Annotated in this window: 449 protein-coding genes, 7 tRNA genes, 1 other RNA gene, 2 pseudogenes and 1 riboswitch (1 of these 460 cut by a window edge); of the genes and pseudogenes, 223 read left to right on the top strand and 236 right to left on the bottom strand. The window is 56.4% G+C overall.

Annotated features, from left to right (window positions below):
* From AC2FFB_RS02295 to AC2FFB_RS02250, 10 genes are all read left to right on the top strand, one after another.
* Window positions 1-432 carry the 3' portion of a hypothetical protein gene (locus tag AC2FFB_RS02295; protein WP_281972111.1) on the top strand. 90 nt of this gene lie to the left of the window's left edge, so 432 of the gene's 522 nt are visible here — the last part of the coding sequence; its start codon lies beyond the left edge, outside the window; it ends in the stop codon at window positions 430-432.
* A gap of 201 nt (window positions 433-633) precedes the next feature.
* Entirely contained in the window at window positions 634-1,662 is a 1,029-nt protein-coding gene (locus AC2FFB_RS02290; RefSeq protein WP_496790589.1) for a zinc-binding dehydrogenase, read from the top strand.
* A gap of 74 nt (window positions 1,663-1,736) precedes the next feature.
* Window positions 1,737-2,612, top strand: coding sequence for a branched-chain amino acid ABC transporter permease (locus AC2FFB_RS02285; RefSeq protein ID WP_281994624.1), 876 nt, complete (start codon window positions 1,737-1,739; stop codon window positions 2,610-2,612).
* Window positions 2,613-2,615: 3 nt separating this feature from the next.
* Window positions 2,616-3,713 (top strand): branched-chain amino acid ABC transporter permease, encoded by a 1,098-nt coding sequence (locus AC2FFB_RS02280; protein ID WP_281994625.1) that lies wholly within the window; start codon window positions 2,616-2,618, stop codon window positions 3,711-3,713.
* Window positions 3,710-4,474 (top strand): ABC transporter ATP-binding protein, encoded by a 765-nt coding sequence (locus AC2FFB_RS02275; RefSeq protein ID WP_496874450.1) that lies wholly within the window; start codon window positions 3,710-3,712, stop codon window positions 4,472-4,474. Before AC2FFB_RS02280 ends, AC2FFB_RS02275 begins: the two co-directional genes overlap by 4 nt.
* Complete coding sequence (locus AC2FFB_RS02270; RefSeq protein WP_496874449.1) at window positions 4,471-5,244, top strand: ABC transporter ATP-binding protein; 774 nt, start codon at window positions 4,471-4,473, stop codon at window positions 5,242-5,244. The genes AC2FFB_RS02275 and AC2FFB_RS02270 overlap by 4 nt, the downstream gene beginning before the upstream one ends.
* A 5-nt stretch (window positions 5,245-5,249) precedes the next feature.
* Window positions 5,250-7,136 carry an AMP-dependent synthetase/ligase gene (locus tag AC2FFB_RS02265; RefSeq protein WP_496874448.1) on the top strand — a complete coding sequence of 629 codons (1,887 nt, stop codon included), beginning with the start codon at window positions 5,250-5,252 and terminating at the stop codon, window positions 7,134-7,136.
* A gap of 29 nt (window positions 7,137-7,165) precedes the next feature.
* Window positions 7,166-8,326, top strand: a complete 1,161-nt coding sequence (locus tag AC2FFB_RS02260) for an ABC transporter substrate-binding protein (protein ID WP_496874447.1) — start codon at window positions 7,166-7,168, stop codon at window positions 8,324-8,326.
* 144 nt (window positions 8,327-8,470) lie between these two features.
* Window positions 8,471-9,136, top strand: a complete 666-nt coding sequence (locus AC2FFB_RS02255; RefSeq protein WP_281994629.1) for a YrbL family protein — start codon at window positions 8,471-8,473, stop codon at window positions 9,134-9,136.
* 153 nt (window positions 9,137-9,289) lie between these two features.
* A complete protein-coding gene (locus AC2FFB_RS02250) occupies window positions 9,290-10,378 on the top strand; it encodes an SGNH/GDSL hydrolase family protein (protein WP_496712481.1) in 1,089 nt (362 codons plus the stop codon).
* A 102-nt stretch (window positions 10,379-10,480) separates the two neighbouring features.
* Here AC2FFB_RS02250 and rpsI read toward each other — a convergent pair whose 3' ends face one another.
* The 5 genes from rpsI to AC2FFB_RS02225 all read right to left on the bottom strand — a co-directional run bounded on the left by rpsI (window position 10,481) and on the right by AC2FFB_RS02225 (window position 13,522).
* Window positions 10,481-10,966, bottom strand: coding sequence for a 30S ribosomal protein S9 (gene rpsI / locus AC2FFB_RS02245; RefSeq protein WP_271947073.1), 486 nt, complete (start codon window positions 10,964-10,966; stop codon window positions 10,481-10,483).
* Window positions 10,967-10,971: 5 nt separating this feature from the next.
* Window positions 10,972-11,430 carry a 50S ribosomal protein L13 gene (rplM, locus tag AC2FFB_RS02240; protein WP_113790645.1) on the bottom strand — a complete coding sequence of 153 codons (459 nt, stop codon included), beginning with the start codon at window positions 11,428-11,430 and terminating at the stop codon, window positions 10,972-10,974.
* 147 nt (window positions 11,431-11,577) lie between these two features.
* Window positions 11,578-11,925, bottom strand: a complete 348-nt coding sequence (locus AC2FFB_RS02235; protein WP_496874446.1) for a GNAT family N-acetyltransferase — start codon at window positions 11,923-11,925, stop codon at window positions 11,578-11,580.
* Between the two features lie 14 nt (window positions 11,926-11,939).
* The gene (locus AC2FFB_RS02230; RefSeq protein ID WP_496874445.1) at window positions 11,940-12,107 is read right to left on the bottom strand and encodes a hypothetical protein; all 168 of its coding nucleotides are present in this window, start codon (window positions 12,105-12,107) and stop codon (window positions 11,940-11,942) included.
* Between the two features lie 11 nt (window positions 12,108-12,118).
* Window positions 12,119-13,522: an aminotransferase-like domain-containing protein gene (locus AC2FFB_RS02225; protein ID WP_496688042.1), complete on the bottom strand. Its 1,404-nt coding sequence runs from the start codon at window positions 13,520-13,522 to the stop codon at window positions 12,119-12,121.
* Window positions 13,523-13,621: 99 nt separating this feature from the next.
* On the opposite strand from AC2FFB_RS02225, the gene AC2FFB_RS02220 reads away from it, so the two are divergent.
* A complete protein-coding gene (locus tag AC2FFB_RS02220) occupies window positions 13,622-13,849 on the top strand; it encodes a DUF1127 domain-containing protein (RefSeq protein ID WP_142633870.1) in 228 nt (75 codons plus the stop codon).
* A gap of 59 nt (window positions 13,850-13,908) precedes the next feature.
* Here AC2FFB_RS02220 and AC2FFB_RS02215 read toward each other — a convergent pair whose 3' ends face one another.
* Window positions 13,909-14,352 (bottom strand): PaaI family thioesterase, encoded by a 444-nt coding sequence (locus tag AC2FFB_RS02215; RefSeq protein WP_142633872.1) that lies wholly within the window; start codon window positions 14,350-14,352, stop codon window positions 13,909-13,911.
* A 58-nt stretch (window positions 14,353-14,410) separates the two neighbouring features.
* On the opposite strand from AC2FFB_RS02215, the gene AC2FFB_RS02210 reads away from it, so the two are divergent.
* The 4 genes from AC2FFB_RS02210 to gluQRS all read left to right on the top strand — a co-directional run bounded on the left by AC2FFB_RS02210 (window position 14,411) and on the right by gluQRS (window position 18,343).
* On the top strand, window positions 14,411-15,196 hold the full coding sequence (locus AC2FFB_RS02210; protein WP_282021264.1) for an enoyl-CoA hydratase: 786 nt from the start codon (window positions 14,411-14,413) through the stop codon (window positions 15,194-15,196).
* Window positions 15,197-15,457: 261 nt separating this feature from the next.
* Window positions 15,458-16,798, top strand: a complete 1,341-nt coding sequence (gene trmFO, locus AC2FFB_RS02205; protein ID WP_496691256.1) for a methylenetetrahydrofolate--tRNA-(uracil(54)-C(5))-methyltransferase (FADH(2)-oxidizing) TrmFO — start codon at window positions 15,458-15,460, stop codon at window positions 16,796-16,798.
* A 37-nt stretch (window positions 16,799-16,835) separates the two neighbouring features.
* A complete protein-coding gene (locus tag AC2FFB_RS02200; RefSeq protein ID WP_496822711.1) occupies window positions 16,836-17,450 on the top strand; it encodes a class I SAM-dependent DNA methyltransferase in 615 nt (204 codons plus the stop codon).
* Window positions 17,447-18,343, top strand: a complete 897-nt coding sequence (gene gluQRS / locus AC2FFB_RS02195; RefSeq protein WP_496874444.1) for a tRNA glutamyl-Q(34) synthetase GluQRS — start codon at window positions 17,447-17,449, stop codon at window positions 18,341-18,343. The genes AC2FFB_RS02200 and gluQRS overlap by 4 nt, the downstream gene beginning before the upstream one ends.
* Window positions 18,344-18,347: 4 nt before the next feature.
* Here gluQRS and hisI read toward each other — a convergent pair whose 3' ends face one another.
* Window positions 18,348-18,737, bottom strand: coding sequence for a phosphoribosyl-AMP cyclohydrolase (hisI, locus tag AC2FFB_RS02190; RefSeq protein ID WP_496874443.1), 390 nt, complete (start codon window positions 18,735-18,737; stop codon window positions 18,348-18,350).
* A gap of 48 nt (window positions 18,738-18,785) precedes the next feature.
* Between hisI and AC2FFB_RS02185 the strand changes: the two genes are divergently transcribed.
* Both AC2FFB_RS02185 and AC2FFB_RS02180 read left to right on the top strand, forming a co-directional pair.
* Entirely contained in the window at window positions 18,786-19,238 is a 453-nt protein-coding gene (locus AC2FFB_RS02185; RefSeq protein WP_142633884.1) for an iron-sulfur cluster assembly scaffold protein, read from the top strand.
* A gap of 60 nt (window positions 19,239-19,298) precedes the next feature.
* Complete coding sequence (locus AC2FFB_RS02180; protein ID WP_496822705.1) at window positions 19,299-19,937, top strand: MarC family protein; 639 nt, start codon at window positions 19,299-19,301, stop codon at window positions 19,935-19,937.
* A 186-nt stretch (window positions 19,938-20,123) separates the two neighbouring features.
* Here the strand turns inward: AC2FFB_RS02180 and AC2FFB_RS02175 are convergent, their stop codons facing one another.
* The 5 genes from AC2FFB_RS02175 to sciP form a co-directional block, all read right to left on the bottom strand.
* A complete protein-coding gene (locus AC2FFB_RS02175) occupies window positions 20,124-20,246 on the bottom strand; it encodes a hypothetical protein (RefSeq protein WP_271947060.1) in 123 nt (40 codons plus the stop codon).
* Between the two features lie 113 nt (window positions 20,247-20,359).
* Window positions 20,360-22,450 carry an ATP-dependent DNA helicase RecG gene (recG, locus tag AC2FFB_RS02170; protein ID WP_496874442.1) on the bottom strand — a complete coding sequence of 697 codons (2,091 nt, stop codon included), beginning with the start codon at window positions 22,448-22,450 and terminating at the stop codon, window positions 20,360-20,362.
* A complete protein-coding gene (gene ligA, locus AC2FFB_RS02165) occupies window positions 22,447-24,573 on the bottom strand; it encodes an NAD-dependent DNA ligase LigA (protein ID WP_496874441.1) in 2,127 nt (708 codons plus the stop codon). Before ligA ends, recG begins: the two co-directional genes overlap by 4 nt.
* Window positions 24,574-24,696: 123 nt before the next feature.
* A complete protein-coding gene (gene ctrA, locus AC2FFB_RS02160; protein WP_281972126.1) occupies window positions 24,697-25,413 on the bottom strand; it encodes a response regulator transcription factor CtrA in 717 nt (238 codons plus the stop codon).
* An 82-nt stretch (window positions 25,414-25,495) separates the two neighbouring features.
* On the bottom strand, window positions 25,496-25,789 hold the full coding sequence (gene sciP, locus AC2FFB_RS02155) for a CtrA inhibitor SciP (RefSeq protein ID WP_281972127.1): 294 nt from the start codon (window positions 25,787-25,789) through the stop codon (window positions 25,496-25,498).
* Window positions 25,790-25,918: 129 nt separating this feature from the next.
* Here sciP and mnmA point away from each other — a divergent pair, with 129 nt between their 5' ends.
* Window positions 25,919-27,064 carry a tRNA 2-thiouridine(34) synthase MnmA gene (gene mnmA, locus AC2FFB_RS02150; protein WP_281994637.1) on the top strand — a complete coding sequence of 382 codons (1,146 nt, stop codon included), beginning with the start codon at window positions 25,919-25,921 and terminating at the stop codon, window positions 27,062-27,064.
* Here mnmA and AC2FFB_RS02145 read toward each other — a convergent pair.
* The 17 genes from AC2FFB_RS02145 to AC2FFB_RS02065 form a co-directional block, all read right to left on the bottom strand.
* Complete coding sequence (locus tag AC2FFB_RS02145; RefSeq protein WP_281994638.1) at window positions 27,061-27,642, bottom strand: cadmium resistance transporter; 582 nt, start codon at window positions 27,640-27,642, stop codon at window positions 27,061-27,063. The two genes, mnmA and AC2FFB_RS02145, sit on opposite strands and share 4 nt — an antisense overlap.
* A complete protein-coding gene (gene lpxB / locus AC2FFB_RS02140) occupies window positions 27,642-28,799 on the bottom strand; it encodes a lipid-A-disaccharide synthase (RefSeq protein WP_281994639.1) in 1,158 nt (385 codons plus the stop codon). Before lpxB ends, AC2FFB_RS02145 begins: the two co-directional genes overlap by 1 nt.
* Window positions 28,799-29,593, bottom strand: a complete 795-nt coding sequence (locus AC2FFB_RS02135) for an LpxI family protein (protein WP_496708432.1) — start codon at window positions 29,591-29,593, stop codon at window positions 28,799-28,801. Before AC2FFB_RS02135 ends, lpxB begins: the two co-directional genes overlap by 1 nt.
* Window positions 29,594-29,597: 4 nt before the next feature.
* Complete coding sequence (gene lpxA, locus AC2FFB_RS02130) at window positions 29,598-30,383, bottom strand: acyl-ACP--UDP-N-acetylglucosamine O-acyltransferase (RefSeq protein WP_271947043.1); 786 nt, start codon at window positions 30,381-30,383, stop codon at window positions 29,598-29,600.
* Window positions 30,380-30,853: a 3-hydroxyacyl-ACP dehydratase FabZ gene (gene fabZ / locus AC2FFB_RS02125; RefSeq protein ID WP_496874440.1), complete on the bottom strand. Its 474-nt coding sequence runs from the start codon at window positions 30,851-30,853 to the stop codon at window positions 30,380-30,382. Before fabZ ends, lpxA begins: the two co-directional genes overlap by 4 nt.
* A gap of 72 nt (window positions 30,854-30,925) precedes the next feature.
* Window positions 30,926-31,510 (bottom strand): OmpH family outer membrane protein, encoded by a 585-nt coding sequence (locus tag AC2FFB_RS02120; protein ID WP_496874439.1) that lies wholly within the window; start codon window positions 31,508-31,510, stop codon window positions 30,926-30,928.
* Between the two features lie 6 nt (window positions 31,511-31,516).
* Complete coding sequence (gene bamA, locus AC2FFB_RS02115; RefSeq protein ID WP_496874438.1) at window positions 31,517-33,877, bottom strand: outer membrane protein assembly factor BamA; 2,361 nt, start codon at window positions 33,875-33,877, stop codon at window positions 31,517-31,519.
* 128 nt (window positions 33,878-34,005) lie between these two features.
* Window positions 34,006-34,134, bottom strand: coding sequence for a hypothetical protein (locus tag AC2FFB_RS02110; protein WP_271947040.1), 129 nt, complete (start codon window positions 34,132-34,134; stop codon window positions 34,006-34,008).
* A 92-nt stretch (window positions 34,135-34,226) separates the two neighbouring features.
* The gene (gene rseP, locus AC2FFB_RS02105) at window positions 34,227-35,579 is read right to left on the bottom strand and encodes an RIP metalloprotease RseP (protein ID WP_496693192.1); all 1,353 of its coding nucleotides are present in this window, start codon (window positions 35,577-35,579) and stop codon (window positions 34,227-34,229) included.
* A 1-nt stretch (window position 35,580) separates the two neighbouring features.
* Window positions 35,581-36,756: a 1-deoxy-D-xylulose-5-phosphate reductoisomerase gene (gene dxr, locus AC2FFB_RS02100; RefSeq protein ID WP_496693193.1), complete on the bottom strand. Its 1,176-nt coding sequence runs from the start codon at window positions 36,754-36,756 to the stop codon at window positions 35,581-35,583.
* Window positions 36,756-37,538 (bottom strand): phosphatidate cytidylyltransferase, encoded by a 783-nt coding sequence (locus tag AC2FFB_RS02095; RefSeq protein WP_496874437.1) that lies wholly within the window; start codon window positions 37,536-37,538, stop codon window positions 36,756-36,758. The genes dxr and AC2FFB_RS02095 overlap by 1 nt, the downstream gene beginning before the upstream one ends.
* Window positions 37,535-38,266, bottom strand: a complete 732-nt coding sequence (gene uppS / locus AC2FFB_RS02090; protein WP_281994644.1) for an undecaprenyl pyrophosphate synthase — start codon at window positions 38,264-38,266, stop codon at window positions 37,535-37,537. Before uppS ends, AC2FFB_RS02095 begins: the two co-directional genes overlap by 4 nt.
* A 9-nt stretch (window positions 38,267-38,275) precedes the next feature.
* A complete protein-coding gene (frr, locus tag AC2FFB_RS02085) occupies window positions 38,276-38,839 on the bottom strand; it encodes a ribosome recycling factor (RefSeq protein ID WP_142633921.1) in 564 nt (187 codons plus the stop codon).
* 186 nt (window positions 38,840-39,025) lie between these two features.
* Window positions 39,026-40,021 (bottom strand): acryloyl-CoA reductase, encoded by a 996-nt coding sequence (gene acuI / locus AC2FFB_RS02080; protein ID WP_496874436.1) that lies wholly within the window; start codon window positions 40,019-40,021, stop codon window positions 39,026-39,028.
* 85 nt (window positions 40,022-40,106) lie between these two features.
* On the bottom strand, window positions 40,107-41,210 hold the full coding sequence (locus AC2FFB_RS02075; protein WP_496693194.1) for a dimethylsulfoniopropionate demethylase: 1,104 nt from the start codon (window positions 41,208-41,210) through the stop codon (window positions 40,107-40,109).
* A gap of 140 nt (window positions 41,211-41,350) precedes the next feature.
* Window positions 41,351-42,055, bottom strand: a complete 705-nt coding sequence (locus AC2FFB_RS02070; protein WP_281994647.1) for a DUF1326 domain-containing protein — start codon at window positions 42,053-42,055, stop codon at window positions 41,351-41,353.
* 4 nt (window positions 42,056-42,059) lie between these two features.
* Complete coding sequence (locus tag AC2FFB_RS02065; RefSeq protein WP_496874435.1) at window positions 42,060-42,851, bottom strand: DUF2182 domain-containing protein; 792 nt, start codon at window positions 42,849-42,851, stop codon at window positions 42,060-42,062.
* 87 nt (window positions 42,852-42,938) lie between these two features.
* Between AC2FFB_RS02065 and AC2FFB_RS02060 the strand changes: the two genes are divergently transcribed.
* The 7 genes from AC2FFB_RS02060 (at window position 42,939) to AC2FFB_RS02030 (ending at window position 47,679) form a co-directional block, all read left to right on the top strand.
* On the top strand, window positions 42,939-43,673 hold the full coding sequence (locus AC2FFB_RS02060) for a FadR/GntR family transcriptional regulator (RefSeq protein ID WP_142633929.1): 735 nt from the start codon (window positions 42,939-42,941) through the stop codon (window positions 43,671-43,673).
* 7 nt (window positions 43,674-43,680) lie between these two features.
* A complete protein-coding gene (locus tag AC2FFB_RS02055; RefSeq protein ID WP_271947018.1) occupies window positions 43,681-44,043 on the top strand; it encodes a DUF4345 family protein in 363 nt (120 codons plus the stop codon).
* A gap of 37 nt (window positions 44,044-44,080) precedes the next feature.
* Window positions 44,081-44,426, top strand: a transfer-messenger RNA (tmRNA) gene (ssrA, locus tag AC2FFB_RS02050).
* 100 nt (window positions 44,427-44,526) lie between these two features.
* Entirely contained in the window at window positions 44,527-44,958 is a 432-nt protein-coding gene (locus tag AC2FFB_RS02045) for an ester cyclase (RefSeq protein WP_142633933.1), read from the top strand.
* Between the two features lie 129 nt (window positions 44,959-45,087).
* The gene (locus AC2FFB_RS02040) at window positions 45,088-45,891 is read left to right on the top strand and encodes a chromate resistance protein ChrB domain-containing protein (RefSeq protein WP_496874434.1); all 804 of its coding nucleotides are present in this window, start codon (window positions 45,088-45,090) and stop codon (window positions 45,889-45,891) included.
* Window positions 45,888-47,144: a chromate efflux transporter gene (gene chrA / locus AC2FFB_RS02035; RefSeq protein WP_496874433.1), complete on the top strand. Its 1,257-nt coding sequence runs from the start codon at window positions 45,888-45,890 to the stop codon at window positions 47,142-47,144. Before AC2FFB_RS02040 ends, chrA begins: the two co-directional genes overlap by 4 nt.
* A gap of 76 nt (window positions 47,145-47,220) precedes the next feature.
* A complete protein-coding gene (locus tag AC2FFB_RS02030) occupies window positions 47,221-47,679 on the top strand; it encodes an SspB family protein (RefSeq protein ID WP_281972137.1) in 459 nt (152 codons plus the stop codon).
* Between the two features lie 34 nt (window positions 47,680-47,713).
* Here the strand turns inward: AC2FFB_RS02030 and AC2FFB_RS02025 are convergent, their stop codons facing one another.
* Window positions 47,714-48,277: a hypothetical protein gene (locus tag AC2FFB_RS02025; RefSeq protein WP_496874432.1), complete on the bottom strand. Its 564-nt coding sequence runs from the start codon at window positions 48,275-48,277 to the stop codon at window positions 47,714-47,716.
* 206 nt (window positions 48,278-48,483) lie between these two features.
* On the opposite strand from AC2FFB_RS02025, the gene fumC reads away from it, so the two are divergent.
* The 4 genes from fumC (at window position 48,484) to AC2FFB_RS02005 (ending at window position 50,937) form a co-directional block, all read left to right on the top strand.
* A complete protein-coding gene (gene fumC / locus AC2FFB_RS02020) occupies window positions 48,484-49,878 on the top strand; it encodes a class II fumarate hydratase (RefSeq protein ID WP_496874431.1) in 1,395 nt (464 codons plus the stop codon).
* Window positions 49,878-50,054, top strand: a complete 177-nt coding sequence (locus AC2FFB_RS02015) for a DUF4169 family protein (protein ID WP_142633944.1) — start codon at window positions 49,878-49,880, stop codon at window positions 50,052-50,054. The genes fumC and AC2FFB_RS02015 overlap by 1 nt, the downstream gene beginning before the upstream one ends.
* The gene (locus AC2FFB_RS02010) at window positions 50,051-50,266 is read left to right on the top strand and encodes a ribbon-helix-helix domain-containing protein (RefSeq protein ID WP_271947000.1); all 216 of its coding nucleotides are present in this window, start codon (window positions 50,051-50,053) and stop codon (window positions 50,264-50,266) included. The genes AC2FFB_RS02015 and AC2FFB_RS02010 overlap by 4 nt, the downstream gene beginning before the upstream one ends.
* Window positions 50,267-50,334: 68 nt before the next feature.
* The gene (locus tag AC2FFB_RS02005; protein ID WP_496874430.1) at window positions 50,335-50,937 is read left to right on the top strand and encodes a DNA-3-methyladenine glycosylase I; all 603 of its coding nucleotides are present in this window, start codon (window positions 50,335-50,337) and stop codon (window positions 50,935-50,937) included.
* 6 nt (window positions 50,938-50,943) lie between these two features.
* Here AC2FFB_RS02005 and AC2FFB_RS02000 read toward each other — a convergent pair whose 3' ends face one another.
* The 4 genes from AC2FFB_RS02000 to AC2FFB_RS01985 all read right to left on the bottom strand — a co-directional run bounded on the left by AC2FFB_RS02000 (window position 50,944) and on the right by AC2FFB_RS01985 (window position 55,274).
* The gene (locus AC2FFB_RS02000) at window positions 50,944-51,825 is read right to left on the bottom strand and encodes a fructose bisphosphate aldolase (protein ID WP_496693197.1); all 882 of its coding nucleotides are present in this window, start codon (window positions 51,823-51,825) and stop codon (window positions 50,944-50,946) included.
* Window positions 51,826-51,897: 72 nt separating this feature from the next.
* Window positions 51,898-53,247: a cytochrome P450 gene (locus tag AC2FFB_RS01995; protein WP_496874429.1), complete on the bottom strand. Its 1,350-nt coding sequence runs from the start codon at window positions 53,245-53,247 to the stop codon at window positions 51,898-51,900.
* Window positions 53,244-54,458, bottom strand: a complete 1,215-nt coding sequence (locus AC2FFB_RS01990; protein ID WP_496874428.1) for a hypothetical protein — start codon at window positions 54,456-54,458, stop codon at window positions 53,244-53,246. Before AC2FFB_RS01990 ends, AC2FFB_RS01995 begins: the two co-directional genes overlap by 4 nt.
* Window positions 54,459-54,521: 63 nt before the next feature.
* Window positions 54,522-55,274: a cytochrome c biogenesis CcdA family protein gene (locus tag AC2FFB_RS01985; protein WP_281994656.1), complete on the bottom strand. Its 753-nt coding sequence runs from the start codon at window positions 55,272-55,274 to the stop codon at window positions 54,522-54,524.
* A 105-nt stretch (window positions 55,275-55,379) separates the two neighbouring features.
* On the opposite strand from AC2FFB_RS01985, the gene AC2FFB_RS01980 reads away from it, so the two are divergent.
* Window positions 55,380-55,613 (top strand): sulfurtransferase TusA family protein, encoded by a 234-nt coding sequence (locus AC2FFB_RS01980; RefSeq protein ID WP_271946987.1) that lies wholly within the window; start codon window positions 55,380-55,382, stop codon window positions 55,611-55,613.
* Window positions 55,614-55,658: 45 nt separating this feature from the next.
* Here the strand turns inward: AC2FFB_RS01980 and AC2FFB_RS01975 are convergent, their stop codons facing one another.
* From AC2FFB_RS01975 to purC, 7 genes are all read right to left on the bottom strand, one after another.
* On the bottom strand, window positions 55,659-58,394 hold the full coding sequence (locus tag AC2FFB_RS01975; RefSeq protein ID WP_496693200.1) for an Rne/Rng family ribonuclease: 2,736 nt from the start codon (window positions 58,392-58,394) through the stop codon (window positions 55,659-55,661).
* Window positions 58,395-58,900: 506 nt separating this feature from the next.
* Window positions 58,901-60,235, bottom strand: a complete 1,335-nt coding sequence (locus AC2FFB_RS01970) for a sigma-54-dependent transcriptional regulator (protein ID WP_142633961.1) — start codon at window positions 60,233-60,235, stop codon at window positions 58,901-58,903.
* Between the two features lie 12 nt (window positions 60,236-60,247).
* A complete protein-coding gene (locus tag AC2FFB_RS01965; RefSeq protein ID WP_142633963.1) occupies window positions 60,248-62,026 on the bottom strand; it encodes a sensor histidine kinase in 1,779 nt (592 codons plus the stop codon).
* 36 nt (window positions 62,027-62,062) lie between these two features.
* A complete protein-coding gene (gene purQ, locus AC2FFB_RS01960) occupies window positions 62,063-62,731 on the bottom strand; it encodes a phosphoribosylformylglycinamidine synthase subunit PurQ (protein ID WP_496693201.1) in 669 nt (222 codons plus the stop codon).
* A 22-nt stretch (window positions 62,732-62,753) separates the two neighbouring features.
* On the bottom strand, window positions 62,754-62,984 hold the full coding sequence (purS, locus tag AC2FFB_RS01955) for a phosphoribosylformylglycinamidine synthase subunit PurS (protein WP_142633967.1): 231 nt from the start codon (window positions 62,982-62,984) through the stop codon (window positions 62,754-62,756).
* Window positions 62,985-63,079: 95 nt separating this feature from the next.
* Entirely contained in the window at window positions 63,080-63,739 is a 660-nt protein-coding gene (locus AC2FFB_RS01950; protein WP_142633969.1) for a MarC family protein, read from the bottom strand.
* A gap of 129 nt (window positions 63,740-63,868) precedes the next feature.
* The gene (gene purC, locus AC2FFB_RS01945; RefSeq protein ID WP_271946969.1) at window positions 63,869-64,624 is read right to left on the bottom strand and encodes a phosphoribosylaminoimidazolesuccinocarboxamide synthase; all 756 of its coding nucleotides are present in this window, start codon (window positions 64,622-64,624) and stop codon (window positions 63,869-63,871) included.
* 186 nt (window positions 64,625-64,810) lie between these two features.
* Here purC and AC2FFB_RS01940 point away from each other — a divergent pair, with 186 nt between their 5' ends.
* Both AC2FFB_RS01940 and bmt read left to right on the top strand, forming a co-directional pair.
* Window positions 64,811-65,128 (top strand): DUF1476 domain-containing protein, encoded by a 318-nt coding sequence (locus AC2FFB_RS01940; protein WP_142633973.1) that lies wholly within the window; start codon window positions 64,811-64,813, stop codon window positions 65,126-65,128.
* A 118-nt stretch (window positions 65,129-65,246) separates the two neighbouring features.
* Entirely contained in the window at window positions 65,247-66,260 is a 1,014-nt protein-coding gene (bmt, locus tag AC2FFB_RS01935; RefSeq protein WP_271946964.1) for a betaine--homocysteine S-methyltransferase, read from the top strand.
* 5 nt (window positions 66,261-66,265) lie between these two features.
* On the opposite strand, the gene AC2FFB_RS01930 is transcribed toward bmt, so the two are convergent.
* The 10 genes from AC2FFB_RS01930 to AC2FFB_RS01885 form a co-directional block, all read right to left on the bottom strand.
* Window positions 66,266-67,042, bottom strand: a complete 777-nt coding sequence (locus AC2FFB_RS01930; protein WP_142633977.1) for an enoyl-CoA hydratase-related protein — start codon at window positions 67,040-67,042, stop codon at window positions 66,266-66,268.
* Between the two features lie 71 nt (window positions 67,043-67,113).
* On the bottom strand, window positions 67,114-67,572 hold the full coding sequence (locus AC2FFB_RS01925) for a cytochrome c-type biogenesis protein (protein ID WP_142633979.1): 459 nt from the start codon (window positions 67,570-67,572) through the stop codon (window positions 67,114-67,116).
* Window positions 67,569-69,533, bottom strand: coding sequence for a heme lyase CcmF/NrfE family subunit (locus AC2FFB_RS01920; RefSeq protein ID WP_496693202.1), 1,965 nt, complete (start codon window positions 69,531-69,533; stop codon window positions 67,569-67,571). The genes AC2FFB_RS01925 and AC2FFB_RS01920 overlap by 4 nt, the downstream gene beginning before the upstream one ends.
* A gap of 75 nt (window positions 69,534-69,608) precedes the next feature.
* The gene (locus AC2FFB_RS01915) at window positions 69,609-70,187 is read right to left on the bottom strand and encodes a holin family protein (RefSeq protein ID WP_281972146.1); all 579 of its coding nucleotides are present in this window, start codon (window positions 70,185-70,187) and stop codon (window positions 69,609-69,611) included.
* Window positions 70,178-70,789: a holin-associated N-acetylmuramidase gene (locus AC2FFB_RS01910; RefSeq protein WP_496712543.1), complete on the bottom strand. Its 612-nt coding sequence runs from the start codon at window positions 70,787-70,789 to the stop codon at window positions 70,178-70,180. The genes AC2FFB_RS01915 and AC2FFB_RS01910 overlap by 10 nt, the downstream gene beginning before the upstream one ends.
* Before the next feature lie 121 nt (window positions 70,790-70,910).
* Window positions 70,911-71,357, bottom strand: a complete 447-nt coding sequence (gene ccmE / locus AC2FFB_RS01905) for a cytochrome c maturation protein CcmE (RefSeq protein ID WP_496874427.1) — start codon at window positions 71,355-71,357, stop codon at window positions 70,911-70,913.
* 7 nt (window positions 71,358-71,364) lie between these two features.
* Window positions 71,365-72,393 (bottom strand): N-acetyl-gamma-glutamyl-phosphate reductase, encoded by a 1,029-nt coding sequence (gene argC, locus AC2FFB_RS01900; protein ID WP_281994660.1) that lies wholly within the window; start codon window positions 72,391-72,393, stop codon window positions 71,365-71,367.
* Between the two features lie 94 nt (window positions 72,394-72,487).
* A complete protein-coding gene (murI, locus tag AC2FFB_RS01895; RefSeq protein WP_271946944.1) occupies window positions 72,488-73,297 on the bottom strand; it encodes a glutamate racemase in 810 nt (269 codons plus the stop codon).
* Window positions 73,298-73,305: 8 nt separating this feature from the next.
* Window positions 73,306-74,184, bottom strand: coding sequence for a lysophospholipid acyltransferase family protein (locus AC2FFB_RS01890; protein WP_271946941.1), 879 nt, complete (start codon window positions 74,182-74,184; stop codon window positions 73,306-73,308).
* 78 nt (window positions 74,185-74,262) lie between these two features.
* Window positions 74,263-77,682: an indolepyruvate ferredoxin oxidoreductase family protein gene (locus AC2FFB_RS01885; protein ID WP_496874426.1), complete on the bottom strand. Its 3,420-nt coding sequence runs from the start codon at window positions 77,680-77,682 to the stop codon at window positions 74,263-74,265.
* Between the two features lie 169 nt (window positions 77,683-77,851).
* Between AC2FFB_RS01885 and AC2FFB_RS01880 the strand changes: the two genes are divergently transcribed.
* The 6 genes from AC2FFB_RS01880 to grxD all read left to right on the top strand — a co-directional run bounded on the left by AC2FFB_RS01880 (window position 77,852) and on the right by grxD (window position 84,940).
* Window positions 77,852-78,757: a LysR family transcriptional regulator gene (locus tag AC2FFB_RS01880; RefSeq protein WP_142633997.1), complete on the top strand. Its 906-nt coding sequence runs from the start codon at window positions 77,852-77,854 to the stop codon at window positions 78,755-78,757.
* 278 nt (window positions 78,758-79,035) lie between these two features.
* Window positions 79,036-81,285, top strand: coding sequence for a mechanosensitive ion channel family protein (locus AC2FFB_RS01875; protein WP_496874425.1), 2,250 nt, complete (start codon window positions 79,036-79,038; stop codon window positions 81,283-81,285).
* Between the two features lie 234 nt (window positions 81,286-81,519).
* Window positions 81,520-83,679 carry a phosphoribosylformylglycinamidine synthase subunit PurL gene (gene purL / locus AC2FFB_RS01870; protein ID WP_142635129.1) on the top strand — a complete coding sequence of 720 codons (2,160 nt, stop codon included), beginning with the start codon at window positions 81,520-81,522 and terminating at the stop codon, window positions 83,677-83,679.
* A 134-nt stretch (window positions 83,680-83,813) separates the two neighbouring features.
* Window positions 83,814-84,050, top strand: a complete 237-nt coding sequence (locus AC2FFB_RS01865) for a BolA/IbaG family iron-sulfur metabolism protein (RefSeq protein WP_142634001.1) — start codon at window positions 83,814-83,816, stop codon at window positions 84,048-84,050.
* Window positions 84,051-84,300: 250 nt separating this feature from the next.
* Window positions 84,301-84,624, top strand: coding sequence for a hypothetical protein (locus AC2FFB_RS01860; protein WP_496693207.1), 324 nt, complete (start codon window positions 84,301-84,303; stop codon window positions 84,622-84,624).
* Window positions 84,578-84,940 carry a Grx4 family monothiol glutaredoxin gene (gene grxD, locus AC2FFB_RS01855; RefSeq protein WP_281972151.1) on the top strand — a complete coding sequence of 121 codons (363 nt, stop codon included), beginning with the start codon at window positions 84,578-84,580 and terminating at the stop codon, window positions 84,938-84,940. Before AC2FFB_RS01860 ends, grxD begins: the two co-directional genes overlap by 47 nt.
* On the opposite strand, the gene AC2FFB_RS01850 is transcribed toward grxD, so the two are convergent.
* The 3 genes from AC2FFB_RS01850 to AC2FFB_RS01840 are packed head-to-tail and all read right to left on the bottom strand — an operon-like array spanning window position 84,941 to window position 86,432.
* Entirely contained in the window at window positions 84,941-85,258 is a 318-nt protein-coding gene (locus AC2FFB_RS01850; RefSeq protein ID WP_271946931.1) for an MliC family protein, read from the bottom strand.
* 32 nt (window positions 85,259-85,290) lie between these two features.
* A complete protein-coding gene (locus tag AC2FFB_RS01845; RefSeq protein WP_281994664.1) occupies window positions 85,291-85,686 on the bottom strand; it encodes a cell division protein ZapA in 396 nt (131 codons plus the stop codon).
* Window positions 85,686-86,432, bottom strand: a complete 747-nt coding sequence (locus AC2FFB_RS01840) for a hypothetical protein (RefSeq protein ID WP_496693208.1) — start codon at window positions 86,430-86,432, stop codon at window positions 85,686-85,688. Before AC2FFB_RS01840 ends, AC2FFB_RS01845 begins: the two co-directional genes overlap by 1 nt.
* A gap of 236 nt (window positions 86,433-86,668) precedes the next feature.
* On the opposite strand from AC2FFB_RS01840, the gene tkt reads away from it, so the two are divergent.
* Window positions 86,669-88,693, top strand: a complete 2,025-nt coding sequence (gene tkt, locus AC2FFB_RS01835; RefSeq protein WP_496712559.1) for a transketolase — start codon at window positions 86,669-86,671, stop codon at window positions 88,691-88,693.
* Between the two features lie 58 nt (window positions 88,694-88,751).
* Here tkt and AC2FFB_RS01830 read toward each other — a convergent pair whose 3' ends face one another.
* Window positions 88,752-89,714, bottom strand: coding sequence for a DUF808 domain-containing protein (locus AC2FFB_RS01830; protein ID WP_142634015.1), 963 nt, complete (start codon window positions 89,712-89,714; stop codon window positions 88,752-88,754).
* A 184-nt stretch (window positions 89,715-89,898) separates the two neighbouring features.
* Here AC2FFB_RS01830 and gap (AC2FFB_RS01825) point away from each other — a divergent pair, with 184 nt between their 5' ends.
* The 3 genes from gap (AC2FFB_RS01825) to gap (AC2FFB_RS01815) all read left to right on the top strand — a co-directional run bounded on the left by gap (AC2FFB_RS01825) (window position 89,899) and on the right by gap (AC2FFB_RS01815) (window position 92,202).
* Window positions 89,899-90,900, top strand: coding sequence for a type I glyceraldehyde-3-phosphate dehydrogenase (gap, locus tag AC2FFB_RS01825; protein WP_142634017.1), 1,002 nt, complete (start codon window positions 89,899-89,901; stop codon window positions 90,898-90,900).
* A gap of 71 nt (window positions 90,901-90,971) precedes the next feature.
* Window positions 90,972-91,115: a hypothetical protein gene (locus tag AC2FFB_RS01820; RefSeq protein WP_496687942.1), complete on the top strand. Its 144-nt coding sequence runs from the start codon at window positions 90,972-90,974 to the stop codon at window positions 91,113-91,115.
* Between the two features lie 82 nt (window positions 91,116-91,197).
* Window positions 91,198-92,202: a type I glyceraldehyde-3-phosphate dehydrogenase gene (gap, locus tag AC2FFB_RS01815; protein WP_496687940.1), complete on the top strand. Its 1,005-nt coding sequence runs from the start codon at window positions 91,198-91,200 to the stop codon at window positions 92,200-92,202.
* On the opposite strand, the gene coaD is transcribed toward gap (AC2FFB_RS01815), so the two are convergent.
* From coaD to AC2FFB_RS01800, 3 genes are all read right to left on the bottom strand, one after another.
* A complete protein-coding gene (gene coaD, locus AC2FFB_RS01810) occupies window positions 92,194-92,685 on the bottom strand; it encodes a pantetheine-phosphate adenylyltransferase (RefSeq protein ID WP_142634021.1) in 492 nt (163 codons plus the stop codon). The genes gap (AC2FFB_RS01815) and coaD overlap by 9 nt on opposite strands.
* Window positions 92,686-92,770: 85 nt before the next feature.
* Complete coding sequence (locus AC2FFB_RS01805; protein ID WP_142634023.1) at window positions 92,771-93,208, bottom strand: CBS domain-containing protein; 438 nt, start codon at window positions 93,206-93,208, stop codon at window positions 92,771-92,773.
* A 60-nt stretch (window positions 93,209-93,268) separates the two neighbouring features.
* Window positions 93,269-94,171 carry a LysR family transcriptional regulator gene (locus AC2FFB_RS01800; RefSeq protein WP_281972156.1) on the bottom strand — a complete coding sequence of 301 codons (903 nt, stop codon included), beginning with the start codon at window positions 94,169-94,171 and terminating at the stop codon, window positions 93,269-93,271.
* Window positions 94,172-94,272: 101 nt separating this feature from the next.
* Here AC2FFB_RS01800 and AC2FFB_RS01795 point away from each other — a divergent pair, with 101 nt between their 5' ends.
* Window positions 94,273-95,772, top strand: a complete 1,500-nt coding sequence (locus tag AC2FFB_RS01795; RefSeq protein WP_496712563.1) for a CoA-acylating methylmalonate-semialdehyde dehydrogenase — start codon at window positions 94,273-94,275, stop codon at window positions 95,770-95,772.
* A 201-nt stretch (window positions 95,773-95,973) separates the two neighbouring features.
* A complete protein-coding gene (locus AC2FFB_RS01790; RefSeq protein ID WP_271946907.1) occupies window positions 95,974-96,561 on the top strand; it encodes a L,D-transpeptidase in 588 nt (195 codons plus the stop codon).
* Window positions 96,562-96,616: 55 nt separating this feature from the next.
* Here the strand turns inward: AC2FFB_RS01790 and AC2FFB_RS01785 are convergent, their stop codons facing one another.
* A complete protein-coding gene (locus AC2FFB_RS01785; RefSeq protein WP_496874424.1) occupies window positions 96,617-97,093 on the bottom strand; it encodes a fasciclin domain-containing protein in 477 nt (158 codons plus the stop codon).
* Between the two features lie 77 nt (window positions 97,094-97,170).
* The gene (locus AC2FFB_RS01780; RefSeq protein WP_271946902.1) at window positions 97,171-98,016 is read right to left on the bottom strand and encodes a class I SAM-dependent methyltransferase; all 846 of its coding nucleotides are present in this window, start codon (window positions 98,014-98,016) and stop codon (window positions 97,171-97,173) included.
* A gap of 144 nt (window positions 98,017-98,160) precedes the next feature.
* Here AC2FFB_RS01780 and AC2FFB_RS01775 point away from each other — a divergent pair, with 144 nt between their 5' ends.
* The 8 genes from AC2FFB_RS01775 to AC2FFB_RS01740 all read left to right on the top strand — a co-directional run bounded on the left by AC2FFB_RS01775 (window position 98,161) and on the right by AC2FFB_RS01740 (window position 103,763).
* Window positions 98,161-99,276, top strand: coding sequence for a carboxylate-amine ligase (locus tag AC2FFB_RS01775; protein ID WP_142634035.1), 1,116 nt, complete (start codon window positions 98,161-98,163; stop codon window positions 99,274-99,276).
* 128 nt (window positions 99,277-99,404) lie between these two features.
* The gene (locus tag AC2FFB_RS01770) at window positions 99,405-100,547 is read left to right on the top strand and encodes an acyl-CoA dehydrogenase family protein (RefSeq protein WP_496687930.1); all 1,143 of its coding nucleotides are present in this window, start codon (window positions 99,405-99,407) and stop codon (window positions 100,545-100,547) included.
* 7 nt (window positions 100,548-100,554) lie between these two features.
* The gene (locus AC2FFB_RS01765; RefSeq protein ID WP_496687927.1) at window positions 100,555-101,595 is read left to right on the top strand and encodes an enoyl-CoA hydratase/isomerase family protein; all 1,041 of its coding nucleotides are present in this window, start codon (window positions 100,555-100,557) and stop codon (window positions 101,593-101,595) included.
* Window positions 101,596-101,598: 3 nt separating this feature from the next.
* The gene (mmsB, locus tag AC2FFB_RS01760; RefSeq protein ID WP_281972160.1) at window positions 101,599-102,471 is read left to right on the top strand and encodes a 3-hydroxyisobutyrate dehydrogenase; all 873 of its coding nucleotides are present in this window, start codon (window positions 101,599-101,601) and stop codon (window positions 102,469-102,471) included.
* Window positions 102,472-102,565: 94 nt separating this feature from the next.
* Window positions 102,566-102,964 (top strand): hypothetical protein, encoded by a 399-nt coding sequence (locus AC2FFB_RS01755; protein WP_281994673.1) that lies wholly within the window; start codon window positions 102,566-102,568, stop codon window positions 102,962-102,964.
* 143 nt (window positions 102,965-103,107) lie between these two features.
* The gene (locus tag AC2FFB_RS01750; protein ID WP_496687921.1) at window positions 103,108-103,260 is read left to right on the top strand and encodes a hypothetical protein; all 153 of its coding nucleotides are present in this window, start codon (window positions 103,108-103,110) and stop codon (window positions 103,258-103,260) included.
* A 48-nt stretch (window positions 103,261-103,308) separates the two neighbouring features.
* Window positions 103,309-103,503 (top strand): hypothetical protein, encoded by a 195-nt coding sequence (locus tag AC2FFB_RS01745; protein ID WP_496688217.1) that lies wholly within the window; start codon window positions 103,309-103,311, stop codon window positions 103,501-103,503.
* A complete protein-coding gene (locus AC2FFB_RS01740; RefSeq protein WP_496874423.1) occupies window positions 103,437-103,763 on the top strand; it encodes a site-2 protease family protein in 327 nt (108 codons plus the stop codon). Before AC2FFB_RS01745 ends, AC2FFB_RS01740 begins: the two co-directional genes overlap by 67 nt.
* A gap of 17 nt (window positions 103,764-103,780) precedes the next feature.
* Here the strand turns inward: AC2FFB_RS01740 and uvrA are convergent, their stop codons facing one another.
* From uvrA to AC2FFB_RS01725, 3 genes are all read right to left on the bottom strand, one after another.
* A complete protein-coding gene (gene uvrA / locus AC2FFB_RS01735; protein ID WP_496693218.1) occupies window positions 103,781-106,639 on the bottom strand; it encodes an excinuclease ABC subunit UvrA in 2,859 nt (952 codons plus the stop codon).
* Between the two features lie 168 nt (window positions 106,640-106,807).
* Window positions 106,808-106,884 (bottom strand) — tRNA-Asp (locus AC2FFB_RS01730).
* 44 nt (window positions 106,885-106,928) lie between these two features.
* Window positions 106,929-107,005 (bottom strand) — tRNA-Asp (locus tag AC2FFB_RS01725).
* Between the two features lie 563 nt (window positions 107,006-107,568).
* Between AC2FFB_RS01725 and AC2FFB_RS01720 the strand changes: the two genes are divergently transcribed.
* Window positions 107,569-109,395: a M10 family metallopeptidase C-terminal domain-containing protein gene (locus tag AC2FFB_RS01720; protein WP_496874422.1), complete on the top strand. Its 1,827-nt coding sequence runs from the start codon at window positions 107,569-107,571 to the stop codon at window positions 109,393-109,395.
* A 142-nt stretch (window positions 109,396-109,537) separates the two neighbouring features.
* A tRNA-Val gene (locus AC2FFB_RS01715) sits at window positions 109,538-109,612 on the top strand.
* 112 nt (window positions 109,613-109,724) lie between these two features.
* Here the strand turns inward: AC2FFB_RS01715 and lon are convergent.
* Window positions 109,725-112,133 (bottom strand): endopeptidase La, encoded by a 2,409-nt coding sequence (gene lon / locus AC2FFB_RS01710; RefSeq protein ID WP_142634051.1) that lies wholly within the window; start codon window positions 112,131-112,133, stop codon window positions 109,725-109,727.
* A 498-nt stretch (window positions 112,134-112,631) separates the two neighbouring features.
* Between lon and AC2FFB_RS01705 the strand changes: the two genes are divergently transcribed.
* Window positions 112,632-113,654 (top strand): sugar-transfer associated ATP-grasp domain-containing protein, encoded by a 1,023-nt coding sequence (locus AC2FFB_RS01705; RefSeq protein WP_496874421.1) that lies wholly within the window; start codon window positions 112,632-112,634, stop codon window positions 113,652-113,654.
* 49 nt (window positions 113,655-113,703) lie between these two features.
* Here AC2FFB_RS01705 and tgt read toward each other — a convergent pair whose 3' ends face one another.
* Window positions 113,704-114,834, bottom strand: a complete 1,131-nt coding sequence (gene tgt, locus AC2FFB_RS01700; RefSeq protein ID WP_142634055.1) for a tRNA guanosine(34) transglycosylase Tgt — start codon at window positions 114,832-114,834, stop codon at window positions 113,704-113,706.
* 63 nt (window positions 114,835-114,897) lie between these two features.
* On the bottom strand, window positions 114,898-115,809 hold the full coding sequence (locus tag AC2FFB_RS01695; RefSeq protein ID WP_496874420.1) for a nucleoside hydrolase: 912 nt from the start codon (window positions 115,807-115,809) through the stop codon (window positions 114,898-114,900).
* A 173-nt stretch (window positions 115,810-115,982) separates the two neighbouring features.
* On the opposite strand from AC2FFB_RS01695, the gene AC2FFB_RS01690 reads away from it, so the two are divergent.
* The 3 genes from AC2FFB_RS01690 to AC2FFB_RS01680 all read left to right on the top strand — a co-directional run bounded on the left by AC2FFB_RS01690 (window position 115,983) and on the right by AC2FFB_RS01680 (window position 117,611).
* On the top strand, window positions 115,983-116,873 hold the full coding sequence (locus AC2FFB_RS01690) for an SPFH domain-containing protein (protein WP_142634059.1): 891 nt from the start codon (window positions 115,983-115,985) through the stop codon (window positions 116,871-116,873).
* Window positions 116,873-117,151, top strand: a complete 279-nt coding sequence (locus tag AC2FFB_RS01685; RefSeq protein ID WP_142634061.1) for an NfeD family protein — start codon at window positions 116,873-116,875, stop codon at window positions 117,149-117,151. The genes AC2FFB_RS01690 and AC2FFB_RS01685 overlap by 1 nt, the downstream gene beginning before the upstream one ends.
* Window positions 117,152-117,248: 97 nt before the next feature.
* Window positions 117,249-117,611 (top strand): SUF system Fe-S cluster assembly protein, encoded by a 363-nt coding sequence (locus AC2FFB_RS01680; RefSeq protein WP_142634063.1) that lies wholly within the window; start codon window positions 117,249-117,251, stop codon window positions 117,609-117,611.
* A gap of 22 nt (window positions 117,612-117,633) precedes the next feature.
* Here the strand turns inward: AC2FFB_RS01680 and AC2FFB_RS01675 are convergent, their stop codons facing one another.
* Window positions 117,634-117,963, bottom strand: a complete 330-nt coding sequence (locus AC2FFB_RS01675) for a hypothetical protein (RefSeq protein WP_142634065.1) — start codon at window positions 117,961-117,963, stop codon at window positions 117,634-117,636.
* Between the two features lie 199 nt (window positions 117,964-118,162).
* On the opposite strand from AC2FFB_RS01675, the gene AC2FFB_RS01670 reads away from it, so the two are divergent.
* Window positions 118,163-118,528 (top strand): HesB/IscA family protein, encoded by a 366-nt coding sequence (locus tag AC2FFB_RS01670; protein ID WP_496874419.1) that lies wholly within the window; start codon window positions 118,163-118,165, stop codon window positions 118,526-118,528.
* Here AC2FFB_RS01670 and AC2FFB_RS01665 read toward each other — a convergent pair.
* On the bottom strand, window positions 118,525-119,448 hold the full coding sequence (locus AC2FFB_RS01665) for an isopenicillin N synthase family dioxygenase (RefSeq protein ID WP_496874418.1): 924 nt from the start codon (window positions 119,446-119,448) through the stop codon (window positions 118,525-118,527). The genes AC2FFB_RS01670 and AC2FFB_RS01665 overlap by 4 nt on opposite strands.
* Window positions 119,449-119,564: 116 nt before the next feature.
* On the opposite strand from AC2FFB_RS01665, the gene tpiA reads away from it, so the two are divergent.
* Window positions 119,565-120,314 carry a triose-phosphate isomerase gene (tpiA, locus tag AC2FFB_RS01660; RefSeq protein WP_142634069.1) on the top strand — a complete coding sequence of 250 codons (750 nt, stop codon included), beginning with the start codon at window positions 119,565-119,567 and terminating at the stop codon, window positions 120,312-120,314.
* On the opposite strand, the gene AC2FFB_RS01655 is transcribed toward tpiA, so the two are convergent.
* From AC2FFB_RS01655 to AC2FFB_RS01630, 6 genes are all read right to left on the bottom strand, one after another.
* The gene (locus AC2FFB_RS01655; RefSeq protein WP_142634071.1) at window positions 120,315-120,626 is read right to left on the bottom strand and encodes a DMT family transporter; all 312 of its coding nucleotides are present in this window, start codon (window positions 120,624-120,626) and stop codon (window positions 120,315-120,317) included.
* A gap of 156 nt (window positions 120,627-120,782) precedes the next feature.
* Window positions 120,783-122,159 carry a TRAP transporter large permease gene (locus tag AC2FFB_RS01650; protein WP_496874417.1) on the bottom strand — a complete coding sequence of 459 codons (1,377 nt, stop codon included), beginning with the start codon at window positions 122,157-122,159 and terminating at the stop codon, window positions 120,783-120,785.
* On the bottom strand, window positions 122,159-122,836 hold the full coding sequence (locus AC2FFB_RS01645; RefSeq protein ID WP_142634075.1) for a TRAP transporter small permease: 678 nt from the start codon (window positions 122,834-122,836) through the stop codon (window positions 122,159-122,161). The genes AC2FFB_RS01650 and AC2FFB_RS01645 overlap by 1 nt, the downstream gene beginning before the upstream one ends.
* A 113-nt stretch (window positions 122,837-122,949) precedes the next feature.
* On the bottom strand, window positions 122,950-123,951 hold the full coding sequence (locus AC2FFB_RS01640; protein ID WP_142634078.1) for a DctP family TRAP transporter solute-binding subunit: 1,002 nt from the start codon (window positions 123,949-123,951) through the stop codon (window positions 122,950-122,952).
* A gap of 362 nt (window positions 123,952-124,313) precedes the next feature.
* A complete protein-coding gene (locus AC2FFB_RS01635) occupies window positions 124,314-125,543 on the bottom strand; it encodes a sigma-54-dependent transcriptional regulator (protein ID WP_496874416.1) in 1,230 nt (409 codons plus the stop codon).
* Window positions 125,540-127,273 carry a sensor histidine kinase gene (locus tag AC2FFB_RS01630; RefSeq protein ID WP_496874415.1) on the bottom strand — a complete coding sequence of 578 codons (1,734 nt, stop codon included), beginning with the start codon at window positions 127,271-127,273 and terminating at the stop codon, window positions 125,540-125,542. The genes AC2FFB_RS01635 and AC2FFB_RS01630 overlap by 4 nt, the downstream gene beginning before the upstream one ends.
* 47 nt (window positions 127,274-127,320) lie before the next feature.
* Here AC2FFB_RS01630 and AC2FFB_RS01625 point away from each other — a divergent pair, with 47 nt between their 5' ends.
* Window positions 127,321-128,502, top strand: a complete 1,182-nt coding sequence (locus tag AC2FFB_RS01625; protein WP_496874481.1) for a cytochrome P450 — start codon at window positions 127,321-127,323, stop codon at window positions 128,500-128,502.
* Between the two features lie 3 nt (window positions 128,503-128,505).
* Here the strand turns inward: AC2FFB_RS01625 and AC2FFB_RS01620 are convergent, their stop codons facing one another.
* Window positions 128,506-128,985, bottom strand: a complete 480-nt coding sequence (locus AC2FFB_RS01620; protein ID WP_142634084.1) for an Lrp/AsnC family transcriptional regulator — start codon at window positions 128,983-128,985, stop codon at window positions 128,506-128,508.
* 142 nt (window positions 128,986-129,127) lie between these two features.
* On the opposite strand from AC2FFB_RS01620, the gene cobA reads away from it, so the two are divergent.
* From cobA to infC, 7 genes are all read left to right on the top strand, one after another.
* On the top strand, window positions 129,128-129,904 hold the full coding sequence (cobA, locus tag AC2FFB_RS01615; protein ID WP_142634087.1) for a uroporphyrinogen-III C-methyltransferase: 777 nt from the start codon (window positions 129,128-129,130) through the stop codon (window positions 129,902-129,904).
* A complete protein-coding gene (locus AC2FFB_RS01610; RefSeq protein WP_142634089.1) occupies window positions 129,904-130,218 on the top strand; it encodes a DUF2849 domain-containing protein in 315 nt (104 codons plus the stop codon). The genes cobA and AC2FFB_RS01610 overlap by 1 nt, the downstream gene beginning before the upstream one ends.
* Window positions 130,219-130,283: 65 nt before the next feature.
* On the top strand, window positions 130,284-131,948 hold the full coding sequence (locus AC2FFB_RS01605; protein ID WP_496712582.1) for a nitrite/sulfite reductase: 1,665 nt from the start codon (window positions 130,284-130,286) through the stop codon (window positions 131,946-131,948).
* On the top strand, window positions 131,938-132,699 hold the full coding sequence (locus AC2FFB_RS01600; RefSeq protein WP_271946855.1) for a phosphoadenylyl-sulfate reductase: 762 nt from the start codon (window positions 131,938-131,940) through the stop codon (window positions 132,697-132,699). The genes AC2FFB_RS01605 and AC2FFB_RS01600 overlap by 11 nt, the downstream gene beginning before the upstream one ends.
* A complete protein-coding gene (locus tag AC2FFB_RS01595; protein WP_142634095.1) occupies window positions 132,696-133,103 on the top strand; it encodes a DUF934 domain-containing protein in 408 nt (135 codons plus the stop codon). The genes AC2FFB_RS01600 and AC2FFB_RS01595 overlap by 4 nt, the downstream gene beginning before the upstream one ends.
* A gap of 109 nt (window positions 133,104-133,212) precedes the next feature.
* Window positions 133,213-134,046 carry a ferredoxin--NADP reductase gene (locus AC2FFB_RS01590; protein WP_496712641.1) on the top strand — a complete coding sequence of 278 codons (834 nt, stop codon included), beginning with the start codon at window positions 133,213-133,215 and terminating at the stop codon, window positions 134,044-134,046.
* Between the two features lie 123 nt (window positions 134,047-134,169).
* Window positions 134,170-134,751 carry a translation initiation factor IF-3 gene (gene infC / locus AC2FFB_RS01585; RefSeq protein WP_246097134.1) on the top strand — a complete coding sequence of 194 codons (582 nt, stop codon included), beginning with the start codon at window positions 134,170-134,172 and terminating at the stop codon, window positions 134,749-134,751.
* A 48-nt stretch (window positions 134,752-134,799) separates the two neighbouring features.
* Here infC and AC2FFB_RS01580 read toward each other — a convergent pair whose 3' ends face one another.
* From AC2FFB_RS01580 to AC2FFB_RS01570, 3 genes are all read right to left on the bottom strand, one after another.
* Window positions 134,800-135,189 (bottom strand): hypothetical protein, encoded by a 390-nt coding sequence (locus AC2FFB_RS01580; RefSeq protein ID WP_281972176.1) that lies wholly within the window; start codon window positions 135,187-135,189, stop codon window positions 134,800-134,802.
* A gap of 73 nt (window positions 135,190-135,262) precedes the next feature.
* Window positions 135,263-136,579: an aspartate aminotransferase family protein gene (locus AC2FFB_RS01575; RefSeq protein WP_496712585.1), complete on the bottom strand. Its 1,317-nt coding sequence runs from the start codon at window positions 136,577-136,579 to the stop codon at window positions 135,263-135,265.
* Complete coding sequence (locus tag AC2FFB_RS01570) at window positions 136,576-137,343, bottom strand: beta-keto acid cleavage family enzyme (RefSeq protein ID WP_281972178.1); 768 nt, start codon at window positions 137,341-137,343, stop codon at window positions 136,576-136,578. The genes AC2FFB_RS01575 and AC2FFB_RS01570 overlap by 4 nt, the downstream gene beginning before the upstream one ends.
* 83 nt (window positions 137,344-137,426) lie before the next feature.
* Between AC2FFB_RS01570 and AC2FFB_RS01565 the strand changes: the two genes are divergently transcribed.
* Window positions 137,427-138,326, top strand: coding sequence for a MurR/RpiR family transcriptional regulator (locus AC2FFB_RS01565; protein WP_496712587.1), 900 nt, complete (start codon window positions 137,427-137,429; stop codon window positions 138,324-138,326).
* A gap of 52 nt (window positions 138,327-138,378) precedes the next feature.
* On the opposite strand, the gene AC2FFB_RS01560 is transcribed toward AC2FFB_RS01565, so the two are convergent.
* The 5 genes from AC2FFB_RS01560 to AC2FFB_RS01540 all read right to left on the bottom strand — a co-directional run bounded on the left by AC2FFB_RS01560 (window position 138,379) and on the right by AC2FFB_RS01540 (window position 144,279).
* Window positions 138,379-139,170, bottom strand: coding sequence for an FAD binding domain-containing protein (locus tag AC2FFB_RS01560; protein WP_142634105.1), 792 nt, complete (start codon window positions 139,168-139,170; stop codon window positions 138,379-138,381).
* 94 nt (window positions 139,171-139,264) lie between these two features.
* Window positions 139,265-141,625 (bottom strand): xanthine dehydrogenase family protein molybdopterin-binding subunit, encoded by a 2,361-nt coding sequence (locus AC2FFB_RS01555; RefSeq protein WP_496874414.1) that lies wholly within the window; start codon window positions 141,623-141,625, stop codon window positions 139,265-139,267.
* A gap of 54 nt (window positions 141,626-141,679) precedes the next feature.
* On the bottom strand, window positions 141,680-142,165 hold the full coding sequence (locus AC2FFB_RS01550) for a (2Fe-2S)-binding protein (RefSeq protein WP_142634109.1): 486 nt from the start codon (window positions 142,163-142,165) through the stop codon (window positions 141,680-141,682).
* 147 nt (window positions 142,166-142,312) lie between these two features.
* Complete coding sequence (locus AC2FFB_RS01545) at window positions 142,313-143,314, bottom strand: molybdopterin-binding protein (protein ID WP_496874413.1); 1,002 nt, start codon at window positions 143,312-143,314, stop codon at window positions 142,313-142,315.
* Window positions 143,311-144,279 (bottom strand): XdhC family protein, encoded by a 969-nt coding sequence (locus tag AC2FFB_RS01540; RefSeq protein WP_496712592.1) that lies wholly within the window; start codon window positions 144,277-144,279, stop codon window positions 143,311-143,313. The genes AC2FFB_RS01545 and AC2FFB_RS01540 overlap by 4 nt, the downstream gene beginning before the upstream one ends.
* A gap of 225 nt (window positions 144,280-144,504) precedes the next feature.
* On the opposite strand from AC2FFB_RS01540, the gene AC2FFB_RS01535 reads away from it, so the two are divergent.
* Window positions 144,505-145,005, top strand: a complete 501-nt coding sequence (locus tag AC2FFB_RS01535) for a hypothetical protein (RefSeq protein WP_496687864.1) — start codon at window positions 144,505-144,507, stop codon at window positions 145,003-145,005.
* A gap of 3 nt (window positions 145,006-145,008) precedes the next feature.
* On the opposite strand, the gene AC2FFB_RS01530 is transcribed toward AC2FFB_RS01535, so the two are convergent.
* The gene (locus AC2FFB_RS01530; protein WP_496822635.1) at window positions 145,009-146,265 is read right to left on the bottom strand and encodes a vWA domain-containing protein; all 1,257 of its coding nucleotides are present in this window, start codon (window positions 146,263-146,265) and stop codon (window positions 145,009-145,011) included.
* Window positions 146,265-147,173, bottom strand: coding sequence for an AAA family ATPase (locus AC2FFB_RS01525; protein ID WP_271946832.1), 909 nt, complete (start codon window positions 147,171-147,173; stop codon window positions 146,265-146,267). Before AC2FFB_RS01525 ends, AC2FFB_RS01530 begins: the two co-directional genes overlap by 1 nt.
* 161 nt (window positions 147,174-147,334) lie before the next feature.
* Here AC2FFB_RS01525 and pyrC point away from each other — a divergent pair, with 161 nt between their 5' ends.
* Window positions 147,335-148,372 (top strand): dihydroorotase, encoded by a 1,038-nt coding sequence (gene pyrC / locus AC2FFB_RS01520; protein ID WP_496874412.1) that lies wholly within the window; start codon window positions 147,335-147,337, stop codon window positions 148,370-148,372.
* Here pyrC and AC2FFB_RS01515 read toward each other — a convergent pair.
* On the bottom strand, window positions 148,369-149,664 hold the full coding sequence (locus AC2FFB_RS01515; protein WP_496874411.1) for an MmgE/PrpD family protein: 1,296 nt from the start codon (window positions 149,662-149,664) through the stop codon (window positions 148,369-148,371). The genes pyrC and AC2FFB_RS01515 overlap by 4 nt on opposite strands.
* Window positions 149,665-149,702: 38 nt before the next feature.
* A complete protein-coding gene (locus AC2FFB_RS01510) occupies window positions 149,703-150,149 on the bottom strand; it encodes a type II toxin-antitoxin system RatA family toxin (protein ID WP_142634123.1) in 447 nt (148 codons plus the stop codon).
* A gap of 72 nt (window positions 150,150-150,221) precedes the next feature.
* On the opposite strand from AC2FFB_RS01510, the gene hpt reads away from it, so the two are divergent.
* Both hpt and AC2FFB_RS01500 read left to right on the top strand, forming a co-directional pair.
* Window positions 150,222-150,764 (top strand): hypoxanthine phosphoribosyltransferase, encoded by a 543-nt coding sequence (hpt, locus tag AC2FFB_RS01505; RefSeq protein WP_142634125.1) that lies wholly within the window; start codon window positions 150,222-150,224, stop codon window positions 150,762-150,764.
* A 128-nt stretch (window positions 150,765-150,892) separates the two neighbouring features.
* Complete coding sequence (locus AC2FFB_RS01500) at window positions 150,893-151,252, top strand: hypothetical protein (protein WP_282118568.1); 360 nt, start codon at window positions 150,893-150,895, stop codon at window positions 151,250-151,252.
* Window positions 151,253-151,256: 4 nt separating this feature from the next.
* On the opposite strand, the gene AC2FFB_RS01495 is transcribed toward AC2FFB_RS01500, so the two are convergent.
* Complete coding sequence (locus AC2FFB_RS01495) at window positions 151,257-152,399, bottom strand: amidohydrolase (protein ID WP_496874410.1); 1,143 nt, start codon at window positions 152,397-152,399, stop codon at window positions 151,257-151,259.
* Window positions 152,396-153,346, bottom strand: a complete 951-nt coding sequence (gene lipA / locus AC2FFB_RS01490; RefSeq protein ID WP_142634131.1) for a lipoyl synthase — start codon at window positions 153,344-153,346, stop codon at window positions 152,396-152,398. Before lipA ends, AC2FFB_RS01495 begins: the two co-directional genes overlap by 4 nt.
* A gap of 265 nt (window positions 153,347-153,611) precedes the next feature.
* Between lipA and AC2FFB_RS01485 the strand changes: the two genes are divergently transcribed.
* Entirely contained in the window at window positions 153,612-154,160 is a 549-nt protein-coding gene (locus AC2FFB_RS01485) for a peroxiredoxin (protein ID WP_496687851.1), read from the top strand.
* Here AC2FFB_RS01485 and AC2FFB_RS01480 read toward each other — a convergent pair.
* Both AC2FFB_RS01480 and AC2FFB_RS01475 read right to left on the bottom strand, forming a co-directional pair.
* Complete coding sequence (locus AC2FFB_RS01480; protein WP_496712601.1) at window positions 154,138-155,127, bottom strand: hydrogen peroxide-inducible genes activator; 990 nt, start codon at window positions 155,125-155,127, stop codon at window positions 154,138-154,140. The two genes, AC2FFB_RS01485 and AC2FFB_RS01480, sit on opposite strands and share 23 nt — an antisense overlap.
* A gap of 52 nt (window positions 155,128-155,179) precedes the next feature.
* Complete coding sequence (locus AC2FFB_RS01475) at window positions 155,180-156,283, bottom strand: DUF6456 domain-containing protein (RefSeq protein ID WP_496874409.1); 1,104 nt, start codon at window positions 156,281-156,283, stop codon at window positions 155,180-155,182.
* Window positions 156,284-156,524: 241 nt separating this feature from the next.
* Between AC2FFB_RS01475 and AC2FFB_RS01470 the strand changes: the two genes are divergently transcribed.
* Window positions 156,525-156,833: a DUF6477 family protein gene (locus AC2FFB_RS01470; protein ID WP_142634139.1), complete on the top strand. Its 309-nt coding sequence runs from the start codon at window positions 156,525-156,527 to the stop codon at window positions 156,831-156,833.
* On the opposite strand, the gene AC2FFB_RS01465 is transcribed toward AC2FFB_RS01470, so the two are convergent.
* On the bottom strand, window positions 156,826-158,370 hold the full coding sequence (locus tag AC2FFB_RS01465) for a trimethylamine methyltransferase family protein (protein ID WP_281972186.1): 1,545 nt from the start codon (window positions 158,368-158,370) through the stop codon (window positions 156,826-156,828). The two genes, AC2FFB_RS01470 and AC2FFB_RS01465, sit on opposite strands and share 8 nt — an antisense overlap.
* Window positions 158,371-158,646: 276 nt before the next feature.
* Between AC2FFB_RS01465 and guaA the strand changes: the two genes are divergently transcribed.
* From guaA to AC2FFB_RS01425, 8 genes are all read left to right on the top strand, one after another.
* Entirely contained in the window at window positions 158,647-160,206 is a 1,560-nt protein-coding gene (guaA, locus tag AC2FFB_RS01460) for a glutamine-hydrolyzing GMP synthase (RefSeq protein ID WP_496874408.1), read from the top strand.
* A gap of 96 nt (window positions 160,207-160,302) precedes the next feature.
* The gene (locus AC2FFB_RS01455; protein WP_142634145.1) at window positions 160,303-161,202 is read left to right on the top strand and encodes a DMT family transporter; all 900 of its coding nucleotides are present in this window, start codon (window positions 160,303-160,305) and stop codon (window positions 161,200-161,202) included.
* 125 nt (window positions 161,203-161,327) lie between these two features.
* Window positions 161,328-162,452, top strand: a complete 1,125-nt coding sequence (locus AC2FFB_RS01450) for an OmpP1/FadL family transporter (RefSeq protein WP_142634147.1) — start codon at window positions 161,328-161,330, stop codon at window positions 162,450-162,452.
* A 234-nt stretch (window positions 162,453-162,686) separates the two neighbouring features.
* Window positions 162,687-163,559, top strand: a complete 873-nt coding sequence (locus AC2FFB_RS01445) for an ATPase (protein WP_496874407.1) — start codon at window positions 162,687-162,689, stop codon at window positions 163,557-163,559.
* Between the two features lie 39 nt (window positions 163,560-163,598).
* Window positions 163,599-164,516, top strand: coding sequence for a homoserine O-acetyltransferase MetA (gene metA, locus AC2FFB_RS01440; RefSeq protein WP_142634151.1), 918 nt, complete (start codon window positions 163,599-163,601; stop codon window positions 164,514-164,516).
* Window positions 164,517-164,574: 58 nt separating this feature from the next.
* The gene (locus AC2FFB_RS01435; protein WP_496868419.1) at window positions 164,575-165,459 is read left to right on the top strand and encodes an alpha/beta fold hydrolase; all 885 of its coding nucleotides are present in this window, start codon (window positions 164,575-164,577) and stop codon (window positions 165,457-165,459) included.
* 49 nt (window positions 165,460-165,508) lie between these two features.
* Window positions 165,509-166,378: a polyphosphate kinase 2 gene (gene ppk2, locus AC2FFB_RS01430; protein WP_281994702.1), complete on the top strand. Its 870-nt coding sequence runs from the start codon at window positions 165,509-165,511 to the stop codon at window positions 166,376-166,378.
* Between the two features lie 104 nt (window positions 166,379-166,482).
* The gene (locus AC2FFB_RS01425; RefSeq protein WP_142634158.1) at window positions 166,483-167,097 is read left to right on the top strand and encodes a TetR/AcrR family transcriptional regulator; all 615 of its coding nucleotides are present in this window, start codon (window positions 166,483-166,485) and stop codon (window positions 167,095-167,097) included.
* 5 nt (window positions 167,098-167,102) lie between these two features.
* On the opposite strand, the gene AC2FFB_RS01420 is transcribed toward AC2FFB_RS01425, so the two are convergent.
* The 3 genes from AC2FFB_RS01420 to AC2FFB_RS01410 form a co-directional block, all read right to left on the bottom strand.
* Window positions 167,103-168,161 (bottom strand): adenylate/guanylate cyclase domain-containing protein, encoded by a 1,059-nt coding sequence (locus tag AC2FFB_RS01420; protein WP_271946800.1) that lies wholly within the window; start codon window positions 168,159-168,161, stop codon window positions 167,103-167,105.
* Window positions 168,158-168,559, bottom strand: a complete 402-nt coding sequence (locus AC2FFB_RS01415) for a group I truncated hemoglobin (protein ID WP_345741800.1) — start codon at window positions 168,557-168,559, stop codon at window positions 168,158-168,160. Before AC2FFB_RS01415 ends, AC2FFB_RS01420 begins: the two co-directional genes overlap by 4 nt.
* A gap of 94 nt (window positions 168,560-168,653) precedes the next feature.
* Window positions 168,654-169,496: a glycosyltransferase family 25 protein gene (locus tag AC2FFB_RS01410; RefSeq protein WP_281972190.1), complete on the bottom strand. Its 843-nt coding sequence runs from the start codon at window positions 169,494-169,496 to the stop codon at window positions 168,654-168,656.
* 132 nt (window positions 169,497-169,628) lie between these two features.
* Here AC2FFB_RS01410 and speB point away from each other — a divergent pair, with 132 nt between their 5' ends.
* Window positions 169,629-170,603 (top strand): agmatinase, encoded by a 975-nt coding sequence (gene speB, locus AC2FFB_RS01405; RefSeq protein ID WP_281994703.1) that lies wholly within the window; start codon window positions 169,629-169,631, stop codon window positions 170,601-170,603.
* Between the two features lie 21 nt (window positions 170,604-170,624).
* Here the strand turns inward: speB and AC2FFB_RS01400 are convergent, their stop codons facing one another.
* From AC2FFB_RS01400 to AC2FFB_RS01375, 6 genes are all read right to left on the bottom strand, one after another.
* The gene (locus AC2FFB_RS01400; protein WP_496874406.1) at window positions 170,625-171,845 is read right to left on the bottom strand and encodes an aminopeptidase P family protein; all 1,221 of its coding nucleotides are present in this window, start codon (window positions 171,843-171,845) and stop codon (window positions 170,625-170,627) included.
* A 161-nt stretch (window positions 171,846-172,006) separates the two neighbouring features.
* Window positions 172,007-173,218, bottom strand: coding sequence for an ABC transporter permease (locus AC2FFB_RS01395; RefSeq protein ID WP_281994705.1), 1,212 nt, complete (start codon window positions 173,216-173,218; stop codon window positions 172,007-172,009).
* 5 nt (window positions 173,219-173,223) lie between these two features.
* On the bottom strand, window positions 173,224-174,498 hold the full coding sequence (locus tag AC2FFB_RS01390; RefSeq protein WP_281994706.1) for an ABC transporter permease: 1,275 nt from the start codon (window positions 174,496-174,498) through the stop codon (window positions 173,224-173,226).
* Between the two features lie 70 nt (window positions 174,499-174,568).
* On the bottom strand, window positions 174,569-175,657 hold the full coding sequence (locus AC2FFB_RS01385) for an extracellular solute-binding protein (protein ID WP_142634172.1): 1,089 nt from the start codon (window positions 175,655-175,657) through the stop codon (window positions 174,569-174,571).
* A 101-nt stretch (window positions 175,658-175,758) separates the two neighbouring features.
* Window positions 175,759-176,850: an ABC transporter ATP-binding protein gene (locus AC2FFB_RS01380; protein ID WP_496822620.1), complete on the bottom strand. Its 1,092-nt coding sequence runs from the start codon at window positions 176,848-176,850 to the stop codon at window positions 175,759-175,761.
* Between the two features lie 576 nt (window positions 176,851-177,426).
* Window positions 177,427-178,470, bottom strand: a complete 1,044-nt coding sequence (locus AC2FFB_RS01375) for a pyridoxal-phosphate dependent enzyme (protein WP_281994707.1) — start codon at window positions 178,468-178,470, stop codon at window positions 177,427-177,429.
* Window positions 178,471-178,556: 86 nt separating this feature from the next.
* Between AC2FFB_RS01375 and AC2FFB_RS01370 the strand changes: the two genes are divergently transcribed.
* From AC2FFB_RS01370 to argE, 3 genes and pseudogenes are all read left to right on the top strand, one after another.
* Window positions 178,557-178,757, top strand: coding sequence for an aminopeptidase P family N-terminal domain-containing protein (locus AC2FFB_RS01370; protein WP_496822619.1), 201 nt, complete (start codon window positions 178,557-178,559; stop codon window positions 178,755-178,757).
* A 70-nt stretch (window positions 178,758-178,827) separates the two neighbouring features.
* A pseudogene (locus AC2FFB_RS01365) lies at window positions 178,828-179,073 on the top strand (ectoine hydrolase DoeA); the annotation flags it as partial.
* The gene (gene argE / locus AC2FFB_RS01360; RefSeq protein WP_496874405.1) at window positions 179,070-180,227 is read left to right on the top strand and encodes an acetylornithine deacetylase; all 1,158 of its coding nucleotides are present in this window, start codon (window positions 179,070-179,072) and stop codon (window positions 180,225-180,227) included. The pseudogene AC2FFB_RS01365 and the gene argE, both read left to right, overlap by 4 nt.
* Here the strand turns inward: argE and AC2FFB_RS01355 are convergent.
* From AC2FFB_RS01355 to AC2FFB_RS01330, 6 genes are read right to left on the bottom strand one after another with little or no spacing between them, the layout of a single operon-like run.
* Entirely contained in the window at window positions 180,224-181,090 is an 867-nt protein-coding gene (locus AC2FFB_RS01355) for an urea carboxylase-associated family protein (protein ID WP_496874404.1), read from the bottom strand. The two genes, argE and AC2FFB_RS01355, sit on opposite strands and share 4 nt — an antisense overlap.
* Window positions 181,091-181,122: 32 nt before the next feature.
* The gene (locus AC2FFB_RS01350) at window positions 181,123-182,601 is read right to left on the bottom strand and encodes an aldehyde dehydrogenase (RefSeq protein WP_496874403.1); all 1,479 of its coding nucleotides are present in this window, start codon (window positions 182,599-182,601) and stop codon (window positions 181,123-181,125) included.
* 8 nt (window positions 182,602-182,609) lie between these two features.
* Window positions 182,610-183,644 carry an LLM class flavin-dependent oxidoreductase gene (locus AC2FFB_RS01345; protein ID WP_496822615.1) on the bottom strand — a complete coding sequence of 345 codons (1,035 nt, stop codon included), beginning with the start codon at window positions 183,642-183,644 and terminating at the stop codon, window positions 182,610-182,612.
* 12 nt (window positions 183,645-183,656) lie between these two features.
* A complete protein-coding gene (locus AC2FFB_RS01340) occupies window positions 183,657-184,565 on the bottom strand; it encodes a flavin reductase family protein (protein ID WP_281994710.1) in 909 nt (302 codons plus the stop codon).
* Window positions 184,562-185,341 carry an alpha/beta fold hydrolase gene (locus tag AC2FFB_RS01335; protein WP_281994711.1) on the bottom strand — a complete coding sequence of 260 codons (780 nt, stop codon included), beginning with the start codon at window positions 185,339-185,341 and terminating at the stop codon, window positions 184,562-184,564. Before AC2FFB_RS01335 ends, AC2FFB_RS01340 begins: the two co-directional genes overlap by 4 nt.
* Window positions 185,313-185,912, bottom strand: a complete 600-nt coding sequence (locus tag AC2FFB_RS01330; RefSeq protein ID WP_496690654.1) for an amino acid synthesis family protein — start codon at window positions 185,910-185,912, stop codon at window positions 185,313-185,315. Before AC2FFB_RS01330 ends, AC2FFB_RS01335 begins: the two co-directional genes overlap by 29 nt.
* A 108-nt stretch (window positions 185,913-186,020) precedes the next feature.
* Between AC2FFB_RS01330 and AC2FFB_RS01325 the strand changes: the two genes are divergently transcribed.
* From AC2FFB_RS01325 to AC2FFB_RS01305, 5 genes are all read left to right on the top strand, one after another.
* Window positions 186,021-186,869 carry a LysR family transcriptional regulator gene (locus AC2FFB_RS01325; protein ID WP_496874402.1) on the top strand — a complete coding sequence of 283 codons (849 nt, stop codon included), beginning with the start codon at window positions 186,021-186,023 and terminating at the stop codon, window positions 186,867-186,869.
* Window positions 186,870-186,954: 85 nt separating this feature from the next.
* Window positions 186,955-188,205 carry a sarcosine oxidase subunit beta family protein gene (locus tag AC2FFB_RS01320; protein WP_496690656.1) on the top strand — a complete coding sequence of 417 codons (1,251 nt, stop codon included), beginning with the start codon at window positions 186,955-186,957 and terminating at the stop codon, window positions 188,203-188,205.
* A 14-nt stretch (window positions 188,206-188,219) separates the two neighbouring features.
* Entirely contained in the window at window positions 188,220-188,507 is a 288-nt protein-coding gene (locus AC2FFB_RS01315) for a sarcosine oxidase subunit delta (RefSeq protein ID WP_142634195.1), read from the top strand.
* Entirely contained in the window at window positions 188,504-191,449 is a 2,946-nt protein-coding gene (locus AC2FFB_RS01310; protein WP_496874401.1) for a sarcosine oxidase subunit alpha family protein, read from the top strand. Before AC2FFB_RS01315 ends, AC2FFB_RS01310 begins: the two co-directional genes overlap by 4 nt.
* Window positions 191,442-192,002 carry a sarcosine oxidase subunit gamma gene (locus AC2FFB_RS01305; RefSeq protein ID WP_496874400.1) on the top strand — a complete coding sequence of 187 codons (561 nt, stop codon included), beginning with the start codon at window positions 191,442-191,444 and terminating at the stop codon, window positions 192,000-192,002. The genes AC2FFB_RS01310 and AC2FFB_RS01305 overlap by 8 nt, the downstream gene beginning before the upstream one ends.
* Window positions 192,003-192,009: 7 nt before the next feature.
* Here the strand turns inward: AC2FFB_RS01305 and AC2FFB_RS01300 are convergent, their stop codons facing one another.
* Together AC2FFB_RS01300 and AC2FFB_RS01295 are read right to left on the bottom strand one after the other, a co-directional pair.
* Complete coding sequence (locus tag AC2FFB_RS01300; protein WP_496874399.1) at window positions 192,010-193,014, bottom strand: GlxA family transcriptional regulator; 1,005 nt, start codon at window positions 193,012-193,014, stop codon at window positions 192,010-192,012.
* Between the two features lie 43 nt (window positions 193,015-193,057).
* Window positions 193,058-193,306, bottom strand: coding sequence for a hypothetical protein (locus AC2FFB_RS01295; protein WP_142634203.1), 249 nt, complete (start codon window positions 193,304-193,306; stop codon window positions 193,058-193,060).
* Window positions 193,307-193,517: 211 nt separating this feature from the next.
* Between AC2FFB_RS01295 and AC2FFB_RS01290 the strand changes: the two genes are divergently transcribed.
* A complete protein-coding gene (locus AC2FFB_RS01290; protein WP_496700183.1) occupies window positions 193,518-194,396 on the top strand; it encodes a LysR family transcriptional regulator in 879 nt (292 codons plus the stop codon).
* A 3-nt stretch (window positions 194,397-194,399) separates the two neighbouring features.
* Here AC2FFB_RS01290 and AC2FFB_RS01285 read toward each other — a convergent pair whose 3' ends face one another.
* The 14 genes from AC2FFB_RS01285 to pyrH form a co-directional block, all read right to left on the bottom strand.
* On the bottom strand, window positions 194,400-195,077 hold the full coding sequence (locus AC2FFB_RS01285) for a YrbL family protein (RefSeq protein ID WP_281972203.1): 678 nt from the start codon (window positions 195,075-195,077) through the stop codon (window positions 194,400-194,402).
* Between the two features lie 40 nt (window positions 195,078-195,117).
* Window positions 195,118-196,527, bottom strand: coding sequence for a hypothetical protein (locus tag AC2FFB_RS01280; protein ID WP_281994716.1), 1,410 nt, complete (start codon window positions 196,525-196,527; stop codon window positions 195,118-195,120).
* Window positions 196,524-197,273 carry a methyltransferase domain-containing protein gene (locus tag AC2FFB_RS01275; protein ID WP_142634211.1) on the bottom strand — a complete coding sequence of 250 codons (750 nt, stop codon included), beginning with the start codon at window positions 197,271-197,273 and terminating at the stop codon, window positions 196,524-196,526. The genes AC2FFB_RS01280 and AC2FFB_RS01275 overlap by 4 nt, the downstream gene beginning before the upstream one ends.
* Window positions 197,274-197,282: 9 nt before the next feature.
* On the bottom strand, window positions 197,283-197,669 hold the full coding sequence (locus AC2FFB_RS01270; protein ID WP_271946729.1) for a GtrA family protein: 387 nt from the start codon (window positions 197,667-197,669) through the stop codon (window positions 197,283-197,285).
* Complete coding sequence (locus AC2FFB_RS01265; RefSeq protein WP_496693251.1) at window positions 197,666-198,625, bottom strand: glycosyltransferase family 2 protein; 960 nt, start codon at window positions 198,623-198,625, stop codon at window positions 197,666-197,668. Before AC2FFB_RS01265 ends, AC2FFB_RS01270 begins: the two co-directional genes overlap by 4 nt.
* 363 nt (window positions 198,626-198,988) lie before the next feature.
* Window positions 198,989-199,078, bottom strand: a tRNA-Ser gene (locus tag AC2FFB_RS01260).
* Between the two features lie 88 nt (window positions 199,079-199,166).
* Window positions 199,167-201,593, bottom strand: coding sequence for a DUF3772 domain-containing protein (locus AC2FFB_RS01255; RefSeq protein WP_496874398.1), 2,427 nt, complete (start codon window positions 201,591-201,593; stop codon window positions 199,167-199,169).
* Window positions 201,593-202,627: a cysteine synthase A gene (locus tag AC2FFB_RS01250; RefSeq protein ID WP_142634220.1), complete on the bottom strand. Its 1,035-nt coding sequence runs from the start codon at window positions 202,625-202,627 to the stop codon at window positions 201,593-201,595. Before AC2FFB_RS01250 ends, AC2FFB_RS01255 begins: the two co-directional genes overlap by 1 nt.
* Window positions 202,628-202,693: 66 nt before the next feature.
* Complete coding sequence (locus AC2FFB_RS01245) at window positions 202,694-203,812, bottom strand: NUDIX domain-containing protein (RefSeq protein ID WP_496874397.1); 1,119 nt, start codon at window positions 203,810-203,812, stop codon at window positions 202,694-202,696.
* Between the two features lie 28 nt (window positions 203,813-203,840).
* A complete protein-coding gene (locus tag AC2FFB_RS01240; RefSeq protein WP_142634225.1) occupies window positions 203,841-204,281 on the bottom strand; it encodes a TrgA family protein in 441 nt (146 codons plus the stop codon).
* Between the two features lie 16 nt (window positions 204,282-204,297).
* Window positions 204,298-205,506: an SAM-dependent methyltransferase gene (locus AC2FFB_RS01235; RefSeq protein ID WP_142634227.1), complete on the bottom strand. Its 1,209-nt coding sequence runs from the start codon at window positions 205,504-205,506 to the stop codon at window positions 204,298-204,300.
* A 69-nt stretch (window positions 205,507-205,575) separates the two neighbouring features.
* On the bottom strand, window positions 205,576-207,000 hold the full coding sequence (locus tag AC2FFB_RS01230) for a cryptochrome/photolyase family protein (protein ID WP_496874396.1): 1,425 nt from the start codon (window positions 206,998-207,000) through the stop codon (window positions 205,576-205,578).
* 48 nt (window positions 207,001-207,048) lie between these two features.
* Entirely contained in the window at window positions 207,049-208,275 is a 1,227-nt protein-coding gene (locus tag AC2FFB_RS01225) for an aminotransferase class V-fold PLP-dependent enzyme (RefSeq protein WP_496687742.1), read from the bottom strand.
* Window positions 208,276-208,525: 250 nt separating this feature from the next.
* Complete coding sequence (pyrH, locus tag AC2FFB_RS01220) at window positions 208,526-209,278, bottom strand: UMP kinase (RefSeq protein WP_142634233.1); 753 nt, start codon at window positions 209,276-209,278, stop codon at window positions 208,526-208,528.
* A 95-nt stretch (window positions 209,279-209,373) separates the two neighbouring features.
* Here pyrH and miaA point away from each other — a divergent pair, with 95 nt between their 5' ends.
* The 5 genes from miaA to AC2FFB_RS01195 all read left to right on the top strand — a co-directional run bounded on the left by miaA (window position 209,374) and on the right by AC2FFB_RS01195 (window position 217,079).
* Entirely contained in the window at window positions 209,374-210,267 is an 894-nt protein-coding gene (gene miaA / locus AC2FFB_RS01215) for a tRNA (adenosine(37)-N6)-dimethylallyltransferase MiaA (protein ID WP_496874395.1), read from the top strand.
* A gap of 320 nt (window positions 210,268-210,587) precedes the next feature.
* Window positions 210,588-212,258, top strand: a complete 1,671-nt coding sequence (locus tag AC2FFB_RS01210) for an ABC transporter substrate-binding protein (protein ID WP_142634235.1) — start codon at window positions 210,588-210,590, stop codon at window positions 212,256-212,258.
* Window positions 212,259-212,375: 117 nt separating this feature from the next.
* The gene (locus AC2FFB_RS01205) at window positions 212,376-213,422 is read left to right on the top strand and encodes an ABC transporter permease (protein ID WP_142634237.1); all 1,047 of its coding nucleotides are present in this window, start codon (window positions 212,376-212,378) and stop codon (window positions 213,420-213,422) included.
* Between the two features lie 13 nt (window positions 213,423-213,435).
* On the top strand, window positions 213,436-214,899 hold the full coding sequence (locus AC2FFB_RS01200) for an ABC transporter permease (RefSeq protein ID WP_496874394.1): 1,464 nt from the start codon (window positions 213,436-213,438) through the stop codon (window positions 214,897-214,899).
* 92 nt (window positions 214,900-214,991) lie between these two features.
* Window positions 214,992-217,079: a dipeptide ABC transporter ATP-binding protein gene (locus AC2FFB_RS01195; RefSeq protein WP_496874393.1), complete on the top strand. Its 2,088-nt coding sequence runs from the start codon at window positions 214,992-214,994 to the stop codon at window positions 217,077-217,079.
* A 141-nt stretch (window positions 217,080-217,220) separates the two neighbouring features.
* Here the strand turns inward: AC2FFB_RS01195 and AC2FFB_RS01190 are convergent, their stop codons facing one another.
* The gene (locus AC2FFB_RS01190) at window positions 217,221-217,799 is read right to left on the bottom strand and encodes a lytic transglycosylase domain-containing protein (protein WP_496712633.1); all 579 of its coding nucleotides are present in this window, start codon (window positions 217,797-217,799) and stop codon (window positions 217,221-217,223) included.
* A 207-nt stretch (window positions 217,800-218,006) separates the two neighbouring features.
* On the opposite strand from AC2FFB_RS01190, the gene ssb reads away from it, so the two are divergent.
* The gene (gene ssb / locus AC2FFB_RS01185; RefSeq protein ID WP_142634245.1) at window positions 218,007-218,504 is read left to right on the top strand and encodes a single-stranded DNA-binding protein; all 498 of its coding nucleotides are present in this window, start codon (window positions 218,007-218,009) and stop codon (window positions 218,502-218,504) included.
* Window positions 218,505-218,522: 18 nt separating this feature from the next.
* Entirely contained in the window at window positions 218,523-219,593 is a 1,071-nt protein-coding gene (locus AC2FFB_RS01180) for a site-2 protease family protein (protein WP_271946697.1), read from the top strand.
* Here the strand turns inward: AC2FFB_RS01180 and aroB are convergent, their stop codons facing one another.
* Window positions 219,594-220,700 carry a 3-dehydroquinate synthase gene (gene aroB / locus AC2FFB_RS01175; RefSeq protein ID WP_496693257.1) on the bottom strand — a complete coding sequence of 369 codons (1,107 nt, stop codon included), beginning with the start codon at window positions 220,698-220,700 and terminating at the stop codon, window positions 219,594-219,596. It abuts the gene before it with no gap.
* Window positions 220,701-221,288, bottom strand: a complete 588-nt coding sequence (locus AC2FFB_RS01170; protein ID WP_281994724.1) for a shikimate kinase — start codon at window positions 221,286-221,288, stop codon at window positions 220,701-220,703.
* Window positions 221,289-221,367: 79 nt separating this feature from the next.
* Between AC2FFB_RS01170 and AC2FFB_RS01165 the strand changes: the two genes are divergently transcribed.
* From AC2FFB_RS01165 to AC2FFB_RS01120, 10 genes are all read left to right on the top strand, one after another.
* Entirely contained in the window at window positions 221,368-221,517 is a 150-nt protein-coding gene (locus AC2FFB_RS01165) for a hypothetical protein (protein ID WP_185956616.1), read from the top strand.
* Window positions 221,507-223,030: a hypothetical protein gene (locus tag AC2FFB_RS01160; protein ID WP_496874392.1), complete on the top strand. Its 1,524-nt coding sequence runs from the start codon at window positions 221,507-221,509 to the stop codon at window positions 223,028-223,030. Before AC2FFB_RS01165 ends, AC2FFB_RS01160 begins: the two co-directional genes overlap by 11 nt.
* 2 nt (window positions 223,031-223,032) lie before the next feature.
* Window positions 223,033-223,986 (top strand): site-specific tyrosine recombinase XerD, encoded by a 954-nt coding sequence (locus AC2FFB_RS01155; protein ID WP_496677775.1) that lies wholly within the window; start codon window positions 223,033-223,035, stop codon window positions 223,984-223,986.
* A 63-nt stretch (window positions 223,987-224,049) separates the two neighbouring features.
* A complete protein-coding gene (locus AC2FFB_RS01150) occupies window positions 224,050-225,357 on the top strand; it encodes an HlyC/CorC family transporter (protein ID WP_142634257.1) in 1,308 nt (435 codons plus the stop codon).
* Window positions 225,358-225,450: 93 nt separating this feature from the next.
* Entirely contained in the window at window positions 225,451-227,868 is a 2,418-nt protein-coding gene (locus tag AC2FFB_RS01145) for a GcvT family protein (protein ID WP_496874391.1), read from the top strand.
* 31 nt (window positions 227,869-227,899) lie between these two features.
* Window positions 227,900-228,499, top strand: a complete 600-nt coding sequence (locus tag AC2FFB_RS01140) for a nucleotidyltransferase family protein (RefSeq protein WP_496874390.1) — start codon at window positions 227,900-227,902, stop codon at window positions 228,497-228,499.
* Window positions 228,500-229,252: 753 nt separating this feature from the next.
* Entirely contained in the window at window positions 229,253-230,689 is a 1,437-nt protein-coding gene (locus tag AC2FFB_RS01135; protein ID WP_496693262.1) for a Do family serine endopeptidase, read from the top strand.
* Between the two features lie 183 nt (window positions 230,690-230,872).
* A complete protein-coding gene (locus tag AC2FFB_RS01130; protein ID WP_142634264.1) occupies window positions 230,873-231,553 on the top strand; it encodes a response regulator transcription factor in 681 nt (226 codons plus the stop codon).
* A complete protein-coding gene (locus AC2FFB_RS01125) occupies window positions 231,546-232,916 on the top strand; it encodes a sensor histidine kinase (RefSeq protein ID WP_282027448.1) in 1,371 nt (456 codons plus the stop codon). The genes AC2FFB_RS01130 and AC2FFB_RS01125 overlap by 8 nt, the downstream gene beginning before the upstream one ends.
* A gap of 57 nt (window positions 232,917-232,973) precedes the next feature.
* Window positions 232,974-233,321 carry a TfoX/Sxy family protein gene (locus AC2FFB_RS01120; RefSeq protein WP_496687709.1) on the top strand — a complete coding sequence of 116 codons (348 nt, stop codon included), beginning with the start codon at window positions 232,974-232,976 and terminating at the stop codon, window positions 233,319-233,321.
* 54 nt (window positions 233,322-233,375) lie between these two features.
* Here the strand turns inward: AC2FFB_RS01120 and ndk are convergent, their stop codons facing one another.
* Window positions 233,376-233,798, bottom strand: coding sequence for a nucleoside-diphosphate kinase (ndk, locus tag AC2FFB_RS01115; RefSeq protein ID WP_142634270.1), 423 nt, complete (start codon window positions 233,796-233,798; stop codon window positions 233,376-233,378).
* A gap of 116 nt (window positions 233,799-233,914) precedes the next feature.
* The gene (locus tag AC2FFB_RS01110; protein ID WP_271946668.1) at window positions 233,915-235,117 is read right to left on the bottom strand and encodes a multidrug effflux MFS transporter; all 1,203 of its coding nucleotides are present in this window, start codon (window positions 235,115-235,117) and stop codon (window positions 233,915-233,917) included.
* A 106-nt stretch (window positions 235,118-235,223) separates the two neighbouring features.
* Between AC2FFB_RS01110 and AC2FFB_RS01105 the strand changes: the two genes are divergently transcribed.
* The 7 genes from AC2FFB_RS01105 to AC2FFB_RS01075 all read left to right on the top strand — a co-directional run bounded on the left by AC2FFB_RS01105 (window position 235,224) and on the right by AC2FFB_RS01075 (window position 242,154).
* Entirely contained in the window at window positions 235,224-237,077 is a 1,854-nt protein-coding gene (locus tag AC2FFB_RS01105; RefSeq protein WP_142634272.1) for an ABC-F family ATP-binding cassette domain-containing protein, read from the top strand.
* The gene (locus AC2FFB_RS01100; protein WP_142634274.1) at window positions 237,074-237,694 is read left to right on the top strand and encodes a MarC family protein; all 621 of its coding nucleotides are present in this window, start codon (window positions 237,074-237,076) and stop codon (window positions 237,692-237,694) included. Before AC2FFB_RS01105 ends, AC2FFB_RS01100 begins: the two co-directional genes overlap by 4 nt.
* 40 nt (window positions 237,695-237,734) lie before the next feature.
* A complete protein-coding gene (locus AC2FFB_RS01095) occupies window positions 237,735-238,316 on the top strand; it encodes a retropepsin-like aspartic protease family protein (RefSeq protein ID WP_142634277.1) in 582 nt (193 codons plus the stop codon).
* 48 nt (window positions 238,317-238,364) lie between these two features.
* Window positions 238,365-238,991: an ImuA family protein gene (locus tag AC2FFB_RS01090; RefSeq protein ID WP_271946659.1), complete on the top strand. Its 627-nt coding sequence runs from the start codon at window positions 238,365-238,367 to the stop codon at window positions 238,989-238,991.
* A gap of 61 nt (window positions 238,992-239,052) precedes the next feature.
* On the top strand, window positions 239,053-240,267 hold the full coding sequence (locus AC2FFB_RS01085; protein ID WP_271946656.1) for an MFS transporter: 1,215 nt from the start codon (window positions 239,053-239,055) through the stop codon (window positions 240,265-240,267).
* Window positions 240,264-240,860, top strand: coding sequence for a YceI family protein (locus AC2FFB_RS01080; RefSeq protein ID WP_281994730.1), 597 nt, complete (start codon window positions 240,264-240,266; stop codon window positions 240,858-240,860). Before AC2FFB_RS01085 ends, AC2FFB_RS01080 begins: the two co-directional genes overlap by 4 nt.
* A gap of 70 nt (window positions 240,861-240,930) precedes the next feature.
* Entirely contained in the window at window positions 240,931-242,154 is a 1,224-nt protein-coding gene (locus AC2FFB_RS01075) for an MFS transporter (protein ID WP_496677779.1), read from the top strand.
* A 30-nt stretch (window positions 242,155-242,184) separates the two neighbouring features.
* Here AC2FFB_RS01075 and AC2FFB_RS01070 read toward each other — a convergent pair whose 3' ends face one another.
* Entirely contained in the window at window positions 242,185-243,855 is a 1,671-nt protein-coding gene (locus AC2FFB_RS01070) for a flotillin family protein (RefSeq protein ID WP_496874389.1), read from the bottom strand.
* Window positions 243,856-243,888: 33 nt separating this feature from the next.
* A complete protein-coding gene (locus AC2FFB_RS01065; protein WP_496874388.1) occupies window positions 243,889-244,605 on the bottom strand; it encodes an OB-fold-containig protein in 717 nt (238 codons plus the stop codon).
* Between the two features lie 256 nt (window positions 244,606-244,861).
* On the opposite strand from AC2FFB_RS01065, the gene metG reads away from it, so the two are divergent.
* The 3 genes from metG to AC2FFB_RS01050 all read left to right on the top strand — a co-directional run bounded on the left by metG (window position 244,862) and on the right by AC2FFB_RS01050 (window position 251,187).
* The gene (gene metG, locus AC2FFB_RS01060; RefSeq protein WP_496874387.1) at window positions 244,862-246,580 is read left to right on the top strand and encodes a methionine--tRNA ligase; all 1,719 of its coding nucleotides are present in this window, start codon (window positions 244,862-244,864) and stop codon (window positions 246,578-246,580) included.
* Window positions 246,581-246,867: 287 nt separating this feature from the next.
* Window positions 246,868-248,046: an efflux RND transporter periplasmic adaptor subunit gene (locus tag AC2FFB_RS01055; RefSeq protein WP_142634293.1), complete on the top strand. Its 1,179-nt coding sequence runs from the start codon at window positions 246,868-246,870 to the stop codon at window positions 248,044-248,046.
* Window positions 248,047-248,049: 3 nt separating this feature from the next.
* A complete protein-coding gene (locus AC2FFB_RS01050; protein WP_142634295.1) occupies window positions 248,050-251,187 on the top strand; it encodes an efflux RND transporter permease subunit in 3,138 nt (1,045 codons plus the stop codon).
* A gap of 38 nt (window positions 251,188-251,225) precedes the next feature.
* On the opposite strand, the gene glpD is transcribed toward AC2FFB_RS01050, so the two are convergent.
* The gene (gene glpD, locus AC2FFB_RS01045; RefSeq protein ID WP_271946636.1) at window positions 251,226-252,803 is read right to left on the bottom strand and encodes a glycerol-3-phosphate dehydrogenase; all 1,578 of its coding nucleotides are present in this window, start codon (window positions 252,801-252,803) and stop codon (window positions 251,226-251,228) included.
* Between the two features lie 203 nt (window positions 252,804-253,006).
* On the opposite strand from glpD, the gene AC2FFB_RS01040 reads away from it, so the two are divergent.
* From AC2FFB_RS01040 to AC2FFB_RS01015, 6 genes are all read left to right on the top strand, one after another.
* Window positions 253,007-253,789 (top strand): DeoR/GlpR family DNA-binding transcription regulator, encoded by a 783-nt coding sequence (locus tag AC2FFB_RS01040; protein WP_496687690.1) that lies wholly within the window; start codon window positions 253,007-253,009, stop codon window positions 253,787-253,789.
* 97 nt (window positions 253,790-253,886) lie between these two features.
* Window positions 253,887-254,042, top strand: a complete 156-nt coding sequence (locus tag AC2FFB_RS01035) for a DUF5993 family protein (RefSeq protein WP_271946630.1) — start codon at window positions 253,887-253,889, stop codon at window positions 254,040-254,042.
* 9 nt (window positions 254,043-254,051) lie between these two features.
* Window positions 254,052-254,621: a disulfide bond formation protein B gene (locus AC2FFB_RS01030; protein ID WP_496687687.1), complete on the top strand. Its 570-nt coding sequence runs from the start codon at window positions 254,052-254,054 to the stop codon at window positions 254,619-254,621.
* A gap of 34 nt (window positions 254,622-254,655) precedes the next feature.
* Window positions 254,656-255,018: a DUF3302 domain-containing protein gene (locus AC2FFB_RS01025; protein WP_142634304.1), complete on the top strand. Its 363-nt coding sequence runs from the start codon at window positions 254,656-254,658 to the stop codon at window positions 255,016-255,018.
* 21 nt (window positions 255,019-255,039) lie between these two features.
* Window positions 255,040-256,185, top strand: coding sequence for an HlyD family secretion protein (locus AC2FFB_RS01020; protein WP_281994737.1), 1,146 nt, complete (start codon window positions 255,040-255,042; stop codon window positions 256,183-256,185).
* A gap of 11 nt (window positions 256,186-256,196) precedes the next feature.
* Entirely contained in the window at window positions 256,197-257,759 is a 1,563-nt protein-coding gene (locus tag AC2FFB_RS01015; RefSeq protein WP_281994738.1) for an efflux transporter outer membrane subunit, read from the top strand.
* Between the two features lie 3 nt (window positions 257,760-257,762).
* On the opposite strand, the gene mprF is transcribed toward AC2FFB_RS01015, so the two are convergent.
* Together mprF and AC2FFB_RS01005 are read right to left on the bottom strand one after the other, a co-directional pair.
* Window positions 257,763-260,372 carry a bifunctional lysylphosphatidylglycerol flippase/synthetase MprF gene (mprF, locus tag AC2FFB_RS01010; RefSeq protein ID WP_496714421.1) on the bottom strand — a complete coding sequence of 870 codons (2,610 nt, stop codon included), beginning with the start codon at window positions 260,370-260,372 and terminating at the stop codon, window positions 257,763-257,765.
* A 98-nt stretch (window positions 260,373-260,470) separates the two neighbouring features.
* The gene (locus AC2FFB_RS01005) at window positions 260,471-260,899 is read right to left on the bottom strand and encodes an Lrp/AsnC family transcriptional regulator (RefSeq protein WP_142634311.1); all 429 of its coding nucleotides are present in this window, start codon (window positions 260,897-260,899) and stop codon (window positions 260,471-260,473) included.
* An 86-nt stretch (window positions 260,900-260,985) separates the two neighbouring features.
* Here AC2FFB_RS01005 and rocF point away from each other — a divergent pair, with 86 nt between their 5' ends.
* From rocF to ocd, 3 genes are read left to right on the top strand one after another with little or no spacing between them, the layout of a single operon-like run.
* Window positions 260,986-261,906, top strand: a complete 921-nt coding sequence (gene rocF / locus AC2FFB_RS01000) for an arginase (protein WP_496687679.1) — start codon at window positions 260,986-260,988, stop codon at window positions 261,904-261,906.
* Complete coding sequence (gene ctlX / locus AC2FFB_RS00995) at window positions 261,906-262,826, top strand: citrulline utilization hydrolase CtlX (RefSeq protein ID WP_271946611.1); 921 nt, start codon at window positions 261,906-261,908, stop codon at window positions 262,824-262,826. Before rocF ends, ctlX begins: the two co-directional genes overlap by 1 nt.
* Before the next feature lie 9 nt (window positions 262,827-262,835).
* Complete coding sequence (gene ocd, locus AC2FFB_RS00990) at window positions 262,836-263,876, top strand: ornithine cyclodeaminase (protein WP_142634317.1); 1,041 nt, start codon at window positions 262,836-262,838, stop codon at window positions 263,874-263,876.
* Window positions 263,877-263,943: 67 nt separating this feature from the next.
* Here ocd and AC2FFB_RS00985 read toward each other — a convergent pair whose 3' ends face one another.
* The 3 genes from AC2FFB_RS00985 to dctP form a co-directional block, all read right to left on the bottom strand.
* Window positions 263,944-265,347, bottom strand: a complete 1,404-nt coding sequence (locus tag AC2FFB_RS00985; protein WP_142634319.1) for a TRAP transporter large permease — start codon at window positions 265,345-265,347, stop codon at window positions 263,944-263,946.
* Window positions 265,348-265,350: 3 nt separating this feature from the next.
* Complete coding sequence (locus AC2FFB_RS00980; RefSeq protein ID WP_142634321.1) at window positions 265,351-265,980, bottom strand: TRAP transporter small permease subunit; 630 nt, start codon at window positions 265,978-265,980, stop codon at window positions 265,351-265,353.
* Window positions 265,981-266,045: 65 nt separating this feature from the next.
* Entirely contained in the window at window positions 266,046-267,062 is a 1,017-nt protein-coding gene (gene dctP, locus AC2FFB_RS00975) for a TRAP transporter substrate-binding protein DctP (protein ID WP_496874386.1), read from the bottom strand.
* Between the two features lie 428 nt (window positions 267,063-267,490).
* Between dctP and acs the strand changes: the two genes are divergently transcribed.
* The 8 genes from acs to AC2FFB_RS00935 all read left to right on the top strand — a co-directional run bounded on the left by acs (window position 267,491) and on the right by AC2FFB_RS00935 (window position 276,889).
* On the top strand, window positions 267,491-269,455 hold the full coding sequence (gene acs, locus AC2FFB_RS00970) for an acetate--CoA ligase (RefSeq protein WP_496874385.1): 1,965 nt from the start codon (window positions 267,491-267,493) through the stop codon (window positions 269,453-269,455).
* 7 nt (window positions 269,456-269,462) lie between these two features.
* Window positions 269,463-270,146 (top strand): adenylate kinase, encoded by a 684-nt coding sequence (locus AC2FFB_RS00965; RefSeq protein ID WP_142634327.1) that lies wholly within the window; start codon window positions 269,463-269,465, stop codon window positions 270,144-270,146.
* Between the two features lie 184 nt (window positions 270,147-270,330).
* Window positions 270,331-270,615 carry a DUF4212 domain-containing protein gene (locus AC2FFB_RS00960; RefSeq protein WP_142634329.1) on the top strand — a complete coding sequence of 95 codons (285 nt, stop codon included), beginning with the start codon at window positions 270,331-270,333 and terminating at the stop codon, window positions 270,613-270,615.
* A gap of 6 nt (window positions 270,616-270,621) precedes the next feature.
* The gene (locus tag AC2FFB_RS00955; RefSeq protein WP_142634331.1) at window positions 270,622-272,406 is read left to right on the top strand and encodes a sodium:solute symporter family protein; all 1,785 of its coding nucleotides are present in this window, start codon (window positions 270,622-270,624) and stop codon (window positions 272,404-272,406) included.
* 111 nt (window positions 272,407-272,517) lie between these two features.
* The gene (locus tag AC2FFB_RS00950) at window positions 272,518-274,341 is read left to right on the top strand and encodes a DUF294 nucleotidyltransferase-like domain-containing protein (RefSeq protein WP_271946600.1); all 1,824 of its coding nucleotides are present in this window, start codon (window positions 272,518-272,520) and stop codon (window positions 274,339-274,341) included.
* A gap of 26 nt (window positions 274,342-274,367) precedes the next feature.
* Window positions 274,368-274,886 (top strand): hypothetical protein, encoded by a 519-nt coding sequence (locus AC2FFB_RS00945; protein ID WP_496874384.1) that lies wholly within the window; start codon window positions 274,368-274,370, stop codon window positions 274,884-274,886.
* Window position 274,887: 1 nt separating this feature from the next.
* Entirely contained in the window at window positions 274,888-276,300 is a 1,413-nt protein-coding gene (locus AC2FFB_RS00940; RefSeq protein WP_271946595.1) for a 3'-5' exonuclease, read from the top strand.
* Window positions 276,301-276,388: 88 nt separating this feature from the next.
* On the top strand, window positions 276,389-276,889 hold the full coding sequence (locus tag AC2FFB_RS00935; RefSeq protein ID WP_281994740.1) for a flavin reductase family protein: 501 nt from the start codon (window positions 276,389-276,391) through the stop codon (window positions 276,887-276,889).
* A 3-nt stretch (window positions 276,890-276,892) separates the two neighbouring features.
* Here the strand turns inward: AC2FFB_RS00935 and AC2FFB_RS00930 are convergent, their stop codons facing one another.
* From AC2FFB_RS00930 to AC2FFB_RS00920, 3 genes are read right to left on the bottom strand one after another with little or no spacing between them, the layout of a single operon-like run.
* Window positions 276,893-277,372, bottom strand: coding sequence for a DUF6505 family protein (locus tag AC2FFB_RS00930; protein ID WP_281994741.1), 480 nt, complete (start codon window positions 277,370-277,372; stop codon window positions 276,893-276,895).
* Entirely contained in the window at window positions 277,372-278,067 is a 696-nt protein-coding gene (locus AC2FFB_RS00925) for a biotin/lipoate--protein ligase family protein (protein ID WP_496687669.1), read from the bottom strand. The genes AC2FFB_RS00930 and AC2FFB_RS00925 overlap by 1 nt, the downstream gene beginning before the upstream one ends.
* Window positions 278,064-279,125, bottom strand: a complete 1,062-nt coding sequence (locus tag AC2FFB_RS00920) for an Mrp/NBP35 family ATP-binding protein (RefSeq protein ID WP_281972241.1) — start codon at window positions 279,123-279,125, stop codon at window positions 278,064-278,066. The genes AC2FFB_RS00925 and AC2FFB_RS00920 overlap by 4 nt, the downstream gene beginning before the upstream one ends.
* Window positions 279,126-279,235: 110 nt before the next feature.
* Between AC2FFB_RS00920 and AC2FFB_RS00915 the strand changes: the two genes are divergently transcribed.
* On the top strand, window positions 279,236-279,964 hold the full coding sequence (locus tag AC2FFB_RS00915; protein ID WP_496874383.1) for a hypothetical protein: 729 nt from the start codon (window positions 279,236-279,238) through the stop codon (window positions 279,962-279,964).
* Here the strand turns inward: AC2FFB_RS00915 and AC2FFB_RS00910 are convergent.
* Window positions 279,958-281,910 carry a 4Fe-4S binding protein gene (locus tag AC2FFB_RS00910; RefSeq protein WP_142634351.1) on the bottom strand — a complete coding sequence of 651 codons (1,953 nt, stop codon included), beginning with the start codon at window positions 281,908-281,910 and terminating at the stop codon, window positions 279,958-279,960. The two genes, AC2FFB_RS00915 and AC2FFB_RS00910, sit on opposite strands and share 7 nt — an antisense overlap.
* A 230-nt stretch (window positions 281,911-282,140) precedes the next feature.
* On the opposite strand from AC2FFB_RS00910, the gene AC2FFB_RS00905 reads away from it, so the two are divergent.
* The 10 genes from AC2FFB_RS00905 (at window position 282,141) to AC2FFB_RS00860 (ending at window position 291,322) form a co-directional block, all read left to right on the top strand.
* Complete coding sequence (locus AC2FFB_RS00905; RefSeq protein WP_142634353.1) at window positions 282,141-282,695, top strand: DUF3305 domain-containing protein; 555 nt, start codon at window positions 282,141-282,143, stop codon at window positions 282,693-282,695.
* Entirely contained in the window at window positions 282,692-283,273 is a 582-nt protein-coding gene (locus AC2FFB_RS00900; protein ID WP_496874382.1) for a DUF3306 domain-containing protein, read from the top strand. Before AC2FFB_RS00905 ends, AC2FFB_RS00900 begins: the two co-directional genes overlap by 4 nt.
* A gap of 4 nt (window positions 283,274-283,277) precedes the next feature.
* Window positions 283,278-283,889, top strand: coding sequence for a TorD/DmsD family molecular chaperone (locus AC2FFB_RS00895; RefSeq protein ID WP_271946579.1), 612 nt, complete (start codon window positions 283,278-283,280; stop codon window positions 283,887-283,889).
* Between the two features lie 59 nt (window positions 283,890-283,948).
* A complete protein-coding gene (locus AC2FFB_RS00890) occupies window positions 283,949-284,137 on the top strand; it encodes a ubiquinol-cytochrome c reductase iron-sulfur subunit N-terminal domain-containing protein (RefSeq protein ID WP_142634359.1) in 189 nt (62 codons plus the stop codon).
* Between the two features lie 107 nt (window positions 284,138-284,244).
* Window positions 284,245-287,139: a formate dehydrogenase subunit alpha gene (locus AC2FFB_RS00885; RefSeq protein ID WP_496693276.1), complete on the top strand. Its 2,895-nt coding sequence runs from the start codon at window positions 284,245-284,247 to the stop codon at window positions 287,137-287,139.
* An 11-nt stretch (window positions 287,140-287,150) separates the two neighbouring features.
* A complete protein-coding gene (gene fdh3B, locus AC2FFB_RS00880) occupies window positions 287,151-287,744 on the top strand; it encodes a formate dehydrogenase FDH3 subunit beta (protein WP_085821701.1) in 594 nt (197 codons plus the stop codon).
* A 121-nt stretch (window positions 287,745-287,865) separates the two neighbouring features.
* Entirely contained in the window at window positions 287,866-289,047 is a 1,182-nt protein-coding gene (locus tag AC2FFB_RS00875) for a formate dehydrogenase subunit gamma (protein ID WP_496874381.1), read from the top strand.
* Window positions 289,048-290,310 (top strand): c-type cytochrome, encoded by a 1,263-nt coding sequence (locus AC2FFB_RS00870; RefSeq protein WP_281972247.1) that lies wholly within the window; start codon window positions 289,048-289,050, stop codon window positions 290,308-290,310.
* Between the two features lie 13 nt (window positions 290,311-290,323).
* On the top strand, window positions 290,324-290,449 hold the full coding sequence (locus AC2FFB_RS00865; protein WP_271946568.1) for a hypothetical protein: 126 nt from the start codon (window positions 290,324-290,326) through the stop codon (window positions 290,447-290,449).
* Window positions 290,450-291,322 (top strand): substrate-binding domain-containing protein, encoded by an 873-nt coding sequence (locus AC2FFB_RS00860; RefSeq protein ID WP_281972249.1) that lies wholly within the window; start codon window positions 290,450-290,452, stop codon window positions 291,320-291,322. It abuts the gene before it with no gap.
* Window positions 291,323-291,324: 2 nt separating this feature from the next.
* Here AC2FFB_RS00860 and AC2FFB_RS00855 read toward each other — a convergent pair whose 3' ends face one another.
* The 9 genes from AC2FFB_RS00855 to AC2FFB_RS00815 all read right to left on the bottom strand — a co-directional run bounded on the left by AC2FFB_RS00855 (window position 291,325) and on the right by AC2FFB_RS00815 (window position 300,216).
* Entirely contained in the window at window positions 291,325-292,140 is an 816-nt protein-coding gene (locus tag AC2FFB_RS00855) for an ABC transporter substrate-binding protein (RefSeq protein WP_496693278.1), read from the bottom strand.
* 18 nt (window positions 292,141-292,158) lie between these two features.
* Window positions 292,159-292,893 (bottom strand): ATP-binding cassette domain-containing protein, encoded by a 735-nt coding sequence (locus tag AC2FFB_RS00850; protein WP_496874380.1) that lies wholly within the window; start codon window positions 292,891-292,893, stop codon window positions 292,159-292,161.
* Window positions 292,886-293,599, bottom strand: coding sequence for an ABC transporter permease (locus AC2FFB_RS00845; protein ID WP_496874379.1), 714 nt, complete (start codon window positions 293,597-293,599; stop codon window positions 292,886-292,888). Before AC2FFB_RS00845 ends, AC2FFB_RS00850 begins: the two co-directional genes overlap by 8 nt.
* A gap of 153 nt (window positions 293,600-293,752) precedes the next feature.
* Window positions 293,753-294,742: an ABC transporter substrate-binding protein gene (locus AC2FFB_RS00840; RefSeq protein WP_271946556.1), complete on the bottom strand. Its 990-nt coding sequence runs from the start codon at window positions 294,740-294,742 to the stop codon at window positions 293,753-293,755.
* Between the two features lie 60 nt (window positions 294,743-294,802).
* Complete coding sequence (locus tag AC2FFB_RS00835) at window positions 294,803-295,648, bottom strand: ABC transporter permease (RefSeq protein ID WP_496687640.1); 846 nt, start codon at window positions 295,646-295,648, stop codon at window positions 294,803-294,805.
* Window positions 295,645-296,577 (bottom strand): ABC transporter permease, encoded by a 933-nt coding sequence (locus AC2FFB_RS00830; RefSeq protein WP_496687638.1) that lies wholly within the window; start codon window positions 296,575-296,577, stop codon window positions 295,645-295,647. The genes AC2FFB_RS00835 and AC2FFB_RS00830 overlap by 4 nt, the downstream gene beginning before the upstream one ends.
* Window positions 296,570-297,364 carry an ABC transporter ATP-binding protein gene (locus AC2FFB_RS00825; RefSeq protein WP_281972254.1) on the bottom strand — a complete coding sequence of 265 codons (795 nt, stop codon included), beginning with the start codon at window positions 297,362-297,364 and terminating at the stop codon, window positions 296,570-296,572. The genes AC2FFB_RS00830 and AC2FFB_RS00825 overlap by 8 nt, the downstream gene beginning before the upstream one ends.
* Window positions 297,365-297,418: 54 nt before the next feature.
* Window positions 297,419-298,873, bottom strand: coding sequence for a dihydropyrimidinase (gene hydA, locus AC2FFB_RS00820; RefSeq protein ID WP_496687636.1), 1,455 nt, complete (start codon window positions 298,871-298,873; stop codon window positions 297,419-297,421).
* A 92-nt stretch (window positions 298,874-298,965) separates the two neighbouring features.
* A complete protein-coding gene (locus AC2FFB_RS00815) occupies window positions 298,966-300,216 on the bottom strand; it encodes a Zn-dependent hydrolase (RefSeq protein ID WP_496874378.1) in 1,251 nt (416 codons plus the stop codon).
* A gap of 169 nt (window positions 300,217-300,385) precedes the next feature.
* Here AC2FFB_RS00815 and AC2FFB_RS00810 point away from each other — a divergent pair, with 169 nt between their 5' ends.
* Window positions 300,386-300,994, top strand: coding sequence for a TetR family transcriptional regulator C-terminal domain-containing protein (locus tag AC2FFB_RS00810; protein WP_142634388.1), 609 nt, complete (start codon window positions 300,386-300,388; stop codon window positions 300,992-300,994).
* Window positions 300,995-301,246: 252 nt separating this feature from the next.
* Here AC2FFB_RS00810 and preA read toward each other — a convergent pair whose 3' ends face one another.
* From preA to AC2FFB_RS00795, 3 genes and pseudogenes are all read right to left on the bottom strand, one after another.
* Complete coding sequence (preA, locus tag AC2FFB_RS00805; RefSeq protein WP_496874377.1) at window positions 301,247-302,551, bottom strand: NAD-dependent dihydropyrimidine dehydrogenase subunit PreA; 1,305 nt, start codon at window positions 302,549-302,551, stop codon at window positions 301,247-301,249.
* 45 nt (window positions 302,552-302,596) lie between these two features.
* Window positions 302,597-303,931 (bottom strand): NAD(P)-dependent oxidoreductase, encoded by a 1,335-nt coding sequence (locus AC2FFB_RS00800; protein WP_496693280.1) that lies wholly within the window; start codon window positions 303,929-303,931, stop codon window positions 302,597-302,599.
* A 157-nt stretch (window positions 303,932-304,088) separates the two neighbouring features.
* A pseudogene (locus AC2FFB_RS00795) lies at window positions 304,089-304,721 on the bottom strand (cupin domain-containing protein).
* Window positions 304,722-304,892: 171 nt separating this feature from the next.
* Here AC2FFB_RS00795 and AC2FFB_RS00790 point away from each other — a divergent pair.
* The 3 genes from AC2FFB_RS00790 (at window position 304,893) to AC2FFB_RS00780 (ending at window position 307,973) form a co-directional block, all read left to right on the top strand.
* Entirely contained in the window at window positions 304,893-305,888 is a 996-nt protein-coding gene (locus AC2FFB_RS00790; protein ID WP_496874376.1) for a GT-B fold glycosyltransferase domain-containing protein, read from the top strand.
* Between the two features lie 72 nt (window positions 305,889-305,960).
* Window positions 305,961-307,253, top strand: coding sequence for an O-acetylhomoserine aminocarboxypropyltransferase/cysteine synthase family protein (locus AC2FFB_RS00785; RefSeq protein ID WP_142634398.1), 1,293 nt, complete (start codon window positions 305,961-305,963; stop codon window positions 307,251-307,253).
* Window positions 307,254-307,256: 3 nt separating this feature from the next.
* A complete protein-coding gene (locus tag AC2FFB_RS00780) occupies window positions 307,257-307,973 on the top strand; it encodes a GNAT family N-acetyltransferase (protein WP_496874375.1) in 717 nt (238 codons plus the stop codon).
* On the opposite strand, the gene AC2FFB_RS00775 is transcribed toward AC2FFB_RS00780, so the two are convergent.
* On the bottom strand, window positions 307,970-308,668 hold the full coding sequence (locus AC2FFB_RS00775) for an SIMPL domain-containing protein (protein ID WP_496874374.1): 699 nt from the start codon (window positions 308,666-308,668) through the stop codon (window positions 307,970-307,972). The genes AC2FFB_RS00780 and AC2FFB_RS00775 overlap by 4 nt on opposite strands.
* A gap of 161 nt (window positions 308,669-308,829) precedes the next feature.
* On the opposite strand from AC2FFB_RS00775, the gene AC2FFB_RS00770 reads away from it, so the two are divergent.
* The gene (locus AC2FFB_RS00770; protein WP_496874373.1) at window positions 308,830-310,707 is read left to right on the top strand and encodes a hypothetical protein; all 1,878 of its coding nucleotides are present in this window, start codon (window positions 308,830-308,832) and stop codon (window positions 310,705-310,707) included.
* Between the two features lie 43 nt (window positions 310,708-310,750).
* Here AC2FFB_RS00770 and hppD read toward each other — a convergent pair whose 3' ends face one another.
* Window positions 310,751-311,848: a 4-hydroxyphenylpyruvate dioxygenase gene (hppD, locus tag AC2FFB_RS00765; protein WP_496874372.1), complete on the bottom strand. Its 1,098-nt coding sequence runs from the start codon at window positions 311,846-311,848 to the stop codon at window positions 310,751-310,753.
* Between the two features lie 146 nt (window positions 311,849-311,994).
* Here hppD and AC2FFB_RS00760 point away from each other — a divergent pair, with 146 nt between their 5' ends.
* Both AC2FFB_RS00760 and AC2FFB_RS00755 read left to right on the top strand, forming a co-directional pair.
* Window positions 311,995-312,450 carry an Lrp/AsnC family transcriptional regulator gene (locus AC2FFB_RS00760; RefSeq protein WP_142634408.1) on the top strand — a complete coding sequence of 152 codons (456 nt, stop codon included), beginning with the start codon at window positions 311,995-311,997 and terminating at the stop codon, window positions 312,448-312,450.
* Window positions 312,451-312,469: 19 nt separating this feature from the next.
* The gene (locus AC2FFB_RS00755) at window positions 312,470-314,350 is read left to right on the top strand and encodes a monovalent cation:proton antiporter-2 (CPA2) family protein (RefSeq protein ID WP_142634410.1); all 1,881 of its coding nucleotides are present in this window, start codon (window positions 312,470-312,472) and stop codon (window positions 314,348-314,350) included.
* Between the two features lie 28 nt (window positions 314,351-314,378).
* Here the strand turns inward: AC2FFB_RS00755 and cobT are convergent, their stop codons facing one another.
* Window positions 314,379-315,392: a nicotinate-nucleotide--dimethylbenzimidazole phosphoribosyltransferase gene (cobT, locus tag AC2FFB_RS00750; protein WP_496713522.1), complete on the bottom strand. Its 1,014-nt coding sequence runs from the start codon at window positions 315,390-315,392 to the stop codon at window positions 314,379-314,381.
* 79 nt (window positions 315,393-315,471) lie between these two features.
* Between cobT and cobS the strand changes: the two genes are divergently transcribed.
* Window positions 315,472-316,236 carry an adenosylcobinamide-GDP ribazoletransferase gene (gene cobS / locus AC2FFB_RS00745; protein WP_496693284.1) on the top strand — a complete coding sequence of 255 codons (765 nt, stop codon included), beginning with the start codon at window positions 315,472-315,474 and terminating at the stop codon, window positions 316,234-316,236.
* An 83-nt stretch (window positions 316,237-316,319) separates the two neighbouring features.
* Here cobS and AC2FFB_RS00740 read toward each other — a convergent pair whose 3' ends face one another.
* The 5 genes from AC2FFB_RS00740 to AC2FFB_RS00720 form a co-directional block, all read right to left on the bottom strand.
* On the bottom strand, window positions 316,320-316,838 hold the full coding sequence (locus AC2FFB_RS00740) for a CarD family transcriptional regulator (protein WP_142634416.1): 519 nt from the start codon (window positions 316,836-316,838) through the stop codon (window positions 316,320-316,322).
* A 282-nt stretch (window positions 316,839-317,120) separates the two neighbouring features.
* A complete protein-coding gene (gene fdxA / locus AC2FFB_RS00735) occupies window positions 317,121-317,459 on the bottom strand; it encodes a ferredoxin FdxA (RefSeq protein ID WP_085821728.1) in 339 nt (112 codons plus the stop codon).
* A gap of 66 nt (window positions 317,460-317,525) precedes the next feature.
* Complete coding sequence (locus AC2FFB_RS00730; protein ID WP_142634418.1) at window positions 317,526-317,891, bottom strand: RNA-binding S4 domain-containing protein; 366 nt, start codon at window positions 317,889-317,891, stop codon at window positions 317,526-317,528.
* Window positions 317,892-317,897: 6 nt separating this feature from the next.
* Window positions 317,898-320,717, bottom strand: a complete 2,820-nt coding sequence (locus AC2FFB_RS00725) for a helicase-related protein (protein WP_496874371.1) — start codon at window positions 320,715-320,717, stop codon at window positions 317,898-317,900.
* Window positions 320,718-320,739: 22 nt separating this feature from the next.
* Window positions 320,740-321,348 (bottom strand): tetratricopeptide repeat protein, encoded by a 609-nt coding sequence (locus AC2FFB_RS00720; RefSeq protein ID WP_142634422.1) that lies wholly within the window; start codon window positions 321,346-321,348, stop codon window positions 320,740-320,742.
* Window positions 321,349-321,378: 30 nt separating this feature from the next.
* On the opposite strand from AC2FFB_RS00720, the gene AC2FFB_RS00715 reads away from it, so the two are divergent.
* The 3 genes from AC2FFB_RS00715 to AC2FFB_RS00705 all read left to right on the top strand — a co-directional run bounded on the left by AC2FFB_RS00715 (window position 321,379) and on the right by AC2FFB_RS00705 (window position 324,533).
* Complete coding sequence (locus AC2FFB_RS00715; RefSeq protein WP_496874370.1) at window positions 321,379-321,669, top strand: SCP2 sterol-binding domain-containing protein; 291 nt, start codon at window positions 321,379-321,381, stop codon at window positions 321,667-321,669.
* A complete protein-coding gene (locus AC2FFB_RS00710) occupies window positions 321,669-322,610 on the top strand; it encodes an alpha/beta fold hydrolase (protein WP_496874369.1) in 942 nt (313 codons plus the stop codon). Before AC2FFB_RS00715 ends, AC2FFB_RS00710 begins: the two co-directional genes overlap by 1 nt.
* A 102-nt stretch (window positions 322,611-322,712) precedes the next feature.
* Window positions 322,713-324,533: a M3 family oligoendopeptidase gene (locus tag AC2FFB_RS00705; RefSeq protein WP_496874368.1), complete on the top strand. Its 1,821-nt coding sequence runs from the start codon at window positions 322,713-322,715 to the stop codon at window positions 324,531-324,533.
* 53 nt (window positions 324,534-324,586) lie between these two features.
* On the opposite strand, the gene AC2FFB_RS00700 is transcribed toward AC2FFB_RS00705, so the two are convergent.
* The gene (locus AC2FFB_RS00700; RefSeq protein ID WP_271946496.1) at window positions 324,587-324,805 is read right to left on the bottom strand and encodes a GDCCVxC domain-containing (seleno)protein; all 219 of its coding nucleotides are present in this window, start codon (window positions 324,803-324,805) and stop codon (window positions 324,587-324,589) included.
* 4 nt (window positions 324,806-324,809) lie between these two features.
* Window positions 324,810-325,133, bottom strand: coding sequence for a hypothetical protein (locus tag AC2FFB_RS00695; RefSeq protein ID WP_271946493.1), 324 nt, complete (start codon window positions 325,131-325,133; stop codon window positions 324,810-324,812).
* An 89-nt stretch (window positions 325,134-325,222) separates the two neighbouring features.
* Here AC2FFB_RS00695 and AC2FFB_RS00690 point away from each other — a divergent pair, with 89 nt between their 5' ends.
* Window positions 325,223-325,612, top strand: coding sequence for a MerR family transcriptional regulator (locus AC2FFB_RS00690; protein WP_496874367.1), 390 nt, complete (start codon window positions 325,223-325,225; stop codon window positions 325,610-325,612).
* Window positions 325,613-325,645: 33 nt separating this feature from the next.
* Here the strand turns inward: AC2FFB_RS00690 and AC2FFB_RS00685 are convergent, their stop codons facing one another.
* From AC2FFB_RS00685 to AC2FFB_RS00670, 4 genes are all read right to left on the bottom strand, one after another.
* Window positions 325,646-325,915: a DksA/TraR family C4-type zinc finger protein gene (locus tag AC2FFB_RS00685; protein WP_271946490.1), complete on the bottom strand. Its 270-nt coding sequence runs from the start codon at window positions 325,913-325,915 to the stop codon at window positions 325,646-325,648.
* Window positions 325,916-325,974: 59 nt separating this feature from the next.
* A complete protein-coding gene (locus tag AC2FFB_RS00680; RefSeq protein WP_496874480.1) occupies window positions 325,975-326,952 on the bottom strand; it encodes a Gfo/Idh/MocA family protein in 978 nt (325 codons plus the stop codon).
* 130 nt (window positions 326,953-327,082) lie between these two features.
* Complete coding sequence (rpoH, locus tag AC2FFB_RS00675; RefSeq protein ID WP_142634432.1) at window positions 327,083-327,979, bottom strand: RNA polymerase sigma factor RpoH; 897 nt, start codon at window positions 327,977-327,979, stop codon at window positions 327,083-327,085.
* Between the two features lie 145 nt (window positions 327,980-328,124).
* The gene (locus AC2FFB_RS00670) at window positions 328,125-329,159 is read right to left on the bottom strand and encodes an RluA family pseudouridine synthase (protein WP_496687596.1); all 1,035 of its coding nucleotides are present in this window, start codon (window positions 329,157-329,159) and stop codon (window positions 328,125-328,127) included.
* Between AC2FFB_RS00670 and AC2FFB_RS00665 the strand changes: the two genes are divergently transcribed.
* Window positions 329,158-329,460: a DUF6476 family protein gene (locus tag AC2FFB_RS00665; RefSeq protein ID WP_496874366.1), complete on the top strand. Its 303-nt coding sequence runs from the start codon at window positions 329,158-329,160 to the stop codon at window positions 329,458-329,460. The genes AC2FFB_RS00670 and AC2FFB_RS00665 overlap by 2 nt on opposite strands.
* 2 nt (window positions 329,461-329,462) lie before the next feature.
* Here AC2FFB_RS00665 and AC2FFB_RS00660 read toward each other — a convergent pair whose 3' ends face one another.
* The 9 genes from AC2FFB_RS00660 to AC2FFB_RS00620 form a co-directional block, all read right to left on the bottom strand.
* Window positions 329,463-330,425 (bottom strand): hypothetical protein, encoded by a 963-nt coding sequence (locus tag AC2FFB_RS00660; protein WP_496874365.1) that lies wholly within the window; start codon window positions 330,423-330,425, stop codon window positions 329,463-329,465.
* Between the two features lie 47 nt (window positions 330,426-330,472).
* Window positions 330,473-331,471: a glycosyltransferase family 2 protein gene (locus tag AC2FFB_RS00655; protein ID WP_271946483.1), complete on the bottom strand. Its 999-nt coding sequence runs from the start codon at window positions 331,469-331,471 to the stop codon at window positions 330,473-330,475.
* A gap of 106 nt (window positions 331,472-331,577) precedes the next feature.
* On the bottom strand, window positions 331,578-333,596 hold the full coding sequence (locus AC2FFB_RS00650) for a hypothetical protein (RefSeq protein ID WP_496874364.1): 2,019 nt from the start codon (window positions 333,594-333,596) through the stop codon (window positions 331,578-331,580).
* Window positions 333,593-334,528 carry a hypothetical protein gene (locus AC2FFB_RS00645; RefSeq protein ID WP_496687585.1) on the bottom strand — a complete coding sequence of 312 codons (936 nt, stop codon included), beginning with the start codon at window positions 334,526-334,528 and terminating at the stop codon, window positions 333,593-333,595. The genes AC2FFB_RS00650 and AC2FFB_RS00645 overlap by 4 nt, the downstream gene beginning before the upstream one ends.
* 5 nt (window positions 334,529-334,533) lie before the next feature.
* Window positions 334,534-335,517 carry a glycosyltransferase family 2 protein gene (locus tag AC2FFB_RS00640; RefSeq protein ID WP_496687582.1) on the bottom strand — a complete coding sequence of 328 codons (984 nt, stop codon included), beginning with the start codon at window positions 335,515-335,517 and terminating at the stop codon, window positions 334,534-334,536.
* Window positions 335,518-335,783: 266 nt separating this feature from the next.
* A complete protein-coding gene (locus AC2FFB_RS00635) occupies window positions 335,784-336,566 on the bottom strand; it encodes a dimethylarginine dimethylaminohydrolase family protein (protein WP_281972275.1) in 783 nt (260 codons plus the stop codon).
* 18 nt (window positions 336,567-336,584) lie between these two features.
* Window positions 336,585-338,180 carry a 5-guanidino-2-oxopentanoate decarboxylase gene (locus AC2FFB_RS00630; RefSeq protein ID WP_496693293.1) on the bottom strand — a complete coding sequence of 532 codons (1,596 nt, stop codon included), beginning with the start codon at window positions 338,178-338,180 and terminating at the stop codon, window positions 336,585-336,587.
* Complete coding sequence (locus AC2FFB_RS00625; protein WP_496874363.1) at window positions 338,177-339,364, bottom strand: pyridoxal phosphate-dependent aminotransferase; 1,188 nt, start codon at window positions 339,362-339,364, stop codon at window positions 338,177-338,179. Before AC2FFB_RS00625 ends, AC2FFB_RS00630 begins: the two co-directional genes overlap by 4 nt.
* The gene (locus AC2FFB_RS00620) at window positions 339,361-340,011 is read right to left on the bottom strand and encodes a TetR/AcrR family transcriptional regulator (protein ID WP_281994769.1); all 651 of its coding nucleotides are present in this window, start codon (window positions 340,009-340,011) and stop codon (window positions 339,361-339,363) included. Before AC2FFB_RS00620 ends, AC2FFB_RS00625 begins: the two co-directional genes overlap by 4 nt.
* Before the next feature lie 96 nt (window positions 340,012-340,107).
* Here AC2FFB_RS00620 and AC2FFB_RS00615 point away from each other — a divergent pair, with 96 nt between their 5' ends.
* Genes AC2FFB_RS00615 through AC2FFB_RS00600 form a run of 4 tightly spaced genes read left to right on the top strand, consistent with a single transcriptional unit; the run spans window position 340,108 to window position 343,220 of the window.
* A complete protein-coding gene (locus tag AC2FFB_RS00615; protein WP_142634458.1) occupies window positions 340,108-340,884 on the top strand; it encodes an ABC transporter ATP-binding protein in 777 nt (258 codons plus the stop codon).
* A 31-nt stretch (window positions 340,885-340,915) separates the two neighbouring features.
* Entirely contained in the window at window positions 340,916-341,689 is a 774-nt protein-coding gene (locus AC2FFB_RS00610; RefSeq protein WP_281994770.1) for a transporter substrate-binding domain-containing protein, read from the top strand.
* Between the two features lie 47 nt (window positions 341,690-341,736).
* A complete protein-coding gene (locus AC2FFB_RS00605) occupies window positions 341,737-342,450 on the top strand; it encodes an ABC transporter permease (RefSeq protein WP_416383908.1) in 714 nt (237 codons plus the stop codon).
* Entirely contained in the window at window positions 342,450-343,220 is a 771-nt protein-coding gene (locus tag AC2FFB_RS00600; protein WP_425595839.1) for an ABC transporter permease, read from the top strand. The genes AC2FFB_RS00605 and AC2FFB_RS00600 overlap by 1 nt, the downstream gene beginning before the upstream one ends.
* A gap of 160 nt (window positions 343,221-343,380) precedes the next feature.
* On the opposite strand, the gene AC2FFB_RS00595 is transcribed toward AC2FFB_RS00600, so the two are convergent.
* Window positions 343,381-343,467: transfer RNA gene (locus tag AC2FFB_RS00595), tRNA-Leu, on the bottom strand.
* A gap of 142 nt (window positions 343,468-343,609) precedes the next feature.
* Between AC2FFB_RS00595 and AC2FFB_RS00590 the strand changes: the two genes are divergently transcribed.
* Together AC2FFB_RS00590 and lipB are read left to right on the top strand one after the other, a co-directional pair.
* Window positions 343,610-344,269: a DsbA family oxidoreductase gene (locus AC2FFB_RS00590; protein WP_496728126.1), complete on the top strand. Its 660-nt coding sequence runs from the start codon at window positions 343,610-343,612 to the stop codon at window positions 344,267-344,269.
* 38 nt (window positions 344,270-344,307) lie between these two features.
* The gene (lipB, locus tag AC2FFB_RS00585; protein ID WP_271946447.1) at window positions 344,308-344,967 is read left to right on the top strand and encodes a lipoyl(octanoyl) transferase LipB; all 660 of its coding nucleotides are present in this window, start codon (window positions 344,308-344,310) and stop codon (window positions 344,965-344,967) included.
* Window positions 344,968-345,259: 292 nt separating this feature from the next.
* Here the strand turns inward: lipB and AC2FFB_RS00580 are convergent, their stop codons facing one another.
* Complete coding sequence (locus AC2FFB_RS00580; protein ID WP_496713501.1) at window positions 345,260-346,186, bottom strand: cation diffusion facilitator family transporter; 927 nt, start codon at window positions 346,184-346,186, stop codon at window positions 345,260-345,262.
* Between the two features lie 81 nt (window positions 346,187-346,267).
* Between AC2FFB_RS00580 and AC2FFB_RS00575 the strand changes: the two genes are divergently transcribed.
* Window positions 346,268-346,681: a MerR family transcriptional regulator gene (locus tag AC2FFB_RS00575; protein ID WP_281972282.1), complete on the top strand. Its 414-nt coding sequence runs from the start codon at window positions 346,268-346,270 to the stop codon at window positions 346,679-346,681.
* 15 nt (window positions 346,682-346,696) lie between these two features.
* Here the strand turns inward: AC2FFB_RS00575 and AC2FFB_RS00570 are convergent, their stop codons facing one another.
* Both AC2FFB_RS00570 and AC2FFB_RS00565 read right to left on the bottom strand, forming a co-directional pair.
* The gene (locus AC2FFB_RS00570; protein WP_281994787.1) at window positions 346,697-347,116 is read right to left on the bottom strand and encodes an HIT family protein; all 420 of its coding nucleotides are present in this window, start codon (window positions 347,114-347,116) and stop codon (window positions 346,697-346,699) included.
* A gap of 81 nt (window positions 347,117-347,197) precedes the next feature.
* The gene (locus AC2FFB_RS00565; protein WP_496874362.1) at window positions 347,198-347,953 is read right to left on the bottom strand and encodes a glutathione S-transferase family protein; all 756 of its coding nucleotides are present in this window, start codon (window positions 347,951-347,953) and stop codon (window positions 347,198-347,200) included.
* 188 nt (window positions 347,954-348,141) lie between these two features.
* Between AC2FFB_RS00565 and ctaD the strand changes: the two genes are divergently transcribed.
* From ctaD to AC2FFB_RS00550, 3 genes are all read left to right on the top strand, one after another.
* Window positions 348,142-349,815, top strand: coding sequence for a cytochrome c oxidase subunit I (gene ctaD, locus AC2FFB_RS00560; protein WP_142634476.1), 1,674 nt, complete (start codon window positions 348,142-348,144; stop codon window positions 349,813-349,815).
* 139 nt (window positions 349,816-349,954) lie between these two features.
* Window positions 349,955-350,554 carry a 2-hydroxychromene-2-carboxylate isomerase gene (locus AC2FFB_RS00555; protein ID WP_142634478.1) on the top strand — a complete coding sequence of 200 codons (600 nt, stop codon included), beginning with the start codon at window positions 349,955-349,957 and terminating at the stop codon, window positions 350,552-350,554.
* A 44-nt stretch (window positions 350,555-350,598) separates the two neighbouring features.
* Entirely contained in the window at window positions 350,599-351,090 is a 492-nt protein-coding gene (locus tag AC2FFB_RS00550) for a DUF2244 domain-containing protein (protein ID WP_142634480.1), read from the top strand.
* Between the two features lie 21 nt (window positions 351,091-351,111).
* Here the strand turns inward: AC2FFB_RS00550 and AC2FFB_RS00545 are convergent, their stop codons facing one another.
* Complete coding sequence (locus AC2FFB_RS00545; RefSeq protein WP_142634482.1) at window positions 351,112-351,591, bottom strand: GatB/YqeY domain-containing protein; 480 nt, start codon at window positions 351,589-351,591, stop codon at window positions 351,112-351,114.
* 184 nt (window positions 351,592-351,775) lie between these two features.
* Here AC2FFB_RS00545 and carA point away from each other — a divergent pair, with 184 nt between their 5' ends.
* Window positions 351,776-352,942 (top strand): glutamine-hydrolyzing carbamoyl-phosphate synthase small subunit, encoded by a 1,167-nt coding sequence (gene carA / locus AC2FFB_RS00540; RefSeq protein WP_281972285.1) that lies wholly within the window; start codon window positions 351,776-351,778, stop codon window positions 352,940-352,942.
* A gap of 73 nt (window positions 352,943-353,015) precedes the next feature.
* Complete coding sequence (locus tag AC2FFB_RS00535; protein WP_496874361.1) at window positions 353,016-354,887, top strand: glycosyltransferase; 1,872 nt, start codon at window positions 353,016-353,018, stop codon at window positions 354,885-354,887.
* Between the two features lie 3 nt (window positions 354,888-354,890).
* On the opposite strand, the gene AC2FFB_RS00530 is transcribed toward AC2FFB_RS00535, so the two are convergent.
* A complete protein-coding gene (locus AC2FFB_RS00530) occupies window positions 354,891-355,538 on the bottom strand; it encodes a GntR family transcriptional regulator (RefSeq protein ID WP_142634488.1) in 648 nt (215 codons plus the stop codon).
* A gap of 99 nt (window positions 355,539-355,637) precedes the next feature.
* Between AC2FFB_RS00530 and AC2FFB_RS00525 the strand changes: the two genes are divergently transcribed.
* From AC2FFB_RS00525 to AC2FFB_RS00515, 3 genes are all read left to right on the top strand, one after another.
* Complete coding sequence (locus AC2FFB_RS00525) at window positions 355,638-356,282, top strand: pyrimidine 5'-nucleotidase (protein ID WP_142634490.1); 645 nt, start codon at window positions 355,638-355,640, stop codon at window positions 356,280-356,282.
* An 85-nt stretch (window positions 356,283-356,367) separates the two neighbouring features.
* Window positions 356,368-356,616 (top strand): hypothetical protein, encoded by a 249-nt coding sequence (locus AC2FFB_RS00520; protein WP_271946430.1) that lies wholly within the window; start codon window positions 356,368-356,370, stop codon window positions 356,614-356,616.
* Between the two features lie 74 nt (window positions 356,617-356,690).
* Window positions 356,691-357,887 carry a UbiH/UbiF family hydroxylase gene (locus tag AC2FFB_RS00515; RefSeq protein ID WP_142634494.1) on the top strand — a complete coding sequence of 399 codons (1,197 nt, stop codon included), beginning with the start codon at window positions 356,691-356,693 and terminating at the stop codon, window positions 357,885-357,887.
* Window positions 357,888-357,897: 10 nt separating this feature from the next.
* Here the strand turns inward: AC2FFB_RS00515 and AC2FFB_RS00510 are convergent, their stop codons facing one another.
* Entirely contained in the window at window positions 357,898-359,025 is a 1,128-nt protein-coding gene (locus AC2FFB_RS00510) for an aminotransferase class V-fold PLP-dependent enzyme (RefSeq protein WP_496874360.1), read from the bottom strand.
* Window positions 359,026-359,254: 229 nt separating this feature from the next.
* Here AC2FFB_RS00510 and hutC point away from each other — a divergent pair, with 229 nt between their 5' ends.
* Window positions 359,255-359,956, top strand: coding sequence for a histidine utilization transcriptional repressor HutC (gene hutC / locus AC2FFB_RS00505; RefSeq protein WP_142634498.1), 702 nt, complete (start codon window positions 359,255-359,257; stop codon window positions 359,954-359,956).
* A gap of 7 nt (window positions 359,957-359,963) precedes the next feature.
* Here hutC and AC2FFB_RS00500 read toward each other — a convergent pair whose 3' ends face one another.
* Together AC2FFB_RS00500 and AC2FFB_RS00495 are read right to left on the bottom strand one after the other, a co-directional pair.
* Window positions 359,964-360,422, bottom strand: coding sequence for an Lrp/AsnC family transcriptional regulator (locus tag AC2FFB_RS00500; RefSeq protein WP_142634500.1), 459 nt, complete (start codon window positions 360,420-360,422; stop codon window positions 359,964-359,966).
* Window positions 360,419-360,874, bottom strand: a complete 456-nt coding sequence (locus AC2FFB_RS00495; RefSeq protein ID WP_271946422.1) for an Lrp/AsnC family transcriptional regulator — start codon at window positions 360,872-360,874, stop codon at window positions 360,419-360,421. The genes AC2FFB_RS00500 and AC2FFB_RS00495 overlap by 4 nt, the downstream gene beginning before the upstream one ends.
* 132 nt (window positions 360,875-361,006) lie before the next feature.
* On the opposite strand from AC2FFB_RS00495, the gene ilvC reads away from it, so the two are divergent.
* Entirely contained in the window at window positions 361,007-362,029 is a 1,023-nt protein-coding gene (gene ilvC / locus AC2FFB_RS00490) for a ketol-acid reductoisomerase (RefSeq protein WP_142634504.1), read from the top strand.
* A gap of 39 nt (window positions 362,030-362,068) precedes the next feature.
* On the opposite strand, the gene AC2FFB_RS00485 is transcribed toward ilvC, so the two are convergent.
* A complete protein-coding gene (locus AC2FFB_RS00485; protein WP_142634506.1) occupies window positions 362,069-362,413 on the bottom strand; it encodes a hypothetical protein in 345 nt (114 codons plus the stop codon).
* A gap of 77 nt (window positions 362,414-362,490) precedes the next feature.
* Between AC2FFB_RS00485 and AC2FFB_RS00480 the strand changes: the two genes are divergently transcribed.
* Window positions 362,491-363,399 (top strand): DMT family transporter, encoded by a 909-nt coding sequence (locus AC2FFB_RS00480; protein ID WP_496693301.1) that lies wholly within the window; start codon window positions 362,491-362,493, stop codon window positions 363,397-363,399.
* Here AC2FFB_RS00480 and glmM read toward each other — a convergent pair.
* The 9 genes from glmM to AC2FFB_RS00435 all read right to left on the bottom strand — a co-directional run bounded on the left by glmM (window position 363,396) and on the right by AC2FFB_RS00435 (window position 375,515).
* On the bottom strand, window positions 363,396-364,739 hold the full coding sequence (gene glmM, locus AC2FFB_RS00475; RefSeq protein WP_142634511.1) for a phosphoglucosamine mutase: 1,344 nt from the start codon (window positions 364,737-364,739) through the stop codon (window positions 363,396-363,398). The genes AC2FFB_RS00480 and glmM overlap by 4 nt on opposite strands.
* A 35-nt stretch (window positions 364,740-364,774) precedes the next feature.
* The gene (gene folP / locus AC2FFB_RS00470; RefSeq protein ID WP_496874359.1) at window positions 364,775-365,773 is read right to left on the bottom strand and encodes a dihydropteroate synthase; all 999 of its coding nucleotides are present in this window, start codon (window positions 365,771-365,773) and stop codon (window positions 364,775-364,777) included.
* A complete protein-coding gene (locus tag AC2FFB_RS00465; RefSeq protein WP_496687550.1) occupies window positions 365,770-366,690 on the bottom strand; it encodes a dihydroneopterin aldolase in 921 nt (306 codons plus the stop codon). Before AC2FFB_RS00465 ends, folP begins: the two co-directional genes overlap by 4 nt.
* A 100-nt stretch (window positions 366,691-366,790) precedes the next feature.
* Entirely contained in the window at window positions 366,791-368,119 is a 1,329-nt protein-coding gene (locus AC2FFB_RS00460; protein WP_496687547.1) for a multicopper oxidase family protein, read from the bottom strand.
* Window positions 368,120-368,235: 116 nt separating this feature from the next.
* On the bottom strand, window positions 368,236-368,877 hold the full coding sequence (locus AC2FFB_RS00455; RefSeq protein WP_496710154.1) for a cell wall hydrolase: 642 nt from the start codon (window positions 368,875-368,877) through the stop codon (window positions 368,236-368,238).
* 186 nt (window positions 368,878-369,063) lie between these two features.
* Complete coding sequence (locus AC2FFB_RS00450) at window positions 369,064-371,625, bottom strand: putative PEP-binding protein (RefSeq protein WP_281972295.1); 2,562 nt, start codon at window positions 371,623-371,625, stop codon at window positions 369,064-369,066.
* 36 nt (window positions 371,626-371,661) lie between these two features.
* Window positions 371,662-373,731 carry a glycine--tRNA ligase subunit beta gene (glyS, locus tag AC2FFB_RS00445; protein ID WP_496874479.1) on the bottom strand — a complete coding sequence of 690 codons (2,070 nt, stop codon included), beginning with the start codon at window positions 373,729-373,731 and terminating at the stop codon, window positions 371,662-371,664.
* A gap of 57 nt (window positions 373,732-373,788) precedes the next feature.
* Entirely contained in the window at window positions 373,789-374,991 is a 1,203-nt protein-coding gene (gene gltS, locus AC2FFB_RS00440; protein WP_496874358.1) for a sodium/glutamate symporter, read from the bottom strand.
* Window positions 374,988-375,515, bottom strand: a complete 528-nt coding sequence (locus AC2FFB_RS00435) for a DUF6446 family protein (RefSeq protein ID WP_496874357.1) — start codon at window positions 375,513-375,515, stop codon at window positions 374,988-374,990. Before AC2FFB_RS00435 ends, gltS begins: the two co-directional genes overlap by 4 nt.
* A 92-nt stretch (window positions 375,516-375,607) precedes the next feature.
* On the opposite strand from AC2FFB_RS00435, the gene AC2FFB_RS00430 reads away from it, so the two are divergent.
* Window positions 375,608-376,240: a MarC family protein gene (locus AC2FFB_RS00430; RefSeq protein ID WP_496874356.1), complete on the top strand. Its 633-nt coding sequence runs from the start codon at window positions 375,608-375,610 to the stop codon at window positions 376,238-376,240.
* 8 nt (window positions 376,241-376,248) lie between these two features.
* Here AC2FFB_RS00430 and AC2FFB_RS00425 read toward each other — a convergent pair whose 3' ends face one another.
* A complete protein-coding gene (locus AC2FFB_RS00425) occupies window positions 376,249-377,178 on the bottom strand; it encodes a glycine--tRNA ligase subunit alpha (RefSeq protein WP_496874355.1) in 930 nt (309 codons plus the stop codon).
* Between the two features lie 204 nt (window positions 377,179-377,382).
* Between AC2FFB_RS00425 and AC2FFB_RS00420 the strand changes: the two genes are divergently transcribed.
* Entirely contained in the window at window positions 377,383-379,119 is a 1,737-nt protein-coding gene (locus tag AC2FFB_RS00420) for a serine protease (RefSeq protein ID WP_496874354.1), read from the top strand.
* A gap of 45 nt (window positions 379,120-379,164) precedes the next feature.
* Here the strand turns inward: AC2FFB_RS00420 and AC2FFB_RS00415 are convergent, their stop codons facing one another.
* From AC2FFB_RS00415 to metZ, 5 genes are all read right to left on the bottom strand, one after another.
* Window positions 379,165-380,748, bottom strand: coding sequence for a thiamine pyrophosphate-binding protein (locus tag AC2FFB_RS00415; RefSeq protein ID WP_282027467.1), 1,584 nt, complete (start codon window positions 380,746-380,748; stop codon window positions 379,165-379,167).
* Window positions 380,748-382,196 (bottom strand): TrkH family potassium uptake protein, encoded by a 1,449-nt coding sequence (locus tag AC2FFB_RS00410; RefSeq protein WP_496874353.1) that lies wholly within the window; start codon window positions 382,194-382,196, stop codon window positions 380,748-380,750. Before AC2FFB_RS00410 ends, AC2FFB_RS00415 begins: the two co-directional genes overlap by 1 nt.
* 50 nt (window positions 382,197-382,246) lie before the next feature.
* Entirely contained in the window at window positions 382,247-383,008 is a 762-nt protein-coding gene (locus AC2FFB_RS00405; RefSeq protein WP_496874352.1) for a hypothetical protein, read from the bottom strand.
* A 275-nt stretch (window positions 383,009-383,283) separates the two neighbouring features.
* A complete protein-coding gene (folE2, locus tag AC2FFB_RS00400; RefSeq protein ID WP_142634540.1) occupies window positions 383,284-384,387 on the bottom strand; it encodes a GTP cyclohydrolase FolE2 in 1,104 nt (367 codons plus the stop codon).
* Window positions 384,388-384,558: 171 nt separating this feature from the next.
* On the bottom strand, window positions 384,559-385,749 hold the full coding sequence (gene metZ, locus AC2FFB_RS00395) for an O-succinylhomoserine sulfhydrylase (protein ID WP_496874351.1): 1,191 nt from the start codon (window positions 385,747-385,749) through the stop codon (window positions 384,559-384,561).
* Between the two features lie 62 nt (window positions 385,750-385,811).
* A riboswitch (SAM riboswitch) is annotated at window positions 385,812-385,889 on the bottom strand.
* Window positions 385,890-386,019: 130 nt separating this feature from the next.
* Between metZ and AC2FFB_RS00390 the strand changes: the two genes are divergently transcribed.
* The 4 genes from AC2FFB_RS00390 to AC2FFB_RS00375 all read left to right on the top strand — a co-directional run bounded on the left by AC2FFB_RS00390 (window position 386,020) and on the right by AC2FFB_RS00375 (window position 388,611).
* Window positions 386,020-386,709, top strand: coding sequence for a glutathione S-transferase N-terminal domain-containing protein (locus AC2FFB_RS00390; protein ID WP_271946383.1), 690 nt, complete (start codon window positions 386,020-386,022; stop codon window positions 386,707-386,709).
* A 60-nt stretch (window positions 386,710-386,769) separates the two neighbouring features.
* A complete protein-coding gene (locus tag AC2FFB_RS00385; protein WP_496874350.1) occupies window positions 386,770-387,396 on the top strand; it encodes a GNAT family N-acetyltransferase in 627 nt (208 codons plus the stop codon).
* A gap of 136 nt (window positions 387,397-387,532) precedes the next feature.
* Window positions 387,533-387,856, top strand: coding sequence for a 2Fe-2S iron-sulfur cluster-binding protein (locus tag AC2FFB_RS00380; protein WP_496713476.1), 324 nt, complete (start codon window positions 387,533-387,535; stop codon window positions 387,854-387,856).
* A complete protein-coding gene (locus AC2FFB_RS00375; RefSeq protein WP_496874349.1) occupies window positions 387,856-388,611 on the top strand; it encodes an FG-GAP repeat domain-containing protein in 756 nt (251 codons plus the stop codon). The genes AC2FFB_RS00380 and AC2FFB_RS00375 overlap by 1 nt, the downstream gene beginning before the upstream one ends.
* Window positions 388,612-388,697: 86 nt before the next feature.
* Here AC2FFB_RS00375 and purD read toward each other — a convergent pair whose 3' ends face one another.
* A complete protein-coding gene (gene purD / locus AC2FFB_RS00370) occupies window positions 388,698-389,960 on the bottom strand; it encodes a phosphoribosylamine--glycine ligase (protein WP_496874348.1) in 1,263 nt (420 codons plus the stop codon).
* Between the two features lie 75 nt (window positions 389,961-390,035).
* Between purD and xseA the strand changes: the two genes are divergently transcribed.
* Complete coding sequence (gene xseA / locus AC2FFB_RS00365; RefSeq protein ID WP_496713471.1) at window positions 390,036-391,529, top strand: exodeoxyribonuclease VII large subunit; 1,494 nt, start codon at window positions 390,036-390,038, stop codon at window positions 391,527-391,529.
* A gap of 12 nt (window positions 391,530-391,541) precedes the next feature.
* Here the strand turns inward: xseA and AC2FFB_RS00360 are convergent, their stop codons facing one another.
* Window positions 391,542-391,937 carry a hypothetical protein gene (locus AC2FFB_RS00360; protein ID WP_496687511.1) on the bottom strand — a complete coding sequence of 132 codons (396 nt, stop codon included), beginning with the start codon at window positions 391,935-391,937 and terminating at the stop codon, window positions 391,542-391,544.
* Between the two features lie 133 nt (window positions 391,938-392,070).
* Between AC2FFB_RS00360 and AC2FFB_RS00355 the strand changes: the two genes are divergently transcribed.
* The 5 genes from AC2FFB_RS00355 to AC2FFB_RS00335 all read left to right on the top strand — a co-directional run bounded on the left by AC2FFB_RS00355 (window position 392,071) and on the right by AC2FFB_RS00335 (window position 396,309).
* Complete coding sequence (locus tag AC2FFB_RS00355) at window positions 392,071-392,709, top strand: lysoplasmalogenase family protein (RefSeq protein WP_281972305.1); 639 nt, start codon at window positions 392,071-392,073, stop codon at window positions 392,707-392,709.
* Window positions 392,710-392,767: 58 nt separating this feature from the next.
* The gene (gene ftsY / locus AC2FFB_RS00350) at window positions 392,768-393,886 is read left to right on the top strand and encodes a signal recognition particle-docking protein FtsY (protein ID WP_496713469.1); all 1,119 of its coding nucleotides are present in this window, start codon (window positions 392,768-392,770) and stop codon (window positions 393,884-393,886) included.
* A gap of 86 nt (window positions 393,887-393,972) precedes the next feature.
* Window positions 393,973-394,875 carry an EamA family transporter gene (locus tag AC2FFB_RS00345; RefSeq protein ID WP_271946361.1) on the top strand — a complete coding sequence of 301 codons (903 nt, stop codon included), beginning with the start codon at window positions 393,973-393,975 and terminating at the stop codon, window positions 394,873-394,875.
* 17 nt (window positions 394,876-394,892) lie between these two features.
* The gene (locus AC2FFB_RS00340) at window positions 394,893-395,498 is read left to right on the top strand and encodes an inner membrane-spanning protein YciB (RefSeq protein ID WP_496822520.1); all 606 of its coding nucleotides are present in this window, start codon (window positions 394,893-394,895) and stop codon (window positions 395,496-395,498) included.
* Between the two features lie 142 nt (window positions 395,499-395,640).
* A complete protein-coding gene (locus AC2FFB_RS00335) occupies window positions 395,641-396,309 on the top strand; it encodes a Crp/Fnr family transcriptional regulator (protein ID WP_142634564.1) in 669 nt (222 codons plus the stop codon).
* A gap of 215 nt (window positions 396,310-396,524) precedes the next feature.
* Here the strand turns inward: AC2FFB_RS00335 and AC2FFB_RS00330 are convergent, their stop codons facing one another.
* From AC2FFB_RS00330 to rpiA, 7 genes are all read right to left on the bottom strand, one after another.
* Entirely contained in the window at window positions 396,525-397,961 is a 1,437-nt protein-coding gene (locus AC2FFB_RS00330) for a Do family serine endopeptidase (protein WP_246097166.1), read from the bottom strand.
* Between the two features lie 184 nt (window positions 397,962-398,145).
* Window positions 398,146-398,340 carry a DUF2065 domain-containing protein gene (locus AC2FFB_RS00325; protein WP_496874347.1) on the bottom strand — a complete coding sequence of 65 codons (195 nt, stop codon included), beginning with the start codon at window positions 398,338-398,340 and terminating at the stop codon, window positions 398,146-398,148.
* Window positions 398,340-399,236 carry a protease modulator HflC gene (gene hflC, locus AC2FFB_RS00320; RefSeq protein WP_142634570.1) on the bottom strand — a complete coding sequence of 299 codons (897 nt, stop codon included), beginning with the start codon at window positions 399,234-399,236 and terminating at the stop codon, window positions 398,340-398,342. Before hflC ends, AC2FFB_RS00325 begins: the two co-directional genes overlap by 1 nt.
* The gene (hflK, locus tag AC2FFB_RS00315; protein ID WP_142634572.1) at window positions 399,236-400,378 is read right to left on the bottom strand and encodes an FtsH protease activity modulator HflK; all 1,143 of its coding nucleotides are present in this window, start codon (window positions 400,376-400,378) and stop codon (window positions 399,236-399,238) included. The genes hflC and hflK overlap by 1 nt, the downstream gene beginning before the upstream one ends.
* A 72-nt stretch (window positions 400,379-400,450) precedes the next feature.
* Window positions 400,451-401,809, bottom strand: coding sequence for a glutathione-disulfide reductase (gene gor, locus AC2FFB_RS00310; protein ID WP_496874346.1), 1,359 nt, complete (start codon window positions 401,807-401,809; stop codon window positions 400,451-400,453).
* 61 nt (window positions 401,810-401,870) lie between these two features.
* Window positions 401,871-402,407, bottom strand: a complete 537-nt coding sequence (locus AC2FFB_RS00305; protein WP_496693315.1) for a hypothetical protein — start codon at window positions 402,405-402,407, stop codon at window positions 401,871-401,873.
* A gap of 3 nt (window positions 402,408-402,410) precedes the next feature.
* Entirely contained in the window at window positions 402,411-403,199 is a 789-nt protein-coding gene (gene rpiA, locus AC2FFB_RS00300) for a ribose-5-phosphate isomerase RpiA (protein ID WP_271946345.1), read from the bottom strand.
* A gap of 167 nt (window positions 403,200-403,366) precedes the next feature.
* On the opposite strand from rpiA, the gene AC2FFB_RS00295 reads away from it, so the two are divergent.
* Genes AC2FFB_RS00295 through AC2FFB_RS00280 form a run of 4 tightly spaced genes read left to right on the top strand, consistent with a single transcriptional unit; the run spans window position 403,367 to window position 406,836 of the window.
* A complete protein-coding gene (locus AC2FFB_RS00295) occupies window positions 403,367-404,068 on the top strand; it encodes a glutathione S-transferase family protein (protein ID WP_496687495.1) in 702 nt (233 codons plus the stop codon).
* Between the two features lies 1 nt (window position 404,069).
* Window positions 404,070-405,443, top strand: coding sequence for an L-serine ammonia-lyase (locus AC2FFB_RS00290; protein ID WP_496874345.1), 1,374 nt, complete (start codon window positions 404,070-404,072; stop codon window positions 405,441-405,443).
* A 16-nt stretch (window positions 405,444-405,459) separates the two neighbouring features.
* Window positions 405,460-405,879: a GFA family protein gene (locus AC2FFB_RS00285; protein WP_496687492.1), complete on the top strand. Its 420-nt coding sequence runs from the start codon at window positions 405,460-405,462 to the stop codon at window positions 405,877-405,879.
* A gap of 42 nt (window positions 405,880-405,921) precedes the next feature.
* Window positions 405,922-406,836, top strand: a complete 915-nt coding sequence (locus AC2FFB_RS00280) for a DMT family transporter (protein WP_496713464.1) — start codon at window positions 405,922-405,924, stop codon at window positions 406,834-406,836.
* Here AC2FFB_RS00280 and AC2FFB_RS00275 read toward each other — a convergent pair.
* Window positions 406,781-407,476: a thiamine diphosphokinase gene (locus AC2FFB_RS00275; RefSeq protein WP_281972311.1), complete on the bottom strand. Its 696-nt coding sequence runs from the start codon at window positions 407,474-407,476 to the stop codon at window positions 406,781-406,783. The two genes, AC2FFB_RS00280 and AC2FFB_RS00275, sit on opposite strands and share 56 nt — an antisense overlap.
* Before the next feature lie 134 nt (window positions 407,477-407,610).
* On the opposite strand from AC2FFB_RS00275, the gene AC2FFB_RS00270 reads away from it, so the two are divergent.
* Window positions 407,611-409,206, top strand: a complete 1,596-nt coding sequence (locus AC2FFB_RS00270) for a hypothetical protein (protein WP_496874344.1) — start codon at window positions 407,611-407,613, stop codon at window positions 409,204-409,206.
* Window positions 409,207-409,319: 113 nt separating this feature from the next.
* Here the strand turns inward: AC2FFB_RS00270 and AC2FFB_RS00265 are convergent, their stop codons facing one another.
* The 5 genes from AC2FFB_RS00265 to nthA form a co-directional block, all read right to left on the bottom strand.
* Window positions 409,320-409,562 carry a DUF2842 domain-containing protein gene (locus AC2FFB_RS00265; protein WP_142634590.1) on the bottom strand — a complete coding sequence of 81 codons (243 nt, stop codon included), beginning with the start codon at window positions 409,560-409,562 and terminating at the stop codon, window positions 409,320-409,322.
* Window positions 409,562-410,857 (bottom strand): adenylosuccinate synthase, encoded by a 1,296-nt coding sequence (locus AC2FFB_RS00260; protein ID WP_142634592.1) that lies wholly within the window; start codon window positions 410,855-410,857, stop codon window positions 409,562-409,564. The genes AC2FFB_RS00265 and AC2FFB_RS00260 overlap by 1 nt, the downstream gene beginning before the upstream one ends.
* Window positions 410,858-411,073: 216 nt before the next feature.
* Window positions 411,074-411,409 carry a nitrile hydratase accessory protein gene (locus AC2FFB_RS00255; protein ID WP_496687481.1) on the bottom strand — a complete coding sequence of 112 codons (336 nt, stop codon included), beginning with the start codon at window positions 411,407-411,409 and terminating at the stop codon, window positions 411,074-411,076.
* Entirely contained in the window at window positions 411,402-412,082 is a 681-nt protein-coding gene (gene nthB, locus AC2FFB_RS00250) for a nitrile hydratase subunit beta (RefSeq protein ID WP_142634596.1), read from the bottom strand. Before nthB ends, AC2FFB_RS00255 begins: the two co-directional genes overlap by 8 nt.
* Window positions 412,079-412,693 (bottom strand): nitrile hydratase subunit alpha, encoded by a 615-nt coding sequence (gene nthA / locus AC2FFB_RS00245; protein ID WP_496874343.1) that lies wholly within the window; start codon window positions 412,691-412,693, stop codon window positions 412,079-412,081. Before nthA ends, nthB begins: the two co-directional genes overlap by 4 nt.
* Window positions 412,694-412,844: 151 nt before the next feature.
* Here nthA and secG point away from each other — a divergent pair, with 151 nt between their 5' ends.
* From secG to AC2FFB_RS00195, 10 genes are all read left to right on the top strand, one after another.
* Complete coding sequence (secG, locus tag AC2FFB_RS00240; protein WP_142634600.1) at window positions 412,845-413,210, top strand: preprotein translocase subunit SecG; 366 nt, start codon at window positions 412,845-412,847, stop codon at window positions 413,208-413,210.
* 161 nt (window positions 413,211-413,371) lie between these two features.
* Complete coding sequence (pyrG, locus tag AC2FFB_RS00235) at window positions 413,372-415,015, top strand: CTP synthase (protein WP_142634602.1); 1,644 nt, start codon at window positions 413,372-413,374, stop codon at window positions 415,013-415,015.
* A 102-nt stretch (window positions 415,016-415,117) separates the two neighbouring features.
* The gene (locus AC2FFB_RS00230; RefSeq protein ID WP_142634604.1) at window positions 415,118-415,882 is read left to right on the top strand and encodes an isocitrate lyase/PEP mutase family protein; all 765 of its coding nucleotides are present in this window, start codon (window positions 415,118-415,120) and stop codon (window positions 415,880-415,882) included.
* Between the two features lie 103 nt (window positions 415,883-415,985).
* On the top strand, window positions 415,986-416,435 hold the full coding sequence (locus AC2FFB_RS00225; RefSeq protein WP_142634606.1) for a tellurite resistance TerB family protein: 450 nt from the start codon (window positions 415,986-415,988) through the stop codon (window positions 416,433-416,435).
* 20 nt (window positions 416,436-416,455) lie between these two features.
* Window positions 416,456-416,893, top strand: coding sequence for a tellurite resistance TerB family protein (locus AC2FFB_RS00220; protein ID WP_496874342.1), 438 nt, complete (start codon window positions 416,456-416,458; stop codon window positions 416,891-416,893).
* Between the two features lie 5 nt (window positions 416,894-416,898).
* On the top strand, window positions 416,899-417,621 hold the full coding sequence (locus tag AC2FFB_RS00215) for a phosphate/phosphite/phosphonate ABC transporter substrate-binding protein (RefSeq protein WP_496874341.1): 723 nt from the start codon (window positions 416,899-416,901) through the stop codon (window positions 417,619-417,621).
* Between the two features lie 146 nt (window positions 417,622-417,767).
* On the top strand, window positions 417,768-418,544 hold the full coding sequence (locus tag AC2FFB_RS00210) for an ABC transporter ATP-binding protein (RefSeq protein WP_271946306.1): 777 nt from the start codon (window positions 417,768-417,770) through the stop codon (window positions 418,542-418,544).
* Window positions 418,545-418,577: 33 nt separating this feature from the next.
* The gene (locus tag AC2FFB_RS00205; protein WP_271946303.1) at window positions 418,578-419,291 is read left to right on the top strand and encodes a transporter substrate-binding domain-containing protein; all 714 of its coding nucleotides are present in this window, start codon (window positions 418,578-418,580) and stop codon (window positions 419,289-419,291) included.
* Window positions 419,292-419,363: 72 nt separating this feature from the next.
* The gene (locus AC2FFB_RS00200) at window positions 419,364-420,251 is read left to right on the top strand and encodes an ABC transporter permease (protein ID WP_142635158.1); all 888 of its coding nucleotides are present in this window, start codon (window positions 419,364-419,366) and stop codon (window positions 420,249-420,251) included.
* A complete protein-coding gene (locus tag AC2FFB_RS00195; RefSeq protein WP_142634616.1) occupies window positions 420,248-421,054 on the top strand; it encodes an ABC transporter permease in 807 nt (268 codons plus the stop codon). Before AC2FFB_RS00200 ends, AC2FFB_RS00195 begins: the two co-directional genes overlap by 4 nt.
* A gap of 149 nt (window positions 421,055-421,203) precedes the next feature.
* Here the strand turns inward: AC2FFB_RS00195 and AC2FFB_RS00190 are convergent.
* Window positions 421,204-421,280 (bottom strand) — tRNA-His (locus AC2FFB_RS00190).
* Between the two features lie 47 nt (window positions 421,281-421,327).
* Window positions 421,328-421,810 (bottom strand): GNAT family N-acetyltransferase, encoded by a 483-nt coding sequence (locus tag AC2FFB_RS00185; protein ID WP_142634618.1) that lies wholly within the window; start codon window positions 421,808-421,810, stop codon window positions 421,328-421,330.
* 77 nt (window positions 421,811-421,887) lie between these two features.
* On the opposite strand from AC2FFB_RS00185, the gene AC2FFB_RS00180 reads away from it, so the two are divergent.
* The gene (locus tag AC2FFB_RS00180) at window positions 421,888-422,076 is read left to right on the top strand and encodes a DUF6324 family protein (protein WP_142634620.1); all 189 of its coding nucleotides are present in this window, start codon (window positions 421,888-421,890) and stop codon (window positions 422,074-422,076) included.
* A gap of 4 nt (window positions 422,077-422,080) precedes the next feature.
* Here the strand turns inward: AC2FFB_RS00180 and AC2FFB_RS00175 are convergent, their stop codons facing one another.
* Window positions 422,081-422,512, bottom strand: a complete 432-nt coding sequence (locus AC2FFB_RS00175) for an MmcB family DNA repair protein (RefSeq protein ID WP_496874340.1) — start codon at window positions 422,510-422,512, stop codon at window positions 422,081-422,083.
* A gap of 113 nt (window positions 422,513-422,625) precedes the next feature.
* On the opposite strand from AC2FFB_RS00175, the gene AC2FFB_RS00170 reads away from it, so the two are divergent.
* Window positions 422,626-422,946: an ArsR/SmtB family transcription factor gene (locus AC2FFB_RS00170; protein WP_496874339.1), complete on the top strand. Its 321-nt coding sequence runs from the start codon at window positions 422,626-422,628 to the stop codon at window positions 422,944-422,946.
* Window positions 422,943-423,368 (top strand): SRPBCC family protein, encoded by a 426-nt coding sequence (locus AC2FFB_RS00165; protein WP_142634626.1) that lies wholly within the window; start codon window positions 422,943-422,945, stop codon window positions 423,366-423,368. Before AC2FFB_RS00170 ends, AC2FFB_RS00165 begins: the two co-directional genes overlap by 4 nt.
* Before the next feature lie 275 nt (window positions 423,369-423,643).
* On the opposite strand, the gene AC2FFB_RS00160 is transcribed toward AC2FFB_RS00165, so the two are convergent.
* Window positions 423,644-424,540, bottom strand: a complete 897-nt coding sequence (locus tag AC2FFB_RS00160; protein ID WP_496693323.1) for a LysR family transcriptional regulator — start codon at window positions 424,538-424,540, stop codon at window positions 423,644-423,646.
* Window positions 424,541-424,630: 90 nt separating this feature from the next.
* Between AC2FFB_RS00160 and AC2FFB_RS00155 the strand changes: the two genes are divergently transcribed.
* A complete protein-coding gene (locus tag AC2FFB_RS00155; RefSeq protein WP_496678226.1) occupies window positions 424,631-425,458 on the top strand; it encodes a TauD/TfdA dioxygenase family protein in 828 nt (275 codons plus the stop codon).
* Between the two features lie 112 nt (window positions 425,459-425,570).
* Here AC2FFB_RS00155 and AC2FFB_RS00150 read toward each other — a convergent pair whose 3' ends face one another.
* The 5 genes from AC2FFB_RS00150 to AC2FFB_RS00130 form a co-directional block, all read right to left on the bottom strand.
* Window positions 425,571-425,876 carry a hypothetical protein gene (locus AC2FFB_RS00150; protein WP_142634632.1) on the bottom strand — a complete coding sequence of 102 codons (306 nt, stop codon included), beginning with the start codon at window positions 425,874-425,876 and terminating at the stop codon, window positions 425,571-425,573.
* A 59-nt stretch (window positions 425,877-425,935) separates the two neighbouring features.
* Complete coding sequence (gene nusB, locus AC2FFB_RS00145) at window positions 425,936-426,418, bottom strand: transcription antitermination factor NusB (RefSeq protein ID WP_142634634.1); 483 nt, start codon at window positions 426,416-426,418, stop codon at window positions 425,936-425,938.
* Window positions 426,415-426,966 (bottom strand): 6,7-dimethyl-8-ribityllumazine synthase, encoded by a 552-nt coding sequence (locus AC2FFB_RS00140; RefSeq protein WP_496874338.1) that lies wholly within the window; start codon window positions 426,964-426,966, stop codon window positions 426,415-426,417. The genes nusB and AC2FFB_RS00140 overlap by 4 nt, the downstream gene beginning before the upstream one ends.
* A 2-nt stretch (window positions 426,967-426,968) precedes the next feature.
* A complete protein-coding gene (gene ribB, locus AC2FFB_RS00135; RefSeq protein ID WP_496690792.1) occupies window positions 426,969-428,090 on the bottom strand; it encodes a 3,4-dihydroxy-2-butanone-4-phosphate synthase in 1,122 nt (373 codons plus the stop codon).
* A gap of 109 nt (window positions 428,091-428,199) precedes the next feature.
* A complete protein-coding gene (locus AC2FFB_RS00130; RefSeq protein WP_142634640.1) occupies window positions 428,200-428,787 on the bottom strand; it encodes a riboflavin synthase in 588 nt (195 codons plus the stop codon).
* 138 nt (window positions 428,788-428,925) lie between these two features.
* Between AC2FFB_RS00130 and AC2FFB_RS00125 the strand changes: the two genes are divergently transcribed.
* The 3 genes from AC2FFB_RS00125 (at window position 428,926) to AC2FFB_RS00115 (ending at window position 433,456) form a co-directional block, all read left to right on the top strand.
* Window positions 428,926-430,224 carry a capsule polysaccharide biogenesis protein gene (locus AC2FFB_RS00125; RefSeq protein WP_496693324.1) on the top strand — a complete coding sequence of 433 codons (1,299 nt, stop codon included), beginning with the start codon at window positions 428,926-428,928 and terminating at the stop codon, window positions 430,222-430,224.
* Window positions 430,225-430,316: 92 nt separating this feature from the next.
* Entirely contained in the window at window positions 430,317-431,450 is a 1,134-nt protein-coding gene (locus tag AC2FFB_RS00120) for a polysaccharide biosynthesis/export family protein (RefSeq protein WP_496713435.1), read from the top strand.
* Window positions 431,450-433,456 (top strand): capsule polysaccharide biogenesis protein, encoded by a 2,007-nt coding sequence (locus AC2FFB_RS00115; RefSeq protein ID WP_496874337.1) that lies wholly within the window; start codon window positions 431,450-431,452, stop codon window positions 433,454-433,456. The genes AC2FFB_RS00120 and AC2FFB_RS00115 overlap by 1 nt, the downstream gene beginning before the upstream one ends.
* Here AC2FFB_RS00115 and ribD read toward each other — a convergent pair.
* From ribD to AC2FFB_RS00085, 6 genes are all read right to left on the bottom strand, one after another.
* Window positions 433,453-434,553 (bottom strand): bifunctional diaminohydroxyphosphoribosylaminopyrimidine deaminase/5-amino-6-(5-phosphoribosylamino)uracil reductase RibD, encoded by a 1,101-nt coding sequence (ribD, locus tag AC2FFB_RS00110; RefSeq protein ID WP_496713432.1) that lies wholly within the window; start codon window positions 434,551-434,553, stop codon window positions 433,453-433,455. The genes AC2FFB_RS00115 and ribD overlap by 4 nt on opposite strands.
* Window positions 434,550-435,020 (bottom strand): transcriptional regulator NrdR, encoded by a 471-nt coding sequence (gene nrdR / locus AC2FFB_RS00105; protein ID WP_142634651.1) that lies wholly within the window; start codon window positions 435,018-435,020, stop codon window positions 434,550-434,552. The genes ribD and nrdR overlap by 4 nt, the downstream gene beginning before the upstream one ends.
* Window positions 435,021-435,141: 121 nt before the next feature.
* Window positions 435,142-435,555: a secondary thiamine-phosphate synthase enzyme YjbQ gene (locus AC2FFB_RS00100; RefSeq protein WP_496688207.1), complete on the bottom strand. Its 414-nt coding sequence runs from the start codon at window positions 435,553-435,555 to the stop codon at window positions 435,142-435,144.
* Window positions 435,556-435,574: 19 nt separating this feature from the next.
* Window positions 435,575-435,973, bottom strand: coding sequence for a hypothetical protein (locus AC2FFB_RS00095; RefSeq protein ID WP_142634653.1), 399 nt, complete (start codon window positions 435,971-435,973; stop codon window positions 435,575-435,577).
* Between the two features lie 78 nt (window positions 435,974-436,051).
* Window positions 436,052-436,555 carry a DUF4166 domain-containing protein gene (locus AC2FFB_RS00090; protein ID WP_496874478.1) on the bottom strand — a complete coding sequence of 168 codons (504 nt, stop codon included), beginning with the start codon at window positions 436,553-436,555 and terminating at the stop codon, window positions 436,052-436,054.
* A gap of 41 nt (window positions 436,556-436,596) precedes the next feature.
* Window positions 436,597-436,944: a thiol-disulfide oxidoreductase DCC family protein gene (locus AC2FFB_RS00085; protein ID WP_496688203.1), complete on the bottom strand. Its 348-nt coding sequence runs from the start codon at window positions 436,942-436,944 to the stop codon at window positions 436,597-436,599.
* Between the two features lie 422 nt (window positions 436,945-437,366).
* Between AC2FFB_RS00085 and AC2FFB_RS00080 the strand changes: the two genes are divergently transcribed.
* On the top strand, window positions 437,367-438,344 hold the full coding sequence (locus tag AC2FFB_RS00080) for a helix-turn-helix domain-containing protein (protein ID WP_281994815.1): 978 nt from the start codon (window positions 437,367-437,369) through the stop codon (window positions 438,342-438,344).
* A 193-nt stretch (window positions 438,345-438,537) separates the two neighbouring features.
* Here AC2FFB_RS00080 and rpoD read toward each other — a convergent pair whose 3' ends face one another.
* The 4 genes from rpoD to AC2FFB_RS00060 form a co-directional block, all read right to left on the bottom strand.
* Window positions 438,538-440,526: an RNA polymerase sigma factor RpoD gene (gene rpoD, locus AC2FFB_RS00075; protein ID WP_496874336.1), complete on the bottom strand. Its 1,989-nt coding sequence runs from the start codon at window positions 440,524-440,526 to the stop codon at window positions 438,538-438,540.
* 114 nt (window positions 440,527-440,640) lie between these two features.
* Window positions 440,641-442,590, bottom strand: coding sequence for a DNA primase (gene dnaG / locus AC2FFB_RS00070; RefSeq protein WP_496874335.1), 1,950 nt, complete (start codon window positions 442,588-442,590; stop codon window positions 440,641-440,643).
* A gap of 80 nt (window positions 442,591-442,670) precedes the next feature.
* Window positions 442,671-442,967, bottom strand: coding sequence for a hypothetical protein (locus tag AC2FFB_RS00065; protein WP_142634663.1), 297 nt, complete (start codon window positions 442,965-442,967; stop codon window positions 442,671-442,673).
* Between the two features lie 145 nt (window positions 442,968-443,112).
* Window positions 443,113-444,543, bottom strand: a complete 1,431-nt coding sequence (locus AC2FFB_RS00060) for a Glu/Leu/Phe/Val family dehydrogenase (RefSeq protein ID WP_271946263.1) — start codon at window positions 444,541-444,543, stop codon at window positions 443,113-443,115.
* Window positions 444,544-444,875: 332 nt separating this feature from the next.
* On the opposite strand from AC2FFB_RS00060, the gene AC2FFB_RS00055 reads away from it, so the two are divergent.
* The 3 genes from AC2FFB_RS00055 to AC2FFB_RS00045 are packed head-to-tail and all read left to right on the top strand — an operon-like array spanning window position 444,876 to window position 447,704.
* Window positions 444,876-446,489: a TadE/TadG family type IV pilus assembly protein gene (locus tag AC2FFB_RS00055; RefSeq protein WP_281994817.1), complete on the top strand. Its 1,614-nt coding sequence runs from the start codon at window positions 444,876-444,878 to the stop codon at window positions 446,487-446,489.
* Window positions 446,486-447,019, top strand: coding sequence for a TadE/TadG family type IV pilus assembly protein (locus AC2FFB_RS00050; protein WP_142634669.1), 534 nt, complete (start codon window positions 446,486-446,488; stop codon window positions 447,017-447,019). Before AC2FFB_RS00055 ends, AC2FFB_RS00050 begins: the two co-directional genes overlap by 4 nt.
* A gap of 4 nt (window positions 447,020-447,023) precedes the next feature.
* Entirely contained in the window at window positions 447,024-447,704 is a 681-nt protein-coding gene (locus AC2FFB_RS00045; protein ID WP_142634671.1) for a hypothetical protein, read from the top strand.
* Between the two features lie 71 nt (window positions 447,705-447,775).
* Here AC2FFB_RS00045 and AC2FFB_RS00040 read toward each other — a convergent pair whose 3' ends face one another.
* Window positions 447,776-448,246, bottom strand: coding sequence for a hypothetical protein (locus AC2FFB_RS00040; RefSeq protein ID WP_281972336.1), 471 nt, complete (start codon window positions 448,244-448,246; stop codon window positions 447,776-447,778).
* Window positions 448,247-448,405: 159 nt separating this feature from the next.
* Here AC2FFB_RS00040 and AC2FFB_RS00035 point away from each other — a divergent pair, with 159 nt between their 5' ends.
* Window positions 448,406-449,317, top strand: coding sequence for a pirin family protein (locus AC2FFB_RS00035; protein WP_281972337.1), 912 nt, complete (start codon window positions 448,406-448,408; stop codon window positions 449,315-449,317).
* A 7-nt stretch (window positions 449,318-449,324) separates the two neighbouring features.
* Here the strand turns inward: AC2FFB_RS00035 and AC2FFB_RS00030 are convergent, their stop codons facing one another.
* The gene (locus tag AC2FFB_RS00030) at window positions 449,325-449,912 is read right to left on the bottom strand and encodes a TetR/AcrR family transcriptional regulator (protein ID WP_281972338.1); all 588 of its coding nucleotides are present in this window, start codon (window positions 449,910-449,912) and stop codon (window positions 449,325-449,327) included.
* A 100-nt stretch (window positions 449,913-450,012) separates the two neighbouring features.
* Between AC2FFB_RS00030 and AC2FFB_RS00025 the strand changes: the two genes are divergently transcribed.
* From AC2FFB_RS00025 to AC2FFB_RS00005, 5 genes are all read left to right on the top strand, one after another.
* Complete coding sequence (locus AC2FFB_RS00025) at window positions 450,013-450,261, top strand: hypothetical protein (protein ID WP_496693330.1); 249 nt, start codon at window positions 450,013-450,015, stop codon at window positions 450,259-450,261.
* A 124-nt stretch (window positions 450,262-450,385) separates the two neighbouring features.
* Window positions 450,386-451,672 (top strand): homoserine dehydrogenase, encoded by a 1,287-nt coding sequence (locus AC2FFB_RS00020; RefSeq protein ID WP_142634682.1) that lies wholly within the window; start codon window positions 450,386-450,388, stop codon window positions 451,670-451,672.
* Window positions 451,673-451,741: 69 nt separating this feature from the next.
* Window positions 451,742-452,725 (top strand): class II fructose-bisphosphatase, encoded by a 984-nt coding sequence (glpX, locus tag AC2FFB_RS00015; RefSeq protein WP_142634684.1) that lies wholly within the window; start codon window positions 451,742-451,744, stop codon window positions 452,723-452,725.
* A gap of 91 nt (window positions 452,726-452,816) precedes the next feature.
* Window positions 452,817-454,559: a single-stranded-DNA-specific exonuclease RecJ gene (gene recJ / locus AC2FFB_RS00010; protein ID WP_496713425.1), complete on the top strand. Its 1,743-nt coding sequence runs from the start codon at window positions 452,817-452,819 to the stop codon at window positions 454,557-454,559.
* Between the two features lie 98 nt (window positions 454,560-454,657).
* Window positions 454,658-454,732 (top strand) — tRNA-Glu (locus AC2FFB_RS00005).

The raw sequence follows: 454,732 nt of genomic DNA, 5'->3' as shown, positions 1-454,732 counted from the left end.
CAGCCGCAAGCCGCCGCTGAAGAAACCGGAAACGCCGTGTCCGAAGCCGTAGAATCGGTTACTGAACAGGCTGGCGAAGCTGCGTCTTCCGTTACGGAACAGGCGGCTGAAATCGTCGAACAGTCCAGCGAAGCCGCGTCTGACTTAGCCACTCAAGCTGGTGAAACAGCGACTGAGCTGGCCGATCAGGCTGGAGAAGAGGTCGCTGCCCTCACCAACCAGGGGCAAGAGCTGCTGAATTCCTGGGTTGAGAGCGGCGCTATGAGTGTTGATAACTTTGACTATGACGCCATGGTGGCCTCAGTTCAGGAAAGCACACTGGCAGAAGAACTGAAGGTAAAAGCGGTTGGTATTCTCGATGATATCAAAGCCTCACCTGCAACAATCGCGCTGAAAATTCAGGAACTTCAGGCCCTGTTGACTGGTCAGTAAGAATTAGAAAGACCGCCGAAACAGGCGGTCTTTCCCTACGTCAAAGAATAGTTCGATTGACGCGCCTTTAGCCATTTGCTTGGCTGATCTGAACACATATGCCACGGTTGATGTCGATCATGGCTATCATTTTCGAAATTGTTGGTTTGATGCAGTCAAGCAGGACCCGACAGTTTCCTATCGTTCAGAAAAGGTACGCACATGACCCCCCTTCCCTCTTCCATGTTTGCGATCGTTCAAACTCATCATGGGTATTCGGGCAAAGCCACTGGTCCCAGCATCCAAAATGCGTCTGATTGGCTGGCCGAAACGGAAATGCCTGTGCCCGAGCCGGGCGCAGGACAGGTTCTGATCCGTCTGAGGGCGTCATCGGTTAATCCGTCCGACCTGCATTTTATCAAGGGTGAATACGGGCAGCCTAGGGTAAAGGGATCTCCGGCCGGGTTTGAGGGATGTGGAGACGTCGTCGCCACCGGTGCCGGAGCCGAGGGTTTGCAGGGACAGCGCGTGGCATTCATGGCCACTCTTTCCGGTGCGTGGGCCGAGTACGCTCTGACCGATGCACAAATGTGTATTCCACTGCGCCCGGATATCTCGGATGACGATGGGTCAGCACAGATTGTGAACCCGATGACGGCCATGGCGATGGTCGATCTGGCGCGTCAGGCCGGAGATGCTTTTATCGTATCTGCCGCAACCAGTCAGTTGGGCAAGCTTATGTGCAGCCTCGGTCGCGATCTTGGGCTCAAGCCGATTGCGATCGTGAGACGCGCTGAGACCGTTGCTGCATTGAAAGAGCTGGGCGCGCATGACGTGCTGGTAACATCAGACCCCGACATGCTGCAGAAATTCGCAGCGCTTAGCAAAGAGCTTAAACCTCGGGTCTTTCTGGATGCCGTCGCCGACCAGATTTCCGAACAGATTTTCTGTGCGATGCCGAAAGGTGCGCGCTGGGTGTGTTATGGCAAGCTCAGCCCTGAACTGCCCAAACTAACGCAGACGGGACAGCTCATCTTTATGGGTAAGAAAATCGAAGGGTTTTGGCTGACACAATGGATGACAGCGACGCCTCGCGAAGATGTGGTACGTGTCGTTGCCGAGGTTCAGGCCCGCTTTGCGGACGGGCGTTGGAAAACAGATGTTTCAGAAAAGCTTACATTAAAAAATGTTATGTCCGGGCTGGTTGATGCACTGCAAAAGAGTGACGGAAAGGTAATTATCACGCCATAGTAGTACAAACCCCGGGCTAAGGAGGAGGCCCGGGATCTAAATGAACCCGGAGCAACCGGTATAGGGAGGTGAGTTTGGATAATGCGCAGCTGCTGATTAGCGGGCTGGCGAATGGCTGTGTCTATGGGCTGATCGCGCTCGGATTTGTTCTGATTTACAAGGCGACCGAGGCAGTGAACTTCGCACAGGGTGACCTCATGATGCTGGGCGCCTTTGTTACCATCGGGCTTACAAATGCCGAATATATGGGGCTGCCTTTTTGGCTGGCCTTGCCGATCTCGTTGGGGATCATGGGCGCGCTGGGGTACTTGCTGGACCGGTTGATCATTCGGCGACTTTTCGGGGAAAGCCAGACGGCTGTGGTCATTCTGACCATCGCCCTGGGCTTTGTAATCCGATTTGTCGCTGGTCTGATTTGGGGGCACGAACCGCAGACGCTGCAGAATCCACTGGCCGGAAAAGAAGTGCGTTTTGGTGGCCTTGTACTGGGGATGGAGGACGTGGCGGTTATTGTCGTTACCGTTCTGCTGACCTGGGGGCTGTACCAGTTCTTCAGTCGTACCAAGCTTGGGCTTGCAATGCAGGGTGCCTCACAAAATCAGTTGGCGGCCTATTATATGGGAATCCCGGTAAAACGTGTACAGGGTTTCATCTGGGCGTTGGCCGGCGTGGTTGCGGGTATCGCAGGCATTTTGTTTGCCGCCAAAGGATCCGTGGACCCGGCAACCGGACTTCTGGGCATTAAGGCCTTCGCCGCTGCGGTCATTGGCGGATTCGGAAGTTTACCTGGAGCATTGGCCGGAGGTTTGATCGTTGGCGTAATCGAACCGTTTGCCAGTCGCTATATCGCTGCTGGGTACAGTCAGATTGCACCTTATGCGCTGTTGTTGGCTGTCCTGATCTTTCGCCCCAATGGGCTGTTCAGCCAAGTTAGGGTCAAAAAGGTTTAAGCCATGCGGATCATTTTCAAGACCAGTTACATGCAAGATATCCGGCCTTGGAAAGACCGGTATCAACTGAGCCTATACCTGATCCTTCTAGGCGTCGTGATCGCCGCTCCGTGGTGGTTGGACGCATTCTATCTGGGTGAGCTGACAAATGTTCTGATCTGGGCGATTGCAGGTCTTGGGTTGATGATACTGACCGGCCATACCGGACAGGTCAGCCTTGGGCATGCGGCATTTCTGGCCTTTGGGTGCTATGCGAATATCATCTTGATCGAGGCAGGCTTGCCATTCCTGCTGGCCTTCCCGATCGCCGGTATCCTGACCGGGATAGCAGGGGTGACCGTTGCTATCCCGGCCCTGCGCCTTCACGGTATCTACCTGGCAATCTTTACCATGGCCCTGTCGATCCTGATGGATGACGTGATTGTCCTGGCCGAGCCGATCACCGGCGGGGTCGCCGGTAAATATATCGGCGGGGTCGAGATATTTGGATTCATGGTCGATCGCTGGGCTACGCCGGTCCAATTCTTCTGGCTGGTGCTTGCAGTCGCGGTTCTGGTCACTTTGGGCTATATCAACCTGCTGCGCGCACCGCTTGGGCGCAGTTTCATCGCCGTGCGAGATTCTGAGGTCTCGGCCCAGGCGATGGGTGTTGATATTGCGCAGACCAAGATGATCTCATTTGCCCTGTCCTGCGCTGTGACTGGCTGGGCGGGCGCTCTGATGGGGATGTTCTCGGGCGCGTTCAATAACGAGACATTCAGCGTCCTAATTTCAATTCAGTTGCTGATGATGATCGTGATCGGTGGTCTGGGCTCAATCCACGGGGCATTCCTGGGTGCTGTCGTCATTGGGTTTCTGCCGCAATTTTTGTCGATCGCAAAAGAGTATGTCGGCGCAGTTTTCGGGGGCAGCACCGTCGCAATTCCGGGATTGGAATTTGGTATCTTCGGCATAATCCTGATCGCCTTTATCCTATTTGAACCCATGGGGATGTATGGACGTTGGCTGAAGATCCGGACATGGTTCGAACTGTTTCCCTTCTATCGCAAGGACATGTTCAAACGTCAGAAATCCTATCTCAAGACGGAGCGTCTGAGATGAGCCTGCTTGAATTTAAGAATGTCACTTTGAAATTTGGTGGCGTGACGGCTGTGAACGACCTGTCCTTTTCGGTCGAAGACGGCGAGGTTTTTGCCATAGTCGGCCCCAATGGCGCGGGTAAATCGACCGTTTTCAATCTGATCTCGCGCTTTTATGAACCAAAAGAGGGTTCAATCCGGTATGACGGGCATGACTTGCTGCAGGTGAAACCGTCCGGCGTTGCAGCATTTGGTGTTGCGCGGACGTTTCAGAATATCGAACTGTTCGAACACGCCACTGTTCTGCAGAACCTGCTGGTCGGGCGTCATCGGCACCGCAAGACAAAACTTTTATCCGAGGTGCTGTTTCTGCCGTCGGCCCGGCGGCAAGAGATCGAAAACCGTGAAAATGTGGAAGAGATCATAGATTTTCTTGATCTACAGGCCTATCGCGACAAGATGATATCCGGCCTGCCTTACGGTGTGCGCAAAGTGGTTGAAGTTGCCCGCGCCCTGGCCACCGATCCCAAGTTGTTACTGCTGGATGAACCGGCCTCGGGGCTGTCGGTCGAGGAAACGACCGATATGCGCTGGTGGATAGATGATATCCGGCGGCAGATGGGGATTACGGTGCTGATGGTCGAACATGACATGGCTTTGGTCTCGGGCGTCTCGGATCGGGTCCTTGCAATGGCGGATGGGGCAATGCTCGCACTGGGAACCCCTGCGCAGGTACAGTCACACCCGGCAGTGGTTGAGGCCTATCTAGGGAAAGTGTCATGAGCGATCCGATCCTGACCATTCGCAATGTCGAAAGTTTTTACGGGCCAATCATGGCAATCCGGGGCGTGTCGCTGGATGTGCATCCGGGTAAAATCGTGTCGATCCTTGGGGCTAATGGGGCCGGCAAGACTACATTGATGAAAACCGTGTCCGGCGTAATGGACCCAGAAAAGGGCAAGATCAGCTTTGACGGGGTCGAAATTCAAGGGGCCGAGCCACATAAAGTTGTGCAGAAAGGCGTCGTCCACGTACCCGAAGGGCGCGAAGTATTCCCCCTTTTGACCGTGGATGAGAACCTGAGTCTCGGGGCCTATACCTCGTCGGACCGGGGGCAAATTGATCATGATCGCGATCTGGTTTTTTCATACTTCCCGATCCTGAAAGAACGCCGCAATCAAGAGGCGGGGACCTTATCCGGAGGCCAACAACAGATGTTGGCAATCGGGAGGGGATTGATGGCAAATCCAAGGATAATGTTACTGGACGAGCCCTCGCTGGGCCTGTCTCCTTTGCTTGTGCAAGAGATTTTCGGAATCCTGAAGCGCCTGAATGATGAACAGAACATGACGATGATGCTGGTTGAACAGAACGCCAATGCTGCGCTGGAACTGGCCCATCACGGCTATGTCATGGAGGTTGGGCGCATTGTCATGGATGGCCCCGCGGATGAGCTGATGCAGTCAGAAGACATCCAGAATTTCTATCTGGGCGTGCAGGAAGAAGGTTCGCGTGAAAACCGTCGCTGGAAACGCAAGAAGACGTGGAGGTGAGCAGCATGAATATAAGCACCCTGCCCTCTCAGATTATGATCAACGGTGTTCAGTACAACGCAAATCCCGGTCAGCGACCGGTCTATGTAGATGAATGCACAACCATCGGGCAACTATTTCAAAAGCGTTGTGCCGATTTGAGCGCGCGTACGGCGCATCGTGAAAAGGATTTCGGTATCTGGAAATCCTATTCCTGGGCGGATTACTGGCAGCACGCGAAATGGATAGGCCTCGCCCTGCAAAAGCTCGGTTTGAAACGCGGTGAGGTCGTATCGATCCTGTCCGAGGACCGAAAAGAATGGGCTTGGTTCGATATGGGCATTCAGGGCGTCGGGGGGATCGCCTCGGGCATCTATACGACGGATTCGGCCGCGCAACTGAAATATCTGATCAATGACAGTGACAGCCGTTTTCTGGTGGTCGAAAATGAAGAGCAGTTGGACAAGTTCCTTGAGGTCGAAGGTGATCTTTCCAATCTTTTGAAGGTTATCATCCTTGAGGATGAAGGTCTGCATGACCTGGACCATGACCGCTGCATGTTGATCGGCGATCTTTATGAGCTAGGTCAGCAAACCGAGCGTGAAGAGCCGAACCGCTTTGACGCCGAAATCGCGCTTGCATCCCCGCAGGATACCGCCCTTCTTGTCTATACGTCCGGCACGACCGGCATGCCAAAAGGCGCAATGCTGAGCCACGAGAACATCCTGGCCGCAATCGAAGCCGGCGCCCATTCCTTGCCCGCATTGGAAACAGATGAACAGCTGTGCTTTTTGCCGCTCTGCCACATCCTCGAGCGTGATGTTTCCATATATTTCCCGCTGGCAACGAAATCTGTCGTCAACTTTGCCGAAAGCCCCGAGACTGTTTTCGCAAATCTGCAAGAGGTTTCTCCTTCGACGTTTACGGCGGTCCCGCGTGTATGGGAAAAGATCTATTCTCAGGTTCAGATCATGGCCCAGGATGCAACCTCGACCGGGCGCGCGGCCTTTGGAATGGCGGTAAAGGCGGGTCTGGAACGTGCCGAAAATATCCTGGCGGGCAAGCCGGTCCCGGCCAGTGTTGCCGCGCAGTACTGGCTTTGGGACCGTTTGGTTCTGCGTAACCTGCGCCGGATGCTGGGGTTGGACAATATGCGGCGCGGTGGAAGCGGCGCCGCTCCGATTTCGGCGGACTTGCTGAAATGGTACTGGGCCATTGGTGTACCTCTGGTCGAAGGTTTTGGTATGACCGAAACATCGGGCCTGGCGACATTGAATACACTTGGAAACAACAGGATCGGAACCATTGGGCAGGCTGTGCCCGTTAATGACGTCCGTATTTCCGAAGGTGGAGAGATTCAGCTTAAAGGGTTGAACATCTTTCAGGGTTACTGGCGAAACAACGCCAAAACAGCCGAGACTTTCACTGCCGATGGTTGGTTGCGTACTGGTGATATGGGCGAGATCGACCAAGACGGTTTCGTGACCATTACGGGTCGCCTCAAAGATCTTATCATCACGGCGGGCGGCAAAAATATAGCCCCGGCCGAGATTGAAAGCCGTCTCAAGTTCAGCCCCTTTATCTCGGACGCAGTTGTAATTGGCGATAAGCGCAAGTTCCTGACTGCACTAATCATGATTGATCAGGAAAACGTGGAGAAATTTGCGCAGGATCGAAAGGTTCCCTTCTCGAATTTCGCCTCTCTTTGTGCCTCCGCCGAGGTTCGGGACCAGATCAAAGACGAAGTTGATGCCGCAAACAAGGATTTCGCACGGGTTGAGCAGATCAAGGATTTCCGCCTGATAGATGTTCTGCTGACGGCAGATGATGACGAACTGACGGCCACAATGAAGCTCAAGCGCAGCTTTGTGGAAAAGAAACACGAACATCTTATTGAAGACATGTACAATTAGACAAAACGTTATCCAAAGGGAGGATTATAATGAGGAATCTGATTAAACGGCTGTCCGCTGCCACAGTATTGACGGCTGTCGCGACACTCTCCAGCGCTCAGACACAGGGTGTTACGGATGATGAGATCGTAATCGGGTCGGTCAATGATCTGAGCGGTATCTTCGCCGCCGTTGGTGTCCCAGCCACCAAAGGCGCCAATGTGGTGTTCGACCGCGTAAACGCTGCAGGTGGTGTTCACGGTCGGACCATCCGTTTTGTGGTTGAGGATAATGGCTATCAGATGCCGCGCGCGATGCAGGGCTACAACAAGTTGCTGAACCGCGACAAGGTGTTTGCGATGTTGCAATCTCTGGGTACGCCGATGAACCTGGCCGGATTCAAACTGCTGGATCCCAAGGGCATTCCGAATGTCGCGCCTTTGACGTCGTCGCAGAAAATGCTGCAAGAACCAGTGCGCAACAAATTCACGTCCTTTTCCACCTATTTCGATCAGGCGCGTGTTGGCGTGAACTATCTGGCCGGCGAATTCGGATCGCAAACAGTCTGCACCATGTATCTGCCCACCGATTTCGGCGAGGAGATTCTGGAAGGCAGCAAGGCGGGTGCCGAAGAGGCTGGGATCGGTTTTGTCACAGAAACCACCCACAAGCCCGATGAGACCGATTTCGTGGGCTCTCTGAGCAAGCTCAGAGATGAAGGCTGCGACATCGTCACTATGGCCCTTGGCGTTCGGCAGGCGATCACTGTGGTTGGCACCGCCAAAAAGATGGGTCTAACGGATATGAAATTCTTGGGAACATCAGCCAGCTTCCTGACCGTCGTTGCCCAGGTGCCGGGTGGCGTAACGGATGGTTTTTATGCCGCCGCCTCATGGCTGGATTTGTGGGCCCGCGCGGATCAACCGGCCCCTGCAGCCTTCATCGAAGAGTATAAGGCTGCAACAGGCGAAGACCCCGTTGGATTTGCGATGTTGGGCTATTCCGCGGCTGAAATGATGGTTAAGGCGCTGGAAACCGCCGGCCCCGATCTGACTCATGACAGTTTCATCGCTGCAATGGAGACACTGGACTACAACGACGAACTGGTTGGAAACCACATCTCGTTTTCGCCGGACGACCACCAAGGTGCCGATACGGTGTTTGTGAGCGTTGTTGAAAACCGTGCTTGGAAGCTGGTCCACGAAGAGTAACGACTGAAAAACAGAGTTTGATCAGCATTCAGGCGTTAGAAACCACGAGCCGTCCGTTCCAATACGGACGGCTTTTTCATTTTGTTTTGAGCTATCCACCTGCGGATAATTGGTTCCAATGCAAAACCGCTATAGTTAAGCCAAATGGAAAAAACTCGAATCGAAAATCTGTTGTCGTTGAAAGATCGTAAGATCATCGCGCAGGGTAATCGGCAATTTGTCTATCAACACCCTGATCTGCCGGACACTCTGCTGAAGATCCCGCAACCTCAGACGATAGATGACGAAGCTCATCTTGTGACGGATACCTGGTTTGATCGGATGTTTCGACGCTCGACGGCGTTCAAAGGATTTCTGCGCGAGTTTCACGAGTCGTTTGATCTTATGGTGCGTCACCAGAAATCCGCTGCTCCTATCCCCGTATGTGAGGTGCGAGGTGTGGTTCAGACGGACCTGGGTCTGGCGCTCATGTACGAGCGGATTTCCGAGCCTGACGGACAGCTATCGCCCAGCCTTATTGGTTTGGTCCAAAGCCGTCGCCTTAAGCCGCATCACTTGGATTCTTTGAACGCGCATTTTGACATTTTGGTCAAAGAGAACGTTTTGGTCAGTAACCAGAACCCCGGCAACATCGTCTATCAGACGCTGGCCGACGGGTCAGGACGATGGGTCTGGATAGACAGTTTCGGAAATAAGCAGGCGATCCCAGTTCGCAGGTGGTTCCCAAGCCTGAACAAACGAAAGATCGACCAGACTCGGCAGAAATTCCTTACTTTGGCTCAACAGGCTTTAGGACGTGAAACGGACTGACAAATCCGTGTTGGAGCGACTTTCTTTTCGTCTCACGCTTGACGTGTGCGGGCTGTTAATCTCAACATTCAGAAATGTGTTTTGTGCGTCCTCGTCATTACCACGAAAACGGGACCAATTCAGTAAATGGTATTCTAGGTAGTTAGATAAAAAATGCGGTCAAAAATTCTGAACTTTCTGATCATCGTGATGATCTCTGCAACGCTTCTTGCTGGTGTGGAGCTGGGCATCCGTTGGCTGTCACCACAAGGCGTTCTGACAACATATCCAGAGGGTGGTCCACTTGGATTGAAGGACCCGGTCGTCGGGCATACGAACAGGCCAAACACTGTCGTCGCCATCAATGCACCAGAGTTCACGGTCGAGTATAAAGTCGACGAAAACGGGTTTCGTGAAACGCGTTTTCCAGCCAATGCCGCAGACGATGGAAGCACCATCAAGATCCTGCTGCTGGGGGATTCATTTACCTTCGGCGCTTCAAACGAGCTGGGCAATATCTGGCCTGAACTTTTGGCCCAGAAATTCCTGGATGAAGGCATGTCTGTGCAGCTGATCAACGCAGGCGTGCCGGGATATAACACATCTCAACAGGCGCTGTATCTTGAGCGGTTAAGCGAAAAATATAACCCCGATATTGTGCTGGTGACCTTTCTTCCCAACGATATGTTTGCAAATGAGCCTATTCGGACCGTTGATGGCGTTGATGTCGCTTACAGCGATGTCAGCTCGGTTGTGGGGTCCGGGAATATCAAGAAATCCTCGCTGCACTCGGTCACGATGTTAAAGCGAATGCTGATGGCCAACGATCAGAGCTATACCCAACTGTACCTGATGACGCCGCGAAAGGCGTTTTTCACCACCCCGATGAGCGAGCTGTTTCAGGCCAAAGTCGAGACGACAAAGCAGGTGTTTACCCGCATGGCCACCTTCACACAGTCGCAGGGATCCGAGCTTGTGGTCGTGTCTGTCCCACAGTTGTTTCAGGTTCTCCAGGCCGCAAAAACATCTTCTGATCCCGAGGTTGATCCCGGCCTACCCGACCGCCTGATGGAGGGTGTGGTGGCCGAGCAAGGATTTCAGTGGCACGAAGCGTTGCCCTACCTCACCGAAGAATACAGCTCCACAGGTAAAGATCTGTATTTCAGATACGATGGTCATCTGAATGCCGACGGCAACAGGGTTCTGTCTGATTTCATGTTCCAGATTCTGGCCCCGCTGATCGAAACCAAAGCAGCTGGCTGAGTTCGAAAACAGATTCGGCAAACCAAATCCCAATCAACAAAAGAAAAACGGCCGCAACATTGTGCGGCCGTTTGAAACAGTCTTGAAGGTTCGTGCCAGCGATTAACGCTTGGAGAACTGGAACGAACGACGCGCTTTGCGCTTACCGTATTTCTTACGTTCCACAACGCGGCTGTCGCGGGTCAGGAAACCAGCGGCTTTCAGTGCGCCACGCAGCGACGGATCGTACAGTTGCAGCGCTTTCGAGACGCCGTGCTTGACCGCACCGGCCTGACCGGTCAGGCCACCGCCTTTGACGGTTGCAACAACGTCGAACTCACCTTCTACGCCGGCAACCTGAAACGGCTGGCGCAGGATCAGCTGCAGAACGGGGCGTGCAAAGTACACGTCCTGGTCTTTGCCGTTCACGGTGACCTTACCGGAACCCGGCTTGATCCAAACGCGGGCAACAGCGTCTTTACGCTTGCCGGTGGCATAGGCACGACCCAGTTCGTCGCGTACGGGTTCACGCACGATGACTTCTTCGGCCACAACTTCAACGCCTGCTACGGCGCTCAGCTCTTCGAGAGTATTGATCTGATCAGCCATGGTCATTAGCTCCGGGTGTTTTTCTTGTTCATGGATGCAACATCCAGAACTTCGGGCGCTTGCGCCTCATGGGGATGCTCGGCACCGGCATAAACACGCAGGTTGGTCATAACCTGACGCGATAGGCGGTTGCCCGGCAGCATGCGCTTGACCGCCTGGGTCACGACGCGCTCGGGGTATTTGCCCTCGAGGATCTGCTGCTTGGTGCGCGACTTGATGCCGCCCGGGTGGCCAGTGTGCCAGTAGAAGTTCTCTTCGCGCTTCTTGCCGGTCATCTGGATTTTGTCAGCGTTGATCACGATGACATTGTCGCCCATGTCCATGTTCGGGGTGAACGACGCTTTGTGCTTGCCACGCAGACGCATGGCGACGATCGAGGCAAGACGGCCCAGAACAACGCCCTCGGCGTCGATCAGGATCCATTTCTTGTCGATGTCTGCAGGTGTTGCAGAAAAGGTTTTCATGGCAGGATAGTCCTGTTTGATGTGAAAGACCGCCCCCATACGGAGCGGTCCGAATTCGATGGATGGGGTTTAAACCCACGCGAAAGGCGGGTCAATACACGCAAATCAGTTTTAACTTAGCAAAAACAATGTATTACAAAATAGGTATTATTTTACCCCATGTTTTTGCCAATCTTTTTCCGTCAATACCCAACGCATCCACTGCCCAGCCCCGGTACCAAGAACAAGTTGCCGGGTATCAACGTACCGCGCCCCAAGTTTCGCGGTCCCTTTTTGTGATCGCAAGTTGGTTAGGTCGATATGAAACCAGACCTCATCCAGTTCGCCGAACACCTGATTTACCATCAGCGATTTGATCGCCCGATTGCTGGCTCCGCCCCAGTGATCACGGGTGATAAAGCTGTATCCGATGCCGATGCCCCCGGGAACTTCGGGAGGCTCATAATAGCGAGAGCACCCGATGACCCGGCCTGTCGCCTCTTCGTGTACTGTCACTGACCCACCTGCGCTCAACAGAAAATCGAAATAAGGGGCGAAAACTTCTTCTGATGGCGGGATTTGGCGGGATGCCCGGCCCAAATCAACGGATCGCTGGCTGCAAGGTGCAGGTCTTCGAAGTCACTTTTGAGCATCGGTGTGACGACAAATCCCCTGTCCCGCATTTCCCGAATATCCATTAAGCGTCCCCTTACACCGAAATCTGTTCGGGTGGATTATCCAGCAAACGCCTGAGACGCTGCATTGCGTCCTCGAATTGATCCAACGATACATGCCCGTTCATGGCAATGCGCACCGCATTGGGCGCGCGCCCGTCACGCAAAGCAAACTCATCGGCAGACCGCAGTTGAATTCCCTCTCGCTCGGCTGCGCGGCTGAACGCAGCCGCTCGCCAACCAGAAGGCAAGTTCAGCCAGACAAAAGGTACATCTGAGGCCCAGTTCAGGTCGAACCCACCCAGGGCGTTTACGGCCACGCGCACATATTCCCCCATCCGGGTCCGGACATCTTTTGCGATTTGGCGCGTCCGCGGATCAGACAACATCAGCCGCGCCAGTTCGGCAAGCGGCTGAGCAAGGCCAAAATAGCCATATTCCGCTGAACGGCGCAGATCAACGCTGCGCTCGCGCGGCGCTATGGCAAACCCGACACGCAGTGCGGGCGTCAAGATCTTCGAGATCGACGACACATGCCATCCCCTTTCCGGCGCCAGGGCGCGATAGCTGGGCGCTCTTGCATCACCCATGCGGTAGCAGTCGTCTTCGATTATCTGGACGCCAAACCGCCGCGCGATTTCCACAACTTCTTTGCGGCGTTCCAGTGGCGTATGTGAGCCGGTCGGATTTTGAACCTCGGGTGAGACACATATGGCCTGCGCCGCCGACTGGCGAAGGACATGCTCCATAGCGTTGGGATCCACGCCCCATTTGTCCATCTTTACGCCAACGACCTCTGCACGCATCAACTCACCGGCGCGTCGGAACCCCGCGTATGACAGATCCTCAACCAGAACGATCGGCTTTGGTCCGCGTAATATTGTCTGAAATACAAGGCAAAGGCCGTTTTGTCCGCCGTGGGTCAGAACGATATCGTCCTGCGAAATTGGTCCCAATGGCAAATCGGAAAGCCAATCTACAACAGCCTGTCGCATAGGTTTATACGCATCGCGGGTTGGATAGTTCATAAACAGGCGTGGATCGGATTGTGCCACTTTCTGCATACATTCGCGGATCAGGGCCACCTGCCCCATATCGGCGAGCCTTGGGCTGAACAGGCTGACATTGGCTTCATATTTGTCATCTCTGAGATGAAGTTGCCGAGCCCAGACATCATCGAGCAGAGGCGCCTTGGGCGGGGCCACAAATGTACCACGTCCTACTTCGGCGCTGAGCAGACCTTCGTCTGTGAGTATCGTATAGGCGCGCGCAACGGTGCCCGGTGTGATTTGTAACCTATAGGCAAGTTCCCGCACCGGCGGCAGCTTTGTACCGACTTCCAAAAGATTGTTATCTATAGCTTTTCGAATTGTATCGGCGACCAGTGTATATTTTGGCCCTTTGGATTTAGGCAGTGACTCTGGCCAAATTGTATCCATTACAATTCTTCCTTTGATTGCAGCGCAATTCTGAATGTATCAATTGTTCATACCGAACATATTACGTTTGTGTCAATACAATTTGAAAGGAAACCCAAGATGACACGCGCAATGCACAACCCCGCCCTGATAGCGCTTAACGACAGCCCCCGGCTGCCGCTGATTGCCGCACTGGCCGTGCGGTTTGCGGCGACGGTCACAAAATGGGAGCGGCAACGCCGCAGCCGAATTAACTTGTCCAATCTCGATGACAGGCTGCTGAAGGATGTGGGCCTGACTAATTATCAGGCCAGACGAGAGATCGAACGCCCTTTTTGGCAGGGCTAGGTAATCCCCAGTCCCTATATGGGACCTCTTCCTTGGCCGGGTTTATCCCGGCCATTTTTTCACCCAAAAGCTGCCGCAGCTGACCCCTCTGGTGGTAAAGAATAGGTCATCGTTGCGCGAGCGACGGGTTTGTCTGACCCTTCCGAAAATATTAGAACGTCACCTACGGCAAGGGTTTTTCCTAGCTTCAGCAAGGTGCAGCGCGCAATCAAATCTGCATTTCCATCCGGTTTACGCATGAAGTCCATTGAACAACCGGTTGTCACGGCCAGAGACTGCTGGCCCCTGCGCGCCAGGATCAGTGCGTAAACGCTTACATCAGCTAATCCAAACATAGACGGCCCCGAGACGGTCCCACCGGGGCGCAAATGACGATCGCCAACGGCAAGTCTCATGACGATGGACTCTTCGGTCAGATCCTGGACCGAATAATCCTGACTGACCTGGGGGAAGATTTGGCTCATATAATCCTCCAGTTCCTCCCGATTCATTGCCAATGACATACTTCCCCTCCTGGATTTGCCGACCTAGAGTTGGCCTCACATCAGATCGGAGGGCAAGATGGGAATTCTGGAACGAAATGACGCAGACGCCGTGGCTAGGCTTACAATGAATGCGCCAGACCGACTCAACGCCCTAAGTGACGAAATGCTGGCTGCGCTGCAGACTGAACTTGATGCTCTGCGCGAAGACAGTTCCATCCGGGCGGTGATCCTTTCTGGTAAAGGCAAAGCTTTTTGTGCGGGTCATGATCTGAAACAGATGACAGCTGGGCGCCAATCTGAAGACGGCGGCAAAGCCTATTTCCAGGACCTATTCAATCGCTGTGCGAAAATGATGCTTTCGATTCAGTCGCTTCCGCAGCCGGTTATTGCCCAGGTGCACGGCATTGCTACGGCGGCCGGATGCCAGTTGGTTGCAACCTGCGATCTTGCTGTAGCTGCCGAAGGGACGCGGTTTGGCGTAAACGGTGTGAATATCGGGCTGTTCTGTTCGACCCCAATGGTTGCTCTTAGCCGAAACATTCCACGCAAACACGCCTTCGAGATGTTGACGACCGGAGATTTCATTCCGGCGTCACGAGCTGCTGAGCTGGGTCTTGTCAATCGCGTGGTGCCAGAAATGCTGTTGGAGCATGAGGCTGTTTCACTGGCCGAGCAGCTTGCCTCCAAACTGGGATCTGCCGTGAAAGTCGGAAAACAGGCCTTCTACCGCCAGTTGGATATGCCATTGGATCAGGCCTATTCCTATACCGGCGAGGTAATGGCTCAGAATATGATGCATCGGGATACCGAAGAAGGAATATCTGCATTTATCGGAAAAAGAGATCCAAATTGGAGCCAATAAGGAATTTGTCATGCATATTTTTCCGCAATGTCGCCATTTTTGGACTTTTCAAATGGGCGTTACTGTGACAATGCTGAGACGAGGCTGAGGCCTTGAACACTTTTTGGGTCGCCGTGGGCGGAAGGTCCCTCCGAGCTGGTTTCTCTCACTGGCGCAGACATTCCCGCATCGGCGACCCCAAAAATCCCTTGAAAACATGATTTCCCGTGCGCCATCGCTGCTGTGTTGCGTTGTGATCTTCTGTGCCCTATGTGGCAGCTTATGACACAGAAATTGCATATCGTGGGCGGCGGCATGGCCGGGTCCGAGGCCGCATGGCAGGCGGCGGAAATGGGCGTTGAGGTCGTGATTCACGAAATGCGCCCAAAAGTCGGAACTTTTGCGCATCAGACCGGCAACTTGGCCGAGATGGTCTGCTCGAACTCATTCCGGTCGGATGATGACGAACAGAACGCCGTTGGACTGCTGCATTGGGAAATGCGCGAGGCCGAAGGGTTGATCTTGAAAACGGCAGATGCGCACCGACTTCCGGCCGGGGGCGCATTGGCTGTGGATCGCGATCCGTTTGCGGAATCTGTGACGGCCAGGTTAAAGGCTCACCCCCTTGTCGAAATCACTGGCGAAGAAGTGACCGCCCTGCCCGATGACGGCCAATGGATTTTCGCCACCGGCCCTCTTACGTCTGCTGGATTGGGAGAAGCAATCCGCGCGGAAACCGGCGCCGAGTCGTTGGCGTTCTTTGATGCCATTGCACCAATCGTATATGCAGACAGCATCGACATGAGCAAAGCTTGGATGCAATCTCGGTATGACAAGGGTGAGACCGAAGAAGAACGCACCGCTTACCTGAATTGTCCGATGGACCGAGAACAGTACGACGCCTTCATCGACGCCCTGCTGGCCGCGGACAAGACCGAGTTCCATGAAGGAGAGACCGCAGGCTATTTCGATGGCTGTCTTCCGATAGAGGTTATGTCCGAGCGGGGTCGTGAAACGTTGCGCCACGGACCGATGAAGCCGGTCGGCCTGACGAACCCGCATCAGCCCGAGGTAAAGCCCCATGCGGTGGTTCAACTGCGCCGGGATAACGCGCTAGGCACATTGTTCAACATTGTCGGCTTTCAGACCAAGATGAAATACGGAGCCCAAACCGATGTGTTCCGCATGATTCCGGGGTTGGAGAATGCCAGTTTTGCGCGGCTGGGCGGTATTCATCGCAATACGTTCATCAATTCTCCGACATTGCTGGATTCCCAGATGCGACTGAAATCAAAGCCCAATATCAGGTTCGCTGGTCAGATTACCGGTGTCGAAGGTTATGTGGAAAGCGCCGCGATGGGTCTTTTGGCCGGACGTCTGGCTGCTGCCGAGATGTTGGGCCGTACCGTTCCCGAAGTTCCGCAGGACAGTGCCATGGGCGCTTTGATCCACCACATTACTGGCGGTGCCGAGGCAAAGACATTCCAGCCAATGAACGTGAATTTCGGTCTGTTCCGTCCTGTCGATGGGTTAAAAGGCGGTCGGCGTGGCCGAAAAGACCGCTACAAGGCCTATACTGACCGGGCCAAGGAAGAATGGACCAAGTGGCTGGCGCATTGGTGACTGGACGGGTCCGGCCCCGACGTCCTAACATATCGGTATGAGCGATAAATTCCTAAAGGATGTCTATGGGCTGGATTCGCCTCAGGCGACCAAAGCACATTATCAAAAATGGGCCTCGTCTTATGATGATGAGGTTGGGTCAAACGGTTATGCGACCCCGGGACGTATCGCCCGGGCTCTCTGGTCGCAATTACCTGAAACGAAAACCCCAATTCTGGACTATGGCTGCGGTACCGGTCTGTCGGGTGTCGCACTGAACGCGGTAGGATTTGAGGTCATCGACGGAATAGACCCCACCCCCCAGATGTTAGAGGGCGCTCTTACAAAGGGGGTTTATCGCAACCTAACCAGTTTCGACATCACAGATCCCAACCCTCTGCAAGCTGGCGCATATAAAGTAATCACAGCGATCGGAGTCATCGGCGTCGGCGCCGCACCGCCAGAGACACTGGATATGCTCCTAAACGCATTGCCATCACACGGTCTTTTAGCTTTTTCTTATAATGATCATACGCTTGAAGATCACAGCTATACCGTTCGCCTAAGTGAGTGGCTGGATATGGGCGCAGCACGATTGCTGTTCCGGGAATATGGCCCGCACCTTCCGGGAATGGACATGAAGTCTGACGTTTATATTGTTGAAAAAGTGTGACTTTAGTAACCAGATTTGCACCATCACCTACAGGACCGCTGCATCTCGGCCACGCTTATTCGGCGATGTTGGCCCATGATTTTGCAAAGTCGAATAATGGGCTGTTTTTGCTGAGAATCGAGGACATCGACCGATCTCGCTCGCGCCCGGCATGGGAAACCCAGATTTACGATGATTTGCATTGGCTTGGCCTGTCTTGGCCTGAACCGGTGCTGTGCCAATCCACGCGAACCGCAATCTATGATGCCGCGCTAGACGATCTGTGGTCGCGGGGGCTGCTGTACCCGTGCAGCTGCAACCGAAAAGACATCGCCAACGCGGCCAGCGCTCCCCAGGAAGGAGCCCCACTTCTTGGTCCGGACGGGATTATCTATCCGGGGACGTGTCGCACACGTTGGAAACAACAGGGTTCATCGGGTAAGCCACGCCCGCTTAGTATTCCGTTGCGATTGGATATGGCCGAAGCTTTGCAACAAACATCCAGCCTGTTTCAGATCGATAAAAACACTGCATGGTTTCAAGAGATTGGAGAAGGTCCAGGCGCTGAATCCGGCGGTGTCCGGTTCACACAGGCAGAGATGTTGGAAACGGTTGGGGATGTCGTTCTGTCGCGCCGGGATATAGGCACGTCGTATCACTTGTCGGTCGTTCTGGATGACGCTGCACAAAAAGTTACGCATGTGGTTCGCGGTCAGGATCTGTTCGAAGCCACACGTATCCACGTTCTGCTACAGGCGTTGTTGAATTTGCCGACACCCATCTACCTGCATCATCGCCTGATACGCGATCAGGCCGGCAAACGGCTGGCTAAACGCGACGATGCGCGTGCCATTGCCAAGTTTCGCGACGAAGGGGCGACGCCCGAAGATATTCGGGCGATGGTCGGGCTTTGACCGATCAGGCCATGGGGGCCATGAGTTCGACCTCGTCCCCGTCTCTGACCGCTGTGTAAAAGCACGACCGACGGTTGGTGTGGCAGGCCGGACCGGTCTGGCGCACAAGGACAAGCAGGCAATCCCGGTCGCAATCCACGCGGAGATCAACCAATTCCTGCACATGGCCCGAGCTTTCGCCCTTGATCCAGATTGACTGGCGCGAGCGGGACCAATAGGTAACGCGTCTGGTTTCAAGCGTCTTTTCAATGGCGCTCTGGTTCATCCAGGCCATCATTAATACCTCGCCCGTATTTTCGTCCTGAGCGATGGCCGGAATCAGCCCGGCCTCGTTGAATTTCAAACTCGATGCATCGAACGCGACTGAGGAAGACATGACAAAAACCTTTTGCATCCCGGTGGATGGCCACTATGTATTGGGAACATTCAACGAGGGAAAGCCATGTCCGGCGAGAATGACCTGATAAAGCTATACTCTGGCCGAATTCTGGCCCTTGCTGCTGACATTCCACATCTAAGCCGGCTTGATGACGCTGACGCTACGGTGAAAAAACGCTCGCCCCTATGCGGGTCGACCATCACGGTTGATGTCAAAGTTCAGGATGGCAGAATTTCAGAGTTCGGTCAGGACGTGAAAGCCTGCGCTTTGGGACAGGCCTCCGCTTCGGTTGTTGGCGGGGCAATCGTCGGAACAACGCGTGCCCAGGTCGAAAAGGCGCGCGAGCAACTGTCCGCGATGCTGAAAAAGGATGGATCGGCACCCGAGGCCCCATTTGATGGGCTAGAGGTTTTGATGCCCGCACGGGAATATAAGAACCGCCATGCCTCGATCCTGCTGGTTCTTGATGCAACCGCAGAGGCGTTTGAACAGGCGGAACGTGCAAATTGCGCCTAAACATGGTTTTGACGGGCAAAACGTTATAGCCTTTCGGAATAAACGAAGGGAATTTCAGTTTTGAACGGTTTACTTGAGCATTTTGTCACGCTTTGGGTTGTTATTGATCCTATTGGAACAATCCCGGTCTTCATCGCTGTTACCGCAGGGCTTGGGGCCGCCGCACGCCGTAAGATGGCGCTTTTGGCCTCGCTTATAAGCGCCGGGATTCTATTGTTTTTCCTGGTCTTCGGGCAACTGCTGATCGAGGCACTGGATATCGGCCTGAACTCTTTTCAAGTCGCTGGCGGCATTATCCTATTCCTGTTCGCGCTGACCATGATTTTTGGCGAGCCCAAACAGGAAGTCGAGCAGCGCGCTGCCGAGGACGACATCAAAGACGAACTCCACAAACACAACCCAGCGATCTTTCCTCTTGCCGTCCCCTCGCTTGCCTCACCAGGTGCGATGCTGGCCATCGTCATCTTGACCGATAACAACAGGTACAGTGTTGCTGATCAGGGGATCACGGCTTTGGTCATGCTGTCGGTTGTTGCGATTGCCTTTGTCCTGATGTTGCTGGCCGAGCCGATCATTCGGCTGATCGGCCATTCAGGCGCCGCCATCATCAGCCGTGTCATGGGGATGATCCTGGCATCGGTCGCAGTGAACTCGGTTCTGTCGGCGTTGTTGGAAATTATGAAAACCGGTCAGCTCTAAAAAAAACCGCCGCACCTTTCGGGCGGAAAGGGCGGCGGCAGGTAATGCGTTTCTCATGTGGGGTCCGGATATCCGCGCGGGGCCGAGGCATGGCCCTTCAAGGGTATTGGGACAGGCAGGTCACCCTTGATTGAAATGGGGATGACAAGCGCGGCGTGATCGGCATGAGATCGCAGGCAGAAAGACTTAATACGTTCCGGGAAGATGAAGTGCGACCATAAGTATGACCACCAGTGCAACCGCACCTGCTGCGTCCTGCAGCAGCGTCGACTGGGAACGATTTAGGGTGGTCTTGATCTGGGTCAGCATATGGGTTCCTCCGGTCAGGGTTTTAATCCTTTGTTGACCTTTTGTTCTCATATTTTGCTGCCTTGGTAAAGAACTTTTTGAGAACATTTGTGAACTAATGTTCCTGTTTTCGTCTAACCAACTGATATCAAACGGATTGCCTGATCCTGTTTCATCAGCCACAAAAGAACACGAGCCGCCTTGCCCCTTTGCGTTTCAAGTTTGGCGTCCACGCCCAGCAGAGCCCTTGCGTCAGACTGCGCAACTGCCATCAAACCGGCCTGCCTTTCCAAATCGGCGATACGGAACTTCGGCAGACCTGACTGCGCGGTACCGATCAGATCGCCCGCTCCGCGCATTTGCAGGTCTGTCTCAGAGATTTTGAACCCGTCTTCGGTTTCGCGCAGAACTTCCAGCCTTTTGCGCCCCCCTTCGCCGAGGGGCGGCTGATACATCAGCAGACATGTCGATTCTGCCTCGCCTCGCCCAACACGACCGCGAAGCTGATGCAGCTGCGCCAGGCCAAAAATCTCGGCCCTTTCGATAACCATGATCGAGGCATTTGGAACATTCACGCCAACCTCGATTACCGTGGTCGCCACCAGAACTTTGGTTTGCCCCTGCTGAAATGCCTTCATCGCTGCGTCTTTGTCGGCGGGCGGCATTTGGCCGTGAACCAGCCCCACTATCCCGTCCCCCAAAATGGCACGCAGCCTTTTGAACCGTTCCTCGGCAGCGGTCAGATCCGAGACTTCGGATTCATCGACAAGCGGGCAAACCCAGTAGCATTGGCGGCCCTCAGCAATAGCTTTTTGCAGATGCGAGACAACTTCTTGAATCCGTTCAGTGCTCACAACCGCTGTTTTGACAGGTTTTCGCCCCGGTGGCTTTTCATCAAGCACGGACACGTCCATGTCACCGTATTGAGTCAGGGCCAGACTGCGTGGGATCGGCGTTGCAGTCATGACCAGAACATCTGCTCCCTTGCCTTTTTCCGAAAGCTCCATGCGTTGACGGACCCCAAATCGGTGCTGTTCGTCGACGATTGCCAGCCGTAATTCCTGAAACGCGACATCGCTTTGAAATACGGCGTGAGTGCCCACCAAAATGTGAATATCCCCCCGTTGAAGCGCCAACAGCTTGGCACGCCGATCCGCCCCCTTGTCACGACCGGTCAGGATTTCCAGAACCACGCCCGCCTCTTCGGCGAGGGGGCGCAACCCTTCCAGATGCTGCTGAGCGAGTATCTCGGTTGGGGCCATCATGACGCCCTGCCCGCCCGCCTCGACCGCGACCAGTAGTGCCATGAACGCAACCAGAGTCTTGCCGGACCCAACATCCCCCTGAAGCAATCTGTTCATGCGCGTATCGGAGGCCATATCCCCTGCGATCTCTTGAATTGCGCGCTGTTGGGCGTTGGTGGGCTTGTATGGCAGGTTCGACAACACACGGGATTGCAGCTTGCCCGTACCAGCGCTGGCGATCCCCTTGACCCTGCGCTCTCGTTGGCGGGCCAATGCCAAGGTCAGTTGATGCGCGAACAGCTCATCATAGGCCAAACGCTCATGCGCTGGAGAAAAAGACGCTACATCATCCGCACCCTGCGGATTATGCGCTGCTTGTACAGCGCTCAACCAGTCTGGCCAGTTCTCTTTTGCGACCTGCGCGGGATCAATCCATTCCGTCAATTCCGGCGCAAGTGTAACCGCGCTACGCGCGGCCTTGAAGGCAGTTTTCTGGGTCAGCCCCTGGGTCAAATGATAGACAGGCTCAAACTCAGGGATATCCTTTGCGTCCGCAGGCGGCAGCATGTGATCCGGGTGAACCATCTGAGCGATGCCGTCGAAAAGCTCGATCTTGCCAGAAATCACCCTGCGCGCGCCCTGAGGGAGCACTTTTTGCAAGTAGTCGCCGCGGGCATGAAAGAACACCAACTGAAATTCAGTCTGGCTGTCTTCAACATGGACACGATAGGCACCGCCCTTGTTTCTAGGGGGGCGATGGATGCCAACGGTGACTTCTACGGTCAGCGTCGAGGGCAAATCGACGCCTTGAATGGTATCGCGCCTGCGCCGATCAATCACCGCATATGGCAGCCCGAACAAGACGTCGCGCGGGGTCTCGACACCTGACTGCGCCAAGACCTGAGCCGTTTTCGGCCCCACGCCGTCAAGCGTTTCCAGCCGCGAAAACAGCGGGAACAGAGATTCGGGCCGACCACTCATTTGCCGTCGATCAGCTGCAACCAGCCATCTTCGTCGAGCGTCTCGATCCCAAGTTCAGCCGCCTTTTTCGCCTTTGATCCAGCACCCGGTCCTGCAACCAAAAGATCGGTTTTCTTGCTGACCGACCCCGACACTTTGGCGCCCAATGCCTCGGCACGAGCCTTGGCCTCGGCGCGGGTCATCTTTTCAAGCGTTCCCGTAAAAACCACGGTCTTCCCCGCAACAGGGCTGCCCGGGGTATCGGGCCGTTTCGCGTCTTGGACATCAAGCTGAGCCACAAGATCGTCGATACTCTGCCGTTCGGCAGGTTGGGCGAAGGCTGAAACCAATGCGCGGGCCATAACCTCACCAACACCGTCAACGTTCAGCAGCTCATCCCATTCTGACCCGGTCTGACTATGCGCTATGGTAACCGCTTTTTCCAGCTCATCCCATGATCCGTAATGCGTTGCGATTAGGTTCGACGCTGCCTCGCCGACATGTCGAATGCCCAGTGCAAACAGTAACCGACCCAGTGGAATAACTCGTTTTTCATCAATCGCTTGCCACAGATTGGTGGCGCTCTGCGCCCCCCATCCCTTGCGATTAGCCAGCCTGTTCAGGTTCGCACTATCTCGTTGTTTCAGAGTAAAAATATCAGCCGGGGTCCGAACTGGCAGATCGGGATCGTCATAGAACATTTCAATCTGCTTTGCTCCAAACCCTTCGATATCAAAGGCCTTGCGTGAGACGAAATGCTTCAATTTCTCAACGGCTTGCGCAGGGCAGATAACACCGCCGGTACAGCGACGGACCGCGTCACCTTCCTCGCGGATCGCATCGCTGTGACATTCAGGGCATTTTTCCGGGAAGATGAACTTTTCGGCATCATCCGGGCGTTTCGAAATGTCGACATCGGCAACCTTCGGGATCACATCGCCGGCGCGATAAACCTGAACCCAGTCGCCGATCCGAATGTCTTTGCCTTCGCGTATCTCGCCGCCTTTTGCGTCTTTACCAGAAATGTAATCTTCGTTGTGCAACGTTGCGTTCGACACGACCACACCGCCGACAGTAACCGGGTGCAGCCTGGCCACCGGGCTCAGCGCGCCGGTGCGGCCAACCTGAATGTCGATCGCTTCAAGACGGGTCCAGGCAAGCTCGGCCGGAAATTTATGCGCAATTGCCCAGCGGGGTGTGCTGGACCGGAACCCAAGCCGTGATTGCAGCGCAAGATCGTTTACCTTGTAGACCACACCATCAATGTCATATCCAAGCGTCGCACGCTGCAGCTCGATGCTGCGATAGTGATCCAGAATCTGCTTTGTATCCGTGCATAAACGGGTTAGCGGGTTGGTTGAAAATCCGAATTCCTTCAGGCGCTGTATGGCTTCGTATTGGGTGCTTGCCAGAGGCTCAGACAGCTCCCCCCAGGCATAAGCAAAAAACTTGAGGGGACGAGAACGGGTAATTGCGGAATCCAACTGACGAAGGGATCCTGCGGCGGCATTTCGCGGGTTGGCGAAGGTTTTTTCGCCTTTCTTGGACTGGCTCTCATTTAGACGATCAAAGTCGTCGTGAGACATATAGACCTCGCCGCGAACCTCAAGGATGTCTGGTGCGCCGGTGATTGCCTGTGGAATATCCGATATGGTTAGCGCATTTGCGGTAACATTTTCCCCGACTTCTCCGTCTCCCCGTGTGGCCGCATGGACAAGCCTACCCCTCTCATACCGAAGCGAAAGGGAGAGACCGTCGATCTTGGGCTCAGCCGTATAGCTCAATCCCGTCTCGTCATCCAACCCTAGATATTTTCGGACAGACCGATCGAAATCAGAGACGTCCTCGTCATGAAAAGCGTTGCCCAAAGACAGCATGCGCACGGCATGTGAAATCTTGGAGAACCCATCGGCGGGGCGGGCACCAACGATATCCGATGGGCTGTCAGATCGCTTGAGTTGCGGAAATCGCGACTCGATTTCTGAGTTTCTGAGTTTCAGCGCATCATAGTCGGCATCAGAAATCTCGGGGGCGTCTTTCTGGTGATACAATGCGTTCGCATGATGTAAAAGCCCAGCCAGCCGCGCCAATTCATTGCGTGCCTGATCTTCCGTCAGGTCTGATACTGAAATGGAATTGCTCATGCCCTCGCCCCGTCAAATGTTCTTGGAGTTCAGTGATAGGGCGAGGGCATGGCTAGGTCCAGACGTGCTGTTCAGTGAGCGAGGGTGTCGCCCCGGACCCTTGGCGACGAAAAACTTGCGCGCCTAGGCGCCAACCGCAATGCGAGGTTCATCGACGCTGTTTTTCTGAGGATCGCGCAACACATATCCCCTGCCCCAGACGGTCTCGATATAATTTGCGCCGTCGGTGGCATTGCTAAGTTTTTTGCGCAATTTGCAGATAAAGACGTCAATGATCTTCAATTCGGGCTCATCCATTCCCCCATAGAGATGGTTAAGGAACATCTCTTTGGTCAGGGTTGTTCCCTTTCGAAGGCTCAGAAGTTCGAGCATTTGATATTCTTTGCCGGTCAGGTGAACGGCCTTGCCTTCCACTTCGACGGTTTTCGCATCCAGATTCACTGCAACGCGCCCGGTGTGGATTATGGATTGAGAATGCCCTTTTGAGCGGCGAATAATGGCGTGGATACGTGCAACCAATTCTTCTCTATGGAATGGTTTGGTCAGATAATCGTCAGCACCAAATCCGAAGCCTTTAATTTTACTTTCTGTATCGTCGGCCCCCGACAGGATCAGGATCGGCGTTTCCACCCGCGCAACCCGCAACTGGCGCAGCACTTCATGCCCGTTCATATCCGGAAGGTTGAGATCAAGGAGGATCAGGTCGTAATCGTAAAGTTTTGCGAGGTCGATCCCTTCTTCGCCTAAATCTGTCGCATATACGTTCAGATTGGCATGTGTCAGCATCAGTTCGATGCTTTTGGACGTGGTTGGATCATCCTCGACAAGAAGTATACGCATTTACTGCTCCAATTCAGCTCAATTTACCAATTAAAATCGAGCCTGCTCAAAAATGGTTAATCTGACGTTACCGTTGAATCATTTATTCACGCTCTCCTTTAGGTTGTCGATATTTTTTTATCGTAGTGACCTTTAATGCGTCCGTTCCGTGTTCTGCGACCGCAGAAACCCAGGAATTAAATTCTTCGTCGCTGAGGCCATATTGGTTTTTGGCTTCCGAAAGCGTAATCAATCCGTAAAGAACGCCACGGACTACAATCGCCTTACGGGATGCCACCCAGCGGGTTGTCTCTTTTGGCGGCAGATCAGCCCGGGATAAAACCGTTCCATCCGGCAGGGTTACCGACCTGGGCCCCTCTACTTTGTGCAAATACATCTTTCGGTCCTCTTCGTGCTGCGACAAAGCTGACACCATGCTACTTAATGTGTTGTGAAACCGCCCCTTGAGAGTATCTAGAATTTTCCTATATTCTGCCGATCTTTCTTAACCCGTACTGGAACCGTCATGGCCCTCGACACCGAGACACCGCTGAACTCTCTTGGCTTTGCCAAGCCCCCGTCTGAAACACGGGTGGTTGTTGCCATGTCCGGAGGCGTGGACAGCTCGGTCGTGGCCGCGCATTTGGCGGATCAGGGGTATGACGTCATCGGCGTCACCCTGCAACTGTACGACCACGGTGCTGCCTTGGCCAAAAAGGGGGCCTGCTGTGCGGGTATCGACATTCACGATGCGCGCCGCGTGGCCGAGGAACGCGGGTTTCCGCATTACGTTCTGGATTATGAGAACATCTTCAAGGACGCCGTGATCGACGAATTCGCCGACAGCTATCTGGCCGGTGCGACGCCGGTTCCCTGCATTCGCTGTAACGAACGGGTGAAATTCAAGGACCTGCTGGAAACCGCCAAGGATCTTGAGGCTGATTGCATGGCCACCGGCCACTATATTCAGCGCAAGACAGGCCCCAACGGGCCGGAATTGCACAGCGCCGAGGATGCCAACCGCGATCAATCCTATTTCCTGTTCTCGACGACCCCGGAACAGCTGGATTTCCTGCGCTTTCCACTGGGCCACCTGCCCTCCAAGGACGCAACGCGCGAAATGGCTGCGCAATATGGGTTGGCTGTTGCCGACAAGCCCGACAGTCAGGACATCTGTTTCGTGCCCAACGGCAACTATGCCAGCGTCATCGAAAAGCTGCGCCCCGGCGCGGCGGAACCGGGTGAGATCGTTCATGCGGATGGTCGTGTGCTGGCCCAGCATAACGGGGTAATCCACTATACCATTGGTCAGCGCCGCGGGCTTGGTATCGGAGGCCTCAGCGATCCGCTTTACGTGGTGAAGCTGGATGTCGACAAAAAACAGGTTGTGGTTGGCCCCAAAGAGATGTTGGCCACCCGCACCATTCCGGTGCGTGAAATCAACTGGCTGGGCGATGAGCCGTTTACGTCACGCGATGAATGGCACGTCCTGGTCAAGGTTCGCTCGACCCGACCCCCGCGTGAGGCCATCATCCGCCCACTTTCGGAAACCACGGCCGAGGTCGAGTTGCTGACCCCGGAAGAAGGTGTGTCGCCCGGTCAGGCCTGTGTCTTCTATGCATCCGAAGGCAGCCGCATCTTCGGCGGCGGTTGGATTTGGCGCGGATACTAAACTGCGTCGGTCCACGAGTTGCTGAGAATATAAAGACCAGCGCAGATCATCACGTAAGGAACAAGCATCTCAAGCTTGCGCGCGATGCGACCACTGATGAGCGGAGATTTGGCGCCCAGCAGCGCCAGCGTGGCCAATCCTACCACGGCAAGCCCTGCGCCGAAGGCTCCGGCGATCCGAAAGCCTAGCGTTGAATCCGCCAATAACGGCGCCAGAACGGCCAAAGTGTCCATCGACAGGCTGGTAAACAGTAAGGTTGTCACCAAAATTGACGCTCCGGCTTCGAGATGCGCCGGTGTATCGGCGCCCTGCCCGCGCCATTGGCGGATGGCGGCCAGACAGCCCAGTGTCAGCGGGATCATCCCCAGATACCCGGCCCAGCCCGGTATCACGCCCTCGATCCCCATGGCGAACAGCAAGGACGCCGAAATCACCAAGCCCTGTGCGAACAGAAAGCCAAAGACGGCCCGCTTGTCCCCTGACACCAAGATCAGCGCCACCAAGGCGGCAAGATTATCCAGATTGGTCAGTATCAATGCCAGAAAGGCCGAAAAACCAAAGAGGATGAACTCGGCCATCAGGACGGCATTCTGGCCAACACGGCCTTTGCAGCTCTGAAACCAGGGGCGTCGCCGCCACGGCCCAGGCGTTCCATTGTCAGATCCATCGCGCTGCGCTGCGCGTCAGGTTTCAGGGCGACCTCTCGTAGCGCTACGGCAATCTTGTCCGGCAGGCAGTCATCCAGCAGGCATTCCGGGATGGAACGCGTTTCCGAGACAAGATTGACCAATGTAACCGTGTCCAGATTGACCATACGTACTGCCAGTTTCTGGGTCAGCCAGCTGAGGCGGTAGGCAATCACCATGGGTGTTGCTTGGGCTGCAAGTTCAAGCGACACGGTACCCGATGCCGCCAGAGCAAGGTCCGCTGCGGCAAAAGCTGCGCGTTTCTGCTGAACCGCCTCTTCGGTCGGAACATTGCGCGGGTCGATCACGACGGGATTGCCTGGCCATGTCTGCAGATGTTCGGTTACGGCCTCGACCATATGTGCAACCGCCGGAACAATAACCCGCGTACCCGGCCGGTCGGCTAGGAATTGCCCCAGGGCCTGACCAAATACAGGGGCCAGACGGTCAACCTCACCCTTGCGCGACCCCGGCAAGGCAAGAACCAGCGGAGCATCCCCAAGATCATAGGCGGCGCGAAACTCCTGGATATCGCGATCTGAGGCGATGGGTTCGCTTGCAACCGGATGGCCAACAAAATCGCATTCCATCCCGGCGCGTTCCATATAGGGCGGCTCAAACGGAAGCAACGCCAGCACATGGTCGATGACCTTGGCCATCTTATCCGCACGCCCCGGTCGCCACGCCCAAACGCTGGGGGCCACATAGTGGACGGTTCGAGTATCGCTTGCCGCTTTGACCAGCTTGGCAACGCGCAACGAGAAGTCCGGACTGTCGATGGTGATCAATACGTCAGGTTTGGTGTCCAGCACGGCCTGCGCTGTCTCAGATATCCGGCGCTTGAGGTGAAAGAATTTTGGCAATACCTCAATCAGGCCCATCACTGACAATTCGGACATCGGAAAGCGGCTGTTCAGACCCTGGGCCTGCATCAATGGTCCGCCGACCCCGTCGAATGTAACATCTGGGACAAGGGCACGTAGCCCTTCCATCAACGCGCCGCCCAATCGATCGCCCGAAGGTTCGCCGGCGACCAGAAACACCCGCATCAGTTGGTTCGCTCACGCACATAAAGGAACAAACCCAGGCGATCGCACTCAGCAATTACACGTTGTCGCTGCAATACAAGCACCCCGCCTTTTTCGATCACGATCCCGGACAAACCAGCTGCGACGGCGCTGGAAATGGTTTCGGGTCCAATAGCTGGCAGATCCGCGCGAAAGTCCTGATCGGGCTTTGGACCCTTGAAAAGCACCCCACCCCCCGCATCGGGCCGTTGAGTCAGAGACTCGAGCATCCATGCGGTGCCAAAAATTCCTTCGATCGCCAAAGCCTGCCCTTTGGAAACTGCACAGGCCTGGCCGATATCAGCTGCCCCCATGGCACGCAGGATACTGGATGCCCGATCCGCATCTGCGCGATCCGCGTCTGAGGGCTGTGCCTCTGTCAAACAACCAAGCGGAGGCAGCAGTTCAGGCGCAATCTCATGCGCGGCACGGACATTCAGGCCCGAGTTTTCGAATATCCCAATGACAGCCCGTAATGCGCCGTCATCGCCGGATTGAATCGCCTGCACCAGAATAGGCACCAACGGCATCGTCGCGGCATCAATGCGCGACGGGTCAACGGCGGGACGTTGAACCGCTCCGGCCATACAGATTTCAGTTACGCCACGGGTTTTGAGATCCGCGATGAATGATCCAAGCTGTTCCAGCGGGAAAACGATGTCGGCAGACAGAGTATCCGGGGCAAAGCCTTCCATCGCACAGATCAAGGGCCGTTCAGCCAGACAGGAAACCACTTCGTCCGGCAACACACCTGTTCCCGCGATCAGTGCCAACATGATATTACTTCCTCGGTGTCAGAAAGGACCGATCCGAATCGCCGGTTACGAAATTGACGATTTCGCGGACATATTCGCTTTCGGCATCTTCACCCAAGCGCTTGGCGCGGTCCATAAAAGTTCCGTCACCATCGGACAATTCGCGAAACGCTGCGCGTAAAGCTGAAATATCAGCTCGTGCGACACCGCGCCGTTTGAGGCCAACAAGATTCAGGCCGTCCAGCTCGCCGCGAGGCGCTTGAACAAGCCCATAGGGAATCACGTCGTTGGGCACCATCGTCAGCGCGCCGATAATCGCCCCGCGGCCCACACGAACCCATTGATGCAAACCCGAAATCCCGCCGACGATAACATCGTCTTCGATAATGCAATGTCCCGCGGCACCAGAATGGTTCACCATGATCACGCGATTGCCAATCTGAACGTCGTGAGCCACGTGAACACCAGCCATCAGCAAACAGTCATCGCCAATCCGGGTTACACCGCCACCGCCGTCTGTGCCAGAATTCACTGTTACATGTTCACGGATACGGTTTCGTTTGCCAATTTCCAGCCGCGTATCTTCACCGCCGAACTTAAGGTCTTGCGGGATTTCACCGATGACCGAAAAATTGAAGATTATGGTGTCTTCATCCACCTCGGTGTCACCAGTAACAACAACATGCGACTTAAGTTCTACCCGGTCTTTCAACCGCACCCTTGAACCAACAAAACAAAAAGGGCCGATGACACAGCCCTCTCCGATCTGAGCACCGTCTTCGATGATTGCGCTAGGGTGAATGCCACTCATGTTGTCTTTTCCATGTCCCAATCAACATAGGCCGAGAACTCAGCTTCGGCTGCGACCTCTCCATCAACCGTGGCCCTGCCAGAGAACTTGAAAATCTTGCCACCCTTCTTGCCGCGCACAGTTTCAACATGCATCTCGAGCACGTCACCGGGCACGACTTTGCGGCGGAACTTGCACTTGTCGATATTCATGAAATAGATCAACAAGTCGCTGTCGATGACATCCATCCCAACGCCAAGCATAACACCTGCGGTCTGCGCCATTGCTTCAACAATGGTCACACCAGGCATAATCGGTGTACCAGGAAAATGGCCCTGGAAATGCGGCTCGTTCATAGTGACGTTCTTGATGCCGACCGCTGACTGAAAGCCTAAAATCTCGACCACCTTGTCGACCAGCAGAAACGGATAGCGGTGCGGCAATATCCGTTGAATCAGCTGAATGTCGGCGCTTTTGGTGTCCGTGCTCATAGTTCTGATATCCTGTTCTGGATTTCTCTTTTCAATGTGGTTAGCAACACCGCGACCCGAGGGCAAGCAAACCTATTCGCCTGTACCTTCGTCAAGTGTTGTTCCATCACCAATGGCTGTATCAATTCGAGTGATGGCGGCATCTGTCACATCGGACAGATCCGAACTGAGAAACACGCTGGAGCGTTGAATAATGACAGAGGCGCCAGATTCGCGCAAAAGATCGATCAATACTGGGCGGGCGAGTTCAAAAAACATCTGTCGTGCATCTTCACTGCGACGCGCAAGGGCATCAAGCTTGGCGCGCTGCCCTTCTCGGTGGTTCTGAACCTTTCTGTCGAACGCCTCTGCGAGGGGACGAAATTCTTCAGCAGACAGAGAGGCGCGCTTTTCGGTGAGGTCCTTCTCCTCCGCGCTGAGCTCTGCAACGATCCGCTCGTTCTCGGCAGCCAGCAGAGCCCCTTCTGCTTCGATCTCACTGAGAATGCGACGTCCAAACGCCGAGTCAGAAAACAACCGTTCGCTGGAGATTGTCAGGACGCTGGCTTGTGTCACGCCAAGCTGCTGTCCGGTAACCGGTCCTGCCAGGGTTAAGGTCAGAAAAAGACACAGGGCCCGAATGGGGCCCTGCATATAGGTTTGAAGACTACCTCGCATCCGAGATCAGAACCTCGCCTGAATGGTCAGGTCGAAATTCTGTTCCTTGTCAAAGTCCTCTTTCTTGAGCGCTTGCGAAAAGTTAAAGCGAAGTGGGCCAAACGGTGTTTCCCATAGGACTGCAACACCCAGAACATGACGGATAGACCCATCCGCACCGACAATGTTGGCACCCGAAGTGTTTACATCGTCGATATTGTACAGGTTACCGAAATCATAGAACACGCCTCCACGCAGGCCCAATTCTTCGGGCAAGCCCAGAGGAAAGTCCGATTCCAGACGCGCGACCCAATAGTAATTCCCGCCGATAGCGTCATCCTGACCATTTGACAGATCCCGTGGCCCCAAACCGGCTGGCTCGAACCCGCGGAATTTATTGGGGCCCAACACAAAGCGATCCAACGTCCGGCTGAAATCGTTGCCAGTCCAGTGCATTGCACCCATTTCAAGCGATGCACGAAGAACGACTTCTTCACTCAGAACGCGTGTTTGGGCAATCCCGCGTGCGCTGGTTTTGTAGAACTTGTTGTCCCCACCCAGCCCAGCGGCATCCAGGCCAACCTCAAACAGAACACCGGCATTGGGGTTAAGCCCACCAAGGCGGCTGTCATATACATAGGACACACCCAGAGAACTTGTCGTGCGTTCACCCTGATCAATCTCAGAGGCGATGACCGCGCCGTTTGCCTCGTTGTCCTGCTGCTTCATCTCGCTGTTTTCCCAGGCATAGCGTACGCGCAACGAAGACAGCTCTCCGATCGCATAGCTCAACTGAGGGTTAAAGAACACACGCTCGGTATTATAGCTGGCAAAACTGGAGTCGGTCGACGCCAAACCCAGACCAAGATCAAAGCGAAGCTTGCGGCCCAAAAGATAGGGTTCGGTGAAATTCAGGGAGTACTCTTCTGAATCCTGTGCGGTCGAAATCGTAACCCCGACGGTCTGTCCACGGCCTAGGAAGTTTGACTCACTTAGGCCGATTGCAATGCCGAAACCGTCAGAGATCGAGTAGCTACCACCGAGGCTGAGCGAGCCTGTCGGCTGTTCATCGACGTCGACATCCACGATCACTTGGCTGGGTGTCGAACCCTCGCGCGGTTCAACGTCAGCGACAGCGAAATAGCCCAATGCCCGGATACGTTCAGCCGCCTGCCGAATTTCTCGCGGGTTGAACGGGTCACCCTCGACGGTGTCGAATTGACGACGGATCACGCGGTCAAGCGTTGTGGTGTTGCCCTCGATGTCGATACGCTCGACAAAGATACGCGGTCCTTTGGTCAGAACGAATTCAACATCCAGCGTCAAATCACGTGCATTGCGCGTGACGCGTGGCTCAACCCGCAGAAAGTCCACCCCTTGCCGAATGCCCAGACGCTCTTGCCTGGCGATAGAGTTTTCGACCAGTGAAGGAGAATAGGTGACACCCGGCTTGACCTTGAGTGCGGCCTGATACTCTGCCGCATCAACGCCGGGTATTTCGCTTACGGTGGTGATCTTGCCGAATGAGAATTTCTGACCTTCAGTTACATTCATCACCAGGAAAAACGCGTCGCGCTCACGTGTGAATTCAACATTGGCGCTGTTGACGCGGAAATCGACATAGCCACGCGACAAGTAGAAATCACGGATGACTTGTTTGTCGAACTCGATCCGGTCAGCGATAAAAGTATCGCCCCGCAGGAACGTGCGCAGGAAATTGGCTTGCTTGGTTTCAAGCACACGGCGCAGACGCCGGTCGGAATAAGCCCGGTTGCCAACAAAGCTTACGCGCTCAACCTCGATCGTCGTACCTTCGGAGATTTCAAAAACGAGGTCTACCCGATTGTCGCTGCGGCGGATGATTCTGGGGATGACGGTTGCTGCAACACGTCCTTGAGCCAAATAGATTTCGGCAATCATGTCTGCGTCAGCTTCAGCGACCTGAGGCGTAAAGACCCGGCGGGGTTGAGACGAAACGGCATTGAGCAACAGCTCATCCTTGAGCCTCTTGTTACCCTCAATGCTGATCTGGTTGATCGTCGGATATTCCTGAACTTTGATGACCAAAGTGCTGCCACGAGGGGTCAAATCGACTGTTTCAAAAACACCACTGTCAAGCAGCCGTTGGAAGGCATCGTTGAGTTGTCCAGCTGTCACCGTCTGCCCAGGTTCGATTCCCGAACGTGCAATGATTGTCGATGTCTCTATGCGCCTGTTCCCCTCAACCTCGAACGAGTTGATGGTGTAGCTTTGTGCCTGAGCAGCCTGCGGCAGTGACAGCAAACTAACTGTGGCAAATAAGAAAAAGAATGTTAGGGCCTGCCACAAAATCTTGTTTACCGGCTTTTGCCCCCCGCAGGATGTGCCTGCGCCTCGCCTGTCGGTCATATTTTTCTCTACCCAGAATTTTAAGACTTTAAAGCTGAGTAACGGGATTGTCTGGCCTTGTCAAAAGCCGAAAAACAGAAAGCGGCCCATTGGGCCGCTGTTCAGCAAATAAAAAGAAAGGAACAGAATCACATGGTGATCAGATAAGCGCATCCACCCATAGCCAACGCAGTCGCGCCGAAAAACAAGATCGAATCCCAGTTCAGCGCAAGCAGGAAGCTAAAGCTGCGATATGATTTTTTGATAGCATTCGCCATGATCGCCTCTGACAGACAAAATTATGAAACGAACACATCCTATGAGGGAATTGGGGCGGAATTGCGACTAGATTGTGCAAGCTCCGCCCAAATCAACAGAACAGGTCATTTGAGACGGAAAACAGCATCAGAGCCAGAATGATTGACACTCCGATGCCCATCAGAATCCGCAGCGCTTTGTCGCTGGGTGGTTTCCCAGAGATGGCCTCATATGCGTAAAATACCAAGTGTCCCCCATCCAAAGCCGGAATCGGAAACAGGTTTAGCAAACCGACAGCAGTTGACAGAACAGCGATAAAGAAGATGAAGTTCTGCGCACCCTGGCTGGCCATCGCACCCGAGGTTTCGGCGATTCCGATTGGGCCGGACATGTTGCAAGTGCTGATCGCTCCGGTCACCATGTGCCAGATACCTGAAAGAGACCCGTCAATGATACGCAATGTTTGTCGTACACCGCCGCCGAGAGATGTCAGGATGCCCGCCCTTTCGGTTGCAGGTTCTAGCATCATGCCGCCGACGATCCCGATCCTCCAATGCGTTACAAAACCACCATCAGACTGCGGCTCATCCGTGCGGCGTGGAGCCAGGGCAAACTCCAGTTCCGCTCCGTCACGCCAGACATTCAACAGCAGTGGCCGCCCATCAGAGCTTTCCACATGGTCCTTGAGCTGTTCAAAGGCATAAACCGGGTCGCCATTAACCGCTGTTATGACATCCCCTTGTGCCAGGCTGATATCCATTGCTGCGCTGCGCGGAACAACCTGTTGTATCAGAGGGGGGAACAGCCAAGGTGCGGAAACGTCCAATGTGTCACCGTCACGAAGAACTGTGTAATCAAGAACGGGGTCAACGGGCAAAGAGTCTACGAACTCGCTCCACGATCCTTCTTGCTCGAAATCTGGCAGGTCAATACCTGCAATCGCGTGGATTTCATCACCTTCACGCAGCTCTTGCACTGTCCCGGGCAGAGGATGCAGAGACCCAACGGTCAGAGGGTCTCTGGTTGCGCCTTGAGTAAAGAAAATTAGGGCAAAGACCAGTATCGACATTGCGAAATTAAAGATTGGCCCTGCCGCAACAGTTGCCGTCCTGGCCCAAAGTGGCGCGCCATGCATCGTGCGGCGCAGCTCCTCCGGGCTTTGCTCGGAAATTTCAGACATTGCGGCTTCGTCTTTGCCGGATGCTGCATTGGCATCACCCAGAAACTTGACATACCCGCCGAATGGAAGCGCTGCGATCTGCCAGCGCGTTCCTCTTTTGTCGATACGGCTCCAGAGTACGGGACCGAAACCGATTGAGAACACTTCGGCGTAGATGCCGGACCAACGGCCAACAATGTAATGCCCGTATTCATGTACGGCTACGATGGCGGATAACGCGATCACAAAGGCGAATATGGTGTAAATCAAATTGCCGAACTGTGGGATCAGTGAGAGTACGTCCAATTTATTTTCCTGCTCGTTGCGCAACGGCGTTATCGACCCATATACGTGCCAGATGGTCGGTTTGCAGCACGTTATCAAGGGTCATTGGGGCGTCAATATGGTTGTCCTGTGCATCGAAACGATCCAAGACGGCGGCCACGATGTCTGCCATATCAAGGAAACCAATGCGACCTGCAATGAAATGGTCGAGTGCACATTCTTTGGCTCCGTTGAAAACCGCTCCGGACAGCCCGCCCCGCTCCATGACTTCGCGTGCTAACCGCAAAGCCGGATATCGGTTTTCGTCTGGTTCGTGAAATCGCAACTGTCCCAGCTTTGCAAGGTTCAGCCTTTCGACCGGAAGGGTCTGACGTATTGGCCAATTCAGGGCATATCCGATCGCGTGGCGCATATCTGGCGCGCCCATATGGGCCATAACCGCGCCATCGTTAAACCCGACCATCGCATGAACGATGGATTCAGGATGCACGATCACTTCGATCATATCCGGGGAAATGCCGAAGAACTCGCGTGTTTCGATCACCTCGAGCGCCTTGTTGAACATCGAAGCGCTATCAATCGTGATCCGCTGCCCCATATTCCAGTTCGGGTGGCTCGAGGCCTGCTCAACCGTGGCTGAGGCCAATTTGCTTATTGGCCAATCACGGAAAGCGCCGCCGCTGGCAGTGATGATGATACGCTCGACCGATGCCATATCTTCACCGACCAGAGCTTGAAAAACGGCAGAATGTTCGCTGTCCACCGGCAGCAATCGGGCATTGTGCTTTCGGGCAGTATCCAGAACCAAAGAACCCGCGCAGACAAGCGTTTCTTTATTCGCCAAAGCCAGCGTCGCGCCCTGTTCAAGCGCCGTCAGCCCTGGTTGCAACCCCGCAGCCCCAACGATGGCAGACATGACCCAGTCAGCCGGTCGCGCCGCAGCTTCGGCCAGAGCATTCGCGCCGGCGGCGACCTCGACATCAGAACCGGCCAAGGCCGCTCGCAGGTCCTCAAGCCGGTCTGGGTGGGCTGTAATCGCGATATCCGCCTTCAAACGTTTGGCGTCACGTGCAAGTTGTTCGATATTGGCTCCACCAGTCAGGGCGACAACATCATACGCTGATGGATTTCGGTCAATCAGATCTATCGTGTTTTGCCCGATAGAACCCGTCGCGCCAAAAACAGAGATTTTGCGCATCACATGGCTCCGGGGGAAAAAATCAACCCCACAAGCAGAACGAACAGAGCGGCCCCCATCATCCCATCGAATCGATCAAGGAAGCCGCCATGGCCGGGAATCAGGTTCGAACTGTCCTTGACGCCGAATTTTCGTTTGGCCGCGCTTTCGACAATATCGCCGGCCTGGCTGGCCATTGACGCCAGAACCGAGATCACGATGAACCAAGTTCCGAAGCCGCCGTAAGCCGCAAAGGCTAAGCCAACAATGGCAGCCGCTACCCAGCCTCCTGCTGTTCCCGACCACGTCTTTTTCGGGCTGACTCGTGGCCAGAATTTTGGCCCACCCAATGCCTTTCCGACAAAATATCCGGCGACATCCGTAGCAACGACGACCGATATCAGCCAGACCATCCAGACAAACCCCATATTCGTCCGGATTGAGATAAAGCCCAGCCCCGCGGCCGCGATCCACAGCGCAAATAGGGTATAGATACCCCGGTACCGGCTGACCTGCCCTGCCCCGACCAGTGCCGGAGCAAACAAGAAGGGAAGTTTATAGAGTGCCGGAAGATGGTAACTCAGCACCACCGCAAAACCGGTCAATATGGCAAGCTGGATCGCAACAGCTTTCCTGCCCGGGTCGATCATACGGACCAGTTCCCAGGTCATCAGCCCGCAAGCAATGGAAATGAAGGCTTCGAACCACAGACCGCCCAGCCAGACCTCGACAGCGCCAACGGCAACAAGGACACCCGCCGATAATACGCGGGCAGTCAGGTCGGACCAGCGCCCGTCACTCATGCCGGTACAGCTCCGAACCGTCGGTCGCGGCTGCCATAGCTCAGGCACAGGCGCTCAAGCTCTGCCGCAGTGAAATCTGGCCAGAGCGTGTCGATGAATTCGTATTCCGAATAGGCGGATTGCCATAACAGAAAATTGGAAATTCGCGCCTCGCCGCTGGTTCGGATCACCAGATCAGGATCGGGAAGAACATGTGTGTCCAGATATTTCGGCAGCGTTTCTTCGTCTACATCATCAGGATGCAAGCGCCCGTCAGCGACATCCTGTGCCAGACGTTTGGTAGCCCGCGCGACTTCATCCCGACCGCCATAGTTCAACGCAATGGTCAGGTGAACCAGATCATTTCCCTCGGTCTCGGCCTCAAGCGTATCCATCAATTCGATCAGTTTGGCATCCAACCTGACCCTGTCACCGATGAAACGCACCCGAACACCCGAGTCTCGGAGCGTCCGGGTTTCCTTGATAATATAGCGCCGAAACAAGCTCATCAGACCGGCAACTTCGACCTGAGTGCGTTTCCAGTTCTCGGTCGAAAACGCAAAAACAGTCAGATATTTGATACCAAGCCTCGGGCAGGCCTCGACCACATCGCGCACACGTCTTGCCCCGGCGTGGTGGCCAAACAGGCGAGGTCGCCCGCGGGCCTGCGCCCAGCGACCATTGCCATCCATGATGATCGCGACATGCTGGGGCCCTCTTTCGGGCATGGTATGCGAGGAAGAGGGCATCACCCGGTCTCAGACCTGCATGATTTCTGCCTGCTTGGTCTCAAGCGCGGCATCTACTACCTTGATCATCTGGTCGGTTAGATCCTGCACTTCGCTTTCCCAGAACTTCTGGTCATCTTCGGACATACCGTCAGCCTTGGCCTTCTTGATCTGATCCATCCCGTCGCGGCGCACATTGCGGATCGAAACGCGCGCGTGTTCGGCATATTGTCCGGCGACTTTGCCCAACTCGCGACGGCGTTCTTCGTTCAGTTCCGGGATCGGTAGCATGATGATCGTTCCGTTAAGCTGAGGGTTGATGCCCAGCCCACTTTCGCGGATCGCTTTTTCCACTTTGCCGACCAGCCCTTTATCCCAGACATTGACCGTTACCATACGCGGCTCGGGCACATTGACCGTTCCCACCTGGTTGATCGGCGTCATCGAACCATAGGCATCGACCATCACCGGCTCGAGCATCGAGGCCGAGGCGCGCCCGGTGCGCAGCGATGCAAATTCGGTTCTGAGGTTTGACATTGCGCCGTCCATGCGGCGTTTCAGGTCGTCTGTGTCCAGTTCGAAATCGTCAGACATTCTGCTCACTCCCCGTCTTCAGGTACTGTTTGCATGGCTCATAAGCCATTCAATTTGGGATGTATAGCAATGATGGTCCGTATTTACGCCATTGACCAGAGGTGTTTGCCGGAATTCCGCGAACCTGCAGCCACAAAATTAACCGACCGCAAATCAATGCGGTCGGTCAGACATATTCATTCCGGATCAAGCGTTTACGTCTACGACAACACGACCTTTTACCTGACCTTGCAGGATATCCGCCCCTAATTGGGGCAGATCGCTCAGCTTTGCGGGATGGATCATCGCCTCAAGCTTGTCCATCGGAAGGACGGTTGCTATCCGCTGCCAGGCCCGCAGCCGATTTTCATAAGGCTGCATCACGCTGTCGATCCCCAAGAGGTTCACACCGCGTAAAAGGAACGGGATAACAGTTGCCGGAAGGCCCGCGCCGCCAGCCAACCCCACGGCCGAGACCGAGGCACCGTATTTCATCTGCCCCAGAACGCGTGCCAGCATTGCGCCGCCAACTGCGTCCACACAGCCAGACCATGCCTCGCTTTCCAGGGGGCGCTTAGTTGTCTCGTTCAACTCTTCGCGTGGCACAATGGTCGTGGCGCCCAAAGACTTCAGGTAATCGGTGGTTTCCGGCCGTCCGGTGACGGCTGCCACTTCGTATCCCAAATTGGCAAGAATCGCCGTCGCGACCGAGCCGACACCACCTGCCGCGCCCGTGACCAAGACCGGACCGTGCCCCGGTTTCAGCCCATGATCCTCAAGCGCCATAACCGCCAGCATCGCGGTGAACCCAGCGGTTCCGACGGCCATCGCCTGGCGGGGCTCCAACCCATCGGGCAGCGGAACCAACCAATCGGCACGGGCATTGGCTTTTTGTGAGTACCCACCCCAATGCGCCTCACCGACACGCCAACCGGTCAGGACCACTTTGTCACCCGGTTTATATCGCTCATCCGAAGACGACTCGACCGTCCCCGCATAGTCGATGCCAGGAACATGCGGATAGCTGCGTACCAGCCCCCCGCCTTTGGGCGACAGGCAAAGACCATCCTTATAATTTACCGTTGAATACTGAACCGCCACGGTAACCTCACCCTGCGGCAGATCCCCTTCCGAAAGCTGCTGAACCGAGGGGCTGGCCAGCCCGCTTTCCTCGTCTTTTTCCATCACCAGTGCGTTGAACATCAAAATGTCCTCCTGTTTTGGACGTCAGAGTACAGCCCCGACCCCGTGTAATAACCTGTTTCTGAACCCGATACGCCGCTTGCGATCAGATCCAGAACTTTTCCCTTACAGTCGCCTCACGCATACCGTCGGGCGTTTCGACCTCTATCTTCGTGCCTTCGTCCCAATGGCTGAGCTTGAGCATCCCAATGGAAACATTGGTGTTGAAATCCGGAGACCAAGCGGCAGAAGTGATTTGACCGACCCGTTTCCCCTGCGCGTAAACCGACCAAGGAGCAACGCAGGCCCCCACCGCCGGCCCAGCGATTTCAATCGGACGGATTTGCTGGATCGGCCCTTCTTTTGCGACCCGCAACAACGCGTCCCGGCCAATGCACCCAATCGCGGTATGCGTGTTACAGAATTTGCCCAAACCACATTCATGCGGGGTGTTGTCGTCGGTCATATCGTTTCCGTAGGACAGCAACCCAGCCTCAATGCGTTCGATCAGGTTGGGACAACCTGCGCGTACGTTCAAATCCTCGCCTGCCGAAAACAGCGCATTCCACAGCGGCATGCCGATATCGCTGCCTTCGACATAGATCTCGAACCCGCCCTGTTTGGAATAGCCTGACCTTGCGATGGCCAGATCACGGCCCGCAAATTCGAACATGTCGAATTTGAAGAACCGGATATCTTTGACGCGCTCGCCGAATACGCGGGACATCAGCTCATCCGCCATCGGACCTTGTATGGCCAGGGGTGAGACGTCCGGCTCATCCACCAGAACATCCAATCGATAGCCGTTCGCTATCCCCTTGACCCACAACAACAAATCGCTGTCGGCGATGGAAATCCACCAGCGGTCCTCGGACAGTTTCACCGCAACCGGATCATTCAACATGCCACCGGTCTCATCAACGATAGGGACGTAATAGCATTGACCGGGCAACATGCCCCGCAAATCACGTGGCGTCAGCATTTGCATAAGGCGTGCCGCGTCGGGACCTCTGAGTTCGACCTGTCGCTCACACGAGACATCCCAGACCTGCACATGCTTTTTCAAGTGCCGGTAATCAGCCTCGACGCTGTCGAATACAGTTGGCAATAGCATCCGGTTATAAACCGTGAATGCCTTTACGCCTGCGGCTTCGACCCCTTCAGAAAAAGGTGTGCGCCGCAACCGGCGAGAGAAGGAAATATTGGCCACTCAAGCCTCCTCGGGCATAATGCCAGATCACAGTTCGAAGCCTGCGGTCCCGTCAGAATCTGGTGCAACAGGCCGCGATGGCGTGTCTGGCGATTGAAAATTTGGATCACGTATTGCACGTAATCCTTTGTGATTTCGTGTTATTTCGGCCCTTGCCAATCGATTGGGCAGATTTCGGCGGATTTTCCACCGAAATCCCAGACCCGACCGTAATCGCGGACCTTGGATTTGGTGCCGCGCGCCACGATAATGTCCGGTCCCATCCAGTATTTCGAGTTTGAGACCATCACCGGATGCTCAGGGTCCTTGCCCGCCAACATCTCGATTTCGCCCTGGATTTTCCGACCAATCATGATGCGGCGCTTGGTCCCGTCGCGTTCGATTTGAACCGGAGCACGTTCGGCCCCGATAATTTCGCTGACCAGCATGGTAAACAAGCCGGTCGTGCCCCCGGCCTGACCGCTGAATATCTGGAGCAACCCGTTATAGGCCTTACCGCTGGCCCGTTCGTCGACATAGGCGGCAACTTTCCACTGCCCCTCACCCATGCGACCCGGAATATCGACCAGAAGGCCAACATTGAGGCCCGACAGATCTTCGCCCTCGTAATGGCCCTCATCGATGACAATCCCCATCCAGGCATGACAATGACCCTCGGTCGGGGGATGCGCGCCCAGCGATACGACACAGGGGCAGAACAGATCGCACGAGCAGTTAAGGATCAGCTCTCCCTTGATCGCCCAATTCGTCGGGCTCATCTCACGCCGCTTGGGGTTGGGCATGCGGCTGTCGATACGTTGGCTGATCGGCAGGCGATCCGCCTCTGGTTTTTTGTTCTTAGCCAATAGCTTATCCTCCATAGATAAAGGGGTACACGAGCAAGGCACAGCCGCCCGCGATAAGAGCAAATCCCAGCGGTCGTGTAATCACGTGACCGATCTGGGGTAGTTTTTCGAGAACCATGAAAAATGTCGCCAGACCCATCCACAGCAGACTCATGACGCCGCCCACAAAGCCGAGCGCCATAAAGCCCCAGCAGCATCCAACGCAGAACGCACCAAGGCCAAGCCCCATGCGAAAACCGCCTGAAAAACCGGTTTTCCAATGGCCGAAAAAATAGGTCATTGGCGCATGGCAGACCCCATGGCACAGCTCTTTGGCGCGGGTGAACTGAAAGGCGCCGACGGCGATCATCAACCCACCCGCAACAAGCCCGGATTTCGCAATGCCCAGCATGTCGACAACGCCGCCAAACAGCAGAACCAGTTGCACCCCGGTAATGAGCGCGGCAAACCCGACCCAGACGACGAAATAACCCACCAAGACGCCAATCCAGCCGGACCGCGTCCCATCTGCGCTGCGGATCAGATCGTCATAGCTGCGCAAAGTTGGGACAATGGTCGGCAACATCATTGCGGCCATCATGATGGCCCACATCCAAAACAGCGGGCCGAACTCTGCCATGGGCATGTACATGTCCATCCTGGGGTCCATGGCACGCATAGCCTGCCCCATCGCTCCGGGACGACCGATCCAGTCCAGATCCATGGCGCGGTTCATCACAAACATCATCCACCACGCCCACAGGATCAGAGCGTAGAATCCCAGCCAAAACCCATTACGTAGAACTGCGCGACTCACTTGTCCCTCCCGACTCAGTCCTTGCAATTCAAATGTCAGACTTTTAAATGTCAGACAAATGAAATTTTGCCTGCGGCCCTGCTCAAAATGAAAATCGACCCCAAGAAACCTGCTGATCTTTCGGTTCAGATCGCCCAATCAATCCGAGATGCGATCATATCGGGTCGGTTGATTGTAGATGAACGCCTGCCTTCTGAGGCGGAACTGTCCGACCAGTTTCAGGTGTCCCGACCAACCGTGCGCGAGGCCCTTAAACGCCTTGCGGCACAATCCCTGATCCGCACCCAACGTGGCGCGACCGGCGGCGCATTTGTCAACCGGCTGAGCTATCAGGATGCGTATTCCCAACAGATCACAACATCTACGTTGCTGCTGTCCATGAATGCGGTCAGTTTTGAAACGGCTTGCGAGGCTCGGTATTCGCTGGAACGCGCCTGCGCAACTTTGTCAGCCGAACGCAGGACGGCGGATCATCTGGCGACGATGCGTGCCGAGATATTTCGGCAGGCTCAACCCGGGCTGACAGACGAAGCCTTTTGCGCCTCGGATGTGACCTTTCACCGGGCATTGGTCGATGGGGCCGGCAATCCGGTGTTGTCCTATCAACTGGCCGGCGCCGTCGAGGCGATGCAGCCTTTGATGAACATGATCACGTTTACGGCGCGGTCCCGAGAAGAGATCATCGTGTTGCACAACCAGATTGCCGATGCTTTGGATCGGCGGGACGCTGCTGCGGTAGATTCAGCACTGGTGGATCTCGAAGCTTATACCCGTAAGCTTGCCCTGGACGTTGCCAAACAGCGGCGCAAACCAACCGAATGAGGGTACAATGACGTCGATTTTGAATGTTGCAGCGGCGGTTCTGACAATCGGTTTCGGCCTCTTTGGGTTTCTCGCGCCCGCCTGGACCGCGGCCTCGCTGGATCTGGCACCCACGAACAGCACGATGGGTCTAAGCGAAATGCGAGCTTCGGTCGGTGGACTTTTTGTTGTCACCGGAATTGCGGTCATTTGGCTGAACACTCCCATGGCCTATGCGATGTTGGGCGTTGTTTATGCCGGCGCAGCCTTGGGCCGGTTTGTTTCCGTCATTCTGGATCACCCCCCTTTGATCAAAGCGATGACATTTGGGGGAATCGAGCTGATATTGGCGCTGTGGCTGATCCTGGCAAACATTAACCGACCAAGCTAAGGCGTTATTATATAATCCGTCTTTTAGTTGAAGTATGGGGTTTGCTTTCCCCTTGTGGCTCACCTATATAAGGGATGTCCTTCGGGACTATGGACATAAACGCGCTCGTAATAAGCGGATCGGACCCGGGGGCGGTACCCGGCGGCTCCACCAATATCCTTCATTTGAGGATCGCGGGGCCGAAATAGGATCGACGAACGTCTAAAGGGGTTAGCTTTGTCTCGGCGGGGTGCCACCGTACCGGCCCAAACAGTACAATTGCAAATGACAATCGTGCTCCGGTTGCAGTTGCTGCGTAAGCAGTAGCAAGACCGAAACTTAAGCCCTTGCGCCTAGCAGCGTAAGGCGGGGTTCGCAGGTACCTGGCAACAGAAACCTGCATTTTCCCTTAAATGTCTGCTGTTTAACCCTGTCTGTGTTCACGTTCAGAGTTTGTTCACTCATTCGCGTCATGCTCGGCCCGTGAGGAAAAGGAGAGCTGGGATGTCACACGCAGATATACTCAGAGAATGGTATTCAGAGGTTTGGGAAAACGGAAATACCGATGCGATTGATCGGTATTTCGCGCCGGAAACGACAGCCGAAGGACTGATTCCGGAAATGCAGGTGGGGGCCGATGATTTTCGGGATCTGGTCATGGCGTTTCGCCACATTCTGGGCGATATCCATGTTGAGCTGCCCAAAATCATCGAAAATGGCGATTGGGTATCGGCGATATTGCAGGTCAGCACAACACGCGCCGATAACGGCGCACCACTGCAGGCCTCTGGCAGTATGATTGGCCGCATTAAAGAAGGTCGTATTGTCGAGGCGTATAACCAGTTTGACTTCATTTCCTTATTTGAACAGCTTGGTCAGTTTCCCAAGGACACCCTGCCCGTATGCATGACTGGTCAACGGCTGGACTGGGCCTAGGAAATGAGCTCGCAATCTTGACCCCGACTGGCTTGTCGCGGTAGCAAAGCCTATGGGGTAAGATTGCGAACGCCCCGTGAGGCGACAGCCCAAGTTTCGCATGTATCCGTCGATCACAGGAGACATGCCATGCCTGCGCCTAATGCTATAACATCGAAACAACTGTTACGTCTGATCGGAACGTCCCGGGCGCCTGTTCTAGTGGACATCTGCACTGACACCGATTTTGAACAGGACCCTTATCTGATACCGGGCTCGGTTCGTCATCCGGCGAAGGATCTGGATGGGCTGAAGGGGCTCATCGCTAACCGCCCCTGCATCATCATTTGCCAAAAGGGCAAAAAGCTGAGTCAGGCCGTTGTTTCCTGGCTGAGGAGTGAAGGCGTAGCCGCTGAGTATCTGGAAGGCGGCATGTATGCTTGGCGCGAGACGCCCGATGCACCGCGCATCCCATTTGCAGATATACCAGCGTCTCCTTCACTCTGGGTAACGCGCCATCGGCCTAAGATTGATCGCATTGCTTGCCCCTGGTTGATCCGGCGTTTCATCGACCCCAACGCACGTTTTCTGTTTGTTGCCCCATCCGAAGTGGCAAAGGTATCCGAAGTCTTTAACGCCACCCCGTTCGATGTTGAGGGCGTCCGCTGGAGCCATCGTGGGGATAACTGCACATTTGATGCTTTGGTAAAAGATTTCCAGCTTGCTACGCCCGCAATGAACAGGCTTGCGACAATTGTCCGGGCCGCGGATACGAACAGGCATGATCTGGCGCCCGAAGCAGCCGGGCTTCTTGCGGTCTCGGTGGGGCTATCGCGCCTATATAAAGACGACCATCAGGCCATCGAGGCCGGGATGCATCTGTACGATGCCTTGTATCTCTGGGCCCGCGACGGGTTTGATGAGAAACATGATTGGCCGGCAGTCGAGAAATGAGCACACCAACATATCCTGAACTCATCCGCGTGTTCGGCCGCATTGGATTGCTGTCCTTCGGCGGCCCGGCAGCCCAGATATCATTGATGCATCAGGAACTCGTCGAAAGGCGTCCCTGGCTGGACGAAGAAACCTATCTACGGGCTCTGTCGCTGTGCATGTTGCTGCCCGGCCCCGAGGCGATGCAGCTTGCAACTTATTCCGGCTGGCGTCTGCGCGGCGTCTCGGGCGGTATGATCGCAGGCAGCCTGTTTGTTCTGCCCGGTGCGATCATTATCTCAGCATTGGTGGCACTATACGCGGCCTATGGCGCGCTTCCTCTGGTGCAGGCCGCGTTTCTCGGCGTCAAAGCTACGGTGATCATCATCGTGCTACAGGCCCTGCGAAACCTGTCCCGCAAAGCGCTGTCGGACGTCTCACATCGTGCGATCTCGGGCCTCGCGTTTCTGGCAATCTTTCTGTTCGACCTCCCCTTCCCCGCGATCATCGCGGCGGCAGCCCTTTGGGGGTATCTGAGCTTCAACGGCGTCGCCGCCCGACCGGTCGACACCCCCACCCCGCGCCTAAGCGATGTGCTGCGGAACGCGTCAATCTGGTTGGTTCTGTGGCTTGGCCCGTTGTGGCTGTTAAGTCTTTCTGGTCAGAAACTTCTCAGCGATCTTGGCTGGTTCTTTGCCCGCCTCGCAGTTGTGACATTTGGCGGGGCCTACGCTGTTCTAGCTTACATGACGCAGACCGTTGTGGATCAGTATAACTGGATATCCACAGATCAGATGATCGACGCGCTTGGTCTGGCGGAAACGACACCGGGGCCTTTGATTTTGGTAACACAATTTGTCGCTATGCTGACCGGTCAGATCTCGGGCGGATCGATGCTGGCCATCGCCGCAGGTATCGTTGCACTTTGGGCAACATTCGTTCCCTGCTTTCTGTGGATATTCCTCACAGCCCCCTATCTTGACCACATCGCTGCGCGGCCCCGGTTATCGGCGGCCCTGCAAGGTATTACTTCTGCTGTGGTTGGGGTGATTCTCAACCTATCCGTGTGGTTTGCCCTGAATGTGCTGTTTTCAGAACTGCCAAATAAAACCTTTGGACCAATCAGCCTGCCCTGGCCTGAATTGACCTCATTGGATGTGAAAGCTGCTGTGCTGACTGTCTTCGCCGGAGCGTTGATTTTTAAACTTAAATTGGGCATGGCGCTTACGCTAATGGTTATGCTAGCTGCTGGCACCGGCCTGTTTTTTCTCTGAACAGTCAGCGTGTAACCGGCCTTTCGTTTCCAAAGGAATCCCTTATGCTGAGGGAAGCCACTTTTGAGGATGACACATGTCGCAAGACATCGACTATGGGAACCTGATGCACACCGCCATGCGCGGGTTGATCAAGACGGTTCTGACCAGCGTTTCAGAAAATGGCCTGCCGGGTGCGCACCACTTTTTCATTACCTTTGATACCAGGTGTGACGGCGTGGAAATTGCCGACTGGCTGCATGATCGTTATCCGGAAGAGATGACTGTCGTGATGCAGCATTGGTTCGAAAATCTTGAGGTCGGCGAAAGCGGATTTGCCATCACGCTCAACTTTGGCGACGCGCCGGAACCTTTGTACATCCCCTATGCCTCGATCAAAACATTTGTCGACCCCTCTGTGGAATTTGGCCTGCGTTTTGAAAGCCCGGATGAAGAGGATGACTTTGATCCGATGGACGATGAGATAATCGAGGTCGAAGAAGAACCGCAACAGCATGACGCTGATGTCGTGTCCCTGGACAGCTTCAGAAAATAGTATATGCGCTGGAAAGCCTCGTGGTTCGCGGGGCTTACTCTTTCGTCAGGAACGTCTCTACGGAACGTGATTTGGTACCGTTGCGGAAACGGGAAAATGACAGGTTCAGACCGCCTTCTGCCAGCGTTCTGTCATATTGCTGCAGCTCATAGCCGCCATTTTCTGCAATGAACAACGAAAACACGGTCAAAGTTTGACCCTCAATCCGGCCCCAGACGAACGGTTCCCCCTGCATCGGGTCAAGCGGAACTTCATGGCCGAATACATTGCGCTTCATGGCCGCGGAAAAGATGTCCGATCTGTCCGAGGTCTGAAAATCAATCGAGAATGCCTGTTCCTTGACGCGGCCATTCAGTTTGTAAGTTGTCGTCTTCCAACTAACATTGAACCCGTTCTTCAATTCCTGGATTGACACACTCATATCACGAGGTGTTTCGGTCCCGTTTGCATCGACAACATTGGCAGACCCAACGTAGCTGCCAACAAAGGGCTCAATATCTGCCGCATGAAGCGGATTTACCACCAAGGAGGCCCACAGAACGGTGGCAAAGGAATAGAAAATGAATTTCAGGCAAGTGGTCGGGTGATTCAGACGCATTGCGGCCTCCGGCGTGCTCTGACTCTATAGTAGCTCACCCACCGGCGCGTACAATGGCGGTGATGGCGATTGCGACGAGAAAAATGACGCAGCTCTGCGCCTATACCTTTGTCAGGCATAAGTTTATGGTGCGCGCAACTGGCCGATTGCACCGCGACGCTGCTGACTGTAATTGGCATGCAATGGTATACATGACGGAGTGACCGATGTCTCAAACCCGCACCGAATCCGACAGCTTTGGCCCGCTGGAGGTTCCCGCAGACAAATACTGGGGTGCGCAGACCCAGCGTTCGATTATGAACTTCCCCATTGGATGGGAAAAACAGCCTGTGGCCATCGTGCGGGCCTTAGGTGTGATCAAAAAAGCCTGCGCCATCCAGAACAAGTCGACCGGGAAACTGGACGCGCGAATTGCGGATGCGGTGATTCAGGCCGCGGGTGAGGTTTTTGAAGGTAAGTTCGATGACAACTTTCCGCTGGTCGTCTGGCAAACAGGATCCGGCACCCAGTCGAACATGAACTCGAACGAGGTTATTGCGAACCGGGCTATCGAAATCCTGGGTGGTACAATCGGCACAAAAGACCCGGTTCATCCAAACGATCATTGCAACATGGGCCAGTCCTCGAACGACACGTTCCCGACGGCCATGCATATCGCCACGGGTATGAGCGTTCGGGACGTTCTGCTGCCGGGTCTGGAAAAGCTGGCCTCGGGGCTGGAGCAGAAGGCCGAAGAATTCAAAGACATCATCAAGATCGGCCGGACCCATACGCAGGATGCCACGCCGCTGACACTGGGTCAGGAATTTGGCGGCTACGCCCATCAAATTCGTCAAGGTATCGCACGGGTCAACGCCGCGATGCCTGGCATTTACGAGCTTGCCCAGGGCGGCACCGCTGTTGGTACCGGCCTGAACACCCAAACCGGGTGGAGCGAGGCAGTCGCTGCGAATATGGCTGATATCACCGGCCTGCCCTTTGTGACCGCTCCGAACAAGTTCGAGGCGCTGGCCGCCCATGATGCGATGGTTTTCCTGTCAGGCGCACTGGCGACCATCGCTGGTAGCTGCTATAAAATAGCGAATGATATCAGGCTGTTGGGCTCGGGTCCGCGATCCGGTTTGGGCGAATTGATCCTGCCCGAGAATGAGCCCGGATCGTCGATCATGCCGGGCAAGGTCAACCCGACCCAAGCCGAAGCGCTGACTCAGGTCGCAGCCCATGTCATGGGCAATGATGCCGCCATCAAATTCGCCGGCAGCCAGGGACATTTCGAATTGAATGTCTATAACCCCATGATGTCCTACAATCTTTTGCAGTCGATCCAACTGCTTGGTGATGCCACAGACAGCTTTACCGAGCGGATGTTGCTGGGCATTCAGGCCAACGAACCACGCATCGAAAAGCTGATGAAGGAATCGCTCATGCTGGTCACCGCCCTTGCCCCAACCATCGGGTATGACAACGCCACGACCGTCGCCAAGACCGCGCATAAGAATGGCACCACCCTCAAGGAAGAGGCCATCGCGCTTGGCTTTGTCGACGCCGAGACCTTTGACGCGGTTGTGCGTCCCGAACAAATGATTGGGCCCAAGGACTGATGGCAAAGCCGGTCAATCTTAACCGGTACAGAAAAGACAAGGCGCGGGCCGAGAAAAAGGCCCGCGCCGACCAGAACGCCGTGTCATTTGGGCGCAACAAAGCCGAGAAAGACGCAAGTAAAAAACACCTGGAAAAGTCCCGGCGCGACTTGGATGGACACGAGATCGACAAATGAGTGGACGTCCCATCAAACGCTCATTGACGCTTAAAGGTCATCGAACCTCGGTATCTCTTGAGGACGAGTTTTGGAAAGCCTTTCGTGCCATTGCGGCTGATAAAGATATGGCAATCAACGCCTTAGCTGCGGAAATTGATTTTAACCGCGACCCTGAGGTCGGATTGGCTTCGGCAATACGCGTTTATATTCTGAACTGGTATCGCGGCTGACTTTCCGTTCTTGATTTGACCTCTGAAAAACGCCTATGCTCATACCAGAACAAAAGGGGTACATCGCGATGAACAAGACAGTTACCGGCCCAGACGGTCAACCGCGTTGTGCATGGTGTCAGTCTGCGCCAGAGTTTTTCGACTATCACGACAATGAATGGGGCTATCCGGTCAGCGACGATCAGCGTTTGTTTGAGAAGCTCTGCCTTGAAAGCTTTCAGTCCGGCCTCAGCTGGCGCACCATTCTTTCCAAACGCGAGAACTTTCGAAAAGCATTTAAACATTTTGATTACAACGCAATAGCGAAGTTTGATGAGGCAGATGTCACCCGTCTTTTGCTGGATGCAGGCATTGTCAGGCACCGCGGAAAGATCGAAGCAGTCATCAACAACGCCCGGCGTGCCCAGGAGCTGGTGGCAGCTGAGGGGTCGATTGCAGCTTATGTCTGGCGCTATGAGGCCAGTTCACCGCCAGCGCCACAAACAGCCTCAACTTCGGCTGAATCTATTGCCATGTCCAAAGACCTTAGAAAGCGGGGATGGAAGTTTGTGGGCCCGACCACGGTTTTTGCATTCATGCAGGCCATGGGTCTTGTAAACGATCATGCGACCGAGTGCTCTATGCGGGAAAAAGCGGCACAGATGCGCCGCGATTTCACTAAACCGGAATAGCGCAGCTTAGGCAGAGGCGCGAGAAATCTTATCGATATTGCTGCCGAGGGCCGTATTGAATTCGGCATCTGACTGCTTTTTCGACAGTCCTTCGGTCAGCGCACGAGAGAAAGACGCAATCATCTTGCTATTCTGCGCCAGCAGATCACAGGCTTGTTCGGTCGAATATCCGCCGGACAGGGCTACGACCCGCAAAACTCTGGGGTGGTCAGCCAGATCGTCATACAGATTAGCCTGGCTGGGGATGGTAAGCTTAAGCATGACATCCTGACCATCATCCAACTGATCTAGGTTCTGCAAGATTTCCGATTTTAGAATTGCTTCGGCTTCGGCTTTGGTGGTCGAGTTGATGTTCACCTCGGGCTCGACAATCGGAACCAAACCGGCGGCAACGACTTCACGCGCCACATCGAACTGCTGCGCGACAACGTTTGCGATGCCTTTGGCGTTGGCCTCATGAATCACGGAACGTTCCTTAGTGCCGAAAACGCCTTCGGCTTTAGCCAAAGTGTCGGCCAGACCGGGGATCGGTTTCATGACCTGAACGCCATTGGCCTCATCCTCGAGGCCCTTGTCGATCTTCAGAAACGGAACAATGCCTTTTACGTTCCAAAGAAAATCTGCGACTTTACGGCCATCAATCTCTTCGCCGAGCGTGCGTTCGAACAGGATCGCGCCGATGACTTTGTCGTTTGTGAAGCCATCCGCCAGAATGATACGCGCGCGCATCTTCTGGATTTCGCCGAACATCTCTGCGTCCGAGCCGTATTCTGACGCGTCTACCCCATAAAGCGCCAGCGCCTTTGGGGTCGAGCCGCCACTTTGGTCCAGAGCAGCAATAAAACCGGCACCGTTGGACATCTGCTCGCGCTGTTGTGTTTTGGACATATGACTTTCCCGTTCGAAATGATTCCGCGTTTTTCAACCGCATACAGCATGGAGCATGCCGATGGTAGTTTGTTAGCGCTCAACCAGGCGCAACCAAATTCCATCTTTGGATCTGACGGTCAGATGAGCCACCGGAACCGGCTCTGGCGTGTCCGAGATTTCGAACCTGAACTTCCGCAGTAGTGACGACAGCAATAAGGGACCTTCGACCATTGCAAAACCGGCACCGATGCAAATGCGCGACCCGGCCGAGAATGGGATGAATGCCTCTCTGGGACAACTTTCCTCATTGCCCTTGGCCCAGCGGGACGGGTCGAACCCGTCGGGGTCTGCCCACAGACGTTCGTGCCGATGCAGGTGCCATGGGCTGATGACTATCTGCGAGCCCGGTTTAATAGCCCGGCCCCTGAAGTATTCGCGGCATGTGGCCTCTCGCACCATCATCGGGACCGGAGGGTACAGGCGCAGCGTTTCCCGAAACACATCGCGGCTGAGCTTCAGCAGCGATACGGAGGTAAAATCGGATAGGTCCAGCCCTTGCGCCTCGGCCGCCAGCTTGTCCTGCCAATCCGGGTGGGTCGCCAAAAGGTACAATGCCCAAGCCAACGCAGAAGCGCTGGTCTCGTGGCCTGCCAGAAAGAAGATCGCCACCTGATCAGCCATCTCCTGCGTGTCAAAACACTTGCCGGTCTTGGGATCAGCCGTTGTCATGATCTTTGTCGCCAGATCATGCGGCGCCTGCCCGGCCTCAATCATCCTCGCGCGTTGAGCGGTCATTTCGGTGATCAGCATCCTGATTTCACGCGCGGCCTTGCGAGTTTTTCTGGAATGTAGCCGCGGCATCCATTTGGGCAGAGGCAGAAACGCCGCCAAATTCAACAGCGGTTGCTCTCTTTGATAGGTTCGGAATTTCTCAAAAACCTGAGACGCAACGCGGTCTTCAATCGGTACAGAAAAAAGCGTTCGAAAGATCACATCCGCGGCGACGTGACTGGTAACCTCTTCGCACTCGATGACAGAACCGGCCTGCCCGCGCAAACGTGCGACGCAGGCCTCGGCCGCCTGTACCATGGCCGGATAGGTATCTTTCAGGCGCCCGCCTTCAAAGGCCGGATCGATAACCCGGCGCTGGCGTTTCCAGTTTTCACCATTGGTTAGAAAGACGGAATTTCCCAGTAATGGCCGCAGACCCTCGCCAATACGGTCTGATTTCGGAAAATCATCGGGGCGTTTTTTCAGAACGGTTTCAACAAGCTCTGGTTGGTTCGTCAAATATGACCGAAAGAACGGCGTTTTAAACTCGGCCATCCACGCGCGGTACAATCGCTGTGGCTGCGCCGACAGGATGTCCTTGCGAAACAATCTGAAATAGCGCCACAGCGAAACTTTGTTTGGCCGCGATGTGGGCTTTGGCGGGGTCATGCTTGCACCGAAACATACTTGGATACAGATCGCACAATCCGGGATCCCGAAGGTTTGCGATCGGCGAACCGATGCCCAAGCGACAGAGGCCCGGCAGTCACGCGGAAATAATCGTACCTGTCCGGGTGATCAAAGGCACAGAGATATTGGAAATGCAGTCTGAAAAACCGCCACCTCAGGGCGCGCCACCGTTCTGCTGACAGCGTTTGCGTAAACGCTGCAGATAACACCAAAGGCCAGCGCTGATCGGCATCCGCGACCCCGCTTACAGCGACAGGATCACACAGAGCGAATGCGCAGCCGTCCCCGGGTGCAGAAATGTCGACCCAAGCCAAGTCTTCGCGTTTCGAAAGAAACCTCAGGTCCGCGCGCAGATCATATGCGTTGGGCAGGAACGAGACCATGGGAACCACCTGCCCCAATGTCAGAAAGGACAGCTCTGGCCCGTCTGTGCCCACCCGTCCGGATCGGATCAGATCGGCCAGAACCGTGACACCCAGATGAGCGCCGGAACTGTGGCCGACGATCAGAACCTCATCCGTCTCATCGGTAAGAGCTGCGGCAATCGCATTTGTGAACTCCGATAGGCGTCCGGCCAATTCAGGAGGCGTTTTTCCGCCTGAAGCCGCTGAATAGGCGTAATCGTGCATCAGGTAATAGACGAACAGCTTGTTGTCGATTTTCCGGAACCACAGCATCAGCACATAGGCAACACCAATAGACAGAACCAACGCCACCAAAGACAGGACCGGCGCAAGCAGAACTGTCAACCCGATGACCACAGCCATTGCGACCAAAAGCTGTGCGATCAGCATCACGATCGGATAAAGAGCGGCTATCACCGGTCCTTTGCGCAATCGCATCAGGCGCCATAACACCCCGGTCGAGATATAGATCCATGCCGTACGCAGCATCTGCAGATAGGTGGCCGCAATCGAGTTCGACATGCTGGAGCGTACGATGTCAGACCAGACCAGCACCTCGACATCTGTGTGAACTTCTGCCCCGTCCTGAACCGAATGGACGTGCCATCCATACAAGCCCTCTCCGGTTTTGGGCGAGACCGAGATTTCATACCCTGAAATAGCCGCCTGTCTTGCGCTTTCACTGCGGTAGAGCTCGCGATAGCGCCGTGGGGGGATCGGGTCATATCCGGGAATATAGAATACCCTACGCCGTTTCATCCGAGGCTGATTTGTCTGACTGCTCATGGTCTTACCTTCTGCGACGCAGGTTAGCGCAGCATTACAGCCAAAGTAAGTCAGATAAGAGGGTTACCCAAAGTTTGCCAGCGCCGGGAAGGCTTCCAACAGCCACCAGCTGAACTCAGTGAACAGGCCGGTGATCAGCATGATACCAACAAACAGCAACAGGCCACCCATGATCCTCTCGATCAGTGCCATATGGGGCTTTATTCGGTTCATCACCGACATGGATCGGTTCAGGAACATCGCGGCGAGCAGGAAAGGTATGCCAAGACCCGCTGCATAGACGCCCAGCAACAATGTCCCACGTGCGACGGATGCCTCGGAGGCAGCCAGCGACAGGATCGCACCCAGTTGCGGGCCGATACAGGGCGTCCAGCCAAAGGCGAAGGCCAGACCCAGAATATAGGCCCCAAAGACAGACCCGCCGCTGTCGCCGGCTTCGATCCGGGCCTCACGGTCAAGGAATGGGATGCGGAAGACGTTCAGGAAATGCAGGCCAAAAATGATGACCACCGCGCCTGAGATCTTGGCGAACAGCACTTGGTTCTGCAGCACGAACGCCCCAAACGCAGAGGCTGTGAAGCCAAGCAACAGAAACACCGTGGACAGCCCCATGACAAAGAACAGCGCCGAAAGTGTCGCTTTTCTGCGCGCGCGGACCTCATCCTGCATCTCGTTGATCGTGACGCCGCTCATATAGGCGAGATAGGGCGGCACAATCGGCAGCACGCAGGGCGATAAAAAGCTGATCAACCCACCGAGCAATGCGATGAACATGGCGGGCAACAGCCCTGCGTCAATGATATCAATTCCGAACATGTTTCAGCACATATGTCATGAAGTCGCCCGCGTCACGGGGCCATTCGGTCACATCCTCGTGGTTGCACGCTGGACACCGTCTGAAAGTGGAAATATCTCAGGTACATGTCAAACCAAACCGAGACACTGGACGCGTTGGGGCTGCTGTGCCCTCTGCCCGTCCTGAAGGCCCGTAAACGGCTCAAGTCAATGCCCGCGGGAGCGGTCTTGAAAGTGCTGGCGGATGATCCCGCTGCAGTCATTGATGTTCCACATTTCTGCATGGAAAGTGGACATCGCTTGCTGTCACAGGAAGAATCTGACGGGCATCAGGTCTACACCATCCAGAAGTCCGTTTGAGACCCGTCAAATAAAAAGGCGGGCTCTGAGGCCCGCCTTTTCAAGTTACTGGCCCAACGACCACCAACCGCGCCGTTTTGGCTTGGCAGGCTCCGATGGCGTTTCCGGTTCATCCGCAACCACTTCCAGCACAGGCTCTGTGACTTCTACTGTTGGTTCCTCAGTGGCTTCAACCGCAACAACCTCTTGAACAGGCTCTGCCGCTTCCGGCGTTTCTTCTGTCGGCACGGCAGTTTCCGAAACCGTTTCCTGTTTCGGTGCTGCTTCGGCTTCGACAGTTTCGATTTCTGCCGGAGCTTCCGTTTCAGCTTCGACCTTGGCCTCTGGTTCAGCTTCGACGACCTGTTCGGTTATCGTCTCGGCATCTTCGGCGTCCTTCTTCTTGCGACGCGGAGCCCGGCGGCGTTTAGGCTTGGCAGGCGCTTCTTCCTGCGTCTCTTCCACCGCTACTACGGCATCTGTTGCAGGTTCTTCCACAGCTTCCTCGGACGCTTCAGCTGTATCTTCATCAGCCTCTTGCCCGTTAGAATCCTGCCCCTCGGCACCACCATTGCCCTTCTTGCGACGACGCCGACGGCGCTTGCGCTTGGGTTTGGTTTCATCTTCAGCCTGCGGCGTTTCTTCTTCGACGGTCTCTTCTTCAGAGGCGTCGACCATTTCCATCAGCGTGGCATCAACCGATACAACCGGCGCACTGGCTTCGGGAACAATCCGGCTGGCGGTCTTGAACTTCTCCATCGAGAAATCAGGGCTTACCAGATGCACATCCCCTTCGATGCGAACCGACAGACCATAGCGCGCTTCAATCTGTGCGATATGCTCGCGCTTTTGGTTCATCAGGAAGTTGGCGATGCTGACCGGGCAGCGCACCAGCACCTCGCGTGAGCGACGGCGCGTGCCTTCTTCCTCGATCTGGCGCAGAATGCTCAGCGCCATGTTGTCATCCGAACGGATCAGGCCGGTGCCATGGCAGGCCGGACAAGGCTGTGTCGTTGCCTCCAACATACCGGGACGCAGGCGCTGTCGGCTCATTTCCATCAGACCAAAACCAGATATGCGACCAACCTGGATGCGCGCACGGTCTGTTTTCAGTTTTTCTTTCAGGCGTTTTTCGACAGCGGCGTTGTTCTTCCGCTCGTCCATATCGATAAAATCGATGACGATCAGGCCGGCCAAATCACGCAGACGCAACTGGCGGGCTACCTCTTCGGCGGCCTCAAGGTTGGTCTTCAGGGCCGTTTCCTCGATCGAGCCTTCTTTGGTTGCCCGACCCGAGTTCACGTCGACCGCCACAAGCGCTTCGGTCACACCGATCACGATATAGCCACCCGATCTCAGCTGTACCGTCGGGTTGAACATCCCCGCCAGATAGCTTTCCACCTGATAGCGCGCGAACAATGGCAGCGCGTCTTCGTACCGCTGCACATTCTTGGCGTGCGACGGCATGATCATTTTCATGAAGTCCTTGGCGATGCGATATCCGCCTTCGCCTTCGACCAGAACCTCGTCGATGTCGCGATTATAGAGATCGCGGATCGACCGTTTGATCAGGTCGCCTTCTTCATAGATCTTCGCAGGCGCGATGGATTTCAACGTCAGCTCGCGGATCTGTTCCCACATACGTTGCAGATATTCGTAATCGCGCTTTATTTCGGATTTGGTGCGTTTCGCCCCGGCGGTCCGAATGATAAGACCCGCCCCTGTCGGGACGTCAATCTCAGCCGCAATTTCCTTAAGCTTTTTGCGATCAGGCGCGTTGGTAATCTTACGGCTGATGCCGCCGCCCCGCGCGGTGTTCGGCATCAAAACACAATATCGGCCAGCAAGTGACAAATAAGTGGTCAGAGCTGCACCTTTGTTGCCACGCTCTTCCTTGACGACCTGCACAAGCAGAACCTGGCGTACTTTGACGACTTCTTGAATCTTGTACCGGCGCGCGCGCGGTTTGCGCGGTGGACGGATGTCTTCGCTGTCATCTTCGTCGGCAACCGACTCAATGGTCTCGTCTTTTGCAGTGGCGTCCGTACGGGTGTTTTCTTCTTCGTCGTCGCCAGCCTCGTCAGGGGCGTCCTCGGCGTTGGCTTCAGCGCTTGTCGCGTCATCCGCGTCCGTCTCAGTCGCGGTGCTTTCCTGCGCCTCGGCTTCTTTGTCCGTGCCGTCCTGATCAGCGCTAGCATCTGATTGGTCGACTTCTTCCGCAGGCGCGTCTTCAGTTTCTGCGGTTGCTTCTTCCGCCTCCGGTTCGTCCGTCGGCTCTTCTACAGGAGTTTCTGCCACATGATCGGCCGGAGATGTTCCTTCTTCTACAGAAGGATCATTGGCCTCATCGCTCTCATCCAGGTCAATCGTTTCCATGCCTGTGGGTTCGGACGAGACTTCGACCGATTCCACTGCATCATCCGATTTGATATCGGCAGCCTTGGCGCGCGAGCGCGAACGGCGTCTTTTGGGCTTGGTTTCCTCAGCCTCATCACGCGCACGCATTGCCTCGGCATAGGCGCGCTCTTCTTCCATCAGAGCTTCGCGATCAGCGACGGGAATCTGATAATAGTCGGGATGAATTTCCGAGAACGCCAGGAATCCGTGGCGATTTCCGCCATAGTCAACAAAAGCTGCCTGCAGCGAGGGTTCGACCCGTGTAACTTTTGCTAGATATATGTTGCCAGCAAGCTGACGTTTGTTTTCGGATTCAAAATCGAATTCCTCGACCTTGTTTCCGTCAACCACCACGACGCGGGTTTCTTCCGCGTGGGTGGCATCGATAAGCATTTTCTTAGCCATGTTTCCTTAGTGCACCGCGCCAAACGCGTTGTCCTAACCCGTCCAGGAGGATGGGTGCTTTTGGGGTGGTGTCTTGTCAGGGCGATTTCAGACGGCGCGCTGCAGGGTCTGGCACTATGGCCCCCTGCCCGTACACTCAGTCGTTGCGCGCGCGTCATCGCGGTTCTTCTCCGACAGGCGCGAACAACCGCTGCCTGCCCATTTATTCCTTTCGCCCGCTTTTCTGCGGGCTCAGGCGTTCAATCACCCCGTTAAGGGGCACAATCGGTCTGCTTGGCCAGTGTGGGACCTGGTCTCCACCAGTGGCGTAGCAGCGAATCTCAAAGATCGGGACTTTTCGGCGTCAAATCCGCCCAGCCCGTCTGGTTACAATAAAAGCAGTCCTGTGGAAAAGACAATGGGCAAACTGCATTGAAGACCCCGACCACCGGTCGGGATCTCGTTATCCAGCTAAAAACATTACTTGGTATCACCCAAAGGGCCACAAAGGCATCGCCTCAAGCCCGTCACAGGTAATCGGAACGTTGCAGGCCATATTTGGCCATCTTCTCATTCAATGTCCGACGCGGCAGGCATAGTTCATCCATAACCGAGGCAATCGACCCCTTATGTCGCCGCATGGTATTGTCGATCAGCATCCGCTCGAATGCCTCGACATATTCCTTGAGCGGCTTGCCTTCGGTCGTCATCACGGGCTGCATTTCTTCGTGATCAGACATCAACAGAGACGCGATCGTCCCCGATCCGCGACGGGATTGCAGCACGGCACGTTCCGCGATGTTTATCAGCTGCCGTACGTTTCCGGGCCACGGCGCTTGCAAAAGCTGAGCTGCCTCTTGCGCACTGACCTGAGGTGCATCGCAGCCGTATTCTTCAGCGAATTGCTCGCTCAGCCGTGTGAACAGGGTCAGAATGTCTTCACCGCGCTGACGCAGCGGCGGCATTGTGATCCGCAATGCTGCAAGCCTGTAGAACAGATCAGGGCGCAGAACGTCCTCGCTGGTTTTCCCAGCTTCCTGCAGGTTAGAAATGGCGACGATGCGGGTTTCGGCAGGTGTGCCCTGATCGTTCATGACACTCAGCAGTTTCGCCTGAAGCGTATCGCTGAGCGCCTCGACATCCTCCAGAACCAGAGTTCCACCCCGGGCTTCCTCAATCGCGGGCAACTGGCTGTCTTCTGGCATCATCGGGCCGAACAGACGCTTTCCCAAGGCCTCTTCTTCGAGGGCAGCACACGAAACCAGAACAAATTTTTTGCCTGCGCGACTGCCAACAGCGTGCAACGCATGTGCAACCAGGGTTTTCCCGGTGCCGGTTTCTCCGTCGATTAGAACATGACCGTCAGCCTGCCCCAGATCCAGAATATCCTCGCGCAGGCGCTCCATCACGGGGCTGGCACCGATGAGCTTGTTCATGATCTGAGTGCCACCGGACAGCTCGCGGCGCAGGGCCCGATTGTCCAGCGTCAACCGGCGGGCATTGCTGGCACGTTTGGCCAGTTCGGACATCCGATCCGGGTTAAACGGCTTTTCGAGGAAATCAAACGCACCCACGCGCATGGCCTCGACCGCCATTGGCACGTCACCGTGGCCTGTGATCATGATCACCGGCAAGGTGCTGTCCGCGCCCATCAGCTTTTTCAACAGCTGGATCCCGTCCATACCAGGCATCTTGATGTCCGATATGACGATACCCGGATAATCCGGACCCAGAACTTTCAGTGCATCCTCGGCGCTGGAAAAGGTTTCAGTGTCATATCCCGACAGTGCCAGCCATTGGCTGATCGACTGGCGCATGTCCTGTTCGTCATCAACAATGGCGATTTTCATGGCCTGTGCCATATTCATTCCTCGTTATTCAGCGGCCTCAAGGCCATCGCTTCCAAGTATCGGCAGTTGCATCTCAAACACCGCGCCACCGTGCTGGCTGTTGCGCGCGGTCAGCCGTCCCCCATGGTCGTTCACGATACCGGATGAGATGGCAAGCCCCAGACCGACTCCATCGCCGGGTTGTTTGGTCGTATAGAACGGCTCAAACAGGTTTTCGATGTCTTCAATCCCATAGCCATTATCGCGTACAGTCAGCACCGCCTGGTCACCCGCGGCCAGTATGATTTCAACATCCGGTTCCGATACAGACTTGGTGGCGTCCAAGGCATTACGCAAGAGGTTCACCATCACCTGTTCGATCCGCATGCGGTCGCCCATGACTAGTACGCTTTCTTCCGGCAGTATCTGCGTAATCTTGACGTGCCTCTGTCGCAGTTGCGGCTCCATCATGGAGAGGGACGAAGCGAGCGCTTCGCCAAGGTTAACTGGTGAAAACGCATCCGCACCCTTGCGGGCATAGGACTTGAGCTGGCGTGTTATTGCGCCCATTCGTTCAATCAGACCGTCGATGCGGCCAAAGCTGGCCAGCGCCTCTTCGGGGCGGTTCCGTCGCAGCAGCAAACGCGCGCCGGCAAGATAGGTCTTCATTGCAGCCAAAGGTTGATTCAGCTCGTGGCTGACGGCCGCAGACATCTCGCCCAGGGCTGCGAGTTTCGAGCTTTGGGCCAGCGTCTGCTCGGCTACTTCCAGCGTCTTTTCAACCCGTTCCCTCTCAGCGATTTCCCGCTGTAACCTTGCGTTCAATGCGCGAAGCTCTGCCGACTCGCGCTGGAACAAGGCCATTCTGAACGTGGCCCTACGGCTGAGCGCATAGAAGGCAAGCGCCAACAGAATCGCAAAACCCATGATTTCCAATGCAAGAACGCTGTTTACCTTCTCACGGATCGAGGCGTAGGTCGTGAACGAGGTCATCGTCCAGCCGCGGAATGGAATGCGTGTCTCCATGCGGATCACCGCCTCGCCCTGCAAATAGGCGTCGGGGGGCAGAGCCGTCCAATCGGTCGTGGCCCTGATAGCGCGCTGGATGGCACTTTGCGGCGGCTGCCGCAGCATGGCGGCCCCCTCTTCTACTCCGCGCCATTGCGGTTCAGTCGACAGAATAATGGTGCCCGTACTGTCAGCGACCAGAACAGCATCGGAGATCCCTGCCCAGGCGCGCTCAAATTTTTGCAGATCAACCTCGACAACGATGACACCAAGGATGTCCGACGAGGCCTCCATCCGGCGCGAATAGATAAAGCTGTAACCACCAGATTCCTTTTCAATCACGGTGAAGATGGTCGAGTTTGACCGAATGGAATCTACAAAATACGGCGCGTTTCTGTGCGTCTCGCCCAACCGGCTGCGATCAGTTGCGGCAACAGATCGGCCATCCCGGTCTAAAAGCATCAAGGATGCGGCGCCTATCTCTTCGACAAAAGAAATAAGTCGCTGCGTGGACAGTGTAAAATCGCTGGATTGCAGCGCCGAGATCAGCGTCGGATCCCGCGCTAGCAGCTGCGGCACAATCGCATTTCTGCGCAGCTCGCTCAGCAGGTTCCCGGAATACAGAGCAAGGCGCAGCTCGGCCCGGTTTCGCGTGGATTCAGTAAACCGATCCGTCAGCAGACTGTTGGTTATCCATATCGTCGCAACCGTTACCAACAAAAGCACCAGAACAGCCGCGCGCAAAGGCCAGCCAAGAGGCGCAGCGCGGAGCGGTTTGAACAGTGCAGACCAGGTAGAGCGTGTGTCGGAACTCATCCCCGAAAGTTACGCGGGCTAAGATGCAAGCTCAAGTCACGCAGGTGCGACGATGCCCGACAATGCGCGAAACAATGCCGTTCCATCGGTGCCACCATGCCCTTCGTCTGCCGCTCGTTCGGGATGCGGCATCATACCAAGAACACGGCGGTTTTCAGACAGAATGCCCGCAATGTCGCCAACCGAGCCGTTCGGATTCTCGGTATAGGTGAATGCGATCCGGTCGTGATCCCTGAGCGTGGACAATGTAGCCTCATCCGCGAAATAGTTTCCATCATGATGCGCAATCGGAATGCCGATCACTTCGCCAGCGCTATAGCCTTGGGTAAAGGCACTGTCGCTGGTTGCGACCTTCAGGCCTACGGTACGACAGATATATTTCAGGTTCGCATTGCGCAGCAGAGCTCCGGGCAGAATTCCGGTCTCGGTCAGGATCTGAAACCCGTTACAGATACCAACGGCGTATCCGCCACGCTCGGTGTGGTCGACCACGGCCTTGCAGATCGGGGATTGTGCGGCAATCGCTCCGCAACGCAGGTAGTCTCCATAAGAAAACCCGCCGGGGACACCAACAATGTCCACGCCCTTGGGCAGAGCAGCATCTTTATGCCAGACCATGTCTACCTGAAATCCGGCCTGTTCAAAGGCAACGGCAAGATCCCGATCACAGTTGGAACCGGGGAAAACGATGACAGCTGCGCGCATGGCTAGCCCTCCTGCAAGCGGTTCAGACCAGTTCGATCTCGTAGCGTTCGATGACCGTGTTAGCCAGCAGTTTTTCGCACATCTCGGTGACGTCCGATTCCGTCGCACCCTCGGCGAGTTCAAGATCAATCACCTTGCCCTGACGGACGCCTTCGACCTGATCAAAACCCATGGCACCCAATGCGTGGCGCACCGCTTCACCCTGAGGGTCAAGTACCCCGGTTTTCAGCATCACATGCACACGTGCTTTCATTTACTGCAACTCCAGCTGAGGGCCGGTATTTGAGGCCCGTTCCGTTGTGCGCGGGGATAGCGCGACTGTCTGCGTTCGACAACCCTTGTCAGCACCTACTCGGAACCCTTTAGCGCGGGATAATGCGTATCTATTGCGTTGAAGGTCCCTGTCAGAACCATTTCAACCGCTACGGCAACCAAAATGATGGCCATAACACGGGTGATCACATTGATCATTGTCGGCCCAAAGAACCTGGAAATAGGGTCAGCGAATAACAATCCCAGCCCGACAATAGCGCAGGCAATCAAAACGGCCGCCCCCAAAGTTACTACCTCGGCGCCGTCGGGCAAACTATGCGCGAACACAATGGTTGTCGCGATAGTGCCGGGCCCAATCGTTAACGGGATAGCCAGGGGAACAACCGCAATGTTCTTCTTCTGCGCGCCATCTTTAACGGCTTTCTGATCGCTTTCTGACCGGTCAGACGCGTTCAGCATCGACATACCAACCCCAAGAATGATCAACCCACCAGCGATGCGAAAAGACGGAATGTCGATACCGAAAAGCGCCAGAATTTCTTCGCCGATCAGTACCGAAATCAGTGATACAATCACAACCGTGGCTGTCACAACCATTGCAACGCGTTTACGTTCTGGCGGGCTATACCCCTCGGTCATGCTGAGGAAAATCGGGATGCCGTATAGCGGGTTGAAAATCGCCAGCAGCGCAGCGAGGAACTTTAAAAATACTGCCTGATCAAATAGCTCGGCCATTTTTATTCACCCGATTACGCTTGTTCAACAAACAATGCCGGACAAGCTGCGGCCCTGTCAAATACCCGATCTCAAATAAAAACGCCGCCCAATATCGGCGGCGTTTTTGCGTTGTTCTTCGGCTTTCGATCAGTTGATCAGGGTCGGTTTGGACACATTGCTTTTCGGCAGAACGCCTAGGCGACGCGCAACTTCCGAGTAGGCGTCGGTCAGGCTGCCCAGGTCGCGGCGGAATACGTCCTTGTCTAGCTTCTGGCCGGTTTCGATATCCCAAAGACGGCAGCTGTCTGGGCTGATTTCATCCGCTATGATCAGGCGCTGGAAGTCACCTTCATAGACGCGACCGATTTCAATTTTGAAATCGACCAGACGAATGCCAACCGCCAGCATCACACCGCTCATGAAATCATTCACCCGCAATGCGAGGCTAAGAATGTCTTCCATGTCCTGCTGGCTGGCCCAGCCAAAGGCGGCGATATGTTCTTCGGTGACAAGGGGATCACCCAACGCGTCGTCCTTGTAGCAGTATTCCACTATCGGGCGCGGCAGCTGTGTCCCCTCGGCAATGCCAAGGCGTTTGGACATCGTGCCAGCCGCGAAATTGCGAACAATAACTTCAAGCGGTACGATTTCGCAGTTGCGGACCAACTGTTCGCGCATGTTCAGGCGACGGATGAAATGGGTCGGCACACCGATTTGATTCAACCCGTTCATAAAGTATTCGCTCAGGCGGTTGTTCAGCACACCTTTCCCGTCGATCACGTCCTTCTTTTCAGCGTTGAAGGCAGTGGCGTCATCCTTGAAATACTGCACGATTGTACCCGGTTCAGGGCCTTCATACAAAATCTTGGCCTTACCTTCGTAAATTTTCTTGCGACGCGCCATAAGCGACCTTTCCAGACTGTCGCGAGGGAAAAAGTTCCTTCGCCTTGGCGCTCTCTTAGTCCAACCCCCACCTTCCCGCAAGTTCCGAGGACCGAGAGGCTTTGACGCAGCGCAAATACCTTGCACCCGGATCGTCGTATCGTCATATCATTAAGGAAAGAACTACCAACCCAAGGGGTCCAACTGATGACTACGTTTGACGAGCGCGAAAACGCATTCGAAGCTAAATTCGCCCATGATGAAGAAATGCAGTTCAAAGCACAGGCGCGTTGCAACAAACTGCTTGGCCTTTGGGCGGCCGAAAAACTGGGCAAAACCGGTAATGAAGCCGATGAATACGCAAAATCCGTTGTGATTTCAGACCTGGAAGAAACCGGGCACGAGGATGTCGTGCGCAAAGTTTCCGGCGATCTCGGGGATCTGTCTTCGGATGACGATATCCGTGCAAAAATGGCCGAGTTTCTGGTCGAGGCCAAAGCACAGGTTCTCAACGAAACCAACTAAGGTCTCACCGCAATATTCATGATCTTCATGAGATTTATGAATTTGATTTGACGCCCCGGTCATGAGACACGGGGCGTCTCGCATTTTTTGCGCGGCTCGCCAGTTTCGGAATATTCTTATGACAAATGCGCTCAGCAAACTTCTGGACTCCAACACGACTCTTTTGGCGGATGGAGCAACAGGTACAAACCTATTCAACATGGGCCTGCAGTCGGGCGACGCGCCCGAGCTTTGGAACGTCGATGCGCCGGATAAAATCCGCGCGCTGTATCAGGGTTCGGTGGACGCAGGCAGCGACCTTTTCCTGACCAACACATTCGGCGGGACATCTGCGCGTCTCAAACTGCACGAGGCTCAGAACCGGGTCGCTGAACTGAACCGCGCAGGCGCAGAACTTGGCCGTGAGGTTGCTGACAAAGCCAACCGTCCGGTTATCGTCGCGGGATCGGTCGGACCAACCGGCGAGATCATGCAGCCTGTTGGCGCCCTGTCCCATGCCGATGCCGTGGAAATGTTCCACGAACAGGCGCAGGCATTGAAGGACGGCGGTGTCGATGTTCTTTGGGTCGAAACCATCAGCGCCCCAGAAGAGTTCAGGGCCGCGGCAGAAGCCTTTGCGCTGGTCGATATGCCCTGGTGTGGCACGATGAGCTTTGACACGGCTGGCCGCACCATGATGGGTGTCACATCCGCCGACTTTGCTCAGTTGGTTGAAACGCTCCCTAACCCGCCGGTTGCCTTTGGCGCAAATTGCGGGACTGGCGCGTCTGATATTCTGCGCACTGTCCTTGGATTTGTCGCACAAGGTACGGAACGACCGCTGATATCAAAAGGCAATGCCGGTATTCCGAAATATGTGGATGGACATATTCATTATGACGGCACGCCGGAACTGATGGGCCATTATGCGACCATGGCGCGAGAGGCTGGCGCAAGCATTATCGGCGGATGTTGCGGCACAATGCCCGAGCATCTGCGGCACATGAGAGCTGCGCTTGACGGTGCCCCGTCCGGTATACGCCCAACCCTTGATCAGATCACAGACGCGCTGGGCCCGTTCTCATCCGCAACTGACGGGACTGGCGAGTCCGCCCTTCCGGAACGGCGCGTGCGTAAACGCCGCCGCGCCTGACAACCTCAACGCCCTTCGAATTTCGGGGGGCGTTTTTGCATGAAGGCAACGACGCCTTCGGAAAAGTCTCGGCTGCGGCCACATTCACCTTGCAGATGCGCCTCTGCCTCGAGCTGTTGCGGCAGAGTGTTTTCATAGGTGCCGCGAATAGCCTTTTTGATGGCGCCAAACCCTGAGGTTGGACCTTTGGCCAGATACATGGCCCGCTTGCGCCAATGCGCTTCGAACTCCGCGTCGGGAACGGCTTCCCAGATCAGGCCCCAGTCGTCGGCCTGTCGAGCACTGATCTTATCGGCAAAAAGAGCAGCGCCCATGGCTTTGGCGAACCCCATCTGGCGCGGCATAAACCAGGTGCCTCCAGCGTCGGGCAACAGGCCGATACGGGCAAAAGCCTGCAGGAAATAAGCACTCTCCGTCGCGATCACGATATCCGCGCATAGCGCCAGATTGGCCCCTGCCCCCGCAGCAGCGCCATTTACTGCGGCGATTGTTGGAACCGGGCAATTATAGATTGCTTCAAGCATGGGCTCGTATTCGTCGCGCAGCGTGCGCTCAAGATCAATCTTCCCGGTGCTTGAGGCATCACCTAAATCCTGACCCGAGCAAAAAGCGTTTCCCTTACCGGTCAAAACAATCGCGCGGGCATGGGTGGCAGCGTGTTTCATCGCGTGCGTGACTTCGGCCCGCAACTGAGCGGTCATTGCGTTCAACTTCTCTGGGCGGTTCAGAGTTACCACTGCCAGATCATCCGCAATGTCCAACAGGATCGCTTCGTATTCCATCCACCCCTCCAAGGTTCGCTGCGCCTGCGACCCTGCCTCAATTTCCAATGAAGGAAAAGGTGAACCGAAGGTCAATCTTTGAGGATTTCGCGTAATCGTTCTTTCTCGGCGTCGCTAAGGAGGCCGTCACCTTCCCTTCGGTCCTGTTCCGCCGATCTTTTGCGTAAAAAGCTGAAACCAGTCGCCACAGCGATCAAAAGCATGATCGGACCGGCCAGCCACAAAAGGATGTTCGATCCTGACGTTGTTGGCCTTAGCAAAACATATTCGCCGTAGCGATCAACGATAAAGTCAATCGCCTGTCCATCTGTATCGCCGGCCACCAGGCGTTCGCGCAATAACAGGCGCAAGTCACGGGCCAATCCTGCATTGCTTTCGTCTATGCTTTCGTTGCGGCAAACCAGACAGCGCAAGCCGGAACTCAGATCCCGCGCCCTCTGTTCCAGGATCGGATCATCAAGCACCTCGTCAGGTTGGACAGCCATGCTTGGCGTTGCCAATAAAAGCAGTATCAGTAGAAACCGTTTCATTCCGCCGGAACCCCCTGCGTCGGCGTCTTGCGCGCGCCTGCCGCAACGCGAAAACGCCTGTCGCACAGGCTAAGAACGCCACCGAGCGCCATCAGTAGGCACCCGCCCCAAATCCAATTCGCTAAAGGCTTGATATAAGTCCGCACGACCCAGCCACCATTTGTCTGCTGATCTCCAATGACGACGTAAAGATCCCTGAGAAACCGATAGTCAATCGCAGCTTCAGTCGTTGGCATCCTTGAAACTGGGTAGTCGCGTTTTTCCGGATGCAGTGTTGCGATTGTTCGACCGGCCTGTTCGACCTTAACATCGGCTGTGGTTGAGAAATAGTTGGGCCCCTCGACATTCCGAACCTGTTCAAGTGTCAGGGTGAACTGGCCAACCTCGAAAGGCTGCCCCGTCTGCGCAACGCGGATATCCTCGACCTCCCATGCGGTCAGCCCGGCGATGGCAAAGATCGTAACCCCCAGTCCGGTATGGGCTGCAGCCTTGCCCCAATCGGCACCGGGCAGTCTGAACAGACGCTGCAGGTTGTTTTTTCTTCCAGTACGGCTCCAAAGGTCCACAATAGCGCCAAATGTGATCCAGGCCCCCAGAAACAGCCCCACGGGTCCCAATGCGCTGCGACCGGTCTGCATGACCCAAACGAGCAAGCCAAGCGCAACCGCCAGAAGGAATGCGAACCGCAACGAATGCGCCGCCTTGCCAAGCTTTCCACGTTTCCACGGAAGCATTGCACCAAGCGGTAATACAATCCCCAGCGCAACCATGAACGGTGTGAACGCCGCATTAAAGAACGGCGCGCCGACCGAGAGTTTGCGATCAAATGCCATCTCGGCCACCATCGGCCACAAGGTTCCGAAGAACACAACGAAACAGCTGACCGCCAATAGAATGTTGTTCAGCACCAGGGCGCTTTCGCGGCTGACCATACCAAACACGCCCTTGGCCTCCATCGCTTGCGCGCGTGCCGCATAGAGTGTCAACGCACCGCCAATGAAGACCACAAGAATGATCAGGATAAACACGCCGCGTTCAGGATCATTGGCAAAGGCATGTACCGAAGTCAAAAGCCCCGATCGCACAATGAACGTCCCGATCAGCGAAAAGCCAAAGGCGATAATCGCCAGAAGGATGGTCCAGCTCTTCAGCGCTTCACGCTTTTCGACCACGATAGCAGAATGTAACAGGGCTGCCGCCAATAGCCACGGCATGAAAGAAGCGTTTTCGACCGGATCCCAGAACCAGAACCCGCCCCAGCCCAGCTCGTAATAGGCCCACCAGGATCCAAGCGCGATCCCAATAGTCAGAAAAATCCATGCGGCCAGCGTCCAGGGACGCACCCACCTCCCCCAAGAGGCATCCACGCGCCCTTCGATCAGCGCGGCCACTGCAAAGCTGAATGCCATGCTCAGGCCGACATAGCCCAGATACAGAAACGGCGGGTGGAATGCCAAACCTGGATCTTGCAATAATGGGTTGAGATCCCGCCCATCGAACGGGGCGATAATCAGACGGTCAAATGGGTTCGAGGTGAGCAGGATAAAAGCGTAAAACGCCACCCCTACGGCCGCCTGAACCGCCAGCACGCGCGCTTTGAGAGTCGGAGGTAACCCTGCGCCAAAAAAAGCGGCCATGGCCCCGAAAACTGCGACGATCAGGACCCACAGTAACATTGACCCTTCGTGGTTGCCCCACGTGCCGCTGATTTTATACAGCATCGGTTTGGCGGAATGGCTGTTTTCAACCACTATCCGCAATGAGAAATCAGAGGTGGTAAAGGCCCAGACCAACGCCGCGAAAGAGAAGGCGACTAACAGAAACTGTGCAATAGCGGCGGTTTCTGCAAAGGACATCCAGCCAGTCCACCGTTTCGCCGCCCCTATCAGCGGAATGACCGTCTGAACGATGGCGACGAGAAAGGCGAGTATCAGCGCGAAGTGACCAAGTTCTGTAATCATGGTCCCGCATATATTCCTGTTGAGGGACAATCACCAATCACTTTCGCCTCTGCCGGACGCACATAGTGTCGCGGGTCAGGCGGACCGACCCCGCCGCCAATCCTCGAGCGCAGGGTTGAAATCGGGTTTTAGGACCTCATCGGCCAAGCCTGCATCTGTCCCAGTATCAGCGACCCCAATCAAACGTTCCCGCATCTCTGCCAGTGTTTCGATGTTTTCCATAACTTTCGGAGTACGTGTCATCGTTGCCGAAATTTCACGCTGCAGATCCTGCACTTTGGTCTGGTGTCTTGCGCCGAAATAGAACGAGACGACCACGCCCAACAACCACCACAAGGGCTCAGGTACCAACGCAATCCCCTGCATCCGAGCGGCAAACCAAAGCGGATCGACCATAGCGGCGATAAACAGCCCCAATGTTCCCAAGGCCATGGCGGGGCGCGGCAGCCGGTTGAGCCCATCCATAAAACGGTCAAATGCACTTTTTTGAACCCGCTCGAACTCAGCCCTATACTGTTCCAGTACTCCCTGTTGTCGCGTCAGGTCGCGTTTAGCGCCCTGCTCAGCATTTTCACGAAAGACTTCGGTTGTTTCACGCACGACATTCCGACCCTCGCCAAACAAGAACGCAAATATTCCCGAGATCAGCCCCATTCAGAAACCCTCCTTTGAAACTCTGCGTCGCTAAGATGATAGGTCGGTGACAGGAATTCCTCGGCGCGTCGTATCCAGCCACCTTTTGCCCCAGACCGGGACCGAGCATATTTGCGAGAGGCTGGACGCCGTTCCGCTATCCGGAAATAATAGTTTCTCCTGGCAACGCCATAAGCATCCCGCAGCGCGACAGGGTCCGGTTCAGACGCAGCACTGCAAGCCTGCGCCGTCTGCGGGCCCACAACGCCATCTACGACGACATGATACCCCATTTCACGCAGCAAATATTGCATAATTTTAACAGCTTGAACGCCTGAATTCACGTACATGTCGAAAACAGATGGCTGCAGAATGTTAGGCAGTAGGTGTAATCGCGGTTTTGAGAAATAGTGGCGGATAAAGATTTCAACGGCCTGCGACCGGCTCAGCCGCCTTACATCGGATACATCAACCATCCCGTCCTGCGTCAGGTCCAGTTGCAATCTGCGCATGGTATGGATTGTTACGCCGAATTTTGTCGCTCCACCCGGATCGTCGGGGTCATCGACAAAACCACCTTCACGCGTAACTATCTGTTCCGCGATCTGCCGAACCGTCTGCATGTACTGTTCTCCAACTTGGGACAGACAGACGCTCGGACAATTCTGTTAATACAGCTAAAATAGAAAGGGCGCTGCATGTCGATCCACGCAACGCCCGAATTCCGATCTCAAAGCCTATGGCTCAGCTCTCGCCGGCCTCCTTGTAAATACCTTGTTCTTTCAACGCGTCCACAACCTCTTTTGGCATATAGGTCTCATCGTGTTTCGCAAGAATTTCTGAGGCTTCAAAGACTCCGTTTACGTAGCTTCCGGTACCAATCATACCCTGGTTTTCCGAGAACAAATCAGGCAAAACCCCAGTAAACGTGACCGGCACACTTTCGCCACCGTCCGTCACCATGAAACGCACGGTTTCCCCTTGCCCCCGCACGATCGAACCCTCTTCGACAAGACCACCGATCCGGAATATTTCAGTCGGTTTTGGTGGCTCTGCCATTACTTCACTGGGTGAGCGGAAGAAATTGATGCCGTCCTGCATAGCGTATCCGATCAACGCCGTAGACACTGCCAAAGCAACGATTGACAGAAGGATGATCTGAACGCGACGACGTTTCTTGAGCGTTTTCATTTGTTCCTCATGGGAAAAGTGGGGCCATCATCAGACCCGCAGTTTCAGCTTCACCTAACATCAGGTTAGCGTTCTGCAAGGCTTGGCCACTGCTACCTTTTGTCAGGTTATCCAGTGCTCCGATCACAATGGCGCGCCTCTCGATCCGGTCGCTGGCCACGCCGATATGGCAGAAATTTGAGCCGCGCACATGGTGGGTCGAGGGTGTTTCGCCAAATGGCAGCATCTGGATAAATGGTTCGCTTTCATAGGTTTTCACAAGCGCTTCATAAACGCTCGTGGGGTCACCTTTGACATATGTAGTCGCTAGGATACCCCGGTTTGCCGGAACCAGATGCGGAGTGAACTGAACATGGACCGGGCGCCCTGCAAGGGCAGAAAATTCTTGATCGAATTCCCCCAAATGCCGATGCGTACCGCCAACAGCATATGCGTTATACCCTTCGCTAAGTTCGGCATGCAGCAGGTTTTCTTTCAGCGACCGCCCGGCACCAGACACCGCGCATTTGAGGTCCAGAATGATGTCATCCAGATCAATGACGCCGGCCGAAATCAAAGGGCGCAAAACATATTGTCCGGTGGCGGCGTTGCAGCCTGTTCCGGCAACCAAGCGGGCCGTGCGAATTTGATCGCGATAAAACTCGGTCAGGCCGTAAACGGCCTCCTCCTGCTGCTCCAAAGCCGCATGAGGGTTGCCATACCATTTTTCATATTCCTCAGGGTCGCGTAGCCTGAAATCGGCGGACAGGTCGATGATTTTAAGGTCCTTCGGCAGGTCGCGGATAACTTCCTGGCTGGTTTTATGTGGCAGCGCGCAAAAGCACAGGTCGATCCCTGAAAAGTCGATTTCTGAAATTTTGCAAAGAACCGGTAACTTCAGGTGCCGCAAATGTGGAAATACCTGCGCCATCGACTGTCCGGCTTTCCGCTCGGCAGAAAGTGCAGCGATTTCCATATTCGGATGCTCGTCGATCAACCGAACCAGTTCAGCGCCGGTATAACCCGAAGCGCCCAGAATTGCGATTTTGTGGGTCATCTTGGACCTCTTGAAACTGTATGCCACTGTTCATGCCCGCCACTGTGACGGTCATGGGATTACGGATTCTTTCAGGCCGCGTCTTTGACCAAAGTCAGACAGCCTCGAAAGTTATTTGTCGTCGGAGGAACTGGGTGGCGCGATCACTGACAACACCTGGCTTACCAGTGGTCAGATAACCGCCCTTCGCCGCACCCTGCATATTCGGATGCCGCTGCAAATAGTCTGCCAGACTTTCGGCAACCAGATCACCCTGGCTGAACACCTCAACGTCGGGTCCCAAGGCCTTCTGAAACGCCTCAGCCATTAAGGGATAGTGCGTACAGCCCAGAATTGCGGCCTGAGGCTCTGGCATCTTGCGTTTCAGGGCGTCCACATGGCTTCGAACCAGCGCTTCGGCCAGGATCATGTCGCCTTCCTCGATGGCATCAACGACCCCACCGCAGGCCTGCGCCTCAACATCTACGCCAATCGCACGAAAGGCCAACTCGCGTTGAAACGCGCGACTGGATACGGTGGCCGGGGTCGCAAACAAAGCGACGTGTTTGACCGCGACTTCACGCGGCGGGCTGTTGTCACCCCATTGCCGCTCAGTCAGCGCTTCGATCAATGGAACAAAAACGCCCAAGACGCGCTTGCCTTGAGGCACGCCCTCTTCCTGCATCCGCCGCAAAGCAGCAGCGCTGGCCGTATTGCAGGCCAGAATCACCAGATCACATCCCCGGTTCCAGAGGTCGTTCACCGCACCCCGGGTCAGCTCATAGATATTCTCCACATCACGCACCCCGTAAGGCGCATGTGCGCTGTCCGCGTAATACAGGAAATCAACGTCGGGAAGACGTTTCTGCGCGGCGTTCAGAACGGTCAGACCGCCCAAACCAGAATCAAAAATGCCTACTGCCATTTGCCCCTTTAGGCGCGATGCCGTTCCTCAAATTCATAGCCATAGTCATAAGACTTTAGTGGCTTTGGAGACAGCTCATACGTTGCTTTGCGCAAGAAATCCATCATCTTGCGCGTATCCTTGGCCAACGGGTCCAGAACGTCGCGGCCGATTGGCTCTCCGATCACCACCTGGACCGGGGTATCAACGCGTTTTTTGAATTCCTTGATTAGCAATCCCATGCGCAATGTATTGTGCAGATGGCTGGCGATCTGAAACAGGCGTGAGGTATGACCGTCAAAAAAGACCGGCACAACTGTCGCGTCTGATTTGGCAACCATCCGCGCTGTGAAGCCACGCCAGCCCGGGTCCATCGGGTACGAGAAAGGCTTTGCCCCTGTGCTGACGGTACCGCCGGGAAATATGCCAATCGCGCCGCCCTCGCCCAGATAGTTCAAAGCTTTCTTGCGGGTCTCGAGGTTCTGCTTCATCGCAGCTTTTGTATCGTCGAATGAAATCGGCAGAACGACCCGATTCAGATCCTCTGCCTTACGAAACACATGGTTGGCCAGAATGCGAAAATCCCCACGCGTACTGGACAACATGTGCCCCATCATCAACCCATCCAGAATTCCATATGGGTGATTGGCAATCAGAATCAGAGGGCCATCACGGGGAATATTAGACAATGACCCGCCAACCACATCCAGAGACAAACCGTATCTCTCAACCATGACCGACCAGAAATCTCGCCCGTTGGCCACGTCTTTTTCGTACCCATCAGCACGCCTGATAAGGCGCAGGCGGCCTGTGGTGTTCTCCATAAGCTTGATGACCATCCGTCCGCTTTTGGTTTCAGCGGAATAGGCATAAGAAATGTCACGTGCAACATGGCGTCGCGAGGGCATGGAAGTCTCCGGTTTTGTACCTGCATTTTAAATGCAAGTAACAATTTTGCCTAGCTGTCGTGACACGGTTGTGACGAATTACTCGGCGGCGGCCTGTAATTCAGGTCCTCCGTTCCGTATCGTGGTCAACAATTCCTCTCTGCGTTTGGCGGCGCTCGCCTCATTCGCCTTAAGGACGGGTCCAAAACCTTTGATATCCAAGGGCAACTTAGCGAGCGCAATTACGGCATCCTTTGTTTGGATGGAAATCAGAGGAGTGATCTCTTTGAGATCACGCTCATATTGCTTGATCAGCGCGCGCTCCATTCGACGTTCGACACTATAGCCAAAGATATCCAGCGGAGTACCTCGAAGAACTTTTAGCCGAGACATGAATTTCAGCGGCTTCAGCATCCATTCGCCGAAACTCCGTTTGCGGGGTCGGCCATCTGGTCCTTTGCCACCAAGCAGCGGCGGGGCAAGGTGGAAAGTCATTTTGAATTCGCCATCAAATTCGGCGGCGGCTTTCTCCCGACTGGACAGTAACAACCGGGCCACTTCGTATTCGTCCTTGTAAGACAACAGCTTATGATACCCTTTTGCGACTGCATCACGAATTTCTGCATCCTCAAACGAGTCAACGATTTTGCGGTAGCGTTTCGCCAAACGAGCGCTTTGATACTGGGTCAGATGATCGGTGCGGAACGCGATGACCTGCTCTGGTGATTTAGGGAGGTCGGAAACACTTGGCCGTAGAATCTCATCGACTTTTTCCGGGTGTAGAACCGCCCAACGACCGATTTCAAAGGCTCTTTTGTTGCGTTCTACCGCCGTTCCGTTCAGATCAATGGCTGCAATCACCGCATCGAGGCTGACGGGTATCAGCCCGCGCTGCCATGCGGCCCCAAAAACCATCATGTTCGAATAGATTGAATCTCCCATCACTGCGCGCGCAAGCTCAGTGGCATCAAACAGGGAAACGTCTTCTTTCAATCGTGCTTGCAGCGCCAGTTCCAGCCTCTCACCAGGAATCCTAAACTTAGTGTCGCGCGTGAAATCACCGGTAACGGTTTCGTGGCTGTTGACCACCGCTCCGGTCTGACCCAAGCGTGTCAGGCCAAGTGTTTTGGCCCCGGCGGACACAACCAAATCACCACCGATCAATGTGTCGGCTTCACCCGTTGCCACACGTATTGCACTGATATCATCTGGCCGGTTGGCAATACGGCAATGAATATGAACCGCACCGCCTTTCTGGGCCAAGCCTGCCATCTCCATCATTCCGGCGCCTTTGCCGTCAATCTGGGCCGCCTGTGCCAGAATCGCCCCCAGCGTGACAACTCCGGTCCCGCCGATGCCGGTGATGACAACATTATGTGTGCCCACTATTTCAGGCAGCTCGGGCATCGGAAGATCGGGCAGATCAAGTTCGGTCGTCGCTTCTTTGCGAATCTTCGCGCCTTCCAGCGTCACAAAGGAGGGGCAGAACCCTCTCAGACACGAAAAATCCTTGTTACAGCTTGATTGGTCAATCGCGCGTTTCCGGCCAAGTTCGGTTTCCTTGGGAACAATCGAAACACAGTTCGATTGGATGCCGCAGTCACCGCAGCCCTCACAGACATCCGTATTGATAAAGACCCTTTTGTCCGGGTCGGGAAAGGTTCCGCGTTTACGACGACGGCGTTTCTCAGCGGCGCAGGTCTGGACATAGACGATGACCGAGACGCCCTCATAGGTGCGGAATTTCTCTTGCACAGTCATCAGTTCGGCGCGCTCAAAGCTCTCTACCCCTGCGGGTAAGGCTTTGAAGTTTACATCTTCTTTTTCGTCATAGACGAGCGCGACATGTGTGACGCCCATAGCCTTGACCTCGGCCGCGATCCTTTCGGCGGTCAGATCACCCTCATTGCCCTGCCCGCCCGTCATTGCGACTGCATCGTTGAACAGAATCTTGAAGGTGATGTTCGTACCCGCCGACAAAGCTGCCCGGATCGCCTGAACACCGGAATGGTTATAGGTGCCGTCTCCGAGGTTCTGGAACACATGATTGGTGGTCGAGAACGGCTCTTCCCCGATCCAGTTTGCCCCTTCGCCACCCATCTGAGTAAAGCCAAATGTGCTTCGATCCATCCACTGAACCATGTAATGGCATCCGATGCCTGCATAGGCCCGGCTTCCGTCTGGTACCTTGGTCGAACTGTTATGCGGGCATCCTGAACAGAAATACGGAAGGCGCGAAGCTATTTCCTCGGCATTGTCCGCCCGGCGCGCTTCGGTCAACTTGGTCAAACCTGCGCGGACCCCGTCGGTATCACGGCCTTCTTCAATCAGGATACCGCCCAGCTTTTCTGCGATCATGTTCGGATCAAGGGCACCGCGGGTGGGAAACAGCTCTTCCCGATGCAGCGTCCCAGCACCGCCCTTGTACCAGCCATAGACTCGTCGACCACGGCGGTCGTCAAAGATCGCTTCTTTGACCTGAACCTCGATCAGCTTGCGTTTTTCCTCAACGATTACGATCAGGTCCAGACCCTCTGCCCAGTCGTGAAATCCGGCCATATCCAGAGGGAATGTCTGTCCGACCTTATAGGTCGTGATGCCAAGGCGCTCGGCTTCGGCCTCATCAATATTCAGCAGGGAAAGCGCATGGGCGAGGTCCAGCCAGTTCTTGCCAGCGGCCACCAGTCCGATCTTTGCACCGGGTTTGCCCCAGACACGTTTGTCCATCCGGTTAGCGCGTGAAAACGTTTCAGCCGCAAAACGCTTGTAATCAATAATGCGCTCTTCCTGCAGATGAGGCGTATCGCCAAGCCGGATGTTCAGCCCTCCTTCGGGCATATCAAACTCGGGCACCACGACATTCATGCGATCGGGGTTGCCATCAACGACCGAAGTCACCTCTATCGTGTCCTTCATGGTCTTGAGGCCGACCCAGACACCGGCGAACCGGCTGAGCGCGAATCCGTAAACGCCGTAGTCGAGTATCTCCTGTACTCCGGCCGGGCTGACCACTGGCATGTACATATCAACCAACGACCACTCGGACTGATGCAGCACGGTCGAGCTTTCGCCCGTGTGATCATCACCCATGGCCATCAGAACGCCACCATGTGCCGCAGTCCCTGCCATATTGGCATGGCGCATCACGTCGCCTGACCGATCTACACCAGGTCCTTTTCCGTACCACAGACCAAAGACGCCATCGAACTTGCCGTCACCCCTTAACCCGGCCTGCTGACTGCCCCAAAGCGCGGTTGCCGCAAGATCCTCGTTCAGACCGTATTGAAAAGTGACATGGCTTTCTGTCAGCTGTTTCTGCGCGCGCATCATCTGCTGGTCGACCGCTCCAAGAGGCGATCCGCGGTATCCCGTCACCAATCCTGCAGTGTTCAGACCCGATTTCGTGTCGCGCGCTTTTTGCATCAGCATAAGGCGCACAAGCGCCTGAGTGCCGTTCAATAAAACCGTGTTTTTGCTTAGGTCGAAACGGTCGTTCAAAGAAATTTGTGGCTTACTCATCAAACGCCTCCCCTCGTCAGATCAGTGTGCTTCATCTGCTTCCATATTAGGTCATAATAACTGACCTGCCTAGAGCTTATCCTCTGAAACGCAAGGATTTCGCCGTTTGAATGTGGAAGTTGTCACCTATTTCATATAGGCGTTCGGCAGGATAACGAAAGTTGCGGCGATGGATTGGGACAAGCTTAGGATATTTCACGCGGTTGCAGATGCGGGCAGCCTGACACATGCAGGCGATAAGCTGAACCTATCTCAATCGGCAGTCAGCAGACAAATTCGGGCATTGGAAGAGTCACTTGATTCGACGTTGTTCCATCGTCACGCCCGCGGTCTAATTCTGACCGAACAGGGTGAGCTGCTGTTCGACGCCACCTCGGCAATGTCCAAGCGACTGGACGCGGCAGCGGCGCGCATACGAGACAGCGAAGAAGAAGTCTTTGGTGTGCTACGGGTCACAACCACATTTGGGTTCGGGACCCTATGGCTCGCTCCGAGGTTGCCAAAGCTGTATGAACAATACCCGGACCTAAATATCGACCTCATGCTTGAGGAACGCGTTCTTGACCTGCCAATGCGCGAGGCCGATGTCGCCATCCGTATGAAAGAGCCTAGCCAGGCAGATCTGGTGCGCAAGCGCCTGATGACAGTACAGATGCTGCTTTATGCTACCCCGGAATATCTAAAGGAAAGCGGTCAACCTGCCTCCCTCGAAGAAATCTCGAGCCATCGACTTATCTGTCAGACCCCCTCAGCCCCCCAAGTAGGGGCCAGTGCGGCAATGGTACGGCATCTGATGACCTATAACCCGGCGTCGTTGCTGACAGTGAACAACTATTTCGGTGTCTTGCAGGGCGTACTGCACAATCTGGGAATTGGCTTGCTGCCCGATTATGTCACGCATGATTTCCCGCATCTGCTGCCGGTACTTTCAGACATCGAAACGGCTGACGTTCCTGTTTATCTCGCCTACCCCGAAGAGTTACGCCATTCCAAACGCGTGGCAGCCTTCCGCGATTTTGTGCAGGACGAGATCATCGCGCAGCGTAAACACCTGAAGAAAATGGGGAAACTATAGCTATGCGTCAACGTCATAGCGGACATGACGGACTATCACACTGAAACGCCTTGATCGTTATCAAACTGATGCCTAAATGAGCACTCGAAGGCGGTGATGCTGTAACGCTCATCATCTTCATACCTCCCTGTTGGACTACGGCCGAGCTTAGTGCTCGGCCTTTTTTTTTGGTCCTGGCTTAATCGGTGACACCGAACAGCCGAAAACTGCTGGGAAATTTCCACCTCCGCGCCTATGATCCCGTAAAAGATCAAAAATTCGTGTTCGAGGGAAAATTCATGCACCATCCACTCCGCCTATTACTGGCGTTGATTTCCGCCATTCTTCTTGCGGTACCAGTACACGCACAAGACAGTGGGACCGCGTCGTCTACGGTCACAATTCCAGAGGACCTGACGCCCGATCAGGTTGATGGCTTGGTGGCACGTATGTCCGACGATCAGGTTCGCGCCATTTTGCTGGAACGGCTCGACGCGGTTGCAGAAAGGCAGGCGGCAGCAAACGAAAACCATGAAGATCCGCTTACCGAAATCAGTGAAATCTGGGCCGAGATGGTTACCTCTTGGACGCAGGTTTTGACCACATTGCCAAATATTGTCAGCGCCCAGGTTGAAGCGTTCAGCAATTTCTCAGCGAAATTCGGATCTACCGGGGTGTTTGGCCTGTTTGGGCTGATCCTAGCAGTTCTGGTGGCCGGATACGCTGCTGAAAAATTGTTTGGGTTTCTCACCCGCAAATGGCACGAAGAGCCCGATGGGAATTCTGATGCCGATCTTTGGAGCGCGGTACGTTACTTGTTCCGCCGATTCTGCCGGGAAATCGCAGGACTTGTTGTGTTCTATGTTGTTATCCGGGCGATTGGACGGGGCTTGCTGACGACAGAACAGCTTACCTATGCCGCCCCATTCGTTTTCTACCTGATTTGGATTCCGCGTCTGGGCGCAGCCGCCTCACGCTTTGTGCTGGCGCCCAAAAAGCCACATTACCGGTTGGTCAACATAGACGATCATTGGGCCAAATATCTGCATCGCAACCTGATTGGCCTTCTTCTATTGATCGGCCTCACGCTCTTTATCGTACGGTTCAACTTGCTTAACGGTATCACCCCGGCCGATACGCGTATCGGTTTCTGGCTGAACGCTGGCATCCATATATACATTGGGATCATCGCCTGGACCGCGCGCGAAGGGTTGTCTCAGATGATGTTGGGCACGGATCCGGACCACACCAAATTTGATGAAAAGGTCGCTCATTACTATCCCTACTTCGCTATCGGCGTATCGGTGGTGATATGGTTCCTGGTCGAATTCCTGATCGCACAGCGTGATCCCAGAACACTTGCCTTGCTTGGCAAAGGGCCACATTTCACGACGATGTTCTGGCTGCTGATCGCACCAGCGCTTGATACGCTGATCCGTGGCCTAGTGCGCCATCTTCAACCCCCAATGTTGGGCGACGGACCATTGGCCGAACGCGCCTATAAATCAGCCAAGCGCAGCTATATCCGGATCGGTCGCGTGCTGGCGGGCCTGTTTGTGGTCTTTATGATCGCACGGGTCTGGCAGCTTGATCTTCGACATGTCGCCTCTGCCGGGATCGGAACCGACGTTGGCGGTACGGTAATCGAATTCCTGATGATCATCGCTGTCGGATACATCTTGAACGAGGTCGTCTCACTATGGATCAACCGTCGTCTTGCCAAGGAACAGACAACGGCAGAAGAGCTGGATGAAGAGGCCGGTGGCGAGGGTGGCGGCGCAGGCGGTTCACGTCTGGCGACGGTTCTTCCCTTGCTGCGGATCACGGCGCAAGTCACGATTGCGGTCATCTTCGGCCTGCTCGCATTGGGCGCGCTGGGCATCAACATCACCCCACTTCTGGCAGGTGCTGGTGTCCTTGGTCTTGCGATCGGTTTCGGCGCTCAGAAGCTGGTGGCAGATATCGTCGGCGGTGTCTTCTTCCTTATCGACGATGCGTTTCGCGTGGGTGAATATGTCGATGTCGGCGGCACCATGGGCACCGTCGAGAAAATCTCGATCCGTTCGATGCAGCTCCGCCATCACCGTGGGCCCGTTCACACGATCCCCTATGGCGAGATTCAAAAGCTGACCAATTTCAGCCGTGACTGGGTGATCATGAAGCTAAAGTTCACCGTGCCGTTTGACACTGATCCCAACAAGGTCAAGAAGATCTTCAAGAAGATCGGCGCCGAGATGATGGCGGACGAAACCCACAAAGAAGGCTTCTTGCAGCCCTTCAAATCGCAAGGTGTTTTCGACTTTGACGATGTTGGCATGATCATCCGCGGCAAGTTCATGGCCAAGCCGGGCAAGCAGTTCACGCTTCGCAAGGAAATCTTCAACCGGGTGAAGGCCGAGTTCAATGCCAATGGCATCGACTTTGCCCGCCGCGAAGTTCGCGTAGCAATTCCTGGTCTGGAAGAGGCCGAGAACCTTACCGAACAACAAAAAGCTGCTGTTGGGGCCGCTGCGGCGGACTCGATCAACAAGGGAGAAACCCCAGCTTAAAGACCAGATACAGACGCCACGCGGCTTTTGGGCCGTCTGGCAGGAAATACTATAGACGGAACCGGCCACTAGCGCGGTTCCGTTTTTTTTTCTGGGTACACAAAGCGCAGAAAAGCTCGAAATTGGCATATGCCGGTTACGTTATTCGACCCTGCGCTGACTTGGCCCTTCCCACAGACGCGCCCTTGCCCTACAAGGCCCGCAATCTCGGCCACCATGGATACAGGACAAACGATGCAAGAGCCCGCCATCACACCGGATCTGATTGCCGCGCACGGGTTGAAACCCGAAGAATACGAGATGATCCTGGAGATTATCGGGCGCGAGCCAACCTTTACCGAGTTGGGCATTTTCTCGGCCATGTGGAACGAGCATTGTTCCTACAAATCTTCTAAGAAATGGCTGCGCACCCTGCCCACCTCTGGACCCCAGGTGATCTGCGGACCGGGTGAAAATGCAGGTGTGGTCGATATCGGCGATGGTCAGGCCGTGGTCTTCAAGATGGAAAGCCACAACCATCCGTCTTACATCGAACCCTATCAAGGTGCAGCCACAGGTGTTGGAGGTATCCTGCGCGACGTTTTCACCATGGGTGCGCGCCCAATTGCCTCGATGAACGCGCTGTCTTTTGGTGAACCCGGCCACCACAAGACCCGTCAGCTGGTCAATGGCGTGGTCGAAGGTATCGGCGGCTATGGCAACTGTTTCGGCGTCCCTTGCGTTGGCGGCGAAGTGCGCTTTCACCCGGCCTATAATGGCAACTGCCTTGTGAATGCCTTCGCAGCCGGGCTGGCAGACAGTGACAAGATTTTCTACTCAGCCGCGTCGGGCGTCGGCATGCCCGTTGTCTATCTCGGTGCGAAAACCGGGCGCGACGGCGTCGGCGGTGCCACCATGGCCAGCGCCGAGTTTGACGACACCATCGAAGAAAAGCGCCCCACCGTTCAGGTCGGCGACCCCTTCACCGAAAAACGCCTGATGGAAGCGACGCTGGAGCTGATGCAGACCGGCGCGGTGATCTCGATCCAAGACATGGGTGCGGCGGGCCTGACCTGTTCCGCAGTTGAGATGGGTGACAAAGGCGGTCTGGGCGTTCGGCTTGATCTGGAAAACGTCCCCCAGCGCGAAGAGAACATGACAGCCTATGAGATGATGCTGTCGGAATCCCAAGAACGCATGTTGATGGTTCTCAAACCCGAGCTTGAGGCCGAGGCTCGCGCCGTTTTCGATAAATGGGACCTAGATTTCGCCATCGTGGGTGAAACCGTCGCCGAAGATCGCTTTCTAATCATGCATAATGGTGAGGTCAAAGCCGATCTGGTTCTGTCCAAACTCTCCTCAACCGCGCCCGAATATGATCGCCCGTGGGAGCCTACACCGCAAGCAGAAGATCTGGCCGACGTGCCTCAGATCGACCCAATCGACGGTCTGCGCGCCCTGCTCGCTTCGCCAAACTATGCGGGCAAGCAATGGGTTTACGAGCAGTATGACACCATGGTTATGGCCGATTCCGTGCGTACACCTGGTCTGGGCGCCGGCATGGTTCGTGTACACGGCACCGACAAGGTTCTTGCTTTCACCAGTGACGTGACCCCGCGCTATGTGCGAGCCAACCCTGTTGAAGGCGGCAAGCAAGCTGTTGCCGAAGCCTACCGCAACCTGACCGCCGTCGGGGCATTGCCGCTGGCGACCACTGACAACCTGAATTTTGGCAACCCAGAAAAGCCCGAGATCATGGGCCAGTTCGTCGGCGCGATCCAAGGCATTGGTAAGGCCGTCGCAGCGTTGGATATGCCCATCGTGTCCGGCAACGTGTCGCTTTACAACGAAACCGACGGTCAGGCGATCCTGCCGACCCCGACAATTGGAGCGGTCGGCCTTCTGGCGCACACGGACGAGATCATAGGTAATGAGGTCCGCGACGGCCACGTGGCTCTGGTCATCGGCGAAACGCAGGGGCATCTGGGCCAATCCGCGCTTCTGGCCGAAGTGTTCAACCGCGAAGATGGCGACGCGCCGCATGTCGATCTGGACGCCGAAAAGCGCAACGGAGAGTTCATCCGCGCAAACCGAGAGATGATCAAGGCTTGCACCGATCTTGGCGATGGTGGTCTGGCATTGGCAGCCTTCGAACTGGCCGAAGCAACCGGCGTCGGCATAACGCTTGACGACGCCTCGACCGAATTCCTGTTTGGCGAGGATCAGGCCCGTTATCTGGTCGCCTGCAACTTTGACCAGGCCGAAGCCCTGATGATTGCCGCAGGTCAGGCTGGCGTTCCACTGGTATCGGTCGGGCGGTTCACGGGCGACAGCGTCCGCATCGGCTCTTCTGAGGCCTTGCTTGATGAACTGACTGCCACTTTCCGCAACAGCTTCGCCGAAGCCGTCGCCTGATTTTGGCACCTGCGCTTCTGAAAACCTGCACTTTGACAAGTGCAGGTTTTTGTCATTTCGGGGCGTCTATCTGACCCTTGCGCGCCCCGCCCCGGCGCACTACATCTTGGGAAAGACTTTCAGGAGAAACCTACATGCCGATGAGCGCCCACGAGATTGAGAACCTGCTGCGCGACGCGTTTCCCGATGCGGACATTCAGGTCGGCGGCAGCGACGGCGTACATATGTCGGCCATGGTCGTGGATGAGAGCTTTCGTGGCAAAAACCGGGTGCAACAACAGCGAGCAGTCTATGCAGCCCTCAAAGGCAAGATGGACGGCCCGGACGGCGACTTGCACGCGCTGGCGCTGACGACGAAAGTGCCTGAGTGAGCACGACTTTTGGGGCATATGCTATTTGGGGTGTCGTGCTGATTGCCATCCTTGGTATTTATGTAGTGGTTATTGTCAGACGTAGCCGCTCTGACCGAAAACCAGTTACGCGCGATCCCAAGGGGGCAACCTCCAGCCAGAATGCGACTCTAGTCGCGTCAACGACAGACGGAGGCAGAGGCGGTGGTGTTAGTGCAATCGTTATTCCTCGGGACCCACAGGCATACGCAAAAACCATGGCCCCCAAGAAATGAACCTTTGGCTCGTCAGCATTTGCGCAATCGCAGCATTGATAGTTGTCGCCGCGCTGATCGAGGCCTATGTAAAACGCAACAGAAAGCGTAAATTTGCTGACATGCGCCCGGACCCCGACAAAATCAGCAAGGTTGGCGGCATTGAACGGTACGGGCTTGATCCGGTGACGCTGGCACAGGCCGAGCACCAACGATTGGAAAAAGAAGGCTGGGCTCCTGGCCAAGCAGAGAACGAAACGACCGCCGAAGATGCGGGCGAAAAGGATGACCAAGATGACCGACGTGAAAACCCAGATCGACGAGACCGTCAAAGCCAATGATGTGGTGCTATATATGAAAGGCACCAAGGAAATGCCGCAATGCGGATTCTCCTCGCGCGTGGCAGGCGTGCTGAACTACATGGGCGTAGAATTTGCTGACGTGAATGTACTAGCCGACGAAGGCTTGCGTCAGGGGATCAAGGACTATTCTGACTGGCCGACTGTTCCGCAACTCTATGTCAAAGGCGAGTTCGTAGGTGGATGCGACATCATCACCGAGATGACCCTGTCAGGTGAGCTGGACACCTTGTTTGATGACAACGGTGTCGGCTACAACAAGGAAGCCGCTGATAAAATCAGGGAAGCAAACGCCTGATCAGCGGCTGACGCAATTTCCCAATAAGACCTGCTCGCTGGCGGCATCTGCACCTGTCGCCAGAAAGCTCACCGTGGCGTCCCAGCCTTTGGAGCGCAGGATGTAAGTGCCAGTTGTTCCGTCGGATTCATAGCGAATACCAGAGCCGCTCTGAGCTTGGCGCAAAGTCACCAGCTTATTGTCGACCATCATGGCTGCCGCGCTGGATCCATCCTCGGCATTGAAATAGGCAACCTCAAGAGGCACGCCGTTATCACAAGTAAATGTGACGGGCAGAATATCGATCCCAGCCCAGGAAACCTGCGCTGACACAGACATGAAAGTTGCAATAGCAATAGTACGCATATTTATCATTTCGTTGACTTTTCTTCTATGAATGCCGCCATTGCCTCGGCCCGAGCAGCCAATTCTGCCAAGGTGTCGGTGACCGAAGGTGGAACCACGGCAACTTCAATTCTTTCCGGCTCGGGCTGTGGCATGCTGCGCAGGTTCCGAAGCTCGGCTTCGGCCTCCGCTAGCTTATTTTCCAGCGAGTTGATCTTGTCACCCGTGGCGGCGGCTTTGTCTGCCAACATCAATCCAGCCATCAAAAGCATCCGGGATTCAGGCATCCGACCGATCTGATCCGACAATACCTGCGCTTCATCATCCAGCAATTTAGCAGCAGCTTGCAGGAAAACCTCTTCGCCTTCCTGGCATGAAACCTCAAAGCCGCGCCCCCCGATTTGAATGGTCAATTCAGGCATTATTCCACCTCTCCTTCGGCCAGTTTCGCCTGAGACAGCAACGGTTCCAACCGGGCCAGCACGGCATGTGCTTCGGCCGCATCGGTGGCCTGCGCTGCGCGCGTTGCCTCAAGCTCGGCAGCTGTGGCACGGTTCAATAGATCCGCATCGGTCATTCCGTCTTCTGCAGCTGCGCGCAGCTCTTCGATCGACATTCGTAGTTGTTCGTTGGCTTTGCGCATGCGCTGGAGATCATCATCCAGACGCGACATCGCCGCGCCATGGCTACTGCGTTCGGCGCGCAGCATTTCTAACTCGGCGCTGAGTTCCGCCACGCGTTCACTATCCGCCAATTCCGAACGAAGACGGGCATTTTCGGCTTTCAGTTCTTCGACAACATCCTGATCTTCCAATGCAGCCTTTGCGCTTGCCAACTCGGCCCGTGCGGCTTCGACCGAGGCAAGCTGTGCCCTGGCATCGTCGAGTTGCTCGCGCAGCGCTGCACTTTCCTGATTATCGGACGGGGTATTACGCAAGCCTTCGATTTCTAGGCGCATGGCATCGACTTCGGAATCGTGCCTTTCTTTTAATGATCTGAGACGCTCTTCAAGTTGAGCATTCGCAACCCTCTCATCATCCAGAGCTACACGCAGAGTGTCATCTTCTCCACTGTTGCCTGCGCCAACTTCCGCCATTGTCGCAATGCCGGATCCAATCCGATCCATCGCGGCCACAATACGGCGTTGTAGTTCTTCGATCTGGCTCATGCCCCTGCCACCTTTTTTATCAAGGTTCCTTTGTTTCGCGAGGTTATCCGAATCAACCTTGTACGCGTCTTGGCCTAGTCTAACCCAATGGCATCGAAAATACCCACTGTTTGCTTTCAACGACTTGGGTCACATTCTTGATCCAGCAAAACCCTGCAGCACCCAGTTCTACTTGCACTTTGAGGGCTGAATGGTATTGAGCGGCCATCTGCCTGTAATCCAAAGGAACAACACCCGTGGACCTGACTGCGCTGCGCAATGCCAACCCCGAACACTGGGACAAAGCTGCGGCCATCCGCACATTGACCCTCGACGCCGTCGCCGCCGCCAATTCCGGCCATTCCGGTATGCCAATGGGCATGGCCGATGTCGCGACTGTACTGTTCGAAAAGCACCTGAAATTCGATGCCTCGGCCCCAAACTGGCCCGACCGCGACCGGTTCATCCTGTCCGCCGGTCACGGCTCGATGCTGATCTATTCGCTGTTGTATCTCACTGGGAACGCTGACGTTACGCTGGAACAGATCAAGAATTTCCGTCAGCTGGGCGCAAAAACTGCAGGTCACCCCGAGAACTTCCTTGTCAACGGGATCGAAACAACAACCGGCCCGCTGGGTCAGGGGATCTCGAACGCCGTTGGTTTTGCCATGGCCGAGGAAATTCAGCGCGCTCATTACGGCAAGAAGATCGTAGATCACTATACCTATGTCATCGCGGGCGACGGCTGCCTTATGGAAGGCGTTAGCCAAGAGGCCATCACGCTGGCCGGCCGTCACGAGCTGGGTAAGCTGATCGTGTTCTGGGACAACAACAACATCACCATCGACGGCACGGTCGACATCGCTGACCGGACCGATCAGGTGAAACGTTTTGCCGCCTCGGGCTGGCAGGTCATCGAGATTGATGGTCATGATCCGCAGGCCATCGACGAGGCCATCACCAAGGCGAAATCGTCAAACAAGCCGACCATGATCGCCTGTGAAAGCCATATTGCTTTGGGTCACGCCGCGCAGGATACCTCGAAAGGCCACGGCGCCCTGACCGATCAGGAACAGCTGAAAGCGGCCAAAGAGGCCTATGCCGCCCCGCATGGCGCCTTCGAAATTCCGCCAAATGTCAAAACCGCCTGGGAAGCAATCGGTTCCCGCGGCGCGGCCGAGCGGTCTGCGTGGGAGGAGCGTTTCGCGCAAATCTCTGAACGCAAACAGGCCGAGTTCAACCGCTCTTATGCGTTCGAGGCACCCAAAAAACTGGCCGGTGCCATCCGCTCGTTCAAAAAGCAGATGTCGGAAGATCAGCCCAAGTTGGCCACCCGTGCCTCGTCCGAAAAAGTTCTGAACGTGGTCAATCCGATCATGCCGGAAACTATTGGCGGGTCTGCTGACCTGACCGGTTCGAACAACACGAAATCGGCCGATATGGGCGTGTTCCTGCCGGAAAACCGCAAGGGTCGGTACATCCATTACGGTATCCGCGAACACGGCATGGCCGCCGCGATGAACGGTATGGCGCTGCATGGCGGCATCCGTCCCTATGGCGGTACCTTCATGGCGTTCACCGACTATGCGCGGCCCTCGATGCGGCTTGCAGCGCTGATGAAGATACCCACGGTCTTTGTGATGACCCATGACTCGATCGGTCTGGGCGAAGACGGCCCGACCCACCAGCCGGTCGAGCATCTGGCAATCTCACGCGCGACACCGAATACCTATGTGTTCCGCCCGGCGGATGCCGTTGAAACAGCGGAATCCTGGGAACTGGCGCTGACCTTCAAGGACAGCCCTTCGGTCTTGTCTCTGACCCGCCAGGGCGTGCCGACCGTACGCAAGGATCACAAAACCAAAAACCTGACTGCACAAGGCGGCTATGTTCTAGCCGAAGCCGAAGGCAAGCGTCAGGCAATCCTGATCGCAACCGGTTCGGAAGTGTCGCTGGCGATGGAAGCCAAGGCGATGCTCGAGGCCGAGGGCATTGGCACGCGCGTCGTGTCGATGCCATGCATGGAACTGTTCGCCGAGCAGGATGAAGCGTATCGCAAGCGGGTTCTGCCCGGTGGAGCCGTCCGTGTCGGCATCGAGGCCGCCGTCCGCGCCGGAGGCTGGGACCGCTGGCTGCTGGGTGAACGCGGCCGTGACGCCAAGGCAGGCTTCATCGGCATGTCGGGCTTTGGCGCGTCTGCCCCCGCTGATGAACTGTACAAACATTTCGGCATCACTGCCGAGGCCACAGTTGCAAAGGTCAAGGAATTACTGGAGCTGTAATTCCCAATTTCAAACATCAAGCGAAGGGCGGCCATGCGCCGCCCTTTTCGTTTTCTGATTAATGCGTTTCAGATTTCCGAGACAAAATCGGCGCGACCACTTTGGTTGCAATCGGGATCAGCACGAACCCCCAGGCCAGTCCGAAAATGCCATCCATCGTGGCTTTGGAAATCCACTCCACGGCACCTTCCCATTGCGCCGAAACCGCATGCCCGGCTGCATAGGCCATGTCATGGATCTGATGTCCCAACCAGCCAAAACCCAGAACCTCAAGCCCGTGAATGATGATCGAGCCGCCAACCCACAGCATCGCAGCTGTGCCGACAATCGACAGCACTTTCATGACAACCGGCATCGCCTTAACCAATCCACGCCCCAATCCGCGCCCGATCGGCGTTGGTGCGTTCCGCGCCAGGAAAAGGCCCACATCGTCCATCTTCACGATCAAGGCGACCGAGCCATAAACGGCCAGGGTCACACCTAGTCCAACAACGGCCAGCGTTGCCGCCTGCATCCAGATATTCGGTGCTTCGATGGCGGCAAGGGCGATTGTCATGATCTCGGCGGACAAGATGAAATCGGTTTTGATCGCCCCCTTGACCTTCTGCTCTTCCAGATGGCCCGGGTCTTTGACCTTCATATCTTCGTCTATAACGTGGCTGCCATGAGGGAAAAGCAGGTGAAATATCTTTTCTGCCCCTTCGAAGCACAAATAGGACCCGCCAAGCATCAACAAGGGCGTTATCAACCAGGGTGCAAAATTGGCCAGCAACAAGGCGACTGGCAACAGCAGGATAATCTTGTTGAAAATCGAGCCGCGCGCAATGCGCCAGATGATCGGCAATTCCCGCGCCGGGGCAAAGCCCTGCACATATTTCGGAGTAACTGCTGCATCATCGATGATCACGCCCGCAGTCTTGGCCCCGGCCTTGCCAGCGGCAGCGACCACATCGTCCACTGACGCTGCAGCAACCTTTGCTATGCCAGCAACATCATCCAACAGTGCCAACAAACCACTCATGCGTGTTTCCTCTCATCTCACCTGTCGCCAGGGGACCCTACCCGATCCGACGGCTAGCGCAAGCGTTAGCGCAACCGGCGAAGGTTTGCGCTAACACGTTAAGAATATGTCACTTTTGCCCTTTTGAGAAAGCGTCTGTGCCGCTATATGCCCCGCAGAGCAAGCGCATTTTTGGAGACGTCAGATGACCATCAAGGTCGGCATCAATGGATTTGGCCGTATCGGCCGCTGCACCCTGTCGCATATTGCGGCATCGGCCCGCAACGACATCGAAGTGATCAAGGTCAACGCGACCGGCCCATTGGAAACTACCGCCCACCTGCTGAAATACGACAGCATCCACGGCCGCTTTCCCCGCGATGTTTCGATCGAAGGCAACACCATGGATTTGGGCCGCGGCCCAATGGAGGTGTTCTCGACTTACGATATGAACGAGCTTGATTGGGAAGGTTGTGACGTCGTTTTGGAATGCACCGGAAAATTCAACGATGGCCTGAAAGCCAAAACGCATCTGGAACGCGGTGCTCAGAAGGTTCTTTTGTCTGCGCCAGGCAAGAATGTTGATAAAACCATTGTCTATGGCGTGAACCACAACAGCCTGGTTACTGAAGATAGAATGGTTTCGAATGGCTCTTGCACTACGAACTGCCTTGCTCCGCTTGCCAAGGTGCTGGACGAAGGTATCGGGATCGAACACGGTATCATGACTACGATCCATGCCTATACCGGCGACCAGCCGACACTGGATCGCCGTCATAGTGACCTGTATCGCGCGCGCGCTGCGGCAATGTCCATGATCCCAACTTCAACAGGTGCAGCCAAAGCTCTGGGCGAAGTTCTGCCGAACCTGAAGGGTCGTTTGGACGGCTCGGCTATCCGTGTACCAACACCAAACGTTTCTGCTGTCGACCTGACTTTCCATGCGGCGCGTGACGTGACTGTCGAAGATGTTAATGCCATCGTTCGTGAAGCATCACGGGGATCAATGCAGCGCGTCGTGGGCTATGAGCCTGCGCCGCTGGTCTCGACCGATTTCAATCATACCGAAGAAAGCTCGATTTTCGCACCAGACCAGACACGGGTTGTTAACAACCGCATGGTTCGTGTTCTGGCTTGGTATGACAACGAATGGGCCTTCTCGGTCCGTATGGCAGACGTCGCCGTGGCCATGGGACGGCTTAACTAAAACGCCGTAGAAATGTTGTACCTTTACACCCGCTCAGTTTATCTGGGCGGGTGTTTTCATTCGGGGCCAACATGACCAATCAAATTGCTATCTGGCTTGGCTTTCTAATACTTGGCTGTCTGCTAGTCGATTACGCAATGTTCGACTCTGAGAACCTGATCTTCCTGGGAAAGAAACTTTACACCTTCCTGGACTGGCTCGCCTTCTGGCGCTGACAGAGGTTTTTCTTGACTTTTTCCTTGATCTAGCTTTGTTAGCGCTAACTTTGCAATAACAGACACCCAGACGGAGCAGACCATGACACTCAAGTTGGCAATCAATGGATTTGGACGGATCGGGCGCGGTGTTTTGCGGGCCTTGATGGAATCTGGGCGGACCGACGTTCAGATCGTGGCCATAAACGATTTGGCCAAGCCCGAAATTAACGCGCATCTCTTTGAATTCGACAGTGTGCATGGACGTTATACAAAGCCCGTTTCCCTGACCGACGCCGGTTTGGATGTCGGTGCAGGCCCAATCCGCCTAACCAGCGAACGCGAGCCTGAGAAACTCGTTTGGTCCGATATTGACGTTGTTCTCGAATGCACAGGCGTGTTCCGCACGCGCGAAGCCGCGGCGCGCCATTTTGACAACGGCGCCAAAAAAGTTCTGATTTCTGCTCCTGCCCGCGGGGATGGTGCGGTCAAAACTATCGTCTTCGGGGTAAATAACCATGAACTGACCGTCGAGGATACGATCGTTTCGAACGCATCCTGCACGACCAACTGTTTGTCGCCCGTTGCTGCGGCGCTGGACGAGGGTTTGGGCATTGTCCACGGAAACATGACAACCGTTCATGCCTATACAGCCAGCCAACCAGTTCACGATACCGCCGGAAAAGACCCGTATCTGTCACGCGCGGCTGCATTGTCGATGATTCCCACCACTACGGGGGCAGCCTCAGCCGTAGGTCTCGTATTGCCCCAGTTGGCAGGTAAATTGACTGGACAGGCAATCCGTGTTCCCACTCCGAACGTCTCGGTTGTGGATCTGGTGGCCGAGGTGTCGCGCCCAACAACCGAAGAAGAGGTCAACCAGTTGTTCATTGATGCCGCGGCCAATATTCGCGGTGTCCTGGCTGCGGAAAGCCGCCCACTAGTGTCGATCGACTTCAATCACGACGCACACAGTTCGACCGTCTCTTTGGCTGAAACCAAGGTGACAGACGGCACGTTGGTCCGGGTGCTGGCCTGGTACGACAATGAATGGGGCTTTTCTAACCGGATGCTGGACACGGCGGCCGCGATGGGCGCGCTATCCTAAGCGCGCACGCAGCGCGTCATTTACGCGGGGCGTGACGAAATTCGACACGTCCCCGTTCAATCGCGCGATCTCTTTCACCAGTTTCGAGGCAATCGCCTGATGGCGGGCCTCAGCCATAAGGAACACCGTCTCGATCGAGTCGTCCAAAGCGCGGTTCATACCGACCATCTGGAACTCATACTCGAAATCCGCAACAGCACGCAGGCCTCTGACAATGACCTGAGCACCTACGTCGCGGGCACAGTTGATAAGCAGGTTTTCAAAAGGATGGGCGACAATTTCAGTTCCGGTCTGTTCGGAAAGAAAGGAACATTCGGCTTCGATCATCTCGACCCGTTCTTCCAACGAAAATAACGGCCCCTTTTCCCGATTGATCGCCACCCCAATCACGAGCTTGTCAACCAGAGCGGCCGCGCGACGGATGATATCAATATGACCCAGGGTGATCGGATCAAATGTTCCGGGATACAATCCAACCCTCATTGCCGCCTCCTGCGCAACGAAATTTCTGCGCAAGCAAACATAACTTGGCTATGGGTGCAAGTAGTTGCGTCGCGTTTCTATGGGCTTAATGGCCCATGATCATGCCTTCCAATGCGTCTTTTTCCATTGCCAGTTCGGAAAGCTGTGCTTTGACAACGTCGCCTAGGGTAACAATGCCAACGAGGTTACCGTCCTCAACAACCGGCATATGGCGAAAGCGCCCTTCGGTCATCCGCGACATTATATCCTGGACAGTATCCTGTTGCGTCGCTGTCACCAGCTCGCGGGTCATATACGCGCTTACGGGTTTTGATAGGCATCCGCTGCCGCTTGCGGCCAGTTCGCGCACAATGTCACGCTCTGATAAGATGCCCGATGCGGTCTTGCCGCCGTCTTCTGATACAACCACCGTTCCGATGCGCTTTTCTGCAAGGATTCCTGCAACCTCTGAAACTGTGCGCGAAGGAGCAACTGTCACCACGCCTCCGGTGGCTTTGGATTTCAGAATGGCCTGAACAAGCATTGACGTAACCTCCGAAATAACATCGTGTTTTCCAAAGCGTTGCCGGAATGAAATAGCCTGTCAAGGTGAAGCTTCAGCCTCAAGCCGCTCAACTTCATCGCGAATCCCTTGGGACAGGGCCTGCGCGAACCGATTCAGCCGCTCGTTTCGTTGGTCACCTTGATGTCGAACCAGATGAAAACTGCGTGTCAAACTCACTTGATCAACCAATATTTTCTTCAACTTCGGGTGAAATGGCAGTGTGAAATCATGCGCAATGCAGATCCCTGATCCCTGCGAAACCTGCCGCAGTTGGACAGAGACCGAATTCGAGGCCAGCGCGACACGGTCAACACCCAGATCGACCAGATAGTCCAGTTCGCGGTCGAATATCATATCAGGTATGTATCCGATCATACGATGCCCCCCTAACGTGCTGATGGAATGAACCGCAGGGTGATCGGCAAGGTATTCCTGCGTTGCGACAAGATGAAGTTTGTAATCGGTAATTTTCTGTACAAGCAGTTTTCCAGCGGTCGGTGCGCTGACGGTCACGGCCATATCGGCTTCACGGCGTGAAAGGTTGATGACGCGCGGCAAGGCCAGAATTTGTATGTCCAGATTGGGATTGGCGTCACAGATCTTGCCACACACCTGCGGCAACAAGTAGTTCGCACACCCGTCCGGTGCGCCGATCCGGATTTGCCCGCTCAACCTCTCAGATGGTTCTGCCATGGCGCCTGCTGCAGCTCGCATCGCCTCTTCGGCTTTTAGACCGTGGTCCATCAAACGCTCACCAGCTGAGGTCAGCACATATCCCTGCTGCGATTTGGTGAACAGCGGCGCATCCAGAGACGCTTCCAACCGCGCTACACGGCGTCCGACCGTAGCCGGGTCAATCCGAAGTAATCGTCCCGCCGCCGAAAGGCTTTCTTCGCGGGCTACGGCCAGAAAGACCCTCATATCATCCCAATTAGGTGTCACGCTTCACCTTTGCAATTTTGCAAAACACCTTTGGGACATTGCCTCTGTTCAAGCCATTTATGCAAGCCTATTCTGCGCGCAGACCTTCGGAGGAATTCGCAATGAACGAACTGTCCCATTTCATCAACGGTGAGAATGTCGCCGGCACGTCCGGCCGATATGATGACGTGTTCAACCCCGCTACCGGCGAGGTACAGTACAAATGCCCGATGGCAAGTGGTGCCGAGACCACAGCAGCCATTGCTAGCGCCGCAGCCGCACAACCGGCCTGGGGTGCAACGAACCCGCAAAAACGCGGGCGCGTGATGATGGCGATGGTTCACCTGATGAACCGCGACATGGACAAGCTGGCCGAAGCGCTGAGCCGCGAGCACGGCAAGACGATCCCTGACGCGAAAGGCGATCTGCAGCGCGGTCTAGAAGTGATCGAATACTGCATCGGTGCTCCGCAGATGTTGAAAGGCGAATTCACCGACAGTGCGGGCCCAGGCATCGACATGTATTCTATGCGCCAGCCTTTAGGGGTTGTGGCCTCGATCATGCCGTTCAACTTCCCAGCCATGATGCCTCTGTGGCATGTGGGCCCTGCCCTGGCCTGTGGCAACGCTGTTGTTCTGAAACCGTCCGAGCGCGATCCTTCAGTACCTTTGATGCTGGCGGAACTTTTCGTTGAGGCAGGTTTGCCCAAAGGTGTGTTCCAAGTGGTCAATGGCGACAAAGAGGCCGTGGACACCCTGTTGGACAGCGAGATCATTCAGGGCGTTTCCTTTGTGGGCTCGACCCCTATCGCGCAGTACATCTATTCGCGCGCCACGGCCAACGGCAAACGCGCGCAGTGTTTCGGCGGCGCCAAGAACCACATGATCGTCATGCCCGACGCCGATCTTGACCAGGCAGCAGATGCCCTGGTTGGCGCCGGTTTCGGCGCGGCTGGCGAACGCTGCATGGCCGTATCGGTTGCCGTCCCGGTCGGAGAGGATACCGCCGACGCGCTGATCGAAAAGCTTATTCCGCGTATCGAGAAACTGAAGGTCGGCCCCTATACTGCCGGCGATGATGTTGACATGGGACCGGTCGTGACCGGTGCTGCCAAAGAGCGCATTTTGGGACTGATCAGCTCGGGCGTTGAACAGGGTGCCAAACTGGTTGTCGATAATCGCGACTTTAGCCTGCAGGGCTATGAAGACGGCTTCTTCGTCGGCCCTCACCTGTTTGACCACGTGACGCCCGACATGGACATCTATAAGCAAGAGATCTTTGGTCCGGTTTTGTCGACCGTCCGCGCAGGATCGTACGAAGAAGCGATTGGCTTGGCTATGGACCACGAATACGGCAATGGCACGGCTATCTTCACCCGCGATGGAGATACCGCGCGTGACTTTGCCAGCCGGATCAATATCGGCATGGTCGGTATCAACGTTCCGATCCCGGTTCCGTTGGCCTATCACACCTTTGGCGGTTGGAAGAAATCCATGTTCGGTGACCTGAACCAGCATGGTGCGGATAGCTTCAAATTCTATACACGCACAAAAACGGTCACCGCGCGTTGGCCTTCAGGCATCAAAGAAGGCGGCGAGTTCAACTTCAAAGCCATGGACTGATCCAAACGAAAGCTGTGGATCCACAGAGCCCGGCCACCACTGGCCGGGCTTTTTCAATACACGGCCAAGTTTCGCTTGTGATGTTCGCTTCACAATAAATTCACTCAACACTCCCTAGGAAATCTGATCAGAAAAACATAAGTTACACGCAGTTCCGCGCGAGCAGTTCCTGAACCGGAGGCCAATTTGTCAGATCCCCGCATGACCCGTCGCTCTGCATTGTTAGGTGCAGCGTCTCTGTTGATGACACCTGCACTGGTGCGCGCACAAAGCAGCGCCGATGCTTTCCCACTCGACGAAGAAGCGATCAGCACACAGCTAGCTGTGCGGCGGAATGTCTCCTCATTCTCGCACCAAAATTGGCAGGATCACTTCGATCAGTTAGGTGTCGGCTGCCTGCTGGCAGATATCACAAGCCGCGCTGTACACTATTGGGGGGCTGACGGGACGTACAAACTGTACCCCAGCTCAGTCCCTATGAGCGAAGAACTCACAAGGCGTGGTTATACCGAAGTAGTACGCAAGCGCGAAAACCCAAGCTGGACCCCGACCGCCTCAATGCGCGAGCGCGACCCGAACCTGCCCATCCGAATTGAAGGTGGCGAGTCCGGAAATCCGCTGGGTACGCGGGCGATGTATCTGGGCTGGCCAGCATATCTGGTGCACGGCACGCACGATACACGCAAGATTGGACGCCAAAGTTCTTCTGGATGTATTGGCCTTTATAATCAGCATGTTGAAGAGTTATATCCGCTGGTTCAGGTTGGCACCAAGGTCAGATTGGTCTGACAGAATGCCCCGGCCATAACGGCCGGGGTTTTTGCTTGATCACGGTGGTTGCCAATTATTCCGGCAAGATCACCGTATCGACGACGTGGATCACGCCATTGCTGGCCTCGATATCGGCCTGCACAACCTTGGCGCCATTCACTTTGACGCCGTTTTTACCATTCACACTCAGGCGATCACCCTGCACGGTCAGAACTTTGGTGCGCTTGCCAGCGATGTCCCCAGACATGACTTTGGCCGGAACCACATGGTAAGTCAGGATTGCGACCAGTTGGTCTTTGTTCTCGGGCAGTAGCAGCGTTTCCACCGTCCCTTCGGGCAGTGCGGCAAAGGCCTCATCCGTGGGGGCAAAAACGGTGAACGGACCGTCCCCTTTCAGCGTATCGACCAGACCCGCCGCTTGAACCGCTGCAACCAGTGTGGTGAATGATCCAGCAGATACGGCGGTATCCACGATATCGGCGGCCTTCGCTTGTACCGGCAAGGTAAGTGCGATTGCGGCGGCGGCGCTCAGGAAAGTACGGCGAAACATATTTGAGATCTCCTATCCAGGTTGTTATGGAAAGGGGTACGGGCGTTTCGCTGCACCGGATCAATTTGGTGTCAGATTTATTTGACCTGAACCCAAATACTTTGCGCGCGCCCATCTTTCAAAAACGGCAGCGCCTCGACCGCATCCTGGCGATCCTGCTGCAAGAAGTATCCAGGCCAAAGCATTGAATATGCACTAGATTGCAACAATGCATGCAACATATATTGCTCGCCCCATCCCGGGCAGTCATAGAAGAACCGCTTGGGGTATTCGTAGGGTAGAAAAACATCGTGCACATGGATCACAACGCCTGGTTTTAAGGCCGGTATGATGCGACAGAACAGATGCGCGACATCATTGCTCATCCGGACAACATGGCTGGAATCGATGAACAGGATGTCACCCGCTTCAAGCTGTTCGAAGAGGGCTGGATCGACCTCTTCCAACCGTTTCTGTTCGAATTGATCGACAACATGCGCGATGTCCGCGCGCGGATAAGGATCAATCGCGGTGATTTGCGTCTGCAGCCCGCCATCCAATACAGCCTGCCGTGTCACGCGCGTTGAATTACCGCAGCCAACCTCAATCACCCGCTTGGGTTTGAAACGTCGGACCATAAGATACAACGCATCCGCATCTGGGCTGTCATAATACCCGTTGCCGATCCTATACCCGGTTTGATTGCGGGACGGATCTTTCAATGCAGCCAAAGCGGCGGCATGTTCACCATATTCGGCTACCAGCTGCGAGATGTCGAAATCGGCCATTCCCGGTGACAACGAATAAGCCGAACGGGTCAGCCCGCCTGCCCTTTCGAACGCCTCCAGCCGGGCACGCTCGTCCCGTTCCGTGACTTTGTCAATCAGCCTGACACCAAATCGGTCGAGAACGGCATTCAGCCGGGGGAATTTCCTGGGTTTCACACAATGGCTCCGGGGTTCTTCTGAACTTTGACCCGTTCCTTACCGTTGCTAGCCCGATGACCGCAAGGACTCTGCCGGTAAACACTTGGCAAAAAGCGTATTTCCGTATTCACTGTTTCGCATAAAGCTAGAAAGAGGGCCGCCATGCAGCAGGAATACACGCTGGGCATTGAGGAAGAGTATCTTCTGGTCGACCGCGACAGCCTTGAACTTGCCCAAGCACCCGCTGCACTGATGGAAGCCTGCCAGGCTGATTTTCAGGGCCAGGTCAGCCCCGAGTTTCTGCAGTGCCAGATCGAGGTTGGCACCCGCCCCCATGCAACGATCCGCACGGCCCGAGAAGATTTGAAACGCCTGAGGGCGGGTGTGGCGGATCGGTCCGCCGAATACAATCTGGCCCCGATTGCTGTGTCCTGCCACCCCTTTGCGGACTGGAAGAAACAGCACCACACGCGCCGAGAGCGCTATGACGCCTTGCAGCATGCCCTGGGCGGTGTCGCGCGACGGATGCTGATCTGCGGGATGCACGTGCATGTCGGTGTTGAAGAACCGTCATTGCGGGCCGACCTGATGCCGCAGCTTTCCTATTTCCTGCCGCATCTGTTGGCGCTCTCCACATCCTCGCCCTATTGGAACGGAGAGGATACCGGCCTGTCTTCCTATCGCCTGACCGTATTCGACAACCTGCCCCGCACCGGATTACCACCAGTTCTGGCAAGTTGGTCGGAATATGAACGTACGACAGGCATTCTGGTCGAACTTGGCGTGATCGAGGATACCTCGAAAATCTGGTGGGATTTGCGACCGTCTCATCGCTTTCCAACGCTCGAAACACGCATAATGGACGTGCAGCCGAGGTTGGAGCACACTTTGTCACTGGCTGCAATGGTACAGGCGCTGGTCCGAATGTTGTGCCGTCTGAAAGACCGCAACTTGCGTTGGCGGCAATATGACAGGTTCCTGATTGGTGAAAACCGGTGGCGGGCGCAGCGTTACGGTGTCGGCGAAGGCATGATTGATTTCGGGGATCGATCCATCAAGCCCATGCCGGAACTTATGGGTGAACTGATGGGTATGCTGGCCGAAGATGCCGAAGCACTGGGCACCATGACTGAACTTGCCCGGCTACAGCAAATCGCACAAAACGGCACATCTGCCACGCGGCAACGACGTGTTCACGCCGAAGCGACGGCCAAAGGTGCGGATGCAGGCAGGGCTGTGGTTCAGCATCTGATCGAAGAATTCCATCAGGATTTATGACCTGCCTCAAAGTATGATCTAATCGTTTTCGCAATATCCCTGTCAGGAATTGCTGGGCGTGCAAAATTTCTGTAAGAATCAGGAAATAAACACTCGTTCAATTCATCCGGCGACGTGGGAGGAAACCAATGGATTTTGCACCAACCGAAGAGCAAACTGCTATCTTCGATATGGCCTATGAGTTCGGGCAGGAGCATATCGCACCCTTCGCCCGGCAATGGGAGGCAGATGGCACTATTCCCAAAGACCTTTGGCCCCGTGTAGGAGAGCTTGGCTTTGGCGGTCTCTATGTGTCCGAAGATAGTGGCGGTTCCGGTCTTAGCAGGCTGGATGCGACGATGGTGTTCGAGGCCCTTTCGATGGCTTGCCCTTCAGTCGCGGCCTTCCTGACGATCCACAACATGTGCGCCAAGATGTTAGACACATTTGCCGCGGATGAGCTGAAATCGCGGATCATGCCGGATATTCTTAGCCTGAACACAGTCCTCAGCTACTGCCTGACCGAACCCGGATCAGGCTCGGACGCAGCCGCGCTGAAAACCCGCGCCGAACGCACGAACGAAGGTTATACGCTGAACGGAACCAAGGCCTTCATCTCGGGCGGCGGATACTCAGATGCTTATGTCTGTATGGTGCGCACCGGACAGGATGGTCCCAAAGGGATTTCAACCCTGTATGTCGAAGATGGCACTCCAGGTCTTAGCTTTGGCGCGCTTGAACAAAAGATGGGCTGGAAAAGCCAACCAACGGCGCAGGTTCAGTTTGACGACTGCAAAGTTCCGGCGGGCAATCTGGTGGGTACAGAAGGTGACGGATTCAAATATGCGATGATGGGCCTGGATGGCGGTCGCTTGAATATTGCCTCATGTTCTTTGGGGGCGGCACAAGCAGGTCTGAACATGACGCTTCAGTATATGTCCGAGCGTCAGGCATTCGGGAAGTCGATTGATCAGTTTCAAGCGCTGCAGTTCAGGCTTGCGGATATGGAAATAGAATTGCAGGCGGCCCGGACGTTCTTGCGTCAGGCGGCCTGGAAACTGGACACGGGCGCACCGGACGCCACCAAGTTCTGTGCAATGGCCAAGAAATTCGTGACTGAAACCGGATCAAAAGTGGTCGACCAATGCCTGCAACTGCACGGCGGTTATGGGTATCTCGCCGATTACGGTATCGAAAAGCTTGTCCGCGACTTGCGCGTTCATCAAATTCTGGAAGGCACAAACGAGATCATGCGCGTCATTGTTTCTCGTCAGATGCTTGCCCAACGCTGAGACCCCGATGTCAGATATTGAAATTCACACTACCGGCCGCGCTGGACGCATCACTCTGACACGCCCCAAAGCTTTGAACGCGCTGAGTTATGACATGTGCATGGCGATAGATACGGCCATGCGCAACTGGCGCGAGGACGAGTCAGTTGACCTGATCATACTGGACGCCGTTGGCGATAAAGCATTTTGCGCCGGGGGAGATATCGCAGAGCTTTATGATACCGGGTGCAAAGGCGACTTTGCCTATGGGCAGACTTTCTGGCGCGATGAATACAGGCTGAATGCACTGATTTTCGAATACCCCAAGCCCGTGGTCAGTTTCCTACAAGGGTTTACTATGGGTGGTGGCGTCGGAATTGGGTGCCATGGAAGCCACCGCATAGTCGGTGAAACATCTCAGATTGCCCTGCCCGAGTGCTCTATCGGTTTGGTGCCGGATGTTGGTGGCTCTCTGATGCTCGCGCTGGCTCCGGGTCGACTGGGAGAATACTTGGGCACAACAGGTCACCGAATGGGCCCTGCGGACGCCATTTATGCGGGCTTTGCCGACCATTTTATCCCCATTGAAGAATGGCCCGGCTTGATCGAACTGCTCGAAGCTTCCGGGAGCACAGACCTGTTGGTCGAGCATTCCCAGACGCCACTCACAGGTAAACTTGAAAAGGTCCAGGCGGAAATCGACGTGCTTTTCAATGGCGAGGGGTTGAACGACATCCTCAACGCGTTGCGCTTTTCCGAGACCCCGTTCTCTGACGCGGCGCAAAAGTTGATGGGCCGCAACTCTCCACTATCCGTGGCTTGTACCATTGAAATGATCCATCGGCTTAAGGCGCTGGATCTGTCGATCCGAAAAGCCCTGGAGATGGAATACCGCTTTACGGCGCGCGCCATGGAACACGGAGACTTTCTGGAAGGTATCCGCGCGCAGATCATAGACAAGGATCGCTCTCCTAATTGGCGTCACCATGGCAAACCTGTTCCCGCCGTGGATATTTCCGCAATGCTGCGGCCCCTGGGCAGCGTCGCCCTGACATTCGAGGAGGATTAAAGAATGAAAATCGGGTTTATCGGCCTTGGAAACATGGGCAATCCAATGGCAGTCAATCTTGCCAATGCCGGGCATGAAGTCGCTGGGTTTGATATGGCCGAGGTGTCGGTTTCCGGTGTTACTTTGACTGGGTCAGGGGCCGACGCTGCAAAAGACACAGACATCGTCATCACCATGCTTCCGAATGGCCAGATACTTCGATCCGTCGCAAATGAGATCATTCCAGCGATGAATGAAGGGGCCGTCTGGGTCGATTGTTCGACAGTGGATGTCGACAGCGCTCGAGCTGTTGCCGATATGGCTTTGGCTGCGGGAGTTTTGGCCGTCGACGCGCCCGTATCGGGCGGTATCGGAGGCGCCTCGGCTGGGACGCTGACATTCATGGCAGGTGGAAGCGCCGAGGCATTCGAAAAAGCCCGGCCCTTGTTCGACATCATGGGGCAAAAGGCAGTGCATTGCGGAGATGCGGGCGCGGGTCAGGCGGCCAAGATCTGCAACAACATGATTTTGGGCGTCACCATGATTGCAACCTGCGAGGCCTTCGCGCTGGCCGACAAATTGGGGCTGGACCGGCAGAAAATGTTCGACGTTGTCAGCACCTCCTCGGGCTATAGCTGGACGATGAACGCATACTGCCCTGCCCCAGGCATCGGCCCGCAAAGCCCGGCCGACAATGGTTATCAACCCGGCTTTGCCGCCGAACTGATGTTGAAAGACCTGCGTCTCAGTCAGCAGGCGGCGGAAAGCTCGGATGCCGACACCCCAATGGGGATGATGGCGACCGAGCTGTATCAGCAATTCGTCGAAAGCGAAGATGGGCTCGGGCTGGACTTCTCGGCCATGCTTCCGCGATTTGAAAAGCGCGGTCGGAACTAGGATGCCCTTGGGCGGCTTCCTGCCCATAGGGTTGACCCCTTTCCTGCCGATGTCCATCTAATGGAGAGGTTCAGCATCGATTCTTGGGGCTACGATGACGCATAATTTGGTCAAAGCGCTTACTGTTCTTGCTCTGGTCGTGACCCCGGTGGCGGCCATGGCCGGTAACGGGAAGGGAAACGGCAAGAACAAGAATAGCAATAAGGTCATCCGCATTGCGCCTCAGGGCGGTATTGTTGCAACTGGAAACGCCGGCCACTGCCCGCCGGGCCTGGCCAAGAAAAACGTACCCTGTGTCCCTCCGGGACAGGCCAAAAAGCTGTATAGAAATGGCGAGTTTATCAATGGCGACTATCGCTGGATTGATGATCCGTTTCGGTATGGCCTGAATAGGGGAAGCTATGTCCGCGCAGGCGACTACGTGTATCGTGTCGACCCGGATACACGCAAAGTTCTGAACCTGATCGGCGCGGTTGCAGACATCCTGAACTGACAATCGCGGCCTGAATTCAAGCGGTCGAAAAGCAACCTCTGTCGATTTGAGAAAGTAAGCAGGCTCGGGCATTTTTCAGCCTGTTTTCAAAATTTTGACGCAATCTAACATCATCATAAACCTCACTATTTCGAGGTTTTATTATGAATACTGAAAAGGTGCTATTTGAGCTCCGCGGCCCATGGAACGTACCGATACATTTCAGCCAAAGCCTTATTTTTCTGGTTTTGATCGTTGTCGGATTTAACGCCGATCCGGTCAACCTGCCCTATGCGCTCGCCTTCGTGGCGATTTAATTGATTTCGATTCTCCTGCACGAGTTGGGCCACCTATGGGGCTGTCTTGTGCAGGGCGTGCCCGTCAATCGAGTCGTCCTTTATGGGGGCGGCGGATTCTGCGAACATCGCCGGTCAACCTCGGCATATGAAGACGAATTGATTGTGGCCATGGGGCCGATTGTGAACCTGACCCTGTGGACCGTGTGTTCATTGCTGGAACCGTTTCCAACTCGCCCGAAATTGGCTGGGTTCTGGTGGTGACGGCAGAGCTAAACCTGTGGCTGGCGCTGTTTAACATGCTGCCCCTGACGCCGCTGGATCGGGGGCAGTTGCTCTTTGCTTTGCTCACGCGCATCATTTCGGCGAACTCAGCCGCGCGTGTTTCCGGGTTTACTGGGCTGGTTGGCGTTCTGCTATGGATCCCGATGATGATTTTTGCCTATGTCAGCTTCGGCTTCGTGTTCCTGTTCTTTCCGCCAATACTGCGCCACTGGCAGACGCTGCGATACGCCAGATACTGAAGTTGCCGCGACGGAGGTTATTCCGCCGCGACCCGCTCGGGGTTCAGCAACTGTTTCAAATACCTGCCCGTATGGCTGCGTTCCACAACAACAACATCTTCGGGCGTTCCCGTGGCGACAATTTCACCACCACCATCACCGCCTTCGGGTCCGATATCAATGATGTGGTCGGCCGTTTTGACAACATCCAGATTGTGTTCGATCACAACAACCGTGTTACCCTGATCAACCAATTCATGCAGCACTTCCAACAGCTTGCGGACGTCTTCGAAATGAAGACCGGTCGTCGGCTCATCCAGAATGTAAAGCGTCCGACCAGTTGAGCGTTTGGAGAGTTCTTTTGACAGCTTCACCCGCTGCGCTTCACCGCCCGACAGGGTCGTCGCCTGTTGCCCGACCTTGATATACCCCAGACCGACCCGCGCCAGCGCGTCCATCTTATCGCGGATCGACGGCACGGCTTTGAAGAACTCTTGTGCATCTTCCACTGTCATATCAAGGACATCCGCGATGGACTTGCCTTTGAATTTGATCTCAAGGGTTTCCCGATTGTACCGCGCGCCTTTGCAGGTTTCGCAGGTTACATAGACATCGGGCAGAAAGTGCATTTCGATCTTGATGACGCCGTCGCCCTGACAAGCCTCGCACCGACCGCCTTTGACGTTAAAGCTGAACCGGCCAGGCTTGTACCCGCGCGCCTTGGACTCGGGCAGACCGGCGAACCAGTCACGGATCGGCGTGAACGCCCCCGTATACGTGGCCGGGTTCGAGCGTGGTGTACGCCCGATGGGCCGCTGGTCGATGTCGATCACCTTATCCAGATGCTCGAGCCCCTTGATCGTCTCGCACGGCGCGGGTGTCTGCCGCGCGCCGTTCAGCCGCATGGAGGCTGTCTTGAATAGGGTTTCAATCGTCAGGGTCGATTTGCCACCGCCGGATACGCCGGTCACACAGACGAACTTGCCCAGAGGAAAATCAGCGGTCACTTTCTTCAGATTGTTCCCGGTGGCCTTAACCACAGTCACTTTCTTTTTGTTCCCCTTCCGCCGCTCGGACGGCACCGGGATTTCGCGTGTGCCTGACAGGTATTGGCCGGTGATCGAGGCTGCATCGGTCGCGATCTCGGACGGGGTACCCTGGCTGACGACCTGTCCGCCATGCACGCCTGCGCCCGGTCCGATGTCAAAGACATAGTCGGCTTCGCGGATGGCTTCCTCGTCATGTTCTACGACGATGACCGTGTTCCCCTGATCCCTCAGGTTTTTGAGAGTACCCAGCAAGCGGTCATTGTCGCGCTGATGCAACCCGATCGAAGGTTCGTCCAGTACATACAAAACCCCGGTCAGACCCGAACCGATCTGGCTGGCCAGACGGATACGCTGACTTTCCCCGCCCGAAAGCGTTCCACTTGAACGTGACAACGTAAGGTATTCCAAACCAACGTTATTTAGGAACCCAAGCCGCTCACGAATCTCCTTGAGTATCACCCGCGCGATTTCATTTTTCTGAGCACTCAGATGGTTTGGTGCATCCTCAACCCACGCCAGCGCCTCGCGGATCGACATCTGCACAACCTGCCCGACATGCAATCCGGCGATCTTGACGGCCAGCGCCTCGGCCCGCAGTCGATAGCCTTCGCAACTGCCGCAGGACCGGTTGTTTTGGTAGCGTTCGAATTCTTCGCGTATCCAGGCGCTGTCAGTCTCGCGATAGCGGCGCTCCATATTCGGGATAACGCCTTCGAAACTGCGGGTTACCTGATATACCCGGCCACCCTCGTCATAGCGGAACTGGATTTCTTCCTCGCCCGATCCGCGCAGAAACACCTGCTGCACCTTGGCGGGCAGATCTTTCCACGGCGTATTCTTGTCGAACTCATAATGTCGCGCGATGGCTTCGATAGTCTGCAGGAAATAGGGCGACTTGCCCTTGCGCCAGGGCGCCAAGGCGCCGTCATACAGTTTCAGCGTCTGATCCGGCACTACGAGGCGTTCGTCAAAGAACAGCTCGACCCCCAGCCCGTCACAGGCCTGACAGGCCCCGAAGGGCGCATTAAAGGAAAATAGGCGCGGTTCGATCTCGGGGATGGTGAAGCCACTGACAGGACAGGCGAAATTTTCACTGAAGGTGATCCGCTCCGGGTCGCCTTCAGGCGGTGCGGTTTCCAAAATCGCAATGCCATCGGCCAAATCAAGCGCTGTGCGCAGGCTGTCCGCCAGCCGCGTTTCCATACCCTCGCGCACGACCAACCGGTCGACCACAACGTCGATGTCATGGCGGAATTTCTTGTCCAGTGTCGGCGGCTCGTCCAGCTCGTGAAACGCGCCATCAACCTTGACGCGCTGAAAGCCCTGTTTGCGCAGTTCCAGGAACTCTTTTTTGTACTCGCCCTTCCGGTCTCGCACGATCGGGGCAAGCAGATACCCGCGCGTGCCCTCCTCCATCGTCATGATCCGGTCGACCATATCCTGCACCTGCTGGGCTTCGATCGGCTTGCCCGTGGCAGGGCTGAACGGTGTACCAGCGCGGGCAAACAGCAGACGCAGATAGTCGTAAATCTCGGTCACGGTTCCCACGGTAGACCGTGGGTTCTTTGAGGTCGTCTTCTGTTCGATGGAAATAGCCGGAGATAGACCACTGATATGGTCCACATCTGGCTTTTCCATCATATCCAGAAATTGCCGGGCATAGGCCGACAGGCTTTCGACATACCGGCGCTGCCCTTCCGCATAGATCGTGTCAAAGGCAAGCGACGACTTGCCCGAGCCTGACAGACCAGTGATGACCACAAGCTGGTCACGCGGAATATCCACGTCAATGCCTTTGAGGTTATGTTCGCGCGCGCCGCGCACCTCGATATTCTTCAGCTCAGCCATGTTTGGCCCCCAACACATAAGTGTCCTAGAGATAAGCGAGCCACACTGAGTCTCCAACAGAAAAGTTAGAACAAAATGTGAACGAGAGAGATGTTGCCGCCACCTACTGACAACAAAACCAATAGAGTCACCCGGTAAACGGTATGATTTCTGAAAACTAGTGGAAAATGGCGCGGTTGACGGGGCTCGAACCCGCGACCCCCGGCGTGACAGGCCGGTACTCTAACCAGCTGAGCTACAACCGCGCATCTATTTCGTGGCCTTTACCCTGGACCAAGGATGGCAGCGATGGCGCGGTTGACGGGGCTCGAACCCGCGACCCCCGGCGTGACAGGCCGGTACTCTAACCAACTGAGCTACAACCGCCCGCTGCCCGTTCGTTGCTGAACGTTGGGGTGTATTATGGCCACGCCCGGACATCGTCAAGCGGCGAATTGAAGTTTTTTCTCAGAACGTAATTTTTGTTAGAGATGTTTTCTCGTCACACGACGAATGGCCAAACAGAAACCAGCCGATAATTCACGACCCACTGCCTTTGGCCAGACAAAAATATTCTGAAACCTTGAGCAGCACATCACCTGGCATGGGTCCCGCTAAATCCAGATCTCAGGACAGCCTCCAAGCTCATCCCCAAGCTTATTGTGACATAAACCCAAAGTGAACAGTCATATCAACTTACTGGCAGAGAGTTACTCAAAGCTTGCCGCGTTCTGCCTCAATTCAACCACAAATGGTCTGCAAGACGATTACAAACACCTCTGCCAAAAGAGACTTCATACGCTCGGTTGATCCTCGGGCCAAAACGTTGGAAATTTCTGATGCCAAAGGAAGAATTACCGATTCTAGAACCGGTCAATATATACGGCGCCAATTTTGTATTCCGGAAAAACCGGGAACAAATGGCGTGTTAGACAAGGAAGAAATTTAAGATGTCAGTTGCCAGCACAACTTCTCCGGGTGCAAATGTTACCGGCCATGTTTATGTAGACAGCCTGATTTGGGGCACGTCTTGGGACACCAGCGCCGGAGGCGTCAGTGCTCCGGGCACAATCACATACTCCTTCGATGATGGATCGTTAGGTCGCCGTGGCTTTGCCTCCTACATGAAGGAAGCAATCCGCAAAGCATTTGCAATTATCGAAACGATCATTCCGATCGAGTTCAACGAAGTCGGCTTTCTGACACCAGCAGGCGAGATTAATGACGTTAACATCACCTACGCTTTGCTGACCCAAAACGATCTTGGCGGACCCGGATCTCTTGGTGTCCATCAAGTTCCGGGTGACGACCCCCTGCTGCAGGATTCTGGCATCGACGCCCTGTTCGGCATCTTTGCCTATGATACGCCTCTGTTTAGCAAAGAGGCGCTACGCAAAGGCGGTGAAGGCTTCGCGACAATCATTCACGAGATTCTTCACGGCCTTGGTCTAGCCCACCCACATGATGAAGGCGGCAGTTCGACTATTTTTCCGGGGGTTACGCAGCCCTTCGACGACTACGGGACAGATGGGCAGAACCAGGGTGTTTACACCATCATGTCCTACAACTCGGGCTATCCCGAAGTTGTTCCTCTGAAGACATATAAGGCTGGCGGCACGGCCTCGCCTATGGCCCTGGATATCGCCGCGTTGCAGGCCATCTACGGAACGACGGATCACAATACCGACGATAACGTCTATAAAATCAAAGGCAAAAATGGCGCCGGGACCTTCTGGACATCCATCTGGGACACCGATGGGGTCGATACGATTTCAGCAAATGGTGTTAAGCGCAGCGTCACGATCAACCTCAATGACGCGGATCTTGATGGCAGCGATGCAGGTGGCACTCCTTCCCATGCCAAAGGCATAACCGGCGGATTTACGATCGCAAATGGAGTCGTCATTGAGAATGCTGTGGGCGGCAAAAAGGGCGATCTCATCGTCGGGAATGAAGCTGATAACCTATTGTTGGGTGTCGGCGGTAGCGATGTTATTTCTGCTGGCGAGGGTAATGACATTGTTCTTGGGGGTGGCGGCAATGACACCCTGACCGGAGGTCTTGGAAACGACGAACTGTACGGCCACAAGGGCACGGACAACTTTGTAGCCGAGGACAGCGACGGCGACGATATCATTAACGGCGGAGAGGGCCTGGATTGGTTGCGTTATATCGGCACAAGCGCCGTAACCGTTGATTTGTCTGACACCAATGCACAGGCAACCGGATACGGAACCGATACCATTACGGGTGTCGAAAACGTCGATGGGTCCGAGCAAAATGACGACATTACAGGTACGGACGGTCGAAACATCCTGCAGGGTAATGGAGGGTCTGACCGCCTGGACGGGGGCCTTGGCAAAGATACCCTGAATGGTGGCGCAGGCAGCGATACTTTGATCGGTGGTGCCGGAAGGGACACCATGACCGGCGGCGAAGGGGCCGATGAGTTTGTGTTCACGTCAACAACCGAAAGTTCGCGCAAAGCAAAATATGCCGACCGGATTACCGATTTCACTCAGGGTGAAGACAAGATCGACCTAAGTGCGATCGACGCAAGCACCGTAATTGACGGCGATGATTCATTTGTCTTCAACGGTACAACACCGGCCCAGACGTCGGACGAAGGCGAAATCTATTACGTCAAGAAAAACAACGCAGGCACCAAGAACGACTTCACACTTGTTCTTGTGGATACTGACGCCGACAAAAATCCTGAGATGGTTATCAAGATCTCTGGCTTGCACGATCTGACCCAGGACGATTTCATTCTTTGACATCAAAAAGTGAAAGGGCGGCCCCACAAGGCCGCCCGTTTATGGGCACCTCGACTGGGCATTTGCGGGGTAATCCCCGGTGCCCAAAAGGCGCAAAGACCTCTTGCGGCTTTGCTGAACTCCTTATAAGACCCCTGCTCACGGGTGATTAGCTCAGTGGTAGAGCGCTTCGTTCACATCGAAGATGTCAGGAGTTCAAATCTCTTATCACCCACCATTTCTCTACTCTGCGATCCGATATGCAAAGCCAGTAATTGGCTGACTATTTGGTCTGACCAAAGAAAAAGGGCGAGGTGCTAACCCCGCCCCTAATTGCCATATTCTGACCTTTAGTGCGCCCTGGCGGACGGGGACGTGTTCTCAGCCGTTTTGGCTGCAGCCGCGGCGGCCTCTTCTGCGGCTTCGTCCCATTCGACAGGTTCAGGATCCCGAACCAGAGCGTGTTTCAGAACTTCCGAAACATGCGTGACCGGGATGATTTTCAGCCCTTCCTTCACGTTGTCAGGAATTTCGGCCAGGTCTTTCTCATTCTCTTCCGGAATCAGAACAGTCTTGATCCCGCCGCGCAGAGCCGCCAGCAGCTTTTCCTTCAAACCACCGATGGGCATCGCATTGCCGCGCAGGGAAACCTCTCCTGTCATGGCAATATCCTTGTGCACCGGGATACCCGTCAGAACCGATACGATTGAGGTCACCATTGCCAAACCGGCCGAAGGACCATCCTTGGGCGTTGCCCCGTCCGGTACGTGGACGTGGATGTCCAGGTTGTCGAATTTGGGCGGCTTCACCCCGATCTTAGGTGAGATTGACCGCACATAAGATGAGGCTGCATCGATGGATTCCTTCATCACATCGCCCAGCTTACCCGTGGTCTTCATCCGCCCCTTACCGGGCAGTTTCAGCGCCTCGATATGCAGCAGATCGCCGCCAACGGAGGTCCAGGCCAGACCGGTTACAACCCCAACCTGATCGTGCTGTTCAGCCAAACCATAGCGGAACTTGGGCACGCCCAAGAATTCATCCAGATTGTCCGGCGTCACCGTGACCGACTCCGCCTCTTTCTTGATGATCTTGGTCAGCGACTTCCGCGCCACCTTGGCGATTTCGCGTTCAAGGTTCCGCACGCCAGCTTCTCGGGTGTAGGTGCGGATAATCGATTGCAGCGCCTCATCGGATAGTTCGAACTCTTTGGCTTTCAGACCGTGGTTCTTGATCTGCTTACCGATCAGGTGCTGCTTGGCGATCTCGCTCTTTTCATCTTCGGTATAGCCCGCCAGAGGTATGATCTCCATCCGGTCGAGCAAAGGCCCGGGCATGTTATAGCTGTTGGAGGTGGTCAGGAACATCACGTTGGATAGGTCATATTCAACCTCAAGGTAGTGATCCATGAACGTGCTGTTCTGTTCCGGGTCCAACACTTCCAGCATGGCCGAGGCCGGATCGCCACGGAAATCCTGACCCATCTTGTCGATCTCGTCGAGCAGGATGAGCGGGTTTGTGGTCTTCGCCTTTTTCAGCGCCTGGATGATCTTACCAGGCATCGAACCGATATAGGTCCGACGGTGGCCACGGATCTCGGACTCGTCACGCACACCGCCCAGCGAGATGCGAATGAATTCGCGCCCCGTCGCACGTGCAACCGACTTACCAAGCGAGGTTTTACCCACACCCGGAGGGCCAACAAGGCACATAATCGGGCCCTTCAGCTTCTTCGACCGCTGCTGAACAGCCAGATATTCGACGATCCGTTCCTTGACCTTCTCAAGCCCATAGTGATCGTCGTCCAGAATTTCCTGCGCGCGGCCCAGATCTTTTTTAACGCGGGACTTGGTGCCCCAAGGCAGAGCCAAAATCCAGTCGAGGTAATTGCGCACGACAGTAGCTTCAGCCGACATCGGGCTCATATTGCGCAGCTTCTTCAGCTCACCTTCGGCCTTTTCACGCGCCTCTTTCGACAGCTTTGTTTCGGCGATTTTCTCTTCCAGCTCGGCCACTTCGTTCGAGCCGTCATCGCCATCGCCAAGTTCCTTCTGAATGGCTTTCATCTGCTCATTCAGGTAGTACTCGCGCTGTGTCTTCTCCATCTGGGTTTTGACGCGGGTCTTGATCTTTTTCTCGACCTGCAGAACCGACATCTCGCCCTGCATCAGGCCGTAGACCTTTTCAAGCCGTTCGCTGACCGACAGTGTTTCCAGCAGTTCCTGCTTTTGCTCGACCTCGATACCAAGATGCCCCGACACGAGGTCGGCAAGTTTGGCGGGCTCGGCGGTTTCACCAACAGCGGTCAAAGCCTCTTCGGGGATGTTCTTGCGGACTTTGGCATAGCGTTCGAACTCATCCGCGACGGTGCGAAGCAACGCTTGTGTAGTGGTCACATCACCCGGAATCTCGGTCAGATATTCTGCACGAGCCTCAAAAAACTCTTCGTTATCAAGGTATTCTGTAATCTGTACGCGCGCTTGCCCCTCGACCAGAACTTTCACGGTTCCATCTGGAAGCTTCAGCAGCTGCAGCACATTCGCCAGCACGCCCGAGCGATAGATACCGTCGATTTCCGGATCGTCATCACCTGGATCAATCTGGCTAGACAGCAGAATTTGCTTATCGTCCTGCATCACTTCCTCAAGTGCGCGGACAGACCTTTCCCGACCCACGAACAAAGGCACGATCATATGAGGAAAAACCACAATGTCGCGCAGCGGAAGTACTGGGTATGAGGAATTCAGGGGCTCTTGCATGCTCAATCCTTATCTTTGGCAAGACGGCACTGGTCCCTCATCTAGGCAACCCCCGGCCGTCTCCTGTCTGGAAGGTAAAGGTGGTGCGCCAAGCGTCCTATTTCAACCTTACCTGTAGTGGACCTAACAATGACCGGAAGGTTGCGCCTCCGCAAGACGATAACATGATCAGTCTTGTCAAATTCTCAATTTGACCCCGCTTGGTTTCTTCGGCGATTGCCTGCCTGGAAATTCAGAAACCAACAGCAAAAGTACAACACTATCTAACAGGCAGCTGCCCAAAGCCTGCCATCATTGCAAACAATATGATTGCATACCCCAACTTCTGATCGATTACTGTGAGTCGTAGAGATGACAAATCCAAAAAATACCAATGCTGCGGAATCCGACCATCAACGGTACTTATCTGCCCGCGACTCCGATCATGCGACTCTTTTAGCGCATGCCGCCAAAAGCTCTGGGCGATCTGTTATACAAGTCCAACGGAGCTTCAATCAAATGGCAAAGCCTCCCAGCCGTTTGAATATGGTCGAGTATGTGCGCAATGGCCTTCATCACGAAGACCGCTTTACCGACGCCGAACGCGCGGCATACATCTCCAATGATCTCCATTGGCCCATCGCCCACAAGTGTAACCATCATGGTTGGAACAGTGCCGCAGAAGACAAGATACTGGCTTCTACTTTGCTTGAAACAGCAGGTGTACCTGTCCCGGAAACCGTTGGCGTCATCGACCGTTCGAACCGACACTACCCCGGGGTTACGAAAATCAACACTCCTGAGGCGTTGCGCGATCTCGTTTGCAACCATCTGGAAGGTGGGCTTTTTGGAAAGATCGTCGAGGGGATGGTAAGCTTTGGGGCCTTTTTGATCGAGGATGCGGATCAATCCACTATCACTTGTGCAGGCCAACCGCCGATCACTTATGAGGCATTCCTAGACGAGTTCGTTGGGCAGAATTCATATGTCGTGCAACCTTTGCTCAAAAATCACTCTGCAATCCAAGACTACGCTTCAGCCCTTGCAACGGTGCGAATGGTTACGCTGGTAAGAGAAAACGACGTCTTTTGCCCAGTTGCCGTTATTAAAATTCCGCAGGGCCCCAATATTGCGGACGCCTTCTGGAGACCGGGGAACCTTGCTTGTTCGATCAATATCGAAACCGGTGTTATCGAAACCGTCGCGCGCCGCGCCAAGATGGAAACAGAATTCCTGGATGACCATCCTGACAACCCCGGTTTAATGGGCTTGAAACTGCCTTTTTGGGACGAATTGATCGAAATAAATGACCGTGCTGCAAGAACCTTTCAGCCAATTCGATATCAGTCGACCGACATCGCTATAACCGAGTCTGGCCCGGTCGTTGTCGAGCTGAACTATGGCGGTGGCTTCGACCTGCCTCAATATGCAAGTGGCCGTGGGATGTTGACACCAGAAGTTCGTAGCTTTTTCGAAGGGTTTGGCTACGACCTTGATGCAAAACCACAAAAGAAGCGCTGGCTGTTCGGTAAACGCAGATAAAGCGCCCTCAATCTAGAGTCTTGTTAGGTTGACTGAAAAGGCGCTGAACCTAAATCTGTTCAATATCCCCTTGCGCGCGCTGCGCATGGAAGGTCGCCTGCCAGGCATCGAATGTACCAGCAGCAATGGCATCGCGCATACCCTGCATTATTTCCTGAAAATAGTGCAGATTATGCCAGGTCAGCAGCATGCCCGAGATCATCTCGTTCGAGCGGAACACATGGTGTAGATAGGCGCGAGAGTAGTTCGAACACGCCGGGCATGAGCAGGCCTCATCCAGCGGGCGCGGGTCATCTGCGTGGCGGGCATTCTTTATGTTGACCACGCCGTAACGAGTGAACACCTGTCCTGTGCGACCGGACCGTGAGGGTAAGACACAATCCATCATGTCGATCCCGCGGGCGACAGCTCCGACAATGTCGTCAGGCTTTCCAACGCCCATCAAATAGCGCGGTCTGTCGGCTGGCAGAAAGTCAGGAGCGTAGTCGAGGCAACCAAACATTGCCTCCTGACCTTCGCCCACGGCCAGACCGCCAACCGCGTAACCCTCAAATCCGATCGCTTTCAGCGCCTCGGCGCTTTCTTCGCGTAAATCCTGTTCCAGCCCGCCTTGCATGATCCCAAACAACGCATGTCCAGGACGGTCGCCGAAAGCCTGTCGCGATCGATCGGCCCATCGCATCGACAAGCGCATTGATTCAGCAATTCGATCTCGATCTGCGGGTAGGGCCGGACATTCGTCAAAACACATCACGATGTCTGAACCCAGCAAGCGCTGAATCTCCATCGAGCGTTCCGGGGTCAGCTCGTGCTTGGACCCATCGACATGAGATTTGAAGGTCACGCCCTTTTCGGTCAGCTTGCGCAGACCAGCCAGGGACATGACCTGAAATCCACCGGAATCCGTCAGGATCGGGCGATCCCAGTTCATGAACTTGTGCAACCCGCCCAAACGGTCGATGCGTTCAGCCGTAGGGCGCAGCATCAGGTGATAGGTGTTCCCCAACAAGATATCGGCTCCGGTTGCACGAACACTTTCCGGCATCATCGCTTTGACCGTCGCAGCAGTGCCTACGGGCATGAACGCCGGAGTACGCACCTCACCGCGCGGAGTGTGGATCACCCCGGCGCGGGCCTTGCCGTCGGTGGCCTTCAGGTCAAATGAGAAACGGTCTGTCATTGGGTATCCTCGGGTCGCTGAACCGGGCAGGATTTGCCCGATCTGTTCAGCCATTGCAAGTTGTCAGGGTAAAGAGGCAACCTGCCGGGTAAACAGATCAACAACCCCTGCCCCGTCAACATCCCGGCATACCAGCACAGCCGGTCGCGTTGAGACCGGACGCGTAGCGCCGGATTCCGAACCGCCTACAATTACCTCAACCCCGGTTTCGACCATCTCGAACATCGTGCCATGGGTGCAGGCGATCACAGCAGTCGAGTCATGCAGGCCGCAGCCCTCCAACCCGCCGATATCCTTGTAGAATTTCAGGTAAAATACCGAGATGTCGCGCAGGAAAGCCCCCATATCGGGCGAGCGTTGGGCCAGACCGTCAAAATCCGCACTTTTGTACAGCGTTTTCAAGGTGACATCCAAACCAACCACAACGGTCGCCGGCGGTGCTGCAAACACTTCATTTGCGGCAAGGGCATCGTGATAGATGTTTGCTTCGGCATGTTCCGTGATGTTGCCTGGGCAGAAAACCGCCCCACCCATGATCACCAACTGTTTGATGTTCTGCGAAAACTCAGGATCCAGACGCATCGCCGCAGCAATATTAGTCAAGGGGCCGATTGCACAAACCGTCAGCTCTCCCTTGTTGCGGCGCGCCATTTCAACCAGGAATTCCGTGGCATTCAATTCATGGTTCGCCCCGATTTCCGGGATATCGGTAATATCCCCAAAACCTTCGGGACCGTGAACATGTTCGGACGGTGCGTGGTGCCCTGTTCCCTGTGGGTAGGCCGCGCCTTGGGCGACGGGAATGTCCAACCCAAGTTTATCCACCAAAAACCGTGCATTGCGGCTGGATTGATGAACGTGGGTGTTGCCAAAAACGGTCGTCAGGCCGATCAAGTCAATCTCGGGGGCTGCAGCGGCATATGCAATGGCCATCGCATCGTCGATGCCGGGGTCTGTATCAATAATCATTTTCATCCCAGCCCGATAGCGCAAACGCGAGGGGATGCAAAGCGGTCACAATAGCAAAAACTAACCAAAATCCATGGATCAGGGTTTTGAATCCAAGCACAATCCCTCCATACCAGAGTTGAAAAAGGGCGATTCAATCCCCAAATGTATACTATCGTACACAATAAAAGAGGACAGATATGACCGAAGACCAAATCATTGGATTGCTTTCTTCGAACATAATTTACCTGCTCGCGGCGGCATTGATCGTCATCATCACGCTAAAAGGCATTAAAATCGTGCCGCAATCAGAAAAGTATGTGGTCGAACGGTTCGGGCGCTTGCATTCGGTGCTTGGCCCTGGGATCAACTTTATCGTTCCTTTACTGGATGTTGCGCGGCACAAGATATCCATTCTGGAACGCCAACTTCCCAATGCAACGCAGGATGCAATCACCAAAGATAACGTTCTGGTCCAAATCGACACTTCGGTCTTTTACCGCATCCTAGAGCCGGAAAAGACAGTCTACCGCATCCGCGATGTAGATGGTGCTATCGCGACGACCGTTGCCGGTATCGTCCGGGCGGAAATCGGCAAGATGGACCTGGACGAAGTTCAGTCGAACCGTGCTCAACTGATCACTCAGATTCAAGGAAGCGTCGAAACCGCCGTGGATGACTGGGGGATCGAAGTGACGCGCGCCGAGATTTTGGACGTTAACCTCGATCAGGCGACCCGTGACGCGATGCTGCAACAATTGAATGCTGAACGCGCGCGCCGCGCGCAGGTGACCGAGGCTGAGGGCAAGAAACGCTCTGTTGAGCTGCAGGCCGACGCCGAACTCTATGCGGCAGAACAAACGGCCAAAGCGCGCCGCATTCAAGCCGAAGCCGAAGCCTATGCAACCAGTGTTGTTGCCCAGGCGATTAAGGAAAACGGTATCGAAGCGGCTCAGTACCAGGTTGCATTGAAACAGGTTGAGGCATTGAACACGCTGGGCACCGGCAATGGCTCGCAGACTATCGTTGTGCCTGCCAATGCGCTTGAAGCTTTCGGAAACGCCTTCAACATGTTGAAAGGACGTACATAATGGCTGATCCCTTTTGGTTAACATGGTGGCTATGGCTGGCTGGCGCGTTGGCTTTGGGCATCCTCGAAATAGTCCTACCTGGGTTCATCTTTCTGGGTTTTGCCATCGGGGCCGGGCTGACGGGTATTCTGTTGGCAATCCCTGGCATAGTACCGTCGCTGCCGATCCTGCTTATGATCTTTGCGACTTTGTCGCTGATTGCCTGGCTGATCCTGCGCCGCGTCTTTGCTCTGCCCCATGGCCAGGTGAAGAAGTTCAGGCATGACATAAACGACTAAACTCTTATGGCACCCCTTAAGGGGGTGTCATTGTGCCTCTGGACGCTGCCCGAGGCTTTCCCTATATAATTCGTCAGGTAACAAACCCGAGGCACGAATGACTCACCCGAGCGAACAGTTTGAAGGCACACCTCTTATTGCCCCTTCAACGATTGAACACCCTCTTTATGAGCCGGTGGTCGACGCCTGCCGAACGGTTTATGACCCCGAAATCCCTGTAAACATCTATGATCTGGGTCTGATCTATACGATCGACATCACCCAGGAAAACGCGGTCAAGGTCATCATGACACTGACCGCGCCCGGCTGCCCGGTTGCCGGCGAAATGCCTGGGTGGATCGTCGAGGCAATCGAACCCGTGGCCGGCGTAAAAGAAGTTGACGTGGAACTGACCTGGGAGCCCCCCTGGGGCATGGAAATGATGTCAGACGAAGCGCGCCTGGAACTTGGATTTATGTAAGGTCAAGTGCGAAAGCCTTCTGTTATTGAATTCCGCAGGTCGATTTGATTTCGTCCGACCTCTGGTTAAGCTTCTCTATGTAATCTCCTGATAACATGGTTAGTCTTTTCTTTTCGGTTCCAGTCACAAGGCCTAGAAGCGCCCCAGCAGGTGTAATGGCAATTACACTTTTGGCCTGCTCCTCCTCTGCATGTTTTCGTTCGGTTGCAATCGCGCGCAAATCACCTTCTGCCGTTGCACAGTTTACCGGATGTTGCTTTTCTTCTGCGATCGCCGTCTGAGCCAAAAACACAGACAGCATCAGAGAAGGAATTGTAAGAATATCTTTTTTTCTAAACCAAAGTCTTTTCATGCTATTCAGCCTCAAATATTTTCCAAAAGTGGATCATGGGTCAGGCTATGACGAGTGTAATTTGCAAAGCAAGCCTTGCTTACCGACTGGGCGGGAAATCTAATCCGACAGTAAAAGTTAGGTAAGAAATCCTGCTATGTCTTGAGCCTGATGCCTCGCGGCACTACATTAGCAACAACGAACAACGACGGAGATCATGATGTTCGGCATCCCCGGCAAACAGGCCGTAACAATGACACCAAAGGCTGCAGAGCAGATTGCCCGCCTGATGACTTCGGGCGGTCATGCTGGTTTGCGTATTGGCGTCAAGAAAGGCGGATGTGCCGGGATGGAATACACCATGGACTATGTCGACCAGCCTGACACCAATGATGAAGTGGTCGAGCAGAACGGCGCGCGGATCATGATCGCCCCGATGGCACAGATGTTCCTGTTTGGAACAGAGATCGACTATGAGGTCTCGTTACTTGAATCCGGTTTCAAGTTCCGCAACCCGAATGTTGTAGATGCCTGCGGTTGCGGAGAATCCATCAAGTTCGACGAAAGCATTGCAACTCAGCCTTAAGACGCTGCCTGCAAGTGCACATAGGTCTCGTTGAAACGACGCGTCAAGTGCTCTCCTGCCTGGATGACATTCTCTGAATGTGGCGGGGCAACATTGGTGTCATAAGACGGGTTGAAGAACAAAGGAACCGACAGCCTTTCAGCAGATCCACCGATCACACGGTGCAGAGTTGCCTTGACCGCCCCTGCCGTCCAGAACTCCAGCATCTCCCCAAAATTGATAATGAATGTTCCGGGCTGCGCTTGGACCTGAGCCCAACTCTGGTCCGGCATCTGTACCTCTAACCCGGCTCGACCATCGGTGGCCAGCAGGGTCAGACAGCCATAATCAGTGTGCGCTCCGATACCGAAATCCTTTTCGCCTGCCCAGACTGGCCTTTGCGGGTAATAATTGCCGCGCAACAGGGCCATGGGCGTGTCGAAGGCAGTGTCAAAGCTGTTGGCATCCTTGCCCAATGCCACCGAAATGGCGCGCAACACCCGCATGGCAACCGAACAGGCGTCACCATAATAGGCCTCGATGATTGATCGAAACTCGGGCACAGTCTCCGGCCATTGGTTCGGGGCATAAACCGAGAGGTTCTTGCCAAAGTACCTATTGGTCTCAGCTAGCTCGTATCCGCAATCGAACATTTCTTTGAAGTCAGGATTTGCAGCTGGATCTACCTGTTCCGAGCGCGCGGCGCCCCACCCACGGTTGGACCCGGTCACAGCCATATCAACACGCCGTTTCTCGACCTCTGGCAGCCGGAAGAATGCGTGATATGCCGAGATGACCCGTTCCACCCGACAGGCAGAGATACCAGTATTGGAGACGGTCAGAAACCCAACTTCACCGACGGCGCGGGTCAATTTGGCCAATTCCGCCGTGTCGCACCGATCCAGTTTTTCAAGATCAAGATGTTCGATCATATTGCTCATTCCTCATCGCGGCGGAAACTGCCGTTTTGCAACGGGCTCTGCAACCGGAATTGTCAGACCTGACTGGCAATGATATCCGGTCACCAGAAAACCGATTTATTTCAAGGGGACGCGATATGCGGCGCAAACTGGCGGCTGGAAACTGGAAGATGAATGGTAATGCTGCCGACTTGAGCGAGCTTCAGGCCCTTTCTCACATGCATGCTGCCCCGGCAGTTGATATTCTGATCTGCCCACCTGCCACCTTGATCCATCGGGCCAAAGAGAAGGTCCTGGGCGGAAACATCCAGATAGGCGGTCAGGATTGCCACGCGGCAAACTCGGGCGCGCATACAGGTGACATTAGCGCCCAGATGCTGGCCGACGCCGGAGCGTCAGCCGTCATTCTTGGCCATTCTGAACGCCGCGAAGATCATGGTGAACAGAATGAAGATGTTCGTGCTAAGTCTATTGCCGCTATGAATGGTGGGCTAAAGGCAATCATCTGCGTCGGTGAAAGCCTGGAACAGCGCGAGGCCGCCAATACCCTGGATATAATCGGCGGTCAGATGTCCGGCTCGATCCCGGATCAGGCAACGGGCGAAAACCTAATAGTCGCCTACGAACCGATCTGGGCCATTGGCACGGGCAAAGTGCCCACTCTGGATGAAATCGGTCAGGTGCATGACTTTATCCGCGCGCGGCTAGAACGGCGCTTTGGCGAAGGCGTTGGGCGTTCGGTCCGGCTGCTTTATGGCGGCTCGGTCAAGCCATCGAACGCCGCCGAGATTTTCGCCGTATCGAACGTGGATGGCGCTCTGGTCGGCGGGGCGAGCCTGAAGGCTGACGATTTCTCGGGCATCATTCAGGCTCTGGAACAGGCCTGATCAGGCCATTTTCATCGTCACCATCCCGGCTATGATCAAGACTGCCGCGCAGATCCGCGTGGCGGTCAGGGCTTCGCCCAGAAAAAGAATACCAAAGGTAAACGCGCCAACCGCTCCTATTCCCGTCCAGATGACATAGGCTGTTCCCAAAGGCAGCGTCCGCATTGCCAGTGCCAGCAAGGTGAACGAACCCAGCATCGAAACCGCCATCAGGGCGGTCGGCCAGAACCGGGTGAACCCGGCAGATTGTTTCATCGCCACGGCCCAGACAATTTCAAGCAGGCCGGCAAACAACAGGATAATCCAGGGCATAGAAGAGACCTCTGATCAGTCCGGGTCGTCCCGGATGCTGTCCCGTCATGGAGAGGTCGTCCTCTGCCCTTTAGATAATCCCCTTGGCGCCCCGTTCAAGACGCAGAGACCGGGCAGAGATCCCCTGCCCGGTCTTTTTCACAGCGGTTGGACCCGCTAGTTTGTTATGATCTCCGGCCCCATGAAAGTGTTGGGCAGGAAGGTGGATATCCACGGGATATAGGTCACCATGATCAGGAAGACGAACAGGACCGCCAGGAATGGCAGGGCCGCCCGGACAACGCCCATCATCGGCATGCCGGCCACGCCCGAGGTCACGAACAGGTTCAAGCCGACCGGCGGGGTAATCATCCCGATCTCCATGTTCACAACCATGATGATGCCCAGGTGAATCGGGTCGATGCCCAGCTCGATTGCAATCGGAAACACCAGTGGTGCTACGATAACCAGCAGGCCCGAAGGCTCCATGAACTGGCCGCCGATTAGCAGGATCACATTGACCACGATCAGGAAAGCCACCGGCCCCAGACCTGCCGACAGCATGGCAGTTGCTATGTGCTGCGGTACCTGTTCATCGGTCAGTACATGTTTCAGGATCAAGGCGTTGGCGATAACGAACAGCAGGGTAACGGTAAGTTTCCCAGCTTCGAACAACGTCTGCTTGGTGTCGGGGTGAAAAATTGCCGTGATCAGCGCATAAGGCTTTCTGAGCAAAGAGATATTCTTTTCCTCACCCTCGGTGCTGAGGGGGCCCATGTCCTTGTAGACGAAGCTGGCAATCAAAAAGGCATAGACTGCGGCCACCGCAGCGGCCTCGGTCGGGGTAAAGATACCGCCGTAGATGCCGCCCAGAATGATCACGATCAGGAACAGACCCCACCCGGCCTCGCGTGCCGAGACAAGGATTTCGCCCCAGCCTTTCCATTCCCCCTTGGGAAGGTTCTTGACCTTGGCCATCACATAGATGGTGATCATCAGCATCAGCCCAGCCATCAGGCCGGGGATCACACCGGCGAGGAACATGCGGCCAACCGAAACTTCGACAGCAGCCGCATAGACCACCATCACGATCGACGGCGGGATCAAAATGCCCAGCGTCCCGGCGTTACAGATCACACCGGCGGCAAACTCCTTGGAATAACCAACCTGCCGCATCCCGGCGATCACAATCGAACCAATGGCCACCACCGTAGCCGGAGACGACCCCGACAGAGCCGCAAACAGCATACAGGCGAACACGCCCGCAATCGCCAGACCTCCGGGCAAGTGCCCCACGCAGGCTATCGAGAAACGGATGATGCGCCGAGCCACGCCGCCCGTGGTCATGAAGGACGAGGCCAGAATGAAGAAAGGGATCGCCAGCAGGGTAAAATGCCCTTCGAAAGCCTCAAACAAGGTACCTGCGACCGAGGCGAGCGAACTGTCGGAATAAATCAGCAGAAACAGGGTCGAACTGAGCCCCAGCGCCACCGCAATCGGTACACCGATCAACAGCAGGCCGATCACCATCGAGAACAGAAGAATGACATCCATCAGTTGTGCTCTCCTTGCTGAGCGCGGACTTCTTCAATCTCGTCCTCGACTTCGTGGCTAGCGACCATCCGATCGGCTTCGCCGCGCCAAATCTGTACCGCAACCTGCGCAAAGCGGATCACCAAAAGCAGCATCGACACGGGCAGAACCAGATACGGCACCACCTTGGGCAGTTTTTCATAGCCCTCGCCATAGTTGATCAGATCCTCAAGAAACCGCAGCGGGGCGACCATCGGAATGTCGTCGACCTCATAAAAGCTCTGACTGCGCGCATCGAAGTTGAACCCGGTAGGGAACCATCGCCCCGATGTGGGCGGCAGATCCGCGAACACGGCCCAATAGTCATATGCGCCTTTTAGCATCAGCAGAGAAAACACCAGACAGCAGGCTACTGCGATCAGAGCCAAAATCCGTCGAGGCGCCGGGCTGAGCATGTTCAGGATGGCGTCCACTCCCAGATGGGCGTGTTTCTTGACGGCATAAGACGCCCCAAGCAGCACCAACCAGCCGAAGGCGAATACCGTCAGCTCCAGTGCCCATAGGATATTGGAATTAAAGAAATACCTTGCGATCACATTGGCAAATGTCACAGCCGTCATCAGGCCCAGCAACGATGCGATCAAGGTTTCTTCGATATGGTCGACCAGCCCGCCTTGGCCGGATTGCGCACCAGACATCTATCTGTCCCCACATTTTTTTGAGATAAGTGCTGTTTGGGCGGGCCAAATCGGCCCACCCTGCCTGCGCGTCGAATACTCCCCAGTCCCCGGACGCGCGGCGTATACCAGGATCAGAACCCGGCGTTGATAGCCTGTGCGGCGTCGATCTTTTCTTGACCCACGTCACCGGCGAACTGTTCCCAAACAGGTTTCATGGCGTCGATCCAGGCCTGACGCTGTTCAGGGTTAAGTTCACGGATGATACCGCCCGCATTTGTGATCGAGACCTTGGCTTCCTCGTTCACCGAGAAGGATTCTTTGTTCCGCTGTTCTGTCACTTCGCCCAGAATGGTCAGGAACTGTTCGCGCACCGCAGGATCCAGGCTGTCCAGCCAGTCAACCGATGTCACGACCAGATAGTCGATGACACCGTGGTTGGTTTCAGTGATACCGTCCTGAACCTCAAAGAACTTCTTGCCGTAGATGTTGGACCAAGTGTTTTCCTGTCCGTCGACGACACCTTGCTGCAACGCGCCATAAACCTCTGAGAAAGCCATTTTCTGCGGGCTTCCGCCAATCGCCTCCATCTGCGCGACCAGCACGTCAGAGGATTGGACGCGGAATTTCAGGCCATTGGCATCCGACGGATCGACCAGCGGTTTGTTGGCCGACATCTGTTTCATGCCATTGTGCCAGAATGCCAGCCCCTGCAGGCCACGGCGCTGCATGCTGTCTTTCATCGCCTGACCGTCAGCCGAAGCCTGAAATGCGTCTACCGCGTCAATGTTCTTGAACATGAACGGCAGGTCGAACAGGCGGAATTGCTTGGTGAACTTCTCGAACTTGGACAATGACGGGGCCGCCAGTTGCACATCGCCCTGCAACATCGCCTCAAGGACTTTATCGTCGTTATAAAGCGTGGAGTTCGGGTAGACCTCCATGCACATCACGCCGTTCATCTCATCATTAACGCGCTGTTCCAGCAACGAGGCTGCAATACCCTTGGGATGTTTATCGGTATTGGTCACATGCGCGAATTTCACGACGATTTCGCCGTCTTCACAAGCGGCCATGCCTGCGGTTGCTGTTACGGTTAGAGCGACGGCCGTCGCTGCCGTTGTCAAAAATTTCATCAGTCGAGTTCTCCCAGATACTTCACTACGTCTCCGGACGCGCAGAAGCCGTCCCATGGCGGCGAGTGAACCGAATCGGGGTCAAGCCCTCAACTTATTGTGGGCTTGACTATCGGGTAGTATTTTTTCATTTATTTACTGAGTGTTACGCACTTCCTGTCTGGTATCCATTTGAGCCATTCGGGAACCCGTGCGAGAATCCGCACATATAAATGCCCCATTGTGTGGATTTCCGCACAAATAGCGATTCGCCGAACGCGAATCGTTTACCGGGATTTGGCTCTTCCCACGGTCCGCGTCAGCGGACTGCTACACCCAACAGCTTAACCGCATGACAATGCGGGAAAAGCTGGCAGGAGCTTTCACCTACGGTAGTCTTCCGGACGAATGTGATATCGCGCCAGTTTGTCGTAAAAGGTCTTGCGAGGCAGCTTTAGCGCCTTTGCGGCTTCTGATGCCTTGCCGTTATGCCGCCCAAGGGCAGCGATCAGCAGAGATCTTTCAACCCGTGCCATCTGCTCACTCAACCCCAGTTCTGCGGCTTGCGAGACATCCTCGGGCATGCCCAGAACAAACCTCATTGCCGCTGACATCAGCGAGCGCGCATTGCCCGGCCAGTCTCCGGTCATCAACGAAGCCAGATGGTCCGAGGTAATTTCCGGTTCGTTGATCCCAGCCTGTTCAGCCGCCTGCGCGACATAGTGACGGAAAATCACCGGAATATCCTCGGGGCGCTCGGCAAGCGACGGAATGCGAACGCGCATCACATCCAAACGATAGAACAAATCCGCAAGAAACCGTCCATCCGAAGACAATTCGGCCAAGTCAGTGGTCGTGCCCGCCAGAATTCGGGCGCCTACACCCTGTTCAACCATCTCCAGTGCTGCATATTGCGTGGCCTCGGGCATGGCCGAGATTTCATCCAGAAAAAGGGAACCACCGGCTGCATCTTCGCAGACATGAACCAGATCGCTGGTCGACAAACCGGCGGATGGACGTTTGACAAATGGACCCTGACTTTGCGGCGACATTAGGTGAACGACCTCGGCAACTTTGGACACCCCGCTGCCAGCCGGTCCGGTGACCAAAACTTCGGCCCCTGTCTGGGCTACCGTACGAACCCTTTCCCTCAGGGCTTCGGCCTTTGATGAGAGACCGAACAGCAGGCGTGCCGCTGGATCGCCGCGCTCAAGCTCGCTTTTCATCGCCCGTTGTTGCAGGACATGCTCTCGCGCCTCAGAGGCCTTGCCCAATACCTTTAGCAGATCTGCCGCGGCGCAGGGCTTTTCCAAAAAGTCGAATGCACCCTGCCCCATGGCCTGCACTGCCATTGGTATGTCGCCTTCTCCAGTCAACAGGATGACAGGCAGATCAGCATCCATATCGCGGGTGTAGGTCAACAGGTGAAACCCGTCCCGACCAGGCATCCGGATATCCGACACGATCACTCCTGCGAAATCCGCCCGGATATGATCCTTCGCCGCCACAAAGGACCCGGCTGTTACGGGTTCATAATCGGCAAGCTCCAGCGTTTGGGCCAGCGCTTCGCGCACTGCCGAGTCGTCATCGACCAAAAGCACTTTGCGGGTCATGCTGCCCCTACTTCCCTGAAATGTTCCAGTTCCACAGTGAATACCGCACCTGTCGGAGCGTTGGTGCCCCGAATATTACCACCAAAGCTTTGAACCAGACCATAAGAGATCGACAGCCCCAGCCCCATACCCTCGGACGAACCGACGGCTTTGGTGGTGTAAAACGGCTCGAACAGCTTTTCCGAGTTTTCGATCCCCGGACCGGTGTCACTGACCGTGACCGTCAGGGTTTGGCCGCTGTTTATCGCGATCTTGATCATGCGTTGGTTTTGCTCACTCATGGCATCGGCGGCATTGTTAATCAGATTTACGAACACCTGTACCAATCTCACTTCGCCACCCCAAGCATAGATAGGGACATCTGGAGCCTGCCATTCCATACGAACGTTTTCCGAATTCAGCCGGGCCTCGGTCAATTCCAACGCCGTTTCTATTACCTGAACCAGATCAACTCTGCCCATGGGCTCGTTTTCATTGCGGGCAAAAGCCCTGAGGTTCTTGATAATTCGCGCCATTCGCGCGGCCAAATCGGAAATTCTGGTGAGGTTCTCGGCGGCTTTTGACTCGTCACCTCTGGTCAGAAAAGCCGTTCCATTCTCGGCGAATTGGCGAATGGCCATCAGCGGCTGGTTCAACTCATGGCTAATGCCCGCCGACATCTGCCCGAGCGCACTCAACTTCCCGGCCTGTATAAGCTCTTCCTGCGCATGTTTCAGCGCCACCTCTGCCTCTTCCCGTTCATGGACCTCGCGCCGCAGGGCGGAGTTCGCGGCGGTAAGTGCATGGGTTCTGCGCGTCACGCGGCTTTCCAGCACCGCATTGGCCTCAGCAAGCGCGCGCCGGCGTTCGGTTGCCATAAACAAAAGCGCCCCGAAGGCCAGACAGATCGCAGCTACCGCCGCTGCTTGCAAATTCGCCAGACGGCGCGCCGGGGCCACATCCACCAGCACCTCGGCTGTCATGTCTATCACCGGTAGATCAAGTGTAAGGTGTAACGCTCGCTGTGGCAGATACCGGCCCCAATTCAAGGTCCAAAGCTCGTGTCGTCCGATCAGATTCGACGAGAAATCGACCGTCTGCCCCTCGGGCGGCACCAGCCCCGGTTGACCTTCGGTCCGACGCCAGAACAACAGGTCGGATCGGTTCGAGATGAACACCACACCTTCCCCATCAATAAAGAAAATGGCCTCGGTACTGCCCCGCCAAGTCTGTTCGACATCCTGCACATCGGCTATAACCATCAATGCGCCTTCGACTATACCGGTGGGACCAAAGGCAGGAGCTGCATAGGAATAGGTTCGATCGCCGCTTGTGGACTCGACCCCGTGGGCACTGCCCATAGCACCCTGCATGGCGCGCCTGAATGCGGGATGGTCTGCCATCGTCAATTCAGGCACCGGGTGGGCGGCTGCAAGTACCCTGCCCAGACGGTCCAGATAGACAATGTTAACGGCGGCAGTTTTGTCTGCCACGTCCAGCAACACAGCCTGCGCGATGGCGCGATCGCTCGGCGTGACAAGCGTTCGAACAGCCGGGTGGCTGGCCATCAAGACAGCCAGTTCCTGATAGACCTGCATTTGTGTGCTAAGGCGGTCGGCGGCCAATTCCAGATCGGCCTCAGCCTTATCGCTCAGCGGCGACAATGCCTGACGAAAGCCGTATGACCACACCCCAACAGAGAGCAGCCCAACAGCAATCAGAAATGTCGAAATCAACCATACCCTTTGCATGACATTGGGTCTTGCATTCAACGCGCCTCATGGCAAGTGTGCCCGCCATGAAGACTTTGCATCAATCCCCTGTTGACCCGAATTTTGTCCAGAACCCTTATCCGTTTTATGATGCGGCCCGCGCGCATGGCGACCTTGTGTATTGGGCCGACTACCGGATGCACGCTGCTGTATCCCACCGGGCGGTTCAGGCCTTGCTGAAGGACCGTCGTTTCGGTCGCGAAGTGCCGCCGGAAATGCAGCGTCCAGGTCCTGCGCATCTAGCCCCCTGGCTGATGGTCGAATCTCATTCGTTGTTAGAAGCAGAGCCGCCGCGCCACACCCGGCTTCGACGCCTGGTCATGCGCGCCTTTACGTCACGTGCCATTGCGGCACTGGAACCAACGATCCATGACCTCAGCCACAAGCTGATCGACGCCTTTACGGATGCGCCGTTCGATCTGCTGGACACCTATTGCACGCAAGTTCCGGTCGTTACGATCTGCCGCCTTCTAGGCGTTCCCGAAGAGATGTCGCCCGAGCTTTTGCGCTGGTCCCATGACATGGTGGCGATGTATCAGGCCAGCCGCACACGCCAGACCGAGGATGCGGCGGCGGCCTCGGCAAAAGAGTTCACCGAATTCCTCTCATCTTACGTCGAAAAGCGCCGGTCTGACCCTCGGGATGACCTGATTACCCGGTTGATTGCCGCTGAAGAAGATGGTGAAAAACTGTCGCGTGACGAGTTGGTTGCAACTTGTATTCTGCTCTTAAACGCCGGTCATGAAGCCACGGTTCATTCGCTAGGAAATGGGCTCAGGACCGTATTGCAACAAGGTGTAAAAGCCGATGCCTTTCAGCCTGAAACCATTGACGCCACCGTCGAAGAAATCCTGCGCTTTGACCCGCCGCTGCATATGTTCACGCGCTATGCCTATGAAGAGATCGACCTGTTCGGGCACAGTTTTAAACGCGGTGACGAAGTCGCTTTGTTGCTTGGAGCCGCGAACCGTGATCCCCAAGTCTGGGCCGAACCTCATAAGTTCGATCCAACCCGCCCCATCCTGACCAACAGCAGCTTTGGCGCGGGTCTGCATTTCTGCGTCGGAGCACCGTTGGCCCGACTCGAAATGCGAATAGCGCTGGCGGCACTGTTCGAACGCTGTCCCAACCTAGCGCTCAGCGCGGAACCGGAATATTCCAACAGCTACCATTTTCACGGGCTAAAGCGGTTGATGGTTCAGGTCTGACCGCTAGTTCTCGATCAGGGCATTCAGCGGCAGCATGGTCGTCGACTTGATCTCTTCCATCGACAGCAGAGCCGTCACATTGTGGACGCGCACCTCGGAAATCAAAGTCTGATAGAACACGTCATAGGCGCGCGCGTTTTTGACGCGCACCTTGAGTATATAGTCGATATCGCCTGCCAGCCGGTGCGCCTCTTGCACTTCGGGGCGGTCCCGCAGGGCTTTGAGGAACTTTCGCTGCCAATCCGCCTCGTGTTCAGAGGTGCGGATCAGCACGAAGAACGTCGCCTCAAAACCAAGCGCCTCGGCATCCAATAATACCGTCTGCTGACCGATCACCCCGGCCCCTTTCAGCTTGCGGATACGATTCCAGACAGGCGTCTTGGAACTGCCGACGCGGGCTGCTATTTCGTCCAGCGATTGGCTGGCGTCGCGCTGCAGCTCAACCAGAATTTTCCGATCCGTGTCATCAATCCGCACTGACATTCCAATTTCTTCCTCGTTTCGAAACTTTCGTATCGCTTAACCAATACAGCGAAACGTTTGTTCTTATTTATGCGCACATATGGCGTAATACCGGGAATATTTCCTATATTGAGGGTCAAGTCAAACCAACCCGGACCGAAACATGCAAGTGACGCAAACATATCAGGACGCAGGCCATGTCGACTTTGTCGGCGCAGGCCCCGGTGATCCCGAATTGCTGACGCTCAAGGCCCTGCGCGCATTCGAGCGCGCGGAAGTTGTCCTGCATGACCGGTTGATCAGCGCCGAGGTGCTGGCCCTAGCCGGGCAAACGGCCGTTCTGGTCGATGTTGGCAAAGCCGGGTTCGGCCCCTCGTGGAAACAGGAAGACATCGACGCGCTGCTGGTAGAGTACGCCCTGAAGGGTCTACGCGTTGTACGCCTGAAATCCGGTGACCCCACCGTATTTGGTCGTTTGGACGAAGAAATCGACGCCGTCGAAGCAGCTGGCATCTCGTGGCAGATTATCCCCGGCATCACCGCAGCCTCGGCCGCAGTTGCGGGCATCGGGCAAAGCCAGACGCGCCGCGGGCGCAATTCTTCGATCCGTTTCCTGACTGGGCACGACATGAAGGGGTTCGCCGATCACGATTGGAGCGCCCTGGCGCAGCCCGGTTCGGTGGCGGCGATCTATATGGGCAAAAAGTCTGCCCGGTTTATTCAGGGCCGCCTGATCATGCACGGCGCCGACCGGGCCACACCTGTGACGCTGATCGAAAACGCGTCGCGTCCCGATCAGCGCATATTGACCACGACGCTGGATCACATGTCCGCCGATCTGAACGCCTCGGACATGGACGGCCCCACCCTTACTTTTTACGGCCTTGCCCCCCGCCAGGCAGCCAAGGCCCTGACTGAATTCAAAAAGGAGCACGCCTGATGGCCCGCGCTTTTACCCCCAAAGTGGTAACCGCCAACGATCTGTTGGAAGGTGACGTCATCTATCTGACCGAGGACGACCGCTGGTCGCGTGAATTATCCGAGGCAGAGCTGATCACAGACGAAGCCCACGCACAGATCCGCCTTCTGGATGCTGAACGTCAGGCAGGCAAGATTGTCGGTGCCTATCTGGCGGATGCCATAGCTGGCGACGAAGGCCCAGAACCAACTCATTTTCGGGAAGACTTCCGCCGGACTGGTCCGTCCAACTATGCCCACGGCAAACAGGAAACTTCCCCGCAGCCCCGGGCCTGATCCCTGGCCCTCTCTCTCCCCTACATTGGCCCCAGGATCGGGGCTGCACTTAAGGACAGCTAATCATGTATCGCTACTCCGAGTTCGACACAGCATTTTTGGCAGAACGCAACAGACAGTTCCGCGCCCAGGTCGAGCGCCGCATTGACGGTTCGCTGACCGAGGATGAGTTCAAGCCGCTCCGCCTCATGAACGGCCTGTATCTGCAGCTGCACGCCTATATGCTGCGGGTCGCCATTCCTTACGGCACGCTGAACAGCGCGCAGATGCGCCAACTGGCCCTGCTGGCTGAAAAGTGGGACAAGGGCTATGGCCATTTTACCACCCGTCAGAACATCCAGTACAACTGGCCCAAGTTGCAGGACGTCCCGGATATGCTGGACGCGCTGGCCGAGGTTGGCATGCACGCCATCCAGACCAGCGGCAACACCATCCGCAACGTAACCGCCGACCATTTCGCCGGTGCCGCCGCGGATGAGGTCGCCGATCCGCGCCCCTATGCGGAACTCCTGCGCCAGTGGTCGACCGACCACCCGGAATTTCAGTTCATGCCGCGTAAGTTCAAGATCGCCATCACCGGGTCCGAGAATGACCGCGCCGTTATCAAGGCGCATGACATCGGCCTGCAACTGGTCGAGCGTGACGGCGTACTGGGTGCTCGCGTCATCGTAGGCGGCGGTCTGGGCCGTACGCCCATGATAGGCAAGGAACTGTCTGACTTCGTCGCGTTTGACGACCTGCTGGCTTACCTAGAAGCCACTGTTTCGGTCTGGAATCAAATCGGCCGCCGCGACAACAAGTACAAGGCGCGCATCAAGATCACCGTGCATGAACACGGCATCGACGCCATCCGCGCCAAGGTGAACGAGCGTTTCCTGCAGGTCCGCCCGCAGTTCAAAGGCGCGGATATGAACCTGCTGGAAGAGATCAAGGGCCACTTCGCTGCACCCACCTTCCGCGAAGCGTCGGTTGCGTCGTTTGAAGGTGCATACACCAACGACCCGGTCTTCCGCTCGTGGGTCGATACTAACATCGCGCCGCACAAGAATGCGGACCACGCGATTGTCACCATCTCAATCAAGAAGCACGGCGCGACGCCGGGTGATGCAACTGCCGAGCAGATGCGCGTGATGGCCGATCTGGCCGAAGAATTCGCCTATGACGAGCTGCGCATCAGTCATGAGCAGAACGTGATCCTGCCGCATGTCCATAAATCGGACCTGCCCGCGATCCATGCCAAACTGAAAGAATACGAGCTGGCCACCGCCAATATCGGCCTGATCAGCGACATCATCGCCTGCCCTGGCATGGACTATTGCGCGCTCGCAACGGCGCGTTCGATCCCGGTTGCACAGGAAATCGCCACCCGGTTCGAAGACCTCAAACTGGAGCATGATATCGGCCACCTGAAGATCAAGATCTCGGGCTGCATCAACGCCTGTGGTCACCACCATGTCGGCCATATCGGCATTCTTGGTCTGGATCGTGCAGGCGTCGAAAACTACCAGATCACTCTGGGTGGTGACGGCACGGAAAACGCCGCAATCGGTGATCGTACGGGTCCGGGCTTTGCCTATGATGAGATCGTTCCGGCCGTTGAGCGCATCGTCGAAACCTATCTGGAGCAGCGTGAGGGTGCCGAAGAAACCTTCCTCGAGACCTATCGCCGTGTCGGAATGACTCCGTTCAAGGCGGCCCTCTACCCCGAGGCGCGAGCGAATGCCGCTTGATCTGATCCAGACTGAACTGGGCCGGGATAGACGTGAACTGACCGAACGGGTTAGTGAGTTGAACGCCCGGTTCCGCCACCACAGTGCGCATGACGTGATGCACGGAGCAATGGAAGAGATCGATGATCTCGCTCTGGTCTCAAGTTTCGGTGCGGAATCGGTGGTGTTGCTGCATATGGCGGCCGTGGTCGACAAGATGACCCCGGTGCTGTTCATCGACACGCAGATGTTGTTCACCGAAACGCTGGAGTATCAGCAGGAGGTGAGCGAGCGGTTGGGGTTGCGAAACGTCAAGATCATCCGCGCGGATGACGAAGATGTTCAACGCGACGACCCCTATGGCGCGCTGCGTCTGCGGGACATGGATGCGTGCTGTAACCTGCGCAAGACCTTCCCGCTGCAACAGGCATTGTTGGGATATGATGGCTGGATCACCGGGCGCAAACGGTTTCAGGCAGGGTCCCGCGCCACGCTTGATTTCTTTGAGGTCGAGGACGGCACAGGCCGGATCAAGGTCAACCCGCTGGCCCATTGGGCGCCCGAAGATGTGCGCGCCTATATGGAAGAGAACAACTTGCCCAGGCACCCGCTGGTGGCCAAAGGATACCCTTCGATCGGCTGTGCGCCCTGTACTTCGCCGGTCAAACAGGGCGAAGACCCCCGCGCCGGACGCTGGCGCGATCAGAACAAGGAAGAATGCGGCATTCATTTTGTAGATGGCAAGATGATGCGCGCCGGAGAGAACACATGAACGTTATCGTAACCGATGAGGGGTTCGCCCCCGATGATTGGACTGATGGCTATGTCACGCTGGAAGACGCGGCCAATGATGTGGTCGCGCTGGATGTCAGCTCGGACACGGATCCCGATGAGCTTGCCGAACGGCTGGGCTGCGCCAAGATGGTGCGCATCGATTTCCCGTCCTTTGCGGATGGGCGCGGCTTTACCATCGCGCGGACCCTGCGCCTGAAAGGCTATACCGGTCGCTTGCGCGCCAAAGGCCATGTCTTGGCCGACCAGTATGCCATGGCGCGGCGCAGCGGCTTTGATGAGGTCGAGATTGAAGACACTCTGGCCGATCGCCAGCCCGAAGATCAGTGGGTGGCTCGCGCCAACTGGCAGGACAACAACTATCAGGCCCGCCTGCGCGGCTAAAACCGCCTTTCGCAGCCTCAAATAGGAACGTAGGGGCAAGAGCCCCCTTTTCCTGACTTGGATCAAAGATTAAACGGAGATGTCGGTTTACTCCACCGGCAGTGAAACGATGACAGAGATGAAACCCGTGACCGAAGCAACCGCCGTGAAGGCCCCCGTTCTGCCGGACGCCCAGACTGTGACAGACGTCAAGCATTGGACTGACAGCCTGTTCTCATTCAAAGTGTCGCGCCCCGCGTCCTTGCGGTTCCGCTCGGGCGAGTTTGTGATGATCGGCCTTCTGGGCGACAACGGCAAACCCTTGCTGCGCGCCTATTCCATCGCCTCGCCGTCCTGGGATGAAGAGCTTGAGTTCTATTCGATCAAGGTACAGGACGGCCCGCTGACTTCGAAACTTCAGCACATCAAACCAGGCGATCAGATCATCCTGCGGCCCAAGCCGGTTGGCACGCTGGTCCATGACGCCCTGCTGCCTGGTAAGCGCCTGTGGTTCTTTGCCACCGGCACCGGCTTTGCACCCTTCGCCTCTCTGCTGCGCGAACCACAGACCTATGAGGATTATGATGAGGTCATAATCACCCATACCTGCCGCGAAATGGCCGAACTGGAATATGGTCGCCAACTGATTGAAGACATCCGTAAGGACGAAATGCTGGCTGAGCTGATGGGCGAAGGTTTTGCGGACAAGATTCGTTACTACCCGACCACCACACGCGAACAGAGCCCCAAAATGGGCCGCATTACCGAGCTGTTGAAAGACGGCACAGTATTTGCCGATCTGGGGATTGAGGGCGGCATCCAGCCGGATACGGACCGCGCGATGGTTTGCGGATCATTGGCTTTCAACCTGGATATCAAAAAAATCCTCGAGGATTTCGGACTGCGCGAAGGCGCAAATTCCGACCCCAAGGAATTCGTCATTGAAAAGGCCTTTGTTGGCTAATCCGGTTTGCCGGTCTGATATGCGACATCAGATCGGCAAAAACGCGGGAATATCATGGGAAATTCACGCTGGTGGTCACTTATGCCGCTTGAAACGTCCCGCAGCCCAGTCTAAATTCCGGGCTTGAAATTCTGCAATCATCAAAGGAATGAACCCATAGCTCGCAGACCTCACAACGCGCCGCCTCAGAGAGACACCGGCCCGCGCGTCAATGATAAGATCCGTGCCCCCGAAATTCGCCTTATCGGCGCCGAAGGTGAAAATGTCGGGGTGGTTCATCCCGCCAAAGCCATGCAACTCGCGGACGAAGCCGGCCTGGATCTGGTCGAGATTTCGCCGAATGCAAACCCTCCGGTTTGCAAAATCATGGACTTTGGTAAATTCAAGTACGAAACGCAGAAACGCGAGGCCGAAGCGCGCAAAAAGCAAAAAGTCATTGAGGTGAAAGAGGTCAAGTTCCGGCCCAACACCGATACTCATGACTATGAAGTCAAAATGCGCAACGTGTTCAAATTCCTTGAAAACGGCGACAAGGTAAAGGTGACTCTACGCTTCCGTGGTCGTGAGATGGCACACCAGAATCTGGGCCGTGAGCTGCTGGAACGTGTTGCCGTGGACACCAAGGAAATCGGCAAGGTTGAGAACATGCCCAAGATGGAAGGCCGTCAGATGATCATGATGATCGGCCCGCTGCCGCAGAAGTAAGCCTTGCGACAACTGAGTTATTCGAAACCCCCTCGGATTGAGGGGGTTTTATTTTGCGCTTCGGCTTTTGAACCAGACCCTTGCGTCATTCACATCAAATGCCAGCGAAATCAGGTCAATAACCAGTAGAAACACCAGAAATTTCGCATATCCAGTCGCCAGTTCGGCTTCGCTTGCAAATACTGCAATCACGACGAAAACCATTGGCACCCAACATATTAGATGCGGAAATGCCATCGCTTTGCTCATCCCTCGTGTCGCCAGCATGATCGGAAGATTCAATGCCATCCCACCGATTGAGAGTGCTGCGATTAGAATACCATTTGGCTGATCCAGATACGCCAGAGGTGCCAGATTGGTCGGGATGAGCAGCACCACCAACCAGATCTGTACCCAGGCGGGCAAGTCCCGAAAACTCTTCCAGATGTCGACAATCATCATCGCTCCTTCAGGATTTGACCTTTTGTCGATACCCTATTGAGTAAAAAGAGAAAGTCAGATCAAAAGAGCGTCAGATCGCGGCTTTGAGTGCGGCCTCCAGCTTTTCAACCAATTCCTCAATCTGTGCGTCGTCGATAATGAAAGGCGGTGCCAACAGAATATGGTCGCCACTTCGACCATCGCGCGTGCCAGACATGGGGTAACAGATCAGACCAGCGTTCAATGCCGCCTTCTTGATCTTGCCCGCGAGACCAAGTGCGGGATCAAACGGTGTTTTTCCGGCCCGATCCGAGACCAGCTCAATACCGCGGAACAGCCCGCGGCCCCGAATATCGCCGACATTAGGGTGCTCGCTGAACGCAGTTTCCAGCGCAGATTGCAGTCTCTGTCCCATAAACTCGGCGCGCTGGGGCAGTTGTTGGCTCGTCAATTCCTTCAGCACCGCCAATGCCGCTGCAGTTGCCACCGGATGGCCGACATAGGTATGCCCGTGCTGGAAAAACCCTGACCCATTTTGGATCGCCTTATATATCCGGCTCGTACACAACATTGCGCCGATGGGTTGATAACCCGCCCCCAAACCCTTGGCGATGCACAGAATATCCGGGGCAATTCCATCGTGATCGCAGGCAAACAAATGCCCGGTGCGCCCCATTCCGCACATGACCTCATCCAGGATCAGCAAAACGCCATATTGATCACAGATTTCACGTATGCGCCTAAAATACCCTTCGACCGCCGGGACCGCCCCCAGCGTTGCCCCCACGACTGGCTCGGCCATAAACGCCATGACGGTTTCAGGGCCAAGACGCAAAATTTCGGCCTCCAACTCATCGGCCACCCGTTGACCATAGGCGTGGCTGCTCTCACCATCTTTCTTTTCGGCATATTCGTAGCAGGGCGCGATATGGGTCATTTCGATCAGCATCGGTGCGAATTGCGCACGGCGCCAGGCATTTCCCCCCGCTGACAAGGCCCCCAGAGTATTTCCATGATAGCTTTGGCGGCGCGCGATGACATGGCGGCGCTCGGGCTGACCGATCTCAAGAAAATACTGCCGTGCCAGTTTGATGGCGGCCTCTGTTGCTTCGGACCCTCCGGATACGAAATAAACGCGATCCAAATCCCCGGGCGCATGATCAATCAGAAGGTCCGCAAGGGCTTCGGCAGGTTCGGACGTCATAAACCCGGTATGCGCAAAGGCGATCTTTTCAACCTGGCTTTGAACCGCCTCGATCACCGCCCGGTTTGAGTGGCCAAGACAGGACACAGCAGCATCACCGCAATCCAGATACCGCTTACCGTCAGCATCGATCAGATAGCAGCCTTCGCCGCCAACCGCGACCGGCAGCTGAGATTTCGTATGGCGTGGGAAAACGTGGCTCATGATCTATCCTCTTTCAATCTGGCGACAAGGGCCGCGACTGAGGCGGCGTTATTGTCCCAAGTGTCTCCGTTCCGGTCTGCGATGCTGTTTTCAAATCCGACCCGGACATCACCGCCCAAGGACGCCGCATGTATTAAACAGTCATGCTCTCGTTTTCCAAAGGCACAGATCATCCAAGGCGAATCCCCGTCCGGAAACGCATCCAGATCCGAGGGCTTTGATTCCTGATCAGTCCGATAGCGCCCCAGAACAAGCAAACGGTCGGATTGTTGTTTGCGGACAACCCCACGATATTGCCACCGTGTTAATAGGGCCGCATCTTCAGCGTCGTAAAGAATATGCTGAACCCGCGTCCCCTGATCCGCGCAAAGACCATAGATCCGGTCAGCCAGATCGTTATCGCGCGCGATTTCGCGAACCGAGATCGACGCCCAAGCCGGTCTAACCTTCTTCAGACATTCGAACTGGCTGCTTACATCAAAAATCCCTGCCGCCTCGGTTGTGATCTGGATGTCCAGAGCCGGAACCCGCCGCCGAAGTTCGGCAAGTGTTTCCAGATACTGTCCCGCGTCCAAAGAGTGACGGCCTTCTGTGTCCCGAATGTGCAGATGAAGACCGGCCGCACCGGCCTCATGGCATGCTCTGGCCGCTTCAAGAATTTGCGAGGTTGTGACAGGCAGGGCTGGGTGATCTGCCGCACCTCGGCGCGCACCATTGGGCGCCGCCAGAATGTAGGGTTCAGATTTCGACCGATGCTGTGACATTCCCTGCCCCCGATTACCTGTTGCCGCATCTATGCAAGCGGCCTATGTTTTACACCTTCTTCTTTCATAACATATGTTTTTTCATGACAGAGACCCAACGCCAGCTGACAGATAACTTGAGGAAAAACATCGACCAGATGCCGCCCAGACTTCAGGCGGCAGCCAAATACATCGTAGATCACCCCGCGGATTTCGGCCTCGACCCGATACGGGTAACTGCCGAGAAGATCGGTGTCAGTGCAAATGTCCTTGTCCGACTGGCCCAGCATATGGGTTTTGGCGGGTTTCAAGCCTTTCGCGCACCGTTCCGGCAAAACCTGGCGACGGATACCGAAGAATTCCTTGGCGCGTCCTGGCAAACCCACATGCAAGCGGACGGCGCCCATGGTCAGCTTCAAGCCAGACTTGCCCGCAACGAACAGAATGTCGTCGTCAGGTCCCTGCGATTGATGAGGCCCGAGACAGCGCATCTAGCCGTTGACCATATCTTCAGGTCCCGCCGTTGCTTCGTGACCGCCACCCGCGCCAGTTACGCGCTGGCCTATTACTTTTCCTATACCGGGCGCATGGCGCACCCCGGTATTCAACTAATACCGCGCCACATCGGCTCGGCCACGGATGACCTGCTGGATGCCGATGACAAGGACTGTCTGCTGGCAATCACGGTCAGCCCCTATTCTGCGGAGACGATTAAATCCATAAGGTTCGCCCGGGAAAAGGGGCTTCGGGTCATCCTGATCTCGGACAGCGAAGTCATTGCGCCGGGTGTCGAGCCGGATGTCGCCTTTAACGTCAGCACAAGGTCACAACATCACACCTCGAGCTTTACCGGTGTCATGGCTGTGTTGGAATGTCTCATCGGCCATTTATTTGACGCCGGTGGCAAAACAGCAGCGCACCGCGTTGAGGCCTATCAAAAGGCGCGCGAAGATACCGGAGCCTATTGGCAGCCAAACAAGCTTCCGAAAATTCGCCGAAAATAGAAAAAGCCCCGAGGGACACACCCCGAGGCTTTGCGACTAAAAGCCGATTTACTTACATGCAGGCCAGCACAGCCCGCTTGGTCATCACACTGACCAGATGCGCGCGATACGCTTTGCTGCCATGAAGATCGCCGATCATGTTGGCCGGGTTGATGTTCAGCCCCATCAACGCGTCCGGTCGGAATTCAGTATTCAGCGCCTGTTCTGCTTCGGACCAGCGGAACACCCCATCCTCGCTGGCGCCCGTGACCGCCACACGCACACCGTCGGCGAACCGGGCCAGATAGACACCCACCAACGCAAAGCGCGAGGCTGGCTGCAAGAACTTCTGATAACTCGCGGCCTGTGGCACCGGAAAGCGGATGGATGTGATGATCTCACCCTCATCCAGTGCGGTCGAGAACATGCCATCAAAAAACGCATCCGCCGCAATCTGACGGGCGTTGGTCACGATCGTGGCCCCGGATCCGAGCACACCCGCCGGGTAACAGGCCGCCGGATCGTTATTCGCAACCGAGCCGCCAATCGTGCCGCGGTTGCGCACCGCCGGATCACCGATCTGACCGGCCAATGCGGCCAGCGCCGGGTATGATCCCGCCGCCTCTTGCGCAACAACTGCATGCGGCGTTGCGCCACCGATAGAAACCGACCCGTCATCCCCAACACAAACGCCCTGCATTTCGGGAATTCCGCTGAGCGAGACGAGTGCCGATGGCGCAGCCAATCGTTGTTTCAGCGTCGGGATCAGGGTTTGCCCACCACCCAACGCCTGCGCATCCTCAGCCCCTAAAGCGGCAACCGCGTCGGCTATGGTCGAGGGTTTCTCAAATTCGAAATTGTACATTTCGTCTTCCTTTCCGAAAGGCGCTGATCCGCCCTTCATCTGGCTATAAATATCTCGGGGAGCGCGAGGGGTTGACCCCTCGCACCCCAACCTCTCACCCGTGCATCGCGGTCCAGACACGCGATGGACTCACCGGCATATCGATATGATCGATGGCTTTGCCGCCTGAATTCAACGCATCCAGCACCGCGTTGACCACCGCAGGTGGTGAACCGATTGCCCCGGCCTCACCACAGCCCTTCACACCCAACGGGTTATGCGTACAGGGCGTCTGGCTGGAATGGTCCACCGCATAGAACGGCACATCATCGGCACGCGGCATGGCATAGTCCATGAAGGATGCGCTCAGCAGCTGACCGTTTTCGTCATAGGCACAGTTTTCAAGCAATGCCTGACCGATGCCCTGACCGATGCCGCCATGCACCTGACCATCCACGATCATCGGGTTGACGATATTGCCAAAGTCATCAGCGGCAGTGAAGGCTTCGATGGTGACCCGGCCGGTTTCGGGGTCAACCTCGACCTCACAGGCATAGGCGCCAGCCGGGAAGGTAAAGTTGGCCGGGTCATAAAAGGCGGTCTCCTCCAGCCCGGGCTCGACCTCCAGCGGAAAGTTATGCGGCACATAGGCCGTCAGGGTGACATCACCCCAGGCCACCGACTTGTCGGTCCCTGCCACGCTGAACTGACCGTCCTTCAGCTCGATATCAGCCTCGGACGCCTCCAACAGATGCGCAGCGATCTTCTTGGCCTTGTCGATCACTTTCTCGGTTGCCTTGACCATCGCCGATCCACAGACCGCCAAAGACCGCGAGCCATAGGTGCCCATGCCAAACGGAATCTTCGACGTGTCGCCATGCACGATCTCGATCATCGACTCGTCGATACCGATCATGTCCGCCACAACCTGCGGGAAAGCCGTTTCATGCCCCTGCCCGTGGCTATGGGCACCTACCATGACGCTGATCGAGCCGGTGGCATTCACCCGGACAGTCGCCGCATCATACAGACCCGCACGGGCCCCCAGCATACCAACGATGTTCGACGGCGCGATGCCGCAAGCCTCGATATAACAGTTGACGCCCAGACCCCGCAGCTTGCCCTTGGCCTCGCTTTCAGCGCGACGCGCGGCAAAGCCTGCCAGATCAGCAGCGGCCTCAAGCTTGTCCATCGTCCCATTATAATCGCCTGTGTCATAGGTCAGCGCCACCGGTGTGTCATAGGGGAACTGGGTGATGAAGTTCTGCCGTCGAAGGGCGATCGGATCGACACCCAGTTCACGCGCTGCCTTGTCCACGACCCGCTCCAACTGGAACGTCGCCTCAGGACGGCCCGCGCCGCGATAGGCATCCACCGGGACCGTATTGGTGAACATCGCCTTGACGTTGACCTGAATGACCGGCGTCTTGTAGTTGCCCGCCATCAGCGTCCCGTGCAGCCATGTCGGTACCGAGCTGGAGAAGGTCGACAGATACGCACCCATATTTGCATAGGTGTTGGTGCGCAGACCGATAAAGTTATTGTCCGCATCCAGCGCCAGTTCGATCTGTCCGACATGGTCGCGCCCATGCGCGTCAGACATGAACGCCTCGGACCGGCTCGAGGTCCATTTGACCGGACGGTTACAAGCCTTGGCGGCGAAGGTGCAGAATGCCTCTTCGGCATAGTGAAAAATCTTGGTGCCAAAGCCGCCACCCACATCCGGCGCGACCACGCGCACCTTGTGTTCGGGCAGACCCAGAACAAAGGCACACATCAACAGGCGGATCACATGCGGGTTCTGCGACGTGGTATAAAGCGTGTATTCTTCGGTGCCGCGGCTGTACTCGCCCACCGCCACACGCGGCTCCATCGGATTGGCAACCAGACGGTTGTTCACCAGATCCAGCGTGGTGACATGGGCCGCATTGGCAAAGACCTCATTGACCTTGGCATCATCGGTTTCGCCCAACTGCCAATCATAGCAGATGTTGTTCTTCAGATCGTCATGGACCAGCGTCGCGCCCTCTTGCGCGGCGGCCTTCATGTCGATCACGGCGGGCAGCTCCTCGATATCAAGCTCGATCGCCTCAGCCGCGTCGCGGGCCTGTTCCAGGCTATCGGCGACCACAGCAGCAATCGGATCGCCCACATGGCGCACTTTACCCTGTGCCAAAATGGGATGCGGAGGTTCCTGCATCGGTGCGCCGTGCTTGTCGGTCACTTCCCAGCCACAGGGCATGCCGCCCACGCCTTCGAAATCCTTGCCGGTAAACACTTTGACCACGCCCGACATGGCCTCGGCAGACGAGGTGTCGATACTGTTGATCCGGCCATGCGCGATGTCGGACCGCAGAAAATGCACATAGGCCTGGCCATGCACGTTGATATCGTCGGTGTAATTGCCTGCTCCGGTTAAAAAGCGCACGTCCTCGCGCCGTTTGGAACTGGCTCCGATGCCACTGTCTTTGGGCATTGCTTGTTCTCCTCCCTGAAAAAGAATTTTCGTCGAAAATTCTTTACGTCGGTATTACTCGGCAGCGATGCCGCTTACGTCCTGGCCCGATGCGGCCATGATCGCTTTGACAATGTTGTGATAGCCTGTGCAGCGGCACAGGTTGCCTTCCAGATACTTTCGAATCTCGGCTTCGCTCGGGCGCGGGTTCTCTTTGAGCAAGGCGGCGGCGCTCATCACCATGCCCGGCGTACAAAACCCGCATTGCAACCCGTGATGATCCTGAAACGCCTGCTGAATCACGTTCAAAGACCCATCCTCAGCGGCCTGGCCCTCAATCGTGGCGACCTCAGACCCGTCTGCTTCCAGCGCAAGCATGTTGCACGACTTCACCGCCGCGCCATTCACATGAACAACACACGCCCCACATTGCGCCGTGTCACATCCAACATGCGTTCCGGTCAGCGACAGATGATCACGTAAAAATCCAGACAACAACGTCCGACCCTCAACCTCTCCGCTAACAGACCTCCCGTTCACGGTCATGGTGACCTGTGTCATAAGTTCCTCCCATGTCATATTTTTCTCTGTCGAGTTAAACACGGGACTTATTGTTTGAGAACAAAAATTTCGCAGGGCGCCGTTTAGGACAGATCACAATGCCGAACAAAGCGGCCTGATCTGGGCCTTAAATTGATGTCAAACGCCTTACCGCTTGATAGATGCGCGTGGCTGTGGCCGGGTCGGGATTTCCTTGAGCAATCCACCGACCCCCATGCCTGCAATATGCGCCGCTGTCGTTTCAATCCCGCAAGCCACGCGCGACAAAACCCAATCCGCACCGTTCAGTGCGGGAGAACGCGCACACCCCGGCAAACCGATTACAGGTCTGGCGTCAAGTAGACCGGAGAACAACAGGTTGCCCGGATCTACCGGCATTCCAAACCGATCCACCTGACCGCCTGCAACACGAACAGCCTGCGGCGCGACATCATGTGCATCCGAAGTTGCTGAGCCCGTCAAGATCAGGACAATATCCCCTTTGACGTCCGTCAATGCAGCAGACAGCGCCTGAATCTCATGTGGCACCACCCGAATGTCATCCAAACCCATACCCAGGGCTTCGACTCGCCCTCGGATTGCGGCAATACCCTTGTCGTTCGAAACACCTCCGGGGATGTCTGTGACGATCAGGCCGGCACTGCGAAACACCGGGCCAGACAGGCGCACCGCCCCTTGTGCCAGCGCCGAGGCACGCGCCACATCTTCGCCGGGGACGGCATAAGAAATGACTTTGATCGTCGCCACCATCCCGCCTGATCCCATCTGTTGATATTGGGGTACTGTGGCCACGGTAATCATCGGGTTAACCAAGTTGAACGCTTCCAGCGCCTGTACGTCCAGAACAGCGACTCCGGGGCCTCTCGCCAAGAGGTTAACGCGCCCTGTGAACGGCTCGGTGACGCGCAATCCCACGGTTGCCGGGTCCGGGGCCAAAGCCTCTGCCAAACTCCGGGCAGCGTCGTTTTCGTGACAATCACCGGGTTCCAGCTGCGCAACAGTGACCGAGGTCAACCCGGCGGCGGCCATTTCATCCAGATGAGTTTGCGTGAGCAAAAGGCCCTTACGCAGCTTTGTGTCTTGGGCTTTCACTGAATGCGCCAGAATTGCACCAGCGGCCTCGCGCAAAGGAACCGAGCCAAACTTCATGCTTTGCCCCGCAACACCGCAGTCATTTCGGCCAATATGGAAACCGCAATTTCCGCAGGATCGGCGGCACCGATATCCAAGCCTACGGGACCGTGAATCTGTGAAATCTGCCCTTCAGTAAATCCGGCTTCTTTCATCCGGGTGACGCGTTTCGCATGCGTTCGATTAGACCCCAGCGCCCCAATATAGAACACCCCGGCTCTCAGGGCGGCCTCTAACGCGGGATCATCCAGTTTTGGATCATGGGTCAGCAAGACAACAGCCGTTCGCGCATCCATTCCAAGCTTTGCAACGGCCTCATCCGGCCAATCCGTCAGCACGGTTTCCTCAGGGAATCTTGCGGCGGTTGCAAACGCATCTCGTGGATCCACAATCGCAGGGTCGTATCCCGCAATTCGCGCCATCGGGACCAGGGCCTGAGCAATATGAACGGCCCCGACCACTATCAACCGCAAGGGCGGATTGTGGACCGAAACAAATGTCTTCGCATCCTCTTCGAAACCGGACCGGTCCATGCGCATGCGTTCGGGATAACGATCGCGCTGCAACGCACGATGGCCGGATTCGATATTCACTTCATAAGCCACAGGCTCGCGCTGCGCGCGTGCAGCGACCAGATCGCGCAATATGCTTTCAGGAAGGACCGATCCAATAGGCTCGACCAGTACCCGAATTGTTCCGCCACAGGCCAGCCCGACCGCAAAAGCATCTTCGTCACTGACCCCGAATTCAAGTAGGCGCGCTTCACCCTCTTCGATCGCTTCCAACGCCTCGACGACAACCGCACCTTCGACACAACCACCCGATACCGACCCCTCAAAGCGGCCATCACCTGCTATCACAAGCTGAGCGCCAACACGTCTGGGGGCACTGCCCCAGGTCTGAACAACCGTAGCCAGCGCAACTGGCTTTCCCGTTTCATACCAATCCAGAGCAGTCTCGGGGCTGTTGTCGAATCTGTCCATATCGCCCTCCTGGCGTTTCCCGCACCAACATAGGCAGGTTTGGCAGGATGAAAAGTAAGCCATCAGGCTAACTCATGGGCCTTGAAAGAAATTCCAAATGCTATGCAAAGCCCCGCGGGTTTCAGCCGAACATCCAATGCATTGATTGCCAGCCCTCCCGATTCTGACCTAAACGCGGATCATGCGCAGCTGTGACGCAGATAATTTTCAAAAGGAGACAGAGACTTGAAACACATTATTACACTCGGATCGGTATTGGGAATGCTAGCGGCGACAGTGGCCAGCGCAGATACCTTCCTGCGCTATGGCGAAGTGGACGGATGGAAAATCTTCATCGACGAAGACAAGAAATCCTGCCTGATCGAAGCTGTTGATAACGCGGAAAACGTGGTTCAAATGGGCCTGACCGAAGACCGCGGCGTGGGATATGTTGGCGTATTCACCAAAGCTGAAACCAACATCAAGCGTGGCGAAACCGAGGCTGTGGCGATCCTGCTGGGCGAAAACCTGTATCTTGGAGAAGCCACCGGCATGAAGGGCAACATCACCAAAGGCTATTCGGGTGGCTATGTGCTGTCGGATGACCCCAAGTTTGCCGAAGACCTTGCCAAACAGAAAGTTATGGTTGTGTTCCCCGAAAAGGAATTCGCCTTCACCGTTGATCTGACCGGTACGTACAAAGCGATGGAAATGGCGCGTAAGTGCAACGAAGAACAGCTTGGTTGAGACCTACTTCGAAAGCGCGGCCATCAACCGCGCTTTCTCACCCATGTCATCCGGTTTTGAGATGACTTTGGCCAGATCTTCCAGCGACGCAATGGAATGGCCGGCCCGAAAGCTGTCAACATGGGGAAGCATCGCCGCCACCCCCTGCGCTTTTGGCGCAAAGCCATCCCAGCGCAACAAAGGGTTTAGCCAGATCAAACGGCGGGCTGACAGATGCAGGCGCTGGATTTCTTTTCCAAGCACCTCGGGTTCGCCCCGATCCAGACCATCCGTAATCAACAACACCACCGCACCCTGCCCCAGAACCCGACGCGACCAGTCACGGTTAAAAGCGTGCAGGCATTCCCCGATCCGCGTGCCACCCTCCCAATCTTGCGCCTCGGCCCCTGCTGCCGACAGGGCAGCATCCACATCGCGTTGGCGCAGGTGCCGGGTGATATTCGTCAACCTCGTACCGAATGTAAACGCATGAACCTTGGCCCATCCCGCGCCTTTGACGTTTGAAACCGCATGCAGGAAATGCAGGATGATACGAGAGTACTGGCTCATAGATCCTGAAATATCGCAGAGAACGACAAGGTTCGGCCACCGTTGTTTCGGCTTCAAATACGCGATGTCCCGCAGTTCACCACCCTGCCGCATGGATGCGCGCAGCGTGCGGGCGCGGTCGATCCGATGCCCAAAGTGGCTGGCTTGGCCTCGGCGCGACTCGATTGGTTTTACCGGCAATTTGAGCTGTGCCAGAATGCGCTTGGCCAAGGCAATTTCTTCGGTGCTCATTTGCTCAAAGTCTAGATTGCGCAACCGTTCTTCCGAGGACGCGGTCCGCGACGCATCTATCTCCAGCTCAGTTTCTTCCTCGATGTCAGAGCTTTCAGGCAAGTCCCGTTCGACGCCGTCCAGCAGAGCCTCGGCCGCGCGTTTCTCTGCAGCTTCGGCCTTGCGCTCTTCCTGAACGCCGCGGATCGCGGGCAGCATCATGGACATCATGTGTTCCATGTAACGTGGGTCGCGCCAATACATGCGGAAAATCTGCGCAAATACTGCCCGATGCTCGGGTCGGGTCACGAAACAAGCGTGCAACGTCCAGTAAAAATCCCGCTTCTCCGAGAAACCCGCAGCATGAACCGCCCGGATCGCATCCACGACCCGCCCGGTGCCAATCGGCAGCCCTGCCTTGCGCAAAGCCCGCGCGAAATGAGTGATATTCTGCGCCAGTTTTGGGTTGTCGGGGATGTCGAGAGGGAGCTGTTCAGCCATCAGGCAGGTTCCAGCGACGCCTTGGCTTCATCCAGAATACGTTTCGCCTCGGACCCTTGCAGTTGCTGGATATCGTCCTGATATTTCAGGATCGCCCCCAGCGTGTCGCCGATCACTTCGGGGCTAAGGTTGATGACGTCCAGCGCCAGCAGGCATTTGGCCCAGTCGATGGTCTCGGCCACGCCTGGTTTCTTGAACAGATCCTCTGTGCGCAGGTGTTGGACAAAGGCGACGACCTCTCGGCTAAGCGCCTCTGCGACCTCGGGTGCGCGGGCGTTCAGAATTTCAATTTCACGGTCAAAATCCGGGTAATCGACCCAATGGTACAGGCAACGGCGTTTCAGGGCGTCATGCACTTCTCGCGTTCGGTTCGATGTAACGATAACAATCGGTGGCTCCGGCGCTTTGACAGTGCCCAATTCGGGAATGGTGACCTGAAAATCGCTGAGCGCTTCCAGCAGGAAGGCCTCGAACGGTTCATCCGTGCGGTCAAGTTCGTCAATCAACAGGACGGGAGCCCCGTTTTCATCCGGGCGCATGGCCTGCAGCAACGGACGCTCGATCAGGTAGTCGTCAGAAAACAATTCGGTCTGCAACGAACCCCGGTCAGCGCCGCCCGAGGCTTCGGCAGTTCGGATCGCCACCATTTGCGCCGGGAAATTCCATTCGTAAACCGCCGAGGATGCGTCCAACCCTTCATAACACTGCAGGCGGATCAGGCGACGGTTCAGACCAGCGGCCAGCGCTTTGGCGATTTCGGTTTTTCCAACGCCTGCCTCACCTTCTAGAAATAGCGGGCGGCCCAGTTTAAGCGACAAAAACACCACTGTCGCCAAGGCCCGACCGCAAACGTAACCTTGCGAGCCCAGCATTTGCTGCACGGTATCAATGGAATCTTGCTGCGTCATGGAACCCTCTTTCTTTCGTTGCTTAACAGGTCATGCAAGCGCGGGGGCGTCAAGGCCCCGGCCCCGCCACCCAGACGCCATCGCGGCAAATAGGTGAAGTTTTTGCACCAGATCCTCACGGTTTGGTTGGTCTTTGGCCGAGGCTGTGCTAGCGGATGCGCATGACTGATACCCTCACCATTCGCCGCCCCGATGACTGGCATCTGCATTTGCGCGATGGCGCCATGTTGCAGGCCGTTCTGCCCGAAACCGCACGCCATTTTGCCCGTGCGATCATAATGCCGAACCTCGTTCCGCCAGTTGTGCGCGGCGATCAGGCCGCCGCATATCGCGACCGCATTCTGGCCGCCCTGCCCGAAGGCATGCCGTTCGAGCCGCTGATGACCTTGTACCTGACCGAAGACACCGACGCCGAGGATGTCGCCGCGGCCCATGCAAGTGGGCTGATCAAGGCCGTAAAGCTGTATCCCGCAGGCGCAACCACCAATTCCGCCTCGGGCGTGCGTGATTTCGACAAGGTCCGCCCGGTGCTTGAGAGAATGGCTGAGATCGGTCTGCCGATGTGTGTCCATGGTGAAGTCACCGATGCCGAGGTCGACATTTTCGACCGCGAAGAGGTTTTCATCGATACGATACTTGATCCACTGCGCCAGGCGACTCCTGGTTTGCGAGTCGTGATGGAACACATCACGACGGCTCAGGGTGCAAATTATGCGCAATCCGGTGGAGATGATCTGGCCGCAACAATCACGGCCCATCACCTGATCATCAACCGCAATCACATCCTGGTGGGCGGGATCAAACCGCATTACTACTGCTTGCCCGTGGCCAAGCGCGAGACCCATCGCCAGGCTTTGATGAGCGCCGCAACTTCTGGGATGTCTTGCTACTTCCTTGGCACCGACAGCGCGCCACACACAGATGCAAACAAGGAAATGGCCTGTGGCTGTGCGGGCTGCTTCACCGCTACAAACACAATGTCCCTTGTGGCCGAGATGTTTGACAAAGCCAGTGCGCTGGACAAGCTGGAAGGGTTCACATCATTGAACGGACCTGCGTTTTATGGCCTGCCGGTGAATAAAGAAACCATCGCCCTTACCAAGGGCGACCCCGTTGAATATCCCGACAAGATCGAAACTGACGACGGCCCGGTAACAGTATTCGAACCCGGGTTCCCCTTGCACTGGCGCGTCGTCTAACGCGCCAGCATTTTCGCCAGATCACGGGTGCGGCCACCGGTACGCAGCATCGACCAGATCGCGTCTGCGTCCTCGGCACCGATCAGCTTGGCCGCCTTGCTTCTGACCCGGTCTTCCCGGTCGGCCAATGTCATAGGGCCAAGCAAATCGTGGCTGGCCTGTTTTCGTACCCCATCGCGGCGCAGCAAAGACAGATCCGCTTGAGTTTCAGACAGCGTCTCATCGGCTTCGACTGAAATCCGGTCCCGCAGCGATTGCAGGCGCCTATCCGCACATACCTTATCCGAAAAACTGTCTGGCAAGGCTGTGTCATATCCCAGCGCTTGCATAGCAATTACCGTCCGGTAGGAAAACTTGGCCCCCAACCCGGTGGTCGGAGAGGTTTGATTACACACTGTCATCCAACGTGGGTGGGTCTTGATCCTGATCTCGGCTACTTCGGGCTCTGCAATATCCAGGTCACGTGCGGCCTCTAATGCGGCGTGCAACCCATGACAGCAGGCATGAAACTTATGGCTTACATCTTTGAACAGCCACGTTTCTCCTATTCCATCCAGAGCAGCGGCCTGTTCGAACTGACCCAGATGGGTTGCACCAAAACCATAGGGCCCCTCAAGCGCATCCGAGTTGGGATCAAACCCCTTGGACACCAACAGCGCAGCCTCAACCCCTGCAGCGGCAGCTAGCCCGGCATTATAGGGCTTCCCCATCGTGCCGAAATGAGCTTTCAGCCCTGCGGCGCGGGTGGCAGCCAGACCAAGAACCCGGCGCATCTTTTCCGTATCGAACCGCAGCACCCGGCCAGCGGCGACCGCCGCACCAAAGGCACCTGACGTCGCGGTCTGATGGAACCCACCTTGGTAATGCGCGCGCCCCAGCCAAAGCCCTACGCGGATCGAAACCTCCATCCCGACAAGAGCGGCCTCAAGGACATCGACAAGAATCCGGTCGTCCCAATCACAAAGAGCAAAGGCCGCAGGCATAACCGCGACCGAAGGGTGCCCGATATGCGCAAAATGCGTGTCATCATAATCCAAAGCGTGGGAAATGGTTCCGTTAACCAAACCTGCTGCCCTGACGGGAGCCAGCCCCCCGCCAAACAGATGGGCCTGCGGGTTGCCTCCTTCATCCAGAACCAGTGCGCGCACGGTCTGAGATACGGGTTCGCTAACACCGACGCGGCCAACAACCACCCAATCCAGCGCAGACAGAGAGGTTACGAGACGGGCCTCTGACGAGGTCGCAACAGGCCCCGAGGCAAAATCGGCCAATGCTGTGGTAAAATCAGTCATGTGGCGCAGTCTAGCAAGCGCCGCTTTCGGGTAAAGACTTAGCTGTACAATTCCTCTGCCCGGCCCTCGAACGCCCTCACGATCCTGTGCATCGCCTCATTGAAGACCACTCCGATGATACCCTGAAGAATGGCATTCTTGAATTCGAAATCAACATGGAACGAAACGTTGCACCCGCCTTCTGCTGCGTCCTCGAAATGCCAGTCCGACTTCATGTATTTGAAGGGCCCATCCAGATATTCCGTGTCGATCCGGCGTTGTTCGGCAAACAGGGTAACCCGGCTGCCAAAGCGTTCGCGGAACACTTTGAACGAAATGATCAGGTCCGCTTCCATCACCTGTGCCTCTCCTGCTGCATATGAGCGTCGGATACGTGCAGCCGCACACCAGGGCAAAAACTCGGGATACTTTGCTACATCGGCAACCAGATCGTACATCTGTTGCGCAGTGTAAGGCAGGTGTCGCGTTTCCGAATGTATAGGCATGGCGTCCGGTTTTTGCAGGTGACAATGGCGCGTCATGTCGTATGTTGCGCGCCAAAGATCAAGGGGGCAGCGATGAGCCAGCGCGGATATGTGATTGATGAGATGATCTCGGCAAAGGCCATTGCCGCCAGGATCGAAGAACTTTGCCGCGAAATCACTGCCGAATTCGACGGGACCGACAAGCTGGTCGTTGTCGGCCTGCTGCGTGGCAGCTTTGTCTTTATCGCCGATCTGGTGCGCGAATTGGACTTGCCCATCGAAGTGGATTTCCTTGAGGCGTCATCCTACGGGGATGCGATGGAAAGCAGCCGGGAAGTCCGCATTCTAAAAGACCTGCGCGGCGCTATTGAGGGTCGCGACGTTCTTGTGGTCGAGGATATCGTCGACACCGGGCACACGCTGAACCACGTTACTCATCTGCTGCAAAGCCGCGATCCTGGAAAACTTCGCTCGATCGCACTACTGGACAAGCCCAGCCGGCGCGAAGTCGATTTCCGTTCGGACTGGATCGGGTTTGAAATTCCTGATGAGTTTGTTGTGGGTTACGGGATCGATTACGCACAGCGCAATCGCAACTTGCCGTTTATTGGTAAGGTTCGTTTTATCGAAGACTGAGAAGGATAAAAAACCCAGATTCCAATAGTCAAAGTTGCTGCGCACATTTGCATTCACCTAATTGAATACCATTGGACAACGCCCTCAACAACAGATTACCCTCCGATCATCTTAGGAGGATTCTGCTTATGAAAGTAATGTCTATTGGGCTTCTGGCGACTTGCGCAGTCGCCGCAACGGTTGGTCTTGCGGACGCAAAAGACAACAAGGGCAAAGGGAAAGGCCCAGACAAGTCGAAAATCGAAAAGTCGATAAAGACCAATAATGGCGTTGGTGTACCGCCCGGACAGATCAAGCGTTATACGCGAGGTCAGAAACTCCCTAACGATCTGAATTTTGATTATCTTGATGACCTGGACGGCTGGAAGTTGAAGCCCCTACCCGCCGGTCAGCGATATATCCGCGTGGATGACGAAATCCTGTCGATATCAGATGACACTAAGACAGTCATTGATGCCGTTGGAATAGTCAGCGATCTCGTAAACTGAAGTTTCAGCCATTAAGTGATCGAATTGCGGCAACAAATACGTCTACTCCTACCGGGATAAGTGCGTCTGGAAAATCATAGTCAGGGTTATGCAATTGCGGATGATCCTGCCCCGACCCCAGCCAGAACATGGCCGTTTTCGCGCCTTTCCCAAATTGCCCGAAATCTTCTGAGAACTTTTGCGGCGTCTCTGTTGAATGGAACGGTACTCCACGCTCGGCGCAGGCCATTGCGATGATGCTCACCGCGTCGCTGTGATTGACGCAGGCCTCGAAGACATCGTCATAGGTGATCTCAACCTCCAGACTGTCGGCGGATGCGGCGCGGCGCGCCAGTGCCTCGGCCTCTGTCATCAGCGTCCGCATCCGGGCATCTGAAACGGTGCGCAAGGTCACCCAGATCTCGGCCTTTCCCGGAGCCACGCCGAAAGTCGGCTCTCCCAAACGGGCATGCGTCACAGTTGTCAGCGCAAAATCGGCATCCAACGCGCCGCCTGCGCCTAAACTCGCCAGCTTCGAAACCAGTTCGGACATCGCCTCAGCCGGGGAAATCCCATCCTGAGGCGCAGCCGCATGGGACGTCTTGCCGGTCAGGATGATTTTCATCCCGCGCGAGGCGCAGTTAGCCGAACTCTGACACAACTCAACAGCGCCAAGTTCCAACCCCGGCAGGTTGTGCAGAGAGAACACGTAGTCCGGCGCGATCTTCGCGAATTGAGGGTCCGCGCGAAAGGCGATGGCGCCCAGCCCGGTTTCTTCAGCCGGTTGAAAGATCAAAACCACCCGACCCTTTTGGGGTCGGTGACGCGCCAGGTCGTCGGCAACGCCAAGCACCATCGCCATGTGCCCATCATGGCCACACAGATGTCCTTTGCCCGGAACCTTCGACACATATAGGTGCGTTCCAAGTTCTTGAATCGGCAGCCCATCCAATTCGCACCGGATACCAACGGTTGGCCCAGCCTGCCCACTGTCAAAAACCGCGGCAACACCGTGCCGTCCCAGTCCGGTAAGCACATGGTCCGCACCGAACCCCCGCAAAAGATCTGTTATGAGGGCAGCGGTCTCACGCTCGTGCCCGGATAGTTCGGGATATTGATGCAGTTCGTGGCGCAGGCGTGTCAGCCGCGCATGCGCTTCGGGTGTCACCCCTGTTCCAGCTTTTTTCGGCGTGCCTCACGCAGCCGGGCAAAATCGTCTCCGGCGTGATAGGACGACCGGGTCAAAGGTGTGGCCGATACCATCAGGAACCCTTTGCCATAAGCTGCCTTTTCATAGGATGCGAATTCTTCCGGCGTTACGAACCGATCGACTCCGTGGTGTTTGGGCGTGGGCTGCAGATACTGACCGATGGTCAGGAAATCAATTTCAGCGGCGCGCATATCATCCATGACCTGCCGGACCTGCTGACCATCCTCACCCAAACCGACCATGATCCCGGATTTGGTAAAGACCGACGGGTCCAGCTCTTTCACGCGCTGCAATAGACGCAAAGAGTGGAAATACCGCGCGCCCGGTCGCACTTCGGGATAGAGGCCAGGCACCGTTTCAAGATTATGGTTAAAGACGTCTGGCTTTGCCTCAACGACAACTTCTAGAACGGACGGATCGCATTTCAGAAAGTCGGGCGTCAGAATTTCGATCGTCGTACCCGGAGACCGGTGACGCACGGCGCGAATGGTCTGCGCAAAATGCTCTGCCCCGCCATCTGCAAGGTCATCGCGGTCGACAGATGTGATGACCACATGGTTCAACCCCAGCTTTTCAACCGCATGGGCAACGCGACCCGGCTCAAACGCATCCAGCGAATCCGGGCGACCGGTGGCGATGTTGCAAAAGGTACAGCCGCGGGTACAAATCTCGCCCATGATCATCATGGTCGCGTGGCCCTGGCTCCAACATTCACCGACATTGGGGCATCCGGCTTCTTCGCAGACCGTAACCAGATTGTTGTCACGCATGATCTTGCGCGTGTCGGCATAACCCTGACCACCGGGTGCTTTGACGCGAATCCAACTGGGCTTTTTCGGCTGCGAATTGTCGGGCCGATGAGCCTTTTCTGGGTGTCTTTGTTCGGGAATGTTCAGATCGCGCACGGCCTGTCTTTCTGACTTTGGGTCAATTCGGTTTACCCATAACATAAACTGACCTCTGCTATTACACCACCCATGCATAGCCGCTATGCATCAGGGTGAAAGACTTTGACGTCTCAGGGCCAAAATTCTAAATAATTTCCTATTATTAACTGCAACTTACGCGTTGTCAGGTAAATTCTGACGCACCTGGAACATCCGCCATTGAAGCGGATTTGGAATCCTTTTAAGTCCACGAAAACCGTACGTGATTCACAGGAGTTCGATCATGAAGTCTGGCACCAAACTGCCCGAAGTGACCTTTCACACCCGCGTCCGAGACGCTTCTGTCGAAGGACCAAACCCCTTCCGTTGGGAAGACAAGACCACGGCGGACTATTTCGCAGGAAAGCGCGTGATTCTGTTCTCACTGCCTGGCGCATTCACCCCGACATGTTCGACCTATCAGTTGCCCGGTTTTGAAAACGGCCACGCAGATTTCAAAGCCGCAGGTGTGGACGAGATCTATTGCATGTCCGTGAATGACAGCTTTGTCATGAACAAATGGGCACAGGATCAAGGCCTGAAAAACGTCAAGGTCATCCCTGATGGCTCAGGCGAATTTACACGTAAAATGGGCATGTTGGTCGACAAAGATAATCTAGGCTTTGGCATGCGGTCCTGGCGCTATGCGGCCATCATCAATGACGGCATCGTAGAAGCCTGGTTTGAAGAGCCCGGACTGATGGATAACTGCCCCGAGGACCCCTATGGCGTTTCTTCACCGGAAAACCTGATGAAACATCTAAACGAAGTCAAAGAGCCGGAACTGGCCTGAGTTCGTCCTCAACAGAAAAGCCCGCTTCAGGCGGGCTTTTTTGTGAATAGCGCGTTTGCGTGACAATGCTCTCGCCGACGGTGCGAATGGTATCCGCCAGGCTTTCGAACCAATCTTCCTGCGAGGTAGAAGATCGACGAACTAGCCCCACTGTCCTTGCCGGCTGCGGCGAGGCAAATCGCATCAGCTCAAGACCCGGTACCGCGTCGGATTCGGAACGGGCGGCAAGCTCTGGCATGAGCGTCAATCCAAACCCTTCGGCAACCAAACGGGATAATGTCGCCAAAGACGAGGCACCCATGTTAATCAGACCGCTGCTGCGGTCCTGACCACAAACCTCCAGGGCCTGATCCGTCAGGCAGTGCCCATCATCCAGTAGCATAAGCTGTGCATTTTGAAGGTCCAAAGGGCGCAAACGCTCTGTATCGCTGGAAAAATTGCGCAACCGTGCCGAACTTCCGGCCAATAAGAACCGATCCTCGAACAAGGGAAATTCGAACAATTCGCTTCCCCCGGAGGGCAGCGCGACCACACCTGCGTCGATCTCACCAGCGCGCAGCATCGTCAACAGGCGCTCTGTCCGCGCTTCGCGTATCTGCACTCTCAAAGAAACATCGGCCGCCCTTAACCCCGCCAGAACACCTGGCAGAACATAGGGCGCAATCGTCGGGATTATTCCGATCGACAAAGACCGATGCCCGCTTGAGTGATCCTTGGCAAATTGGTCGAGCCTGTCCGAGGCACCAAGTATCTGACGCGCATATTCGAGCACATCCCGCCCCAAAGGGGTAAGCAATATGTCACGGGCCTTACGCTCGAACAGGGCACCACCGAGGGTTTCTTCTAACGCCTTGATCTGAACCGATAATGCCGGTTGCGAAACGTTACACATCTGTGCCGCCCGCCCAAAGTTGCGCTGTTGCGCAACAGCGTTAAAGTATAGGAGCTGTCGAAGGGTAAAGTTCATAACCCCTAGCTATCACTCCGCCCTGAAACCGCAACCAAAACCGATCAAAGCGTTATCCGATCATACGGCTTCGCTCTTCCTGATCCTGGTAGTGACGTTTCAGGCGCTGTAATGCGATACGCAAAACGATTTTGCCGGACCGCGCTGACCACCCCATTCGCTTTTCCGCCAATTCCAACCCCTCCAGATAGCAACAGCAGCGCAAAGCCACGTCGCTCAACCCCGGTCCAAGGTCAGACAATGCACGCTCTACGCGGTCGCGCGCTTCTGAAGAACCCCGGTTGCCAGTGTCGTCGCTTCCAAAACTTCCGCGCCCACCGGCAGTCAGGAAATGGTCCCAGTTCTGTGCAACCTGAGGTCCGATCTGAGCCAGTTCAAAATCCTCGCGCAGGCGCTCTCCTGCCCCGACAAGTGCTTCATCTAAAAACGGCTTTCCATCCCGATCCCGACGCCTTGCCAGGGCGATCAGCGGGCTTTCTGCGGCGCTATAGCGCATTCTTCTGGGACGTTCTGGATGGGCGCGGTTTGTCGTCGCGTGAGAGGGCGCCCCATGAAACGAAGCAGGCGCTTCTGCCATTCCATGTTCGTTGCGAGACCTTGCCTGGTTCTCGAAATCGGCCATTAATTGGCTCAGTGCCGTGCGGCCCGCGCTGGTAATCCGGTAGCGCGATATCCGGCCTGGGTTGTCGCAGGAAATCCAATCCTTCAACGCCAATGCCTGTGCAATCCTGCAATCAACCACTGCAGTCCTGGTCGCAGCGGCGTCGCCGGTATCGCGCACCACCACTGCTTTGTTCATTTCTTCAGCGACAGCCAGGACCGAACCGGTCTCACACAGTCTGCGCAGTACCCTTAGGGCCTCGTGGTTGAATTCTTCTTTTTCGACGTGTGAATTATGACTGAACGCTGAAACCGTGCGATCAGAAGCATCATTGACCGAAAAATGTTCTTCGGCCAACGACTGCAAAGCCGCATCCACCAATGGATCGTCACGACGCATCTCAATTCGGCGGATTTGTCTAAGAATGGTCGAAGCATGGCACCCCGCAGATCGCGCAATATCGCGGATCGACTGGCCGGTTTCTGTGTGGGCCAGGTATCGCTGTGCCCCCTCAGGTACCCAAGCCGGAATGGTGAAAGCCATGTTGTTTTCCATAGTTCTGTGCCCTCATCGACGAAACAATCTGTTCTCTATCGCCCCCGGTGACTTTGTTAACCAATTCTAACTAGAGTCGCTTTCGTTACTCGTTCGTTAACTGCCGGAGGTGATGACCAGATTTCATTCAAATTCATAAACACTCATGAAGCGAGAGTTCGGGGAGAACCCGATTAAGGCAACACCCGCTTAGGTTGTGTAACAAATTGGGCAACATTAATCCGACAAGTGGAGCCCAATGATGCAGGACCTGATGACCATGATTTCCGCCCTCCGCCGCCCCCGCCTATTGGCGCGGGCAGCCAAACACGGCGCACAGGACTATGATCGGGACCGCCACCTGCAACGCATACTTGGGTACGGATCGCTACCTGGGTCGGGTGCGGCGCTGATGCGTTTGATGGATATTGAACGAGAGGTTAACGCGCAGAGACTGGCAGAAGATGCAGGCTATTCGCTGGTCCGTCATTTGGACCTTCTGATCGCGCTATTGGGTGAGGCGCAGCTGTACAAAGCCAGCCGCGCCTCACAGTTTTCAGTTATCAGCTGAAAGCGTCCGGCATGGAGGTCTTTTTCTTTTCAACATATTCGGTCAAAGCGCTGTGAATTCCCGGGTCGAGTTCCGGTTGCTTGTAGTTGGCAATCAAATGCTCGACCCGAGACGAGGCCAACTGCCGCGTATCGCGCGCGCCCTCGTCTTCCCAGGTTTCGTAAGGTTTGTAGTCCAGCAGGTCGGACTTCCAGAACGCCTCTTTGAAGTTTGCCTGCGTATGGGCACATCCCAGATAGTGGCCACCCGGGCCGACCTCGCGGATTGCGTCCATGGCCTGAGCGTTCTCATCATAGGCCACACCCTTGGCCAGACCGTGCAGAACGCCAAGTTGATCTGCGTCCATGACGAACTTTTCAAAGTCCGCAACCAGGCCGCCTTCAAGCCAGCCGCAGGAATGCAGCATGAAGTTCACACCCGCCATCAGCCCCATGTTCAGCGAGTTCGCGGTCTCATAAGCGGCCTGCGCATCGGGCAGTTTCGAGCCACAGAACGACCCGGCTGAGCGGAACGGCAGACCCAGACGCCGCGCCAGCTGTCCCGCGCCATAGGTAACCATTGACGCCTCGGGTGTGCCAAAGGTTGGCGCGCCTGAGTTCATGTCGATCGACGAAACGAAAGCACCAAAGATAGCAGGCGCTCCCGGGCGGATGATCTGACTGTACGCGACACCGGCCAAAACTTCGGCCAGAACCTGTGTCAATGTCCCCGCTATCGAAACCGGCGCCATCGCACCACCGACGATGAACGGCGAGATGATGCAGGCCTGATTATTCCTGGCGTAGACTTCCAGCGACCCCATCATCACATCGTCGAAGGTCATCGGCGAGTTGATGTTGGTCAGCGAAGTCATGACCGTGTTTTCCTGAACAAACTCTTTGCCGAACAGGATCTCACACATTTCCACCGAATCCTGAGCGCGGCTGGGATCGGTGACCGAGCCCATGAATGGCTTGTCCGATAAGGTCATATGCGCCATCAGCATGTCCAGGTGACGCTTGTTCACAGGAACGTCTGTGGGTTCGCACACAGTACCGCCCGAGTGGTGCAGCCACTTTGACATGTAAGCCAGTTTCACGAACTTGTTGAAATCGTCCATGGTCGCATAGCGACGGCCACCCTGCGCATCACGCACGAACGGAGGGCCATAGACCGGCGCCAGAACCAGATTGCGACCGCCGATGACCACGGACTTTTCAGGGTTTCTTGCGTGCTGCGTGAACTCGCTTGGCGCAGTTTTGATCAACTCGCGCGCAAGGCCGCGTGGGATGCGCACCCGTTCGCCATCCACATCGGCGCCCGCGTCTTTCCAACGTTCCAGCGCCGCAGGGTTGTCGACAAAATTGACGCCGACTTCGGCCAGAAGCGTTTCCGCATTTGTTTCGATGATCTGCAACGCTTCTTCGTTGAGAACCTCGAAATTCGGAATATTGCGTTCGATGTACTTTGCGGTCTCGATACGAACCGCTGTACGTTCGGCCCGGCGGGCAGCGCCACCGCCACCTCTCGCCCTGCGCCGGGTGTTTGCCTCTGTCATGAGAAAATCCCGTATCAGTTGTTGAATTTACATGTGTGTTACAGGAACCCGCCGCAATGGCAGTCGTGGATAACGGCGCTATAGGGGAAAAAGCGACAAAATGTCGGGGACAACCGCCACAAATGACCCAGCACATGTTTTTAAAGTCGCGCGGGTCTTCGTCATTCGTTTCGGGACCGTCCACCAGACTAGCGGGCCCTAACCACGACCAACTGGCGTGTCTATACCACTTGAAATCCCTTGCGCTTATCATCTTCGCAACCTAGTAGCAGACCCATGACCCAAGACACCCATGACCGCCTTCTGATCATCGACTTCGGCAGCCAGGTAACGCAACTGATTGCGCGCCGCCTGCGCGAGCTGAATGTTTATTGTGAAATCCATCCTTATCAGAATGTTACGACGGACTTTGTTCGGAAAATGGCCCCAAAGGCCGTTATTTTCTCGGGCGGTCCCGATAGCGTGACACGAGAAGGGTCTCCGCGGGTCCCGCAGGAAATCTTTGACATTGGCGTTCCTATCCTTGGTATCTGCTATGGGCAGCAAGTGATGATGCACCAGTTGGGCGGCAAGGTCGAAAGCGGCCATGGCACCGCAGAGTTCGGCCGCGCCTTTGTGACCCCCAAAGGCCAACTGGATATTCTCGATGGTTGGTTCACCGACGGCGATGAACAGGTCTGGATGAGTCACGGCGACCATGTCAGTGAAATCGCGCCGGGGTTTCAGGTTTATGGCACCTCGCCCAACGCACCGTTTGCGATCACCGCAGACACGTCCCGCCAGTTTTATGCAGTTCAGTTCCATCCCGAGGTGCACCACACACCAAAGGGCGCCAAGCTTTATGAGAATTTTGTAAAGCTCGCCGGATTCAGCGGCGATTGGACCATGGGTGCCTATCGCGAGCAGATGATCGCGACGATCCGCGAACAAGTGGGCGATAAACAAGTGATTTGCGGTCTGTCCGGAGGTGTCGATAGTTCGGTCGCGGCGATCCTGATCTACGAGGCGATTGGCGACCAGCTGACCTGTGTGTTCGTTGATCACGGCCTGTTGCGCAAGAACGAGGCTGACGAAGTCGTCGGCATGTTCCGCGACAACTATAATATTCGGCTGATCCACGCGGATGAAAGCGATCTGTTCCTAGGTGAGCTTGAGGGGCAAAGCGACCCGGAAACCAAGCGCAAGATAATTGGCAAGCTGTTCATCGACGTGTTCCAGAAACATGCCGACACGATCGACGGGGCGGAATTCCTGGCCCAAGGTACCCTCTACCCTGATGTGATCGAATCCGTTTCGTTCTCGGGCGGGCCTTCGGTCACGATCAAAAGCCACCACAATGTTGGTGGTCTGCCAGAGAAAATGGGCCTGAAACTGGTTGAACCGCTGCGCGAACTGTTCAAGGACGAGGTCCGCGCATTGGGACGCGAGCTGGGTCTGCCCCAAAGCTTTATCGGCCGCCACCCCTTCCCCGGCCCTGGTCTGGCAATCCGTTGCCCCGGTGAAATCACCCGCGAAAAACTAGATATCCTGCGCGAAGCCGATGCGATCTATATCGACCAGATTCGCAAACATGGGCTTTATGATGATATCTGGCAGGCCTTCGTGGCGATCCTGCCGGTTCGAACCGTCGGTGTCATGGGCGATGGCCGCACGTACGACTATGCCTGCGCCCTGCGGGCAGTTACCTCAGTCGACGGAATGACCGCCGACTATTACCCGTTCAGTCATGAATTCCTGGGCGAAACCGCCACCCGGATCATCAATGAGGTCAAAGGCATCAACCGATGCACCTATGACATCACGTCGAAGCCTCCGGGCACAATCGAGTGGGAATGAAAACAAGCCGGGCCAGTGCCCGGCTTTTTTGTTTCTGCGAAACAAATATTTAGTTACCAATCAACATCGTAGAACTCCTAATGCGCGGGCAACTCAATGGAAAGCAGCAAACCCCAAATCGGCAAAGCCGCGCTGTGGATGATCGGGGCAATCGCATCTTTTACGTCTATGGCCGTGGCCGGACGTGAGCTGAGCGTCACCCATGACACCTTTGAAATCATGTTTTATCGCAGCCTGGTCGGCATGTGCGTGGTCAGTCTTGTCCTGACGGTTACCGGAAAGTGGCATCAGGTATCGACCGAACGGATTGGCCTTCACGGGGTAAGAAATACCCTGCATTTCACCGGTCAGAATCTCTGGTTCTACGCTGTTTCCGTGGCACCACTGGCACAGGTCTTTGCACTTGAGTTTACGCAACCGATCTGGGTGATCCTGCTGTCCCCGATGCTGCTGGCCGAGCGGTTGACAGTCGTGCGGGTCCTTTCAGCACTTATCGGTTTTGCTGGTATCCTTATAGTCGCACGACCGGGGGCTGTTCCGTTAAGCGCAGGAATTGTCGCCGCCGCGATGTCGGCGGTGTTCTTCGCTTTGACTACAATTTCCACCAAAAAACTCACGCGTTCTGCAAGCATCGGGTGCATCATGTTCTGGCTGACCGTTATACAGGCCGGTCTTGGGCTGGCAGCCTCTGCGATCGACGGAGAACTTGCGTTACCAACGATGGCAACCGCGCCTTGGCTTTTGCTTGTAGGGCTTGCGGGCCTATTAGCGCATTTCTGCATTACGAATGCACTCTCAATCGCACCGGCTACGGTTGTGATCCCATTCGATTTTGCGCGCCTTCCTACAATCGCGATTGTCGGTATGCTTTTCTATCATGAGGCTCTCGATCAGTGGACGCTCGTGGGGGCTGCTGTCATTTTTGTGGGTATCTTCCTTAACGTTCAGTCGGAAAACCGTAACAGTTTAGCAACAGATTCTCGCAACACTCACTAAGGGTAACGTTCAGTCACCCGTTGACCAGCTATTGTTGAGAGAGTGAAATCCACCTGTAAGAATAACTCGGTTGTGCGCAGACACCACAAATTCGCGCAACTTAGCGATATAATTGGGAGGAATGGATGAAGAAGACGCTTCTACAGGCGTGTGCTTTGTGCGTGGGCGCAACAAGCATTCAAGCCGGTGGTCTGGACCGTAGTGGACAGGGAATCAATATCATTTTCGAAGAGGGATCCGTGGTCCAACTTCGTCTTGGATATGCGTCACCCGACGTAAGCGGTGAACAAAATGGCGTAGAATCAGGTGATGTGTCGAATGCTTTCTTCTCACCGGGCCTGGCTTACAAACGTTCATTTACTGACAAACTGGACTTTGCGCTGATCTATGATGAACCATTCGGTGCGGATATTGGGTATTCCGCCGACTATCCCCTGTCGCAGAATCCAACTGCAGCGTTTGGAGGACGCAGCGGGATTCTGAGGGCCAGCGCTGATGTCGACTCCCTCACCGCATTGTTGCGCTACAAGCTTGACGGTGGCTTCAGCGCCATTGGCGGTATTCGCGCGCAACGTGCTAGCGCAAAAGTCGTTGTACCGGCAGCAGCCGGATACGAATTTGATGCGGATGCCGATACTGACTTTGGTTATCTCGTCGGGGTTGCCTGGGAAAAACCTGAAATCGCAGCTCGGGTTTCGCTGGTCTACAACTCCAAGATCACTCACGATCTGTCGTCGACCGAGTCGTTCAACGTAGTGCCGCCCGTCCCCGCCGGGTTGCAAACAATCGATGACACGACCAGGGTCGAGACACCGCAATCCATCAACCTGGATTTCCAGACCGGGGTTGCCCCAAAAACGCTGGTGTTTGGATCGATCCGCTGGGTTGACTGGCCTCAGACAGTAGTGGCACCTGCCGCCTATGTCGGGATCGTTGGGGACAACCTCGTCGACTTTGACGACGACACATTCACCTATACTCTTGGAATGGGATATCAGTTCTCAGAGGCTTTTTCTGGTGCGATATCTACATCTTACGAAAAGTCGAATGGTACCGAAGTATCAAACTTGGGGCCGACTGACGGTTTCTGGAGCATTGGCGTAGGCGGTACTTACACCGTGGAAAATGCTCAGATCTCGGGCGGTGTCCGTTATACGGACATTGGCGATGCGACAACCACCACGGGTGGTGAATTCAGCGGCAACTCTGCCTGGAGCGTCGGCCTTCAGTTGACCTACTCTCTGAACTGATCAGCGACAAAACCGATCTCCAAGGCTCCGCCCTCCGGCGGAGCCTTTTTTGCATAGATCCGCATGATCACGAATTGAGATGATGCGGTCCTGCGTGGCAAGGAACAGATATCTACTCCCATTCTGGCATAACGAAACCTGTGCCCAAGACTGTTGGTTCTAAACAACCGCTGCACGCGCGATTGACGCCGCCCCCCACCCGTTTTAGCAAGGTCGGAAAAGGGATAGTGGACAATGATCTACAACTCGGCAAAAGACTGGCGGGAAGCCGCGCGCAAAAAGGTGCTGTTTTTTGGCATGTCAGGCCTGGGAAAGACCTATGTGTCCAACGTTCTGCGCGATTCCGGGGACTGGTTCCACTATTCGGTCGATTACCGGATCGGCACGCGATACATGGGCGAGTATATCATCGACAACGCCAAAGCCGAGGCCATGAAGGTCCCTTTCCTGCGTGACCTGCTGTTGTCTGATTCCATTTACATCGGATCAAATATCTCGTTCGAGAACTTGACCCCTGTCGCCGCCTATCTGGGAAAACCGGGCAACCCGGCACGGGGCGGCATGGAGCTGACAGAGTATAAACGCCGTCAGGAACAATTCCGTTTGGCAGAAATTCACGCTCTGCTGGATACCGAGTATTTCGTGGATCGGGCGCAGAGATTGTACCAATACCCGCATTTCATTTGCGATACTGGCGGTTCGATCTGCGAATGGGTTGATCCCGACGATCCGCGCGATCAGGTCCTGACTGAGCTGTCGCGCCAAACGCTGATGATTTGGATCAAAGGTGATGACGACCACACGTCCGAGCTGATCAGGCGCTTTGACCGTGCGCCCAAGCCCATGTCTTATCAGCCCGAATTCCTGACACGTGTCTGGGACGAATATCTGACCCAACAAGGCTGTTCCGCCGAACAGGTCGATCCCAACGCATTCATTCGCTGGACCTATGCCAAAGCTCTTGCGCATCGGCAACCGAGATACAGGGCGATGGCCGACAACTGGGGTCTGACGATCGCTGCCAGCGACATGCACAGTATTCGCGACGACGGTGATTTCGATGAGTTGATCGAACGTGCCCTTGAGACCCGGCCAAAGCGCGATTAACTACGGCACTTACACTCTTAAACCAAAGGCTTGCATCCGATGCCGATCAAGATTCCCTCAGACCTGCCTGCATATGACGTTCTCACCAATGAGGGCGTCATGGTCATGTCCGAGGATCAGGCAATGCGTCAGGATATTCGCCCCCTTCGGATTGGGTTGCTGAATCTGATGCCCAAGAAGATTCAGACCGAAAACCAGTTCGCGCGACTCATCGGTGCAACCCCTCTGCAGATCGACCTGTCGCTGATCCGTATGACCGAACATCGGACCAAGAACACCGCAGCCGAGCATATGGCCGAGTTCTACCGCCCGTTTCAGGAGGTAAGGGACCAAAAATTTGACGGCCTGATCATCACCGGCGCCCCGATCGAACATCTTGAATTCGAGGATGTCACCTATTGGGAAGAGATCAGCGAAGTATTTGACTGGACCCAGACAAATGTCCATTCGACCTTTGGCGTGTGCTGGGGCGGAATGGCGATGATCAACCATTTCCATGGGGTGCGTAAACATATGTTGGACGCCAAGGCTTTCGGATGTTTCCGGCACCGCAATCTGGCTCCCTCCTCACCGTTTCTGCGCGGGTTTTCCGATGATTGCGTCATCCCGGTCAGCCGGTGGACCGAGATGAAGCAGGCCGAAATCGACAACGCTACCGGCCTGACCACCCTGTTGGGAAGTGATGAGGCAGGCCCCTGCTTAGTCGAAGATAAGGACCATCGTGCGATCTATATCTTCAACCACTTTGAATATGACAGTGATACGCTCAAGCAGGAATATGATCGCGATATCGACAACGGCACACCGATAAACGTGCCGATGAACTACTATCCAGACGACGACCCCTCGTGCCGGCCTCAGAACAGATGGCGCAGCCATGCGCACCTGCTCTATGGCAACTGGATTAACGAAATCTATCAGACAACACCGTTCGATATGGATCAAATTGGTTCTTAAAACCATCATAGCTCTTGCCCTGCTGATTGCTGGCCTGGCCACCGTAACAACTTGGCGCGTGTCACGGAACGAAGCTGTAGCCGAAGCCAGTTTCCCACCCGAGGGTCAGCTGATCGACGTCGATGGAGTCAGCGTTCATGCCGTAGTCATGGGGCACGGGCCCGATGTCGTGCTGATCCACGGGTCCAGTGGCAACACTCGGGACATGACTTTTGCCCTCGCCCCAATTCTGGCAGAAGATTTCCGTGTCATTGTTTTTGACCGGCCCGGATTGGGGTATTCCGACAGCTTCAATCCGGACGGAGAAACCCTTGAAGAACAAGCCGAAATCCTACGCCGTGCAGCTGTCAAGCTGGGCGCGGACAAACCCATTGTTGCAGGGCAAAGCTATGGCGGGTCGGTGTCGCTGGCCTGGGCGGTTACACAGCCCGAACACATCTCGGCGCTGGTGTTGATTGCCCCCGCCGCGATCCCTTGGGAAACGCCGCTGGATGGTTTCAACCGAATGGCCGCGACCAAACCCGGAAACGCGCTTGTGCTGCCGTTGATCAACGCCTTTGTCCCCGATTGGTATGTCGAGCAGGCCCTAGACGGTGTCTTTTCCCCCCAAACTGCACCCGAAGGCTATGCCGAACATTTCGGCCCCGGGCTGACCATGCGCCCGGCTTCGATGCATGCCAACGCAATGCAACGCGCCAATCTGTTGGACGAAGTTCGTGCGCTGCAGCCGCGCTATAAGTATATTTCGGTCCCGACCGAGGTTGTGCATGGCACCGCCGACACAACGGTCGGGTTGGAATGGCATGCGGAACCCCTGATCGACCAAATCCCCGGCGCTGAACTGATCGAATTGCCGGGAATTGGCCATATGCCACAGATCGTTGCCGCACCCGAAGTAGCGGCCGCAATCATCCGGGCTGCTCAGCGGGCGGGTTTGCGTTAATTCCGAGGCTAATCCATAGTAAGATATGGATTTTATCGCGAGGTGACTCATGACACGAACTGGCAAAGGCACCATCGAGGAATATTACAAAAAACGTGCACCAGAAGAAGTCCGGAACGAGATCAAAGAGGCCGATAAGGATGACATTCTGAACCCTACATACCCCTATGACGAACGCATGAAGCGTAAGGCGTATGAGAAACAAATGCAGTCCCTGCAGATCGAGCTTGTGAAAATGCAGCTTTGGGTGAAGGAAACTGGCCAGCGTGTCGCTGTTATCTTCGAAGGCCGCGATGCCGCTGGAAAAGGCGGGACAATCAAGCGGTTCCGTGAGAACCTGAACCCGCGTGGGGCCCGGAACGTTGCGCTCAGCAAGCCATCGGATCAAGAGCGCAGCCAATGGTATTTTCAGCGCTATATCCCACATCTGCCCGCAGCCGGAGAAATCGTGTTCTTTGACCGCAGCTGGTATAACCGCGGCGTGGTGGAAAATGTGTTTGGGTTCTGCAACACAGAACAGCGTGAACGCTTCTTCCGACAGGTTCTGCCGTTAGAGACCGGCCTGTGTGACGATGGTATCCGCTTGTTCAAGTTCTGGTTGAACGTCGGACGGGCCGAGCAGTTGAACCGGTTTCTTGCGCGCGAAACGGACCCGTTGAAACACTGGAAACTAAGCCCAATCGATATCGCTGGTTTGGACAAATGGGATGAATACTCTGCTTCGATTTCCGAAACCCTTACACGCAGTCACAGCGAAGCCTGCCCCTGGACCATAGTTCGTTCCGACGACAAGAAACGGGCAAGGCTGGCAGCAATCCGAACCGTGCTTCATGCGCTGGACTATGATGAAAAGGACAAAAATGCGATTGGCGATATCGACACCAAGATATGTGGCGGGCCAGATATCTGGGATGCCTGATCTTTCTTGCCGGCCAATATCATCACAAAGATTGGACGAATACGTGCTACCGGTTTATGTCTTAGTTCCTCAAGAATTGTACAAAAAAGGCGTCTGAATCAGGGATGACAAAACGCGGGTATCACCACGGCAACCTGAAACAGGCTCTGATCGACGCAGCTCTGTCCCTGATCGAGGAAAAGGGTCCGACCGGGTTCACCCTGTCAGAGGCTGCAAAAGCGGCAGGCGTCACGCCTGCAGCTGTTTATCGCCACTATCACGGGCGCGAGGACCTGATCGCCGAGGCGGCGCGTCAGGGGTTCGAGATGTTCGCCGATCTAATTCAATTCGCTTATGACAAAGGCCAGCCTTCGGCGCTGGCTGCATTCGAAGCAACCGGGCGCGCCTATCTGGCCTTTGCTCGCAAGAATCCTGGCCACTATATCGCGATGTTCGAAAGTGGGATTTCCGTCAACCGCACCCCAGAACTTGCCCTGGCTGCAAACCGGGCCAGAGATGTTCTAGAAAAAGCTGCAGCCGATCTGTCGCAACATATTCCGCCGGAAAAACGTCCGCCGGCTTCAATGTTCAGCGCACATATCTGGGCGCTGAGTCACGGTGTAGTCGAATTGTTTGCCCGTAACACCGGCGCCACCGCACCCTTCCCGCCCGAAGATCTTTTGGAAACGGGGATCGGTATATATCTACGGGGACTAGGGCTGGTGCCTCCGGACGAATAAAGCCGTCAGAACACCGGTTTCCGTTGCGGAATGCTGAGACCGGATGTGACATTAATCAGATCCATCTCACCCATGCCCTTGATGTCCACACGCCCGATATCAGAGACCTGAAACTCGTCAATCAGGGCGTATTTCATTTCTTCAGGCGCAACAATGTTCATTGGGTTTGCAAAGACTTGCAGCCGGGAAGCGATGTTCACGGCGGGTCCGAATACATCATAGACATATTTCTGAATACCAACCACAGATCCCACCGCTGGCCCCATACCCAGCCCCACACGTGCCTGCCACTTGTGCGGATGGCTTTCATTTCTCCGCTCAAGATAGCGAAGGAACCTGACCGCACAATGGGCAGCAGCAGTCGCATGATCTGGCGTAGCATCCGGCATGCCTGACACCGCAAGATAAGCATCGCCAATAGTCTTGATCCGCTCACATCCGAACTGTTCGACAATCCGGTCAAAGGCAGTAAAGATGTCATTCAACTCGCTTAGGGTAACCGTCGGGTCCGTCTTGGCGGCAAAATCCGTGAACCCCACAAAGTCCAGCATCACAACTGACACCTGATCGTAAAGCTGCGGCGTGACCACACCGAATGTCTTGAATTCTTCATAAACAGCGCGCGGCATCAGGTTCAGCAACAGCCTTTCAACCCGCTCTTTCTCACGCTCCAACTCGCGCGTGTTGCGTTCGACCATGGTCGAGTAGCTGTCAATCATGCTTTCAAGTTCGCGGATTTTGGTGATGTTCTGAAACTCGATGACCAGAACCTGTTCCGAAAGACCGTTTGCCAGAGAAACTGCCGTTGCGAAAACCAATGTCCTGCGTTTCGGCTTGATCTGCAATTCGACCGAGTATCTGAGCCCCGATTGCTTTACGTCTTCAAGTTCACGCGCATCAAGGTCAGGAAAAATATCCAACAATGTCTGTCCATTAGCCGGAGGGCCAAACCATTCCTGAAAAGGGCCGTTGCAGAATACGAATGTAAGATCTGACGCCCGAACCACTGCGACACCAACACCGATCGCGCGCAGCAGTTGTTCATTGATCGCAAGAATACTCATGCCGCATCGCGCGTAACAATAATTGCGCGTTTGGATTCGATCGCTCCCAAGGCAATCTTTACGTGCCGATCTTCCATTCCATGTAACGCCAGCGCTTCACCAAACAGATCTGCCATTTCGTCAAAATCTGCGTGCGAGATGTTCAGATTTCTGTGAACCGCTTCAATTCGATCATCGCTAAATGATGTCGGACCACCGATCAGAGACGATACGAACTTGGTCTGGTGATCAATCAGCCTTGGCATGTCGATATCTTCGAAATGGTCACCGATCTGATCAGACTCCAGTGCCATTTCGTAAAAAGTCATTACGATCCGACTGATCGTTTTGAAACCGCCATAATGCTCATAGATTGTCTGACCCACACCAACCCCAAACCGGAAAAACACCAACAACACTGGAAGTTTATATCAAATTGACAGTTTTGTTAACGCTTATCGAGAATTACTATTTTTGCTTGGTTGGAAAGACGTGATCAGCTCATGATCTAAACTAAACCCTCAGGTCTTCGGCACAGGGGATAAATCCGACATACCCCCCGCTTTCAAGCAATCGGGCTTCGCCTCTCTGGCGCCAATACAACTTGCGTTTCGCGGCCTGCAATTCGCGACGAATGCGAAACCACAGGGGTCCCTTATCCAGACCGCTATTGGTCTTTCTGTTTTGTGAACGTTCACTGACTTTCACGGAATCTTCAGCCTGATCTTGCTGTTTCGACCAGATCATTTGAACGCCGACTGCTGGAAAACACTGATACATTTGCCAATCCGGGCGGGGGATAGATACGAAATCATCCAGGTGATCCGAGTATTTCTCGGACCACATCAGCAATTTACGGCAGGCCGCCTGCGACAGGATATATGCGGCCGCGCTGGGTGCCATTTCCAGCATCGGGCGAACCGGTACGCCGGAAATCTGTAGTTCTGGCCCAAACCGCAGCACCCGGGGGGAATAGTCCAGCTTTAGGAAGTCGAACCCTGACCCTGCTTCGAGCAATCTGGCAATCACACCGCCAGCTTGGGTCGACATTTCGACATCGTCTTCAAAGATCGCAACAGCCTTCAGGTCTTGCTGAACGGCACGCTTCCAAACGGCGCGATGGCTTTCGAAACAAGCGACTTCACTTTGTTTCAGACCCCAGCGGCTGCCGGAACCGGCAACATAGCCGTGACCATCCAGTGCGCCTTCTTGTTGCGCGTCGGTCGCACTGAAACGCGCGGCCCCGATCAGCCCGGTATGGGCGAACTGCGCCTCCATAAAGTTGCGCCGCTCGGGTACCCGATCCAGATTGATATAGTAGACACCCGTTCCCGGTGGCAGTTCATGATGGCCCACGGCTGTTCCTTTATAATGGCTGCACCAGATACACTTCGCACAATCGGATAATCAAGCCCACAGCCCCCACCTATCGCAGCTTTGAATTCCTGTCTAAGCTGCCGTTGAACAGCAAGAAACGGGAAACTCGCCATGTCATCACATGGGTATAGCGGTGGGCGGCTTAATCTGCCTTTCGTCGGCATTTCGACCTTCGGCAAAGCGCCGTATGTCGAGGATTGGGACAATATCGACGCGGATGTCGCAGTCATGGGGGCGCCTTTCGACTTTGGCACTCAATGGAGGTCCGGCGCGCGCTTTGGGCCCCGTGCTGTACGCGAGGCCTCAACCCTGTTCAGCTTTGGCCATGCCGGGGCCTATGACCATGAGGATGACGCCACTTATCTGGATGGATCGGTGCGGATGGTCGATATTGGGGATGCCGATATTATCCACACCAAGACAGATGAGAGCCACGCCAATATTCAATACGGCGTCGAACGTATTCTGTCCGCAGGCGCCCTGCCCGTCACCATCGGCGGCGATCATTCGGTGAATATCCCCTGCATCAACGCCTTTGCCTCAGATTGCGCGCAGAACGGTCCGATCCATGTGGTCCAGATCGACGCGCATCTGGATTTCGTTGACGAGCGTCATGGCGTCACTGCTGGCCACGGCAATCCGATGCGGCGGGCGATTGAAAAGCCGTACGTCTCGGGCATGACCCAGCTGGGCATTCGAAACGTGTCATCAACCGCCAAGGAAGGGTATGAGGATGCCCGCGCTCGCGGCTCGGACATCTTGTCCGTACGACAGGTGCGCAAACTGGGGACCGAGGGCGTGGTTGAACGCATCCCCGAGGGCGCGCGGTATTACGTTACGATTGATATCGACGCGTTTTGCCCCTCAATCGCACCTGGTACGGGTACGCCCAGCCATGGCGGGTTTTTGTATTACGATGTGCTGGAAATTCTTCAGGGGCTGGCGAAACGCGGTGACGTGGTCGGGATCGACCTTGTTGAAGTCGCCCCAAGTTACGACCCAACCGAAAGCACGCAGATTCTGGCGGCACAGGTGCTGCTGAACTTTATCGGCTTCATCTTTCACGAACGGGGCAAGAAGGGCTGATCGCCCTTCCTGCCCATGTGATCAGGCGCTGATCGTGTTGTGTTCTGGCCCATAGGGGAAGCCGGTGATGTTCTCGGCACCGGCCTCTTCGACCACTAGAATGTCATGCTCACGATAGCCACCGGCACCGGGCTGTCCTTCAGGAATCCACAGCATCGGCTCGATGGACACGACCATGCCGGGTTCCAAAACCGTGTCGATATCCTCGCGCAGTTCAAGACCCGCTTCACGACCGTAGTAATGGCTGAGTATGCCGAAGGAATGGCCATAGCCAAAGGACCGGTATTGCAGCAGGCCTTCGTCGGCGAAGAAACGGTTGATCTCAGCCGTGATCACCGAGCAGGTCGCGCCCGGTTTGATCAGGCTCAGCCCCAACTCATGCGCGGCGACGTTTGCCTTCCAGATGCGCAGGCTGTCAGCGTCGGGTTCGCCCAAAAACAAGGTGCGTTCCAGCGCAGTGTAATAGCCCGAGATCATCGGGAATGTGTTCAACGACAGGATATCGCCCTTTTGCAGCGCCCGCTTGGTGACCGGGTTATGTGCGCCATCAGTGTTCAGGCCGGATTGGAACCAGACCCAGGTGTCGCGGTACTCGGCTTCTGGATAAGCACGAGCAATCTCGGCCTCCATCGCGTCACGGCCGGCCATGGCGATATCGATCTCGTTCGCGCCTTCGCGGATCGCCGCGTGAATGGCTGCGCCGCCCACATCTGCTGTGTGTGCGCCGCCTTTGATAAGCGCGATCTCTTCGGCGGATTTCACCATGCGTGCGGCCATTGTGTCGGGTGCGATATCAACCAGTTCAGGTTGGCCCAGCATATCCAGTGCGGTGTCGCGCATTGCCAGTGTCATGTGATCGCCTTCGATCCCGACCCGACCGGCTGATCCAATCAGATCAGCCACCGCGCGCCAGTAATTGTTCCGCTTCCAGTCGGTATAGATCACGTTGTCTTCAACCGAGCGACGCCAAGGCTGGCCGGCGTCGATATTGGCCGACACGGTGGTGCATTTGTCCTGAGTGACAACGCAACCGTAGGGACGCCCGAACGAGCAATACAAGAAGCCCGAGTAATAGGCGATGTTTTGCATGGAAGTCAGCAGAACTGCTGGAATATCGCGGGCGGCCATCGTGGCGCGCAAGCTGGCCAGACGGCGTGCATATTCTGCCTTACTAAAGGGCAAAGGCGCCTTGTCACCGTTGTGGCAGATAAAGAATTCGGGGCGATTGTTTAGATCATTCATTTTGGTCTCTCCTCGATGCCGGACAGGCAAAGCCCGGCCACAAGTCCCGGCGTTCAGGACAAGCGGCCTCGGGAACCGAGAGCCATGCACCCGCCTAGATGTCACGACGCCATCGTGACCGGGGTGCATGGTGAAATCGCTAAATCACCTTGTGAGTCGCGTCAAGCGGGACTGAGCCCCCGCATGCGTTCAGACCGCCGCCGCAGCAGCTCTACCGTGGTCAACAGCGCAATCGAGATCACCACTAGGATAGTCGCTACCGCCAGAATGGTCGGGCTGATCTGTTCGCGCAGGCCAGTGAACATCTGCCATGGCAGTGTCTTCTGGCTGGCAGAGCCAACGAACAGCACCACAACCACCTCATCAAACGAGGTGATAAAGGCGAAGAGGCCGCCCGAGATCACGCCCGGCAGGATCAGGGGCATCTGAATCTTGAAGAACGTCCGCACCGGGCCCGCGCCCATATTCGCCGCCGCCCGCGTCAGAGAGCGATCAAAGCCCACCAGCGTCGCAGTCACGGTGATGATGACGAAAGGGATGCCCAGAACGGCGTGGGCAAGGACAACTTTCACATAGCCCACGAAGTTCTTGTTCATGCCCAGCGTACCTTCCATGAAGCGACCGATATCGCTGTAGAAGAAGAACATGCCGGTGGCCGAGATGATCAACGGCACGATCATCGGCGAGATCAGGACGCCCATGATGACGCGGCGGCCGGGTACGTGGCTCTGGCTGAGGCCGATGGCCGCCAACGTGCCCAGCGAGACCGAGATGATCGTCGCAATCGGCGCGATGATCAGCGAGTTCTTGAAGCTGCGCTGCCATTCATTGTTGGTGAAGAAATCGCGGTAATGCTTCAGCGAATACCCTTCGGGGTCCAGACTCAGCATCTCAGGGGTGAAGGTAAAGAAGTCCTGCGCGTTGAACGACAGCGGCAGAACCACAAGGATCGGGGTGATCAGGAACACGAAGATCGCACCGCAGATAACCCGGAACAGATAGTGATAGAATACCTGTTTTGGCGTCAGATAGCTGAGCAGTTTACGGCGATACCGGCCTTCATAGAGCCAATAGATAAAGAAGATAAAAAACCAACCGCCCAACAGGCCCAGAATGCCACCCATCGGACCTGACAACAGGAAACCGATGATGCCGAAACCCAGGATATTGATCCAGCGCGCCAGTTTTTCGTTCTTCAGAACGTTGATGTAGACCCAGGCCAGCGCGGCGATCAGAGCTGCGCCACCCAGAATGCCCAAAAGGATCGAGCCGTTGCCCGCGCCGACAAAGACGCCGGCGAAGGCACCCGCCAAGGCGACACTGGGCAGAACCATGGAGAGCGGTTTGCGGGATATCGGTGTAAGTGCAGCCATGTCGATTATCCCAACTTCACATTATCAATGCCCACGATCTTGTCGTAGACCCAGTAGAGCAGCATGACGACACCCAGCAGGATTGTACCCAAGGCCGCAGCCAGCCCCCAGTTCAGCGAGGACGAGATGTGATAGGCAATCCGGTTCGAGATGAAGACACCTTTTGTGCCGCCAACGATTTCAGGCGTGATGTAGTAACCGATCGAAAGAATGAACACGAGGATCGAGCCCGCTCCGATACCCGGAATGGATTGTGGGAAGTAGATACGCCAGAAGGTCGTCCAGTTGGTCGCGCCCATGGATTTCGCCGCCCGCGTGTAAGTCACCGGGATTGTCTGCATCACTGAATACATCGGCAGGATCATGAACGGCAGCAGGATATGCGTCATCGCAATGATCGTGCCGATCTGGTTATTGATGATCACCAGTCGTGCATCATCGGCCACGAGTCCAAGCCAGACCAATGTTTCATTAATCACGCCCTGCTGTTGCAACATCACTTTCCACGCCGAGGTGCGCACCAGAAGTGAGGTCCAGAAAGGCAAGAGGACAAGGATCATCAGCAGGTTTGACACACGCATTGGCAAAGTCGCCAAAAGGTAGCTGACCGGGTATGCCAGCAGGATACAGGCCCCGGTAATCACCAGCGACATGAACAATGTGCGGCCAAACAGCTTGATCAGAATCTGCTTGTCTTCAGGCTGCGACTGCGCGCCTTCGGGCGTGCGGCGCATATCGACCGCGTTCAGGAAATAACCATTGGTAACCGTTGGCGAATGGGTCTTGATCACTGCCCATGTCTTAGGATCGCCCCAGCCCTCGTGAATCTCTATGATCTGTTCCTTGAACGGTCCATCGGTTTCAGGGTCAAGCTTGCCCATTTTCCGGCCAGAGCGGCGGAACAAAGAAGACATGCCAGTCTCTTCGTAGTTCAGACGCGAGCCAAGGCGGGTGTGGGTTTTGCTATCAACGGCAACGACCATGTCGCGAACAAATGCGTCGTATACTGCTTCGTCCGGAAGCTCACCGCTTTGGGCGTCCCAGCTTTGCAGGGCTTCCACAGTAAGCGGGAGGGTCTCTGAAACCATGCTGTTTTCAACCGAGCGGAACAGCATTGAAGCAATCGGCACGATAAAGGAAAACATGACAAATAGCAGAAGCGGAGCGACGAGCATCAATGCTCGTAATTTCTGCCGCCGCAGTGAACGTGCCAGCGATTGCTTGAGCGGCGTTCCGTCCGCTGCCAGCATCGGCCCCGCATTTTGGCTTGCGTCAGTCATTTGTGCCCCTTGACTCTGCTTGGGTCTGGGGGCGGCGCACCGCCCCCGACTGTTTCATGAAATCAAACGATTATTTCGCAAGCCAAGCCTGGAATTTCGCTTCGATGTCATCGCGGTAATCCGCCCAGAACTCGTAGTTATACAGGAACGTGTTCTTGGCGTTTTCCGGATCGGTCGGCATGTGCGGCGCCATGTCGATGCCAAGCTCGGCATGCTGACCAACCAGCGGAGCCGAAGAGGCACGGGCCGGACCGTACGAGATGTACTTAGCCTGATCCGCCAGACGCTGCGTGTCCGTTGCGAACATGATGTAGTCCAGCGCACGCTGCTGACGCTCTTCGCTCAGACCGGCGGGGATGATCCAGCCGTCCAGGTCAAAGATCTGCGCGTCCCACAGCATGGCAACGGGCTGCTTCTGCTCTTCGATCACGCTGAACAGACGGCCGTTATAGGTCGAGCCCATGATGATCTCGCCATCGGCCAGAAGCTGCGGCGTGTCGGCACCCGCGGACCACCAGACGACGTTGTCCTTGATGGTTCCCAGTTTCGCCAACGCCTGATCCTGACCTTCAGGGGTCGCCAGAACGTCATAAACGTCATCTTTGGCGACGCCGTCACAGATCAGCGCCCATTCCATGTTGTTGATGGCACGCTTTTCCAGTGAACGCTTGCCCGGATAGGCCTCCAGATCAAATACGGCGCAGACATCGGTCGGAGGTGTGTCACCTACCAGGTCTGTACGATAGCCGAATGTAGTCGAATACACGATCTGCGGGATAAAGCACTCGCTGACCAGCAGGTCACCGAAATCATCGGCAGCCGAGGTGCCGTCGGGCGCCGGGGCCAGCATGGTGTCGGGGTCGATCTCCATCGCCAGACCTTCGTCACACAGACGAATTGCGTCCGCAGCAACAACATCCACTACGTCCCAGGTGATGTTGCCCGCTTCGTTCATCGCGCGCAGCTTGGCAACCGCTTCGGCCGAGCTGTCATCGTTAAGGATAGTGATGCCGCTCTTTTCAGAATAGGGCTCGTGATACGCCTTCAGCTGTGACTTGGAATAGGCGCCGCCCCACGAGACAATCGTCATCTCCTCGGCCATGGCGCCTCCGGCCACGGCAACAATGGCGCTTGCCATCAAAGTGGTTTTAACTTTCATTGTTAACTCCCTGTTATACCCGTAAATTTCTGAACAGACCGGATCACGGGGCAACCCGGCCGCCATTTACCCCCCAGCGATCCACCAGGGGACGTTCTTCATCAGGCGTCAAGTGCCCGGCAATCATGGGCCAACCAACCGATTTCAACTTCCTGGCCGGGCGACAACCGAACCGCATCGGGAGCGTTTCGGGTCTTAATGATAAAGTCTTCATTGCCCGCCACAGATAGGCGAAACCGGAAGACATCACCCATATAGATGAATTCTTTGACAGTCGCCTTTAGCGTATGCGCATCGGCATGCAGGCGATCTTTGTTGAATTCGACCCGCTCGGGACGGATTGAAACCTTGGTCCGTTCACCGGCTGCAGTGACATTGACCGGTTTGGCGTCAATTTCTGATCCATCATCCAGTGCAACCACGCACGAGTCGCCGTCGATTGACTTAACAACGCCTTCCAAGGTGTTGTTTTCACCAATGAACTGGGCAACAAAGCTATTTTCGGGCTCTTCATAGAGCAGATCCGGCGGCGCAAGCTGCTGGATGCGTCCGTCGTCGAACACGGCCACGCGATCCGACATCGTCAGCGCCTCTGTCTGGTCGTGGGTCACGTAAACTGTCGTAATCCCCAGCTCATGCGCCAGACGGGTAATCTCGAACTGCATATGTTCGCGCAATTGCTTGTCCAGCGCGCCCAGCGGTTCGTCCATCAAAACTAGCTCAGGCTCGAACACCAAAGCACGGGCCAAGGCGATCCGCTGCTGCTGACCGCCGGACAGTTGCGCCGGACGGCGGCTGCCAAAGGCGCCCATCTGGACCATATCCAGCGCACGCTTCACTTTTTCTTCCCGATCGCTTTTGCCAATGTTGCGCACTTCAAGCGGGAACGAAAGGTTTTCAGCCACAGTCATATGCGGGAACAATGCATAGTTTTGGAACACCATGCCAATCCCGCGCTTATGTGGTGGAATGTTGTTGATCGGGCGTCCGTCCAACATGATTTCGCCATGAGTAGCGGTTTCAAATCCGGCCAACATCATTAGGCAAGTTGTCTTGCCTGACCCCGAGGGGCCGAGCATAGTTAGAAACTCACCTTTTGGCATCGAGAGATTAAGGTCTTTTACGACGAGTATCTCGCCGTCATAAGATTTTTGAACACGCTGAAATTCGACGAACGCTGCGTCATTTGACATTACCAACTTGGCTCCCCTGTGCGGTCTTTGCTTGCCCGGTTCATCCGGATCTCAAAGACCAGTCCACCCTATTTAAGGACATGGGGGACCAACCACGCAACCATAAATGTGACAGCTAGGCGACAAAGAATCCTGTAATTCACTTCAGCTCAACTGATATTTCGATATCTCGTCCGCAACGCAAGGCCTTGAATGGCGTAATTAACTTGCTTCATTCGCCTCTATTTAACTTCCCAATCAACAACATAAATCTAATTATTTAAATGAGTTATAATTGCTATTTAAACCGCCGCATCTCCCAGCCCAGACCTCGACATCGATACTGAGTTGCTGAGAGATTCGCATGTCGAAATTCCTTGACCGATTGGAAAACGCCAAAATTATCTGGTGCAATCCAATCTAGAAACCGCGCTTTGGGGGGCTATTAATCTCATTTTGATAGGGCAGAGGTACGGATTTGCGAACCCCGCGTTTTCAGGCGCAATCGGATTCTGCCTTTGGGGGCAGTTGCACCCTCTTAACTTGCCGCTTCCTGCGCTTATTCCAGGGCAGGATTCAGATGCTTCTTGGCCTTCTTCAATCCGGTACTTCGGATAAAATGCACAGAACTTGGGCATCGCTTCCAATGTTCAGGGCCTCGCAGACATCTGCATTCATCGCTGCTGCGACGCCCGCCCCGCCCGAAGCAGTTGTCGCCAACCCAGCCTCTGCCATGGCCGGTAAATACCGCACCACGTCGTCATCCGAGAGCGTCAGAAAACAGTCTGCATCCCGCGCCAGACCATTCAGCGCGATCAGCGATGGTTCTTTACAGTCCAGCCGCCCCATGATGCTGTCAGGCCCATCCGCAAAGACGCAGGTACCTGCTTCGATACTGGCTTGCAACGCAGGGGCCGCTTCGGGTTCCACGACAATGATTTTGGGTCCATCACCCCAGGCATGGCGCGCATAAGCTGCAACCGACCCTGCTAGCCCACCTACCCCGGCCTGCAAAATGATATGCGTGGGCGCATTTGGGCATTGGCGCACCGCTTCTGCAGCCATCTGCAGATATCCCTCCATCAGGGTGTGCGGCAGCTCGTAATACCCGTCCCACGAACTGTCAGATAGCAATGTCCAACCGTTATCCTGCGCCGCTTTGCCAGCAGCCTCCATACTGGCGGCATAATCCGTACCTTGACGAACGACCCTGGCTTTTTGCGCACGAAGGCGTTCCGCGAAACTTTCAGGTACGGTTTCGGCGATATAGACCACTGCATCAGCCCCAAATATCCGTGCACCTGCTGCTACACTCATCCCGTGGTTACCCGCGCTAGCGGTGACATAGGTTTTCCCGCGTAAAGTAGACTCATCCGGTGTCTGCGCCAGATCAGCAGCGTGACGGGCGATGACATAGGCAGCCCCCAAAGCCTTGAATGACCCGAGGTTCATACGCCCACGCTCATCTTTGACCCATAGATCGGCGACATTGGCCAAATCCTTGGCTTCTACCAGATTGGTTTCCGCTGCTGCAGGGCATACTGTTAACAAATCAGCTACGCGAGCCGCGTTTATCGAAGGAAATGGAGCATCAGGAATCAATTTTTCCTTGCCGCGGTGTGGGTTTGAACTGAGTTTCAACAGTATTTCCTTCCTAAGTTGTCCATTGACGTGATCGGATTCGTAAAGTTCTGTCAACACGTCTCTAATCACGACACGAGGATCCGATGAGCCAAGTGAATCCGGCATTCATGCGGGGGGAATTTGACCGTCGGCTGTCCAAAACACGAAAAGCCATGACCGAGGTCGGGCTGGACGCGCTGTTCTTCGAAGATCCTTCGAACATGACGTGGCTAACCGGATACGAGGGGTGGTCGTTCTACGTCCATCAAGGCGTTTTGGTCTTTCATGACGCAGACCCGATCTAGTGGGGACGCAATCAGGATACTAATGGGGAACGACGTACAGTGTGGATGCCTGATTGTCAGATACGTCCACATTGAATGCCGCGCGTGCTGTGGCTATCCAGTGGGTCTGAGCTATCTCCCAGACTGGGGTGAGCGCACGATATCTCTGCGTCCCGAGGATGAGACAATCCTGGATCCTGGCAAGACGTTTCACTTTATGCCTGGCCTCTGGTTGAATGTCTGGGGGTTAGAGATCACCGAGTCGATCCTGATCACCGATACCGGTCCTGCCGAATGTTTCTGTAACCGCCCAAGAAAGCTGTTTGTAAAGCCATGACCCTGCAAAGAACCCAAGATATCCTCGCCGATCTGATCGCGTTTGAAACGGTATCTGCAGACAGCAATCTTAAGATCATCAGCTATCTAAGGGACAGGTTGCAGGCCTTGGGTGCACGCTGCATCGAAACCCGGGATGATACTGGCACCAAGGCCAATGTATTTGCTTCCATGGGCCCAGACATTCCCGGCGGCATCTTGTTATCCGGCCACACGGATGTGGTTCCCGTCGCGGATCAGAACTGGACATCAGACCCGTTTTTGATGACCGAGAAAGGTGGCAGACTTTACGGACGTGGCACCTGTGACATGAAGGGCTTCATCGCCGCCGCACTTGCACTTGCCGAAACGCTGGATGCCAGAAAACTGACCCAACCGCTGCACTTTGCCTTCACCTATGATGAAGAAACCGGATGTTTGGGCGCGCAGAACATGGTGAACGATCTTTCCGAACGAGGAATAGTGCCGGATATCGCAATAATCGGAGAGCCCACCGAAATGTGCCTGATCGAAGGGCATAAGGGGTGCTATGAATACACGACACGATTTGTCGGGCTCGAAGGACACAGCTCGGCCCCGGATGATGGGGTTAATGCGGCGGAATACGCGGCACGCTATGTAGGAAAACTTCTGGAACTGCGCCAGATATTGAAATCCCGCGCGCCAACAAGCAGCCCCTTCGAGCCACCCTGGACCACTATAAACGTGGGTTTCTTCAATAGCGGCGTCGCCCATAACGTTATTGCCAGCAAAGCCGATGTCGGCTGGGAAATGCGCCCGGTTCAGGCCAGCGATGCGGATTTCGTCAAGCAAACCCTGTCTGACTATGTGACCCACAGCCTGCTGCCCGAAATGCAGGCCGTCCATAGTGAAGCCAGCATCACGCAGGATATCACGGCCGAGGTTGCAGGCCTTGAGCCAATGGAAGAAAACGCCGCCCGCAAACTGGTTGCCGAGCTGACCGGGGCGAACGGAACAGGTGTTGTGTCATTCGCCACTGAAGCTGGCCTGTTTCAGCAGCTTGGCACCCACGCGATTGTCTGCGGTCCCGGCTCGATCACACAGGCCCATAAAGCAGATGAGTACGTCGAGATCGAACAGCTCGACCTATGCTGTCGGATGCTGGACCGGCTTGGGCAACGCCTGACCTCTTAACCTGCCCCATGGGTGCGATCATAAGCAGATCGCTTGGGCTGAACATGCGCGTTTCGGATGTCTTCACCAGGGTTATAGACTTCCATAACCAATGGATAACAGGCGGCTGCGTCCGAGGAATGCTCGGACGAGCAATCGCCCCCGGGACAAGCTGAAAGGCCGACGATCAGGTCTATCTCGGCGTAGAATTCCAGGTAATCACCCGGACGCACCGGGCTTGCCTTCATGAAGTATTGGCCTGTGTCCTGCGTAAATCCGGTGCACATGAAGACGTTCAACACGTCGTGGACGTGCATTTCGGCCTCATGCAGCGGCAGGCCACAATGGCTGGCCAATGCCCGTGTCAGGTTGGAATGGCAGCAATAATGGTAGTCATCGCCAGACAGCAATCGCCCGGTATAGGGGTCACAGCGGGTCCCGATTACGTCATGCACGGATCCGCCGTATGAATCGAACCCATACCAATCCAGAGTATCCGTGACGATGGTCGCCATGGGTCGCATATTTGGAAAACTTGACCACATCCGATCCCCGGTCGACAGATGCGTGCCATGCAGCGCGCGGGTTTTGCCGGAATAGAACCGTTCGGTCAGGTCGTGCTTGTTCCACATGTTCAGATCACCGACCTGCGCGCCATCGACCGACACCACCCGAATAAAGGCCCCCGCGGGCACTTCAATACAGGCTGCATCACGCGGGGCTGCAATGACTTCGGCGGTTTTCACCGCATGCTGCCTCAGGTCGGTCAACGCAACCAGATCAGGTTGCGGCATCGTTTCGGGCGGATAGCAAATGACCGGAGGGATCTCCTTCCGGTCATTTGCGTCTGCCGGAGGTTTAAAATTCGGATGTTTCAACTTCATGACCGCGCTCCGATATCTGTCTGACAACAGACCTAGCGCATCACAAACGGGTTCGCCATCGGCTCTTGCGAGGTGCTGATCCAGATGGTCTTGGTCCGGGTGTAATCGAGGATGGCTTCAACCCCGGCTTCACGACCATACCCTGATTGATTGAACCCGCCAAACGGCGCGATAGGAGAGATCGCGCGATAGGTATTAACCCAACAAATCCCGGACTTGATCCGCTTGGACACCCGATGCGCCCGCGCCAGGTTCTGCGTAAACACACCTGAACCCAGCCCAAAGACTGTGCTGTTGGCTAACGCGATGGCCTCTTCTTCGGTATCGAATGGCAGCAGAGACATGACCGGGCCAAACATCTCAACTTTCAACGTCTCGGTCTCGGGCGATATGCACTCGACCAGGGTTGGGTTCATGTAATTGCCGGGCCGATCCGCAGGTTGCCCGCCGAAATGGACCACGGCCCCCTGCTCCGCTGACTTGGCCAGGGTCTCTTCGATCTTGTTCACTTGCGCCATGGTACATAGCGGTCCGACATGGGTACCGGCCTCCAGCGGGTCACCCAGAACGATTGCACCCGCCTTTTCTTTGATGCGGCCGATCAGATCTTGCAGAACGGATCGCTGCACAAGCCCGCGCGTGCCCGCAACGCAACTTTGCCCCGACGCGCCAAAGTTTCCGGCGATCAGGCCATTTGCGGCCCCATCCAGATCCGCGTCTTCAAAAACAAGTATCGGCGATTTGCCACCAAGCTCCAGCGAGGTGACGGCGAAGTTTTCGGCGGAATTCCTGACCACATGGCGCGCTGTCTCGGGGCCACCGGTAAAGGCGATGCGATCCAGATCGGGATGGCGGGTTAGTGGAATTGCACAGTTTTCCGCATCCCCGGTGATGACCGAGACAACGCCCGCGGGGAATCCGGCCTGTTCAATCAAACGCGCGAACTCCAGCATCGGGGCCGGCGCAATTTCGGATGCCTTCAGCACGACGGTACACCCAGCCGCAAGCGCCGGGCCCAACTTAGTCGCTGTCAGGAACATTTGTGCATTCCAGGGCACAATAGCCGCGACAACACCAATGGGTTCGCGCGTGGTAAACACATGCATATCCTGCTTGTCGATGGGCAGAACCGTCCCTTCAACCTTATCCGCAAGCCCTGCGAAATAGCGGTAATAATCCGCGACATACCCAGTTTGCGCCGAGGTTTCTGCCAGCAGTTTACCGCTGTCTGTTGTCTCAAATTCCCCAAGCCGTGCAGCGTTTTCGGCAACCAGGTCAGCCAGCCGATAAAGAAGCTTGCCGCGCGCGGTGGCCGTCATGTCGCGCCATTGCGGATCATCAAGCGCACGTTTGGCGGCGGCGACTGCCCTGTCGACATCCTCAGGTGCCGCACAGGAAAACGTAGCCCACCCCTGCCCAGTTGCGGGATTTGCAGATGTCATGACCTGAGACGTCGCCCCCTCAGACCAGGCGCCATCAATGAAAAGCTGAAAATGCGGTAGATTTCCCATAGTGTTCCTCACTGAAAGGCTGGCATGACATCGTCGATGAACCGCGCCAGAGAGGCACGTTTTCGCTCGTTCGTCATCCCGCTGTCGACCCAGAACGAAAACTCATCATAGCCCAAATCTTCATAACGTTTGATCCGGTCGATAACCTGCTGCGCTGTACCAACCGTCAGGTCGCGCGCCAGCTTATCACTTGTGTACATCTGGTTGGCATCCATCTCGTCCGGGGTGATCCGTTGGATCAACCCTTGCTCGACCGGGCGTTTGTTCATGAACCAGGCACCGAAATAGTTGTAATACCGGCGCAATTCCTGAACGCCTTGCGCAACATCGTCTGTGTCCTTGCCAACATATGTATGATGCAACAGCATGATTTTGGGGCGCGGTCCGGTATGGCTGTCGCAGGCTGCATTGAAGCGGTCCATCAGCGTTTCAATCTCTTCCATGCCCTGCCACAGGGGGGTGACCTGGATGTTAAACCCGTTGTGGACACCGAATTCATGACTATTGGGGTCCCGCGCCGCGATCCAGATCGGCGGACCGTCTTTCTGAAACGGTTTCGGCGCAGATGTGGTTGCCGGGAAGGAATAAAACTCACCCTCATGCGCACAATCGCCCTGCCAGATCTGCGGAAGCAAAGGGGTTGTTTCCCGCATCCGTTGGCCCGCTTCCCAGGCATCCATCCCCGGCATCAGGCGCTCATACTCATAAGAATATGCGCCGCGTGCGATCCCCAGTTCGATCCGGCCTTTGGTAATCTGATCTGCCGCGGCGGCCTCTCCGGCCAATTTGATCGGATGCCAGAACGGGGCGACTACCGTACCCGTCCCCAGCCGTACATTCCGGGTGTGATGGGCCAGATCGACTAGCGAGATAAAGGGGTTGGGCGCGATGGTGAACTCCATCCCGTGATGCTCACCCGTCCAGACGGCGCGCATCCCGCCCTCGTCCGCCATTTTCACAAGGCTGACGAATTCGTCATACAGAACGTCATGCGGCTGATCTGGCGACAAACGTTCCATATGGGCAAACAGGGAAAATTCCATTGACCTGCTCCTTTATCGTAAGCTGTGAATGTCGCCTTGCGAGGCGTCACCAAGGTAGAGAGAGAAATCCCCCTCTTTGGCTTCCATCGCATAGCGGGTCATCATGTGGCGGACACCGCCGGACACGTATTTCAGGTTCGGAAGGTCATCCGTTCTGATCCATTCGGCGCCCTCAAGCGGCGTTGGTCGGGAACAGCTGGCCAGAAAATAGGTGTAATGCTGCTTTGTTTCCGCATCGTCGAATGAGGAATAGACCTGTTCGACCTCGACCTTCAGTCCACGTTCTGACAAGCCCTGGGTCAATCGGTTTCGCTGCCCACCCCGCTCGACCCCGGAGATTTGAACGGGACGATAGGCACCATTGCTCTGCTCCAGCAAAACATTGTCATCTTTGCGGATGATCGCGCCGCATATCGTCGGTACCATGGCGTCGATTTCACGTTCGAGCCCCAGGCTGAAATACGACCCTCCGACATATCCAAGACCCTGCCCGACCGAGTGCGAGAACTCTGCCACCTCACCGATCAATAAGGTATGATCACCGGCGGGAAGGACCTGATGGGTCTTGCAGCAAAACTGCGCCAGCGCCCCGTCGATTAGGGGTAGATCAAAAAGGCCATTGCTGTGCGCGACCTTTGCAAACCGGTCCCCTTTATACCCAGCGAAAGTGTTCGATATCTCTTGCTGTCCATCTGCAAGCACATTCACCGCAAACCGGGTGCAGTTGGCGAAAATTTCGTGGCTGGACAGAAACTTCCCCGGACACACCAGCAGCAATGGCGGGTCAAGTGACACAGACGAAAACGAGTTTGCGGTGAACCCGACCGGCGCACCGTGCTCGTCCCGTGCCGTCACCACTGTCACCCCGGTCATAAAGCTGCCAAAGGCGTCACGCAAAGCTCGGGGGTCCATACTTGTCATGGCTGGCACCCCCCCACAAATTCCAACAGCTGTGCGTTTACTTCGGCGGGATGAGTCATCGGCAACATATGTGCGGCACCTGCGATGATTGCCGCTTGTCCCGAGGGAACCAAACGCGCCATGTCCCGAGACATTTCAGGCGTCGAATTCGGCTCATCCGCGCCGGTCATGAACAAGGCGGGACAAGCGATACGGGCCAGTTCATCATCGGAAGGACCGTCCGTTTCGGCAAAAGCGGTATACGCGGATTTGTAGGCCGCCGGATCAACCTCAGTTAGCCAGCGCCTGCAGGCCTGTCGCTCGGCGGACGAGGCTTCGCCAAACCAACGTTGCAACGTGACCGTGGGATCATTTGGCCCCGATACCTCCAAGGCCGAGGCACGTGCGACGACGGCCTTGTGCGCGGCAACCGGACGCCGATGGATCGCATTCAATGCCGCAACGCCAAGAACGCTATCTGGCACATCCGCCGCCAGTCGGAGCGCTATCAGGGCGCCCATTGAATGGCCGATCAAGACAGCGGGCTCTGTCAGCACGGACGCCGTGCGGTGCACGTAGGCCTCCAAGCCAGTCGGATGATCAAAGCTCGACTGACCATGTCCTGGCATATCCGGGCACAAGACACGATACCCCGCCGCGACCAGGGCGTCGATCTGCGCGCCCCACGCCTCGGCCCGCAGGCCAACCCCGTGCAGCAGAATAACCAGCGGCCCTTGGCCCTGATCAATCACCGCCAGGGTGCTGAGTTCAGACCGAGGCCGGGTTGTCCACGTCATGGCCCAAATCCTTGAGGTCCTGATAACGGTCGCCGATCCGATGATGGGGGCGGCCCGAGGTTGCGCCACCCAGCACGACCACAATTTCATCCGCGCGCGGTGCGTCGGGGATTGCAAACTGCAGCGTCAGATAATGCGATCTACGCCCGGCATCATTCTTGTCCATCATGGGCACCATGATCGGAGTGTTCGCCGGACCGCGGGTATTGGTGAAGGACAGATAGGACTTGGCCCCAACCGCTTGACGATAGTAATTCCCGAAATGCAGCGTGTGGATCAGGCCCGAGGCATGTTCGACCTCGCCATCCAGCCCTACAACCGCCGCTTTGCCATAGGCTTCGATCACCTCGCCGCCACCTGCAAGCGTGACCATCCGGTCAGTCAACATTTGCCCCAGCACAGGCCCATAGGCCAGAATTTCCGGTCTCAGATCCTCGACATACCGGCCAGCCCAAGGGTTCGACACAACCGCCGCAACGGCAAACATGCGCCACGGGCGGTCGGCGGCACGAAATCCTTCAACCAGAACCTCTTCGTCGAAAGTCACTATTTTTCTGATATTTGGCTGCACTGCCATCTCCCCAAATCTGCTTGAGGAAATATCACCGTTAGAAACATCTTTTGACAAACGAAAGAACTTGAGCCTTAGGTATTAACAACACTAATAGGTGGGTTACCGATGGCAAAAACACTCCCTCCCCTGACGTGGTTCCGGTCGTTCGAAGCAGCGGCGCGGCGGCTTAGTTCAACTGCTGCAGCGGATGAAATCGGGTTGACGCAATCCGCAGTCAGCCAACAAATCAAAGCCTTGGAAACCCGTCTGGGCGTCGTTCTGTTCCACCGCCACGCGCGCGGTCTTTCTTTGACGGATGAAGGGCGGAAGCTGCTGCCACAGGTCGAGGCAGCCTTGGATATGTTGCACTCCGCAGCCTCACCCTATTTGGCCGAAGAAAAAGCTCGCCATATCACGGTGGCGGCCTCTATCAGCATCATCGAATGGGTCATCTCGCCGGCATTACCCGAATTTCAGGCCCAGCACCCCGAAACCTCACTCCGATTTGTCAGCACTATATGGCCTGACGAATATGCAGCATCGCGCGCCGATATTGAGGTACGCTTTGGTTCAGAAAAACAAGTCGGGAAAAATGCGAAACCGTTGAATCCCAATCGCCTTGTCCCGGTGGTGTCGCCGAATCTAAGCGGCAATTGGCTTGATCTGCCTCTGATCGAATCCGTTGGCACATCGGACAGTTGGGCGTCATGGGGTGAAATCACCGGCCAGAAACTGCGCAAGCCATCATATTTTGTGGATTCCTATGGCCTCGCCCTGCAACTTGCTGTTTCAGGCAGCGGCGTTGCGCTGGTGAATTCTATCATCGCAGAGCAAGCCCGGAAATCGGGCAAAGTCCGCCTTGCCAGCAAAGATTCCGCACCCGCCAGTGAGGGCTATTTTTTATCCGTCCTTCGCAACTCAGCCGAGGTATCGGATTTCACCGATTGGTTTTCCGGCCTTATTTCTTGTGCCTGAGGGTCTGATTCAGACACACCCATGTCGCATATGGGGATATCGCCGCGCCCGAAAATAGTGAAGTTTGGAAGAAAAGGTCCGATTCATGAGATATTCCGGCTTTCGAGTTATCAAAGAGGCGCTAACCGGCCACAAAGGGTGGAAACCGGTTTGGCGTGAACCTGAACCTAAGGCCCATTACGACATCATCGTAATCGGCGGCGGCGGGCATGGTCTGGCAACCGCGCATTACCTTTCCAAAATCTACGGCCAACGAAATGTTGCCGTAATCGAGAAAGGCTGGATCGGTGGCGGAAATGTGGGCCGAAACACCACGATCATTCGCTCGAACTACCTGCTGGATGGGAATGAGCCGTTTTATGAGTTCTCGCTGAAGCTGTGGGAAGGGCTCGAGCAGGACCTGAACTATAACGCAATGGTCAGTCAGCGCGGTATCGTCAATCTGTTCCATACAGACGGACAGCGTGACGCCTATACGCGACGTGGCAATGCGATGATCCTGAACGGGGCCGATGCCGAATTGCTGGACGCAGATCAGGTGCGGCGCGAACACCCTTATCTGAATTTCGACGACGCTCGCTTTCCGATCAAGGGCGGCCTTGTTCAACGGCGTGGAGGCACCGTGCGCCATGATGCGGTGGCCTGGGGCTATGCCCGGTCAGCCGACCTGCATGGCGTCGATATTATCCAGAACTGTGAAGTTACCGGGCTGCGGATCGAAGATGGCAAATGTCTTGGGGTCGAAACGACTAGGGGCTTTATCGGCGCCTCCAAAGTCGGATGCGCCGTTGCGGGCAGTTCGGGGCGCGTTATGGGGATGGCCGGACTGCGCCTGCCTATCGAAAGCCACGTTCTACAAGCCTTTGTATCTGAGGGGCTAAAGCCTGTCCTGCCCAGTGTCATCACCTATGGCGCGGGGCATTTTTATGTCAGTCAGTCCGACAAGGGCGGGCTGGTGTTTGGTGGCGATCTTGACGGCTATAACACCTATGCCCAACGCGGCAACTTGCCCGTGGTCGAGGATGTTTGCGAAGGTGGCATGGCATTGATGCCGATGATCGGACGCGCCCGGTTGCTGCGGATGTGGGGTGGCGTGATGGACATGTCGATGGATGGCTCTCCGATCATTGACCAAACGCCGGTCGAGGGCCTCTATTTCAACGGGGGCTGGTGCTATGGCGGGTTCAAGGCAACTCCGGCTTCGGGCTATTGCTTTGCACATCTGCTTGCGAAGGACGAACCGCACCCTGTCGCAACGGCCTATCGGTTGGACCGGTTCCGCACCGGCCGGATGATCGACGAAAAAGGCGCGGGCAATCAGCCCAACCTGCATTAAAGGGGACACCAGACATGATAATCAACCACCCCCTTCTAGGGCCTCGCGATGCATCAGAATTCACCTATCTGGGCGACGCCGCGCTGATTGACCGCCCCGATTGGCAGGCGGAAAATGCCGCCGAGGCCTTTCACGACTATGCCTATCTGCGTGACAACCCGGCAGGCGAGCACCGTGAACTTTGGTACCACGAAACAGGTGACCGATCCTGGCTGGTCGTCACGCGCAACACGCTGACCCACGAGATTTCAAAGGTGGAACTGGCCCGCGATGTGGCCCGCGCACGGGGGCGCTCCAAATGACGCAGGTGAACCGGCTGAACGGCGGACAGATTGACCGCAACACCACGCTGAACTTCCGCTTTGACGGGCGCAGCTATACTGCGCATCCCGGCGACACGCTGGCCTCGGCCCTGTTGGCCAATGATGTGCGTCTGATCGGGCGGTCTTTCAAATACCACCGCCCGCGCGGGCTTCTGACCGCCGGATCCGAAGAGCCCAACGGCCTGGTCGAGCTGCGCAGCGGCGCCCACAAAGAGCCCAACACGCGCGCCACGGTGACCGAGATGTTCGAGGGGCTTGAGGCGCGATCACAGAACCGCTGGCCCAGCTTGAAATTCGACGCGCTGGCCGTGAATGACATGTTTTCCAACTTCCTGTCTGCGGGTTTTTACTACAAGACTTTCATGTGGCCTGCAGCCTTCTGGGAAAAGCTGTACGAGCCTACAATCCGTCGCGCAGCCGGGCTTGGATCGCTTTCGATGCAAGAGGACCCGGACGAATACGACAAGGGCTTTCGCCATTGCGATCTGCTGATCATTGGTGCCGGACCAGCCGGTCTTACGGCGGCTTTGACCGCGGGTCGTGCGGGCTCGGATGTCATTCTGGCGGATGAGGATTTCGCCCTGGGCGGTCGCCTGAACAGCGAAACACTCACCATAGACGATGCTGCGGCGTCTGACTGGGCGGCGCAGGCTGTGGCCGAGCTGTCCGCGCTTCCCAATGTGCGCCTGATGCCGCGCACCACGGTGATCGGCGCGTTTGACCACGGAATTTATGGCGCGGTCGAGCGTACGGGCGATCATCTGCCCAGCCTGCCCGCAGGCGAACCCCGGCAAATCCTCTGGCGTATCTATACCCAAAAGGCGCTGCTGTGCGCAGGCGCGACCGAGCGGCCAATCGCATTCGAGAACAATGATCGCCCCGGCATCATGACCGCTAGCTCCCTGCGCACCTATGCCAACCGTTTCGGAGTGGCGGCCTCGCAGCGCGTCGCGGTCTTTACCAACAATGATGGCGGCCACCGCACCGCAGCTGATCTGCACGCCAAAGGTGTCAAAATCACTGCGGTGATCGATGTGCGCAAAGACGCCCCCATCAGCCATGACTACGAAGTTCTGCAGGGTGCTCAGGTCACAAATACCAAAGGCCGACTGGGGCTGAGCTTTGTCGAAGTCGCCCTGCCCGATGGCTCAACCCGGACATTGGAATGCGGTGCCTTGGGCGTCTCGGGCGGTTGGAACCCCAACGTCCACATGACCTGCCACCAGCGCTGCCGCCCCGCATGGGATGAGACGCTGGCCGCCTTTGTTCCCGGCGCGGACCTGCCGGTAGGCATGTCCGTTGCCGGCGCGGCAAACGGCGATATGTCTACCCACGGTGCGTTGCGCTCTGGCGCCGAGGCCGCAATCGTCGCTTTGGACCTGACCAACGCCAAACCCGATCTGCCCGAGGCCGAGGACGCACCCATCGCGCAGACCCCATTCTGGTACGTTCAGGGCTGCAAACGCGCATGGCTGGACCAGCAGAACGATGTGACGGTCAAGGATGTCCGTCTCAGCTATCAGGAGGGCTTCCGTTCGGTCGAGCATCTGAAACGCTATACCACGCTGGGCATGGCCACGGACCAAGGCAAGACCTCGAATATCGGCGGGCTGGCGATTATGGCCGAGCTGGCCGGTAAGTCGATCCCCGAGACCGGTACCACCATCTTCCGCCCGCCCTATACCCCCGTCCCGATTGCTACTTTCGCAGGCCGGATGAAGGGCAAAGAGTTCCACCCTACCCGCCTGACGCCCTCACATCACTGGGCCGAAGAACGCGGCGCGGTGTTTGTCGAGGTTGGCAACTGGCTGCGCGCGCAGTGGTTCCCCCTGCCCGGCGAGACCCATTGGCGCGAGAGCGTGGACCGTGAAGTGCGTCAGACGCGTGCCTCGGTCGGGGTGTGCGACTGCACGACATTGGGCAAAATCGACGTGCAGGGTACCGATGCGGCAGCGTTCCTGAACCGGGTCTATGCCAATGGTTTCGCCAAGCTTGCGGTCGGCAAAACCCGCTATGGCCTGATGCTGCGCGAAGATGGCATGGCGATGGATGATGGCACAGCGGCAAGGCTGGCCGAGGATCATTTCGTCGTCACTACCACGACCGCAAATGCCGTAGTCGTCTATCGCCACATGGAATTCGTGCGCCAGTGCCTGTGCCCGGACATGGATGTGCAGCTGATATCCACCACAGAAGGATGGGCGCAATATGCAGTTGCCGGGCCCAATTCCCGTAAGCTGCTGCGAAAAATCATCGACCCGGAATTCGACATCTCGAATGAGGCCTTTCCCTTTATGGCCTGTGGAACCATCACCGTGTGCGGCGGCCTTCGGGCGCGGCTGTTCCGGATTTCCTTTTCAGGCGAGCTGGCATTCGAAATCGCGGTTCCCTCTCGCTATGGCGACGCATTGATGCGCAGGCTGATGGCCGAGGGCGAAGAGTTCGACGTTGTCCCATATGGCACCGAAGCACTGGGCGTCATGCGGGTCGAAAAAGGCCATGCTGCAGGCAGCGAGTTGAACGGCACCACAACCGCCCTGAACCTGGGAATGGGCCGCATGGTGTCCAAAAAGAAGGACAGCATCGGATCAACCCTGTCGGAACGCGAGGCACTGAACCAACCGGATGCACTGATGCTGGTGGGGATCAAACCGTTGGAGCCTGAAAACAAGGTAACCGCCGGTGGCCACCTGATGAAGAACGATGGCCCGGTCGATGCGGCCCATGATCAGGGCTATGTCACCTCAGCCGTCTACTCACCCATTCTGAACAGTAGCATTGGGCTGGGATTGTTGAAAAACGGCGGCGACAGGCTGGGCGAAAAAATGCGCCTTGTCTCTCCGCTGACGGACCTGACGGTCGAGGTGGAAATTGTCTCGGCCCATTTCGTTGACCCGGAAGGAGAACGTCTGCGTGGATAATCTGGTTGCGATAACCGCCCTCGGCGCGGCTGACCCTCGGGTAGACACGGTTGGGCCTGTCACCTGTTCCGAGATACCGGACGTGGCGTTGGCATCAGTCGCGGCGCGGCTCGGTCAGGAAACAGCGGCCAAAGCCGCATTGAAGAAACTAATCGGCGCTGAGGCACCAAAGGTCCAGAGGTTTGAAGGAACCGCAATCACCGCCTTTTGGGCGGGGCCAGAGCAATGGATGGTTGAAGCACCGCATGACACGCACGAGGACCTTGCCGCGCAGGTGAAATCTGCGGTTGGGTCTGCGGCCTCGGTCACTGAACAGACCGATGCTTGGGTGCGTTTCGACCTGGCTGGTGCGAACATTCAAGCAGTGCTGGAGCTTTTGTGCCAGTTGGATCTGCGCATATTGACTAAGGGAACGGCGGCGCGCAGCTCGATCCACCATATTGGCTGTTTCGTGCTTTGTCGTAGTTCGGATCACTACAGCCTGTACGGTCCGCGCTCGTCCGCCAAATCTCTGCACCATGCGATCCTGACGGCGATGCGATCGGCGCTTTAGTCAGCGCCTAGACCGAGGGCAAAGGGGCGTTATCCTCAACCCGGAAACGGTTGATGCGGCGCCTGTCCTCGCTGGGGCTCAGGCCAAAAGCCGACCGGTAATGTGTCACCAAGGGCGCAACAGATCCATAGCCGACAGCGGCCGCGATCTGGGAAATGGGGTCTTTGGTATAAACCACCATCTGACGCGCCGCCTTCATCCGCATTGCGCGGTAATAATGGCTGGGGCTGTGTCCGGTTGCCTGTTTGAATGCCCGCTCGATCTGACGGGGCGTGACGCCCATTTGTTTCGCAACTTCGGCAATCGAGATCGCTTGACCTATATTGGCGGCAAACATTTCAACGCTGCGTGAAACAAGCGGTGGAAGGCGGTCTCCCGTTCTCGGCGCTGTCGCATTGGGCACCTGCTGACGCACTGCCGCACCGCGCATCATCGGATGTTGAAACCAGCACGCAACCTCATGCGCAATGTCACCGCCCAAGCGATCGTGAATCAAATGCAGTGCCAGGTCGAACCCTGCCGCTGCACCGGCGGCGGTATAGCGCGTCACGGTGCGCACGATCACTTCGCTCCGGGCGTCCATATCGGGAAACTCGGCCTCAAATGCCGCCTCATAGCACCAATGGACCGAGACCGGCTGACCTGCCATTGCACCGGATCGCACAAGAGGGAATACGCCACCGCTGATCCCGCCCAGAACTGTTCCGTGCCTCCCAAGACCACGCAGCAAGGCATTGCCGCTAACAGCGTTGTCAAAGACCGAAGACGGGCTGCTGAGCAGGAATAGAATGTCGATATTCCTGCAGTCCGCCAACGCGCGATCTGCTTCGAACCCAACCCCTGCGCTTGACTGAACCTTTTGACCACGTTCAGAAACCAGCGACCATCTAAACGCTTGATGACCTGCGATTTCATTGGCCGCCCGCAGGGGTTCGATCACCGATGTCAAACAAGCCATCGGAAAGCCATCAAACAGCAGAAAGCCGATATCGATTCTGTCCTGATCCGTCATAGATCCGTCCTAACAAGTTCCTGGCGGCAACCCTACACCAAGTTTATGCCCAACGGATCAGTCCAATAATGGCAGAGGTCGCATAGAACGCCTGCAACAGCAAAAACGTCCAGCGCCGATCAATCAATGCCCATGCGGCAAACAGTGCCGACGACACCAACAGTAGGGAGAATCCAAGAATCTCAGCGCCAATATTCGAAGCAATCAGCAAGGCATAAGCCATGGCCAGAACCGATCCGGTGATCTCAAACAGTGTTGTCAGGCGGCGGTTAGCTGTTCTGTCTTCCGTCATCAATTACACTTACCTTTGCCGAAAGAAGAAGACAGCGTCAGCGGGCCAGATTTGCATTCCGACTGATGTTCGAAGTCTGTGATATCCTCCGGGTACAGATTGTTCATTTCGAAGCTCCGCGTACATTGTGTTCGCGATACCTAATCTGACATTTGCCTTTGCCGCAAATGAATGATTATCATTCAATGATCAAAATCTGTCATGGGCATTCATGAACGAACGTTTGGAAATAGACGCTTTGCGCGCGCTGCTCGCAATCGCAACCTATGGTGGTGTGACCAGTGCGGCCCGACATCTGGCGCTTTCGCAATCGGCAGTCAGCCATAAGATCGGCCGTTTAGAGCGCGCACTGAATTGCAAACTGCTGACTCGCCGCAAAGGTGCCCCCCTGTTCACCGAAGACGGGCTGCGTCTTTGTGAATACGCCCGTCGAATTACCACTCTGCATGACGAAGCGGTGGCCTCACTTGGTAACAGGCCGCTCACCGGCCACTTGCGGCTTGGCATGACCGAGGATGCGACAACCAGCGGGATCGCCCAAATTCTTGGACGTTTCACGCGGCTGTACCCCGATGTTCGCGTACGAACCCGCACTGGCCAAAGCCTGAATGTTCAGGATTGGTTGAAGGCTGGTGAATTAGACTTGGCGGTGATTCAGATATTTCGCAACGACGTGCAGCCCGAAGATCTGATCCTGTTTCAGGATTCCCTTCATTGGGTCAAATCACCCGACTATCGTCTGAATCTGTCAGAACCGGTTCCGTTTCTGTCCTTTGACACACAGTGTTTCTACCGAAGATGGGGAATGGAAGACAGTCAGCAGCAGGACCACCGTTTTGACAATATCCTGGAATGTCCAAGTGCAGCAGGAATCCAGTCGGCTGTTCGATCTGGGCTGGGCATAGCGCTATTGAACGGGATGCACATTACACCTGACATGGAAGTCATCAACGATGTCTTTCCTACCCCTCCAGAGCTTGCCTATGTCGCGCGGGTTCAGATGAACAACCGCAACGCCGTGACAAAAGCGCTGATTGCGGAGATAGCAAAAGAGGTCGAACGCGCGTTTCCCTTGCGCGTAGTAGTTTAGTGGTCAGGTCTTCATTAAACCAAAGCCACTCGACATCCTCTGTCGCCGGCGGTCGATTGACTTGCGAAACGCTGTTTCGCTGACCAGTGACAGCGGAAAAAGAACCCTCTCGCCAACGCCGTCAATCACGGTCAGCTTGCCGCTTCTTTCCTGCGCACGAACGATGTTTTCAAACCCCATGTCACCCACAATGATCCGGCCGCTTTCGAGATCGTCAAACAGTTCCATCAATTCAGCATGAAGACGTTCACGTCCGGCGTGATCCTTGGCCAGCGCGACGCGTTCCGAATGCAGGGTTGGCGCAAGATCTCCGTCCGGGCCGGTCAGTTTTTCCACCACTATCGCCGGGCCCGCTGATGTTGGCGCATATCCCATGAATTGCGCCAACCTTTCGATCTCAGGGCATCCACGGTTGAGCGCCGCCAGATATTCGTTTGCTTCGCGGTTCCATTGGCGCAGATTGCCATAGCGCCATTCGGCATAACGCGGCAGAAAATGGCTACGCACAGGTTCGTCCACCCGCACTTTCAGCAGCGCCCCTTCGACCTCGGGGTGCTGATAAATCAGGTAGTTGCGACTTTTTCGCAGGGGTTTGTGGTCGCTCAGGTCAATCATGTCCGGGTGTTCCAACAGGGGTTGGGGTCTGTGTCCTTGAATGCCGGACAGCCCAAGTGGGCGCATTCATAGAATTTTCTCAAACCTGTTACAACTCACCTTTTGATCAGGGCCCCAGATTGGGACGCGGCAAAAGGATAAAGGCCTGGTCACCAGATGATGCGACAACAGGCGTCGAGACCCAGTCGCCTGGATCGAACGGAGGTGTAATCCCATCGCATCTATCGGGCTGCTTCCAGCACATGATGATCTCGGCCCCGGTCAGATAGTTTAACCGCAACCGCAGCCCCCGTTCGAATTGAACTCTGGCGTCTGCCGCGCCATTCACGCCAAGAAAATGCCCATAGATATATACGGTTTCGACCTGTTCAGGCAGGCTTTGCGCCAATGCGCGCGTTGCTTTTTGCCAAGGCGGGATGAACATAAACGATGTTTTGCCAATGAGCATCAAATTGATCATCAACACGCACATCAACAAGATACGCGAAACACTTAACCATCTTTTTGAAGACTGCAGAAACTGAACCCCACACGTGGTGAGCACGACTCCAAACAAGATCCAAAGCCAGTTCAATGCCCGAACAGGGACCTGCACCCCCGACATAATCGCCTTGAGGATAAGCGGTGCCAGACCAGCAAGTGCAGCCATCAGGATCGCGACGGCAAACATCCGTCTTCGGGTAAACAGGAACCCCCAGGCACCTGCAAATAGGGCCAAGAGCATCAAGCCATAACCGATTGTCCCTCCGCCCATTGTATAGATGATGGATCGAAGGAATACTTTGACCTTGGTAAGGTTCAGCAGCAGGTCATCGACCGAATTTACTTCGTTCGGCCCACGCCATTCAGCAACCGGTATACCAAATATCCCATGATAAAAGTAGTTCAGGGTGTAAACACTCAGCAACGCCAGAACCAGGCTGACAAAGAAAATGATCAGCGTAACAGCGACGCTGGTATAGGTTTTTGGCGCCTTGTTTGACAGCAGGATCAGTGTCAGCAACAGGAACGGATAGGTCGTGTAGGCCATGAAGGATAAGGGCACTGCCACAACCAAAAGGGCCAGCGACACACGATGCGGCAGAAACAGAACTGCCAGGCTGTACAAGGTGATAACCCAGATCCCCGGCAGCAACGTGTTGAACCAGTATGAAATCAGGAATGCTGGAACCGAAAACGCAATGAATAGCGCAAGATAACCTTTGTACCAGATCGGGTCCGAACGCTCCATGATCGCGGCTGCTGCCGCAGCCGAGAACAAGCCCCAGGCTATGTTATAGAGATACATGCTTATTTGTGAGGGCCATAGAAATGGCCGGAACTGCCACCAGTAGTTCAACCAACGACCTTCATCCAAGGCCTTGTGGTAGGCAATCTCGGTCCAGCCCAGCAGCGCCGGGAAATCATCATGACGTACGAAAGGGTCGAAAAGCTGTGGCCAATTGATCAAGAACAACGCAGCGATGCAAAGCAGGGACAGAAAAAGAAACTCCTGCCGAGATGTTTTTTCCGTCATGATTTGTCGCCATATGACCTTGCAATAACAGAGGCCCGGACCTGAGCGATAGCGGTGACAGCCGACCGGGGCAAGGCACGCACAACCAGCTTGCGTAGGGTCCAGCCTAAACTGCCGACCTCTTTCAACGCGCCGGGCGCGACTTTGGTATCCAGCACGTCCTGAGACAGCCGGACTGCCCCTGATTGGTTCGCATAGAGGACAGAATTATACCGATACCAGGGTTCGATCGATTGATCCCCGAACATCTCAGGCCGCAAACAATCATAGGCCGTGTATCCCCGTTCAGCGAACAAACCCTGCCAAAAGGACAGGCGCTGTTCATTTATATGAAACTCGCCGCCCTGCCCCGGAACGGCGGCTGAGAACAGGACCAGATCGCTATGTGTGGTCAGGCTCTGAACCAGGCTGGCCGACGCGTCATGCGGCAAGTGTTCACCGACCTCAAGCGACTGAGCCAAATCAAACTGGCGTCCAAGCTCGACCGGTTTGGACAGATCTGCACCGATAAACGCCTCAGCCGGTATCGCAAGCTTGTCACGATCCACATAGTCGCCATCGACACCGGCAATATCCTTGCAACCCGCGGCCTGCCACTCCGACAGCCACACACCCCGCCCGCAGCCAAAGTCCACGACACTGTCCGCAGAGATTTTTCCTAGAAGGCAAGCAATTAGCCTGTTTGCGGACCGCCTGGCGCCCTGGTCAATATAGTCAAAGAACTCGTTTGAATAGATATGCGACATTGCCAATCTCTAGGTTGAATTCTGCGGTTTATAGACCCATAGCCGTAGGAACGCGAAGTTGATCACAGGCAGAACAACTACAACGACAGCGGCCGAGGCAGCTTCGCTCAGGCCAAAACGAGGGCCGGCCAGTCCGGTAATCGCAGCTGAAACCAGCAGCCCAATTCCGACCATGCAAAGAAACCGCCCAAACTGTGCAGGAACCACCAGCGCCTGCCCGAAGGTCCAGACTGTTTGCCCAATATATTGGATCAGGATTGCGGACCCAAAAGCCAATGCATTGGCGATCCAAGGCGAATGAAACACGCGCAACAGGCCCAGATAGGCCAGCATGTAGTAACCAGCCACGCCTAAGCCCACGATGGCAAACCGGATTATGCGGCGCCGTTCGCTCATTTCTGCGCGGTCTTCTCTTCTACTATGGTGTCCGAAATCTCTGAGGTCTCTTGATCTACAAAATAGAGTGGTCGGTTTTTGGCCTCGATATACAGACGTCCGAGATATTCCCCCATGATTCCAAGCGTCAATAGCTGGATACCCGAGAAGAAACTGATCACCAGAACCGTCGACGCCCAACCCGCAACCGCGTTGTAAAGGATCAAGGACCAAAAGACGTAGACCGCCATCAGCGCGGCGATAATCAGTGTCAGAAAGGCCATTCGTGTGGCGATCTGCAGCGGTTTGATCGAAAAACTCGCCAGTGCATCAAGCGCAAAGCGGATCATCTTGGACATCGGGTATTTGGTCTCGCCCGCGATCCGTGGGTCGCGGATGTATTCGATCCCGATTTGACGAAAACCAACCCAAGCGAACATGCCCCGAACGAACCGCGCGCGTTCCGGCATACTCAGAACCGCATCCAGCGCCCGACGGCTGACAAGCCGGAAATCGCCCGTGTCATTTGGAATGGGTACGTCCGAAAGCCGGTTCAATATGCGGTAGAAACCATGAGCTGTTACTTTCTTAAACCAACTTTCGCCTTTTCGCTCACTCCGACGCCCATAAACCACATCATAACCCTGATCCATCATCGCCATCATGTCCGACAAAAGCTCCGGCGGGTCTTGCAGATCGGCATCCAACATGAATATCCGCTGCCCTTGGGCTGCATTCAGCCCCGCTGTCAGAGCGATCTGGTGACCGCGGTTACCCGATAGCTTCAAACCGCGAATACGCGGATGAAACTCGCTTTGGGCACAGATTGCGCGCCATGTTTCGTCATTAGACCCATCATCCACCAGAATAATCTCGGATTCGGCGTTCCACTGTTCAGTCGCAGCGATCAGGCGCTCCACCAGTAAGGGGATCGACTCCTCTTCGTTCATGCATGGAATGACGACAGACAGTAACATCTAACCTCCGGGCGCGATTTTACAGCGCACCTATCGCAAAACGGACCAGCCAAGGAATAACGTTCACTTGGCGTTGTAGATGTATTGATATCTCAACAGACGCATCAGCGAACAAGCCGAGCGCCGAGTTTTCACCTGTAGTTACCCAACCGACACAGGAATAGGCCCTACCCAACAGTTTGACTGCCTCGCATCCTGAAATTCCCTTGCCTGCAAGAAACAGTAATTCTGGGCCATCTAAATTGGATGAATTCGCTCAACATGGGTTATGTGAATCGCTTACCGAGCCTTTTTTGCTGGGGGGCTCCAAAACAATGTCTGAGATGTGAAACACCTAAGCGTCCAAGACAAGAGCTGGTGTTGTGGCGGAGAGACAGGGATTCGAACCCTGGAGACGGTCTCCCGCCTACACACTTTCCAGGCGTGCGCCTTCGACCACTCGGCCACCTCTCCGTGCGGGCGTTATTTGGACTATCGCCTGGGGATTTGCAAGGCCCGATTAGTGTAAAATTCTCTGGCTCGTTTCAGGCCCGAACTTGCCTCAGGGTTCGTCACCATCACCGTCGGAAAGATCAGCCTCGGTCAATTCGGCGGGCGAAGAGGCCGGGGGCGCTTTTGTCTCTGAAACAGGCTCAGATGGGGGCATTTGCGCGTTATCTGACGATTGAAGAGCCTCGGGGTTTCGCAGCCAGACATCACGCTGAGCAAACGGTATCTCGATCCCCTCCTCGACAAAGCGGCGATTGATCTCATGGTTCATGTCGGACTTCACCGAAAGAACCCAATTCACATCCCGCAAAATGGCGCGGATTTCAAAGTCCAGAGAATCCGCACCGAACCCCTGAAACACAACGTTGGGTGCCGGATTCGCCAATACCATCGGATGTGCGTTTGCGATTTCGCCCAGGATTGTCTCGACTACGCGGGTATCGGTACCATAGGCCACCCCGACCGGGACAATGACGCGTCCGATCGTATTTCCACGGGTATAGTTGGTGACAACACCGCTGATCAGGTCCGAGTTTGGGACAATGACATCTGTTCGATCGAAGGTCTCAATCCGGGTCGAGCGTACCGAGATGTCGCGCACATATCCCATCATCCCGTTTACGTCGATCCAATCGCCTTTTGAGATCGGACGTTCGACCAAAAGAATAATGCCGGACACAAAGTTCGAGACAATGGTTTGCAGACCAAATCCGATCCCGACAGAGAGCGCCCCGGCCACGATGGCCAGGGACGACAGATCGAAACCCGCAACCATGATGGCGACCAAGGCTGCCAGGAAGATACCGACATACCCCGTCCCTGAAACAATCGCGTTTTGACCACCGGGATCAATGCTCGTCTTTGGTAGCAAAGAGGTCCGCAACCCACCCTGCAGGGCGCGTGTCAGTCCGTATCCGATCAGGAAAACCACCAGAAAAGTAAAGAAATTACTGGGCGAGACTGTCACGCCCCCAATGTCGAATCCCAAAAGAAGCCGCGACCATGCCTCTAACAAATCGGTCTCGCGTGCGCCCCAGATCAGCGCCAGAACCGGCAGGGCCAAAATGGCCATGGCAAAGCCAATCAGAACCGAAAACAATGTGTCTCGGGCTGCCTCACCCTTGCGGGTTATCAATCCATAAACCGAAGTCAGGAATCGTTGAAGGATGATCAGTGCGGCAATCAGGATCAACGATTTTACCGCTGGAAAAACAATGGCCTCAGCAGCGTTGTTATAACCGATGGCGGCCAGAACTGGGCTGACAACTCCCAACAGGAACAATGCTCGGCGCAAGAATTCGACCAGCTGGATGACCCCGGTTCCACGGGCATTGCCATCAGGTTCTGCCTGCACCTCGGCAAGCCGTATCTGCCGCGCACGCAACAGAACCAGAGCAGTTGCAAGAATAACTGGGAAGCCCACAACCGCGCGCGTCGCATCCGAAGTATTCTCGATCTGTTCGAAAAGGTTCCCAAGATCATGCAAAATGAGAAAAACGGCAAGCAGATCCAGGTAGATTCGAAGCTCGGTGATCCGCTTTGGCGAGAGCTTTCTGAAACCCCGCGCCTGCTGCATTACATAGACCTGACGACCAATCCAGTCGTAGTACAGAACAATGGCCGCCCAGAACGGTACGTTTTGTATCAGAAGGGTTCCCCGCAATCCCAATATCCCCGTCAGGACGACGGCTTTTACCAGCAACAAAACACCCAGCCATGGCAGAATTATCCGAAACAGCGATGTCAGGAATGTCCATACGCCAGTTCCCTGCCCCCCTATGGTACGCAGATAGTTCCCAGCAGCCTCGGACCAACGTTTTCCATAGCCCAGCAAAACAATGGCCACAAAGACCAGCAAAAGAATTCCAAGCCCCTGTTTGCGAAGCTGCTCATGCACCACGTCCGTTTGGTAGTTCTGCACAGCCTCGTTGAAAAGGCTTCGGCCCGCTTCAGTCAGGTCAACCCAGGCTGGCCGCCAATAGCTGGGGTTCAGTGGCGATGGGCCGCGCTCCAACAGCTCTTTTTTCTGCCTATTTCGCAGGATCTGGTCAATTTCTGCGATCAGTCCGTTGGCGCGACTGAAGGCCTCGTCGGAAATGATATGCGGCACCCGCAGCGCGTTCAGTTGGTTTTCAAGATGTGAACGCAGCGTAGCAATGTCTTCCGGTTCGGTTGCATCACCTTCCGGTCCGGGACCCAAAGCCTTGATCTGGCTTTCCAGGGTCTGGATACGTTCGGTATTTGCACCACGCGCGCTGTTGAAAACATCTCGATAGGTATGAATTTCCGATCGCAGATTTTCCAGCGAAGCGTTCGAGGCCCGATTGGCCTCGATCACATCTTCGGCCCGATCCGCCGTTTTTACCCAACCCTGATAGTATTCACTTTGCCGATCCGAAAGCTGGGCCGTTGCAGGACCAGACAGAACTGCAAACAAAAGTGAAACAAGGGCCAGAAACAGGCGGACCTGCCGCAACATCATACGTCCTCGAAAACGCCCGGAATGCTACGCGGCGCCTCGGTCATCCAATCAGGAACAGGCAATTCTTTTTCGCGCAGGAACTCCGGGTTGAACAGCTTGGATTGATAGCGCGTGCCATAATCACACAGAATCGTAACAATGGTATGGCCCGGACCCAGATCCTTGGCCAGGCGCACGGCGCCAGCCATGTTGATGGCGGTCGATCCGCCCATGACCAGACCTTCGTCGCGCAGAAGGTCAAAGATATAGGGCAACGCTTCGTTATCCGTCATCTGATAGGCGAAATCCGGTTTGAACCCCTCAAGGTTCTTGGTGATCCGCACCTGCCCGATACCTTCCGCGATCGAGCTTCCCTCCATCGCGATCTCACCGGTTTTGTAATAGGAATACAACCCGGCCCCCATCGGATCGACCAATGCGATCTTGACGCCTTTGGGCTGCAGGGCCTCGGCCACACCGGCCAACGTGCCACCTGAACCAACCGCACTGACAAAGCCGTCGACCTTACCGCCGGTTTGCTCCCAGATCTCGGGGCCGGTGGTCTCGACATGGCTCTGACGGTTGGCGACGTTGTCGAACTGATTGGCCCAGATTGCGCCATTGGGTTCCGTCTGCGCCAGTTCTTCAGCTAGACGGCGAGAGTAATGTACAAAGTTGTTCGGGTTGCGATACGGCGCTGCCGGGACCTGAACCAACTGAGCGCCCGCAAGACGCAGCATATCCTTCTTTTCTTCGGACTGGGTCTCGGGGATCACGATCACGGTCTTGAAGCCCATCGACGCCCCGACAAGCGCCAGACCGATACCGGTGTTTCCGGCGGTGCCTTCAACGATGGTGCCCCCAGGTTTCAGGTCGCCCCGTGCTATGGCATCGCGAATGATATAAAGGGCGGCACGGTCCTTGACCGATTGACCAGGATTCATGAACTCGGCCTTGCCAAGAATTTCACACCCGGTTTCCTCACTGATACGGCGCAGCCGGATCAACGGAGTTTTCCCTACTGCGTCGGCAAGGTCTTTCGCTATGCGCATGGCGCCCTCATTTCTTTACGTATCAACGAAGATTTACAGATGCTACGCAACAACCACAAGCCGCGATCACGCCCCACGCAACCTGTCTCTGTTCCGAGCCAGCCAATGCGCCAGTGACAATAGCGGCAAATCCTTGAACCCATGCCCGTCGACTTGATCCATGAACTGAGCATAGGGAATGATTTTGGTGCGGATATCCTCACCTTCCGAGGCCAACCCGCCATCGTCTATCGTTTTCTCAAGATCGGCCAACCCCACGTAAAGATAGACGTATTCGGTGGACGATCCGCTGGACGAATAGGCCTCTCCGGCAAATTCAAGCGACTTGAGGCTGATCTGGGCCTCTTCCATCGCCTCACGCCGCGCAGCCTGTTGCGGCGTTTCACCGGGGTCAATCATGCCTGCAACGGGTTCCCACATCCACGGCTCGGGGTCTTCGATCAGGAAAACCGGCGTCCTAAATTGTTCAACCAAAAGCACCGCATCACGCCCCGGATCATATGGCAGAACCACCACAGCACTGCCCTGCATCAAGCCGTTGCGGTTCAGCACCGACCCCATTGTGCCGTTATTCCGGCGGTGTTGAAGCTGAACCTCCTGCATGCCGAAATAGTCAATATAGGCATGGGTATGCTCGTGTACGATCACATCCTTCTTCGGATCACGCGCGTCACCGGTTCCGCGTTTGCGTGCAGCCAGCTTGGCCCAAGCGCGGGTTCGGATCGACGGAAAACTGCGCGCGATCTTGAGGGCATCGGCCTTGCCGTAATAGCCCATGACCTCTTGAGCGGCGGTTAGGGTCAGATCCGCCCACGCGTCTGCCCAGTCCTGCAAGGACCATAGCTCACCGGGCAACCACAGGTCAGGCTCGGGAAAGAACACGCTGACTTCGACAACAGAGCCATCGGGCAGTTCAACGGGCTTCAGCTGCAGATCATAATCAAACCCCCCTTCATAGAAAATCAGTCGCCTGAAATCCTCGGGTTCGAGGCCCTGAACCAGAATGCCATCCGCAACGCCCCCACGTTCTGGCTGGATCATCGGAAATGCCTCGTCGCGCACGCTGTAAATCGCGTGATCCTTCAGCTTGGCCTCTGACAAAGTCAGGCGTGACAGCGGACGGCCAAGCACCAGTTGCAGCAGTGGCAGATGCCGAAGCGTGCCATAGAAAAACAGATCGTTCACAAGGGTATCTCGCGTTGGTATTTGGGTGCTAGCGCCAGCGGCGGCTTGCTTCTTCCGTCGCCAAACCGGCGATAAGAGCGCCAATAGCCAAAGTCCACAGAATTTCCGGAGCTAACAACTGTTCGCCATATCCAACGCCAATCTTGAATATCGCCATAAGGGCCTCGAACGGGCCGTCATATCGGTGGCGCATGGCCAAGCGGAACATCTCATAGGTGCCCTGAACGAAAAGACCCCAAAACACCAGCGAGGCAATGCCTGTCAGTCCGTTATTGACGGCAGCGGTCCACCCTTTGCCGGTTCGCTTACCCATGATTTTCCAACCACACGCGACCCCAAGGGCCATGTTGACGACAGTGAAGTAGCCATAGCTTTTGCCTTCTTCACCATTTGCTATGATCATGCTGGAAACCAGAAATGCCACCACCGCCAGACAAAGGGCTGCGACAAGACGTGAGGCGCTGGGCATTCTAAAGGTCCGTTTACTAAGTAGGTTTCGCTATGGTGATCTGTGTCACATCACAGTTGCCGGTGTCAAAGGCCGCGCCGCAAGCGGTCAAATAATAATTCCACATGCGGCGAAAACGCTCATCAAACCCCATTCCCGAAATCTCGTCCCATTTGTCATTGAACGTCTCGTACCAGCGGCGCAGTGTCAGATCATAGCTTTTGCCGAATTCTTTTGACTTCACCACGGTCAGACCCGCATTCGCCACCTGCTCCTGCAGAATTGTCGGAGCCGGAAGCATCCCACCCGGAAAGATATATTTCTGAATGAAATCAACACCATTCTTATACACATCCCAGCGATGATCGCCAACGGTAATGATTTGCAACGTTGCCTGTGCGCCAGGTTTTAAGCGATCACGGATGGTGTCGAAATAAACCGGCCAATATTTCTGACCAACCGCCTCGAACATCTCAATAGAGGCGATCCCGTCATATTGGCCCCGTTCGTCACGATAATCCTGCAGCTTCAGATCAACTAAATCCGTAAGCCCTTCTTTTTCAATGCGTTGACGGGCAAAGCTCAACTGTTCCTTGCTGATCGTCAAGCCTGTGACCCGCAGGCCACGCTCTTTTGCTGCATATTCGGCGAAACCACCCCATCCGCAGCCAATTTCCAGAATATGGTCACCGGGCTTGGCACCCATTTCATCAACCAGACTGGCGTATTTAGCGGTTTGTGCCTTTTCCAAGCTTTCCTGCCCGGTTTCGAACAATGCACTGGAATAGGTCATGGTATCATCCAGCCATAACCCGTAGAATTCATTACCTAAATCGTAATGATAAGAGATATTCTTTTTAGCCTGTCGACGGTTGTTTCGATGCAACCAAAAGCGCAGGCGTTCATAGGCCTGTACCAGAAATTTCCCGGTGAAATCGTCGTACACGGTCTCGGTACCCAGATGCACTAGATCCATGAAGGCACGCAGATCTGGTGTACTCCAATCGCCTTCCAGATATCCGTCTGAAAACCCCAGCTCACCCTCCCGGATAAGTCGTGCAAATACGTCCGGATTGTGAATATCGACCCGTGCGACAGGCCCAGGGCGTTTGCCTTCGGTGCGAAATACACGACCGTCTGGCAAGGCAATATCAAGCTGCCCCTGCTCCATCTGGTTCAGCATATTCAGAACATGTGCAAAATATCTTGGCAGGTCTGTCTGCCCTTCGATTGTAGTTAGAACCATCCGCTCTCCCCTGTGCGGTTGTTGTAGAAGGCTAAAACGAGTTTGTGTTTCTGGCAAGTTTTCAGTTCTTTACCGGCTTTTTCGGCCCTCATAGGCCGACAAGGCACGCGCGCGCCCTTCGGCCAAACCCACAACAGGGTTTGGGTATGGCGCAGACGGATCAAGACCCCACTTGCAGGGAATGGCTTCAAAATAATCAAGTGCGCTCGAGGGCGGGTTTGACTGTCCTTCGGCCACCCATTTCCGCACATAGTCGCAATAGGGATCATATTTTTTTTGCTGCGCCTCGGGGTTAAAAATACGGAAAAACGGGGACGCATCTGGGCCGGACCCAGCAACCCATTGCCAACCCATCGCATTTGAGGCCGGATCCCAATCGGTCAGGCAATCGGAAAACCAGCCCATACCGATTTTCCAGTGCGCCATCAGATGTTTGGTCAAATAACTGGCGACAATCATCCGGGCGCGATTGTGCATGCGACCTGTGACGTACATCTGTCGCAACCCAGCATCGACCACGGGAATGCCTGTCCTTGCCTGCTTCCAAGCAATGATCTCGGGGCTAGAGGCGTTTTGGCCCCAAGGGAACTGATCCCATTCCGGTTTCCAGTTGTTGCTTAACAAATGAGGCGTATGGAACATCAAATGATAGGCAAATTCACGCCAAACCAACTGCCGCAAATAGGCTTCGGTACCGGACATGCCGAACATCTCTGTGCCCTGAAGGGCGTGCCAGACGCTACGTGGTCCAATCTCACCCAGCGATAGATATTCGGAAATGCCCGACGTTCCATCCTCGGCCAGCTGATCCCGGGCTTCGGGATACCCCGAAAGCCGTTCCAAGAACCGATGGAGCGTTTTGAACGCTGCGTCTTCCCCTGGCTGAACATATCGGGCGCAAACTGATGCCCCGCGGTTCATTCCCGCGGCCAATCCCCACGACTCCAGAGTATCTGTATGCGGCCATTCCTTCGGCGGGGTCAGCGCGGCGGGTCGCGCATGTGGGAATGGAACCTCGCGTTTCTGTACCGATCGCCACATTGGTGTAAACACGCGAAAAGGCGTTCCGGTCTTGGTCTGGACGGTCCAGGGCTCAAAAAGCAGGTGCCCGGAAAACGATTTGGGCTGTACGCCCAATTTGGTCAGAGCCGTCTTGATACTTGTATCTCGGGCAATCGTGTCCGGATCGTAAGCCCGAGACCAATAGACCTCGGTGGATCCGGTTTCCTTGATCAGGTTTTGCAGAACCTCCAATGCATCCCCGCGCCGCAAGATCAGACGGCTTCCCAACTGCGCCAACGCACGGTCAAACACCTCAAGGCCATTGCCGAGGCGCCATTTAGGAGCCGCACCCAAGGCCTGCCCGAGATCGTCGAAAATATAGACCGGAATAACTGGCCTACCCGTTGCCGAAGCAGCGCTGAGTGCAGGATGGTCCGACAGTCGCAAATCCTGTCGGAACCACATAATTATCGGCGGGCTCTTGGGTCCCATGACTGCTCCGTATTGTTTACCTTTCTACGCAGCAGTGTCAGAACTGGATCACAAAACTGCGTCCAACGCATTCAAAAGCTGATCAATTTCCCGTTTCGATGTGTAATGCGTAAAGCTGACTCGCAAAACACCTTCACCCAGATCCACACCCATGGCCTGCAAAGGACGCACGGCATAGAAATCGCCGCCACCGGCCATAACCCCATGCGAGGCAAGATTGGCAGCAACAGATTCAGCATTTCGGTTCAGCGCCAGCGCGACCGTTGGCGCACGCCGCGAGGCATCAGAGGTTCCGATCAGACGGACTGCATTGCGATCTTTAACCGCATCCAGAACCGGTTGTAGCAGGGCGATCTCGTGCCCGCGCATCAGGTCGTGGACAAACGCCCCCCGCGCTGCAGCACCAGTTCCGGGTCCGTCATGATGTTCGCATAATAGATCGACGTAATCCGCCATTCCCGCGCTGGCGGCGATCTGTGCGTGATCCGGCCCTGCAGGGGTAAAGCGTTGATAAAGAACATCGCCGTTGAAATAGTGCCCCTGATTGGGCAACAGCTCACCCAATGCCCGGCGGATCACCATGCACCCCTGATGAGGACCATAGGTTTTATACGCCGAAAACAGATAGATATCCGGTCCCAGATCACCGACATTCGGAAATCCATGCGGCGCGTAAGAGACACCGTCGACGCAGACAAACGCGCCAGCCGCATGTGCAATCGCAGTTATCTCGGTAACCGGATTGATTTCCCCGACCACGTTCGAACAATGCGGAAAACAGACCAGACGCACCTTTTCGTCCAGAATGTCCTCAAGATCCTGCGGGTTCAGAGACCCGGATTCGGGGTCTATCTGCCATTCGCGAACCTCTATGCCCTCATCAGCAAGACGGCGCCAAGGCCCCGAATTGGCCTCATGATCTTGATTTGTCACGACAATCGCATCACCCGGCTGCATCCACTGTCGGAATGCCTGCGCCAGAACATAGGTGTTCTGCGTGGTCGACGGGCCAAAGCTCAGTTCATCTGCATCCACACCCATGATCGCAGCCATCCGGGCGCGGGCCTCGTCCATTTCCTCTCCGGCCAGACGGCTGGCATCATAGGGGGCATAGGGCTGAACCTTGCGCTGGGTGTAATAGCGCGTCAAACGATCAAGCACCGGCTTGCAAGTATATGATCCACCAGCATTTTCGAAAAATGCCTGTCCCTTTAGGCTGGGTTCGGAAAAAGCTGGGAACTGCGACCGAACGAAATTGATATCCAGAGTGCTCATGGCACGTGCCTCCTTGATCATGCTTGCCTATCCAAGAGGTGCCCGAGCATGATTTCGGAACCCTCAGAAATCATGGCAGGTCTTCCAGCCCAGCCGACACGTTCAGGTGCCCGCAGAACCTGCGCCTTTGCCGCGCAAGTACGCTGACAAATTGCCCACAGCTTTTGCCATCGTCAAGAACACTGTGCCCTGAACCAAAGAAAAAGCCGGGCAATCATGCCCAGCCTTGAAAATGAGTACCGTTCGGGTGTCAGCCTTGAACTTTTGTGTAGGTTCCCTCACCGGCCAGGATACCGCGGAAACCGCCCGGCTCATCCAATCCGAATACGATCAGAGGCAGGTTATTGTCGCGCGCTAGCGCAATGGCCGATGCATCCATGACTTTCAGCCGCTTTGCCAACACGTCATCGTAGCTGACTGAGTCATAACGCACCGCATCCGAATGTTCTTTGGGGTCTTTGTCATAGACACCGTCCACGCCGTTCTTACCCATAAAGATCGCCTCGCAAGCCATCTCATTGGCGCGCAGTGTCGCTGCGGTATCTGTGGTGAAATACGGATTCCCTGTTCCAGCGGCAAAGATGCAGACCCGTTTCTTTTCCAGATGCCGCACAGCGCGGCGGCGGATGTAAGGCTCGCAAACCTCATCCATACGAATGGCCGAGATCACACGAGTAAATACGCCAACCTCCTCAAGCGCCGATTGCATGCCAAGCGCATTCATGACCGTAGCCAGCATACCCATGTAATCCGCCGTCGTCCTTTCCATCCCCTGGGCTGAACCGCTGAGGCCGCGGAAGATGTTGCCACCGCCGATGACCATGCAGATCTCGACCCCAAGGTCATGCACCGACTTTACCTCTTGCGCGATGCGCTGAACGGTGGGGGGATGCAGGCCAAAACCCTGATCTCCCATCAGCGCCTCGCCCGAAATCTTCAGCATCACACGGCTGTATTTCGCCTTGGTCGTATCGACAGTGTCGGTTGTGGGGGAAAGGGTCATATTGCGCTCCGGGCTGGCACGGGTTTAATTCCGGCGCAAAATGAAGCAAAAGCTCCGCGGGTTCAATGCGGATCATAAGGAATGAGGCAACCTGAATGGCCAATGCCAATATGACGCAGATTTGGGACCGCCTTCCCCCTATTCCTGACGACAAACCCGTCTTGATCGCTGGGCCCACCGCATCGGGGAAATCAGCATTGGCGCTGAAGATCGCCGAAACGTTCGGCGGCGTGATCGTCAATGCAGATGCAAGCCAGGTTTATGATTGCTGGCGCGTGATCTCGGCGCGTCCCTCCGCCGAGGAAGAAGCCCGCGCGCCGCATCTGCTTTATGGTCATGTGCCTTATGATCAGGACTATTCGACTGGCCACTGGTTGCGCGAGGTCAAGCCATTGCTGTCCGGCGGAAAGCGCCCCATCATTGTGGGCGGTACAGGTTTGTATTTTTCTGCCCTGACCGAAGGTATGGCCGATATCCCGGCGACTCCGACCAAAGTTCGGGCTGCCGCGGATCAACTGGACCTAGCTACACTGATTGATGGGGTCGATGCTAAAACCCTGGCCGGGATTGACACCCGGAATCGCGCCCGCGTTCAACGTGCGTGGGAAGTTCTGCAAGCCACCGGGCGCAGCTTGCGGGACTGGCAAGCCGACACCCCTCCTCCGGTCCTGAACCCGCAAGACGCCGTGCCCATTGTGTTTGATGTCGACAAAGAATGGCTATTGGATCGGATCAGGCGCCGGTTTGACCTGATGCTGGAAAGTGGTGCTTTGGAAGAAGTTGAGGCGATGCGAAACCGGTATGACGCCTCGCTGCCGTCTTTCAAGGCCATCGGCGTTCCCGAGTTGGTAGCCTATCTTGAAGGCCGTATCACACTGGATGACGCGCGCGAGCGTGCCACAATCTCGACCCGTCAATTTGCCAAACGTCAGCGCACGTGGTTTCGCGCACGCATGAGAAACTGGATTCGCGCTGATTTATCAAAGTGATACTTAAGGTCGTTACAAACACATTTTCAAGACAACAGCCGCAGGTTCGAAGTGATCGAATCTGATTGGCGGTCACTTATTTGAATTACCCGGAGCACAGATTAAGCATCCGCGATGACGGAAACTTCGGCCTCAAAATGTCGCTTTTGTGCAGTTGATGACGATTTCCGACATTGACCTCATGGGAAATCTGGTGCCGAATGACGCCATGGGGATGCTGCATATCCAAAAAAAAACACACGAACCTGCTGCCTGACACCAACCGGTCTGAGCGGTTCAGAGCTACTTCATCAAAATCGATGTCACAGGGAGAGACATTAATGAAACACCAAACCATTACCGGAGCGCCGATCCATCGTGCCGCGGAAATGCACGCGCAAGAGTACCGCGACGGGCAACTAAGCCGCCGCGAGTTTTTGGCGCGCGTGACGGCATTGGGGGTTACCGTCCCCGCCGCCTATGGAATGATCGGCCTGGCGTCTCCGGCACAAGCACAAGAGCCACCGCGCGGTGGAACTATCCGCTATCAGATGGAAGTGCGCGCCCTGAAAGATCCACGTACTTATGACTGGACGCAAATTGCGACCTTCACGGCTGGATGGCTGGAATATCTGGTCGAATACAACAATGACGGTTCGTTCAAGCCGATGTTGCTGGAAAGCTGGGAATCCAACGATGACGCGACTGAGCACACGCTGAACGTTCGCAAAGGCGTCAAGTGGAACAATGGTGATGACTTCACCGCAGCGGATGTCGCCCGCAATATCGAAATGTGGTGTGACGCGGCAGTCGAGGGGAACTCGATGGCATCGCGCATGTCATCCCTGGTTGACGAGGCAACCCAGAAAGCGGGTGAAGGTGCAATCACTGTGGTCGATGATCACACGGTCAAGCTGACTTGCAACACGCCCGATATCACGATCATTCCTGGTATGGCCGACTACCCCGCAGCCATCGTGCACAGCAGCCACGATCCCAACAATATGCTGGCCAACCCGATTGGCACTGGCTTCATGATCCCTGAAAGCCACGAAGTGGGCGTAAAGGGTGTACTGGTCCGCAATGAAGAGCACGACTGGTGGGGATATGCTGCGGGCAAAGGTGGCTATATCGATCGGATCGAATTCATCGACTACGGCACCGACCCTGCGGCCTTCCTGGCTGCTTATGAGGCCGAAGAGATCGACATGAACTGGGAGTCGGTCGGCGAATTCGTAGACATCTTTGACAGCATCGGCCTGACACGGTCCGAGATTCCATCGGGCTTTACAATCGTCATCCGCCCGAACCAGCTGGCCGAAGATGCCGACGGCAACAAGATCTACGCCGACAAACGTGTGCGGCAGGCCCTGGCCATGGCCGTCGACAACGCTGTCTGCCTGGAGCTGGGCATGTCGGGATACGGCATTCCTGCCGACAACTGCCATGTTGGCCCGATGCACCCGGAACATGATTCCGCTGTAACCCGCCTGCCCTTTGATCCCGCAGCGGCCAAAGCGCTGATGGACGAGGCCGGAATGGGTGACTTCGAGCATGAGGTTCAGTCCATCGACGACGACTGGCGCCGCAACACGACCGCGGCCGTGGTAGCTCAGTTGAACGATGCTGGCATCAAGGCACGTCATACGGTTCTTCCGGGTTCGACTTTCTGGAACGACTGGACGAAATACGCCTTCTCGTCGACCAACTGGAACCACCGCCCGCTGGGCACGCAGGTTCTGGCGCTGGCCTACAAATCGGGTGTAGCCTGGAACGAGGCTGGTTTCGCCAATGACGAGTTCGACGCGCTTCTGGCCGAGGCAAACTCGATCGCGGATGTCGACAAGCGTCGCGAAGTCATGGCCAAGCTGCAGGCGATCATGATCGAAGAAGGCGTGACCATCCAACCCTATTGGCGGACGGCGATGCGTCACCACCGCGATAATATGGTTGGGGTTGAAAAGCACATCGCCGACCTGCCACAAATCTATAAGTTCGGCGTTCTTTCCTAAGCCGACAGATACAAGCCGCGCCGATTGGGCGCGGCTTTTTCGTCCGTATCGTGGCGACCAAAAAACAGCGAAGTGTGGGGCTTTTGACACCTGCACTGGCCACCAACAGGGGCTAATATGGGACTATTCATTCTAAAGCGTGTCGGCATCATGCTCATCACAGCTTTGTGCCTGACATTCTTGGTCTTCTTCCTCACCAACCTGTATCCAAACCTCGAAAAGCTTGCCAAAACACAGGGCAATTTTCGGATGTCCGACGAACAGGTTGAAAGCTATCTTCTGAAAAACGGGTATCTGCAGCCGACGCCGATCAAATACGGCGAGTGGTTGGGCGTGCTGCCATCCTATCGGCACACCAACGAAGACGGCAGCGTACAAGGAAGATGTATCCTGCCCGGTGAAACCGCAGAAAGCTCGCCAAGCTTCTGTGGCATCCTGCAGGGATACTGGGGGTACTCCTCTGTTTTTAAAGAGGAAGTTTCGAAAGTTGTTGGCACCCGGTTGGCCCTAACCGGTCGGCTGATGCTTTGGGTTATGTTGCTGATGGTCCCTTCGGCGCTGATCCTTGGGGTGCTTGCGGGTATGAAAGAAGGATCGGCCACCGACCGGACCCTTTCAACATTCGCCATCACGACGACAGCGACCCCGGAATATGTGTCGGGCGTGATCTTTATCGCAATCTTCACTTCGTCCGCCGTTGGCCTGAAATGGTTCAAAGGCACCGCGACACAGGCGATGGAGAACCCGACCTTTGAAAACTTCTTCCTACCGGTACTGACTATTGCTCTCTACGGGATGGGCTATATCGCTCGTATGACCCGCGCCTCGATGACCGAGGTGATGACGGCGCAATATATCCGTACCGCGCGGCTCAAAGGTGTTTCCTTCCCGAATATTGTCATGAAGCACGCGCTGCGAAACGCGCTGATCGCACCGTTCACAGTCATCATGCTGCAGTTTCCCTGGCTGCTGAACGGCGTGGTGATCGTCGAGACCCTGTTTAACTATAAAGGGTTCGGCTGGGCGCTGGTTCAGGCAGCAGGCAATAACGACATCCAGCTGCTGCTGGCGATTTCGGTCGTGTCGGTCTTTGTGGTGCTGGTAACGCAGCTGATCTCGGATATCGGCTATGTCTACCTCAACCCACGCATCCGAATTTCGTAAGGAGGGACAGAACATGGAACCACTTACCTGGACCGGCTCTATCGCCATTCTGAACCCCTTGCTGATGATCGCACTGGTTGCACTAGGGGTATCAATCATCGTCTGGATCTTGGGCAGCATCGTGTTGCCCGAAACGCCGGTCGTCGTGAATATCGACGGCACAATCAATGCAGATACCGGCCTGCGCGGCCTGACGCAGATCGCGCTGAGATACAGCTTTTTCGCCTGCGTCGCGCTGTGTCTGGCATATGTGGTGCTTGGTATTTTGATGGGGACAAGCGCCGGGATTATCGGAGCGATCTCTCGGCAGTTTTTACCTGTCTGGATGTCGCTGATCATCCTGTTTGCAATGTCGATCGCCTTCAAGCGCAAGCTGGGCCTTTACGGCAAACTGTTTGACAGCCCCATCGGCATGATCGGTTTTGGCCTTGTGATGTTCTGGGTCTTTACCGGCATTTTTGGTGCGCTGGACCTGATCGTTACGCATGATCCGCTGGCGCAAGTTTCAGGTATGAAGAACAAGTTGCCCGGAACTCCGATGCCCAGCACTGAGGACGGAACATATTCCTGGTATCTGCTGGGTGGGGACAATCTGGCCCGCGATGTGTTCAGCCGGATGGTCAAAGGGGCATGGATCGTGGTGCAGATCGCACCGATGGCAACCATATTTGCCTTCATGGTCGGGATTACTCTGGGCCTGCCTGCGGGGTTTTATGGCGGACGTCTGGACACGTTCCTGTCCTTCCTGGCAAACCTGATCCTGGCCTTCCCGGTAATCCTGCTGTTCTATCTGCTGGTCACGCCCGAGATCGTGGCAACCGGTGTGCCGAACTATATGGCCGCTGTGCTGTTCATCTTTCCGATCCTGTTTCTTTGCGTCTTGCTGAATTCGCGGTTCTATACCAGACCCAATTTCCGCACGCCCTTGCTGATCGGAGTGTTGGGCATCGCGATGTGGCTCTATCTGTCTTTGATTTCGACCGACGGCTACATCATCGAGACCACTGGCTATAGCATCTGGGGGCTGCCCATCTATCTGGACCTGTTCAATATCCCCGGCGGTATTCTGGTCGTGTTCGTGTCAGTGGTATTTGTGAACTCACCCACGGTTTTCCGTATCGTACGTGGCCTGGCGCTGGACATCAAAACCCGTGACTACGTCGCTGCTGCGCAGACCCGCGGTGAGGGTCCCTGGTACATCATGCTGTGGGAAATCCTGCCCAACGCACGGGGTCCGCTGATCGTCGATTTCTGCTTGCGCATCGGCTATACGACCATCCTTTTGGGAACCTTGGGATTCTTTGGTCTCGGGCTACCACCCGAAAGTCCCGATTGGGGGTCGACGATCAACGAAGGGCGCAAGCTCTTGTCGATCTATCTGCACCCTGCCCTGCCACCTGCGCTGGCACTGTTGACGCTGGTTCTTGGGTTGAACCTGCTGGCTGACGGGCTGCGCGAGGAAAGTCTGAAGGACTGATGTATGAGCGGCCGGGGGCCCTGCCCCCGGACCCCCGAGGTATTTTTGGCCAGATGAATGGGATCCCCTGGATCTGGTGAGGAGCAACACAGATGACCAAGTTAGCGTCTTATGATGGCCCGATATTGGAGATCGACAAGTTGTCGATTTCGTTTTTCACGCGGTTGCGCGAGATCCCTGCAGTGATGGATTTTTCGGCCAGCGTGCGGCCGGGGGAGGCTGTGGGGCTGGTTGGGGAATCGGGCTGCGGCAAGTCCACTGTGGCGCTTGGCGTGATGCAGGATCTGGGCAAGAACGGGCGTGTTGTTGGCGGGTCGATCAAGTTCAAGGGCCGCGATCTGGCCGAGATGACGGCCGAAGAGCTGCGCGATATTCGCGGCAATGAAATCGCGATGATCTATCAGGAACCGATGGCCAGCCTGAACCCGGCGATGAAGATCGGCCGGCAGTTGATGGAAGTGCCGATGATCCACGAGGGCGTCAGCAAGGACGAGGCCTATGCCCGCGCGCTGGAGGTGGTCACCGATGTGCGCCTGCCCGACCCTGAGCGGATGCTGAATTCTTTCCCGCATCAGCTGTCGGGCGGCCAGCAGCAGCGCATCGTGATCGCGATGGCGCTGATGTCCAAGCCGTCGCTGCTGATCCTGGATGAGCCCACCACCGCGCTGGACGTGACGGTCGAGGCCGCCGTGGTCGAGCTGGTCAAGGATCTGGGCAAGAAATACGGCACCTCGATGCTGTTCATCAGCCACAATCTGGGGCTGGTGCTGGAAACCTGCGACCGGCTCTGCGTGATGTATTCCGGCGAGGCGGTCGAGCGCGGCTCGATCCATGATGTGTTCGACGAGATGCAGCACCCTTATACGCAGGCGCTGTTCCGGTCGATCCCGTTGCCGGGCGCGGATAAGAACGCCCGCCCGCTGGTGGCCATTCCCGGCAACTTCCCCCTGCCGCATGAGCGCCCGCCGGGCTGCAATTTCGGGCCGCGCTGCGACTATTTCGAAGAAGGCCGCTGTGACGCGCAGAACATTCTGATGGAGGCGGTGCCCGGCAATGACCGGCATCACACCCGCTGCCTGAAATTCCAGGAGATCGACTGGAACGCCCCCATCACCCTGGGCGAGCAGAAGGAAAAGGGCGAGATTGGCCGCGTTGTTCTGAAGATGGACAACCTCAAGAAATACTATGAGGTTGCGGCAAATGCGCTGTTCGGCGGCGGTGAAACCAAAGTTGTCAAAGCCAACGAAACCCTGAGTTTTGAGGCGCATGAATCCGAGACCCTGGCCATTGTGGGCGAATCCGGCTGTGGCAAGTCGACCTTTGCCAAGGTGCTGATGGGGCTGGAGACGGCCACGGACGGGCAGATCCTGCTGGACAATCGCAATATCGAGGCCGTGCCCATCGAAGAGCGTGATGCCAAGACGGTGGGCGAGGTTCAGATGGTGTTCCAGAATCCATTCGACACGCTGAACCCGTCGATGACCGTGGGCCGTCAGATCATTCGGGCGCTGGAGATTTTTGGCGTCGGCAAATCCGAGGCCGAGCGCAAAAAGCGCATGCTGGAACTGCTGGATCTGGTGAAACTGCCCCGCGCCTTTGCCGAACGGATGCCGCGGCAGCTGTCGGGCGGGCAGAAACAGCGCGTCGGCATCGCCCGCGCCTTTGCCGGGGATGCGCGGATCGTGGTGGCGGATGAGCCGGTCTCGGCGCTGGATGTCTCGGTGCAGGCGGCGGTGACCGACCTGCTGATGGAGATCCAGCGCGAGCACAAGACCACGCTGCTGTTCATCAGCCATGACCTGTCGATCGTGCGCTATCTCAGCGACCGGGTGATGGTGATGTATCTGGGCCATGTGGTCGAGCTGGGCACCACCGATCAGGTCTTTGCCCCGCCCTATCACCCCTATACCGAGGCCCTGCTGAGCGCGGTCCCCATCGCTGATACGTCGATCGAAAAACAGCATATCGTGCTGGAAGGCGACATCCCCTCGGCGATGAACCCACCCCCGGGCTGCCCGTTCCAAACCCGCTGCCGCTGGAAGTCCGAAGTCCCCAACGGTCTTTGCGAAAGAGATGTCCCACCCGTGAAAACCCTGGCAGACGGTCATCAGGTCAAATGCCATCTGGCAGACGACATCCTGGCACGTATGGAACCCGTCATAAAAATCGCCGCTGAGTAATGGGATTGGGTACGCAACAAGGGCGTCGGTAAGGTGGTTCCGGCGCCCTAATTAAGCGACACGACCGCAAGCAGCCTGTCACTGAACGCGCTAATTTGGCCAAGCCGCATCACCTGTTGATCCGGCAATTCATCGGGTGGCCTAACCGCCCCAAATCACCTTCACGTAATTCTGGGTTTCCTTGTAGGGTGGTACGCCGCCGTGTTTTTCAACAGCCTGAGGTCCGGCGTTATAGGCGGCCAGCGCAAGCCGCCAGGATTTGAACTTGCGGTATTGCCAGGACAGATACCTGGCCCCACCTTCAAGATTCTGTTTCGGGTCGCGCGGGTTCACGCCCAATAATTGCGCGGTCCCGGGCATCAACTGGGCCAGACCCAACGCGCCTTTATGTGACACGGCATGCGGATTCCATCCACTTTCCTGCTGAACAAGGCGCAGGAACAGCTCTTCGGGAACAGCGTGTTTACGAGCCGCTTGCCGCGCCATCGTCAGGTACTCACCCCGATAGTTGCCGGAATATCGCTTACTGAATTGTGGTTGAGGCGTCTTAGGCTTCAACCGATCTGAATCGCGGTACTGGGTGGCCGCACGGCCGTCCAAATATTTGGATTGCTTCAGAAAGATGTCCTTACGGCTTTTGGTCGACAGCGTATCCGCCGCAGCGAGTCCACAGGTCAACGCAAAGCATAGAACCGATAAAAAACAAAATCTGAAACGCATTAATGCCTGTCCCGCACTGTCACGAACCCGAGTGAGTATATGTATTTCAGCCAATAATGAAAGCATGGTAAATTTTCTATGTGCAAACTCCCGACCAATTCATTTCTCATGATCCATGTTCCAACCATGGTTCAGGGCGTATAGGGTCTCAGAAATACACAGCGCCAGATTCGGGCGCACTCAAGTCAGTTAAGAACGGGGAAATACATGGCGGGTTCTGTCAACAAGGTCATTCTGGTGGGAAATCTGGGGCGTGATCCCGAGGTACGGTCGTTCCAGAACGGTGGCAAGGTCTGCAATCTGCGCATCGCCACTTCCGAGACCTGGAAAGACCGCAACACCGGCGAACGCCGCGAGCGGACAGAATGGCACTCGGTCGCGATTTTTTCAGAACCATTGGCCCGCATTGCCGAGCAATATCTGCGCAAGGGCAGCAAAGTTTATATCGAAGGTCAGCTGGAAACCCGCAAGTGGCAGGATCAGTCCGGTCAGGACCGCTATAGCACTGAGGTGGTTTTGCGCCCCTATCGCGGCGAGCTGACTTTGCTGGATGCGCGTGGAGAAGGCGGTGGCGGTGGCGGTGGTCAATCCGGCGGTTACGGTGGCGGCCAGGCAGGTGGTGGCTATGGTGACCCCTATGGCGGACAATCCAGCGCCCCGGCACCCGCATCTGGTGGAATAGACGACGACGAGATTCCGTTCTAGGCACACCGGAGACACATCATGACATGGTCCTTCTCGCTCGGCCGACTTTTGGGGTCGGAACTGAAGGTCCATGTCACCTTTTTCCTCTTGTTGGCATGGGTTGGATTCGCTGCCTATTCTACCGGAGGGATGCAGGCCGCGATCGGGAATCTGATTTTCGTGCTTGCCCTTTTTGCATGTGTGGTCGCGCATGAGTTTGGTCATGCGCTGATGGCGCGGCGCTATGGCATAAAAACTCCGGACATTACTTTATTGCCGATCGGCGGTCTTGCCCGATTGGAACGGATGCCAGAGAACCCCATGCAAGAGGTATCGGTGGCTTTGGCCGGTCCTGCGGTAAACGTCGTCATCTGGATCATCCTCGTCTTTTTGGGCGCAGGAATGCCATTTGAAACACTCGCCAATATTGATTCACCCGAGACCGGGCTATTGAACCGCCTCGCCTATGTGAACCTTCTTCTGGCTGCCTTTAATCTCATCCCCGCATTCCCGATGGATGGTGGACGCGTTTTTCGCGCACTGCTCTGCCTGAGGATGGATCGGGTCAAGGCCACGCGCATTGCCGCATTTGCCGGTCAGATAGTGGCGGTAGGATTGGGGTTTCTGGGGCTAAGCACAGGCAATCCGTTGTTGGTTCTGATCGCGGTTTTTGTATTCGTTGCCGCCAATGCAGAAAGCCAGGACGTCGCAATGCGATCAGTGGCGCGTCAGGTTCTGGCCCGCGACGCCATGATCACCGAGTTTCACGCCCTATCGCCAAGCGACACGCTTGCGACCGCCGCTCAAGCGGTCATTCACACCACTCAGCATGAATTTCCATTGTTGGATGCAACAGGGAAACTGCAGGGCTTTGTCACGCGCGACCGGCTGTTTGCTGCTCTCGCCAAAGATATTCCCCGGTCAGAATTGGCCAGTTCAATCATGGTTGAGGATATCCCGACAGTGACCCTGAGCAGCGGATTGGAAGCGGTTCTGAAACAGTTCCACGGGGGTGCCCCCGCAGTTGCCGTCTGCACGCGGTCAGATCAAATGGTCGGCTATATTACCCGTGAAAATATTGGCGAGTTAATGATCATTCGCGGACGTTGATCAACCCAGCGCGTCCTTGAGGACACTCAAAACCGCATCCCGCGGAACATCCGACGTGACAAATGCCTGCCCGATGCCTCGGGCTAGAATGAAACGCAGTTGGCCATCGATAACCTTCTTGTCCTGCGCCATCAGCTCGACCAGCGCTTCGGCGTCGGGCAAATCCCCGTGGATATCGGAAATGTCGGTTTTCATGCCCATCGCATGCAGATGTGCCCGAACCCGGCTTGGGTCCTCTTGCGAACATAAACCAAGTCGCGCCGACAGTTCGAATGCCAGTGCGCATCCAATCGCAACGCCTTCACCATGCAGCAAACGATCAGAATACCCGGTCGCAGCCTCAAGCGCATGACAGAACGTATGCCCGAGATTCAGCAGGGCGCGATCCCCCTGCTCGGTCTCATCACGAGCGACGATGTCGGCTTTCATCTGAACGGATCGGGTGACGGCCCGAACCCGCGCGGCCATATCCCCGCCCGAGACATCGGGGCCATTGCCCTCGAGCCATTCAAAGAATGCTGCATCCCCCAACAGCCCGTATTTTACGACCTCACCATAACCGGACAGGAAATCCCTGTCGGTCATTGTGCCCAGAACCGAAGTATCCGCCAGCACCAGTGAGGGTTGATGAAATGCGCCAATCAGGTTCTTGCCCTGCGGTGCGTTGATCCCGGTTTTGCCGCCGACCGAACTGTCGACCTGCGCTAGCAGCGAAGTTGGTATCTGAACAAACCGTACGCCCCGGCGCAAAACGGCCGCGGCAAATCCGGCGAGATCACCTATAACCCCACCTCCGAACGCAACCACCACGTCACGCCGCTCGATTTTCTCGGCCAACAGCCATTCGACTGCACGCTCAAAATGCGGCCAGCTTTTGGTGGCTTCGCCCGCGGGCAGCGCCAATGCGGACATTTCGATCCCTGCGCTGGCCAACCCATCCCGCAACGCGTCAAGATGCAGGCTCGCCACGTTTTCATCGGTCAGAACCGCTACTTTGGGTCGCGGCAGCAAAGGCGCTATGCGCTGACCGGCCTGCATCAGCAGATCGGGGCCGATCTCAACATCATAGGACCGATCCCCAAGCTCAACATGTACGGTTTGGTGCATCTATTTCCGTTCCAAAACATCAGGTCGCGTCATCAGAGCTTTGACGACACGCTCTACCATATCTTCAATCGAGACATCCCCGTCGGACGAAACCGCCAGATCGGCGCGTTCATAGATCGGAACACGCTGATCGTACAATGCACGAAGGGTCGCGAACGGGTTTTCGGTGCGCAAAAGCGGGCGCGTATCCTTGTGGCGAACGCGGTTCCACAACACACCCAAATCGGCGCGCAACCAAACGGACACCCCGCGTTGAGTGATCATGTCGCGGTTTTGTTCGGTCATAAAGGCACCGCCGCCGGTAGAAAGGATACCTTTTTCCTCGACCAAAAGCCGCCCGATGACCTGGCTTTCCTTGCTGCGAAAAAAGGCTTCGCCATCACGCTCGAATATCTCGGGGATGGTCATGTTGGCCGCTGATTCGATTTCGGCATCGCTATCGAGGAAAGGAACCCCCAACCGAGCGGCCAAAGCGCGGCCTACGGCGGTCTTTCCGGCCCCCATCATACCTACAAGCACCACTGTTTTGTGCAGTGTATAGTCCGAAACGGCAGATGCCGCATGGGTGTTATGCTTAATTTCGCTCATTTCATCGTGAATGACGTGATCTTAGGAAAAATGCCAGTTATAACTTGGGCAAAAGAGAAAATTGAGGCAGCGTTTGACCATGGGCCGTCTGATCAAGTTCCTGATATATCTGATTTGCCTGTGTTTCATCGGGCTGGTGGGATATGTCTACCTGGGTGAGTTTTTTGGTGCAGATTTCTCTGCGCCGCAAAGCGAGGTCAGGGAGCCGGTAATACTGAATGTCGAATAAAGTGGCGGTGGTTGCACTGTTTCTTGCAGGAACAGCGCAGGCGCAGCAGGAACCCCTTTCTGTTATCGAATGGCTGGCCAATCCTCCGGAAAACCTTCCGGGGACGGTTTTGCTTGAGCCACCCGTGGCGCAGCCCGGCGGTCAGCCCGATGTTCTTGTGACCCCACTTCAGGCATTGTCACAACCCCTGGGCCTGGTTGCTTCGACTGTCACAGGATTGCCTGTCGACATGTGGCAGAACAGCGATCCCCAACGCCTGTCCGAACTGATCGAAAGCGTCCCGGTCAAGTATAACCCAGCAATGCAGCGTTTGCTGTTCACGTTGCTTTTAACCGAAGCTCGGGCACCGACATCCAGTAAAGGGGAAGAGATTTTGCTTTTGGCGCGGCTCGACCGCCTCATGCATCTTGGCGCTGCGGACCCCACGCAATCATTGGTACAGCTGGCAGGCCCGACGAACAGTCTTGACCGATTTCAACGCTGGTTCGACGCCACCCTTCTGACCGGGGATGAAGATCGCAGTTGCACGGCGCTGATTGCTCAGCCGCATTTGTCACGGGACTATGCCGCTCAGATTTTCTGCAAGGCCCGGCGTGGGGATTGGGACTCGGCCGCTCTCACGCTTGAGGCAGCCCATGCCCTACAGGTTCTAGCACCACAAGAGCTGGAGGTTCTGGACAGGTTTCTAAGCCCTGAACTGTACGAAGACGCCGAGTATCTGCCGCAACCGGACGACCCCTCGCCCCTGATGTTCCGCTTGTTCGAAGCTATTGGCGAACGTTTGCCCTCGGCTGCTTTGCCCCGCGTCTTCGCAAATGCGGATCTGCGGGATGTTGCGGGCTGGAAGGCTCAGGTCGAAGCCGCGGAACGGTTGACACGCGTTGGGGCGCTAACGCCAAATCAACTGCTGGGGCTCTATACAGAACGGTCTCCGGCTGCGTCTGGAGCCGTATGGGACCGGGTATCGTCGATACAGCGGTTCGAAAATGCACTTGATTCTGGCAATTCGGCAAAGATCGCCAAAGCTCTGCCGGTGGTTTGGAACCAGATGCGCAATATCGGCCTGGAAGTGCCATTCGCTGAACTTTTCGCCGGGCGCCTCTCTCAGGTCAAACTACAGAAACCCGCGGCCGAGGATCTGCGGTGGCGCATTCTGTTGCTGTCAGATCTATATGAAACAGCGGCGTTGTCGGCTCCGGACAATTCTGAAGAAAGTCAGTTTCTGGCTGCGCTGGCTCAGGGTGATCCGGGGCGCGCGCCCTCCCCTTCGCCGCTGGCGGATGCCATCGCAGAGGGGTTTGCATGGGCGGCGCCGGTGCCAACCGATATTGGCAACATGCTGGACGAAGGCCGCCTCGGTGAGGCGCTTCTGGAGACGATGGTCCTGTTTGCCCATGGATCGCGGGGAAATCTGGTCGACCTGACAGCAGCCATCGCAACCCTGCGCCGGGTCGGTCTAGAAGATACCGCGCGCCGCGCCGCGCTGAACCTGCTGATCCTGCAGGGCAAGTGATCATGACGTCTCCGGGCTCTGACGAAATCTGGATTTCGACCTTTCTGGAAGCACAGGCCGCCGAGTTAGGCGCTGCCCAAAATACGCTTGTTGCCTATGGCCGCGATCTCAAGGATTTTGCGGCCTGGCTGCGGCGCCGGAAAATTGGGTTTGCCGAGGCCGACGCCAAGCAGGTTGAGGATTACCTGATCAGTTGCGACGCACAGGGATTGGCTCAATCCACCCGCGCCCGCCGTTTGTCTGCCATAAAACAGATTTATCGGTTCGCATTCGAGGAAGGCTGGCGTTCGACAAACCCCGCGATCAAGATCAAAGGCCCAGGACGGCCAAAGCGGCTGCCGAAAACTCTGGATGTATCCGAGGTGGACCGGTTATTGGTTGCTGCGCGCGAAAGCGGGCGAAACAACATCGAAAAGCTGCGCAATACCTGCCTGATGGAAATCCTGTATGCCACCGGGATGCGTGTCACTGAACTGGTATCGTTGCCGGTGTCATCGGCGCGCGGCGATCCGAGGATGCTCTTGGTATTGGGAAAAGGCGGCAAAGAGCGGATGGTTCCACTGTCCCCTCCGGCTCGACAGGCGCTTTCGGCATGGTTGGCGGCTCGGGATGAGACTGAGGAAAAGCGTGTTACAAAGGGTGGGCAGAGTTCCCGATTTCTTTTTCCCTCACGTGGCAAGGCCGGGCATCTGACACGGCATATGTTCTATCATCTGATCAAGGAACTGGCGGTTCACGGTGGGGTTTCGCCCGAAAAGGTTACACCTCACACCTTGCGTCACGCTTTTGCGACACATCTTCTTGCCAACGGTGCCGATTTGCGATCGATCCAAACATTGCTTGGTCACGCGGATGTGGCGACCACAGAAATCTATACTCATGTCCTGGAAGAACGGCTGGCTGAACTGGTGTTGCAGCATCACCCATTAGCTAAAGATCCAGTTGAAAAGGGCTAACTCCTTGATCCAGTCAAGCCGCGCCCCCATAACAGACGCAGAAACACAAGCAGCTAAGGACCGATGGAACCCTCAACTTCTCTGATCGACGGCACATTCTGGCTTACGTCCGGTGCCATATTGCTATTGCTCTTCTTATCGGGGTTTTTCTCGGGTTCTGAAACGGCTCTGACGGCCTCGTCACGCGGCAAGCTGCGGGCGCAGGCGGACAAAGGGTCGCGCGGGGCGCAGAAGGCGCTGGACATCACCGACGACAACGAACGGCTGATCGGATCGGTTTTGCTGGGCAACAATCTGGTCAACATTCTTGCGGCCTCGTTGGCCACAGCGATGTTCACGCGCCTCTTTGGCGAAAGCGGCGTAGCGTTGGCAACCCTGGTCATGACCTTGCTGGTTCTGATTTTTGCTGAAGTTTTGCCCAAGACTTATGCCATAACCAATTCGGAAAAAGCGGCATCCGCCGTTGCTCCGATCATCAGCGTGGTTGTCACCCTATTCTCACCGGTCGTTTCGGCCGTACGCCTATTGGTACGGGGAGTTTTACGCCTCTTCGGTGTACAGATCGACCCGGATAGCAACATTCTGGCCGTGCGCGACGAAATCGTTGGGGCCCTGCATTTGGGCCATTCCGAAGGCGTGGTCGAGAAGGAAGACCGTGACCGCATTCTGGGCGCTTTGGATCTGGGTGAACGTGCGGTTGAAGAGATCATGCTCCATCGTTCGAATATCGAGATGGTTGATGCGGATGACGCTCCCGAGGCGATCCTGAAACAATGCCTTGAAAGCCCCCATACACGCCTGCCTGTCTTTAGGGACGAACCAGAAAACATCGTTGGGGTTGTTCACGCCAAAGACCTGTTCCGCGCTATGTATGCTCATGCAGGAAGCAGCGAACGTGAAAACAACCGACTGAAAGAGTTCGATGTCTCAAAGGTAGCGAACGCCCCTTATTTTGTGCCTGAAACGACCACCCTGGACGATCAGATGCGGGAATTCCTGCGGATGCATAGCCATTTTGCGCTGGTGGTCGACGAATATGGTTCACTCAGGGGTCTAATCACGCTTGAAGATATCCTCGAAGAAATCGTCGGCGAGATTGCTGATGAGTTTGACATTGATGAGGACGTCCCGGTAACGCGAACCGAAGACGGCCAGTACCTTGTTGAAGGCGCCATGACGATCCGCGATGTAAACCGCGCGATGGAATGGTCTTTGCCCGACGAAGAGGCCAATACCGTGGCCGGTCTGGTCATCCACGAAGCGCAGATGATCCCGATCACGGGTCAGGTATTCTCGTTCCACGGTTTCAGATTCGAAGTCGTCGCGCGCGAAGGCAACAGGATCACAGAGCTGAAGATCCGTCCCCTCTGATCCTCTCGCTGCGACAGACTTTGTCGTGAACGGAACAGTATCCCTTGTACTGCGATTGCAGGCTTTGACTATATCGCAAGGGGAGACTGTGACGTGAAGACAACAACTCAGGTAGCTGTAATCGGTGGCGGCGTTGTCGGGTGTTCGGTCCTTTATCACCTGACCAAGCTGGGCTGGTCGGATGTCATGCTGCTGGAGCGGTCCGAATTGACCAGTGGCTCGACCTGGCACGCGGCGGGTGGTTTCCACACATTGAACGGCGACACCAATATGGCCGCACTGCAAGGCTATACGATCCGGCTGTATAAAGAGCTGGAAGAGATCACCGGCATGTCCTGTGGCCTGCACCACGTTGGCGGCATAACGTTGGCCGACGACCGCGACCGGTTTGACATGCTCCAGGCCGAACGTGCCAAGCACCGCTTTATGGGGTTAGAGACCGAAATCGTAGGCCCTGAAGAGATAAGGAAAATCGCACCGATCACCAATACCGACGGCATCATCGGCGCGCTCTATGATCCGCTGGACGGACATCTTGATCCGTCCGGAACCACCCATGCCTATGCCAAAGCGGCGCGGATGGGCGGCGCAACAATCGAAACCCATTGCATGGTGCACGAAACAAATCAGCGCCCCGATGGCACCTGGGATGTGGTCACCAACAAGGGCACGATTCATGCTGAACATGTGGTCAACGCTGGTGGGCTCTGGGCGCGCGAGGTTGGCGCCATGGCCAGTGTCTATTTCCCGCTGCATCCGATGGAACATCAGTACCTGGTCACCGACTCGATCCCCCAAATCGAGGCAATTATCGACGCAGGTGGCGAACATCCCCATGTCATGGATCCCGCCGGCGAAAGCTATCTGCGGCAAGAGGGACGCGGTCTGTGCATCGGCTTTTATGAACAAACCTGCAGGCCCTGGGCTGTCGACGGCACCTCATGGGATTTCGGTCACGAGCTTCTTCCCGATGATTTCGATAAGATCACCGATAGTATTGAATTCGCCTATCGCCGCTTTCCTGTTCTGGCCGAGGCTGGTGTGAAATCGGTGATCCACGGGCCGTTTACCTTTGCACCGGACGGCAATCCTCTGGTCGGGCCGGTTCCGGGGTTGCGCAACTATTGGTCGGCCTGCGGCGTGATGGCCGGGTTCAGCCAGGGCGGCGGCGTTGGTCTGACACTGGCGCAATGGATGATTGAGGGTGAGCCAGAGCGCGACGTCTTTGCGATGGACGTGGCGCGGTTCGGGGATTGGATCAGCCCGGGCTATACCCGTCCAAAGGTCATCGAGAACTATCAGAAGCGGTTCAGCGTCTCTTATCCGAACGAGGAATTGCCGGCAGCCCGCCCAGCCCGCACAACGCCGATGTATGATATCTTTACCGATCTTGGTGCTGTGTGGGGTCAGCAATACGGGCTTGAGGTGCCCAATTACTTCGCCCAGGGGGATGAACCCGGCTATGAAACGCCCTCGTTCCGCCGATCCAACGCATTCGATGCCACCGGGCGCGAAGTTCGGGCCGTGCGATCAGGTGTTGGCATCAACGAAGTGCACAATTTTGGCAAATACCGCATTGCTGGACCTGCTGCCCGCGATTGGCTGGATCGGATCATGGCGGGTCGAATCCCGAAACCGGGCCGCGTGTCGCTAACCCCGATGCTATCACCAAAGGGCAAGCTGATCGGTGATTTTACCGTTTCCTGTCTTGATGAGACCGAGTTCCGTCTGACCGCCTCCTACGGCTCTCAGGCGTTTCACATGCGCTGGTTCCTGCAAAATGCGCAGAATGGCGTGACTGTCGAAAACATCAGCGATCGGCAGAACGGGTTCCAGATCGCAGGCCCAAAAGCCACGCAGGTTCTGGCGGCCTGCACCCGTGATGACCTGAGCGGATTTCGGTTCCTCGATCTGCGCCGCATGACCGTTGGGATGACCGACTGTATCGTCCAGCGCGTCAGCTATACCGGCGATTTGGGGTACGAGGTCTACTGCGATCCCATGGCACAAAGGCAGTTGTGGTGGACCTTATGGCAGGCCGGGCAAGAACGCGGCATCGTCCCCTTTGGTATGCGCGCGATGATGAGCCTGCGACTGGACAAATTCTTTGGCTCCTGGATGCGAGAGTTCTCGCCCGATTACACGGCCGCGGAAACCGGTCTGGATCGGTTCATTTCATTCTCTAAGAACGCCGATTTCATTGGCCGCGCAGCTGCCGAGGCTGAACGCGCCTCTGGCCCTGCCCGTCGACTGGTCGCGTTCGAGGTTGATGCCGAGGACGCTGATGTCAACGCGTATGAGCCGGTTTGGCTGGGCGGAAAGGTCGCCGGGTTTTGCACTTCGGGTGGCTATTCACACTATGCAGGCAAGTCCATTGCCATGGGGTTTCTGCCAACAGACCGCGCTGCGGACGGGCTGGAAGTAGAAATCGAAATACTTGGCCAGTTGTGCAAGGCACGCGTGATCTCAGAACCGTTATTCGACGCCGATGGCGCGCGTATGAGGGGATGACACTGCTTTCATACGTCTGCATTGTCGGCGCATGACGCAAATACCCATCATCCTTCTGGCCGCCGGACAATCCCGGCGTATGCGAGGCGCAGATAAGCTGCTGCAAGAAATTGATGGCTGCCCGCTGCTGCTCCGTTCCGCCCAGACGGCACGGGCTGCATCGTCGGTTATTGTTGCCCTGCCGTCCAAGCCTCATCCCAGGTACGACGTGTTGCAGGGGCTGGACCTGCATCTGGTCGAAATCGCAGATGCGGAAGAAGGTATGAATGCCAGCTTACGAGGGGCCCTGTCTGCTGTTGGGCAAGAGGCCGAAGCCGTCATGGTTCTGCTAGCTGACCTGCCTGAAATCACTCTGGATGACCTTCAGACGCTGATCAAGGCAACTAAGGCGTATCCGGATAAGCTGATCTGGCGCGGGTCGACCGCGTCAGGACAGCCTGGCCACCCTGTGATCTTCAGCCGTCTCCTGTTCGATCAGATCAGCCGCCTGACCGGAGACGAAGGCGCACAATCTGTGGTTCGGGACCATCCGGACAAGGTCCATCTATGTGTGCTCCCCGGCCAACATGCCATGCTGGATCTGGACACGCCCGAAGCATGGGATATCTGGACCAAAAATCGCAACAGTTAAAACGAATACGGCCCGGTCAATGAAGACCGGGCCGGTTACCCAATTAAGGACTACCACTTTTCACTGATCCTGAAAGCGCGTCCAGAACACACTAGGCATTCCGAATATTCCGCAACCGAACCTAAACAAGACCCCCTCGTTAACATGCCGCTCAGCGCTTCCAGAGACTGTGACAAGCCGTTGGCACCCCCTAGTGCCGCCGACTTCCCTTCGCTTGGGCAAGACCATCGTCACCTATCAGATGCTCTCAAACAACGTAAAATTGGCCTAAACTTGCATTTTCTGATGTATCAGTTTGGTTTTTACGCAACATTTCTCTCAATGTGTTTCTACTATAGGTTGTTCGTCCGAGAAAATCTAAATGCAAGTACACTCCATTTATCACAGACCATATATATAACATGTTCATAATATGATATGTTTCCGGCAAATTCAGCCTATGACATCAGATCTACTCACAACCAATGGCTGTGTCATAAATCCATCAATTTCTGAGCGCTCGCTTTGTTTATCAAACAGATTTAATTCAACTAAAATCATCATTTGACTGCCGAACAGGCAACAATCCACCGATTCTCACCTTATGATTCGGAAGATTTCCGCGAATCTTTGCCACCCGACGCCGGGATAGAGCCTCTCGTTTGTGGCAAAATTAAGATTTATTAACCAACCAATCAGGAAAGTCACAGACTGATGCAGCATCTCTTGATCCAAGGCGCGGCCAATGTCGCGTGCTTCAATCAGGAGACCAAAATGAGCATCCGTAAATCCTCTCTTCTTATGCCACGCACATCAAACTGGCTAGGCGTCTCAGCGCTGAGTGCGGCATTGTTGGCGACGACTGCCCTGCCCTCGAAAGCTGACGAAGCGCTGGCTGATTTAGTTGAGAGCGTGTCTCCTTCTGTCGTGACCATCATCGCGGAACAAAACGCCGCCAAGGGCCCGGAAAATGGACAGCAGTTTGATTTCGAAGGCCAACCATTCGGTGAATTCTTCAAACGCTTTGGCGTGCCTGAAGGGTTCGATGCCCCCCGTCGTGGTCCTTCTCAGGGTTTGGGGTCAGGTTTTGTGCTGGATGAAGCCGGGTACATCATTACGAACCATCACGTGGTCGACGATGCCGCGACCGTGACCGTGCGCCTCAATGATGACCGAACTTTTGAGGCTGAGGTGATCGGTACCGACCCGTTGACCGATATCGCGGTTCTCAAGATCGACGCGGGCGAGCCACTTCAGGCCGTAGAGCTTGGCAATAGCGATGTGATCCGTGTGGGCGAGGATGTTGTCGCCATCGGGAACCCGTTTGGCCTCAGCTCGACCGTGACGACCGGGATTGTATCGGCCAAGGACCGCAATATTTCGCAGGGACCTTATGCCGAGTTCATCCAGACGGATGCGGCCATCAACAAAGGCAATTCCGGTGGCCCGCTGTTCAACATGGATGGTGAGGTTATCGGCGTGAACTCGGCCATCTATTCCCCGAGCGGTGGGTCGGTCGGGTTAGGTTTTGCCGTCACGTCGAACATTGTGGACCATATTGCCGCGGATCTGCGCGATGATGGCCAGGTCAGCCGCGGTTGGCTGGGTGTGTCAATCCAGAATGTCAGCCCTCAGATCGCTGCGGCGATGGGAATTGATGCCTCAAACGGCGCATTGGTTTCGGACGTTGTTGCCAACAGCCCTGCCGAAGGCATCCTGGAACAGGGCGACGTCATCCTGACCTTTAACGGCGAACCCGTCGAGTCCAGCAGCGACCTGCCGATCCTTGTCGGAACTACCAAGGTTGGAACAGAAAGCACGCTTACAGTTTTGCGCAACGGCAGTGAGCAAGACATAAAGTTGACGATTGGACAGCATCAGTCCGCATCGGCCGAAATTGACAAGTCAGTGGATGAAGGCATTTCGGGCACCGCCCTGGGCGTCACCGTTGCACCACTAACAGAAACCAACCGTGCGGAACTGGGCATGGCCGAGAATATTGACGGTGTGATCGTCACGGACCTGAAACCGGACAGCCCTGCAGCCAAAGCCGGTCTTCAGCGTGGCGACGTGATCGTGAAGCTGGGCAACCAGGACACGGCCACTCCTGACGCGCTGAAAGACGCGCTGGACAGTGAAAAAACTGATCCCGCGCTTGTCCTGATCAACCGTGGTGGCAACCAGATCTTTGTTGCGGTGGAAATCGCCTGATCGAACACCTGCGCGCGCCACGTGATGGGGAGATCTGGCGGGCGCCTCTCTGGCATGATTGAATTGTCCGCAATCTGCCGGAGCAGCCGGGTGCGCAACGACGCACCCGGCATCTAAACCGGTCAAATCTTGTACTTTGTTTGAAAAATTGTGTTTAAGTTCCGGTAGAAAGGATTTCAGATCATGAGCCGACGCCTGTTGATCGTTGAAGATGATGAAGACACCCGGGAATTCATAGCAAAAGGGTTCAGCGAGGAAGGATATGTCGTCGAACAGGCCGCGGATGGGCGCGAAGGGCTGTATCACGCCACAGATGGTGGCTTTGACGCCATCGTTCTGGATCGAATGCTGCCCGGTCTAGACGGCCTGTCACTGATCAAATCCATGCGCGCCGCGGGTCTGAAAACTCCGGTTCTGATGTTAACCGCAATGAGCGCGGTCGATGAGAGAGTCAAAGGCCTGAGGGCCGGTGCAGATGATTATCTGGTCAAACCGTTCTCTTTTCAGGAACTGCATGCGCGGATCGAAGCTCTGTTAAGACGCCCGCAGGAATCTGAGGAAAACCCAACCCTGACCTGCCGCGATCTGGATATGGATTTGCTGACCCGCAAAGTCACTCGCAACGGGCGAGAGATTACCCTGACACCGCGTGAATTTCAGATTTTGGAATTCTTCCTGAGACGCAAGAACCGCGTAGTGTCACGCACCATGTTGCTGGAAGGTGTCTGGGATTATCATTTCGACCCGAACACCAATGTGGTTGACGTCCATATCTCGAAACTGCGCCGCCAATTGGATGAAGGCGGAGAGATCCCGTTGATTGAAACAGTCCGGGGCGCAGGTTACATGATATCTGATGGATAACCTACGGCTTTCGTTCAATAATTCCAGAACGCGTTTGGTTCTGGCCAGCATGGTTCTGAGCACATTGCTGACAGCCACCGTGCTGGCCCTTGTCTATGTCACCGCAAATCGCAGTATCGAAAGCGAAACCCGCTCGGTGGTTTCCGCGGAATTGACCGGTCTGGCCGATGAATACGAAAGGCGCGGGCTCATCGGTTTGCTGACAGCCATCGAACGCCGTATTCCCACCGCCTCTGAACGGGATGCCCTCTACTTGTTGACCGACCGCAACGGGACGAAATTGGCTGGCAACCTGAGACAATGGCCCGATGACATCACTGCCGGAAGTGGTTGGGTCCAACTAGAGCTGCGACGCTCGGACAGCGAACAGCTGGTGCCAATCTCGGCTGCATCCATTCGTCTGCCGGGCGGAGAACGCCTGCTTGTCGGGCGGGATGCGTTGGCACGACAGCAGTTTGACCGTGTTCTTTTACGCTCGGTCGGCTTCGCGCTGGCAATCGCGCTGGCGCTGAGCGTCCTGACAGGCTGGCTGTTTACCAGGCTCGTCTTTTCGCGCCTGTCTGACATCGCCTCGACCGCAGAAAATATCGTTTCAGGCGACCTGTCGCGCAGGATGCCCTTGCGCGGGACCGGTGATGAATTCGATCAGGTTTCAGGTACGCTCAATACGATGCTGGACCGGATCGAGGAGTTGGTCAGCAATCTAAGGACAACCTCGAATTCGATCGCGCATGATCTACGCTCTCCTTTGTCGCGGTTGAAACAGCGGGTCGAATCCCTGTCAGATAGCCGCAAATCCGAACAGGATCGCGAAATCGACATCGCGCGCGCGACGACCGAGGTTGATCATGTCCTGCGGGTTCTGGGCCAACTGACTGAGATTTCGCGTGCCGAAGCAGGTGTCGGGCGAGAGCAGTTCGAAGATGTCGACCTTAATCAACTCGTGGCGGACGTGGTCGAGCTCTATGATCCGGTTGCCACGGATCAGGGCGTAACACTTGAAGTTACAGGGTCAACTGCCCCCCTTCCCGGCCACCGCCCCCTTTTGTCTCAGGCACTGTCCAACCTGTTGGAAAATGCTCTGCGATACGCGCCTGATGGTTCGACCATCACGATCAATATTGCGGATGACGGCCGGTACGCTAACCTCAGCGTGCGGGATCGCGGCCCGGGGGTTCCTCAGGACGATCTGGCCCGCCTGCAGATGCCCTTTGTGACGCTTGACCCCGCAAGAACCGAGCGCAATGCAGGTCTTGGGCTGGCTTTGGTTGCGGCGATTTCACATATGCACAAAGGCATGTTCGACGCCCGCAACTGTGACCCGGGGCTTGAGGCCACAATCCGTCTGTCACGCAAACCCTGACCCCCAAGGCAAAAGGATCGGGTGACAGTAATTCTGACACCGGTTAAAACGTCGATTATGTCTGACCCGATCTCAACTATCCGTAATCTCGGCCCGGCCTATGAACAGGCTTGCGCGCGTGCCGGTATCCACTCGGCCCAGCAACTGCGCGAGATAGGCCCCGACGCGGCCTATGCAAAACTCTTGCAGGCAGGATCGCGCCCTCATTTCATCGGCTATTATGTTTTGGTGATGGGGCTGCAAGGCCGCCCCTGGAACGATTGCAAAGGCGAAGAGAAAAAAGCCCTGCGGCAAAGGTTCGACGCAATCAAAGCCAGCAACAGCACTGCGCCGCAAACGAAGATGATCGCCGACTTGGATGCGATCGGCGTCCGGATATCTTCGGACGATTTGAAACCCGCATAGAAAAAGCCGCCCCCGACCCCGGGAGCGGCTTTATAGGCTTGATCTTAAAACAGATTAGCCGACCAGTTCGATGCCCGAGAAGAAATAGGCGATCTCAACCGCTGCGGTTTCCGGTGCGTCTGAACCGTGGACCGAGTTCTCGCCAACCGATTCAGCGAACTCGGCGCGGATGGTGCCGGGGGCCGCATCTGCGGGGTTGGTAGCGCCCATGACTTCGCGGTTCTTGGCAATGGCGCCTTCGCCTTCCAGAACCTGTACAATAACCGGCTCGGACGACATGAATTCGCACAGTTCGTCATAGAACGGGCGCTCGGCATGGACGTCATAGAACTTGCCAGCTTGTGCTTTGGTCATGTGAATGCGCTTTTGCGCTACGATGCGCAGACCGGCCTCTTCAAACTTGGCGTTGATCTTGCCAGTCAGGTTGCGGCGGGTTGCATCGGGTTTGATGATCGAGAATGTGCGTTCCAGTGCCATGTCGGCCTCTCCTTAAAATAGGGCGCGGGGCCCGCGCCGAAATCCATCGCGGGCCGCGTATCATGGTCTGTAGCTTATGAAAAGTGTTATGATGCCCTGCTCCGGCGCTTTGCCGGTCACAATGTGCTGGGCAACGGGTCCAGACTGTCGATCCGACGAACATAGAGCACGGCCAGAAGGCCGATAAAGCTGCACCCGCACATCATGCCAAGCACAAGAAAAGGTCCGTTTTCAGGGCTGACAAAGGCGCCGGTGATCGTGGTCAGAACCGCCCCCAGCGCAACAATCATTGCACCTGACAGGCCCGCCGCGCTGCCTGCCAGTTTGGGACGAACCGACATCACGCCCGACGATGCATTGGCGTTGGTCAGTCCATTGCCGAAACCGACACAGATGGCCGAGCCGAAAAAGACCCAAACCGTACCAAGCCCGACCCAAAACAGAAGCAGCCCGCAAAGCGGCCCTGCCGTGGCCACATTCCGCCCTATCAGGATCATCGTTGTTAACTGCGTCCGCGCCGCCAATCGGCCAGTGACAAAATTCCCGACCATGAACCCGCCGGTGATAATGCCGATCCCAAGACCCAGCATCGCGGGGCTCAGATCAAACCAAGCAGCTGCAACCAACGGTGCACCGGTGATAAAACTGAAAAAACCGCCGATCGAAAATGCCGCGCATAGGGCATAACCCCAAAACCTGCGGGCGCGGAACAGATGCGGATATTCCTTCAGCTGCGCCGCGAATGTTGGGGCGCGGTTTATATTGGTCTCTCCCATATCAAACCACAGCAAAGCCAGCAGACCGGTGCCAAGTAAGGAATACAGAACAAACCCCGAGCGCCAGCCAAACAGCATGTCCAACGCGCCGCCCAACATCGGTCCCAGCATTGGCGCCAATGCCATAGCCATTGCGACATAGCCCAGCTTGCTGGCCGCCTCGTTGGGGGGATAGCGGTCGCGGATTGAGGCGCTGGACAGCACAGACCCGGCGACGACCACAGCCTGAATGAGGCGAAAACCCAGAAACACCCAGATTGACCCAGCCAGCACGCAGCCGATGGATGCGACCACGAAGATCGACATGCAGATCAACAGGACCGGTCTGCGCCCATATCGATCCGACAGAGGACCCATGATCAGTTGCAGCACAGCAGAAACCGCCAGATATCCGGCAACCGCCAGATTCATAAGGCCGTAATCCACCTGAAAGTCCACGCTCATATGCGCCAGCGATGGCAGGAACATATTCAACGTCAGCACCGACAACGCCGTGGCAAAGACCAGCGTGACCAACGACGGAGGTGTTCGGGCTGTATGCATGATGGAACCGTGTGAAAACTTCAGGCAAAACAGCGCTAACACATTGAATGCCGGTTGAACATGCAAGCTGCTGGCGGCGGCATAACGGCTCTGCTAAGAGCAGCATATGTTACGGATTCAAGACATCACCTATGCCGTTGAAGGCCGCCCTTTGTTCGAGGGCGCAAGCGCAACCATCCCCGATGGCCACAAGGTTGGGCTAGTGGGGCGCAATGGCACCGGCAAGACCACCCTGTTTCGCTTGATCAGGGGGGAACTGGCGCTGGAATCGGGCAGTATCGCTGTCCCGAAACGGGCGCGTATTGGTGGCGTGGCGCAAGAGGTGCCCTCGTCCGATGCCTCACTGATCAATACCGTTCTGGCCGCCGATACCGAGCGCAGCGCGTTGATGACTGAAGCCGATAGTGCCACGGACCCCGGACGCATCGCCGATATTCAGACCCGGCTGGCCGATATAGACGCCTGGTCGGCCGAAGCGCGCGCAGCCTCGATCCTCAAGGGGTTGGGGTTCGATGACGAGGATCAGCTGAAACCCTGTTCGGACTTTTCCGGCGGCTGGCGCATGCGCGTCGCGCTAGCAGCGGTACTGTTCTCGCAGCCTGATCTGTTGCTGCTGGACGAACCGACCAACTATCTGGATCTGGAAGGCGCTCTGTGGCTGGAAAGCTATCTGGCGAAATACCCGCACACGGTGATCATCATCAGCCATGACCGCGGCTTGCTGAACCGCGCTGTGGGGTCGATCCTGCATCTGGAAGACCGCAAGCTGACCTATTACGCGGTGCCTTACGATAAATTTGCGGAACGCCGCGCCGAACGTCTGGCACAGGCGGAATCGGAAAACACCAAGGCCAAGGCGCGCATCGCGCATCTGCAAAGCTTCGTGGATCGCTTTCGCTATAAGGCGTCCAAAGCAGTTCAGGCCCAGTCGCGCCTGAAGATGATCGAACGCATTCAATTGGTCTCGACCCCGCAAGAGGCTGCTCTGCGCGCTTTTTCCTTCCCCGAACCCGAAGAACTGTCGCCCCCGATCATTCAGATCGAAGGCGGTGTGACGGGATACGGCGAGACCGAGGTGCTGCGCAGACTGAACCTGCGCATTGATCAGGATGACCGTATCGCGCTGCTGGGCAAGAACGGTCAGGGCAAATCGACCCTGTCCAAGCTGCTGTCTGATCGTCTGCCGTTGATGGCTGGCAAGATGAGCCGCAGCACCAAGCTGCGCATCGGCTATTTTGCGCAGCATCAGGTGGATGAGCTGCATGTGGACGAGACGCCCTTGGATCATCTGCGCCGATTGCGCCCGAATGAAGCACCGGGCAAGTGGCGCTCGCGCTTGGCCGGGTTCGGATTGAATGCCGATCAGGCAGAAACCAAGGTCGGGCGGCTGTCCGGCGGTCAAAAGGCGCGCCTGTCGCTGCTGCTGGCCACCATCGACGCCCCGCATATGCTGATTCTGGACGAACCGACCAACCATCTGGACATCGAAAGCCGCGAGGCGCTGGTTGAGGCATTGACCGCCTATTCCGGGGCCGTAGTGCTGGTCAGTCATGACATGCACCTACTGTCGCTGGTGGCGGACCACCTCTGGCTGGTCTCGGACGGATCCGTCAAACAGTTTGACGGGGATCTGGAATCTTATCGGTCCCTACTGCTGGGCCGCGACAAACCTGTTAAGGAAAAGCCGCTGACGGCCAAGCCCAAACGCCCATCGCGCGAGGCGGTTCTGAACTTGCGCGCCGATCTGCGCAAATGCGAGGAACGGATCGAGAAATTGACGGATATGCACGAAAAGCTCTCGGCCAAACTGGCGGACCCCAGTTTGTATGAAGACGACAAGATCAACGACCTGGCGACCTGGAACCGGAAATTTTCCGAGGTGGTCGAGGCAATGCAAAAAGCCGAGGCGCTTTGGGTGGTTGCAGCAGAGCGGTTGGAACAGGCAGAGACCGCAGCATGATGGATACAGCCTTTCTCATAACCTCGTTTACAACATTGCTTGTGGTCATTGATCCGCCAGCACAAACGCCGATCTTTGTGGCCCTGACACAAGGCATGGATCGGCATGCGCGTTATACAATAGCGGTGCGCGCCTGTCTGACGGCGGCTGGGATTCTGGCCATGTTCGCCGCATTCGGCGAGGCGGTTCTGGGCTTTATTGGCATCTCGATGGAGGCGTTCCGCGTTGCGGGCGGCGTTCTGTTGTTCCTCACAGCGCTGGACATGCTGTTCGAACGGCGCACCAAGCGGCGCGAAAACAGCGCCGAAGAAGAAGAGCATCCTGATCCTTCGGTATTTCCGTTGGGTATTCCCCTGATTGCAGGACCCGGCGCGATTGCCACAATGATCCTGCTGGCCGGGCAGCATCCGGGCATAGAGGGTCTGGCCGTGGTGATCGGCATGATGCTGATCGTAGTGGCGATGGTGTTCGTCACCTACCTGTCTTCAGGCGCGGTGGCACGAATTCTGGGCAAGACCGGGCTGAATGTGCTGACCCGCCTGTTGGGCATGCTGCTGGCGGCCTTGTCAGTTCAGTTTATCTTGGATGGGCTAAAAGCCTTTGGATTTGCGTCATAAATCCTCATATTGGATTCGAGTGACGCAGTAAGGTAGCGGTATGGACGGCGACAGCATTGCAAATCTGGCCTATCTTGGATTGCTGGGCGCAGCGGTCGTGGCCTGGTTTATCTCTCAGAACCGGCAAAGCCTGAACAAAACGTTGCAACAGGCTCTGGCCTGGGTGTTTATTTTTATCGGCATCATTGCCGCCTATGGACTATGGGGCGATATCCGCAGCACTGTGGGCCCTGCCCCGCAGATGACCGTGACCGGCGAAAGCATCGAGGTGCCGCGCGCCTATGACGGGCACTACTATCTACCGGTTCTGGTCAACGGAGAGCCCATCACCTTTTTGGTCGATACCGGCGCCAGCCAGATTGTGTTGAACGAGGCGGATGCCAGACGCATCGGTGTTGACCCCGATCAGCTGAACTATTTCGGGCGGGCCCTGACGGCCAATGGCGAGGTGCGCACCGCCCCGATACGGCTGGACAGCCTTGAACTGGGGCCGATCACGGATCGCAATGTCTCGGCCTGGGTGAATGAAGGTGCGCTGGATCAGTCCTTGCTTGGCATGGATTACCTGCACCGGTTCTCGAATATTCAATTCGCGGATGGGCGTCTGATCCTGTCGCGCTGATGCCCTCTCGATATTGAGAACATAATAAGAACATGCTAGAGTAATAGCATGTCCACACATCTTCTTGGCCGCAAACCCGCACGACAAATGGCAGGGCTGAATCTCCATCCGCAGATCACCCTGCAACTGGCCCGCGTGCACGAGGCCTGCGGCCCCGCCCGGCGCAGCTTTGCCATGTGGCTGGCCGGTCAGGCACAGGGGCCGGTTCTGTGGATTTCCCCCGCGTGGGAGGCCAGCCAGTTGCACCCAGGCGGGATGATGGCCTTTGCCGATCCTGCTCGGTTCCTGTTTGCCCGCCCCAACCATGCCGAGGACCTGCTGTGGTGCATGGAAGAAGCGTTGCGCAGCGGGGCAACCCCACTGGTGATCTGCGATCTGCCCGAGGCGCCCGGCCTGACGCCGGTCCGACGGATGCATCTGGCCGCGGAACAAGGCGGCACGATGGGGCCAGCCCCGCTTGGCCTGCTACTGACCCCTGGCGATGGCGGCGCACAGGGGGTTGAAACCCGCTGGCACATGGCTGCGGATCATCACGCCGGGGTTCCCTGCTGGACCCTGACTCGCCGTCGCGCCCGCGCCCTGCCCCCGGTCAGCTGGCAGGCCACCCAGACCAAGCCACATGCCGGGCTGAACCTGACGCGGATCAAAGCCCAAGATGTGTATTGGGGGGAATAAGTTACGCGGCTCACGGCACTTGTGACTAGCCAAGTGCCACATCCAACCCTAGCGTTCCGGTATGAGCCATCCAATCCATGACAGCCGCTATTCTTGGCTTCGCCTTCTGATCACCCTCGCAATCGCTACGGTGGCGAATGTAGGCATGTGGGCGGTAATCGTCGTGATGCCCGCGATCGAGGCGCAATTCAGCGCCGGTCGGGCCGAAGCCTCATTTCCCTATGTCTTGTCGATGATCGGGTTTGCACTGGGGAACATGTGGCTGGGACAACTGGTTGATCGGTTAGGCGTGACCAAGGCACTGATCGGTGCCGCCCTTCTGAGCGCGGTCAGCTATCTGTTGGCAACATGGGCGCCGAATATGCTGCTCTTGTCACTGGCCCATCTGCTGTTGGGGTTGGGCACGGCTGTTGGTTTTGGCCCTCTGATCGCGGATATCTCACACTGGTTCATGAAACGCCGCGGGATTGCGGTGGCGTTGGTTGCTAGCGGAAACTACCTGTCCGGGGCGATCTGGCCAACGCTTCTGTCAGGCATCCTTGCACGTGAGGGATGGCAGCAGGTCTATCTGACGCTGGCGGTCATAACGCTGCTCGTTGTCATCCCCCTGTCTCTGCTGTTGCGCCGGCAAGTCCCGATCGAGGCCCATCAAACCGCCGCCGCCAATGCGCAGATCAACGCACGCAGCGTGGGAATATCGCCGCGCAGCTTGCAATACGTTCTTGGTCTGGCCGGAATCGGCTGTTGCGTGGCCATGTCGATGCCGCAGGTCCATATCGTGTCCTACTGCGTCGGGCTCGGATATGGCCCGGCGGTCGGGGCCGAGATGCTCTCGCTGATGTTGCTGGGCGGCGTGGTCAGCCGAGTGATCTCGGGGTTGGTCGCCGACAAGCTAGGCGGGTTGATGACATTGCTGGTCGGCTCTTTCCTGCAATGTATCGCCCTATTTCTGTTCCTGCCCTATGACGGGATGGCCTCACTTTACATTATCAGCCTCATGTTCGGTCTGGCGCAGGGCGGCATTGTCCCCAGCTATGCGCTGGTCGTACGTGAATATATGCCCCCACAAGAGGCCGGAGCACGCGTTGGCTTTGTCATGATGATGACCATCATGGGCATGGCACTGGGCGGATGGATGTCCGGGTGGATTTACGACTTAACCGGAAATTATCAACTGGCCTTTATTAATGGCATCCTCTGGAACGGGCTGAACATCGTTATCCTGCTGATGTTGCTAAGGCGATCGCGGCCCCGCAGGCAGGAGGTCATGATATGACCCAACTGACAAGGCGCGCTGTACTGTCCGGGTTGACCGCCCTGCCATTTGCGCACCCGGCTCTGGCCGGGTTGCGTCCCTATGAACTGGTCCGCAATGGCACTTCCGTAGATTTTACGTTCGAGCTGTCCGGAATCACACAGTCCGGAACCATGCCGATACGATCTGCAGATATCCGAATTGACATGACCGACCTGGCCAACAGCCGGGTGGATGTTTCGCTGAACGTTGCCAAGGCGCGAACCAACCTGCCCTTTGCCCGCAAACCCATGCTCAGCGCTGGGGTTCTGGACGCCACAGGATTTCCCACAATTCATTTCACCTCGACCGATATTCAGCTTGGCAACGGTGGACGTATCTCGAACGGGGCCGAGATCACAGGAGATCTGACCTTGCGTGGCGTAACGCGACCAATCACATTGCGCGCCAATATTTTTCGCCCGCCCGGCAGCGCCCGAGACAACTTGAATAACCTCTCCATCCAACTCAGCGGTTCACTGAACCGTCACGAATTTGGCGCCTCGGGTTATTCCGACCTCGTAAAGGAAACTGTTGGCCTTGATATCCGGGCCAAGATCAAAAAGACTGGATAGATCAAAAACGACGCCACAAAGTCGATAAGCCGCGCGCACCGCGCTGGAAATATCGCAATCTGAGCCCATCATGCGCACGATCATTTCCTTTGCCGCCCTATTTCTTTCCGTCATTCTGCTTCAACTGTCCACCGGTGGCGTTGGCCCGCTGGATGCGATTTCCGGCCTGACCCTGAATTTCACCACCGGGCAAATTGGTCTGTTGGGCTCGGCCCATTTCGTTGGCTTCTTTGTGGGATGCTGGTGGGCCCCGCGCCTGATGGGAAGCGTCGGCCATTCGCGGGCATTTGCCGTTTGCACAGCTTTGGGCGCAATGGGGTTGCTGGGGCACACCCTGACGGACAACGCTTATATCTGGGCGGCCCTTCGGATCGCGTCAGGCGCCTGTGTCGCCGGGTGCTACACAGTGATCGAGGCCTGGCTGAACGCAAAAGTCACGAATGAGACGCGCGGGCGCGCCATGGGCACCTATCGCATCGTCGATATGGGCGCGTCCCTCTGCGCCCAGCTGATCATCGCAGTTCTGCCACCAGCATCATATGTCTCGTATAACTTGCTGGCGATCCTGTGCTGCGCTGCCCTGTTGCCACTGACCCTGACGCGCGCCAGCCAGCCCGAAACGCCCGACGCCCCGCGGCTGCGCCCGAAACTGGCCTGGAACAGCTCTCCTCTGGCGGTGGCCGGGGTGGTGGTTGCCGCGTTAAGCTCGGCGTCCTTTCGGATGGTCGGCCCTGTTTACGGGCAAGAGGTCGGACTTGGCGTCGATCAGATCGCGTTTTTCCTGGCGTCTTTCGTGCTGGGCGGCGCGTTGGCGCAATATCCGATGGGATGGCTGGCCGATAAATATGACAGGCGCTGGGTCTTGATCTGGCTTTCGGTTGCCGCAGTCCTAAGCTGTGGCGTAACCATGGCCGCCAGTAACACCGGTACCGTTGGTGTTATGTTGTCTGCAAGTTTGTTCGGCTTTACGACCTTCCCAATATTCTCGGTCTCGTCTGCGCATGCCAACGACTTTGCGACAACCGAACAAAGGGTCGAGCTGTCGGCCGCCCTGATGTTCTGGTATGCGCTCGGAGCGATTGCGTCTCCCTATCTGTCATCCACACTTATTCAGTCCTTCGGGCCCGGAGCGCTTTTCGCCTTTGTGGCACTTGGCCACGTCTTCCTGATCATCTTTGGGCTGGCGCGGATGCGCTCACGTCCGACCCCCGAAGAGCGCACCAACTATGTCTATTCGCCACGAACTTCTTTTACTATCGGGCGCCTGTTGAAACGGTCGCGCGAGAAGCAGTAAAAAGGGCCGGGAAATTCCCGGCCCATTCTTTTAGTGTTCGGTTCGTGGTTTCTGATCAACCACTTCTGCCTCATCGGCTGGTTTAACAGTGGGCTCTAGCGCGCCGTTGACGATGCCCCCGACCCCGTTTTCCATCGACAGGCCCAGCTCTTCGCCCAGCTTTTTCAACGCGGGCATCTGAACGGCCATGCCCATGATCGAATCCAGCGCCTGGTTCACCACCGGCTTGTCGCCATTGGCGCCTCCGCCACCACCGGCGGCACCGATCCCGCCAACCTGATGGATCTTGATCGAGTCGATCTTCTCCGCGGGCTTGACCATTTCCGCAATGATCGTCGGCATCGCCTCAATCCGGGCCAGATCAACCTTCAGACGGATCTGATCAACGGACAGGGCATTGTCAGCCTCGACAATCGCGCGCTTACCTTCCGCTTCGGCCAGCATGTCGTTCTTCTTGGCCTCGGCGCGGATGTTCAGCGCATCCGCTTCGGCTTGCGCCTCTTCGCGGCGCGCCTCAGCACGGTCAGCGGCGGCCTCTTTCTCGGCCTGGGCGGCCAGACGGATGGCTGTGGCCTGACGTTCCGCCTCACGCGTCGCTTCGATCAGAACGATCTGCTTCTGACGCTCGGCCTCGGCCACCTGACGGGCGGTTGCCACCGCTTCGGTCGCTTTGGTCGCCTCAGCGCGGGCCAGATCGGCAGACGCACGGGCGCGGCTTTCCTCTTCGGATTTCTGCGCGATGATGATCTGACGCTCTTGCTCGGCAACCTCCAGCTCGCGCTCTTTCGAGATCTCGGCCTCGCGGATTTTACGCTCGCGCTCAATGTCAGCCGCTCGAATTGCTTCCTCGCGCGCAATCCGGGCACGTTCGGTTTCACGCACCGAATCCTCGGTCCGCGCGGCGATCTCAGCCTCTTGCGCCACGCGCAGGGTTTCGATCTGTTGCGTCTGTTCGATGCGCGCCTGCTCTTCGTCCTTGTCGATCAACAGCTTCTGACGCTGAGCTTCCATCGCAGCACGGCGCACTTCCACCTCGGCATCCGCATCAATCTGCGCGCGCTCTTTTTTCGAGGTCGCAATCACCTCGGCCAGCTTGCGCATACCCACGGCGTTAAAGGCGTTGTTTTCATCCAGCGCTTCGAACGGTGTCTGATCCAGCGCGGTCAGCGAGACCGATTCCAGCGACAGGCCGTTTTTCAGAAGGTCTTCGGACACCGCATTCTGCACCTCTTGCACAAAGTCAGCGCGGTTTTCATGCAGACCGTCCATGGTCATCTGCGCAGCCACGGCACGCAGACCGTCGATCAGCTTGCCTTCGATCATCTCACGCAGCTGTTCGACATCGAATGTACGGGCGCCCAGGGTTTGGGCCGCGCGTGCGATGCCCTCTTCCGTGGCCATGACCGAGACATAGAACTCGACCCCCACGTCAACACGCATCCGGTCTTTGGTGATCAAAGCAGCCTCGGCGCTGCGCTGCACCTCAAGACGCAGGGTCTTCATGTTGACGGGGCTGACCTCGTGCAAAAGCGGCACGACGATGACGCCACCATCCATGATGACTTTCTTACCGCCAGCACCGGTTTTCACCAGGCTCACCTCGCGGGTTGCGCGGCGGTACAGTCGGGCCAGTACAAGGCCAATGAACATAACGACCGCTAAAATGGTCACAACTGTGACGGCTAGGAATGTAAGTTCCATGCAAAATCCTCCGATTTGGGGTTGTAGAATTGGTTAGTTTGACAAGCCGACCAGAACGAACCGGTCTTGCCGTCGGTCGCGCAGGACAAGCACTTCGGTGCCTTGTTCCAGCGTATCCTTGTCCTGCAGGGGCTCAGCGCGCAGGTAATGCGCATTGCCAAAGCGATCCATGACCCGCACTTCGGCCGGGCGGCCACGCGATGCTGTCCCTTGCGAGATGAAACCGCGACGGCGGGCCAGCATCCGTTCGGACATAGCCTCGGTCTCGGTTTTCGGCAGCAAGCGGGCAAAGACCGCGCTAAAGCCACGCGCAAACCAGATGCCAAAGGCCCCGGCCGGGATCGCAGCCATCCATGAGGGCAGATCAAAGCCCATCACATCACGCAGGCCCAGTTGCAGACCGATGCCCGACAGGCCGAAACCAGCCAGCAAAACCACCAGCCAGATCATGAAAGGCACTTTGCCAAAGCCCAGCCAGCTTGCAGGACCGTCCGAGGTCACAACCGGCGTTTCCGCCGCAACCTCGGCCAGCTCGAACTCACCCAGATCGACATCCGCGTCCAGATCAAGTTCGAAATCACCAATGTCCAATTCCGGAGCGTCAACCACATCAAGGTCAACCTCGCCCTCACCCGCCATCAGGCTTCCACCCAGCAACAGCGCCACCAGTTCCAGCCCCAAAAGGCCAAACAACAGCGCAATCGCAATGGTAAAGGGCACAAATGCACCCTCGAGTAGAAAACTGAGCATCAGTGGGCTGTCTCCGTAATTGTATACTATGGTATGCAGCAAATATGGGGAGTCATGACAAAGTTTCAAGAGGTTGTGATTCTATATTTCAACCTATGGGTAATTAACATGGTGACACAGCGGCAGTCGGGAAATCCGTTCTTTGGGGTTTTTTCGGTGCCTGGGGCCGGAAAGTGGCATCCGGGCAAAAGCCGGGCTTTTGCTGGGCTGTGACATAAGATAGACGAGCCTGCAGTTACATACGCGGAAACGGAACATGGCTCGGATTCTCATCACCTCGGCGATCCCCTACATCAACGGGATCAAGCACCTCGGCAATCTGATCGGCTCGCAACTGCCCGCCGACCTATATGCGCGGTATCAGCGCGGCCGGGGGAATGAGGTCATGTTTCTCTGCGCCACCGACGAACACGGCACCCCGGCCGAACTGGCCGCCGCCAAGGCAGGCAAGCCGGTCGCTGATTACTGTGCCGAGATGCATGGTGTGCAGGCCGATATCGCACAGCGCTTTGGCCTGAGCTTTGATCACTTTGGCCGCTCGTCCAGCGCCCAGAACAAAGCGTTGACCCAGCATTTCGCGGGCAAGCTGGAAGATGCCGGGCTGATCCGCGAAGTGAGCGAGAAGCAGGTCTATTCCCACGCCGATGGACGGTTTCTGCCGGATCGCTATATCGAAGGCACCTGCCCCAACTGCGGCTATGACCGGGCGCGTGGTGATCAGTGCGAAAACTGCACCAAGCAATTGGACCCAACTGACCTGATCGAGCCGCGCTCGGCCATTTCCGGTTCGACCGACCTTGAGGTGCGCGAAACCAAGCACCTGTATTTGCGCCAATCCGCGATGAAGGATCAGCTGGACGCCTGGATCGACTCCAAGACCGATTGGCCGATCCTGACCACCTCGATCGCCAAGAAATGGCTGCATGACGGTGACGGCCTGCAAGACCGTGGCATTACCCGCGATCTGGACTGGGGCGTGCCGGTCAAGAAAGGCGATCAGGACTGGCCGGGTATGGAAGGCAAGGTCTTTTACGTCTGGTTCGACGCGCCGGTCGAATACATCGCCTGCGCCAAGGAATGGGCTGATGCGACCGGCAAGCCGGATGCCGAGTGGGAGCGCTGGTGGCGCACTGACAAAGGTGCCGATGACGTGCGCTATGTTCAATTCATGGGTAAGGACAACGTGCCTTTCCATACCCTGTCCTTCCCGGCGACCATTCTAGGTTCGGGTGAGCCGTGGAAGATGGTCGACCATCTGAAATCCTTCAACTACCTGAACTATGACGGCGGCCAGTTCTCGACCAGCCAAGGTCGCGGCGTGTTCATGGATCAGGCGCTGGACATCCTGCCTGCCGATTACTGGCGCTGGTGGCTGCTGAGCCATGCGCCCGAAAGCAGCGATAGCGAATTCACCTGGGAGAACTTCCAGCAATCGGTGAACAAGGATCTGGCCGATGTGTTGGGCAACTTCGTCAGCCGGATCACCAAGTTCTGCCGCTCAAAATTCGGCGAGGCGGTGCCCCAAGGCGGCACCTATGGCGACCGCGAGCAGGCCCTGATCGAAGAGCTGACCCGCCGCGTCCGCGCCTATGAAGGGTTCATGGAGGCAATGGAAGTTCGCAAATCCGCCCAGGAATTGCGCGCCATCTGGGTTGCCGGGAACGAGTATCTTCAATCCGCGGCACCCTGGTCGACCTTCAAGGAAGATCCCGAACAGGCCGCGGTACAGGTGCGTCTGGGTCTGAACTTGATCCGGCTCTATGCCGTGCTCAGTGCGCCGTTCATTCCCGAAACCACCGCCCGTATGCTGAGCGCGATGAACACGCTGGATACCGGCTGGCCTGACGATGTTGCGGCGGCCCTGTCCGCCCTGCCCCCAGGCCATGACTTTGCCGTTCCCGAAGTGCTGTTCGCCAAGATAACGGACGAACAGCGCGAAGACTGGCAGAGGCGTTTCGCTGGTATCCGCACCTAAGACACCCGACCGGGAAAAAATACAGGGGGCTTAACAGCCCCCTTTTTCATTTTGCGTTTGATCCAGATTGCCGGAATCGCCCTTGCCAGATCAGGAAACTAACCCTGGCCGATTTGCGTAAACCTGCCGCCCTACAGAAAAATATCCTTGGGTAAGCGATTGCCTTACGGGCTAACACGCTTGAGAAACCTACCAAAACCAGCCATCCTCACAAAGAGTTTAGGCGACTCGGACCGCTGGCGGCGACTCGAGTTGTGTCCAGTTTTTGTTTCAATGGGGCTTCTGCCATGATCCTTGCATCAACACTTTTCAGCTTTCGACCGAATGACCCCATAGCCAAATCCGTTTGGTATGCCGCAGCTTTGGCCCTGTGTGGGTTGGTGGTGCCAGCTGCCGCGCAGGATAAAAGTGACGCCCCACCGCCCAAAGTGTCCATCGCAGCGGCCTACACGCAAGAAATCACGGACGAGGCGACTTTCATCGGTCGAGCTGAGGCGCTGAACAAGGCCGATATCGTCGCCCGGGTCAGCGGTTTTCTGGACAGTCAGAATGTTGAAGACGGCGCGATGGTGAATGAAGGCGACCTTATGTTCACGATCGAGCCGGACCTGTATCAGGCGACACTAGATGCACGGAATGCCGATCTGGACCGTGCCGAAGCAAATCTTGAGCTCGCCAAAGTTGACCTGGCCCGGAAGGAAGAACTTTACAAACGCGATGCCACTCCGGAAAGCGAACGGGATATCGCCCGTGCCAACGAACTTGTGGCCATTGCCGAAGTCAAAGCCGCGAAAGCCGCGATCCAACAGGCTGAACTTGATCTGAGCTATACTAAGGTCCACGCACCGTTCACCGGCCGTATCGGGCGGGTCGCTATCAGCGTCGGGGACGTTGTTGGCCCGAACAACCCACCATTGGTGAATATCGTCAGCGAGGCACCAGTGTATGTGAATTTCTCGTTGAACGAAAAACAGTTTACCTCGGTTCTTGAACAATATGGCGAGAATGCATCGTCTTTGGCCGAAAGCCCCAAAAGCCCGAATGTGCATGTAACGCTGCCCAATGGATCGGACTTGGGCGAAACAGGTTCGATTGTTTTCGTTGACAACCATATCGACCCGCTAACTGGAACGATTGCAATGCGGGCCGAATTCACAAATGCCGACCGGCTGATCCTCGATGGTCAGTTCCTGAGCGTTCATATCGAAGCCCTGGAGCCGACCTTGCAGGTTCTGATCCCGCAGGCGGCCTTGTCACGTGATCAGCGCGGTGATTTCGTTCTGGTCGTTAACGATAAGCAAATGGTCGAACAGCGCTATATCACCACCGGCGACAATGTCGGAACTGCTGTGATCGTTCTAGACGGCCTGCGCGAAGGGGAAAGCGTGATCGTCGAGGGCCTCCAGCGCGTGCGCCCGGGTGTGGCAGTGGATGCTGTCACCGCATCCGAGCAGCCGGGAGAGTAACAGATGTTCTCATCCCTGTTCATCAGCCGGCCCAAGCTGGCCCTAGTTATTTCGCTTGTCCTGACGATCATGGGCGGGATCGGCTATATGGTTCTGCCGGTCGCCCAGTTTCCTGATATTACGCCACCGGTCGTCAGCGTTTCCGCCACCTATACCGGTGCCAATGCCGAAACGGTCGAGAACACTGTCGCCGCGCCGATCGAGGCGCAGGTCAACGGCGTGGATGACATGATCTACATGACGTCCACCTCTTCGGATAACGGATCGTATTCGTTGAATATTACCTTCGAAGTCGGCACCGATCCTGACATTGCATCCGTCAACGTGCAGAACCGCGTTGCGCAGGCCATGTCTTCGCTTCCGTCAGAGGTGACTTCTTCGGGTGTCGTTACGCAGAAGGCATCGACCAATATGCTGATGCTGGTCACGCTGACCTCACCCAAAAGCACCTATGACAGTGTATTCTTGTCGAACTACGCTTCGATCAACCTGAAAGATGCGTTGGCGCGGGTACAGGGTGTTGGTAAAGCCGACGTTCTGACTAACCTTGAATATGCAATGCGGATCTGGATGGATCCCGACAAGATGACCGCCCTGTCGATTTCACCGGGTGATGTCATAAACGCTATCCGAGAACAGAATATCGAAGTGTCTGCCGGTTCGATAGGCTCGCCGCCGGTCCCTGAGGGACAGACATTTCAATATACGATCAAGACCAAGGGCCGGCTGACCTCGGCCGCTGAATTTGGCAATATTGTCATCCGTACTGGTGATGCAGGGGCAATCGTACGCATAAGGGACATTGCCAGAACCGAACTTGGAGCGCAGTTCTATTCGGCTTCGGGTTATTTCCAGGCAGAACCCGCAACGGTTATCGGTATCTATCAAGCCCCCGGTGCCAATGCGTTGGCTGTTTCAGATCGTGTTCAGGCCGAATTAGACCGGCTGTCGCGTTCGTTCCCAACAGATGTTGAATATCAGGTTCCGTTCAACACGACCGACTTCGTGGAACAATCTCTGAACGACGTGGTTTCCACCCTGATGCTGACGTTCGTTTTAGTGATTTCGGTCGTATTTGTCTTTTTGGGCAGTTGGCGTGCCACGATCATTCCGGCGGTTGCTATTCCTGTTTCGCTGATCGGGACGTTCGCGTTCCTGCTGGCGTTTGGGATGTCCCTGAACACGATTTCTTTGTTCGCGCTTGTACTGGCCATCGGGATCGTGGTCGATGATGCCATCGTGGTGGTTGAAAACGTTGAACGCATTATCGCCGACGAAGGGTTGTCCCCGCCTGAGGCGACACGGAAAGCGATGGGCCAAATCACCGGACCCGTCATCGCAACCACACTGGTTCTGCTGGCCGTTTTTGTGCCCGTAACCTTTATGCCTGGCATCTCGGGGCGACTGTATTCTCAGTTTGCAGTCACCATCTCGACTGCGGTCGTGATTTCTTCAATCAACGCTTTGACCTTGTCTCCGGCGCTTTGCGGACTGGTTCTGCGCGCGCGCTCGGGTCCGCCCAAGGGTATTCTGGCCCTGTTTGAGCGTTTCATCGGAACGCTGCGTGACGGTTATGTTGTCATTGTCCGAAAACTGTTAATTCTGCCAGTCGCCGGACTGGGCGTCATCGTTGTTCTGGCCATGGGTACAGGGACGATCATGTCGAACACATCAAGCGGTTTTATTCCGCTTGAAGACAACGGCTATCTCTTTGTGGACATCCAGTTGCCAGATGCGGCAACACTGGAACGAACCGAGACTATCGCAGGTCGGGTCGACGACCAAATCCGCGATATCTCGGGGGTCGCCAGTACGGTTCTGATCAACGGGTTTTCGCTGCTGAACGGCACAACCACAAATGGAGCGACCGTTTTTGTGAACCTCGACAACTGGGACGAGCGGCAAGATCCCGACCTGTCTGCCGATGCCATTCTGGGCAAGGTTCTGGCGATTGCAAATGGCGAATCCGCAGCTTCGATCGTGGCCTTCAACCCGCCACCGATTCAGGGCCTCGGCATGTCAGCCGGTGTGGAAATGGAGGTTCAGCAAGTCGGGGGCGGTACGCCTCAGGATCTGGCCTCGGCCGTTGGGTCCTTCGTCTATGCTGCAAACCAGCGACCCGAGATTGGTCAGGCCTATACAACATTCCGGGCCAATGTTCCTCAGCTATTTGTCGATCTGGACCGTGAGAAAGCGAAAACCCTGGAAGTGTCTGTTGCTGAGATTTTCCAGACGATGCAAGCCCAGCTAGGCTCGTACTATGTGAACGATTTCAACCTGTTCGGCCGCGTCTACCGCGTGATGATTCAGGCCGAGGGGAGCTATCGGAACAAGGTCGAAGATATTTCGAACCTGTATGTGCGCTCGACCAAGGGCGATATGGTTCCATTGGGTACGTTGATCGACGTGGAAAACGTGTTGGGGCCAGTCCTGTTAAAACGGCATAACCTGTTCCGTTCGGCAACTGTTACAGCTGTACCTGCGCCAGGGCTGTCCAGTGGCGACGCTATCACTGTGATGACAGAAGAATCCGCCAACGCCCTACCCTCGGGATACGCGTTTGAATGGACAGGTACCGCGCAACAGCAGCTTGCATCCGGCAGCCTTGTGATCATTATCCTCGGGCTTGCTGTCCTGTTCGCCTATTTGTTCCTGGTGGGGCAATACGAAAGCTGGTCGATGCCGGTGTCCATTCTTCTATCGGTTATTGTTGCCCTATTCGGGGCGGTTGCGGCGGTGGCCATCGTGGGCAGCGACATAAACCTGTACACGCAGATCGGGATGATCATGCTGGTGGGGCTTGCGTCGAAGAACGGTATCCTCATCGTTGAATTCGCAATGGAACAGCGTGCCAATGGCCTTTCGATCAAAGATGCTGCAGCCGAAGCCGCCCATCAACGTTTCCGCGCGGTGATGATGACCGCCCTCTCCTTCCTGTTGGGTGTTGTACCGTTGCTTGCCGCGAACGGCGCGGGAGCGGCTAGCCAGAAGGCCATCGGTGTCGCCGTCTTTGGCGGAATGCTGGCGGCGACTCTGGTTGGCGTTATCCTTGTGCCGGTACTTTACGCCCTGATGCAGGGGCTGAGGGAATGGCTCAAAGGGACAAAGAACGACCCCGACCCTTCGGAAGAAGCCGCATAAATCAAAAAAAAGCCCCGCCGATAACGCGGGGCTTTTCTTTAATGGGCCAGGCGCTTTTCGATCCAGCGCTGGATGGCAGCGATCTGATCGGCATCAAGCCTTAGGCCCAGCTTGTTTCTGCGCCAGATGGCATCTTCAGCGCAGCGCACATATTCCTTGGTGACCAGCCATTCCATTTCGCGTTCGGTCAGCGTCGCCCCGAACTCTTCCCCCAGATCCTCAGCGGTCTTTGCATCGGCCAGAATAGCGCGCGCCTCGGTTCCATAGGCGCGCACCAGCCGTTCCGCCCATGTGCGATTCAAAAAAGCATAGTCGAATTCCAGACCGGCAATAAGGTCTTGCACTGCGCTAACGGGGAAATCGCCACCCGGCAAAGAAACTCCAGCGGTCCATGGACCGGGCAAATCCGGGAAGTACTCAGCGATTTTCTCAAGCGCACTTTCGGCCAATCTGCGATAGGTCGTAATCTTGCCGCCGAAAACATTCAAAACCGGAGCACCGCCAAGCCCATTGACCTTCAGAGTATAGTCTCTGGTCGCGGCCGTTGCGCTGCTGGCCCCATCGTCATACAGAGGGCGCACACCGGAATAGGTCCAGACGATGTCTTCGCGGGTCACAGGCTGCTCAAAATATTTTGACGCAAACGCACACAGATATTCCTGTTCAGACTCGGTACAGACTGGAGGAACCGATGGGTCTGGGTGATCCTGATCAGTTGTTCCAATAAGGGTGAAATCTCTCTCATAGGGAATGGCAAAGATGATGCGCCCGTCTTCGCCCTGAAAGAAATAGCATTTGTCATGGTTGAATAACCTGTGGGTTACGATATGGCTGCCGCGGACCAACCGAACCCCCTCGCGCGAGTTCACGTGGATTTTTTCCTGGATGATATCGCCAACCCAGGGCCCACCGGCATTGATCAACATCTTCGCCAGGACGATACGGGTTTCGTCATTTTGGTTATCGCGGATCGTCACATGCCAAACATCATCCACCCGCTCGGCTGAAAGAACTTCGGTCCGAACCAGAATATCGGCGCCACGGGCCTCGGCATCACGGGCATTCAGAACAACCAGACGGGAATCTTCGATCCAGCAGTCGGAATACTCATACGCGGTCTCAAACCTATTTTGCAGCGGGACACCTTCAGGCGCGGAACGCAAATTCAGCGCAGAGGTCCCGGGTAGAATTTTCCGCCCTCCAAGGTGATCGTACATGAACAGGCCAAGACGGATCAGCCAGGCTGGACGACGACCACGCATCCAAGGCATCACTGTACTCAGCAGCCGTGAGGTCGGAGTGTCCGAGTCAAATCGCATCCCATCGTGGTAGGGAAGCACAAAGCGCATCGGCCAACTGATATGAGGCATTGCCCGCAGCAGCGTTTCCCGCTCAATCAGCGCCTCGCGGACCAACCTGAACTCAAAATATTCCAGATACCGTAGGCCGCCGTGGAACAATTTGGTCGAGGCCGAGGACGTGGCCGATGCCAAGTCGTTCATCTCGGCCAATGTCACCGACAATCCCCGCCCGGCCGCATCACGCGCGATCCCGCAACCGTTAATACCGCCACCTATGATGAATAGGTCAGTAACCTGGCCAGTCTGCTGTGCCATTTGCAGGTCAGTCCTTTTGCTGAAAACGTGCGGCAATTAACCCGTTCGATACTCGGTTCGTCAATGTGGATTTTCGTTTTTTTTCGCGTAACGAACAAGAATAGCGATTTTTTGCTGTTGTCCAAACGATGTTTGATTTCTTCCGGTTGCAATATTGCGAAAAAAGGAACAAAAACGAAAGAACCCAATAACCGGAGCTTCCCTTGTCTCTTTCGTTCCGCCAGTCAGACATCATAGAAATCGCCAAGCAGAATGGTCGCGTCATGGTCGAGGATCTGGCGTTGCAGTTTGGTGTCACGGTCCAAACGATCCGGCGCGATCTTTCCGAGCTTGCGGAACTGGGCAAGCTGGACCGGGTTCATGGCGGCGCGGTCCTGCGATCCGGCGTTTCGAATATCGGTTACGAGGACCGGCGCGCCCTGAATGCTGAAATCAAGACCCGTATCGCACAGGTTTGCGCTGCCAACATACCGGATGGTGCATCGCTTTTTTTGAACATCGGTACATCGACCGAGGCTGTCGCGCATCAGTTGCTAAACCACAAAGATCTTATGGTGGTGACAAATAACATGAATGTCGCGCGTATCCTGGTGGAAAACACGAACTGCCAGATCGTCGTCGCCGGTGGTGTTCTGCGCCGGTCGGACGGTGGTCTGATCGGCAACCTGACCAATTCAACGATTGAACAATTCAAGTTCGATTATGCGGTAATCGGGTGTTCCGCACTGGACGCCGATGGTGATCTTCTGGATTTCGATTTCCAGGAGGTCCGTGTCAGCCAGACTATCATTGCACAGGCCAGACACAGCTTTCTGGTTGCCGATCATTCGAAATTTCAGCGCTCGGCCCCTGCCCGTATTGCCTCGATGTCCGAAGTTGACGTTTTCTTTACAGATCAACTTCTTCCAAGTGGGCTTGCACGTAAATGTAAGGAATGGGGAACGCGGGTCGTATACAGCGGCCGAACCACCGGAGATTCGCATTAAACGCGTAATTCCAAACGTGGTTCTTGTCATAGGCGACCGGCCCTGACAGTATCGCAACATATTGCAATCAGTGCACGGCAAGGGGGAGATCCGGGCCATGATCGCGCTTTTATTTGCGTTACTCACAGCTACTATGGGGCTGAATTATTATAGAAAAACCAAAGCGGCCAATGTTGTGTTCTTCATCACTATGGCCCTAAGTGTTTATTGGCTGAAGTTTCATGCCACCAGCCAACTGACCATTCAGCTGTAGGAGGCCACAATGACACCCGAGCTTTCCCGCACCCTGAACGCGTTGGGAACCCTGGCGGTCAGCCTCGTTCTTGTACTGGCCTTCGGATACCAGCTGGCGCTGAACGAACTGCCCTGCCCGCTTTGCTTATTGCAACGGGTCGGGTTCGTAGCGGTGGGCGTTGGTTTGGGCCTGAACCTGCTATACGGAGCCCGGCCGCAGCATTATGCGTTGATGTTGCTTGCGGCACTGTTTGGGATCAGCGTTTCCGTTCGCCAGATCTTGCTGCATATCGTACCGGGTACCGGCCACTATGGTTCGCCTGTTTTTGGGTATCACTACTACACATGGGCCGCGATCTGCTTTTTTCTGATCCTTCTGGGCACGGCAATCATGCTGCTTTTCGACCATCAATATCAGGACACAACCGACGATCAACCACGGTTCGGGGGCAATACGCTGGCCAAAACCGCGTTCTTTGTGATGCTAGGGCTGGCCGCGCTGAATGCGGGGTCGACCTTGTTGGAATGTGGCCCAGGTATCTGCGCTGACCCGCCGACAAGCTACAAATTGATTGACGAACTGGACACCAACAACTGAGGATGGATAAACCTTCCCTCATGGAGGCATCGGAATGGGACTACTGGGGCAGCCGCTAGGCTATTATGACTATCTGACATTTATCGCACTTATACTGCTGCTGGCCGCTGTAATGGCGCTGTTTCTGTTCATAATGGGACTGCCCGGCCGCATCGCAATCAAACGCAACCATCCGCATGCTGAGGCAGTCAAGATCATGGGCTGGATGGGGTTTCTGGCTGTCGTTCCCTGGATTCACGCCTTTATGTGGGCTTTCCACGATGCAGCCACTGTCGATATCCGCCGTATGCCTGATGATGAACGCGATGCGATACGGAAGGATATCAAACGGTTAGGCGGTGATCTGACCGAAGAATATCGCGATCCACTGGACCCGGACGAAACACAAAAAAGCTAAGGCTAAAGGAAGTCCCACAATATGTTTGTCGCTCTTGGCATTACGCTTTTCTACATCATTTTTGTCTGGCTGATCTTCTTCAAACTACAATGGCTTAAGTTTAGTATCGCCTGGGGCATCGTTTCCTTCTGGGTGGGTGCTCATCTGTTATTGATCTTTATGGTTGCGCTGCGGTTCTTCCAGCCATTTTCGATCGACAGCCACGTGGTCCGCTCAACCATACAGATCGTACCGCGCCTGACTGAACCAACCATCCTTTCCGAGGTTCTGGTCGAGCCGAATACAGAGGTGAAGAAAGGGGATCCGCTGTATCGGTTCGACGACACCGTCTTTGCGCTTGAATTCGAAGAGGCATCCGCACAGTTGGTTGCAGCCCAGCAGAACGCCAAAATTCTGGAACAGGATGTGATCGTCGCGGGTGAAGCCGTCGAGCGAGCAAACGCGCAACTGGCATATGCACTGACCCAGCAGGCACGGTATGAAAACCTTGTCCCTGCGGGTGGTGCCCGAGAGGATGAGCTGGATCGCTGGAACGAGCAGGTCACGGAAGATCAGGCCAAGATAAAAGAGGCCGAAGCCAATCTGGAAAAGGCAAAGCTGGCGCTGGATTCGCAGATCGACGGGGTCAATACCGGAATCGTTCAAGCTCAGGCTCAGTTGGAAAAGGCCCGGTACTTTCTGGACAATACTACGATCTACGCGCCCGAAGATGGTATGATCGTTTCACAACAGGCACGCCCGGGTCTGGTTGTCGGTGACATCCGATTGGGCGCAATCGCCAGCTTTGTGACCAAGGAAAACCCCTATATTCTCGCCACTTACCGGCAGCAGAACCTGAAATTTGTGAAACCCGGGCAACAGGTTGAGGTCGCGCTGGACTTATATCCCGGAGAAATCCTGACCGGCAAAGTCGAGGCAATCTGGTGGGCAACCCGCCAGGGTCAATATCTGCCATCAGGCCGCCTGCCCGGATTTGAACTGCCAAAAATTCCTGGACATATTGCCGTGCAGATTTCGGTCGAAATTCCAGATGGCCACGTCTTTCCCGCCGGTGGACATGCCGCGGTGGCAATCTATACCGGCCAGGGCAAAAGCTTTGAGTTCCTGCGGCGCATCAATATCCGCCTCTATTCCTTCGCAAACTTCATCCGACCACTGGACATTTAAGGACACGCTGTATGACACGGGCCAGGCTAAACCGCAGTTTGATGGGCACAGCCCTGTGTGCCGCGCTGCTGGTGGGATGCGCACCTGTCGGTCCTGATTTTGTGCGACCGAACTCTCCGGTCGTGAAGGAATGGATCGAGGTAAACAACCCCTCAGTCGGTCCCAGCGGCCTCACCTCGCGTAGTGCCCCTGTGGCAAAATGGTGGGAGACCTTCAACGACGCCACTTTGAACCGGTTGATCGCCGAAGCCTATGCCCAGAACCTGGCGCTACAGGTGGCCGGTGCGCGCGTATTGCAGGCCCGCGCACAGCTTGGGATTGCCTTTGGTGAGCTTTACCCCCAATCGCAGGCCATCGGAGGTTCGATCGAGCGGCGCCAGATCAGCGACAATATCGGACCGATTTCCGATATCAATCGGATCATCCCTCTGGATACTGAATTCTCGACCTCGCAGGTTGGCTTCGACGCCCAATGGGAACTGGATGTGTGGGGGCAGCAACGCCGGGGTGTGCAGGCCGCACGATCCAATCTGGCACTTCAGGTCGCTAATTACGATGACGCTTTGGTCACGCTGACCGGCGATGTAGCAGCGTTATATGTAAGCTTCCGCGCGCTGCAAGAAACCCTGTTCGTGGCACGAGAGAATATCAAGCTGCAACAGGAATCGGTTGATCTGACGCAACTGCGTTTCAACAACGGCGTCACCACTGAACTGGATGTGCAAGAGGCCACCGCCCTGCTGAACAATACCATGGCGCTGGTGCCGGAGATTGAAAGCGATCTTCAGCAGACCAAGAATGCTTTGGCTGTTTTACTGGGAACAACACCCTCGCGCATGGCCGGGTTGCTGGGTAATTCCGGTCGTATCCCTTCGGCCCGATCCAACGTCGCCGTTGGAGTACCAGCGGAATTGCTGCGCCGACGCCCGGATGTACGCGCCGCAGAACTGGCCGCTGCCACACAGTCTGCGCAAGTTGGGATCGCGATTGCTGACCTGTATCCCCAGTTCATCCTGTCCGGTTCGATCGGCCTGCAGGCCTCGGGCAGTCAGGACCTGTTTTCATCCGCCAGCAATACTGGGCTGGCCAGTGCCGGAGTGGTCTGGAATGTGCTAAATTATGGGCGGATCAAGAATAATGTCCGCGCCCAGGACGCAGCTTATCAGGCCTTGATTGCGAACTATCAAAACACCGTCCTGACCGCCTATTCCGAGGTTGAAAGCGCCATGGTCGCCTATGCGCAATCACGCAAACAAGTGACATTCTACCAAAACAGCGTCACCGCATCGCGCAAAGCTGCCGAGATCGCGGTGAACCAATACCGGGATGGCATCGCCAGCTATTCCCGCGTTCTGAACACGCAAACCGCATTGCTGCGATCACAGGCCAATCTGATCGAAGCCCGCCAGCAGGTCTCGAGCAATCTGGTTGCAGTCTACAAAGGTTTAGGCGGTGGTTGGCAAATCCGGCAAAATCAGGAGTTCCTGCCGGAAACCGTGCTGGCCGAAATGGCCTATCGCACCGATTGGGGAGACCTGCTGCAACAGGCTCCGATCCAAGCCAGCCTGAACTGAGCGCTATTTCGTCAGACCGCGCAAGCCGCCCGAAATCAGAATGTTGACCTCGTAGAGAATACGCGGCGCGGCCAGTCCTCCGGGGCTGGCCAAATAGTTCGGGCTCCATTCTGGTTCGAATTTCTGCTTGAACGAGCGCAGCCCCTCGAAGTGATAAAACTGTTCGCCATGTTCATAGACAAAGCCGCCAATGCGGTTCCACAGTGATGCCAGTTGCCGGTTTTCGATCCCGGAAAACGGTGCCGCCCCCAGCGAGAACCAGTGGAACCCCTGCTCGGCGCCCCATGACATCATCTCGGCAAACAGCGCATCCATAACAAAACTTGGGCTATCTGGTTCATACCGCATCAGATCCAGCGACAGTTCTGATTTTTGCCCGCCCTGAAACAGGTTAGCAAACGCGACGATCTCACCTGTTTCGCCATTCCGCAGCACCGCGTGGTCGAAATAGGACAGATAGGTTTCATCAAATCCGCCAAGCGCAAAACCTTTCTCGGCCCCAGCCTTTTGCGCCAGCCAGTCATCCGAAATCTTGCGCAACTCGGGCAGGATCAGGGTTAGTTCCTGTTTTGGAATAATCTCGAAAACATACCCTTCGCGTTCGGCCCGGTTCTTGGCCTGACGGAACCGCTTGCGGGATTTTCCGTCCAGCGAAAAATCTTTCAGCGGCACCCGCGCTACTTCGCCAATTTTCAGGATCGACAGGCCAAGGTCTAGAAAGGTCGGCAGGTATTTGGTGGAAACGCTGTAGAAGGCACAAAGTTTACCCTCACGGTCCGCCATCTCGCGCAGCTGCCATATCAGCTGTTTACCGGCGGTTTCATCCCCTACTGGCTCACCTTTGGTGACCAGTGCGTTGCCGGTATCGGCATAAGCCAGAAAAGCGGTTTCATCCGGCGCGATCAGGAACTGCTTGTCCCCGGTCAGGGAAATCTGGGATTCTGTGTCTTCGCTTTCCATCACCAGACGTTCGACTACTTCGGGGATTTCTGTGCGGGCTGGAACAGGAATCTCGCGCCCGAACAGAGAGCTAACGGCAACCACCCCAAGGATGACCGCAACCACAAGGCTGGATCGTAGGAACCGCGAGGCGTCGCCGTTCCAGGCAAACTCCCACCACAGGGCATTTTGATATTCGACATGGGAATAAGCAAACAGACCCACCCAAAAGATCACCGCAAGCAATGCAAGAACGCTGACCAGCCAAGGTATGTTCAACCTGAAGATCGAAGCGCCGCTAACCCGATAGAAAGCATCCCGGAACATGGCCAGCAGAACGATGCTACCCACCATGCTGAGCGCTTCGTGCGTATCCAGCCCTTTGGTCAGCGAAGCGACAAAACCGGCCAGCATCAACAGCATGGCCACAACCCAAGCCCGGTAAAGCTTGCGAAACAGCCCCCGTGACACAAGGATCAGCAAGACCCCTACCGCACTTCCGGCCAAGTGGGACGCTTCGACAAAGGACAGGGGTAGGAAATCCCGCAGCACACCCAGGTTACCGCTGCTTGCAGGCAACGCGCCGGAGACCAGAAGTATCACACCGGCCACTGCGGCCACGCCTGCGGCCACCATGGGCACGATCGGACGGATCACTCGATAAACCCAAGTGGCTGCACCAGTAATATGTCGCCGGTGGCTCAGCGCTGATGCCACAGCGATTGAAAGCGTGGCGATGAGGAAGGGAAGAAACGTATAGACCAGGCGGTACAGCAGCAGCGCGGCAATGACATCCGACCGGCCTGACGCGCCAAGTCCCGCGATCATAGTCGCCTCGAAGGCGCCAATTCCACCCGGCGCATGGCTGAGGATACCGACCGCAATCGCGCCAATAAAGATGGTGAAGAAATAGGGGTAGCCGATCCCAAGGTCTGTCGGCAGCAGCACATACAGAACCATCGACGCACCAAACACATCGCCCAAGGCCGCCAGCGTCAGCAACCCGGCCAGTTTGCCGCCGGGAAGGTTAAATCCAACCCCGCCATAGGCCAGCCTGCGCCCGCCTTTCGACAGCCAGATGAACAGCGTTGCCAGAGCGATCAAAAGGCCCAATCCTATGACCGTCTCGACCGTATCGCTGATTGGCAAAACCTTCGATATCCCGTCGGGATGAAAGGTCAGCAAAGCCCCTAACAGCAAGGTCATGCCGGACCAGAAAGCGATCCACGAGGTCGCAATAACCCCAGCGACACGCCCCAGATCCAGCCCCAAAGATGCGTAGATCCGATACCGGATCGCCGTGCCCGTGATGTAGGAAAACCCAAGGCAATTTGACACCGCATAACCACAGGCCCCGGCCATGCCCGCAACCGGCAAAGGGACCTCACCGTCGGCAACGCTCTGGACTGCAAAGACGTCGTATAAAGACAGGGAAACAAAGCTAAAAGCGGTCCAGCACAAGGCGATGAACAACAGCGTCCAAGAGGTGTTCGCCACATCCGTCTGAACGGATGACCATTTCACATGTGCAGACAGTTCATGCAGCACGGTCAGGGCGACCAGCATGACGATTACGGGAATGGCGGTTCTGACCAGGGGTCGTTCCAGAAAACCGGATACTCTTTCGGCAAGTCTGATGGCCCAGAGTTCTTTGCCTGTATCCTGATCAGTCATGTGATTTCCCTGTTTCAGGTTTGCAGCTGCCTTTGCGCGGGTGGCGAACGCATCGCAACTTTTACACATATTCCTTGCTGCTCAAAGCACTACAGCAATCAGACGCGGCCTTTCCGAGTAGAAAGAAGCAAGTTGGTTTCGGATCGCGTAATCCCTTCGATCCTGCGGATGCGAAACAGGATTTCATCCAGTTCGGCCAGGGTCTCGGTCCCAATCTCGGCAATCAAGTCCCAACCGCCATTTGTCGAATGGACAGCCCGCACCTGTGGCATGGCGGCAATTTGGGCCATGGTGCGCTCGGTGCCGCGCCCTTCGATTTCCAGCATCATCAACCCTCTGACCGGGCTTTGCGCCACATCCTGCCGTGTCAGAACCGTAAAACCTACAATCTCACCGGATTGCTTCAAACGTTGCAGACGGCTGCGCACTGTTGTGCGTGTGACTCCCAGTGTTTCAGCCAGTTCCGAGAGTGAAGCACGGGCATCCCGATGCAGAGCGCTGAGAAGCTTGCCATCCAAATCGTCCATTCAATACTTCCGTTATGTCACTTGCGGTTCCATTTTGAGCATTTTGATCCCTATCCGCAAGCCACATTGCCGGAGTAGTATTCCATATGGATACAAACAACGTAATTCTGGTTGGCGCCCCGATGGATTCGGGCAAGCGTCGACAGGGCTGCCGGATGGGCCCCGATGCCTATCGGGTTGCGGGGCTTCAATCAGCTCTTTCCGATCTCGGTCTTCACCTACGGGATCTCGGCGATGTCACACCTGACATTCCGGATATGTCCGAACATTCGCATCTCTTCGCCCTGCCCGAGTGTGTCGGCTGGACCAAAGCTCTCAGCCGTGTCGCGCAAGATGTCGCCCCACAAGGCCTGCCAATTTTCATGGGCGGCGATCATGCGCTTTCGATGGGCACGGTTTTGGGCATGGCACAGCACGCCGAGCGGATCGAACGCCCACTGTTCGTTCTCTGGCTGGACGCGCATAGCGATTTCCACACACCCGAGAGCACCGATAGCGGCAACCTGCACGGGACACCCGTAGCCTATTTCACCGGACAGCCCGGATTTGACGACTTCCCACCGGTTTCATCGCCAGTTCCGACCGACCGGGTCGGCATGATCGGTCTGCGCTCGGTCGACCCAGCCGAACGGGCTCGGCTGGAACAGGATCGCGCAATGCTGGCCGATATGCGAAGCATCGACGAAAACGGCATCAAAGCACCGCTGATGGCCTTTCTGGAGCGGGTCCGGGCAGCGGATGGCATCCTTCATGTTTCGCTGGATGTGGATTTCCTTGATCCGTCCATTGCTCCTGCAGTTGGCACAACAGTTCCAGGTGGCGCGACCGAACGCGAGGCTCATCTAGTGATGGAACTGCTGCACGAAAGCGGTCTTGTCTGCTCGCTGGATCTGGTAGAATTGAACCCGTTTCTGGACGAACGCGGCCGCACTGCAAAATTGATGGTGGATCTGGCCGCCTCATTGCTGGGCCGCCGCATCTTTGACCGCCCCACCCGGAGCTTCTGATGCAATCTCTACAAGCCCCACCAGCCGTTGTGATGATCCGGCCCCATGCGTTTGCTTCGAACCCCGAGACACGCGACGACAATGCGTTCCAGACCTTGGCCAACCGCTCGGCAGCGGCCACGTCTGTCCAAGCACGCGATGAACATGATCAGGCGGTGGCGCTGCTGCGCGATGCGGGTATTAAGGTTCATGTCTTCGACGATTTCGGAGACCTTGACACACCAGACAGCGTATTTCCGAACAACTGGTTCTCGACCCATCCCGGCGGACATGTGGCAATCTATCCGATGTTTGTGCCGTCGCGCAGGCGCGAACGTCGCGCCGACGTCATAGAAATGTTGAAACAGGAGTATCGTGTTCAGGACGTGATCGATTATTCCGGGCTTGAACAGGACAGACTGGCGCTGGAAGGCACCGGAGCGATGGTTCTGGACCACATTGGCCGCGTGGCCTACACGGTCAAATCCAACCGCGCCGACCCCGTTCTGTTGGAGCGTTTCTGCACCCATTTCAACTATGAGCCCATCGCATTCGAGGCGCATGATGCCGCAGGACGTGATGTCTATCACACGAATGTTCTGATGGGCATCGGCTCCAAATACGCGCTGATCTGTCTTGATATGATCGCGGACCCCGAACGCCGCGCGACAGTGAAAGCCAGGCTGGAAGAATCCGGTCGCACGGTCATCGACCTGACACATGATCAGATCGCTGAATTTGCTGGCAACGCCATCGAACTGAGCGGCCTGAATGGTCCCGTGCTGGCGCTGTCCAGCCGGGCACTTGCCGCCCTGACCCCGGAACAAATCGCTACAATCGAAGCCAGCGCGACACCTCTGCCGCTTTCGATTCCCACCATTGAAACTGCCGGTGGATCCGTGCGCTGCATGATTGCGGGCATCCACCTGTCCCGCCGATAGGAGCCCCTAATGCAACCATCTGAAAAGGCCCTGGTGCCGTTTGTGTCTGTCGACAATATGATGAGACTGGTCCACCACATCGGCGTCGAACGTATGATCACCGATATTGCGGCGCAAATCGAAGCTGATTTCAAACGGTGGGAAAGCTTTGACAAAACACCCCGCATCCCTGCCCACTCGCCACATGGGGTGATTGAACTGATGCCAACCTCAGACGGTGAGGCCTATGGGTTTAAATACGTCAACGGCCACCCCAAGAACACCTCCGAGGGCCTACAGACCGTTACCGCATTTGGATTGCTGGCAGACGTCTACACAGGCTATCCGACCCTGCTGACCGAAATGACCATGCTGACTGCATTGCGCACCGCAGCAACCTCTGCCCTGGTCGGCAGTTATCTTGCGCCCAAATCGGCCTCGACCATGGCAATGATCGGGAATGGCGCGCAATCCGAATTTCAGTGCCTCGCCTTCAAGGCCATGTGCGGGATTGATACTGTTCGCTTGTACGATACCGACGCGGCTGCTACCGAAAAATGTGCGGCCAACTTGGCGGGCTCTGGCCTCTCGGTCGTGAAATGCAAATCCCCTGAGGACGCCATCGAAGGCGCGCATATCATCACGACCTGCACGGCGGACAAGAAAAATGCCACGATCCTGACCGATAACTTGGTCGGCCCAGGCGTCCACATCAACGCGATCGGCGGCGACTGTCCCGGCAAAACCGAACTGCACAGGGATATCCTGCTACGCTCTGAAATATTCGTCGAATACCCGGAGCAAACACGTATTGAGGGCGAGATTCAGGCCCTGGAAGACGATCATCCCGTCACCGAGTTGTGGCAGGTCATGACGGGACAGGCCGAGGGTCGCAAAGATGATCGTCAGATCACGTTGTTTGACAGCGTAGGTTTCGCGATCGAGGATTTTTCAGCCCTGCGCTACATCCAGTCCGCAGTCCGGGGCACAGATTACTACGAACCCCTGGACATGCTGGCAGACCCTGACGACCCGCGCGATCTGTACGGAATGCTGATGCGCGCGAAATAGAGATACCCTGCCCCCACGCGCCAGCCGGGGGCAGGTATCACCAAAGATTGACTTCGTCAGATGCCAATTACCCGGCCAGCGAAGGCAGGTACAGAACGATGCCCGGAAAGGCGACCAGCAGCGCAATCGTCACGGCGTCGGCGATGAAAAACGGCGTCACGCCCTTGAACACGTCCTGAACGCTCAGATCAGGGCGGACGCCGGCAACGACAAAGCAATTCAAACCGATCGGTGGCGTGATCAGGCAGAACTCGGCCATTTTCACCACCAAAATACCAAACCAGATGGCGCACATCGGACCGGACATCCCAAACGTACTTTCCGCAGCGGTGACGGCCTCGCCCCCGTTCAGCGCCATAACTGCCGGATAGACAACCGGCAGAGTCAGCAATAGCATCCCGATGGCATCCATGAACATGCCGAGCACCGCATAGGCCAGCAGGATGCAGATCAGGATCAGCATGGGTGACATTGTCAGCGACGTGATCCAGTCGGAAAACGCGCTTGGCAAATCGGCGAAACCCAGGAACCTGACATAGATCAGCACGCCCCAGATGATCGAAAAGATCATCGCGGTCAGTTTGGCGGTCTCAAGCAGTGCGGATTTCAACTCTGCCCATCTCATGCCGTGGAACAGCGCGAAGCAGAACACGATAAAGGCACCGATTGCCCCGCCTTCGGTTGGCGTGCCCCAGGCTTTTTCACCAAACGGGTTATAGACGAAGCAGATGATGATCAGGATCACCGCAACAATCGGTAGGGCACCAGGCAGCGCGGCAAAACGCTGTTTCCAAGTAAAGCCGGTGACCGGCGGGCCGACATTTTTGAACACAACGGCGATGCCGACGATCAGCAGACCATAGATAACCGCCGAAAACGCTCCCGGTATGAACCCGGCGAGCAGCAGTTTGCCCACATCCTGTTCCACGATGATCGCATAAATCACAAGGATCGCCGAGGGCGGGATCAGTGAGGCCAAAGTGCCACCTGCAGCAACTACGCCCGCCGCAAATTGTTTGTTGTACCCGACCTTCAGCATTTCCGGGATCGCGATCCGGGCAAATACCGCAGATGTCGCGACCGATGCCCCCGAGACTGCAGCAAACCCAGCGGTGGCGAACACGGTTGCGACCGCAAGCCCACCCGGAACCCAGGCCACCCAGCGCTTGGCCGCCTCGAACAGCGCGCGCGTGAGGCCTGCGTAATAGGCAAGGTAACCGATCAGGATAAAGGTCGGGATCAGGCTGAGCGTATGGGCTGCAACCTTGGAATGCGGCACTTGCCCTGCGGTTTTTACCGCAACGGTCAGCGCCTTGCCAAATCGGTCAGGATCATATCCGAATTTGGCCCAGAATATCCAAACCAGACCGATCAGCCCCGCCAAAGCCGCGGCAAAAGCCACACGCATTCCGGTGATAACCAGAACCAGCAGGCCACCGGTGACCCAGAGGCCAATCTCAATCGAGTCCATTTACTAGTCCTGCCCTTCGAATTGTTCGGCTTCAGCGGCAGCCTGCGCAGCAGCGTCCTGTATCATCGGCACCGCAACTGGGTTTTGTAGGCCCAGCACAAAGGCCCGTCCATAACCCCAGATTTGCAGCACAAGCCGCAAGCAAAGTACCGAAAACGCAATAGGTGCCAGTAACTTGGCAGGCCAGAGCGGGATGCCAATGTCGATCGAGCTGTCCCGGCTCCACAGAGGTGCGCCAAAGTCGAATGATCTGTCGAAATGGGACCAGCTGCCCCAGACCAATGCCAACATGAGCACCAGGATGAGAACGACCGAAATCAACTCGAACAGCCACAAAGCCCGTCCGTGTAGCCGCGAAATGACAATATCCATCCGGATATGGCCCCCATCGCGTTGTACGTAAGAGATACCTAGAAACGCAATCAAAGGCATGGCTTGCTCGATCCAATCGACATAGCCCGGCAATGGCGCGTTATAGGCGTTGCGCCCGCTCACCGAGACAACTGCCAGCACCATTAACCCGAACACGGCAATTCCGCTGATCAGTGCAAGCGTACGCTCGGCCCTTAACAGCAGCTGGTCCAGCCTGCTCAGACGGCTATCATCCGCAAGCACCGTCGCCTGTCCTGCCATTCCGCTGGCCCTTTCTGTATTGGAATCAGTGTCCGGGTACCGCGCTGGGTACCCGGAACGCGTGATCAGTTCCCGCCACGCTGTTGTTTCAGCGTCAGTTGAACAAGATCATATAGATCCTGCGCAGGCAGACCCTGCGCGGACATGTCAGCGATCCATTGCTCGCGGATCGGATCAGCAGCCTTGGTGCGGAATTCCTCCAGCACGGCTTCGTCGATCTGAACTTTCTGCACGCCTTTTTCGGTCAACACACCATCCCACTGCTCCAGCAGACCGCCGTAATTGGCGAGATAATGGGCAATGGCCTCGTCGACAGAACTGTTAAGCGCTTCGCGATGTTCTGCAGGCAGCGCTTCGTAGGCGTCGATATTGACCACAACCGGACAGTTTACAGTGCCGGGGTTCAGGTTGGCCGTCCACCAGTCGGCTTCGTTGATGGTGCCGAAAGACAAATGTGCGTGCTGAGCAAAGGCCACTGTATCAACAACACCGGATTCCATCGCATTAAACGCCTCGGTCGCGGGCACCGATGTTGGAACACCGCCAACGGCCTCAAACGCCTTACCCAGCCCGCCGGTCGCACGTACACGCATGCCGTCAAAATCGGCAAGCGTTGCGCGCGGATCACCGGTTCCAACGATATTATACTGGGGCATTGGCGACGTCATGATGATCCGGGCATTCCACTGAGCCATCTCATCCTTAACGGCGGGATGATCATATACAGCGTGGCTGACGGCCACCTCTTCTTCCAAATTGTTCACACCCAGGAACGGCAGTTCAAGTACAGTGATCGCCCGATTTTTGTCGCGGTGATAGCCTGCGCAGAACTGCGCCATCTCGAATGCACCGATCTCAATCCCGTCCAGATTCTCCTTCGGCTTTGAAAGCCCACCATAGCTGACATTGATCGTGAATTCGCCACCGGTTTTTTCGCTGACCAGTTCAGCCAGTTTCTCGACATGTTCGGTAAAGGCCCGGCGTTTGCCCCAGACCGAAGCATTCCATTCTGTTGCTGCAGCTTCGGTAACGAATGCAACAGTCAGGGCGGCGACGGCGGCACCGCTCAACATTTTAGTCATAGTGATTTCTCCCATTGATGCGTCCCCTTTTTTGGGTCGCTTGCGCGTAAAGCTAGCGCCAACATCGATATGTGCCAACCCCTGCCAGACCACCCACTAAAATCTGCAAACCGCCCGCCAGCGCTAACAATCATAAGGTGTATATGAAATGTGTAAATTTCACGGGCAAGCACTTTGAAAACAGTGAAAATGTGATTAACATCTATATTATTGTTTTAAATAAGTTTTTTTAATACCTAACGATTTCCTTTACAATTCCCTCATAGGGATTGAAATTTATTAACAAATAAACCCTGCTATTTCTGTAATTTATTTCTTTGTTTTCTGATCTCCGTATTATCCTGCATCGGGAGGAAACAGGTCGACATTGCCTGTTCAGCGGGCAAGATTGTCCCAGTGAATTTAAGTCCAGAGGGAGGAACCTCAGAATGACAACCGCTGCTCAGGCAGATGCCAAAGTTTATCCGCCATCCGCAGAAATTTCAGCGCGTGCGCATGTCGATGCCAAGAAATACGGCGAAATGTACACGGCTTCTATAAACGACCCCGTTGCATTCTGGGGCGAACAGGGCAAACGCGTTGACTGGATCAAACCCTATACCCAAGTGAAAGACGTCAGCTATGATTTGGGCTCGGTCGGGATCAACTGGTATGCGGATGGCACTCTGAACGTTTCAGCCAACTGCCTGGATCGTCATCTGAATACACGCGGCGATCAGACTTCGATCATCTGGGAACCTGATGACCCGAATGAACCCGCCCAACACATCACCTATGCCGAACTGCACCGCCGCACCTGCCGGATGGCGAATATCCTGGTTTCCATGGGCGTGCGCAAAGGCGACCGCGTAGTCATTTATCTTCCGATGATCCCCGAGGCTGCATATGCCATGCTGGCGTGCGCACGTATCGGCGCAATCCACTCGATTGTTTTTGCAGGGTTTTCCCCTGATGCCCTGGCTGCACGCGTCAACGGATGCGACGCCAAGGTTCTGATTACAGCTGATGAGGCCCCTCGCGGCGGCCGTAAGACACCGTTGAAGTCAAACGCAGACGCGGCCCTGCTGCACTGCAAGGACACGGTGAAATGCTTGGTTGTCAAGCGTACCAACGGCCAGACCACATGGATCGACGGGCGCGACTACGACTATAACGAAATGGCGCTCGAGGCGGATGACTATTGCGCGCCTGCGGAAATGGACGCCGAAGACCCTCTGTTCATTCTGTATACCTCCGGGTCGACCGGTCAGCCGAAAGGTGTGGTGCATACCACCGGCGGATATCTGGTCTATGCGGCAATGACGCATGAGATCACCTTCGATTACCATGAAGGCGACGTCTATTGGTGTACCGCCGATGTCGGTTGGGTGACCGGCCACAGCTATATCGTCTATGGCCCGCTGGCCAATGGCGCGACCACGCTGATGTTCGAAGGTGTTCCGACCTATCCGGATGCATCCCGCTTTTGGCAGGTCTGTGAAAAGCACAAGGTCAATCAATTCTACACGGCCCCTACCGCTTTGCGCGCCCTGATGGGGCAAGGCAATGAATGGGTCGAGAAATGCGATCTGAGCGATCTGCGCACGCTGGGCACTGTGGGTGAGCCGATCAACCCGGAAGCGTGGAACTGGTACAATGACGTTGTCGGCGGTGGGCGCTGCCCGATCGTGGACACCTGGTGGCAAACCGAAACCGGTGGTCACCTGATGACCCCCCTGCCCGGCGCCCACGCGATGAAGCCCGGCTCGGCCATGAAGCCGTTCTTTGGCATCCAACCTGTGGTTCTGGACCCGCAATCCGGGGTCGAGATCGACGGCAACGGCGTCGAAGGCGTGCTGTGCATCAAGGACAGCTGGCCCGGCCAGATGCGTACGGTCTGGGGCGATCATGAACGGTTCGAGAAGACTTATTTCTCGGACTACAAAGGCTACTACTTCACCGGTGACGGCTGCCGCCGGGACGAGGATGGCGATTACTGGATCACCGGACGTGTGGACGATGTGATCAACGTCTCGGGGCACCGCATGGGTACGGCCGAGGTCGAAAGCGCTCTGGTGGCACATGCTGCCGTGGCCGAGGCCGCGGTTGTGGGCTATCCCCATGATATCAAGGGGCAAGGCATCTATTGCTATGTCACCTTGATGAATGATCGCGAACCCTCGGACGAGCTTGTGAAAGAGCTGCGCACCTGGGTTCGGACTGAGATCGGACCGATTGCCAGCCCGGATGTGATCCAATGGGCTCCTGGCCTGCCAAAAACCCGCTCGGGCAAGATCATGCGCCGTATCCTGCGTAAGATCGCCGAGAATGATTTTGGATCGCTCGGTGACACATCGACCTTGGCTGATCCGTCCGTGGTCGACAACTTGATCGAAAACCGCGCAAGCAAGTGAGGATGTGATGGACGCTGCCACGATCACTACACCCACCGTACTGATCCTTCTCGGCCCCCCGGGCGCCGGGAAGGGTACACAGGCCCGTATGCTCGAAGACAAGTTCGGGCTTGTCCAACTCAGCACGGGTGACCTGTTACGGGCGGCAGTTGCCGCGGGAACCGAAGCCGGAAAAGCCGCCAAAGCTGTCATGGAGGCGGGTGATCTGGTCAGTGACGATATCGTAATTGCAATCCTGCGGGATCGTCTGGCCGAGCCGGATTGCGCCAAAGGCGTCATTCTGGATGGCTTCCCCCGCACCACGGTTCAGGCACAGGCGCTGGACGCGCTGCTGTCAGAGACCGGTCAGCAGATCAACGCAGCCATCAGTCTTGAGGTTGAAGACGCTGAAATGGTGATCCGTATTTCCGGCCGTTACACATGTGCCGGATGTGGCGAAGGGTTCCATGATCGGTTCAAAACGCCCGCAGTCGAAGGCAAATGCGACAAATGCGGCAAGACCGAGTTCAAGCGCCGCGCAGATGACAATGCTGAAACCGTCGCCTCACGGCTGGCTGCCTATCATGCGCAGACCGCGCCGCTGATCACTTATTACCAAGACCATGGCGTTCTGAAAGGTCTGAACGCCATGGGCAATATCGAAGACATCGCCGGCAATCTGGAACGGATCGTCAGCGACACAATGAACTAGGGGAATATGACCCACCCTCAATAAGGGCCGAATTCCTAAAGGAAAACTTCAAAGGACCCGCTCTGGCGGACCAGAGAAGTCTTGCCTGATGCCACCTGGCATCAAGCATATCGAAAAGTGGCCCCGCGCGCTGGAGGGTTAGGACAACGGGCCGCTCAAAGAGGAAGCGAAGGAGGAACCCGCGATGGCGGATCAATCAACACACTCCGCGCAGACTGCCGAAGCCGATAAGGGCTATTGGCAGGCCAACCTGCGTCTTATCTACATCAGCCTGGTGATCTGGGCGCTGGTGTCGTTTGGATTCGGCATTTTGCTGCGTCCACTTCTGTCCGGCATTTCCGTCGGCGGAACCGATCTCGGCTTTTGGTTCGCGCAACAGGGATCCATCTTGGTCTTTCTGCTGCTGATCTTCAACTACGCCTGGCGGATGAACAAGCTAGACGCTGAATACGGCGTTGAGGAGGAGTAAGACCCTATGGACCAGTTTACCATCAACCTGCTGTTTGTGGGCGCGTCCTTTGCGCTTTACATCGGCATCGCGATCTGGGCCCGTGCTGGGTCCACATCAGAATTCTACGCCGCCGGTCGCGGCGTTCACCCGGTCACCAACGGTATGGCGACAGCGGCAGACTGGATGTCTGCGGCCTCGTTCATCTCGATGGCGGGCCTCATCGCCTTTACCGGTTATGACAACTCGTCCTTCCTGATGGGTTGGACCGGTGGTTATGTGCTGCTGGCGCTGCTTCTTGCCCCTTACCTGCGTAAGTTCGGCAAGTTCACCGTGTCAGAGTTCATTGGCGACCGCTTTTACAGCCAGACCGCGCGTATCGTGGCGGTGATCTGTCTGATCGTAGCGTCTGTGACCTACGTGATCGGCCAGATGACCGGCGTTGGCGTAGCTTTTGGCCGCTTCCTTGAAGTGTCAAACACCACCGGGTTGTTAATTGGTGCAGCCGTTGTTTTTGCCTACGCGGTGTTTGGGGGGATGAAGGGCGTGACCTACACACAGGTCGCTCAGTACTGCGTGCTGATCACCGCCTACACAATCCCAGCCATCTTTATTTCCCTGCAACTGACTGGCAATCCGGTTCCGGCTCTGGGTCTGTTTGGTGATACCGCCAGCGGTGAACCGCTGCTGACCAAGCTGGATGCGATCGTGACCGAGTTGGGCTTTAACGAATACACCGCCCACCACTCGGACACGCTGAACATGGTGCTGTTCACGCTGTCGCTGATGATCGGTACGGCCGGTCTGCCGCACGTAATCATGCGTTTCTTCACCGTGCCGAAAGTGGCTGATGCCCGCTGGTCTGCCGGTTGGGCGCTGGTGTTCATCGCACTGCTTTACCTGACCGCCCCTGCGGTTGGCGCAATGGCCCGTCTAAACATCAGTGACATGATGTGGCCAAATGGCGGCATCGAAGGTGGCGCCGTATCCGTCGAAGATATCGACAACGACGCCCGTTATGACTGGATGGCTACATGGAAGAAAACCGGCCTGCTGGACTGGGAAGACAAGAACGGCGACGGCAAGATCCAGTACTATAACGACAAGAATGCCGACATGCAGGCGCTTGCGGAAGAGAAGGGCTGGGTCGGAAACGAGCTGACCAAGTTCAACCGTGACATCCTGGTTCTGGCCAACCCCGAAATTGCCAACCTGCCGGGTTGGGTGATCGGTCTGGTCGCTGCCGGTGGTCTTGCGGCTGCTCTGTCGACCGCTGCGGGCCTGTTGCTGGCGATCTCGTCCGCTGTGTCACACGACCTGATCAAAGGCGCGATCAACCCGCAGATTTCGGAAAAATCCGAGCTTCTGTCGGCGCGGATCGCAATGGGCGTGGCCATTGTTGTGGCGACATATCTGGGCCTGAACCCTCCAGGTTTTGCAGCGCAGACCGTTGCCCTGGCGTTTGGTCTGGCAGCTGCCTCGATCTTCCCGGCGCTGATGATGGGGATCTTCTCGACCCGCATCAACAACACCGGTGCGGTTGCTGGTATGCTGGCTGGTCTGACTGTGACTCTGGTCTACATCTTCCTGCACAAGGGCTGGTTGTTCATTCCGGATACCAACTCGTTCACGGATGCTGATCCTCTGTTGGGTACGATCAAGTCGACTTCGTTCGGTGCGATCGGTGCATTGGTCAACTTCACTGTCGCCTATGTGGTGGCTGGCATGACCAAAGAAACCCCGCAAGAGATCAAGGATCTGGTCGAAAGCGTCCGCATTCCCCGTGGCGCGGGTGCCGCTCAGGATCACTGAGTAGAGATGCGGCCCCTGAGCACCTTGCCAAAGGCCGTTTCTTTCGACTGACTACTCCCGCCCGGCATTCCACCGGGCGGGATTTTTCGAATAGAAACCGAGGAGTATCCGATGCCCCTGCCCCAAGCCGAGATCACGCGGTTTCTGAAATCCGTTCACCCTTATGACGCCCTGCCCGCCGATGATTTGGCAACGCTGTCTGATCAGATCGAAGTTTGGGAGGTCGAAGAAGGATCCCCGGTGTATCAACTGGGCGCGCCCCTGCCCGGCGTATTCGTGATTTACGAAGGACAGGTTGAAATCACTGACAGGAACGGCGCGATTGTCTCTCATCTGGGGCTGCGCAATTCTTTCGGGGAACGCGGTTTACTGAAAGACGGTAAAGCCGCGACCAAAGCGCAGGCGCACGCAAACTCGGTTTTTCTGGTGATCCCGCCCAACCTGATCCGAGACCTCATTGACGAACATGAAATCGTCGCCAAATTCTTTGATCGGACCCGCACGGAACGCTCCAGCCCCCAAAGCCTTGCAACCAGCGCTATCGACGTTCTGATGGCACATAACCCCGCAACCTGCCCCCCTATTACCACCGTTCGCGAAGCGGCGCAGATGATGAGGGACAGACATATTTCCTCTCTCTGCATCACCGAGGGGGACATTCTTTTGGGGATCGCCACCTTACGAGATATCTCGGGCAAATACGTTGCCGATGGGATGTCTGTGGATACCCCTGTATCGGCAATAATGACGGCAAACCCGGTGACGCTGTCGCCGTCGGATATCGGATCGGATGTTCTTCACATCATGATGGAGCGCGGCATCGGCCATATTCCGGTATCCGAAGCTGGGCGTCTGGTCGGAATTGTCACCCAGACAGACCTGACCCACTATCAGGCGGTCAATTCCGCCGAGTTGGTGCGCCGGATAGCAAATGCGCAAACCGCGCAGCAGATGGCAGAAGTGACCGAAGAGATTCCCCAGCTTCTGGTCCAGCTTGTCGCTGCCGGAAATCGCCACGAGATCGTTACGCGCCTGATTACCGATATCGCCGACACAGCCACCAGACGTTTGCTGGCAATGGCGGAAAAACAGCTTGGACCACCACCTGTGCCTTACCTATGGCTGGCCTGTGGATCGCAGGGACGACAGGAACAAACCGGGGTGTCGGATCAGGACAACTGCTTGATGCTGGATGACAAAGTAACCGATGACGACCTGCTATATTTCCAGGCACTGGCAAAAATCGTGTCGGACGGGCTGGATAAATGTGGGTACTTTTATTGCCCGGGCGACATGATGGCGACAAATCCACGCTGGTGCCAACCGGTAAGTGTCTGGCGTGATTATTTTCGCGGGTGGATCGCCAAACCAAACCCCGAGGCGCAGATGCTGGCCTCGGTCATGTTCGACCTGCGCCCCATTGGCGGCGCATTTCACCTGTTCGATGACCTGCAGGCCGAAACGCTGGCCGCGGCCCAAGCGAATTCAATCTTTGTGGCACATATGATCTCGAACTCGTTAAAGCACACGCCGCCGCTAGGCCTGTTACGCGGGTTTGCTACGGTACGCTCGGGTGAACATCGCAACACGCTGGATCTAAAGCATAATGGCGTTGTGCCTGTGGTTGACCTGGCCCGGATATACAGCCTTCAGGGGCAACTGTCCCAGGCCAATACACGTGCCCGCCTGAAAGCAGCTGGGGCGGCAGGCGTCCTCAGCCCCTCAGGTACCCGCGACCTGCTGGACGCTTACGATCTGATCGCCGAAACGCGGCTGGACCATCAGGCCCGTCTGGTGAAAGGCAACAAGAAGCCGGACAATTTCCTGCCCCCTTCCGATCTTTCGGACTTTGAGCGAAGTCATCTGCGAGATGCCTTTGTCGTGGTAAAAACAATGCAATCGGCGGTCGGCCACGGTAAAGGAATGCTGGGCTAAACCCTCAGGAACCTTGGAGAGTATTCATGTTCTTAGAACTGATCGGCACGATATTTGCAGGCGTCGCCCTAGCCGGCATCGTGATGGTGATCAACAAACTGACAGGTGGACGCCTGCCTCGTTGGTCCGCACCAGTCGCGGCGGGCATTGGCATGATCGGGATGACGATCAACAGCGAGTATTCATGGTTTGACCGCACGCGCGATACGCTTCCAGATGGTCTGATCATCATTCAAGAGGTCGAAAGCCGCGCTTTGTACCGTCCCTGGACCTATGCGATGCCCTTTGTTGATCGTTTTGCCGCAATCGACACCCTATCTGTGCGCACCAATGACCAAGTGCCTGAGCGGCGCCTCGTTGAACTGTATTTCTTTGGTCGTTGGGCACCGGTTTCAAAATTGCCGGTCGCTGTGGATTGCGACAAGAACCAACGCGCCAATCTGGCGGATGGGGCAGAGTTTGGTGACAACGGCCAGTTGCTGAACGCCGATTGGGTAACAGGCTCTACGAACGATCCGATCATCGAGGCCACTTGCGGAGTGTAACATGCTGACCCGATTAAGCCTGCGCCTGCGGATTTTCCTGTTCTTCTGCCTACTGGCGGTCGGCGGAGTTGCCGTCAGCTCGGTTGCGCTTTGGGTAAGCTACAGGCGGGCGGCGGATCCGGCCCTTTTTGACGCGTTCATCTTTGCAGAGATCGTCATCGGGTTCGGTCTGCTGGCCCTGATCGCCGCTGTCTGGCTATTGTTCGACGATAATGTCGCCAAGCCGATCGAAAGGCTTTCCGCTGAACTGCGCGCACGAGCGCATGCCGGTGTCAGCCGCGACCTCGATCTGCAAGCCGCGCGGTATCTTGGCGACCTGGCCCCTGCGGCTGCCGGTCTGGCCAACCAACTGTCCGACAAGACCATGGGCGTGGCAGAGGCTGTCGCTGCTGAAACCGAGCATCTGGCTGCGGAACAGCAAAGGCTTAGGGCGCTTTTGACTGAAATTCCTGTAGCCATATTGCTGGCTAGCGCCTCTCACAGGCTCGTTTTGTATGACGGACAGGCCGCCGAGGTTCTGGCACAGATTTCGCATCCACGCCTGAATGCGCCACTGTTCGATTACTTCCAGCCAGACGCGCTGCAGAAAGCCTATGCTAAACTGACCAAGACCGGGATGGAGGCATCCTGTTCGCTGACCAGCATTGATGGGGCGCAGACCTATTCAGCCCGCATGAAACCGCTGGGGGAAACTTCCGGCTATATGCTAATCCTAGATGACAGCGCCGCCAATATAGCGCCTGAGGCTGCCAGACCTCTGGTCTATGACTTTGGTTTGCTGAACACATCCACCGACCAATCATTCGAGACATTGCCTCTGCGCGAGCTTTGTTTTGTTGTCTTCGACACCGAAACCACAGGCCTGCTGCCGCACAAAGACGAGATCGTCCAGATCGGCGCAGTCCGTGTGGTAAATGGACGGATGGTCGAAGGCGAAAGGTTGGATATGCTGGTGAACCCGGTCATGCCGATCCCTGCCGCCTCGACCAAGGTTCACAAGATCACGGATCGAATGGTCGAAGGCGCGCCGGAAATCGCCGAAGCCGGGCGTATCTTTCACGAATTCGCGCGAAATGCTGTAATCGTGGCTCATAATGCACCTTTTGATATGGCGTTTCTACGACGCCACGCCGACCGTATGAAAGTTGAGTGGACGCATCCCGTACTGGATACGGTCCTGCTATCAGCGGTCCTGTTCGGCGCCAGCGACACGCACACTTTGGACGCGCTGTGCGAACGGCTGGACATTACAATTCCGCATGAGCTGCGCCATACGGCATTGGGTGATGCAGTTGCCACCGCCGAGGCGCTGGTTCGGATGCTTCCGATGCTGCAAGCGCGCGGGATGAATACGTTTGGCGAGGTCATCGAAGCAACCCGCCGGCACGGTCGTCTGCTTGAGGACCTGAACTGAGGGCGAAATATGCACCTCAGGCGCAGCTTTTCATGGACAATCCCGGCTTGCCATGGCACCTGAGGCGCGGCCACAGAATGAGCGTGAGATGACGGACCGCACCTTCACCCCAACCCCGGACAACAGCACCGCGTTTCGCGAGGCATTGGGGTGTTTTGGAACCGGCGTCACCGTTGTCACCACCGAAACAGCGCTGGGGCCCCGCGCAATCACGGTCAATTCGTTTTCCTCGGTCTCGCTGACGCCTCCGCTGGTGCTGTGGTGCCTGGCGAAGGATTCAAACCGGTTCGACGCTTTCAAAGACTGCGATCACTATTCGATCCATGTGATGGCTGAGGAACAGCAGGAACAGGCCCTAAAATTCGCGCGCGAGGGTGCGGATTTTTCACATGCCAACTGGGCCGCAGATCACCGTGGTCGCCCTCGTCTGGCGGATTGTCTGGCGCGGTTCGACTGCCAGCTTCATGCCCGGCACGAGGCAGGGGATCATCTGATCATCGTGGGTGAAGTCGAACAGGCCATGTACCGCACCGGCAAAGGCCTGATCTTCAAACGCGGTCAATTCGGCGGCTTTGCTGATCTGCTATAAGCCCTATTCGTCCAGCGATCCGTGGACCGCCAGCGCCTCAAGCTGGGTTTCCTGCGGTGTGATGATGCGAAACGCCTCAAGCACCCCGGTTTCAGACAGCTCACGGGCGACGGTCAGCAGAGTATTGGCGGCGTGTTCATCACATAGCTCTGCCATATGCGCGATCTCTTCCTGCGCAACACCCAGGGCGGCCTCGACCGATGGGGCCCCGTAGAATTGCACGAAATGTTCCGCCAAATTCCGGGCAATCTGGTCGATCTCGGCCTGTTCAACCTGCGTCACCGCTACAAAGGTCACCCGGCCGAATGTCTCAACCCCCAACCAACCATTCGCAAAGGCCTGGCGGGCTTTACCCTCCAAATCGCCTTCGCCCCAATTCGAAAACTCGAACCCGCCTGAAATGCACCACTCACCCGTTCGCGCCGGAGAATGAAACACATTCGTGTCGCTTTCATCGAAATGGATCGCACGGGCCAGTTTCATCATCCGTTCTCCAGTAAGTCAGTCAGCGGGTGCAGGCGGGTGTCCGCACCATTGCGGATAAGCATGCCAAACCGTTCATCAGTGCCCAAAAAGACCCCGATCTCGCCAAAGGGTTCGCCAACACCACGCAGCAGGCCCAACCATTCGCTGTGCAACGGCGCGTTGCCGTCTTCTTGCCAACGGTTGAGCCATGTCAGCATATGGCGCGACCAGCTTTCAATCAGTTGGACAGGCTGGACCTCGGCACACCCTTCATCGTAGAGCGCTGTGATATCCGGGGCCTGGCCTGGCGCGGTGCTGGTCTGTAGCAAGGCCAGCTCCCAGCCGACAATCAACCAGTCAGGCTCAATCTGAGGGTCTGAAGTCGACGCAGCAACCTGAAACTTGCCGCAGGTCGCACCATTCACACAGATAGGGCCGCCCCAGTCCAGATGAACGGCAACCTCGGGCGGGGCTAGAGCGCCCAGCGCATTCTGAAACCCAACTCCGCAAAGCGGCAACATCACCATGGCATCCTGCAATGGAACCTCAGGTGCAAATACAATGGCAACGCGCAAACGGTTGGCCTGAATGTTGTAGACCACCGTTCCGGCATCACAGCCCAGCGCTGCCATCGCCTGGGCGCGTTCGAACGGGTCTTCCCCGCCCTGAACGCCATGTCCAGTCAGCAACGGAGGAAAGACCGGCTGGGTCATGCATTGCCCTTGGTGATCATGTCGCGGGCAATCTTGCGGAAAGCTTCGGCCTGTGCGCTGTCCGGCTTGCTGACAACGATGGGCGCGCCCCCATCCGCCGCAACCCGGATATCCAAATGCAGCGGAATCTCACCAAGCAGCGGAATGCCCAGCGCCTCGGCCTCAGCGGCGACGCCGCCATGTCCGAACACATGTTCCTCATGCCCGCAGTTGGAACAGATATGGGTCGACATGTTCTCGATCATCCCAATAATCGGCGTCTTGAGCTGATTGAACATATCGATCCCTTTGCGCGCGTCGATCAGGGCCACGTCCTGCGGGGTCGACACCACGATGGCCCCGTCCACCTTGAACTTCTGGCTGAGCGTCAGTTGCACATCGCCGGTGCCCGGCGGAAGGTCGACAATCAATACATCCAATGCTCCCCACTGAACCTGCCCCATCATCTGCTGAAGCGCGCCCATCAGCATCGGACCACGCCAGACGACCGCCTGCCCTTCGTTGGTCATCAGTCCCATCGACATCATCGTGACGCCATGATTGCGCAGGGGCAGGATCGTTTTGCCATCCGGGCTGGCCGGGCGGCCAGAGACACCCAGCATCCGAGGCTGTGATGGGCCATAGACATCAGCATCCAACAACCCGACACGCCGCCCTTCTGCAGCCAAAGCACAAGCCAGATTTGCGGATACGGTGGATTTACCGACTCCGCCCTTACCGGATGCAACGGCGATGATCCGATCGACACCCGGAACGGCCTGCGGACCTGTCTGAGATGGTTTCGGCTTGGGCTTCAGTTCAGGCGGGGCCTTTTCGGAATGCGCGGTCATCATGGCGGAAACCTTGTCGACCCCCTCCACCAACTGCGCAGCATGCTCGGCGGCGGCGCGCACCGGCTCCATCCGCTCTGCCTGTTTCGGATCAATCTCAAGCACAAAGCGCACTGTATCGCCATCGACATTCAACGCGCGGACAACTCCGGCGCTGACGATATCCTGGCCTGAAACCGGATCGGTGATTTTCTTCAGGTTCGCCAGAACCGCGTCACGAACACTCATGCCATTACCCTTTTGGTTTGCCCGGTCGTTGGGATACGTTTCATTGCATGTGTCTCCGTCTTTTTTTCGTTCATTTGACGCATTCGGGCGCAGGCCGATAAGCTGCCTTTATGCGGGTTACCTTCTTTTGCCTGAGCTTGCTGCTCTCTGCTACCCCCTCTTGGTCGCAAGAGGTGCTGGGGCTTGCCGCCCCGGATGAGGTTACAGACTCTGGTCTGTTGCAACATATTCTTCCGCGTTTTTCTCTCAAGACCGGGATACGTGTCGTTGCGGACGATACCGGCGCTATGTCTCTGGGTGGATCACCGCCAGGCGATCCGGTTTTCGCGCGTCACGGGGTCACTTACCACCTGCGCATACTGGACGACACAAAGCAGCTTCGGTTTCGGGACTGGCTGCTGTCTGACATCGGCAAGCGCACCGTTGAGAGTTTCGCGCCCGAAAGCGGCCCGCCCTATTCCGCCAGCTTAACGGTCGAGGCCGCGACCGAGACCGACAAGATCGACGGCGACGCTGTCCTGGGTGCGGAGCTGTCGATGACCCATTGCGGGCGCTGCCATGTGATCGGTCCGCAGAACCAGATGAACGGGCTTGGCTCCACCCCCTCTTTCGCCGTGCTGCGGGCTATTCCGGACTGGTCCGAACGGTTCGAGGCCTTCTTTGCCCTGAACCCTCATCCCGCTTTCACACAGATTGAGGACGTAACCCCGCCCTTTGACCCTCTGCGTCCTTCGCCAATCCACCCGGTCGAGATGACGCTGGAGGAGTTAGAGGCGATTCTGGCCTTTGTCTCGGCCATCGAGGCAGCAGATCTGGGCGCGCCGCTACAGCTTCAATGATCCTTTCTTTTCGAGAAATAGTCCTCGGTCGTGACGACTTTGGGTTTCGGGTTTGACTGAAACGGGTTGTCCTTGTGCTGGAACTGCGCGTTCACACGACAGTTGTCACACATCTGGATCATGCGCGCCTGTTCGGATGTCGCAAACATCGGATGCGTACCAGACAGCTTTTCCATGATACGTTCGACGGTCGATTTGACACCAAAGAGGGCACCGCATTCCACACATGCAAAAGGGTCTTCTTCGTTCAACACGTCCTGAGACAGGGCCGCATCACTTAAATCCAGTTGCGGTACCAGAGTTATCGCATTCTCGGGGCAGATTGTTCGGCATAGGCCACATTGCAGACAGGCATCCTGTTGGAAGTTCAGCTGCGGCATATCCGGGTTGTCGGCCAAAGCGCCTGACGGACAAAGGGACACGCAGCTGAGGCACAATGTACAGGCGTCCGTATCCACCGCGATGGCCCCATAGGGTGCATTCTCGGGCAAGGGCAACGGGGCTGCGGCCTGCGGGTTCAGCGCCTGTGCGGCCAGTCGCGTAATCTGCCTGCGATTTCCCAGCGGCAGAACCGGGTCGGCCAAGGGGGGCGGCACGTCCTGCGCATATAGCAGGTCGGACAGCGCATCGGGATCAGCCTCATCGATCTGTGCCAACCCTGCAGTCCCAGCGATAGCCTGCGCCAGCGCCAGTTCGCGGTCCAAGGCATCCCTTTCGGTTGTTGGGGCCAGCAGCACATCAACCCGCGCAAACCCATGTGCCAGCGCGGCCAGCATCTCGGCATGGCCAAAGCCCGAGATCACGTTCAGTTCTAGCGGGATCACATCCGCTGGAATCCCGCGTCCGAAACGGGCGGACAGGCGGATCATTTCGGCCCCATGCGCGTCATGCACCAACAGCCGGGGTGCTTGCCCGCCTGCACGCCGGTAGGTGCGCGACAGAATGTGCATCCGTGACAGCAGCGCAGAAACGGGCGGATCCTCGTAAGTTATCGCGGTAGATGGGCAAACCGCCGCGCATTCTCCGCACCCTGCGCAAACCATAGGGTCGATGGCTACATGTTCGCCCGCAGGGGTGATCGCCCCCGTAGGGCAGATATCCAGGCAATTCGTACACCCGACCTGTTCGGCACGGGAATGCGCACAGAGGGATTCTTCCAACCGGACATAGAGAGGCTTTTCAAATGTCCCGACCAGTTGCATGGCCTCAAACGCCAGCCGTTCGACAGCGACCGCATCTTTGGGATCAGCTCGCAAATACCCTTCGCGCTTGGCTGGGGCCTGAACCAGAGGCGTGCCGCCGGTCAGATCCACAACCATATCGCATGAGGAGTTCGCCCCATCGCGCGGTTCGGTCCAGCCAAAGGCCCCGCGCCCACCGGGTTCAAGCTGTTGCAACGCATCCAGCTTTATCGAAAACCCGCCCAGCGCACCTTTCACAGTACGAACGCGCCCGCGCACCACATCAAAGCTGCGCGACATGGGGTCCATGTCATCAGTAGCCAAGACCGTCACGGCCAACTGGTCCGACAGGCGTTCTGCCACTTCAAAGCTCAGCGCGCCGGGCCCGACGATGAAACACGTCCCTTCGCTGACCACATCGACACTGGGTGTGATCGGCTGAGGCAACACCGCCTCAGCAGCCAGCGCGGCCATTTTGGGGGCAGCATCCTGCCCTTGTTCAGACCACCCAGCACGATCGCGAAGATCGACAAACCCTGGCACCTCGACACCTAACTCATCGGCCAATGCCAGAAAAACATCCTGCTCTTGTGTACAGGCTATTACGACTTTGCCCTCTTGCAGCGGCTGTGCGACGCTTTCCAGTTCTTTCGTACATAATGCGGTGTGAATTCTGGAGCAGGCGACATCGCAAGCTGACGATAGTTTCTCAGCGTCAATGGTTTGCGTTCCCGCACAGTCACATAGCAGCAATCTCGTACCCATAACCTCCCCCGGATGTCCTCCCCAGTCCAAGGTCAGCTTAGAACCTCTGAAGAAAGTAGCAATGCCCGTGGGGGCCGGATCGCCGGAACAAAGCCCGATAATAGCCGCGAGGACCGTAAACAATCGGTGAGGGGTGCATATTCGACCACCCAAGGACTTGGCAGGAAGCTACTTTGTGTACCATAGTAGACCCTGAGGAAGGCAGGGGAGAGCTTTCCAGGGAGGACTTAGTGGCCAAGGCCGCCAGCCAGATTGAAATGCCAATCGGCGTCGTCGTGCGCAAAACACCCGGGGTTACACGCTGGGCGCAATGGAACTGGCGCGCCGTCGCCGTGCTGCCCGGCGCTGGACCGGCCGATTGGCTAGAGATGCGGCGCGAGGGTGAAGCGGTCGAATACCATGCAGCCACCCTGCCCCTGACCCTGTGGTCAGATGAGGCCGAAGCCTACATGGTCAACCTGTCGGACGGGCAACCCTCGATCTATCTGGTCCTGCGCGATGCGCTGGATGGAACACAGCCGATGGACGCGGTGCTGGTGACCGCCTCACCGTTCGAAGGACAGGATTACGCCGATACCGGCGAAGAGCTTGTCGAGAAAATCCCAATGACTGATGGGCTGATCGCTTGGGTACGTGATTTCGCACTGGAGCATCATCGCAACGAAGTCTTCGTCAAGCGCCGCCGTGATAAGAAACGCACCGATCTGGTTGAGGACGGCAAAGGGGATGTACGCATCCGGCAGGACTCGGATGTTTTCCGCGCCCCGCGGAGGATTGTGCAATGACAGAAACCCGCGATTTCTGGTCGCGCCGCAAAGCCGCCGTTCAGGCTGAGGCCAAAGCCGAGGTTGTAGCAGCACAAGAACAGGCTTTCGCTGAACAGCGGGGCGAGCTGGAAGAAAAGACTGACGCTGAAATTCTGGCGGAATTCAATTTGCCCGACCCTGATCAGTTGCAAGTTGGTGACGACGTCTCGGGCTTTATGGCCAAGGCAGTGCCTGACCGATTGCGCCGCCGCGCCCTTCGGCAGCTCTGGCGTCTGAACCCGGTTCTGGCCAATGTCGATGGGCTGGTGGATTACGGCGAGGACTATACCGACGCCGCCTGCGTGATCGAAAATATCCAGACCGCCTATCAGGTCGGCAAGGGAATGCTGGCCCATATCGAGGCTTTGGCCGCTCAGACCGAAGAGGAAGACGCAGCGCCTGAGGTTGAAGACCAAACATCAGAGCCTGAGCCTGAGTTGCCCGAAACGCCCGAGGTACACTCGGCAGAACCTGTAATGATTTCTGAAATCGACGACCCGGATGAGGCAGAGCTTACGCCTGCCCCACGCCGCATGAAGTTTGAATACGAAGGATAACCGTATGACCGCAAGCAACGCGCAAAACCTGGACGTCTCAGCCGAGGATCGTCTGCGCGCGGATTTCTATAACTTCCTTGGGCTGCTGCTTGCGGCGCCTCCGGATCAGATGCTGCTGTCTCAGGTTACTGGTCTGACCGGCGATGAAACCGATCTGGGTCAGGCTATCAAGGCCATGTCGCGGGTCGCCAAGGTGACCAAACCCGCGGCTGCCGAACGCGAATTCAATGCCTTGTTCATTGGGCTGGGGCGCGGGGAACTGCTGCCCTATGCTAGTTTCTACCTGACTGGATTCCTGAACGAAAAACCGCTGGCGCAACTGCGCAACGACATGGCGGTTCGTCAGATCACACGAGCGCAGAACGTGTTTGAACCCGAAGACAATATCGCCTCGTTGATGGAGATGATGGCGGGTATGATCGTCGGTCGCTTTGGCGCGCCCGCCTCGCTGGAGGATCAAAAAGCGTTCTGGAACAAGCACATCGGCCCCTGGGCCGCACATTTCTATTCAGATTTGGAAGCTGCGGAAAACTCGGTTTTCTATGCCTCGGTCGGCACCGCCGGTCGGGTTTTCATGGAAATCGAGCGTGAAGCCTTTCGAATGACGGCGGGATGATCCCGCCATTCGCCAGCGCCCCAATAGGCGCTAGATCGCAATTGGGAAAGGAGGATCCCATGAGCAAAACCAAGGAAGAAGGCGCCACGCGCCGTGACTTCTTGAAACTGGCCGGAACCGCAGCGCCCGCTGCAGTTGCCGCCGCCAGCCTGAGCGGACAAGCCGAGGCAGCCGAGCTGCCGACGGATGAGACCCGCATGCAGGACACCGCGCATACGCGCGCATATCTGGACAGCGCCCGGTTCTGAACCCCGGACGATGTCACCACCCGACTGACGGTTGCGATTGGCCCTGACGTCGGCACCAACAGTACCAAGCCAGCCATAGCTAACATGGCCAGCAAGGGAGGAAAGAAATGCTTAGGAAAAAGACCAACGGGGTTGCGAGACGCTCCCAGCGGACAAGTATCCTGTCCCAGGTCGGCGAGAAAACCGTCGATCGCCGCGCGTTCCTGCGCGGATCGGGCCTGACGATCGGCGGGTTGGCCGCGATCAGCGCCACGGGTGGAACCGTGACGCCAGCCAGTGCCCAGTCAGCGGCCAATCAAGCCGTCGAAAACATCAAATCCATATGCACGCATTGCTCGGTCGGCTGTACCGTTGTGGCCGAGGTGCAGAACGGCGTCTGGATCGGGCAAGAACCCGGCTGGGACAGCCCTTTCAACCTGGGTGCGCACTGCGCCAAGGGGGCCTCGGTCCGTGAGCACGCCCATGGTGAACGCCGCCTGAAATATCCGATGAAAAAGGAAGGCGGCGAGTGGAAGCGCATCAGCTGGGAAGAGGCGATCAACGAGATCGGCGACGGCATGATGAACATCCGCGAAGAATCCGGACCGGACAGTGTGTACTGGCTGGGTTCCGCGAAACATAACAACGAACAGGCCTATCTGTTCCGCAAGTTCGCCGCCTATTGGGGCACGAACAATGTGGACCATCAGGCCCGTATCTGCCACTCGACTACTGTTGCGGGTGTTGCGAATACATGGGGCTACGGCGCCATGACCAACAGCTATAACGACATCCACAACTCCAAGGCTATCTTCATCATCGGTGGCAACCCGGCTGAGGCACACCCGGTCTCTCTGCTGCATGTTCTGCGCGCAAAAGAGCAGAACAACGCGCCGCTGATCGTTTGCGACCCGCGCTTTACGCGCACCGCAGCGCATGCGGATGAGTATGTCCGGTTCCGCCCCGGCTCTGACGTGGCTCTGATCTGGGGTATCCTCTGGCACATCTTCGACAACGGCTGGGAGGACAAGGAGTTCATCCGCACCCGTGTCTGGGGCATGGATCAGATCCGTGAAGAGGTCGCCAACTGGAACCCGGAAGAAACTGAGCGTGTGACCGGCGTACCCGGATCACAGCTTAAGCGCGTGGCGCGCACCATGGCCAACAACCGTCCTGGCACGGTGATCTGGTGCATGGGCGGCACCCAGCATACCAATGGCAACAACAACACACGCGCCTATTGCGTGCTGCAGCTGGCTTTGGGCAACATGGGAACGTCGGGCGGTGGCACCAACATCTTCCGTGGCCACGACAACGTGCAGGGTGCGACGGACCTTGGTGTTCTGTCCCATACCCTACCCGGCTATTATGGCCTGTCCGCAGGGGCATGGGGCCATTGGGCGCGCGTTTGGGGTGAAGACCCTGAATGGCTGTCCGGCCAGTTCGCCTCGATCAAGGACAAGGAGGGCAAGGATAAACCGCTGCAGAATGAGCGCGGCATCCCGGTCTCTCGTTGGATCGACGGTGTTCTGGAAGACCCCGCCAACATGGATCAGGACAACAATGTCCGCGCCATGGTTCTGTGGGGGCACGCTCCGAACTCGCAAACCCGTGGGCCGGAAATGAAGACGGCGATGGAAAAGCTGGACATGCTGGTCGTGATCGACCCGTATCCCACCGTTTCCGCCGTTCTGCATGATCGGACCGATGGCGTTTACCTGTTGCCCGCCTGTACGCAGTTCGAAACCCGTGGCTCGGTCACGGCCTCGAACCGGTCGTTGCAGTGGCGCGACAAGGTGGTGGATCCGCTGTTCGAAAGCCTGCCGGACGAGGTCATCATGGCCAAGTTCGCCAACAAGTTCGGCTGGGCGGATCGGTTCTTCCGCAATATCGAGATGGAGGACGCCGAAACCCCAAATGTTGAAAGCATCACGCGTGAGTTCAACTCGGGCCTCTGGACCATCGGCTATACAGGCCAATCGCCGGAGCGTTTGAAAAGCCACATGGCCAATCAGCACACGTTCGACAGAACCACGCTGCAAGCTATAGGTGGACCAAACGACGGCGAATACTACGGTCTGCCCTGGCCGTGCTGGGGAACGCCAGAGATGGGTCATACGGGGACACCAAACCTCTATGACATGTCCAAACCGGTGGCCGAAGGTGGCTTGACCTTCCGCGCGCGCTTTGGCGTGGAACGTGATGGCGACAACCTGCTGGCGGAAGGGGTCTATAGCGTTGGGTCGGAAATTCAGGACGGATATCCCGAATTCACGATGCAGATGCTAATGGATCTTGGTTGGGACGGCGATCTGACGGCCGAAGAACGTGCGGCCATCGACGCCGTTGCGGGGCCAAAGACCAACTGGAAAACCGACCTGTCAGGCGGCATCCAGAGGGTTGCGATTGCACATGGCTGTGCGCCCTTTGGCAACGCCAAGGCCCGCACCGTGGTCTGGACTTTCCCGGACCCGATCCCGTTGCATCGCGAGCCGCTTTATACCAACCGGCGTGATCTGGTAGAGGATTATCCGACCTATGAGGATCGTCAGTCCTATCGCCTGCCAACCCTGTATGCTTCGATCCAGAAGAACGACTTTTCAAAGGATTACCCGATAATCCTGACGTCTGGTCGTCTGGTCGAATATGAGGGCGGAGGTGAGGAATCCCGGTCGAACCCGTGGCTGGCCGAACTGCAACAGGACATGTTCGTCGAGATCAACCCCCGTGATGCCAACAACCTGGGCATTCGCGACGGGGCTCAGGTCTGGGTCGAAGGGCCTGAGGGTGGTAAGGTCAAGGTGATGGCGATGCTGACCAACAGGGTTGGTGCCGGCGTGGCCTTTATGCCATTCCACTTTGGCGGCCATTTCCAGGGTCAGGATCTGCGGGACAAATACCCCTCAGGCGCTGATCCCTATGTGCTGGGAGAAAGTTCGAACACTGCCCAGACCTATGGCTATGATTCAGTAACCCAGATGCAGGAGACCAAAGCGACTCTCTGCAAGATCTCAGCAGCGTAAGGAGGACGACAATGGCTAGAGCAAAGTTTCTCTGCGACGCTGAACGCTGCATCGAATGCAACGCCTGCGTAACCGCGTGTAAGAACGAGCACGAGGTGCCCTGGGGCATCAACCGCCGCAGAGTGGTGACGATCAATGACGGCGACCCGGGCGAACGCTCGATATCGGTTGCCTGTATGCATTGCTCGGATGCGCCCTGTATGGCGGTGTGCCCGGTTGACTGCTTCTATCAGAACGAAGAAGGGGTCGTCCTGCACTCCAAGGACCTGTGCATTGGCTGCGGCTATTGCTTCTATGCGTGCCCGTTCGGCGCGCCGCAATACCCGCAGGCGGGCAACTTCGGATCACGTGGCAAGATGGACAAATGTACCTTCTGCGCCGGTGGCCCCGAGGAAACGCATTCGACCGCAGAGTTCGCCAAATACGGTCGCAACCGGATCGCAGAAGGCAAACTGCCCATCTGCGCCGAGATGTGTTCCACCAAGGCCCTGCTTGCCGGTGACGGCGACGTGGTGTCGGCCATCTACCGCGAACGCGTCGTGGCGCGCGGTTTCGGGTCTGGCGCCTGGGGGTGGGGCACAGCCTACGACCAAAAAGACGGCTGATCCTTGGCCAAACCTTCCCCGGCGCGCAAACCGTGTGCCGGGGAGCACTAAGATTTTTCGACGAAAAATCTCTGCCCGCCCGGAAAAGGGCCTACGCCAATGACCGCGTCACGAGGTTCATATGACTTTCCTGCGACTTCTGTTCTGTCTCATTGTTTTGACTGTTCCTGCCCTTGCTCAGGATGCTCCGGATCGCAATTCGACGGGTGGTGCGACCACGCTCGAGGATATCTTGGCCCGGCAGCGTGGCGAGACGGTCGATAACGGTTATCGCTCAGGTAACACCGGTCAAGGCAACGCCGAAGGTCTGATGGGCCAGTTGGGCACACGTGGCGTGGCGTCTGACAGCGACGTCTATCGCGCTTTGCGCTATGGCTCGGCGGATGTGACCGTTTCGTCGAACGGTCCTGCGGCCAGCGTCTTGATACAGGACGGAGGCATGTGGTGGTTGAATTTTCGAACAGGCCCGTTGCGCGATTACGGCACGTATATTCTGGCCGGGATGCTTGGCATCCTGCTGCTGTTCTTCTTGGTCCGGGGTAAAATCCGCATTGATGGTGAAAAGACGGGACGCACGGTTACGCGTTTCTCAGGCTTTGAGCGGTTCGGACATTGGCTGTTTGCGGGCTCTTTCCTGATCCTTGGCCTGACCGGTTTGCTGACCCTTTATGGTCGAGACTTTCTGATCCCGATCTTCGGGAAAGAAGGCTTTGCGGCCATAGCGCAGGGCTGCAAATGGCTGCATAACAATCTCGCCTGGGCCTTCATGCTGGGTTTGATCATGGTCACTGTGAACTGGATCGCCCACAACATCCCCAACCGCACCGACCTGAAATGGCTGGCCGCCGGCGGCGGGTTGTTCACGAAAGGCAGCCATCCCCCGGCCAAAAAATTCAACGCGGGTCAAAAGATCATCTTCTGGGCCTGTATCCTGCTGGGCGTATCGATCAGCCTGTCTGGCCTGTCTCTGCTGTTCCCGTTTGAGATGCCGCTGTTTGCTAAGACCTTCTCAATCGCAAATGCCACCGGCATCCCGCAGATGTTGGGTCTGAACCTTCCGGTGCAGATGTCCCCCCAGGAAGAGATGCAATATGCTCAGGTTTGGCACGTGATGGTCGCTTATGTCTTCATCGCCATCATCATCGCGCATATCTACCTGGGCTCGGTGGGCATGGAGGGCGCTTTCGACGCGATGGGCACTGGCGAGGTCGAGGAACAATGGGCGCGTGAGCACCACTCGCTTTGGCTGGAAGAGGTCCAGGAAAAAGAGGCCAGTAAGGCAGCGGCCTCGCCTGCGGAATAGATGCGCGGTCTAATCCTTGCACTGGTGTTGACCCCCCTGCCCGCAATGGCCGAGTTCTTTACGCTCAAAGGTCATGGAGGACCGATCATGGGGATTGCCGCCGCGCCGGACGGCCGGATTGCGACGGCCAGCTTCGACAACTCCGTCGGCCTGTGGTCAGACCGCACTCCGCAATGGCTTGAAGGGCACGAGGCTGCCGTGAACAGCGTCGCCTTTGGCGGCACAGCGATCTATTCCGCGGGTGACGACTTTACCCTGCGCCGGTGGCCGGATGGCCAAATCCTCGGGCGGCACAAAGGCAAGATCGTCGATATTGCTGTTTCAGACTCCTACATCGCCACTGCCAGTTGGGACGGCACGATAGGGGTTTGGCCGCTTGACGGGACAGAGCCAAGGGTATTAGGGCCCACAGGCAGCGGTGTGAATGCTGTTGTGTTCACACCAAACGGGGATGCGCTGTATACCGGCGGGGTTGATGGGGCGGTTCGTCTTTGGGATGTCGCAACCGGTCAGGAAAAACTGCGACTGGTTGATAACGGGTTCGGCATCAACGAACTGGTCCTGAATCCCCATGAAAACTGGATTGCCTATGGGGCCGTCGATGGCGTCACGCGCATTCGTGATCTGACTACAGGCGACGAGCATGATTTCACCCTGGACCGCCGTCCAATCCTTGCGCTGGCTCTCAGCCCGGACCGCAGCTTGCTGGCGGTGGGGGATGGTGAGGGTCATATCATGTTGGTCGATACCATCGACTGGCGCATCGCACAGGATTTCCGGGCCACATTGCGCGGCCCGGTCTGGGCGCTGGCCTTCTCAACCGATGGTAAAAACATCTATGCAGGTGGTATAGATGAGGCGATGTATAGCTGGCCGGTATCTGACCTTGGCGACCAACAACAGATGGCCGCGACTGAACCAAGTTTTCTGAAGAACCCTGACCAGATGGATAATGGCGAACGCCAATTCGTGCGCAAATGCTCGATCTGTCACAGCCTGACGGCGGACGGGCACAGACGTGCTGGGCCTACGCTCTCTGGTGTGTTTGGTCGCCGGGCGGGCAGCTTACCGGGATATTTCTACTCGGACACGCTGCAAGACTCTGATATCATTTGGAATGACGAGACGATAAATGCCCTTTTCGACCAAGGACCAGACCATTACATTCCGGGATCGAAGATGCCCATGCAACGGATTACACAAGCGGATGACCGCAAAGATTTGATCGCCTTTCTGCGCCGCGTCACGGCACCGGAAAACTGAACCGGAGGTAAATATGAAAGCCTTTCTAGCCGCTGTTGCCACGATGGCTGTAATTGCCGTCGCTGCGCCATTTGCCTTAGGCCAATTCGGATTCAGCGCGGCGAATGCCAGCGCGGGTTCGGCCGTGCGCCTCGACTGAATGTCAGAATACCTGACCACCAAAGAACTGGCCGACCTGCTGCGCATTGGCGAGCGTAAAGCCTATGACCTTGCTTCATCCGGCGAGGTCCCCTGTGTCCGGGCCATGGGCAAACTCTTGTTTCCAAGGGCCGAAGTCATTGCCTGGCTGAACGCATCGCGCAGCGGACCGCAGGTCGCAGAACCGTCGCTGCCGCCGATCGTGGCGGGCAGTCATGATCCGCTGTTGGATTGGGCTCTGCGGGAAAGCGGGTCGGGCCTGGCAACTTATTATGACGGCTCATTTGACGGCTTGAATCGCCTGAAAGAACGATCAGCGCAGGCTGCGGCGCTGCATATCCACGAGACAGACGGATTTAACACGCAATCTCTCCAGGACCATCTGGGAGAGGCACCCGTCATTCTGTTCGAACTAGCAAAACGCCAGCGTGGGCTACTGATGGCCCCCGGTGTGACTGGGATATCGGACTTTTCTGACCTCCGGGGCCGTCGCATTCTTCTTCGTCAGGACAGTGCCGCCAGTCAACGGTTGTTCGACACGCAACTGCAGGCGCACGGCCTGAACCGAGACGATCTGGATACCCTGCCGACCTGCGCACGTACCGAAGAAGAGCTGGCCATAGCCCTGCATGACAGCAAAGCCGATGCCGGATTCGGCCTGGGTGCGCTTGCGGGGCTGTACAATCTGGGCTTTGCCCCGACCCATACCGAACGCCTGGACCTTGCCATCTGGAGGCGCGCCTATTTCGATGGCCCGATGCTTCGGTTGCTCGGCTTTGTGCAATCCGACCGCTTTGCCACCCGGGCAGAAGAATTCGGCGGGTATGACTTGTCGGATCTCGGAACCATCCATCACAATGGAGCCAGCGGATGACCCTATTGGGCGTTGGGAAAGAACAGCTGCTGGCCGTCGTGCGTGTAAGATGCGATGGCCGCCTGCCCTTCGGGCCCGGTCAACCAGTCAATAAAGCGCTGCCCCGAGGCCGCCCGCACTTTGGGATGCTTGTCAGGGTTCACAAGAATAATCCCATATTGATTAAACAGGCGCGGATCGCCCTCAACCATGACCTCAAGGTTTCCCTTGTTGCCAAAGCTCTGCCAGGTCGCCCGATCCGTCAGCGCATAGGCACCCATCCCACTAGCCACGTTCAGTGTCGCCCCCATCCCGGATCCAGTTTCCCGGTACCAAGTGCCCGAAGCGTCGGTCGGGTCGATACCGGACGAGGCCCAATGGCCCAATTCTGCCTTATGCGTCCCGCTGTCATCCCCGCGTGAGGCGAAGGGCGCCTTGGCCTTAGCCACGGCGGTCAGCGCCGCGATAATGTCAGTCCCACCTTTCACTTTGGCGGGATCGGATTTTGGCCCTACAAGGACAAAATCATTGTACATCACGTCCGACCGCTCAACACCCCAACCATCTGCCACAAACTTCTCTTCGGCAGGTTTGGCGTGAACCAGCAAGACGTCCCCGTCACCGTTGATCGCATTGCGGATCGCCTGCCCTGTACCAACAGCCACCACGCGGACATCAATCCCGCTTTCGGCTTCAAAGCCTGGCAGGATATGGTCGAACAAGCCCGAATTCTGAGTCGACGTGGTTGATTGGACTACAATAAATGGGGTTTCGGTCAATGCGGCTGTAGTGTTCAGGCCAAGCGCTATTACTGCAGCCCCGACGAATTTGCGGATCATTTGAACTCCATATTCAGATTAGGTTACCAGACCACCGGCAACAAACCGGCGCGCGGCGTCACTTGTCGGGGCATCCAGAACTTGTTTGGCAGCACCGTGTTCGACCACGTGCCCGGCCTGCATCATGACGATATCCGCTGCCAGACGGCGTGCCTGACCGATATCGTGGGATACCATGACAATGCGTACCCCACGGTTCGAAGCGCGCAAGATCATCCGTTCGATCATCTGCGTAGCACCAGGATCAAGCGAACTGGTTGGTTCGTCCAGGAACAAAGTCTCCGGGTCCAGCGCCAGCGCGCGCAGGATGGCCAGCCGTTGCGCCTCGCCCCCGGACAGCGATCTGGCGGACTGGCGCGCCTTACCCTCTAGCCCACCTTCGGCCAGCAATTCGTCGATCCGGGATTTGCGAATTGCACAGGACATGCCCTGACGCTTTAGCACAAAATCAAGATTGGCTGTCACGGACCGGCGCAACAGAACCGGTCTTTGAAACACCATCGCCTGTCGTGATTTGTGATACGCATTCAGGGCAATCCCGTCCTGCTGAACCCTGCCGCTATCCGGGACGATAAGCCCGTGCAAACAGCGCAAAAGCAGGCTCTTGCCCGCTCCGTTCGGCCCAAGGATCAAAGTTGGTCCCAGCCCCATCAGGGATAACTCTGGCACTTGAAGCAGTGTCTTTCCCTTGCGGGAAATCTGTAAACTGTGAACAGAAAGACATTTCACCATCTCGGGCACCAGATCACGCATGGCGCAACCCTTCCTTCTCGGCCCGCAGGCTAAGCGTGCTGACCATGGCGTTTACTGCGATGGCTATGGCAATCAGGATGGCCCCAAGCGCAAGCGCCAACGCCAAATTTCCCTTGGACGTTTCAAGGGCGATTGTCGTCGTCATCACCCGCGTGACGTGGTTGATATTGCCGCCAACGATAATAACCGCTCCAACTTCGGCAATCGCACGTCCAAACCCTGCCAGCAATGCAGTAACAAGAGACAGCCGCGCATCCCACAATAGCACCGGAATCGATGCCATCCGCGACACGCCGAGTGAGCGGAGTTGCTCGGAATATTCCTCGGCCAGCATTTCGACCACTTGACGTGTCAGTGCGGCAACGATCGGGGTCACCAGAACGACCTGAGCAATAATCATCGCCGTCGGTGTGTAGAGCAATTCAAGGACCCCCAACGGACCGGAACGCGACAGCATCAGATAGACCAGCAAACCTACCACAACCGGGGGCAAGCCCATCAAGGCATTCATCAAGACGACCAGAATCCGCCGCCCTGGAAAACGCGCAACGGCCAAAGCCGCGCCCATGGGCATCCCGATAGCGGCAGAAATCAGAACGGCAAAAACAGAGACTTTCAGGGACAACAGAACAATCGCCCACAGCTCCGGATCCCAATGAAGGATCAAAGCAAGCGCCAACCTGAATTCTGTTGTAAAATCCTGCATTATCTACCTTATATCTCCTATGTTGAACAGTTTGCTATAATTTACAGGTAATTACTATGACAAACGCCCTACAAGTTCAGTCACATTTTCGACGCTTCCAACAAAAAACGCGGCCCCCTTTGGGACCGCGCCATATTCCATCGTGAACCTGACTCAGTTCAGTGCTGCATCCGAAATCTGATGCGTCCAGGCACCTTCGGGTTGTTTGGTGATAACGGGGTCAGAACCACCGGCAAGCAGCGTCCCTACAGTGCGCTCAAAATCCGCCGGATCAAGCGATCCGTTTGAGCCCGCAGTCAGCTTGGCAATCTCACCCATCATACGTTTCTGATGCGCTTCGGTTTGGGCGCCAGTCGCGTCATTTTCAAGCACGATATCGGCCGCTTCATCTGGGTTCTCTTCGGCATATTTCCACCCCTTCATCGACGCCCGCACGAAACGTTCCATCTTGTCGACAAATGCCGCGTCGCTCAGGTTCTCTTCAAGAACGTACAGGCCGTCTTCCAGCGTCGCGACGCCCTGATCTTCGTATTTGAATGTGACCAGTTCGTCGGGGCTGACGCCGGAATCTATGACCTGCCAGTATTCGTTATAGGTCATGGTGCTGATGCAATCAGCCTGACGCTGCAGCAGCGGGTCGACATTAAAGCCCTGCTTCAGAACCTCGACGCCATTTTCGCTCTTGCCACCGGTATCAATGCCCAGCTGGCTCATCCAGCTCATGAAGGGGAATTCGTTGCCAAAGAACCAGACGCCCAGTGTCCGGTTCTTAAGGTCTTCTGGTGCGGAAATACCGGCATCTTTCCAGCAGGTCAGCATCATACCCGAGCTTTTGAAAGGCTGGGCAATATTCACCAGCGGCAGGCCCTTTTCGCGCGCGGCCAACGCAGCTGGCATCCACTCGACCGTCACGTCAGCGCCCCCACCGGCAATGACCTGTGTCGGCGCTATGTCCGGGCCGCCTGGCAGAATTGTGACATCAAGACCTTCTTCTTCGTAGAACCCTTTGTCTTTGGCCACGTAATAACCTGCGAACTGAGCTTGCGTGACCCATTTCAACTGCAATGTCACCTCATCCGCCGACCAGGCTGCACTGGCGGCCAGGCTAAAGGCGGCAACCGCCCCGCTGAGTATCTTTTTCATCTTCACATCTCCTAGTTTCAGTTGGCGCCCCATTTTTCATTTTTGGGGTCTGTTGAATTCTTATCCGCGTTGCGACGGGTGCCAGAAGGTCACCGCCTTTTCGATCATGGCCACCAGACCATAAAATGATGTCCCGGCCAAAGCCGCCACTACGATCTCGGCCCAGACCATATCCAGTGAGAGCTGCCCCACGCTGGTTGATATCCGAAACCCCATGCCAAGCGTCGGTGAGCCAAAGAACTCGGCCACGATAGCGCCGATCAATGCAAGGGTGGTGGATATCTTGAGACCATTGAAAACAAATGGCATCGCGGCAGGCAAGCGCAGCTTCAGAAAGCTCTGCCAATACGTGGCGGCATAAGTCTCCATCAAGTCGCGCTGCATTGCTGTCGCCTCGCGCAGCCCGGCGACGGTGTTCACCAGCATTGGGAAAAAGACCATCACGACAACCACCGCCGCTTTGGAGTGCCAGTCGAACCCGAACCACATGACCAGAATCGGCGCGGTGCCAACAATCGGAAGAGCGGCCACGAAGTTGCCCACGGGCAAAAGCCCAAGGCGCAGAAAATCCCACCGGTCCACTGCAATCGCCATCAGGAAGGCGGCTCCACAGCCGATGATGTAACCGCTCAGCGCGCCCTTGATGATGGTTTGCACGAAATCCATCCAAAGCGTTGGCAAACTGTCCCAGAACCGAATCCAGATAACCGATGGAGCGGGCAGAATGACCAAAGACACCTCAAGGCCGCGCACTAAAAGCTCCCAGATGACGATGATAGTCAGACCAAAGATCAGCGGAGCCAGAAACCGGACCATCCGCGTATCAGCATAAGGCCCGCTGGCCAAGCGGCTGTTCAACCACCATCCCAACAGCCACACACCGAGTGCGCCCAGAATTGGTATCATTGCGCAATCCCCATCCGTTTCAGGACCGACTTTTCAATCAGCCCCAGAAGCCCCACAAGACAGGCCGCCAGAATCGCCGCCGCAAACAGGGCCGACCAGATTTGCACGGTCTGACCATAATAGCTGCCTGCCAGCAGGCGCGCGCCCAGTCCCGCAACTGCCCCGGTGGGCAATTCCCCCACGATGGCCCCTACCAATGAAGCCGCAATGCCTATCTTCAGCGATGTGAACAGATACGGCATCGAGGCCGGCAAACGCAGTTTCCAGAACCCCTGCGCGTGGCTCGCGCTATAGGTACGCAGCAAATCCAGTTGCATCGCATCCGGGCTGCGCAAACCTTTGACCATGCCCACCACGACAGGAAAAAAGCTGAGATAGGCCGATATGACCGCCTTGGGGATAATCCCCTGCACGCCAACGGAATATAGGACCACAATGATCATCGGGGCCAGAGCGATGATCGGGATGGTTTGGCTGACTATCGCCCAGGGCATGACCGACAGGTCCATGACCCGGCTATGTACGATCCCAACAGCCAGCAGAATTCCCAGACCGGTGCCAATGGCAAAACCCAGTATCGTCGCACTCAGCGTCACCCAGCCGTGATAAACCAGCGAGCGCTTTGAGGTGATTTTCTTCTCAACCGTTGTCTTCCATATCTCAACGGCCACCTGATGCGGAGCGGGCAACCGCGGACGATCCTGTTCCCACGTGGCTGGAATGGCAAAGCTATTGTCCAGAACCAGGCTGAATTCGGACAGATCGCGACGATCTTTTGCCGAGGGTGGCTGAACAGTGGCGCCGGCCCGTTCCTGTTCGGTCAGAACGCCTTTGATATTCATCGGAATACAAGCGGCGTACCAAAAGGCTACTATGACGGCCAGTACCGTCAATACAGCCCAAAATGCCTTGAACCCGCTACTATTCATCCGAATGCCCCGCGCGCAACCCTTCTCGCACCCTATGGGCAACTTCGATGAATTCCGGCGTGTCGCGAATATCGAGCGGCCGCTCTTTCGGCAACGGACTGTCGATCACGTCAGTGATCCGTCCGGGCCGAGGGCTCATCACAACGATCTTGGTGCTCAGATAGACGGCCTCAGGGATGGAATGGGTGACAAACCCAATGGTCTTTTCAGTCCGCGCCCAAAGTGCCAGAAGCTGCTCGTTCAGGTGATCGCGGACAATCTCATCCAACGCGCCAAAAGGTTCGTCCATAAGCAGGATATCCGCATCAAAGGCCAGCGCCCGTGCAATGCTGGCCCGTTGCTGCATTCCACCCGATAACTGCCAGGGAAACTTTCCACCAAACCCTTCAAGATCAACAAGTTCCAAAACCTTGTTTACGCGTTCTTCCTGCTCGGCAGCTGTAAACCCCATGATTTCAAGCGGGAGCTTGATGTTCTTGGAAATGGTGCGCCAAGGGTACAGACCCGCGGCCTGAAATACATAGCCATAGGCCCGATTCCGCCGCGCCTCATCCGGGGTCATACCGTTGACGGTCAATGTCCCGCCGGTCGGAGTTTCCAACGCAGCGATGCACCGCAAAAAGGTGGTCTTACCACAGCCGGAGGGTCCGATGAAGCTGACGAATTCTCCCTTTTCGATGGTCAGGTTCACATCCTTCAGAGCGTGGACCGGCCCGTCATTGGTCTGAAAGGTCAGATCCAGTTGCCGCGCCTCGATTACAGGCGGTGCAGCGGTTTCAATATTCATTCCATCCCCTTGAACTTAAACCGTAATAAGACGTGATATCTGCCACATATTCTGTCATACACCGGTTGCTGGAATACCCGTGCGTACCACCGGTCGCGGCGCTGTCAGCTCTTTCCAAGTACTCAGCGCCTTGTTGACGGTTGTATTGGCCTCGCGTTCAACAAATTGGCCATGGCCTTCCTGAGTCCTGATCTCTCCGTCATGCACTGCAACCTGCCCACGGGTCAGAGTAAAGCGCGGCAAGCCTTTGACCTCTTTGCCCTCAAACACGTTGTAGTCGATCGAAGATTGCTGCGATTTCGCGCTGATCGTCTTGCCTTTCTCAGGATCCCACACCACCAAATCGGCATCGGCACCTACAAGAATTGCGCCTTTTCTTGGGTAACAATTCAATATCTTAGCGATGTTTGTTGAAGTGACTGCCACAAATTCATTTGGCGTCAGCCGACCAGTGTTCACCCCATGAGTCCACAGCATCGGCATCCGGTCTTCCAACCCTCCGGTACCGTTCGGGATCTTGGTGAAATCCCCCACGCCAAAGCGTTTCTGATCCGTCGTAAAGGCGCAATGGTCGGTGGCCACGACACTCAACGAACCAGATTGTAATCCGTTCCACAGGCTATCCTGATGCTGCTTGTTTCGGAACGGAGGGCTCATGACCCGCCGCGCCGCGTGGTCCCAATCCTGGTTGAAATACTCGCTCTCATCCAAAGTCAGATGCTGGATCAAAGGTTCCCCCCACACCCGCTTGCCCTGCATCTTTGCACGCCGAATGGCCTCATGCGCCTCTTCGCACGATGTGTGCACCACATACAGCGGCACTCCGGCCATATCCGCGATCATGATTGCGCGGTTGGTCGCTTCGCCCTCGACCTGCGGCGGACGGGAATAGGCATGTGCCTCGGGGCCTGTATTGCCTTCGGCCAACAGCTTTGCGCTGAGTTCGGCAACAACATCGCCATTCTCGGCATGCACCATGGCCGTTCCACCCAGCTCGGCAAGACGCTTGAACGAAGCATACATTTCATCGTCATTGACCATCAACGCGCCCTTATAGGCCATGAAATGCTTGAACGTGTTGATGCCGCGTGTCTCGATCACCGTCTTGAGGTCATCAAACACCTGCTCGCCCCACCAGGTCACCGCCATGTGGAAAGAATAGTCGCAATTTGCACGTGTCGACTTGTTATCCCAGCGCTTGAGCGCATCCAACAGGCTTTCACCTGGGTTGGGCAGAGCGAAATCAACCACCATCGTGGTTCCTCCAGCCAATGCCGCCCGGGTTCCGCTCTCGAAATCATCGCTGGAATAGGTGCCCATGAACGGCATTTCCAAATGCGTATGCGGGTCGATCCCGCCAGGCATCACATAGCAGCCTGTCGCATCCAGTTCCGTATCACCTTTTAGGTCCGGCCCAATCTCGGTGATCACCCCATGCTCGACCCTCACATCCGCCTGGTAAGACAAATCCGCGGTTACGACGGTCCCGTTCTTGATAACAGTGCTCATATCAATCTCCCTGATGCGGTCTGCGCCGCTTGCTTCATCTGGCTACAAATACCTCGGGGGAGTCGCCCAACGGGCGACGGGGGCAGAGCCCCCTATTCCACAATTCCAGCCGTCTCTACGACCGCATGAAACAGAACATCCGCCCCGGCGGCAGCCCAAACCTTGCTGATTTCTTCGGCTTCGTTATGGCTTAGCCCATCCACACAAGGGCACATCACCATCGCTGTTGGTGCAACCCGGTTGATCCAGCAGGCATCATGACCGGCGCCCGAAATGATATCTGTATGAGAATAACCCAACCGTTCAGCCGCATCGCGCACGGCTGCCACGCAGCCTTCATCAAATTGCACCGGATCAAATCCGCCGACCTTCTCGAATTCGATCTGTAGGCCCATCTCATCCACGATATCTTCGGCCGCTACGCGCAGACGATTTTCCATATCGGTGATCACGTCCAGATCGGGCGAACGGAGATCGACAGTAAACACAACTTTCCCCGGGATCACGTTACGCGAATTCGGAAACACATCAATATGCCCCGCCGCACCCACCGCGTGGGGCGCATGGGACCAAGCAATCTCGTCAACCTTTTCAAGGATACGCGCCATCGCCAATCCGGCATTCTTGCGCATCGGCATCGGCGTAGACCCGGTATGGGCGTCCTTTCCGGTAACGGTAATCTGGGTCCAGCTGAGACCCTGACCATGGGTGACAACGCCGATATCCTTCCCCTCGGCCTCAAGAATGGGGCCCTGTTCGATATGCAGCTCAAAAAAGGCGTGCATCTTTCGGGCGCCAACCTCTTCGTCACCGCGCCAGCCAATGCGGCTCAGCTCATCTCCGAACTTCTTACCATCGGCATCCTCACGGTCATAAGCCCAATCCTGCGTATGCATCCCGGCAAAAACCCCCGAGGACAGCATCGCAGGTGCATAGCGCGTGCCTTCTTCATTCGTCCAGTTGGTCGCAACGATTGGATGTTTGGTCTTGATTCCCAATTCATTGAGCGTGCGAATGATTTCCAACCCGCCCAATACACCCAGAACACCGTCATATTTGCCGCCTGTCGGCTGCGTATCCAAATGTGAACCCACATAGACCGGCAATGCCTCGGGGTCCGTGCCCTCTCGATGCGCAAACATATTGCCCATTTGGTCCAGCCCCATGGTGCACCCTGCCTCTTCGCACCATTTCTGAAACAACGCGCGGCCTGCCGCATCTTCATCCGTCAGGGTCTGACGATTATTGCCCCCCGCAACACCCGGGCCAATCTTGGCCATCTCCATCAGGCTGTCCCACAACCTGTCGCCATTGATCCTGAGGTTCTGCGCCGGAGCTGCCATCCTAGTCTTCCCTGTTGCTTGCGATTTGCTCGCTTTTGGTGTCTTGATTTGACCATCTGGTCAAACTCACGCTATCACGGGTTCGACATCAGTCAAGAAATAGCAGAGCTCGGTGGGAATTTTTGGCATATTCCGCACTTGCGAGCCCAAAAATCAGACAGGCAAAGACATGTCCAAAGACCGCGCACCAACACGAATTCAGAAAAAAAACCGCGCTGCAATTCTAGAAGCCGCTTTGAACGTGTTTTCTGCCTACGGTTTCCGCGGTGCCACCGTCGACCAGATTGCTGCCGAGGCCGGGTTGAGCAAGCCGAATCTTCTGTATTATTTCCCCTCAAAAGAAGCGATTCACACGGCCCTTCTATCTGGCCTTCTCGAGATTTGGCTGGCCCCCCTCCATGATCTCGACGCCGACGGGGACCCTTTGGAAGAGATACGCGCTTATATCCATCGCAAACTGCAAATGAGCCGGGAACTTCCGCGCGAAAGCCGTCTGTTTGCCAATGAACTGGTCCAGGGTGCGCCACGCATACACGATGCATTGTCCAATGATCTCAAAACTTTGATGGATGAGAAGACCGCAATCCTTACGGCCTGGATGGAGCAGGGTAAAATCGCGCGCCTCCATCCCTACCACCTTATTTTCTCCATCTGGGCTTTGACACAGCATTATGCGGATTTCGATGTCCAGGTTCGGGCCATTCTTGGCGACGAAGACCCGTATGAAGGTGCTGAACCGTTCATCGACACGCTCTACCGCAAATTGCTGGCGCCTTAGGTTTTCGTTAGCCGGAACCCGCTCACCCTGAGCCTAGGATGACGCTACTCTTTTCTTCCCTGTCCACACACAGGTGCCGTGGTAAGGCTTTCGTTGGGTGGGTAGAGCGAGAAGTGGGGCATAAGGCGTTCCAAGACTAAGTGAGGAGGCGCGGATATCATCTGATCCGCACCGCCACCCAATATGTCGCAAACTGCCACAACGCCCCCCATCGACATCCTGTTCTAAGAAGATTCGACGAATTTTTTTGGACTACTCGGCGGCTTTCGCCATTGGATTGTTGGGATGGGTTGTCCAGTTGCCATATTCGGGCTGCACTTCCTGTCCCGTACGCGGGTCGATTTCGCCAGCGTCCATCGGCACCATCGAAATACATCCCTCGACCGGGCACACATCCACGCACAGGTTACAGGCCACACATTCGTCATCCATAACCTCGAACACGCGCTCTTCGGACATTGAAATGGCCTGGTGGCTGGTGTCTTCGCAGGCGGCATAGCAACGGCCACACTTGATGCACTGATCCTGATCAATCTTGGCCTTGGCGACATAATTCAGGTTCAGATATTGCCAGTCGGTCACGTTTGGAACCGCAAGACCGACAATTTCCGAGACGTCCTGATACCCTTTTTCATCCATCCATTTCGACAGGCCCGCCGTCAGTTCGTCAATGATCTTGAACCCATAGGTCATCGCCGCCGTGCAAACCTGAACGTTGCCACAGCCCAGGGCCATAAACTCTGCCGCATCGCGCCAGGTGGTCACACCGCCAATACCCGAGATCGGCAGTCCATGCGTGGCCTGCCCCCGCGAAATCTCGGACACCATCGACAGGGCAATCGGTTTCACCGCAGGGCCACAATAGCCGCCGTGGCTGCCTTTACCGTCAATCGAGGGCTCGGGGCTGAAGCTATCCAGATTGACACTGGTAATCGAATTAATCGTGTTGATCAGCGATACCGCATCCGCACCACCATTCTTTGCGGCTTCGGCAGGCTTGCGGATATCAGTGATATTCGGCGTCAGTTTCACGATGACCGGTCGGTCATAGTATTTCTTGCACCAGCGCGTCACCATCTCGATATATTCAGGCACCTGCCCTACGGCCGCCCCCATACCGCGCTCGCTCATCCCGTGTGGACAGCCAAAGTTCAGTTCGATCCCGTCGGCACCGGTTTCGGCAACACGCGGCAGGATAGCCTTCCAGGCCTCTTCCTCGCACGGCACCATGATCGAGGCGATCAGGGCGCGATCTGGATAATCAGCCTTAACCCGCGCCATTTCTTCAAGGTTTACCTCTAATGGGCGGTCTGTAATCAGCTCGATGTTGTTCAGACCCAACAACCGACGGTCTGCGCCGTAGATCGCCCCATAGCGGGGGCCATTAACATTGACGACCGGTGGACCTTCGGACCCGAGTGTTTTCCACACCACACCGCCCCATCCGGCCTCAAAGGCGCGGCGGACGTTATATTCCTTGTCCGTCGGCGGCGCAGATGCCAACCAATATGGGTTGGGGCTTTCAATTCCCAGAAAGTTCGATTTCAAATCAGCCATTTATCCGGCCTCCCTGATGCTTGCAGGCATCTTGATCATTGAGTTTCACGCAATCAGACTTGCGTGGATATCCATCGCGGCATCGCGCCCCTCGGCCACTGCGGTCACGGTCAGGTCATCCCCGCCTGCGGCGCAGTCGCCTCCGGCCCAGACCGCTTGTACCGACGTGCGCCCGGCGCCCGTGACGGCGATCTTGTTCCCGTCCAACGTCAGCCCTTCGGGCGCTCCTTCCAGCGTCTGACCTATCGCCTTCAGCACCTGATCGGCAGGCAGGCAGGTTTTCTCGCCGGTGCCCTTCAACTGACCGTCATGGCTGGCAGTATACTCCAATTCGATCTCGGCGGCTGCCCCGTTGCCGTGTACGGCTATGGGCTGAACATTGGTCATGATCCTGACGCCGTGCGATGCGGCCAGATCCTGCTCATAGCGGCTGGCACCCATCGCCTCGCGTCCGCGCCGGTAGGCGATGGTGACGTTTTCCGCGCCCAGCAATTTCGACTTTACAGCTGCGTCAACCGCGGTCATGCCGCCTCCGATGACGACGACATTCCGCCCAACGGGCAGCTCAGCCAGATCGGCCGCCTGACGCACATCCGAGATAAAGTCGACCGCGTCGCGCACGCCGGTCAGATCCTCGCCGCCCGCTCGCAATGCATTCACACCTGTCAGACCGATGGACAGGAAAACCGCATCATAGTTGTCAACAAGGCCATCCAGCGACAGGCCCTCGCCCAGCACCGATCCGGTCTCGATGGTGATGCCGCCGATCCTCAGCAACCAATCGATCTCAGCCTGAGCGAAATCATTGGTCGATTTATAGGCGGCAATTCCATATTCATTCAGACCGCCGGGTTTTGGGCGGCTTTCGTGAATGACCACATCATGCCCCAGCATCGCCAGCCGATGCGCACAGGCTAGCCCTGCGGGCCCTGCCCCGATCACGGCCACCGTTTTGCCGGTGAATGCGGCGCGCTGGAACGGATGGTCGCCCGATGCCATAACGCTGTCAGTAGCAAACCGCTGCAAACGCCCGATCTCGACTGGCGATCCTTCGGCGGTTTCGCGTACGCAGACTTCCTCGCACAGCGTTTCGGTCGGACAAACACGGGCGCACATGCCACCCAAGATATTCTGGCCAAGGATGGTTTCACCCGCAGCTTCAGGCTGACCGGCCTGAATCTGGCGCATGAACAATGGAATATCAATGTCTGTCGGACAGGCCGTCACACACGGCGCGTCATAGCAGAAATAGCACCGATCCGCGGCCACTGCGGCCTCATGCGGGGCAAGTGGTGGATGCAGATCCGTGAAATTCGAGGTCAGCTCATCGCTGGAAAGCCTCCCGGAGACTATGCCGGGGACCATCTGGCCCTGTGCCATCGCTCTACTCCCTGTAGATATGTTGTTATGGCCTCAGCTTGGCACAATCTGATTTTTTATCAAATGGTAAATTTTGCCAAATGGTCAAAAAATGAATAACCAGGCCGAAACACCCGGTTTTTTACTGTACATTGCTGGTTTTTTGGGCCGGAACCGCTCAGATCATCTGTGACAGGTGCCCGGATTTGATCCAAATTCGCGCGCCCTCTGCTCCTGCCAAAGCAGTGGAACGCGCACCTGGCGGTAATCTCAACCAGTCCCAGACCGAAAATTCTTCGTCGGATTCCTGCACCGAACCTGCGATGACAAACAACTCCAACCCATCGACTGCATCCAAATCCAGCTTTTCGCCAGGTGACAAATTCAATACGCGAACATCTTCGCGTGAGTCCTTGAAAAGCTGAAGATTCGAATCCCCAGTAATCGACCGACGAATTTCGGTCCTGTCCTAAGGGTCAAACTGGTGCAGTTTGACTAGTATCGTCGCGCCTTCTTTTGCCGAAGGCGTATGGGAAGATGTCGGAGGATTGCGCACATAACTACCTGCAGGAAAATCACCGGTCTCGTCCTGAAACACACCGTCCAGCACCAAATACTCCTCTCCTCCATCATGCGTATGGGCGGCAAAGGCGCTTCCTGGGGCAAAGCGGACAATCGTGGTGGCGCGGGCGACCTCTTCCCCGATCCGGTCCAACATCTTGCGCTCGACCCCTGCGGCAGGTGACGCAATCCAGTCATTCCGGTCGAAATGCACAGCAACACGTTTTGTGAAATCTGCGTTAACTCTCATGCGGCTTCTCCTGTTTGGTCTGGTCTCTAGATGGTTGCGCAAGTCCTGAATTCAAATTTCAGATGCATGATCTATGATCACATCTGGTTTTGTGCCACGTCTCTACTTAGTGTACGCCCAACCAAAATTCGAGCAGTGCTGGCCCAACGCCACGAACCCGAGAGACGCCCGATGCAGACCGCCAACAATAAATTCAATATCGTGGTCATCGGCCAAAACAACCGGCTGCAATACGAGGCACTGCTGTTTGCAGCCTCGTTACGACACAGCTGTCCCGATTTCGCTGGCCGCCTGTTCGTTGCCGTTCCTCAACCGGGGGCCCGATGGTCACAGGACCCCAGCATTCAGGATGAGGATGTCCTGAAAGCGTTACACCAGCTTGGGGCCGAAATTCTACCGTTTGAAAACCGGGCTTTCGGTGGAAGCTATCCCTATGGAAACAAGATCGAGGCGCTCTTGTCCTTGCCCGAGGGGGAACCGTTTGTCTTTTTCGACAGCGATACGCTTGTCACTGGAGACCTGAATAGTGTGCCCTTCGATTTTGACCGCCCCGGTGCCTCGCTGAAAGTTGAGGGGACATGGCCGCGCCCGACCCTGTATGGTCCGGGGTATGACGGTATCTGGCGCGCCCTGTATGAGCGGTTCGAACTGGATTTCGACAGCTCCTTGGACAAGGCCCAACCAGCCGAATACTGGCGGCGCTACCTGTATTTCAATGCGGGTTATTTCTTTTACAGATGCCCACGCCAGTTCGGCGAACGGTTCCTGGAATATGCCTGCACCATCCGGGATGAGGATATCCCGGAACTCGCGGGCCAAACACTGGACCCATGGCTGGATCAGGTCGCATTGCCGCTGGTTATCCATGCCCTTGGCGGCGGCCGCGACGCACTGCCCACTGGCCTGCTGGACGGGTCGGTCACGTGCCACTACCGTCTGTTTCCTCTGCTGTATGCCCGCGAAAGCGACCATGTGATCGAGGTTCTGGAAACTGTGGTTGCGCCCAACAAGTTCAAGAAAGTGCTCAAGGGCTATGACCCAATAAAGAAACTGGTGCTCCAGCGCAAAGGGCACAAAATACGCGAGATGTTCGATCGCGAAAACCTGCCTCAGCGCGAGCAGGTCATTCGCAACAAGATCAAAAGCAAAGGTCTATGGATGCGCTGACAGCAATGTTGTGCGCACGCGTCCAATCGCCTAGAGATTCTGCAACACATAGCCCAACAGGAGATTTTCACCATGTCTGACGGCCCCACCTACGGTTTCGACACGCTTCAAATTCACGCAGGCGCACGCCCTGACCCGGCAACAGGTGCGCGTCAGACGCCGATTTATCAAACAACGGCATATGTGTTTCGCGATGCAGACCACGCGGCGGCTCTGTTCAACCTGCAGGAAGTCGGCTTTATCTATTCCCGCCTGACCAATCCCACCGTGGCGGTTCTGCAGGAACGCGTGGCAACGCTTGAGGGTGGCGTTGGAGCAGTTTGCTGCTCGTCCGGTCATGCCGCCCAAATCATGGCACTGTTCCCGCTGATGGGACCTGGCTGCAACGTGGTGGCCTCGACCCGACTGTATGGCGGCACGATCACTCAGTTTAGCCAGACGATCAAACGGTTCGGCTGGTCTGCCAAGTTTGTGGATACTGACGATCTGGATGCTGTGAAGGACGCGATCGACGAAAATACACGAGCGGTGTTCTGCGAATCCATCGCCAACCCGGGCGGCTATGTCACCGATATCCGCGCACTGGCGGATGTGACGGATGGCGCCGGCATTCCGCTGATCGTCGACAACACCTCGGCCACACCCTATCTGTGCCGCCCGATTGAGCACGGCGCGACGCTGGTTGTGCATTCAACCACCAAATACCTGACCGGCAACGGCACTGTCACTGGCGGCTGTATCGTGGATTCGGGCAAGTTCGACTGGTCCGCGAATGACAAATTTTCCTCGCTCAGCCAGCCGGAACCGGCCTATCACGGGCTGAAATTCCACGAGACATTCGGTCCGCTGGCTTTCACATTCCACGGCATCGCAATCGGCCTGCGTGATCTGGGCATGACGATGAACCCACAGGCGGCGCATTACACGCTGATGGGGATCGAGACTCTGTCTCTGCGAATGGAGCGTCATGTAGAGAACGCGCAAAAGATCGCAGCCTGGCTAGAGGCCGATGACCGCGTGGAATATGTGACCTATGCGGGCTTGCCCTCGTCGCCCTATCACGACCGGGTCAAGACGCATTACCCCAAAGGGGCCGGTGCGCTATTCACCTTTGCGGTCAAGGGCGGCTATGACGCCTGTGTCAAACTGGTGAACGCGCTGGAGATCTTCAGCCATGTCGCCAATCTGGGCGATGCGCGGTCGCTGATCATTCATTCGGCCTCGACCACCCACCGTCAGCTGACCCCGGAACAGCAAGAGGCCGCAGGCGCCGGTCCCAGCGTTGTTCGGGTGTCCATCGGCATCGAAGACGCCAACGATCTGATTGCCGATCTGGATCAGGCGCTGGCCAAGGCAACGGCCTGACAAATGGCTGGGCACGATACCAACGATCTAGGCCAGCCCATCGGCCGGCCGGTTTCGGGCAATTTTCCGCGCCCGACGCCGCCTTATACGCCGATGGAAGGTCACTATTGCTCGGTCGTGCCCCTTGATGTGAACAGGCATGCGCCCGGTCTGTACCGGGCGTTTGCCAATGACACTGATGGGCGGAACTGGACTTATCTGCCCTATGGCCCATTCGACAGCGAAGAAGATTTCGCCGCCTGGACCCGCGCGTCCTGTATGGATGCCGATCCCATGTTCCACACAGTGCTAGACGGTGATGGCACCCCGATTGGCATGGCCTCGTTCCTGCGGATTGAACCTGCGGCCGGTGTGGTCGAGGTTGGGCACATCCATTTCTCACCGCTGCTGCAGCGCAGCCCGAAATCCACCGAGACGATGTACCTGATGATGCGCCGCGTGTTCGACGAGCTGGGGTATCGCCGTTACGAATGGAAATGCGACGCGCTGAATGCCCCGTCCTGCAGTGCGGCCCAAAGGCTGGGCTTTACCTTCGAGGGCATCTTTCGGCAGGCCACCCATTATAAGGGGCGCAACCGCGATACGGCCTGGTACTCGATCCTCGATACAGAATGGCCGCGCATCCGCTCTGCTTTCGAGGCCTGGCTTTCACCAGATAATTTTGATCAGTCGGGCCAGCAGCGGCAATCCCTGATGGCCCGATCCAGCGACACATCCTAGTCGGAAATCAGAAATTCCATCGACACGTTGACCGAGACCGAAATCTCGCCCGCGGAAACCGGAACGCCGCCCTCAGCCGCCATGTTCATTGCACGCATTTGAGGCATGGGATTGAACCCTCCGGCCTGTTCGCGGATCATCTGAACCGGGCCCAGCGTGACTTCGGCCGCCTGTGCCAGTTGGTTGGCCTTTGCCCTTGCCTCACCCACTGCCTTGGCCCGCGCCTGTGCCTCGGGCGGTGCAGGGTCCTGAATTCCGAAACTCAGCCCGCCGAAATTGTTGGCCCCGTCGTCAATGACCGCATCCATGATGGTACCCAGCTGCGACAGATCGCGAACACGCACCACGACGCTGTTGGATGCGACAAAGCCGGAAATCTCTGGCCGTTCTCCGCTAGAACTGTTCCGCCCAGACCATACCGGCGACAAAGACAGATCACGTGTTTGCACATCACGGGTTTCGATCCCCATCTCATCCAGTCGAGTCAGAATTTTGGCCACCGCATCCGAAGTCGCCTGCATCGCATTTGATGCCTGTGCATTTTCGTTTGTTACACCCAGGGTAATGGTGGCCATATCCGGGGCCACATGCACCATGCCTACCGCATCAACAATGATGCGACGTTCTTCCGCAGTTGCCATCCCTACCGACGTCATGGCCAGCACAGCGGCCAGAAAAGCGATTTTCTTCAACATCTTCCCTCCAATTATCCTGATTTCAACATGGGGCTGCACCGGGTCACGGGGCAAGAGGAGACGGAGGCTTTTTCTTTCCCTCGGCGAGATCCTGCTTTAATGTCGGTCTGCGGACGAGGCATCGTTTGCATTGCAACTGACAATTATGGTTCCTCCGGATTATGAAACCCGCTTTTGCGCTGTCCATTTCTACAACCGGAATTTCTTTGCACCACAATTCCGATGGCGACTGGTTCGCCATAGGTGAGGTGTCGTTGGATGCCTCCAACTTGGAAGAGCAGCTGAAAGCGCTTCGGGACAAGGGGTTTGCGCTTGAAAATGACCTGAGCTGCAAGGTCATCATCCCAAGGGATCAGGTCAAATTCATCAAGGTTGAGGCCGCCGGATCATCCTTCGAAGACACCGAACAGGCTGTGCAAAACGCTGTATCCGATGCCACCCCTTATGATCTGACAGAGCTGGTATATGTCACGGCACATGACGGGGCGACCACATGCGTCGCCGTCGTTCCACGCGATACACTGGAGGAAGCTCGGGGGTTTGTGCTGGGATACGGATTCGTTCCGGTCGCGTTCAGCGCTGCATATGAAACAGTTGACTTTCCGACCGAACCGTTTTTCCCGCTTGGGGACGCGCCTGCGACCACAAACGCGCCCAAAGTGATCCCCACAGACCCCGCGCAGGATAGTCCGGTTGTTCACGCGATCGCCGATTCTACCGCTCCGACCAGCTTTTGGCCTGTCCAAAAAGTGGCCGCACCTAACTGGGCCTCTCTGCCATCAGTGCGAATTGCAGCGGCGGTGGCTTTGATGTTGGTGGCCGGTGGCATATGGAGCCTTTTTGGAGAAGACAGCCCTGCCCCTGCCGATTCAGAACTGGCCCTGCTGGACGAAACAATATCCCAACCCGAACCGAGTTCTGGACCTGTCGAGCCTGCAGAGACACCCGCAGCACAGGCCGAAGTCACAGTGCCTGAGACCGCAGAGCCAGAAATGGCACCGACCTCTGAATCAGAGCCCGAGCTGTCTGCAACCGACCAAGCCATTCTTGAGGCGCTGAACGTTGCGCCCGCGTTGGTAGACGAAATCGAGCTTGAGCCTGAACCTCAGTTAGTTCCTACACAGCCGGAGATCGAAATCACGTCACCGGGCCTTTTGATAGCGCCAGCGCAGGATCCGCAAATTGAGCTGTATCTGGCCTCCAAAGACGACTCGAATCTGTCGCGTGATGCAATCGCATTGCCGCCAGTACACACATACGACACCGACCTGCCATTTGATTTCGAACCACTTTCAACCGCTGCCGGGGCTAGGTTCAGCCTTGATGAGCGCGGGCTGGTAATACCAACCAAAGAAGGCGTCTTGAACCCGGACGGAGTGGTTGTCTATTTGGGAACACCTTCGAAAACTCCCCCTCCATCGGCTTTGGTCCGGCTGGAAAAGGCACCTGTTGAGGAAGTGGTCGACAACAGGCTGGCGACATTGCGACCAAAACCAAGGCCCGAGAACCTGACCGAAAATTTTGAACGGCAACGGCTTCAAGGGCGTACATTGAAGGAATTGTCCGGAATTCGCCCGAAACCGCGCCCGGAATCCCTGTTGCGTGCTCCGCCGCCCCCGGAATCGACTGAGCCCCTTGCGGAAATGAGGGTGCCGCGCCCCAAACTCCGACCGGCCGGACTGACCCGGCAGGCCAGTGCAGGTACTGCGACTTTGGGTTCGGCAGCTGGAATTGAACAGCTCAACAATGAGGTCGGAACGTTCCAGCCCAAAACCACAGCGCCCAAAATCCCATCCTCGGCTTCGGTTGCACGGCAGGCCACAATCGACAATGCAATCAACCTGCGGAAACTGAACCTGATCGGGGTTTACGGCAGCCCATCCAATCGCCGCGCATTGGTTCGGCTGCCCAGCGGCAGGTACAAAAAGCTTAAGATCGGGGACAGGCTTGACGGCGGCAATGTCATTGCTATCAGCGACAATGAATTGCGCTATCAGAAACGCGGGCGAAACGTAGTTCTCAAGATGCCACGTGGTTAAGAGGCGGCCTGCGCGGATGACCACGCAGGATTACCTTCTTGCATCAAGCTGCTGAAATTTCTCCACTTTCAATCTGCTCTCGCTCGATGGATTCGAACAGCGCCTTAAAGTTACCCTCGCCAAACCCATCGTCGCCTTTGCGCTGAATGAACTCGAAGAAAATCGGTCCGATGACCGTTTTCGAGAAGATTTGCAGCAGAATCCGGGTCTCACCACCGTCCAGAACGCCCTCTCCATCAATCAGAATGCCGTGCTTCATCATCCGGTCCAACGGCTCTTCATGATCGACCACGCGGGTTTTGGACAACTCATAATAGGCTTCGTTCGGGCCGGGCATGAACTTCAGCCCCTTTTCGGCAATCGCATCGGTCGAGGCATAGATATCCTCGCTGCCCACAGCGATATGCTGGATGCCCTCGCCCTTGTATTTCTTCAAGTAGGAAACGATCTGCCCGGTTTCGCCGCGATCTTCGTTGATCGGAATGCGGATACGCCCGCATGGAGACGTCAGCGCGCGGCTAAAAAGACCGGTGAATTTGCCCTGAATGTCAAAAAAACGGATTTCACGGAAGTTGAACAAATCACCATAGAACTTGAACCACTTGTCCATATTGCCCTTGTAAACATTGTGGGTCAGGTGATCGAGATAATAGAACCCATCCCCCCGGGGCTTGGACTGTTCGGTCCATGTGAATTCCTGATTATAGGGCGATGTTTCGTAATATTGATCAATGAAATAGATCAACGATCCGCCAATCCCCTTGATTGCAGGCACATTCAGTGTCTTGTCTGCCGCGTCATAAGGTTCAGCCCCTTTCGCTACAGCATGCTCATAGGCTTTCTGCGCATCCACGACGCGCCATCCCATCGCCGGAGCACAAGGGCCATGCTCGCCCACGAACTGGGCAGAATAGCTGTCGGGATCTGCATTCAGGATGTAAGTCACATCACCCTGTTGCCACAACTCAATCGCAGGCTTGTCCTTGTGGTGACCTACCAGCGCGAATCCCATCTTTGCGAACAGATCGCGCAGCTCTTGCGGCTCGGGATGTGCGAACTCGACAAACTCGAACCCATCGGTTCCGGCGGGGTTTTCATCCGATATGATTGATTTCGGGGCGTTGTGAGGGAATGGACCCATGGCGCGTCTCCGTTAATACAGGAATTTATTTGCTGATTTCAAAATACGTCTTAATCGGCACTTTTTTCGCGCATAGTTTTCCAATAACTTAAAGGGGCGCGCGTAAATTGCGCATAAGATTGGCCAATCACGGAGTTTTTCCGCACATGCTTGATTCCACTGATACGCGCCTGCTGTCAGCGCTGCAGAAAAACGCCCACCTAACAGCACACCAACTTGGAGAGATGTTGAACCTGTCGCCCAGTCAGGCTGGTCGCCGGCGCCAACGGCTGGAGGCTGAAGGGTATATCACCAGCTATGTCGCTCGCCTCGATCCTCTAAAGTTAGGGTTGCAGGTGCAGGGTTTTGTTCAGGTTCATCTGAGTACGCACGGCCCCGAGCAATCTGAAGGCTTTGCCCGTATGGTCGAAACACGCGCCGAAATCACCAGCGCATGGACAATGACAGGTGAGGCCGATTATTTACTACATGTCTATTGCGACGATCTATCCGCGCTTAATCGCTTGCTTCATCAGGTAATCCTTCCACATCCTGCAGTGGCTCGGATACAAAGCCAAATCGTTATGGATCAGCTCAAACGCGACGCCCCCCTGCCCACCTGAGCGCATTGAAAGGACGATCATGGACAACTTCCTTTACCAGGCGACGATCTATCTGGCTGCGGCTGTGATCGCCGTGCCGCTTTCGGCGCGTCTGGGACTGGGCTCTGTACTGGGATATCTGGCCGCGGGCCTTGTCATAGGGCCGTTGTTCGGATTGGTGGGTGCGGAAACGGAAAACCTGCAGCATGTGGCTGAATTCGGCGTAGTCATGATGCTGTTCCTGATTGGACTTGAACTGGAACCGCGCGCTCTTTGGGATATGCGGGACAGGCTTTTGGGGCTTGGCGGCCTCCAGGTGCTTTTATCGACCGCAGTGATCGCCAGCGTCGCCATGTATGCAAATCATCCATGGTCCGTAGCCCTGGCAGTGGGGCTGACGCTTTCCTTGTCATCAACTGCGATTGTTTTGCAGACCCTGTCGGAAAAGGGCTTGATGAAAACGAACGGAGGACGGGCGACCTTTTCAGTACTGCTGACTCAGGACATCGCGGTCATACCAATCCTGGCACTGCTTCCACTGCTGGCTCTGCCTGCCATTCCCCAGATTGCAAATGACGGATCTATCAACCGCATATCCACGGGGCACCACGGCGCGGCGCATCATAGCTTGTCATTGGTCGAGGGGTTGCCAGGGTGGGCGGTAACGCTTGTCACCATTGCCGCGATCGGTTTCGTCATTCTCGCCGGAGTGTACCTGACCAGGCCCTTGTTCCGCTTTATTCATGCGACCCGCCTCCGCGAGATGTATACGGCGCTGGCGTTGATGATTGTGGTTGGCATTTCCTTCCTGATGACGCTGGTTGGCCTGTCACCCGCTCTGGGCGCGTTTCTTGCGGGTGTGGTGCTGGCCAGTTCCGAGTTCCGGCATGAAATGGAGAGCGACCTAGAGCCGTTCAAAGGCCTTTTCCTTGGTCTGTTTTTCATCACCGTTGGCGCGGGCATCGATGTCGCCTATTTCTTTGACGACCCCTTCGACCTGATCGGACTGGCCCTGTTGGTAATCTTGGTCAAAGGGATCATTCTGTTCCTGGTTGGCCGCGCATTTAAACTGCGCGGACGCGATCACTGGCTGTTTACACTGGGGCTGGCGCAAGCAGGTGAGTTCGGCTTTGTCCTGCTGGCGTTTTCGACCCAGCAGAATGTGATTCCAGGGGATCTGTCACAAAAACTTTTGATGATCATTGCGCTGACCATGCTGATCACGCCGCTTTTGTTCATCATTTATGATCTTCTCTCGCGCCGGATGGGGGATGGCACACCGGCACCCGAACCGGATGAGATCGACGAGAAAGGCCCGGTCATCATCGCCGGGATCGGGCGATTTGGTCAGATCGTCAATCGTCTGGTGCAGGCAAGCGGGTTCAAAACCATCGTTCTTGACCATAACATCGAAACCATCCAGCTGATGCGTCGCTTTGGCGTAAAAGGGTTCCTGGGGGATCCGACCCGTCCGGAACTGTTGCGCGCGGCCGGCCTTGAAAAAGCATCTGTTCTGGTGGCTGCGATGGATGATCGCAAGAAGGTGACGCGTCTTGTCGGCTATGCGCGCCGCCAGCGCCCAGACCTACACATCGTCGCGCGGGCACGGGATCGGACCCATGTGTACGAGCTGTATCAAGCCGGCGCGAACGACATTGTGCGCGAGACATTCGATGGCTCATTGCGGGCCGGGCGATATGTGCTCGAGAATGTGGGTCTCAGCGAATACGAGGCAGCGCAGGCCGAACAGACTTTCTACCACCATGATCGCATGTCGGTTCGTGAACTGGCAGAGCTCTGGATTCCCGGGCTGCCCACCGCCGAGAACAAAAAATACATCGAGCGTGCGCAGCAGCTGGAAAAAGACCTTGAGACCGAACTGCTGGAATTGGCGGAAGAAAACGACAAAAAATCGGCCTGACCTTCAACTGACGGTCAGGCCGCGCGGATCAACTGTCCGAGACGCCAGCTTCGGCAAAGGTCGCCATGCCGGAATGACAGGCAACAGCGCTTTTGAGGATATTGATCGCCAGCGCCCCGCCAGAGCCCTCACCCAGTCGCAGCCCCAGCTTCAGCAAAGGCTCTTTACCGAGCTTGGCCAACACAGCGCCATGCGCACCTTCCGCGCTCTGGTGCCCGGCGATCGAGTGATCCAGCGCGCTCTCTGAAAGGTCAGACAGACACGCGGCGGCCGCTGAGCAGATAAAGCCATCCAGAATAACCGGAATGTGCAGCGCGCGTGCGGCGGCAATGGCTCCGGCCATAGCGGCGATCTCGCGTCCGCCCAGACGGCGCAGAATCTCTAGCCCATCGCCCGAACCGCCATGTAGCGTAACACCTTCGGCCACCACACGGGTTTTGTTTGCTAATCCCGCATCATCGACACCTGTTCCGCGACCAGTCCAATCGCCCGCCTGACCTCCGAACAAGGCGCAAGCAATCGCCGCTGCGGGGGTTGTGTTGCCGATACCCATTTCACCAACAACAAGAAGATCGGCGTCTGGTCTGACCGCAGTCCACCCGTTGCGCAGCGCCTGCAATAGGTCGTCCTCTGACATAGCTGGACCTGATGTGAAATCCGCGGTCGGTCGTTCAAGCTCCAGCGCGTGGACATCCATCGTAGCACCAGCCGCCTTGGCCAGCTGGTTGATGGCCGCCCCGCCATGTTCAAAGTTCAACACCATCTGCACGGTCACTTCCGGCGGAAAGGCCGAAACACCCTGTGCTGTGACACCGTGGTTTCCGGCAAACACGATAACCTGCGGCGAGGTGATCTGCGGGCGGGCATCCCCGCGCCAGCCTGCATACCAGATTGCCAGGTCTTCCAACCGACCAAGCGCGCCCGGAGGTTTGGTCAGCTGCCCATTACGGTCAGTCGCCCCTTGCGCAGCGGCATCATCGGGCCCGGAGGCTTGCCGGACAGCTTCGCGGAAAGAATTCAGATTGTTAATTTCGGGCAGCATCCAAAGCCTCGTTGCATCAGAGTGGTCCTGCGTGTTTAACCGAAGCGATCAAACCGACAAGACCCTGAAAGGCGCAGGAGTGCTAAAAAACGACACCAAGCTCATTTCTGCCTGGGATATTCCGCTGGCTTTGGTCCTGTTGACGCGTTTGCCCGTGCCGCGGCTGCCTGACAGAGTGTTCTCGCGTCAGGCCAGTGCCGTTTGGGCCTTTCCATTGGCGGGGCTTGTTGTCGGCCTATTGGCCTGTGCCGTGGGATGGATGGCGACGGCCATGGGGCTGCCGTCGATAGTGTGTGCCATACTTGTCGTTCTTGTCCTGACCATCACCACCGGCGCGATGCACGAGGATGGGCTTGCAGATACCGCCGACGGGCTGTGGGGCGGTTTCACGCCTGAACGGCGGCTAGAGATCATGAAGGACAGCCACATCGGCACCTATGGCGTCCTTGCCCTGATTTCTTCGCAACTGCTGCGCGTGTCGTTGATTGCCGCGATCCTTTCGAATGCGGGTTTTACCACCGTATTGGCCGCATGCATCGTTTCGCGGGCTATGATGCCTGTTGTTATGTCCGTCCTTCCAAATGCCCGCCAATCGGGCCTTAGCCATTCAGTGGGCGCACCCGGATCGACCGCGGTGATACTCGGCGGAGTCATGGCGCTGCTGCTCACTCTGCCAATGATCGGGTTGCAGGTGGTTTTCCCTACGCTGATTGCCGCTTTGTCTGCGGTGGCAATGGCGATGCTAACCAAGGCCAAGATCGAGGGTCAGACCGGTGATATACTGGGCGCCACTCAACAACTGGCCGAGATAGGGTTTCTTATGGCCGTAGCTACGCAGGTTTAGTGGCCCCGATTTCATCTGGTGACTGCAATATAAAAAGGCCACCTCCTTGCGGGGATGGCCCTAAAATTTTGATTTCAGCAGGTTCAGGCCGCCGCTGCCGCGCGCGAGGTCAGAACCTCATCCACCTGCCTGGCCGCAGACACTTCGCCTGCGCCGGATACTGCCGCGACTTCGCGGGTCAGACGCTCAAGCGCGGCTTCATAAAGCTGACGTTCGGAATAGCTCTGTTCGCGCTGATCATCGGTGCGGTGCAGATCGCGGACAACTTCGGCAATCGAGATCAGATCACCCGAGTTGATCTTTTGTTCATATTCCTGTGCCCGGCGGGACCACATGGCACGCTTGACCTTGGCCTTGCCCTTCAGTGTCTTCATGGCCTGGCTGATGACATCTGGCGAGCTGAGCGAGCGCAAACCGGACTCGGTCGCCTTGTTGGTCGGCACGCGCAGGGTCATTTTGTCTTTCTCAAAGGAAATGACGAACAGCTCGAGCGAGTATCCCGCAACTTCCTGTTCTTCAATCGAAATGATCTGACCGACACCATGGGCCGGGTAAACAACATAGTCGTTGGGGCGAAACTCAAGCTTCTTCGACTTAGACATACAGGTTCTTCCTTGGTTACGAGAGCGCGGGACAGACAACAAAACGACCCACCCCGTGCCAGTACGGCCCGGTCAGGTTGCTGTGTTTTCAACTAATCAGAACTCCAAAGCGAGCATACTTACGGAGTCATCCCCATCTCAATCAACGTTCAATTTCCGAGTATATCACAAAATTGAGACACTCGAAAGGCTGCCCCTTTCCACTTGAAAGAAAGGTGTTAAGAAACAGATAGATAAGGCGCCATCCCACTGCTGAACTGACAAGTTCAGAGCGCGAATCGCTTAGCCGCCTTCGCCGGGGGCCTCAGAGAAGTATTTCTCCATCTTACCCTCTTCGCCATCACGCTCTTCTGCATCAGGCAGCGGGTCTTTCTTGGTCACGATCACCGGCCACTGCTCGGAGAACTTGCGATTAAACTCGACCCATTGATCCATGCCCGGCTCAGTATCCGGACGGATCGCATCAGCGGGACATTCAGGTTCACATACTCCGCAATCGATGCATTCATCGGGATGGATGACCAGTGTATTCTCACCTTCATAGAAACAATCCACCGGACACACTTCGACACAGTCGGTGTATTTGCAGGCGATGCAGTTTTCAGTGACAACATAGGTCATGGTGAATTTCCCGTTTGCGGTTTGGGCGTCTAGCTAAATCAGTATGGCGTCAGCTTCAAGATATGTTCAGCTATCTTGATTGCGAGAAAGATCAAGTAGACGCCGATCCTTCTTGGTGGGACGACCTTTTCCCTCAAACCCTGGATTTCGCGGCTGCGTGTCCTGCTTTTCGGTCAAATCGGTATATAATGTCTGCGCCTCGGATGCTGGTCCGCGCCGATCACCCAGTTTTTCGATACGCACAACGCGCACAACGCGCGCCTGAGGGAAGGTCAGAACATCACCGGGTGCCACAGGCTGCGCCGGTTTCAGGATCCGGTTTCCGTTGACGCGGACATGGCCGCCACTGACCTGTTTGGCGGACAGGCTGCGGGTCTTGAAGAACCGAGCCTGCCACAGCCATTTATCGATCCGAAGCCGGGCCTCGGTCATCAGGCGTTAATTGCCTTCCTTCAAACCCATAAGCGCGGCCGCGAACGGGTTATCGGGATCAATGGGCTTTTCTTTCCTGTGCGGACGAGACGAGAAGGTCTTGGCACCCTGCGGCTTGCCACCTTTCTTGCCCTGCGGCTTGCCCCGGCCATCCTGAGGCTTACCGCGCGGCTTACCTTTGCCCTGCCCCTGCCGCTGTTCACGGCGTGGGCCTTGGTTGGCCTGACGCTGACGGCCCCAGGTGAAGGTATAGAAAACCTCAACCTCGGGTTCATCTGTTGCTGCTGTCGGCACGGTGGCCTCGGCTGCTGCCTCGGTGCCTTCGGTGGCCTCGGCTGACGCCTCGGTGGGTGCGGCGACCTCTTCGGGGGTTCCCTCTGGTGCGGGTACTTCCTCGGAGGCAGCTGCTTCCGTGGCCTCTGCGGCAGGTAGCTCTGCCGGTGCGGGCTTAACCTTTTCACGCTCGGCGCGTTCGGCCTTGTAGCCCAGCCCCTGCATCAGGTCAGCGAATTGTTCCAGCGTCATACCGGTGATCGACAGCATGTCAGGCTTGGCCTCGAACCCACCACGGCTGTCTTCAGCGCGCAGCATGTCGGCCAGACGTTCCAGCATGTCGATCCGGATCGAGCGTTCGCCCGCATCGCGATAACCACACATAGTGTCATAACCGTCAGGTGCGCCTTTGGCGATGGGCACAGTAACAAGACCCGGAGGCGGCGCGTCGGGAAATTCCTGCAGGCCATTTGCCAATGCCCACAGAACAAGACGCAGACGCGTTGGGGCCGGTTTCAGCAGCAGCGGCATGAAAATGGTGAACTGACCAAAGCGGATACCGTGTTTGCGCAGCGCGCCACGGGCGTCCTGATCCAGATCCTTGACGTCTTGCGCGACACCTGCGCGCGGCAATACGCCTAGCGCCTCAACCATGCGGAAGGCAAAGCCCCTGGCCAGCCCATTGAGTTCTTCATCGCGCGACAGGTTCAGCAGCGGCTCGAACAGTGCGGCCACTTTGCGGTCGATGAAATGCTGCAGGCGACGCTGAACTTTCTGTTCAACATCGGGGCCCGCGGCCTCGTCCACAAAAACCTCGACCAGCGGCTTGAGAGGCTCTGCCCCGGCAACCAGCTTGCCAACGGCATATTCACCCCACATCAGGCCACCCTGATCGGTAAAATCAATTTCGGTATCGGGTGCATTATAGAAGCGATCGGCACGCAGATGGAATTGCGGCGCGAGGGCTTGCAAGGACGCCGATTTCAAGGCTTTCGCCTCGGCTCCTTGCGCGCTTTTGTCCGGACTGAACCGGAACCCTTCCAGACGACCGACGAATTCACCTTCGACGGTCACTTCACCCTTGTCATTTACTTCGGCCAAAAGGGCCTCCTTCTGTTTGAGCCGGCGCAACAAAACGGATGTGCGCCGGTCCACAAATCTCTGAGTCAAACGGTCATGCAGAGCGTCTGACAGCCTGTCTTCTACAATGCGCGTCTCATCACGCCAATGGGATTCGTCACGTACCCAACCATTTCGTTGCGCAACGTAAGTCCAGGTGCGAATATATGCCAACCTTTTTGACAGTGCATCTATATCGCCATCCGTTCGGTCGATCCGGCGGATTTGCCGCGCCATAAAGTCATCCGGGATCGAACCACCTTCATGCAGGTGGCCAAAAATCACTTCGATCTGGCTGGCATGTTCGGCATGGCTGATGCCGCGAAAATCGGGGATTCGGCAAACATCCCACAACAAACGAACGGATTGCGGATCACTGGCACGGGCCGCAATTTCGGCAACTTGCGACAAGGATTTAAGCACATTCAGATCATCTGCCGGACGGGCTTTGATCAGGTGTTCGCTATCCGGGATAATCTCGAGCGTGTGGATCAGAGCGTCAATCGAACCAAACTGCAAGGCGGCATTCCGCCAGTTCAGTTTTTTCATCGGCGCAAAGCGGCTGTCCATAATGGCCTGCGCGACACCGTCGTCCAGAGGCGGCGCCTCGCCGGTCACGCCGAAAGTTCCATCCGACATACCACGCCCTGCGCGGCCAGCAATTTGGGCAAGCTCATTCGGGGCCAGGGGCCGCATGCGCCGGCCATCGAATTTGGTCAGGGACGAGAACGCAACGTGGTTCACATCCAGGTTCAACCCCATCCCGATGGCATCGGTGGCAACCAAATAGTCGACCTCACCATTCTGATAGAGCTCAACCTGTGCATTCCGTGTACGCGGGCTAAGCGCCCCCATGACCACAGCTGCCCCACCCTTTTGACGGCGTAGCAGCTCGGCGATGGCATAGACGTTGTCGACCGAAAACCCGACGATGGCGCTGCGCGGTGGCATGCGGCTGATTTTCTTGGAACCGGCATAGACCAGTTGCGACATCCGCTCTCGCCGGACGAATTGTGCTTCGGGCACGAGTGCCGCGATGGGGCCGCGCATGGTATCGGATCCCAGAAACAGGGTTTCATTGGTGCCGCGCGCGCGCAGCAACCTGTCGGTGAAGACGTGGCCGCGTTCCGGGTCGGCGCAGAGTTGGATTTCGTCGATAGCCACAAAATCGGCACCCATGCCTTCGGGCATCGCCTCGACCGTACTGACCCAATATTTCGCGCGCGGCGGTACGATACGTTCTTCCCCGGTGATCAGCGCCACCACCGACGGCCCGCGAATGGCGACGATTTTGTCGTATACCTCGCGCGCAAGCAGACGCAGCGGCAGGCCGATCACCCCCGTGCGGTACCCCAGCATACGTTCGATTGCGTAATGGGTTTTGCCTGTATTGGTTGGGCCAAGTACGGCCACGATTCGGGATGACCCGCTCACCTTTGCCCCCTGCCCCCGGTTCTCAGAGGGCCGAGCCCTCGACCTGGGCTTTCAGTCGATTCACTGCATTGGTTACTTCTTCGTAATGGGGATGTATAGCCAAGGCATGGGAATAGGCCGCAAATGCCTTTTCGGGCTGACCCAGAATCTCAAATATCAATCCAAGCCCGTAGATGGCCTCATAGTTGTTCGGGTTCAGCGTCAGGGCATGTTCCAGATCTGCGGCAGCCATCCCGAACCTTTCGATCCCAAAAAACGCAGAGGCCCGCGCGTGCCAGCCTTCGGCGAAATCAGGCGCGTGGTCTGTCAGGGCCGTCAAATGCTCGATCGCGGCATAGGTGTCACCATCATCCAGTGCTTCGCGCCCACGCTCCAGCAGCAGATCGGCGGAGGCCGAACCAGATTGCGACCAGAGCGCCCGTAACTGGCGGTCGATTCCAGTCGCCTGGTCCGGTGTGGCCTGCGCAAGGTTCTGCAACAACTCGGCCTCGTCGCGGGAATCCTCCTGCTGCGCAAGGCAAGTGGAGGAAAACATGACTAGGACAAAAAGTGCCGCAACGGTACCTTTGAGATTGTTGATTGCATTGCTCATAACAAGTGTCAGTGTAGCGTTGCGACCGAGGATGTCCATTCACGGCGTACTAACAAAATGAGGAAGATCATGAGCGATTCATTGGAAAAAGCCGCAGCAGTGCTGAATGAGAAACTGTCGGGCGGCGATTTCGACGCATCGGCTAAATTTGCCATCGCGGATTTGGGCGCGATCGTAGTTGATGCAAGCGGCGCGCGCATCAGCGATGAAGAAACGGACGTGACTTTGAATGCTGATGCGGAAACGTTCGAGCAAATTCTCAATGGTGATCTGGACCCGACAAGCGCCTTCATGGCCGGAAAACTGAGCATTGACGGCGACATGGGCGCGGCAATGAAACTCGCCTCGGCCCTGGCCTGATGGAATACCCGTCGGCCCCTTTGTTCGAAGACGTGGCTGGCGGCCCCGCTGGCGGTGTTGCTCATTGGTTGAACACCGCCGACGGTACCCGAATTCGCGTGGCGCATTGGCGCCCCGAAGGTACAGTGAACGGGACTGTCATGCTGTTTCCCGGTCGCACTGAATACATCGAAAAATACGGTAATGCGGCAAGTGAATTCGTCAAGCGTGGCTTTGCCGTGCTGGTGATCGACTGGCGGGGTCAGGGATTGGCAGACCGGTTGCTTGACGATCCGCGGGTTGGCCATGTCAATAAATTCACTGACTATCAGCAAGACGTAGATGTGTCGCTAGAGCTGGCCACAAAGCTTGATCTGCCCAGGCCCTGGCATGTTATCGGCCACTCTATGGGTGGTGCCATTGGATTGCGGGCAGTTTTGGAAAACGATTGTTTTGCTACCTGTGTTTTTACCGGTCCGATGTGGGGGATTTTCTTTACGCCCCTTATGAAACCCATCAGCCGGTTGACCGCAAATTGGGCCCCGCGTCTGGGGTTTGGCGAAAAGACCCCCCCGACCACTTCACTGGACAGCTATGTTCTGACACAGCCTTTCGAAGGCAATAGCCTGACGCGCGATCCTGCCATGTACAAAATGATGCAGGATCATCTGGCCAAGTATCCCGAACTTTCCCTTGGTGCACCGTCGACGATCTGGCTGCGCGAGGCATTAGATGAATGCGACTGGTTGATGGTGCAGACTGCCCCAGCCATTCCATGCCTGACATATCTTGGCTCCCACGAGCAGATTGTGGACCGCAAGGCCATCCGCGCACGCATGGCAAACTGGCCCAACAGCACGTTGATCGAAATTCCAGACGGTGAACACGAAGTCCTGATGGAACCGCCAGAGGTGCGCGACCCTGCATTTGACCAAATCGCCGCGCATTTCAAAGCTGCATAGACGGATCACCCCCTGGAACCGGCGCTTTCCCTTTGACTGTCCGCTTGTGATCCTCGTCGGTCGCGCCTAAATGTTTGCCAAAGCAGATTTTCGAGGTGATCCATGCGCGACCTTCCTTTTCCAGTACGTGACGCAAACGCGGTCGGCGGGGCCGATAATCTTGGCAACCTGCCGGAATGGGATCTGACGGATCTCTATGCTTCGAAAGACGCGGCCGAGCTTGCGCGTGACTTGGACTGGTTGGAAACCGAATGCGCCGCCTTTGCCGCAGATTACGAAGGCAATTTGGCGGATCTTGATGACCTGGGCTTGCTGACCTGCGTGTTGCGGAACGAAAAGATCAACTCGATCGCCGGGCGTATCATGTCCTTTGCCGGACTGCGCTATTATCAGCTGACGACCGACGCCGAGCGCGCCAAGTTCCTCTCGGACATGCAGGAAAAGATCACTGTCTTTACCACGCCGCTGGTGTTCTTCACGCTGGAAATCAATCGCCTCGACGACGACGCGCTAAAAGCGCATTTCGACGCCAACACCGATCTGGCCCGTTACGAGCCCGTATTCCGCCGCATCCGCGCGATGAAACCCTATCAGCTATCTGACGAGCTTGAAAAATTCCTGCACGATCTGGGTGTTGTTGGCGATGCCTGGGAACGCCTTTTCGACGAGACCATCGCGGGCTTGACCTTTGATGTTGACGGAGAAGAGTTGAACATCGAAGGCACACTCAACCTACTGACCGAGCAGGACCGCAGCAAACGCGAAGCGGCTTCTCGCGAATTGGCCCGCGTGTTTCAGGACAACGTCAAGACCTTCGCGCGCGTTCACAACACGCAGGCCAAGGAAAAGGAAATCGTCGACCGCTGGCGCAATATGCCGACCGCGCAAACTGGTCGTCACCTGTCGAATGACGTCGAGCCCGAAGTCGTCGAGGCCCTGCGCGAGGCGGTCGTGGCCGCCTACCCCAAGCTGAGCCACCGCTATTACGAGCTGAAACGCAAATGGCTAGGTCTGGATGTGATGCAGGTCTGGGACCGCAACGCGCCCCTGCCGATGGAAGACACGCAGATTGTCGGCTGGGATGACGCCGAGAAAACCGTGATGGATGCCTATGAGGCCTTTGATCCCCGTATGGGTGAAATCGCCGCGCCGTTCTTCTCGAAGGGTTGGATTGATGCGGCGGTGAAGCCGGGCAAGGCGCCAGGCGCATTTGCGCATCCCACTGTTACCGACGTGCATCCTTACGTGATGCTGAACTATCTGGGCAAGCCGCGCGACGTGATGACCCTAGCGCATGAGCTGGGCCACGGCGTCCATCAGGTGCTGGCCGCCGATCAGGGCGAGATGCTGTCATCCACCCCGCTGACGCTTGCCGAAACCGCTTCGGTTTTTGGTGAAATGCTGACCTTCCGCAAAATGCTGGACAAGGCCGAAACCCCTGAGCAGCGCAAGATTCTGCTGGCTGGCAAGGTCGAGGACATGATCAACACGGTCGTGCGCCAAATCGCCTTCTATGACTTCGAATGCAAATTGCACGCCGCACGCCGCGAGGGCGAGTTGACCCCGGACGACATCAACGCCCTGTGGATGAGCGTACAGGCCGAAAGCCTCGGCCCCGCATTTGAATTCATGGAAGGGTATGAGACGTTCTGGGCCTATATCCCACATTTCGTGCACTCGCCCTTCTACGTCTACGCCTATGCCTTTGGCGACGGCCTCGTGAACGCGCTCTATTCCGTCTACGAAAGCGGCGCCGACGGGTTCGAGGACAAGTATTTCGACATGCTGCGCGCCGGTGGATCAAAACACCACAAAGAGCTGCTGGCCCCGTTCGGTCTGGACGCCAGCGATCCCAAGTTCTGGGACAAAGGCCTGTCGATGATCTCGGGCTTTATTGATGAATTGGAAGCGATGGAGGGCTGAAGTCGCCTGAAGCGGAGACGGTGATGTCTGCTTTGCGGACAATGCGGACTTTGTCATCCGCAACAACTATCGCCATTCTGGATCGGGGGGCAAGGCACCGTGGCATAGGAGCAGTAGACACAACAGTCCCCTTCCAATGGCTTCAAGACCGCTGCGCAAGACTTGCATTCATAGAACCACTGGCAAGCATCCGTCGGCATTATTTCGCTTTCGCTGTGACCGCATTTCGGGCACGTCAGGGTGCTTTCAAGCACTACAGTTTGCTCTGTCATTGTTTCACATCTGCATTATCAGGTAATCGTTGATACGGGCCTCGTTATAGACGACGACCCAAGCTGACGCGGTGATTGCGGTAGTCCCCGAAAGCCACCATTTCAACTTTGTTAGGGAACCGCGCTGATAAGATACAAGCCACGATATAGCGACAAGCGCCGTCGATATCGCCAATACGTAGTAGCTTGCCGCCGCGATCTTTCCGAAAATGGCTAGCCAACTGCCCCCCAGTCCCAGCAACATCATTGTCATGGGCAATACACAGCAGGTCGCGACGCCAAGTGCTGTCAGTGATCCCAGATAACTAACGCTAAGGTACTTCTGCATCTCATTCCCTTGATTAGTTGGAGTTGTCAAAGTGACTGCTTCTCGTATAACTTCTGTAGTCGCTACAGGATCAAGACGGGAAAACTCACATGTTTGCGATTGGGGAAGCATCCCGGCAAAGCGGTGTCGGCATTGAAACGATCCGCTACTATGAACGCGAAGGGATCGTGCCCAAACCAGTACGAGCACCTAATAACCGGCGGATGTACTCCGCGCACGATGTTGGAAGGCTTCGTTTCCTGAAAAAATGCCGTAATTTGGGCTTTCCACTAGCCGATACAAAGACGCTTCTAAGCCTGTCCGAAGGCGACGGAGAAGATTGCCGATCCGTAAAAGAACTGGCTGAGCTTCATATCTTCAATGTGCGTGAAAAGATAAACGAGCTGAAGCGATTGGAAGCAGCGCTGAACGAACTCACAGCCAACTGCGACAGCGGGAATGTCTCTTGCCCCATGCTCTCAAAACTGCGTACCGACTAGTGAAACTTTGGGCTCAAAGCAAACATAATAAACTCACCTCAACTGACTGTCCTTCGACCCGCGCCGGTTGATACCGCCGCGCATTTTGTGCGCCCCGTCACGTTCTTGCTGGCACTCGAGGCACAGTTTCACGCCCGGCAGTGCTGTGCGGCGGTTTTCTGGGATTGGTTCTTCGCATTCGGCACAATGGGTCAGGCTTTCGCCTACGGGCCGTTTCTGGGCCTGCATTCGGGCCAACTCATCCGAAATGGATGCCTCGATCTGTTCGCTTACTGCGCCGTCGCGCGCCCAGCCACCTGCCATCGGGATGCCTCCTGTTAAGGTGTTAGCCGATTTTGCGGCGATTCAAGAAGCGTGGCAAGTCATGGCAGCGCCACTGCATTCTCCAGCACACGGTCAATCACTTCCTGCGTGCCGCGTGAAAACTCAAGCGGGCACGGATATTCGGCACCCTCACGGACCGACCGACAAAAAGCTTCGACCTGCAGCTTATAGTGATCGTCCGCGGGGAAACGTGTGACCTGTATTTCCAGGCCGGGGCGGTGCAATTCGACACGCGCCTCTCCGAACACACGCGGATTGAACGGCGCAGTCAGCCGGATCATGCCGCGGTCGCCATGAAACACCATCTCTTGATGCGGATGCATTCGGATCGAGACATAGCTGGAATAGGTGAAATCCGGGAACTGAGCGCGAATCTCGGTAAAAGCGTCGACCCCATCCTCCCACCGGATGGCGGATTCGACCTGAACAGGCTCCTGCCCGGTGACAAAGCGCGCGCTGCCAATCACATAGACGCCAATATCACGCAGCCCACCTCCGCCGGTCTCAGCCCGGTTGCGAATGTTTGCCGTATCCGCCCGGCTGTCAAAGCTGAACGCACCCGTCACATGGGCCAAATTCCCGATCGCCTTGTCGGCGATCAGCTTGCGTACAAACTTCCATTGAGGGTGTTGGACGATCATATAAGCCTCGGCCGCCAACAATCCGGTCTCATCCCGTTTGTTGATCAATGGGGCAAATTCGGACACGGTCATAGCCATCGGCTTTTCACACAGCACATGTTTACCGGCGTCCAGTGCCTTAAGGCTCCATTCGACATGCAAATGGTTGGGCAGCGGGATGTAAACGGCCTCAATCTGTGGGTCGTTCAGCAACGCATCATAACTGTCATAAACCGTCAAATCCGGGCAAAAGGCCTGAAACGGTTCGGCTTTGGCGGGATCGGACGTCGCAAGGCCTGCCAGACGCGCGCCCTCAGCTGCGTGGATTGCAGGGGCCATATATTGCCGCGCGAATTTCGCCGCTCCCAATACACCCCAATTCACCGGATTCTGCATCATGGACACCCCCTATGGCTTTGATCCGGTCTGTTGTAATCGCCCTCAGTCCGAGTGTCATTAGCGCTAACACAAATAGAAAACCCGGCGCGACCAATGTCGCACCGGGCCCGTTCAAATAACGAAGAGGTCAGGCTGTGGCCAGCATCCCTTTTTCGCGGGCAAGCTCACGCATCTTCTTCTGAAGTTTCTCAAAAGCGCGGACTTCAATCTGGCGAATGCGTTCGCGACTGACATTATACTGCGTACTCAGCTCTTCCAGTGTGACGGCCTGATCCATCAGGCGGCGTTGGGTCAGAATGTCTTTTTCCCGGTCATTCAAAACTTCAAGAGCAGCCGCCAACAGCTCGCGGCGGGCGTCGAGCTCATCGCGGGCCTCATAATCGCCCGCCTGATCGGCATCCTCGTCCTCAAGCCAGTCCTGCCATTGCATGGTGCCTTCGCCCTCGGACCCGACGGTCGCATTCAGAGAGGCGTCGCCACCGGACATCCGGCGGTTCATGCTGATCACTTCTGCTTCGGTCACACCAAGGTCATTTGCGATCCGGGCCACGTTTTCCGGACGTAGGTCGCCCTCTTCAAGCGCACCGATGCGTGCCTTTGCTTTGCGCAAGTTGAAAAACAGCTTTTTCTGCGCCGAGGTTGTACCCAGTTTGACCAAAGACCATGACCGCAGAATGTATTCCTGAATCGAGGCGCGAATCCACCACATGGCATAGGTCGCCAGCCGGAATCCTTTTTCCGGGTCAAACCGTTTCACGGCCTGCATAAGACCGACATTGGCCTCGGAGATCACTTCGGCCTGTGGCAGCCCATAACCGCGATAACCCATAGCGATCTTGGCCGCCAACCGTAGGTGGGAAGTCACCATTTTATGTGCAGCTTCAGTATCTTGCTTCTCAACCCAGCTTTTGGCCAGCATGTATTCTTCTTCTGGCTCCAGCAGGGGAAACTTCCGAATTTCCTGCATATAGCGGTTCAGCCCGCCTTCCGGCGTCGGCGCGGGGAGATTTGCGTAATTGGCCATGTTTCTTGTCCCTCCGACAAATGTTTAAGTCGTTAACATGGATATGGGAGGTCGTCCCGATCCGTTCAAGAGGTACCGTTAACAGTTTGAAATTAACGTTTGATAAAGGAAACCTAAGAAAACGTTATTCACGTAACTTTGCTTATTATGTCAGCGGTGTGCGCAGCTGTTCAATCAGATTTTCCATATCATCCGGCAACACAGCCTCGAAGCGAAGGTTTTCACCCGATATCGGGTGCTCAAAACCCAAAACCGCAGCATGAAGCGCCTGACGAGGAAAGTCTCGTACGGCCTCTGCGGCAGCCGCGCTAAAGGCTTTGGCTGCGAGTTTCCGCTTGCCCCCATAAACCGGATCACCGACCAGACCATGACCGGCATGGGTCATGTGAACCCGAATCTGGTGTGTGCGGCCTGTTTCCAGCCAGCATTCGATCAGAGCCAGCCCCTGCGGCGCCCCAAACGTTTCGACCAGGCGGGCGCGCGTGACAGCGTGGCGACCACCGTGAAACAGCACAGCCTGTCGTTGCCGGTCTGTCTTGTGACGGGCCAGCTGAGTGGTGATCCGCATGATGTTTCCGGGCTCAAAGCTGACACCTTTGACGCCGCGCAACCGGGGATCATTGGCATCCGGGACACCGTAACAGATGGCGCGATAATAGCGTTCGACACTATGCGCCTCGAACTGCGCGGCAAGCCCGTGATGGGCCGCGTCGGATTTGGCCACCACCAGCAACCCGCTGGTTTCCTTGTCGATACGATGCACGATGCCGGGGCGCTTTACGCCGCCTACGCCAGACAGGTCATCACCGCAGTGATGCAGCAACGCATTGACCAATGTCCCGTTCGGAGAGCCGGGCGCAGGATGCACGACCATACCCGCAGGTTTATTGACCACGATCAGGTCGGTATCCTCGAATACGACCTCCAGCGGGATGTCTTCCGGGCCGATATGGCTGTCTTCGGCCTCGGCCACAGTGATCGCCACCACTGCGCCTTCGACCACCTTGGCCTTGGGGTCGCGGGCGGCGGTTCCGTTGATCATCACGGCCCCCTCTTCGATTAACTTCCCCAATCGGGTCCGCGACAGGCTTTCCCCCGCTGGCACATCCCGGGAAAGCGCCTTATCAAGGCGGGGCGGCGGATCGGCCGCGATTTGAAACTCAATCTGGCGAGTGCCCATGACTGTCCCTTCCGAACCCCAAGAACCGCAGGAAACGCCGCAGCTTCGCCTGCTGCGGAGAATGGTCATGCTGCTGACCGCGGTGATGATTGGCGGGGTTCTAGTGACATTCGCACTGATTGTCATCCGGCTATCGGACCGGACCCCTACCCTGCCCGATCAGATTGAGTTGCCCGTTGGCGCAAAAGCGCAGGCGGTCACCATTGGAAACAACTGGTTTGCAGTTGTGACTGATGACAATCGCATCCTGATCTTTGACAAAACCACTGGCCGGCAGCGCCAGGAAATTACCGTCGAATAAGGTCAACCCTCTAGCGCCATGCGAAACACGATCTCGGATGCCTGGCGCAGCGCCTGATATTCCGCGGCTGTGTCCCGGCGAAACGACTGATCATGCATGCTCAACCTGACAGGGGCAAAAAGCTGCGTCCGGTCGGGAAAGAACTCTTGATGAAAACTCACATCTTCATTTGCCACAAACGCGTCCAGCCAGGCGCGTTCATCCGGTTCAAGCACATCATTCTTACGCATCATCACGGGATCATCGACAGCCCGACGTCGCAACTGGCGACTTTTCTTGCGTCCCATGGCCCTTGTGACCACACCAAACGCCTCACACGCGGCCCTTGAATGCGAAGGATTGGACGATGTTTCGGTCTTGCTGCCCAAGGGCAGTTGGACGCCGATGCGATCCAGAAAATCATCGACAATGTTGCCATTGACCATTTCAGAGCGCTCATACAGCATAGGCACCAACGAGACGCCCGGAAAAGCTGACCTTATCCGAGCCGCAGCGCTGGCAAAGCTGAAACGCTCAGGATGCGCACGTATCTCGTCCAGCTGGGTACGAATATATTCAGAGCCGCCCCCGGCAAGCCTGCCGTTCTTTGCCCTTTGTTTATAGTCGGCTTCGAAAAAGTCAGAATATCTACGGCAGTAGAAAGCAATCCTCATCTCACGCGCGGGGATCTCAGCGAAAATCTCGGCCAGTTTGTGCAGATCGACTGAGTACAACATCTCAGACGATACCAAGCATGCCTTATCCTCATGCTCAGCATATTCCCTTGCCATCGCTTCGCGCAGGGCGGTGACCGGCTGATCGGTTTGGTTCATGTGGAAGGCAATCAGGTTATGACTGCTGGCCAGACGCCCCTGCCCCTCGGTTCGCCTGCGGCCCGTTTCCATATAGTGTAATCCGGCCCCAGCCATCACTTGACCGTTTTTGCGAACAAACCCCTGTAACGCGGTCGACCCAGTCTTGGGCATTCCTATGTGTAGCCAAAGCATGAAACGTTCCTATTCGCCAAGCGACCTCAGGTCTCGGCCTTGGCTGAGAACCCGGCGGTCATCTGACGCATGAGGTCTTGCATCTCGGGTTGTTCGCGCAACTGGGCAACCTGCTGGCGATGCAGATCGCAGGTCATATGGTGCAGGCGGGCCGTCTCAGCGTCTGAGAGCATTTCGTAGTACAAAGCCCGTTTCCGATCGAGGATTGTGTCGATCGAGGTCTCAGTTTCGGCGTTTTGGTTCATCATGTTCCAATATTCCATCCCAAGGCTTTCCCCCAGATGATGGGCCCGACCACGCATTTTCTTGACCAGATAACTTTCACAGGATTTCAGGGCATAGTGATTGATCTGAACATGCTCGTACCCAACGGAGTCCCGCGCCGATCGCCAACTGGCAGTAAAATACCTTTCGGGCATCGGTTGACCGGATCCGTTGTACCAATGGCATTCTTCCATCGTTTCAACGGTCGGCCTTTTCGGTCGATGGACACCGAGCGCATCCCACAGGCCGCGTTGGAACATGGTCTTAAAGCCCCAAGCTTGCGGCGGTCGAAAAATACGCTCAGGTGCAGCTTGGCGAAACTGATCCGACAGGAAACGGTCCTCGTACCGAACAATGCCGGCGTTTCCGAATAGACGCCAAGTCATTGAAATCGTTTTTGCATCCGGCATGGCACCTGTCAGCGCACGCAATGTATGGTCGCCGGTTCTGACGTTAATATGTTCATCCGCGTCGATAACGATCACCCAATCCTGTGGACGGGCCACTTCCATTTTCAGAAAGGCGTTATAGGCGCGTTTTTGCGGGCTGGTCTGACGTCTCGAGTTGTTGTCGACATGTGTGACAATGCCAAGGTCATGCAATCGCTGCAGCAAGGCATCTGTACCATCGGTACAGTCATTGGTCATGACCACAATCTGGTCCACACCAATGGCACGATTATGGGCGATCCATTCAAGAACGAATGGTCCTTCGTTCTTCATAGGGGTAACGCTGATATATCGAGGATCCTGTTCGGCCATACCTGACTGCCCTGCTTGTTTTCATTGCCCCGATGGTATCGGAGATTTGTTTAAGATTTTGACCGCAAACTACCGGTATTCAAGCTGGTCACCAAGAGAAATCCGTCTATTTTCCACCTGCACGTTTCAGCTGATTGGAATATCGTTTAAGGGTTGGGCACAGCGCGTGGGCCTTGGAAAGATGAATGCGCGCATTCTGCTTTTCACCTCGTTGCAGATATATCCTGCCGGCCTCGCCTTGGATCGCCGCTGTATTGTCATCCAGTTCCCCAGCCTGAATAATTTGGTTTTGCCCCTGTTCTTCAGCCCCGTTCCTTTCAAGGTACTGCCCCATCGCAAAGACCAGAAATGGGTTTCCCGGATCACAGGCCAACGCATCTGCCATGGCCAGCCTTCCGTTTACAAAATCTCCATCTTTCTCATACAGTTCGGCCAGTCGCTTTAAGTATAACGGGTTATCCGGAAGGCGCTTGGCCACTTTCCGCGCTATATCCAAAGACTGCGCCAAAGATGTATCTCCCAAATGCAAACGCAGCAAAGATTGCACCCCTTCAAAGCGCGGGTCTTCGCGGGAAATGCAAACGTCCTCGGGCAACTGAGTTGAGCTTTCTAGCCCGTCAGCCAAAGTCTGCAAACGGGATCGGTTGGAGGTTAGACGGCGCGCCCTTTGATCTACGGACAGACTAGCCCAATCCAATAGGATCAGGTCGAAATTACAGGGCGGACGACCCAGTACCTTCCTCTGCGCAACGTGCGCATTGTAGTTGAACCAAGGCCTCCGAATAGCCTTCTGCATCACCCAATCCATTGGCGGCATTGCGCGCTGCGCAATCTGTTCACGATACAAAAGCCGAGAGCCAAATATGATGACATCCGGGCGCATTGGTTTTGTCCAAAACGCCCTGCTGAACACCTGCGCAGCCTTCCAGCGTTTCTTCTGCCCTCCAAATATCGCGGCTTGAAGTGCAGTTACCACAGCAAAATCTTCGGGCCAGATATGCGGGTTTTCGAAGGCTGCTTCAGTCATCTCTAACGCTTCGGCCCAACGATTCAGATAAAAGTAATTCAACGCCTGAAGAAGTGGAAGGAATGCATTATCCGAACCTGCATCCATCAACGGCTGCACCAGTTCCAATGCCTCTTCGGCCCGATCTCCCGCGCCCAAACCATGAAGATAAAACGAAGCCTTGGCATAGATATGAGCGGCTTCTGAGAGATTCAGAAATTCTTCTGGACCGCGGTGCAGGCGTGCGATCACTTGTTCGTTGGCGCGTTTGACTTCATCTTCGTTCAAAACATCGCGAAAAACTTTTCCCTGCTGCCCGGAAATCCGCGCTGCTGCCATGGAAAACGCCGAGATAAACGGTGCAATCACCTGATCCGCGCGCGACATGGTATAGAGTTCCAGAAAGTCTCGTTGTGCGCGGGTCAGACTGGAAAGATCCGCGATATCTGACATTTGCATAAGGTGCGGAAACTGCACTTGGAATCGAGCCACAAGCTCGGGCTGATCTGAAAACATGATCGCGGCACACCCTGCGTTTTTTTCAAGATGTGCCGCATACAGTTCTTCCGGTTCGATCTTTGCCGGCCAGGTCGTATGCTTCCACGGCAGACCATTCAGGATGTCGCCACGGCGAATGTGATAGGCCGACACCCCCTTGCCACTTAGTTTGGCATCTGCCTTTTCCATAATGTTCCGGATTTCATCCGTGAACCCGATCTGATGGATGAACTCTCGGTACCGGGGGCGGATCTGCTCGACATCTTCCCATTGAAAGGCCAGAACCTCAAAGCCTTCCTCGACGACAACAGAGCGGCCGGAATTCAGATGGGATATCAGCCGATCCGGTGTCGCATCGCCCTGAAACGACCAAATCGGCAGGGCGTTCTCGCCTAGAGCATCAAAGGATTCGGTGCTCAGGAAATGCTCATCCATCCACTCTTGTGAGAACAATTCTTGCGGCTGGTCCAGCTCTGGCGCATCCGCACCTTTGGGAAACCAGTTGACCCGATAGCTGGTGTCAAAATCCTCGGCCAACCGGATGCAGGTCAGCATCATCAGCAACCGGGCACCCATCCGGTCTTTGCGCTGGCCGATAAAGACCCCCTTTTCGGGCTTCATGAGGCTGCTTCGGCCAAGGCTGCGCGCCGCAGCCGTCGGAACCTCTGCCTTGCTTGCGTAACAAGCTGTGGGTGACGTTCGCCGCCAATCGCCTCGATCCCGCGCATATACAAAGGCAGTCGCCGCCGTGCCCGCATCATCCGGTAATAGGCCTGGGGTTCCAGTGTGCCGTCCATCGCCTCGAGCATAACCGGCTTCAGTATATCCAATTTGCGCAGCATCGGGGCCGCGAAATGGTTTGAAAACCATGTCTTCAGCAGCACGACATTATCGCCTTTCAATCGCGTCACCTGCTGGCGATCAAGATCAAAAAAGGGATCATAGAAAACGTAGGCTATCCCCACATTTTCAACGGTTTGCGCGGCATCGCTAAAGGGAAGATCCCAGTCTTGCACCTGCCCGAACCGATACCGGGTCTCCCACGGGACCAGCCGTTCATCCAGCGTTGTCTGCGGATTGAAAGCGATGACATTGGCGCCGGGAACAAGGGCCGAGAATGTCAGCGCTCCAAATCCGCCCATCGAAGCGCCCGCAAACACAACCTGATCAAACTGTGCAAAAAAACCCTGATCCGCTTGGGTCTGAAAATACGAGATGATCTCGGGATCGCGGTACCAAGCTTTGGTCCGCGCAAATATCCCCATATGGGACCAGCCTTCGTCACGGAAGAACTTCCAGCCCCAGGGTTCGCGGGAAAAAGACAGGTCGTTGGCATTGGCAATGTTGTCAAAGCTGACCACAAGCCGGGACGCAGACCTTTGGTGAAACAAAACCGAGTGTCTGTTCAGCTTTTGCAGAAACCCGGTCCCGTCCCCACCTGGATACAGCTCGACAAACCAAGGGGGCGCAGGGTCTGTCAGAATCCGTTCATACCCCGTCTTACGATCGGGGTGATCAGGCTTGAGCTGCTCTTTTGAAAGGTCTTCTGCCATGGTGATCAGACCAGATTTTCCGCAAGCCAGAGGCGGAAATCCACCCAGTCAGGCCGCAACTTGATCTCTGATATCTTGGTGCGATGCCAGTCACATGCCTGCGCGTGCAGGCGGCCGAGTTCTTCATCGGCTTTCAGTTCGGCCAGCAGTGGGGCCGCGCGATGCGCTGCTGGCAGTATCGAGTGATCTGTTTCTTTGTTGGCATTCATGTCCTGCCAATAGGCTTGCCCTTGGTCTACGCGGATATGATTGGTCCGGCCCCGATCCCTTTTGACCAGAAACCCATCCAAAGACCGGACGGAATAGTGATGAATCCGCCCCAGCGAATGATCAAATTTCCTCCATGCGCGCCACCCGACCTTCTCGGACGGAAACAGCCTGCCACCTGCATCGGACCAAGCGATTTCGCTTTCTTTCCCTTCTTCGACCCCTTTCGGGCGATGCGGGCCGAACCGCGTAAATTTTCCGTTGTTACGAAACAGGGTTTTCAGACCATAGGCCCGGCCGGAATGATACGGGAATTCCTGATCCCCCATCGAAAAGGACTCGGTCACAGGTTTGTCTTCAAAGCTGATATTCCCCGAACTACCAAACAATTTCCACGCGAATGAGATCGCATCCACCGGCTTTCCGGCCCGCTGTTCGGTTTCTGCGATCAGCGCCGCAAAGCTGTTGTCACCGCAGCGGATGTTCCAGAATTCATCAACATCCAGACACATCAGCCAGTCGGCCTCTTTCACTTTGGGCTGACGCCGCGCGCGCCGTAGCATCTGATGCTGCGGGTTTCCCCCTTCTTTGACCTCGTTCGGGACATGTGTGGCAAGACCCAATTCCTGCAGCCTGCGGGCAATGGCATCCGTGCCGTCTTCACAGCTATTGGTGAAGATCACAAAGTGATCGACTCCCAGTGTTTTGTGGAATGCTACCCATTCCAGCATATAGGGGCCTTCGTTCTTCATCGTCGTGAATACGGTGAGCGCCTGAGACATGTATTTCCTGCCATAACTTCTTTGCCCAAGTCATACACAACCCGGCAAGCACGAGCGAGATGGGATTTGGGTGCAAAAGAAATACTGCGCGAAACTGGTGCAAAGCTACACCCACTGGATAGGGATCATACTATTTCGAATGAATATCCAAGCGGTTGAAGCGGCTAACCTTAATCACGCCAAAATGCGCCCACTCTTTCTTTGGTTGCAGCAGGACGCATTTGGCTGGTTCAAGGTTAGTCGGTTCTGAATCGTCGTGAATCAGGTCAGAATCTCAGCGACAGACATGACATTCCGCCATCCAGTTTGGCGCATTCCACATTGTCGATTTCAACCACATCATAGCCGTTCTGGCGCAACATCTCGGTGGTACGCGGGAAGCCGGCCGGAGCCAGGACAAATTGGTTGAACCGGATCGAGTTTGCAGCGGCTTCTTCGCCTTCTGCCACATGCAGAACCCGATATCCTTCGAAGCACCCGGATGCGTCCAGCCGTTTCGTGGACAGGATGGTTTCCCCATCCAGCAACGAACAATCCGTTTTGAAGTGCAACACGCCCGGTGGTGTAAAAACCTCGCGTACGGTGTGGCCCCAGTCGGAAACGATTTCGGTCAGCTCTGCGACACCGGCCGCATCGGTCCGATCTGACCGGCCAACCAGAATTTCGCGACCCGTTACCAGAATGTCCCCGCCTTCAATATGGCCGGGCCCAGCGATCTGCCGAACCTCGTCATAAACGCCGCGGATTGTCGGCTCCATCTCGGCCACCTCACCCATGCGGCTGGGTGCACCGGGGCGCATCATCACCGCACCCTGAGGAAGACACAGTGTGGTATCTTCGACAAAGACGGCATCCGGATACGTCTCAAGGGGAGCCAGTTCGATAACCTCTGCTCCGGTTTTCTTGAGGGTTTCGACATAGTGCGCATGAGATGCAAGCATTCGGTCTAGGTCCGGCGTACCGATATCTTCTGCACGCAGACCATCGGTGATGGACGCTGCTGGGCGACGGGTGATCGCGCGCGAGAATTCATAGGTCGGGTCAGTCATTTTCGGTCTCACTTTTCATCAAGAGTGTGATTGGTTGGGCGCGCGGATTTCAACAAGCCGCGGGCCATCTTGGGATTGTGCAGACAACAAAGCTTGGGCCACGTCCAACGGGTCGGGGCCAGTGCGCCAGAACGGCATGCCGCAAGATCGGGCGACGCTTTCAAAATCCGGCGGGGTCGGATCACATCCCAGCACGGTCACGCCGACCGCCTGCATTGATGTGGCGATTTCCTGATAGCCGTGGTTGTTCCAGATCACGAAGGTGATCGGCAGTTTTTCATCAACGGCGCACATCAGCTCAGGAAGGCTGAACTGCGCCCCGCCGTCGCCTGCGATACAAATGACCGGAGCGTCAGGGTCCGCCAACGCAGCGCCGATCGCGGCGGGTATGCCATATCCAAGCGCTCCGAACCCGGTCGCGGCGTTGAACCACCCGCCGGGCCGATCATGATCGTAGTACAGGTTTCCTGCATAGATCGGATAAGCAGAATCGCCCACCATGATCGCGTTAGGGACTGCATCGCGCATGGCGTTCAGCACAGCCAGTAACGCCTGCATTTCCGGCCCGATTTCTTCGACCGCGTTCCGCCGCGAGGTAGCCGCGCGCGCGGCACCGTTTGCCGACTTGGGCGATGCGGCAAACCGATCCACAAGCTCGGCCGCTGCCATCGCCGCATCACCAACAATGGCAATGTCCGCCGCGTGGCGCTTCAGCTGATCGGGGCATAGGTCCACACGGATCAGGTATGGCATTTCAGCCATCGTGCCGGTGGCGTACATATCGTAGTCCGTCTGGCCCAGCTCAGTCCCCAAAGCCAGAACCACGTCGGCCTGTTCGATCAAAGCACGCACTGAATTCAGGCTCGGGCTTGCTGGTACACTCAACGGGTGATCGTACATCAACCCGCGCGCATTCACGGTTTGAACAACCGGCGCATCCAGCGCTTCGGCCAGCTGCCGGATCGACCTGCCGGCGCTGCGCCCACCTCCGCCGACCAGAATGACCGGCGCTTTTGCCGACCCCAGTAGCTTGGCAGCACGGTCAAGAAGCGCCGGATCAAGAGACTTATCGACGGGACCTTTCGCAGCATCGGTCGGACCAGCAAACTCGTCCCCCGCAACGTCTAGCGGGATTTCGATATGTGTTGGCCCTGGGCGACCGGATTGAAACAGGGCGAAGGCGCGGTCCAACGCGGCTGCTAGTTCAACTGACTTTTCAACTCGGTCCGATGACAGAGCGACTGTTCGCGCCATCGCTCGTTGATCCGGTAACTCATGCAAGTGACCAAGCCCTTTGCCAAGGCTGGACAACGTGTTGACCCCCGACACCACCAGCATCGGAACGCTGTCTGCCCGAGCCTGCCCCATCGCCGTGAGTGTATTGGTCAGACCGGGGCCGGTAATCACAAAGGCCACGCCGGGCTTGCCGGATACCCTGGCATAGCCATCAGCCATGAACCCTGCCCCCTGCTCGTGTCGTGGGGTGACATGGCGAATGCCCGATGCGGCCAGCCCGCGGTACAGTTCGACCGTATGGACGCCGGGGATGCCAAACACGGTATCCACATCGCGCCTGACCAGTTGATCAACCAGCGCCTCACCAATGCTTGTCATGCGTTTTCCAGTTGCAGTTGGGTCGCGTGGGCAACGATCCGGTCACAGGCTTCGGTAAAGATCGCGTCGTCCACCGTCAGCGCGATACGGACCCAGTCATCAACCGTGTCACCGAAAGACGGCCCCGGCATCACCGCGACTTTGCCATATTCGAGCAGATGAAAGGCGTACTCGTTTCCATTCATCCCTGTGGCCGAGACATCAATCATCGCAAACATACCTGCCTGTGGAAGATGCACACGCAGATGTGTCTCGTTCGGCAGCCTGTCTTTCAGCATCCGGGCGCGGCGGGCGTACCGTTGCGCCATGCCTTCAGCCACGGTTGAACCGTTGCGAATAGCCGTCTCGGTCATGTCGGCGATGAAGGGCTGATTTCCAAACAGCATGGTTTCCGACAGCGACAAAAGGCGCGCGGTAAATTCCTCGGGACCAATGCACCAACCGCTGCGGAATCCGGGGGCGGCATGGGATTTTGATATCGAAGAGACGACGATTACCCGATCCGCTAGCTCGGACCGCGACAGGGGTGAGGAAAACACAGATCCGTCAAAGATCAGTTCTTCATAAACCTCATCAGAAATGATCCATAGATCATGCTCGATAGCCAGCTTGCCGATTGCGTCGATGTCTTCGCGTGTCAGGATCGACCCGGTAGGATTATGCGGTGTGGTCAACAATAGCGCAGTGGTCTTCGCGGTAATCCTGTCCGCGATATCATCCGCAGAAATACGAAAACCGTTTTCCGGCCGCAATGGAACCGGCACAATATCCGCACCGCTTGCGCGTACCACACCTTGATAGGTTGCATACATCGGATCGCCCACCAGCACCTCACAACCCGCCTCGGCCACGCCCATCAGGACGGTAAAAAGCGAGGTCTGGGTGCCTGGAAAACACAGCACTTGATTATCCGTGATCGTGCGCCCGGATCTGGCCGAATAACGATCGGCCAGTGCAGAGCGCAGTCCAGCCTCACCACGCCCATTGGAGTAGGTGGTTCGCCCGGCGCGCAAAGCGTCCACAGCGCTTTCCACCAGTTCGGTGGGCGTTGGCACATCCGGCTCGCCAATGGTCAATTCGATGATATCCCGCCCCTGCTCGACAAGTTCTTTGGCCTTGAGATAAACTTCCCATTTGGCGCCACCCAGGCCGGCAAGGCGTTCGGTAATCGCTGTTTTCTTCATGTCTGCCTCTGCTCAAGATCCGTCAATTCAACACCGATAATTGCCCCAACCGAAGCCAGCCCAATCTTGGGCAGCTCATCCGGCTCAAAGGCGTATGGCAGGGCGCCGCCTTCCATCCACAAGCCGTCGACCACGGCGTTGCATGCGATAGCCAACCTGCGCAGTTCCGCCGGGCTGGCTGGTATGCCTACCTCGTTCAGCGCATCTGCAATGAGTGATTCCAAGCGGTCACGAAAATCCCGATATGTCTGTTCGTGGATCGCTTGCATTTTGTCGTCCGCCAGAACTTTGTTCAAAAAGCCCGCCCATAGGGACACTGACCCCGGATCGACCACCGGATGGGTCAGCCCGGTCGTTACAAACGTCGCCAGCCGCAATCTGGCTGTGCTATAATCTCCGTCTGCAGGGGCCGACGTCAAATCCGTCAGTCGCCGCATATGAAAGTCATAAGCTGCTGTAATTAAATCTTCTTTCGAAGAAAAATAGTGCCGGATCAGACCCTGAGTTACACTGGCCCGCTCGGCAATCGCCCGAACGGTCGCACCTTGCAAACCTTGCTCAGCTATCAAAGACAGCGTGGCCTGGATCAACGCCTCTTTGCGCTGCTCCGCGGGTTCTCGCTTGAATTTTGTTGCGTGATCCGACATCTATCTTTCCAGAAATTATAATTATACAGTTGCATAATTGTAGGGATTTGCTAAAGCTGCAAGTAAAAAAACGGTTGAGAGGGATGAAACTGCAAAATGAACGCTGACCCAGAAACCACGCCGGATGAAGCCATTCGGGTCACTGACTTGCACAAGTCTTTTGGCTCGCTCGAAGTTCTCAAAGGCGTTTCACTTACTGCCCATCAGGGTGATGTCGTCGCCATCATCGGAGGCAGCGGTTCGGGGAAATCCACGTTCCTTCGCTGTATCAATTTCCTTGAAACGCCCAGTTCCGGAGAAATCGTCGTAAACGGCGAGCCGATTGAGATGCGCCCGGATGGCACGCCTAAGGACCGGCGTCAGCTGGAACGCATCCGCACCCGACTGGCAATGGTGTTTCAGGCCTTCAACCTTTGGACCCACCGGACGCTGCTGGAAAATGTCATCGAAGTGCCCGTTCACGTGCTGAAAGTACCGCGGGACGAGGCGATCAAGCGCGCGCACCAGTTGCTGGAGCGCGTTGGGCTTGGCGACAAGGCGGATACCTTCCCTTCCTTTCTGTCAGGCGGTCAGCAACAGCGCGCTGCGATTGCGCGTGCTCTTGCCGTTGATCCCAGCGTAATGTTGTTTGACGAGCCAACCAGCGCGTTAGATCCTGAACTTGTTGGTGAAGTGCTGACCGTAATTCGCGATCTGGCGGCCGAGGGCCGAACCATGTTGCTGGTCACGCATGAGATGAAGTTTGCGCGCGAGGTTGCGACCCATGTTGTGTATCTTTTCGAAGGAAAGATTGAGGAACAGGGGCCACCCGACGAACTTTTCGACAATCCTAAATCCGCACGGCTGCAACAATTCCTAAAATCAGTCGGCTGAACGAACAAAATATCAAACAGGGAGAATATCAATGAAAAACAAAAAGCTAATCGTGGCCGCCATGGCTGCCGCTGTGCTTTCTGCCGGAACGGCAAGCGCAGATGAAGTCAAGATCGGGATCGCCGCCGAGCCTTATCCGCCGTTCGCATCGCTGGATGCGTCTGGCAAATGGGTCGGCTGGGAGGTCGAGGTTATTGATGCGGTCTGTGCCGCGGCCCAGCTTGAATGTGTGATCACTCCGGTTGCGTGGGACGGGATCATCCCATCACTGACCGGTCAGCAGATTGATGCATTGATGGCGTCGATGTCGATCACCGAAGAGCGCATGAAAACGATCGATTTCAGCGACCCTTACTACAACACTCCGGCCGTTATCGTCGCCGACAAGTCGATGGACATTGAACCGACACCAGAATCTCTGGCCGGTAAAATCATCGGCATTCAGGCCTCTACGATCCACCAGGCCTATGCCAACGAGCATTTCAAGGATGCCGCAGAAATCCGGGTGTATCAGACTCAGGACGAAGCCAACCAGGATCTGTTCGCCGGCCGTATCGACGCGACCCAGGCCGACAGCATCGCCATGGCAGATTTTGTCTCTTCTGACACTGGTGCCTGCTGTGAAATCAAAGGCGCGGTCGAAAATGACGTCTCGATCCTGGGTCGCGGCGTCGGCGCGGGTGTCCGCAAGGGCGATGACGCGCTGCGTGAAAAGCTGAATGCGGGTATCGCGGCAATTCTTGCCGACGGCACGCATGACGAAATCACCTCGCGCTATTTCACAGCCAGCATCTACAGCGAGTAAGATCCGTCGTGGAAGCTATCCTCGAAAGCCTGGGTTTGGCCCAAAGCATGGAGTTGCTTGCCCTTAGTCCTCCGGGATGGGGCGGCAACCTTCTGCGTGGCCTCGCTAACTCGTTGCAGATCGCTTTTGGAGCGTTCGGGTTCGGGTTGATCATCGGGCTTTTCGGGGCCTATGGAAAACTATATGGCGGGCCGGTCACACGTGACCTGCTCGGCATATATACGACTGTAATGCGCGCCGTGCCTGAACTGGTGCTGATCCTGATCCTGTATTACGTCGGGACCGACCTGATCAATCAGGCCGCGCAGGCAATGGGATACGCCCGGGTCGAAATCAGCGGCGTTGTCGCCGGTATATGGGTTTTGGGCATTGTTCAGGGCGCCTATGCGACCGAGGTCCTCAGGGGGGCGATTCAAGCGGTTCCTACTGGTCAGATCGAAGCCGCCCGTGCCTATGGCATGCCCTCTCTTTTGCTGATGCGACGGGTGACGATACCGGCGATGATGTCTTTTGCCACGCCTGGATTGGCCAATCTGTGGCTCATTGCAACCAAAGATACGGCCCTGCTGGCCATTGTCGGCTTTAGCGAATTGACGCTGGAGACCCGTCAGGCTGCGGCCAGCACCCGCGCCTATTTCACCTTCTTCCTTGCTGCAGGTGCCTTGTACTTGATCGTCACGCTTTGTTCCGGTGTCGTGTTCGCGCGTATCGAGAAATGGGCCCGTCGTGGGCAGCCTTCGCTGAAGGGAGGAAGCCGATAATGGACTGGCGAGCACTCATGCAGCCGCATCGGATCGTGCTGATGGCACTTTTTGCTGCTTTCGTTATCTGGTGCGCCGTCTCACTGCGCTGGGATTGGATTCCAACCTATGCCCCGCTGGCGCTTGAAGGTCTGTGGAGGACCATTTGGCTGTTGGCCGTCACCTGTGTGCTTGGGTTCTTGCTCGCCGTTCCACTGGGTCTCGCTCAGGCGATTGGTCCCTGGTACCTTTCGGCACCGGCAAAAGTGTTCTGCACCGTCATTCGCGGCACCCCAATTCTTCTGCAAATCTGGCTGTTGTACTATGGGCTTGGATCGCTTTTCCCTCAGATTCCATGGATACGCGGCAGCGAGCTGTGGCCCTATCTGCGACAGGCTTGGCCCTATGCGGTTCTGGCCCTGACCCTGTCTTACGCGGGCTACGAGGGCGAAATCATGCGCGGTGCCTTTGCCAGCGTTAAGAAGGGTCAACTCGAAGCGGCGCAATCCTTTGGCATGCCTCGGTTTACCATGTTCCGCAGGATCTGGCTGCCTCAGGCCATTCGCAGCGTGCTGCCGACACTAGGCGGTGAGACGATCCTACAGCTGAAAGCAACCCCGCTGGTGGCGACGATAACAGTGGTTGAGATCTACGCTGTGTCGTCCAGAATTCGGGCGGACACCTTTGTTGTCTATGAGCCATTGTTGCTGTTGGCGCTGATCTATCTGATCATTGCAGGCATCATCACGCTGATATTCCGGCGAATTGAATTGCAGGTCCCTGCCCGGTAAGTCGACGCCGAATAGTTCCACAACCTGAATTCTAAGATCGGACAGTTATCCAGCTACCTGTCCTTGTCAGCTGTCTACTTGTGGGCGGCTTTCGCATCGTTGATTGAAGGCGCCCAGAGCGTCGCGAATTTCGGCCTAAAAAGAATGAAATCCAATCACTTGGTGCGGTCGAGAAGACTCGAACTTCCACGGGTGTTACCCCACAGCGACCTCAACGCTGCGCGTCTACCAATTCCGCCACGACCGCACTGTTAGTGACTTGGTAGTGGGGCGTATAGACCTTGATGATCAAGATGTGAAGAGGCAAAAATCACGTTGGTTTGAATTCCCATTCGGCGCTCTTATCTTTAACAGGTTGTCGTCCAAATGACCCCGTCAGGAGCCCCGCCATGACCTCGCCCGACCCTCGCCCCATCGTTCAGATCGACATAGTCTCGGATGTGGTTTGCCCCTGGTGCATTGTTGGATTCCGGCAGTTGGATCTGGCGCTCAAACAGCAAAATATTCTGGCAAAGCTGCGCTGGCATCCGTTCGAATTGAACCCAAACATGGCGCCCGAGGGTCAGAACCTGCGTGAGCACATTGCCGAGAAATACGGCTCCTCGACGGAACAAAGCCAAGCGATGCGGGATCGATTGACGCAAATCGGGGCTGACTTGGGCTTTACCTTCGCCTTTGATGAAGAAAGTCGCATCGTAAACACATTTGCCGCGCATCAGCTTCTTGACTGGGCCGAGGCTCAGGGTCGCCAGCATCCACTGAAACTGGCCTTGTTCGAGGCCTATTTCACCAAGCAAATGGACGTTTCGAATATTGAAGTTCTGCTTGAGGCCGCGGAGACTGCCGGTCTGGATCGGAATGCTGCGCGCACGATGCTTGAATCAGGTGCTCATGCCGCGCCGGTTCGAGAGAAACAGCAATACTGGACCAGTCGTGGTATTTCCGGCGTTCCCGCAATGGTGTTTGGCGGAAAGTACTTGCTGACTGGGGCGCAGGGAGCGGACAGCTATACACAGGTCCTGCAGCGCTGTTTGACCGAAGCAGCCTAGGTCTTTCCATCCATGCATCCAGCCGCTAAGGAGCCGACATGGAATGGAAGATTACTGACGGATTGACCGACTATGATGAGGCCATCGCCTTTATGGAGGCGCGCGTGGCCGATATCGCGGCGGGTGAGGCGGATGAGTGTATCTGGCTACTTGAGCACCCTGCCCTGTACACAGCGGGCACTTCAGCCAAGGTCGAAGACCTGAAAGACCCGGACAGATTTCCAGTCTATACGTCAAAACGCGGTGGTGAATACACCTATCATGGTCCGGGGCAGCGCGTTGCTTATGTCATGCTGGACCTGAACAAACGCGGCAGGGATGTGCGCAAGTTTGTAAAGCAGCTTGAGAATTGGGTGATCGCAGCTTTGGCCGAGTTCAACGTGACCGGGCAAATCCGCGACGGCCGTGTTGGTGTCTGGGTGCAACGGGATGACAAGCCGCTGACGCCTGCAGGCGAAAAAGCCGAGGACAAAGTCGCGGCGATCGGCCTGCGATTGCGTAAATGGGTCAGCTTTCACGGCATCTCGATCAATGTCGAACCGGATTTGAGCCATTTCTCTGGGATCGTACCCTGCGGCATCTCGAACCATGGCGTGACTTCTCTGGTCGATCTGGGTCTTCCGGTCGCGATGGATGATGTGGACAACGCGCTTAGAAAAACATTCGCTGAGGTTTTTGGACCCGCGGGGGCGGATTAACTCGGATCACGAATCGAAAAACAGCCCGGCACCGACTACAATCCAGCCGTCAGATCCGCTCTGCTTCATAATTTGGAAACAATTCCCGATTGGTCCGTCTGGTTTCCGACGGAATCTAGTTAAATTTCACAAATATGAATACTTGGGTCCCATTAACGCCTAGTATGAATTTACCGTTCTAGAGTGAGTGGTGTGTTAAGCCGGTGATCGCAGGTATACCCTGGGAAAACAGGTATGTGTTTTGGTTACGAGTCTGCCGTTCCGACCCCAAATCGGAACGGCAATTTCTTTTTTAGTGCTCGTGTTTGTCATGTCCAAACCGGGCCGGATGGCCACAAACCTCTTCCCCACTTTCAATTTCAAGCGTTGCATGGCCGATCCCGAACTGATCCTGCAGCGCATTCTTGATGGTTGTGGAAAGCCACCTGGCATCTTCGTCTGCGTGGCTGGTCGCAACCACATGTGCAGTCAGGGCAGGTTCATGCTCCTGCATACTCCACAGATGAACGTGATGGACCGAAACAACGCCCTCGGTAGCCTCGATCATCGAAGCGACCTCTTCTGGGTCAAGGTCGGATGGTGCACCCAACATCAAGACGTGAATGGTTTCGCCAATTTCAGATTTCACATGCCAAAGGATGTAGACCGAGATCATGATGGTCACGGCCGGGTCCACCCAGGTCCAGTTGAACAGGATAACCAAGGTTCCGGCGACGATCACGGCCAATGAGCCTAAGGCATCTGCCACGTTGTGCAGAAAGGCGGCCCGGATATTCATGCTGTCCTTTGCCATCGAATAGGTCAGGACAGCCGTGATCAGATCGACGATCAGGGCCAGCGCTGCGATCCAGACGACGATCCAGCCATTCACCGGTTCGGGCTCTATAAACCGCATGACACCTTCGTACATCAGATAAACGGCCAGAACGACAAGAATGGTGTAGTTAACAAGAGCGGCCACAACCTCTGCCCGGCCATAACCAAAGCTCATCCGTGGATCTGCCGGGCGTCGCGCAATCTTACGAGCGAAAAACGCGATGATCAGCGCGATGGCATCTGAAAAATTATGCAAGGCATCTGCGATCAAGGCCAGTGAGCCAGACAAAATGCCCCCCACTATTTGTGCAAGCGTCAATACCATATTGACGCCGATCGCTCCGACCACCCTCCGGTCACCGGCATTAGGATCAATGTGAGAGTGGGTGTGGTTATGTGACATGGCAGATCAGATCCTTGTTTTGAACTGCCATCCTATGTAATTCCTCTAGTCACTAGAGGTTCAAGAGGCAAAAAGCACAAAATGTACTCAATCGGAGATTTGTCGCGGCAAACCGGGGTCAAGGTGCCCACGATCCGTTTCTATGAGGAAAAAGGCTTGTTGGCCAAGCCGTATCGGACGGCGGGCAATCAGCGCAGATATGACGAGACTGCTCTGAAACGCCTCCAATTTATCCGCCACTCGCGTGATCTGGGCCTGCCTTTGCCGGATGTCGAGGCGTTGCTTTCTTTGGAAGGGGCGCAGGGGGCGGATCTGGACCATGTTCATGAAATCGCGGATCGTCAGCTGACTGAACTGCGCAACCGGATAACATTGCTGCGCAGCCTTGAGGCCGAACTGGAACGCATCACAGCCGCCTGTGACGGCACCCACGACCATGTATGTGAAGTGCTGAACGCGTTTGGCGACCATAGCAAATGCCTTGGATCGCACTGATCCTGTAGCGGGTGATCAGGCCAGCGTGTCTTTGATTTTACCGGCGTGTTCAGCGATCAGGTCAAAATCACCCATATTGCCCGGTGGTCGCATCGAAACGCCTTCGTGCCGCGGCAGAACGTGAAAATGCAGATGAAACACTTCTTGCCCGCCTGCAGCCTCGTTGAACTGCTGGATGGTGACGCCATCCGCATCAAAGGCCGCTTTCACCGCCTGCGCCATCTTCTGAACCGTTGAGATCACAGAAGCAAGCTGTTCTGGGCTGGCATCCAGCACGTTGCGACAAGGCGTTTTCGGGATCACCAGCAGATGCCCGTCCGTGCGCGGCATGATGTCCATGAAGGCCAGTGTGTCGTCGTCTTCATAGACCCGGTTTGCAGGGATTTCACCACGCAGGATTTTGGCGAAAATGTTATCGGGATCATAGGCAGACATACTCGGCCTCCGTTTGGACGTTTTTCATGAGGTGTTTGTGCGGTGCCGCATCTTGGCGGTCAAGACGCAATGCACATGCGATCAAAGCGACAAGGGTGTTTCCAGAAAATCGCGGTATACCCTGTCCCGATGCAACAGCAAACCTGCCGAAAGAGTATCCCGTACAGGATCGGATATATGCTCGAAAACCCTTCGGGTACTCGGCCGCATTGCACACAACTCTTCCGGCAACGGTGCGAACAAAGCCATGAAGGCAGCGCAATAAATATCTGCTGCAGTGAGCGTGTTGCCAAACAGAAAATCACCACCTTCTGCGAGCTTGCTGCTGACGCGTTTCAATATCCCATCAGCGCGACCGGCAGCCATTTCACCTGCTTCTGTATCATAGCCGTATTTCTTGCCAAGATAGTCGGCAATCTTGGGATGGAACCCACCTTCTTGGCCTCGCATACCAGCATGGATTTGCTGAAGCCACCTTTGCCAGCCCAATCCATTTGGGGCCGTAAGTAAGTCAATGAAGGCGAGAATGTCGGGCGCCATTGATGCTGGCAACAAATCTGGTTCAGGCGCGATTCGTTGTGCCAAGGCGACAATATCGGCCGTTTCGGAAAGCGGTACTTCATCTTTCCAGAACACAACCGGTGCGCTGTCCGTTTGCGCCCAGATGGTCTGCGCCCGGTCCTGATGGTCCAGATAAACTGGCACCCAAGGCAGACGCTTTACGTAAAAAATACCCTTTGCGGCTTCGCTCCAAGGGCTTGGCACACCTCCGACAACGATCATGCGTAGCCCGGTGGCCGCCTGAGCCTTTTCGGTCGTCACGTAGTTCAGAACCATCCGGTCTCCTCCATTTGCCGAAAGTTGTGCTCTTTTTCGAAGCCCTGCAACCGGCACCCGCGACAATTAATCTTGATCCAGATCAAACTCGACCATTGAAGGTCGCCCCCACGCAATCTAAAACCAGCAGGAATCCCGCGCGTTGGAGAGGTCCGACAGCGCGGTGTAGTTGCAACAGGAGGCACCTAATGGCAGACGCAGCCATTCATGGTCACGACCATGAAGACCAGCGCGGGTTCTTTACCCGCTGGTTCATGTCGACCAACCACAAGGACATCGGGATTCTGTACCTGATCGTCTCGGCCCTGGCCGGTCTAATCTCGGTTCTGATGACTGTTATCATGCGGATCGAACTGATGGAGCCCGGGGTACAGCACATGTGCATGGAAGGGTTCCGCTTGTTCGGCAGCGGTGCCGAGCTCTGCACTCCGAACGGGCATTTGTGGAACGTGATGATCACCTATCACGGTGTTCTGATGATGTTCTTCGTGGTCATCCCTGCCCTATTCGGCGGATTTGGCAACTATTTCATGCCGTTGCAGATTGGCGCGCCGGACATGGCGTTCCCGCGGATGAACAACTTGTCCTTCTGGCTCTATGTCGCCGGTACTTCGCTGGGCGTGGCCTCGCTGCTGAGCCCCGGTGGTAACGACCAGCTTGGTTCGGGCGTCGGCTGGGTTCTGTACCCGCCGCTGTCGACGAGCGAGGGCGGAATGTCCATGGACCTCGCGATCTTTGCCGTGCACGTATCGGGCGCCTCCTCGATCCTCGGCGCGATCAACATGATCACCACCTTCCTGAACATGCGTGCCCCGGGCATGACCCTGTTCAAGGTGCCGCTGTTCAGTTGGTCGATCTTCATCACCTCGTGGCTGATTCTTCTGTCGCTGCCGGTTTTGGCAGGTGCGATCACCATGTTGCTAATGGACCGCAACTTTGGTTTCACCTTCTTTGATCCGGCCGGTGGTGGTGATCCAATCCTGTATCAGCACATCCTGTGGTTCTTTGGCCACCCAGAAGTGTACATCGTGATCCTACCTGGATTTGGCCTTATCAGCCACATCATCGCGACCTTCTCGCGCAAGCCAGTCTTCGGTTACCTGCCGATGGTTTGGGCACTTATTGCGATCGGTGTACTGGGCTTTGTCGTGTGGGCACACCACATGTACACAGTCGGCATGTCGGTCCAGCAGCAAGCCTACTTCATGCTGGCAACGATGGTCATCGCGGTTCCTACCGGCGTTAAGGTCTTCTCGTGGATCGCAACCATGTGGGGCGGCTCGATCGAGTTCAAGACACCGATGCTGTTTGCTTTCGGTTTCCTGTTCCTGTTCACCGTTGGCGGTGTGACCGGTGTGGTTCTGTCGCAGGCCGGTATCGACCGCGCCTATCACGACACATATTATGTGGTTGCACACTTCCACTATGTGATGTCGCTGGGCGCAGTGTTTGCGATCTTTGCCGGAATCTACTTCTACTTCTCCAAGATGACAGGCCGTCAGTATTCAGAGTTCTGGGGCAAGGTTCACTTCTGGCTGTTCTTCATCGGCGCCAACCTGACCTTCTTCCCCCAGCACTTCCTGGGCCGTCAGGGCATGCCACGTCGCTACATCGATTATCCCGAAGCGTTCGCGCAGTGGAACTATGTCTCGTCGATTGGCGCCTTTGTATCCTTCGCCTCGTTCCTGCTGTTCTTTGGTATCGTGTTCTACGCCTTGTTCCGTGGCGCACGTGAGACCCGGAACAACCCGTGGAACGAATACGCGGATACGCTGGAATGGACGCTGCCCTCGCCGCCGCCCGAACACACGTTCGAGCAGCTGCCCAAGCAAGAAGACTGGGACAAGGGCCACGCACACTGATCCCTCTGAACCAACAGAAAACCCCGCCAACTTGGCGGGGTTTTTCATTTCTAAGTGGCGTGCCACCGGAAATTCGCCAGATCGGTCAAAATAGGGTACTCTGGTAAAGGCAAAACAATCGGCAACCCCGAGGGTTCATATGCCCGATCTTGATTTCTGGTACTCTATCGGAAGCACTTACAGCTTTCTGACGATCATGCGCCTGGACGATTGGTGTTCTGAACACGATGCGTCCGTCACATGGCGGCCGTTCAATGTACGCACAGTGATGTCGCAGCAGAAGAACATCCCCTTTGCAGGGAAACCCGTCAAATCCGCCTATATGTGGCGCGACATTGAGCGTCGGGCGGCCAAGTACCATATGCACGCCCAGCTTCCTGCGCCCTACCCCATTTCTGACCTTGCCTTGGCAAATCAAGTAGCGCTGTTGGGAATGGAAGAAGGCTGGGGCAAGAACTTTACGCAAATTCTATATCGGATCTGGTTCGAAGAAGGTGTAGAGGCCGGCAGCGAAACCGCCCTGTCCGAAGCGCTACATCGCAGTCAGCAGGATCCCCGACTGATCCTGTCCCGCGCGCGCAGCCCCGACATTGTCGCCGCACTTGAGGCGGAAACACTACGCGCAATCAAGCTGGGCATTTTTGGCGCCCCAAGCCTGGTTGTGGGGAACGAAGTCTTTTGGGGGGATGATCGGCTGGACGATGCCCTATCGTGGGCCCGCGTCGGGCACGTCATCTGAATTTTCAGCGTCGACTCGGACGCGCTTTGGGCTATCTTCCGGCCATGCCCTACAGATGGAATCAAACCACCACATCAGAACTTGAGCTGCGCTTGTGGCCGCATAACTCGCTGCCGCGTCATTGGGCAGTTCGGGTTGTGTTTAGTGTCTTTTTGTTCGGGTTGATCCCGCTTTTGGCCGTGCTCGGCTCGGCCTTGCTTTGGGGGTTGCTGCCCTTCCTGCTGCTAACAGTTATTGGCCTTTGGCTGGCTCTCCGGTCAAACTATCGGGCCCGTAGCATATTCGAAGTCCTGACGCTGACCGGAACACAGGCGCATCTGATACATCATGACCCGCGACGGGGGCAGCAGGAATGGGCCTGTAATCGCTATTGGGCCCGCCCCGAGATCCATCAGAGCGGCGGCCCGGTTCCGAACTACGTCACCCTCAAGGGTGAAGGTCGCGAAGTAGAAATCGGCGCATTCCTGTCCGAGGAAGAGCGGATTGCGCTTTACGATGACCTCAAAGAAAAACTGCGCGAACCAGTCGCGCAGTAAGCTCTCAGCATGTCACGGCAGTCAGCCGCTGGCAGCCGCACAAAGCTGATCTTTGACCATGGGCCCAACTTTCCCAAAATCCATCTGGCCAGTATAGCGTGTCTTGAGCTCGCCCATGACCTTGCCCATATCCCGGATCGACCCGGCACCAGTGGCCGTAATCGCTGATTGGATGGCTTTCGTCACCTCATCGTCGTCCAGTTGCTCGGGCAGGAATTCTTCTATGACTTCTATCTCGCGCAGTTCACGCTCCGCCAGATCGAGGCGTCCACCCTCTTCGTAAGCACGCGCACTTTCCTTACGCTGCTTGGACATTTTCCCTAGAATTTCAAGAACTTCGGCATCACCGCAACCCTTGGCTTCCTCGTTGACCGCAGCACGAGACGCGATATCCCGGTCCTTGATTGCTGCATTGATCAGACGTAGGGTCGACAGACGCTCGGCGTTCTTGTCTTTCATTGCTTGCTTCAGGGCGGAATTCACCCGTGATCGCATATCCATTTAGTTTGTCCATCCCCATGACAAAAGGAACCCCGACCATATCGAAACAAAAAGCGTGATACAACCGGGGGCCTCTACATCTAAGTCATTGATATTGCTCAATAGCCCAAAAATTGAACACACTTGACCCAAGCGCATAACCCCCTTAGGTATGCGCCGATTTACCCTGCAGGAGAGTCGCGCTATGGCCCAGAACGCCCCGTCTAAGCCCACCGCATGTCTGGCTTTGGCCGATGGAACACTGTTCTACGGGGTCGGTTTCGGCGCCACAGGCCAGACCGTGGCCGAGCTGTGTTTCAACACCGCAATGACCGGCTATCAAGAGATCATGACCGATCCTTCTTATGCCGGACAGATCGTGACCTTCACTTTCCCTCATATCGGAAATGTTGGTGTGAACCCCGAGGATGACGAAACCGGTGATCCTGTCGCGGCAGGAATGGTCGTCAAATGGGACCCAACCGAACCGTCCAGCTGGCGGTCTGCTGAAGAGCTGAAATCATGGCTTGCCCAGCGTGGGCGTATTGCCATTGGCGGTGTCGATACCCGCCGGTTAACCCGCGCAATTCGCCAGCAAGGCGCACCTCATGTGGCATTGGCTCATGATCCTGAGGGCAATTTCGACATCGAAGCTCTGGTTTCGGCAGCGCGTGGCTTTGCCGGGCTTGAAGGTATGGATTTGGCCAAGGAAGTGACTTGTGCGCAAAGCTATCGCTGGGATGAGATGCGTTGGGCCTGGCCAGATGGCTATAAACGGCAAGAGGCCCCAGTACATAAGGTTGTGGCACTGGATTTCGGGGCAAAGCGCAATATCCTGAGATGCCTTGCCTCGACCGGGTGCGATGTCACTGTGCTGCCCGCAACGGCCACCGCGGCTGAGGTTCTGGCCCATAATCCCGACGGCGTATTCCTGTCCAATGGCCCCGGTGATCCAGCGGCTACGGGTGAATACGCAGTACCGATGATCAAAGAGGTATTGGACACCACCGACCTACCCGTATTCGGGATTTGCCTTGGTCATCAGATGCTTGCGCTGGCCCTTGGCGGTCAGACTGTCAAGATGAATCACGGCCACCACGGGGCGAACCACCCGGTAAAAGATCTCGAGACTGGGAAGGTGGAAATAACGTCGATGAACCATGGGTTTGCGGTAGACGCTCAAACCCTTCCCGACGGTGTCGTTGAGACTCATCGTTCGTTGTTTGATGGTTCAAACTGCGGAATTCGCATGACGGATCGACCGGTCTATTCGGTACAGTACCACCCAGAGGCATCTCCAGGCCCACAAGACAGCTTCTACCTGTTCGAGCGGTTCTCGCATGCGATGGCCGCCCGAAAGGCACAGGCATAATCATACAGCCTTAACGGCCTGTTAACCTTAATCGCTCCACCCTGACGCAGATTACCACGTCTGGGTTGATTGAATGGTTGAACTGAACCTGCAGCATTTCGCATCGGCCGCGCCGATTTCTGCAACGGTGCGCAAGCCTTTGGGGGCTTGCCTGATCGACCGCGGGCTGCTTTCGAACCATCAGTTGCAAAAAGCCCTGCACCTGCAATCCAGACAAAATGTTGCACTGGGCGAAATCCTGGTCGGCGAAGGCTGGGTAGATCGGTCCGAGGTTCTGACGGCGCTGTCTGAACAAACAGGATTGCAGATCGCGGACCTGGATCTGCATCCACCAAATCCGGACCTTTGCAAAACCCGCCCCGCCAGCTTTTGGCTGGATCACAACATCATTCCCTGGATGCGCATCGGTCCCATTCTGCTGGTCGCTACCGCCAATCCCGATCAATTCGACGCAGTTCGCAAGCAGTTGGCAAAGGAAAAGCAAACGATCATACCCGTGCTTGCCGATGCGGACCGGATCGACGACGCGATCGCCAGAATTTTCTCGGAAAGCCTTGCTGAAAAGGCTGAAACCCGTGTGGCAATAGCTCATAGTTGCCGATCCTGGACTCGGCGCTCGCGTATTGGGCCGATTGCCATAGTGCTTGGCCTCGCCACACTGTTCCTGGCGCAACCCATTCCGGGGCTGCTGGCTCTGGTCGTTTTGGCCGTTACGTCGCTTGTATTATTCCTGACATTGCGTCTGGCGGGATTGCTCTCGTTTCTATGTTACAAAGGAAAACGCCACAGTCAGACCGCCACCACGCTTCCTCTTCGACTGCCTCGCGTTTCCATCATGGTCCCTTTGTACAAAGAGCGAGAGATTGCTGGCGCTCTGATCCGCCGATTGCGGCGTCTGACATATCCCAAAGCTCTTTTGGACGTCATTCTGGTTTTGGAAGAAACGGATATGGTAACCCGTGCAACCCTGGCCAAAATCGAGCTGCCCTGTTGGATCCGCACGATCGAAGTACCGGCATTAAGCGGGCTGACGACAAAACCGCGCGCGATGAATTATGCGCTGGATTTCTGTCGTGGTGACATTCTAGGCGTTTGGGATGCCGAGGACGCCCCTCTTCCCGATCAAATCGAACGCGTCGTCGGACATTTCACCCAAGCCAGTGAAGACGTCGTCTGCTTGCAAGGCGTTCTGGACTATTACAACCCGCGCACCAACTGGCGGTCTCGCTGCTTTACCATCGAGTATAACAGTTGGTTTCGGGTCATCCTGCCTGGCATTGCCCGGTTGGGACTGGTGGTTCCACTTGGTGGTACAACCTTTTTCTTTCGTCGCGAAAAGCTGTTGGAACTGGGCGGTTGGGATGCCCATAATGTGACCGAAGACGCGGATCTGGGCGTCCGCCTCAGCCGCGCGGGTTATCGGACCGAGATGGTTGATACCGCCACTTTCGAAGAAGCAAACTTTCGGGCCTGGCCTTGGGTCAAACAGCGTTCACGATGGCTCAAGGGCTTTATGGTCACATATCTTGTCCACATGCGCTCGCCGATCCATCTGCTGAAAGAGCTGGGTGTGCTGCGCTTCCTTGGGCTCCAGGCGTTTTTTCTGGGCACCGTCGGACAATTCCTGCTGGCCCCGGTTTTGTGGCTGTTCTGGCTTACCACATTCGGATTGGCCAGCCCGCTGGATCCCGTCATTCCGGGCAAGGTCATGACCATACTGATAGCTCTGTTCGTATTTGCAGAGATCACGAATGTGACCATCGGGATACTGGCTGTCGCCGCCCGTGAAAGACAGTTTCTGATGCCGTGGGTGCCGACAATGCCGTTGTATTTCCCTTTGGGTGTGCTGGCAGCTTACAAAGCCCTTTGGGAATTGGCTATCAACCCGTTCTTCTGGGACAAAACCCAACACGGTCAAGCTAGTGAAGAAGCCTTCGACATGTGACCGTCAGCTTTCGCGACGAACCGCATCCTGCTTGAGACGCGTCATGAAAGCGACCGAGATATGCTCTTTCAACGCACGTTCCGCGGCTTGCTCGTCACGGGCGGCAATCGCCTCGACGATGCCTTTGTGTTCACTTTGCGCGATCTCACCGCGCCCGGAAACCGCAAGCGATGTCGTTGCCATCAAGGCCATTGTGCGGTGCACAAGGTTCAGCTGTTGCACCAAATAGCGGTTGTGCGAGGCCAGATGGATCTGTTCGTGAAACCGCCGGTTCGCCCGAGACAGGGCGTTTGGATTGTCCACCAGCGCATCATCTTCGGCAACCATTTCCTGCAGCACCTTGATCTCTTCCTCGGTCGCGTGCTTGGCGGCCAAACTTGCAGCGAGACCTTCAAGTTCACGGCGAACGACATATAGCTCTGCCATCTGATTGTGGTCCAATGAGGCCACAATCAGCGAACGCCCGTCGCGTTCAAGCAAGGATTGGGTCTCTAACCGCTGCAATGCCTCGCGGATTGGCGTGCGCGAAACACCGAACCTTTCGGCCAGCTCGCTTTCGACCAGCCTGTCACCGGGCTTGTAGATGCCCACATCAATCGCTTCGAGAATAAGGCTGTAGGCGTCGCTGTTGGACTGCTTGGATTGGGGCATCTTTTGTTTTTCTCCTCGTTCGGACATGTCTATCCGTCTGCAGTGCGCACAATCAAGTACTGCATTGAAAACCTGCGCCGCGCGGCTTAAACGGCAGGCATGGTCAAACCTGCCTTCAGCCATGTCTCCCAATGGGTGTTCGATCTGGACAACACCCTGTACCCGCCGCATATGCGCCTGTTCGATCAGATCGAGGTGCTGATGACGGATTATGTGGTCCAGGCCATCGGCGTCGACCGGGCCGAGGCCGACCGGCTGCGATCCCATTACTGGCGCGAATATGGCACCACGCTGGCCGGGCTGATGGCCGAACATGATCTGGATCCCGACCCTTACCTGCATGCCGTGCATCAGGTGGATATGAGCCATATGGACCCGGACGTGGATCTTGCGGCACATATTCGTGCTCTGCCCGGTCGCCGCATTGTCTATACCAATGGCAGCGCGCCCTATGCCGAACGCGTCCTTGCGGCGCGTGGCCTCAGCGGTTTGTTCGATGCCATCTATGGGGTTGAGCATGCGGGATACCGTCCTAAACCCGAGAAGGCAGCATTCCAGGCCATCTTTGCGCAAGACGGAATCAAGGCAGAAAAAGCGGCCATGTTCGAAGACGATCCGCGCAATCTGGCGGCCCCGCATGAGATGGGGATGCGCACGGTTCATGTCGCGCCCGAACCGCACATGGCCGATCACATCCACCACCATACAGACGACCTGACCGCCTTTCTGGCCCGCCTGCGATAGGCTGTCACACTGCGACGATCTGCACGTACTGCGACCCGGGCGCCGCCCGTATATCCCAACTGCGACGAACAGAACGGAGACCCAGATGTCCGCAATCGAAATGCCCCCGCGCTCACCCATCTGGCAGCGCCTGCTATTTGCTGTTCCTCTGTTTGGCTGGATGGCGCGCGATGCGGCCGATGCAGATGGGGACGACTGGTATTACACCGCTGCCGCCATCTTCAGCATGTGGGGCTGTTCAGTGATGCTGTTTGGCTTGCCGGGCTTGTATATCCCCGCCGTCGTGATGGTGCCCGTGATATTCCTGATCCTCATCCTGATCTCGCGCGGCTGACCTGCGAGACAGGATGTCACTTGGCGCGGGAAGTCGAACCGCTCTAGGGTCGGCTCAGAACCAAAGAGGGCGCCATGAACGACCAGTGTGACATCCTGATTTCCGGCGGCGGAATTGCCGGTTTGACCGCAGCGGCGGCCCTTGGCGCGGCTGGATTCAATGTGGTCTGTGTTGATCCTACCCAACCTGTGACCCAGCGGGACGTGGACGGATCGGATTTACGGACCACCGCGTTTTTGCAACCAGCCCACGGTCTTTTGGAACAATGCGGGCTGTGGGAAAAACTCGACGCGCATGCCGCCCCTCTTCAGATCATGCGGATTGTGGATGCAGGCGGCGATGTGCCCGAGCCGCGCGTTGTGCGCGACTTCAATGCCGCGGATATCTCGGACCAGCCCTTTGGTTGGAACCTGCCAAACTGGCTCTTGCGGCGTGAAATGGTGGCCCGTCTCGCTGAACTGCCCAATGTCGATTTTCGCCCCGGAACGGGCACGGTCAGCTTGTTCACCCGTACAGCCGAAGCCCGCGTTGGCCTGAGCGACGGGACGCGCATCCGCTGTAAACTGGTGATCGCCGCAGATGGTCGCAACTCGCCCATGCGAGAGGCCGCCGGGATCAACGTGCACACCACGCGCTATGGGCAAAAGGCGTTGGCCTTCGCGGTTACACACTCGATCCCGCATCAGAACGTCTCGACCGAGATTCACAGGTCCGGCGGCCCGTTCACGCTAGTTCCCCTGCCCGACTGGCAGAGTCAGCCCTCGTCCGCGATTGTATGGATGGAGCGTGGCCCGCGCGCGGTAGAGCTGTTGAACACCGATCCGGAAAGCTTTGAAGCGCTGATGACCGAACGGTCCTGCGGGTTGTTCGGTCCGTTGAAACTGGCTTCACGCCGAACAATCTGGCCGATCATCAGCCAATCGGCAGAGCGCCTTTCGGGCGAACGCGTGGCCCTGATGGCCGAAGCCGCCCATGTCGTGCCCCCCATCGGTGCGCAGGGGCTGAACATGTCCTTGGGTGATCTGCGATGCCTGCTGGATTTGGCACAGGCCCGTCCCGAGGGCCTGGGTGACGCGCAGATGTTGGATGCCTATCACAAAGCGCGTCATACCGAGATCGAGGCCCGGGTCAAGGGTATCGACCTGCTGAACCGCGCCTCGATGATCGAAGCGCGGCCTTTACGGGACATACGTGCAATGGGGTTGAACGCGCTGTATTCGCTGCCGACCGTGCGCAAGACGCTGATGCAGATGGGCCTCGGCGTCCGCTAAAGCCCGATGGTCACAAAACCTGGTCCAGCACGCGCTTTAGACGCGCGATTGTGCCGTCAACATCGTACAGCTTGTCCAGACCGAACAGGCCCAGACGGAAGGTGCTGAACCCGTCTGGCTCATCACATTGCAAGGGTACACCAGCAGCGATCTGCATGCCCAGGGCGGCGAATTTGCTGCCGTTCTGGATATTGGGATCCGAGGTATAGCTGACCACCACACCCGGCGCACCAAACCCATCGGCGGCGACAGAAACAATGCCCTTATCCTTCAGCATTGCCCGTACACCGTCCCCCAATGCCCACTGGGCGTCACGCAGTTTGTCAAAGCCATAGTCTCGAGTCTCAGCCATCGTGTCGCGGAAGGCTTTCAGCGCATCTGTTGGCATCGTGGCGTGATAGGCGTGACCGCCATTTTCATAGGCTTGCATGATCTGACGCCATTTCTTTAGGTCGACGGCAAAACTGTCCGAAGTCGTCTCCTCCAGCCTTGCCTCAGCCTGTTCGGACAGCATGACAAGACCCGCGCAAGGCGATGCGCTCCACCCTTTCTGAGGGGCCGAGATCAGGACATCCACACCCGTCGCCTTCATGTCCACCCATGCGCAACCCGAAGCGATGCAATCCAGAACCATCAGCGCCCCAACCTCGTGGGCTGCGGCTGCCATCGCCGAAATATAGTCGTCGGGCAGAATGACCCCGGCCGCTGTTTCGACATGCGGCGCAAAGACCACATCCGGGCGCCCATCGCGGATCGTTTCGATGACTTCCTCGATCGGAGCAGGCGCAAATGGGGACGTTGCCGAGTTGCCGGTCTGGCGCGCCTTCAGAACTGTTGCCGACGCCGTCAACCCACCGGACTCGATGATCTGGCTCCACCGATAGGAAAACCAGCCATTCCTGACCACCAGAACATTGGCATTGCGGGCAAACTGGCGCGCGACTGCTTCCATTGCATAGGTACCACCGCCCGGGATAACGGCCACACCGTCAGCGTTGTAAACGCCTTTCAGCATCTCAGAGATTTCGCGCATCACATGCTGAAACTGAACCGACATGTGATTAAGCGAGCGATCGGTGAAGACGACCGAAAACTCCTCTAACCCATTGGGGTCAATTTTGTCCAAAAGCGGGGGCATTGGTATTCCTTTCAAATTCCACGAAACGAGCGGGTGTTCGCAACTTCGCTCACTGCCTCTCAGTTATTACTGAAAATTGACCCAACGGAACCCGGTTTCCTAAGAAAATTTTAACGCCTCAAAGGCCCTATCGACAACTAATGACGCCAAACAGAGTCAGCAACCCTTTACACCCCTACGTGTTTCTGACCAGATACATACACTTTGGAGAAGAAAGGTATTTTCACTCGTGACTGCGCATAAGCGGATCAGTTTTCAGTTTGTACGTGACGAAGTAAAACGACGAATAGAAACCAGAGTTTGGCCACAGGGGTCGGTGCTGCCGACAGAAACCCAGTTGGCAGAAGAATTTAATTGTGCCCGTGCCACGGTAAATCGTGCTTTGCGGGAACTGGCAGATCAGGGCTTCGTTGAAAGAAAACGTAAAAGCGGAACGCGGGTCAAAAAAGAACCCAGCAAACACGCAAAACTGGAGTTTTCCCTGACCCGACTGGATGTCGAGGGGCAGAACTCCACCTATCGTTATGCGCTGGTCGAGCGTAATATCGTCTCCAGCCCCGGATGGCTTGCCTCTCAGTTAAGCGTCTCGCAAGAAGCGCGTGTTTTGCATATTGTCTGCATGCACTATGCAGACAACCGGCCGTTTCAACTGGAAGAGCGCTGGATCAATATCGATGCAGTTCCAGAAGTGGAACATGCTGACCTCGACACCAAAGGCCCGCATGAGTGGCTGTTGCACGCCGCCCCCTTCACCGATGCTGAAGTCGCCTTTTGCGCGATTTCGGCAGATGGACGGCTGGCTGAATTCATGGGGACAACCTCGGGGACGTCCATGATCCAATTAGAGCGCACGACATGGAAAGACGGGCAGCCAATTACCTTTGCGCGCATGACACATCATCCCGGATATTACATCCGTACCAGGTACTAAAACGGGCCTAGCCGATAGGCCCGGGTAGCCTCTCTTCGCTCAGCAATACATTGGCTTCGACATCTCCGGCCCCGGGCAAAGTCATTATCCGGCGGCGCAGAACACGTTCAAAGTCCGAGAGATCCCGTGCCACGACGCGCAAACGGTAATCATAGAGGCCCAACACATGTTCAACGGTTTGAACCTCGGGGATCGCACTGACGGCACGTTCGAAATCTTCAAGGCTGACCTGACCTTTCCGCGCTAACTTGACCCCCAGAAAAACTGTCACCCCAAACCCCAACGCTTCTGCATTCAAACGCAGGTGGCGCCCCTTTATGATCCCCGTCGTTTCAAGCCTCCGGATACGGCGCCACATCGCGGGCTGAGACAGGCCAAATCTACGCCCCAAGGCACCCGCGCTTTGCGTTGCATCCTGGATCAGAGCGCGCAGAATTTTGCGGTCGAGCTCATCCAATTCGGTCATAGCGGCAGCACCTCATCGCTTTTGACCCGCGCGATATGCATCAATGCCTCGATATCTGCGATATGCGGCAAAGTCAGGATACGGTCACGATACAGCTGCTGGTAATGTGCCATATCCTTGGCAAGCACAGATAAGCGCACATCCACGCGGCCCAAAAAGGTCTGAATCTCGATCACCTCGGGAACCTCGCGCGCGACACCCATGAACTCGTCGAATGCGCGCGGTTGGGTCTTATCCAGCGTCACCCGCAATGAAACCTCGACTGCATATCCCAATGCGGCCCAGTCAATGATCGCCTCTTGGGCTTGAATAATCCCGGCCTCTTGCATTTTTTCGATACGTCGCCAGCAGACACTTGTGCTGATGCGACAAAGCTCGGCCAACTCAGCGGTTGTCAGCGTCGGGTCGGCCTGGAAATGACGCAGAAGCCTGCGGTCAACATCATCAAGCATGATTTTTTCTTTTTTACTATACTTCAAGAATAGATACTCGAGTTATCCTTGATAATTCAAGGATAACAGTATCGCTATCCTTGGAAAATCGCCTTAAAACCCACAGCAATCGAAACAGAAAGGACCAGCATCATGCGCGTCTATTACGATCGCGATTGCGACATCAACCTGATCAAAGATAAAAAAGTGGCCATCCTGGGTTATGGCAGCCAGGGTCATGCACACGCGCTGAACCTGCGCGACTCGGGCGCGAAGAATCTGGTCGTTGCCCTGCGCGAAGGCTCGCCTTCGGCTAGGAAAGCCGAAGCCGAAGGCCTGGCGGTCATGGGCATTGCAGAAGCGGCAGCCTGGTGTGATGTCATCATGTTCACCATGCCCGATGAATTGCAGGCCGAAACTTACAAGAAATACGTGCATGACAACATCAAGCCGGGTGCTGCGATTGCGTTCGCCCACGGCCTGAATGTTCACTTTGGCCTGATCGAACCGAAAGCAGGCGTAGACGTCATCATGATGGCCCCCAAAGGCCCCGGCCACACCGTCCGTGGTGAATACACCAAAGGTGGCGGCGTTCCCTGCCTTGTGGCTGTTGACACTGACGCAACCGGCAAAGCGCTGGAAATCGGTCTGTCCTATTGCTCGGCCATCGGTGGCGGCCGTTCGGGCATCATCGAGACCAACTTCCGCGAAGAATGCGAAACCGACCTATTCGGTGAACAGGCGGTTCTGTGTGGCGGTATCGTCGAGCTGATCCGCTGCGGCTTTGAAACTCTGGTCGAGGCAGGTTATGCACCCGAAATGGCCTATTTCGAGTGTCTGCACGAAACCAAGCTGATCGTGGACCTGATCTATGAAGGCGGAATCGCCAACATGGATTACTCGATCTCGAACACTGCTGAATACGGTCAGTACGTCACTGGTCCGCGCATCCTGCCTTATGAGCAGACCAAGAAGGCAATGAAAGAGACCCTGTCGGACATCCAGAGCGGCAAATTCGTACGCGACTTCATGCTGGAAAATGCTGTGGGTCAACCCACCATCAAAGCCTCGCGCCGTTCCAATGACGAGCACCAGATCGAAGTGGTCGGCAAAAAGCTGCGGGACATGATGCCCTGGATTTCGGCCGGTAAACTGGTCGATCAGGAAAAGAACTGATCCTATCGTGACGCCGCCCCCCGGGGCGGCGTCATTCATTTAATGGGCGTCAAAAATTTCTATCGACGGCCCGCCAACAATATCCACATGGGTATACATCGGGTTCGAATGCTGCTCGAACCGCACCGGCTTGTCGACAACCACCGAGGGCCATTTCCCGGGCTTCTGACAGAGGAAGATGTTGAGCAGCAAATGGCTGGGATTGATCCCCTGCGGATTGGCGATAACCAACATGGGCTCGACCCCTGGATTACCAACCGTGACAATGCCCGTCACAATCAACCTAGCGGGCCCCGGAGGCATCTTGTTGTTCCAAGCATACCAATCTCGTGAAGCCACATCGTCTCCGGGCTGGCAAACAGCATTCACTTCTTTGTAGTCCATAATTTGTCTCCAAATTCTTTTTCCAATACCCCTACAATACCACACTCGCAGCTAATTGTGACGAAGCAGGCAATACCATGAGCGAACCCTCTGAAATCACCAACAAAAACTGGCTTATGGTCGCTGTACTTGGCTTCATCTGGGGCGGCACATTTATGGTCGTGGCCATCGCGCTCGAAGGGTACGGGCCCGTCACAGTAGCAACAGCGCGCACGACTCTGGGCGCGCTGACCCTTATACTGCTGATGGGGGCGACGGGTCGCAAATTGCCAACAACCACGCGGGGCCTTTGGCCCTCAATCATCGTGATCGGCATTCTGTCGACGGCCCTACCTTTTTTGCTGCTCAGCTGGGGCCAGCAATATGTTCCGTCCGCCTTTGCGGGCCTGTCGATGGCGGCCATCCCGTTGATGGTGTTGCCACTGGCACATTTCTTTTCGGATGAGCCCCTCAACGCGCGGCGTTTTGTTGGCGTATCACTTGGATTTGCAGGCGCGCTGGTGCTGATTGGCCCTGGCCTCGCACAGCTTGGTAAAGGTGCGGAACCACTGGCACAGCTGGCCTGTATTGGTGCCGCACTGTGCTATTCCTGCGCTTCTATATTCACGCGCAGATGCCCTCCGGTCGATCCGGTTGTTCTGGCTGCGCTCACTTTGCTGGTCGGCGCGGCGATCTTGTTGCCCATCATGCTGGTAACCGAAGGGGTGCCAAATTGGCATGGCGCACGGCCTAGCCTCGCCATAATCGCATTGGGCCTTGTTCCAACCGCCTTTGCCACGTTGCTGCGCGTCTCGATTATTCGCAGCGCCGGGTCTGTTTTTCTGACGCTGGTCAACTACCAAGTTCCGATATGGTCGATGGTGTTTGGCGCGTGGGTTCTGTCCGAGGCATTGCCGATACGGTTTTACGTTGCTCTAGCGATGATCCTGACCGGGCTAGCGATCAGCCAGTGGTTCAGCCTGCGCAGAATGCTGGCCGGTCGCTAGCCTGCAACCGCCGCGACCTCAGCAACGATACTGTCAACGACTTTGGCCAACAGCTGATCATCTTCACACTCCGCCATGACGCGGATCAGAGGTTCAGTGCCGGATTTACGGATCAGTAATCGGCCTTTTCCTTTCAGACGCTCTTCGGCATCCGAGATTGCGGCTTTCACACCAACTGTTTCCAGCGGGGCCTGCCCCTCGCCATAGCGCACGTTCTTCAACAGTTGCGGTACTGTTTCGAACTGAACCGACAGTTCGGATGCGTTGCGCCCGGAATGTACCATTTCAGCCAGGAAATGCAGGCCCGCCATGAGGCCATCGCCTGTGGTGGCATAATCGCTCATGACGATGTGGCCAGATTGTTCACCACCCAGGTTGAAATCTCCTTCACGCATCCGCTCGACTACATAGCGGTCGCCTACGGCCGTTCGTTCAAGCCTGAGCCCCTGCGAACCGAGATGGCGTTCGAGACCAAGGTTGGACATGACTGTCGCGACCAAAGCGCCGCCGCGCAAGCGGTCGGCCTTGGCCCAAGAGGTCGCTAACAACGCCATCAACTGATCGCCGTCAGCCACGTGTCCGTGCTCATCCACGATCACAACCCGATCGGCATCACCATCCAGGCAGATCCCCACATCGGCCCCGTGCGCCACCACCGTTTCAGCTGCTAGCTGAGGTTTGGTCGAACCGCAATTCAGGTTGATATTCTTACCGTTAGGAGAGGTGCCTACAGGAATGACCTCGGCCCCAAGTTCCCACAAAACTTCGGGCGCAGTACGGTGCGCGGCGCCATTGGCGCAATCCACCACCACTTTCAAACCGTCCAGCCTAAGATCGCGGGATAGCGAAGATTTCACCCGCTCGCCATAGCGAAACCGCGCATCGTCTACCCGGCGGGCCCGACCGATATTTTGGGCCTGCGCAGGCTTAACCCCTTCTTCGATCAGCCGTTCGATTTCAATTTCCGCCTGATCCGACAGTTTGAAGCCATCAGGCCCGAAAAACTTGATCCCGTTGTCTTCGGCGGGGTTGTGACTGGCCGAGATCATCACGCCCAGATCGGCGCGCATTGACCGCGTCATCAGGCCGACAGCCGGCGTTGGAACTGGTCCCAGCAGCAAAACATTCATCCCGGTCGAGGTTAGCCCCGCCGTCAGCGCGTTTTCCAGCATATACCCAGACAGGCGCGTATCCTTGCCAATAACAACACGGTGCACGCCGGATTGGTCACGTCGGAAGTACCGCCCAACCGCGGCCCCTATGCGCAGGGCCATCTCAGCCGTGATCGGATGCGTATTGGCGGTGCCACGCACCCCATCGGTTCCGAACAGCTTGCGCATTGGTATCTCTCCGTAAATTCTTGCTTGCGACCGGATTACCGGACGGCGGCCCATAGACGCAAGGCCTGAGCGGTTTCAGCGACGTCATGAACACGCAGGATCTGCACACCCTGTGCCAATCCGGCCAGCCCCACGGCGATGGATCCCGGCGCACGCGCGTCTTTGCGGGGCTCTTTGCCTATCTGCCCGATAAACCCCTTTCGGGATACGCCCAGCAGGATCGGACACCCCAAACAGTGAAACAGGCTGAGATTCTGCAGAAGGATAAGATTGTGCTTTTCGGTTTTGCCAAATCCTATGCCCGGGTCGATAATGATCTGGTCCCGGCTCATGCCGAGGTCTTCAAGAAAACCAACCTGCCCATGTAGGAAGTCATAAACATCCAGCAAAACACTGTCGTAAGTCGGGTCGTCCTGCATCGAACCGGGATCGCCCTGCATGTGCATCACGCAGACAGGGGCCCCAACCTGGGCACAGAACGGCGCAAGGTCCGGGTCGAAGGTAAAGCCCGAGACGTCATTGATCAGCCCTGCCCCGACTTTCCAGGCGGCTTTGGCGACGGCGGCTTTGCGGGTGTCTATGGAAATCAGCGCATCGGTGGCCGATCTGATCGCTTTGATCAGCGGTTCGGTACGGGCGATTTCCTCGTCTTCAGGAACAAAACTTGCGCCGGGGCGTGTCGACTCGCCTCCGATATCAAGAATACTGGCGTCCTGCGCGACCATGTCCCTCGCCGCAGCCTGTGCCGCCTCGACCGAGTTATGCACCCCGCCATCCGAGAAACTGTCCGGCGTGGCATTGAGGATGCCCATGATCTGGGGCCGATCCATCGCAACGCCAGAAATAGCGGCCCGTGGACGTGTCAGCCGATCCAGCACATCGCCGGGAACCTGCGCAGCCGGGATGATGCACGCGGCTTCAGTCCGGCTGAGGCGTTCGACATGGGTGAACCACAGCGTCTGACCGGCTAAGGTCACCGCCCCTTCAGGGCGCGCCTCACCATGCTGAACCAGGGGTCGGTAGTAAGCAGTCACAGATTCGCCTGATCCACCGGCACAGCGCGCAGCGGAGTCTGGGGTGAGTCCGGCAAGGCGCCTCCGAATACCATCAGCTCGCTCGCTTCGAATGTCGCGGCAAACCACGCCGCCAGAGCGACCGCATCCGAGGGCGCAGCCGACGGGCCGTCCACTGCATCAAGCACGATCTTGGACGGCGCCCAGACGCAAATCTGCCCGTTCTTCATGGCCCAATCCAACTCGGTCCGGGTGGAAACGACAACGCAGCGCAGGTCGCGCGCGGCCAGTACCCAGGCGTTCTGTTCAATGGCCAGCAGGTCGATCCGGCGCTGAGTCATCGCGTGACCGGTTTGCGAAACGGCCATATCCGCCGCCCCGACGCAGAGGATCAGGGGGCGTTTCCGGTTTTCCAACTGGTCAATCCAGCCGGTCAGATTGTCCGACGCGATTGCTTCGTTTGACAGGAAGGCCAAACGCGGGTGCGGACGCTCTTCCTCGACCAGCTCGTGGTGAGTTGCATCTTTACCGCGCACGATCTCAACGCCCAAAGCGCCGGGGCCACGATCCAGCTTTTCTATTCTGACAAAGGCTCTTACAGCCTGAGGTTCAAGCAGAATTCTCTCGGCAATCCGGTCCGCCAGAGTTTCCAGCAGGTTCAACCGCTCGGCCGACAGCTCAAAGCCGATGGCCTCGGTCACACGATCATAGGACAGGATGCGATCAACATCATCGTCAATAGGATCGGTCAGCGGGCGCACCTCGACAACGATATTAAAGCAAATGCGTTGCGTCGTTCCACGCTCGGCCTGAAAGGCGCCGATCTCGACCTCGACAATATGGTCACGCAGAGAGATGCGATCCAGAGGTCCCCGCGTGGCAGTCGCCTCGGACCGCTCGGACGGGTGCGCAAAGGCAAGACGGATTTCAGAACTCATGCGATTGACCCTTTGGGCTTGGTGGACGTATCGGCCCTAATTACACATTGCAGGCCCTATAACATCGCAGCAAACGCCATTCCAGTCTTCGAATGCGGCGTCAGCTGACGCGAAACCAGCTCATCATTCCGGATGCGGAATGACCCAGCATATGGCAGTGTAACAACCAGTCGCCTGGATTGTCAGCAATCAGCGCGATTTTACGGGTCTGACCCCGCCCTATCAGTATCGTGTCGCGCCAGGGGCCCAGCGTGCCGTCATCCAGGATGATGCGGAAATGGTGCCCATGCAGGTGCATAGCGTGGGGAAACGCCGTTTCATTGACAAACTCAATCTGATGAGCACTTCCCAATCGCGCATCCAGAAACGGCTCATCCGGTCGATCAGAATAGCCATTCAATGCCCAAAACCTCCCGAGTTGGGCCAATTCACGGCCTGATAGTTCGGTCTCGCCCATATTGGCGGAATCCAGCCAGCGCATGGCCCCGCCTTGCAGCGTCATGCGATGGATCGGTGCGTCGTCCAGCCGAACCTTAGGCATCTCATTTGCTGGCAAAGGGCGGATTCCAGTCCTGTTTGCCGCCGCCTGACCGGCCACCGCAAGCCGAACCAGACCGAAGCTGTCACCGCGTTCTTGACTTACAAGCCCGGCAATCTGACCCTCATCACTTTGCACATCCACAATCAGATCCATCCGCTGAGCAGGTGCAAGCGGGACGTTCCCGGAAACCGGCAAAGGGTCAACCAGAGGCATTCCATCCAAAGCGACGATCCAACCTGTCAGACCATCCAGCCCCAGATCGAATATCCTGGCATTTGCCGCATTGATCAGCCGCAGCCTCAGGCGCGCGCCGCGCGCCACTGCATATTCTGGATCAAACTGGCCATTAACTGTGACGAGATTGCCCAAACGCCCGGCGTGGCTGAGGTCGTGCTGGTTATCAAAATCTTCTACGATCTGCCCGGTTTCCGGGGCTAACCTCCAGTCGTCCAGGACAAGGGTCAAATCCTGATCCACATCAGGCAGATTATCTTCTTCGACAATCAATGGGCCGTAGAGGCCACGCGCAACCTGCTCCATGGATCGGTTATGGGCATGATACCAATATGTCCCCGCATCCGGGACCACAAAGTCATAGGTAAAACTGTGGCCTGGCTGAACAGCGTCCTGCGTCAGACCCGGGACTCCGTCCATTGCATTGACAATTCGAATGCCATGCCAGTGGATCGTAGCGGGTTGGGGCAAATCGTTTACCAATCTGCGCCGGACGTTTTGCCCTTTGCGCAGGCGAATTTCTGAACCGGGCACATTTCCACCAAAGGACCAAACCGAGGTCTCGGGGTACCCGTCAGGGGCCAGCTGTCGGGAGACGATCTGGGCAACCAAATCATCTATTGCGGCATGCACTGCCTTGGGCAACAGCAACATTGCTGTACCGGATTGCAATATCTGTCTGCGTGATAACAACAATACGGACCTCCTTGGCCCGCAATCTAAACCGATTTTCGTCCCGCGCCAGTAGGGTTCCAGCGCGGGTGCGTCAATCAGTTGCTCGCCGTCTGATAGTTGTGACGGTAGAAAATATGAACACCGATACGCGCAGTTTCCTTGTAGACCTTGGCCCAAGACGGGCGCACTGCGGTCGTGTGATAATGCGTAGCCCCTTCGGTGAGCTTTTTGGCAGCCCCGTCGATGGCTGTACGCGCGACTTTCGCTACACGCTCATAGGCCTTCTTTTCTCGGATCACTTCCTCTTGACCGTCACAGGTATAGGTGAACTGGCACTGGTATTTCTTACCTGTGCCCTGATTGATCACACCACACAGCGTGTCGGGAAAGCGGCTGCTGGCAACACGGTTGAGGATAACCTCCGCCACAGCAAACTGACCGCGCACACCTTCGCCGCGCGCTTCAAAGTACAACGCCTCGGCCAGGCACTTGAACTGTTCACCTCCGGTGGCGGTGGGTTGCTCGTCCAACCAGCTCTTGGAGTAGGACACTTCTTTCGGCTCAGGCTCCTGTCGGGGCTTGAACAAATTCAGATAATCGCGAAAATTCTGACCGGGCAGTTCGCTACGGGCGACCAGCTCACGTTTCGCAGTATCGGTTGCTTCCCTCTCAGCGAAGGACACACTAGGCAGCATGGTTGTCGCCATAACGGCAACAGCCAGAATATATCTTAGCATCAGATAACCTCGCACAGGCACATTCTGCGCCATACCCTCCCCCGGCGGGCGCGATGAGGCTCATACCGAATTGAATCGGAAACGTCCAGATCAGAAGAAGATGCAAGTGGAAAATCGCCGTAACGTCAAAATAAGTTGACGACGGCTACCTTCTTTTCACACTAATCCTTGGGTCGGCAGTTACTGTCAACCCCCAAGTCTGGACGAAATCGCCAGTTGAGCGGCAGCCAGCCGAGCGACAGGTACCCGGAAGGGTGAACATGACACATAGTCGAACCCCAAATCCCGACAAATTGCGATTGATTCGGGGTTTCCGCCATGTTCGCCACAGACCGACAGGGTCACGTCCGGCTGAACCCGGCGTCCGCGTTCAGACCCCAGCTTCAGCAATTCCCCTACACCATCGGGATCTAGCACGTGGAACGGATCCTCGGCGAAAACACCCTGACGCACATAAGCAGACATGAAACGACCAGCGTCATCACGAGACAATCCATAGGTCATTTGGGTCAAATCATTGGTGCCGAAGCTAAGGAACGCAGTTTGTGGAGCGATTTCGTCCGCCCGCAGGCAGGCACGCGGCGTTTCCACCATGACCCCCAGCCGATATTCGAACTCTTGCCCTCGTTCAGCTGCTACCGACGCCGCAACCGTGTCTATCCGAGATTTGACAAGCTCAACCTCGCGCTTGGCCGAAACCAGCGGTATCATCACCTCGGGGACCACCAGAGCGCCCTCTTTGCTGGCCTCAAGCGTCGCCTCAAAGATTGCCCGGGCCTGCATATCATAGATTTCCGGCACCGTGATGCCCAGCCTGACGCCGCGCAATCCCAACATCGGATTATATTCGGTCATCTCGGCGACACGGCGTTCCACATCCGAAACCGGCAGATCAAGTGCCTCTGCCAATTCACGCTGGCCACTGCGAGTCGTGGGCAGGAACTCATGCAACGGCGGGTCGAACAGGCGGATACAGACCGGTTGACCTTCCATAATTCGAAAGAGTTGCACGAAATCTGCGCGTTGCATCGGAAGCAGACGTTCCAGAACCGCCGCACGACCGGAAGAGGTTTGAGCAAAGATCATTTCGCGCATCACGATCAGGCGGCCGGGATCAAAGAACATATGTTCCGTCCGGCACAGGCCGATCCCTTGTGCCGAAAAGTTCCGAGCGGTCTGCGCATCCGCAGGCGTATCGGCATTGGCGCGGATCTCAATATCACGTTCGGCGTCTGCCCAGCTCATAAGCGTCTGAAAACAATCGTCTAGCGCCGCCTCAAGCATCGCGGGTTGCCCCGCCAGAACCTGCCCCGAAGTTCCGTCTATCGTCAGCTTGTCGCCCGTTTTGAAAACGCGGCCATCCTGGGCTGTCAACATCTTCTCTTTGGTCTGAAACCGCATTTCAGAGGCGCCAACGATGCAAGGCAGGCCCAAGCCGCGACCGATCACGGCCGCATGGCTGGTCATCCCACCCTTTTCGGTCAGAACAGCCACTGCGGCGTGCATTCCCCGGACATCTTCCGGGGACGTCTCTCGGCGCACCAGAATACAGGGCTCGCCCCGCGCGGCACTGGCCTGCGCCTCGGCCGCAGTAAACACAAGCTTTCCGGTTGCCGCCCCTGGACTGGCTGCAATGCCTGTGGTCAGCACATCACGGCGCGCGTCGGGGTGAACCTGCCGGTGCAGCAACTCGTTCAGAGAATGCGGATCGACCCGCATCACCGCCTCTTGCTGAGGAATGATGCCATCCTCGGCCAACCGAACGGCAATCCGCATGGCAGCACGGGCACTGCGCTGCACGCGCACACCGTCCAGAATGTGAACGTGCCCATTTTCGATGACGAATTCGACCTGCATTTCCTCACGCAGCTTTTCGCGCATGATTGCAGCATGTGCCTTGAGTTCCGCGAATGCCTTGGGCGCAACTTCCTCAAGCGACTTACCACGCGGATCCTTTTCCAGATACAGCGCAGCGACCCCCTCGCCCAACGCATCGCGACCCTGGCTTTGGCTGAGGTAACGACCGGTTATCTGCTGCAGCCCTGTTGTCGGATCAATCAGTTGCAGAACGCCGGACCCGCATTCGCCCTGCCCCACACCCGGGACCATCTCCTGAATGACCAGGCCCAGACCTGCATCCGCTGGCGCACCTTTTGCCTGGCGTAACAGCCGGGCTGAGGTTCCATCCCAGGCCCGCGCCATCGATCGCAGAACCGCAACCAGCTGCTCACCACGATCCTGTGGGAAAGGCTCGTCGGTTTCATCCTCATAGGCCCGCAACGACTGGCGCAGACCTTCCAGCCCATCGGCCTCGATGTCGTCAAACACATCCGCATCCAGACGCGCCACATGAATGGCATAGCTTTGCACAAAGCGCAGCGACAGTGCAGCCGCGGCCTCGTTCCCCATCTCGTCTGACAGATCCACATAGCGCGCATCATTCATACCGATGTTGAGGATTGCCCCAGGCCCGCCCCAATCGGGGTCCTCGGAACTTGGACGAACACATAGCAGCGCCGCCTCGTCGAACTGTTCGAGAATAGCCGCAATGTCGGGCACCTGCCCGCCGGCGATCCGCTGCACTGCATCAAAGGACAATGCAACCGTTCGTGGTACGGGAAAATCCAGCCGAACCAGACGCTGCAGGCATTTCGCGCGCCCGCCATGAGTATTCGCCGCTACGGGCGCTTCGGCTGTGATCAGAGTGGTATGCGGGTTATTCTGCACTGCGGCACCTTTTGGTTTCACCGCAGCATAGGCCCCTGCGCCCGTGGCGCAAGAGCGTTAACCTTCGATTCGGGCCAGATCGGCCACGCTGGAACAGACCTTCCTGATCTGGCTGAGCAGGTTCAGACGGTTGCGGCGCAGGATGTCATTGTCGGTATTGACCTGCACATCCTCAAAGAACGCATCCACCGGCCCGCGCAGCGCGGCCATGGCCGTCATCGCGGCCGGGAAATCCTCGGACGCCAGCGCTGTGTCGATCTGTGCCTGAGCCTGATCCAATGCTGCAAACAGTGCTTTCTCGCTGTCTGTTTCGGCAAACTTCACATCCGCCCCATAGGAATATTCCACCCCATCCTTCTCTTCCGCCTGAGAAAGGATGTTGTTGGCCCGCTTGAACCCCTGCACGAGGTTCTCGCCATCCTCGGTCGCGATCACCGTGTTCAGCGCGCGCGCACGTTTGACCAGCAGGTTGAGGTCGTCATTCCCGTCCATCGCGATACAGGCGTCGATGATGTCGTGACGGATGCCCTCGTCGCGGAGGAAGGTCTTGAGGCGGTCGTGGAAGAAATCCATCAAATGTACGACCGCTACGCGATCATCCAGTTCCTTCAAAGAAGCGTTATCTCGATCATGCGAAGCAGCCTCCTTGGCTCGGCGCATAGCTCTTTCAAAGAGGCGCAACATACTGATTTGAATTTCGTTCTCCAAAACCAACCGAATAACCCCCAACGCCGCACGACGCAGGGCAAACGGGTCTTTCGATCCGGTCGGTTTCTCATCAATCGCCCAAAACCCGGTCAGCGTGTCCAGCTTATCGGCCAGCGCCACGGTCACCGACAGCGGTGCGGTTGGTACGTCGTCTGACGGGCCCAGCGGCGAGTAATGCTCTTGCGCCACAGCGGCCACGGCCGCGTCTTCACCTGCAGCCTCGATGTAATACCGCCCCATAAGCCCCTGAAGTTCCGGGAATTCATAGACCATTTCCGAGCTCAGGTCGGCTTTGGCCAGACGCGCGGCTTTCTCAGCCTGGTCTGCGTCCGCTCCAACAATCGGTGCAAGCTCGCGTGCCAGCGCGGCAATACGATTGATCCGTTCCGCCTGCGTGCCCAGCTTGTTATGGAAGGTCACATTCTCCAACGCGCGGGTCCATTGGGCGATGTCCGATTTCGCGATGCGCAGGTCGTTCTCCCAAAAGAACTTGGCATCCGCCAGACGGGCCGACAGCACCTTTTGGTTCCCCGCCAGAATGGTCGCCCCATTATCGGCGGTCTCGCGGTTGGCGACGGTGATGAAGCGTTCGATCCGGCCTGTCCTTGGGTTCTTTACGGAAAAGAACTTCTGGTGTTCCTTCATCGAGGTCTGCAGCACCTCAGGCGGCAGTTCCAGGAATTCCTCGTCGATCTGCCCCATCAGCACCACGGGCCATTCGACCAGACCGGCAACTTCGGCCAGCAGACCCTTGTCGTCGACCACTTCCAGACCGGCGGCAAACGCCATGTTCTGCGCGTCGTTCCAGATGTGTTCGGCGCGTTCCTCGGGTGACAGCACAACAAAGGCGCGTTTCAGCTTGGCGGCGTAATCCTCGAAGGACGTGACAGAAAACCGGTTCGGGGCCATGAAACGGTGGCCCTCGGTCGTGTCGCCGGATTTGATCCCTTCGACCTCGAGCGGTACGACCTGCGCGCCCGCCTCATCGCTGAGGATACACAGGATCGAGTGCAGCGGACGTACCCAGCGCATCGGGCCACTGCCCCAGCGCATCGACTTGGGCCAGGGGAAATTGCGGATCGTCGCCTCAAGCACTTCGGCCACGATGTCTGCCGCCGGGCGGCCGGGCTTTTCGATCATCGCGAAATAGACCGCGCCTTTGGGCGTTTCGCGTTCTTCCAACTGATCGCGGGTCAGGCCGGCGCCACGCAGGAAGCCTTCGATGGCCTTATCCGGCGCACCCACTTTCGGGCCTTTGCGTTCCTCGCGGATCGACGGGCTCTCGGCCAACAAGCCCTCGACCGCCAGCGTCAGGCGGCGGGGCGTGGTCAGAGAGGCCGCCCCGGCATAGGTCAGACCGGCCTCGACCAGACCATCGGTGATCCGCTTTTTCAGGTCTTCACCGGCACGGGTTTGCATACGTGCGGGGATTTCCTCGGAAAACAGTTCGATCAGCAGGTCGGGCATAGTCGGTCCTTAGAAATTGACGATCGTCTGGATGACGATGGCATTGGCGATATCCACAAAGAATGCGGATACAAGGGGCAGTACGATAAAGGCAATAGGGGACGGGCCATATCGCTTGGTTACAGCGGTCATATTGGCAATGGCGGTGGGGGTCGCGCCCAGCGCAAACCCACCGAAGCCTGCGGCCAGAACCGCGGCGCGATATCCCGACCCCATCACCGGAAACAGCACATAGATGACGAAGATCACGGTGAAAGCGGTTTGCGCCGCCAGAATGACCATTATGGTCACACCCAGTTCCGCAATCGTCCACAGCTGCAAGCTCATGAGAGACATGGCCAGAAAGGTGCCCAGAGCAAGCTCTGAGACCAGCCCCAGCGCCGATGTGCGGCTGACGGGGACCGAGTTCGGCCGCAGCCAGCTGCGCAGGTTACCGATTACGATGGCAACGATCAGGCAGGGCACAAACAGGGGAAGTTTCAGCCCGGCCTCTGCGATCAGGACGTTCACACCATAGCCGATGATAATAGCCAGATGCAGGTACAGCATGACCCGCATCAGCCCAAGAGGCGTGATGTCAGGATAGCGCTGTTCTTCAGTAGCCACACCAACCGTCAGTTCTTCGCTCGGGCGGTCGGGCGTCAGGTTGTAGCGTTCGACAAGGTATTTCGCGACAGGACCGCCAACCACAGCGGCCAGCACCAGACCCAGCGTTGCCACGGCGACGCCCAGCTCGGTCGCGCCCTCCAACCCGGTTACGGCGCCTACGTCCGGCGCCCATGCAATCGCAGTTCCGTGCCCGCCGATCAGGGCGGCAGAGCCAAACAACACTCCGGATTGGGCAGGGAAACCAAAGGCAACCGCGCCAAGCGCCCCGATGCCGTTTTGCATGATGATGGTGATCAGTGTCAGAACCAACAGCAAGCCCAAAGGTTTGCCGCCCGTCAGCAGATCCTGAAACCGGGCGTTCAGGCCAATTGCCGCAAAAAACAGCACCAGCATGTAGTCCCGCGTTGCCATCTCAAACTCGAATGAGATGCCTGTGGCCATGTATAGTATCAGCATCACCAGCGCCGCGACCAACCCTCCGCTGACCGGCTCGGGTATGTTGAAACGCTGCAGCAGCTTGACCTGTGTGTTCAACTCGGCCCCCAAAAGATAGACCGCCAACCCCAATGTGGCGGCGATCATATTTGGGATGAGATAGGTCATTGCACCGTTTCCGGCAGCTGCGGGCATTCCTCTCCGACGACCGTGCCGTCATAGGCCTTTTCCCCGCAGTTGTTCAGCGCGTGCCAAACATAGCCTTTTCCATCCTGGGTTACAGCGACGATCCGGTCCACGCCAAAGTGTATATTCTTAGCCCCGATAAAGGCCTGCGCCTGACCGGTCTGCAACGCGTTGGCAATCATTATGGCATCGTAGCACTCAAACCATCCGGGCGCCGTCAACGGTTCGGGGTCATTGGCGGTCTGATAACCAGCCAGATCTGCTGGCGTCAGGTCAGTTTCAAAGCAGGCGCGGTATCGAATCGGAGAGCTGTCCGCATCAATCGCCTGAAAGTCCGTATAGGCGATGGTCTCGGGCTCATCTGCGCCGATTGCTAGCAAACGGACATCCTGTCCCGGCTTTGAGACCACTTCATAATAAAAGCCGTAAACTTGCAGATAGTACATGGCCCCACCAGCCAGAACAGCCGACCCAAGAAGGAGAATAGCAAGTAGTTTTCCGGTCATCGTTCGAGCATCCTATTCACGTGGCCTCTTTCATTGAGGTCGAAAATGGGCCAGTTTCCAACCTGATACAGGCTGACATTAGGGTAATGAAAATGGACACGACTCTCGCCGCAGGTTTTTTCGGCGCGCTTTTTGCGATCATGAACCCGATCACCAACTTGCCCGTTTTTCTGAGCGTGACTGATGGTCTGACCCCCGCAGATCAACGCAAGGTTGCGGTGAAAACCGTCACCTACTGTCTGATCCTGGGCGGTGCTTTTGCAGCCAGTGGCAGCAAGACATTGGGACTGTTCGGCATCAGCGTCAATGATCTGCGCGTTGCGGGCGGTCTTGTTGTCCTGATGATCGGCCTGAACATGCTGAGCGGCACCGAGAGCACGGCGCATCACGGAACCGAAGGCGAAAAGAAATCTTATCCCGAGGCCGACACCGTCGCCTTTTATCCGTTGGCCTTTCCCATCCTCGTTGGGCCTGGCACAATCACGACGTTGATCCTCTATGCACATCAAATGTCCAAACCTATGGACGTCATACTCTATGCGGCCGTTTTTCTGGCAGTGCTGTTTTTGCTGTTCGTCACATTCTGGAACGCCGCGGCGCTGTCCAAGCGGCTTTCGGACAACGCTCGGGTGATCATGAGCCGCTTTATGGGTATGATCCTGTCTGCCATCGCAATCAGCATGATCGCGGACGGACTTAAAGTTCTGCTTCCCGGTTTGGCGTAACTGCCGCATCAGACCTCGTACCCGGCGGCTTCGGTCTGGGCGAAGGCGTCGGCGCATTGCTTGGCCAAGGCGCGCACGCGTCCGATATAGGCCTGCCGTTCCGTCACCGAGATCACGCCACGCGCATCCAGCAGGTTAAAGATGTGCGACGCCTTGATGCACTGATCATAGGCCGGATGCGCCATGATGATGCGTTTGCCGGTCTTGGGATCGTCATGATCCTGCGCCAAAATGGTGGCACATTCAGCCTCGGCCTCTTTGAAATGGTCGAGCAACACGTCGGTATTGGCCACGTCAAAGTTCCAGCGGGCATATTCTTCTTCGGTCTGTTTGAATATGTCACCATAGGTCAGCGGGCTGGGTGACTGCGGATCGTTGAAGGGCATGTCCATCACGTGATCAACACCCAGCACATACATCGCCAGCCGCTCCAACCCATAGGTCAATTCACCTGAAACCGGCGCGCAGTCATGGCCTCCGACCTGTTGAAAATAGGTGAACTGGCTGACTTCCATGCCGTCGCACCAGACCTCCCAGCCCAGGCCCCAGGCGCCCAGGGTTGGGCTTTCCCAGTCATCCTCGACAAACCGGATGTCATGCAGGTCCATGTCGATGCCGATTGCCTCAAGGCTGCCCAGATACAACGCCTGCAGGTCCGGCGGGCTAGGCTTGATCAACACCTGATACTGATAATAGTGCTGCAAGCGATTGGGGTTCTCGCCATAGCGCCCATCTGTTGGGCGGCGCGAGGGCTGTACATAAGCTGCGGCCCAGGACTTGGACCCCAACGCGCGCAAAGTAGTCGCGGGATGGAATGTCCCTGCCCCCACTTCCATGTCATAGGGCTGCAGAATGGCGCAGCCTTTTGACGCCCAATAGGTCTGAAGGCGCAGGATGATCTCCTGAAAAGAGCGAGGTGCGTTGGACTTAACGGTCATCACATTCCCTTTGGACGCCATTGCGCCCTGTTCCGGTGGGTTTTGCCCTTCCTATGCAAGGGGCCAAGGGGCGTCAACGGGACAGTGTGCCCGGGAAGCCACTGAGCGGCCAAACTGGAAATTCCCCGTATTCCAGGCATGGTGTTTCAACCCGCATATCGCGTACTCTTCATCGCAGAAAAACACCGCGGACACAGGCACACAATGAGACGCATATTAACGGTAATTTCAGTTCTTTTCCTTTTCGGCGTGCGGGCATCATTTGCGCAGCAAGACGGAGGTGTTTGGGTCCAGGTTGAGGCGCAGCCTTCGCTGCGTGAAGCCCAGGAACGCGCACAAGCCTATTCTGGCGCGTTGCCAGACGTGAATGGATTTCGCCTGAATTCGGGCTGGTATGCCATTGTGATCGGCCCGTATCTGCGCGGCGATGCCGAGCAAGTTCTGCGGGTGTACCGCGCAGAGGGGCAAATTCCAGCCGACAGCTTTATCGCCTTCTCGAACACACTGGGGCAGCAGTTCTGGCCGGTCAGTGCGAATACTCAGGACCAGGCTGCTGTGACAGCGCCGGTCGCACCTGAACCGGAACAGCCAGTGGCCGAGGCAACCCCGCAAATTGCCGATGAAACCAGATCACAGGCGCTGCAAAGCGAACGATTGCTGAGCGCGCAGGAGCGTATGGGCCTTCAAACCGCACTTCAGGCAGCCGGTTTCTACAACTCGACGATTGACGGTGCCTTTGGACAGGGAACGCGTCGCTCGATGGGCGACTGGCAAAGTTTCAACGGATACGAGGCGACCGGGGTTTTGACGACGGCACAGCGCAAGGCCTTGATGGATGACTATAACGCGCCATTAATCAGCGCCGGAATGCAGCGCTACACAGACCCACAGGCAGGTATCGAGATGGCCATGCCGCTGGGTGTTGTTGCATTCGACCGATACGAGGCCCCCTTCGTGCATTTCAACGGCTCGACCGACCTGAATGCTCAGGCCCTGCTGATCAGTCAGGATGGCACCAAAGCAACCCTGCGGGCCCTTTTTGAAGTCATGCAGTCGCTGGAAATCGTTCCGCTTGAAGGCCCTCGCCAGCTGCGCGGTGACAGCTTTACGCTGGAAGGTCGCGGCAATGACATTGTATCCTATACCGAGGCCAAGCTGAAAGATGGTCAGATCAAAGGTTTTACCCTGGTCTGGCCCGAAGGGGACGAGGCGCGCCGTACCCGCGTTCTTGCCGCCATGAAAGCGGGCTTTAGCACCACTGATGCGGTTCTTGACGCCGCCGCCGGATCGGACGCTGCGCAAAGCATTGATCTTGTATCCGGCCTGCAGGTTCGCAAACCGCGCCTGTCACGCTCGGGGTTCTTTGCGGATGCCAAAGGCACCGTCCTGACCGTGACCGAGGCGGCAGATAGCTGCTCGCGGATCACGCTGGACGGCGCGCACGAGCTTGAGGTCGCCTCGACCGATCCCAATATCGGCATCGCCGTTCTGCGGCCAAGCCGCGACCTTTCCCCGATCAGCGTGGCCGAGTTCAGCAGCACCAAGCCGCGGATTCAGTCCGAGGTTGCGGTCTCCGGATTCTCGTATCAGGGCGTTTTGGGCGGTCCGACGCTGTCATATGGGCAGATCGCCGACCTGCGCGGCCTGAACGGTGAGGATGGCGTGAAGCGTCTGGCGCTGGCCACCCAACCCGGCGATGCAGGAGGCCCCGTGTTTGACGGCAACGGTCAGGTGGTCGGGATGCTTTTGCCGACCCCGACGAATGGGCGGACCCTGCCCGCCTCGGTCAGCCTGTCTGCCAATACAGAGAGCCTGAACAAGGCGCTGAGCAAGGCTGGGCTGGCAGGTCAATCCAGCGCCACCGCCGCCACGCAGGTCTCACCCAATGAGCTTAGCCGCCGGGCAAATGGGATGACTGTTCTGGTACAATGCTGGGATTGAGTTCGTAAAATCGCGCATTAACGCCGCCCATCCGGGCGGCTTTTTTTATTCTGCGCGCCATATGTCCGGAGTGATCCGGATCAATGTCGGCCCCTTAGCGGAAAACGCTTTTCGCACCGCAGACTGCATGTCTTCCAGTGTTGAGGGCGCAGCAGACAAGGCGCCGAATGCCTCGGCCAGTTTGCAAAAGTCAGGGTTTCGCGCAACGACAGCATTCGGCGCGATCTGACTGCCCACCATGCTGTCTTCGATCTCTTTCAGCTTGCCATTGTCCCAAAGAATGATCGGCAGGGGCAAACCCAGCTCTACCGCCACGCCCAATTCCATCATCGTGTAGTGAAAGCCATAATCCCCAGCAATCACAGCAGTCGGCCTGCCCGGCCGCGCGATAGCGCCACCTATTCCAGCCGGCAACGCATAGCCCAGCGTGCCAAAGCCGTTCGGGTGGTGCCAATGATAGGGGAAAGGCATTTCCCACACCCCCTTGGCAACATAGGCGAACTGGGTCATGTCCGAATACACCATCACATCCGCTGGCATTGCCTTACGCAAGGCATCCAACACCGGGACAATACCGGGCCGTTCCGCATCAATCTCGGCGCGCCATTTACTGCGGGCTTCGGAGACCTCATCCGAGGACCAGCCATTTGCCGGTTTGACATGGTCAATAGACGCCCACATCGCGTGGGCAAAGCTTCCGCCATCCGCCTGCAACTTGACAGAGGCCCGATGATGGTCCGACAGGACCTGAGGGTCCAGATCAATGCGGATCATATTGGCCGTATGCCCCAGCGCATCGCGCCACAGATCGACCTCACCCAGCTCGGCTCCGACGACCACCACAAGATCGGCGGAGGCGATGATCCGGGCGCTTTCGGGACGAGACAAGGCAGCCCCAAAATCCAACGCATAATCCAACCCCACCATTCCACGCCCCGCATAGGTGGTGAAACAGGCCGCTCCGATCTGTGTCAGAATCTGCCGCCACAAGTTTGATCTTGCACCACCTCCCAGAACGAACAGCGGCCTGCGCGCAATGTTCAGCATCGACAAGACCGGCGCGACGTCCGGCGGCAGAGCCTTTGTCCGCAAACCCGGCTGGTTCGGGAATGGGGCTGGGTCAGCCTGTGCCTTAAGTTGCGAAATCGGCACCTGTATGTGCTTGGGTCTGGGGCGGCTCAACGCGAACTCTTCGAAAGCACGTTCAACCAGGCCATAGGCGGCCGAAGCTGTATTAGCCTGCAACGACCAATCCGCGACCGTTTCTCCGGCGGCACGTTGATCCTTCATCTGATGAAGCTGTCCCTGCAGCGCCTGATCATCATCAAGGCAGGAGGACAGCACCAGCATTGGCACCGAATCCGAATACCCCTGCCCCATGGGTGTCATGATGTTGCACAGCCCAGGCCCTGTGATCACATAGGCCACGCCAGGATTGCCGCTTGCGCGCGCATATCCGTCCGCCATGAAACCGGCCCCCTGCTCGTGACGCGCAAGAACATGGGTGATGCCGGCTTCTTCGATCCCGCGATACATCTCTTGATTATGGACGCCGGGGATACCAAAAATCACATCAACACCCCGATCCCGGAGCATGTGCGAGATTTGAGCGCCAAGTGGTCTTTTCATCAACTTCTCCAGAAATGGACTGTGAACAGCGCATAGACCGCGAGCAGTTCAAGCCGACCGACCAGCATCCCCGCAGATAGTAACCATTTGGCTGTATCGCTGAGCCCGCTGAAATTACCCGCTGGTCCGATCTGATCCCCAAGGCCCGGACCAACATTGGCCAACGCTGTTGCTGCACCCGAGACAGAGGTAATGAAATCCAGCCCGGTCAGCGCCAGCGCCCATGTCAGAAAACCCAAAGACAATACGAAGAACATGAAAAAGCTCATGACCGAAGTCAGGACATCCGTTCCGATGGGACGCCCGTCATAGAGAGGCATGAACACCCCATGCGGTGAACGGATACGCCGGATTTGAGTTTTGATGGATGCAAACAGCAGTTGATAGCGGAAAATCTTGATCGAACAGGCAGTTGATCCCGCACACCCTCCGATCAGGCCAATCAGGAAGAACACCATGATCGGAAAACTGCCCCAACCCATATAATCGACGCTGGCATATCCGGTACCTGAAATGATCGATGTGATGTTGAACAGCGATTCCCGCACCGCCTGTTCCCAGTGATGCGGAAAGACAGAGGTCAAAAACACCGCCATGACGGCTACAAGAATCAGGATCGTGGCCAAAAACGCCCGAATCTGACTGTCGCGGAACAGGGAGCCGGTGCTGCCATTGGCAAACTGAACATAACGCACAAATGGCAGGGCAGCGAGGATCATGAAAATCGACGCCGCATATTCCGCCGGACCCGAGAAGGTACCGAACGATGCATCATAGTTTGAAAACCCACCGGTCGAGATTGTGGTCATAGAATGAACCACGGCGTCAAAAAAGCTCATGCCAAGACCGGTGTAAACAAGCGCGCAGACCACGGTCAGGAACACGTAGATCAGGGAAATCTGGCCTGCGATTTCTTGCGCCCGCGGCAGGATCTTACCCATGGTTTCGAAACCTTCCGAACGGAAGATCTGCATTCCTCCGACCCGAAGCTCGGGCAGAAAAACCATTGCAACAACGATGATCCCGATACCGCCCAGCCATTGCAGCACACCGCGCCACAAAAGCAACCCCTGCGGCAGCCCGTCGAGCCCGGAAATCACGGTCGAGCCCGTGGTCGTAAGGCCAGACATGGCCTCGAAATAGGCATCGACAAAGCGCAACTCGGTTTCCCCGAACAGGAAAGGAATTGCCCCAAATAAAGGCAAAGCCACCCAAACGCCGGTCGTGAGCAGAAAGGTCTGACGGATCGTCAACCCTTCGCCAACGCCATTTGAGCAGCTCATAGAAAGGACAGCGCCGGTCAGAATGGTGATAACGCTGCTTTCAAGGAATACATGCCATTCGCCGCGGCCCTCGATAAGGTCCGCAAGCATGGGCAACATCATGGTCGCCCCAAGAATGGCGACCAACAGGCCAATCACATATCCTACCGGGCGCATGTCCGTCATGAGGCGCAGCGTTGGCGCGCCTGCACGACTGTGTCAAGCGGATGTCCCGATTACTTTTCGGTTTTGCCGCTCGAGACGGGCATCACGGGCGGTTTCGAAGGCGCGCGTGACCGGCGTGCAGCTGCCGCCTGTCCCGACTGAGCCTTCGGCGCGGCCGGATTTGTAGGTGCAGGTTTGGCGGTTGCAACCCGATCTGCCTTCACCTTGGACGCTACGGGTTTAACAGCTGCGGTTTTTGCAACAGCAGCGTCGATCGCTGCGGCGGGAGCAGCAGTTTTTGCCACTGCAGGTCTGACTGCAGCAGGTTTAGCGGCTTCTACTTTGGGCGTTTCAGATTTGGCAGTTACGGTTTTGGTAACTGCAGGCTCTGCCGTAGCGGCTTTGGGGGCAGCGGGCCTAGCTGCGACCTTTGGGGCTGCGCCTTTTGCCACTGCAGGTTTTGCCGCGGACTTGGTCTGTGCCTTTTTCGCACCCCCCGACGCTCTGGCTTTTGTCACAGGTTTCGCCAGGGCGGGCTTGGGCGATTCGGCCTTTGCCTTGACTTCTGCCTTTTTCTGGACGGCCACTTTGACCTTTGCCGCAGGTTGCGGATCAGCATTGACCACAGGCATCGCCTGAGATTTGAACTCAGGTGCCTTCACGTCAGCAACAGTCTTTTCGGAGGCGACACGCAGGGCCTGAACCTGGGCGAAGGGCAGTTCAATCGCAGAGTTGGTCAGAATTTGCATGATTTTCAAATGGTTGGTCATTGCCTCACCGGCAAATCGAATTGCTGCTGCCTGAAATTCAAATGGCTGGGTAAACGGGTTCATGAGGTTGTTCTCCTGTGAAAGTGATGCAACCCGCGAATGAGTAAAGAACCCTGCCCGCCCTGACTAAACGGGCGGATTACGTTGCCTTGCAGTCCTTGGCGTCGCACGTGCCGGCTTCCTGATTGAGTGAAATGATCACCAGAACAGTGACCACGGGATGGCTGCATTCAAGGATAGTTTACAGCAAGAACTTCGCGCTTGCAGCATTTATCGCTGCAATGCGGCGAAATTTCACCACGCCAGTACTTAATCAACGCTTTACAAAGGTTTAGAGCCTATCCGACATGAAACAATGTCGTAAACAGCCTCGGATCCAGGCTGGAGGACACAAAGGTCGGGCCCTCAGTCAGAACAGAAACGGCATCATGGCTGTGCAGGCTTTCTTGATGGCTGGCGATCACTCGGAAATCGCCGATATGATGGTCTGCCAAAAGTTCGGCACAAAACAGGCGTGCCGCGTCTTCGACAAAAATCGGGTTTGCGGCGTTCAGCTCGGCAAAGGCCTGCTCATCTTCACGTTTGACCATGACCTGCGTCTCGGTCGGCACCGCCCTGCGACACAGCGCAATCAGATCTTCGAACCAGAGGCAATCGGCATCGCAATCGACCGCAACCGATATCCGCGCAACCGAGCGCTGCGAATGCGGCGTCGCCAGTTGCCCTCGTGTAGACCGCGCATGCTCGCTGAGCTCCAGAGAACATGGGCACGTCGAGGAATACACATAATCCAGATGCATGATCTTTTGACGCACGCCATTCTGTTCAACCAGTTCCAGCGCGATATCGTAATATTGATAGCCTTCCAGACCCGAACGCAGGCTTTGAGTCCTGTCCGGGTAAGAGAACCGCATCTGGATACGTGCGTCAAAGCTGTCCAGATCGGTCATATAGTCGTTCAGCGCAGCCTCGATCACCTCAAAGCTGAACGTGCGCTCAGCATGTTTGTAGAACGAACGCATGATACGGGACATGTTGATGCCCTTCTTTTCCGCATCAAGGCTGACAGTGCCAGTCACTGAGGTCTCCAGCGTCAGGTCGTCGCCCTGCTTGCGGTGAAAACGGATCGGCAAGCGGAAATTCGATATGCCAACATGTTGAATCTGTTGCTTCGCCCCACGGATCAGGCTGGAAGGTCCATTCTGAAGGTCAGGCAACGAGGCGCGGTAGGCCTCATCCACAGCAAACCCCTCGGGGTAATGCCGCGACAGGGATGGGTAGTTGACCGGCAGGAGCCCCGGCACAAGCCGCGCGACAGCAGGATCAAGCTGACCGATTTCAGCCTCGGTCGCGTTCTCGGCCCATTTCCGCAGGGTTTTCAACGCTGCCGCGGCCTCATCATTGTTGGGGGCGTCATCAATGTCACGGGGATACACGTTCATCGATCAGGGCTCCTCGGGTTGGTCGCCGGACTATATATATGTTCGACGCGATTTCCAGTCTAATGGTATACGCGCCGAAACACAGCCCGGATCGAAACTTCGTGATGGGCGCATCATGCGCACAAGTCACAAACCGCTTTCGAACTATGCCTAACAGTCCAGATGACGCCCCTATTGCTGAGAAACGTCCAATGCGCGCTTGATATCGGCAAGAAGATCATCGGCGTCTTCCAGACCGACCGAGAACCGGATGAGGCCCGGAGCAATGCCCAGCTCAACTTTTTGGTTGTCACTCAATCTTTGATGTGTGGTGGTTGCCGGGTGGGTCGCAATCGACTTGGCATCGCCCAGATTGTTCGAAATCACCGGAATCGTCAGGGTGTTAAGGAAGGAAAATGCCGCCTCTTTTCCGCCCTTGATATCCAACGACAGCACAGTCCCGCCTTTGCCGCCAAGCTGCGTTTGTATCAGATCATTCTGCGCATGAGACTTCAGACCGGGGTAAAGCGTCCGCTCCAACGCCGGATGGCCCTCTAGCGCCTCAGCAATCTTCTGGGCGGTTTCGGCCTGTGCGTTGACCCGCAAGGCCATGGTCTCAAGCCCTTTCAACATGATCCACGCGTTGAAGGGGCTAAGCGCGCCTCCGGTGTGTTTCATATAGGGCTCGACCGTACCACGGATGAACTCTTTGGTGCCGATGATGACACCACCCAGGGCGCGGCCCTGCCCGTCAATATGCTTGGTCGCCGAGTAGACAACCACGTCAGCCCCCTGAGCGATCGCGCGCGAGAAAACTGGGGTCGAGAACACATTGTCCACGATGACCGTTGCACCAACCGCATGGGCCAGAAGGGAAACGGCTGAGATGTCGATGACCTCAAGCGTCGGGTTGGACATGGATTCGAAGAAAACCGCTTTGGTGTCCGGGCGGATCGCAGCCTCCCATGCGTCAAGATCGGTACCGTCCACAAAGGTCACTTCAACCCCGAACCGGGTCAGCACGTTTTCCAGAATATACAGGCACGACCCGAACAGAGCCTTGGCAGAAACAACGTGGTCACCGGCTTGCAACATCGAAGTCAGTGCCGCATTCACCGCAGCCATTCCAGAGGCGGTGGCAAAAGCGTCTTCGCCCCCTTCCAGAGCCGCGATACGCTGTTCAAACATCGAAACTGTCGGGTTGCCATACCGAGCGTAAATGAACTCATCAGGGCCGGTTTCGATGAACCGCGCCTCGGCCTGCTCGGCCGTATCATAGACAAATCCCTGGGTCAGAAAGATCGCCTCGCTCACTTCGTTGTATTGGCTGCGGCGGGTGCCGCCATGGACGGCTTGTGTGCGCTTGTTCCAGCTCTCGCTCATGTCATTCCTTTCAGCCCCGCTTGGGAGGCAAACAAAAAACCCCAGACGCGGCCAAGCGAAAGGGGTCTTTCATCCTGACCTTTTAGCGGTGTTGTTTAACGTGGCCCGCAATCCGGTAACAAATCGCCACTTGATGAGGATGCATTTACGCCCCGTCCCAGATCACGTCAAGACCGGCTGCACCAAGGTCACGCTTTCGTAACACACCTGCGCGCCCTCTTGCCGAACGCGCTGAAACCTCCATGATCGCGTCCAGTTTGAGGAGATGACATGATCGATCTATATTTCTGGCCCACGCCCAACGGCTGGAAAGTGTCCATCGCTTTGGAAGAGATGGAGCTGCCCTATAAAACCCACCTGATCAACATCGGCCAAGGCGACCAGTTCGACCCCGAGTTCCTTAAGATCGCCCCCAATAACCGGATGCCCGCGATCGTCGATCCGAACGGACCCGGAGGGACGCCGGTATCTGTATTCGAAAGCGGCGCGATCCTGATGTATCTCGCCCGAAAAACCGGACGCTTCTATGGTGAAACTGAACGTGACCGGATTGCTGTCGAAGAATGGCTGATGTGGCAGATGGGCGGCATCGGCCCGATGGCGGGACAAGCACACCATTTCCTGAAATACGCACCTCAGCTGGACCCGCCGCAAGACCTGCCCTACCCCAAGGATCGCTACCGTGCCGAAGTCGGACGTCTTTACGGCGTTCTGGATCGCAGGCTGGCCGAGAACGAATATGTGGCCGGCAATTTCTATTCCATCGCCGACATGTCGATCTGGGGCTGGGCGAGCTTGTGGGAAGGGCAACAACAGGTGTTGGAAAACAAGCCTCACTTTACCCGCTGGTTGGAAACCGTAAGCTCTCGCCGCGGTGTGCAAGCGGGCCGCGCCTTGCATGCCGAGTTGCGCGGAGATCACCGTGACAGGCAATCGCAGGGCGTTTTGTTTAAACGATAAGCGAGGGTATTGTTTACACGGTATGTCGCATTTTCTGGATGCCAGAATCAGGAGTGAATTTTGACCGTCCTAGTACAACCGGCCTCCAAATCTGTTCCACCCGAGGCTCTCGCCGATCTTCTATGGAGCACAGATCCAAAACTAAACGGTTACATATTTGGAAAAATGGATGTCTTGCTTAAGATCATCGGAACAGAATGGCCCGCGCAACTAGGTTTGTATTCGTTCAAACATGCCTTCACGGCCATGTACCGTGGCAAAGTCGCCGGCCTCCTTATTGGGCATACAGAAGAAGAATATGCTGCGAATTTCGATTTTTCCGTCGATCATCAAGCTAATGCTCTTGGCGAAGATGAAGCCCGTCATCTAAAATCTGCCTTGCATTGGATGGATCGGTTGTTTCCCGCCCCGCGTCAAAACTCTTACTACATTCTCGAATTCGCTGTGAACCCAGACATGCAGGGTACAGGCATTGCCAGCCAACTCTTTGCAATAGCAACGAAACGGGCTTTGGCGGGTGGGTGCAATCAAATATGCCTTGATGTAGCTGCCAACAATGAAGCCGTTAGTTTTTATGAACATATTGGATTTAGCGTCGAAATTGAATCGCGCGTGCCCGTTTTGGACGACGAGCATGGAATAGGAATGCACCTGCACATGGTTCTAGAGATCGGTCAAAGCGACTGACATCGGTGCAGGCTCGATTGCAATATTGTCGATAAGAATATTCAGCCGCGACCGTTCATGTCGCAATTCCCACTGGAAACAGGCAACGCCCTTCACTAAGGAAGAAATCGACAATCGAAAAAGGAAGACGCACGCAATGGCAAAGATCACCTATGTCGAGCATGGCGGTACCGAGCACACTGTCGAGGTCGCCAACGGACTAACCGTCATGGAAGGAGCCCGTGACAACAACATTCCCGGCATCGAAGCGGATTGCGGCGGCGCCTGTGCCTGTTCGACCTGCCATGTCTATATCCACCCCGACTGGGTTGAGAAAATTCCCGGCAAGGATGACATGGAAGAAGACATGCTGGACTTTGCCTATGAGCCCGACCCTGCCCGTTCGCGCCTGACCTGCCAGATCAAAGTCACAGAAGAGATGGATGGCCTGATCGTTCAGATGCCGGAAAAACAGATCTGATGCCCTGCAAAGCGCCGCGCCTACCCTACCGAACTTGGCAGGGTCAGGCCCGCGGCGCAGCGCTGACGTTGTGCTTCTGGCTGACCGGCCATGTCCCGCTGGCACTGGCAGAGACCGTCCCAGCCGCTCGTTTCACCGAGCCGACTACACGTTACGCCCACGGAGTTCTGGGTGATAACATCGAATATGGCGCGTTGGAGCTGACTATCCAAAGCGGAAATGTGACCATCCGTCTTCCATCTGATCGCGTATTTGAAGATCTCGCTCCACGGCTTGTAGACGTGGATCAGGTTGGGACCCCCGAGGCCATTGTCGTTGAATCTCAGGACCAAGCGGGCGCTCAGTTGGCCATCTATGATGCCAGAGGCGACAAAATCGCCGCAACTCCGCATATCGGTACCCGCTTTCGATGGCTTGCTCCGGTCGGGGCGGCGGATCTGGATGGGGATGGCAATATCGAGATCGCCTATGTCGACCGCCCTCATCTGGCCAAGACATTGCGCATTTGGCGCTTTGTCGACGGAGAATTAATCCAGATTGCCGCCCTACCAAGGCTGACAAATCATCGGATCGGCGAAGATTTCATCACAGGGGGTCTGCGCGACTGTGGCAATGGCCCGGAACTGGTTGTCGCGTCTGCGGACTGGCGCGAAATTGTCAGCATCCGCTTTGACAATGGCTGGGTGCAGCATCTGGTCGCCCCCTTTAGCCCGAAAGCAATGACCTCTGCGCTTAACTGCGTACCCTCGCCCTGACTGCAGCCCGCGTCAGAGGGCTGCCCGGCCCAAGTCCATTGACGCTGCATCTCTGATGCAGTGGCTGGGCGCGGGAGCCGTCGCGATTACAGCGCCCGCCATCCGATATCCCGGCGAAAGAACCCCTCTGGCCAGTTGATCCCGTCGATCAGCTCATAGGCGCGGTCACGCGCTTCCTGCAGGTTCCGTCCGCGTGCGGTGACATTCAATACCCGGCCACCACTAGAGACGATCTGACCGTCGGCTTCTTTGGTTCCTGCGTGAAACACCATATTGCCGCTATCTTCAGATATTTCATCCAGCCCTTTGATCACGCTGCCTTTTTGGTAGGCGCCCGGATAACCATTAGCGGCCATGACTACCGTCAAGGCGTGATCATCCGCCCAGTTTACACGCGCCTCGGCCAACCGGCCTTCTGCTGCGGCGTGCATCAGGTCCATCGCCTGCGCGCCCAGGCGCATCATCAGCACCTGACATTCCGGGTCGCCGAAACGCACGTTATATTCAACCAACCGTGGCTGGCCGTCCTTGATCATCAAACCAACATAAAGAACGCCCTGAAACGGCGTTCCGCGCCGCTTCATCTCTGCCATGGTGGGGCGCACAATCTCGTTCATCGCGCGCTCTTCGATTACAGCGCTTAACACAGGAGCCGGAGAATACGCGCCCATGCCGCCGGTGTTCAGACCGGTATCGCCCTCGCCTACCCGTTTATGGTCTTGCGCCGTGCCAATGGACAGGTTGCTTTCCCCGTCGCACAGCACGAACAGAGATGCCTCTTCACCTTCCATGAACTCTTCGACCACAACTTCGGCACCGGCACCACCAAAGGCTCCGCCAAACATGTCATCGATCGCATCCAAGGCCGTCGCTTCGTCCATCGCAACGATCACACCCTTGCCCGCGGCCAAGCCATCAGCCTTGACGACGATAGGTGCGCCCTGCTTTTTGATATAGGCTTTGGCTGGCTCGGCCTCGGTAAACCGGGCGTATCCTGCGGTTGGAGCATTGGCGGCGTCGCAGATCTCTTTAGTAAAGCTCTTGGACGCCTCGAGACGTGCAGCCGCGGCCGAGGGGCCAAAAACCAGCACACCGGCCTCGCGCAAACGATCCGCAACCCCCGCAGCCAATGGCGCCTCGGGGCCGACGATCACAAAGTCGATCGCGTTCTCATCCGCAAATCTGACCACCTCACCGCCGTTTTCGATGTCCAGTGCCGCACATTCGGCGATCTGGGCAATCCCAGCATTGCCCGGAGCCACAATCAGGCGATCACATTTCGGGTTTTGCATCACCGCCCAGGCCAGGCTGTGTTCGCGCCCACCACTGCCGAGAATGAGGATGTTCATGACTGCTCTCCGATCTGCTTGGCCTTGCCTTCCGCGCGTTCTAAGCTGGCCGGGCATTTGACACAAGGCGCTGAAATGTCCGACCTGCTTGACGACCCCATTCCCGGCCAAAATACCCCAGAATACACTGTTTCCGACATCTCGGGCGAGGTGAAGCGGACGCTGGAAGGCAGTTTCGGCCGAATCCGTGTTCGGGGTGAAGTCGGTCGCGTGTTCAAAGCCAGATCTGGTCATCTGTACTATGACATCAAGGACGACAAGAACGTACTGGCCTGCACCACTTGGAAAGGCCAGGTTGCTGCCCTGTCCGTGGTTCCCGAGGAAGGTCTGGAAGTGGTCGTCACAGGCCGTCTGACCGCTTTTGGAGCGCAGTCCAAATACAATCTGAACGTGGATGAGGTTTCGGTGGCCGGACAGGGTGCCCTGATGGCCCTGCTTGAAAAGCGAAAGAAACAGTTGGAATCCGAGGGCCTGTTCGCACCCGAGCGTAAAAAGCCTCTGCCCTATCTTCCTCAGATCATCGGCGTGGTGACTTCACCCTCGGGCGCGGTGATCCGCGATATCCTGCACCGGTTGCGTGACCGGTTTCCGCGCAAAGTGTTGATCTGGCCTGTCGCCGTGCAAGGTTCGAATTGCGCGCCTGAGGTGGCGAACGCGATTACTGGTTTCAACCAACTGACTCCTGGCGGTGCGCTGCCACGACCGGACCTGATCATCGTCGCCCGTGGTGGCGGGTCAATCGAGGACCTCTGGGGGTTCAACGAAGAGATCGTGGCCCGCGCTACGGCGGCATCAGAGATCCCGGTGATCTCGGCCGTTGGGCACGAGACCGACACGACCCTGATTGATTTTGTGTCGGACCGCAGGGCCCCAACCCCCACAGCCGCAGCCGAGCTTGCGGTGCCCGTCCGCATGGAACTTTTGGCCTGGACCGGAGAGCAGGGCGCCCGCCTGTCCCGTGCAGCCACGGACGCTGTGCAAAGACGGTCGCAACGGTTGCGGGATTTATCCCGCGCATTACCACGCCCGGATAGCTTGTTGAACAACCCGCGACAACGCCTTGATTTAATTGCGGACCGACTGACACCAGCACTTGAGCGCGGCGTGCAAAACCGCCGTTTGCAAGTTGTGAAACTGTCCGCCCATCTGCGCCCGTCCACATTACGCTCACTGGTCGGAACCCGACAGGAAACACTGCGCAGCCTTTCGTCGCGCCTGTCTGTCCGGCCGATCCAGCGCGAAATCGACAGCCAACGGCAAAACATCAACCGCCTAGCCGAACGCTTGAGTACAGCGCAAGCCGCGCGTCTGGACCGGATGCGTCAATCCCTGGAAACCGCAGACCGGCTGCGTGAAACGCTCAGCTACAAGGCAACGCTGCAACGTGGATATGCGGTCGTACGCGCCGAAGGACAGGTACTGACAACCCGAAAACAGGCGGCAAATCACCAATCCTTTGACATTGAATTTGCAGATGGCGAATTGAAGACCGGCCCGTCTACCGCGTCACCGTCAACTTCGAAAAAGCCGCCGAAAAAGGATGCGCCGGATCAGGGGTCGTTGTTCTGACCCCTGCACAGGCTAGACACCGACTTCGGGACCGTAACAGACCATCTCGGCGTCTGTGTCTTCGTTCTCATATAGTTCGGTCATCTCAGGATTTCCCTCGAACTGAGCGATCAGACCGCCGCCAGTTTCAGTGAATACCCAGCATTGCGGGTCATGTCGGTCTTCATAGACGAAACAGATCTGTCCTTCCTGCTCGTACCAGAGCCCTTCTTTGCAGTTCCCATCCAGAAAAGACCAAATCACGCGGCGATCCGGCAGATAACGCTCGACCCCATAGATCCTGCCTTCAAAGCCATAGAACAGGGTTTTTCCCAGCGTATAGCGGTCAAATTCCGCGCCGGACAGGGATGTGTCAGCACAAACCGCCGGGGCAGCCAACGACAACAGAATCGCAATTCGTTTCAGCATGGGTTCATTCTGTCAGATGGCAGGCCGCTAGGCCAATTCCCTTTTCATTCCAACCGGGTGCCTTCACGTCACCGATTGAGTTTTGCGGTTATGCGCTGCGAAAGTGTTCGGTACATGCTGCGGAGATAACTCTATGACCAATGCCCTCTTTCTGATTGCGACAGCTTGCGCTCTGGCTTACCTGCCATTGACCTCGCGTGGCGCTGGCGCTGTTCGGTCAATCCTAAAGACCCTATCCGTCGCAGTTCTGGCGGTCATTGCCGCCCAAAGTGGCGCTCCATTTCTGTTGATCCTTGCGCTGGCATTCTGTGCGCTGGGGGACGCCCTTCTGTCCCGGGAAAGTGATGCCACCTTCATGGCCGGGATCGGTGCCTTTGCAACTGGTCATCTGGCCTATATCGGGCTGTTCCTGTCCCATCCGGCCAGCGACGCCGCGCTTATTCTGGAGAAGCCCGGATATTTCTGGTCTTTGATCCTCCTCGGTATTGTCGTTGTCACCCTATTACCGCCGCGTGCCGGAGACCTGAAATGGCCCGTTCTCGGGTATATTCCGATCATTCTGGGCATGGGCATCACGGTCCTGGCCCTGCCCGAAACAGGCGCGCTGCGTTGGGCTTTACCTGCGGCTTTGTCCTTTATCGCGTCCGACCTGATCCTGGCGACTGAGAAGTTTCTTCTGCCAGTGGACCATCCCAGCCGCCGTTTCACCTCCTATCTGGTTTGGGTATTGTATTGGGGGGCGCAAGCCGGTCTTCTGATCGCCTTCCTCTGACCCTTTGCAACTGCTGCAATTCCGCATTAGGTGAGAGGAACACCTGCGGAGACCAAAAATGGCGCTATTCTCAAAGCTCAAGGACAAGCTGTTCAAATCCTCATCCCGCCTTGAACAAGGGTTGGATGCCATCGTTGAAGATGGGGGCGAGGAAACAACTGCACCGGATCCAATCCCGCCAGCGCCAGCGCCGCATTCCGAACCGGCACCCGAAGTCGCGCAACCGGACATGGCACCGGAACAGGCAGTTGCCAAACCGGTGTCCACTACAGCCGAGTCTGCGCCGTCCAAATCCATGCTCGGGCGGCTTTTCGGGCGCGCCGAGACCGAGACAACAGTTCGCCGCACGCTGGATGACGACATGCTGGAACAGCTTGAAGAGCTGTTGATTGCATCCGACATGGGTGTGGACACAGCGCTGCGTGTCACCGCCAATATGGCCGAGGGCCGTTATGGCCGCAAACTTTCGACACAAGAGATCAAGCAGCTTCTGGCGCAGGAAGTCGCCCGGGTTATGGAACCCGTTGCAAAGCCCATGCCGCTCTATTCCAAACGCCCACAGGTGGTACTGGTCGTTGGCGTCAACGGATCGGGCAAGACCACCACGATCGGCAAACTAGCTAGCCAGTTCAGGGCGGCCGGCAAGAACGTAGTGATCGCAGCTGGAGACACCTTCCGCGCAGCCGCCGTTGAACAGCTGCAGGTCTGGGGCGACCGCGCAGGCGTTCCGGTCCTGACAGCCCCCGAAGGCTCGGACCCCGCCTCCCTGGCCTTCGATGCGTTGACCCGCGCACAAGAGGATGGCGCCGATCTGTTGATGATCGACACCGCCGGTCGTCTGCAAAATCGTGCCGACCTGATGGAGGAATTGGCCAAGATCGTCCGGGTGATCCGCAAAGTCGACGAAACCGCACCGCACAATACCCTTTTGGTTTTGGACGCCACCACCGGTCAGAATGCACTCAGTCAGGTCGATACCTTTCAGAAACTGGCCGATGTCTCCGGCCTGGTGATGACCAAGCTGGACGGCACCGCAAAAGGCGGCGTGCTGGTGGCACTGGCCGACAAGTTCGGCCTGCCCATTCACGCAATAGGCGTCGGAGAACAGATCGACGATCTCGCCCCTTTCGATCCCGATGAATTCGCCGCTGCTCTAACCGGCCTCGATCAACGCTGATCCGAACTTCAACTGGCTAAAAATATCTTCGGGGGTGTGGGGGGCAGACAGCTCCCCACCCTCTCCACCCGCGAAAGGTCGATGTCTTGAGCGACTGGCTCATCTCTCTGGAAGGCACGCCCAAGGGCCATGACCTTGCCCTTGGGCTCGCGCTGATGGCCGCCTTCTTGCACGCGGTGTTCGGAGCATTACAAAAGGGCCGTCACGACCCGTGGCTGTCTCGCGGGGCCATAGACGCCAGCTACTGTCTTCTGGCTGCACCTTTCGCGTTTTTTTTAGTGCCCTGGCCCGAACCCTATATGTGGCCAATCTTCGCCACCGTCTGGCTGATCCACATCGCTTACAAGATACTGCAGGCAATGGCCTATACCAAGGGCTCTTACACTGTGGTCTATCCCGTCGTGCGCGGCACCGGGCCGCTGTTCACCGTTTTCGGCGCCTATCTTTTGTTTGGCGAGACCTTCTCTGCAACCCAATGGTTTGGTGTCGCGGTCTTGCTGGCCGGGATATTCGGGCTGGCGGCCTATAATTTGCGGTTTCTTGAAACCAACCGCGAAACGCTTGGGATCGCCCTAGCCTTGGCCCTCGCAACCGGCCTGTTTGTGGCGTTATATACCACCTATGACGCCTATGGCATTCGTGCGACGGCCGATCCGTTCACCTTTCTGGCCTGGTTTTTCATGATCGACGGGGCCGCCATGCCGATCTATGCGTTCTTTCGCTGGCGCGTGATGGCCCATCGCCCGGCCTTGGGACCCTTGGCGCTGCGCGGCATCGCCGGCGGGATCATCGCCCCCCTATCTTTCGGGGCCATCATGCTGGCCACGCGGTTGGACAAGGTCGGCGAAGCCGCCGTTCTGCGGGAAACCTCCACCGTCTTTGCCGCCCTGATCGGCTGGCTGGTTCTGAAAGAAACCGTCGGCCCAAGGCGGATCGCGCTGATGGCATTGATTGCACTCGGCGCCGTAATAGTTGAAATGGGCGGGTAAGCAGCAGGACAAAAGACATGACAGGCAAGACCGACATAAATCCATTTCTGAAACAGGTGCTGGAACTGGGTCCTCCGCTGGCCTTTTTCTTCATCTACCTGCGCTTGCGCGATGACAGCTTTATGATCGGCGGCATCGAGTATTCCGGCTTTATCATTGCCACGATCATTTTTGTGCCGCTGATGCTGGGGGCAATGGGCATCTTGTGGTACCTGACCGGCAAGCTAAGCCGGATGCAGATATTTACAGCTTTCATGGTCATTTTCTTCGGCGGCCTGACCGCCTGGTTCAATGACGAGCGGTTCTTCAAGATGAAAACCACGCTTGTTTATGGCCTGTTTGCTCTGATCCTGGGGATCGGGCTGCTGCAAAAGAAATCCTATCTTGCCTATGTTCTGGACGAGATTCTGCCCATGAAACACGAAGGCTGGATGATCCTGACCCGTCGTCTGTGTGCGTGTTTTGCTGTTCTGGCCGTCGCAAATGAATTCGTGTGGCGCACGATGTCGACCGACCTGTGGGTCAAGATTGAGACCTTCGGATTCCCCATTGCCCTTATGGCGTTCCTCATGCTGCAGTTCAGCCTGTTGCAAAGCTATATGGATGATCCCGATCATCAATGACGGCTAAATCCTCAACCGCCCTTCGGATGACTTTTCCGTGAAGCGCGGGAGGCCATAAAACCTAACAAAATCCTTGGCTAAACGCTTGGGCTATGAAAAGTTGTGTCACCACTCACCTTTTCCCGCCGGAGCACCACACCAAATGACGGCTTTCCCAAATAGTGGCTTTCTATCCGAAGCTTCAGACCGGCTGAGATCAATGCTCTCGGCACAGGCGACAGAGATTTCTCTCGAACCTGGTGATATCCTTTTCGAACAAGGGGATGAAGGGGATGCCCTCTATGCCATTCTTGCCGGCACGCTAGAGGTGTCCTTCTTGGCGATGAGCGGTCGAAAACTCTCGTTGACATTGATGAAGCCTGGCGAGGTCTTTGGTGAAATCGGCTTGTTCGACAATGGCCCCCGCACCGCAACCGTGGCCGCGGCCGAGGCCTCTCGGGTGCTGCGTGTGCGTAGGTCCGATGTCATGAACCAGATCCGCCAACATCCTGACCTTGCGGTGGATATGATCCGACTGGCCGGTTTGCGCATGCGGTGGATGGGGTCGCAACTGAATGAACAGGTCTTTTTGCCGATGCCTATCCGGCTTGCGCGCAAACTGCTGCATCTGTCCAACCTTCAAGACGATCCAACCACTCGCATTACCCTGTCCCAAAGCGAGCTGGCCGAATTCGTTGGTGCCACGCGCGAAGCTGTCTCAAAGACAATTTCAACCTGGAAACGCGACAAGGTTGTCGAAGCTTCGCGGGGCGGCCTGATGATCCATGATTTTGAGGCGCTGCGGGAACTGGCGGATTCCGACCTCATTTGACCTGTTGTGACCTGCTTCACATACGACGGATCGCATTAAGATTACGTTAGGAACTGTTACCGTAGGAGGTCAGAGAATCATCCCCGATATCTGTCCACTGACCTCTCCCTGTACCAGAGCCATACGCCTTCCCCGGCGTGTGGCTCATCTTTTTTCAGCACAGAAAAAAGGCCAGAGCAGGTGCCCTGGCCTTTCTGTTTGTTCAACCTAAGAGATCACTCTTCAAGGCTCAGCGCGACAAAGCGTGGATCTCCACCGCGCCGCACCAAAAGCAGCAGTGACTTCCGCCCGGCCGTGCGGGCTTCTTCCATTCGGTCCTCGAGATCAGAAATCGCAGTGACCTTCTGCTGGCCAGCCTCGGTGATCAGATCACCGGCGCGCAAACCCTTGGCATAGGCTTCTGACGCCTCGTCCACTTCGGTCACAACCAGCCCCTCGGTATCCGGCTCCAGCCCCAGATCAGCACGCAGGGCTTCAGTCACGGGCGATATCGTCAGCCCCAGAATATCGGCATTTTCCTCAACCGGGGCTTCTTCTGCCTCACCCTCTTCGCTTTCGGCCCGCTCGGCATCTTCGCGGCGGCCCAGAGTCACGAGCACTGTCTGCGTGCTGCCATCCCGATGCACCACCACACGGACCGACTTGCCAACCGTTGTCTCACCAACCTGACGTACCAATCCACGGGTGTCATCGACCTCGACACCATCAAAGCTGAGGATCACATCGCCCGCCAACAGGCCTGCCTCTTTGGCCGGGCCCTCGGGTACATCGCTGATCAGTGCGCCACCCGGCTTGTCCAGGCCCATCGCCTCGGCCATATCCTCGGTCACGTCCTGAATGCGGACACCCAGCCAACCGCGGCGGGTCTCGCCGAACTCGCGCAGTTGGTCGACAACCTTGACCACCACATTCGAGGCCATCGAGAAGCCAATCCCGATCGAACCGCCATTCGGCGACAGGATCGCCGTATTCACGCCGATCACCTCGCCATCCATATTGAACAGCGGCCCGCCCGAGTTCCCCCGGTTAATCGCAGCATCGGTCTGGATATAGTCGTCATAAGATCCGCTGAGCGCGCGGTTCCGCGCCGAGACGATCCCCGCCGAAACCGAAAACCCTTGCCCCAGCGGGTTGCCCATCGCAATCACCCAGTCGCCAACGCGCGCAATGTCACTATCGCCGAACTTGACATATTTCAGCGGCCCGGTGGCTTCGACCTTCAAAAGCGCGATATCGGTTTTTTCATCTGTACCGATCACTTTCGCAGGCAGTTCTTTCTTCGGTTGACCGTCGCCCGGGAAGAATTCGACCAGTATCTCATCAGCCTCGGCAATAACGTGGTTGTTAGTAACGATGAAACCATCCTCGGATATCACAAACCCCGAGCCCAGCGAATTGCTGCGGCGGGGGCGGTTATCTTCATCCCCGTTACGGTCTTGAAACTCGCGAAAGAAATCTTCGAACGGAGAGCCCTCGGGAACGATCCCCTGCGGGCCGGTCTGTCCCTCGATCAGTGTCGAAGTGGTGATGTTGACCACCGCTGGGCTGATCTTATCGGCCAGCGGAGCCAGGCTTTCGCCCCGCGCCTGGGCGGCCACTGACTGCGCCAATACAAGCAGCATCCCGGCAAAGGCCAGCCACATCAACCGCATGAAACCAACAACGTCGTCCCGCCGGACGGATATAATGCGCGCTTGTGACTGCACGTGGGAACTCCTTGTCGTCAACACTATCTGGATCGCCCGCAGGCGGCCCTTCTTGATATCCAATGTAGCTGGTTTGTCCTTGCCCGCAACTGAGGATCGCGGGGAAATCACCATGAAGTGTAGCCGTTGTTCAAAACCCGACCTGATTTGCACCCCATAGCAACACGAGACCTCCCACCATACATAACAATCCTGCAAGTCGACGTGCCTGCTCTGGCATAGACCGCAACGCCTCTAGCATACGTTCAATAAGCGAAGGGGCCAGCGCATAGGCCAGCCCCTCAACAATCAACACCAGCCCAAAGGCCAGAAGGATCATACCCATTATTCAGACGCCTGCCCCGCCGATTGGCCCCGGCCGGTGGGTGATTTGAGATAGTTGAAGAACTCGGAATCCGGGCTCAATACCATCGAGCTGTTACCGCCCTGCAAAGCATTCTGATAGGCGGTCAGCGAACGATAGAATTCAAAGAATTCAGGGTCCGCTCCGTAAGCTTCGGCAAAGATCGCATTGCGTTCGGCGTCAGCCTCACCGCGAATGATCTCAGCCTCACGCCGCGCATCCGACACCAGTTCGACAACGGTCCTGTCGGCCTGGGCACGTACGCGCTGTGCCGCCTCATTACCACGGGCACGTTCGTCCGTTGCTTCGCGCTCCCGCTCGGCCTTCATCCGGTCAAACGTCGCTTCGAGGTTGGCCTGCGGCAGATCGGTCGCTTTCAGACGCACGTCGATGACGGTCACACCCAGCGCACGTGCCTCGGCAATCGCACTATTGCGAATACGCAGCATCAGCGCAGCCCGGTCCGAGCTCAGGATGTCACGGGATGAAACTGAACCCAGAACTTCGCGGGTTTCAGCGCGCAAGATGCGGTCCAGACGATCCTCGGCAACCGGGATACCACCGACACCAACCGCCTGGCGGAACTGGTTCAGATCGGAAATCCGGTAGCGGGCGAAGGCATCGACGACCAGACGCCGATCATCCAACGGCGTCACTTCAAGCGGTTGAACGTCGATGGACAGGATACGGTCGTCATAACGGACAACTTCCTGAATAAGTGGAATTTTGAACGCCAGACCGGGATCTTCTTTCACCGCGACCACACGGCCGAATTGCAGAACCAGCGCACGCTCGCGTTCATCAACGATAAAGATCGAAGACAGCCCAGCGACGCCAAGGATCACCACAAGGATGAGGATAATGGGTGACTTACGCATCAGTTGCTCTCCCCGGATTGATTGCGGCGCAGTTCGTTCAGCGGCAGATACGGCACAATGCCCTGTCCCTGACCGGCCGAGTTTTCGTCCAGTATGATCTTGTCGACATCACCCAGAATCTGCTCCATCCGCTCCAGATACAAACGTTTGCGCGTTACATCCGGCGCTTTGGAGTATTCTTCCAGAACCGCGCTAAAGCGGCTGGCTTCACCTTGTGCGCTGTTGATCTGCTGGGCGCGATATCCTTCGGCCTCTTCCACAACTTGCGCGGCTTCACCACGTGCTTCGGCCAGTACCTTATTGGCATAGGCGTCGGCGACGTTCTGCAGACGGTCACGTTCTTGTGCGGCGGCCTGAACATCGCGGAAGGCCGCGATTACGTCCTGTGGCGGGTCGGCTTTGTCAAAGTTGACACGCACAATGTTCACGCCGGAATCATAGCTGTCCATCGTCGACTGAATCAATTCCTGCAAGCGATCAGCAATCACACCCCGATCTCGGTTCAGGATCGGTGCCAGCTCGCTTTGTGCAATGATCTCGCGCATGGCCGATTCCGACACGGCGCGGATCGTCTGGCGCGGGTCGCGCAAATTGAACAGATACTTGGCCGGGTCATTGATGTTCCAGACCACCTGATAGTCGATATCGACAACATTTTCGTCGCCGGTCAGCATCAAGCCATCATCGCTACCACGGGCTCCGCCCATGTCTTCGTTCTGCTCGCGGGTCACAGGAATGACCTCGGCAGTTACAAATGGCCAAGGCGCAAAGTTCAGACCGGGATTTCCAACGTTTGAAAATTCACCCAAAAACAGCTCTACTGACTGTTCTTCCGGCTTTACCGTATAAAAGCTGGCCGCCCCCCAAAGGACTGCACCCACCACCAACCCAATGGCAACGGTCCCTTTGGTAAAGATGGGACCACCACCGCCGCCACTGCCCGAACCATTGGTGCCACGACCACCGCCGCCGCCCATCAGGACGCGCAGCTGTTCCTGGCCTTTTTTCATCAGCTCGTCGATCTCGGGAATCTGCGGGCCTTCATTTTCGGGAGGCTTGCGCCCGTCCCCGTTGTCACCCCGATTTCCTCCGCCGCCAGAAGAGCCTCCGCCCCCCCAGGGGCCGCCGCTGTTGCCCGCCATTTTTATCTATTCCCTTGTGTTGAACCGTGTGATCACGGGTTCCCTTGTAACTTGTGTGCGCGCGGTTGCAAATCAAGCCGTACGCACAGGATGACGCATTGTTACCAGTTCTTCCGCCATGACCGGATGAACTGCAACGGTGCGGTCGAAATCTTCCTTGGTTGCACCCATTTTGACGGCAATGCCAGCCAGTTGAATCATCTCGCCGGCGCCCGGTGCCACAATGTGACAGCCCAGTACCTTACGCGTGGCCTGAGAGACGATCAGTTTCATCAAAACCCGCTGCGTGCCACCTGCGAATGCCTTTTGCATCGGCTTGAACGAGGTTGCATAGATCTCGACCGGCTCTTGGGCTGCAGCGTCTTCTTCACTCAACCCGACCGTGCCGAATTCCGGCTGCGTGAAAATCGCAGTTGGAATCAGGTCGTGATCCACAGGTGTCGGGTTGCCTTTGAATACGGTTTCGACAAAAGCCATCCCCTCGCGGATCGCAACCGGAGTCAGGTTTACCCGATCCGTCACGTCGCCAATCGCATAGATCGAGGGCACGCCGGTCTGGCTGTAATCATCCACGATGATCTCACCCTTGCGGCCGCGTTCAACACCGATCGCCTCAAGCCCCAGATTGTCGGCATTGGGCGCGCGACCAGTGGCATACATGACCACGTCAAACAGCTGTTCCGTGCCATTGGTGGCCTTTACGCGAATCTTGTCACCGTCTTTGGCCATCTCAAGCACATTGGTGCCCAGATGCAGATCAATCCCGTTCTGGCACATCTCTTCGCTGATCAGACCGCGCGCTTCTTCGTCAAAACCCCGAAGGATTTGCGCACCGCGGTAGAACTGGGTGGTTTTCACGCCCATGCCGTTCATGATTCCTGCAAACTCGCTGGCGATATAACCGCCACCAACGATCAGGATGCTTTCGGGCAGTTTTTCCAGATGGAAAATCTCGTTCGAGGTGATCGCCAGGTCCGAGCCCGGAAACTCGGGCACAACAGGGCGTCCGCCTGTGGCGACCAGAATATGCTTGGCCGTCATGCGGGTGCCATCGGCCAGCTCGACGGTATGTGCTTCCACCACGTGTGCACGCTGATCAAAGCTTTCGACGCCGTTGTTTTTCAGGATGTTGCGATAGATGCCTTCCAGCCGGTCCAGCTCGGCATGGAGTTTGCCGCGAAAGAAATCCCAGTCAAATGCACCGGGTTTGACGTCCCAGCCATAGGCCTGCGCATCTTCGACCATGCCAGAGAATTCGCTGGCAAAAACCATCAGCTTTTTGGGGACACATCCGCGGATCACGCAGGTCCCGCCATAGCGATCCTCTTCCGCCAGTGCCACTTTGGCCCCGTTTTCGCCAGCCGCCACACGCGCCGCCCGGACCCCGCCCGAGCCGCCTCCGATGACGAAAAGATCATAGTCAAAGCTCATTTACAGTGCCTCTTTCAGTTTTCTGACAACGCTATCGAGCCATCATCAATGATGTACCCGGTCACTCATGACGGCCCAGACTGGACCACTGGGACAGTTGATCTTGCCAGGACGCATACAGATTTGGTCGATAATGCTCAATCGTCTCTACGAAACACTCAGATATGGGTTTCGGCATGGATTGCAACGGAAGGGGTAAACACTCATGCCCGCCATCTGACTTGTTGAAGCTAACAAAAAAAATAGGGCGTCGTTTTTGCTCGGTTTCGTCCAACGCATCAATGTAGCGTACATCAGGCCAAACAATGTCTTGGATCATTCCTCTACGCGTGCGTAGCTTCAATCCACCAGAGTCCACTAGGGCCACAGGCGACGGCATATTGAGTGAGACTAGATAGTTCATGAACAACACGACGGAAGTAAGGACAACGAGCACCAATGTGAAAAGCGTGCCACCTGTCCACCCTGCGGAAACAAAACCCCACGCCGCCACCACAGCCGCAATCCCGATCTTGATCAGGTTGCGTTTTAGCGTCCTGGCTCGCGCAGCCAAATCTGCTTCGGTTTCGCGGTATTCAGCAACCGGAGAGGTGCTCATTCCTTAATCCGCCAAATCCGTGAACAGGTTGTCTTTGCCGCCATCAAACAACTCGTCCAGTTCCACCGTTCCCTCGTTGATGTCGCGCAGTTCGACCCGGCCATCTCCATAACCGATCACGACCTTGTCGCAAATGTCGATGAACAACCCGTTCTCGACCACGCCGGGTACCTGGTTCAGCACCAGCGCCATCTGCCTTGGGTTTCCGATCCGTTGCAAATGCAGGTCCAGCACGTGATTGCCTTCATCCGTGACAAACGGCGCTTCTCCGTTCATGCGAAGTGCCGAGCGGGTACCGAGAACATCCATGGTATCCAGTACCTCTTCGATCAGGGTGCGAGTGGTCTGCCAGCCAAAGGGGATCACCTCGACCGGCAATGGGAAGGCACCCAGAGTCTCGACCTCTTTGCCGGCATCGGCGATGACCACCATCTGGTCGCTGGCCGTGGCTACGATCTTTTCCTGCAGGTGCGCGCCGCCGCCGCCCTTGATCAGATTAAGCTCTCTGTCGAATTCGTCCGCACCGTCGATGGTGATGTCCAGCCATCCCGCCTGATCCAGGGAAACAACCTCAATGCCCAGTTCACGGGCCAGTTGGGCCGTCCGGGTCGATGTCGGAACACCCTTGATCGCCAGACCTTCTTCTCTGACCCGTTCCCCCAGCCGACGCACCATCCATGCAGCGGTCGATCCGGTTCCCAGGCCGACTCGCATCCCATTCTGCACCATGTCAGCCGCACGGCGTGCTGCGACGTATTTTGCAGTGTCGATGGGCGACAGATCACCGGCCATTTCAGCATCCCCCTAATTTGCTGCGGAACTTATACGGAATGCCTACGACAACTGCGAGAGAGAATTGTCCGGATCGGTAGACCAACATGTCGCGAAACTACGCGTTTCCTATGGGAAACGTCGCAATCAGGTCTGTTGAAAACATACGTGAGGTATACATAGTTCGCATGAACACGCCTTACCGCCTGCACTATGCCCCGGACAATGCTTCGCTGGTCATCCGGCTGGCGCTGGAAGAGATGTGCCTGCCCTATGAAACCGTTCTGGTAGACCGCCGCCAAAGCGCACAGGACAGCCCGGAATATCGCGCGCTGAACCCCAATGGGCTGATCCCGGTATTGGAAACACCACAGGGGCCGATCTTCGAAACCGCTGCTATCTTGTTGTGGCTGGCGGATACGCATGGCCGGCTGGCCCCTACCCCCATGGACAGCAACCGCGCCGCGTTTCTGAAGTGGCTGTTCTTTGCCTCCAATACGCTGCACGCTGATCTGCGTATTCTGTTTTATGCCGAAAAATATATAGACGCAGCGCAGGTCAATCCTTTGCGCGCCGGTATCCGCCCTCGTTTGCGCCAGCACTTGCGCCTTCTTGACGATGTTGCGAAAAGCGCGCCTTCCTGGCTGAGCCCGGACATACCATCGGTCCTGAGCTATTATCTGGCCTGTCAGATGCGCTGGATGGCGCTCTATCCTGCGAAGGCTGATCGCAGCTGGCTTCAGATCGCTGACACGCCGCATCTGCAGCGAATGCTAATGCAGTTGGAGACGCGCCCCGCAACACGCGCCGCAATCGCGGCCGAGGGTTTAGGGGTTACACCCTTTACCTCACCAACCTATGCTAACCCACCGGAAGGCTTTGCTACCTGATATGTTTCTGTCTGTCTTCGATATGTTCAAAGTGGGCATTGGCCCGTCCTCGTCCCATACGATGGGACCAATGGTTGCTGCCGCGCGGTTTCTGGATATGATGCGCGCCTCTCCGTTCGAATTTTCAGGGCTGCGCGGGTCGTTGCACGGGTCGCTGGCCTTTACCGGTGTCGGCCACGCAACCGATCGCGCCACGATCCTGGGCCTGGCCGGATTTGTGCCCGACACATATGATCACGAACGGGCCGAGGCCGCACTGGCTGGCATAAGTGAGACCCACAGCGTAACCCCCGAAGGATTGCCCACGCTGCAGTTCGATCCCAAGGCCGATCTGGTTTTCGACTATGAAAACAATCTGCCGGGCCATGCTAACGGTATGGTCCTGATGGCCACGGACGCACAGGGCGACGTGATCCTGCGGCAGGTCTATTACTCGATCGGTGGCGGCTTTGTTCTGACCGAGGAAGAACTGGCCCAGGGCAAGGCAACAGATGAAGGTGCACCGGTGCCCTTTCCTTTCAAATCGGCGGTCGAGATGTTGGACATGGCCAAAACCAGCGGCAAAAGCATCGCCGAGATGAAACGCGCCAACGAGATCGCGCGCGGCTGTGCAGACAGTTTTGCCAAAGGCACCGCGCGCCTCTGGCAGGTCATGAACGATTGTATCGAGCGCGGTCTGACCACCGACGGCATTCTGCCAGGCGGTTTGAACGTGCGTCGTCGCGCCAAAGGCATCTATGGCGCGTTGATGGCCGAACGTGGCATGAACCTGAACGCGCCCCACACGATCAACGACTGGATGAGCGTTTACGCCATGGCCGTAAACGAAGAAAACGCAGCTGGCGGTCAGGTGGTAACCGCCCCCACCAATGGTGCTGCCGGGGTTCTTCCAGCGGTAATGCGCTATTATCTGGACCATGTACCCGGTGCTTCAGAGAACCACATCGAAGATTTCATGCTGACTGCGGCCGCTATTGGAGGGCTGGTCAAATACAACGCCTCGATCTCGGGCGCCGAGGCCGGGTGTCAGGCTGAAGTCGGCAGCGCCGCAGCCATGGCTGCAGCCGGGCTGTGCGCGGTTATGGGCGGCACCCCGGAACAGGTGGAAAATGCCGCCGAGATCGCTCTCGAGCATCATCTGGGCATGACCTGTGATCCTGTCGCCGGACTGGTTCAGGTACCCTGTATCGAACGCAACGGGCTGGGTGCGATCAAGGCGGTATCAGCGGCCTCCTTGGCCCTGCGCGGAGATGGTCACCATTTCGTACCACTGGACGCCGTCATCGAAACCATGCGTCAGACAGGGCATGACATGCATGAAAAATACAAGGAAACGTCATTGGGCGGTTTGGCGGTGAACGTGCCGAATTGCTGAAACAAAGCGGGGAAGCATGATGGATGGCCATTGTCTTTGCGGTAAAGTTTCATTTCAGGTGGACCCGCCTGTTCTGTCCTGTGTGATCTGCCACTGCGACAGTTGCCGCAGACAATGCGCGGCCCCGATGACAGCTTATTTCGGGGTCCGCGACGGACAGTTGAAATGGACGGGCCAGGAACCAAAGACATTCGCATCCTCACCCGGCGTAGAACGCAGCTTTTGTCCTGATTGCGGCTCGCCGATCTCATTCCGGTCTGCGTCCATGTCCGGCATAATGCACCTCTACGTGGCCCTTCTGAAGGACCCCAACCAGTTGCAGCCAACACTGCATGTCGCGCATGAGGAAAAGCTGGACTGGTTGCAAATGGATGACGGGCTACCGATCTGTATCGGCCCGGACTACACCAAGATGCAGCCTTTGCCTGAAACCTAGCTTTCGCTTTCCCCGGTTCAGCCAAAGCGCTAGCGTCGCTGCATGACACAGGATCGTCCCGTTTTTGGCATCGTGCTGATGCTTGGCTTTTGTGCGCTCGCACCGCTGGGGGACGCGGTCGCCAAATTGCTGGGCGAAACCATGCCACTTGGGATGCTGGTCTTTGTCCGGTTTACACTTCAGGCCCTGTTGCTGGTTCCGCTGGTCGCCTGGACCGGCAGGCCCTGGCAAATGCCGAGGCGCATTTTTCGTCTCGCTGTCATAAGAACTCTGCTGCACATCGTCGGTATCACCGCGATGTTTAGTGCCCTGCAATACTTGCCCCTGGCAGACGCTGTGGCCATCGCCTTTGTTATGCCGTTTATCATGTTGCTTCTTGGCAAACTGGTACTAAAGGAAGAAGTCGGCAAGCGGCGCCTGATTGCGTGCCTTGTGGGCTTTGGTGGTACATTGCTTGTCATTCAACCCAGCTTTGCCGAAGTCGGATATGCGGCTTTGCTTCCACTTGTCGTCGCGGTGGTGTTTGCCCTGTTCATGCTCGTGACCCGGCAAATTGCAAAAGCTACAGATCCCATTGCGCTGCAGGCCGTGTCGGGCGTCATAGCCTCTGTCATCCTACTGCCTGCACTGTTGGTGGGAACACCCGCCGGAATCTGGGAGCTGTCCCTGATTGCTCCGAATTTGGGCGATGTCTGGCTTTTGTTTGCAATCGGGCTTCTCGGTACGGTCGCACATCTGTTCATGACCTGGTCGCTGCGATATGCACCCTCTGCAACATTGGCCCCGATGCAGTATCTCGAAATCCCGGTCGCCACGGTGTTTGGCTGGCTGATCTTTCACGACCTGCCCGACGGTGTCGCCGCTTTGGGCATCTGCATCACCATCGCCGCCGGCCTCTATGTCATTCTGCGTGAGCGGGCCAGCGCCCGGACGGCCCCGACAGAAGCGCCTGCATGACCTGATCCAGCATCGCCCTGGGAAACATTACCAAAAGGCCCGGCCCATCCATACGCAATTCAACCGAGCCCAATGCGCGGTTGGACGTTCCGACAGCGCCGTTCGGCTCCATCACCAAACCGTCGATTGGCCATTCAAGGCCGCGGCTTTGCCCTGATACACGCTGTAATGGAAACAATGAGACGACATCTCGAGGTGCCATAGAAACCGAGATTTGGGGGGGTGCGTGAAAGATAATCTCACTTTCGCCAATCAGAATACAGGGCTGATCTTGCCTGCGAACCAAGACGTTTAGTGCTGCTAACTGGTGATCCAGACGCCCCCCGAGAAAACCGACCCCAATCACCAACGGCGCCTCGACACTGCGCAGGGCTTTGTCGAAATCCGTGCTGTTTTGTTCGCTAATTGGAAACAGTCGATCCAGCGGAATCTGATCTTTGTGATCCGAATCAAGCGAATCAAAATCACCGATAACAGCGTCTGGAATGCGCCCAATTTCCAACAAACTTGCCGCCCCACCATCTGCGGCGACGGCCAACTTGGTGCGAATCAACGCCAAATCCAAATCTTCAGGGCCAATTTGACCGCTTCCAACTAGCGTGATTGACTCTTTCGAACGTACAATTCGCGTCTTTTTCATGAGATTGATCATTTTTTCCGGGTTTTGACACATTGAGACCACAAAATGATAGGTTCATGGACAAAGTTCTGAGCCAATAGCTCTGCCCACGACCGGGCTGATGGCTCGTGTAGTTTGTAGAGGACGTACGTCTGATGGTACAGAATAACAAGGTTTTGACAGTTTCCTACGGAACCTTCTCGTGCACTTTGGAAGGATTTGACGATTCTTTTGAAACGATGAAGTCGATTGCCGAATACTTCCGCGACCTTGCAGCGGATGACAGGTATTTTGGGTCCGAACCCCCGCAACCAGACGCCGAAATGCTGACCCGCATCGCTCAGCGAGATGCGACGCGTAAAGTCGAAGCCAGCCAGAACGAAAACGGATTGCTTCTGCGGGCGCAAGACCGTGCCGCTTCGCCGTCCCTTTCTACCGCGCCCATGGCTCCGCCCAGTACCCCGAGTGCTCCGGCCTATACCCCTGCCCCCTCACAGTCCGCGCCCATCGCAGAGGCCGAGCCGGTAGAGGGTCGACCCGAACCCGCCGCTGATAGTATCGCCGCAAAGCTGCAACGGATCCGGGCGGTAGTCTCTCATAGCGAAGAAAACTCGGTGATCTACGCCGAGGATGAAGATTCGCCCCTGATGAAATCCGAATCCGGCCCAACTGATGCCGTATCGGCTGCCTTTCAGGCCGGAACTCTGACCCCCACAGATCTGGTCGAATCCCCCGCGGCCGATGCAGAGGTTGAAGCGGCTCAGGAAATTGAGCCCGAACCTCAGATGGACATGCCCTCACCCGCCGCGGAAGAGGCAGAGATCGAAGGCCCGGCCCAAGAGACCCCCGCCGTGCCAGAAATTGATGTCGCACCCATCGCCGACGACGTGACCACTGTCGAGGCAGAAGAGGTTTTGTTTTCGGATCTGAGTGCCGAGACGGACGAAGCCGAGAGCGACGAAATCGACAATATCCTGACAGAAGACATTTCGGCGGACGCAGACGAACCTGAAGAGGTTGCCGGCTATTTGACCGAAGAAGACGAGGAAACTCTGCTTGACGAAATCGCCAGCGTCGAAGCCGTGTTGTCCGCCCGTGCATCCGAGCCTCTGCCTGAGGAACCGAACCTGGACGAGGACGTTTCTCGCCTGATGGAAAAGGCGGTCAAACAGATGGATGATCCCGCGACCGCCAATCAGCGCGAGACATATTCCCGTCTGCGCAATGCAGTGGCCGCAACCAATGCTGATCGCGCAGATGCGCTGAACCGTAATCAGGCTCAGCAGATCAGCCCGCGCCGCCCCGAAAGCAATGTTACAACTGCCCGTCCCAAGGCAGAGCCTGCCGCTCCCCTCAAGCTGGTTGCTGAACAGCGCATCGACAATAAAGACGAGGATGAAATGGGGCCGATTTCTCCGCGCCGTGTAAAATCCAAACCGCTGGGTCTTCCGATCGAGGAAAGCGGCTTTGCGCACTATGCGCAGGAACAGGGCGCACAATCTCTGCCGGACCTGCTGGAAGCTGCGGCATCTTATCTGTCGTTCATCGAAGGCCAGGAACAATTCTCGCGCCCGCAACTGATGAACAAGATCCGTTCTCTCAAGCAGGACGATTTTAATCGCGAGGAAAGCCTGCGCTCATTCGGGCAACTGCTGCGCGATGGCAAGATTGAGAAAGCCGGCGGAGGTCGGTTTGCGGCTTCGGACGAGATCGGGTTCCGCCCTGACGGAGATGAACGCGCCGCAGGCTGAATTCAAACCGAAAAGAAAGAAGGGCCGGAGACCAACTCCGGCCCTTTTTCATTGGGCGATCTTTTGTGGGCAGGCGTATGAACCCGCCGCAGGATGAGCCCGGAATAGGCCGCTTAGTCAGAGGATCCGTTTGGATCTTCTTTTCCGACACCTTTGAAGATGAATTTGAAAGGCAGAGCCCACAAAATGCCGAGCGCTACATATACCAGAAGTTCCAACCAAATTGGTGGCCGGTCCAACCAGTTTATCACCGTCACCACCGCAACGATATAAGCCGGCAGGCCAATCAGCAGCAGCACCATCGACCAACGACGACGCGCTTTATAGCTCAGGCCATTTTTCTGTTCGCCGGCCATCAGTCAGCAAACGGGTCTGTCACCAAAATGGTGTCGTCCCGCTCTGGGCTAGTGGACAGCAATGCAACCGGACATTCGATCAACTCTTCGACCCGACGCACATATTTGATGGCATTTGCAGGCAAGTCCGCCCAACTGCGCGCGCCTTCCGTTGATTCGCTCCAACCAGGCACCTCTTCGTAGATCGGAGTACATCGTGCCTGCTGATCGGCTGCAGTGGGAAGATAATCCAGACGCTTACCGTCAAGGTCATAGGCAACACAGATTTTCAGCGTCTCGAATCCGTCCAGTACGTCCAGCTTGGTTAGCGAAATACCGTTTACGCCACTAGTGGCACAGGTTTGGCGCACTAGACAGGCATCAAACCAGCCGCAACGCCGCTTGCGCCCGGTGGTCGTACCAAACTCGTGCCCACGCTCACCCAGACGCTGGCCATCCGCATCATCCAATTCGGTTGGAAACGGCCCCTCACCCACACGGGTCGTGTAAGCCTTTACGATGCCAAGGACAAAATCAATCGAGCCGGGCCCGATGCCGACGCCGGTCGCCGCCTGACCGGCGATCACGTTGGACGAGGTCACAAACGGATAGGTTCCAAAGTCGATGTCCAGAAGGGCACCCTGCGCGCCTTCAAACAGAATACGCTTACCAGCCTTGCGCTTTTCGTTCAGTACTTTCCAAACGGGTGCTGCGAAAGGCAGAATCTCGGACGCAATTTCCCTTAGCTGAGCAATCAGTGCATCGCGGTCCACGGGTTCGATCCCCAATCCCTTGCGCAGCGGGTCATGGTGCTGCAGCGCGCGATCTACGCGTGCCTCAAGGGTCGCCTCGTCTGCCAGGTCAGCAACCCGCACAGAACGCCGCCCAACCTTATCTTCATATGCGGGGCCAATTCCCCGCCCCGTGGTCCCGATCTTGGTTCCTTTGCTTGCCGCCTCTTCGCGTGCGCGGTCCAGTTCACCGTGGATGGGCAGGATCAGCGGGGTGTTCTCTGCGATCATCAGCGTTTCGGGCGATATCTCGACCCCCTGCGCCTGGATCGTTGCGATCTCTTTCAGCAGGTGCCAGGGGTCAAGAACAACGCCATTGCCAATGACACTCAGCTTGCCGCCACGTACCACACCGGATGGCAGAGCGTGCAACTTATAGACGGCACCGTCGATTACCAACGTATGACCGGCATTATGCCCGCCTTGAAAACGCGCGATCACATCGGCCCGTTCACTGAGCCAATCGACGATCTTGCCTTTTCCTTCGTCACCCCACTGGGCGCCGACAACAACCACATTGGCCATATCTGGTCCTTTTGCGCTGAGATATCAAACCCGGCTCGTATAGCGATGTGTCAGCGACAGGGAAACCGATAATTCGCCGCAGATCATAACCACACTGTGCGTGGTGCCTCCGGCGGAGGTATTTTTAGTCAGATGAAGAGAGGATCCCTTGCTTCATCTGGCTCAAAATACCTCGGGGGAGTCGCGGCTTGCCGCGGCGGGGGCAGCGCCCCCTTTCTAGCCATTCGACAAATGAACGGGTTCACCATGTGGAGTCGTCAGATAGGCTTTCTCCCAATCCAACGAGACTGCAGCGACATCACTTGGGTTCGCGTCACCCATTTCGGCTAAAAAGGCCTCGAGTGTTTCCAGCCAGGCATGGAAATAGTCGTTGCCACCATTCAGCTCTTTGCTCAGACCATGGCTTTTTAGCATCTTCGAAAACCGATCGGCCCATTCCGACCATTCGAATCGTCCCGCTTCATTCAACGCGACCGTGACCGCAAAGACCTGTGCATGCCAGGGCTCTGCGAATGCCAGCTCGGGTAATGGCTGTGCGTTACACTCACTCATCGGGCACCAGATAGCTTTGCCACAGATCTAATATGACCTCGTCATTTCGGTTCTCGGGATCGGCCCAAAGCTCAGAGGCTGGGAATGCAACCGCATATAATGGTTCAGGTGCCTCTCCCAGACCATGAGCATTGGAATCCGGCAGAACATGCGTCCCATGCAGGCGTAATATCCGACCGCAAGCGCCAGAAGCGTAAGATGGCAACCTGGTATGACCACCGTTTTTCAGGCGGTTGGCAGCCGGTCGTACTGTACGCACCTTTTGGCCGGGATCAAACTGCACCGCGATATTCGAGGGTCGATCAGCCGGACCGCCTTTGGACAGTACGCCCTCAACCGCCCCGACTGTCAGCGCGCGGGAAGCCAAAGGATGTGAAGCATCCGTTCCTTGGCCCAAAAGGTCTTCCAAAGTCAGGACCCCCTGCTCTACCAACAGATCTGCAAGTGCTGACACCCATTTTTCGTAGTAAGAGAATCGTGCATAGTCTTTGGGCGACAGTCGTTCGCGTGCATGGCGCGAGATGTCGATATTCCATTGTCCCAGAAACCCGGCAGCCAATGTCAGTGCCAATGCGCGCCCGTGCCATTCTTCTGGGAAAATCACTGCATCTTGGGATTCGGGGATCACCGGACCGTCGCCGAACCGTCCTCCCATATCGTGAACGCGGGTCATGACGGCACCTTTGGCAGGCTGGTTCCGATCATACTGTCACGGGTCACAAGCGCGGTCAGGTCGTCTTCGGTCATCCCATCGGTGCCATCGGGGCGCATGGGTAGAACAAGATAGCGTATCTCGGCCGTTGAATCCCAAACCCGCACGGCTGTTTTATCCGCCAGAGAAACTCCGAACTCTGACAAAATTTTACGCGGCTCACGCACGGCCCGCGCACGATAGGCATCCGATTTATACCACCCCGGTGGAATCCCCAACAAAGGCCATGGGTAGCAACTGCACAGCGTGCAAACGACCATGTTGTGGAGATCAGGGGAATTTTCGACAACAACGATATGTTCACCTTGCCGACCGTAAAAACCAAGCTTTGTCACCTCGGGCGTTGCATCCTTAAGCAGTGCGGCCTTAAAGGCCGGGTCAGTCCAGGCTTTGGCAACAACCCGGGCACCGTTCTGCGGGCCAATCTTGTTTTGGTAAGTGTCGATGATCTCATCCAAAGCCGCCGGGTCGATCAGCCCCTTGCGGGTCAGAATCGTTTCCAGCGCCTTGACGCGAAGTGCGGGTTCAGGCGGCAATAAGGCGTGCGGATGGTCGGGATTGTCATGTGGCATAGGCCGCAGCCTGCTTTACCACCCCCTTGCCTGTCCAGTCTCTTTGCTGTGATCCCGAAGATCACTTGGCGTGATGGTAACTCGTGACTTGCCCCCGGAACCAAACTTGCATAAGTACCTCGCGATACACGCCACGCTGTACAGGACCACCATGGAAAACGTCGTTCTCATTATCCATCTTCTTCTGGCTTTGGGCCTGATCGCTGTCGTCCTGATGCAGCGGTCCGAAGGCGGCGGCCTTGGCATGGGTGGCGGCGGAGGCGGTGCCATGGCTGGCCGGTCGGCTGCAACAGCATTGGGCAAGGTGACCTGGATTTTAGCCGCGTGCTTTATCGTCACTTCGATCACGCTGACCATTCTGGCGGCACAAAAATCCTCGGGCAGCTCTGTGCTCGACCGGATTGGGACACAGGCACCGGCCGCGACCGAAGAAAGCACACCGGCAATTCCGTCGGCGGATGACCTGTTGCCTCCGGCACAGGGTGACAACGCGCCTTTGATCCCGCAGGCCAACTGACACACAAAACCTAGAAACCGAAAAGAGAACTGCAACAGCATCTTGCGGTTCTCTTGCGCTATTGGCGCGAATCCTTTATACGTGAAGTCCCGTGATGCAGCGGTTTTTCTTGAACCGCCGGGCAGCTGATATTGACGTCTCACGGGGAGCAGCCGAAAAACATGGCGCGTTTTATTTTCATCACTGGTGGTGTGGTTTCATCCTTGGGCAAAGGATTGGCTTCGGCGGCTTTGGGCGCGCTGTTGCAGGCCCGCGGATATTCGGTGCGTCTGCGCAAGCTGGACCCCTATCTGAATGTCGATCCGGGCACCATGTCGCCTTTTGAGCATGGCGAAGTGTTCGTTACAGATGACGGGGCAGAAACCGATCTGGACCTTGGCCATTACGAACGCTTCACCGGCGTCGCCGCGCGCAAAACCGACTCGGTCAGTTCCGGGCGGATTTATTCCAACGTGCTGGAAAAAGAACGCCGCGGCGATTACCTGGGCAAAACCATTCAGGTGATCCCGCATGTCACCAATGAGATCAAGGATTTCATCGCCATTGGTGAGGATGAAGTCGATTTCATGCTGTGCGAGATCGGCGGCACCGTGGGCGATATCGAAGGCCTGCCCTTCTTTGAGGCCATCCGCCAGTTCAGCCAGGACAAACCACGCGGCCAATGCCTGTTCATGCACTTGACCCTGCTGCCCTACATCAAAGCCTCGGGCGAATTGAAAACCAAGCCGACCCAGCACTCGGTAAAAGAACTGCGTTCGATCGGTCTGGCCCCTGACATTCTGGTCTGCCGGTCCGAAGGCCCGATCCCGACCAAGGAACGTGAAAAGCTGGCTTTGTTCTGTAACGTCCGCCCCGATAGCGTGATTGCTGCGCAGGACCTCAGCACCATCTACGATGCTCCGCTCGCCTATCACCGCGAGGGACTGGATCAGGCGGTTCTGGATGCCTTCCAGATCAGCCCTGCCCCCAAGCCCGATCTGACCAAATGGGAAGACGTCAGTGATCGCATCCACAATGCCGAGGGCGAAGTGAAGGTCGCCATCGTCGGTAAGTACACCCAGTTGGAAGACGCCTATAAGTCGATAGCCGAGGCGCTGACCCATGGCGGGATGGCCAACCGTGTCCGCGTCAAGGTCGAATGGGTCGATGCCGAGGTATTCGATACCGAAGAGGCCGCCCCGCATCTGGAAGGCTTCCACGCGATCCTCGTGCCCGGCGGATTCGGTGAGCGCGGTACCGAAGGCAAAATCAAGGCTGCGCAATATGCCCGCGAACATAAAGTGCCCTACCTGGGCATCTGCTTGGGCATGCAGATGGCCGTAATTGAGGCCGCGCGAAATGCCGCTGGCATCAAAGAGGCCGGGTCCGAGGAATTCGACCATGAATCCGGTAAAAAGCGGTTTGAACCGGTGGTCTATCACCTGAAAGAATGGGTGCAGGGCAATCACAAGGTCGAACGCAAAGTCGGTGATGACAAGGGCGGCACCATGCGCCTGGGCGCCTATGACGCGGTTCTGGCCGAAGGGTCAAAAGTGGCCGAAGTCTATGGCGGTACCGCCATCGAGGAGCGCCACCGCCACCGCTATGAAGTGGACATCAAATACCGCGACAAGCTGGAAAAAGCTGGTCTCAATTTCTCAGGCATGTCCCCCGACGGCCGGTTGCCAGAAATCGTCGAGTGGTCGGATCATCCGTGGTTCATTGGGGTCCAGTACCACCCCGAGCTGAAATCAAAGCCGTTCGACCCGCATCCTTTGTTCCGCGACTTTGTGCGCGCTGCCAAGGACACCTCGCGTCTGGTCTGACACCAGGCACGAAAGCAGATTGTATCGGTCAGCGCGAAAAGACTGTACGCGCTGACCCTTTGCACGGTTAACTGTCCGCAACTCAGAGATAGGAGACCGTCCATGACCGATCAGATCACCAATGCACTGACATTCGCGGCCCTGCACAAAAAGGGCGAACCGGTTATCCTGTACAATATCTGGGATGCTGGCAGTGCCGGTGCCGTGCGCGACGCTGGCGCCCAAGCCATTGCCACTGGAAGCGCTCCTGTTGCGATGGCACAAGGGTTCAGCGACGGCCAAAACATCCCGATGCAGGCCGCGCTGGACAATGCTCGCCGGATTGTCGAATCCGTTGATCTTCCGGTTACTCTGGATTTCGAAGGTGCGTATGCGGCTGATGCTCAGGGTATCTCTGCCAATGTCAGGCTGGCCCTTGAATCCGGCGTTGTCGGCTTCAACTTCGAAGACCAGATCATCGGATCAAATGAGTTGTACGATATTGAAACTCAGGCCGCCCGTGTCAGCGCGATGCGTGAAGGTTGCGATGCGGCGGGCGTTCCTGCGTTTATCAACGCGCGGACCGACATTTTCCTGAAGGCGCAGCCCGAAACCCATGATGATGCGATGCTGGAAGAGGCAATGGTCCGAGCACAAGCCTATTCAGATGCAGGGGCCAGCGGATTCTTCGCCCCCGGCCTACGGGATCAGGCCATGATTGCCCGGTTGGTAGAGTCAATCGACCTGCCGCTAAATATCATAGCATTACCCGGCACACCGGACACCGCCACTTTGGCTGGGCTGGGAGTCGCGCGTATAAGCTATGGCCCTGTACCCTATCGGAAAATGCTGGCCTGGCTGCAAGACGAAGCGCGAAAGGTACTCTGACCCAGCGCGCTATCCGGCTGTAGCAGGCGGTCTTTTGATCATTCTGAGCCTTGCGCGATAGTCCGTGCTTGGCGGGTTATCAAATATGGAATAATCTCTGACCATGTTGAAAAAACTCTTTCAGGCTTTCCGCCCGCCACAACACGACAATCTGCCCGACCCAGACGCTGAACTTGCACTCGGGGCGCTTATGGTGCGCGTTGCACAAGCGGACAGGGATTATAAGCTGGAAGAGATCAGCCTGATCGACCGTATCCTCGCCCGACTTTATCAACATAATGCGATCGAAGCCGCAAAGGTCCGCGCCACGTGCGAGAAACTGCACGCAGCTGCACCGGAAACGGACACGTTCGGTAAGCTGATCCGGGAAACCACGGACCTGCACGAGCGCTTGGCCGCTTTGGATGCCCTCTGGGAGGTGGTTCTGGCCGACGGGAATACAGATGAGGGCGAGATGAAAATCGTCGAAGAAGCCCGCATCGCCATGGGTCTGAGCTTTAACGACAGCAAGACCGCCAGAAAGCGTGTGCAAAGACGCTTGGAAGAGGCGTAAGGCCTCTCTATACCTGTCTCATGTTTAGTGATTTTCTGTCTCGACTGACCCAGCCTCAGCCCGCCCCTTTCACCGATGACGATGCTCGACTGGCCTTGACGGCCCTGCTGGTGCGCGTTGCCCGATCTGACAACGACTATGCCGACAGTGAAATGGCGCGGATCGACCGGATTTCGGTTGAACGCTATGACCTATCCCCATTCGGAGCCGCCGGCCTGCGCGCCCGCGCCGAAGATCTCGAGGCCGAAGCACCGGACACCGTACGGTTCACTCGCGCAATCAAAGAGGCCGTTGCCTATGACGACCGCCTGGCAGTCGTTCAGGCCTTGTGGTCGGTCGCTCTGGCGGATGGGCACCGCACGGGTGAAGAGGATTCCTTACTGCGACTGGTCGTCAGCCTGCTGGGCATCAGTGATGTCGACTCTGCAATGGCCCGTCAAAAGGCTGCCAAATCTTGATAGCCATGCTGGGCATGTACGACATGCCTGCGCTGCGCCCTGCGAATGATCGGTTTTGGGCATCGATTCGGGATTACCTTGGCTATGGCCCCGCAAACCTAAACCGAGACCGGGATGTCTGGGATGTCTGGTTGGACCCGGATCTGGTTTTTGCCCAGACCTGCGGCATGCCCTATCGCACCCGGCTGCATGGCAAGGTGCAGTTGGTTGGAACGCCGGACTACGCGTTGCCTGGCTGCCCACCTGGCCATTACCGGTCGGTTTTTGTAGCCCGCCGCCACGACCCCCGCGACCTTGATGAATTGGCCGATGGTGTTTTTGCCTATAATGAACCGCTGTCGCAATCCGGATGGGCCGCCCCAATGGTTCACCTTGAACGATACCACCGAACACCATCATCGGTTCTGCAAGCCGGTGGTCATGTGCTGTCTGCTCAAGCCATTTCCGAGGGCCGTGCCGATTATGCCGCGCTGGATGCGCTGACATGGGAGATTCTGAAGGTCCATTCCGACCTTCCAGAAGCTCTGCGTGAGGTCGCCGAAACAACCCCAACCCCCGCGCTACCTTATATCACAGCGAAGGATCAGGATGCCGCTCAGATCGCACGCGCTGTTCGCAACGCGATTCAAACCATATCACCGCAAGATCGGAACCTTCTGCACCTGCATGACCTGATCTCTATTCCTGCCAAAGATTATCTGCGCGTCCCAAATCCGTCGAAATTGTAAACTGCGATGGATAATTCATGATCAAATTGACCAGAACGCTTCGTCAAATTGACGGAATCACCCGCTTACTCTGTCATTTGCGCATTGCATTGATCTGATTTTTAAGCCCTAGTACCGCACCAACACCAATAACACTTGGACCAACCGTGACAGATTCAACTCCCGTCATTGAGATCAAGAACCTACACAAGAGTTTCGGCAATCTGGAAGTGCTGAAGGGCGTGGATATCACTGCCAGACGGGGCGATGTCGTATCTTTGATTGGGTCCTCGGGGTCTGGGAAATCCACTTTATTGCGGTGCTGCAACCTGTTGGAAGACAGCCAGCAGGGCGAAATCCTTTTCAAGGGTGAACCTGTTCGTTGGTCCGGTAACAGCCACACGCGCCGGCCTGCAGATGCGAAACAGGTTCTGCGCATTCGCACAAACCTGTCGATGGTTTTCCAACAGTTCAACCTGTGGGCTCATTTGACCATCCTGCAGAACGTGATGGAAGCACCTGTAACGGTATTGGGCCGTGACAAAAAAGAAGTTGAAGACAGCGCACGCAGATACCTTGAAAAAGTTGGTATTGGCGACAAGTGCGACGCCTACCCCGCACAGTTGTCTGGTGGCCAGCAACAGCGTGCCGCGATCGCGCGGGGGCTGTGCATGGAGCCCGAGGCGCTTTTGTTTGACGAGCCCACGTCGGCGCTGGACCCCGAATTGGAACAAGAAGTGATCAAGGTGATCAAAGACCTGGCGGCAGAAGGCCGCACCATGATCATTGTGACCCACGACATGAAAATGGCCGCTGATATCTCTAGCCATGTCGTTTTCCTTCACCAGGGCCTCATCGAAGAAGAAGGCCTGCCTGAAGATCTCTTTACTACCCCTGAATCTCCACGGCTTCAGGGCTTTCTTTCCGCCACTCAGGCGGCATAACTTCAGATCAGAACCAAAACTGGGGAGTATCCAATGAAAAAACTGATCCTGACCACTGCGGCCCTTGCGCTGAGCGCGGGCATGGCCATGGCAGACACCATCCGGATGGGGACCGAGGGCGCCTATGCACCTTGGAACTTCGTCAATGACGCAGGTGAGATCGACGGCTTTGAGCGCGAGCTGGGCGACGAGCTGTGCAAACGCGCAGACCTGACCTGCGAGTGGGTCAAGAACGACTGGGATTCGATCATTCCGAACCTGGTCTCGGGCAACTACGACGTGATCATCGCTGGAATGTCGATCACCGACGAGCGTGACGAGGTCATCGACTTTACCCAGAACTACACACCACCGGATCCCTCCGCCTATGTAGCAATGTCGGATGACGCCGATGTTGCAGGTGGTGTGGTCGCCGCACAGACCGGCACCATTCAGGCTGGCTATATCGCCGAATCCGGCGCGACCCTGGTCGAGTTCGCCAGCCCCGAGGAAACCATCGCTGCCGTACGCAACGGTGAGGCCGATGCGGTTCTGGCCGACAAATCCTTCCTTGCCCCGATCGTCGACGAAGACGCAGATCTGCGCTTTGTGGCCGATGAGGTTCCGCTGGGTGGTGGCGTCGGCATTGGCGTCCGTGAATCCGACGGTGAGCTGAAAGAAAAGCTCAACGCAGCCATCCAATCCATGAAGGATGACGGCAGCCTGAACGAGCTGATCACCAAATGGGAAGTGTCTTCGACCTTCTAATTCTGATCCGGCGGCGTGCCCCAGTCTACGGGCGCGCCGCCCCAGCGCCTTTACCACCTGAAGAGGCCCGCCATTTTTTCGTTCTGCACTGATCCCGACACGCTGGGAACCTTCCGTTGGTTCTCGTGCTATCTGACCAATGGTGTGCATTGGTCCTTTTACCTGTCCTTCCTCAAGGTACTGGCCCTACTTGCCGTGACGGCGCCCGTAGCGCTGGGTTTCGGGTTCGTCGGCGCCATGGCTGCCCGTTCGCACGTTCTGCCGGTCAGTTGGCTGGGTAAGGGTTATATCGCCATCGTGCGCGGCGTGCCGGATATCGCCTTTTTCATGTTCTTCGTGATTGCTTTGGATCAGGCATTCGAATGGACGCGGCATCAAATTCTCTGCCCGGACTGGACGGATTCGATCCGACAGGGCAACGACTTTATCGTCTGCCAATCTGCCAAACTGCCACTGGGCACCTCGCCGGAATGGGTGCACGAAACCTATGGGTTCTTTCTGGCTGTCATCACTTTCTCTATTGTTTTCGGTGCTTTCGCCGCCAATGTTCTGTTCGGCGGCATGCGGGCCGTACCCTATACACAGCTGGAAACCGCCGAAGCCTATGGGATGTCCCGTCGCCAGACATTCTGGAAAATCCTTGTGCCTCAGATGTGGGTTTATGCCCTGCCCGGTCTCAGCAATCTCTGGATGGTTCTGATCAAGGCCACGCCGTTGCTGTTCCTTCTGGGCATCGAAGATATCGTGTACTGGGCCCGCGAACTGGGCAGCACCAAGACTCCGAAGTTTACGCAATACCCACACGGTGACTGGCGCATGTGGTATTTCCTGTTCCTGCTGGTTTTCTACCTTGGCTTCACCCGTATGTCCGAGATCGGGCTTGAACGCCTGATGCGCCGGCTCTCGCACGGACAGGCCACCGCCGCCGGAGAATTGCTGCGCAAGGAGACCACCGCATGAGCTGCTTGCAGACCATTCAGGACTACGGCCTGCGATCTCTTGGATATGGCGAGCGTCTGCTGCCAAAATCCGACTTTACCTTATGTGAGCACTTTACCCTGATTGGGTCTGGTATGATCTGGAATATCTATTTCGGAGTCATGGCGCTTGCGACCGGGTTTTTCCTTGCCACAGCACTGGCGCTTGGCAAAGCTTCACCCAGTTTCTGGCTGCGCAAACCTTCGGAATGGTTCATTTTCATCTTTCGTGGTTCGCCGCTGTTCATTCAGTTTTTCTTTGCCTATTTCTTCTTCCTGTCGCTGAAGAAATCCTATCCGATGTTCGATTCTCTGACGTCGGCCTGGATTGGGGCGCTGATCGTTCTGTTTCTGAACACTGCCGCCTATTCAGCCGAAATTTTCTTTGGCGCGCTCCGATCCATTCCCAAGGGCGATACCGAGGCTGCAGATGCTTATGGCATGTCCGGCTGGTCTCGCTTCCGGCGGATCGTCTGGCCCACCATGCTGCGGCTTGCCTGGCCCGCCTACACGAATGAGGCGATCTTTCTGTTCCATGCCACCACGCTGGTGTTCTTCTCGGCCTTCCCCGCCTGGCAGCAACGAGGCGATGCGCTGTATTACGCAAGCTATTTCGCGGACAAGACGTTCAACCCCTTTGTCGCCTATCCAATCCTTGCCTTCTATTTCATCTTACTGACGCTTGTGATCGTTGGGGGGTTCGGCCTGGTGAACAAGCATCTGAACCGTCATTTACCTGCGGAACGAAAAACAAAAATGCGCTTTCGCCTGAATCTGGCACGCTAAGACCCAACCGGGGTTGCAGCCGCTGCAATCCCCGGAAAAGACAATTTCTCAAATAAAAGTCGGTACCGTTTTGAGTAAAGGCAGCCCTTCGATTTGCGCGACAGCCTAGGGGCGGAACTAGCTTGGGAATTTTCCGGCAATCGGGGAGATGGTACCGCCTCCCTGGCTTGAACAGGGGACCTCTGGATCCACAATCCAGCGCTCTAACCAACTGAGCTAAGGCGGCACTTGTGAAGGGCGATGTACCGAACGCGTTCACGGAATGCAAGAGGATTAAAGCTGAATTTTCCAGCTTTGTTCGACCAGATCAACCCCGAAGGAATGGACCGGTTTGCTATCCATCAACTGCCACCCAGTGGACCCATAAAGCGCACAGGCAGCCTTGTGGCTTTCATGCGTCCACAGCCTCATTTCAGTGTAACCGGCGCCGCGAGCAAAGCCCATGCAGCTCTCCAGCATCCGCTTTCCCAGACCCATCCCGCGCGCTTCGGGCAACAGTAAGAACAACCGCAGTTTTGCGGTCGTTTCACTCAGGGCAACGCAGAAAATACTGCCCAAAGGTTTGCCGTCACATTCCGCAATCCAGCCACGCTCGCGCTTGGCATCATGGTTAGTGATAAAATCATCGAGGATTTCTTTCACCAACACGACAAAAGAGTCGTCAAAACCCTCGTCTCGTGAATACAAAAAATCATGCACAGCCACCAACCACGGCGCGTCCAAAGCTTCAAAGGGTCTGATCTGAATAGAGTGCATCCCCTATTTGAACGCAAAGGTAACTTGATTCTCAAGCCTTTGCGCGCTAGCACGAACTCTCATCCCCGGAGGCACACATGAGCATCAATACCGAAAGTGACATTCAGGCGAATTTGCAGATCGGACCAACAGATCAGGGGATGGTGCGCCTATTCATCGAAGCAGAAAACCTTGAGATTCCAATGGATTTCGATCCAGAAGAAGCCGAAGAGATTGCCGACGAGCTCCGCGCCGCCGCGCATGCCGCACGGGCAGTAAAAAGCTGACCTATCAGATTCTGGGATCTCTCAGAGACTGCAAGCGACGGGCCGCGTCTGTGGCAAATTTCTGGATCATCTTCTTCCGCCGGGCCGGAGCTATCTTGTCCTCTGGTGCCATACGCACGATCTCGGCGTCATAAGCATCGGCAATGATCAACCCGGTCTCGGCAGGCAACAGCTCGGTCGGAAACTCCGTATCCACTGCCCAGAAGAATCGATCACACCACACCAAATAGCCCTGCCATTTGGAATCCGACTGGAAATCAGCGCGGCTTGATTTACATTCGATCACCCAAAGCTCACCCTTAGGACCCAGCCCCATCACATCAACCCGCAGTCCGCGTATAGGCACGAATTCCTCAACGGATACAAAGCCATGCGCCGTCAGGTGACGGGCGACGCCACGTGCAAGTCTTTGTCCGGGTTGCAGGTCCAATGTCATATCTCAAATGTGAACAATTAGTGAACAAATGTAAAGTGAGCCCATACGGCTTGACATAGTACCATTTGGTATTGCATTAATATGAAACCAAATGGTATCTCTTTAGGTTGCATATGGAAAACCAAACTCAAAACGCGTTCCGCGCTCTGGCTGACCCTACCCGCAGGGACATTGTGCAGATGTTAGCACTGCAGGACATGACGATCGCTCAGTTGACTGATCGCTTCGACATGACCCGCGCGGCGGTCAAGAAACACCTGACCGTGCTGTCGGATGGCGGCCTGATTGCCGTCGAAGCCCGTGGCCGGGAACGCATAAACCGACTTGAACCAGAAGGCATGGCCCCTGTTCTGGATTGGCTCAGCTACTTTGATCAATTCTGGGATGAACGCCTTAACTCTCTTAAAGAAGCTGTTGAAAGGAAATCAAAATGACTGATGCCGTTCTAAGGAAATCCATCTTCCTGAGGGCCGAGCCCGAAACTGTCTGGGCCTATCTGACCAAACCCGAGAGGCTGGCGGAATGGTTTCACAAACCCGAACGCCCCCTGGCGCAGGGCCAAAAGCTTGAGATGTTCGGAACAACCAGTGGCGACCTGCTGATCTGGGGAGAGGTCCGCGAGGCGCGCCCTCCGTCTTATCTGGAATACTCGTTCACGGTTAAGCCGATGGGCGACGCGGTAAGCATCGTGAAATGGACGCTGGAACCGGTTGCGGGCGGTACACGCCTGGACCTGCTGCACGAAGGTCTGCCGCAAGGTGCCGATGCCTTTGGCCTGATCCTGGCGCTGGACAATGGCTGGGACGAGCATTTTGGCAAGATGCGCGCGTCCTTGCACGAAACTGTTGACGCCTGACCCCTTGTGCGAACCCGCCGGACGCCCTACTTAGGCCCGTGGCGGGTTCTGCCCTTCTTGTGACTGGTAGCATTCTGGTGGCCTTAAGCAATTCCGAGGGGGCTGGCTCTGTTCAGGTCCTGGCCTGATTACCTGGCGCCCACCTGTACATACAGGTCCTCGGGAATCAAACCGCACGGTTGACTGGTGGTCCCGCCACACTCGATCCAAACTCCGGCAGGAAATAGCCAGATTTACGAGCTCTGGGTTCTGACCTGCGGGCCAGATCGCGCTAATCATACCTGGAGCAGACAGGCATCAAGAAATGCTTTTACGGGTTCGGGTTGCCGAATGGCACGGGGCTGCACAATCACAACATTGAAATACCCGATATCCTGTGCCAGCGGACGCGCGACGACCGCATCGCCTTCTATCGTTCGTCTCGCCTCTGGCGGAAAACCAACCAGCGTGAACCCAAGCCCTTTGCCAACATAGGCATGCACCAACTCTCGTGATTGCGAGATCAGTGGCACTTCTGGATCAAGCCCAGCGGCCTGCAACAGGTCAAGATAGCTTGGACCCGGACCGGAACGCGACACTGCAATGTAGGGCATGCCTGTCAGCTGCTCAAGCTGTACGCTGTCGGCATGCACCAATGGGTGCGAGGCCGGAAGTAAAACCAGAGGCGCCAGTTCTTTAAGTACTTCAACGTGATGACGTCGGGGTTCAAACCCTTGATCAAACACCACAAGCGCGTCCAACTCGCCGGCATCCAGCGCAGCAACGAGGTTCGGGAAATCATCCTCAACAACCTCGATGCGGATACCGGGATGGCTTTGGCGAAAAGCCAGAACAGCTGGTAGAATGATCTTCTGCGCAATCGCATAATGCGTCCCGATAACAATAGAACCTGTTTTACCCTCAGCCATCACAGCGGCCCGATTGCCGAGCGCGCCTGCTTGCATCAGCAACGCGTCGGAATCCGTCAAAAAGGCTGCGCCAACGCGGGTCAACCTCATCCCGCGTGCAGGAAAGCGATCAAACAACGTCAAACCAGTGACATCTTCGAGTTTGTCGATTGCCGATGAAATAGCGGCGGCCGAAACATTCAGGTTCCTGGCTGCCTGCGCGATACCGCCACATCGCGCCGTCTCGGCGAAGAACGACAACTGGCGCAAAGTGAAACGTATCATCAATAAAATCTTCTTTTTACAAATTTTAAATCAGTTTTTTCGACCTTTAGCAATGCGCTACCCTGCGTTTGAAACTCAGGGAGAAAGCAGATGGACATCAGACCACTTACCGGCGGTGTGGGCGCAGAGATCATCGGCGCCGATATCCGAGACGGCAGCCAGTTCGACGCCATTCATACGGCCTTTGCTCAGCACTCTGTCATCGTACTCAGAGCGCAGGATGTCGGCCCGGATGAGCATCTGGCGTTTGCCCAACGCTTTGGCGCGATCAACATCAACCGCTTCTTCAGGCCGGTCGATGGGCATCCAGAAATCGCTATGGTGCTGAAGGAAAAGGATCAGAAAGAGGCCATCGGAGAGGGCTGGCATACCGATCATTCCTACGACCAAATCCCGGCGATGGGGTCTATCCTGCATGCTTTGGAAACCCCGCCCTTTGGAGGCGACACACTGTTCGTCTCGATGGGTGCAGCTTATGAGGCGCTGTCACCTACCATGCGGAGCTTTCTGGATGGGCTCTGGGCGGTTCATTCGTCTCGGCACGTTTTTGGAACAAGCTCACAGGACAGTGAAGCGGCGCAAAGTGGTCGGCTAAGCAATGCACAGGCAGCCACCCAAGACGCGCGACATCCTGTGATCATAAAACACCCCCTCAGCGGGCGGCGCGGTATTTATGTGAATCCAGTGTTCACAACCCAAATCGAAGGCCTGAGCGCCGATGAATCAGCAGCCATCCTTGCAATGCTATATGACCATTGCCAGCAACCCGAGTTCCAATGCCGCATTCGTTGGCAAACAGGCGACATGACCATCTGGGACAATCGGGCCACATGGCACAAAGCGGTCAATGACTATCATGGATTTCGACGATTGATGCACAGGGTTACCGTGGAGGGTGTCGCCTTGTCTGCCGAATGACCCGAACCCTGTCAGAGAAAAGACACAACGCAGTCAGACTAAAACTGACGCCCTGACCTACCAATTACGGCGGGCAAGCTCTGCGTCCACCTCAACCGGCGTGTCACGTGTCTTAACGCCCTGTACGTGCCTCTTGTTTGATCAGGGCAGGCTTTAGCCTGACAGAAACCGGCGTTCCACCGCGCGGACCGCCGGGTTTTTCTGCCATGCTCATAATGGCATAGGCAAACTGTACACCGGCAAAGACGATCCCGTTCATGAACCAGATCATCGCCAGAGCAACCAGGCCGATATCAGAACCAGTAATCAGATGACGCAGGTTGGCGACGTTCAGGGCCAGAAGCACCCCGACAAAAATTGCCGAGATGGCAAAGCCCCAGGCCACTTGCGTGATATACAAACGGATCAGTTTGGGCATGGCGGACCTCATTGCGCTATAACATTCAGTTTAACGCATATTTGATCCGTGTAAACGCGTCAGAACGCCTCGGGCTTGGCCTCGTGCGCCATGTGATCCAGCACTGCGTTGACAAATTTGGTCTCTTTACCTTCGGGGAAGAAGGCCCGCGCCACATCGACGAATTCAGTGATGACCACCTTGGGCGGTGTGTCGTTCTGTGTCAGCTCTGCTCCGGCGGCCCGGAAGGCCGCGCGCAGGGTCGGGTCGATCCGGGCAATCGGCCATTTGGCAACCAAAGCGCGATCGGTCATCTGATCGATCGGCGCCTGATAATTGACCGCATCTTCTACCAGCTTGCGGAACAGGCGAATATCGCCGTCCAGCATTTCCTCGCCCTCATAGACGGCGCCAAAGCGGTGATCCAGAAACTCGGTCACAACCTGATCGGTTGTCTGACCCGATTGCTCCATCTGGAACAGCGCCTGCACGGCATAGAGCCGAGCGGCGGATTTCATCAGGCGTTTCTGGTTGGCCGGTTTTGGCGCGTCTGTCTTGGTCATGCTGTTGTGGGTCCGTTGCTGTCGCCCGCCACAAGGATGGACTCGGACGGCGGCTTGAACCCGACGCCCTTTTTGGAAGAGCCCCACTTACGGCTGAGCGCGATCAGATGCAAGGCCGCAGCGGCAGCCCCGCCCCCTTTATTCATTTTTTCCGGATTGGCGCGCACTTTGGCCTGATCGTCATTCTCGACTGTCAGGATACCGTTGCCGATGCACAGCCCCTGCAGACCCATCAGTTGGATGGCACGGCTGGAGTCGTTGCAGACGGTTTCGTAATGCGTGGTCTCTCCGCGAATGACACAGCCCAGCGCGACATAGCCGTCAAAATTGCACTGACCGTCCGCCATGGCGATAGCCGTCGGGATTTCCAAGGCGCCGGGCACTTCGACCACATCACAGGTGCCGCCTGCCCCTTCGATCTCGGCCTTTGCGCCAGCCACCAGATTGTCAGCGATGGCGCGATAGAACGGGGCCACAACGATCAACAGCTTAACGGGTTGGTCGAAACTCGGTGTCGGCAACACGCCGTGTTTGTCTTGTTCAGCCACAATCAGTCCTCCCTGAGGATTGAACGGGTCCCGACAATGGACAGGCCAAATGCGTCGAGCCCGAGATAAACGGTTTCCGGCGAGTCGGTCAGCAGCACAAGTTCCTGGATTCCCATCTTGGACAGTATCTGCGCCCCCAGACCGGTTTGTTTGATGGTGCGTGGGCCCTCATCTTCAGCCGCATAGAGCGAGTTGCGCGGTTGGCGGAACAGACAGACCACACCGCGCCCTTCATCCGCAATCTTTTCCATCGCGCGCGGCAGCTCACGTGAGGATTTCGGGCCAAGACCCAGAATGTCGGGCGCCTCGTGCAGCGCATGGGTCCGGGTCAAAACCGGCTCGGGCGTGGTGATGTCACCCTTGACCATCACGACATGTTCGATGCCATGGGTCTGATCGGTGAAAATCCGCATTTCCCAGTCGCCGCCATATTCGGATGTGACGGTTTCCCGAGATGTCTCAACCACCAGATTGTCATTGCGCGACCGGTAGGCGATCAAGTCGCTGATCGTGCCGATCTTCAACCCGTGTTCCTTGGCGAATTCGACCAGGTCAGGCAGCCGCGCCATGGTTCCGTCAGGGTTCATGATCTCGCAGATCACGCCCGAAGGGTTCAACCCGGCCAGGCGTGAGATATCAACGGCGGCCTCGGTATGGCCCGCGCGCACCAGCACCCCGCCCCGCTTGGCCCGCAAGGGGAAGACGTGACCCGGTGTGGCGATATGGGCCATCGTGTTTTGCTCGTTGATCGCAGTCGCCACGGTCAGCGCCCGGTCACCAGCGGAAATGCCAGTCGACACTCCCTCGCGGGCTTCAATCGACACGGTGAACGCGGTCTCATGACGTGACGAGTTGTTCACCGCCATCATCGGCAGACCCAACGTGTCAATCCGTTCCGCCGTCATCGGCAGGCAGATCAGGCCACGACCATGGGTGGCCATGAAATTAATTGCCTCAGCATCAGCGAACTCGGCGGCAATCACCAGATCGCCCTCATTCTCGCGATCTTCGTGATCAACCAGGATATACATCCGGCCTTTGCGCGCCTCGTCGATGATCTCTTTGATCGGGCTGATTGCCGCGCGCAGCTGGGCCTCGACCGGTCCGGGAGTTTCAAAGCTCATGGGGCAGCCTTTCACATGCCAAGTTTGACCGGGTGGATAGACCACCGCGCGGTCAAAGACCAGACCGCATGCGGCACCGTTCCGGTCAGACGCGACGTTGAATTGTGGACTAGGACATTTCTGCGAGGCGCGCGACATAGCGAGCCAGCGTGTCGATCTCAAGATTGACCCGGTCGCCGATGCCGACATCCCCCCAGGTCGTCACCTCTTTTGTGTGCGGAATGAAGTTGATACCAAAATCGCACCCGTCCACATCGTTTACGGTCAAAGAAGTACCGTTCAGCGCAACTGATCCCTTGGGCGCAATGAAGCGGGCCAGATCTTTGGGTGCGCGCAAGGTTACTCGCGTGCTGTCGCCTTCGTCCAGAACGGCGACCACTTCTGCGACGCCATCAACATGACCAGACACGATATGACCGCCCAACTCATCTCCGACCTTCAGCGCGCGTTCCAGATTGACGCGTTTGCCGACAGTCCAGCGATCCAAATTGGTTTTCGAAACGGTTTCCGCGCTGATTTGCACATCATACCAGTCTTCGCCCAGTGCGATGACTGTCAGGCAAACGCCGTCGCTGGCAATGGATGCACCAATATCAATCCCCGGGGTATTGTAGGCGGTTTTGATCCGCGCCCGCAGATCGCCTTGCTGCTCCAGTTCGGTGATGGTGCCGATATCTGTGACGATCCCCGTAAACATTGCGTTAACCCTCTGTTTCTAACCTGATGCCAGCGCTCACCGTCGAGGTAAGCGTAAGCGCGCCTACGGGCAAGCCCCAGGTTGCCGCAAATACGACAAACAGGCATAATTCCTCATCTAACGACAAGAGCAGCAGAAATGTTACCACTCAACGGCGCTGCGCAAAAACGCGTATTTCTTTTCCTGCAAGGACCGCACGGGCCGTTTTTTGGCGCGCTTGGTAAGATCCTGCGCGCAGCGGGTTCCGAAGTGTGGCGCGTGGGTTTCAACGCCGGGGATCAGGCTTTCTGGTCTGATAAGGCCAGCTTTATTCCCTATGCTGGCAAACCCGAGAACTGGCCGGCAAAATTTGTTGACCTGGTTGTCGGCCGCGAGGTGACAGACATTGTCCTGTATGGCGATACGCGTCCAATCCACGCCCAAGCCATCCGCATCGCCCGCGCCCACGGGATCACTGTTCATGTTTTCGAAGAAGGGTATCTGAGGCCCTGGTGGGTCACCTACGAACGCACAGGTACGAATGGCAATTCGCATCTGATGAATCTGGAAGTTACCCAGATGCAGCGAGCGCTGGAGCGAACTGATGCGCCGATGCCGCCCCCTCCGACGCATTGGGGTGATATGCGACAGCATATTTTCTATGGCGCGCTGTATCATTGGTTTGTTCTGTTCCTGAACGGCAAGTATCGCAATTTTCGAACCCACCGTGACCTACCGGTTTCGAAAGAGTTCAGGCTGTATTTCAAACGGCTGGCAATGATGCCCTTCCACAGAATCCGGCGGCGAGTGGCGACGGAGCGAGTCCGGCGGGGCGGGTTTCCCTATCACTTGGCATTGCTGCAACTGGGACATGACAGTTCGGTTCAGTCACACTCGGACTTTGACTGCATGTCCGAGTTTCTTGAGCAGGTACTGCACGGTTTTGCAAATGGCGCACCAACGCACCATCATCTGGTCATCAAAGAACACCCGCTGGAAAATCATCGGGAACCATTGCGCCAGGTGGCACGCAAACTGGCCAAAACACTGGGTATCGCTGATCGGGTCCATTATGTACCCGGGGGCAAACTGGCCACATTGCTCAACGAAGCGAGCTCGGCCGTGACGATCAATTCAACTGCGGGTCAGCAGGTATTGTGGCGCGGCATTCCTCTGCGCGCCTTTGGCAAATCGGTCTATGACAAGCCCGAATTTGTTTCCAACCAACCGATCACTGATTTCTTTTCCAATCCAGATATCCCCGATACCGAAGCCTATCAAAGCTATAGGCGTTTTCTGCTAGATACCAGTCAGGTCCCCGGCGGGTTTTATTCACGCCGTGGGCGGCGACAGTTGCTTAGGCGCGCCGTGGATATGATGCTAAGGGCGAAAGATCCCTACCAATCCGTGCTGACCGACAAAGAGGCGCGGACGCCACAGTTGAGGATCGTTGAGTAAATCACCCCTCTTGATGCTGGCGATTGCAGTTGGAAACAAGTACGCTGCTGGAAACAAAAGACCAAAACCAAGACGTTCGAGGATATTCGGCAGTGCAGCGCTTTCCAATCCGATGGGGACGGGGTGTAACCCTTGTGGCCGCTCTTGGCCTGCTGGCCGCGTGCCAACTACCTAAAACTGGCCCAAACAAATCCGAAATCCTTGCCGGTTCGACCACGAAAGGTGGAAACGCCTATGTTGTTGAGGTTGACGATCGGGTGGCGCAGGTCACGTCGGCAGTGCCTCAATATGGGTTCTCGCAAACCTTCCGTAGCGCTCAGAACCTGACCGCCGACACGGTTCGTCCGGGTGATGTACTGGGCCTGACAATCTGGGAAAACGTAGATGACGGGCTGTTATCCGGAGAGACCGGCGCCTCAACATCCCTGGAAGAGGTACAGGTCGATAGCGAGGGCTTCATCTTTGTTCCCTATGCCGGGCGCCTGCGCGCAGCCGGAAACACGCCGGAACAGCTTCGCACGTTGATCACGGAAAAGCTCCAAGATCAGACCCCTGATCCTCAGGTCGAAGTGCGCCGTATCGCCGGGGACGGATCAACCGTTTCGCTGTCGGGCACCCTGTCCGCACCCGGGATCTATCCGATCGAACGACCAACCCGCACACTGGCCGGAATGCTGACACGGGCTGGCGGCGTGATCGAAGGGTCCGATATCGCCCTGGTGACACTAATCCGAGGCAGTCAAAAAGGGACGGTCTGGTACAATGACTTGTTCCGCAACCCGGAATTTGACGTTGCCCTGCGGGGTGGCGACCGCATTCTAGTCGAAGCCGACAACCGGTCCTATGTCGCCTTGGGGGCGACGGGCGGTCAGTCGCGCGTGGCATTCGACAGTCAGGATCTGTCCGCGCTGGAAGCGCTGGCACAGGTTGGTGGCTTACAGCCCCTGTCTTCGGACCCGACCGGCATTTTCGTTCTACGAAAGGAACGACAGGACATTGTCCGGTCAGTCATGGGAAAACCGGACCTGCAGGGAGAGCAGCGCATGATCTACGTGCTGAACCTGACAGCACCCAATGGCCTTTTCATCGCCCGTGACTTTGTCATCCGCGATGATGACACAATTTACGTCACCGAAGCACCTTACGCGCAATGGAGCAAATCCATCTCGTTGATCGCCGGTGGCCTGACCCCGCTTGCCAATGTCACGACACTGACAGGCGGATGATGCCCTCCGTTCCTCAAGGAACGCATGCCAAGGCCGAACGCAGTCGTCTTTTGGTCTATAATGGCGGATTTCTGACAGCCGCGCGCGTGCGGAGAATTCTGTCACTGGCCGGATATGATATCGGCATCGGCACGCCCAAGGGGTCGGATCTGGTGGGTATCTGGGGCAATAGCCCGACGGCACATCGTGGACTGCGTATAGCGACCAAATACAATACTCCGATCTTGCGCGTAGAGGATGCATTCCTGCGATCTCTGCACTCAGGACGCAATGGCGATGCTCCGCTGGGTCTGCTGCTTGATCGCAGCGGTGTGCATTTTGATCCAACACAGCCTTCGGATCTGGAAACACTTCTTGCGACCGACCCGTTGGATAATACGGCCCTGCTGAACCGGGCACGTGGCGGGATGGCGCGGCTGCGCGAACTGCATCTGAGTAAGTATTCCGCCTATGATCCCGCGACCCCTGCGCCGGACCCAGGGTATGTCCTGGTTGTCGATCAAGCACGCGACGATGCTTCTGTAAGGGCAAGCGGCGGCGATGAGGCCCGGTTCCGCGAGATGCTGGTTATGGCGCAAGAGGAGAACCCCGGCGCGACCGTTCTGATCAAAACCCACCCCGACACGATCGCAGGGCACCGGCCCGGATATTACTCTGCCGATGATCTGACCGACCGCGTATCCTTTCAGCACAGCGCCATCAGCCCCTGGACCTTGTTAGAGGGTGCTGTGGGCGTCTACACCCTGTCCTCGCAACTTGGGTTCGAGGCCATATTGGCCGGTCACAAACCCCGCGTCTTCGGCCAACCGTTTTACGCCGGATGGGGTCTTACCCAAGACGAAGCCCATTTCCCAAGACGCCAACGAAACCTGACGCGCGCGCAACTCTTCGCCGCCACCATGGTTCTTTATCCCAAGTGGTACGATCCCTATCGGGATCAGCTGTGCGAATTCGAATCCGTGCTGGACACGCTTGAAGGTCTGACCCGCGCCTGGCGACAAGATCACAAGGGCTGGACGGCATCCGGGATGCGGCTTTGGAAACGCAGGCACCTGCAGCACATGTTTGGGCGCGAGAAAAAGGTAAAATTCACGCCTGACGTTCCCGAAAACCCAGATCGTCCCCACATGGTTTGGGCGCGGCACGGCCGTGATATGGAAAACGTCACACGGGTCGAGGATGGCTTCGTTCGGTCCCGTGGGTTGGGGGCCAGCCTTGTGCCGCCTCTGTCGCTGTCGCTAGATGACCTTGGGATCTATTACGACCCGACCAAACCCAGCAGGTTGGAAGAGATGATCGCCAAGCGGGAGACCCTGCGGCCGGATCAGGAATTGCGGGCCGAGCGGTTGGTGACACAGATTATCGCCGGAGCGGTCAGCAAATATAACACCGGCGGCCCGGTTCTGGACTTGCCAAAAGGTCACCTCATTCTGGTGCCCGGACAGGTCGAGGACGATGCCTCGATCCTGTTTGGAACCAGCACCGTTCGCACCAATACCGAACTTCTACGCACCGCCCGCGAGATGAACCCGACCGCCGTTCTGATCTATAAACCGCATCCCGATGTCGAAGCTGGCCTGCGTGAAGGTGAGGCCGAAGCTGAGGGGCTAGCAGACCTGATCGTCAAGAACACCGATCCCGCCGCATTGTTGGGTGAGGTTCAGGAGGTCTGGACCATGACCTCTCTGCTAGGGTTCGAGGCGCTGATGCGCGGATTGCCGGTCACAACGCTCGGCGCACCCTTTTATGCTGGTTGGGGTTTGACGCAGGATTTGGGATCCGTCCCCGCCCGTCGTGGTGCACGGCCCTCCCTGCTGGGATTGATCCATGCCGCACTGATCGATTACCCGAGGTATCTGGACCCTGTCACCGGCATGCCCTGCCCTCCGGAAGTGGTATTGGAAAGGCTGACAGATGGCTACCAGAGCCGATCTGGCCCCGGCCTTAGACTGCTCTCGAAACTACAGGGCGTTTTCGCAACACAGGCGCATCTCTGGCGCCGTTAGCGCAATGCCCGCGCCCAGCGATGCATCACGTCTTGACCGATGATGCGGGTCTCCAGCAGTTCAAACCGTGGGGCCTCATCCAGACGATCCATACCAAGCCCCCCGATGGCAGGCAAACCTTCGGCACCAATCGCAAGCCCGGCACTGAAGCCGATCAACTCATCAACCAGTTCATCCGCCAAAAGCGACGCGGCAAGGGACGATCCGCCCTCGCAAAAGACGCGGGTCAAACCCTCCTGCCCCAACTGCAGCAACAGGTCAGCGGCATCAATGTGATGATCGCGTAACGCGCAGGGGATAAGCCTTGCGCCCAGTCCTTCCCACGCTTTTGCACGTTCGGCATCCGGTGACGGACCATGGCACAACCACACCGGAATTTTCGAGGCGGTGCGTGCCAGTTGACCCATCAACGGGATATCCAGATGGCGCGAAACGACAACGCGCACAGGCTGACGTTCAATCCCAAGATCCCGAACTGTCAGAGAGGGGTCGTCTACACGCGCCGTACCCGCCCCAACCATAACGGCATCATGCGTTGCCCGCATGGCATGAACAGCCCGCCGCGAGGTCTGACCCGTAATCCACTGACTATGGCCGCTTTCGGTCGCAATGCGCCCGTCAAAACTGCTGGCCAGTTTAAGCGTGACAAATGGCCGGCCCTGTTCGGTCTTTAGAAAGAAACCGGCGTGGTCGCGGGCCGCCTGATCCGCAAGAACACCGGTTGTCACGTCAATCCCAGCGTCGCGCAGCATGGCAAAGCCCTGCCCGGCAACACGCGGATCACTGTCTTCGATGGCTGAAACAACACGCGCCACACCGGCCTCAATCAAGGCCTGAGCGCAAGGCGGGGTCTGTCCGTGATGGGCGCAGGGTTCAAGCGAGACATAAGCAGTCGCGCCACGCGCCTGCGATCCCGCCTGTCTTAACGCTTCGGTTTCTGCATGTGGCCGACCGCCAGGTTGCGTCCAACCACGCCCAACAATCCGCCCGTCCTGTACGAGTACGCAGCCAACGGATGGGTTGGGCCAGCACGTCCCCTGTCCGCGCCGCCCCATGTCAAGGGCCAGCGCCATATATCGCTTATCTGTTTCGCTCACTCGTCCGTCGAAGGCTGCGGCGGGCGCAGTTCGTGGACAAACTCCTCGAAATCATCGGCCGCCTGGAAATTCTTATACACGCTTGCAAACCGAACATAGGCAACGGTGTCGATCCGCGCCAGAGCTTCCATAACAATTTCACCGATCTTGCTGGACGGAATGTCGGTATCGCCCATGCTTTCCAGCCGTCGCACAATACCCGAGATCATCTGATCGATACGTTCCGGATCAATCGGGCGTTTCTGCATCGAGATACGGATCGAACGTTCCAGCTTGTCGCGATCGAAATCCTCGCGTTTTCCATTGGTTTTGATCACAACCAGATCGCGTAACTGAACGCGTTCATAGGTGGTGAACCGTCCGCCGCAAGCCGGGCAGAAACGGCGCCTGCGGATCGCGACATGATCCTCTGCCGGGCGTGAATCTTTGACCTGAGTGTCGATATTTCCGCAAAACGGGCAGCGCATCCGCCGTCTCCTCGTCTCTTGTTCCGCCTCTTTTAGTAAGCGCTGTGGCCCACTTATCCACAACTATAGGGCAGCCTCTAGGATTTGGGTAGTCGGAAATTTTTACCGCTAAATAAAGGGGTCACGCGAAATGCGCAGCGACGCGTCGGTTGTGTGATTGGGTCCGGTGTTCAAACAGATAAACGCCCTGCCATGTCCCCAGCATGGGCACCCCTGCGGCGACAGGAATGCCCAAGGACACAGGCAGCAACGCAGCTTTGATATGTGCTGGCATATCGTCTGGCCCCTCATAGGTGTGCCTTAAATACGCCATCGACGGATCATCCGCCGGTGGGACCAGACGTTCGAAAAAGGCCTGCAAATCTGTCCGCACCTCGGGGTCCGCATTTTCCTGAATGGCCAGAGAACACGAGGTATGGCGTACAAACAGGGTCAACAATCCGTCGTAACCGCTTGGGGCAAGCCAGTCTCGTATATCCGAGGTGAACTCATACAGCCCCGGCCCCTGCGTTGAAATGATAAACTCGGTCTGCAAAACGCGGGTCTTACCTTCTTCAGTCAAAAATTGGCTGCCGGAAACACAGGCCATTCGCGTTCTGGACGGACCTGCTCTGCCCCGGCTGGAAACCAATGGAAACAAAGCTTGTGCTCTGCTCGACATTTGCCGGAGGGGTCAACGAAAATTGGACCGCCGTGCGGCGACCGGTAGCTTCGCTTGGGCCATATCCACGCACAACATAGATATTCTGCTGCCACCCTGCCCCCAGGCTGCGACGAGCAAAATCTGCAGCAGCGCACCAATAGCCATCCACATCCCTGCGCGCGCGCGGGATCACCTCAAACACTTTGTCGTTTACTGCAACAGTCTGAAAACCGTTTGGTGCTGCTGTCACCGCCCCCGGTTCAAACAACGTGGCGGCGGCCAGAACCGCAGATGTGATCACTTTTTTCATAATGCTACTCTCTCATGTTTCTTGATAAATATTAAAGTAGATTGCAGGAGGCCATGGCAAAGCCACCTCACGTTCAATTCAGGCATTGTTCCTATTTACGTGAACCGGCATCAGCCAGCCCCGATATCGGATCAGTTGACCCAACATCGGCATTTCTGCCGAAACATCGAACCGAAACCGGCCTTGATCATCCTGCCATTCCACCGTCGCCGAACGCGGTAAAAGAAAGTTTGGGCATGGCACCCCCAATAGAGTGAGGCGCAGGATGTTCAAATGCAGCTTTTGACCTCGAACCTGTGGGCGCATCCAGATGGTCAGCCCTCCGATCCTCTCTTTCACGCACCGCCTGTCTGCGTCGTAGACCAGATGAGACAGCGTCTCATGCCCGCCAAAATCCCTGAACCACTCCCATTCCTGGCCAGTGAGTTTGGTTCGAATGCGGACCGTCTGAGTATCTGCAGCGGGGGGAAACCCACCCAACCAAAATGACAAAGAGGTCAACCACCCGGTTCCTCTTTGGATGCTGCATAGTCCTGTAAACTCTGCCGTTTCACTGTGGAATTTTCGAACCGCATCCGGCACCTCAGAATTGGCTGGAAGGGCCTGCAGAAATGGGTCCGGCCTCACGCATACCCTCCGGGGAAGAACCGCGCTTTCAGGGATGAATCCGGAACCAAGCACGTTTCGAACCGCCCAAAGAATGCAAATCGGTGGCGCGCGATGAAATGATAAAGCGGATCCTTCAAAAACCGCGGAAGAAATCGACAGGCCGACAGAACAGGCCACAAAGCGGGTAAGCTGCGCATTGCAGCAGCAAAAGCATCCAAGCGCTGATGCACAACACCGTCAACGATCACAAGATTGGTTTCAAACTCGTCGGTGGGCAGGCCGAGTTGCCGGTAAAGGCTTTGTCCTATGGGGGACTGGGCAATTACAAACTTGAACCGCTTCTTTGTGTCGGCCCACAGCATGAACCTGAAAAATCGAGAACACAGCACGCATTCTCCATCAAAAACGATGAGGTTCTGCTCGGTTCCCACATCTGAGATCGCCCGGTCTTGCATTGGATACCAGATCAATTTCGCCACAACCGGACCGTGCCATTGAAGGGTAAAATCCGCAATGCGACACGTAGGTTTTCAGATGAAACGTGCCGGGGAGCCACCGATCGCTAGTCTGAGACGACCGGAGCTCTACCCTCATCCCCATAAGGTGCTGACCCGACAACACGGGGTAACTATGCCTTTGCGCTGCTATATCCTTGCTGAAAAGTGCCAGAAACTTGTGAAAACCTGCCAGATGGGTTTGCCTGCACTCCTGCAAACTGGGTTCAAATTTTTCGCGAAAGCATTAAGAATTGGATATGGAACTTGATATTGCCAGAATTCAACACTTGACCCGAACGGTAGATGAGCGTTCGGGCGGCCCAGAGTTGGCAGACCAGCTTTTGGAACGCAGCGGTCTAAGCCGAGCGGCAATCGCTCCCCCCACTACAGTCTACAGTGCGCAAACTGAGGCGATGTTCATCAGATATGCCTGCGACGCTATGCGCGACATAACTTTTGCCGCCTATGCGGGTTCAAAAGTCAGTTCGGCCTCTAGCATTACGGCCTATATCAGCAAGTACTCTCGTGACCTCCGACAGGTGTTTGAAAACACAACCCGCTTCTCTCGCATCATAGATCCCACAATCACCTTCAGTCTGCGCCATGCCGGGAATTTTGTGTCCTTCGAGGCGGACTGGGAAGACGCAAGTTTTGCCCGGTATCACAGACGCACAGAGTTTTTGATGTTTGGGACACTGGCGCGAATGCGGAACCTGACGCAGTCAGACTTCCACCCCATAGCAATTCGCTTTCAACACGAGGTTGGAGAGAAAAGAAATCTATTTCAAAAGCTTGCAGGATTTTCGGTAGAGTTTGGAGCAGAAAACCTAGAGATTGTTCTGTCGCCTTCATCTCTGGATCTTCCCGTGCCCACATATGACCCGATGCTTCGAGAGCATCTGATTGAGTACGGGGAACGCGTCTTGGCAGAGCGGGCTTCGCCTAAGCAAAAATTGCGGGCGCAGGTCGAGGGTCTGATTACACGTTCGATGCCGGGGAATTTTCCGCAAGCCGATGACATAGCCGCCAATCTCGGCATGAGCCCGCGAACATTTGCACGTCGGCTAAAGGATGAAGGGTCAAGCTATCGAGAGATCGCAGACGATCTGCGCTGTGATCTGGCCCAAACTTTCATCACCAACGGTATGCAGCTATCTGAAATTGCATTCTCACTTGGCTACGCAGACCAACCCGCCTTTTCCACCGCTTTCAAACGGTGGACGGGTCGCGCGCCCAGCGCTTTCCGCAGCCGCCTGGACCCGTGATCGTAACTTTGAGGTAGCCGGGGGTCGTCAGCCTTGCAGCCTCGCCCCGGCCCGTCCCATGAGTGGACATTGCGGATATAGGAAGACGCGCAGCGGGCTTCTTGTGAGTTCTCGCCAAATTGATGTTTCTACAAGCCACCGTGAACAGTGGTTTCAAACGAAAAAGGCGCCTCGGTCGAGGCGCCTTTCTGGGTTACTGATCCAGGAACGACCGCAACTTTCGCGACCTGCTGGGGTGTTTCAGTTTTCGCAGCGCCTTCGCCTCGATCTGACGGATACGTTCGCGCGTCACGCTGAACTGTTGGCCGACCTCTTCCAGAGTGTGGTCGGTGTTCATACCGATGCCAAACCGCATCCGCAGAACCCGTTCTTCCCGCGGGGTAAGTGAGGCCAGAACACGCGTGGTCGTTTCCTTGAGGTTTTCCTGAATAGCACTGTCCAGCGGCAGCACAGCATTCTTGTCCTCAATGAAATCGCCAAGCTGGCTGTCTTCTTCGTCGCCAATCGGCGTTTCCAGGCTGATCGGTTCCTTGGCGATCTTCATCACCTTGCGGACCTTCTCCAGCGGCATCTGCAGCTTTTCGGCCAGTTCTTCCGGCGTCGGCTCGCGGCCGATTTCATGCAGCATCTGACGACCGGTCCGAACCAACTTGTTGATCGTCTCGATCATATGGACCGGGATACGGATCGTGCGTGCCTGATCCGCGATGGACCGGGTAATCGCCTGACGGATCCACCAGGTGGCATAGGTCGAGAACTTATACCCGCGGCGGTATTCGAACTTGTCTACGGCCTTCATCAGGCCAATGTTACCTTCCTGAATAAGATCAAGGAATTGCAGACCACGGTTCGTGTATTTTTTGGCGATCGAGATCACCAGACGCAGGTTGGCTTCGACCATTTCTTTCTTGGCCTGGCGCGCCTCTTTCTCGCCTTTCTGGACCTGCTGTACGATGCGGCGGAATTCGCTGATGTCCAGGCCAACATATTGCCCGACCTGAGCCATATCGTTGCGCAGTTCCTCGACCTTGGAGGTCGAGCGTTCGATGAACATCTGCCAGCCCCGGCCCGGCTTTTCAGCCATCTCAGCCAGCCAGTTCGGGTCCAGTTCACGCCCACGATAGGCGTCAACAAATTCGCGACGGTTGATGCGGGCCTGATCCGCCAGCTTCACCATCGAGCTGTCCAGCGACATGATCCGACGATTGATGCCATAGAGCTGGTCGATCAAAGCATCGATCCGGTTGTTGTGCAGATGAAGGCCGTTCACCAGTTCGACAATCTCGGCGCGCAGCTTCTGATAGGTCGCTTCGTCCGTGTCGCTGAATGTGCCGTCTTCGTTCAGGGTTGCCGAAATCCGGCTGTCCTGCATTTCGCTCAGCATCGCAAAATCAGTCGAAATACGCTCGAGCGTCGTCAGAACCTGATCTTTCAGAGCAGCTTCCATAGCAGCGAGCGACATGTTCGCCTGCTCGTCTTCGTCATCGTCATCATCGGTCGCAATCGGGTTGCCATCGGCATCCAGCTCGGGGCCTTCTTCCTTGGCGGGCTTTGCGGCCTGCACGGTCGAAGTGTCGACGACCGGCTCTTCAACATCGCCGTCTTCGTCCATCTGATTGCCGAAAGTGGCCTCCAGATCAATGACGTCGCGCAGCAGAATGTCTTCGGACAGCAATTCATCATGCCAGATCGTAATCGCCTGGAAGGTCAGCGGGCTTTCACAAAGCCCCAGGATCATCGTATTGCGACCAGCCTCGATCCGCTTGGCGATAGCAATCTCGCCCTCACGGCTGAGCAGTTCGACCGAACCCATTTCGCGCAGATACATGCGCACCGGGTCATCGGTACGATCAAGCTTTTCGGTGGCGGCACCGGCCAGCGTGACCTCACGGTTGCTTTCCGTTGTGATCAGGTCGGTCGAGCCTTTATTCTCTTCCTCTTCCGCCTCTTCATCTTCGATGATGTTGATCCCCATCTCGGACAGCATCGACATAACGTCTTCGATCTGTTCCGAGCTGACCTGATCAGGTGGCAGGACCTGATTGAGCTGGTCGTAGGTGATGTAACCTTTCTCGCGGGCCTCGGCGATCATCTTCTTGACCTGAGTCTGGCTCATGTCCAGCGAGATTTCCTGTTCCTGCTCGTCGGATTTGCTGTCTTCGTTTGTATCATTGGCGGCCATTCAATGCTCCTGCAGGGATGGGTGATTCGATTGAACCGAATCATTAGCGCGTTGAAGTGATTCGGCCACCCGTTTACCTGTTTTTCTTTTCCAGTGCCTTACGAAAACACCACATTACCGGCGTTTTCGCTCGAAATTGATACCTGACATGATTGCCTTAAACGCATCCTTCTCGTCGCGGTTGATTCGCGCACCATTGTCAGCGATGTCGAAAACGGCCCTGTCTTCATTCTGGCTTCGGCTTGTTCTGTTGCGCTCTTCGGCAGCTTGCGCCAAGCGATAGGTCAACGCTTCATCGTCCAGATCAGACAGCTCCTCTGCGGCTTCGGCAATCTCTGCGTCCAGACCCCTGAGAGCTTTGATTTTGGCGAGTTCCTCGGCCAACGTCATTTCGGCCTTTTCAACGTCGCCCGGTTTATTCACGCAGGGGATCACTGCGACATGGCGAAGGGCCAGCAGGTTTTCAAGGGCGTGATGTCCCAAAGTTTCCGCAATATGTTGTTTGAGGTTCTCAGGATCATCTATCGCGTGCCGCAGAATGGCATCGCGCAGGCCAGCGTGATCTTGGTCACGGCACTCCATTTCTTCCAGTTGGTGTTCAAACTGCACCACGACTTGGGGGTTCAATGCGGCGATGGCCAGAATGGCGGCTTCGCGCATCTGGATATCGGCATTGTCGGACGATGCCAGGAACGACGCCCGCGCACCCGGTGTGGCCGGTTGTGGCTGAGGTTTCCATTTCCCGCGCGGTTGCCAGGGGCGGTTTTGCTTCTGCCTTTGTGGGCGGAACAGTTTCCAACACAGATCCTTGATTTCTTGCTCGTAATGAGAGCGAATTGAACCATCTCGGATCAGCAGTGTCTTTTCTTGGAGTGTGCGTTCCAACGTAGCCTTGCGTTCAGGGCTGTCGAACACCTTGCCTTCGGTTTCGCGCTGCCACAGCAGCCTGACCATTGGCATGGCCTCTTCCAACACCGTCTGCACTGCCGTTGGACCTTCGGCCCGCAACAGATCATCGGGATCTTTGCCCTCGGGCATCAGCGCAAAGCGCAAGGACTTTCCTGCCTCAAGCAGCGGCAGGGCCAGATCGACCGCCCGCATCGCAGCACGCAAACCCGCCGTGTCGCCATCCAGCGCAATGATCGGCTCGTCCGAGATACGCCACAGCAGTTGCAACTGATGCTCGGTGATTGCGGTGCCCAATGGGGCCACCGATGCGCCAAAACCGGCCTCGGCAAGCGCGATCACGTCCATATATCCTTCGGCCACGATCAATGGCTGTCCTTTGCCGGCAACCTGCCGCGCGGGGCCTTGGTTATAGAGGCTGCGCCCCTTGTCGAACAGTTCGGTTTCGGGCGAGTTCAGATATTTCGCATTGTCATTGGGGTCCATCGCTCGGCCACCGAACGCAATGCAACGCCCGCGCGGATCCCGGATCGGATACATGATCCGGTTCCGAAACGTGTCATATGGCTTTTTACCTTTGTTCGAGGGTTTGGCCAGACCCGCACCAAGGATCAGATCTTCGGCCACGTTCTTGCCGCGTAGGTGATCCCAAAGCGCCTGCCAACCGTCGGGAGCAAAGCCGATTTCCCACCGATCCAGCGCCTGCTCTTTCAAGCCGCGCCGCGCCAGATAATCGCGCGCCTCCCCACCTGCTCCTGTTTTCAGCTGCAACCGAAAGAACTGCACCGCCTGTTCCATCACCTCGGCCAGTTGCGTGCGACGATCCTGTTTCTCTTGTGCCTTGGGGTCACGTTCTGGCATCGGCATTCCGGCCTCACGCGCGAGAATTTCGACCGCTTCGATGAACGAGACATTCTCGGTCTCTTTCACGAAGCTGATCGCATCCCCTTTGGCATGGCAGCCAAAGCAGTAATAGAAACCCTTTTGGTCATCGACGTGGAACGAAGCTGTCTTCTCGTGATGGAACGGGCACGGAGCCCACATGTCGCCCTTGCCCTGATTGGACTTGCGCGCGTCCCACATGACTTTGCGCCCGACGACCTGAGACAAGCTCAGCCGGGTGCGCAACTCATCCAGAAAACCGGGTGGTAATGACATGGGTTAAACCTGACAGAAACGGCAACGCGCGCCAAGGGGAAGGCGCGCGTTTGTCCGCAAAGAAATCACAAGGTTTTGGATTACTGCTGCAGGCACAGCTCCATCCACGTGGCGCCGAGATCCTTTTTGCGCACATCGCGCATCTTCTGCTCATAGACCCAAGGGGTGATCAGCGGGATGGCGGCATTATAGTTCGCGGGCCAGGTCGGACCTGTATCGGCCACGGCTTGCGGCACGTCGCGCTCCTTCACGCGGTCAAGTCGCGCCTGCTGGATCGCCGCCACGACATCCGCCTGATGCTGGCAGCTTTGTTCTTTTGTTTCCTGAGCAGCCAGAGGTGTGGCCAGTAAAATAGCCGCAACGGCAATACGCAACATGGGGGTCTCCGGGATTCGTTCTCGTCGCTGAAGTCTACTGCCGGGCGAAGATGCGCGCCATCGTCGAATTGCATCTTGCGCAGCCCTGTTGCGCCTTGGTCCTGCGGGCGATGGATCAGATGCCAACCGCCCGCAGAGAGTATTGTCAAAGTCCCTTAGCGCGGTAGCTTTTCGAGACACGGTCAATGGCCACGATGTAGGCCGCGGTCCTCAGATCCTCGACATCGTCGCGACTGTGCCAGACTTCACGCATCGACTGGTAAGCAATCCGCATGGTGTCATCAAGCCCCGAACGAACCAGCTCAAGCTCATCCGCACCTTTCAGGTATTTCGCCTTGAAGTTCGGAGACATGGACCAGGCATCGCCCAGATAGCGGTCCAGCCGTTCCAGCTCACTGACGATCAACTCGTGCCGCGACTCTTCCTGGCGACGCTGCATGCGGCCAAACCGGATATGGCTTAGGTTCTTAACCCATTCGAAATACGAAACGGTCACACCGCCAGCATTTGCGTACATATCAGGAATGATCACGACGCCCCTATCGCGCAGAACTTCATCTGCACCAGCTGTCACCGGGCCGTTTGCAGCTTCGATGATCAACGGGGCCTTGATGCGATCGGCATTATCAAGGTTGATCACACCTTCCAGCGCCGCCGGGATCAGGATGTCGCACTCTTCTTCCAGCACGGCCCCTCCCTCGGCGGAATGGGTGGCGTCGGGATAATCGCTGACGCCGCCATGCTTGACAATCCATTGGCGAACCGACTCGACGTCGATCCCGTCGGGATTATACAGCGCTCCGTCCCATTCAATGATGCCCACGATACGAGAGCCGTCTTCCTCGCTCAGGAACTTGGCAGCGTGGTAGCCCACATTTCCCAGACCCTGAACAATAATGCGCTTGCCGTCCAACTTGCCCGACAGCCCTGCCTTTTGAATGTCCTCAGGATGGCGGAAAAACTCGCGCAGCGCATATTGAATGCCGCGGCCCGTGGCCTCGACCCGTCCGGCAATACCGCCAGCATTCAGCGGCTTGCCTGTCACGCAGGCGCGCGCGTTGATATCAGTTGTATTCATCCGGGCGTATTGGTCCGCCATCCACGCCATTTCACGCTCACCCGTCCCCATATCCGGGGCTGGCACGTTCTGTGACGGGTTGATCAGGTCGCGCTTGGCCAACTCATAGGCGAACCGGCGGGTGATCTGTTCAAGCTCATGCTCTTCGTATTGGCGCGGGTCTATACACAAGCCGCCCTTTGATCCGCCAAATGGCGTTTCGACCAGGGCGCACTTATAGGTCATCAGCGCCGCCAGCGCTTCGACTTCGTCCTGGTTCACCGCCAAAGCATAGCGAATGCCGCCTTTCACCGGCTCCATATGTTCGGAATGTACCGACCTATACCCGGTGAACGTGTGTATGTCACCGCGCAGCCGGACGCCGAAGCGTACAGTGTAGGTGGCGTTGCAGACCCTTATCTTTTCTTCAAGGCCCGGAGGCAGATCCATCAGGGACGCTGCCCTGTTAAACATAAGATCTACACTCTCTCGAAAGCTGGGTTCTTTTGTGGCCGTCATTTAAACCTCCGTGCCGGCGAACGACTTGCGTTCTGACGTTTTGTCGCACCCCTTTGCTAAACGATCAATGTTTAAGCAGAAATAAAATCTCAAGTTACGGGGAAATATTCGAACTCTGGCTGAGTCGCCAAACCCAGACATTATCCGCCGAATTGTTCACGCATCGAATACAGCCCCGCGCAACGGCCCGGAATTATCCCTCAATTTCCCTCAAACCAGCCAAAACTGGGCCCTTTTCGCCCAATTCCCGCCACGTTTCGCAGTTAATTTCCATACGTTAACTTTTCCTTAGCAGCTTTGGATGTCTGCTCAGCGAGGTCTGCAAGATGAAAATGCCCAAGTTTCTACGCGAAAGCAAAAGCGGCGCTAAATCCGCGCTAAGCGCGCGCCGGTTCGCAAAAAGCGAAGACGGTACATTCACAATCTTTGTATTGTTGGGTTTCCTGGTGATCATCGCCTCGACTGGGGCTGGCGTTGACCTAATGAATTTCGAACGCGACCGCGCCAATCTGCAATCGACATTGGACCGCGCCGTTCTTGCGGCCGCTGACCTTGATCAGAAAAAGCCCGCACGCGAAATTGTCGATGCCTATTTCGAGAAGGCCGGGCTGGGCGGCAAAATCACTTCTGTCGTGGTGGAAGAAGGCTTTGGATCACGTAAAGTATCAGCCACCGCCGAGGCGACCATCAAAACCCACTTTATGCATTTCTCTGGCGTCAACAGCTTGACCGCTAACGCGGCCAGCACAGCCGTCGAAAGCATTGGAGCAGTTGAAATTTCGCTGGTTCTCGACATCTCAGGCTCAATGAACAACTATTCGAGTTCTGGCGGGAAGAGCAAAATTGCGCTTCTGCAGGATGCGGCCACAGAATTTGTCACGCTGATGCTGGATTCAGATGATCCTAACCGCACGGGCATTTCGATCTCGATCGTGCCTTACGCAACTCAGGTCAACGCGGGTGAACCCATCCTGAGCAAATTCACCAACGTTACAGCAGAGCACAACTACTCCCATTGTGTGAACTTTATCCCTGAACAGTATAGCGACGCGGACCTAGAGCGTGATGACAGGCTGGAACGCACCGCGCATTTTGACCCCTTCACCTATTCCGAAGGCTCGATCAGAACACCGGTTTGCCCGGTCCGCGATGGCAGTGCGATTACGCCTGTTACCGATAATCTGGAGGCATTGACCAAACAGATCAAGGCGTTGACTGCAACCGGGAACACCTCGATAGATGTCGGCATGAAATGGGGCGTGGCCTTCCTGGACCCAAGCGTTCGTGGCATTGTGAGCGACCTGGCTGACGACAACATCGTTCCAAATCACTTCCGGACCCGCCCGTCAGACTATAACTCGGACATCTTGAAAATTGTAATCGTAATGACCGACGGTCAGAACACGGACCAGTATATGCTGAACCCGTCCCTTCGGGAGGGCTTGTCGGATGTCTGGTACAATGCTGAGGCCTCCGAATACACAGTCTACCATTCGCAGGGTCAGCCTAACTTTTTCTGGCCACAGCAGAACACATGGGCGGACCATCCGTTCGGCAATCCTGATCCAGAGACACCAGCCAACGAAGAATTGGGTACGGCTGTTCGCCTGACCTATCCAGAACTCTTCAACCGTGTGTCTTTGGCCTGGAATGCAAGATATAACTATTACTGGCAGTCAAGTGCATGGGCCGAGTGGTACTCGAAAGCGTATGCCAAAGTTGAAACTTCGGCCAAGAACCAGCGCACCAAGCATATCTGTGACGCAGCCAAAGATGAGGGCGTCATTGTCTATGGCATCGCCTTCGAAGCACCCAGAGCCGGGTACAAAACCATCAAGGACTGTGCCAGCTCGGACAGCCATGTGTACAATGTGAACGGTCTGGACCTGGAAGACGCATTTGCTTCTATCGCGTCGTCGATCAGAAAACTGCGGTTGACCCAATGATCGGAGCCCTTGTTTCAAAGCTGCGAAGCCTGAGACGCAGGGAAGATGGGGCGGTCACCGTCGAGTTTGTGATCATCTTCCCGGCATTCATGTTCTTCATCCTGAGTGCGATGGAATATTCGGTGGTCACCTTGCAGCAGGCGATGTTAGAGCGGGCTGTGGACCAGACAGTTCGCGACATTCGCCTCGGCACGGGCACCAACCCAACGCATGATCAGATAAAAAGTACGATCTGTGATCGCGTCGTAGTGATCAAACGCTGTACCACCAACTTGCAGCTGGAGATGCTGCAACAAAGCGCGTTTGTCGGGTTGAACCTTCCGCCTGTCCCGGATTGCACTGACAATTCTGAAGAAGTGAACCCAGTTCGCGCTTTCGAAAATGGCCTTTCGAACGAGTTGATGATCCTTCGGGCCTGCGCAAAGGTCGATCCGATTTTCCCTACATCGGCGATGGGGCGTATTTTGTCGGATGAATCAGGCCAGATCGAACTTACCGCGACGACTGCCTTCGTACAGGAGCCTCTGTAAGCCTATGTTTTTCATTTCAAAGCTCCGGAATCTTCTGAAATCCAAGACGAAAGACGAGAGTGGGGTACTCACGGTTGAGGCTTTGCTTGTCTTTCCGATGCTGGTGTGGACGATCACAGGCGCCTTCACGTATTTCGACGGCTTCCGCCAAAGCGCATCTAACCTTAAAGCGGCATATACGGTTGGCGATTTGATCTCTCGCGAGACCGGCACGATCACGGACACATATATCACCTCATTGCATTCGCTGCTGGTGGCGATGGTCAACAACCGATCACAGATGAATCTGCGCGTGTCGCTGGTTGTGTTCGACGAAGAAGATGATCGTCATTACGTCAGATGGTCAACCGCGCGCGGGTACGACAGCATCTGGACCGACGACAATATTGACCGCATGCGTGATAACCTGCCGCCTATGCCCAACCAGGACACACTGATCATTGTTGAAACGGCGAATGCTTACATTCCGGTCTTTGACTCGATCTATGGGGTAGATTTCCTCAAAGGCGACCACGTCTTTGAAAATTTCGTCTTTACACGCCCACGCTTTACCAATGAGGTTGCGGCAAATGTGTCGGGCGTTGTTGAAATTGAGGAAAATCCCGACGGGTCTGGCGAGATCGGTGAAATCGAGGACCCTGGCACAGGGGATTCCGGTGCGAGTGCGGAAAGCGCAACGAACTAGGACAGGGTGGGTTGGCATCTTAGTGCTTTCCACCCCGCCTTCGAATAACGAGGTGGCGCTGAAGGTCTGACCTAGCCGCGTTCTGCCACCATCACAGACAAAATCTCGGACATGAATTTGGTTTCGGCGGCGGATGTCATGCCGCCTATGCCAACGCGGCGTCCCAAGCGCCACCACAGCCCCGGCGCCCATCTATTTGCACCTGATTGCCGGGTTGTTACCAGAAAGCCATTCGACGGCTTGAAGGCAAACGCACCTCTTTCGACGGTTTCAATGTCTTCTATTGCGGCGATCGGCTGCCCTGCCCCGGTTCTGAGTTCGGTCTCAGTCAGCTCGATCCAATCCGAGGTTGCCTGCCACATGCGATAGGCCAGCCAAAAGGACGCCGCGCCTACCACAAACAGGAATGCCTGCCAGGATGGCTCCGGCGGCGCGGCAAGCGCGACGAAAACAACCAGAAAGCCCACGGTCGACAACATTCCGACACCCATCCACCGCCTGGGTGATGAGGCTTTGACCACGGCCAGAACTTCTTGTTGCATTTGCTGCTCTCCCACTTTGCAGTTGGGTTTAGCCACTTTCCCAGCCAAACAACAGAGGCGAACGCACCTGCTGAATTTCGCACAGGTTGCGTGTTTCAGCGCAAATTGACCCGCCATGGCGGTGCGGTACATCTTCCCCATAGCAACAGGAGCGCTGCAATGTCCCTCAGACCGACTTTGGAAACCCGAAAGGCCATACCGACGATGGAGGGGGCAGGCGTTAAACTGCACCGCGCTTTCGGCTTTCAGGATCCGTCAGAACTGGATCCTTTTTTGCTGTTCGACGACTTTCGCAATGAACGCCCGCAGGATTATCAGGCTGGATTTCCATGGCATCCGCATCGCGGGATCGAGACAATCACCTATGTCCTGTCCGGCTCGGTTGAGCATTCGGATTCACTTGGCAATAACGGAACACTTGGCGCGGGTGATGTGCAGTGGATGACGGCAGGGTCCGGAATCCTGCATCAGGAAATGCCCAAGGGAAGCCAAACCGGCCAAATGCACGGGTTTCAGCTGTGGGGCAATCTACCCGCGGCCCAAAAGATGACAACACCGCGATATCAGGACGTTCCGCGCAAAGAGATCCCTGAAATCATGGACGATGACGGAACCGTTGTCCGTGTGATCGTGGGGACGTTTTGGGGCAAGACAGGCCCAGTCGACGGCATCGCCGCCGACCCTCAGTATCTGGACATCCAAATTCCGGCAGGTGTGAAGAAGACCTTCCCCATAGACACCTACCGTCGCGCATTTGCATATGTATTCGAAGGCGCGGGCGCCTTTGCTGATGCCTCGCGGCCTGCGGGGGTCCTTTTGGAAAAAGAAGTTGGCGGCCAAGAGGTGAACATTCGTGACATGTCGGGAGACCGAACACTGGTTCGGTTTGGGAGTGGTGACGAAGTGACCGTTCAGGCAGGTCCGGAGGGTGTCCGGTTCCTGCTGATTTCCGGCGCACCGATCAATGAGCCGGTCGCGTGGCACGGCCCCATCGTCATGAACACCCGGACCGAGCTGGAACAGGCTTTTCGCGAATTGCGCAACGGGACGTTTATTCGGCCGGCACATTGACTGCCCCTTAAGCAGTCACCGCCTTTCGGACCATGTCCCAATAGACGGCTTCAACCTCGTCCAGCGAAAGCCGCCCACCGGCGCGATACCACGTCATGACGCCGTTCAGCATGGCGATGACCGCCAATGTCGCAATCTTCGTATCCGCGACCGCAAAGATACCCGCCCGCTGACCTTCGCGCAAAATGGCCTCAAGCCCGTCTTCATACTTGCGGCGCAGATCCTCTATTTCGGCGAAGTTTTCGGGTGTGAGGTTCCGAAGTTCCATATAGGCGATGAATACCTCGTCAGGGCGCTGCAGGTGGAACCGGATGTGAAATCCGACAAACCGACGCAAAGCAACCTGCGGATCGCCAGTTTGCTTTTGCTCGCCATAGGCGGACAACAAATCCTGCATATGGTCGCGCATCAAACGGAACAGAAGGCTCTGCTTATCCGGGGTGTAATTGTACAATGCCCCGGCCTGCACCCCAACCTCGCCCGCAATTTTCCGCATGGAAACAGCAGCATACCCATGGCGCGCGAAAAGCCGAAGCGCTGCCTGCCGGATACGCGGGCCGGTAATGTCCGAGTGTGAGCCTTGTGTACGTGCCATGTATCCACCATATCTGAACGGATGTTCAGATAGAAGCCCGCTTGAAACGACCGGACAAAAAGTGCATCACCGATGCCAGTTGCCACAATAAGGTTTCATCATGAAGCCCCTTCTTCTTTTGCCCCTAGTTTTGCTCTGCCTGGGATGCACCAATTTTCCCGAGTTGAAAGACCGAGAAGGGCCAAATGTGCAATCGGCCCCCTACCCCAAGTTAACCCCACTGGCAGATGTTTTCGCTGTGCCTGTTGACCCGCTGTACGAAGCGGCAGAGGTCGAAAGTGAACTGACCGAACGCAGCAAGGCGTTGAAGAAAAAGGCAACGGCATTGCAAAACGCTCAGACCAATTAGTCCTCAGGTTTTCTGTCGCCTGGCATGGGTGTCGCGGATTGCGCCTCGGCGCCGAACCCGCTAAGGCAGCGGGAACGGGGAAACACCCCAGATTAGGATTATCGAGCGGAAAGGAACCCACAGGATGACACAGGCGCTGCGGCTTGGAATTGCGGGCTTGGGAACTGTTGGTGTGGGTGTCGTCAGGATCGTGCGCCGCCATGCCGACCTGCTGCAGGCACGAACGGGTCGTCCTATCCAGATCACAGCGGTTTCCGCGCGTGATGCTGGCAAGGATCGCGGTGTGAACCTGTCGGATTATGCCTGGGAAACTGACCCTGTCGCATTGGCACAGCGCGACGATATTGATGTTTTTGTTGAACTGATGGGCGGGGAAAACGGACCTGCCAAAGCCTCGGTCGAAGCGGCGCTAGCCAGTGGTAAGGATGTCGTCACCGCCAACAAGGCCCTGTTGGCCATTCACGGTCAGGAACTGGCCGAAATGGCCGAAGCCGCGGGCCGTGTGATCCGCTTCGAAGCGGCCGTGGCTGGCGGCATTCCAGTGATCAAATCCCTGACCGAAGGACTTGCGGGCAACGAAATCACCCGCGTCATGGGGGTGATGAATGGCACATGCAACTATATCCTGACCCGGATGCAATCGCAGCGGCAGGGATATAACGCCCTGTTCGACGAATGCGCACAGCTGGGTTACCTTGAAGCCGATCCAAATCTGGATGTGGGCGGGATAGACGCCGCGCATAAACTGGCGCTGCTCGCCTCGATCGCATTCGGCACCAAACCGAATTTCGACGGGATCGAGATCGAAGGCATTCAGCAGATCAGTCTGGATGACATCGACCAGGCCCATGACATGGGATACCGGATCAAACTGTTGGGCGTGGCTCAGCGCACGGCACGGGGGCTTGAACAGCGGATGCAGCCGTGTTTGGTGCCCAGTGACTCGCCCCTGGGCCAGCTTGAAGGCGGCACCAATATGGTGGTGATCGAAGGCGACGCGGTCGAGCAGGTTGTTCTGCGTGGCCCCGGAGCTGGCGAGGGTCCAACGGCGAGCGCGGTGATGGGCGATGTCTGCGATCTGGCACGTGGGCTTCAGATTCCGACTTTCGGCCGCCCTGCCAGTTCGTTGCAGGACGCAGTGCCAGCGCTGACTGGTCGCCCTGCCCCCTATTATTTGCGTCTGGGTCTGCTGGACAAACCCGGCGCCTTGGCCAAAGTTGCGGCCATCCTGGGCGATGCCGGGGTCTCGATTGATCGCATGCGCCAATACGCCCATGCGGAAAGCACCGCGCCGGTTCTGATAGTTACCCACAAAACCACCCGTGCCACGCTGGATGTCGCCTTGCTGGGCCTGCACGAGACCGATGTTGTTTCGGGCACACCGGTTGCTTTGCGGATTGAAGAGGTTTGACCCTTGCGGCCTGCACGATACGCAGGCTATGCCGGACAAGACGCCGATACTGACCTGAGGATAGTGAAAATGAGTGCTGCCAAGATTGATTTCAATGACCGCCTGTTGTCTCTGGGCCTGGCGCGGGTTGCGGAACAGGCTGCGCTTGCTTCGGCTTCGCTGGTTGGACGGGGTGATGAAAAGGCCGCTGACCAGGCCGCTGTGAATGCCATGCGCGAACAGCTGAACCTTCTGGATATCGCCGGTGTCGTTGTCATCGGTGAAGGCGAGCGCGACGAGGCACCGATGCTGTATATTGGTGAGGAGGTCGGGTCCGGCAATGGTCCCGGCGTCGACATCGCGTTGGACCCTCTGGAAGGCACCACGCTGACCGCCAAGGACATGCCCAACGCGTTAACTGTGATAGCAATGGGCCCGCGCGGATCAATGCTGCATGCACCGGACGTTTATATGGACAAACTGGCCGTTGGCCCGGGTTTCCCTGAAGGCGTTGTCAGCCTGGACATGAGCCCGCGCGAACGTGTGGAAGCGCTGGCCAAGGCCAAGGATTGCGAGCCTGCCGACATTACCGTCTGCATCCTGGAACGCCCTCGGCATGAGGCAATGATTGCCGAAGTTCGCGAAACCGGTGCATCTATCCGCCTGATCACCGATGGTGATGTTGCTGGCGTCATGCACTGCGCCGAAAGCGAAGTCACCGGGATCGACATGTATATGGGCCAAGGCGGCGCCCCCGAAGGTGTTCTGGCCGCTGCAGCGCTGAAATGCATGGGCGGGCAGATCTTTGGCCGCCTGCTGTTCCGCAATGATGACGAACGCGGCCGCGCCGCCAAAGCGGGCATCACCGATCTGGACCGCATCTATTCGCGCGATGAGATGGTAACCGCCGATGTGATCTTTGCCGCAACCGGCGTCACCGGCGGCTCTTTGCTGCCGCGCATCAAGCGCGAGCCGGGTTGGGTTGAAACCACCACCCTGTTGATGCGGTCGAAAACCGGGTCGGTTCGACGCATGTCCTACCGCACGCCGACGTGGTCGCATAACGACGGCTAAGATCTTGCGCCTGACCATCGTGCAGGGCTATCCATAGAAATGATAAGGCCGGGTCCGCGAGGGTCCGGCCTTGGCACATCAGGGGCAGGACATGAGCTTTCTTGGGGTTGAACATTCACTGTCAGCACGTCGCTGGGTCGGCCCCTCGGCGGATGTAGAGCGCGCGACCGAGGTGCTAGTACAACAAGCCGGATTGCCTCGGGCCGTCTGTCAGGTTCTGGCCCGGCGCGGTGTTCCGGCAATGGAAGCTCCGGGATTTCTAGAACCCAAACTGAAAGAGCTGTTGCCCGATCCGCGCGCGATGAAAGACATGGAAACCGCTGCAACCCGTTTTCTGACTGCGGTCCGTCTAAAGCAGCGCATTGCGATCTTTGCCGATTATGACGTCGACGGAGGCAGTTCGGCTGCTCTGCTACTCACGTGGTTGCGTCAGATGGGCCTACAGGCGACGCTCTATGTGCCTGACCGGATTGATGAGGGCTATGGCCCCAACGTCCCGGCGATGCAGGAACTGGCCGCCGCGCATGATCTGATTATCTGCGTCGATTGCGGAACCCTCAGCCATGAACCCATCGCCGCCGCAAAGGGGGCCGATGTCATCGTCCTGGACCACCACCTTGGTGGCGAAACTTTGCCCGATTGCGTGGCCGTGGTGAACCCGAACAGACAGGACGAAAGCGGCGATCTTGGCTATTTTTGTGCCGCCGCCGTCGTGTTCCTGATGCTGGTCGAGGCCGGACGGCAACTGCGCGAAGCGGGTGCAAAAGGGCCTGACCTGATTGCAATGCTAGACCTTGTGGCGCTGGCCACGGTGGCGGATGTGGCTCCTTTGATCGGTGCAAACCGCGCGCTTGTGCGTCAGGGGCTGAAGGTCATGGCGCAACGACAAAGACCGGGGTTGGTGGCGCTGTCGGATGTGGCGCGGATGGATTCCGCGCCCAACAGCTATCATCTGGGGTTCATGCTGGGCCCGCGCGTCAACGCAGGGGGCCGGATCGGCCAGGCCGATCTGGGTGCCCGGCTGCTCAGCACCGATTCAACCCATGAAGCAGAGGCTCTGTCGCAGCGGCTGGACGAGTTGAACACCGAGCGGCGCGATATTGAAAATGCGGTTCGGGCAGCCGCCATGGAACAGGCCGAAGAACGGGGCCTTGATGCGCCCTTGGTCTGGGCGGCCGGGGAAGGCTGGCATCCGGGCGTTGTCGGCATCGTCGCGTCGCGCCTCAAAGAAACCGCCAACCGCCCGGCCATCGTCATCGGTCTGGACGGGGATGAGGGCAAAGGATCGGGCCGATCCGTGAGCGGCGTCGATCTGGGCGCTTCGATTCAGCGGCTGGCTGCGGAAGGTCTGTTGGTCAAGGGCGGCGGCCACAAGATGGCTGCTGGCCTGACGGTCATGCGTGATCAGCTGGAACCGGCGATGGAACGGCTCAGCGAATTGCTGGCAAAACAAGGGGCAGGTCAAACCGGCCCTGCTGACCTGAAACTGGAAGGCACACTTATGCCCGGCGCGGCCACTGTCGATCTGATTGAACAGATTGAAAAAGCAGGGCCTTTCGGCGCCAGTGCTCCGGCTCCGCGGTATGCCTTTCCGGACTTACAAGTGCGCTTTGCCAAGCGGGTCGGCGACTCCCATCTGAAGCTGTCGCTGTCGGACGGGGTGGGTGCCGGGTTGGATGCCATTGCGTTTGGCGCCTTTGACGGACCAATGGGGGAACGGCTGACCAATCACGGCGGCGCACGCTTTCATTTCGCCGGACGACTTGAGGTGAACACATGGGGTGGACGGCAAACTGTACAACTCAGATTGGAAGATGCCGCCGAGGCGATCTAAGGCCGCATTCGCCACCGCCAAAAAACTTTCACAACCCTGCGTTTTTCGGCTTGCGGGGGTCAGAGTGAAACCGTAAAAGGCCCCCCACAAGCTAGCGTGGCCCGTTCGTCTATCGGTTAGGACGCCAGGTTTTCAACCTGGAAAGAGGGGTTCGATTCCCCTACGGGCTACCA

This window comes from Ruegeria sp. YTSA219 (genome assembly GCF_059609985.1).
Note: the sequence above shows the minus strand (reverse complement) of the source record. Positions and strands in the feature narration are given on the sequence as shown.

Excerpts from the sequence above, each read along its gene's own strand:
- AC2FFB_RS02290 (WP_496790589.1), top strand. The coding sequence starts at position 634 with ATGACCCCCCTTCCCTCTTCCATGTTTGCGATCGTTCAAACTCATCAT.
- AC2FFB_RS02280 (WP_281994625.1), top strand. The coding sequence starts at position 2,616 with ATGCGGATCATTTTCAAGACCAGTTACATGCAAGATATCCGGCCTTGG.
- AC2FFB_RS02275 (WP_496874450.1), top strand. The coding sequence starts at position 3,710 with ATGAGCCTGCTTGAATTTAAGAATGTCACTTTGAAATTTGGTGGCGTG.
- AC2FFB_RS02270 (WP_496874449.1), top strand. The coding sequence starts at position 4,471 with ATGAGCGATCCGATCCTGACCATTCGCAATGTCGAAAGTTTTTACGGG.
- AC2FFB_RS02265 (WP_496874448.1), top strand. The coding sequence starts at position 5,250 with ATGAATATAAGCACCCTGCCCTCTCAGATTATGATCAACGGTGTTCAG.
- AC2FFB_RS02260 (WP_496874447.1), top strand. The coding sequence starts at position 7,166 with ATGAGGAATCTGATTAAACGGCTGTCCGCTGCCACAGTATTGACGGCT.
- AC2FFB_RS02255 (WP_281994629.1), top strand. The coding sequence starts at position 8,471 with ATGGAAAAAACTCGAATCGAAAATCTGTTGTCGTTGAAAGATCGTAAG.
- AC2FFB_RS02250 (WP_496712481.1), top strand. The coding sequence starts at position 9,290 with ATGCGGTCAAAAATTCTGAACTTTCTGATCATCGTGATGATCTCTGCA.
- rpsI (WP_271947073.1), bottom strand. The coding sequence starts at position 10,966 with ATGGCTGATCAGATCAATACTCTCGAAGAGCTGAGCGCCGTAGCAGGC.
- rplM (WP_113790645.1), bottom strand. The coding sequence starts at position 11,430 with ATGAAAACCTTTTCTGCAACACCTGCAGACATCGACAAGAAATGGATC.
- AC2FFB_RS02230 (WP_496874445.1), bottom strand. The coding sequence starts at position 12,107 with ATGGATATTCGGGAAATGCGGGACAGGGGATTTGTCGTCACACCGATG.
- AC2FFB_RS02225 (WP_496688042.1), bottom strand. The coding sequence starts at position 13,522 with ATGGATACAATTTGGCCAGAGTCACTGCCTAAATCCAAAGGGCCAAAA.
- AC2FFB_RS02220 (WP_142633870.1), top strand. The coding sequence starts at position 13,622 with ATGACACGCGCAATGCACAACCCCGCCCTGATAGCGCTTAACGACAGC.
- AC2FFB_RS02215 (WP_142633872.1), bottom strand. The coding sequence starts at position 14,352 with ATGTCATTGGCAATGAATCGGGAGGAACTGGAGGATTATATGAGCCAA.
- AC2FFB_RS02210 (WP_282021264.1), top strand. The coding sequence starts at position 14,411 with ATGGGAATTCTGGAACGAAATGACGCAGACGCCGTGGCTAGGCTTACA.
- trmFO (WP_496691256.1), top strand. The coding sequence starts at position 15,458 with ATGACACAGAAATTGCATATCGTGGGCGGCGGCATGGCCGGGTCCGAG.
- AC2FFB_RS02200 (WP_496822711.1), top strand. The coding sequence starts at position 16,836 with ATGAGCGATAAATTCCTAAAGGATGTCTATGGGCTGGATTCGCCTCAG.
- hisI (WP_496874443.1), bottom strand. The coding sequence starts at position 18,737 with ATGCAAAAGGTTTTTGTCATGTCTTCCTCAGTCGCGTTCGATGCATCG.
- AC2FFB_RS02185 (WP_142633884.1), top strand. The coding sequence starts at position 18,786 with ATGTCCGGCGAGAATGACCTGATAAAGCTATACTCTGGCCGAATTCTG.
- AC2FFB_RS02175 (WP_271947060.1), bottom strand. The coding sequence starts at position 20,246 with ATGCTGACCCAGATCAAGACCACCCTAAATCGTTCCCAGTCGACGCTG.
- recG (WP_496874442.1), bottom strand. The coding sequence starts at position 22,450 with ATGAGTGGTCGGCCCGAATCTCTGTTCCCGCTGTTTTCGCGGCTGGAA.
- ligA (WP_496874441.1), bottom strand. The coding sequence starts at position 24,573 with ATGAGCAATTCCATTTCAGTATCAGACCTGACGGAAGATCAGGCACGC.
- ctrA (WP_281972126.1), bottom strand. The coding sequence starts at position 25,413 with ATGCGTATACTTCTTGTCGAGGATGATCCAACCACGTCCAAAAGCATC.
- sciP (WP_281972127.1), bottom strand. The coding sequence starts at position 25,789 with ATGTATTTGCACAAAGTAGAGGGGCCCAGGTCGGTAACCCTGCCGGAT.
- mnmA (WP_281994637.1), top strand. The coding sequence starts at position 25,919 with ATGGCCCTCGACACCGAGACACCGCTGAACTCTCTTGGCTTTGCCAAG.
- AC2FFB_RS02145 (WP_281994638.1), bottom strand. The coding sequence starts at position 27,642 with ATGGCCGAGTTCATCCTCTTTGGTTTTTCGGCCTTTCTGGCATTGATA.
- lpxB (WP_281994639.1), bottom strand. The coding sequence starts at position 28,799 with ATGCGGGTGTTTCTGGTCGCCGGCGAACCTTCGGGCGATCGATTGGGC.
- AC2FFB_RS02135 (WP_496708432.1), bottom strand. The coding sequence starts at position 29,593 with ATGTTGGCACTGATCGCGGGAACAGGTGTGTTGCCGGACGAAGTGGTT.
- lpxA (WP_271947043.1), bottom strand. The coding sequence starts at position 30,383 with ATGAGTGGCATTCACCCTAGCGCAATCATCGAAGACGGTGCTCAGATC.
- fabZ (WP_496874440.1), bottom strand. The coding sequence starts at position 30,853 with ATGAGCACGGACACCAAAAGCGCCGACATTCAGCTGATTCAACGGATA.
- AC2FFB_RS02120 (WP_496874439.1), bottom strand. The coding sequence starts at position 31,510 with ATGCGAGGTAGTCTTCAAACCTATATGCAGGGCCCCATTCGGGCCCTG.
- bamA (WP_496874438.1), bottom strand. The coding sequence starts at position 33,877 with ATGACCGACAGGCGAGGCGCAGGCACATCCTGCGGGGGGCAAAAGCCG.
- AC2FFB_RS02110 (WP_271947040.1), bottom strand. The coding sequence starts at position 34,134 with ATGGCGAATGCTATCAAAAAATCATATCGCAGCTTTAGCTTCCTGCTT.
- dxr (WP_496693193.1), bottom strand. The coding sequence starts at position 36,756 with ATGCGCAAAATCTCTGTTTTTGGCGCGACGGGTTCTATCGGGCAAAAC.
- AC2FFB_RS02095 (WP_496874437.1), bottom strand. The coding sequence starts at position 37,538 with ATGAGTGACGGGCGCTGGTCCGACCTGACTGCCCGCGTATTATCGGCG.
- uppS (WP_281994644.1), bottom strand. The coding sequence starts at position 38,266 with ATGCCCTCTTCCTCGCATACCATGCCCGAAAGAGGGCCCCAGCATGTC.
- frr (WP_142633921.1), bottom strand. The coding sequence starts at position 38,839 with ATGTCTGACGATTTCGAACTGGACACAGACGACCTGAAACGCCGCATG.
- acuI (WP_496874436.1), bottom strand. The coding sequence starts at position 40,021 with ATGTTCAACGCACTGGTGATGGAAAAAGACGAGGAAAGCGGGCTGGCC.
- AC2FFB_RS02060 (WP_142633929.1), top strand. The coding sequence starts at position 42,939 with ATGAAAATCGACCCCAAGAAACCTGCTGATCTTTCGGTTCAGATCGCC.
- AC2FFB_RS02055 (WP_271947018.1), top strand. The coding sequence starts at position 43,681 with ATGACGTCGATTTTGAATGTTGCAGCGGCGGTTCTGACAATCGGTTTC.
- AC2FFB_RS02045 (WP_142633933.1), top strand. The coding sequence starts at position 44,527 with ATGTCACACGCAGATATACTCAGAGAATGGTATTCAGAGGTTTGGGAA.
- AC2FFB_RS02040 (WP_496874434.1), top strand. The coding sequence starts at position 45,088 with ATGCCTGCGCCTAATGCTATAACATCGAAACAACTGTTACGTCTGATC.
- chrA (WP_496874433.1), top strand. The coding sequence starts at position 45,888 with ATGAGCACACCAACATATCCTGAACTCATCCGCGTGTTCGGCCGCATT.
- AC2FFB_RS02030 (WP_281972137.1), top strand. The coding sequence starts at position 47,221 with ATGTCGCAAGACATCGACTATGGGAACCTGATGCACACCGCCATGCGC.
- AC2FFB_RS02025 (WP_496874432.1), bottom strand. The coding sequence starts at position 48,277 with ATGCGTCTGAATCACCCGACCACTTGCCTGAAATTCATTTTCTATTCC.
- fumC (WP_496874431.1), top strand. The coding sequence starts at position 48,484 with ATGTCTCAAACCCGCACCGAATCCGACAGCTTTGGCCCGCTGGAGGTT.
- AC2FFB_RS02015 (WP_142633944.1), top strand. The coding sequence starts at position 49,878 with ATGGCAAAGCCGGTCAATCTTAACCGGTACAGAAAAGACAAGGCGCGG.
- AC2FFB_RS02010 (WP_271947000.1), top strand. The coding sequence starts at position 50,051 with ATGAGTGGACGTCCCATCAAACGCTCATTGACGCTTAAAGGTCATCGA.
- AC2FFB_RS02005 (WP_496874430.1), top strand. The coding sequence starts at position 50,335 with ATGAACAAGACAGTTACCGGCCCAGACGGTCAACCGCGTTGTGCATGG.
- AC2FFB_RS02000 (WP_496693197.1), bottom strand. The coding sequence starts at position 51,825 with ATGTCCAAAACACAACAGCGCGAGCAGATGTCCAACGGTGCCGGTTTT.
- AC2FFB_RS01995 (WP_496874429.1), bottom strand. The coding sequence starts at position 53,247 with ATGACCCCGCCAAAGCCCACATCGCGGCCAAACAAAGTTTCGCTGTGG.
- AC2FFB_RS01990 (WP_496874428.1), bottom strand. The coding sequence starts at position 54,458 with ATGAGCAGTCAGACAAATCAGCCTCGGATGAAACGGCGTAGGGTATTC.
- AC2FFB_RS01985 (WP_281994656.1), bottom strand. The coding sequence starts at position 55,274 with ATGTTCGGAATTGATATCATTGACGCAGGGCTGTTGCCCGCCATGTTC.
- AC2FFB_RS01980 (WP_271946987.1), top strand. The coding sequence starts at position 55,380 with ATGTCAAACCAAACCGAGACACTGGACGCGTTGGGGCTGCTGTGCCCT.
- AC2FFB_RS01975 (WP_496693200.1), bottom strand. The coding sequence starts at position 58,394 with ATGGCTAAGAAAATGCTTATCGATGCCACCCACGCGGAAGAAACCCGC.
- AC2FFB_RS01970 (WP_142633961.1), bottom strand. The coding sequence starts at position 60,235 with ATGGCACAGGCCATGAAAATCGCCATTGTTGATGACGAACAGGACATG.
- AC2FFB_RS01965 (WP_142633963.1), bottom strand. The coding sequence starts at position 62,026 with ATGAGTTCCGACACACGCTCTACCTGGTCTGCACTGTTCAAACCGCTC.
- purQ (WP_496693201.1), bottom strand. The coding sequence starts at position 62,731 with ATGCGCGCAGCTGTCATCGTTTTCCCCGGTTCCAACTGTGATCGGGAT.
- purS (WP_142633967.1), bottom strand. The coding sequence starts at position 62,984 with ATGAAAGCACGTGTGCATGTGATGCTGAAAACCGGGGTACTTGACCCT.
- AC2FFB_RS01950 (WP_142633969.1), bottom strand. The coding sequence starts at position 63,739 with ATGGCCGAGCTATTTGATCAGGCAGTATTTTTAAAGTTCCTCGCTGCG.
- purC (WP_271946969.1), bottom strand. The coding sequence starts at position 64,624 with ATGGCGCGTCGCAAGAAAATTTACGAAGGTAAGGCCAAGATTTTGTAT.
- AC2FFB_RS01940 (WP_142633973.1), top strand. The coding sequence starts at position 64,811 with ATGACTACGTTTGACGAGCGCGAAAACGCATTCGAAGCTAAATTCGCC.
- bmt (WP_271946964.1), top strand. The coding sequence starts at position 65,247 with ATGACAAATGCGCTCAGCAAACTTCTGGACTCCAACACGACTCTTTTG.
- AC2FFB_RS01930 (WP_142633977.1), bottom strand. The coding sequence starts at position 67,042 with ATGGAATACGAAGCGATCCTGTTGGACATTGCGGATGATCTGGCAGTG.
- AC2FFB_RS01925 (WP_142633979.1), bottom strand. The coding sequence starts at position 67,572 with ATGAAACGGTTTCTACTGATACTGCTTTTATTGGCAACGCCAAGCATG.
- AC2FFB_RS01920 (WP_496693202.1), bottom strand. The coding sequence starts at position 69,533 with ATGATTACAGAACTTGGTCACTTCGCGCTGATACTCGCCTTTCTCGTC.
- AC2FFB_RS01915 (WP_281972146.1), bottom strand. The coding sequence starts at position 70,187 with ATGGGGCTGATCTCGGGAATATTTGCGTTCTTGTTTGGCGAGGGTCGG.
- AC2FFB_RS01910 (WP_496712543.1), bottom strand. The coding sequence starts at position 70,789 with ATGCAGACGGTTCGGCAGATCGCGGAACAGATAGTTACGCGTGAAGGT.
- ccmE (WP_496874427.1), bottom strand. The coding sequence starts at position 71,357 with ATGAAAACGCTCAAGAAACGTCGTCGCGTTCAGATCATCCTTCTGTCA.
- argC (WP_281994660.1), bottom strand. The coding sequence starts at position 72,393 with ATGACCCACAAAATCGCAATTCTGGGCGCTTCGGGTTATACCGGCGCT.
- murI (WP_271946944.1), bottom strand. The coding sequence starts at position 73,297 with ATGGCAGTAGGCATTTTTGATTCTGGTTTGGGCGGTCTGACCGTTCTG.
- AC2FFB_RS01890 (WP_271946941.1), bottom strand. The coding sequence starts at position 74,184 with ATGCCCTCGCGACGCCATGTTGCACGTGACATTTCTTATGCCTATTCC.
- AC2FFB_RS01885 (WP_496874426.1), bottom strand. The coding sequence starts at position 77,682 with ATGAGTAAGCCACAAATTTCTTTGAACGACCGTTTCGACCTAAGCAAA.
- AC2FFB_RS01880 (WP_142633997.1), top strand. The coding sequence starts at position 77,852 with ATGGATTGGGACAAGCTTAGGATATTTCACGCGGTTGCAGATGCGGGC.
- AC2FFB_RS01875 (WP_496874425.1), top strand. The coding sequence starts at position 79,036 with ATGCACCATCCACTCCGCCTATTACTGGCGTTGATTTCCGCCATTCTT.
- purL (WP_142635129.1), top strand. The coding sequence starts at position 81,520 with ATGCAAGAGCCCGCCATCACACCGGATCTGATTGCCGCGCACGGGTTG.
- AC2FFB_RS01865 (WP_142634001.1), top strand. The coding sequence starts at position 83,814 with ATGCCGATGAGCGCCCACGAGATTGAGAACCTGCTGCGCGACGCGTTT.
- AC2FFB_RS01860 (WP_496693207.1), top strand. The coding sequence starts at position 84,301 with ATGAACCTTTGGCTCGTCAGCATTTGCGCAATCGCAGCATTGATAGTT.
- grxD (WP_281972151.1), top strand. The coding sequence starts at position 84,578 with ATGACCGACGTGAAAACCCAGATCGACGAGACCGTCAAAGCCAATGAT.
- AC2FFB_RS01850 (WP_271946931.1), bottom strand. The coding sequence starts at position 85,258 with ATGTCTGTGTCAGCGCAGGTTTCCTGGGCTGGGATCGATATTCTGCCC.
- AC2FFB_RS01845 (WP_281994664.1), bottom strand. The coding sequence starts at position 85,686 with ATGCCTGAATTGACCATTCAAATCGGGGGGCGCGGCTTTGAGGTTTCA.
- AC2FFB_RS01840 (WP_496693208.1), bottom strand. The coding sequence starts at position 86,432 with ATGAGCCAGATCGAAGAACTACAACGCCGTATTGTGGCCGCGATGGAT.
- AC2FFB_RS01830 (WP_142634015.1), bottom strand. The coding sequence starts at position 89,714 with ATGAGTGGTTTGTTGGCACTGTTGGATGATGTTGCTGGCATAGCAAAG.
- gap (WP_142634017.1), top strand. The coding sequence starts at position 89,899 with ATGACCATCAAGGTCGGCATCAATGGATTTGGCCGTATCGGCCGCTGC.
- AC2FFB_RS01820 (WP_496687942.1), top strand. The coding sequence starts at position 90,972 with ATGACCAATCAAATTGCTATCTGGCTTGGCTTTCTAATACTTGGCTGT.
- gap (WP_496687940.1), top strand. The coding sequence starts at position 91,198 with ATGACACTCAAGTTGGCAATCAATGGATTTGGACGGATCGGGCGCGGT.
- coaD (WP_142634021.1), bottom strand. The coding sequence starts at position 92,685 with ATGAGGGTTGGATTGTATCCCGGAACATTTGATCCGATCACCCTGGGT.
- AC2FFB_RS01805 (WP_142634023.1), bottom strand. The coding sequence starts at position 93,208 with ATGCTTGTTCAGGCCATTCTGAAATCCAAAGCCACCGGAGGCGTGGTG.
- AC2FFB_RS01795 (WP_496712563.1), top strand. The coding sequence starts at position 94,273 with ATGAACGAACTGTCCCATTTCATCAACGGTGAGAATGTCGCCGGCACG.
- AC2FFB_RS01790 (WP_271946907.1), top strand. The coding sequence starts at position 95,974 with ATGACCCGTCGCTCTGCATTGTTAGGTGCAGCGTCTCTGTTGATGACA.
- AC2FFB_RS01785 (WP_496874424.1), bottom strand. The coding sequence starts at position 97,093 with ATGTTTCGCCGTACTTTCCTGAGCGCCGCCGCCGCAATCGCACTTACC.
- AC2FFB_RS01775 (WP_142634035.1), top strand. The coding sequence starts at position 98,161 with ATGCAGCAGGAATACACGCTGGGCATTGAGGAAGAGTATCTTCTGGTC.
- AC2FFB_RS01770 (WP_496687930.1), top strand. The coding sequence starts at position 99,405 with ATGGATTTTGCACCAACCGAAGAGCAAACTGCTATCTTCGATATGGCC.
- AC2FFB_RS01765 (WP_496687927.1), top strand. The coding sequence starts at position 100,555 with ATGTCAGATATTGAAATTCACACTACCGGCCGCGCTGGACGCATCACT.
- mmsB (WP_281972160.1), top strand. The coding sequence starts at position 101,599 with ATGAAAATCGGGTTTATCGGCCTTGGAAACATGGGCAATCCAATGGCA.
- AC2FFB_RS01755 (WP_281994673.1), top strand. The coding sequence starts at position 102,566 with ATGACGCATAATTTGGTCAAAGCGCTTACTGTTCTTGCTCTGGTCGTG.
- AC2FFB_RS01750 (WP_496687921.1), top strand. The coding sequence starts at position 103,108 with ATGAATACTGAAAAGGTGCTATTTGAGCTCCGCGGCCCATGGAACGTA.
- uvrA (WP_496693218.1), bottom strand. The coding sequence starts at position 106,639 with ATGGCTGAGCTGAAGAATATCGAGGTGCGCGGCGCGCGCGAACATAAC.
- AC2FFB_RS01720 (WP_496874422.1), top strand. The coding sequence starts at position 107,569 with ATGTCAGTTGCCAGCACAACTTCTCCGGGTGCAAATGTTACCGGCCAT.
- lon (WP_142634051.1), bottom strand. The coding sequence starts at position 112,133 with ATGCAAGAGCCCCTGAATTCCTCATACCCAGTACTTCCGCTGCGCGAC.
- AC2FFB_RS01705 (WP_496874421.1), top strand. The coding sequence starts at position 112,632 with ATGGCAAAGCCTCCCAGCCGTTTGAATATGGTCGAGTATGTGCGCAAT.
- tgt (WP_142634055.1), bottom strand. The coding sequence starts at position 114,834 with ATGACAGACCGTTTCTCATTTGACCTGAAGGCCACCGACGGCAAGGCC.
- AC2FFB_RS01695 (WP_496874420.1), bottom strand. The coding sequence starts at position 115,809 with ATGAAAATGATTATTGATACAGACCCCGGCATCGACGATGCGATGGCC.
- AC2FFB_RS01690 (WP_142634059.1), top strand. The coding sequence starts at position 115,983 with ATGACCGAAGACCAAATCATTGGATTGCTTTCTTCGAACATAATTTAC.
- AC2FFB_RS01685 (WP_142634061.1), top strand. The coding sequence starts at position 116,873 with ATGGCTGATCCCTTTTGGTTAACATGGTGGCTATGGCTGGCTGGCGCG.
- AC2FFB_RS01680 (WP_142634063.1), top strand. The coding sequence starts at position 117,249 with ATGACTCACCCGAGCGAACAGTTTGAAGGCACACCTCTTATTGCCCCT.
- AC2FFB_RS01675 (WP_142634065.1), bottom strand. The coding sequence starts at position 117,963 with ATGAAAAGACTTTGGTTTAGAAAAAAAGATATTCTTACAATTCCTTCT.
- AC2FFB_RS01670 (WP_496874419.1), top strand. The coding sequence starts at position 118,163 with ATGTTCGGCATCCCCGGCAAACAGGCCGTAACAATGACACCAAAGGCT.
- AC2FFB_RS01665 (WP_496874418.1), bottom strand. The coding sequence starts at position 119,448 with ATGAGCAATATGATCGAACATCTTGATCTTGAAAAACTGGATCGGTGC.
- tpiA (WP_142634069.1), top strand. The coding sequence starts at position 119,565 with ATGCGGCGCAAACTGGCGGCTGGAAACTGGAAGATGAATGGTAATGCT.
- AC2FFB_RS01655 (WP_142634071.1), bottom strand. The coding sequence starts at position 120,626 with ATGCCCTGGATTATCCTGTTGTTTGCCGGCCTGCTTGAAATTGTCTGG.
- AC2FFB_RS01650 (WP_496874417.1), bottom strand. The coding sequence starts at position 122,159 with ATGGATGTCATTCTTCTGTTCTCGATGGTGATCGGCCTGCTGTTGATC.
- AC2FFB_RS01645 (WP_142634075.1), bottom strand. The coding sequence starts at position 122,836 with ATGTCTGGTGCGCAATCCGGCCAAGGCGGGCTGGTCGACCATATCGAA.
- AC2FFB_RS01640 (WP_142634078.1), bottom strand. The coding sequence starts at position 123,951 with ATGAAATTTTTGACAACGGCAGCGACGGCCGTCGCTCTAACCGTAACA.
- AC2FFB_RS01635 (WP_496874416.1), bottom strand. The coding sequence starts at position 125,543 with ATGACCCGCAAAGTGCTTTTGGTCGATGACGACTCGGCAGTGCGCGAA.
- AC2FFB_RS01630 (WP_496874415.1), bottom strand. The coding sequence starts at position 127,273 with ATGCAAAGGGTATGGTTGATTTCGACATTTCTGATTGCTGTTGGGCTG.
- AC2FFB_RS01625 (WP_496874481.1), top strand. The coding sequence starts at position 127,321 with ATGAAGACTTTGCATCAATCCCCTGTTGACCCGAATTTTGTCCAGAAC.
- AC2FFB_RS01620 (WP_142634084.1), bottom strand. The coding sequence starts at position 128,985 with ATGTCAGTGCGGATTGATGACACGGATCGGAAAATTCTGGTTGAGCTG.
- cobA (WP_142634087.1), top strand. The coding sequence starts at position 129,128 with ATGCAAGTGACGCAAACATATCAGGACGCAGGCCATGTCGACTTTGTC.
- AC2FFB_RS01610 (WP_142634089.1), top strand. The coding sequence starts at position 129,904 with ATGGCCCGCGCTTTTACCCCCAAAGTGGTAACCGCCAACGATCTGTTG.
- AC2FFB_RS01605 (WP_496712582.1), top strand. The coding sequence starts at position 130,284 with ATGTATCGCTACTCCGAGTTCGACACAGCATTTTTGGCAGAACGCAAC.
- AC2FFB_RS01600 (WP_271946855.1), top strand. The coding sequence starts at position 131,938 with ATGCCGCTTGATCTGATCCAGACTGAACTGGGCCGGGATAGACGTGAA.
- AC2FFB_RS01595 (WP_142634095.1), top strand. The coding sequence starts at position 132,696 with ATGAACGTTATCGTAACCGATGAGGGGTTCGCCCCCGATGATTGGACT.
- AC2FFB_RS01590 (WP_496712641.1), top strand. The coding sequence starts at position 133,213 with ATGACAGAGATGAAACCCGTGACCGAAGCAACCGCCGTGAAGGCCCCC.
- AC2FFB_RS01580 (WP_281972176.1), bottom strand. The coding sequence starts at position 135,189 with ATGATTGTCGACATCTGGAAGAGTTTTCGGGACTTGCCCGCCTGGGTA.
- AC2FFB_RS01575 (WP_496712585.1), bottom strand. The coding sequence starts at position 136,579 with ATGAGCCACGTTTTCCCACGCCATACGAAATCTCAGCTGCCGGTCGCG.
- AC2FFB_RS01570 (WP_281972178.1), bottom strand. The coding sequence starts at position 137,343 with ATGTCACAGCATCGGTCGAAATCTGAACCCTACATTCTGGCGGCGCCC.
- AC2FFB_RS01565 (WP_496712587.1), top strand. The coding sequence starts at position 137,427 with ATGACAGAGACCCAACGCCAGCTGACAGATAACTTGAGGAAAAACATC.
- AC2FFB_RS01560 (WP_142634105.1), bottom strand. The coding sequence starts at position 139,170 with ATGTACAATTTCGAATTTGAGAAACCCTCGACCATAGCCGACGCGGTT.
- AC2FFB_RS01555 (WP_496874414.1), bottom strand. The coding sequence starts at position 141,625 with ATGCCCAAAGACAGTGGCATCGGAGCCAGTTCCAAACGGCGCGAGGAC.
- AC2FFB_RS01550 (WP_142634109.1), bottom strand. The coding sequence starts at position 142,165 with ATGACACAGGTCACCATGACCGTGAACGGGAGGTCTGTTAGCGGAGAG.
- AC2FFB_RS01545 (WP_496874413.1), bottom strand. The coding sequence starts at position 143,314 with ATGAAGTTTGGCTCGGTTCCTTTGCGCGAGGCCGCTGGTGCAATTCTG.
- AC2FFB_RS01540 (WP_496712592.1), bottom strand. The coding sequence starts at position 144,279 with ATGGACAGATTCGACAACAGCCCCGAGACTGCTCTGGATTGGTATGAA.
- AC2FFB_RS01530 (WP_496822635.1), bottom strand. The coding sequence starts at position 146,265 with ATGGCTGAACAGCTCCCTCTCGACATCCCCGACAACCCAAAACTGGCG.
- AC2FFB_RS01525 (WP_271946832.1), bottom strand. The coding sequence starts at position 147,173 with ATGACGCAGCAAGATTCCATTGATACCGTGCAGCAAATGCTGGGCTCG.
- pyrC (WP_496874412.1), top strand. The coding sequence starts at position 147,335 with ATGACTGATACCCTCACCATTCGCCGCCCCGATGACTGGCATCTGCAT.
- AC2FFB_RS01515 (WP_496874411.1), bottom strand. The coding sequence starts at position 149,664 with ATGACTGATTTTACCACAGCATTGGCCGATTTTGCCTCGGGGCCTGTT.
- AC2FFB_RS01510 (WP_142634123.1), bottom strand. The coding sequence starts at position 150,149 with ATGCCTATACATTCGGAAACGCGACACCTGCCTTACACTGCGCAACAG.
- hpt (WP_142634125.1), top strand. The coding sequence starts at position 150,222 with ATGAGCCAGCGCGGATATGTGATTGATGAGATGATCTCGGCAAAGGCC.
- AC2FFB_RS01500 (WP_282118568.1), top strand. The coding sequence starts at position 150,893 with ATGAAAGTAATGTCTATTGGGCTTCTGGCGACTTGCGCAGTCGCCGCA.
- AC2FFB_RS01485 (WP_496687851.1), top strand. The coding sequence starts at position 153,612 with ATGAAGTCTGGCACCAAACTGCCCGAAGTGACCTTTCACACCCGCGTC.
- AC2FFB_RS01480 (WP_496712601.1), bottom strand. The coding sequence starts at position 155,127 with ATGAACTTTACCCTTCGACAGCTCCTATACTTTAACGCTGTTGCGCAA.
- AC2FFB_RS01475 (WP_496874409.1), bottom strand. The coding sequence starts at position 156,283 with ATGGAAAACAACATGGCTTTCACCATTCCGGCTTGGGTACCTGAGGGG.
- AC2FFB_RS01470 (WP_142634139.1), top strand. The coding sequence starts at position 156,525 with ATGCAGGACCTGATGACCATGATTTCCGCCCTCCGCCGCCCCCGCCTA.
- AC2FFB_RS01465 (WP_281972186.1), bottom strand. The coding sequence starts at position 158,370 with ATGACAGAGGCAAACACCCGGCGCAGGGCGAGAGGTGGCGGTGGCGCT.
- guaA (WP_496874408.1), top strand. The coding sequence starts at position 158,647 with ATGACCCAAGACACCCATGACCGCCTTCTGATCATCGACTTCGGCAGC.
- AC2FFB_RS01455 (WP_142634145.1), top strand. The coding sequence starts at position 160,303 with ATGGAAAGCAGCAAACCCCAAATCGGCAAAGCCGCGCTGTGGATGATC.
- AC2FFB_RS01450 (WP_142634147.1), top strand. The coding sequence starts at position 161,328 with ATGAAGAAGACGCTTCTACAGGCGTGTGCTTTGTGCGTGGGCGCAACA.
- AC2FFB_RS01445 (WP_496874407.1), top strand. The coding sequence starts at position 162,687 with ATGATCTACAACTCGGCAAAAGACTGGCGGGAAGCCGCGCGCAAAAAG.
- metA (WP_142634151.1), top strand. The coding sequence starts at position 163,599 with ATGCCGATCAAGATTCCCTCAGACCTGCCTGCATATGACGTTCTCACC.
- ppk2 (WP_281994702.1), top strand. The coding sequence starts at position 165,509 with ATGACACGAACTGGCAAAGGCACCATCGAGGAATATTACAAAAAACGT.
- AC2FFB_RS01425 (WP_142634158.1), top strand. The coding sequence starts at position 166,483 with ATGACAAAACGCGGGTATCACCACGGCAACCTGAAACAGGCTCTGATC.
- AC2FFB_RS01420 (WP_271946800.1), bottom strand. The coding sequence starts at position 168,161 with ATGAGTATTCTTGCGATCAATGAACAACTGCTGCGCGCGATCGGTGTT.
- speB (WP_281994703.1), top strand. The coding sequence starts at position 169,629 with ATGTCATCACATGGGTATAGCGGTGGGCGGCTTAATCTGCCTTTCGTC.
- AC2FFB_RS01400 (WP_496874406.1), bottom strand. The coding sequence starts at position 171,845 with ATGAATGATCTAAACAATCGCCCCGAATTCTTTATCTGCCACAACGGT.
- AC2FFB_RS01395 (WP_281994705.1), bottom strand. The coding sequence starts at position 173,218 with ATGGCTGCACTTACACCGATATCCCGCAAACCGCTCTCCATGGTTCTG.
- AC2FFB_RS01390 (WP_281994706.1), bottom strand. The coding sequence starts at position 174,498 with ATGACTGACGCAAGCCAAAATGCGGGGCCGATGCTGGCAGCGGACGGA.
- AC2FFB_RS01385 (WP_142634172.1), bottom strand. The coding sequence starts at position 175,657 with ATGAAAGTTAAAACCACTTTGATGGCAAGCGCCATTGTTGCCGTGGCC.
- AC2FFB_RS01380 (WP_496822620.1), bottom strand. The coding sequence starts at position 176,850 with ATGTCAAATGACGCAGCGTTCGTCGAATTTCAGCGTGTTCAAAAATCT.
- AC2FFB_RS01370 (WP_496822619.1), top strand. The coding sequence starts at position 178,557 with ATGAGCCAAGTGAATCCGGCATTCATGCGGGGGGAATTTGACCGTCGG.
- argE (WP_496874405.1), top strand. The coding sequence starts at position 179,070 with ATGACCCTGCAAAGAACCCAAGATATCCTCGCCGATCTGATCGCGTTT.
- AC2FFB_RS01355 (WP_496874404.1), bottom strand. The coding sequence starts at position 181,090 with ATGAAGTTGAAACATCCGAATTTTAAACCTCCGGCAGACGCAAATGAC.
- AC2FFB_RS01350 (WP_496874403.1), bottom strand. The coding sequence starts at position 182,601 with ATGGGAAATCTACCGCATTTTCAGCTTTTCATTGATGGCGCCTGGTCT.
- AC2FFB_RS01345 (WP_496822615.1), bottom strand. The coding sequence starts at position 183,644 with ATGGAATTTTCCCTGTTTGCCCATATGGAACGTTTGTCGCCAGATCAG.
- AC2FFB_RS01340 (WP_281994710.1), bottom strand. The coding sequence starts at position 184,565 with ATGACAAGTATGGACCCCCGAGCTTTGCGTGACGCCTTTGGCAGCTTT.
- AC2FFB_RS01335 (WP_281994711.1), bottom strand. The coding sequence starts at position 185,341 with ATGACGTGGACAACCCGGCCTCGGTCTGAACTCAGCACCCTGGCGGTG.
- AC2FFB_RS01325 (WP_496874402.1), top strand. The coding sequence starts at position 186,021 with ATGGCAAAAACACTCCCTCCCCTGACGTGGTTCCGGTCGTTCGAAGCA.
- AC2FFB_RS01320 (WP_496690656.1), top strand. The coding sequence starts at position 186,955 with ATGAGATATTCCGGCTTTCGAGTTATCAAAGAGGCGCTAACCGGCCAC.
- AC2FFB_RS01315 (WP_142634195.1), top strand. The coding sequence starts at position 188,220 with ATGATAATCAACCACCCCCTTCTAGGGCCTCGCGATGCATCAGAATTC.
- AC2FFB_RS01310 (WP_496874401.1), top strand. The coding sequence starts at position 188,504 with ATGACGCAGGTGAACCGGCTGAACGGCGGACAGATTGACCGCAACACC.
- AC2FFB_RS01300 (WP_496874399.1), bottom strand. The coding sequence starts at position 193,014 with ATGACGGATCAGGACAGAATCGATATCGGCTTTCTGCTGTTTGATGGC.
- AC2FFB_RS01295 (WP_142634203.1), bottom strand. The coding sequence starts at position 193,306 with ATGACGGAAGACAGAACAGCTAACCGCCGCCTGACAACACTGTTTGAG.
- AC2FFB_RS01290 (WP_496700183.1), top strand. The coding sequence starts at position 193,518 with ATGAACGAACGTTTGGAAATAGACGCTTTGCGCGCGCTGCTCGCAATC.
- AC2FFB_RS01285 (WP_281972203.1), bottom strand. The coding sequence starts at position 195,077 with ATGCGCCCACTTGGGCTGTCCGGCATTCAAGGACACAGACCCCAACCC.
- AC2FFB_RS01280 (WP_281994716.1), bottom strand. The coding sequence starts at position 196,527 with ATGACGGAAAAAACATCTCGGCAGGAGTTTCTTTTTCTGTCCCTGCTT.
- AC2FFB_RS01275 (WP_142634211.1), bottom strand. The coding sequence starts at position 197,273 with ATGTCGCATATCTATTCAAACGAGTTCTTTGACTATATTGACCAGGGC.
- AC2FFB_RS01270 (WP_271946729.1), bottom strand. The coding sequence starts at position 197,669 with ATGAGCGAACGGCGCCGCATAATCCGGTTTGCCATCGTGGGCTTAGGC.
- AC2FFB_RS01265 (WP_496693251.1), bottom strand. The coding sequence starts at position 198,625 with ATGTTACTGTCTGTCGTCATTCCATGCATGAACGAAGAGGAGTCGATC.
- AC2FFB_RS01255 (WP_496874398.1), bottom strand. The coding sequence starts at position 201,593 with ATGTTGCGGCAGGTCCGCCTGTTTCTGGCCCTTGTTTCACTTTTGTTT.
- AC2FFB_RS01250 (WP_142634220.1), bottom strand. The coding sequence starts at position 202,627 with ATGCGCATAGCGAAAGACCTTGCCGACGCAGTAGGGAAAACTCCGTTG.
- AC2FFB_RS01240 (WP_142634225.1), bottom strand. The coding sequence starts at position 204,281 with ATGCCCAGCGCCTCACGTCTTGTCGCAGCCCTTTGTCTGGCGGTGGTG.
- AC2FFB_RS01235 (WP_142634227.1), bottom strand. The coding sequence starts at position 205,506 with ATGGTTCTAACTACAATCGAAGGGCAGACAGACCTGCCAAGATATTTT.
- AC2FFB_RS01230 (WP_496874396.1), bottom strand. The coding sequence starts at position 207,000 with ATGGGACCCAAGAGCCCGCCGATAATTATGTGGTTCCGACAGGATTTG.
- AC2FFB_RS01225 (WP_496687742.1), bottom strand. The coding sequence starts at position 208,275 with ATGAGCACTCTGGATATCAATTTCGTTCGGTCGCAGTTCCCAGCTTTT.
- pyrH (WP_142634233.1), bottom strand. The coding sequence starts at position 209,278 with ATGACCCTTTCCCCCACAACCGACACTGTCGATACGACCAAGGCGAAA.
- miaA (WP_496874395.1), top strand. The coding sequence starts at position 209,374 with ATGGCCAATGCCAATATGACGCAGATTTGGGACCGCCTTCCCCCTATT.
- AC2FFB_RS01210 (WP_142634235.1), top strand. The coding sequence starts at position 210,588 with ATGAAACACCAAACCATTACCGGAGCGCCGATCCATCGTGCCGCGGAA.
- AC2FFB_RS01205 (WP_142634237.1), top strand. The coding sequence starts at position 212,376 with ATGGGACTATTCATTCTAAAGCGTGTCGGCATCATGCTCATCACAGCT.
- AC2FFB_RS01200 (WP_496874394.1), top strand. The coding sequence starts at position 213,436 with ATGGAACCACTTACCTGGACCGGCTCTATCGCCATTCTGAACCCCTTG.
- AC2FFB_RS01195 (WP_496874393.1), top strand. The coding sequence starts at position 214,992 with ATGACCAAGTTAGCGTCTTATGATGGCCCGATATTGGAGATCGACAAG.
- AC2FFB_RS01190 (WP_496712633.1), bottom strand. The coding sequence starts at position 217,799 with ATGCGTTTCAGATTTTGTTTTTTATCGGTTCTATGCTTTGCGTTGACC.
- ssb (WP_142634245.1), top strand. The coding sequence starts at position 218,007 with ATGGCGGGTTCTGTCAACAAGGTCATTCTGGTGGGAAATCTGGGGCGT.
- AC2FFB_RS01180 (WP_271946697.1), top strand. The coding sequence starts at position 218,523 with ATGACATGGTCCTTCTCGCTCGGCCGACTTTTGGGGTCGGAACTGAAG.
- aroB (WP_496693257.1), bottom strand. The coding sequence starts at position 220,700 with ATGCACCAAACCGTACATGTTGAGCTTGGGGATCGGTCCTATGATGTT.
- AC2FFB_RS01170 (WP_281994724.1), bottom strand. The coding sequence starts at position 221,288 with ATGAGCGAAATTAAGCATAACACCCATGCGGCATCTGCCGTTTCGGAC.
- AC2FFB_RS01165 (WP_185956616.1), top strand. The coding sequence starts at position 221,368 with ATGGGCCGTCTGATCAAGTTCCTGATATATCTGATTTGCCTGTGTTTC.
- AC2FFB_RS01160 (WP_496874392.1), top strand. The coding sequence starts at position 221,507 with ATGTCGAATAAAGTGGCGGTGGTTGCACTGTTTCTTGCAGGAACAGCG.
- AC2FFB_RS01155 (WP_496677775.1), top strand. The coding sequence starts at position 223,033 with ATGACGTCTCCGGGCTCTGACGAAATCTGGATTTCGACCTTTCTGGAA.
- AC2FFB_RS01150 (WP_142634257.1), top strand. The coding sequence starts at position 224,050 with ATGGAACCCTCAACTTCTCTGATCGACGGCACATTCTGGCTTACGTCC.
- AC2FFB_RS01140 (WP_496874390.1), top strand. The coding sequence starts at position 227,900 with ATGACGCAAATACCCATCATCCTTCTGGCCGCCGGACAATCCCGGCGT.
- AC2FFB_RS01135 (WP_496693262.1), top strand. The coding sequence starts at position 229,253 with ATGAGCATCCGTAAATCCTCTCTTCTTATGCCACGCACATCAAACTGG.
- AC2FFB_RS01130 (WP_142634264.1), top strand. The coding sequence starts at position 230,873 with ATGAGCCGACGCCTGTTGATCGTTGAAGATGATGAAGACACCCGGGAA.
- AC2FFB_RS01125 (WP_282027448.1), top strand. The coding sequence starts at position 231,546 with ATGGATAACCTACGGCTTTCGTTCAATAATTCCAGAACGCGTTTGGTT.
- AC2FFB_RS01120 (WP_496687709.1), top strand. The coding sequence starts at position 232,974 with ATGTCTGACCCGATCTCAACTATCCGTAATCTCGGCCCGGCCTATGAA.
- ndk (WP_142634270.1), bottom strand. The coding sequence starts at position 233,798 with ATGGCACTGGAACGCACATTCTCGATCATCAAACCCGATGCAACCCGC.
- AC2FFB_RS01110 (WP_271946668.1), bottom strand. The coding sequence starts at position 235,117 with ATGCATACAGCCCGAACACCTCCGTCGTTGGTCACGCTGGTCTTTGCC.
- AC2FFB_RS01105 (WP_142634272.1), top strand. The coding sequence starts at position 235,224 with ATGTTACGGATTCAAGACATCACCTATGCCGTTGAAGGCCGCCCTTTG.
- AC2FFB_RS01100 (WP_142634274.1), top strand. The coding sequence starts at position 237,074 with ATGATGGATACAGCCTTTCTCATAACCTCGTTTACAACATTGCTTGTG.
- AC2FFB_RS01095 (WP_142634277.1), top strand. The coding sequence starts at position 237,735 with ATGGACGGCGACAGCATTGCAAATCTGGCCTATCTTGGATTGCTGGGC.
- AC2FFB_RS01090 (WP_271946659.1), top strand. The coding sequence starts at position 238,365 with ATGTCCACACATCTTCTTGGCCGCAAACCCGCACGACAAATGGCAGGG.
- AC2FFB_RS01085 (WP_271946656.1), top strand. The coding sequence starts at position 239,053 with ATGAGCCATCCAATCCATGACAGCCGCTATTCTTGGCTTCGCCTTCTG.
- AC2FFB_RS01080 (WP_281994730.1), top strand. The coding sequence starts at position 240,264 with ATGACCCAACTGACAAGGCGCGCTGTACTGTCCGGGTTGACCGCCCTG.
- AC2FFB_RS01075 (WP_496677779.1), top strand. The coding sequence starts at position 240,931 with ATGCGCACGATCATTTCCTTTGCCGCCCTATTTCTTTCCGTCATTCTG.
- AC2FFB_RS01070 (WP_496874389.1), bottom strand. The coding sequence starts at position 243,855 with ATGGAACTTACATTCCTAGCCGTCACAGTTGTGACCATTTTAGCGGTC.
- AC2FFB_RS01065 (WP_496874388.1), bottom strand. The coding sequence starts at position 244,605 with ATGCTCAGTTTTCTACTCGAGGGTGCATTTGTGCCCTTTACCATTGCG.
- metG (WP_496874387.1), top strand. The coding sequence starts at position 244,862 with ATGGCTCGGATTCTCATCACCTCGGCGATCCCCTACATCAACGGGATC.
- AC2FFB_RS01055 (WP_142634293.1), top strand. The coding sequence starts at position 246,868 with ATGATCCTTGCATCAACACTTTTCAGCTTTCGACCGAATGACCCCATA.
- AC2FFB_RS01050 (WP_142634295.1), top strand. The coding sequence starts at position 248,050 with ATGTTCTCATCCCTGTTCATCAGCCGGCCCAAGCTGGCCCTAGTTATT.
- glpD (WP_271946636.1), bottom strand. The coding sequence starts at position 252,803 with ATGGCACAGCAGACTGGCCAGGTTACTGACCTATTCATCATAGGTGGC.
- AC2FFB_RS01035 (WP_271946630.1), top strand. The coding sequence starts at position 253,887 with ATGATCGCGCTTTTATTTGCGTTACTCACAGCTACTATGGGGCTGAAT.
- AC2FFB_RS01030 (WP_496687687.1), top strand. The coding sequence starts at position 254,052 with ATGACACCCGAGCTTTCCCGCACCCTGAACGCGTTGGGAACCCTGGCG.
- AC2FFB_RS01025 (WP_142634304.1), top strand. The coding sequence starts at position 254,656 with ATGGGACTACTGGGGCAGCCGCTAGGCTATTATGACTATCTGACATTT.
- AC2FFB_RS01020 (WP_281994737.1), top strand. The coding sequence starts at position 255,040 with ATGTTTGTCGCTCTTGGCATTACGCTTTTCTACATCATTTTTGTCTGG.
- AC2FFB_RS01015 (WP_281994738.1), top strand. The coding sequence starts at position 256,197 with ATGACACGGGCCAGGCTAAACCGCAGTTTGATGGGCACAGCCCTGTGT.
- mprF (WP_496714421.1), bottom strand. The coding sequence starts at position 260,372 with ATGACTGATCAGGATACAGGCAAAGAACTCTGGGCCATCAGACTTGCC.
- AC2FFB_RS01005 (WP_142634311.1), bottom strand. The coding sequence starts at position 260,899 with ATGGACGATTTGGATGGCAAGCTTCTCAGCGCTCTGCATCGGGATGCC.
- rocF (WP_496687679.1), top strand. The coding sequence starts at position 260,986 with ATGGATACAAACAACGTAATTCTGGTTGGCGCCCCGATGGATTCGGGC.
- ctlX (WP_271946611.1), top strand. The coding sequence starts at position 261,906 with ATGCAATCTCTACAAGCCCCACCAGCCGTTGTGATGATCCGGCCCCAT.
- ocd (WP_142634317.1), top strand. The coding sequence starts at position 262,836 with ATGCAACCATCTGAAAAGGCCCTGGTGCCGTTTGTGTCTGTCGACAAT.
- AC2FFB_RS00985 (WP_142634319.1), bottom strand. The coding sequence starts at position 265,347 with ATGGACTCGATTGAGATTGGCCTCTGGGTCACCGGTGGCCTGCTGGTT.
- AC2FFB_RS00980 (WP_142634321.1), bottom strand. The coding sequence starts at position 265,980 with ATGGCAGGACAGGCGACGGTGCTTGCGGATGATAGCCGTCTGAGCAGG.
- dctP (WP_496874386.1), bottom strand. The coding sequence starts at position 267,062 with ATGACTAAAATGTTGAGCGGTGCCGCCGTCGCCGCCCTGACTGTTGCA.
- acs (WP_496874385.1), top strand. The coding sequence starts at position 267,491 with ATGACAACCGCTGCTCAGGCAGATGCCAAAGTTTATCCGCCATCCGCA.
- AC2FFB_RS00965 (WP_142634327.1), top strand. The coding sequence starts at position 269,463 with ATGGACGCTGCCACGATCACTACACCCACCGTACTGATCCTTCTCGGC.
- AC2FFB_RS00960 (WP_142634329.1), top strand. The coding sequence starts at position 270,331 with ATGGCGGATCAATCAACACACTCCGCGCAGACTGCCGAAGCCGATAAG.
- AC2FFB_RS00955 (WP_142634331.1), top strand. The coding sequence starts at position 270,622 with ATGGACCAGTTTACCATCAACCTGCTGTTTGTGGGCGCGTCCTTTGCG.
- AC2FFB_RS00950 (WP_271946600.1), top strand. The coding sequence starts at position 272,518 with ATGCCCCTGCCCCAAGCCGAGATCACGCGGTTTCTGAAATCCGTTCAC.
- AC2FFB_RS00945 (WP_496874384.1), top strand. The coding sequence starts at position 274,368 with ATGTTCTTAGAACTGATCGGCACGATATTTGCAGGCGTCGCCCTAGCC.
- AC2FFB_RS00940 (WP_271946595.1), top strand. The coding sequence starts at position 274,888 with ATGCTGACCCGATTAAGCCTGCGCCTGCGGATTTTCCTGTTCTTCTGC.
- AC2FFB_RS00935 (WP_281994740.1), top strand. The coding sequence starts at position 276,389 with ATGACGGACCGCACCTTCACCCCAACCCCGGACAACAGCACCGCGTTT.
- AC2FFB_RS00930 (WP_281994741.1), bottom strand. The coding sequence starts at position 277,372 with ATGAAACTGGCCCGTGCGATCCATTTCGATGAAAGCGACACGAATGTG.
- AC2FFB_RS00925 (WP_496687669.1), bottom strand. The coding sequence starts at position 278,067 with ATGACCCAGCCGGTCTTTCCTCCGTTGCTGACTGGACATGGCGTTCAG.
- AC2FFB_RS00920 (WP_281972241.1), bottom strand. The coding sequence starts at position 279,125 with ATGAGTGTTCGTGACGCGGTTCTGGCGAACCTGAAGAAAATCACCGAT.
- AC2FFB_RS00915 (WP_496874383.1), top strand. The coding sequence starts at position 279,236 with ATGCGGGTTACCTTCTTTTGCCTGAGCTTGCTGCTCTCTGCTACCCCC.
- AC2FFB_RS00910 (WP_142634351.1), bottom strand. The coding sequence starts at position 281,910 with ATGGGTACGAGATTGCTGCTATGTGACTGTGCGGGAACGCAAACCATT.
- AC2FFB_RS00900 (WP_496874382.1), top strand. The coding sequence starts at position 282,692 with ATGACAGAAACCCGCGATTTCTGGTCGCGCCGCAAAGCCGCCGTTCAG.
- AC2FFB_RS00895 (WP_271946579.1), top strand. The coding sequence starts at position 283,278 with ATGACCGCAAGCAACGCGCAAAACCTGGACGTCTCAGCCGAGGATCGT.
- AC2FFB_RS00890 (WP_142634359.1), top strand. The coding sequence starts at position 283,949 with ATGAGCAAAACCAAGGAAGAAGGCGCCACGCGCCGTGACTTCTTGAAA.
- AC2FFB_RS00885 (WP_496693276.1), top strand. The coding sequence starts at position 284,245 with ATGCTTAGGAAAAAGACCAACGGGGTTGCGAGACGCTCCCAGCGGACA.
- fdh3B (WP_085821701.1), top strand. The coding sequence starts at position 287,151 with ATGGCTAGAGCAAAGTTTCTCTGCGACGCTGAACGCTGCATCGAATGC.
- AC2FFB_RS00875 (WP_496874381.1), top strand. The coding sequence starts at position 287,866 with ATGACTTTCCTGCGACTTCTGTTCTGTCTCATTGTTTTGACTGTTCCT.
- AC2FFB_RS00870 (WP_281972247.1), top strand. The coding sequence starts at position 289,048 with ATGCGCGGTCTAATCCTTGCACTGGTGTTGACCCCCCTGCCCGCAATG.
- AC2FFB_RS00865 (WP_271946568.1), top strand. The coding sequence starts at position 290,324 with ATGAAAGCCTTTCTAGCCGCTGTTGCCACGATGGCTGTAATTGCCGTC.
- AC2FFB_RS00860 (WP_281972249.1), top strand. The coding sequence starts at position 290,450 with ATGTCAGAATACCTGACCACCAAAGAACTGGCCGACCTGCTGCGCATT.
- AC2FFB_RS00855 (WP_496693278.1), bottom strand. The coding sequence starts at position 292,140 with ATGATCCGCAAATTCGTCGGGGCTGCAGTAATAGCGCTTGGCCTGAAC.
- AC2FFB_RS00850 (WP_496874380.1), bottom strand. The coding sequence starts at position 292,893 with ATGCGTGATCTGGTGCCCGAGATGGTGAAATGTCTTTCTGTTCACAGT.
- AC2FFB_RS00845 (WP_496874379.1), bottom strand. The coding sequence starts at position 293,599 with ATGCAGGATTTTACAACAGAATTCAGGTTGGCGCTTGCTTTGATCCTT.
- AC2FFB_RS00840 (WP_271946556.1), bottom strand. The coding sequence starts at position 294,742 with ATGAAAAAGATACTCAGCGGGGCGGTTGCCGCCTTTAGCCTGGCCGCC.
- AC2FFB_RS00835 (WP_496687640.1), bottom strand. The coding sequence starts at position 295,648 with ATGATACCAATTCTGGGCGCACTCGGTGTGTGGCTGTTGGGATGGTGG.
- AC2FFB_RS00830 (WP_496687638.1), bottom strand. The coding sequence starts at position 296,577 with ATGAATAGTAGCGGGTTCAAGGCATTTTGGGCTGTATTGACGGTACTG.
- AC2FFB_RS00825 (WP_281972254.1), bottom strand. The coding sequence starts at position 297,364 with ATGAATATTGAAACCGCTGCACCGCCTGTAATCGAGGCGCGGCAACTG.
- hydA (WP_496687636.1), bottom strand. The coding sequence starts at position 298,873 with ATGAGCACTGTTATCAAGAACGGGACCGTCGTAACCGCGGATTTGTCT.
- AC2FFB_RS00815 (WP_496874378.1), bottom strand. The coding sequence starts at position 300,216 with ATGGCAGCTCCGGCGCAGAACCTCAGGATCAATGGCGACAGGTTGTGG.
- AC2FFB_RS00810 (WP_142634388.1), top strand. The coding sequence starts at position 300,386 with ATGTCCAAAGACCGCGCACCAACACGAATTCAGAAAAAAAACCGCGCT.
- preA (WP_496874377.1), bottom strand. The coding sequence starts at position 302,551 with ATGGCTGATTTGAAATCGAACTTTCTGGGAATTGAAAGCCCCAACCCA.
- AC2FFB_RS00800 (WP_496693280.1), bottom strand. The coding sequence starts at position 303,931 with ATGGCACAGGGCCAGATGGTCCCCGGCATAGTCTCCGGGAGGCTTTCC.
- AC2FFB_RS00790 (WP_496874376.1), top strand. The coding sequence starts at position 304,893 with ATGCAGACCGCCAACAATAAATTCAATATCGTGGTCATCGGCCAAAAC.
- AC2FFB_RS00785 (WP_142634398.1), top strand. The coding sequence starts at position 305,961 with ATGTCTGACGGCCCCACCTACGGTTTCGACACGCTTCAAATTCACGCA.
- AC2FFB_RS00780 (WP_496874375.1), top strand. The coding sequence starts at position 307,257 with ATGGCTGGGCACGATACCAACGATCTAGGCCAGCCCATCGGCCGGCCG.
- AC2FFB_RS00775 (WP_496874374.1), bottom strand. The coding sequence starts at position 308,668 with ATGTTGAAGAAAATCGCTTTTCTGGCCGCTGTGCTGGCCATGACGTCG.
- AC2FFB_RS00770 (WP_496874373.1), top strand. The coding sequence starts at position 308,830 with ATGAAACCCGCTTTTGCGCTGTCCATTTCTACAACCGGAATTTCTTTG.
- hppD (WP_496874372.1), bottom strand. The coding sequence starts at position 311,848 with ATGGGTCCATTCCCTCACAACGCCCCGAAATCAATCATATCGGATGAA.
- AC2FFB_RS00760 (WP_142634408.1), top strand. The coding sequence starts at position 311,995 with ATGCTTGATTCCACTGATACGCGCCTGCTGTCAGCGCTGCAGAAAAAC.
- AC2FFB_RS00755 (WP_142634410.1), top strand. The coding sequence starts at position 312,470 with ATGGACAACTTCCTTTACCAGGCGACGATCTATCTGGCTGCGGCTGTG.
- cobT (WP_496713522.1), bottom strand. The coding sequence starts at position 315,392 with ATGCTGCCCGAAATTAACAATCTGAATTCTTTCCGCGAAGCTGTCCGG.
- AC2FFB_RS00740 (WP_142634416.1), bottom strand. The coding sequence starts at position 316,838 with ATGTCTAAGTCGAAGAAGCTTGAGTTTCGCCCCAACGACTATGTTGTT.
- fdxA (WP_085821728.1), bottom strand. The coding sequence starts at position 317,459 with ATGACCTATGTTGTCACTGAAAACTGCATCGCCTGCAAATACACCGAC.
- AC2FFB_RS00730 (WP_142634418.1), bottom strand. The coding sequence starts at position 317,891 with ATGACCGAGGCCCGGCTTCGGATCGATAAATGGCTGTGGCAGGCTCGG.
- AC2FFB_RS00720 (WP_142634422.1), bottom strand. The coding sequence starts at position 321,348 with ATGGACATCCTCGGTCGCAACGCTACACTGACACTTGTTATGAGCAAT.
- AC2FFB_RS00715 (WP_496874370.1), top strand. The coding sequence starts at position 321,379 with ATGAGCGATTCATTGGAAAAAGCCGCAGCAGTGCTGAATGAGAAACTG.
- AC2FFB_RS00710 (WP_496874369.1), top strand. The coding sequence starts at position 321,669 with ATGGAATACCCGTCGGCCCCTTTGTTCGAAGACGTGGCTGGCGGCCCC.
- AC2FFB_RS00705 (WP_496874368.1), top strand. The coding sequence starts at position 322,713 with ATGCGCGACCTTCCTTTTCCAGTACGTGACGCAAACGCGGTCGGCGGG.
- AC2FFB_RS00700 (WP_271946496.1), bottom strand. The coding sequence starts at position 324,805 with ATGACAGAGCAAACTGTAGTGCTTGAAAGCACCCTGACGTGCCCGAAA.
- AC2FFB_RS00695 (WP_271946493.1), bottom strand. The coding sequence starts at position 325,133 with ATGCAGAAGTACCTTAGCGTTAGTTATCTGGGATCACTGACAGCACTT.
- AC2FFB_RS00690 (WP_496874367.1), top strand. The coding sequence starts at position 325,223 with ATGTTTGCGATTGGGGAAGCATCCCGGCAAAGCGGTGTCGGCATTGAA.
- AC2FFB_RS00685 (WP_271946490.1), bottom strand. The coding sequence starts at position 325,915 with ATGGCAGGTGGCTGGGCGCGCGACGGCGCAGTAAGCGAACAGATCGAG.
- AC2FFB_RS00680 (WP_496874480.1), bottom strand. The coding sequence starts at position 326,952 with ATGCAGAATCCGGTGAATTGGGGTGTATTGGGAGCGGCGAAATTCGCG.
- rpoH (WP_142634432.1), bottom strand. The coding sequence starts at position 327,979 with ATGGCCAATTACGCAAATCTCCCCGCGCCGACGCCGGAAGGCGGGCTG.
- AC2FFB_RS00665 (WP_496874366.1), top strand. The coding sequence starts at position 329,158 with ATGACTGTCCCTTCCGAACCCCAAGAACCGCAGGAAACGCCGCAGCTT.
- AC2FFB_RS00670 (WP_496687596.1), bottom strand. The coding sequence starts at position 329,159 with ATGGGCACTCGCCAGATTGAGTTTCAAATCGCGGCCGATCCGCCGCCC.
- AC2FFB_RS00660 (WP_496874365.1), bottom strand. The coding sequence starts at position 330,425 with ATGCCCAAGACTGGGTCGACCGCGTTACAGGGGTTTGTTCGCAAAAAC.
- AC2FFB_RS00655 (WP_271946483.1), bottom strand. The coding sequence starts at position 331,471 with ATGGCCGAACAGGATCCTCGATATATCAGCGTTACCCCTATGAAGAAC.
- AC2FFB_RS00650 (WP_496874364.1), bottom strand. The coding sequence starts at position 333,596 with ATGAAGCCCGAAAAGGGGGTCTTTATCGGCCAGCGCAAAGACCGGATG.
- AC2FFB_RS00645 (WP_496687585.1), bottom strand. The coding sequence starts at position 334,528 with ATGGCAGAAGACCTTTCAAAAGAGCAGCTCAAGCCTGATCACCCCGAT.
- AC2FFB_RS00640 (WP_496687582.1), bottom strand. The coding sequence starts at position 335,517 with ATGTCTCAGGCGCTCACCGTATTCACGACGATGAAGAACGAAGGCCCC.
- AC2FFB_RS00635 (WP_281972275.1), bottom strand. The coding sequence starts at position 336,566 with ATGACTGACCCGACCTATGAATTCTCGCGCGCGATCACCCGTCGCCCA.
- AC2FFB_RS00630 (WP_496693293.1), bottom strand. The coding sequence starts at position 338,180 with ATGACAAGCATTGGTGAGGCGCTGGTTGATCAACTGGTCAGGCGCGAT.
- AC2FFB_RS00625 (WP_496874363.1), bottom strand. The coding sequence starts at position 339,364 with ATGAAGAAAACAGCGATTACCGAACGCCTTGCCGGCCTGGGTGGCGCC.
- AC2FFB_RS00620 (WP_281994769.1), bottom strand. The coding sequence starts at position 340,011 with ATGTCGGATCACGCAACAAAATTCAAGCGAGAACCCGCGGAGCAGCGC.
- AC2FFB_RS00615 (WP_142634458.1), top strand. The coding sequence starts at position 340,108 with ATGAACGCTGACCCAGAAACCACGCCGGATGAAGCCATTCGGGTCACT.
- AC2FFB_RS00610 (WP_281994770.1), top strand. The coding sequence starts at position 340,916 with ATGAAAAACAAAAAGCTAATCGTGGCCGCCATGGCTGCCGCTGTGCTT.
- AC2FFB_RS00605 (WP_416383908.1), top strand. The coding sequence starts at position 341,737 with ATGGAGTTGCTTGCCCTTAGTCCTCCGGGATGGGGCGGCAACCTTCTG.
- AC2FFB_RS00600 (WP_425595839.1), top strand. The coding sequence starts at position 342,450 with ATGGACTGGCGAGCACTCATGCAGCCGCATCGGATCGTGCTGATGGCA.
- AC2FFB_RS00590 (WP_496728126.1), top strand. The coding sequence starts at position 343,610 with ATGACCTCGCCCGACCCTCGCCCCATCGTTCAGATCGACATAGTCTCG.
- lipB (WP_271946447.1), top strand. The coding sequence starts at position 344,308 with ATGGAATGGAAGATTACTGACGGATTGACCGACTATGATGAGGCCATC.
- AC2FFB_RS00580 (WP_496713501.1), bottom strand. The coding sequence starts at position 346,186 with ATGTCACATAACCACACCCACTCTCACATTGATCCTAATGCCGGTGAC.
- AC2FFB_RS00575 (WP_281972282.1), top strand. The coding sequence starts at position 346,268 with ATGTACTCAATCGGAGATTTGTCGCGGCAAACCGGGGTCAAGGTGCCC.
- AC2FFB_RS00570 (WP_281994787.1), bottom strand. The coding sequence starts at position 347,116 with ATGTCTGCCTATGATCCCGATAACATTTTCGCCAAAATCCTGCGTGGT.
- AC2FFB_RS00565 (WP_496874362.1), bottom strand. The coding sequence starts at position 347,953 with ATGGTTCTGAACTACGTGACGACCGAAAAGGCTCAGGCGGCCACCGGG.
- ctaD (WP_142634476.1), top strand. The coding sequence starts at position 348,142 with ATGGCAGACGCAGCCATTCATGGTCACGACCATGAAGACCAGCGCGGG.
- AC2FFB_RS00555 (WP_142634478.1), top strand. The coding sequence starts at position 349,955 with ATGCCCGATCTTGATTTCTGGTACTCTATCGGAAGCACTTACAGCTTT.
- AC2FFB_RS00550 (WP_142634480.1), top strand. The coding sequence starts at position 350,599 with ATGCCCTACAGATGGAATCAAACCACCACATCAGAACTTGAGCTGCGC.
- AC2FFB_RS00545 (WP_142634482.1), bottom strand. The coding sequence starts at position 351,591 with ATGGATATGCGATCACGGGTGAATTCCGCCCTGAAGCAAGCAATGAAA.
- carA (WP_281972285.1), top strand. The coding sequence starts at position 351,776 with ATGGCCCAGAACGCCCCGTCTAAGCCCACCGCATGTCTGGCTTTGGCC.
- AC2FFB_RS00535 (WP_496874361.1), top strand. The coding sequence starts at position 353,016 with ATGGTTGAACTGAACCTGCAGCATTTCGCATCGGCCGCGCCGATTTCT.
- AC2FFB_RS00530 (WP_142634488.1), bottom strand. The coding sequence starts at position 355,538 with ATGCCCCAATCCAAGCAGTCCAACAGCGACGCCTACAGCCTTATTCTC.
- AC2FFB_RS00525 (WP_142634490.1), top strand. The coding sequence starts at position 355,638 with ATGGTCAAACCTGCCTTCAGCCATGTCTCCCAATGGGTGTTCGATCTG.
- AC2FFB_RS00520 (WP_271946430.1), top strand. The coding sequence starts at position 356,368 with ATGTCCGCAATCGAAATGCCCCCGCGCTCACCCATCTGGCAGCGCCTG.
- AC2FFB_RS00515 (WP_142634494.1), top strand. The coding sequence starts at position 356,691 with ATGAACGACCAGTGTGACATCCTGATTTCCGGCGGCGGAATTGCCGGT.
- AC2FFB_RS00510 (WP_496874360.1), bottom strand. The coding sequence starts at position 359,025 with ATGCCCCCGCTTTTGGACAAAATTGACCCCAATGGGTTAGAGGAGTTT.
- AC2FFB_RS00500 (WP_142634500.1), bottom strand. The coding sequence starts at position 360,422 with ATGACCGAATTGGATGAGCTCGACCGCAAAATTCTGCGCGCTCTGATC.
- AC2FFB_RS00495 (WP_271946422.1), bottom strand. The coding sequence starts at position 360,874 with ATGCTTGATGATGTTGACCGCAGGCTTCTGCGTCATTTCCAGGCCGAC.
- ilvC (WP_142634504.1), top strand. The coding sequence starts at position 361,007 with ATGCGCGTCTATTACGATCGCGATTGCGACATCAACCTGATCAAAGAT.
- AC2FFB_RS00485 (WP_142634506.1), bottom strand. The coding sequence starts at position 362,413 with ATGGACTACAAAGAAGTGAATGCTGTTTGCCAGCCCGGAGACGATGTG.
- AC2FFB_RS00480 (WP_496693301.1), top strand. The coding sequence starts at position 362,491 with ATGAGCGAACCCTCTGAAATCACCAACAAAAACTGGCTTATGGTCGCT.
- glmM (WP_142634511.1), bottom strand. The coding sequence starts at position 364,739 with ATGCGCAAGCTGTTCGGAACCGATGGGGTGCGTGGCACCGCCAATACG.
- AC2FFB_RS00465 (WP_496687550.1), bottom strand. The coding sequence starts at position 366,690 with ATGAGTTCTGAAATCCGTCTTGCCTTTGCGCACCCGTCCGAGCGGTCC.
- AC2FFB_RS00460 (WP_496687547.1), bottom strand. The coding sequence starts at position 368,119 with ATGTTGCTGTTGCCCAAGGCAGTGCATGCCGCAATAGATGATTTGGTT.
- AC2FFB_RS00455 (WP_496710154.1), bottom strand. The coding sequence starts at position 368,877 with ATGCTAAGATATATTCTGGCTGTTGCCGTTATGGCGACAACCATGCTG.
- glyS (WP_496874479.1), bottom strand. The coding sequence starts at position 373,731 with ATGCAAACCCGTGCCGGTGAAGACCTGAAAAAGCGGATCACCGATGGT.
- gltS (WP_496874358.1), bottom strand. The coding sequence starts at position 374,991 with ATGACCTATCTCATCCCAAATATGATCGCCGCCACATTGGGGTTGGCG.
- AC2FFB_RS00435 (WP_496874357.1), bottom strand. The coding sequence starts at position 375,515 with ATGACCGGAAAACTACTTGCTATTCTCCTTCTTGGGTCGGCTGTTCTG.
- AC2FFB_RS00430 (WP_496874356.1), top strand. The coding sequence starts at position 375,608 with ATGGACACGACTCTCGCCGCAGGTTTTTTCGGCGCGCTTTTTGCGATC.
- AC2FFB_RS00425 (WP_496874355.1), bottom strand. The coding sequence starts at position 377,178 with ATGACCGTTAAGTCCAACGCACCTCGCTCTTTTCAGGAGATCATCCTG.
- AC2FFB_RS00420 (WP_496874354.1), top strand. The coding sequence starts at position 377,383 with ATGAGACGCATATTAACGGTAATTTCAGTTCTTTTCCTTTTCGGCGTG.
- AC2FFB_RS00415 (WP_282027467.1), bottom strand. The coding sequence starts at position 380,748 with ATGAAAAGACCACTTGGCGCTCAAATCTCGCACATGCTCCGGGATCGG.
- AC2FFB_RS00410 (WP_496874353.1), bottom strand. The coding sequence starts at position 382,196 with ATGACGGACATGCGCCCGGTAGGATATGTGATTGGCCTGTTGGTCGCC.
- AC2FFB_RS00405 (WP_496874352.1), bottom strand. The coding sequence starts at position 383,008 with ATGAACCCGTTTACCCAGCCATTTGAATTTCAGGCAGCAGCAATTCGA.
- folE2 (WP_142634540.1), bottom strand. The coding sequence starts at position 384,387 with ATGAACGTGTATCCCCGTGACATTGATGACGCCCCCAACAATGATGAG.
- metZ (WP_496874351.1), bottom strand. The coding sequence starts at position 385,749 with ATGAGCGAGAGCTGGAACAAGCGCACACAAGCCGTCCATGGCGGCACC.
- AC2FFB_RS00390 (WP_271946383.1), top strand. The coding sequence starts at position 386,020 with ATGATCGATCTATATTTCTGGCCCACGCCCAACGGCTGGAAAGTGTCC.
- AC2FFB_RS00380 (WP_496713476.1), top strand. The coding sequence starts at position 387,533 with ATGGCAAAGATCACCTATGTCGAGCATGGCGGTACCGAGCACACTGTC.
- AC2FFB_RS00375 (WP_496874349.1), top strand. The coding sequence starts at position 387,856 with ATGCCCTGCAAAGCGCCGCGCCTACCCTACCGAACTTGGCAGGGTCAG.
- purD (WP_496874348.1), bottom strand. The coding sequence starts at position 389,960 with ATGAACATCCTCATTCTCGGCAGTGGTGGGCGCGAACACAGCCTGGCC.
- xseA (WP_496713471.1), top strand. The coding sequence starts at position 390,036 with ATGTCCGACCTGCTTGACGACCCCATTCCCGGCCAAAATACCCCAGAA.
- AC2FFB_RS00360 (WP_496687511.1), bottom strand. The coding sequence starts at position 391,937 with ATGCTGAAACGAATTGCGATTCTGTTGTCGTTGGCTGCCCCGGCGGTT.
- AC2FFB_RS00355 (WP_281972305.1), top strand. The coding sequence starts at position 392,071 with ATGACCAATGCCCTCTTTCTGATTGCGACAGCTTGCGCTCTGGCTTAC.
- ftsY (WP_496713469.1), top strand. The coding sequence starts at position 392,768 with ATGGCGCTATTCTCAAAGCTCAAGGACAAGCTGTTCAAATCCTCATCC.
- AC2FFB_RS00340 (WP_496822520.1), top strand. The coding sequence starts at position 394,893 with ATGACAGGCAAGACCGACATAAATCCATTTCTGAAACAGGTGCTGGAA.
- AC2FFB_RS00335 (WP_142634564.1), top strand. The coding sequence starts at position 395,641 with ATGACGGCTTTCCCAAATAGTGGCTTTCTATCCGAAGCTTCAGACCGG.
- AC2FFB_RS00330 (WP_246097166.1), bottom strand. The coding sequence starts at position 397,961 with ATGCGGTTGATGTGGCTGGCCTTTGCCGGGATGCTGCTTGTATTGGCG.
- AC2FFB_RS00325 (WP_496874347.1), bottom strand. The coding sequence starts at position 398,340 with ATGGGTATGATCCTTCTGGCCTTTGGGCTGGTGTTGATTGTTGAGGGG.
- hflC (WP_142634570.1), bottom strand. The coding sequence starts at position 399,236 with ATGCGTAAGTCACCCATTATCCTCATCCTTGTGGTGATCCTTGGCGTC.
- hflK (WP_142634572.1), bottom strand. The coding sequence starts at position 400,378 with ATGGCGGGCAACAGCGGCGGCCCCTGGGGGGGCGGAGGCTCTTCTGGC.
- gor (WP_496874346.1), bottom strand. The coding sequence starts at position 401,809 with ATGAGCTTTGACTATGATCTTTTCGTCATCGGAGGCGGCTCGGGCGGG.
- AC2FFB_RS00305 (WP_496693315.1), bottom strand. The coding sequence starts at position 402,407 with ATGAGCACCTCTCCGGTTGCTGAATACCGCGAAACCGAAGCAGATTTG.
- rpiA (WP_271946345.1), bottom strand. The coding sequence starts at position 403,199 with ATGGCCGGTGATCTGTCGCCCATCGACACTGCAAAATACGTCGCAGCA.
- AC2FFB_RS00295 (WP_496687495.1), top strand. The coding sequence starts at position 403,367 with ATGAACACGCCTTACCGCCTGCACTATGCCCCGGACAATGCTTCGCTG.
- AC2FFB_RS00290 (WP_496874345.1), top strand. The coding sequence starts at position 404,070 with ATGTTTCTGTCTGTCTTCGATATGTTCAAAGTGGGCATTGGCCCGTCC.
- AC2FFB_RS00285 (WP_496687492.1), top strand. The coding sequence starts at position 405,460 with ATGATGGATGGCCATTGTCTTTGCGGTAAAGTTTCATTTCAGGTGGAC.
- AC2FFB_RS00280 (WP_496713464.1), top strand. The coding sequence starts at position 405,922 with ATGACACAGGATCGTCCCGTTTTTGGCATCGTGCTGATGCTTGGCTTT.
- AC2FFB_RS00275 (WP_281972311.1), bottom strand. The coding sequence starts at position 407,476 with ATGAAAAAGACGCGAATTGTACGTTCGAAAGAGTCAATCACGCTAGTT.
- AC2FFB_RS00270 (WP_496874344.1), top strand. The coding sequence starts at position 407,611 with ATGGTACAGAATAACAAGGTTTTGACAGTTTCCTACGGAACCTTCTCG.
- AC2FFB_RS00265 (WP_142634590.1), bottom strand. The coding sequence starts at position 409,562 with ATGGCCGGCGAACAGAAAAATGGCCTGAGCTATAAAGCGCGTCGTCGT.
- AC2FFB_RS00260 (WP_142634592.1), bottom strand. The coding sequence starts at position 410,857 with ATGGCCAATGTGGTTGTTGTCGGCGCCCAGTGGGGTGACGAAGGAAAA.
- AC2FFB_RS00255 (WP_496687481.1), bottom strand. The coding sequence starts at position 411,409 with ATGAGTGAGTGTAACGCACAGCCATTACCCGAGCTGGCATTCGCAGAG.
- nthB (WP_142634596.1), bottom strand. The coding sequence starts at position 412,082 with ATGACCCGCGTTCACGATATGGGAGGACGGTTCGGCGACGGTCCGGTG.
- nthA (WP_496874343.1), bottom strand. The coding sequence starts at position 412,693 with ATGCCACATGACAATCCCGACCATCCGCACGCCTTATTGCCGCCTGAA.
- secG (WP_142634600.1), top strand. The coding sequence starts at position 412,845 with ATGGAAAACGTCGTTCTCATTATCCATCTTCTTCTGGCTTTGGGCCTG.
- pyrG (WP_142634602.1), top strand. The coding sequence starts at position 413,372 with ATGGCGCGTTTTATTTTCATCACTGGTGGTGTGGTTTCATCCTTGGGC.
- AC2FFB_RS00230 (WP_142634604.1), top strand. The coding sequence starts at position 415,118 with ATGACCGATCAGATCACCAATGCACTGACATTCGCGGCCCTGCACAAA.
- AC2FFB_RS00225 (WP_142634606.1), top strand. The coding sequence starts at position 415,986 with ATGTTGAAAAAACTCTTTCAGGCTTTCCGCCCGCCACAACACGACAAT.
- AC2FFB_RS00220 (WP_496874342.1), top strand. The coding sequence starts at position 416,456 with ATGTTTAGTGATTTTCTGTCTCGACTGACCCAGCCTCAGCCCGCCCCT.
- AC2FFB_RS00215 (WP_496874341.1), top strand. The coding sequence starts at position 416,899 with ATGCTGGGCATGTACGACATGCCTGCGCTGCGCCCTGCGAATGATCGG.
- AC2FFB_RS00205 (WP_271946303.1), top strand. The coding sequence starts at position 418,578 with ATGAAAAAACTGATCCTGACCACTGCGGCCCTTGCGCTGAGCGCGGGC.
- AC2FFB_RS00195 (WP_142634616.1), top strand. The coding sequence starts at position 420,248 with ATGAGCTGCTTGCAGACCATTCAGGACTACGGCCTGCGATCTCTTGGA.
- AC2FFB_RS00185 (WP_142634618.1), bottom strand. The coding sequence starts at position 421,810 with ATGCACTCTATTCAGATCAGACCCTTTGAAGCTTTGGACGCGCCGTGG.
- AC2FFB_RS00180 (WP_142634620.1), top strand. The coding sequence starts at position 421,888 with ATGAGCATCAATACCGAAAGTGACATTCAGGCGAATTTGCAGATCGGA.
- AC2FFB_RS00175 (WP_496874340.1), bottom strand. The coding sequence starts at position 422,512 with ATGACATTGGACCTGCAACCCGGACAAAGACTTGCACGTGGCGTCGCC.
- AC2FFB_RS00170 (WP_496874339.1), top strand. The coding sequence starts at position 422,626 with ATGGAAAACCAAACTCAAAACGCGTTCCGCGCTCTGGCTGACCCTACC.
- AC2FFB_RS00165 (WP_142634626.1), top strand. The coding sequence starts at position 422,943 with ATGACTGATGCCGTTCTAAGGAAATCCATCTTCCTGAGGGCCGAGCCC.
- AC2FFB_RS00160 (WP_496693323.1), bottom strand. The coding sequence starts at position 424,540 with ATGATACGTTTCACTTTGCGCCAGTTGTCGTTCTTCGCCGAGACGGCG.
- AC2FFB_RS00155 (WP_496678226.1), top strand. The coding sequence starts at position 424,631 with ATGGACATCAGACCACTTACCGGCGGTGTGGGCGCAGAGATCATCGGC.
- AC2FFB_RS00150 (WP_142634632.1), bottom strand. The coding sequence starts at position 425,876 with ATGCCCAAACTGATCCGTTTGTATATCACGCAAGTGGCCTGGGGCTTT.
- nusB (WP_142634634.1), bottom strand. The coding sequence starts at position 426,418 with ATGACCAAGACAGACGCGCCAAAACCGGCCAACCAGAAACGCCTGATG.
- ribB (WP_496690792.1), bottom strand. The coding sequence starts at position 428,090 with ATGAGCTTTGAAACTCCCGGACCGGTCGAGGCCCAGCTGCGCGCGGCA.
- AC2FFB_RS00130 (WP_142634640.1), bottom strand. The coding sequence starts at position 428,787 with ATGTTTACGGGGATCGTCACAGATATCGGCACCATCACCGAACTGGAG.
- AC2FFB_RS00125 (WP_496693324.1), top strand. The coding sequence starts at position 428,926 with ATGTTACCACTCAACGGCGCTGCGCAAAAACGCGTATTTCTTTTCCTG.
- AC2FFB_RS00115 (WP_496874337.1), top strand. The coding sequence starts at position 431,450 with ATGCCCTCCGTTCCTCAAGGAACGCATGCCAAGGCCGAACGCAGTCGT.
- nrdR (WP_142634651.1), bottom strand. The coding sequence starts at position 435,020 with ATGCGCTGCCCGTTTTGCGGAAATATCGACACTCAGGTCAAAGATTCA.
- AC2FFB_RS00095 (WP_142634653.1), bottom strand. The coding sequence starts at position 435,973 with ATGAAAAAAGTGATCACATCTGCGGTTCTGGCCGCCGCCACGTTGTTT.
- AC2FFB_RS00085 (WP_496688203.1), bottom strand. The coding sequence starts at position 436,944 with ATGCTGTGGGCCGACACAAAGAAGCGGTTCAAGTTTGTAATTGCCCAG.
- rpoD (WP_496874336.1), bottom strand. The coding sequence starts at position 440,526 with ATGGCCGCCAATGATACAAACGAAGACAGCAAATCCGACGAGCAGGAA.
- dnaG (WP_496874335.1), bottom strand. The coding sequence starts at position 442,590 with ATGTCATTACCACCCGGTTTTCTGGATGAGTTGCGCACCCGGCTGAGC.
- AC2FFB_RS00065 (WP_142634663.1), bottom strand. The coding sequence starts at position 442,967 with ATGTTGCGTATTGCCGTTGCGGCTATTTTACTGGCCACACCTCTGGCT.
- AC2FFB_RS00060 (WP_271946263.1), bottom strand. The coding sequence starts at position 444,543 with ATGACGGCCACAAAAGAACCCAGCTTTCGAGAGAGTGTAGATCTTATG.
- AC2FFB_RS00055 (WP_281994817.1), top strand. The coding sequence starts at position 444,876 with ATGCCCAAGTTTCTACGCGAAAGCAAAAGCGGCGCTAAATCCGCGCTA.
- AC2FFB_RS00050 (WP_142634669.1), top strand. The coding sequence starts at position 446,486 with ATGATCGGAGCCCTTGTTTCAAAGCTGCGAAGCCTGAGACGCAGGGAA.
- AC2FFB_RS00045 (WP_142634671.1), top strand. The coding sequence starts at position 447,024 with ATGTTTTTCATTTCAAAGCTCCGGAATCTTCTGAAATCCAAGACGAAA.
- AC2FFB_RS00040 (WP_281972336.1), bottom strand. The coding sequence starts at position 448,246 with ATGCAACAAGAAGTTCTGGCCGTGGTCAAAGCCTCATCACCCAGGCGG.
- AC2FFB_RS00035 (WP_281972337.1), top strand. The coding sequence starts at position 448,406 with ATGTCCCTCAGACCGACTTTGGAAACCCGAAAGGCCATACCGACGATG.
- AC2FFB_RS00030 (WP_281972338.1), bottom strand. The coding sequence starts at position 449,912 with ATGGCACGTACACAAGGCTCACACTCGGACATTACCGGCCCGCGTATC.
- AC2FFB_RS00025 (WP_496693330.1), top strand. The coding sequence starts at position 450,013 with ATGAAGCCCCTTCTTCTTTTGCCCCTAGTTTTGCTCTGCCTGGGATGC.
- AC2FFB_RS00020 (WP_142634682.1), top strand. The coding sequence starts at position 450,386 with ATGACACAGGCGCTGCGGCTTGGAATTGCGGGCTTGGGAACTGTTGGT.
- glpX (WP_142634684.1), top strand. The coding sequence starts at position 451,742 with ATGAGTGCTGCCAAGATTGATTTCAATGACCGCCTGTTGTCTCTGGGC.
- recJ (WP_496713425.1), top strand. The coding sequence starts at position 452,817 with ATGAGCTTTCTTGGGGTTGAACATTCACTGTCAGCACGTCGCTGGGTC.